The organism is Alteromonas sp. ABV4_150, assembly GCF_056311745.1.
The window spans coordinates 3,863,472-4,324,844 of the sequence record NZ_CM149971.1 but is presented as its reverse complement, the minus strand read 5'-3'; the positions used below and the strand labels follow the sequence as shown (position 1 = coordinate 4,324,844).

The 461,373-nt window shown below is 43.8% G+C and carries 387 protein-coding genes, 7 tRNA genes and 12 pseudogenes (2 of these 406 running past the window's edge); 191 read left to right on the top strand and 215 right to left on the bottom strand.

Annotation, left to right across the window (positions count from 1 at the left end; translation table 11 throughout):
• A protein-coding gene (locus tag ACYX4M_RS18740; protein ID WP_476081276.1) for a FlgO family outer membrane protein crosses the window boundary here: on the top strand, positions 1 to 113 show its end. It extends 652 nt beyond the left edge of the window; only the last 113 of its 765 coding nucleotides appear in the window; its start codon lies off the left edge, out of view; it ends in the stop codon at positions 111 to 113.
• Between the two features lie 10 nt (positions 114 to 123).
• Entirely contained in the window at positions 124 to 849 is a 726-nt protein-coding gene (locus tag ACYX4M_RS18735) for a FlgO family outer membrane protein (RefSeq protein ID WP_476081275.1), read from the top strand.
• A 138-nt stretch (positions 850 to 987) separates the two neighbouring features.
• On the opposite strand, the gene mnmC is transcribed toward ACYX4M_RS18735, so the two are convergent.
• Together mnmC and ACYX4M_RS18725 are read right to left on the bottom strand one after the other, a co-directional pair.
• Positions 988 to 3,048 (bottom strand): bifunctional tRNA (5-methylaminomethyl-2-thiouridine)(34)-methyltransferase MnmC2/FAD-dependent 5-carboxymethylaminomethyl-2-thiouridine(34) oxidoreductase MnmC1, encoded by a 2,061-nt coding sequence (gene mnmC, locus ACYX4M_RS18730; protein ID WP_476081274.1) that lies wholly within the window; start codon positions 3,046 to 3,048, stop codon positions 988 to 990.
• A gap of 3 nt (positions 3,049 to 3,051) precedes the next feature.
• On the bottom strand, positions 3,052 to 4,326 hold the full coding sequence (locus ACYX4M_RS18725) for a Kelch repeat-containing protein (protein ID WP_476081273.1): 1,275 nt from the start codon (positions 4,324 to 4,326) through the stop codon (positions 3,052 to 3,054).
• Between the two features lie 223 nt (positions 4,327 to 4,549).
• Here ACYX4M_RS18725 and ACYX4M_RS18720 point away from each other — a divergent pair, with 223 nt between their 5' ends.
• From ACYX4M_RS18720 to ACYX4M_RS18705, 4 genes are all read left to right on the top strand, one after another.
• Positions 4,550 to 6,115: an AMP-binding protein gene (locus tag ACYX4M_RS18720; protein ID WP_476081272.1), complete on the top strand. Its 1,566-nt coding sequence runs from the start codon at positions 4,550 to 4,552 to the stop codon at positions 6,113 to 6,115.
• A gap of 295 nt (positions 6,116 to 6,410) precedes the next feature.
• Positions 6,411 to 7,625, top strand: coding sequence for a beta-ketoacyl-ACP synthase I (fabB, locus tag ACYX4M_RS18715; RefSeq protein WP_476081271.1), 1,215 nt, complete (start codon positions 6,411 to 6,413; stop codon positions 7,623 to 7,625).
• A 258-nt stretch (positions 7,626 to 7,883) separates the two neighbouring features.
• Positions 7,884 to 8,138 (top strand): type II toxin-antitoxin system Phd/YefM family antitoxin, encoded by a 255-nt coding sequence (locus tag ACYX4M_RS18710; protein WP_474873468.1) that lies wholly within the window; start codon positions 7,884 to 7,886, stop codon positions 8,136 to 8,138.
• Positions 8,131 to 8,394, top strand: a complete 264-nt coding sequence (locus tag ACYX4M_RS18705) for a Txe/YoeB family addiction module toxin (protein WP_474873467.1) — start codon at positions 8,131 to 8,133, stop codon at positions 8,392 to 8,394. Before ACYX4M_RS18710 ends, ACYX4M_RS18705 begins: the two co-directional genes overlap by 8 nt.
• A gap of 147 nt (positions 8,395 to 8,541) precedes the next feature.
• On the opposite strand, the gene ACYX4M_RS18700 is transcribed toward ACYX4M_RS18705, so the two are convergent.
• Positions 8,542 to 10,263, bottom strand: a complete 1,722-nt coding sequence (locus ACYX4M_RS18700; protein WP_476081270.1) for a serine hydrolase domain-containing protein — start codon at positions 10,261 to 10,263, stop codon at positions 8,542 to 8,544.
• A gap of 357 nt (positions 10,264 to 10,620) precedes the next feature.
• On the opposite strand from ACYX4M_RS18700, the gene ACYX4M_RS18695 reads away from it, so the two are divergent.
• The gene (locus ACYX4M_RS18695) at positions 10,621 to 11,223 is read left to right on the top strand and encodes a Pr6Pr family membrane protein (protein WP_476081269.1); all 603 of its coding nucleotides are present in this window, start codon (positions 10,621 to 10,623) and stop codon (positions 11,221 to 11,223) included.
• 314 nt (positions 11,224 to 11,537) lie between these two features.
• On the opposite strand, the gene ACYX4M_RS18690 is transcribed toward ACYX4M_RS18695, so the two are convergent.
• A complete protein-coding gene (locus ACYX4M_RS18690; RefSeq protein WP_476081268.1) occupies positions 11,538 to 12,011 on the bottom strand; it encodes a (2Fe-2S)-binding protein in 474 nt (157 codons plus the stop codon).
• Between the two features lie 3 nt (positions 12,012 to 12,014).
• On the bottom strand, positions 12,015 to 14,336 hold the full coding sequence (locus ACYX4M_RS18685) for a molybdopterin cofactor-binding domain-containing protein (protein ID WP_476081267.1): 2,322 nt from the start codon (positions 14,334 to 14,336) through the stop codon (positions 12,015 to 12,017).
• Between the two features lie 963 nt (positions 14,337 to 15,299).
• Between ACYX4M_RS18685 and ACYX4M_RS18680 the strand changes: the two genes are divergently transcribed.
• Positions 15,300 to 16,061 carry a hypothetical protein gene (locus ACYX4M_RS18680; protein ID WP_474873461.1) on the top strand — a complete coding sequence of 254 codons (762 nt, stop codon included), beginning with the start codon at positions 15,300 to 15,302 and terminating at the stop codon, positions 16,059 to 16,061.
• Between the two features lie 213 nt (positions 16,062 to 16,274).
• Entirely contained in the window at positions 16,275 to 17,564 is a 1,290-nt protein-coding gene (locus ACYX4M_RS18675) for a hypothetical protein (protein WP_476081266.1), read from the top strand.
• A gap of 302 nt (positions 17,565 to 17,866) precedes the next feature.
• Here ACYX4M_RS18675 and ACYX4M_RS18670 read toward each other — a convergent pair whose 3' ends face one another.
• Positions 17,867 to 18,556, bottom strand: coding sequence for a Crp/Fnr family transcriptional regulator (locus ACYX4M_RS18670; RefSeq protein WP_476081265.1), 690 nt, complete (start codon positions 18,554 to 18,556; stop codon positions 17,867 to 17,869).
• A 174-nt stretch (positions 18,557 to 18,730) separates the two neighbouring features.
• Between ACYX4M_RS18670 and ACYX4M_RS18665 the strand changes: the two genes are divergently transcribed.
• From ACYX4M_RS18665 to purF, 11 genes are all read left to right on the top strand, one after another.
• On the top strand, positions 18,731 to 19,486 hold the full coding sequence (locus ACYX4M_RS18665) for a class II aldolase/adducin family protein (RefSeq protein ID WP_476081264.1): 756 nt from the start codon (positions 18,731 to 18,733) through the stop codon (positions 19,484 to 19,486).
• Between the two features lie 236 nt (positions 19,487 to 19,722).
• The gene (locus ACYX4M_RS18660) at positions 19,723 to 20,931 is read left to right on the top strand and encodes a 4-phosphoerythronate dehydrogenase (protein ID WP_476081263.1); all 1,209 of its coding nucleotides are present in this window, start codon (positions 19,723 to 19,725) and stop codon (positions 20,929 to 20,931) included.
• A gap of 29 nt (positions 20,932 to 20,960) precedes the next feature.
• Positions 20,961 to 21,977: an aspartate-semialdehyde dehydrogenase gene (locus ACYX4M_RS18655; RefSeq protein WP_476081262.1), complete on the top strand. Its 1,017-nt coding sequence runs from the start codon at positions 20,961 to 20,963 to the stop codon at positions 21,975 to 21,977.
• Positions 21,978 to 22,474: 497 nt separating this feature from the next.
• Positions 22,475 to 27,244, top strand: coding sequence for a FimV/HubP family polar landmark protein (locus tag ACYX4M_RS18650; protein ID WP_476081261.1), 4,770 nt, complete (start codon positions 22,475 to 22,477; stop codon positions 27,242 to 27,244).
• Between the two features lie 200 nt (positions 27,245 to 27,444).
• Positions 27,445 to 28,239 (top strand): tRNA pseudouridine(38-40) synthase TruA, encoded by a 795-nt coding sequence (gene truA, locus ACYX4M_RS18645; protein WP_476081260.1) that lies wholly within the window; start codon positions 27,445 to 27,447, stop codon positions 28,237 to 28,239.
• Positions 28,240 to 28,266: 27 nt separating this feature from the next.
• Positions 28,267 to 29,079: a substrate-binding periplasmic protein gene (locus ACYX4M_RS18640; protein WP_476081259.1), complete on the top strand. Its 813-nt coding sequence runs from the start codon at positions 28,267 to 28,269 to the stop codon at positions 29,077 to 29,079.
• Positions 29,080 to 29,359: 280 nt separating this feature from the next.
• A complete protein-coding gene (gene accD, locus ACYX4M_RS18635; protein WP_476081258.1) occupies positions 29,360 to 30,205 on the top strand; it encodes an acetyl-CoA carboxylase, carboxyltransferase subunit beta in 846 nt (281 codons plus the stop codon).
• On the top strand, positions 30,205 to 31,536 hold the full coding sequence (gene folC / locus ACYX4M_RS18630) for a bifunctional tetrahydrofolate synthase/dihydrofolate synthase (protein ID WP_476081257.1): 1,332 nt from the start codon (positions 30,205 to 30,207) through the stop codon (positions 31,534 to 31,536). The genes accD and folC overlap by 1 nt, the downstream gene beginning before the upstream one ends.
• Positions 31,537 to 31,581: 45 nt before the next feature.
• Positions 31,582 to 32,205, top strand: a complete 624-nt coding sequence (locus ACYX4M_RS18625; RefSeq protein WP_476081256.1) for an SPOR domain-containing protein — start codon at positions 31,582 to 31,584, stop codon at positions 32,203 to 32,205.
• 159 nt (positions 32,206 to 32,364) lie between these two features.
• Positions 32,365 to 32,853, top strand: coding sequence for a CvpA family protein (locus tag ACYX4M_RS18620; RefSeq protein ID WP_334059451.1), 489 nt, complete (start codon positions 32,365 to 32,367; stop codon positions 32,851 to 32,853).
• Between the two features lie 14 nt (positions 32,854 to 32,867).
• Positions 32,868 to 34,391, top strand: coding sequence for an amidophosphoribosyltransferase (purF, locus tag ACYX4M_RS18615; RefSeq protein ID WP_476081255.1), 1,524 nt, complete (start codon positions 32,868 to 32,870; stop codon positions 34,389 to 34,391).
• Between the two features lie 84 nt (positions 34,392 to 34,475).
• Here the strand turns inward: purF and ACYX4M_RS18610 are convergent, their stop codons facing one another.
• Together ACYX4M_RS18610 and miaE are read right to left on the bottom strand one after the other, a co-directional pair.
• Complete coding sequence (locus tag ACYX4M_RS18610; RefSeq protein ID WP_105929391.1) at positions 34,476 to 35,075, bottom strand: Yip1 family protein; 600 nt, start codon at positions 35,073 to 35,075, stop codon at positions 34,476 to 34,478.
• A gap of 220 nt (positions 35,076 to 35,295) precedes the next feature.
• Positions 35,296 to 36,078, bottom strand: a complete 783-nt coding sequence (gene miaE / locus ACYX4M_RS18605) for a tRNA isopentenyl-2-thiomethyl-A-37 hydroxylase MiaE (RefSeq protein ID WP_476081254.1) — start codon at positions 36,076 to 36,078, stop codon at positions 35,296 to 35,298.
• 196 nt (positions 36,079 to 36,274) lie between these two features.
• Here miaE and ACYX4M_RS18600 point away from each other — a divergent pair, with 196 nt between their 5' ends.
• Positions 36,275 to 36,871 carry an acyl carrier protein phosphodiesterase gene (locus tag ACYX4M_RS18600; RefSeq protein WP_476081253.1) on the top strand — a complete coding sequence of 199 codons (597 nt, stop codon included), beginning with the start codon at positions 36,275 to 36,277 and terminating at the stop codon, positions 36,869 to 36,871.
• A gap of 309 nt (positions 36,872 to 37,180) precedes the next feature.
• Positions 37,181 to 38,698, top strand: coding sequence for a S10 family peptidase (locus ACYX4M_RS18595; protein WP_476082908.1), 1,518 nt, complete (start codon positions 37,181 to 37,183; stop codon positions 38,696 to 38,698).
• Here the strand turns inward: ACYX4M_RS18595 and ACYX4M_RS18590 are convergent, their stop codons facing one another.
• Positions 38,699 to 39,619 carry a LysR family transcriptional regulator gene (locus tag ACYX4M_RS18590; protein ID WP_476081252.1) on the bottom strand — a complete coding sequence of 307 codons (921 nt, stop codon included), beginning with the start codon at positions 39,617 to 39,619 and terminating at the stop codon, positions 38,699 to 38,701.
• A gap of 99 nt (positions 39,620 to 39,718) precedes the next feature.
• Here ACYX4M_RS18590 and ACYX4M_RS18585 point away from each other — a divergent pair, with 99 nt between their 5' ends.
• Complete coding sequence (locus tag ACYX4M_RS18585; protein ID WP_476082907.1) at positions 39,719 to 40,732, top strand: zinc-binding alcohol dehydrogenase family protein; 1,014 nt, start codon at positions 39,719 to 39,721, stop codon at positions 40,730 to 40,732.
• A 120-nt stretch (positions 40,733 to 40,852) separates the two neighbouring features.
• Here the strand turns inward: ACYX4M_RS18585 and ACYX4M_RS18580 are convergent, their stop codons facing one another.
• On the bottom strand, positions 40,853 to 41,842 hold the full coding sequence (locus ACYX4M_RS18580; protein ID WP_476081251.1) for a YhdH/YhfP family quinone oxidoreductase: 990 nt from the start codon (positions 41,840 to 41,842) through the stop codon (positions 40,853 to 40,855).
• A 198-nt stretch (positions 41,843 to 42,040) separates the two neighbouring features.
• Between ACYX4M_RS18580 and ACYX4M_RS18575 the strand changes: the two genes are divergently transcribed.
• Positions 42,041 to 42,463: a winged helix-turn-helix transcriptional regulator gene (locus tag ACYX4M_RS18575; RefSeq protein WP_334059456.1), complete on the top strand. Its 423-nt coding sequence runs from the start codon at positions 42,041 to 42,043 to the stop codon at positions 42,461 to 42,463.
• 133 nt (positions 42,464 to 42,596) lie between these two features.
• Here the strand turns inward: ACYX4M_RS18575 and gtfA are convergent, their stop codons facing one another.
• The 6 genes from gtfA to ACYX4M_RS18545 form a co-directional block, all read right to left on the bottom strand.
• The gene (gtfA, locus tag ACYX4M_RS18570; protein WP_476081250.1) at positions 42,597 to 44,093 is read right to left on the bottom strand and encodes a sucrose phosphorylase; all 1,497 of its coding nucleotides are present in this window, start codon (positions 44,091 to 44,093) and stop codon (positions 42,597 to 42,599) included.
• A 385-nt stretch (positions 44,094 to 44,478) separates the two neighbouring features.
• Entirely contained in the window at positions 44,479 to 44,658 is a 180-nt protein-coding gene (locus ACYX4M_RS18565) for an oxidoreductase-like domain-containing protein (RefSeq protein WP_476081249.1), read from the bottom strand.
• Positions 44,659 to 44,861: 203 nt separating this feature from the next.
• On the bottom strand, positions 44,862 to 46,631 hold the full coding sequence (locus ACYX4M_RS18560; RefSeq protein WP_476081248.1) for a flotillin family protein: 1,770 nt from the start codon (positions 46,629 to 46,631) through the stop codon (positions 44,862 to 44,864).
• Positions 46,632 to 46,649: 18 nt separating this feature from the next.
• Positions 46,650 to 47,264, bottom strand: coding sequence for an OB-fold-containig protein (locus tag ACYX4M_RS18555; RefSeq protein ID WP_476081247.1), 615 nt, complete (start codon positions 47,262 to 47,264; stop codon positions 46,650 to 46,652).
• A 175-nt stretch (positions 47,265 to 47,439) separates the two neighbouring features.
• Positions 47,440 to 48,168 carry a UDP-2,3-diacylglucosamine diphosphatase gene (gene lpxH / locus ACYX4M_RS18550; RefSeq protein ID WP_476081246.1) on the bottom strand — a complete coding sequence of 243 codons (729 nt, stop codon included), beginning with the start codon at positions 48,166 to 48,168 and terminating at the stop codon, positions 47,440 to 47,442.
• 151 nt (positions 48,169 to 48,319) lie between these two features.
• On the bottom strand, positions 48,320 to 48,811 hold the full coding sequence (locus ACYX4M_RS18545; protein WP_476081245.1) for a peptidylprolyl isomerase: 492 nt from the start codon (positions 48,809 to 48,811) through the stop codon (positions 48,320 to 48,322).
• Between the two features lie 185 nt (positions 48,812 to 48,996).
• Between ACYX4M_RS18545 and cysS the strand changes: the two genes are divergently transcribed.
• The gene (cysS, locus tag ACYX4M_RS18540; RefSeq protein ID WP_476081244.1) at positions 48,997 to 50,379 is read left to right on the top strand and encodes a cysteine--tRNA ligase; all 1,383 of its coding nucleotides are present in this window, start codon (positions 48,997 to 48,999) and stop codon (positions 50,377 to 50,379) included.
• A gap of 73 nt (positions 50,380 to 50,452) precedes the next feature.
• Here cysS and ACYX4M_RS18535 read toward each other — a convergent pair whose 3' ends face one another.
• The 3 genes and pseudogenes from ACYX4M_RS18535 to gloB form a co-directional block, all read right to left on the bottom strand.
• Positions 50,453 to 51,484: an ion transporter gene (locus ACYX4M_RS18535; RefSeq protein ID WP_476081243.1), complete on the bottom strand. Its 1,032-nt coding sequence runs from the start codon at positions 51,482 to 51,484 to the stop codon at positions 50,453 to 50,455.
• A gap of 78 nt (positions 51,485 to 51,562) precedes the next feature.
• Positions 51,563 to 53,228: pseudogene (locus ACYX4M_RS18530) on the bottom strand (lytic transglycosylase).
• A 64-nt stretch (positions 53,229 to 53,292) separates the two neighbouring features.
• Positions 53,293 to 54,084 carry a hydroxyacylglutathione hydrolase gene (gloB, locus tag ACYX4M_RS18525; protein ID WP_476081242.1) on the bottom strand — a complete coding sequence of 264 codons (792 nt, stop codon included), beginning with the start codon at positions 54,082 to 54,084 and terminating at the stop codon, positions 53,293 to 53,295.
• Positions 54,085 to 54,168: 84 nt separating this feature from the next.
• Between gloB and ACYX4M_RS18520 the strand changes: the two genes are divergently transcribed.
• Positions 54,169 to 55,029, top strand: a complete 861-nt coding sequence (locus ACYX4M_RS18520; RefSeq protein WP_476081241.1) for a class I SAM-dependent methyltransferase — start codon at positions 54,169 to 54,171, stop codon at positions 55,027 to 55,029.
• A 179-nt stretch (positions 55,030 to 55,208) separates the two neighbouring features.
• On the opposite strand, the gene ACYX4M_RS18515 is transcribed toward ACYX4M_RS18520, so the two are convergent.
• Positions 55,209 to 56,048 (bottom strand): mechanosensitive ion channel family protein, encoded by an 840-nt coding sequence (locus ACYX4M_RS18515; protein WP_476081240.1) that lies wholly within the window; start codon positions 56,046 to 56,048, stop codon positions 55,209 to 55,211.
• Between the two features lie 361 nt (positions 56,049 to 56,409).
• On the bottom strand, positions 56,410 to 58,437 hold the full coding sequence (gene metG, locus ACYX4M_RS18510; protein WP_476081239.1) for a methionine--tRNA ligase: 2,028 nt from the start codon (positions 58,435 to 58,437) through the stop codon (positions 56,410 to 56,412).
• Positions 58,438 to 58,545: 108 nt separating this feature from the next.
• Here metG and apbC point away from each other — a divergent pair, with 108 nt between their 5' ends.
• The 4 genes from apbC (at position 58,546) to ACYX4M_RS18490 (ending at position 62,294) form a co-directional block, all read left to right on the top strand.
• The gene (gene apbC, locus ACYX4M_RS18505; protein ID WP_476081238.1) at positions 58,546 to 59,652 is read left to right on the top strand and encodes an iron-sulfur cluster carrier protein ApbC; all 1,107 of its coding nucleotides are present in this window, start codon (positions 58,546 to 58,548) and stop codon (positions 59,650 to 59,652) included.
• A 260-nt stretch (positions 59,653 to 59,912) separates the two neighbouring features.
• Positions 59,913 to 60,506 carry a dCTP deaminase gene (gene dcd / locus ACYX4M_RS18500; RefSeq protein WP_476081237.1) on the top strand — a complete coding sequence of 198 codons (594 nt, stop codon included), beginning with the start codon at positions 59,913 to 59,915 and terminating at the stop codon, positions 60,504 to 60,506.
• A gap of 138 nt (positions 60,507 to 60,644) precedes the next feature.
• The gene (locus ACYX4M_RS18495) at positions 60,645 to 62,081 is read left to right on the top strand and encodes an SLC13 family permease (protein ID WP_476081236.1); all 1,437 of its coding nucleotides are present in this window, start codon (positions 60,645 to 60,647) and stop codon (positions 62,079 to 62,081) included.
• A gap of 136 nt (positions 62,082 to 62,217) precedes the next feature.
• Positions 62,218 to 62,294 (top strand) — tRNA-Pro (locus ACYX4M_RS18490).
• A 132-nt stretch (positions 62,295 to 62,426) separates the two neighbouring features.
• On the opposite strand, the gene ACYX4M_RS18485 is transcribed toward ACYX4M_RS18490, so the two are convergent.
• From ACYX4M_RS18485 to ACYX4M_RS18460, 6 genes are all read right to left on the bottom strand, one after another.
• Positions 62,427 to 62,879 (bottom strand): carboxymuconolactone decarboxylase family protein, encoded by a 453-nt coding sequence (locus tag ACYX4M_RS18485; protein WP_476081235.1) that lies wholly within the window; start codon positions 62,877 to 62,879, stop codon positions 62,427 to 62,429.
• 48 nt (positions 62,880 to 62,927) lie between these two features.
• Positions 62,928 to 63,740, bottom strand: coding sequence for a helix-turn-helix domain-containing protein (locus tag ACYX4M_RS18480; RefSeq protein ID WP_476081234.1), 813 nt, complete (start codon positions 63,738 to 63,740; stop codon positions 62,928 to 62,930).
• Between the two features lie 90 nt (positions 63,741 to 63,830).
• A complete protein-coding gene (locus tag ACYX4M_RS18475) occupies positions 63,831 to 64,685 on the bottom strand; it encodes an alpha/beta fold hydrolase (protein WP_476081233.1) in 855 nt (284 codons plus the stop codon).
• Between the two features lie 140 nt (positions 64,686 to 64,825).
• Positions 64,826 to 66,178 (bottom strand): sensor histidine kinase, encoded by a 1,353-nt coding sequence (locus ACYX4M_RS18470; protein WP_476081232.1) that lies wholly within the window; start codon positions 66,176 to 66,178, stop codon positions 64,826 to 64,828.
• Positions 66,175 to 67,704, bottom strand: coding sequence for a DUF3369 domain-containing protein (locus tag ACYX4M_RS18465; protein ID WP_476081231.1), 1,530 nt, complete (start codon positions 67,702 to 67,704; stop codon positions 66,175 to 66,177). Before ACYX4M_RS18465 ends, ACYX4M_RS18470 begins: the two co-directional genes overlap by 4 nt.
• Positions 67,705 to 67,952: 248 nt before the next feature.
• Positions 67,953 to 69,455, bottom strand: a complete 1,503-nt coding sequence (locus ACYX4M_RS18460) for a catalase (RefSeq protein WP_476081230.1) — start codon at positions 69,453 to 69,455, stop codon at positions 67,953 to 67,955.
• A 228-nt stretch (positions 69,456 to 69,683) separates the two neighbouring features.
• On the opposite strand from ACYX4M_RS18460, the gene ACYX4M_RS18455 reads away from it, so the two are divergent.
• Both ACYX4M_RS18455 and ACYX4M_RS18450 read left to right on the top strand, forming a co-directional pair.
• On the top strand, positions 69,684 to 70,355 hold the full coding sequence (locus ACYX4M_RS18455; RefSeq protein WP_476081229.1) for a nitroreductase: 672 nt from the start codon (positions 69,684 to 69,686) through the stop codon (positions 70,353 to 70,355).
• A gap of 103 nt (positions 70,356 to 70,458) precedes the next feature.
• Entirely contained in the window at positions 70,459 to 71,115 is a 657-nt protein-coding gene (locus ACYX4M_RS18450; protein WP_476081228.1) for an NADPH-dependent FMN reductase, read from the top strand.
• Between the two features lie 180 nt (positions 71,116 to 71,295).
• Here ACYX4M_RS18450 and ACYX4M_RS18445 read toward each other — a convergent pair whose 3' ends face one another.
• The 3 genes from ACYX4M_RS18445 to ACYX4M_RS18435 form a co-directional block, all read right to left on the bottom strand.
• Positions 71,296 to 72,402 (bottom strand): NADH:flavin oxidoreductase/NADH oxidase, encoded by a 1,107-nt coding sequence (locus ACYX4M_RS18445; RefSeq protein ID WP_476081227.1) that lies wholly within the window; start codon positions 72,400 to 72,402, stop codon positions 71,296 to 71,298.
• 98 nt (positions 72,403 to 72,500) lie between these two features.
• Positions 72,501 to 73,655, bottom strand: coding sequence for an iron-containing alcohol dehydrogenase (locus ACYX4M_RS18440; RefSeq protein WP_476081226.1), 1,155 nt, complete (start codon positions 73,653 to 73,655; stop codon positions 72,501 to 72,503).
• A 14-nt stretch (positions 73,656 to 73,669) separates the two neighbouring features.
• Entirely contained in the window at positions 73,670 to 74,536 is an 867-nt protein-coding gene (locus ACYX4M_RS18435; RefSeq protein WP_474873415.1) for a type 1 glutamine amidotransferase domain-containing protein, read from the bottom strand.
• A 109-nt stretch (positions 74,537 to 74,645) separates the two neighbouring features.
• Here ACYX4M_RS18435 and ACYX4M_RS18430 point away from each other — a divergent pair, with 109 nt between their 5' ends.
• Positions 74,646 to 75,554 carry a LysR family transcriptional regulator gene (locus ACYX4M_RS18430; RefSeq protein ID WP_476081225.1) on the top strand — a complete coding sequence of 303 codons (909 nt, stop codon included), beginning with the start codon at positions 74,646 to 74,648 and terminating at the stop codon, positions 75,552 to 75,554.
• Between the two features lie 74 nt (positions 75,555 to 75,628).
• Here ACYX4M_RS18430 and ACYX4M_RS18425 read toward each other — a convergent pair whose 3' ends face one another.
• A complete protein-coding gene (locus ACYX4M_RS18425) occupies positions 75,629 to 76,033 on the bottom strand; it encodes a type 2 periplasmic-binding domain-containing protein (protein WP_476081224.1) in 405 nt (134 codons plus the stop codon).
• 172 nt (positions 76,034 to 76,205) lie between these two features.
• Here ACYX4M_RS18425 and ACYX4M_RS18420 point away from each other — a divergent pair, with 172 nt between their 5' ends.
• The 5 genes from ACYX4M_RS18420 to ACYX4M_RS18400 all read left to right on the top strand — a co-directional run bounded on the left by ACYX4M_RS18420 (position 76,206) and on the right by ACYX4M_RS18400 (position 84,739).
• Positions 76,206 to 76,457 carry a hypothetical protein gene (locus ACYX4M_RS18420; protein WP_334060598.1) on the top strand — a complete coding sequence of 84 codons (252 nt, stop codon included), beginning with the start codon at positions 76,206 to 76,208 and terminating at the stop codon, positions 76,455 to 76,457.
• 239 nt (positions 76,458 to 76,696) lie between these two features.
• Positions 76,697 to 78,616, top strand: coding sequence for a methyl-accepting chemotaxis protein (locus tag ACYX4M_RS18415; protein ID WP_476081223.1), 1,920 nt, complete (start codon positions 76,697 to 76,699; stop codon positions 78,614 to 78,616).
• A 416-nt stretch (positions 78,617 to 79,032) separates the two neighbouring features.
• Positions 79,033 to 83,088 carry an ExeM/NucH family extracellular endonuclease gene (locus ACYX4M_RS18410; RefSeq protein WP_476081222.1) on the top strand — a complete coding sequence of 1,352 codons (4,056 nt, stop codon included), beginning with the start codon at positions 79,033 to 79,035 and terminating at the stop codon, positions 83,086 to 83,088.
• A gap of 12 nt (positions 83,089 to 83,100) precedes the next feature.
• Positions 83,101 to 83,736 (top strand): PEP-CTERM sorting domain-containing protein, encoded by a 636-nt coding sequence (locus ACYX4M_RS18405; RefSeq protein WP_476081221.1) that lies wholly within the window; start codon positions 83,101 to 83,103, stop codon positions 83,734 to 83,736.
• A 115-nt stretch (positions 83,737 to 83,851) separates the two neighbouring features.
• Positions 83,852 to 84,739 (top strand): WYL domain-containing protein, encoded by an 888-nt coding sequence (locus ACYX4M_RS18400; RefSeq protein WP_476081220.1) that lies wholly within the window; start codon positions 83,852 to 83,854, stop codon positions 84,737 to 84,739.
• Positions 84,740 to 84,805: 66 nt separating this feature from the next.
• On the opposite strand, the gene ACYX4M_RS18395 is transcribed toward ACYX4M_RS18400, so the two are convergent.
• The 4 genes from ACYX4M_RS18395 to ACYX4M_RS18380 form a co-directional block, all read right to left on the bottom strand.
• Positions 84,806 to 86,926 (bottom strand): response regulator, encoded by a 2,121-nt coding sequence (locus tag ACYX4M_RS18395; protein WP_476081219.1) that lies wholly within the window; start codon positions 86,924 to 86,926, stop codon positions 84,806 to 84,808.
• A gap of 91 nt (positions 86,927 to 87,017) precedes the next feature.
• Positions 87,018 to 88,220, bottom strand: a complete 1,203-nt coding sequence (locus ACYX4M_RS18390; protein ID WP_476081218.1) for a pectinesterase family protein — start codon at positions 88,218 to 88,220, stop codon at positions 87,018 to 87,020.
• A 10-nt stretch (positions 88,221 to 88,230) separates the two neighbouring features.
• A complete protein-coding gene (locus tag ACYX4M_RS18385) occupies positions 88,231 to 89,697 on the bottom strand; it encodes a glycoside hydrolase family 28 protein (protein WP_476081217.1) in 1,467 nt (488 codons plus the stop codon).
• A gap of 33 nt (positions 89,698 to 89,730) precedes the next feature.
• The gene (locus ACYX4M_RS18380) at positions 89,731 to 90,936 is read right to left on the bottom strand and encodes a glycoside hydrolase family 88/105 protein (RefSeq protein ID WP_476081216.1); all 1,206 of its coding nucleotides are present in this window, start codon (positions 90,934 to 90,936) and stop codon (positions 89,731 to 89,733) included.
• Positions 90,937 to 91,617: 681 nt separating this feature from the next.
• On the opposite strand from ACYX4M_RS18380, the gene ACYX4M_RS18375 reads away from it, so the two are divergent.
• Positions 91,618 to 94,317, top strand: coding sequence for a TonB-dependent receptor (locus tag ACYX4M_RS18375; RefSeq protein WP_476081215.1), 2,700 nt, complete (start codon positions 91,618 to 91,620; stop codon positions 94,315 to 94,317).
• 202 nt (positions 94,318 to 94,519) lie between these two features.
• Entirely contained in the window at positions 94,520 to 95,455 is a 936-nt protein-coding gene (locus tag ACYX4M_RS18370) for a rhamnogalacturonan acetylesterase (protein ID WP_476081214.1), read from the top strand.
• 144 nt (positions 95,456 to 95,599) lie between these two features.
• Here the strand turns inward: ACYX4M_RS18370 and ACYX4M_RS18365 are convergent, their stop codons facing one another.
• The 11 genes from ACYX4M_RS18365 to ACYX4M_RS18315 all read right to left on the bottom strand — a co-directional run bounded on the left by ACYX4M_RS18365 (position 95,600) and on the right by ACYX4M_RS18315 (position 107,463).
• The gene (locus tag ACYX4M_RS18365) at positions 95,600 to 96,571 is read right to left on the bottom strand and encodes a sugar kinase (protein ID WP_476081213.1); all 972 of its coding nucleotides are present in this window, start codon (positions 96,569 to 96,571) and stop codon (positions 95,600 to 95,602) included.
• Positions 96,568 to 97,206, bottom strand: a complete 639-nt coding sequence (gene eda, locus ACYX4M_RS18360; RefSeq protein ID WP_476081212.1) for a bifunctional 4-hydroxy-2-oxoglutarate aldolase/2-dehydro-3-deoxy-phosphogluconate aldolase — start codon at positions 97,204 to 97,206, stop codon at positions 96,568 to 96,570. The genes ACYX4M_RS18365 and eda overlap by 4 nt, the downstream gene beginning before the upstream one ends.
• A complete protein-coding gene (locus ACYX4M_RS18355) occupies positions 97,206 to 98,747 on the bottom strand; it encodes a mannitol dehydrogenase family protein (RefSeq protein ID WP_476081211.1) in 1,542 nt (513 codons plus the stop codon). The genes eda and ACYX4M_RS18355 overlap by 1 nt, the downstream gene beginning before the upstream one ends.
• A gap of 2 nt (positions 98,748 to 98,749) precedes the next feature.
• Entirely contained in the window at positions 98,750 to 100,165 is a 1,416-nt protein-coding gene (gene uxaC, locus ACYX4M_RS18350; protein WP_476081210.1) for a glucuronate isomerase, read from the bottom strand.
• Positions 100,166 to 100,176: 11 nt separating this feature from the next.
• Positions 100,177 to 101,667 carry a UxaA family hydrolase gene (locus ACYX4M_RS18345; RefSeq protein ID WP_476081209.1) on the bottom strand — a complete coding sequence of 497 codons (1,491 nt, stop codon included), beginning with the start codon at positions 101,665 to 101,667 and terminating at the stop codon, positions 100,177 to 100,179.
• A gap of 209 nt (positions 101,668 to 101,876) precedes the next feature.
• Entirely contained in the window at positions 101,877 to 102,893 is a 1,017-nt protein-coding gene (locus ACYX4M_RS18340; protein ID WP_476081208.1) for a LacI family DNA-binding transcriptional regulator, read from the bottom strand.
• Between the two features lie 146 nt (positions 102,894 to 103,039).
• A complete protein-coding gene (locus tag ACYX4M_RS18335) occupies positions 103,040 to 104,335 on the bottom strand; it encodes a TRAP transporter large permease (RefSeq protein WP_476081207.1) in 1,296 nt (431 codons plus the stop codon).
• Positions 104,335 to 104,820: a TRAP transporter small permease gene (locus ACYX4M_RS18330; protein ID WP_476081206.1), complete on the bottom strand. Its 486-nt coding sequence runs from the start codon at positions 104,818 to 104,820 to the stop codon at positions 104,335 to 104,337. The genes ACYX4M_RS18335 and ACYX4M_RS18330 overlap by 1 nt, the downstream gene beginning before the upstream one ends.
• Positions 104,821 to 104,822: 2 nt before the next feature.
• Complete coding sequence (locus ACYX4M_RS18325) at positions 104,823 to 105,806, bottom strand: TRAP transporter substrate-binding protein (RefSeq protein WP_476081205.1); 984 nt, start codon at positions 105,804 to 105,806, stop codon at positions 104,823 to 104,825.
• 30 nt (positions 105,807 to 105,836) lie between these two features.
• A complete protein-coding gene (gene kduI / locus ACYX4M_RS18320) occupies positions 105,837 to 106,682 on the bottom strand; it encodes a 5-dehydro-4-deoxy-D-glucuronate isomerase (RefSeq protein WP_476081204.1) in 846 nt (281 codons plus the stop codon).
• 22 nt (positions 106,683 to 106,704) lie between these two features.
• Positions 106,705 to 107,463 (bottom strand): SDR family oxidoreductase, encoded by a 759-nt coding sequence (locus tag ACYX4M_RS18315; protein WP_476081203.1) that lies wholly within the window; start codon positions 107,461 to 107,463, stop codon positions 106,705 to 106,707.
• A gap of 175 nt (positions 107,464 to 107,638) precedes the next feature.
• Between ACYX4M_RS18315 and ACYX4M_RS18310 the strand changes: the two genes are divergently transcribed.
• The 3 genes and pseudogenes from ACYX4M_RS18310 (at position 107,639) to ACYX4M_RS18300 (ending at position 113,005) form a co-directional block, all read left to right on the top strand.
• A complete protein-coding gene (locus tag ACYX4M_RS18310; protein ID WP_476081202.1) occupies positions 107,639 to 108,871 on the top strand; it encodes a DUF4861 family protein in 1,233 nt (410 codons plus the stop codon).
• 451 nt (positions 108,872 to 109,322) lie between these two features.
• On the top strand, positions 109,323 to 111,197 hold the full coding sequence (locus tag ACYX4M_RS18305) for an alkaline phosphatase PhoX (protein ID WP_476081201.1): 1,875 nt from the start codon (positions 109,323 to 109,325) through the stop codon (positions 111,195 to 111,197).
• A gap of 64 nt (positions 111,198 to 111,261) precedes the next feature.
• A pseudogene (locus ACYX4M_RS18300) lies at positions 111,262 to 113,005 on the top strand (hypothetical protein).
• A gap of 34 nt (positions 113,006 to 113,039) precedes the next feature.
• Here ACYX4M_RS18300 and ACYX4M_RS18295 read toward each other — a convergent pair.
• The 3 genes and pseudogenes from ACYX4M_RS18295 to ACYX4M_RS18285 form a co-directional block, all read right to left on the bottom strand.
• On the bottom strand, positions 113,040 to 113,633 hold the full coding sequence (locus ACYX4M_RS18295) for a DUF1989 domain-containing protein (protein ID WP_476081200.1): 594 nt from the start codon (positions 113,631 to 113,633) through the stop codon (positions 113,040 to 113,042).
• A 63-nt stretch (positions 113,634 to 113,696) separates the two neighbouring features.
• A pseudogene (gntA, locus tag ACYX4M_RS18290) lies at positions 113,697 to 114,173 on the bottom strand (guanitoxin biosynthesis heme-dependent pre-guanitoxin N-hydroxylase GntA); the annotation flags it as partial.
• Between the two features lie 197 nt (positions 114,174 to 114,370).
• Positions 114,371 to 115,351, bottom strand: coding sequence for a glycosyltransferase family 2 protein (locus tag ACYX4M_RS18285; RefSeq protein ID WP_476081199.1), 981 nt, complete (start codon positions 115,349 to 115,351; stop codon positions 114,371 to 114,373).
• A 567-nt stretch (positions 115,352 to 115,918) separates the two neighbouring features.
• Here ACYX4M_RS18285 and ACYX4M_RS18280 point away from each other — a divergent pair.
• The gene (locus tag ACYX4M_RS18280; protein WP_476081198.1) at positions 115,919 to 116,467 is read left to right on the top strand and encodes a hypothetical protein; all 549 of its coding nucleotides are present in this window, start codon (positions 115,919 to 115,921) and stop codon (positions 116,465 to 116,467) included.
• Between the two features lie 16 nt (positions 116,468 to 116,483).
• On the opposite strand, the gene ACYX4M_RS18275 is transcribed toward ACYX4M_RS18280, so the two are convergent.
• Positions 116,484 to 117,467, bottom strand: coding sequence for an endonuclease/exonuclease/phosphatase family protein (locus ACYX4M_RS18275; protein ID WP_476081197.1), 984 nt, complete (start codon positions 117,465 to 117,467; stop codon positions 116,484 to 116,486).
• A gap of 433 nt (positions 117,468 to 117,900) precedes the next feature.
• Between ACYX4M_RS18275 and ACYX4M_RS18270 the strand changes: the two genes are divergently transcribed.
• The gene (locus ACYX4M_RS18270) at positions 117,901 to 118,500 is read left to right on the top strand and encodes a BON domain-containing protein (protein WP_476081196.1); all 600 of its coding nucleotides are present in this window, start codon (positions 117,901 to 117,903) and stop codon (positions 118,498 to 118,500) included.
• Between the two features lie 620 nt (positions 118,501 to 119,120).
• Here ACYX4M_RS18270 and ACYX4M_RS18265 read toward each other — a convergent pair.
• Positions 119,121 to 120,215: pseudogene (locus ACYX4M_RS18265) on the bottom strand (polysaccharide lyase family 7 protein); the annotation flags it as partial.
• Positions 120,216 to 120,869: 654 nt separating this feature from the next.
• On the opposite strand from ACYX4M_RS18265, the gene ACYX4M_RS18260 reads away from it, so the two are divergent.
• The gene (locus ACYX4M_RS18260) at positions 120,870 to 121,247 is read left to right on the top strand and encodes a hypothetical protein (protein WP_476081195.1); all 378 of its coding nucleotides are present in this window, start codon (positions 120,870 to 120,872) and stop codon (positions 121,245 to 121,247) included.
• A gap of 127 nt (positions 121,248 to 121,374) precedes the next feature.
• Here the strand turns inward: ACYX4M_RS18260 and pyk are convergent.
• Both pyk and ACYX4M_RS18250 read right to left on the bottom strand, forming a co-directional pair.
• Positions 121,375 to 122,812, bottom strand: a pseudogene (pyk, locus tag ACYX4M_RS18255) (pyruvate kinase).
• Positions 122,813 to 123,050: 238 nt separating this feature from the next.
• Entirely contained in the window at positions 123,051 to 123,902 is an 852-nt protein-coding gene (locus tag ACYX4M_RS18250) for a MurR/RpiR family transcriptional regulator (protein WP_015067467.1), read from the bottom strand.
• Positions 123,903 to 124,186: 284 nt separating this feature from the next.
• Between ACYX4M_RS18250 and zwf the strand changes: the two genes are divergently transcribed.
• Genes zwf through ACYX4M_RS18225 form a run of 5 tightly spaced genes read left to right on the top strand, consistent with a single transcriptional unit; the run spans position 124,187 to position 129,812 of the window.
• Positions 124,187 to 125,680: a glucose-6-phosphate dehydrogenase gene (gene zwf / locus ACYX4M_RS18245; RefSeq protein ID WP_118493985.1), complete on the top strand. Its 1,494-nt coding sequence runs from the start codon at positions 124,187 to 124,189 to the stop codon at positions 125,678 to 125,680.
• 1 nt (position 125,681) lies between these two features.
• Entirely contained in the window at positions 125,682 to 126,374 is a 693-nt protein-coding gene (gene pgl, locus ACYX4M_RS18240) for a 6-phosphogluconolactonase (RefSeq protein WP_025255584.1), read from the top strand.
• A 10-nt stretch (positions 126,375 to 126,384) separates the two neighbouring features.
• Positions 126,385 to 128,211, top strand: coding sequence for a phosphogluconate dehydratase (gene edd / locus ACYX4M_RS18235; RefSeq protein WP_476081194.1), 1,827 nt, complete (start codon positions 126,385 to 126,387; stop codon positions 128,209 to 128,211).
• Positions 128,211 to 129,164 (top strand): glucokinase, encoded by a 954-nt coding sequence (locus ACYX4M_RS18230; RefSeq protein ID WP_476081193.1) that lies wholly within the window; start codon positions 128,211 to 128,213, stop codon positions 129,162 to 129,164. The genes edd and ACYX4M_RS18230 overlap by 1 nt, the downstream gene beginning before the upstream one ends.
• Before the next feature lie 3 nt (positions 129,165 to 129,167).
• The gene (locus ACYX4M_RS18225; protein ID WP_476081192.1) at positions 129,168 to 129,812 is read left to right on the top strand and encodes a bifunctional 4-hydroxy-2-oxoglutarate aldolase/2-dehydro-3-deoxy-phosphogluconate aldolase; all 645 of its coding nucleotides are present in this window, start codon (positions 129,168 to 129,170) and stop codon (positions 129,810 to 129,812) included.
• Between the two features lie 124 nt (positions 129,813 to 129,936).
• On the opposite strand, the gene ACYX4M_RS18220 is transcribed toward ACYX4M_RS18225, so the two are convergent.
• Together ACYX4M_RS18220 and gap are read right to left on the bottom strand one after the other, a co-directional pair.
• Positions 129,937 to 130,788, bottom strand: coding sequence for a D-hexose-6-phosphate mutarotase (locus tag ACYX4M_RS18220; RefSeq protein WP_476081191.1), 852 nt, complete (start codon positions 130,786 to 130,788; stop codon positions 129,937 to 129,939).
• A gap of 174 nt (positions 130,789 to 130,962) precedes the next feature.
• Positions 130,963 to 131,958, bottom strand: a complete 996-nt coding sequence (gene gap / locus ACYX4M_RS18215) for a type I glyceraldehyde-3-phosphate dehydrogenase (protein ID WP_474826237.1) — start codon at positions 131,956 to 131,958, stop codon at positions 130,963 to 130,965.
• A gap of 236 nt (positions 131,959 to 132,194) precedes the next feature.
• On the opposite strand from gap, the gene malQ reads away from it, so the two are divergent.
• From malQ to msrB, 5 genes are all read left to right on the top strand, one after another.
• Entirely contained in the window at positions 132,195 to 134,444 is a 2,250-nt protein-coding gene (gene malQ, locus ACYX4M_RS18210) for a 4-alpha-glucanotransferase (RefSeq protein WP_476081190.1), read from the top strand.
• Positions 134,445 to 134,546: 102 nt separating this feature from the next.
• On the top strand, positions 134,547 to 136,730 hold the full coding sequence (glgB, locus tag ACYX4M_RS18205) for a 1,4-alpha-glucan branching protein GlgB (protein ID WP_476081189.1): 2,184 nt from the start codon (positions 134,547 to 134,549) through the stop codon (positions 136,728 to 136,730).
• 47 nt (positions 136,731 to 136,777) lie between these two features.
• Positions 136,778 to 138,865, top strand: coding sequence for a glycogen debranching protein GlgX (gene glgX / locus ACYX4M_RS18200; protein ID WP_476081188.1), 2,088 nt, complete (start codon positions 136,778 to 136,780; stop codon positions 138,863 to 138,865).
• A 328-nt stretch (positions 138,866 to 139,193) separates the two neighbouring features.
• Positions 139,194 to 140,747 (top strand): NADP-dependent phosphogluconate dehydrogenase, encoded by a 1,554-nt coding sequence (gndA, locus tag ACYX4M_RS18195; RefSeq protein ID WP_476081187.1) that lies wholly within the window; start codon positions 139,194 to 139,196, stop codon positions 140,745 to 140,747.
• A gap of 99 nt (positions 140,748 to 140,846) precedes the next feature.
• Entirely contained in the window at positions 140,847 to 141,275 is a 429-nt protein-coding gene (gene msrB / locus ACYX4M_RS18190; protein ID WP_476081186.1) for a peptide-methionine (R)-S-oxide reductase MsrB, read from the top strand.
• A 170-nt stretch (positions 141,276 to 141,445) separates the two neighbouring features.
• Here msrB and ACYX4M_RS18185 read toward each other — a convergent pair whose 3' ends face one another.
• On the bottom strand, positions 141,446 to 142,330 hold the full coding sequence (locus ACYX4M_RS18185; protein WP_476081185.1) for a DUF2989 domain-containing protein: 885 nt from the start codon (positions 142,328 to 142,330) through the stop codon (positions 141,446 to 141,448).
• A 191-nt stretch (positions 142,331 to 142,521) separates the two neighbouring features.
• Between ACYX4M_RS18185 and ACYX4M_RS18180 the strand changes: the two genes are divergently transcribed.
• The 7 genes from ACYX4M_RS18180 (at position 142,522) to ACYX4M_RS18150 (ending at position 151,027) form a co-directional block, all read left to right on the top strand.
• The gene (locus ACYX4M_RS18180; RefSeq protein WP_476081184.1) at positions 142,522 to 143,967 is read left to right on the top strand and encodes a glyceraldehyde-3-phosphate dehydrogenase; all 1,446 of its coding nucleotides are present in this window, start codon (positions 142,522 to 142,524) and stop codon (positions 143,965 to 143,967) included.
• 168 nt (positions 143,968 to 144,135) lie between these two features.
• A complete protein-coding gene (locus ACYX4M_RS18175; RefSeq protein ID WP_476081183.1) occupies positions 144,136 to 145,275 on the top strand; it encodes a M14 family metallopeptidase in 1,140 nt (379 codons plus the stop codon).
• 109 nt (positions 145,276 to 145,384) lie between these two features.
• Positions 145,385 to 147,043, top strand: coding sequence for an alanine/glycine:cation symporter family protein (locus ACYX4M_RS18170; protein WP_334060558.1), 1,659 nt, complete (start codon positions 145,385 to 145,387; stop codon positions 147,041 to 147,043).
• Positions 147,044 to 147,309: 266 nt separating this feature from the next.
• Positions 147,310 to 147,636: a zinc ribbon domain-containing protein gene (locus ACYX4M_RS18165; RefSeq protein ID WP_118494035.1), complete on the top strand. Its 327-nt coding sequence runs from the start codon at positions 147,310 to 147,312 to the stop codon at positions 147,634 to 147,636.
• Positions 147,637 to 147,930, top strand: a complete 294-nt coding sequence (locus ACYX4M_RS18160) for a YeaC family protein (RefSeq protein WP_014949836.1) — start codon at positions 147,637 to 147,639, stop codon at positions 147,928 to 147,930.
• The gene (locus ACYX4M_RS18155; protein ID WP_476081182.1) at positions 147,920 to 150,796 is read left to right on the top strand and encodes a DUF349 domain-containing protein; all 2,877 of its coding nucleotides are present in this window, start codon (positions 147,920 to 147,922) and stop codon (positions 150,794 to 150,796) included. Before ACYX4M_RS18160 ends, ACYX4M_RS18155 begins: the two co-directional genes overlap by 11 nt.
• 12 nt (positions 150,797 to 150,808) lie before the next feature.
• Positions 150,809 to 151,027 carry a hypothetical protein gene (locus ACYX4M_RS18150; RefSeq protein ID WP_334060561.1) on the top strand — a complete coding sequence of 73 codons (219 nt, stop codon included), beginning with the start codon at positions 150,809 to 150,811 and terminating at the stop codon, positions 151,025 to 151,027.
• Positions 151,028 to 151,100: 73 nt separating this feature from the next.
• On the opposite strand, the gene ACYX4M_RS18145 is transcribed toward ACYX4M_RS18150, so the two are convergent.
• The 13 genes and pseudogenes from ACYX4M_RS18145 to ACYX4M_RS18085 form a co-directional block, all read right to left on the bottom strand.
• Positions 151,101 to 151,295, bottom strand: a complete 195-nt coding sequence (locus ACYX4M_RS18145; protein ID WP_012518775.1) for a hypothetical protein — start codon at positions 151,293 to 151,295, stop codon at positions 151,101 to 151,103.
• 29 nt (positions 151,296 to 151,324) lie between these two features.
• Complete coding sequence (locus tag ACYX4M_RS18140; protein ID WP_025255564.1) at positions 151,325 to 151,501, bottom strand: DUF1328 domain-containing protein; 177 nt, start codon at positions 151,499 to 151,501, stop codon at positions 151,325 to 151,327.
• A 330-nt stretch (positions 151,502 to 151,831) separates the two neighbouring features.
• Positions 151,832 to 152,296 (bottom strand): annotated as a pseudogene (locus tag ACYX4M_RS18135) (DUF2490 domain-containing protein); the annotation flags it as partial.
• 266 nt (positions 152,297 to 152,562) lie between these two features.
• Positions 152,563 to 153,207, bottom strand: coding sequence for a phosphoribosyl-AMP cyclohydrolase (locus ACYX4M_RS18130; protein ID WP_476081181.1), 645 nt, complete (start codon positions 153,205 to 153,207; stop codon positions 152,563 to 152,565).
• 566 nt (positions 153,208 to 153,773) lie between these two features.
• Positions 153,774 to 154,349 (bottom strand): CC0125/CC1285 family lipoprotein, encoded by a 576-nt coding sequence (locus tag ACYX4M_RS18125; RefSeq protein WP_476081180.1) that lies wholly within the window; start codon positions 154,347 to 154,349, stop codon positions 153,774 to 153,776.
• Between the two features lie 24 nt (positions 154,350 to 154,373).
• Positions 154,374 to 154,631, bottom strand: a complete 258-nt coding sequence (locus ACYX4M_RS18120; protein WP_476081179.1) for a hypothetical protein — start codon at positions 154,629 to 154,631, stop codon at positions 154,374 to 154,376.
• 67 nt (positions 154,632 to 154,698) lie between these two features.
• Entirely contained in the window at positions 154,699 to 155,223 is a 525-nt protein-coding gene (locus ACYX4M_RS18115; protein ID WP_476081178.1) for a hypothetical protein, read from the bottom strand.
• A 4-nt stretch (positions 155,224 to 155,227) separates the two neighbouring features.
• Complete coding sequence (locus ACYX4M_RS18110) at positions 155,228 to 155,557, bottom strand: DUF883 domain-containing protein (RefSeq protein WP_476081177.1); 330 nt, start codon at positions 155,555 to 155,557, stop codon at positions 155,228 to 155,230.
• 177 nt (positions 155,558 to 155,734) lie between these two features.
• A complete protein-coding gene (locus ACYX4M_RS18105; RefSeq protein WP_476081176.1) occupies positions 155,735 to 157,828 on the bottom strand; it encodes a response regulator in 2,094 nt (697 codons plus the stop codon).
• A gap of 12 nt (positions 157,829 to 157,840) precedes the next feature.
• Positions 157,841 to 158,293, bottom strand: coding sequence for a response regulator (locus ACYX4M_RS18100; protein ID WP_025255558.1), 453 nt, complete (start codon positions 158,291 to 158,293; stop codon positions 157,841 to 157,843).
• Positions 158,283 to 159,800: a sensor histidine kinase gene (locus ACYX4M_RS18095; protein ID WP_476081175.1), complete on the bottom strand. Its 1,518-nt coding sequence runs from the start codon at positions 159,798 to 159,800 to the stop codon at positions 158,283 to 158,285. Before ACYX4M_RS18095 ends, ACYX4M_RS18100 begins: the two co-directional genes overlap by 11 nt.
• Before the next feature lie 4 nt (positions 159,801 to 159,804).
• Positions 159,805 to 160,029, bottom strand: coding sequence for a hypothetical protein (locus tag ACYX4M_RS18090; RefSeq protein WP_476081174.1), 225 nt, complete (start codon positions 160,027 to 160,029; stop codon positions 159,805 to 159,807).
• A 15-nt stretch (positions 160,030 to 160,044) separates the two neighbouring features.
• Entirely contained in the window at positions 160,045 to 161,376 is a 1,332-nt protein-coding gene (locus tag ACYX4M_RS18085) for a sigma-54-dependent transcriptional regulator (RefSeq protein WP_334060571.1), read from the bottom strand.
• A gap of 476 nt (positions 161,377 to 161,852) precedes the next feature.
• On the opposite strand from ACYX4M_RS18085, the gene ACYX4M_RS18080 reads away from it, so the two are divergent.
• Positions 161,853 to 162,458 carry an exopolysaccharide biosynthesis protein gene (locus tag ACYX4M_RS18080; RefSeq protein ID WP_476081173.1) on the top strand — a complete coding sequence of 202 codons (606 nt, stop codon included), beginning with the start codon at positions 161,853 to 161,855 and terminating at the stop codon, positions 162,456 to 162,458.
• Positions 162,459 to 162,464: 6 nt separating this feature from the next.
• Here the strand turns inward: ACYX4M_RS18080 and ACYX4M_RS18075 are convergent, their stop codons facing one another.
• Positions 162,465 to 163,388 (bottom strand): LysR family transcriptional regulator, encoded by a 924-nt coding sequence (locus ACYX4M_RS18075; protein ID WP_476081172.1) that lies wholly within the window; start codon positions 163,386 to 163,388, stop codon positions 162,465 to 162,467.
• Between the two features lie 54 nt (positions 163,389 to 163,442).
• The gene (locus ACYX4M_RS18070) at positions 163,443 to 163,793 is read right to left on the bottom strand and encodes a rhodanese-like domain-containing protein (protein WP_476081171.1); all 351 of its coding nucleotides are present in this window, start codon (positions 163,791 to 163,793) and stop codon (positions 163,443 to 163,445) included.
• 191 nt (positions 163,794 to 163,984) lie between these two features.
• Between ACYX4M_RS18070 and ACYX4M_RS18065 the strand changes: the two genes are divergently transcribed.
• Entirely contained in the window at positions 163,985 to 164,296 is a 312-nt protein-coding gene (locus ACYX4M_RS18065) for an ArsR/SmtB family transcription factor (protein WP_476081170.1), read from the top strand.
• 87 nt (positions 164,297 to 164,383) lie between these two features.
• On the opposite strand, the gene ACYX4M_RS18060 is transcribed toward ACYX4M_RS18065, so the two are convergent.
• Together ACYX4M_RS18060 and ACYX4M_RS18055 are read right to left on the bottom strand one after the other, a co-directional pair.
• The gene (locus ACYX4M_RS18060) at positions 164,384 to 165,124 is read right to left on the bottom strand and encodes a PRC-barrel domain-containing protein (RefSeq protein WP_476081169.1); all 741 of its coding nucleotides are present in this window, start codon (positions 165,122 to 165,124) and stop codon (positions 164,384 to 164,386) included.
• Between the two features lie 191 nt (positions 165,125 to 165,315).
• A complete protein-coding gene (locus tag ACYX4M_RS18055; RefSeq protein WP_476081168.1) occupies positions 165,316 to 165,672 on the bottom strand; it encodes a MaoP family protein in 357 nt (118 codons plus the stop codon).
• A gap of 396 nt (positions 165,673 to 166,068) precedes the next feature.
• On the opposite strand from ACYX4M_RS18055, the gene ACYX4M_RS18050 reads away from it, so the two are divergent.
• From ACYX4M_RS18050 to ACYX4M_RS18020, 7 genes are all read left to right on the top strand, one after another.
• Positions 166,069 to 166,236, top strand: coding sequence for a hypothetical protein (locus ACYX4M_RS18050; RefSeq protein WP_334060578.1), 168 nt, complete (start codon positions 166,069 to 166,071; stop codon positions 166,234 to 166,236).
• 113 nt (positions 166,237 to 166,349) lie between these two features.
• Entirely contained in the window at positions 166,350 to 167,180 is an 831-nt protein-coding gene (locus ACYX4M_RS18045; protein ID WP_476081167.1) for a LysR family transcriptional regulator, read from the top strand.
• A gap of 72 nt (positions 167,181 to 167,252) precedes the next feature.
• Positions 167,253 to 167,603 (top strand): DUF2750 domain-containing protein, encoded by a 351-nt coding sequence (locus tag ACYX4M_RS18040; protein WP_476081166.1) that lies wholly within the window; start codon positions 167,253 to 167,255, stop codon positions 167,601 to 167,603.
• Between the two features lie 165 nt (positions 167,604 to 167,768).
• Positions 167,769 to 168,002 (top strand): DUF2789 domain-containing protein, encoded by a 234-nt coding sequence (locus ACYX4M_RS18035; RefSeq protein ID WP_476081165.1) that lies wholly within the window; start codon positions 167,769 to 167,771, stop codon positions 168,000 to 168,002.
• Positions 168,003 to 168,067: 65 nt separating this feature from the next.
• On the top strand, positions 168,068 to 169,465 hold the full coding sequence (locus ACYX4M_RS18030) for a ribonuclease J (RefSeq protein ID WP_476081164.1): 1,398 nt from the start codon (positions 168,068 to 168,070) through the stop codon (positions 169,463 to 169,465).
• 196 nt (positions 169,466 to 169,661) lie between these two features.
• Positions 169,662 to 173,834 (top strand): EAL domain-containing protein, encoded by a 4,173-nt coding sequence (locus ACYX4M_RS18025; RefSeq protein WP_476081163.1) that lies wholly within the window; start codon positions 169,662 to 169,664, stop codon positions 173,832 to 173,834.
• Positions 173,835 to 174,051: 217 nt separating this feature from the next.
• On the top strand, positions 174,052 to 175,731 hold the full coding sequence (locus tag ACYX4M_RS18020) for an AMP-binding protein (RefSeq protein WP_476081162.1): 1,680 nt from the start codon (positions 174,052 to 174,054) through the stop codon (positions 175,729 to 175,731).
• A gap of 204 nt (positions 175,732 to 175,935) precedes the next feature.
• On the opposite strand, the gene ACYX4M_RS18015 is transcribed toward ACYX4M_RS18020, so the two are convergent.
• A complete protein-coding gene (locus ACYX4M_RS18015) occupies positions 175,936 to 176,589 on the bottom strand; it encodes a dUTP diphosphatase (RefSeq protein ID WP_476081161.1) in 654 nt (217 codons plus the stop codon).
• 637 nt (positions 176,590 to 177,226) lie between these two features.
• Here ACYX4M_RS18015 and recC point away from each other — a divergent pair.
• The 3 genes from recC to recD are packed head-to-tail and all read left to right on the top strand — an operon-like array spanning position 177,227 to position 186,892.
• Positions 177,227 to 180,853 carry an exodeoxyribonuclease V subunit gamma gene (recC, locus tag ACYX4M_RS18010; RefSeq protein WP_476081160.1) on the top strand — a complete coding sequence of 1,209 codons (3,627 nt, stop codon included), beginning with the start codon at positions 177,227 to 177,229 and terminating at the stop codon, positions 180,851 to 180,853.
• Entirely contained in the window at positions 180,850 to 184,707 is a 3,858-nt protein-coding gene (recB, locus tag ACYX4M_RS18005) for an exodeoxyribonuclease V subunit beta (RefSeq protein WP_476081159.1), read from the top strand. The genes recC and recB overlap by 4 nt, the downstream gene beginning before the upstream one ends.
• 31 nt (positions 184,708 to 184,738) lie before the next feature.
• A complete protein-coding gene (gene recD / locus ACYX4M_RS18000; RefSeq protein ID WP_476081158.1) occupies positions 184,739 to 186,892 on the top strand; it encodes an exodeoxyribonuclease V subunit alpha in 2,154 nt (717 codons plus the stop codon).
• Between the two features lie 89 nt (positions 186,893 to 186,981).
• On the opposite strand, the gene ACYX4M_RS17995 is transcribed toward recD, so the two are convergent.
• On the bottom strand, positions 186,982 to 187,377 hold the full coding sequence (locus ACYX4M_RS17995) for a hypothetical protein (RefSeq protein WP_476081157.1): 396 nt from the start codon (positions 187,375 to 187,377) through the stop codon (positions 186,982 to 186,984).
• A gap of 294 nt (positions 187,378 to 187,671) precedes the next feature.
• Between ACYX4M_RS17995 and ACYX4M_RS17990 the strand changes: the two genes are divergently transcribed.
• Both ACYX4M_RS17990 and ACYX4M_RS17985 read left to right on the top strand, forming a co-directional pair.
• Complete coding sequence (locus tag ACYX4M_RS17990) at positions 187,672 to 188,052, top strand: VOC family protein (protein WP_476081156.1); 381 nt, start codon at positions 187,672 to 187,674, stop codon at positions 188,050 to 188,052.
• A 15-nt stretch (positions 188,053 to 188,067) separates the two neighbouring features.
• On the top strand, positions 188,068 to 188,403 hold the full coding sequence (locus ACYX4M_RS17985) for a hypothetical protein (RefSeq protein WP_476081155.1): 336 nt from the start codon (positions 188,068 to 188,070) through the stop codon (positions 188,401 to 188,403).
• Positions 188,404 to 188,452: 49 nt separating this feature from the next.
• On the opposite strand, the gene ACYX4M_RS17980 is transcribed toward ACYX4M_RS17985, so the two are convergent.
• From ACYX4M_RS17980 to ACYX4M_RS17970, 3 genes are all read right to left on the bottom strand, one after another.
• On the bottom strand, positions 188,453 to 189,088 hold the full coding sequence (locus ACYX4M_RS17980; protein ID WP_476081154.1) for a DNA-3-methyladenine glycosylase: 636 nt from the start codon (positions 189,086 to 189,088) through the stop codon (positions 188,453 to 188,455).
• A gap of 27 nt (positions 189,089 to 189,115) precedes the next feature.
• Complete coding sequence (locus tag ACYX4M_RS17975; RefSeq protein ID WP_334059984.1) at positions 189,116 to 189,340, bottom strand: hypervirulence associated TUDOR domain-containing protein; 225 nt, start codon at positions 189,338 to 189,340, stop codon at positions 189,116 to 189,118.
• Between the two features lie 151 nt (positions 189,341 to 189,491).
• Positions 189,492 to 190,376 carry an EamA family transporter gene (locus ACYX4M_RS17970; protein WP_476081153.1) on the bottom strand — a complete coding sequence of 295 codons (885 nt, stop codon included), beginning with the start codon at positions 190,374 to 190,376 and terminating at the stop codon, positions 189,492 to 189,494.
• Between the two features lie 195 nt (positions 190,377 to 190,571).
• On the opposite strand from ACYX4M_RS17970, the gene ACYX4M_RS17965 reads away from it, so the two are divergent.
• Both ACYX4M_RS17965 and ACYX4M_RS17960 read left to right on the top strand, forming a co-directional pair.
• Positions 190,572 to 191,021 carry a GyrI-like domain-containing protein gene (locus ACYX4M_RS17965; protein ID WP_476081152.1) on the top strand — a complete coding sequence of 150 codons (450 nt, stop codon included), beginning with the start codon at positions 190,572 to 190,574 and terminating at the stop codon, positions 191,019 to 191,021.
• 197 nt (positions 191,022 to 191,218) lie between these two features.
• The gene (locus ACYX4M_RS17960; protein ID WP_476081151.1) at positions 191,219 to 192,073 is read left to right on the top strand and encodes a hypothetical protein; all 855 of its coding nucleotides are present in this window, start codon (positions 191,219 to 191,221) and stop codon (positions 192,071 to 192,073) included.
• 36 nt (positions 192,074 to 192,109) lie between these two features.
• Here ACYX4M_RS17960 and ACYX4M_RS17955 read toward each other — a convergent pair whose 3' ends face one another.
• The 4 genes from ACYX4M_RS17955 to ACYX4M_RS17940 all read right to left on the bottom strand — a co-directional run bounded on the left by ACYX4M_RS17955 (position 192,110) and on the right by ACYX4M_RS17940 (position 198,446).
• On the bottom strand, positions 192,110 to 194,950 hold the full coding sequence (locus ACYX4M_RS17955; RefSeq protein ID WP_476081150.1) for a TonB-dependent receptor domain-containing protein: 2,841 nt from the start codon (positions 194,948 to 194,950) through the stop codon (positions 192,110 to 192,112).
• Positions 194,951 to 195,542: 592 nt separating this feature from the next.
• Complete coding sequence (locus ACYX4M_RS17950; protein ID WP_476081149.1) at positions 195,543 to 196,583, bottom strand: methionine synthase; 1,041 nt, start codon at positions 196,581 to 196,583, stop codon at positions 195,543 to 195,545.
• A gap of 144 nt (positions 196,584 to 196,727) precedes the next feature.
• Entirely contained in the window at positions 196,728 to 197,717 is a 990-nt protein-coding gene (locus ACYX4M_RS17945) for a DUF1852 domain-containing protein (RefSeq protein WP_476081148.1), read from the bottom strand.
• A gap of 150 nt (positions 197,718 to 197,867) precedes the next feature.
• Positions 197,868 to 198,446 (bottom strand): GrpB family protein, encoded by a 579-nt coding sequence (locus ACYX4M_RS17940; RefSeq protein WP_476081147.1) that lies wholly within the window; start codon positions 198,444 to 198,446, stop codon positions 197,868 to 197,870.
• A 204-nt stretch (positions 198,447 to 198,650) separates the two neighbouring features.
• Between ACYX4M_RS17940 and ACYX4M_RS17935 the strand changes: the two genes are divergently transcribed.
• Positions 198,651 to 199,520 carry a sterol desaturase family protein gene (locus ACYX4M_RS17935; RefSeq protein ID WP_476081146.1) on the top strand — a complete coding sequence of 290 codons (870 nt, stop codon included), beginning with the start codon at positions 198,651 to 198,653 and terminating at the stop codon, positions 199,518 to 199,520.
• Positions 199,521 to 199,642: 122 nt separating this feature from the next.
• On the opposite strand, the gene ACYX4M_RS17930 is transcribed toward ACYX4M_RS17935, so the two are convergent.
• A complete protein-coding gene (locus ACYX4M_RS17930) occupies positions 199,643 to 199,906 on the bottom strand; it encodes a DUF7218 family protein (RefSeq protein WP_476081145.1) in 264 nt (87 codons plus the stop codon).
• Positions 199,907 to 200,280: 374 nt separating this feature from the next.
• On the opposite strand from ACYX4M_RS17930, the gene ACYX4M_RS17925 reads away from it, so the two are divergent.
• Positions 200,281 to 201,462, top strand: coding sequence for a pyridoxal phosphate-dependent aminotransferase (locus ACYX4M_RS17925; protein ID WP_476081144.1), 1,182 nt, complete (start codon positions 200,281 to 200,283; stop codon positions 201,460 to 201,462).
• Positions 201,463 to 201,537: 75 nt separating this feature from the next.
• On the opposite strand, the gene ACYX4M_RS17920 is transcribed toward ACYX4M_RS17925, so the two are convergent.
• Both ACYX4M_RS17920 and ACYX4M_RS17915 read right to left on the bottom strand, forming a co-directional pair.
• Complete coding sequence (locus ACYX4M_RS17920; protein ID WP_476081143.1) at positions 201,538 to 202,713, bottom strand: saccharopine dehydrogenase family protein; 1,176 nt, start codon at positions 202,711 to 202,713, stop codon at positions 201,538 to 201,540.
• A gap of 138 nt (positions 202,714 to 202,851) precedes the next feature.
• Positions 202,852 to 204,081 (bottom strand): aminotransferase class I/II-fold pyridoxal phosphate-dependent enzyme, encoded by a 1,230-nt coding sequence (locus ACYX4M_RS17915; protein WP_476081142.1) that lies wholly within the window; start codon positions 204,079 to 204,081, stop codon positions 202,852 to 202,854.
• Positions 204,082 to 204,241: 160 nt separating this feature from the next.
• Between ACYX4M_RS17915 and ACYX4M_RS17910 the strand changes: the two genes are divergently transcribed.
• The 3 genes from ACYX4M_RS17910 to ACYX4M_RS17900 all read left to right on the top strand — a co-directional run bounded on the left by ACYX4M_RS17910 (position 204,242) and on the right by ACYX4M_RS17900 (position 206,987).
• Complete coding sequence (locus tag ACYX4M_RS17910; RefSeq protein WP_476081141.1) at positions 204,242 to 204,343, top strand: type II toxin-antitoxin system CcdA family antitoxin; 102 nt, start codon at positions 204,242 to 204,244, stop codon at positions 204,341 to 204,343.
• A 547-nt stretch (positions 204,344 to 204,890) separates the two neighbouring features.
• A complete protein-coding gene (locus tag ACYX4M_RS17905; protein WP_476081140.1) occupies positions 204,891 to 206,324 on the top strand; it encodes a choice-of-anchor L domain-containing protein in 1,434 nt (477 codons plus the stop codon).
• Between the two features lie 60 nt (positions 206,325 to 206,384).
• Complete coding sequence (locus ACYX4M_RS17900) at positions 206,385 to 206,987, top strand: peptidoglycan-binding domain-containing protein (protein WP_476081139.1); 603 nt, start codon at positions 206,385 to 206,387, stop codon at positions 206,985 to 206,987.
• Positions 206,988 to 207,061: 74 nt separating this feature from the next.
• Here ACYX4M_RS17900 and ACYX4M_RS17895 read toward each other — a convergent pair whose 3' ends face one another.
• Complete coding sequence (locus tag ACYX4M_RS17895) at positions 207,062 to 207,304, bottom strand: HP1242/YdcH family protein (RefSeq protein ID WP_476081138.1); 243 nt, start codon at positions 207,302 to 207,304, stop codon at positions 207,062 to 207,064.
• A 222-nt stretch (positions 207,305 to 207,526) separates the two neighbouring features.
• Between ACYX4M_RS17895 and ACYX4M_RS17890 the strand changes: the two genes are divergently transcribed.
• Positions 207,527 to 209,974, top strand: a complete 2,448-nt coding sequence (locus tag ACYX4M_RS17890; protein ID WP_476081137.1) for a zinc-dependent metalloprotease — start codon at positions 207,527 to 207,529, stop codon at positions 209,972 to 209,974.
• A gap of 211 nt (positions 209,975 to 210,185) precedes the next feature.
• Here the strand turns inward: ACYX4M_RS17890 and ACYX4M_RS17885 are convergent, their stop codons facing one another.
• Positions 210,186 to 211,262, bottom strand: coding sequence for a hypothetical protein (locus tag ACYX4M_RS17885; protein ID WP_476081136.1), 1,077 nt, complete (start codon positions 211,260 to 211,262; stop codon positions 210,186 to 210,188).
• Positions 211,263 to 211,414: 152 nt separating this feature from the next.
• Between ACYX4M_RS17885 and ACYX4M_RS17880 the strand changes: the two genes are divergently transcribed.
• From ACYX4M_RS17880 to ACYX4M_RS17870, 3 genes are all read left to right on the top strand, one after another.
• On the top strand, positions 211,415 to 211,612 hold the full coding sequence (locus ACYX4M_RS17880; RefSeq protein ID WP_476081135.1) for a hypothetical protein: 198 nt from the start codon (positions 211,415 to 211,417) through the stop codon (positions 211,610 to 211,612).
• A 111-nt stretch (positions 211,613 to 211,723) separates the two neighbouring features.
• Positions 211,724 to 211,981 carry a type II toxin-antitoxin system Phd/YefM family antitoxin gene (locus ACYX4M_RS17875; protein WP_476081134.1) on the top strand — a complete coding sequence of 86 codons (258 nt, stop codon included), beginning with the start codon at positions 211,724 to 211,726 and terminating at the stop codon, positions 211,979 to 211,981.
• A complete protein-coding gene (locus ACYX4M_RS17870; RefSeq protein ID WP_476081133.1) occupies positions 211,969 to 212,139 on the top strand; it encodes a type II toxin-antitoxin system RelE/ParE family toxin in 171 nt (56 codons plus the stop codon). Before ACYX4M_RS17875 ends, ACYX4M_RS17870 begins: the two co-directional genes overlap by 13 nt.
• An 85-nt stretch (positions 212,140 to 212,224) precedes the next feature.
• Here the strand turns inward: ACYX4M_RS17870 and ACYX4M_RS17865 are convergent, their stop codons facing one another.
• The 4 genes and pseudogenes from ACYX4M_RS17865 to ACYX4M_RS17850 all read right to left on the bottom strand — a co-directional run bounded on the left by ACYX4M_RS17865 (position 212,225) and on the right by ACYX4M_RS17850 (position 215,754).
• Complete coding sequence (locus ACYX4M_RS17865; protein ID WP_476082906.1) at positions 212,225 to 212,617, bottom strand: CZB domain-containing protein; 393 nt, start codon at positions 212,615 to 212,617, stop codon at positions 212,225 to 212,227.
• A 42-nt stretch (positions 212,618 to 212,659) separates the two neighbouring features.
• Positions 212,660 to 212,995 (bottom strand): annotated as a pseudogene (locus ACYX4M_RS17860) (methyl-accepting chemotaxis protein); the annotation flags it as partial.
• 779 nt (positions 212,996 to 213,774) lie between these two features.
• Positions 213,775 to 214,893, bottom strand: coding sequence for a M14 family metallopeptidase (locus ACYX4M_RS17855; protein ID WP_476081132.1), 1,119 nt, complete (start codon positions 214,891 to 214,893; stop codon positions 213,775 to 213,777).
• A gap of 90 nt (positions 214,894 to 214,983) precedes the next feature.
• Positions 214,984 to 215,754 carry a HesA/MoeB/ThiF family protein gene (locus ACYX4M_RS17850; RefSeq protein WP_476081131.1) on the bottom strand — a complete coding sequence of 257 codons (771 nt, stop codon included), beginning with the start codon at positions 215,752 to 215,754 and terminating at the stop codon, positions 214,984 to 214,986.
• A gap of 124 nt (positions 215,755 to 215,878) precedes the next feature.
• Here ACYX4M_RS17850 and moaB point away from each other — a divergent pair, with 124 nt between their 5' ends.
• The 7 genes from moaB (at position 215,879) to ACYX4M_RS17815 (ending at position 220,883) form a co-directional block, all read left to right on the top strand.
• Entirely contained in the window at positions 215,879 to 216,385 is a 507-nt protein-coding gene (moaB, locus tag ACYX4M_RS17845) for a molybdenum cofactor biosynthesis protein B (RefSeq protein WP_476081130.1), read from the top strand.
• A complete protein-coding gene (moaC, locus tag ACYX4M_RS17840) occupies positions 216,382 to 216,861 on the top strand; it encodes a cyclic pyranopterin monophosphate synthase MoaC (RefSeq protein WP_014949774.1) in 480 nt (159 codons plus the stop codon). The genes moaB and moaC overlap by 4 nt, the downstream gene beginning before the upstream one ends.
• A gap of 154 nt (positions 216,862 to 217,015) precedes the next feature.
• Entirely contained in the window at positions 217,016 to 217,264 is a 249-nt protein-coding gene (locus ACYX4M_RS17835; protein WP_014976768.1) for a MoaD/ThiS family protein, read from the top strand.
• 2 nt (positions 217,265 to 217,266) lie between these two features.
• The gene (locus tag ACYX4M_RS17830; RefSeq protein WP_476081129.1) at positions 217,267 to 217,740 is read left to right on the top strand and encodes a molybdenum cofactor biosynthesis protein MoaE; all 474 of its coding nucleotides are present in this window, start codon (positions 217,267 to 217,269) and stop codon (positions 217,738 to 217,740) included.
• Positions 217,722 to 218,942: a molybdate ABC transporter substrate-binding protein gene (gene modA / locus ACYX4M_RS17825; protein WP_476081128.1), complete on the top strand. Its 1,221-nt coding sequence runs from the start codon at positions 217,722 to 217,724 to the stop codon at positions 218,940 to 218,942. The genes ACYX4M_RS17830 and modA overlap by 19 nt, the downstream gene beginning before the upstream one ends.
• 2 nt (positions 218,943 to 218,944) lie before the next feature.
• On the top strand, positions 218,945 to 219,640 hold the full coding sequence (gene modB / locus ACYX4M_RS17820) for a molybdate ABC transporter permease subunit (protein WP_476081127.1): 696 nt from the start codon (positions 218,945 to 218,947) through the stop codon (positions 219,638 to 219,640).
• Between the two features lies 1 nt (position 219,641).
• Positions 219,642 to 220,883 (top strand): ATP-binding cassette domain-containing protein, encoded by a 1,242-nt coding sequence (locus ACYX4M_RS17815; protein ID WP_476081126.1) that lies wholly within the window; start codon positions 219,642 to 219,644, stop codon positions 220,881 to 220,883.
• A gap of 2 nt (positions 220,884 to 220,885) precedes the next feature.
• On the opposite strand, the gene hemN is transcribed toward ACYX4M_RS17815, so the two are convergent.
• Positions 220,886 to 222,259, bottom strand: a complete 1,374-nt coding sequence (gene hemN / locus ACYX4M_RS17810) for an oxygen-independent coproporphyrinogen III oxidase (protein ID WP_476081125.1) — start codon at positions 222,257 to 222,259, stop codon at positions 220,886 to 220,888.
• Positions 222,260 to 222,342: 83 nt separating this feature from the next.
• Here hemN and ACYX4M_RS17805 point away from each other — a divergent pair, with 83 nt between their 5' ends.
• The 3 genes from ACYX4M_RS17805 to ACYX4M_RS17795 all read left to right on the top strand — a co-directional run bounded on the left by ACYX4M_RS17805 (position 222,343) and on the right by ACYX4M_RS17795 (position 224,938).
• Positions 222,343 to 223,158, top strand: a complete 816-nt coding sequence (locus ACYX4M_RS17805) for an SGNH/GDSL hydrolase family protein (RefSeq protein WP_476081124.1) — start codon at positions 222,343 to 222,345, stop codon at positions 223,156 to 223,158.
• An 82-nt stretch (positions 223,159 to 223,240) separates the two neighbouring features.
• Complete coding sequence (locus tag ACYX4M_RS17800) at positions 223,241 to 223,918, top strand: DsbA family oxidoreductase (RefSeq protein WP_476081123.1); 678 nt, start codon at positions 223,241 to 223,243, stop codon at positions 223,916 to 223,918.
• Positions 223,919 to 223,945: 27 nt separating this feature from the next.
• On the top strand, positions 223,946 to 224,938 hold the full coding sequence (locus ACYX4M_RS17795; RefSeq protein ID WP_476081122.1) for an XdhC family protein: 993 nt from the start codon (positions 223,946 to 223,948) through the stop codon (positions 224,936 to 224,938).
• Here the strand turns inward: ACYX4M_RS17795 and ACYX4M_RS17790 are convergent.
• Positions 224,935 to 225,546: a TonB-dependent receptor domain-containing protein gene (locus ACYX4M_RS17790; protein WP_476082905.1), complete on the bottom strand. Its 612-nt coding sequence runs from the start codon at positions 225,544 to 225,546 to the stop codon at positions 224,935 to 224,937. The two genes, ACYX4M_RS17795 and ACYX4M_RS17790, sit on opposite strands and share 4 nt — an antisense overlap.
• Positions 225,542 to 226,420 (bottom strand): TonB-dependent receptor plug domain-containing protein, encoded by an 879-nt coding sequence (locus ACYX4M_RS17785; protein WP_476081121.1) that lies wholly within the window; start codon positions 226,418 to 226,420, stop codon positions 225,542 to 225,544. The genes ACYX4M_RS17790 and ACYX4M_RS17785 overlap by 5 nt, the downstream gene beginning before the upstream one ends.
• Positions 226,421 to 226,757: 337 nt before the next feature.
• On the opposite strand from ACYX4M_RS17785, the gene ACYX4M_RS17780 reads away from it, so the two are divergent.
• The 4 genes from ACYX4M_RS17780 to ACYX4M_RS17765 all read left to right on the top strand — a co-directional run bounded on the left by ACYX4M_RS17780 (position 226,758) and on the right by ACYX4M_RS17765 (position 230,848).
• A complete protein-coding gene (locus tag ACYX4M_RS17780) occupies positions 226,758 to 227,444 on the top strand; it encodes a histidine phosphatase family protein (RefSeq protein ID WP_476081120.1) in 687 nt (228 codons plus the stop codon).
• Between the two features lie 11 nt (positions 227,445 to 227,455).
• On the top strand, positions 227,456 to 228,691 hold the full coding sequence (locus ACYX4M_RS17775) for an acyl-CoA dehydrogenase family protein (protein ID WP_476081119.1): 1,236 nt from the start codon (positions 227,456 to 227,458) through the stop codon (positions 228,689 to 228,691).
• Positions 228,692 to 228,740: 49 nt separating this feature from the next.
• Positions 228,741 to 229,799: a phosphotransferase family protein gene (locus ACYX4M_RS17770; RefSeq protein WP_476081118.1), complete on the top strand. Its 1,059-nt coding sequence runs from the start codon at positions 228,741 to 228,743 to the stop codon at positions 229,797 to 229,799.
• Positions 229,800 to 229,873: 74 nt separating this feature from the next.
• Positions 229,874 to 230,848, top strand: coding sequence for an NADPH:quinone oxidoreductase family protein (locus ACYX4M_RS17765; protein ID WP_476081117.1), 975 nt, complete (start codon positions 229,874 to 229,876; stop codon positions 230,846 to 230,848).
• Between the two features lie 138 nt (positions 230,849 to 230,986).
• On the opposite strand, the gene ACYX4M_RS17760 is transcribed toward ACYX4M_RS17765, so the two are convergent.
• From ACYX4M_RS17760 to ACYX4M_RS17750, 3 genes are all read right to left on the bottom strand, one after another.
• Positions 230,987 to 231,751 carry a DUF6174 domain-containing protein gene (locus ACYX4M_RS17760; protein ID WP_476081116.1) on the bottom strand — a complete coding sequence of 255 codons (765 nt, stop codon included), beginning with the start codon at positions 231,749 to 231,751 and terminating at the stop codon, positions 230,987 to 230,989.
• A gap of 315 nt (positions 231,752 to 232,066) precedes the next feature.
• Positions 232,067 to 232,684: a YchJ family protein gene (locus ACYX4M_RS17755; protein ID WP_476081115.1), complete on the bottom strand. Its 618-nt coding sequence runs from the start codon at positions 232,682 to 232,684 to the stop codon at positions 232,067 to 232,069.
• Positions 232,685 to 232,936: 252 nt separating this feature from the next.
• Complete coding sequence (locus tag ACYX4M_RS17750) at positions 232,937 to 233,347, bottom strand: deoxyguanosinetriphosphate triphosphohydrolase (RefSeq protein WP_476081114.1); 411 nt, start codon at positions 233,345 to 233,347, stop codon at positions 232,937 to 232,939.
• 328 nt (positions 233,348 to 233,675) lie between these two features.
• On the opposite strand from ACYX4M_RS17750, the gene ACYX4M_RS17745 reads away from it, so the two are divergent.
• Positions 233,676 to 234,074, top strand: coding sequence for a YqaA family protein (locus tag ACYX4M_RS17745; RefSeq protein WP_476082904.1), 399 nt, complete (start codon positions 233,676 to 233,678; stop codon positions 234,072 to 234,074).
• A 22-nt stretch (positions 234,075 to 234,096) separates the two neighbouring features.
• Here ACYX4M_RS17745 and ACYX4M_RS17740 read toward each other — a convergent pair whose 3' ends face one another.
• The 5 genes from ACYX4M_RS17740 to ACYX4M_RS17720 form a co-directional block, all read right to left on the bottom strand.
• Entirely contained in the window at positions 234,097 to 234,756 is a 660-nt protein-coding gene (locus ACYX4M_RS17740) for a protein-methionine-sulfoxide reductase heme-binding subunit MsrQ (RefSeq protein ID WP_476081113.1), read from the bottom strand.
• Positions 234,757 to 234,851: 95 nt separating this feature from the next.
• Positions 234,852 to 235,859, bottom strand: a complete 1,008-nt coding sequence (gene msrP, locus ACYX4M_RS17735) for a protein-methionine-sulfoxide reductase catalytic subunit MsrP (RefSeq protein WP_476081112.1) — start codon at positions 235,857 to 235,859, stop codon at positions 234,852 to 234,854.
• A gap of 152 nt (positions 235,860 to 236,011) precedes the next feature.
• Positions 236,012 to 237,355 (bottom strand): anti-phage deoxyguanosine triphosphatase, encoded by a 1,344-nt coding sequence (locus ACYX4M_RS17730; RefSeq protein ID WP_476081111.1) that lies wholly within the window; start codon positions 237,353 to 237,355, stop codon positions 236,012 to 236,014.
• A 76-nt stretch (positions 237,356 to 237,431) separates the two neighbouring features.
• Entirely contained in the window at positions 237,432 to 238,031 is a 600-nt protein-coding gene (gene yfbR, locus ACYX4M_RS17725) for a 5'-deoxynucleotidase (RefSeq protein WP_076011807.1), read from the bottom strand.
• A gap of 1 nt (position 238,032) precedes the next feature.
• A complete protein-coding gene (locus ACYX4M_RS17720) occupies positions 238,033 to 239,253 on the bottom strand; it encodes a pyridoxal phosphate-dependent aminotransferase (RefSeq protein WP_014998627.1) in 1,221 nt (406 codons plus the stop codon).
• A gap of 272 nt (positions 239,254 to 239,525) precedes the next feature.
• On the opposite strand from ACYX4M_RS17720, the gene ACYX4M_RS17715 reads away from it, so the two are divergent.
• On the top strand, positions 239,526 to 240,320 hold the full coding sequence (locus tag ACYX4M_RS17715; RefSeq protein ID WP_014979516.1) for a DUF2189 domain-containing protein: 795 nt from the start codon (positions 239,526 to 239,528) through the stop codon (positions 240,318 to 240,320).
• A 416-nt stretch (positions 240,321 to 240,736) separates the two neighbouring features.
• Entirely contained in the window at positions 240,737 to 241,066 is a 330-nt protein-coding gene (locus ACYX4M_RS17710) for a hypothetical protein (RefSeq protein ID WP_476081110.1), read from the top strand.
• Between the two features lie 124 nt (positions 241,067 to 241,190).
• On the opposite strand, the gene ACYX4M_RS17705 is transcribed toward ACYX4M_RS17710, so the two are convergent.
• The 5 genes from ACYX4M_RS17705 to ACYX4M_RS17685 form a co-directional block, all read right to left on the bottom strand.
• On the bottom strand, positions 241,191 to 244,370 hold the full coding sequence (locus ACYX4M_RS17705) for an efflux RND transporter permease subunit (RefSeq protein ID WP_476081109.1): 3,180 nt from the start codon (positions 244,368 to 244,370) through the stop codon (positions 241,191 to 241,193).
• Positions 244,367 to 247,750: an efflux RND transporter permease subunit gene (locus ACYX4M_RS17700; protein ID WP_476081108.1), complete on the bottom strand. Its 3,384-nt coding sequence runs from the start codon at positions 247,748 to 247,750 to the stop codon at positions 244,367 to 244,369. The genes ACYX4M_RS17705 and ACYX4M_RS17700 overlap by 4 nt, the downstream gene beginning before the upstream one ends.
• Positions 247,751 to 247,775: 25 nt before the next feature.
• On the bottom strand, positions 247,776 to 248,909 hold the full coding sequence (locus ACYX4M_RS17695) for an efflux RND transporter periplasmic adaptor subunit (protein ID WP_476081107.1): 1,134 nt from the start codon (positions 248,907 to 248,909) through the stop codon (positions 247,776 to 247,778).
• A gap of 213 nt (positions 248,910 to 249,122) precedes the next feature.
• A complete protein-coding gene (locus ACYX4M_RS17690) occupies positions 249,123 to 249,515 on the bottom strand; it encodes an OsmC family protein (protein ID WP_334060039.1) in 393 nt (130 codons plus the stop codon).
• A gap of 84 nt (positions 249,516 to 249,599) precedes the next feature.
• The gene (locus ACYX4M_RS17685; RefSeq protein ID WP_476081106.1) at positions 249,600 to 250,484 is read right to left on the bottom strand and encodes a CvfB family protein; all 885 of its coding nucleotides are present in this window, start codon (positions 250,482 to 250,484) and stop codon (positions 249,600 to 249,602) included.
• 65 nt (positions 250,485 to 250,549) lie between these two features.
• Here ACYX4M_RS17685 and ACYX4M_RS17680 point away from each other — a divergent pair, with 65 nt between their 5' ends.
• The 4 genes from ACYX4M_RS17680 (at position 250,550) to ACYX4M_RS17665 (ending at position 253,969) form a co-directional block, all read left to right on the top strand.
• The gene (locus ACYX4M_RS17680) at positions 250,550 to 251,287 is read left to right on the top strand and encodes a 5-oxoprolinase subunit PxpA (protein ID WP_476081105.1); all 738 of its coding nucleotides are present in this window, start codon (positions 250,550 to 250,552) and stop codon (positions 251,285 to 251,287) included.
• A 134-nt stretch (positions 251,288 to 251,421) separates the two neighbouring features.
• Positions 251,422 to 252,162 carry a 5-oxoprolinase subunit B family protein gene (locus ACYX4M_RS17675; RefSeq protein WP_476081104.1) on the top strand — a complete coding sequence of 247 codons (741 nt, stop codon included), beginning with the start codon at positions 251,422 to 251,424 and terminating at the stop codon, positions 252,160 to 252,162.
• Positions 252,159 to 253,106 (top strand): 5-oxoprolinase subunit C family protein, encoded by a 948-nt coding sequence (locus ACYX4M_RS17670; RefSeq protein ID WP_476081103.1) that lies wholly within the window; start codon positions 252,159 to 252,161, stop codon positions 253,104 to 253,106. Before ACYX4M_RS17675 ends, ACYX4M_RS17670 begins: the two co-directional genes overlap by 4 nt.
• On the top strand, positions 253,103 to 253,969 hold the full coding sequence (locus ACYX4M_RS17665; protein ID WP_476081102.1) for a D-amino acid aminotransferase: 867 nt from the start codon (positions 253,103 to 253,105) through the stop codon (positions 253,967 to 253,969). Before ACYX4M_RS17670 ends, ACYX4M_RS17665 begins: the two co-directional genes overlap by 4 nt.
• A 56-nt stretch (positions 253,970 to 254,025) precedes the next feature.
• Here ACYX4M_RS17665 and fur read toward each other — a convergent pair whose 3' ends face one another.
• The gene (gene fur / locus ACYX4M_RS17660; RefSeq protein WP_136782749.1) at positions 254,026 to 254,454 is read right to left on the bottom strand and encodes a ferric iron uptake transcriptional regulator; all 429 of its coding nucleotides are present in this window, start codon (positions 254,452 to 254,454) and stop codon (positions 254,026 to 254,028) included.
• Between the two features lie 312 nt (positions 254,455 to 254,766).
• On the opposite strand from fur, the gene ACYX4M_RS17655 reads away from it, so the two are divergent.
• Complete coding sequence (locus ACYX4M_RS17655) at positions 254,767 to 256,773, top strand: methyl-accepting chemotaxis protein (RefSeq protein ID WP_476081101.1); 2,007 nt, start codon at positions 254,767 to 254,769, stop codon at positions 256,771 to 256,773.
• A 125-nt stretch (positions 256,774 to 256,898) separates the two neighbouring features.
• On the opposite strand, the gene fldA is transcribed toward ACYX4M_RS17655, so the two are convergent.
• The 5 genes from fldA to ACYX4M_RS17630 form a co-directional block, all read right to left on the bottom strand.
• Entirely contained in the window at positions 256,899 to 257,423 is a 525-nt protein-coding gene (fldA, locus tag ACYX4M_RS17650) for a flavodoxin FldA (RefSeq protein WP_476081100.1), read from the bottom strand.
• A gap of 26 nt (positions 257,424 to 257,449) precedes the next feature.
• Entirely contained in the window at positions 257,450 to 257,668 is a 219-nt protein-coding gene (locus ACYX4M_RS17645; RefSeq protein WP_012519093.1) for a DUF2788 domain-containing protein, read from the bottom strand.
• Positions 257,669 to 257,792: 124 nt separating this feature from the next.
• Positions 257,793 to 258,572, bottom strand: a complete 780-nt coding sequence (locus ACYX4M_RS17640; RefSeq protein ID WP_476081099.1) for an alpha/beta fold hydrolase — start codon at positions 258,570 to 258,572, stop codon at positions 257,793 to 257,795.
• 103 nt (positions 258,573 to 258,675) lie between these two features.
• Positions 258,676 to 259,074, bottom strand: a complete 399-nt coding sequence (locus ACYX4M_RS17635) for an H-NS histone family protein (protein ID WP_476081098.1) — start codon at positions 259,072 to 259,074, stop codon at positions 258,676 to 258,678.
• A gap of 122 nt (positions 259,075 to 259,196) precedes the next feature.
• On the bottom strand, positions 259,197 to 260,846 hold the full coding sequence (locus tag ACYX4M_RS17630) for an electron transfer flavoprotein-ubiquinone oxidoreductase (RefSeq protein WP_476081097.1): 1,650 nt from the start codon (positions 260,844 to 260,846) through the stop codon (positions 259,197 to 259,199).
• Between the two features lie 370 nt (positions 260,847 to 261,216).
• Here ACYX4M_RS17630 and ACYX4M_RS17625 point away from each other — a divergent pair, with 370 nt between their 5' ends.
• Together ACYX4M_RS17625 and ACYX4M_RS17620 are read left to right on the top strand one after the other, a co-directional pair.
• A complete protein-coding gene (locus ACYX4M_RS17625) occupies positions 261,217 to 261,969 on the top strand; it encodes an electron transfer flavoprotein subunit beta/FixA family protein (RefSeq protein WP_039216447.1) in 753 nt (250 codons plus the stop codon).
• Entirely contained in the window at positions 261,966 to 262,892 is a 927-nt protein-coding gene (locus ACYX4M_RS17620; RefSeq protein WP_476081096.1) for an electron transfer flavoprotein subunit alpha/FixB family protein, read from the top strand. The genes ACYX4M_RS17625 and ACYX4M_RS17620 overlap by 4 nt, the downstream gene beginning before the upstream one ends.
• A gap of 114 nt (positions 262,893 to 263,006) precedes the next feature.
• Here the strand turns inward: ACYX4M_RS17620 and ACYX4M_RS17615 are convergent, their stop codons facing one another.
• Entirely contained in the window at positions 263,007 to 263,315 is a 309-nt protein-coding gene (locus ACYX4M_RS17615; protein ID WP_334060050.1) for an isoamylase early set domain-containing protein, read from the bottom strand.
• Between the two features lie 380 nt (positions 263,316 to 263,695).
• Here ACYX4M_RS17615 and ACYX4M_RS17610 point away from each other — a divergent pair, with 380 nt between their 5' ends.
• The 4 genes from ACYX4M_RS17610 to ACYX4M_RS17595 all read left to right on the top strand — a co-directional run bounded on the left by ACYX4M_RS17610 (position 263,696) and on the right by ACYX4M_RS17595 (position 270,783).
• The gene (locus tag ACYX4M_RS17610; RefSeq protein WP_476081095.1) at positions 263,696 to 264,928 is read left to right on the top strand and encodes an efflux RND transporter periplasmic adaptor subunit; all 1,233 of its coding nucleotides are present in this window, start codon (positions 263,696 to 263,698) and stop codon (positions 264,926 to 264,928) included.
• Positions 264,928 to 268,062, top strand: coding sequence for an efflux RND transporter permease subunit (locus ACYX4M_RS17605; RefSeq protein ID WP_476081094.1), 3,135 nt, complete (start codon positions 264,928 to 264,930; stop codon positions 268,060 to 268,062). The genes ACYX4M_RS17610 and ACYX4M_RS17605 overlap by 1 nt, the downstream gene beginning before the upstream one ends.
• Positions 268,063 to 268,110: 48 nt before the next feature.
• The gene (locus ACYX4M_RS17600) at positions 268,111 to 270,273 is read left to right on the top strand and encodes a prolyl oligopeptidase family serine peptidase (RefSeq protein WP_476081093.1); all 2,163 of its coding nucleotides are present in this window, start codon (positions 268,111 to 268,113) and stop codon (positions 270,271 to 270,273) included.
• Positions 270,274 to 270,426: 153 nt separating this feature from the next.
• Positions 270,427 to 270,783 carry a hypothetical protein gene (locus ACYX4M_RS17595; RefSeq protein WP_476081092.1) on the top strand — a complete coding sequence of 119 codons (357 nt, stop codon included), beginning with the start codon at positions 270,427 to 270,429 and terminating at the stop codon, positions 270,781 to 270,783.
• An 89-nt stretch (positions 270,784 to 270,872) separates the two neighbouring features.
• Here ACYX4M_RS17595 and ACYX4M_RS17590 read toward each other — a convergent pair whose 3' ends face one another.
• Positions 270,873 to 273,149, bottom strand: a complete 2,277-nt coding sequence (locus ACYX4M_RS17590) for a TonB-dependent receptor (protein ID WP_476081091.1) — start codon at positions 273,147 to 273,149, stop codon at positions 270,873 to 270,875.
• Between the two features lie 264 nt (positions 273,150 to 273,413).
• A complete protein-coding gene (locus tag ACYX4M_RS17585; RefSeq protein WP_476081090.1) occupies positions 273,414 to 274,403 on the bottom strand; it encodes a GlxA family transcriptional regulator in 990 nt (329 codons plus the stop codon).
• Between the two features lie 142 nt (positions 274,404 to 274,545).
• Between ACYX4M_RS17585 and ACYX4M_RS17580 the strand changes: the two genes are divergently transcribed.
• From ACYX4M_RS17580 to ACYX4M_RS17565, 4 genes are all read left to right on the top strand, one after another.
• Positions 274,546 to 276,348, top strand: a complete 1,803-nt coding sequence (locus tag ACYX4M_RS17580; protein WP_476081089.1) for an acyl-CoA dehydrogenase — start codon at positions 274,546 to 274,548, stop codon at positions 276,346 to 276,348.
• 78 nt (positions 276,349 to 276,426) lie between these two features.
• Complete coding sequence (locus ACYX4M_RS17575) at positions 276,427 to 277,194, top strand: SDR family NAD(P)-dependent oxidoreductase (RefSeq protein ID WP_476081088.1); 768 nt, start codon at positions 276,427 to 276,429, stop codon at positions 277,192 to 277,194.
• Positions 277,195 to 277,345: 151 nt separating this feature from the next.
• Positions 277,346 to 278,107, top strand: coding sequence for an SDR family oxidoreductase (locus ACYX4M_RS17570; protein WP_476081087.1), 762 nt, complete (start codon positions 277,346 to 277,348; stop codon positions 278,105 to 278,107).
• A 25-nt stretch (positions 278,108 to 278,132) separates the two neighbouring features.
• Positions 278,133 to 278,591, top strand: coding sequence for a YaiI/YqxD family protein (locus ACYX4M_RS17565; protein ID WP_476081086.1), 459 nt, complete (start codon positions 278,133 to 278,135; stop codon positions 278,589 to 278,591).
• A 99-nt stretch (positions 278,592 to 278,690) separates the two neighbouring features.
• Here the strand turns inward: ACYX4M_RS17565 and ACYX4M_RS17560 are convergent, their stop codons facing one another.
• The 4 genes from ACYX4M_RS17560 to ACYX4M_RS17545 form a co-directional block, all read right to left on the bottom strand.
• Positions 278,691 to 278,942, bottom strand: coding sequence for a hypothetical protein (locus tag ACYX4M_RS17560; protein ID WP_476081085.1), 252 nt, complete (start codon positions 278,940 to 278,942; stop codon positions 278,691 to 278,693).
• 108 nt (positions 278,943 to 279,050) lie between these two features.
• Complete coding sequence (locus tag ACYX4M_RS17555) at positions 279,051 to 281,216, bottom strand: S46 family peptidase (protein WP_476081084.1); 2,166 nt, start codon at positions 281,214 to 281,216, stop codon at positions 279,051 to 279,053.
• A gap of 289 nt (positions 281,217 to 281,505) precedes the next feature.
• Positions 281,506 to 282,696, bottom strand: coding sequence for an amino acid aminotransferase (locus ACYX4M_RS17550; protein ID WP_476081083.1), 1,191 nt, complete (start codon positions 282,694 to 282,696; stop codon positions 281,506 to 281,508).
• A 147-nt stretch (positions 282,697 to 282,843) separates the two neighbouring features.
• Positions 282,844 to 283,626, bottom strand: coding sequence for an NRDE family protein (locus ACYX4M_RS17545; protein WP_476081082.1), 783 nt, complete (start codon positions 283,624 to 283,626; stop codon positions 282,844 to 282,846).
• Between the two features lie 295 nt (positions 283,627 to 283,921).
• Between ACYX4M_RS17545 and ACYX4M_RS17540 the strand changes: the two genes are divergently transcribed.
• Positions 283,922 to 284,557, top strand: coding sequence for a 1-acyl-sn-glycerol-3-phosphate acyltransferase (locus ACYX4M_RS17540; protein ID WP_476081081.1), 636 nt, complete (start codon positions 283,922 to 283,924; stop codon positions 284,555 to 284,557).
• Positions 284,558 to 284,698: 141 nt separating this feature from the next.
• Positions 284,699 to 285,894, top strand: a pseudogene (locus tag ACYX4M_RS17535) (cystathionine gamma-synthase family protein).
• 97 nt (positions 285,895 to 285,991) lie between these two features.
• Here the strand turns inward: ACYX4M_RS17535 and ACYX4M_RS17530 are convergent.
• On the bottom strand, positions 285,992 to 288,460 hold the full coding sequence (locus ACYX4M_RS17530) for a CHRD domain-containing protein (protein WP_476081080.1): 2,469 nt from the start codon (positions 288,458 to 288,460) through the stop codon (positions 285,992 to 285,994).
• Positions 288,461 to 288,701: 241 nt separating this feature from the next.
• Here ACYX4M_RS17530 and ACYX4M_RS17525 point away from each other — a divergent pair, with 241 nt between their 5' ends.
• The gene (locus ACYX4M_RS17525) at positions 288,702 to 289,304 is read left to right on the top strand and encodes an FMN-dependent NADH-azoreductase (RefSeq protein ID WP_474873270.1); all 603 of its coding nucleotides are present in this window, start codon (positions 288,702 to 288,704) and stop codon (positions 289,302 to 289,304) included.
• A 170-nt stretch (positions 289,305 to 289,474) separates the two neighbouring features.
• Here ACYX4M_RS17525 and ACYX4M_RS17520 read toward each other — a convergent pair whose 3' ends face one another.
• Entirely contained in the window at positions 289,475 to 290,029 is a 555-nt protein-coding gene (locus tag ACYX4M_RS17520; protein ID WP_014949715.1) for a glutathione peroxidase, read from the bottom strand.
• Between the two features lie 177 nt (positions 290,030 to 290,206).
• On the opposite strand from ACYX4M_RS17520, the gene ACYX4M_RS17515 reads away from it, so the two are divergent.
• Positions 290,207 to 292,702: a S9 family peptidase gene (locus ACYX4M_RS17515; protein WP_476081079.1), complete on the top strand. Its 2,496-nt coding sequence runs from the start codon at positions 290,207 to 290,209 to the stop codon at positions 292,700 to 292,702.
• Positions 292,703 to 292,894: 192 nt separating this feature from the next.
• Here the strand turns inward: ACYX4M_RS17515 and rrtA are convergent, their stop codons facing one another.
• Positions 292,895 to 293,479 (bottom strand): rhombosortase, encoded by a 585-nt coding sequence (rrtA, locus tag ACYX4M_RS17510; RefSeq protein ID WP_014949713.1) that lies wholly within the window; start codon positions 293,477 to 293,479, stop codon positions 292,895 to 292,897.
• A 111-nt stretch (positions 293,480 to 293,590) separates the two neighbouring features.
• On the opposite strand from rrtA, the gene ACYX4M_RS17505 reads away from it, so the two are divergent.
• Both ACYX4M_RS17505 and ggt read left to right on the top strand, forming a co-directional pair.
• Positions 293,591 to 294,355 carry an enoyl-CoA hydratase gene (locus ACYX4M_RS17505; protein ID WP_476081078.1) on the top strand — a complete coding sequence of 255 codons (765 nt, stop codon included), beginning with the start codon at positions 293,591 to 293,593 and terminating at the stop codon, positions 294,353 to 294,355.
• A gap of 14 nt (positions 294,356 to 294,369) precedes the next feature.
• Positions 294,370 to 296,127, top strand: coding sequence for a gamma-glutamyltransferase (gene ggt / locus ACYX4M_RS17500; protein WP_476081077.1), 1,758 nt, complete (start codon positions 294,370 to 294,372; stop codon positions 296,125 to 296,127).
• Between the two features lie 157 nt (positions 296,128 to 296,284).
• On the opposite strand, the gene ACYX4M_RS17495 is transcribed toward ggt, so the two are convergent.
• The 6 genes from ACYX4M_RS17495 to ACYX4M_RS17470 all read right to left on the bottom strand — a co-directional run bounded on the left by ACYX4M_RS17495 (position 296,285) and on the right by ACYX4M_RS17470 (position 301,537).
• Positions 296,285 to 297,076, bottom strand: a complete 792-nt coding sequence (locus ACYX4M_RS17495; RefSeq protein WP_476081076.1) for a PhzF family phenazine biosynthesis protein — start codon at positions 297,074 to 297,076, stop codon at positions 296,285 to 296,287.
• The gene (locus tag ACYX4M_RS17490) at positions 297,066 to 297,443 is read right to left on the bottom strand and encodes a DUF3703 domain-containing protein (RefSeq protein WP_474807821.1); all 378 of its coding nucleotides are present in this window, start codon (positions 297,441 to 297,443) and stop codon (positions 297,066 to 297,068) included. Before ACYX4M_RS17490 ends, ACYX4M_RS17495 begins: the two co-directional genes overlap by 11 nt.
• 13 nt (positions 297,444 to 297,456) lie before the next feature.
• Entirely contained in the window at positions 297,457 to 297,825 is a 369-nt protein-coding gene (locus ACYX4M_RS17485; RefSeq protein ID WP_476081075.1) for an MmcQ/YjbR family DNA-binding protein, read from the bottom strand.
• Positions 297,826 to 299,274: 1,449 nt separating this feature from the next.
• Positions 299,275 to 299,562 (bottom strand): hypothetical protein, encoded by a 288-nt coding sequence (locus ACYX4M_RS17480; RefSeq protein ID WP_476081074.1) that lies wholly within the window; start codon positions 299,560 to 299,562, stop codon positions 299,275 to 299,277.
• A gap of 144 nt (positions 299,563 to 299,706) precedes the next feature.
• Positions 299,707 to 300,165, bottom strand: coding sequence for a nuclear transport factor 2 family protein (locus tag ACYX4M_RS17475; RefSeq protein ID WP_476081073.1), 459 nt, complete (start codon positions 300,163 to 300,165; stop codon positions 299,707 to 299,709).
• A 1,012-nt stretch (positions 300,166 to 301,177) separates the two neighbouring features.
• On the bottom strand, positions 301,178 to 301,537 hold the full coding sequence (locus tag ACYX4M_RS17470) for a hypothetical protein (protein WP_476081072.1): 360 nt from the start codon (positions 301,535 to 301,537) through the stop codon (positions 301,178 to 301,180).
• A gap of 195 nt (positions 301,538 to 301,732) precedes the next feature.
• On the opposite strand from ACYX4M_RS17470, the gene ACYX4M_RS17465 reads away from it, so the two are divergent.
• From ACYX4M_RS17465 to ACYX4M_RS17450, 4 genes are read left to right on the top strand one after another with little or no spacing between them, the layout of a single operon-like run.
• The gene (locus tag ACYX4M_RS17465) at positions 301,733 to 301,954 is read left to right on the top strand and encodes a TA system antitoxin ParD family protein (protein ID WP_476081071.1); all 222 of its coding nucleotides are present in this window, start codon (positions 301,733 to 301,735) and stop codon (positions 301,952 to 301,954) included.
• Positions 301,941 to 302,237 carry a type II toxin-antitoxin system RelE/ParE family toxin gene (locus ACYX4M_RS17460; protein ID WP_476081070.1) on the top strand — a complete coding sequence of 99 codons (297 nt, stop codon included), beginning with the start codon at positions 301,941 to 301,943 and terminating at the stop codon, positions 302,235 to 302,237. Before ACYX4M_RS17465 ends, ACYX4M_RS17460 begins: the two co-directional genes overlap by 14 nt.
• 36 nt (positions 302,238 to 302,273) lie before the next feature.
• Positions 302,274 to 302,552 (top strand): PIN domain-containing protein, encoded by a 279-nt coding sequence (locus ACYX4M_RS17455; RefSeq protein WP_476081069.1) that lies wholly within the window; start codon positions 302,274 to 302,276, stop codon positions 302,550 to 302,552.
• Position 302,553: 1 nt separating this feature from the next.
• Entirely contained in the window at positions 302,554 to 302,775 is a 222-nt protein-coding gene (locus tag ACYX4M_RS17450) for a toxin-antitoxin system HicB family antitoxin (RefSeq protein ID WP_476081068.1), read from the top strand.
• A gap of 96 nt (positions 302,776 to 302,871) precedes the next feature.
• On the opposite strand, the gene ACYX4M_RS17445 is transcribed toward ACYX4M_RS17450, so the two are convergent.
• The 7 genes from ACYX4M_RS17445 to cysK form a co-directional block, all read right to left on the bottom strand.
• Complete coding sequence (locus ACYX4M_RS17445) at positions 302,872 to 303,468, bottom strand: helix-turn-helix domain-containing protein (protein ID WP_476081067.1); 597 nt, start codon at positions 303,466 to 303,468, stop codon at positions 302,872 to 302,874.
• Between the two features lie 421 nt (positions 303,469 to 303,889).
• Complete coding sequence (locus ACYX4M_RS17440; RefSeq protein ID WP_476081066.1) at positions 303,890 to 304,117, bottom strand: hypothetical protein; 228 nt, start codon at positions 304,115 to 304,117, stop codon at positions 303,890 to 303,892.
• A 213-nt stretch (positions 304,118 to 304,330) separates the two neighbouring features.
• Positions 304,331 to 304,753, bottom strand: a complete 423-nt coding sequence (locus ACYX4M_RS17435; protein ID WP_476081065.1) for a GNAT family N-acetyltransferase — start codon at positions 304,751 to 304,753, stop codon at positions 304,331 to 304,333.
• 134 nt (positions 304,754 to 304,887) lie between these two features.
• The gene (locus ACYX4M_RS17430; RefSeq protein WP_476081064.1) at positions 304,888 to 305,247 is read right to left on the bottom strand and encodes a DUF2147 domain-containing protein; all 360 of its coding nucleotides are present in this window, start codon (positions 305,245 to 305,247) and stop codon (positions 304,888 to 304,890) included.
• 143 nt (positions 305,248 to 305,390) lie between these two features.
• A complete protein-coding gene (locus ACYX4M_RS17425) occupies positions 305,391 to 305,738 on the bottom strand; it encodes a hypothetical protein (RefSeq protein WP_476081063.1) in 348 nt (115 codons plus the stop codon).
• A 223-nt stretch (positions 305,739 to 305,961) separates the two neighbouring features.
• A complete protein-coding gene (locus ACYX4M_RS17420; RefSeq protein ID WP_476081062.1) occupies positions 305,962 to 306,420 on the bottom strand; it encodes a nuclear transport factor 2 family protein in 459 nt (152 codons plus the stop codon).
• 230 nt (positions 306,421 to 306,650) lie between these two features.
• Positions 306,651 to 307,616, bottom strand: a complete 966-nt coding sequence (gene cysK, locus ACYX4M_RS17415; RefSeq protein WP_014949690.1) for a cysteine synthase A — start codon at positions 307,614 to 307,616, stop codon at positions 306,651 to 306,653.
• Between the two features lie 271 nt (positions 307,617 to 307,887).
• Here cysK and ACYX4M_RS17410 point away from each other — a divergent pair, with 271 nt between their 5' ends.
• The 3 genes from ACYX4M_RS17410 to ACYX4M_RS17400 all read left to right on the top strand — a co-directional run bounded on the left by ACYX4M_RS17410 (position 307,888) and on the right by ACYX4M_RS17400 (position 310,830).
• Positions 307,888 to 308,724 (top strand): AAA family ATPase, encoded by an 837-nt coding sequence (locus tag ACYX4M_RS17410; RefSeq protein WP_012518654.1) that lies wholly within the window; start codon positions 307,888 to 307,890, stop codon positions 308,722 to 308,724.
• Positions 308,724 to 309,905 (top strand): vWA domain-containing protein, encoded by a 1,182-nt coding sequence (locus ACYX4M_RS17405; RefSeq protein ID WP_476081061.1) that lies wholly within the window; start codon positions 308,724 to 308,726, stop codon positions 309,903 to 309,905. The genes ACYX4M_RS17410 and ACYX4M_RS17405 overlap by 1 nt, the downstream gene beginning before the upstream one ends.
• 139 nt (positions 309,906 to 310,044) lie before the next feature.
• Positions 310,045 to 310,830, top strand: a complete 786-nt coding sequence (locus ACYX4M_RS17400; RefSeq protein WP_476081060.1) for a nucleotidyltransferase family protein — start codon at positions 310,045 to 310,047, stop codon at positions 310,828 to 310,830.
• 45 nt (positions 310,831 to 310,875) lie between these two features.
• On the opposite strand, the gene ACYX4M_RS17395 is transcribed toward ACYX4M_RS17400, so the two are convergent.
• From ACYX4M_RS17395 to cmoA, 10 genes are all read right to left on the bottom strand, one after another.
• The gene (locus ACYX4M_RS17395) at positions 310,876 to 312,249 is read right to left on the bottom strand and encodes an MATE family efflux transporter (protein WP_476081059.1); all 1,374 of its coding nucleotides are present in this window, start codon (positions 312,247 to 312,249) and stop codon (positions 310,876 to 310,878) included.
• Between the two features lie 150 nt (positions 312,250 to 312,399).
• Positions 312,400 to 313,614 carry a molybdopterin molybdotransferase MoeA gene (moeA, locus tag ACYX4M_RS17390; protein WP_476081058.1) on the bottom strand — a complete coding sequence of 405 codons (1,215 nt, stop codon included), beginning with the start codon at positions 313,612 to 313,614 and terminating at the stop codon, positions 312,400 to 312,402.
• 197 nt (positions 313,615 to 313,811) lie between these two features.
• Positions 313,812 to 314,318: an outer membrane beta-barrel protein gene (locus tag ACYX4M_RS17385; protein WP_476081057.1), complete on the bottom strand. Its 507-nt coding sequence runs from the start codon at positions 314,316 to 314,318 to the stop codon at positions 313,812 to 313,814.
• A 225-nt stretch (positions 314,319 to 314,543) separates the two neighbouring features.
• Positions 314,544 to 315,215: a phosphoglycolate phosphatase gene (locus tag ACYX4M_RS17380; RefSeq protein ID WP_476081056.1), complete on the bottom strand. Its 672-nt coding sequence runs from the start codon at positions 315,213 to 315,215 to the stop codon at positions 314,544 to 314,546.
• Between the two features lie 76 nt (positions 315,216 to 315,291).
• The gene (locus ACYX4M_RS17375) at positions 315,292 to 317,046 is read right to left on the bottom strand and encodes a sugar phosphorylase (RefSeq protein WP_476081055.1); all 1,755 of its coding nucleotides are present in this window, start codon (positions 317,044 to 317,046) and stop codon (positions 315,292 to 315,294) included.
• 5 nt (positions 317,047 to 317,051) lie between these two features.
• Entirely contained in the window at positions 317,052 to 318,275 is a 1,224-nt protein-coding gene (locus ACYX4M_RS17370; protein WP_476081054.1) for a glycosyltransferase family protein, read from the bottom strand.
• A gap of 12 nt (positions 318,276 to 318,287) precedes the next feature.
• Positions 318,288 to 319,097 (bottom strand): HAD-IIB family hydrolase, encoded by an 810-nt coding sequence (locus ACYX4M_RS17365; protein ID WP_476081053.1) that lies wholly within the window; start codon positions 319,095 to 319,097, stop codon positions 318,288 to 318,290.
• Positions 319,094 to 319,966: a kinase gene (locus ACYX4M_RS17360; protein ID WP_476081052.1), complete on the bottom strand. Its 873-nt coding sequence runs from the start codon at positions 319,964 to 319,966 to the stop codon at positions 319,094 to 319,096. The genes ACYX4M_RS17365 and ACYX4M_RS17360 overlap by 4 nt, the downstream gene beginning before the upstream one ends.
• Before the next feature lie 94 nt (positions 319,967 to 320,060).
• The gene (gene cmoB, locus ACYX4M_RS17355) at positions 320,061 to 321,059 is read right to left on the bottom strand and encodes a tRNA 5-methoxyuridine(34)/uridine 5-oxyacetic acid(34) synthase CmoB (RefSeq protein WP_476081051.1); all 999 of its coding nucleotides are present in this window, start codon (positions 321,057 to 321,059) and stop codon (positions 320,061 to 320,063) included.
• A gap of 56 nt (positions 321,060 to 321,115) precedes the next feature.
• Positions 321,116 to 321,847, bottom strand: a complete 732-nt coding sequence (gene cmoA / locus ACYX4M_RS17350; protein WP_476081050.1) for a carboxy-S-adenosyl-L-methionine synthase CmoA — start codon at positions 321,845 to 321,847, stop codon at positions 321,116 to 321,118.
• A gap of 174 nt (positions 321,848 to 322,021) precedes the next feature.
• Between cmoA and ACYX4M_RS17345 the strand changes: the two genes are divergently transcribed.
• A complete protein-coding gene (locus ACYX4M_RS17345) occupies positions 322,022 to 322,657 on the top strand; it encodes a response regulator transcription factor (protein ID WP_334060370.1) in 636 nt (211 codons plus the stop codon).
• Between the two features lie 269 nt (positions 322,658 to 322,926).
• On the opposite strand, the gene fadE is transcribed toward ACYX4M_RS17345, so the two are convergent.
• From fadE to purM, 4 genes are all read right to left on the bottom strand, one after another.
• A complete protein-coding gene (fadE, locus tag ACYX4M_RS17340) occupies positions 322,927 to 325,389 on the bottom strand; it encodes an acyl-CoA dehydrogenase FadE (RefSeq protein ID WP_476081049.1) in 2,463 nt (820 codons plus the stop codon).
• Between the two features lie 383 nt (positions 325,390 to 325,772).
• Positions 325,773 to 326,528: a DUF3108 domain-containing protein gene (locus ACYX4M_RS17335; RefSeq protein ID WP_476081048.1), complete on the bottom strand. Its 756-nt coding sequence runs from the start codon at positions 326,526 to 326,528 to the stop codon at positions 325,773 to 325,775.
• Positions 326,488 to 327,138: a phosphoribosylglycinamide formyltransferase gene (gene purN / locus ACYX4M_RS17330; RefSeq protein ID WP_476081047.1), complete on the bottom strand. Its 651-nt coding sequence runs from the start codon at positions 327,136 to 327,138 to the stop codon at positions 326,488 to 326,490. The genes ACYX4M_RS17335 and purN overlap by 41 nt, the downstream gene beginning before the upstream one ends.
• Positions 327,135 to 328,175 (bottom strand): phosphoribosylformylglycinamidine cyclo-ligase, encoded by a 1,041-nt coding sequence (gene purM, locus ACYX4M_RS17325; protein WP_476081046.1) that lies wholly within the window; start codon positions 328,173 to 328,175, stop codon positions 327,135 to 327,137. Before purM ends, purN begins: the two co-directional genes overlap by 4 nt.
• 314 nt (positions 328,176 to 328,489) lie before the next feature.
• Between purM and ACYX4M_RS17320 the strand changes: the two genes are divergently transcribed.
• Together ACYX4M_RS17320 and hda are read left to right on the top strand one after the other, a co-directional pair.
• Complete coding sequence (locus ACYX4M_RS17320) at positions 328,490 to 329,926, top strand: DUF2066 domain-containing protein (protein WP_476081045.1); 1,437 nt, start codon at positions 328,490 to 328,492, stop codon at positions 329,924 to 329,926.
• A 6-nt stretch (positions 329,927 to 329,932) separates the two neighbouring features.
• Positions 329,933 to 330,670, top strand: coding sequence for a DnaA regulatory inactivator Hda (hda, locus tag ACYX4M_RS17315; RefSeq protein ID WP_476081044.1), 738 nt, complete (start codon positions 329,933 to 329,935; stop codon positions 330,668 to 330,670).
• 166 nt (positions 330,671 to 330,836) lie between these two features.
• On the opposite strand, the gene ACYX4M_RS17310 is transcribed toward hda, so the two are convergent.
• The 4 genes from ACYX4M_RS17310 to arsC form a co-directional block, all read right to left on the bottom strand.
• Entirely contained in the window at positions 330,837 to 332,801 is a 1,965-nt protein-coding gene (locus tag ACYX4M_RS17310) for a hypothetical protein (protein WP_476081043.1), read from the bottom strand.
• Positions 332,802 to 332,905: 104 nt separating this feature from the next.
• Entirely contained in the window at positions 332,906 to 333,328 is a 423-nt protein-coding gene (locus ACYX4M_RS17305) for a DUF2069 domain-containing protein (RefSeq protein WP_476081042.1), read from the bottom strand.
• 74 nt (positions 333,329 to 333,402) lie between these two features.
• Positions 333,403 to 334,011 (bottom strand): NAD(P)H:quinone oxidoreductase, encoded by a 609-nt coding sequence (wrbA, locus tag ACYX4M_RS17300; RefSeq protein ID WP_476081041.1) that lies wholly within the window; start codon positions 334,009 to 334,011, stop codon positions 333,403 to 333,405.
• A complete protein-coding gene (gene arsC, locus ACYX4M_RS17295; RefSeq protein WP_476081040.1) occupies positions 334,011 to 334,364 on the bottom strand; it encodes an arsenate reductase (glutaredoxin) in 354 nt (117 codons plus the stop codon). The genes wrbA and arsC overlap by 1 nt, the downstream gene beginning before the upstream one ends.
• 214 nt (positions 334,365 to 334,578) lie before the next feature.
• Here arsC and ACYX4M_RS17290 point away from each other — a divergent pair, with 214 nt between their 5' ends.
• The gene (locus ACYX4M_RS17290) at positions 334,579 to 335,097 is read left to right on the top strand and encodes a TlpA family protein disulfide reductase (protein ID WP_476081039.1); all 519 of its coding nucleotides are present in this window, start codon (positions 334,579 to 334,581) and stop codon (positions 335,095 to 335,097) included.
• 46 nt (positions 335,098 to 335,143) lie between these two features.
• Here the strand turns inward: ACYX4M_RS17290 and bepA are convergent, their stop codons facing one another.
• Positions 335,144 to 336,607 carry a beta-barrel assembly-enhancing protease gene (gene bepA, locus ACYX4M_RS17285; protein ID WP_476081038.1) on the bottom strand — a complete coding sequence of 488 codons (1,464 nt, stop codon included), beginning with the start codon at positions 336,605 to 336,607 and terminating at the stop codon, positions 335,144 to 335,146.
• Between the two features lie 383 nt (positions 336,608 to 336,990).
• On the opposite strand from bepA, the gene ACYX4M_RS17280 reads away from it, so the two are divergent.
• The gene (locus tag ACYX4M_RS17280) at positions 336,991 to 338,064 is read left to right on the top strand and encodes an AI-2E family transporter (protein WP_476081037.1); all 1,074 of its coding nucleotides are present in this window, start codon (positions 336,991 to 336,993) and stop codon (positions 338,062 to 338,064) included.
• Positions 338,065 to 338,131: 67 nt separating this feature from the next.
• Here the strand turns inward: ACYX4M_RS17280 and bcp are convergent, their stop codons facing one another.
• Both bcp and ACYX4M_RS17270 read right to left on the bottom strand, forming a co-directional pair.
• Positions 338,132 to 338,596, bottom strand: coding sequence for a thioredoxin-dependent thiol peroxidase (gene bcp / locus ACYX4M_RS17275; RefSeq protein WP_476081036.1), 465 nt, complete (start codon positions 338,594 to 338,596; stop codon positions 338,132 to 338,134).
• Complete coding sequence (locus ACYX4M_RS17270; protein WP_476081035.1) at positions 338,574 to 339,137, bottom strand: glycine cleavage system transcriptional repressor; 564 nt, start codon at positions 339,135 to 339,137, stop codon at positions 338,574 to 338,576. Before ACYX4M_RS17270 ends, bcp begins: the two co-directional genes overlap by 23 nt.
• Before the next feature lie 178 nt (positions 339,138 to 339,315).
• Between ACYX4M_RS17270 and dapA the strand changes: the two genes are divergently transcribed.
• From dapA to ACYX4M_RS17245, 5 genes are all read left to right on the top strand, one after another.
• On the top strand, positions 339,316 to 340,200 hold the full coding sequence (gene dapA / locus ACYX4M_RS17265; protein ID WP_476081034.1) for a 4-hydroxy-tetrahydrodipicolinate synthase: 885 nt from the start codon (positions 339,316 to 339,318) through the stop codon (positions 340,198 to 340,200).
• A 12-nt stretch (positions 340,201 to 340,212) separates the two neighbouring features.
• Entirely contained in the window at positions 340,213 to 341,316 is a 1,104-nt protein-coding gene (bamC, locus tag ACYX4M_RS17260) for an outer membrane protein assembly factor BamC (RefSeq protein ID WP_476081033.1), read from the top strand.
• 12 nt (positions 341,317 to 341,328) lie between these two features.
• Positions 341,329 to 342,042 (top strand): phosphoribosylaminoimidazolesuccinocarboxamide synthase, encoded by a 714-nt coding sequence (gene purC, locus ACYX4M_RS17255; protein WP_476081032.1) that lies wholly within the window; start codon positions 341,329 to 341,331, stop codon positions 342,040 to 342,042.
• Between the two features lie 183 nt (positions 342,043 to 342,225).
• A complete protein-coding gene (locus ACYX4M_RS17250; RefSeq protein ID WP_476082903.1) occupies positions 342,226 to 343,098 on the top strand; it encodes a DMT family transporter in 873 nt (290 codons plus the stop codon).
• A 228-nt stretch (positions 343,099 to 343,326) separates the two neighbouring features.
• A complete protein-coding gene (locus tag ACYX4M_RS17245) occupies positions 343,327 to 345,681 on the top strand; it encodes a sensor domain-containing phosphodiesterase (RefSeq protein WP_476081031.1) in 2,355 nt (784 codons plus the stop codon).
• 34 nt (positions 345,682 to 345,715) lie between these two features.
• On the opposite strand, the gene ACYX4M_RS17240 is transcribed toward ACYX4M_RS17245, so the two are convergent.
• The gene (locus ACYX4M_RS17240; RefSeq protein WP_476081030.1) at positions 345,716 to 346,813 is read right to left on the bottom strand and encodes an NADH:flavin oxidoreductase; all 1,098 of its coding nucleotides are present in this window, start codon (positions 346,811 to 346,813) and stop codon (positions 345,716 to 345,718) included.
• 979 nt (positions 346,814 to 347,792) lie between these two features.
• Between ACYX4M_RS17240 and ACYX4M_RS17235 the strand changes: the two genes are divergently transcribed.
• The gene (locus tag ACYX4M_RS17235; protein WP_476081029.1) at positions 347,793 to 348,035 is read left to right on the top strand and encodes a DUF2164 domain-containing protein; all 243 of its coding nucleotides are present in this window, start codon (positions 347,793 to 347,795) and stop codon (positions 348,033 to 348,035) included.
• Between the two features lie 86 nt (positions 348,036 to 348,121).
• Here ACYX4M_RS17235 and ACYX4M_RS17230 read toward each other — a convergent pair whose 3' ends face one another.
• From ACYX4M_RS17230 to ubiG, 5 genes and pseudogenes are all read right to left on the bottom strand, one after another.
• Entirely contained in the window at positions 348,122 to 348,859 is a 738-nt protein-coding gene (locus tag ACYX4M_RS17230; RefSeq protein WP_476081028.1) for an SDR family oxidoreductase, read from the bottom strand.
• Between the two features lie 114 nt (positions 348,860 to 348,973).
• Positions 348,974 to 349,246, bottom strand: coding sequence for a class I ribonucleotide reductase maintenance protein YfaE (gene yfaE / locus ACYX4M_RS17225; RefSeq protein WP_476081027.1), 273 nt, complete (start codon positions 349,244 to 349,246; stop codon positions 348,974 to 348,976).
• A 12-nt stretch (positions 349,247 to 349,258) separates the two neighbouring features.
• Complete coding sequence (gene nrdB / locus ACYX4M_RS17220) at positions 349,259 to 350,389, bottom strand: class Ia ribonucleoside-diphosphate reductase subunit beta (RefSeq protein ID WP_476081026.1); 1,131 nt, start codon at positions 350,387 to 350,389, stop codon at positions 349,259 to 349,261.
• Between the two features lie 126 nt (positions 350,390 to 350,515).
• Positions 350,516 to 352,838: pseudogene (nrdA, locus tag ACYX4M_RS17215) on the bottom strand (class 1a ribonucleoside-diphosphate reductase subunit alpha).
• Between the two features lie 546 nt (positions 352,839 to 353,384).
• On the bottom strand, positions 353,385 to 354,089 hold the full coding sequence (gene ubiG / locus ACYX4M_RS17210) for a bifunctional 2-polyprenyl-6-hydroxyphenol methylase/3-demethylubiquinol 3-O-methyltransferase UbiG (protein WP_334060397.1): 705 nt from the start codon (positions 354,087 to 354,089) through the stop codon (positions 353,385 to 353,387).
• Positions 354,090 to 354,391: 302 nt separating this feature from the next.
• Between ubiG and gyrA the strand changes: the two genes are divergently transcribed.
• The 10 genes and pseudogenes from gyrA to pyrF all read left to right on the top strand — a co-directional run bounded on the left by gyrA (position 354,392) and on the right by pyrF (position 367,381).
• Entirely contained in the window at positions 354,392 to 357,106 is a 2,715-nt protein-coding gene (gyrA, locus tag ACYX4M_RS17205; RefSeq protein WP_476081025.1) for a DNA topoisomerase (ATP-hydrolyzing) subunit A, read from the top strand.
• A 144-nt stretch (positions 357,107 to 357,250) separates the two neighbouring features.
• Entirely contained in the window at positions 357,251 to 358,336 is a 1,086-nt protein-coding gene (gene serC, locus ACYX4M_RS17200; RefSeq protein WP_474856809.1) for a 3-phosphoserine/phosphohydroxythreonine transaminase, read from the top strand.
• A 1-nt stretch (position 358,337) separates the two neighbouring features.
• Positions 358,338 to 359,621 (top strand): 3-phosphoshikimate 1-carboxyvinyltransferase, encoded by a 1,284-nt coding sequence (aroA, locus tag ACYX4M_RS17195; protein WP_476081024.1) that lies wholly within the window; start codon positions 358,338 to 358,340, stop codon positions 359,619 to 359,621.
• A gap of 180 nt (positions 359,622 to 359,801) precedes the next feature.
• Positions 359,802 to 360,473, top strand: a complete 672-nt coding sequence (gene cmk / locus ACYX4M_RS17190) for a (d)CMP kinase (protein WP_014976668.1) — start codon at positions 359,802 to 359,804, stop codon at positions 360,471 to 360,473.
• A 118-nt stretch (positions 360,474 to 360,591) separates the two neighbouring features.
• Positions 360,592 to 362,263 (top strand): annotated as a pseudogene (gene rpsA, locus ACYX4M_RS17185) (30S ribosomal protein S1).
• A gap of 76 nt (positions 362,264 to 362,339) precedes the next feature.
• Entirely contained in the window at positions 362,340 to 362,627 is a 288-nt protein-coding gene (gene ihfB, locus ACYX4M_RS17180; RefSeq protein WP_014949641.1) for an integration host factor subunit beta, read from the top strand.
• A 201-nt stretch (positions 362,628 to 362,828) separates the two neighbouring features.
• Entirely contained in the window at positions 362,829 to 365,171 is a 2,343-nt protein-coding gene (locus ACYX4M_RS17175) for a PilZ domain-containing protein (protein ID WP_476081023.1), read from the top strand.
• A 75-nt stretch (positions 365,172 to 365,246) separates the two neighbouring features.
• Positions 365,247 to 365,507, top strand: coding sequence for a LapA family protein (locus ACYX4M_RS17170; protein WP_438823603.1), 261 nt, complete (start codon positions 365,247 to 365,249; stop codon positions 365,505 to 365,507).
• Positions 365,507 to 366,676, top strand: a complete 1,170-nt coding sequence (gene lapB, locus ACYX4M_RS17165; protein ID WP_476081022.1) for a lipopolysaccharide assembly protein LapB — start codon at positions 365,507 to 365,509, stop codon at positions 366,674 to 366,676. The genes ACYX4M_RS17170 and lapB overlap by 1 nt, the downstream gene beginning before the upstream one ends.
• A gap of 6 nt (positions 366,677 to 366,682) precedes the next feature.
• Complete coding sequence (pyrF, locus tag ACYX4M_RS17160) at positions 366,683 to 367,381, top strand: orotidine-5'-phosphate decarboxylase (RefSeq protein ID WP_476081021.1); 699 nt, start codon at positions 366,683 to 366,685, stop codon at positions 367,379 to 367,381.
• 244 nt (positions 367,382 to 367,625) lie between these two features.
• On the opposite strand, the gene ald is transcribed toward pyrF, so the two are convergent.
• The gene (gene ald, locus ACYX4M_RS17155; protein WP_334060406.1) at positions 367,626 to 368,759 is read right to left on the bottom strand and encodes an alanine dehydrogenase; all 1,134 of its coding nucleotides are present in this window, start codon (positions 368,757 to 368,759) and stop codon (positions 367,626 to 367,628) included.
• Between the two features lie 185 nt (positions 368,760 to 368,944).
• On the opposite strand from ald, the gene lrp reads away from it, so the two are divergent.
• The 7 genes from lrp (at position 368,945) to ACYX4M_RS17120 (ending at position 377,213) form a co-directional block, all read left to right on the top strand.
• Positions 368,945 to 369,430, top strand: coding sequence for a leucine-responsive transcriptional regulator Lrp (lrp, locus tag ACYX4M_RS17150; RefSeq protein WP_474806603.1), 486 nt, complete (start codon positions 368,945 to 368,947; stop codon positions 369,428 to 369,430).
• A 290-nt stretch (positions 369,431 to 369,720) separates the two neighbouring features.
• On the top strand, positions 369,721 to 372,501 hold the full coding sequence (locus tag ACYX4M_RS17145; protein ID WP_476081020.1) for a DNA translocase FtsK: 2,781 nt from the start codon (positions 369,721 to 369,723) through the stop codon (positions 372,499 to 372,501).
• A gap of 16 nt (positions 372,502 to 372,517) precedes the next feature.
• Positions 372,518 to 373,342, top strand: coding sequence for an outer membrane lipoprotein periplasmic chaperone LolA (lolA, locus tag ACYX4M_RS17140; protein WP_476081019.1), 825 nt, complete (start codon positions 372,518 to 372,520; stop codon positions 373,340 to 373,342).
• Positions 373,329 to 374,636: a replication-associated recombination protein A gene (locus ACYX4M_RS17135; protein WP_476081018.1), complete on the top strand. Its 1,308-nt coding sequence runs from the start codon at positions 373,329 to 373,331 to the stop codon at positions 374,634 to 374,636. The genes lolA and ACYX4M_RS17135 overlap by 14 nt, the downstream gene beginning before the upstream one ends.
• A 72-nt stretch (positions 374,637 to 374,708) precedes the next feature.
• Positions 374,709 to 375,092 carry a fluoride efflux transporter CrcB gene (crcB, locus tag ACYX4M_RS17130; RefSeq protein ID WP_014949631.1) on the top strand — a complete coding sequence of 128 codons (384 nt, stop codon included), beginning with the start codon at positions 374,709 to 374,711 and terminating at the stop codon, positions 375,090 to 375,092.
• A gap of 10 nt (positions 375,093 to 375,102) precedes the next feature.
• On the top strand, positions 375,103 to 376,401 hold the full coding sequence (serS, locus tag ACYX4M_RS17125) for a serine--tRNA ligase (protein ID WP_476081017.1): 1,299 nt from the start codon (positions 375,103 to 375,105) through the stop codon (positions 376,399 to 376,401).
• A gap of 98 nt (positions 376,402 to 376,499) precedes the next feature.
• Complete coding sequence (locus ACYX4M_RS17120) at positions 376,500 to 377,213, top strand: SOS response-associated peptidase family protein (RefSeq protein ID WP_476081016.1); 714 nt, start codon at positions 376,500 to 376,502, stop codon at positions 377,211 to 377,213.
• Positions 377,214 to 377,290: 77 nt separating this feature from the next.
• On the opposite strand, the gene ACYX4M_RS17115 is transcribed toward ACYX4M_RS17120, so the two are convergent.
• From ACYX4M_RS17115 to ACYX4M_RS17090, 6 genes are all read right to left on the bottom strand, one after another.
• On the bottom strand, positions 377,291 to 377,728 hold the full coding sequence (locus tag ACYX4M_RS17115) for a host attachment protein (protein ID WP_476081015.1): 438 nt from the start codon (positions 377,726 to 377,728) through the stop codon (positions 377,291 to 377,293).
• A 365-nt stretch (positions 377,729 to 378,093) separates the two neighbouring features.
• Positions 378,094 to 378,441, bottom strand: coding sequence for a TusE/DsrC/DsvC family sulfur relay protein (locus ACYX4M_RS17110; protein WP_476081014.1), 348 nt, complete (start codon positions 378,439 to 378,441; stop codon positions 378,094 to 378,096).
• Positions 378,438 to 378,758 carry a hypothetical protein gene (locus ACYX4M_RS17105; RefSeq protein WP_476081013.1) on the bottom strand — a complete coding sequence of 107 codons (321 nt, stop codon included), beginning with the start codon at positions 378,756 to 378,758 and terminating at the stop codon, positions 378,438 to 378,440. The genes ACYX4M_RS17110 and ACYX4M_RS17105 overlap by 4 nt, the downstream gene beginning before the upstream one ends.
• Entirely contained in the window at positions 378,758 to 379,126 is a 369-nt protein-coding gene (locus ACYX4M_RS17100; RefSeq protein ID WP_061485928.1) for a DsrE family protein, read from the bottom strand. The genes ACYX4M_RS17105 and ACYX4M_RS17100 overlap by 1 nt, the downstream gene beginning before the upstream one ends.
• The gene (gene tusD, locus ACYX4M_RS17095) at positions 379,126 to 379,515 is read right to left on the bottom strand and encodes a sulfurtransferase complex subunit TusD (RefSeq protein ID WP_476081012.1); all 390 of its coding nucleotides are present in this window, start codon (positions 379,513 to 379,515) and stop codon (positions 379,126 to 379,128) included. Before tusD ends, ACYX4M_RS17100 begins: the two co-directional genes overlap by 1 nt.
• A gap of 55 nt (positions 379,516 to 379,570) precedes the next feature.
• Positions 379,571 to 380,236, bottom strand: coding sequence for a Bax inhibitor-1/YccA family protein (locus ACYX4M_RS17090; protein ID WP_014949619.1), 666 nt, complete (start codon positions 380,234 to 380,236; stop codon positions 379,571 to 379,573).
• Between the two features lie 239 nt (positions 380,237 to 380,475).
• Between ACYX4M_RS17090 and ACYX4M_RS17085 the strand changes: the two genes are divergently transcribed.
• Both ACYX4M_RS17085 and ACYX4M_RS17080 read left to right on the top strand, forming a co-directional pair.
• Positions 380,476 to 380,567, top strand: a tRNA-Ser gene (locus ACYX4M_RS17085).
• A gap of 143 nt (positions 380,568 to 380,710) precedes the next feature.
• Complete coding sequence (locus ACYX4M_RS17080; RefSeq protein WP_476081011.1) at positions 380,711 to 382,177, top strand: DUF3360 family protein; 1,467 nt, start codon at positions 380,711 to 380,713, stop codon at positions 382,175 to 382,177.
• Between the two features lie 180 nt (positions 382,178 to 382,357).
• Here ACYX4M_RS17080 and ACYX4M_RS17075 read toward each other — a convergent pair whose 3' ends face one another.
• Positions 382,358 to 383,263 carry a LysR family transcriptional regulator gene (locus ACYX4M_RS17075; RefSeq protein WP_476081010.1) on the bottom strand — a complete coding sequence of 302 codons (906 nt, stop codon included), beginning with the start codon at positions 383,261 to 383,263 and terminating at the stop codon, positions 382,358 to 382,360.
• 190 nt (positions 383,264 to 383,453) lie between these two features.
• Between ACYX4M_RS17075 and ACYX4M_RS17070 the strand changes: the two genes are divergently transcribed.
• The 21 genes from ACYX4M_RS17070 to ACYX4M_RS16970 all read left to right on the top strand — a co-directional run bounded on the left by ACYX4M_RS17070 (position 383,454) and on the right by ACYX4M_RS16970 (position 400,310).
• Positions 383,454 to 383,903 carry a DoxX family protein gene (locus tag ACYX4M_RS17070; RefSeq protein ID WP_334060420.1) on the top strand — a complete coding sequence of 150 codons (450 nt, stop codon included), beginning with the start codon at positions 383,454 to 383,456 and terminating at the stop codon, positions 383,901 to 383,903.
• A 90-nt stretch (positions 383,904 to 383,993) separates the two neighbouring features.
• Complete coding sequence (locus ACYX4M_RS17065) at positions 383,994 to 384,878, top strand: DODA-type extradiol aromatic ring-opening family dioxygenase (protein WP_476081009.1); 885 nt, start codon at positions 383,994 to 383,996, stop codon at positions 384,876 to 384,878.
• A 182-nt stretch (positions 384,879 to 385,060) separates the two neighbouring features.
• Positions 385,061 to 385,152 (top strand) — tRNA-Ser (locus ACYX4M_RS17060).
• Positions 385,153 to 385,470: 318 nt separating this feature from the next.
• Positions 385,471 to 385,562: transfer RNA gene (locus ACYX4M_RS17055), tRNA-Ser, on the top strand.
• Positions 385,563 to 385,811: 249 nt separating this feature from the next.
• Positions 385,812 to 387,926, top strand: coding sequence for a 5-histidylcysteine sulfoxide synthase (ovoA, locus tag ACYX4M_RS17050; RefSeq protein ID WP_476081008.1), 2,115 nt, complete (start codon positions 385,812 to 385,814; stop codon positions 387,924 to 387,926).
• 37 nt (positions 387,927 to 387,963) lie between these two features.
• Positions 387,964 to 389,427 carry an aminotransferase class I/II-fold pyridoxal phosphate-dependent enzyme gene (locus ACYX4M_RS17045; protein WP_476081007.1) on the top strand — a complete coding sequence of 488 codons (1,464 nt, stop codon included), beginning with the start codon at positions 387,964 to 387,966 and terminating at the stop codon, positions 389,425 to 389,427.
• Between the two features lie 227 nt (positions 389,428 to 389,654).
• Positions 389,655 to 390,380 (top strand): pirin family protein, encoded by a 726-nt coding sequence (locus ACYX4M_RS17040; RefSeq protein WP_476081006.1) that lies wholly within the window; start codon positions 389,655 to 389,657, stop codon positions 390,378 to 390,380.
• Positions 390,381 to 390,560: 180 nt separating this feature from the next.
• On the top strand, positions 390,561 to 391,205 hold the full coding sequence (gene uvrY, locus ACYX4M_RS17035; protein WP_334060425.1) for a UvrY/SirA/GacA family response regulator transcription factor: 645 nt from the start codon (positions 390,561 to 390,563) through the stop codon (positions 391,203 to 391,205).
• A gap of 31 nt (positions 391,206 to 391,236) precedes the next feature.
• The gene (uvrC, locus tag ACYX4M_RS17030; RefSeq protein WP_476081005.1) at positions 391,237 to 393,054 is read left to right on the top strand and encodes an excinuclease ABC subunit UvrC; all 1,818 of its coding nucleotides are present in this window, start codon (positions 391,237 to 391,239) and stop codon (positions 393,052 to 393,054) included.
• Between the two features lie 122 nt (positions 393,055 to 393,176).
• Positions 393,177 to 393,749 carry a CDP-diacylglycerol--glycerol-3-phosphate 3-phosphatidyltransferase gene (gene pgsA, locus ACYX4M_RS17025; protein WP_014979382.1) on the top strand — a complete coding sequence of 191 codons (573 nt, stop codon included), beginning with the start codon at positions 393,177 to 393,179 and terminating at the stop codon, positions 393,747 to 393,749.
• Positions 393,750 to 393,918: 169 nt separating this feature from the next.
• Positions 393,919 to 393,994: transfer RNA gene (locus tag ACYX4M_RS17020), tRNA-Gly, on the top strand.
• 41 nt (positions 393,995 to 394,035) lie between these two features.
• Positions 394,036 to 394,109, top strand: a tRNA-Cys gene (locus ACYX4M_RS17015).
• A 59-nt stretch (positions 394,110 to 394,168) separates the two neighbouring features.
• Positions 394,169 to 394,255, top strand: a tRNA-Leu gene (locus ACYX4M_RS17010).
• Positions 394,256 to 394,372: 117 nt separating this feature from the next.
• Entirely contained in the window at positions 394,373 to 395,065 is a 693-nt protein-coding gene (locus ACYX4M_RS17005) for a tRNA-uridine aminocarboxypropyltransferase (protein ID WP_476081004.1), read from the top strand.
• Positions 395,066 to 395,139: 74 nt separating this feature from the next.
• Entirely contained in the window at positions 395,140 to 395,637 is a 498-nt protein-coding gene (gene tpx, locus ACYX4M_RS17000; protein ID WP_476081003.1) for a thiol peroxidase, read from the top strand.
• A gap of 119 nt (positions 395,638 to 395,756) precedes the next feature.
• Positions 395,757 to 396,587, top strand: coding sequence for a sulfurtransferase (locus ACYX4M_RS16995; RefSeq protein WP_476081002.1), 831 nt, complete (start codon positions 395,757 to 395,759; stop codon positions 396,585 to 396,587).
• 115 nt (positions 396,588 to 396,702) lie between these two features.
• Positions 396,703 to 397,428 (top strand): Sir2 family NAD+-dependent deacetylase, encoded by a 726-nt coding sequence (gene cobB, locus ACYX4M_RS16990; RefSeq protein WP_476081001.1) that lies wholly within the window; start codon positions 396,703 to 396,705, stop codon positions 397,426 to 397,428.
• A 12-nt stretch (positions 397,429 to 397,440) separates the two neighbouring features.
• Positions 397,441 to 398,067 carry a LysE family translocator gene (locus tag ACYX4M_RS16985; RefSeq protein ID WP_334060431.1) on the top strand — a complete coding sequence of 209 codons (627 nt, stop codon included), beginning with the start codon at positions 397,441 to 397,443 and terminating at the stop codon, positions 398,065 to 398,067.
• 83 nt (positions 398,068 to 398,150) lie between these two features.
• Positions 398,151 to 398,882 (top strand): YciC family protein, encoded by a 732-nt coding sequence (locus ACYX4M_RS16980; RefSeq protein ID WP_334060432.1) that lies wholly within the window; start codon positions 398,151 to 398,153, stop codon positions 398,880 to 398,882.
• Positions 398,875 to 399,666, top strand: coding sequence for a glucosaminidase domain-containing protein (locus ACYX4M_RS16975; protein WP_476081000.1), 792 nt, complete (start codon positions 398,875 to 398,877; stop codon positions 399,664 to 399,666). Before ACYX4M_RS16980 ends, ACYX4M_RS16975 begins: the two co-directional genes overlap by 8 nt.
• Positions 399,663 to 400,310, top strand: coding sequence for a DUF2987 domain-containing protein (locus tag ACYX4M_RS16970; protein WP_474835586.1), 648 nt, complete (start codon positions 399,663 to 399,665; stop codon positions 400,308 to 400,310). The genes ACYX4M_RS16975 and ACYX4M_RS16970 overlap by 4 nt, the downstream gene beginning before the upstream one ends.
• 23 nt (positions 400,311 to 400,333) lie before the next feature.
• Here the strand turns inward: ACYX4M_RS16970 and ACYX4M_RS16965 are convergent, their stop codons facing one another.
• From ACYX4M_RS16965 to ccoN, 12 genes and pseudogenes are all read right to left on the bottom strand, one after another.
• Positions 400,334 to 401,359, bottom strand: a complete 1,026-nt coding sequence (locus tag ACYX4M_RS16965) for a patatin-like phospholipase family protein (protein WP_476080999.1) — start codon at positions 401,357 to 401,359, stop codon at positions 400,334 to 400,336.
• Positions 401,360 to 402,313: a tRNA 2-thiocytidine(32) synthetase TtcA gene (gene ttcA, locus ACYX4M_RS16960; RefSeq protein WP_476080998.1), complete on the bottom strand. Its 954-nt coding sequence runs from the start codon at positions 402,311 to 402,313 to the stop codon at positions 401,360 to 401,362. It abuts the gene before it with no gap.
• 231 nt (positions 402,314 to 402,544) lie between these two features.
• Complete coding sequence (gene uspE, locus ACYX4M_RS16955; protein WP_476080997.1) at positions 402,545 to 403,468, bottom strand: universal stress protein UspE; 924 nt, start codon at positions 403,466 to 403,468, stop codon at positions 402,545 to 402,547.
• Positions 403,469 to 403,759: 291 nt separating this feature from the next.
• A pseudogene (gene fnr, locus ACYX4M_RS16950) lies at positions 403,760 to 404,501 on the bottom strand (fumarate/nitrate reduction transcriptional regulator Fnr).
• Positions 404,502 to 404,546: 45 nt separating this feature from the next.
• Positions 404,547 to 405,206, bottom strand: coding sequence for a sulfite exporter TauE/SafE family protein (locus ACYX4M_RS16945; protein ID WP_476080996.1), 660 nt, complete (start codon positions 405,204 to 405,206; stop codon positions 404,547 to 404,549).
• Positions 405,193 to 405,423 carry a cbb3-type cytochrome oxidase assembly protein CcoS gene (ccoS, locus tag ACYX4M_RS16940; protein ID WP_476080995.1) on the bottom strand — a complete coding sequence of 77 codons (231 nt, stop codon included), beginning with the start codon at positions 405,421 to 405,423 and terminating at the stop codon, positions 405,193 to 405,195. The genes ACYX4M_RS16945 and ccoS overlap by 14 nt, the downstream gene beginning before the upstream one ends.
• Position 405,424: 1 nt before the next feature.
• A complete protein-coding gene (locus ACYX4M_RS16935; RefSeq protein WP_476080994.1) occupies positions 405,425 to 407,875 on the bottom strand; it encodes a heavy metal translocating P-type ATPase in 2,451 nt (816 codons plus the stop codon).
• Positions 407,875 to 408,354: a FixH family protein gene (locus tag ACYX4M_RS16930; protein ID WP_476080993.1), complete on the bottom strand. Its 480-nt coding sequence runs from the start codon at positions 408,352 to 408,354 to the stop codon at positions 407,875 to 407,877. The genes ACYX4M_RS16935 and ACYX4M_RS16930 overlap by 1 nt, the downstream gene beginning before the upstream one ends.
• 216 nt (positions 408,355 to 408,570) lie before the next feature.
• Entirely contained in the window at positions 408,571 to 409,524 is a 954-nt protein-coding gene (ccoP, locus tag ACYX4M_RS16925; protein ID WP_014949592.1) for a cytochrome-c oxidase, cbb3-type subunit III, read from the bottom strand.
• Between the two features lie 16 nt (positions 409,525 to 409,540).
• Positions 409,541 to 409,702, bottom strand: coding sequence for a cbb3-type cytochrome oxidase subunit 3 (locus ACYX4M_RS16920; protein WP_014949591.1), 162 nt, complete (start codon positions 409,700 to 409,702; stop codon positions 409,541 to 409,543).
• A 1-nt stretch (position 409,703) separates the two neighbouring features.
• Positions 409,704 to 410,309, bottom strand: coding sequence for a cytochrome-c oxidase, cbb3-type subunit II (gene ccoO, locus ACYX4M_RS16915; protein ID WP_014949590.1), 606 nt, complete (start codon positions 410,307 to 410,309; stop codon positions 409,704 to 409,706).
• Positions 410,310 to 410,324: 15 nt separating this feature from the next.
• The gene (gene ccoN / locus ACYX4M_RS16910) at positions 410,325 to 411,758 is read right to left on the bottom strand and encodes a cytochrome-c oxidase, cbb3-type subunit I (RefSeq protein ID WP_014949589.1); all 1,434 of its coding nucleotides are present in this window, start codon (positions 411,756 to 411,758) and stop codon (positions 410,325 to 410,327) included.
• Positions 411,759 to 411,987: 229 nt separating this feature from the next.
• Between ccoN and ACYX4M_RS16905 the strand changes: the two genes are divergently transcribed.
• Positions 411,988 to 412,467 carry a hypothetical protein gene (locus tag ACYX4M_RS16905; RefSeq protein WP_476080992.1) on the top strand — a complete coding sequence of 160 codons (480 nt, stop codon included), beginning with the start codon at positions 411,988 to 411,990 and terminating at the stop codon, positions 412,465 to 412,467.
• A 116-nt stretch (positions 412,468 to 412,583) separates the two neighbouring features.
• On the opposite strand, the gene bfr (ACYX4M_RS16900) is transcribed toward ACYX4M_RS16905, so the two are convergent.
• From bfr (ACYX4M_RS16900) to ACYX4M_RS16890, 3 genes are all read right to left on the bottom strand, one after another.
• The gene (gene bfr / locus ACYX4M_RS16900; RefSeq protein WP_014949587.1) at positions 412,584 to 413,051 is read right to left on the bottom strand and encodes a bacterioferritin; all 468 of its coding nucleotides are present in this window, start codon (positions 413,049 to 413,051) and stop codon (positions 412,584 to 412,586) included.
• Positions 413,051 to 413,527: a bacterioferritin gene (bfr, locus tag ACYX4M_RS16895; protein ID WP_014949586.1), complete on the bottom strand. Its 477-nt coding sequence runs from the start codon at positions 413,525 to 413,527 to the stop codon at positions 413,051 to 413,053. The genes bfr (ACYX4M_RS16900) and bfr (ACYX4M_RS16895) overlap by 1 nt, the downstream gene beginning before the upstream one ends.
• A 135-nt stretch (positions 413,528 to 413,662) precedes the next feature.
• Positions 413,663 to 415,234 carry a cation:proton antiporter domain-containing protein gene (locus ACYX4M_RS16890; protein WP_476080991.1) on the bottom strand — a complete coding sequence of 524 codons (1,572 nt, stop codon included), beginning with the start codon at positions 415,232 to 415,234 and terminating at the stop codon, positions 413,663 to 413,665.
• Positions 415,235 to 415,565: 331 nt separating this feature from the next.
• Between ACYX4M_RS16890 and ACYX4M_RS16885 the strand changes: the two genes are divergently transcribed.
• A complete protein-coding gene (locus tag ACYX4M_RS16885; protein ID WP_476080990.1) occupies positions 415,566 to 417,197 on the top strand; it encodes an FMN-binding glutamate synthase family protein in 1,632 nt (543 codons plus the stop codon).
• A 108-nt stretch (positions 417,198 to 417,305) separates the two neighbouring features.
• On the opposite strand, the gene ACYX4M_RS16880 is transcribed toward ACYX4M_RS16885, so the two are convergent.
• Positions 417,306 to 417,779, bottom strand: a complete 474-nt coding sequence (locus ACYX4M_RS16880) for a c-type cytochrome (RefSeq protein WP_476080989.1) — start codon at positions 417,777 to 417,779, stop codon at positions 417,306 to 417,308.
• Positions 417,780 to 417,955: 176 nt separating this feature from the next.
• Here ACYX4M_RS16880 and ACYX4M_RS16875 point away from each other — a divergent pair, with 176 nt between their 5' ends.
• Together ACYX4M_RS16875 and ACYX4M_RS16870 are read left to right on the top strand one after the other, a co-directional pair.
• Entirely contained in the window at positions 417,956 to 418,378 is a 423-nt protein-coding gene (locus ACYX4M_RS16875; RefSeq protein ID WP_476080988.1) for a universal stress protein, read from the top strand.
• A gap of 122 nt (positions 418,379 to 418,500) precedes the next feature.
• Positions 418,501 to 418,857, top strand: a complete 357-nt coding sequence (locus tag ACYX4M_RS16870) for a diacylglycerol kinase (RefSeq protein ID WP_474856374.1) — start codon at positions 418,501 to 418,503, stop codon at positions 418,855 to 418,857.
• Between the two features lie 37 nt (positions 418,858 to 418,894).
• Here ACYX4M_RS16870 and ACYX4M_RS16865 read toward each other — a convergent pair whose 3' ends face one another.
• From ACYX4M_RS16865 to ACYX4M_RS16835, 7 genes are all read right to left on the bottom strand, one after another.
• Complete coding sequence (locus tag ACYX4M_RS16865) at positions 418,895 to 419,245, bottom strand: hypothetical protein (protein WP_476080987.1); 351 nt, start codon at positions 419,243 to 419,245, stop codon at positions 418,895 to 418,897.
• Positions 419,246 to 419,465: 220 nt separating this feature from the next.
• On the bottom strand, positions 419,466 to 420,671 hold the full coding sequence (locus ACYX4M_RS16860; RefSeq protein ID WP_476080986.1) for a tyrosine-type recombinase/integrase: 1,206 nt from the start codon (positions 420,669 to 420,671) through the stop codon (positions 419,466 to 419,468).
• 1,891 nt (positions 420,672 to 422,562) lie between these two features.
• A complete protein-coding gene (locus ACYX4M_RS16855; protein ID WP_476080985.1) occupies positions 422,563 to 423,315 on the bottom strand; it encodes a sporulation protein in 753 nt (250 codons plus the stop codon).
• An 80-nt stretch (positions 423,316 to 423,395) separates the two neighbouring features.
• Positions 423,396 to 424,694, bottom strand: a complete 1,299-nt coding sequence (locus ACYX4M_RS16850; RefSeq protein WP_476080984.1) for a DUF2254 domain-containing protein — start codon at positions 424,692 to 424,694, stop codon at positions 423,396 to 423,398.
• Positions 424,695 to 424,721: 27 nt separating this feature from the next.
• Positions 424,722 to 424,868: a DUF2256 domain-containing protein gene (locus tag ACYX4M_RS16845; protein WP_476080983.1), complete on the bottom strand. Its 147-nt coding sequence runs from the start codon at positions 424,866 to 424,868 to the stop codon at positions 424,722 to 424,724.
• Positions 424,855 to 426,393 (bottom strand): cryptochrome/photolyase family protein, encoded by a 1,539-nt coding sequence (locus ACYX4M_RS16840; RefSeq protein ID WP_476080982.1) that lies wholly within the window; start codon positions 426,391 to 426,393, stop codon positions 424,855 to 424,857. Before ACYX4M_RS16840 ends, ACYX4M_RS16845 begins: the two co-directional genes overlap by 14 nt.
• A 3-nt stretch (positions 426,394 to 426,396) precedes the next feature.
• Positions 426,397 to 427,821: a cryptochrome/photolyase family protein gene (locus tag ACYX4M_RS16835; protein ID WP_476080981.1), complete on the bottom strand. Its 1,425-nt coding sequence runs from the start codon at positions 427,819 to 427,821 to the stop codon at positions 426,397 to 426,399.
• Between the two features lie 111 nt (positions 427,822 to 427,932).
• Here ACYX4M_RS16835 and ACYX4M_RS16830 point away from each other — a divergent pair, with 111 nt between their 5' ends.
• Together ACYX4M_RS16830 and ACYX4M_RS16825 are read left to right on the top strand one after the other, a co-directional pair.
• A complete protein-coding gene (locus tag ACYX4M_RS16830; RefSeq protein ID WP_476080980.1) occupies positions 427,933 to 429,240 on the top strand; it encodes a DASH family cryptochrome in 1,308 nt (435 codons plus the stop codon).
• A gap of 12 nt (positions 429,241 to 429,252) precedes the next feature.
• Positions 429,253 to 430,830 carry a cryptochrome/deoxyribodipyrimidine photo-lyase family protein gene (locus ACYX4M_RS16825; RefSeq protein WP_476080979.1) on the top strand — a complete coding sequence of 526 codons (1,578 nt, stop codon included), beginning with the start codon at positions 429,253 to 429,255 and terminating at the stop codon, positions 430,828 to 430,830.
• Here ACYX4M_RS16825 and ACYX4M_RS16820 read toward each other — a convergent pair.
• Positions 430,827 to 431,114, bottom strand: coding sequence for a hypothetical protein (locus tag ACYX4M_RS16820; RefSeq protein ID WP_476080978.1), 288 nt, complete (start codon positions 431,112 to 431,114; stop codon positions 430,827 to 430,829). The two genes, ACYX4M_RS16825 and ACYX4M_RS16820, sit on opposite strands and share 4 nt — an antisense overlap.
• A gap of 207 nt (positions 431,115 to 431,321) precedes the next feature.
• On the opposite strand from ACYX4M_RS16820, the gene fabA reads away from it, so the two are divergent.
• Positions 431,322 to 431,840, top strand: coding sequence for a bifunctional 3-hydroxydecanoyl-ACP dehydratase/trans-2-decenoyl-ACP isomerase (gene fabA, locus ACYX4M_RS16815; RefSeq protein ID WP_476080977.1), 519 nt, complete (start codon positions 431,322 to 431,324; stop codon positions 431,838 to 431,840).
• Positions 431,841 to 431,940: 100 nt separating this feature from the next.
• Here fabA and rmf read toward each other — a convergent pair whose 3' ends face one another.
• The 20 genes and pseudogenes from rmf to ACYX4M_RS16715 form a co-directional block, all read right to left on the bottom strand.
• A complete protein-coding gene (gene rmf, locus ACYX4M_RS16810) occupies positions 431,941 to 432,117 on the bottom strand; it encodes a ribosome modulation factor (RefSeq protein WP_039220169.1) in 177 nt (58 codons plus the stop codon).
• 302 nt (positions 432,118 to 432,419) lie between these two features.
• Positions 432,420 to 434,177, bottom strand: coding sequence for a DUF3466 family protein (locus ACYX4M_RS16805; RefSeq protein ID WP_476080976.1), 1,758 nt, complete (start codon positions 434,175 to 434,177; stop codon positions 432,420 to 432,422).
• Positions 434,178 to 434,189: 12 nt separating this feature from the next.
• The gene (gene uup / locus ACYX4M_RS16800; RefSeq protein ID WP_476080975.1) at positions 434,190 to 436,130 is read right to left on the bottom strand and encodes an ATP-binding cassette ATPase Uup; all 1,941 of its coding nucleotides are present in this window, start codon (positions 436,128 to 436,130) and stop codon (positions 434,190 to 434,192) included.
• On the bottom strand, positions 436,127 to 436,360 hold the full coding sequence (locus tag ACYX4M_RS16795; RefSeq protein ID WP_476080974.1) for a glutaredoxin family protein: 234 nt from the start codon (positions 436,358 to 436,360) through the stop codon (positions 436,127 to 436,129). The genes uup and ACYX4M_RS16795 overlap by 4 nt, the downstream gene beginning before the upstream one ends.
• Entirely contained in the window at positions 436,357 to 438,453 is a 2,097-nt protein-coding gene (rlmKL, locus tag ACYX4M_RS16790; RefSeq protein ID WP_476080973.1) for a bifunctional 23S rRNA (guanine(2069)-N(7))-methyltransferase RlmK/23S rRNA (guanine(2445)-N(2))-methyltransferase RlmL, read from the bottom strand. Before rlmKL ends, ACYX4M_RS16795 begins: the two co-directional genes overlap by 4 nt.
• 84 nt (positions 438,454 to 438,537) lie before the next feature.
• Positions 438,538 to 439,545, bottom strand: coding sequence for a quinone-dependent dihydroorotate dehydrogenase (gene pyrD, locus ACYX4M_RS16785; protein WP_476082902.1), 1,008 nt, complete (start codon positions 439,543 to 439,545; stop codon positions 438,538 to 438,540).
• Positions 439,546 to 439,709: 164 nt separating this feature from the next.
• The gene (locus ACYX4M_RS16780; RefSeq protein ID WP_476080972.1) at positions 439,710 to 444,548 is read right to left on the bottom strand and encodes an NAD-glutamate dehydrogenase; all 4,839 of its coding nucleotides are present in this window, start codon (positions 444,546 to 444,548) and stop codon (positions 439,710 to 439,712) included.
• Positions 444,549 to 444,744: 196 nt separating this feature from the next.
• A pseudogene (locus ACYX4M_RS16775) lies at positions 444,745 to 447,064 on the bottom strand (efflux RND transporter permease subunit).
• 15 nt (positions 447,065 to 447,079) lie between these two features.
• On the bottom strand, positions 447,080 to 448,126 hold the full coding sequence (locus tag ACYX4M_RS16770) for a WD40/YVTN/BNR-like repeat-containing protein (protein WP_476080971.1): 1,047 nt from the start codon (positions 448,124 to 448,126) through the stop codon (positions 447,080 to 447,082).
• Between the two features lie 79 nt (positions 448,127 to 448,205).
• Positions 448,206 to 449,573, bottom strand: coding sequence for a DUF1329 domain-containing protein (locus ACYX4M_RS16765; protein WP_476080970.1), 1,368 nt, complete (start codon positions 449,571 to 449,573; stop codon positions 448,206 to 448,208).
• 11 nt (positions 449,574 to 449,584) lie between these two features.
• A complete protein-coding gene (locus ACYX4M_RS16760; RefSeq protein ID WP_476080969.1) occupies positions 449,585 to 451,645 on the bottom strand; it encodes a DUF1302 domain-containing protein in 2,061 nt (686 codons plus the stop codon).
• A gap of 352 nt (positions 451,646 to 451,997) precedes the next feature.
• Positions 451,998 to 452,240: a DUF2835 family protein gene (locus tag ACYX4M_RS16755; RefSeq protein WP_476080968.1), complete on the bottom strand. Its 243-nt coding sequence runs from the start codon at positions 452,238 to 452,240 to the stop codon at positions 451,998 to 452,000.
• Positions 452,227 to 454,836: an aminopeptidase N gene (gene pepN / locus ACYX4M_RS16750; RefSeq protein WP_476080967.1), complete on the bottom strand. Its 2,610-nt coding sequence runs from the start codon at positions 454,834 to 454,836 to the stop codon at positions 452,227 to 452,229. Before pepN ends, ACYX4M_RS16755 begins: the two co-directional genes overlap by 14 nt.
• 47 nt (positions 454,837 to 454,883) lie before the next feature.
• On the bottom strand, positions 454,884 to 456,359 hold the full coding sequence (gene nhaC, locus ACYX4M_RS16745; protein ID WP_476080966.1) for a Na+/H+ antiporter NhaC: 1,476 nt from the start codon (positions 456,357 to 456,359) through the stop codon (positions 454,884 to 454,886).
• A gap of 73 nt (positions 456,360 to 456,432) precedes the next feature.
• Positions 456,433 to 457,767: a sodium-dependent transporter gene (locus ACYX4M_RS16740; protein ID WP_476080965.1), complete on the bottom strand. Its 1,335-nt coding sequence runs from the start codon at positions 457,765 to 457,767 to the stop codon at positions 456,433 to 456,435.
• Between the two features lie 86 nt (positions 457,768 to 457,853).
• Positions 457,854 to 459,896 carry a carboxy terminal-processing peptidase gene (gene prc, locus ACYX4M_RS16735; RefSeq protein ID WP_476080964.1) on the bottom strand — a complete coding sequence of 681 codons (2,043 nt, stop codon included), beginning with the start codon at positions 459,894 to 459,896 and terminating at the stop codon, positions 457,854 to 457,856.
• A gap of 2 nt (positions 459,897 to 459,898) precedes the next feature.
• Entirely contained in the window at positions 459,899 to 460,567 is a 669-nt protein-coding gene (gene proQ, locus ACYX4M_RS16730; RefSeq protein ID WP_476080963.1) for an RNA chaperone ProQ, read from the bottom strand.
• 16 nt (positions 460,568 to 460,583) lie between these two features.
• On the bottom strand, positions 460,584 to 460,874 hold the full coding sequence (locus ACYX4M_RS16725) for a hypothetical protein (protein ID WP_118494789.1): 291 nt from the start codon (positions 460,872 to 460,874) through the stop codon (positions 460,584 to 460,586).
• 2 nt (positions 460,875 to 460,876) lie between these two features.
• Positions 460,877 to 461,332 (bottom strand): GAF domain-containing protein, encoded by a 456-nt coding sequence (locus ACYX4M_RS16720; RefSeq protein ID WP_476080962.1) that lies wholly within the window; start codon positions 461,330 to 461,332, stop codon positions 460,877 to 460,879.
• A 12-nt stretch (positions 461,333 to 461,344) separates the two neighbouring features.
• Positions 461,345 to 461,373 carry the 3' end of an SIMPL domain-containing protein gene (locus ACYX4M_RS16715; protein ID WP_476080961.1) on the bottom strand. It continues 688 nt past the right edge of the window, so the window shows 29 of its 717 coding nt (coding positions 689-717); its start codon lies off the right edge, out of view; the stop codon is at positions 461,345 to 461,347.

Sequence of the window (461,373 nt, the reverse complement as noted above, 5' to 3'; positions counted from 1 at the left end):
TGGTGGCAACTGCGCAAATGTTAGTGCCGTTCTACGTGGTAGATGCACTTATTCCAAGTGACGGTAGCCAGCAAAACGGTATGCGCGATGGCGTTAAGCTAAGTCGCGGCTAGGAGTTTCAGCATGGTGTTTACAAAGAAGCTTTTGCCTAGCAGTTGGGTAGTCGTTGGCGTAATGCTAAGTGGTTGTATGACAGGGTGCACTAGCACAGAGTCTATTGGCTCATTTTGGTTAGGTGAAGACGGTGAAATTACGCATCACGCCGAGCCAGTTCCTGTGCCAAGCCGTTCAGGGTTAGAGTACACACCAGATTCTCGCGATAGGCAATATCAACAGCACGTGGAAGTAGAGCCCGGCTACAAAGACCCGCTACACCATGGCTATTCACCTTCACAAACGCACAAACGTTTAAACGATTACGCTTCGCAGCTTGCGATGGAGTTAATGGACAATGCAACCCGTCTTACGCAGCAAGATATGGTGGGTGTGGCGAGTTTTGTGAGGCTTAATCAGTCGTTGAGCGACAGCACCGTGTTAGGCAATCAGCTTTCAGAGTATCTAATAGCTGAGCTGCAAGACTTTGGGTTAGCGGTTGTCGACTTTAAGCTTGCAGGTGGCATTACCGTAACGCCAGTGGGCGATTTCGTACTTACTCGAGATGGTACTGCACTCGCTAAGCAGGTTGAAATGGACCATGTTGTAACCGGCACCATCATTGAAGATGACAGAGGCGTGCGCGTAAACGCACGTATTGTGTCGCTGGAAAATAAGCAAGTGGTGGCAAGCGCTAACGTATACATTCCCGCTTTTATCGTGATGGATTTAAATAAAATGGCTAGCGTAAACTAGCCATTTACTTCCATTGCGCTCTGCCTTCGAAAGCGAACTCATTTCATATTCGCTTTAAAACTTCTAAACATCCGAACTTACGTGTTTAGCTAACAAGAGCTAGCTAATAAGAGAATGTTGGCGAGGCTGATGCGCATTTTAACCCTGACTTCTAATCGCGTCGCGAGTCATAAAGCGGCTTGTGTTTACAGCATTAAGCAAATCATTGCTTAAAGGTAGCGGCTCCTTACATAGACTGCTCACCAAGACCTCTGCCATTAAAGGCGCTGTGGTTAACCCTCGTGACCCTAAGCAAGTAAGCGTGGAAACTACACTTTCAGGCAACACTGGCGCGCTGGTTAACGGCTTGCCCACGCCTAGCATAGTGTAGAGTTCTTTTAATGAATCAAAGTTATGTAGTGCACCGACAACAGGCTGGTGGTCGGGTGAACCTAAACGGGTAGCGGCTCTGGCTTTACCGTCATGTTGTAATGCTTGCACGATGTCGGTGTTTGCCAGCGCCTGTTCGTGTGTGGCGAGGTTCGTTTCGGTTTCATCGCTTCTCACATCGGTACTTAAGTCGTTTTTAACGTAGGTTGAACCTAACGCATGCCGTCCTTCGAATACAGGTGTCATATAGCCTTTGTGACACAATACCGTTTTGAGCTGTTCAATTGGCATTTGGGTGGGGATGGCTTCAACCTGACCACGAACAGGGCGAAGGGACAGGCTGTTAAAATCGCTAGCGTTTACTGCACCTGCGCCAAGGGCAAGAATAAGGTGATCGGCAGTAATAACTTCTTCACTCTCAGCGCTATCTAAGTTAAAACGAATCTGCACCCGCTGCTTTGTTGTCTGAATTGCCTCATGAGTTATATAGGTATGATTGGGTTTCAGCTCGAGTTTGCCACTTTGAAGTGCTTGTTCAATCATGGCAGTAACTAGCTGTGGAGGAGAAAGCCATCCGCCCAAGCCAATGTATAAGCCTGAGTAGGGAAGAGCTAGGTTAGCGATATCGCTCACTTCTTTGCTGTCCACGGGTTTAATTAAAGCTTCAGGCCATACGTCGGCTGCTGCCAGTTTATTTTGGCGTTCTGCTACCTTGTCGTTAAAGCTCAGTTGAATAACGCCACAGAAATCATGGGCAACGTCGGCTAGGCCACAGGCTTTTGCATGTTCAATAGTGTGGTCGTAGGCTTGTCTAGCATACAAAAAACTATGCGCCTGAATGCGGCTGGCAATACTTGCTTCGCTATGAAGCTGCGGGTAAAAACCGCCTTGCGGGTTGCCAGACGCGCCGCTCGCAAGTGTTTCACCATCAAAATACAAAGTAGTGCTAATGCCGCGTTTTACTAAAGCCAGGCATGCCGAAGCTGCGGCAAGGCCGGAGCCTACTACTGCGACTTTGCTTGTTTTATCTAAACTGTCGTCAGCGTACCTGTAATAGGGGCCAGCAGGCAGGCGAAGTCTATACTGCACATTCTCATTGTCTTGGCTAAAAACGCCGGTCAGCATGTCGCGCTTACGGCCAAAACCATCGCGTTTTTTTATGGTAAAACCTACACCAGCAAGCCCACGTTTTACGATGCCTGCGGCGGTAAAGGTTCCAAAGGTTGTACCTGTTTTTGACAAGCGAGCCATTTGGCTAAACAGTGCATCGGTCCACATATCAGGGTTTTTGCTTGGTGCAAAACCATCTAAAAACCAGGCATCGATGAGGCCATTTACAGGAGAATGCCATTGAGGTAGAAGTTCGTGAACATCACCAATCCACAAGTCGAGTGTGGTTGAATGGTTGTCAAAATGAAGGCGATGACAACCTTCAAGGCCCATGGGGTAAAGTGAAGCGAGTGCTTCCGCTTCGTCTTTAAGAGCAGGAAAAGCTTCTAGTGCGCGCTTCATATCCTGTTGAGGCAGTGGAAACTTTTCCGTGGTAATAAAATACAGGCGCTTTAACGGATGATCAGGGTTCGCTGCTTTAAATTCGTTAAAAGCACGCATAGCAACTAAGAAATTAAGCCCAGTCCCGAAACCTGTTTCGGCAATGACAAAAGTTGGGTTGCGCCACTGTTGCCAGCGTTCAGCAAGGTCGTTGCCTGCAACAAAAACGTGTTGGGTTTCATCAATTCCGCTGTCGTTAGAAAAATAAACGTCGTCAAAATGGTCGGCGACAGGTGTACCGCTCTCATTAAAATGAACCTGTGCATGCTTAGATTTCACTGTTTATTTTTCTCCGTTGATGTTGTTTTTTTGTTGGCACTTTGAATTGGAAGCAGTTTTCACTACTTCAACAGCTTGCCCATCCGATGCTTGTTTTGAAACGCCAGAGCTAGCGAGCCTTGTAGATAGACAGGACACTTTTGCACGTGTTGAAAAATGCGTAATGACTTTACTAGTAACGCGTTGTGCACCAATCATACCGCCAATGGTGACCCAAGAACCATTAACGTTAATTAACCCGCGGTGATCCATTGTAGGCACTTCAGCATCTGTTTTTAATATAACCCAGGTTTCTTGTGCAATATCAAAGATCCAGATGGCGTCATCTGCAGTTGAAGGCTCGCCGTTATAGCCAATGCCATTATAGTTGTACGGATTAGTCGAGCCGCCAACAAAATAGATTTTACTGGTGTCCTTATCGCCCGCTGCGGCCATGCGATAGCGCGCAGTACCCGTTGGATGGTCAAGTGTACGCCAATCAATCTTAAAAGGGTTTTGCTTATCAATTACGCCTTTAAAGCAGGCAGTTTCTGGCGCGAAGCTGCGGCGTTCATCACTGTGAGGTGTTACAGAAACGCCGTCACAAATTACCATGGTGTTATTAACGATGCCGCCAGCTTGCCCGAATACCGGACTGCCAAGAAAAGGGCTCGCCTGATGCCATTGGCCGGTTTGCGTATCATAAACCTGCACAAGATTTATGTTGCCATCGTTGTGCCAGCCAGAAATTAAGTACACGTAACGGTCTTGGTAAACTAAAGCAGTTGCATCATCAACAGGGACGGGCATAGGCGCCAACAGCGTATATTCCTCAGTTACAGACGAGAATTTATAAACATCTGGGGTGCTAATTTCATTATGGTCTTTATCAACCGTGTAACCGCCAAAAATGTAAACGCTGTCTTTTACGCCCACTGCTACTGATGCCAAGCGGCCTTTTAGCGCAAGACTTGATGGAACTGGTTGAAGGGCTTGCCATTGCGAAGGTTTATAGTTGTTGTTAATCACAAGCTGCCAAGCACGGTTGTGCACATCGTTATGAGTTTTATCTTTGCCCAGTCCCATAAAACTAAATACATATTGTGTGTCGTCTATGGTTATAGAAGTTACGGCATTGTTTGAAACTGGCTCTGGTAGCGCGGGGAGGGCGATAGGCGCTGCTGCTGTTGAGACAGTCGCTGCAGAAGTAATGATAAAGGCAGCCACTACGAAAGAAAGTCGGGGTACCGCACTTTGGAAAATGCGTAGAGCAATGGTTCTTGGCTTTTTTAATAACACAGCAATCTTCAGTTTTATCTAAATTTAGAACGTTTGGCCGCGTATTCTACCTGTCACCTTTTTGTTTTTCCGCAAAAGTTTGTACCTGCTTAAAACTCTTTTTTTCTTATTGCTTCTGCAAATAAGAATCTATCAGTAAAAACAATACGCTTATTTAATTGTTGTTGTAAATAATTTGTTAAGTTTGGCTATGAATCGTTTGAAGATAGTTCAGGGAGAAGATATGGCAGGCGTTTTTCACCAATGTGGTCAAAGCATTAGCAAACGCACAAGAAACGTAATGGATGAACGTGCACGTATCATCGCACATGCACTTGCTGAACATGGTGTGTGCGATAACGATGTGGTCGCTATTTTTATGCGAAACCACGTCGATATATTTGAAATAGTAGAGGCATGCCGATATGTGGGTTCGCGCTATGTTCTGCTTAATTGGCACAGCCCCATTGCCGAACTTTTGCCCATTCTGGACGACTGCAGCGCTAAAGTGCTTTTCGCTCATCGTGATTTATTAAAGGGGGAGAGTGACCTCCAACCGTTGTCACGCGTTCCCACCTTGTCAATGATATACACAATTAAAACACCAAAAAGTATTTTAGATCGCTATCATCTTACAGATGATTCTGAGTTGGCTACAGAAACGAAAGCTGGGGCACAGTACCAGTGCCTTGATACACGATTAGCTGCCCCAAACCCAACGCGCCACAATGAACCGCCAAAGCGCTTTAAGGGCATGTTTCCCTACACATCTGGCAGTACCGGAAAACCCAAAGGTATCAAGCGAGATGAAGACCTAACGCGGCCAGACCCTTATTTAATATTTAAGGGGCTGTCTGAAGCGTTAATGCAGTTATCAGAAGGTGATCGCTTTTTCGTCTCGGCACCGCTTTATCACAGTGCACCACATGCGCTTACGCTCTGCTGTTTAGCAGCGGGTAATATTGATGTATTTATTGAGCCTCAATTCGATCCCGAACGCTTTTTACAAGACATAGAGCGGTTTAAACTGACCCACGCCTATATTGTTCCCACCATGATGGTGAGGCTACTTAAATTGCCCGAGTCGATAAGAAGCAAATACGACACTTCAAGTTTGCGTTTTGCCTTATCTACCGGGTCGGCATTGCCGAGCGATGTGAAAGAAGCCATGATTAACTGGTTTGGTCCAATTTTCTATGAGTCTTATGGCGCTAGCGAATTAGGCTTTATGACCTTAATTTCATCTCAAGAGGCATTGGCCAAACCTAATTCTGTGGGTAAGCCCATTCCCGGTGCCGCGATTAAAATACTGAGCGACGATAAAGAGGAGTGCGAAGTAGGTGATGTTGGCGTTATATATGCGCACCTTTCCATGTTCGCGCCATTCAAATATACCAATACTACGGGAACGCAAAGAGACTTGCATGTTGGTGAATTCACGACATTAGGCGATATGGGTTATGTGGACGTAGAGGGTTACTTATATATTTGCGATAGAAAAAAAGACATGATTATCTCTGGTGGTGCCAATATATTTCCTGCCGAAATAGAAAGCGTCATCATAGAAATGCCAGAGGTCGCAGACTGTGCAGTGTTCGGCGTGCCTGATGCTGAGTATGGTGAAAAAGTTGTGGTGGCTGTTCAATGCTCACCCGGCAGTGCGCTTTCGATTGATGAACTACACAGGTATTTAGACGGGAAACTAGCGCGATTCAAGTGGCCTAAAATGTTGCAAATACACGAAGCCCTACCTAGAGAAGATACGGGTAAAATATTTAAGCACAAACTTAGAGCCCAATTTAGTCAATGAAAGAAACCGCTAAAGCTATTTTGAAGGTTTTGTGAAGGTATAAATTAGCGCTGGTCATGACCCTGTGCATTCGTGCTACATTGGACTTATTAAAATAAAAAACAACGTAGCCGCAGACGGTAATAATGAAAGAGAAGGGAAGTGGTCAAGTAACCTGTTTGTACCAATATGCACAGCATTGAAACAGGTACTGTAACGCTTAAGTATAGCTAGTTCGAGTTGGACAATTGGCAGAGCAGACCACTTTACCGTTCAAAATCGTTACCATAAGCCGCAACAACGCAAAGGGTAAACTATGAGAAGAGCAGTTATCACCGGTCTTGGTATCGTATCAAGCATCGGCGTAAATAAAGATGACGTACTTGCTTCACTAAAAGCGGGTAAGTCTGGAATTACATTTTCAGAACAGTTCGCCGAAATGGGCCTTCGCAGCCAAGTTTGGGGCGACATCGATATCGATTTAAAAGATCACATCGACCGCAAAGCAATGCGTTTTATGGGCGATGCAGCCGGCTACGCATACGTGGCAATGCAACAGGCCATTGCAGACTCTGGTTTAGAAGAAAGCGACATTTCAAACGAGCGCACAGGTATTATCGCAGGCTCAGGTGGCGCGTCTTCTGAAAACCAAGTGCTTTCTGCAGATATTCTTCGCGAAAAGGGCGTTAAACGTGTAGGCCCATATATGGTTCCTCGCTGTATGGCATCTACGGTATCAGCTTGTTTAGCCACACCGTTTAAAATTCGCGGCGTAAACTATTCAATTGCCTCGGCCTGTGCAACCAGTGCTCACTGCATTGGTAATGCGCTAGAGCTTATTCAACTTGGTAAGCAAGACGTAGTATTCGCCGGTGGTGGTGAAGAGCTACATTGGTCACTATCAAGCCAGTTTGACGCTATGGGCGCACTAAGCTCTAAATATAACGACAATCCAGCTGTGGCATCACGTACTTATGACGCAGCACGCGACGGCTTTGTAAGTTCTGGCGGCGGCGGTATGGTTGTTGTTGAAGAACTTGAGCACGCACTAGCGCGCGGCGCAAAAATCTACGGCGAAGTTGTAGGTTACGGCGCTACATCAGACGGTTTCGACATGGTTGCACCGTCGGGTGAAGGCGCAATTCGCTGTATGAAGATGGCAATGCAAAATATCGATGCGCCAATCGATTACTTAAATACTCACGGTACGTCTACGCCTGTAGGTGATGTTAAAGAACTTGCGGCGATTCAAGAAGTGTTCGGCCAAGCGGGCGTACCTATTAGTGCAACAAAGTCACTGACAGGTCACGCATTGGGTGCAGCGGGTGTAAACGAAGCTATCTATAGCTTGTTGATGATGGAAAATAACTTTATCGCGCCATCAATTAACATCGACACGCTGGACGATGCAGCACAAGGCTTAGATATTGTTACCCAAGCACGTGAAGCAACACTAAACACAGTGATGTCTAACAGCTTTGGCTTTGGCGGCACTAACGCAACGCTTGTTATGCAGCGCTATAATGGTTAATTAAAACCGCTTGAATCAGTAAGCGTTTTTAGCTTCTGTTAGAAGCTTCAAAACAAAAAGGGCGTAAACCTGAGTACCATGAGTGCTTGTGTTTACGCCCTTTTTTGTTGCTGTTTCTTTGATTAAACCTGCGTTTCGATACTATGAAGTATCAGCAATAAGCTGTTAGCTTTCACGCCTCCGTTATGCGCAATATCCTGTACATGTGCTCATTTCTGGTCTAAACTTGTCCCATATAATGTACAAGTGGGGTGGTAAATGCGAATTGTCTCTTTTACAGAAGCAAGAAATGGACTAAAAGCTGTTTTGGACAATGTAGTCAACGATGCAGATACAACGGTAATCACCCGTCGTGACTCAGAAGATGCTGTTGTAATGTCATTAGATTACTACAACAGCCTTATGGAAACCGTTCATCTACTTCGTTCTCCAGCGAACGCTGAACACTTAAATCGTTCAATAACTCAGTTCAAAGCGTCAAAAACGGTTCAGCGAGAACTTATCGATGAGTAACAGGTTGTTGTCATGGACTGATGAAGCTTGGAATAGTTACGTTTATTGGCAATCTCAAGACAAGAAAACCTTAAAACGTATCAATAAATTAATAACCGATGTCAAGCGCTCTCCGTTTGATGGGATTGGAAAGCCAGAACCTCTAAAAGAAAACCTTGCTGGTTTCTGGTCACGCAGAATAGATGACACCAACCGTTTGGTATATGCCGTAGACGATACTGCAATTACGGTTATCTCGTGTCGTTACCATTACTAGCTGGTGTCTGCTAACAATCTAATAAAGTCGCTCGCGGGCTCACTGGGCCGCAAACGTGGCGGTTACTTCACCTCGCTTTTATTATAGCCGCCATGTTTATGGGCCAAATTGATAAGTTTAAAAATAAATTGTTTTTATTTTTCTTGTCTATAGCTTTCTAAAGTAAAGGTTCCGAACACGACCGTTAGATATTCTGAAGCCATTCACTTCACCGTGAACATCGCGCTCAAATAGGATATCGCCAACTTGTGAGCTAAAAAAGTCACCTTTGATTGGCGCAATATAATGGTCGCTTAGACGGTGATGAGAAATTTTCAGCTGTTTATTTTCTGGTGAAAAGTGATAAGTGGAAGAAAGTTCAGGGCTAAAGTAACTGCCGGCGAATTGTGATAACCAGGTTCTGGTTATTTTGACTGGTGTATAGCCAACCGACACATACGTATCGACGTTGTCTACTTGCACTGTCATTAATTGTTTCTCATCACTTTCAGTAAACTTAACATAAATCTCTCCCTCTACATTCAGCATTTTGAAGGTATTTTCGCTGATAGGAGCGAGTACACTTACGTTGTCTTCCCCTCTTGAATACATTAGTTTCCCATTTTCTAAATATATTTCTCTTGAGTACGTTTCTGGTTCATACCAATAGTGACCCACATAAGCTTTGAGTGTGCCTTCATCTAACTCAAGAAAATTAGATTTTTCTTTAGGTGAAATTGACTCTAAAAATGCGTCAGCAATCGCGTTCTGAGGGGGAGGGGGGGCTTTCTCCAAAAAACTGTCAGCCATTTGCAGAGCCAATTCCCATGGCCTTGCATCTGCGCCATTATTCAATATTGCAATTGCTAAATTTTGGTTAGGGAATCGAGCTAAATACGAACGAAATCCTGCGTCTCCGCCGCTATGCTGAAAATATTTGATACCTTTGTAATGACTAATAAATTGCCCATATGCGCCACCAAATGTTTCTCCATTGTTTAAGGACGCAAGAGTATTCATTTGCTTAATTATAGCAGGGCTACCTACAGTCGGTTCGGTGAAATTAGCTGACCATTTCAGCAGATCTTCTGCGGTCGTAAATAAACTGGTTGCACCTACATTTGAAAAGTTCAACACGCTTTTTTTGTAACCATTGCCGTTACGCTCGTATGAGTAGGCCCTATTGCTAACGATCTTTTGATGGTCGTCGTAAAACAAGCTGTTACTCATATTCAATGGCGTGAACAGCCTTTCTTGCGTGAATTGCGCAAAAGATTTACCGCTAACACGTGCAACAACCTCTGCTAATAGTGTGAACCCGGTATTTGAGTAAAGAAACTCTTCTCCCGGTTTGAAGTTTAGCTCTTTTTGTCGCGCTACTATTTTTAATACGTGTTCGGTAGTGATTACGTCATCTAATCGCCAACCAGCCATACGCAACAAATTCCATTGATCTCGCATGCCGCTTGTATGTGATGCTAAGTGTCGTAAGGTTATGGTGTGACCAAAATCCGGCACTTCTGGAATGTATTGTCGTATGTCATCATCGAAATTTAACTTACCTTCTTCAGCCAGTAGAAGAATGGCGAATACGGTAAATTGCTTAGATACAGATGCAACGTGAAACATAGTTTCTGGCGTAACAGGTATATCGTATTCAAGGTTTGCACTGCCATAACCTTTTGAAAATATAATCTCTCCATCCTGCAGAACTGCAACTGAGGCTCCTGGTTTATTAATATCATCGAATTGGGCAAATAGTCGGTCGAATTCTAGGGTTTGTTTTGAGGGGCTATTAAGAGACTTTTCAGGTTTTAACGATGGTTGGCAGGCGCATAAACCAATTGATAGCAGTACACTAATGACTAGACGGGCTGCAAATTTAGACATTTTAACGATTCCTTGTTATCACTTATTTTCAATTTTTTCCGACGAAGAGCAAACGTCAATACACTGCACAAAAAAGCAAAAGCTAGTCACAGGAAAAGGTTAGAGTAAAGTTGTTTTAATTAGTAGGCAAACAGATTTTCTATTAGCTACCTACTGACGAAAATGCTTTTGCACTTGTTCTTTTCACTTTGACTGGGTTGCTATTTCCTATCATTTGCAAACTATACTAAATTTATAACGGATTAATTTAGTATCAGTTGGTCTAAAAAAGCAGTTTTCCTTTTTTTAGAGGTCGATTAGTTTAATACTTGAGCCCTATTTATTTGGTAGAGCCTTCATTCTTCGAAAGGACTTTAAATGGATTTTGTTCTTTTTTTAATTACAGCATTGGCACTAATAATTAGCCTTATAAGAGAAATTAGGAAACGAGGCAGCGACAGCATAGGCGTTGTAGTCTGGAAATATTTTAGTTATTACACAACGCTATCGAACCTTCTTGTCCTAATTTGGTTCGCAGTTTTGACTTTTTGGCCTGAGCATTCAGTTACTCAGTTTGCTAAAAATCCTAATGTAGCTACTGCAATTACTTTTTATATAGTTACAGTTGGTATTGCTAACTACCTTATCTATGGATGGCTCAAACTTTCATTGTTTGAACGTATTTCAGATTTATTAGTCCATGCCGTTACACCCGTAATCACACTTTCCTACTGGATTTTCTTTGTAGAAAAAACGCAGCTTCAATACGCTGACTTAGGCTATTGGCTCATTTTTCCACTGACTTATGCCGCGTACACAATGTCTCATGGGAAATGGACAGAATTTTACCCTTACGAATTTACAAATGTTCAAGCGCTAGGCCTTAATAGAGTTTTATTAAATGGATTAGTATTATCTATTAGCCTCCTTGTTGGCGGCGCTTTATTTATATTTATAGGGAAAACTCTTGGCGGATTTTAATAGTGCGTTTTAGGCGCTTGCTATGAATGCTGGAATCTTATACATGAGCTATGTCACATCGTCTCTAATTTTAGCTCTCGCGTTATCGACCATTTGTTTGGAGTGCGAAGGTCTGCTGTTTGTCTCAAAGGGCCTGTGAGGCCGATGTCTACGTGAAGCAGCCCTCCAATTAAAAGCAGGTGGAATTCCTGCAATTCGCTTTAAGCAGTCTACAAGACGACCAACCCTGTAGGCGAAATACTCAGATTAGATCTGAGCTTATACATGTTAAGGTGTTCTTCTCAGCCTAACCCGTTTTCCCAAAAATTAGCCTCTTATGTCGTCTGCTGAATCAAAGCTGCAGCATGTTTAATGGCTTTTCGTATTCTATGATAGGTACCACAGCGGCAGATATTGTCGCTCATAGCTTTATCAATGTCACGATCGTTGGGATTGGGATTAGACTCCAATAGTTTGACGGCGGTTAAAATTTGTCCCGCCTGACAAAACCCACACTGAGCGACATCTTCGTTTACCCATGCTTCTTGCACCGGATGCAGAATATCATCGACCGCAAGTCCTTCAATAGTGGTTAGCGATGCACCCTCCACTTCTTCCATCGGAACAATGCATGGGCGAACTAGCTCACCGTCTTTAAAGATAGTGCAAGCGCCACACACGCCAACACCGCAACCATATTTTGGGCCAGTAATACCAAGTCGATCACGCAAGAGATACAGAAGCTCGTCATCGTTTTCAGCGTCGATAGAAACCGGGTTATTGTTAACATTAAATGTAATTTGTGGCATGAATTAACCCTCTGGATAGAAGTCACGAAGTGGAAAACGACGTGGTGCAATACCCGTCGCCCTGGCAAATGCGTTGGCTATCGCCGCTGCCGCCGCAGGAACTACTAACTCGCCTGCACCTCCCGGTGTTTCTCCGTTAGGCGGCATAAAATGCACTTCAATATCTGGTGGCGTGTTGCGCATTCGAGCAATTTCAAAATCGCCGTAACTGCTCTCGCGTATTGCGCCATTGTCGAGGTGTAAACTGGTGCGAATCATGTAGGTAATGGCGTCGGTTGCCGCACCGATAACTTGCGCCTCAAGGCCGGTTGGATTCAATACTCGGTTCACATCCAGCGCAACAACAATCTTAGTGACTTTGCTTTCTTTCTTCGGATTTTTGAACGTTTTTAATTCAACAAGCACTGCGGCTCGAGACTTATACTCTTTATGTAACCCGAGGCCCTGGGCACGTCCTTTTTTCATTCTCCTTCCCCACTTGCCCTCTCGAGAAACTTTCCGCAGAACAGCTTTGGAGCGCTCATCATCAAGCATTTGTAATCTGAACTGGCATTCGTCCATGTTCATTGCGCGTGCCAATTCGTCAACAACTATCTCGTTTGCGACGGCAGCTGTGCCGGAGTAGATGCCGCGCCAAGAGGAGGTTGGCACAACGAATTTTTTTTCGTTTAGCAGCAAGGAAGTTACACCAAACTTATATTGCACTAGTTGCGTTGAGTGCCAGACTGTCTGGCTGAAAGCAGCGGGAGCTAATTCTCCTCCCAATGCAGTAATACCTTCGCCAAAGCCATGTTCGAGATCCAATTCAGCGGTCGCAGCTCGATGGTCAAACGACAACACTTTTTTGCCAAATAAAAAACCTCTAGTGTAAGTCGCTTTTACGTTATGCAAGCTGAGCGGTCGTGCGCGGCCAAACTTTGTGTCGTCCTGTCGAGTAAACATAAGTTTGATGGGGCGGCTTACAATTTGTGAAATACGCGCGCCTTCAACTGCTGCATCAAAAAATAAGCGACGGCCAAATGAGCCGCCGCTCTGAATTACATTCACCTCGACGTCAGTGGGTAAGACTCCAAGGTCACGCGCAATTTTGGCTTGTGCTGCAAGTGGCGTCTTGGCGCCAGTCCATACCCTGATCTTTGAGCCGGTTGCATCGGCAACTGCTGTCATGGTTTCCATAGGGGCATGCGCCAAATAAGGAAAGATGAACTCGCCGCCAACCGAATCGGTAGCCAGAGGGATTTTAGGTAAGGTCGGCAGGTTTATCGCACGTAACTGCTCAATGACCTCGGCGTCAGATAGATGTTCGGCAGCACCCACACTCCATGTAATATTAAGTGCATCACGCGCTCGAAAAGCTTCGCCAAAGGAACGCGCAACAACGGCCACGCCAGAGGAGTTTGCATCAACATCCAACGGAACTTCTTTGATGGCGAGGACGCCGGGCAGGCCTATTGCCTCAGAATCGTCAAACGTGATCACGCAACCACCTAAGCTGGGTGGCCTAGCGACCACGGTGGGCATCGCGTCTGGTATGTCGAGATCCATCGCGAAATTTAGTTTGCCGGTAACAATATCGCGCGCGTCAGCCCGCTTTTGCGGCGTACCGATAATTTTGTATTGAGACGGGTCTTTAGGCTTTGCCAGTCGAGCTGCATCGTTGCGTCCCTCAACACCTGCGGTGAGCTCAGAGTAAGCAATGCGGCTGCCATCGTTATCAATTGCAAAGCCATTTTCTGTACTAATTTCGTTCACAGAAATCCCGAAATGCACTGCGGCTGACAATTTTATCTTATATAACAGCGCTGCCGCGACCTTACGCAACGGATCCCAAAGAGACGTTACGGCGTGAGAGCCCCCTGTAATTTGACCAGTCGCTCGTCTGATTTCAGCCGGAGATAAAGTCGCATCAATTGAGGACAGTTCAACGTCCAGCTCTTCGGCAAGAATCATCATTGCAGCGGTTAATATACCTTGCCCAACTTCCATTCGTGGAAGCTCAAAACGGACGCGGTTATCACTCGTTATCTTAATTAAATAATCGTAGTAGAAAGGGTCACCGGAGATCAGCAGCAGGTCTGTTAAATCCAGTTCATCTGCAAGCTCCGGTATTCCTAACAACTGGGCGTTGGCATCCTGAGGACGAAAAGCACCACCGGTTATATGTAACGCAACAGCAAAACTCGACCCCTTAAGCATGTAACCGATAAACTTTCTTCGTCCGGTGTTTTCTAACTCGACAATGTGTTCGTCATCACTACCGGATTGATCATGTTTCTGAGAGGAGGTAATCGTCTCTATTTGTTCCGCATGGTTGCTTTTTGTCATAGATTCTCCGTTTCAGGTCAAGACCTTGAATGGTTAACTTAAGTTTAAGAAAAGTCGTTTATTTAACGTAGGTAATTGCAGCTTGCCAAATATATGTTAACGAGATGTTATCATTAAGTATGATTTATTGAACATTAATAATAATTAATACTAAGTGGGGGATTTCCTTATTTAAGAAGTATATTTTCTGTGAGTTGGATAGTTGAAGAGAATTCGTTTGAGGCATCTCATCTATCTGATCTTCATGGGCAGAGTCTAACAACACCAAAGCGGCTATATATTCGAGATAGGTGAGGGCCTAGCGCTGCATGTTTACCCCGCCAAATGAATGGCCTACAAGGATAATTGGTCCAGTAATGTCTTTCTTTTCTAGAACCGAGTGAAGTTCAGCAACAATAGTTTTACTGTCTCATTCATACGGCCTTTCTTCACTCCACCCAAGGCCAGCTCTATCATAGGTAATGACCCGAGAAAACTGTGAGACTTACTCTGCTACTTTATTCCAGACCGATGAGTCATCACCCATACCTGCATCAAAAATAACGGTAACTTTTCCTTGTTCCAGAATCCTCGACATAAAGACTGTAGTCACCTACGTTTATCATTTCTCCACGCTTGTCAAAAGAGGTGGAGTCGACGTAGCTTGAATATGACTGATATACAAAGCCAACTATGGAAAGCAAAACTATGCTGGCAGATAAAATTTTCAATGCGAACTTTTCTTTTCGTTTGCACGCCTTTAATAATTTTCCATAAACTCTTGAGCGATTCAGCTAATTATTTCGGTCAAAAAAAATTGAACGCCTTTCTGACTTTGCGGTGCACCGTTTAATTGAAGATGCACATGAAAACTGGGGCAAACTCTCAAAACACATAGTTTTCGCGAAACTTACAAAACATAGATTTGTGATTAAAATGAGTGTTACGCTAAATAGAAATTTAGTGCACCCACACGGAAGTGATATGAACAATAAGTATTTATTAATAAGTCTGCTGCTTTCTACATCAACGTTTGCAAACACTTTCAAAGCTGATGACTTTATCATCGAATATGATGCCGACGTCCCTATTACAGTAGTTGAGCAACTCGCATCGAGAGTGAGCGAAAACAAAAAAGTTGTAAAAGCTTATTTAAGCCAATCTGAAGAATATAATGGAACTCCAATTCAAGAAGACTTGGTAGTATTTATTTCCAAAAAGCGTCGTACTCCTTACCAAGATTGGAATACGATTCACATTCCAGAGAAAAGAGTTCTTTCGGCCTTCTCGTCAGCAAAGTCAGAAAACAGCGGTATGGCTGTCATCCACGAATTAACGCACGTGTATGCTGTCAGTGACTTTCGTAAAAAGAAGAAAAACGGCTATGAAGATCGTTTCTTTGATGATGGTCTTGCCGTGTTCTTACAACACAGATTTGGTGAATCTGCTGAATACCCTGATTTTGGTCAAGATTTGTATAGAGCAGTAGCAGAAACGTCGGTTAGCTACGGCGGATTAATACCTTTGACTGAATCAGAAAATGTAAGACACTCAGCAAAAACGGGAACAGGTAGGCGTTTGGCGTATTTACAAGAAGGTGCCTTTACGCAGTTCCTGATCGAAAATTTTGGTTTAGACCAATATTTGAAAATTTATGCTGGGGAAAATATCCAAGCAGTTACTGGTAAGTCTTTTAGTGAGCTCGAAAACGATTGGGCTGCATTGATTAGTAGTTTTGCACCGTGACAAACGTAATCAGTCTTTAGCTATCGCTTATGCGAGACCGTCCGGTGTTTGTATCTAGATGCCTCTGGCGCTGTTAGGCAGCTGTGTACGTAAAGCGGACACCTTTTTCTCTTTCCTCTGAAAATACAGAATCTGTATTTTCAGAGGAAACGGGTGTTATTATGAAGCCTCAGGAATAAGCTGTTAGTTTCTCACCGTGCCATTGGAGATAAAATGGATTTAGATATTAATATAAATGACTTTGCTCTATGGATTGCAGAGATACTTAGATTTGACTTGGAAGAAACCGAAGACTCTTTTTTATATACGCCCAGATTCAGCTCATTTGAAGATATCACCCTCACGTTAACCAAAGAAAAATTGGAGAGCGAAGTCGATAGTTTGAAAGCCTACGACGCCACCTCAGAGACGGTGTTATCTGATGATAAATCTTATGAAATACTAGTTAGGGAGGAAGGTCACTTCCATAGGTTTTTACCTAGAACTAGAGGAGAAGATGTTGTTTTAGATATTGGAGACCCAGATAATAAGATTTCTTATACTTTAGGTCGACCTTCAAACCAGTTCTCTCTCTACTTGATAAAAAATGCTGCGCAGTATGGCGAGCCTAGAGCTTTATCACGCCCCGGAATGTCCATTTCAGGTATGAGAAGGGTTTTAGAGGAACAGCCTTGTGTACTAGAATTGATTAAAAAATTTATAGCTGGTCGCTTGACCTTAAAACTAAGCTCCGAAACGAAAAGGACTTTATCTGAATTCGATAAGTTTTCATCAGCATTCCTTTTTAATATTACTTACAACACAGACACCTCACTCGTACAACAGCGAGATTTTGATGAGCTACTAAGAACAGGCAGAATCACTCGCTCTCGAAGGTCAAGCCTTGACGAAATCGATCCACCAAGAAGAACTTATATTCCAGATTTGATACATCATTATCAGCTTGCGGTCGGAACTGAAAATCCTATGCTGGAATATATTTCCTATTACCACATTGTTGAACACTTTTTTGAGTCTATTTTCAATGAGGCTTTAGTGGAGAGGGTTAAGAATAAGCTTACGCATCCAGACTTTTCGTATAAACGAAAAAAAGATATATCGTCCCTAATTAAAGATATTGGAAAGTCCATAAAGATGCGGGACGACAGTATGACTTTTAGTGAGCAAGAAGGTCTCAGATTAACGTTAGTAAAACATGTGGATTTGGCTGATTTAAACCAAAAGTTAAATGACTATGATGATTCTCTAATTGCGTATTACAAAACATCACCAGTTATTTTTTCTTCAGCGCCAGTTGTTGATTTAGAAGGAAATGACGAGGATCTGATATTCAAAAATCTTGCTGGCAGAATATACAAAAATAGGAATTCTATAGTTCATAGTAAAGAGTCAGAAAAATCCAAATACACGCCATTTCGTGACGATAAAACGTTAGTAAAAGATGTTCCTTTAATTAGGTTTATTTCTGAACAAATTATTTTTGCGACGTCGAGTGTCGCATGAAACTAACAAGCGCATGTTGCCGGACTGGTTTTCCCCTGCGCTCCAAACCAGCCGCAAATACGGGAGTTGAACGTCTGCTGTTTGTTTCGAGCAGACCTTAAAGATGGAGACAGATGTGCGCCGCGCAATACTGCGGGGATGGTGCAAATCCATATTTGATTAAGTAAAACCGTAAGCTCACACTAAAATTAGTAAAGGGCTACTGTGTTATTACTAAGTTTTTGTATTATCGATTTTCAGAAGACGCTTTATTTCGCGCAACAACTACCAAAGAAAATGAGCGATTCAGCTAATTATTTCGGTCAAAAAAACTGATAACGACTAAACAAGGTATCTGGCTCGGGAATGGTGATTTTACCGTAATGCCGTTTTACCAAACCTTCACTTTCAAGCTCACCTAAAAGCTGATTAACCGTTTGCCTACTGCTATTTATCATTTGCGCCAAAGACTCTTGCGAGAGGGTGAGTGTAATTGCGTTGTTCTTAGGTAAATGTTGACCATAGCTGGTGGTAAGCATCAATAGCCGTTTTACAAGCTGGTGTTTAAGGCTAAGCCCCGCGCTTGAGTCAATAAACTGAAAAGCGCTGCGCACTCGCGTGCATAAAAGGCGGGTGAAGTGCGGGTAAAGTTCAGGATATTGCTCAAGCAGTGCTTTAAACGCATTTTTTTGAATAATAGCAACCGTGGAGTTTGTCTCACAGAAGTTGTCGTGAGTTCGAGGGAGATCATCAAACATGGATATTTCACCAAACCAAGTGCCGGGCCCAAGTAACGCGAATAGCATTTCGCGACCATCCACGCCCACAGTAACCACTCTTAAACGGCCCTCGCATACGCCATAAAAACCTACACCTTCTTCACCTTTGGCGTGCAGTTGCTGCCCTGCTTTTAAGTGTTTTAGGCGCATCTTGTCGAACATGGCTTCCTGTAAATAGGGCGGGAGCGCACTGAACCACGTCGAGCTAGCCAGAACCGGCTTAAATTTTTCCATTTAACAAATTTCTTACAATGTCGTATATCCGACAGTGTATAGCAATTACTGCGCGTAATGTAGGCGTTAGGAGAAAGTAAATAGAAGTTTCATTGGAGTGTTTATGTTTTAGAGCCTCAAAAGACGGCTGACATACTTCAATGAAATGATTTTAGACATAAAAAGAGTAAAGCTATGACAGATTCAGTAAAGTCGAAAGTAAGCAGTGAAGAATGGCAAACCCGTGTTGACCTTGCCGCATGCTACCGCGCAGTTGCTATGTATGGTTGGGACGACCTTATTTTTACTCACATTTCAGCTCGTGTACCAGGGCCTGACCATAACTTTTTAATTAACCCTTACGGTTTAATGTTTGATGAAGTTACTGCATCCAGCCTGGTAAAAGTTGACCTTAACGGCAATAAGGTGATGGAAAGCGAGTACGACATTAACCCTGCGGGTTTTACTATTCACAGCGCTGTTCATGAAGCACGTGACGATGCAAAGTGCGTGTTGCATTTGCATACAGCAGAAGGCGTGGCGGTATCCATTTTAGAAGAAGGGTTGCAGCCTTACTCGCAGCAGTCCCTTTTTCCACTAGCGTCGCTTTCCTATCACGCCTACGAAGGCGTGGCGCTAAACCCAGACGAAAAAGCACGGCTGGTTCGCGACCTGGGCGATACCCAATTTATGATTTTGCGCAATCACGGGCTTTTAACCTGTGCAGACAATATTCCTGATGCATTTTTGTTTATGTTTATCATGCAGCGCGCCTGTGAAATTCAGCTAAAAGCCCAGGCCACAGGAAAGCCGTTAATTCCAATTCACTCGGCAATTCTAGATGGCATTCGTGCTCAAGCCGAACAAGTTACCAAACAAGCGGGTGGTTCACTGGCATGGCCGGGCATTAAACGTCGCGTAGAGCGTCGCTTCCCTGGATACGATAAGTAACTATTTAAAGTTAACGTTATCCAGTTCCACGATCGTAAAGGATGAGGTAGACAAAAATCGCGAGCTAAAGCGCTTTGCTTAAAGCGTTCCCGGTTCAAAAGATTGTATAAACTTCGGCCGTCTCATTGATATGGCGGCCAAACGTGCATCAAAATGACTTAGATTAAGCCAATCACCGACAAGATAAATAAGGGCGCTAGGTTACTAAAAGCCTAACTTAAGGTACACTTAGCGCCATGAAAATACTTCTTGAAGATACCATTCCGTTTGGCACCGATTACCTTAACGGCGTAGGTGAAGTTGAAACCTATGCTTGGCAATCTCTTATGCCTGAAATGCTGCGCGATGTAGATATTCTTGCGTTGCGTTCTACCACTAAGGTTACCCCTGCACTGCTTACCAGCGCTAACAAGCTTAAGTTTGTTACTACGGCAACGGCGGGTACTAATCATCTAGATAAAACGCATTTAAATAGCGTCGGTATTATGTATAGCAGCGCAGCAGGCTGTAATGCCGTTGCGGTTGCCGAGTACGTATTGAGTGTTTTGTTGCATGCACAAAAAGTCCAAAAGCTCGACTTTTACAATGCGAAAGTAGGCATAGTAGGGGCCGGAAACGTGGGAAGCGCGCTATCACGTATTTTAACGGCAATTGGTGTTGAACACTGCTTGTACGACCCTCCGCTACAGCAAGCGTTAGCAAAGACTGGCAAAACCCAGCATAACGGGCAGTCGTTTGTAGATTTAGCACAAATTGCAAAGTGCGACGTTATCTCGCTTCATGTGCCTTTCACAAAAGACGGCGATTACCCCACCTACCAGATGATTGATGTAACTTTTCTGGAAGCATTAACACCTGACCAGCTGCTTATCAATGCATGCCGTGGCGAGGTTATAGATGAAGAAGTGTTACTTAACCTGCTTCAACAAGAACAAGCGCCAACAGTAGTGCTCGATGTGTTCGATAATGAGCCTGCCATAAACACAGCATTATTTGACCACGTTTGGTTCGTTACGCCACATATTGCGGGTCATTCCGTCGAAGGCAAAGTGCGTGGTACGCAAATGATTTACGAGCAAATTTGTGAGGTAGTGGGTACAGCACCAGATAAAGAACTCAGCGATTTTCTAGATAAGACCAACCCAATAAACGCTGAGTTAGCATCGCCAGAAGCATCTCGGTTATCGGTTGAAGATCTTACTGCAGTATTTCACAAGGTGTACGATGTCGCTATTGATGACGAAATAACGCGAAACGCTTTTTCATCAACATCAAAAAATAACGAAAAGGCGAAATCTGACTTAGCAAATACGTTTTCTGCACTGCGCAAGCAATACAGAGTACGTCGCGAGTGCTGCGCCTATACGTTACAATTGCCAAAGAACACCAGTAAACAAATTCAAAACACTTTCACCAAGCTAGGCTTTTTCGTTAGTCTGGTTTAGTTATTTTCTTATTAGGAGCATAAAGCATTATGTCGCAAGCGTTTGACGTAGCGGTACTTGGCGCAACTGGTTTAGTGGGCCAAACCATGATTGAACTATTAGAAGAGCGAGACTTTCCGGTAAACCGTTTGTATCCGCTTGCCAGTAAACGTTCAGCTGGTAGTACTGTATCGTTTAAAGGCGAAGACATTGAAGTATTAGATGCTGATGACTTCGACTGGTCATTAGTGCAATTAGGTTTTTTCTCAGCCGGTGGAAGTATCTCAGCAAAATTTGCTCCGCTAGCGGCAGAAGAAGGCTGTATTGTTATCGACAATACTTCAGAGTTTCGTTACGAGCCAGATATACCACTTGTGGTGCCAGAAGTTAACGCCCATGCTCTGGCAGAGTTTCGCAATAGAAACATTATTGCGAACCCAAATTGCTCAACCATTCAAATGTTGGTCGCACTTAAACCTATTCAAGACGCGGTTGGTATTGACCGTATTAACGTATGCACATACCAGTCAGTTTCTGGTGCAGGTAAAGAAGCCATGGAAGAACTGGCTAAACAAACCGCAGGTTTGCTAAACGCACGTGAAGTAAAGCCAAAATCGTTTAGTCGCCAAATTGCCTTTAATGTCATACCTCAAATCGACGTATTCCAAGACAACGACTACACCAAAGAAGAAATGAAAATGCTGTGGGAAACCCAAAAAATCATGGGCGATCAAAGTATTTTGGTAAACGCGACGGCTGTGCGCGTGCCGGTTTTCTACGGACATGCTGAGGCCATTCACCTTGAAACGCGTACGCCAATAGATGCGCAGCATGTTAAAGAGCTTTTAGCCGATGCGCCAGGCGTAACAGTTTACGACGGCAATGAGCAATTCCCAACGCAAGTAAGCAGTGCTAGCGGCAACGACATTGTGCATGTAGGGCGTATCAGGAATGATATTACTCACCCTTGTGGCTTAAATTTGTGGGTGGTCTCTGACAACATCCGCAAAGGTGCAGCGACAAACAGCATTCAAATTGCTGAGACACTCATTCGCGATTACCTGTAAAGGTTTTAGCAGAGGTTCTGCTTTTGTTTAATCGGATAAGCACAGGAAAAGGTAAACATTTTTCTGTGCTTGCCGATACGCAATGAAAGGGCGGTTTTTGTTGCAATGAGGCAGCACTATTCAACGGGATAGAAACACAGCACTCGAAGCTACTGAATGACGCTTTTAGTGAAAATTTGAACATTAGAGTGCTCCAATACTACTGTCTAACTAGATCACCCTTAATAACTGGTTTATAGTTTGTAAAGTTAGGAATAGAACAACGTTAAAAACAATACTCAGTCAGACACTTAGGCGAAGGGTAAGAACTCTAAAAAGCGCAAATAAATCTTACTGCTAAGTTCAAAAAGACTGTAAAACGCTGGCTTGATTATTAATGGTTTCAAGGTGGCTTAAGAATAAAAATAAAAGCCAATATTTTCTTCCGTATTGATTGGCTACAAAATCCGCCCATACGTCTCGGGTGGTAAAGACGCTTGAGGGCATATAGGACTGCTATGAAATTGCATTTGACGGGCTTACTTTTACTAACACTTTGTTTGTCTGGCCCTATTATCACTGTTGATGCACAAGAACGCGCTACCTTCTTAAAAGGTCCCAAAGACGCAACTGATCAGTATTCCGGCCTGGAATATGGGCCCATCGACGCCAACGATACCCTATGGCGCATTGCTGAGCGCTATCGCCAAAACAATAACCTGAGCGTATATCAGGTTATGACTGCTATCTACGAACTCAATCCCAACGCGTTTGAAAATGGCAACTTAAACTTGTTAGTAGATGGCGCGGTTTTGAAGCTGCCGTCTGAGCGTTATATTGCCAGAATCGACAAACAAAAAGCACAAATGCGAGCTGAGCAAGACGATAGGGCATTCGCTGAAGCACTTAACAAGCCCGGCAGCAGCATAAAGAATATTAAGCCCGCTTCGCCTTTAGTTAATCAACAAGACCTCACTCAAACTCAAACTGACATTGAGCAAAAGATCACTCGTTTAGATCAGGAACAAACCCGTCAGTTTGATGAATTACGTATGCAATTTGCTGCCTCGCTAGAAAACGTTGAGGCAATCTTAAACGAAAATAGACGCTTGTATGAGCGTGTTGAAGCCGTCAATGGTGAGCTTGAAACCTTGCGAGGCCAAGTCGAAGGCGATGTTAAAAGCCAGCTTGATATGCAAGTAGCGCTTCAACAAGAACTGCTCGATATGATTAAAGCCGAGCAGGCTCAGCGCGAAGCCGAAAAACAGTCTTCATTTTTGAGCGCACTTACCAGCCCATTGAGCTTGATCATCGGTTCTGCAATTCTGTCGCTAATGTTGGTAGGTGGCCTAATCATGTGGCTACTTAAACGCAATAGTAAGCCCGAGGAAGCGCCAGCAGCTGGACCCACTATCACAGCTGATAATGATGAAGTTCCGGTGCCAGATGCTGATATTGACGACCTTTCAAGTGCATTAGCACCCGATTTAGATGATAAAGCGGAGTTATCAGATGACGATTTGTTCAACGATGACGACCTGCTTGATGACGTTTTGACCTCTGATTTAGAAGAAAGCTTAGACGATGAATTAGAAACATTTGCCGATCTTGAAGACGACATGTTGGTGCCAGGCGATGACAGCGATGATTTGTTTGAAGCGGGCGCCGATGAGCTCGATCAGAGTGAATTAGATAGCTTGTTTGACGATGATGATCTGTCGGACAAAGTATTAAATGAAAAAGACGAAGATGATCTTGAAGGGTTTGATCTCTCAGGTGATGACGACATCTTTGATGAAGATGCCGAAGAGGATAGCGAGCAAGAGGCAGCGGCTACAGAGGAAATTGCAACAGAAGATGACGATGATTTTGATATTGATGACTTGCTTGACGATGTGCAAAGCCAAGATGTCGAAAAGTCGGAAAGTGTTGAGTCGGATGAATCCGATGACGTAGACCCTGATGATATATTAGCTGAGGTTAACGGGGCAGCCGATTCTGAAAACGTTGATGAAGATGATATTGACGCGCTGCTTGCAAGCTCAGCTGATTCGGTGCCTGACACGGAAGAAGAGGAAGAAAGTTCTGCATCTCTGCCGAATATAGAAGATGAAGACGACAAGCCAGAAATAAGCATTGACGATTTGCTTGAAGAGCATGGTGTTGATGCTGGTCTTACCGACGAGCTCGACAGCAACGACGACCTTATCAATGAAGACATGCTGAGTAAGCTTGATGACGAGATAAATCAGCAAAACAAAGAAATAGATAAAATCACCGACGACTTGCTTAACGAAATAGAGCAAATTGAAATGATGGGTGGTTTAGGCGAAGAGGATGATGAAGACGAAGATGATTTCGAAGATGAGATAACTACATCGTCACCTTCACCTTCACCTCAGTCAATCCAAAGCCTTGACGCCATTACTGATGATTTAGATGAAATTGTCACAGACGAGATAGAAACTGACGCTGATTTCAGTGACCCGCTATCCGACGACCTTATTGCTGAGCTTCAAGCGGAGGATGATTATTCGGAAGAGACTTCAGCTGATGAAGAGCCTTCAGCTGATCAAGAATCGCAAGAGGTAAGTGATTCGGTATTAGATGAGTTTGAAGAACGAGGTGAAGGCACTTCAAATGAACCACCTTCTCAAACAGAAGACGAAGGCGACTTTGATGACCCATTTACCGACGAGTTGCTCGCGGAGCTTGAAGCTGAGCTGGAGGGCGAACCAGAAGTTAGTCCAAACGCTGAGCCTGAAGCTTACGATGAAGATTCAGACCTTACGGTTTCTGACAACGAAGAAAGTGAAGATGATTTAAGCGATCCGCTTACTGATGAGCTTCTTGCTGAATTGGAAGCTGAGGAGTCAAAAAGTAGTGCTGATGTAGATCAGCTTACAGACGAACTGCTTTCTGAACTTGAATCTGAAGGTGATACAGACGCGGAACTTGATGCTGATGGTGAAACCTCTGCGCAACCTGAAGAAGCAGAGCCAGAGCTGGAAGAGCAGCCAGAATTGGGCACTGAGGTAGAGGCTGAGCAAGATAACGATATAGATTCAGAACAAGATCCTATGTTAGAAGCAGAGCTTGAATCTCAGCCTGAGCTTGAAGCAGAACTAGAGTTTGATACTGAATCAGAAGAACCAGTTTTAGCACAAGAAGAAGTGGGCGAGACAGAGGCCGACGCTGATACCAAGCTTGATGATGCTGAGCTAGAGCTAGAAGAGCAGCCAGAATTGGGCACTGAGGTAGAGGCTGAGCAAGATGACGATATAGATTCAGAACTAGATCCTATATTAAAAGCAGAGCTTGAATCTCAGCCTGCGCCTGAAGCAGAACTAGAGTTTGATACTGAATCAGAAGAACCAGTTTTAGCACAAGAAGAAGTTGGCGAGACAGAGGCCGACGCTGATACCAAGCTTGATGATGCTGAGCTAGAGCTAGAAGAGCAGCCAGAATTGGGCACTGAGGTAGAGGCTGAGCAAGATAACGATATAGATTCAGAACAAGATCCTATATTAGAAGCAGAGCTTGAATCTCAGCCTGCGCCTGAAGCAGAACTAGAGTTTGATACTGAATCAGAAGAGCCAGTTTTAGCACAAGAAGAAGTGGGCGAGACAGAGGCCGACGCTGATACCAAGCTTGATGATGCTGAGCTAGAGCTAGAAGAGCAGCCAGAATTGGGCACTGAGGTAGAGGCTGAGCAAGATAACGATATAGATTCAGAACAAGATCCTATATTAGAAGCAGAGCTTGAATCTCAGCCTGCGCCTGAAGCAGAACTAGAGTTCGAAACTGAATCGGGAGAACCGGATTTAGCACAAGAAGAAAAGGTCGAGGCAGAGGCCGACGCTGATACCAAGCTTGATGATAATGCAGAGCCAGAGCCAGAGCCAGAGTTAGAACCAGAGTTAGAACCAGAGCAGATCGCTGAAGAAGAGCCGGAATTTGAACTCGAAAGTGCCGAAGATGAGCCTGAAGGCGATTCCGACAACCCATTAGACGACGCTATTGAAGCGTTCGAAAAACAAATGATGGACGATATTCCTTCTTTCGGTGAGATGGAGCCTTCGGCGGACGAAAAGCTCTCTGCTGACGAAGAGCTATCAACAGACGATGTCTATATAGACGAACCAGAACCATCAGCAGAAAAAGACAGTGACGAGTATGACGATAGTCTTTTGGATGCAGCATTCGATGAGATAGACAGTTTTGAACTTGAGCAAGAAGTCGACGGCGTTGAGCAAAATAACCAGCAACCCGAAGACTCAGGCGCTGCTGAAAACTTTAGTTCAGCCGAAGAACCAGGCTCAAACGAAAGTGACTCAGACAATAGCAAAGAACAAGAATTCAACGAACTTGATGACGTGCCCGGCCTTGACGATTGGTTGTCTGGCTCCGATGAAAATGATGCCGTCGACGACAATGAGATACTCGATGACTTAGACAGCGCAGAGTTTGATGAGCTTCTTCAGAGCCTTGAGTCAGACGATGCCGTGGATGCGAGCGTCATTGAAAATGAAGGAATACATGAGTCAGCAGAGTCTTCGGCCGACAGTAATGAAGACACCTTCGAACTCGAGCAGGAAGAAGATGGCGAGGCTACGTTTGGGTTGGAAGAAAGTGTCGATGACAGTCTTGAACCAACGGAAAGTCTTGAACCAGCGGAAAGTGACGATACCTTCGAGCTGGAAGAAGACAATGAAACTTTTTCATTAGACGATGGCGATGAGCTAGAGTCTGAGCAGATTGATAACGAAGAAGATACTTTTGAGCTTGAAGAAGACGACCTCGATATTCCAGATGATGTGGACTTAGATATCGCCACGCCTACGGAAATTGAAGAGGACCAGCAGGATGTAGAAAAAGCAGAGCCTGAAAAGGAACAAGAGGAAGAGCTGAAGCTTGATAATCCTGACTTAGATTTGGCTGCTTTACTTAGCGACGTCGATGCTGATGGTGAGTCTCCAACATCTTCCGAAGACTTCCTTGACGTAGAAGCGCTGATGGACGATGGCGACGATTCAGATGCCACTGATCCAGATAGTCAAGCGCTAGATCTTGACGTGAGTTTATCTGACTTTACTGGTGTATCTGACGATGACACGGTAATTGATATTGATAAAGATGCAGGGCAAAACGCCAATTTAGACTTGGCTCGTGCGTACATCGAAATGGAAGACGTAGATGCTGCAAAAGAATTACTTGAAGAAGTAATGAAAGAAGGCAGTGAAGAGCAAAAGCAGGAAGCAGCGTCGATTTTTGAGAAAATTGTTTAACGAGATTTTAAATGCGAGCTTAAACTTGCGTTGATATTCGTATTGAGCGGTCTGTATGTTAAAGATATACAGGCCGCTTTTGTTTTCATTGGCATGCGTTTATTTGTCGAGCTGCGATAGGTTTTGCCTATAAGCGGCATTGCATGTTGCAAGTGACATGACTACACTTAGCGGCTTTTCAGAAACAGGGTAATATAGATATGGGGCGAATTGCCTTAGGGATTGAATACGACGGTGCCGCTGTTTACGGTTGGCAACGCCAACGGGAGGTACCAAGTGTTCAAGAGCATCTTGAAAAGGCACTTTCGACAGTAGCCAACCAACCTATTGAAGTGCAATGCGCAGGACGCACCGACGCTGGTGTGCACGCGACTGGACAAGTGGTTCACTTCAGTTGTGACGCTCCACGGTCAGAACGCGCATGGACGCTTGGGGTTAACGCTAATCTTCCAAATTCTGTTGCTGTTACTTGGGCGAAGAACGTAAGTGATGATTTTCATGCGCGTTTTTCAGCTACCCACCGCCGCTATCGCTACGTTATCCATAATGCAAAAATGCGCCCAGCAATTTTGAACTCGGGCGTTACCCACATTCATCGTGAATTAGACGAGAAGAAAATGCACCTTGCCGCCCAAGCGCTATTGGGTGAACAGGACTTTACTTCGTTTCGCGCAGCGTTGTGCCAAAGTAAAACCCCGTTTCGAAACGTGACCGATGTAAGTGTGTATCGCCAAGGCCGCTATGTGATTATTGATATTCGTGCCAATGCGTTCTTGCATCACATGGTTCGCAATATCACTGGCGCGCTTGTTGAAATTGGGGCAGGAGAGCAAGATGTAAATTGGATTGCTCACCTGTTAAGCTTAAAAGACAGGAGCAAATCGGCAGCCACAGCGAAGCCAAATGGTCTGTACTTGGTAGACGTAACTTACCCTGAAGAACATAACCTGCCTAAAGGGCCTATGGGGCCACTGTTTTTGCCAGATTGCACATAGCATTGTCGATATATACAAGGAAGCAGTGTGACCAGGTTTCAATTTTTACCACAAATTTTGGGTTTGTTACTGTGTTTAACGGCATTAGAGTGCGGTGCCGATATAAAAGCTAAAACTCCCAGTGTACGTTTCGCGGTTAACACACCAGGCTCTGCCCCTTATTTATATTATGATGAGAACTCAAAACGCTATGAAGGCATAGTTGTAGACTTTTTTAACTCGGATGAACTATCAAGACACTTTCGTATCGTTTATTTAGACTCGAATCGTGCTAGAAGCGAAGATTTATTAAAGTCGTCATCAATAGATTTGTTTTTATCTTCTGAAAGTTGGATAAGTAAACCGAACGACTTTTTGTTTAGTGAAGAGCTGATAAAGCACGACAGCTATATCTATTCAGCTTCAAGTTTCGAAGGGCCGTTTGTACCCGAGGCAAACTTATCCTCTAGTATTTGTACTAGGTACGGCTTTACTTACCCCATTTTACAGCAGTTTTTTGAGAGAAAAGAAAACAATATTCAGAGGGTTGACTCAAGCAGTCAATTTACAATGACTATGATGATGTCGAAAGGGCGTTGTGACTTTGCGATAATGAATGAACACAACGCGCGTGCTGTTATGTTTAATAAGGTGTTTTGTTCTTCAGAATTTTATCAATCACCTAACATCGTTAGTCGGGCTCGTTTAGTGTTTGTTATTCGTTCTGATTTAAACTCCCTTAAAAATAAAATAGATACTGCACTGACGCATTTTGTCGAAAGCGGACAAAGGCAAAAATCGCTAGAACGTCACTCAGGTGTTAACCATTTCCCAAAAGTTAAATGTCACGGTGCTCGGTGAAACCAGCATGCTATAAATCTCGCCAGTGATAATTTAGCAAAAGCTAACAGCGGTAAGCACTACTTGTGTCGATTGCCAACTTCTAAGACCAGTTTTGTTTTTTCCATTTCGTTGTATTGTGGTCTAATAGCGCGCTATATTAGGTAGCTGTTCTGTTGTGTTACGCATTTTTTCTTTGTAATACAGTATGAAACTTAAAAATTTAATGTGTTGTTGACCTCAAGTATGAACAAACATTAATCGTCATGGTCGGCAAACAAAAACAAAGGATTCAATTTCCATGAGCTGGATTCAAAAAATTCTTCCTCGCACGCAAACATCAACCAAAGGTAATGTGCCAGAAGGTATCTGGACAAAGTGTGGTTCTTGCCAAGCTGTTCTGTATAAGAGCGAGCTGGAAAAACTTCAGGAAGTTTGCCCTAAGTGCGACCATCATATGCGTATTACTGCACGCCGTCGCATTGATGCGTTCTTAGACGATGGCGATCGCGTTGAGTTAGGTGCAGAACACGAACCGCAAGACGTACTTAAGTTTAAAGATTCTAAACGCTACAAAGACCGTATTGTTGCTGCACAAAAGTCGACTAACGAAAAAGATGCGCTAGTGGTAATGCAGGGCAAGCTAAAAGGTATGCCTGTAGTCGTTGCATGTTTTGAATTTGCGTTTATGGGCGGCTCAATGGCGTCAGTCGTAGGTGCACGTTTTGTTGCCGCCGTTAATGCATGTTTAGAACATGATATGCCGCTTATTTGCTTCAGTGCAAGTGGTGGTGCGCGTATGCAAGAAGCGCTTATGTCACTAATGCAAATGGCTAAGACGTCGGCTGCGCTTGCTAAGATGAGCAAAAAAGGTTTGCCTTATATTAGTGTGCTTACCGACCCTACAATGGGTGGTGTATCTGCGAGTTTGGCAATGCTTGGCGATGTTAACGTGGCCGAGCCAAAGGCGCTTATCGGCTTCGCGGGCCCTCGCGTAATAGAGCAGACAGTAAGAGAAAAACTGCCGGAAGGTTTCCAGCGCAGTGAATTCCTTGTTGAGAAAGGCGCAATTGACATGATCATTGACCGCAGAGATATGCGTGATAGATTACACAGCCTGTTGGTTAAGTTGCATTATAAGAATTAGTGAATAACGAAAACAATTTAAAACCTGGCTCAGTGCCAAATACAGGAGGCGCCCCCGTGCCTTCTGCTTCGCAAAAAAGCCTGAGTCAGTGGTTATCCTACCTAGAATCTATTCATCCTAGCGCCATCGATATGGGGCTAGACAGAGTGAAAGAAGTGGCTAACGCCATGGCATTATCGCTCAGTCAGTCGCTGGTTATTACCGTCGCAGGGACAAATGGGAAAGGCACAACTTGCCGCTTGCTTGAACAAGCCATGTTATCGCAAGGCAAAAGTGTTGCGGTATACAGCTCGCCTCATTTGACTGATTACCGTGAACGAGTGCGTTATAACGGCGAATTACCGCCTGCCAGTGAATTCGTCGATGCTTTTGAGTTTGTTGAAAGCGCGCGAAAGAGCACGGGTGGCGAACCCATTACCCTGACTTACTTTGAGTTCGGTACACTGGCTGCAATGAAAATGATGCAGTCATGGGCGGTCGATGTAGTTATTCTTGAAGTTGGCTTAGGCGGTCGTCTAGATGCCACCAATATTATTGACCCGAACCTTGCTGTTATTACAACTATCGATCTTGACCATCAAGATTGGCTTGGTAATACCCGCGAAAAAATTGCTCGGGAAAAAGCGGGCATTATGCGCAAAAACGGCAATGCAGTGGTTGGTGAGCTGTTTCCTCCATCATCGCTTTACGATGTGGCAAACGAACTACAAGCTAATGTACGTTGGGCTACACAGGACTTCGTCACAGTCGTAGCAGGTGATTACAGCGAGTGGAGCTGGAAAGGAAAGAGTAACAGCTACGCGTCGCTACCTTACCCTAAAATTCCACTTCAAAATGCGAGTACAGCGTTGGCCGCGCTGGAGCTACTAGATTTGCTGCCCGAAGAAAGTGTGGTTAGGGACATTATCGAAAATACCACTATGCCGGGTCGCCAACAAACTATTAGTGAATCGCCTCTTGTTGTCGTAGATGTTGCTCACAATCCACAAGCTACTTCTGCCATGCAAGAATGGCTAAACCGTTACGATGTTAGCCAAATGCGCGTTGTTGTGGGTATGCTTAAAGATAAGTCTATTGCTGAAACCTTGGCACCACTTTCCGGTCTTAACGCCAAGTGGTACTTAGCTTCAACAAGTGGACCGCGGGGTTGCAATGCAGAAGTACTTGAAAATGCACTTGTTAATGCCGGCACAACCATAGAGAATATAGATACGTTTCAAGACGTGACTTCAGCATATCAACGTGCGCTTGCAGATTATCAAACTGGTGAACTTATTCTCGTTTTTGGTTCTTTTGTTACCGTTGCAGACGTGCTTGCTGAGCAAAACTAACGCGCGCATTGTAGGTAAAACCGTGTATTCAAGCAGGAGAGCACAGTGACATCGGCATTAAAGAATAGACTGGTGGGGACAATTATTGTTGTCGCCCTAGCGGTTATCTTTTTACCAGACTTTCTTGATGGCAAAAAGCAAACGAACAGAGAGCCTTTTGTCTCTGTTCCTGCAAACCCGCCTAAAAAGCCCATCGTAGAGCCTGAATCTTTTCCATCAGAGCGGGTAGCGAAAGCTGCGGTTCCTGCTGTCGAAATTGAGGATGAAACAGCGTTAGATGAAGAGCTGGTTGCTTCAAGTACAGGTAACAGCGAGAATACTGACGAAGCTACAGCCGCTAAAGCGCCAGTGCCAAAAGCCTTTGAAGAAGAGGACAAGTTAGCGAGCCAAACGGTTGTTGAAACGAAAAGTGCCTCTGCAGATGACGATTCAGGCTGGGTTATTCAGCTTGGCAGCTTTCGTCATGAAAAAAACGTAAAGGCATTGCTGGCAAAGCTTGAAAAGGCAGGATATCGCGCGTTTAGTCGCAAAATTCAAACTAGCTCCGGCCCGCTCAACAAAGTCTTTGTTGGCCCTGATTTAGATAAGAAAAAACTGGAATCGGCGCTACCACATTTAAAAGAGCTAACGAAACTTAAAGGTAAAGTCACCACGTTCAAAGTTGAGTAAAGTGTATTCATTGCATTTTGAACAACGTTTACTGACAGGGGAGTGATAGGGATTGCATTACAGACTAGTAATATTTCTATCTTCTGTTAGAATGCGCGCCATCTCGCCAAAGGCTCGTTGCTTCACCATAAAAAGCAACATCAACGCAATAAAGAGACGATGAACTGGGTAGACTTTTCCATACTGGGTATCATTGCGGTATCTACCTTAATAAGCCTTATTAGAGGGTTTGTTAAAGAAGCCATCTCGTTAGTGGTTTGGTTTGCTGCACTCTTTATTTCAAGTAATTTCTATGCTGACCTCGCCATTTACTTCACAGCCATTGATGATCCTTATTTGAAAAATGGCGCTGCAATTGCTGCGCTGTTTGTGACAACGCTCATTCTGGGCGGCATGATCAATTATGTTATTAGTCAGCTGGTACAGGCAACGGGGTTGTCTGGTACCGATAGAGTCCTAGGTATAGTTTTCGGTGCACTGCGTGGCGTGCTTATTGTTAGCGCATTGCTCTTTTTTATGGACACCTTTACTGGTGCAGCCTCCTCTAATTGGTGGCAAGCATCGGTACTCATACCAGAGTTTGGTGTCATCATTGAGTGGTTTTTCAGTTATGTGAAAGACTCCTCCAGTTTCTTAAATCCCGCTTGAAATAGGTAACGCACATGTGTGGTATAGTCGGAATAGTTGGTAAAACACCCGTAGCTCAGTCACTGTACGACGGTCTAACGGTTATTCAGCACCGTGGGCAGGATGCTGCAGGAATTATGACTATCGACCAAAATATGTTTAATTTGCGCAAAGCGAATGGCTTGGTTCGAGATGTTTTCCATACGCGTCATATGAAGAGGCTGTCCGGCAACATGGGTATTGGCCATGTTCGCTATCCTACCGCGGGTACATCAAGCTCTGCAGAGGCGCAACCGTTTTATGTGAACTCGCCGTTTGGTATTGCCTTTGCTCATAACGGCAACCTTACCAACGCCCATGAGCTACAGGAAGAAGTGTTCCGCATTGCACGCCGCCACATCAACACCACCTCAGATTCAGAATTATTACTTAATATTCTTGCTCACGAACTGCAGCAGGTAGCGGGTTTAAGCGTAAGCGCCGAACACATTTTTGAAGTGGTAACGAAAGTTCATAAGAAAATTCGTGGTGCCTACGCAGTCGTTGCGGCCATCATCGGCCAAGGTATTGTAGCGTTTCGAGATCCCCACGGCATTCGACCGCTTGCACTGGGTAAGCGCATGAGCGAGCTGGGTGAAGAGTGGATGGTAGCGTCTGAAAGCGTTGCACTTGATGCTGTTGGCTTCCAGTTTGTTCGCGATGTTATGCCTGGTGAAGCGGTATTTATTACCGAAGAAGGCCAGCTGCATACAAGACAGTGTGCAGAGAACCCTGTCACATCACCCTGTATTTTCGAGTTCGTTTATTTTGCTCGCCCAGATAGCTTTATCGACGGTATCTCTGTTTATGCGTCTCGCGTAAACATGGGCCGTAAGCTAGGTGAAAAAATTAAGCGCGAATGGGCAGACCTTGATATCGACGTGGTGATCCCTATCCCTGAAACGTCGATGGATGTAGCGCTGCAAATCGCTAATACACTTGAACTACCTTATCGTCAGGGATTTGTTAAAAATCGCTATATTGGCAGAACCTTTATCATGCCTGGCCAAACCATGCGTAAAAAGTCAGTGCGTCGTAAACTAAACGCCATCTCTTCTGAATTTAGAGGCAAGAGTGTATTACTTGTTGACGATTCTATTGTGCGCGGTACAACGTCGGGTCAGATCATTGAAATGGCCCGAGAGTCTGGCGCTAAAAAAGTGTACTTTGCGTCGGCGGCACCGGAAATTCGCTTCCCCAATGTATATGGTATTGATATGCCATCAGCTAATGAGTTGATTGCATACGGGCGTGAAATTGACCAAATTGCAGAGCTTATTCAAGCTGATGGCCTTATCTTCCAGGACATTTCAGACTTGGTTGAAGCCGTGCGCGAAGAGAATGATACGATTCAGCGTTTTGAAACATCAGTATTCGACGGTAATTATATCACTGCCGATATTAATCAAGAGTATCTTGAGCGCATTGATATGTCACGGGGTGAGGCAGCAAGAAAAGCACCTGTGGTGCAAGCTGAACTGAGTAATCTTGATGTACATAACATTGATGCCGCTGATTAGCACTTTTGAAATAAGTTGATAGTGAACGAAAAAGCCGCTTTTAAAGCGGCTTTTCATTATCCTATTTTGTGTTGAGCTAGGGCGTTAGTGCACGAACACTGGCCCGCCAGTTAACCCCCACACTAATACCGAACCTGTCATTAGAATAACCAGTAAAACCAGCCCGCACGTTACTACCGAACTTGAGTAAATGAAGCCTTTGTCTTCTGGCATATGCATCAAAATAGGTACGCCGGAATAAAGTAGATAAACCGAGTAGCTAATACCCACTAGCAGCGCCGTCATCACTACCCATAGTTCAGGGTAAAGACCGGCAAAGCCGACCATGAACAGCGGTGTTGCAGTGTAAGCCGCAAGTTCTAGTGACTGTGTATACGTTGGCGTTGCATCGAACGCTTTTGCCAACTCATGAATTAACACTGCCAGCGCTACAACACCGGCAATTAAGCCAAAGTACATGCCGATACCCATCATAATGGCGGTATTCTCGCTTAGTCGTATTATGTCTCCAGCACCAATACTCCACCCTGTATGCGCACTAGAATAATAGGCTACAAGGGAGGGGATAAGTGCAATAAAAGCAATGTGTGTAAGCGCGTAAAAATAGGTTTCGTGCTTGGTATCAATGGTTTGCCATTCTTCTCTTGGGTGGGTGTAAATTCCAATTAGATGATTCAAAATCATAAAGTCCTGCCTTATTCACCAACGTTATTATTTTAAAGAATATTGTTGTGAGGCAGGGTAAACACACGGACAAACCGTAAAATCAGATAACACGAACACGAACACGAACACGACGCAAAGCGTCAAACACTGCCATTAACAATATGTTTACAAGCTGAGTGTGCAGCAGAAAGGCAAAGCCGTCAATATAAATTGCTTAATTTATAGGCGGCTCTAAGTATCAGTTAAATTGAGGGGCGCCAGAATGAAAACGCAGTTCCTCGTCGTCACTTTCAATAAGTGATTTTTCGACGCTTCCGAAGTGGGCGATGCGCTCTGATATATCGGATTTAGCGATTTGCTCGGCAAGAGTAAGGTAATCTTCAAAATGTCTGGCTTCTGAACGTAGCAAAGATACATAAAATTTGCCAAGATTTTCGGAAACATAAGGGGCGAGTTTAGCAAAACGCTCGCATGAGCGGGCTTCAATATAAGCGCCACAAATAAGCTTATCAACCAGCTTTTCAGGCTCGTAAGTGCGAACGTGACGTAGCAGTCCATTCGCATAGCGGCTTGATGTCACCGATTTATATTCAAAGCCTAACTCGTGCATAATTTCTAGCACTTGGTAAAAATGATGAAGCTCTTCTTTAATCAGCATCACCATCTTATCTAGCATGTCTTTTTTAAAGGGGTCTAGCCCTTTAGTGTTAAATACATTCTTGGACAGATGCTTAGTATTGAGCGATTGCCAATCGCCTTCATGGCGATAAGTAAAGTTTTCGTAAGGCTTCAACCAGCCTAGCAAAACTTTGCTGGTTTCCTCATTAGCCACATAGCGACGAAGTAGGTACATGGCCGACTGGGCTGCTTTAAGCTCACAAATTAAGTGATCGGTGAGAATAATGCGGAGATTTTCTTCTTTCTGCGCTTCATCTATCCACGACTGTGGCGTCTCGCAATGTAAAAAATCATTGACGGGTAAAAGCAAAGACGTGACTTCAGAAGAAGATATTACAGACATGTTGAAACTCGGTTTTAAGTGCTACGATTTTTCAGTTACATTTGAATTTGTCATACGTTTAACTTCAATGTCGACAAGGCAGTTGTGCGCGTCTTAGACTGATGCTATCCAAATTCGATGCTTCTGAACTGAGCGCTGATTTTACTTGATACCCATAAGTCGTTACAACTTAAAATCGAGGACTCTAAATTACAAAATGAACTACCTTGCTCACCTTTTTCTGGCACGCCCCACTGCCGATTCTCATTTTGGCAACTTACTTGGCGATTTTAGGCGTGGCGTTGATATAAACACATATGGAAAAGCTGTGCAGCTGGGTCTTAAAAATCATTACGAAGTGGACAAGTTCACAGATAGCCATAAGAACGTCGTGGCTGCAAAATCGCTGTTCGATAAAAGTCGAAGGCGATTTGCGCCCGTGGCTCTGGATATCTACTTCGACCACTTGCTGATAAAACATTGGTCGACGTTCACGTCGCATAGCTTTGACGAATTTCGAGAACAAAGCTTTTCCTTGTTAGAACAGAGGTTGCCCATTATGCCAAGAGCAATGCAGCATAGCGTAGGGCACATGATTACCCACGACTGGTTTGAAGACTATGCCAAAGAAGAAGGCATTGCTAGGGCCATTTCGGTCGTTGCTAAACGAATTCGGTTTGCGAACACTTTTCATAATGCAGTAGACGATATAAGTGCCAATCAAAAGGAAATAGAGGAAGGGTTTTTAGCGTTTTTCCCAGACCTAATTGCTTATATAAAAGATAAAAGTCCAGAAAATAGCAATAATACATAGCCACGTTAAAAGACGCGTATCGAAGAAATTGGTAGTTCTATCGTTGATTACTAAGCTCGCTTATTAACAGCGTTATAGTCTTAGATTAAGGTGCATTAATGGCCTGTATGAAAAACAGGTTAGCTTGCGCTTAACAAATACAAAACGAAAAACTAACGACACACAAAAGATGAACAAATGAAAAATACTTACCCTCCATCTAGAAACACAAGAGCCCGGTTATTTAGCCAGGTTTACTCCAAATACAAATCACATGTTCACCATTTACTAGCAAGTTCTGAGGCAAACCACCGCCCGTTAGCGTGGCTAATGGCAGTCATGATTGCTTTTGTCAGTTTAACAGCTAGTGCTTTAGCCCAAGATGAAAGCTCGGCCTCGCACGCTCGTGCGGTGAAAATTGATAGTAGTGTAGTAACAGAGCATGAAACCAAAATCTTGGGAAAACGCGTAAAATACAGCGCAACGACAGGTACTCAGCCGGTTTGGAACAGTAAAGACGAAGCGGTTGCCACTTTGTTTTATACGTATTACCAGCGAACCGATGTGAAAGAAAATACCAAGCGCCCGCTTATCATTTCTTTCAACGGTGGTCCGGGCTCAGCGTCGGTATGGATGCATGTGGCATACACAGGTCCACGTATTCTTAATATTGATGACGAAGGTTACCCTGTTCAGCCCTATGGCGTTCAAACCAACCCTTACTCTATTTTAGACGTTGCTGATATTGTATTTGTTAACCCAGTAAATACCGGCTACAGCCGTGTGCTGCCAAAAGCTGATGGCAGCATGCCGTCGCAAGATGAACAAAAGAAAATGTTCTTTGGCGTAAACGCTGATATTAGCTACTTGGCCGAATGGGTGAATACCTTTGTAACACGCAATAATCGCTGGCGTTCGCCTAAGTATCTTATTGGCGAAAGTTACGGTACTACGCGTGTTTCGGGCTTAGCACTAGAGCTTCAAAATCGCCAATGGATGTATTTAAATGGCGTAGTATTAGTATCACCAACTGACATTGGCATTGAGCGCAATGGGCCAGTAAAGGCCGCCAATCGCCTGCCTTATTTTGCCGCTGCCGCCTGGTATCACAATAAACTTGAGCCAGAACTACAAAATAAAGACCTAACTGAATTGTTGCCCGAAGTAGAAGATTTCACCATCAACAAGCTTATTCCGGCACTTGCTAAAGGTGGCTTTATTAGTGATACAGAAAAGCGTGATGTACTAAAGCAAATGGCGCGCTACTCTGGGTTAAGTGAAGTGTCTATCGCGCAAAACAACCTAGATGTAAGCACCGCATTCTTTTGGAAAGACTTATTGCGAGAAGAAGGGAAAACCCTTGGCCGTTTAGATAGTCGCTATTTGGGTATAGACGCTAAGCAAAGTGGCGATCGCCCTGATTATTGGGCAGAACTCACCTCATGGCTGCATTCCTTCACACCTGCTATTAATTACTATTTGCGTGAAGAGTTAAATTACAAAACCGATATCAAATACAACATGTTCGGAAACGTGCATCCGTGGGATAGAAGTAATAATCAAACGGGGCAGAATTTGCGATTGGCGATGGCGCAAAATCCCTATTTAAATGTAATGATTCAAGCAGGTTATTACGATGGTGCAACGAACTACTTCGATGCCAAATATACCATGTGGCAGCTAGATCAAAGTGGCACTCTAAAAGACCGTTTAAGCTTCAAAGGCTATCGCAGCGGACACATGATGTACCTGCGTCGCGATGACTTAAAACAGTCTAACCAAGACTTACGTGAATTCATTAACGCAAGCACACCGAGCAAAGGTGCGTCTGCGATGTATAAGAGATAGTCAGAGGTGAACACCTGCTTTTTTGAGCTGCGCTAAACATTCGGCGCAGCGCACTTTTAACATATCTCTTAATAGCCTAACCGCTGGCGTAATAGACTGGCGGCTTGGGCAAATTAGCCAAAGCTGTGTGGGTTTTGCCTTGTAGTCTGGCAACATCGTCACAAGCCGACCATTTATAATGTCGTCGCACGTATCTAAACTTGATTTAACGGCGACGCCTTTCCCTGCTACAGCCCATCTTCTAACCATCTCCCCGTCATTGGCTGTCCTGTTTCCCTGCATTTTTACTTTTATTGGTTTATTGTCGTGTACGAATTCCCATTCGTTATACACCTTATCGTGTAGTTGATAAAAAAGGCCGTTGTGAGCTTGCAGGTCGTCGAAGTTTTTAGGCGTACCATAAGTGCTGATGTAAGACGGAGAGGCAACAAGTAAGCGTGGTACATCACATATTTTAAACCCGTAAACGCTCGCATCGTCAGGTGAGCCATAGCGCAAAGCTAAATCGATGGGGTCGCGATAGAAGTCGATATTACTGTCGTTTAAATTTAGCTTAACGCTTATCTTCTCATGCTCTTCCATAAAATCATCAAGCCAAGGAGCGATAACATTGCGCCCAAGGTCTGAAGATAGCCCCAACCTTAATTCACCTTCAATAACGCCGCTATCACCCTTTAAGTTCTGTTTGGCGGTAGTCAGCATCGACATGGCTTGTTCGCACGTTGGAAGAAAACGTTCACCTGCAGAAGAAAGCCTAAGCGAACGAGTTGTGCGAACGAACAATTCAGCGCCAAGCGCTTGCTCAACGCGTTTAACTGCCGCACTTGCCGTTGCGGTTCGCATATTTAAGTGGGTTGCAGCAGCGGTAATGTTCCTAAATTCGGCAACTTTTATTACAACATTTAAGTCATCAAGTAACATGATTTTCAAAAGCCATTTGATAATGTTTCTAATATTGTGCTGTTTATACAAATTTAATCAAGGGTATGATGGAAACATTACTCAAAGGAGAAACGAATGATGAAAGCTATTGGTTATACCCATTCACTTGATATAGATGAGCCAGATGTACTAATGGATTTAGACCTTGATAAACCGAGTGTTTCAGGTAAAGACTTGCTTGTAAAAATTAATGCGATAGCGGTTAATCCTGTTGATTACAAAATTCGGCAGCGCGTAAACCCAGAGGGTGGCGAACCTAAAATACTTGGTTGGGATGCAGTAGGTGAGGTCGTTGATATTGGCGCTGATGTTACCGAATTTACGGTAGGCGATAGGGTTTACTACGCCGGCGATCTAACCCGAGGCGGTTCGAACGCAGAATTTCAACTTGTTGACGAACGTATTGCCGGCAAAGCGCCTAAGTCTTTATCTGACAGTGACGCAGCAGCGCTTCCGCTTACAACAATTACTGCTTACGAATTACTGTTTGACCATCTCGCCCTTAAGCAGCAGGACGAAAAAAGCGATGAAGTAGTACTTGTTGTAGGCGCAGCAGGTGGTGTGGGTTCTATCATGCTTCAGCTTCTCAAAACGCTAACGGGGGCAACGGTTATTGCTACTGCATCGCGAGAAAGCTCTAAACAATGGGTAAAGGATTTAGGGGCTGATTATGTGGTTGATCACAGTAAACCTATGGCTGAGCAAATTAAAACGTTGAACATTGGTGAAGTGACGCATGTGGCAAGTTTGAACAACACACACCAATATATTGATACCTATGTAGAAGTAATGAAACCAAAGGGTAAGCTTGCATTAATTGATGATCCCGAAAGTTTGGATGTAGCAAAGCTAAAACAAAAGAGTTTGTCGCTGCATTGGGAGTTCATGTTCACCCGTTCTATGTTTAAAACTGATGATATGGCAGAGCAAAGCCGTCTTCTAAATCATGTTGCTGCGCTCATCGATGAAGGTAAAGTTAAGACTACGGTAGGCAAGCATTTAGGTAAAATTAATGCTGCCAACCTAATAGAAGCGCATAGAACTCTGGAAGAAGGGCGCGCAATTGGTAAGTTAGTATTAGAAGGATTTTAAGATAATGTCAGCAACATGGCTCTTATCAAGAGCCATGAGTGTTTGTATCGAGAAAGGGGTAAGGTATTGGATCCAGCCCTTTTTCGGTGTTACTTTCAAATGTTCTTACGCGCTAAAAGATTAAAGCTTTACTAATGTTCTTCCCGACAGTTCACCTTTTAAAATGGCATCTATTTTTGGGCTAATGTCATTTAGCGAAACTTCTTCAGTTAGATCGTCAAGACATTCTAGTTTCCATTCACTGGCTAATTTATCCCAAAGTCTCAATCTAGGCGGCATAGGGCATTGCACTGAGTCGATACCTAACAGAGACACGCCGCGTAAGATAAAGGGAAATACACTTACGTTAAGACTGGCAGAAGCAGTCAACCCACAACAAGTTACCGAACCACCATATTGGGTGGCCTTAATAGCCTGCGCTAAGTATTCGCCGCCTACAGTATCAACCACGCCCGCGTATTGTTCTTTTAGCATTGGACGTTCTTTATTTTCTAACAGTTCATCGCGAGTTATCACCTTGCTTGCGCCGAGCTTTTTTAAGAATGACTCATGCTCTTTTTTGCCGGTACATGCCACTACACAAAAGCCAGCCTTGGCAAGTAGTGCAACTGCCACAGAGCCCACGCCACCTGTAGCCCCCGTTACCAAAATATCGCCTTTATCGGGCGTTAGGCCATGTTCAACTAACCCTTGTACCGATAGCCCAGCTGTGAAGCCAGCAGTGCCAATAACCATAGACTCTCTCAATGTAAGGCCATCTGGCTTAGCTACTGCCCATTCACTGGGTATGCGGATGTACTCACCAAATCCGCCGGGAGTATTCATGCCTAGGTCATAACCCGTGATGATAACCTCATCACCCTCTTTGAAACGGCCGTCATCGCATGAGACTACCGTGCCTGCTGCATCAATGCCTGGGGTATGGGGAAAGTTTCTGCTAACGCCAGGATTACCTGTCGCAGATAAGGCGTCTTTATAGTTGAGTGATGAATATTCTACCTTGATGAGCAGCGTGCCGTCAGGCAAATCATCGAGTGAGCGCTCTGTGATGACACGATTGAATGATTTGTCTTCCTGTTTTTCTACAAGCAAAGCCTTAAACGATGTCATACCTGTCTCCGTTGGTCGAAAAATTAACGCTACCTATTGTGACAATATATAAACTTTGCGCAAGTATGCACTTTTTAGTAGGGTAGTACCCAAAATGATACTATTGAGAGTGGTGGTGAGCTTTTAGTTGCGTGTTTTCACAAAAAGCGAGCTGATAATGAAATAGTGTTAATCGCTTGGTTGAGCAAAGAGGGCTATATGGAAACGAAGTTGAAAAGTGTAGAAGTAGAACCATGCGATACGGTTACTGAGAGCAAAAGCAACGCCGCAAATGCAAAAAAATGCTCAATTGAAAGCTCGAACGACCCTAAGCAATATATCTGTGGCGTTGCGGTATCGCTTGAGATTATCGGTGGTAAATGGAAGGGGGTAATTTTGTGGCATCTCTGCCATAAAACACTACGATTTAGTCAGTTACGCCGGCGTTTGCAAGGCGTTACTCAAAAAATGCTTACTCAGCAGTTAAGAGAGTTAGAGCGTGATGGGCTAGTTAATAGAAAAGTGTATGCCGAAGTACCTCCTCGCGTAGAGTACTCACTTACTGAGTTAGGCCGTACGTTGGAACCAACGCTGCAACAACTATGTGATTGGGGCAGGGCTTATAACGATGACTACAGGTAATGCCACTCAGGCTGCCATATAAACTCGTTTAATCTTTAAATAGTGGTAACGCTAAGCAACGACTTGATTAGAAATAGCGAGTACTGAGCGAAGTAGCAGCAGTACTCGACATAAGATTGGCGCTTAGTATGATTTAAGCGAGCAATGAACCAATAGATAATACGCTTTCTTCTTCATCAGAAACTGTCTTAATAGTCGCGTCCATTACGTTGAAATCTACGCTCAGTGACGCTGCATTTTTGCCGTTTTTCCAAGACAGTACTAGAACATTCTCGCTGTAATTTACGTCAAACGTACCATTGAATGCATCGCTTTCGTTTCTAAGCCTTATTAGCTGCATTAAGCCTTTAACTACCGGCTTTTTAACTGCCTCTTCGACCATCGCGGTAGACAAATAAGGGCGGTTAATGTCACGACCTACGTTGGTGTTGGCAAGTAACTCCATATCATTATGGGCCGCAAGTAATCCACCGTAATAAACCTGAGGGATACCCGGGCTAAAGAATTGAATGGCGCGGGCAACTAAGTAGGCAAAGTCATCCTTACCCAATGCGTCGTAATAGGTGCAGTTTACCTGATAAAGATCAACGTTATTCGCTGCGGCGCCTGTGGCTTTCTTAGATTCACCGTTAGAGTTCACGTGTATCTGTTCAACAAGCGCGTTGATCGAGTCTGCATTAAGTAAGCCTGGCTTGTCACCACTTGCGCCCACATCAACAATTCCAATACCATCGTGGGTATCAAGCACTGTAAAGCAGTTTCGTGGTGAAATAGATAACCAGTATGCCAGTGCATCTGCATTTTTAGTGAATAAGGTATGCAGTACGAGCGGAGGCAAAGCGAAGTCGTAGACACTGTCGCAACGTGCGGCAATATCAATCTGCGTTTGGTAATGGCTGTGTATTTCTACTAAACACTGCATGCCCATGTTACGTGCTCTATTTGAAAGCGCTTCAATAAATTCAAAGGTCTCTTCAAGCATAAAGCAGTTCGAGCCCGCTCGTTTAATGGCGTAGCCTGCTGCGTCTAGGCGTATAAGGTCAACATTACTTTCAGTAAACGACTGAAGAATAGACGATAGATAGTCTTTGCCGAGCTGTGACTCTACATCAATGTCAATTTGGTTAGAGGTGAAGGTGGTCCAGAATGGTACCGTTTCTGGGTTTCCTGTCTCTGTGCCTACTTCATAATCACTGAAAAATGGCGTCGGGCGAGGGCGGAACACTTGCGCAATTTGTTCATCGGTCTGCGCTGGGTCATTACCCTTAAAAATATCTTCTTTGGTTAAAAATAGTGGCCAATAGGTAGACTCGCGTCCGTTTTTCAGTACGTCTTTGAATGCCTCGCTTTGTCCAGACATATGGTTAACGATAAGATCGGCCATGATATCTACAGACTCACCAAGCTTTTTAACGCTATTCCAATCGCCTAAACGCTCATCAACTGATGTGTGATCAATAGGGTCGAAGCCCGCGTCTTCACCATCATAAGGATAGTAGAAAGGAAGAATATGAACACCGGTAAACAGGTCATTCAATGGACCTTCAAGTATGCTTGTCAGGCTCTTGATGTTGCCATCGCCCAATCGGTCTGCATAGGTAATTAGTTGAACGCCATTGCGTATAGACATGATAATTCTCCAAAATTCAGCATGCGCTGGCTCGTACTGCTGTTCGTTTCGCGAGCACACATTACTACAAATTAAGCACTACCAGTCTAAGAGGTCCACAGTTGACCATATAACAGGTTTAGCTTAATTCTTAATCTTTTACCGTGGTCTTACTCGATTTATTTGAGAACGCAATAAAAGATGGGCTTAATCGATTAAGATAAAATAGCAATACCTGAGCGGTTTGTAAATGAGAAGTTTCAAAAATGAGACCTGGTAAGAGCCTTTCCTGTTGCTTTGTTAACGCGCTTTTTGCGAAAATTCAACATACTGATGGAAGATTCGAAATGAAATGATTCAGCTTGTGTTGCTTAGGTATACAGCAGTTTAGATCTTTTATCGAAAGTTAGTCTTCCGTCTTAACGCTCACTTTTTCTTTGTTGTTTAGCTGTTCAAACTCTCGCTTTGCTTCTTTCCACTTAGCAAGCTTTTCATAGTAGACGTCCCAAATACATGGGCAGCAGGAGCCGCCGCCACAACAGTCGTCTCTCAATGGTTTTTCCGGCTCTTCTGGTAACGACTTCATAAAAACTACGCTTGCCCTTTTTCGTCAAAAATATCTTGTGTGCTATGAGTATTCATTATTTCTAACGTCACATGCAAGTGCTGTACGTTGCAACACTAAAGCATGATGGTACTCGCAAAAACGCCTGAAAACAAAAAGCCCTGTTAAATAACAGGGCTTAGTGCATTATAGTGCGCTATTTTACAGATTTTTTCTGGTAAGCGTTATTCAATAGGTTGGCCGTCCTGAGCTGCATGGCCATTTAGGTTTTCTGATGCAGCCATAACAGGCTTAGGCTTAACTGCGCCTGCTTTAGCCAGTATATCGCTGTTGCCGGTAACCAAGTCTGCTAACGAGCCTTTGTCGGCATCGACTAAACCTACCTCACGCAGCATAGAATCTACCAGTGGGGCGTTAGCTCGATAATTTAGTGCTGCCTGCGTAACTTGTTCTGCAAGACCATTACCTGAGGTTGCGACGGTATGCTCACCTTTTGCACCGCTACCTTGACCGTACCCCTGAAGAATTTTAATACCTTCAATATTTTCAAGAGGCTTAACTGCTTGCTCAACAAGTTCGGGTAATATCTTCAGCATCGCAAGGGCTTTTTGTAGCTCAATTTGTTCGGTCTTGAGTGTATTCTCTGCCTCGTAAAGGGCTTGTTTACCTTGCGCTTCAACGGCAAGCACTTTCTCGTCTGCGTCGGCTTGCAGCATTTTAGCGTCGGCTGCAGCTTTGGCTTCCGTAAGAATTGCGGCAGCAGAGTTTTCAGCCGCTTCTTTCTTAGCCTGTGCCTCAACGGTTATACCTACAGCTTCACGCTCCGCCTCTTTGCGAGCATCGATAACTTCAATTTGCTTCTTACGCTCAGCTTCTGCTACTGATTTAGCGGTAAGTACTGCTTCTTCTTTTTCTACTTTTTGCTTTTCAGCTTCCGCAGCTTTAGCACGTGCAGCAGACTCTTCTTCCGACTTGGTAGCAACAGCAATTTGTTTCACTTGCTCTGAAACCTCAACTTCTTGCTGCTGGCGAATGCGCGCTTGTTCTAGCGCTTGGCGCTTAGCAATTTCCTGGGTCTCTATCTCACGAGATTTCTCGATTTCTGCCGCTTCGATAGCGCGGTTTTTAGCAATTTCTGCCTCGCGCTCTTCACGTTCTTTCATTTCTCGTTGCTTAGCAATTTCAGCTTTTTGCTCTTGGCGTTTAAAAGCAAGCACCTGCTCTTGCGCTAAGCGAGCTTCTTCTTCATCGCGTTTTACGTCCAACGATTGTTTCTCGGCAGCTAGGTTGCGCTGCTCAATGAAAATACGGTTTTCCTGCTGAATGTCGTTCGTTTCTTTGCGCTTTTCTTCAATGATTTTAGTCAATCGAGCGCGACCTTCAGCATCAAATGCATTGTTTTCATTGAAGAACTGCAGGTCTGTTTGGTCGAACCCAGTTAAGCTTACCGATTCAAGTTCTAAACCGTTCTTCTCAAGGTCGTTAGCTACACTTTGCTGAACTTTTTGTACAAAATCAGCGCGCTGTTCGTGCATTTCCGTCATGCTCATTTCAGCAGCTACGGCACGTAGTACGTCAACAAACTTCGACTCCATTAATTTTTTGACTTCTTCAGCGCGGGTGGTGCGAGTACCTAGCGTTTGCGCGGCCATTGAAATGCCGTTGGCATTCGGTGCTACGCGCAAATAAAAGTCGGCTTTTACGTCCACACGCATACGATCTTTGGTAATAAGCGCGTCTTTTTGAATCTTCTCTACTTCAATGCGGAGGGTGTTCATGTTCACCGGAATAATTTCGTGAACAACTGGCAGAACCAAAGCGCCACCGTCCTTAATGACTTTCTCGCCGCCTAAACCGGTTCTTACGAACGCAGTTTCTTTCGTTGCACGGGTGTAGAGTTTGGCAAAAATAAGACCGATAACGATAAGCCCTACAACAATAGCACCGGCAATGAAGAGTATTGACGGCAAGCTAGATGGTTGAATTGTATCCATACTTTTATCTCTTTTAGGTTATAGGTAGCGGGTTGCTAACCAGCTGTGTTGATTTTTCTGAACTAAAATGACGCGCTCTCCCTGTGCGAACAATTCTTCATCTTCGAATGGTTCAACTAACACAAAATGAGGCTGAGAATAATGGTCGGTAAATTTAGCTTCTGCCGGATTACCACGGCTTGCTTTACCAATCGTGATTTCCGCCACGGACCCGATAAAATCTTCGCTATTGACTGCACTGGACTCAACGCTTGGTAATACACTGGCGATAATTTTTACGGTTTTGGCTGTAACAAACAGCCCAACACCGAAGGCGAGAGGAACAGAGATAGCCGCAGGCAAAGTAATATTAAATATGCTGGCTGTTAAGCCGTTTAGCAATAGGCCTGCAAGCCCAAACAAAGTAAGCATTACAACTAGGTATATGAGGAAAGGGACTTTATTTATATTTAACCAGTTGGCCAACGATGTACTTAAAAAGCCTTCGCCATCTACTTCAGCAAAGTCGTCGCCAAGCCCCAAAAAGCTCGCACCGAAAATAGTACTTATAAGTTCTAATATGAAAACAAAGAATACGGCTATGAGCGCAATGCTAAACCAGAAATTTGCAGGGGAAAGAAGAACATCTGTCATTTACACCGTCCATGATGACTAACTTGCTTTTATTCTTTATACCACAGAACAAAAATTAAGCCAGCGTGTAACGCATGTACTTTAGACTAGTTTGTAAGGAATGATGATCGGCAAAGCGCCAGTATTATCTAGATGGCTTAAAAAAAGAGGAAGTGTTGATTCGTTCGAAAGACTGCTATTTACTAAAGTTATGTTGCTGCAATATCACGTCGTTTTCTGAAACCTTTAAAACGCTACCTTGATCGTACCAATCACCCAGTACAATCCGTGTGGCAGGTTTACCATTAGCTTCAAGGCTGTGGATGTTTGGTCTGTGAGTATGACCATGGATCATGCGCTGCACGCCCCATTTTTCCATCACTTTTACCACTTCTTCGGGGGTAACATCCATGATGTCTGGTTTAAGGTTTTGTTGTTTGGCCTTACTTTCCGCGCGGCCGTTGTCGGCAACACGTTGGCGATACCATAAAGGCAGGGCAAGCATTAAACGAGGCCACCACCAACCACGAGATTTCTTGCGAAACTTCTGATAGGCAACATCGCGAGTACATAATTCGTCACCATGGGTCAGCAGGGTGGGTGTACCGTATAGATCTATGACCTCTTGTTCGTTTAACAGTGTCATGCCTGCTTTTGAAAGCCACTTTTCTCGTATAGCGAAATCGCGATTACCGTGAATAAAGTAAATAGGGCAGTGCTGACTTACCTCTTTAAAGGCTGTCGCTATAGCAGTATTAAACGGGGTGACGTTATCATCGCCAATCCACACTTCAAATAAATCACCAAGAACATAAAGTGCGTCAGCGTTGATCGCGTCTTCTTTTAAAAAGCGTATCAAACACTCTGTGATATCTGGACGGTCTGCACTTAGATGTAAATCAGCAATGAAGTAGGTGAACGACATAAATCTTCTTAAGTGTGGTCTAAAAAGCCGCGTTAACGACCACGCGGCTTTCATTTTAACTAAAGGCTTGTTTTGACTGGCATGGCTTTGAACAGCATGCCAGTCAAACTAACACTTAGTCAGGTGGTTTAATAGTTGTCTAAGCAGTGACTTAGGCTACAACTGCTTTTTCGATGATAACGGGCTCAACAGGTACATCTTGGTGATAGCCGTTGTTACCTGTTTTAACCGCTTTGATCTTCTCTACCACGTCCATACCTTCAACAACTTTACCGAAAGCACAGTAGCCCCAGCCGTTTACAGACTTGCTAGAGTGGTTAAGGAAGTCGTTGTTGTTCACGTTAATGAAAAACTGCGCTGTAGCTGAGTGTGGGTCTTGAGTACGCGCCATAGCGATGGTACCTACTTCATTTGCAACACCGTTGTCGGCTTCGTTTTCAATAGGCGCTTTAGTATCTTTCTGTTCCATATCAGGTGTAAAACCGCCACCTTGAACCATAAAGTTGTTAATTACACGGTGAAAGATAGTGTTGTCGAAAAAGCCGTCTTCTACGTAAGAAAGAAAGTTAGCTACTGTTTTAGGTGCTTTGTCTTCAAAAAGCTCTAGGGTGATGTCACCAAAATTTGTTTTTAACGTAACCATTGTGGTTTGTCCTGTGTGTTAGCGTAAATATAAAGTGTGGGCATTTTAGCGCAAAACCAATCGATAGCGCAAAGCAATGACTATTGCAGATTAAAGCAATGTCGCTGCAAAAAGGCTTGTACCATTTAAATCGTGACAGTGATAAACTTTGCGCCCCCAAATTATGATAAACAGGAAATATAGACATGCTACATCTTTACAATACCCGAACCCGTGAAAAAGCGAAGTTTGTGCCGCTTGAAGAAGGGAAAGTGGGTTTGTATGTGTGTGGTATTACTGTTTATGACCTAAGTCATATGGGGCACGCCCGCACTTACCTGAGTTTCGATGTTTTAGTACGTTACTTGCGTCACCTTGGCTTTGATGTGAAATACGTGCGTAACATCACAGATATCGACGATAAGATAATCGCTCGCGCCACTGAAAATGGCGAAAGCTTTGAAGCACTAACTGCGCGTACTATCGCTATGATGCACGAAGATTTTGCGGCGATTAACTTACTAGAGCCAGACGTAGAGCCAACAGTAAGTGGGCATATGGACGAGATCATTGAAATTATCCAACGTCTTATGGACAAAGGCTACGCCTATCAAGCTAAAAGCGGCGATGTGCTATTTGATGTAAGCAAGTATGAAGACTACGGCAAGCTAAGCAAGCAAGACCTAGAGCAGCTTAAAGCCGGTGCCCGGGTTGAAGTGGCTGCAGGTAAAGACGACCCGCTAGATTTTGTATTGTGGAAGACCACCAAGCCTGGTGAGCCAGCTTGGCAGTCACCATGGGGCGAAGGCCGTCCGGGCTGGCACATTGAGTGTTCTGCTATGAACCACAAGCACCTTGGTGCGCACTTTGATATTCATGGCGGTGGTTCAGACTTAACCTTCCCGCACCATGAAAATGAAGTAGCCCAGTCGTGCTGCGCATACGATACGCCTTACGTAAATGTGTGGATGCACGCGGGTATGGTTCAAGTTAATGATGAAAAGATGTCTAAGTCGTTAGGCAACTTCTTTACGTTGCGCGATGTACTTAAAGAACACGACTCGGAAACTTTGCGTTTCTTCTTGATGTCGGCACACTATCGTAGCCAGTTAAGCTACTCTCAAGACAACATTACCCAAGCAAAAGCGGCCCTGGAGCGTTTGTATACTGCGCTTCGTGGTGTTGAAGTAGATGCAAGTACTGATATTAGCTACGGTGGTTATTTAGCGCGTTTCGAAGCAGCAATGAATGACGACTTAAACGTACCTGAAGCCTTCTCGGTGTTGTTCGACGTGGCGCGTGAGCTTAACCGTCAGAAAGACAATGCTGAAGAAGCAGGTAAACTGGCAGCGGTTCTAAAAGGAATGGGCGCAATTTTGGGTATGCTTCAAAGTGACCCAGACACCTTCTTAAAAGGCGGTGAAGGCAATGACGACGAAGCGGCTGAAATTGAAGCCTTGATTAAACAACGTAACGATGCCCGTGCTTCGAAAGACTGGGCGGCAGCAGACGCTGCACGTGATGCACTAAATGCAAAAGGCGTAGTGCTGGAAGATGGCCCAAGCGGTACGACTTGGCGAAAAGCCTAATTAGCTGCCTGTACTATTTGACAGAATGAAAGCCCGCAATTTTGCGGGCTTTCTTATTTGGCACAGCCATCTCTTAAATTTCGGGCTTGCCAGTGGGAATGGCCGACTCTTTTTCAGTCAGATGTGACTTCCAACGCTGCTGTGCAACGTGAGCTTTTACAAGTTCTAAGCATTCATTTACAACGTTAAGTACTTCTTTATCAAGTGCATCGGCGGTAGGGGTATAGTCGTGCATGCCGACTGAAATGAAATGGTCGATGCGCTCTGCGTCTAAGTCGCTTAACAGATTAACTAACGATGTGGTCACGATATCGGTGACTGACTCTTCTAATGTATTTTCAATGGTTTTGCCGATAACAGGCAGGTAATGCAGGGAAGAAACTTGTGCATTACTTCTCACCGCTTTGCCTACGCTTTTGCGCACGTGCTCTCGTATCACCTCGCCGTGTTCTTCGCTTTGAATTGACTGGCCTAAATGGTTGATAACGCCAGCCATCCACTGCGTTATCACTGGTCGGCGGGGGGCGAGTACTTGTGCGTTAATGTCGTCTAACAAAGGCGAGCCTGCTGAAATGTCTTTTTGCGCATCGCTTAGCACCTTAACAACAATCCGGTCGCTGAGTTCTTCAACAAACACGTCGTAATAAAAGGCAAAAAAGCGGAAGACGGCGGTTTGGTTTAAATCAATAATTTCGAATTTGTGCAAACGATGCAATATGGAGAATATTCGCAAGAAGCGAAATAGACGGGTAGGGCCCGTAGGAATTAAACCAATAATGTCGTACCAATGCAAAAACGGGAAGAAGTACCAGCGTAAGTGCTCTTTGCGAGCAATAGCAACAGCCCAGCGAAAGCAGAACTCGGTAAAAAATATGGCAATGAAGACTAAATCGACCAACAAAAAGTTGGCATGAATAGGATCGTAAGCGTTAAGAAAGGCGGGAAAATAAGTGCCTAATAGGCCGTATACAACGTCTGTAGCATAAAGAGCATCGAATATAAGCCATACTAGATTTACGAACAGTATACCTAGCATGGCTAAATCTAAAATTAACCAAGGCGTTTCGTGACTATTTCGCAAATTTTCTCGGTTAATTCTGAGCATTTCCATATCCTTTTCGTGATTTAACCCATCATATGACCGCTTAAAGGAAACGCGCTAATGATATATTACATTGAGTCACTAGCTGGATGCGTTCAACCTTGTTACGTCCACATACAGTGTCAGCCTTTGCCCGGGTTGCAGATAGCGTTTGGTGTTTAAGGAATTCCACTTGCCAATGTCGCTTACCTTTACATTGAACTTGCTTGCAATACGAGACAACGAATCGCCGTTTCTTACCGTATAGGTTAATTTTTTGGTAACCCCGGCTTGCGCTTTGCCTTTCAGCCATATCACCAGAGTTTTTCCTGGGCGAAGCGTGTCACCAGGTGCCATACCGTTCCATTTAGCTAACTGCTTGGTGCTTATTTTGTACTTACGTGCAATATCCCATAGCGTATCACCGGGTTTAACGGTGTGACGCATTTTTTGCTGAGACGAGCTGCCATTTTGCAAGCTGGCCAAACGTTGCTCTTGCGATAAGGTATAGCTGTCTAATTCTTGAAGTGCAACAGGTACCATTATCGCTTGACCTATTCGGATCATTGTCGAGTCCAGTTCATTCACACTCTTAAGCACTTTAACCGTAGTGTGGTACTGGTTTGCTATTTTACCTAAGCTATCGCCGGATTTAACTGTGTGGCGTACCCAGTTAAGACGCTCTTTCTGGTCAATTTTCGCAAGAGCTTGCGAAAATGCCGCAGCTTTATCAAGGGGAAGTACTAAACGGTGTGGACCATCTGGCGATGTGGCCCAGCGGTTGAACCCAGGGTTTAAACCATGAAGCTCTTTTAAAGACATGCCGGCAAGCTCGGCCGCAAACGCTAAATCGACCTGAGAGCCGATATCGACTACTTCGATAACGGCAACGTTTTCTACTTCTGGCCAAGAGTACGCATATTCATCTTTGTTTTTAAGAATATCAGCAAGTGCCAGTAGCTTAGGCACATAAGCACGCGTTTCCTTGGGTAAATTCAAGTTCCAGAAATCGGTAGGCTTTCCAGCACGTTTGTTTGCTTTAATCGCTCGTTGCACACGACCTTCGCCACTATTATAGGCGGCAAGTGCGTGTAGCCAATTACCATCGAACATCTCATTTAAATAGGTAAGGTAATCCAGAGCGCCTTGCGTTGACGCGACAACGTCGCGACGTCCGTCGTACCACCAGTTTTGATCCATACCAAACCGCTTACCGGTGCCAGGAATAAATTGCCACATACCCGCCGCCCTGCCATGAGAATATGCGAACGGGTCGAATGCGCTCTCTACGATGGGCAAAAGTATTAACTCCATCGGCATGTCACGCTTTTCAATTTCCTCAGCGATGTAATAGAGAAATGGCTTAGCTCGTTTAACTACGCGAGCCATATATTCTGGGTGCTTTAAGTACCACTTTCGTTGGGCACTTAGACGCTTATTGTCGGGTATGGGTAAAGCGAAGCTTAGCGCTGGCCCGCCGCCATACATCAGTTACTACAGCCTGCGTGTGCAGGTCAGGCGTACTGGTGAGCTCAGCAGTTTCTTCTAGCGCGTCGTCATTGGGGTGCACGACCTCTACAACACCATCTTTTGCTAGTTCACAATCGGAAATGGCCTCTTCGCTGCTATGTAATTCACTGCATGAGCCCAGTGAAGCAATTTCATGATTTTCTAATTGTGCATTATCACTGTTATTATCGGTTAACTGACAACCCGTTAAACCTATCGCCAACAATAACGGCGATAGAGGAAAAAACTTCAACTGCATATATGAAGAAACCTCTTGGAGCACTGCAAACCGGCGATAATACGATAATCGGCTTACTTTTGCATCAAAACTCATCTTTCCAGCCGCGAACTGCAGCAAACACTGCAACATCGTCAGCCAGGTTATTTTCGCAATAGGCTTCGGCAGCAGTTTTCACAGAAAGTTCATGGGCGCGTAAAAATGGGTTAATGTTTTTTTGTTCTTTGAGGTTACTGGGTAACGTAGGCAAATTTTGGGCGCGTTTTTCATCTACCCACTGCGCGTAGTCGCGTAACGCTTTATTGTTTGGCTCTACTGCCAAAGCAAATTGAACGTTGGCTTTGGTGTATTCGTGGGTACAGTACACCTTAGTGGTGTCTGGAAGTCGCTTTAACTTATTTAATGAATGGTGCATTTGCTCTGGAGAACCTTCGAACAATCTTCCGCACCCTGCTGAAAACAGCGTATCACCGCAAAATAGTACGCCATGCCCAAAAAAAGCAATATGGTCAAGAGTATGGCCTGGCACCTCCATAACTTGGAGCGCCATTTTGAATACGGGAAGAGAAACGGTGTCGCCCTGCGCCACTGATTTAGTGATGCCTCTTATATGGTTGCCTCTTGGCCCTATTACCGGTAAATCCGGTACGGTAGATACTAACTTCGCAATGCCGCCGGTGTGATCTCTATGATGATGAGTGATAAGCACAGCACTAAGCATTAAATTCTTGGCTTTAAGGAAGGCCAACACAGGTTCTGCATCGCCCGGGTCGACGACTATGGCGCTTTTACCATTGTGAATGCACCAAATGTAGTTGTCGGTAAAAGCGGGAATAGGATGAATTGTTACATCTGAAGGAAGCGTTTCTGCCGTCATTTGAGTACCTGCTTGTGTAGGTAGAATTATGCGTTACTATAGGGACTTGTGAACAGCAGAGCAACCTAAGAGCGCGCAGTGTTAATGAGAACGGCGTTTAAAACCAAACCGCCTCGCTACCCTACAAACTGGGAAGATTTCCCCGCCGGCGAGCATATTAGACATGCTGTGAATGTTGTGTGTAATGATTATTCTGAGCGCATATTCGGGTATCACTTTGCCAAGTTAGGTTCGCTGAGTGCCGAGATCAATCTGGATGGCAGCCCAATTCGACACCATATCAACCATGTTCCTTTTAATGACTTATTTAGCGACAAGCTGCGTGAAAACGGCGGAGAAGATGGCTACCTCAGCCGTGATAGCGCATCGGTTAAGTCAATAGAAAATGAAACACGCGAAACAAAAACAAGTAGAGAAAATACGGTAGTCGGGCAGTCGCACTGCTTACCCTTTGCCGAAAACAGTATTGATGGGTTTCTATTAGCGAATGAATTAGATTTCGCGCAAGACCCTCACGAGATCTTACGCGAAGTCGACCGCGTTATTACACAAAACGGTTACGTCATCATCAGTGGTTTTAACCCGTTAAGCCTAGCTGGAATTGCCAAATTTCTGCCGGTTAAACGCGGAAATATCTTACACGATGCTCGCTTTTTTACGTCATATCGCATTAAAGATTGGCTTCAGTTGCTGGGATTTGAAATTGTTGAACAACGCCAAGTAATGTTTTCAACGCTCTTTTTTCAACAAAAGTGGAAAGGGGCGGTTAAGCTTCAGGATTATTTATCTTCTTATTTGCCCTGGTGCAGCGCTGTATATGTAATACTCGCGAAAAAGCGGGTAATCCCTATGACGGCCATAAAACCTAAACGTAACTTAAAACCGCGCTTTTCAGCGGTTGGGGCAAGTGTAAGGACTTCTACGGTGAATCGTACGCTGCGTTAGTGGTGTTAATGTTCATATCATTCGCACTTAAATCGGGCCAGGCTTTTAGTAAAAAGGCTGTAACAAGCGTTAACCCTCTTAGATATTTGCTTGATTGCTATAATAGAACCCCAAGCTTTAGCGTTTATAAGCTAATCTGAAACGGAGATAGCTTAGCAAGCTACCTCCATATTGATGGTTTAATCGTTACTTGCGTTATACAAATGCACATCTCGCTGTGGATAAGGGATGCTAATACCTTCTTCATCAAAGGCTTTTTTAACTTTTTCCTGCATATCCCAGTAGTAAGGCCACAAGTCATCTGTACCGACCCAAGGTCTAAACATCAGGTCGACTGAGTTATCACCTAGTCCACCTACACAAATCCTAGGTGCAGGGTCGGTCAATGAGCGTTCGTCCTCTTCAAACAAACGCTGCAAAATATTCTTTGCTTTGTCGATATCGTCATCGTAGCCAATGCCAAATGTCATGTCGCAGCGGCGTTTATCGTATACGCTAACGTTAGTTAATGTGGCATTAGACAGATTCCCGTTGGGAATAACAACACGCCTATTGTCAAAGGTGTTAATAACAGTATACAGAATTTGAATTTCTGCTACAGACCCTAAATGACCTTCCGCTTCAATGGTATCACCCACTTTAAAGGGTTTGAAAATAAGGATAAGTACACCGCCAGCAAAATTAGCCAGGCTGCCTTGTAATGCTAGACCTATAGCCAAGCCTGCCGCCCCAACTACGGCAATAAATGAGGTGGTTTCAATACCTATCATAGAGGCAACAGAAATCAACAACATGACTTTTAAAACGGCACTTATAAGTCCGCATAAGAATTTATTGAGAGTGGGGTCCTTTTTACCTATTCGGTGATCCAACAGGGTTACAAAACGATTCACTAACCAAAGACCTACCACCAAAGTAAGAATAGCCAATAGCAATTTGGGGGTGTAAGTCATCACCAGTGATATGGCTTTTTCGGTTAATTCCGATAAATCGATATTAGTCCCGAACAAATCTTCCATAAATACCTCTTTCAATGATTAAACACCGTGACTACGTTATAGAAAGAATGATAGATCGCCTTAAATTGACGCGAGTTGAAATAGTTTTTTTGTTGATTTGAAGTGGGTAGCCTCTTGAGCTAGAGGACAAGAGAGCAAGAGAGCAATAGCGGATTAGGGGGCAGAGCATGTGAGTAATGGTGGAGCTAGATGATGGGAGAGATTACTGAGCTTATACGGTTGTGTGCTTGTACCTGGCGTATCCAGATAACTTTGGGTATTAAAAATAAAAGAGTTTCAATAACCGCTCAATAAAAAAGGTGACATCCCATCGCTTTATAGCGCTGAATGTCACCTTAATTTAATATGTGCGCTTTAAAGCTTACTTAACACGCATACCCGGTTTTGCACCTTCGTGCGGCTCAAGAATATATAGCTCGTCGCCACCAGGGCCCGCGGCTAATACCATGCCTTCACTCATGCCAAAACGCATTTTACGCGGGGCTAGGTTCGCCACCATTACCGTGTGCTTACCGATTAGGGCTTCAGGCGAGTAGGCCGACTTAATACCGGCAAAAACTTGTTTAGTTTCGCCGCCTAAATCTAGCTCTAAGCGTAGAAGCTTGTCAGCTTTTTCTACGTGCTCGGCGTTAGCGATACGTGCAATACGTAAATCAACCTTTGCGAAATCATCAAACGAAATAGTGTCGCTGATAGGGTCTTTAGCTAGCGGGCTGTCTGGGTCGATAGCCGGTGCAGCTGGCGCTAGGCTTTCTTTTGAATCATCAACCATGGCGTCGATTTTCTCCATTTCTACACGCTGCATCATCGGCTTAAATTTGTTGATGGCGTGGCCTTTTAATAAGGTTTGCAGTGAATTCCAGTCAAACGAGTCGTTTAGGAAAGCTTCTGCTTTTTCTGCAAGTACTGGCAGTACAGGCTTTAAGTAAATAACCAACAGACGGAACATGTTGATACCCAGCGAGCACACATCGTGTGTGAACTGCTGTTTAGTTTCGTCTTTAATGGTTACCCAAGGTGCGTTGTTGTCGATGAACTGGTTTGCCTTATCAGCAAGGGCCATAATTTCACGCACTGCTTGGTGGTACTTACGTTTCTCGAAAAGTGCTGCAATGCTCTCTGATGCGTTTTGGAACTCGGCAATTAGCTCTGGCTCAATCACGTTGTCAGACAATTTGCTGTCGAAACGCTTGGTGATAAAGCTTGCACAGCGGCTTGCAATGTTAACCACTTTACCTACCAGGTCTGAATTCACTTTTTGTGCAAAGTCAGTAAAGTTAAGGTCGATGTCGGTAACACCGTCGCCCAACTTAGACGCAAAGTAGTAACGCAGATATTCTGGGTTCAGGTGGTCAAGGTAAGTACGGCCTTTAATAAAGGTACCGCGCGACTTTGACATTTTCGCACCGTTCACCGTTACAAAACCATGAATGTTTACGCCAGTAGGCTTACGGTATCCCGCGCCCTCTAGCATGGCAGGCCAGAATAGGCAGTGGAAATAAGTAATGTCTTTACCAATAAAGTGATACAGCTCAGCGTCAGAATCGGCTTTCCAGAAGTCGTCAAACTCTAGGTTATTCTGGTCGCAGAAGTTTTTGAAACTAGCCATGTAGCCAACAGGCGCATCTACCCACACGTAGAAGAACTTGTTCGGCGCACCTGGAATTTCAAAGCCGAAGTAAGGCGCATCACGGCTGATGTCCCACTGTTGAAGACCTTCAGTAAACCATTCTTGCAGCTTGTTAGCCATTTCTTCTTGAAGGGCACCCGAGCGGATCCACTCTTTTAACATGCCTTCAAATTTTGGCAGATCAAAGAAAAAGTGCTCAGACTCACGTAGTACTGGTGTAGCACCCGATACCACGCTACGCGGGTTTTTAACTTCAGTTGGGCTGTAAGTTGCGCCACATACGTCGCAGCTATCGCCGTTTTGGTCTTCTGCACCACAGCTTGGGCACGTACCCTTAACGAAACGATCTGGAAGGAACATTTCTTTTTCAGGGTCGAACAGTTGGTTAATAGTGCGCTTGCTAATGTAACCCGCGTTATCTAGACGAGTGTAAATCTCTTCACACAATGCCTTGTTTTCTGGCGAATGGGTTACATAGTAGTTGTCGTAATCAACGTGAAAATCAACAAGGTCTTGGTGATGTTCAGCACGCGTTCTTGCCACCATTTCTTCTGGTGTAATGCCAAGCTCTTGGGCTTTAAGCATAACCGGCGTACCGTGTGCATCGTCGGCGCAAACACTGTAACATTCGTTTCCGCGAAGGCGCTGAAAACGAGTCCAGATGTCGGTTTGAATGTGTTCTAGCAAATGACCTAAGTGAATAGAGCCATTTGCGTATGGCAACGCACTGGTTACCAGAATTCGGCGTTTTTCTGACATAATGACGTTATTGATTCTTTGCGTTTCAAAATGGCTGCAAATACTAGCGGAAAACCGCGTTTTTTGCATTACGTAATTCACACAATTCTACTACTAGTAAGGCATTTTATGTTCTTTTCTCGCAAAGCAGAGCCGCTAAAGCAAAAGGTTGCTGCTATTTTAGCCAAGTATTTCTCGCTAGATGTTGAAGATACCTTGCCATGGTGTGCTTTTAGTCAGCCAGAAAATGTAGATGCAGGCGTTACGGTCACACTGCCATTTTGTATTGCCACACAGTTAGATACGCTTAAACAAGAAGTGCTTAACCAGCTTAAAGGTAAGCTAGATGCCGATAAGCTTACTTTCAAGCAAAACGTTGCCAGTGGCGAAACTGAAGTTGCCCCTGTTACTAATATCAAAAATATTATTGCGGTAGCCTCGGGCAAAGGTGGGGTGGGTAAGTCTACAACCAGTATCAACCTTGCGTTTGCGCTTATGCAAGAAGGCGCGAAAGTAGGTATTTTAGATGCCGACATTTACGGGCCGTCTATCCCCATAATGTTGGGCAACCCTGATGCACACCCTGAAAGTCAAGACAACAAGCACATGCAGCCGCTTGTTGCACATGGGCTGGTAGCAAACTCAATTGGTTATTTAGTGCCTCAGGAAGACGCGGCTGTATGGCGAGGGCCAATGGCAAGCAGGGCGTTAAAGCAGTTGCTAGATGAAACCCTATGGCCCGTGCTGGACTATTTAATTGTAGATATGCCGCCCGGTACTGGTGATATCCAGCTGACGATGGCACAGCAAGTACCGCTGACTGCTTCAGTAGTCGTTACAACGCCGCAGGACTTAGCGCTAGCCGACGCCCAAAAAGGCATAAGCATGTTTGAAAAAGTCAATGTGCCAGTTCTTGGGCTTATCGAGAACATGAGCTATTACCAATGCAGAGCCTGTGGCACTAAAGATTATGTATTTGCAAAAGACGGTGGAGAGGCACTGGCCGAACGTCACGGACTGCCGCTTTTAGGTCAGCTACCTCTTGATATTCATATTCGCGAACATGGCGATGCAGGTACTCCGTTGTTACTGGCCTCGCCTGACAGTGCTTTAAGCGAAAGCTACCGCGAGGCAGCTAGGGCATTGTCTATGCAATTAGCCCTTACCGTTGAGCCACGCAAAGGGGCGGTTAAACACATTAAAGGCGACCCAATTGGCATTATTGGGAAAGATTGAGAATGGGGAAAGATAGGCAACAATGTAAGAGAAGGTAGGGTTAAGTGATACAGGTGACGCACAGTAAAGGTGTTCGTTCAGTTCAAAGCCTAGCTAGATGCTGAACCAAAGAAAAATAGAGGCATGTTTTGGCACTTAAATTTAAAATTGACTAAAACTTTATAAAAATTGCTCAAAAGCAGATAAAACAAGCCTTTGAGCAGTTGAATGAATGCGGTGACATACGCATAATAGCGGCCTAACGAAATGAGGAATACACCATGCGCTTGTGCGACCGCGATATCTATCAACATCTTCAAGATGGGAAAATAAAAATTGAACCTACACCTAATTACGATCAGATTAGCGGTGTAACGGTAGATATCCGCCTTGGTAACAAATTTCGTGTGTTTGAAGATCATCAAGCGCCGTTTATCGATTTAAGTGGTCCAAAAGCGCAGGTACAAGAAGCGCTGGACCACGTGATGAGCGACGAAATTGAACTAGAAGAGGGTAAAGCCTTCTTTCTACACCCTGGTGAACTAGCGCTTGCTATTACCCACGAGTCGGTAACGCTGCCGGACAATATCGTTGGTTGGCTAGATGGGCGTTCTTCACTCGCGCGCTTGGGCTTAATGGTTCATGTGACGGCGCATCGAATAGACCCAGGCTGGTCGGGCAACATCGTTCTTGAGTTTTACAACAGTGGTAAGTTGCCGCTAGCGCTTCGCCCTAAGATGAAAATAGGCGCACTAAGCTTTGAAGTGTTATCAGCACCAGCTGAAAAACCATACAACGCAAGAGTTGATGCGAAATACAAAGGCCAAGCAGGCGCAGTTGCAAGCCGTATTTCGTCTGACGATGAAAATAAGTAAAACAACCTAAAATCAACTTTTTTGGAAAAGCCTCGTGCGTTTCCCGTTAATTACTGATAGAAAATATAAGAGCAATAATTAGGGCCTAAAGCTAAGGCCCTAGCACTTATAATAAAGCGATTAGTAACGGGAAGCGCAATGCACACAAACCCTGAACCTTCTTCAGATACCCTACAACGACAGCCAACACGTAAGAACAGCATTATTCTTTTCGCGTTTATCGCCTCTGTTCTTAGCGGTATGGGCTTGTGGGCTGTAAATCAGCCCAGCGAAATTATATTTACCGCCTCGATTACACTTTTCGTAGCAATACTTTGGGTAACCGAAGCGCTCCCCATTCCCGCTACCTCGCTTTTACCCTTCGCGCTATTCCCGCTATTTGGTGTGTTGTCTCACAGCGAAGCCGCCTCTGCTCTCGGAAGCCACGTTATTATTCTATTAATGGCTGCTTTTATGCTTTCAAAGGGGTTGGAACGCGCCAATTTACACAAACGGTTTGCTATTTATATGCTGCGTGTAACGGGCAGCGGCAGCCCGCTTAAACTGATACTGGGCTTTATGCTCACCACCGCCGTCCTCAGTATGTGGATTAGTAACACCGCCACGGTGTTAATGATGTTGCCAATGGCCATTGCCATTATCAACGCGGTTGATCACCCCCGATTTGGCGTAGCCCTCATTTTGGGTATCGCTTATTCAGCAAGTTTGGGTGGGGTGGGTACGCCAATTGGCACACCGCCTAATATTATTTTCATGAGCGTGTATGAAGAAACTCAAGGTATGGAATACAGTTTTATCGACTGGATGAAAACTGGCGTACCGATTGTTGTTTTAGGTGTACCTATCATGGCCTTGTGGTTAGCGCGCGGAATTAAAGAAGTGGGCAACATCGATTTGCCGGTACCTAGTGCATGGACAAAAGCCGAAAAGCGTGTACTTGCCATTTTTGGTACGGTTGCAATGGCATGGATATTTAGACCTTTTTGGACTGCATGGATAGGCGTAACTACTATTAGTGATAGCACTATAGCTGTTGCGGGTGTTGTTGCCATGTTTTTCACCAATAGCGGCAATGATAACGGTGAAGTAGACGCAAAAGGCAACCGCGACAAGCTACTAGATTGGAAAACCGCGAATGATATTCCGTGGGGGATGCTGCTTTTGTTCGCGGGTGGAATTTGTATCGCGAAAGCGTTTATGTCTTCAGGCTTAAGCGTATTAATGGGCTCATGGTTAACAGGGCTTGCAACCTTACCAGTGTTACTACTTGTACTGGGCATTTGCTTGTTTGTAACTTTTCTAACGGAAATTACCTCAAATACTGCAACGTCTACTTTGCTTATGCCAATATTGGCAGCAGCAGGTTTAGCGGTAGGCGTTGACCCTAAATTACTTATGATACCGGCGGCCATAAGCGCAAGTTGCGCCTTTATGTTGCCAGTAGCGACAGCACCGAACGCCATTGCGTACTCAACTGAAAAGTTCGATATTAAAACCATGGCAAGAGAAGGAATAGTGCTGAACGTACTAGTGGCGTTAGTGGTAACTGCGGTATGCTACGTTACGTTAGCCTGATATCGAAAAACCGGCAACTAGGTGTTTTAATGCAGAAATTTGCAAAGATGGTTAGCAATTGAGCGCTTAAACAGGCTTATTGCTAATTCTCGTTGCATTGTGAACAAATATGAGTAGTATTACTCGCTCTTTCGGTCGGTGTGTAGCGCAGCCTGGTAGCGCACTGTCATGGGGTGTCAGGGGTCGGAGGTTCAAATCCTCTCACACCGACCAACTTATTCCACCCCATTCAATAACTTACATTACTTTCTAAAACCTTTCTATTTTCAAGCGTATCCTTTTCATACCCTTATTAAATGCAACGTTGCTCAAGCCTTTTCCCAAACGATATTGGTGTATAAACCATTAACTGATATTTGGTTGAAATTGAAGGCTTACTGAAACGCGATTCCAGCTGTTGATTTGAAGTATAACTGACGTCAATTCTATCAATCCTTGTTTTCCAAACACATTTTCTACAGTGCTATAAAGTTCCTCAGTGATGGTTGATGAGTGAACAAGCGTTAATGCTTCGGTCCATTCTAATGCGACGCGTTCCTTGTTATCAAAGCAATCCAGTTCTTTCCACGCCGACAGCACATCCAGCCTTGCCTGGTTTTCATTAGATTTCCTTGCTTCATCGGCATGCATATGTTGGCAGAACCCGCATTGATTAATTTGTGACGCTCGCAGCCTAACTAAATGCAGAAGTTTATGGCTTAGAGCACTTTCTGCGGCGGGGTTAACTAAACCTTGTAGATGTTCAAGAATGTGAGGGTATTCAGAGTAGAATTCAGATTGTTTTATGCGATTGTTCATAATGTTCTCCTTTCATTTAGGGAGTACTATAAACATTTGGTGATTGGCCTAATTGTAAATTTGCGACAACTTTCGCGCTCTATATTGATGAGGGGTTTCCAATGCGAAGGTGCTAAAGGCATGTGTAAAGTGTGCTTGATCGAAATAACCACATGCTAAAGCAACTTCGCTTAGTTGATGGGAAGTACTCCCTAGTAGCGAGCGTGCTAGACGTATTTGAGCGAATTGGTGAAGTTTGTTTGGCGAGAAGCCAAAATTAGCTCTGAATTGGCGCTCAAGTGTTCTTCTGCTTACGCCAAATTGGTCAGCAAGGCTTTGCGGGGGGACCAGTAAATTTACTGACTGATAAAGCATGTGCTCCCATTTCTGTGAGCGAGTATCACTGTTTTCAATGATATGTGCTAGCCAGTTTTGTATGGCTGAACACTGGTTATCTATAGATTCTCCTACAAGACTTTCTTGTAATCTTAAATAACACTCAAGCTCTTTTGCTAAAACTTCAACGAATTCGATTTGCTGGTTTTTACTATCGTCGAGCGTAATTCCGAAAAGGTGTTTTAATGCACCGGGCTTAAACCTTATGCTGATCTGCCTACCGGACAGTTTCCAAGGCATGGCACAAACTTTTGTGTGATAGAACAGTTTCGCTTTGCATGCTGAGTGGTCGATGTAGAAAGTTAAACTCGCCCCGGCGTCGGGATAAAATTTTTCCGTTGGTGTAGTGGAAGACCCTCTTGGACGGTCAATGATCCAGATACATTGCACAAATCTACTGATAGCGTTTATTGGCGTTACGAACGCAATATCAATTCGCTTAAAGCTTGCGGCGGGGATGATATTGTTTATGCTCAAAGTGTACATAATCGTCTTAAATAAGCGTCTAACAGTTCAGAGAGTCATCATCTTACCGTTGTCGCTTTTCGCATCAAGCCTAAAATTGTAAGTATAAAATTACTTTTTTAAAAATTCCCGAACAGACGCTAAAACCAATTCAGCACTTTCAATCTGCGGATAATGCCCGATATCAGCAAGTTCTACTGTGTCAGGCTTGGGTATGAGTTCTTTATATCTAGTCACCATATGTGCGCCAGAAATGGGGTCAGCCATGCCAGCAGTTAGTCGAACCGGAACGTCAGCATTTTGAAGTGCACTTACCCAACGCTTTCTGTATTGCTTGCGCTGTTTCATGTAGTCCAAAAGCAAATGCATGTATTTGTGGCCATTGTTCTCACTAATAAGCGCCCAAAAATCATTAATGTCTTGCTCCGAAGGAGGCGTGTTCGGTCCAAAAATGTTATGCATGCTTTTTCGAATCGCTTTTTTGCTTAAAAAAGGAATAAGCAGCCCGCCAATAGAGGAAAGTAATAGCTTTTGAATAAGCAATGCTTGATGGGTTTCAGGAAAAAGGCCGCCATTTAGCAAATGCAGCGACTCCATACGAAACACGAGGTTACCATCTAACTGACGGGCCATTAACTCCTGCGCAACGGTATCACCGTAATCGTGAGATAGAACGTGAGCATGCGTAATTTGAAGATGTTTCATTACTGCTTCTATCACCGCTGCTTGTTCTTTTATTTTGTATTTTATGGGGGCTTTGGTGCTAAAACCAAACCCCAACATATCGAGTGTTACGCAGTGAAATTTCTGAGCAAGTGCAGGCCATAATTTAACCCAGTCAAAGCTCGCAGTAGGGTACCCATGAATTAACAACAGCATAGGCCCTTTGCCTTGGGTAGTGTAGAAAATTTGCTGATTGTTAACGCTTAGGAATTGGCCTGAACTACGCCATTGTGAAAGTTGCATTACGACATGCCCTTATTATGGTTTTATCCTTAGCTTGCCTTGTGTGAGGTTTTTGAACTGTCGTAAGCGCGACATTTAAGCCATGGCGCGCTTTTAAATTTATCTTGGGAAGATAAATGGTTTATACAGGAACAACTGTACTAGCTTTCAACGGGTATACAAACTGTAATTGTGGTTCCTTCACCAGGCGACGATACCAAATCAATCTCACCGTTAAATTTCTGTCGAACAAGATTGTATAAAATATTTAGGCCTAAACCCGTGCCACCTTTATCGCGGGCCGTTGTATAAAAAGGCTCAAATACTTTTTTATGAAGTTCTTCCGGAATACCTTTCCCGTTGTCTTGAACGCTTATTACAATACCTTTTTCATTTTTGCCGCAGGTTACGGCAACTTTATTCACTTTATTATTTACTGATGGGCCAAAGGCGTGACGCTGAGCGTTCGATATTAAATTCGTTAATAGTTGAGCAATAATGCCCGGACATGTCGTGATAACTAAATCAGAGGGCACATCAATGCTAAGCTCGATTTGCTCTTTGCGAAGCATAGGCTTCAATGGATTACAAACCCTAGGGATATATTCATCTAGCGTGATTTCTTCAATTTCTAGTGAGGTTTGGTCCGCAGAGGTTCGCTTAAAATCTTGTACTAAGTTTGCGGCCCGCATTAAGCTGGCTTCCGCTAGTGATAAACCTTCAGAACATACCTCTTCAAAGTCTTTAAAACCCTCTTCTGTTAACTCGCCATTCTCGAAATCTTGATAAATACTTTTGAGCTCTTCCTTGCAATTACTTACCGAGGTCAGTGCAATGCCCAATGGCGTATTAACTTCGTGAGCAATACCTGCTACCAAGTTGCCTAAGGCTGCCATTTTCTCTGATTCAACAAGCTTTTCTTGGGCAGCCTCAAGTTCGGCAGTGCGATCTATGACTTTTTGTTCAAGATTCTGGTTTGCTTCTATAAGCTGTTGCTCATAGTCAGCACGCTCGTTAGCACTTACCGCACGCCCGTAAAGATCGGCAAGCGATGCAGCAAAAACCATTTCATCGTCAAGCCATTGTCGAGCCTTGCCCTGGTGCTCACAACATATTATCCCAATCATCTTTCCGCGGTGGCGAATAGGCACATCCAGCATAGAGCTTATACCCAAAGGCGTTAAATACACTTCAGCAAACTCAAAAGTTGCAACATCGGTTATCGCATCGTGGGCAGCAATTGTTCTACCTGAGTCGAGCGCTTCAAAATAGTGGGGAAAATCCTTTCGGGTTAGCACTAAGCTCTCGTTATCGAGATCGTTTCCTTTGTCTATAAGTAGTGTGCATTGCACTAGCGTTTGGTTTTCGTCATATAACCAAATGCCTGCCCGAGTAATTTCCAAGCCTTCGCACATAGAGTTGATAATAAGTCTTGAAGCAACATCCAGTTCGCCTTTATCAATGTCAGGGCTTTGGCTAACGCGCAGTAAAATTAACTCTAACTTCTCTTTCATTCATCTTCGTCCGGTTCTGTTGCACGGATTTCTAATATTCTGTCGAAGTGCTCTAGCATTACATGGGTAATTAACGGGTCGAATTGTTTACCTGCATTCTCTTGAAGATAAGCTTTAACCTCATCAACGCTCCATGCAGGTTTGTAGCACCGTTTGGATAGAAGGGCGTCGACAACGTCAACAATCGCCATAATACGGCCTTCCACTGGTATATTGTCGCCAGCCAAGCCGTCAGGGTAGCCTTTACCGTCCCAGCGTTCGTGGTGCGTTTTGGCAATAATTGCGCCCATTTTGGCGACAATCCGGTCAGAATCTGCAAGTAGTTCGTAACCTTTTTGAGCGTGGGTTTTCATAATTTCCCACTCATCGGGGTCGAGTTTCCCGGGTTTATGCAATATGGTTTCGGGTATGCTAATTTTACCTACATCATGAAGGGCCGCAGAGTAGCGGATGGTTTCAATAAACTCTTTGCTCATATGCAGCTTTTCAGCAAGAAACTCTGTCATTAGGATAACGCGTCTTACGTGCCCCCCGGTTTCTTTACTGCGCATTTCAATGGCATCGCTAAGCACCATAATCAGTTCTTTCTGCGTTTTTTGTATATCTTCTTTTTGTGTAAGGTTTTGGAAAATTACCGCCACGTTAGATGCAAACATTTCCAACGTTTTTCTCTGCATTTCATCTAGAGGCTGGTCGAGTTTAACGTATAAAATATTATGGCTGTCTTCACCAGTGGGGTAATAACCAATAAATACGTTATCGCTTTGGAAGTGCGCTTTTTTGGCCAGAACGCTTTTAACTTGTTCTTCAATCGATTCGGGAATACGGGTCGAAATACCGGGTTCACAAAGTCCAACAAGGTCTCCGCTTGCACCCAAAACTGTCATGCTGGTGTCGCCATACAAATCGGTGTGCTGTGTTGAAAGGTAAAGCACTGAGTTGTTTAAATTAAGAAGGGTGAGCGTTTGTTTCAGAACAGCGGTACCAAATTGCGCTAGTGACTGACTTGCTAAAACAGAGGATGATGATTTAAGTACATCTTCCATACCCCGTTTGCCTTTTTCGATAGTTTGTATATCGCGATAAGAGCGAATCGCCGTATAAACGCATGATTTTAACTTTAGCGAGGAAAGTTCTGTCTTGGCTTTATAGTCATTAATGTCATAACGTCTGATAACATCCTCTTCAGGGGCTTGCCCTGGCTGGCCTGTTCGCAATATTAATCGAGTGACGTGATTTTTGAGATCGTTGCGAATAGCATCTACTAGCTTTAAACCAGCATCGTCGGTTTCCATTACAACGTCGACAAACGCTAGCGCAATATCAGGATTAGCTTTGAACAGCGCTAACCCTTCTTCGCCACTGTGAGCTGATAAAAACTCTACCCCACGCTTTTCAAAACTAAATTTGCGTAGAGTTAATTTGGTAACCTCGTGGACGCCTTCTTCATCATCGATAATGGCTATTTTCCATGGGGCTAAACGAGGGGTGTTTTGTTCAATTTTTGACTTTTTGAATAACGACATACAGAGTGCAGTGAACGATTACGTAACTTAAACGTAAGCCAGAATTTCCGTTCTCGCAAACCTTTCAAGAAAGTTTTGTTCTAAAGTTGAATGCCGATGATTTGTTTATGAAAGTGCGTTTTGGACGGGAAAAGTCGAACAAGCAGAATTGAAGTTTTATCTATTCTATTAATAATCAAAATTAATACCAAGTTGGTATCTATGCTAGATACCAACTTGCTAGAGGTTCTATACCATTACGGACGCTATTAACTGTCCTCAATAGGCGTGTTTTCAGTGATAGGTACAGTGTTAACGTCAGTATCTAGACTTTTCACGGCATTACGCACACCTGCTGCGTAGTCTGGATGTACTTTTTCTAACACAGCGTACCAGCGCTCTTTTACGCTGTCAGAGCAAGGACCCATGGCAGCAGCGTAGTTTTTGTATAAACGATCTTTTTGATCATCAGAGAACATTTCATACAGCTTTCGCGGTTGAACGTAATCTACGTCAACATCATCTTGATGATACCTGTCGGCATCTCCTTCAATGCGAAGCGGTGGTTCTTTTACTGAAAAGTCAGCAACGGGACCCTCGTATTGATTAGGCTCATAATAGGCGTCAGAGTTACCAAAGTCGTTGGTAAAGAAGCGCATAGCGCCGTCTTTATGATAGTGGTTTACTTTGCTATTTTTGGGCGCATTAGCAGGTAGTGCTTCATAGTGCGTGCCCAAGCGGTAGCGGTGTGCATCGGCATACGAAAAAATACGTGCTTGAAGCATTTTGTCGGGACTAAAGCCAATGCCCGGCACAACATTCGACGGGCTGAATGCCGCGTTCTCAATCATCTGGAAATAGTTTTCTGGATTTTTGTTCATTTCTAACTCGCCGACTTCTATCAGCGGGTAATCGTCGTGCGGCCAAACCTTGGTTAGGTCAAAAGGGTTATAGCTTTGCTGTCCAGCTTCCTCTTCTGGCATAGCCTGAATGTACATCTTCCATTTAGGAAAGTTACCTTCTTCTATGGCGTTATACAGCTCTTCCTGATATTTCTCACGGGTACTACCAATGATCTTTTCAGAGGTCTCATTGGTGTAATTTTTAATGCCTTGTTGAGTTTTAAAATGAAATTTCACCCAGTGACGTTTGCCTTCTTTATTCCACATGCTAAAGGTGTGGCTGCCATAGCCATTCATGTGCATTGGCGACACGGGAATACCACGGTCTGACATTAAAATGGTCACTTGGTGAACACTTTCTGGCTGTGCGGCCCAAAAGTCGAACATAGCTTCCGGCGAGCGTAGATTGGTTTTCGGGTGACGTTTTTGCGTGCGGATAAAGTCAGGGAATTTGTATCCATCGCGAATGAAGAAGATAGGGGTGTTGTTACCTACCATGTCCCAGTTGCCTTGCTCAGTGTAAAACTTCAGGCTAAAGCCGCGTACATCCCGCTCGGTATCAGCTGCACCAGACTCGCCCGCTACTGTTGACCAGCGGCTAAGTACTTCAGTTTGCTTACCAACTTCTGAAAATAAATCGGCGCAAGTGTAATCGGTAATGTCGTGAGTGACCGTAAATGTGCCTTGTGCTCCCCAGCCTTTGGCGTGTACCACGCGCTCTGGAATGCGTTCACGGTTCTGGTGGGCTAACTTTTCAATGAGCTGATAATCTTGTAAAAGGGCGGGGCCACGCTCTCCGGCCGTTTTAGTGGTTTCGTTACTTACTACAGGGGCGCCTGCCGACGTAGTTAATTGCGGTTTCTTAGCCATTATAAAACTCCTTTCATATGCTTTTTTTAAAGCCAAACGTCCATAAACATCATGTGCGCTTGACTCATGATATGCTTTTGCTACGGGTTGCTTTATGAAAGGGTTTACAACTTTCTATATATATCTATAAAAACAATCAATCTTAATAAGCATGCCTGCCTATTGATGACATATCTTCTCGTGTTTACTCTAAATGAACAGTTCTAATAACCGCGTTTAAGGAAGTGTATGAATTTTGCGGAGTTTGCAGCATCAAGAAAAAGTGTTCGAGGGTTTACTAAGCAGCCGGTAACTAAGGAAACAGTAGACGCCATTATTAACGCGGCGAAGTGGGCGCCGTCGTCATACAATACGCAAACGTGGAAAATCCATGCGGTGACTGGTGATGTGTTAGATAAAATTCGCGAGGGTAATACCAAAAACACATTGGAAGGTAAGCCTCACGTTCGAGACTTTCCTTATAAAGAGGACTACGAGGGTATTCATCGTCAGCGTCAAATTGATGTAGCTATACAGTTATTCGATGTAATGGGCATAGCCCGTGAAGACAAAGAAAAGCGTATGGATTGGATGATGCGCGGTTTCCGTCAGTTTGATGCACCGGTTTCTTTGGTGCTGACCTACGATAAGTCATTAGAGCCTGCTGGCATAACGCAATTTGGCTTGGGCTCTTTGGCCTACGGTATTGTTCTTGCTGCTTGGGATCTAGGGCTTGGCTGCGTAATAAATGGGCAGGGAATAATGCAGTCAGAAGTGGTACATAAGTACGCTAACATCCCTGATGATGAAGCCATTATGATTTGTATTGCGCTTGGTTACCCAGACCCAGACTTCCCAGCAAACGATGTTCGCTCGACTCGCGCCGATAACGAAGAATTTGTCATTTATCACGGCTTTTAGTGTATTGACCTTATGCTGCATGCTCGCAATAGCGCAACGGTTGTACTTTTTTACGAGAATTACTAGCCTGTTACGCAAACAGCCCTAATAAGGAGCATGCGAAATGAAATTCTTAGTTTTTCTAGGTACCGTACGAGACAGTACGCCACCTAGGCCAGCAAGGTTAGGCCTTCGAGTCGCCAAAGCCATATTGAATTGGGGCAAAGACAATATGGCTGAACACGAATTTGAACTGATAGATCCTTTAGATTATTCAACCGGTGAAGTGTTCAAGCCTCATTTTGCTTATGTCCAAGGGAAAGCGCCCGAAGCGTTATCAACGCTGGCTGAAAAAATAGAATCTGCTGACGGGTATGTAATGGTAAGCCCCGAATATAACCACTCAATGAGTCCCGCGTTAGCGCATTTACTTAATCATTTTGGTAGTTCTTTATATTCATTCAAACCCAGCGTAATTGCCACTTATTCAGCAGGACAGTGGGGCGGTATGCGCGCGGCCGTTGGGATGCGAACCTTTCTGTCGGAGCTTGGTTGCCTGCCTGTTTCTGCAATGATCCATGTGCCCCATGCACAAGATGCATTTGATGAGGAAGGTTGTGCAAGCAGTGAAAAAGAAGAAAGCTGGAAAGCTTATTTTGGAAGGGCGCTAAGTCAGATGCAGTGGTGGTCTGAAGCGGCATTAAATCACCGTCAAAATAAAGACCCTTTCGAATTGTCAAAAGTGTTTAAATCATCGCCTACGCAAAGAAATATATCGTGATGAGGCGGTGGAAATCGTTTGTTGCTTCTCTTATTGACAACACTTAGATGGCAGCATACCCAGTGTGATTTTATCGCTTCAGTGCCTACAAAAGCGAGCAAGAAAACCGTGTTAAATTAAGCGAAGCGCTTATAAAAAAACAGCATAACTCAGTGGGTATGCTGTTTTTAAAATTAATAATTATCTTTCATCTGATGGCGCGTAACGCTCCAACCAGTGTGCGTAAGGCGCAGGCATTACCCACGACGGTTTCTCAACGCCAAGCTGTTTTGCAGCAAAGTAAGTCCAATGTGGGTTGGTAAGGTGCATTCTGCCTACCATTACTACATCGAGCTGTTCATTTTTAACGGTGTCGTTTGCAAGTTTCGGTGTATCTACACCCCAAGCGGTAGCTACGGGAATACCTGCTTCATCACGAACGCGCTTAGCAATAGGTGCTAGGAAAGCGGGCCCCCATGGGATGTTCGCATCGGGCGTATTGAAACCTACGCTAACACTTACAAAATCAGCGCCAATTTCTTTGAACTGCTTTATAAGCTCAATAGACTCGCTAAGTGTTTGCTCGTCTTCACCATCGTATTCAATAACGCCAAAGCGCACAGTCAACGGCAGGTTCTCTGGCCATACTTTACGCACAGCGCCGAGTGTCTCAAGCAAGAAGCGTCCGCGACCTTGTGCATCACCGCCGTATTCGTCGGTGCGTTTATTAGCGTGTTTCGAGAAAAAGCTTTGAGCTAGATAACCGTGAGCAAAGTGAAGTTCAAGCCATTCATAGCCAGCTTCAAGGGCTCGCTCTGCGCCTTTTACAAAATCATTCTTTACACGTTCGATATCGGCTTTAGACATTTCCGTTGGGGTAACAGGTAAATGTGCGCCAAAGGCTTCTGCCGACGGACCAATTGGCTGCCAACCTTTTTCTTCGGTAGGCTGGATATGATCATCGCCTTCCCACGGGCGGTTAGCACTGGCTTTGCGACCGGCATGAGCTATTTGAATACCTGCTACAGCGCCTTGGCTTTTTATGCGATCAGCGATGTTTTTCAAGCCGTCTATGTGTTCGTCTTTCCAAATGCCTAAACAATTTGGCGTTATGCGACCTTCCGGAGAGACCGCTGTTGCTTCAACAATGACAAGTCCTGCACCGCCTCGTGCAAATGATTGGTAGTTAGCTTCATGCCACTGATTAATGAAGCCGTCTTCGGCTGAGTACTGACACATAGGGGGCACGGCAATACGATTGCGAAGGGTCACGTCTTTCAAAGAAAATTGTTCAAATAGTGCAGTCATATTTCTCTCTAATAAATTAAGAATAACAAGTACCCAGCCAATGCTAGGTACTTAATTGTTCAACATGCATATGTATTTAGTACCATATGCAACTTGGTTTATGCCGCTAAGGTTAAAATTTCGCGAGCTTTTGCCAGGTCGATATCGCCATGCTCACCAAGGGCCGTTAACCCGTTGCGTTCAAGGTTCGAAATTAGACCGTCAATTGCCGACTTCTCAATGTTGTAGTCTGACAAACGGGTTTTCACCTGCATGGTTTCGAAAAAGTCTTGTACGGCTTTAATGGTCAAGTCGATAGCCTTTTCTTTGTCATCTTCTTGAATACCAAATACGCGCTCGCCTAGCTGCAGAATTTTTTCCTGTTTCTTGTCGCGCTGCACAAACATTAGTGATGGCAATACGATTGCTAGGGTTACAGCGTGATCTAAACCGTGTAATGCAGTGAGTTCATGGCCAATCATGTGGGTGCCCCAGTCTTGTGGTACACCTTTGCCGATTAGCCCATTTAGCGCCATGGTTGCTGACCACATAACGTTCGCGCGCACATCATAATCTTCAGGTGTCGCTAGCGCTTTAGGGCCTTCTTGAACTAAGGTTTGTAAAATACCTTCTGCAAAGCGGTCTTGAAGCGGTGCATTTACTGGGTAAGTCAAGTACTGCTCAATTACGTGAACAAACGCATCGACCACACCATTAGAAACCTGACGAGGCGGAAGTGAATACGTGAACTCAGGGTCAAGCACAGCAAATACAGGCTGTACTGTTTCCGATGAAAACGCGCGTTTTTGTGACGTTTCTTTTCTGTTTACTACCGAGTTGCCGTTACTCTCAGAGCCTGTTGCTGGCAATGTAAGCACTGCGCCAATAGGTAACGGGTTTTCAAACGCGGCGCCTTTAACAAGTATGTCCCACGGATCGCCTTCAAAGTTAGCGGCTGCTGCAACAAACTTAGCGCCGTCAATAACACTTCCGCCGCCTACAGCAAGAATGAAGTTCACGTCATTTTCACGGGCCACATCTACCGCTTTCATCAAAGTTGCGAACTCTGGATTTGGTTCAACGCCCTGAAATTCAATGATGTCGGCGCCTTCGAGTGCGGTATTTACTTTATCGTAAATACCATTCTTCTTAATTGAGCCGCCGCCGTATAGAAATAGGACTTTTGCTTGTTCCGGCAAACGTGAAGACACTTCACTTAGTTGTCCTTTGCCGAACAAAATTTCGGTTTGATTTTTAAATGTAAAATTAAGCATCGTGTTGCCTGTCCTTAATTAGTTTGTGAATTTAGCTGTTGTAAAAGCTTCTCAGCTAACAGCTCGTCAGAAAATGGGTTTTGGCCAGTAATAAGTTCACGGTCTACTACTACATTCGGTGCCCACATTTCTTTGTATTCCATGTTTCCACCCGCTTGCGCCATTGCGTCTGCTGGGTAATATAATAAAGTTGCATCGTCTAAGGTGCTTTCAAAATATTCTTCTTCCGGCGTCGAGAAGATTGTCATTTTGTAGCCTTCATAAATCCAACTGTCAGATGTGGCTTGCTCACCTGATTTCAATGCTAGTTCGAATGCCTTTGGGTTAGATTGCCCAGAAAGTAGGGCGATTGGACCATGGCAGATCGCAGCAGTGGGTTTTCCTTCACTATGAAAGTGAGACAAAATCTCGCCTACCTGAGGGTTGTTTGCTAAGTCGATAAGTGGCGCGTGCCCACCTGGAATAAATACACCCTCAAACTCATCAAGGCCATCTGCAATAACTTCGCTTAGTGACAATGTGTCATTAATACCATCTATCGACGCAACAAACGTTTGAATATCTCTCATTTGTGATTCGCCGCCATCAAAGTATTGTGGAATAACAGACTTTTTATCTACTGCAGGCGCATTACCTTTTGGTGTTGCCAATACTAGCTTGTAGCCGGCATCTACCAATGCCTTTGCTGGCACGCCAAACTCGTTAAGGTAGTAACCTGTAGGCTCTGTTTTGCCCTTTGCCAGCTGCATTACATTTTCGCTTGAAAGTAGAACAAGCACTTCGCCTTTACTGGCTTTTGATGACTGAGCGTCGGCTGCATACGCCGACTGTGATAAGCCAGCAATGATCGCTAGTGATAGAATTGATGATGATTTCGTCATTTGCTTTTCCTGTCGCATTAGAAAGTGAGTGCATCTTAGAGTTGTTGGTTTAAAAGCAGAAGTCAGATAAATTATGATGAGTCATCAAAAATCTGATGGGTGGAGAATTATGTCTTACCTAACACAGCTAAAAACCTTTGTAGAAGTTTATCGAAGCGGCAACATCACACGTGCAGCAGCGCGGCTTCATATGTCTCAGCCAGCAGTAACCTCACATATTCAGGCAATGGAACATATTGTCGGTAAAGAATTGTTTGTGCGAAAAGCGAGAGGAGTAGAGCCAACGGCGATTGCTGATGATTTAGCGCTACAGGTAGCTAGCCACATAGATACATTGGAACAAAAAGTAGCGTCTATCCGAAGCCGAGCATCAACGGATCACGGCACCTTACACTTAGCGGGGCCTGCGGAATATTTGAGTTTTGTTGCGGGTCCAGCGCTGGCCAACTTGCTTCAAGCCGATAAAGTAAACTTGGTTATCCATACGGGTAATAAAAGTAACACTTATCAATTATTAGAAGATGACGTTGCTGAGCTTGCCATTACCGCTTCTGAGCCAACAGACGCTATGTATGAATATCAGATGTTAGATAAAGAGCGGTTGATATTGGTGATGAACCGGGTTCAAGGTAAATTACTTGCTGATAAAGAGATAACGGCGTCGTTATTGAACCAGCACAAAGTGGTTAGCTATGACGAGCAACTACCGCTTATTCGCCGGTATTTTTCAGAAGTGTTCAATGCACCATGCGAATCACCTGTAGCCGCAATATGTCCAGATATTCGTGCGATTAGCAGTATCATCAAAGCAGGGATTGGCTATTCGGTATTACCTGATTACCTTTGCAAAGAAGCGATTGTTAAAGGTGAGCTCGTCTCACTTGGAAAGAGTGGGCCTGAAAACGAAATATACTTAGTATGGAAGAAAGGTTCGCTGCGACACCCTAGGGTCGACTTTGCAAAAGACGTAATAATGGCATTCGCCAATATTAATCATTTAGCCAGTTACCCAGATTAATCTAGGGATGCAGCGCGACTCGCATAGTAGTGCGTCGCGCTGTGCCTAAAATAAGCTTTTTAGAGGTGAGTAATTTAAAACGTGCCAACAACCTTTACTTGGCTGTCAACTTTGCTCTCATCGATAAATCCAATAGTATTTGGATTCGTCGCAACTAATTTCAACATTTCGTCTTCAGACGCAATCATTTCAGGTGGCGTACCGCGACCAGTGAAAACAAGCTTTGACCAAAATGCAGAATATTGTGACTCCGATTTCCCTAAGATATTGTTGTTAAACGCATCTCTTGCGGCATTACCTTGCTCGAAAGTCAGAGGAATTGCGCGGTTGCCGTCTGGAAAGGCTTTTACTTTGCCCAAGTAAATTTTCTTTACCGTGTCGATATCGATGCCTGAACTGTTGTTAGCATTAACAATTACGGCTGTACCCGCGTAAAGTGGCGCCGATAAAATTAGAAACAGGGCTGCAATTATCTTCATTGATATTACCTTAAATCGTCTCTCTGCACGCTTTGTCGCTAACTTGATAAACAATGGTACAGAGTTATTAATATGAAAGGGCAAATCACCCTTGGTAAAGTATAACTGAGATTTGTGATTTGTCGCACTTCAACAAAAGGTGAAATTTACAAAGAGGAGAACAAACAACGTTATGGCAAAACCCAATGCAAAAGGGCCGGTTAGAACCGTGCAAATATTTTGCGCTAAATGTAGGTTCCAGCTTTTCAAGTATCGAAAAGGTGGAAAGGGGGCGTTAGTAAAATGTTTTAAAGAGCGAATTGTCGAGGACTACACTGTTGAAGAGGGCATTTGTCCGGCCTGTAACACTCAGTTTGCTAGGAATGCGATTATTCGCGGAACTCCCGCATTCAAGATGGTGGGTGGTAAAGTGCACATGAAGTGACGTTTTAAAAGGGTCTGGCGCATCATACAGATGTTGTAAAGAGTAGATAGGGTTTCTTATTTTTGTAATTGCTGACATTTTTGAAAAGTTAATCTTTTTACCAATTTGCTCTTACACAGAATTTGCCTAAATTTATATAGTAGCCGGTTAGCCTTCTATTACGAGAAGGCCAGTGACCAATTCATGGAATAAAAGTCAAAGGAGTGAGTTCTTACCTAACTGTTAACTTGAGAAGTTGCATGTCTATTCAAAGAAAATTTCTGTTCTCAATTTCTGCAGTCATTGCATTATTCGCTCTGATTGTAGCAATCATCACTGTTGTGACGACATCTTCGTCTATTTCTGAGTTGGTTAAAGACCAGAAGAGAAGCACAGCTGACCGATTAGTAAATATTCTAACTGTGACAGACGCCATTATGCTTGAGCGAGTAAAAAGCAGTATGTTGTTACTTAAGCAGCGAGGAGAGGCGTTAGGAGTGCCTAGTCAAGCTGAGTATGTCACTGTTAAATCCACACGGGCGCGAGAGTTGATGTTAGGAAGTTCGGCGCAGGCAAATAATTTTGAATTGGTTGACGGACTTACTAGCGTAATGGGAGGTACAGCCACGCTGTTTAGCAGAACCGGTGAAGATTATATTCGTGTGAGCACAAACGTTATTAAAAACGGTGAACGAGCGATTGGTACTAAACTTGCGCCGTCGGGAAAAGCTATTAAAGAAATAAACCAGCGGCAAGCCTACTACGGTGCTGTCGACATCTTGGGTAGCCCTTATTTGACCGGCTACGAACCCATGTTCGACGGTAACGGGCAAGTTGTGGGCATTTGGTATGTTGGATACTCAGCAGACTTAAATGTGCTAGAGCAAGCTATTAAACAAAGTCATGTGTTAGAGGATGGGTTTGTAGCGCTTCGAGACGGTAAGGGTAACATACGAATGCATTCGTCTCATGTAGACGAAAAGCAAGTTGCAGAAGCGTTAAAGCAGAATGAAGAATGGATTGTAGATATAGTACCTTTTTCAAAGTGGGGGTACGACATCATTCTGGCTGCGTCGGCTTCCGAGAAAGCCACAATGGTGAGTCGTTCTGTTATTTCGGTAGTACTTAAAATTATTTTGGCCAGTGTCGGCATCTTGCTGACTATTTGGTTACTGGTGAAGTATATCGTTGGAAATCCACTCGAAGAATTCATAGGTGTGGTTAATAGCCTCTCGTCTGGAGAGGGTGACCTTACCTTTCGCTTTGAGGCGACGCGCAGTGATGAGTTTGGCACCATGGCTCGAGCGTTCAATGGGTTACTCATCCAACTTCAGCAAACGCTGCAAAGTGTGGATGAAGCAACGGATCATATGCTGGCGAAATCTGAAGCGCTAAACACTACCGCCATGAGCTCTAAAGAAACGGTATCGAAGCTTAGCCAAGAAACTGAGTCGATCGACAACGCGATCACCTTGATGCAGCAAAACGCCCAAAGCGTTTCTTCTACTATTAGAAGTTCAAGCGACGCTGCTAGCGCTGCTGATACAGATACAAGAAACAGCGCGAGCGTTTTGTCTGAAACAATTAAAGATATTCAGTCTCAAGCAAATGATGTAGACGCGTCAGTTCAAGTAATAACCGAATTGGCGCAGGCCAGTGAGGAAATTAGTGGCGTTATGGAGGTGATTAGAAACATTGCTGAGCAAACCAATTTACTTGCACTTAATGCGGCAATTGAAGCGGCTAGAGCAGGCGAGCAAGGGCGAGGCTTCGCAGTGGTTGCAGACGAAGTACGTTCACTAGCAAGCCGAACTCAGGCGTCCACTGAAGAGATCCGCATTATGATAGAAAGATTGCAGCAAGGAAGCCGTATTGCCTCGGAAAAAATGCAACTTAACAAAGAAACGGCATTTAAGACTGTTGAAACTACTAAACATGCAGGTGAGTCTTTAAACCAAGCACTAGAAGCTGTTGCAAGAATTACCGCACTGAACGAGGACGCCGCCAATCTGGCTGAAGGACAGACTACAGTTGCCGCCGATGTAAATAGAGGAGTGAACAGTATTCAACAGGTAGGGCAAGCCAATACAAATTATGCTAGTGAGGTTGTTGATAATTGTGAAGCGTTAGTGCAGCAAATAAAGACCATGCAAATGCAGTTGCGCCGCTATCGGTTCTAAATTTCTTTTCGAAGAAAAAGCCATTTCTTATAGAAACTCTATAAAAATTGTTCTCTGTTAAAACGGAAGATGGCAAAGAGGCATTATTAAACAAACTAAAATCATTGTGTCTAATATCTAAAATAGAACTAAAGAGTGCTCAACAGGCGCTCTTTTTTTGTGCATCTAAAATTTAACATGCATTGGATATCAGCATGGAAATGTTTCAAAACTGAAACAATTTGGTAATGTTACAAATCAGCTTACCCTATACCGAAGCTCAGTAGAGTTAATCAATAAATAAACTTATTTTAACGCCCTAAGTTATTGATGTACCGACTGTGTTACGATTTTATTATTATTTTTGTTAAGTGCTTGCTGTAAATACCTATGTATAAGAATTTATACCTTCCTTGTACAAAAAAGCGGAAAGCAAAATGGTTAATGAGGGTAACACACAAAAGTATAAGCTGAAGCATTCAGCTAAGGTAGTCAACGCGTTGTTGGCTGGGGCATTGTCACTGGGCGCGGTATCAGTTAACGCTTCGGCCGAAACGCTTTGGCTAGAAGACTTTGAAGCGGCCGAGCTACAAAACAAAGGCGCAACTGGCTCTAATTCTGGCGGAGCAGTAATAAGTCTTGAAGGCGTTGAACGTTGGTCAATTGATGTTTCCGCAGGCGAATTAACAGCAACTGATGATTGGTTTCGCGTTGAAAACGGCGCAATGCAAGCGCGCGATGTCGATGGTGAAGTGGTTTGGTTGAGTGAATCGATTGATATCACTGATGCGGGTGATGTCACCATCAATGCAGTACTTTCTCAAAGTGGAACATTTGAAACTGCAGACTATATCGACGTATTTTACTCACTAGATGGCGGCGCTTTTGAACTTATAACAATTACCGAAGGCTCATCAAATACTGTACAAGACGACTTCGGTAGTGCCACGGTAAATGAAACAATTGGTAGCGGAAGCACGTTAGTATTGAAAGTCGCCATGGCCAATAATGCAGGCACAGAATACTTAAATTTAGATAGTATTTCGGTGACTGGTAGCGGTGCTACTGATGGCACAGACAATGGCAGTGATAACCCTGATAACGGGGGCGAGCCTTCAAACGAACTTCTTTTCTTAAGCGGTAGTTGCTCTAACTGTCCAGATTTAGAAGCAATTAATTTAGCGAGTGATTTTGTAGCATCGGACTACTATGCCGCTTTAGATGCAGCGATTGCTAGCGGTGATAGTGCACAATCACTGAAAGAAACAACACATAACATCATTGAAAATGGTCATCGCACGCTATCATATTCTGAGGTGTGGACTGCGCTTACCTATACCGATGAAGACCCTTCAAATACTGACAATATCATCCTGTTTTACAAAGGGATATCACAAGGTAAGTTTACCAACGGAAGCGGTAGCCAAAGTACTAACTCAGATAATTGGAACCGTGAACATGTGTGGGCAAAAAGTCATGGTTTTTCAAGCAGAAGTTTTACGGCATACACAGATATTCTTCACCTGCGCCCTACAGACATCTCTGTTAACAGCTCGCGCGGTAATTTTGATTTTGACTTTAGCGATAGCGCACTTGCCGAAGCGCCTGAAAACCGAGTTGATAACGACTCTTTCGAGCCACGCGATGCAGTGAAAGGCGACGTAGCTCGCTCCATGCTTTATATGGATGTGCGTTACGACGGTAACACCGCAGGTGATACCGAAGAAGATCTAGTATTGTTAAACCGCTTAACGTCTACTGATGAAGCGGCATTTGGTAAGCTATGTGTGCTGCTTCAATGGCATGAAAGTGATCCAGTCGATGAATTTGAGCGTCGCCGTAACGAGCGTGTGTTTGAAATTCAAGGGAACCGTAACCCGTTTATTGATAAGCCTGAACTTGCTTCACTTATCTTTAATGAAAGCTGTGGTGGCACAGGCGTTGATACTGGCGGCGATACCGGTGGTGACACGGGCGGCGATACTGGTGGTGACACAGGTGGTGATACAGGCGGTGATACTGGTGGTGACGCAGGTGGTGATACTGGGCCGTCAACCAATAGCGTTTACATCTCAGAGTATATTGAAGGTGGTAGCTATAACAAAGCGATAGAGCTTTTCAATAGCTCGACTCAACCTGTGGATTTGTCTGGTTACGAATTAGTTTTACTTTCAAACGGTGATACTGCCGATGCTGATCGAAAAGTACTAGCGCTAGAAGGCGAAATTCCTGCAGGTGGCGTGGCAACATTTGCTCACGCCGACGCTGATGCCTTACTCACAACTGGCTCTACAATTAACAGTTTCGTAATGAACTTCAATGGTGACGATTACGTTGAGTTGGTATACAACGGTCAGGTTGTTGATGCATTGGGTACTTATGGGGTTGATACTGACTGGGGTAAAGATGTTACGCTAGTGCGTAAGAGTTCAGTGACAAACGGAAATCCTAACCGAAACCCTGCTTTTACCACTGATGAATGGGATAGCTTTTCAAAAGATACGCTAAGTAATTTTGGCGCGCACAACGGTTCAGTAAGTGAGCCAACAGAGCCAACAGACCCAACAGACCCAACAGATCCTACTGACCCAACGGACCCTATCGCTGAAGTAGTGCTTATTAGCGCGATTCAAGGCGACGGCGATGAGTCCGCAATGGTCGGTGCCGAGGTGATTGTTGAGGCGGTAGTAACAAAAATTGTGCCTGCTATGAGTGGTTTCTTCGTTCAGGAAGAAGCAAGTGATTCAGACGGTAATACGGCAACATCTGAAGGTGTGTTTGTTTACGCAGGCTCATTTAGCTTACCGGAAGCAGGTGATGCAGTGCGTTTACAAGGTACAGTGGGCGAGCGCTTCGGTGTAACGCAATTAGCCTTGTCTGCAGATGTAGAAGTTACTGGTGCTGGTAGCAGTGTGCTTTACACTTCAGTTGCTATGCCATTTAGCCTTGATACTGACTTAGAAGCACTAGAGGGCATGCATATTAGTTTTGAGCAAACCCTTAAAGTTTCTGATATCTACAATCTTGGACGTTATGGTCAGTTTAACGTGTCGTCAGAACGCTTATTTATTCCTACTAATCAGTTTGTAGCGGGTTCAGAAGAGGCGTTGGCGCTAGCTGAAATCAATGCACTAAACACCTTATTGGTTGAGGACGGAGCTACATCACAGAATTTGGATGGCATTCCTTTCCCAGCAGGTGGTTTATCGCACAACAATCCACTGCGTTTGGGAGACAGTGTAGAGGCCCTAGAAGGTGTATTACATTACGCTTTTGGTGCTTATAACCTTATCCCTGTTGGTGATATTCAAACCGTACGCACTAACCCACGAATTGCGGAGCCGCAGCTAAATGCTATCGGTGATGTAAAAGTGGCTAGCTTTAACGTACTCAATTACTTCAATGGTCCCGATTTTCCAACCTCTCGCGGTGCTGATTCAGAAGTTGAATTTGCTCGTCAACAAGCGAAAATTGTATCTGCCATTGTGGCAATGAATGCAGACGTACTTGGTCTTGTTGAAATTGAAAATGACGGTTATGGCAGCGATTCTGCAATTGCGACATTGGTTGATAGCGTTAACGCCGAACTTGGCAGCGACGAGTACAGCTATGTGGCATTAGAGTCTCAATTAGGCGGTGACGAAATTGCTGTTGGTATTATTTATAAGCCTGCCGTAGTCACGCTACAGGGTAACCCTGTGACTTCATCTGACGCACCATTTGACTATGGTAACCGTCAACCTTTACTACAAAGCTTTAGCGTGAACAGTAATGGCGAAGGCTTTACCTTAGCGATAAACCACTTTAAGTCAAAAAGTTGTGGTGGTGCGACAGGCAACGACGCAGACTCAGGTGACGGCCAAGGTTGTTGGAATGAACTGCGTACCCAAGCAGCACAAGGTCTGATTTCCCTTGTTGAGCAAAACAGTGACGTCTTGTCTGACCGCGTTATCGTAATGGGTGATTTGAATGCCTATGCGAAAGAAGACCCTATCCTTGCGCTTGAAGAGGCTGGCTACAGTAACTTGGTTAACTTATTTGATGGAGACGTCGCTTATTCCTATAGCTTCGGCGGAGAAGTAGGTTACTTAGATCACGCTTTATCTAGCCCTTCGTTAACGGAATATGTGGTAGACGCAACGGTATGGCACATTAACGCCGATGAACCCCGCGTATTCGATTATAACGTAAATTATAAGACTGAAACTCAGCTTTCTAGTTACTACGGCGCTGATGCGTATCGCTCATCAGATCACGACCCAGTAGTTGTGGTATTGGATTTCCCTGACACGAGTGAGCCGGAGCCTGTAGTAGGCGACATGGATGGTGATGCAGATGTAGATTACAACGACATCACTGCTTTATATGGTCTTTTACTAACCAGGCAGGCATCGCTACAGGCTCACGATTTCAACAATGACGGCGTGTTAAATATCTTCGATCTCTATGCACTAATGTCATTATGTACACGCAACGCTTGTGCAGTTGGTTAATAGGATAAAAAGATGAAAAAGTTATTTTTAATGCTTATAGCAGCGGTAACGCTAAATGCCAATGCTGCAATAATTGAAATATCAACAGACAAAGGCAGCTACGATATTGGTGAAACCATTACGGCCACTATAAGTTTGTCTAGTTTGTCTAATGTTGGGTCATTGCCTACGTTGTTTGATGTATACGATACTGTATTTAGTTTTGATACATCATTACTGAGTTATGTTGCGGGTAGTGCAGCGTCTCAAGGCCCATTTGGTGTACTTGGGCAAATCGAAGGGCCGTTTGGGTTACCTATGCCATCGCCAGTGATAGAGTTATTTCTTCCACTGATTGAGGGTAACTTAGCGACAGTAGGCTCTTCTGCTTTCCAAGGACCTGGCATCGATATCGGGCACCAGTTTCAAAACGTGATAAACGACCTATACACAGTGCAGTTTATCGCAAATGCAGTAGGGAGAGCATCATTTAGTCCGCTTTCAGCCTCGGTTGGCTTTGGCGGAACGCTAGGTGGGGGCATTCCTCAAGATATCGAATTTAAAGGGGCGAGCTTTGATATTACCCAAGTACCTGCACCAGGTACCTTTGTGCTATCGCTACTGGCGTTAAGTGGTATCTTTTTCGCTCGTAAGCGTGCGAAATCATAAACCTTAAATGCTAAAAGTTTAAGCCCAGCCAAGTGCTGGGCTTTTTTATTTCTATTGCTATTTACATACGGCTTTAAATAAACCACACTGAATAAAAATACAATAAGTGCGCACCATGTTAGAGACTATTTCTTTTTCTCAACGCCAACGATTGGCGTATATCGATTTCTGCCTTTTGTTTAAAGGGGCCATTCATCGCCAAGATTTAATCAATCGTTTTGAAGTGGGGTTATCGGCTGGCTCTCGTGACTTTACGCTATATAAAGAGTTAGCGCCGAATAACTTAGTCTACGATCCAAGGGAAAAACGTTATTTTCAAACAGAAAGCTTCGTTCCGGTTTTCGAACACGATGCAAAACGTACCTTGGTAAAGCTTGCTAACGATATATCGGACGGCTTCGACGCTATTGGCGATGTACACTTTCCGGTAGAAAGTGCATCTTCGCTGAACGTACCTGATATTTTTGTGGTAGCGAAAGTTGTACAAGCCATAGTAAATAAAAAGGCGATGAGCGTTATTTACACATCTCTGTCTAGTGGCAGTGGCGCACGTGAGCTCGTGCCACACAGCATTGTTGACAACGGTCAGCGCTGGCATGTGCGAGCGTTCGACAGAAAATCTCAAAGCTTTCGAGATTTTGTGCTAACAAGAATTAGTAAAGTTACAGTTAAAACTGAGCCTGAAACTCACGAATGCATTGAGCACGATGAAGAGTGGGGAAGGCTTATTTCTCTTGAAATTGTGCCTCACCCGAAAAATATTAAATATTCTACGGCTATAGAGCTGGACTACGCTATGGAAGAAGGCGTGTTGACTTTAGAAGTGCGCGCAGCCATGGCAGGGTATTTGTTAAGGCGTTGGAACGTTGACTGTACCAAGCATGCCAGTTTACGCACCGGTGAATACCAGCTTTGGCTTAGAAATCAGCAGAGCCTAGCAGACACTGACAACCTTGCTATTGCGCCAGGTTATATAGGCGAACAAGAAGCTTACACCGCCTAGCAAACGGTTGATTGGACTGTAACGAACGGTCTAGTGCAGCTTCGTTGAAGTGTTTCAAACGCGCTATTAAATATGCTTTTTAATTGTAGTTAACAGGGTGTCTTTATCCAATGGCTTTGCTAGGAAGTCGTTCATGCCTGCGGCCAAACATTCTTCTTTGTCCTCGGCAAACGCATTAGCGGTTAACGCTATGATAGGGGTGTTTGCTTCCATTGTTTTTCTCAAAATAGTGGAAGCTTCAATACCATCCATAATTGGCATATTACAATCCATAAGAATGAGGTCGAAATTATGACGCTTGCCTACCTCTACGGCATCATGACCATTTTTAACATGCAGATATTTGTAACCTTCTGTTTGCAGTATAGCTTTGACAATCTCGGCGTTAATTTCGTTATCTTCTGCCAGTAATATACGCTTTTTCTTATTGAGTTCTTGCATCTCTTGGCGACTAACAGGCTTAGTTTCAATCAACTTACTTAAATCATTTTCGAGTTCACGTCTGTTAATTGGTTTGGCATGAGTTTTCCAAATACTGTCAAGTATTTCGTGCTCGTCTTCCAATCTTTCTAGCTCAGCTGAAATTAATATTACTTTGGGAAACTTTGGTGGTTTGAGACGCTTAAGCTGTTGAAGTAAATCTACGCCGCTCATTCCTGGCATAGAGAGGTCAAGAATAATAACGTCAAAGCTAAACGGTTTGTCATCTAAAAATATTTTTGCGCTACTATAGCTACATGGTTCAACCGACATAGATGCAACTATGTGTTCAAAGTATTCGCGACTGGTTTGAAGGTCGTCGATGATCGCACAGCGTAGGTTAGTGTGTGGCACAATATTAATATCTGGTAAGTGTGCTTCTTTAGCCGCCATTGTGAAGGTAAAAGTACTGCCGCGACCTACCGTAGAAACAACATTTATATCGCCCTCCATTAAGTTGGCTAACTGCTTTGCGATGCTTAACCCTAGTCCTGTACCACCAAACTCTCGCGTAGTTGAATGGTCGGCTTGTTCGAATTTATAAAAAATGTTTTTTAGTTTCGATGAGGGGATGCCAATACCAGTGTCGATAACATCAAAAACAAGGCGATTGCCATTTTCATGTTTAGTGTGTGTAACTTTTAATGTCACTGAACCTTCGCTAGTAAACTTAATCGCGTTACTTAATAGATTGTGCAGTATTTGTGTGATTCGCGTAATATCTCCCTCTATCACATGGGGAAGATCTACGTCTTTCAAGTAGTTGAACTCTAGACCTTTACGCTGGCAATAAACCCGTTGCAAAGACACAACATCGTCTAGCACTTGTAGCAAGTCGACAGGCGCTTGTTCTATTTTTATCTTGCCCGCTTCGATTTTCGAAATGTCTAAAATGTCGTTGATTAAAACGAGCAGTTGGCGGCCTGCAGTTTTAGCCTTCTTTAGATACAAGTTACTTTTCTCTGAATTATCAATGGCTAGCTCTATCATGCCGAATAAACCATTCATCGGTGTGCGTAGCTCATGACTCATACTAGAAAGAAACTCTGATTTTGCTTTATTCGCTTTTTCTGCTCTCTCTGCTGCTTGTTGCGCTATCTCTTTTGACTGCTTTAATGAACTCATAGAACGTCTAACCTGACGCTCCATAGGGGCGAAGATAAACACGGCCTCAAAACTTAAAAGAGCCAGTACTGCAAGCCAAAGGTACATTTCAATAGTTAGAACAGTATCTACACGTTCGGTTGCATCCTTTTCAAATTGGTCCACAACATTGTCTAGCTGCATGAGAAGGGAAGTAAGCTCCTCTACAGGCATAAGTAAAGAAGTTTCGCAACGTGCGTTTTGCACTAAGGCCTCAGTTTTATTGACTAAGTTTTTGACTTTTGAGTCTAGCTGTCCCTCATTATAGTAAGTGTTAAAGATTTGAGTCGGCAGATGTTCCAACGAGACAAGATACTTATGATTTTGTTCGAATTTAGCAAGGTCTTGTATTAAATAGCGCAATTCCTGGCTGTCTTGGCATAATGTGGGTGAAGCCGCGAGCATTGCTATGCGTTGCGATAGCATACGTTGTTGGCCTGCAATATTGATTATCTCTCCATCTTGCTTTTGGCCCTTTATTAACTCAGAAAGTATTAAAAAAGACAGAGTAATCAGCGATGCTGTTAGCGCTAAAGCAGCGATATATCGAAAGCGTATGGACATAAGGTAATGAGATGCACAGTGATAACTAAAAGATAATAGATGCCAGATAGTTACGCAATGTGCCGAGCAAATTACTTACGCTAATGTTGCACTATTTAATATCGTTCGGGGTGCTATAAGGCACCCAGCCTCGCAATACCGCCTCTTTAGTGTAAAAAGCTGCGTTTTTATCATTCAGAAAATGAGAGTTTACTGCTGGTGAGGAGGCTGCTTTAGGTGCACCTTCGCCATGAGATTGGTACTCGGAAAATCTTGCTTCTGTGTGGGGATCAAATGGTCTCTTTATACCTGACGGCGTAGTTCCACCCATAGTAGTCCAGCGCTTTTGGATGATATGACCTGCCATATAGGTGTTGATAAACGTGGATTTACCTACAGCGTAAGGGTTTGCATATCGGCCATCTGAAAAGGTGGTTGTTGGATGCCAAGGCCTTCCCAGTGCCACGCTTTGATCTGGAACGCCGTGTTCTCTTTCAAGCCTACAGTTATTGAATGTTAACCCATAAGGGCGCTGTAAATGAGTGCTTGGGGCGGTAATGTAGCCTGTTAGTCCTTCGCTATCACCGCCAGAATAACGTGTACGGGAAACAATAGAAACGCTTTCAAAAAACGCGGTGCCCTCACCAAAAATGAAGTCAATGTGTCCTGCTATTGTTCCGCCTTCAATCAGAGCACGGTCACCTTTTAAATAGAGGGTATCTTGGTAACCCCAGAGTGCGACATTTTTAAGGTAAGTGCGATCTGAGTTCACATCGGTTTTAAGCGCTACTGCCTGCGTACCTGATAATCGAGTAGGATCGTCCTTTGCTTTGACCTCGTTACCGGGATAATCAAAATCATTGGTGATAGTGATATTTTCCAGAGTGATATTATCCCCTAAAATCTCCACAGTGGCAGTGCGACGAGTTCCCCATTTTTCTTGAGAATTCTCTGCGACTTTTTGACCTGCATATCGATTAAAAACGATAGTCGTTGATTCTTGCGACTGGCCCATCAAGTGAACATTATCAACCTTTATGACGACACGCTCTCGATAAATGCCTTCGTTAATAAAGATGGTCCATACTTTATCTTTTTGTGGCTTGTGAGACTCGATATAAGCAACAGCTTGGGACACAGAGTTAAAATGAGGTAAAGCGTCCTTAGTTACGTCACTGTCATCGTCACTTTCATGTGATTTAGCTACCACTACATCCGTAGTTGCTGGCATTGCCGCGCTTAATCCACTGAAAAATATACCCGCCAGCAACACAAAGACTAAACTAAGACTGACACGTGCTTTATTCAAATCCATAGTCTTTATTCTACAGCGCGTGCTTGTTAAATGGTTGGCTATTGATAAACACATTGTTTATTGAAAGGTGCGCTACGTTTTCGATAACGGCATCTTTAAGCGCACGGTTTATCGTTATGTTATTCAACGTCAACCCAGAAATAGGCGTATGGTCATACCCTCGAAGCACAAAGGCCCGGCTAGCTGACGCAACGTTTAAGTTCTCTATCGTGATATCTTCAAGTAGAGGAGGGAAGTTACCGGCATCACCTTCTTCGTAGAAGAAATTCACGACAACAGCGTCTTTCACCGTCCCAATATCGATATTGCGATAGTTTAGATTTTTTAGGTGACCACCCCGTATACTGTTGGTTTTAATTCTAATCCCGCGGTCTAAGTCAGGGCTACTCATGGTGCAATACTGAGCATAGAGATTCTCTACACCACCGGATATTTCACTGCCGATTACAACACCGCCATGGCCAGCCTTCATCTCGCAATGTTCTATGACGATATTACTGCAGGGAACATTGACCCTTCTGCCGTCTGCATTGCGTCCAGATTTAATGGCGATGCAATCGTCTCCTGTATCAAACGTGCAATTAGAGATAAGCACGTTCGTGCAGCTTTCAGGGTCGCACCCGTCCGAATTTGGGCCGAAACTTTTACAGTACACATCGTTAACGGTGACGTTCTTGCAAAGCACAGGGTTAACTAACCAAAATGGAGAGCGCAGGATGGTTACACCCTCAATAAGTACATTTTCACAGCGGTAAGGTTGTATAAACGGAGGGCGCAGGTAATTATTTTCAAAAACGCGGTCACTAACGGGTGTCCCGTTTTCTACCATTTCTTGCAGTGTGTCTCTGGTATATTTTTGGTTCTCAACCGGATCGTCACCCCATGTTGAAGCCTTCCACTTACCTTTCCATGGCCACCAGTTGTCTTTTGCCGCGCTACCGTCAAGCGTACCTTTGCCGGTAATCGCGATATTAGTTTGCTCAAACGCATAAATAAGAGGGGAGTAACCCATTAACTCCATACCTTCCCAGCGCGTAAAAACGTAGGGTTTGTAATCATCAGGATGGGTAGAAAATCGAATGGTTGCGCCTGCCTCAATATGCAAGTTTATATTCGACTGTAAGTGAATTGGTCCACTGCATAGCCAGTCGCCTTTTGGCACAACCACTTTGCCACCACCTTGGCGTGCGACTTGGTCGATAGCTGCATGTAACGCTTGCTTAAAGTCACTGCCATTTTCTTTTAGATAGTCGGTAACATTAGCTTCGCGCTTTGCAAAGGTGGGGCGCTTTATCATCCCTTTAATAAGGTTTGCTTCGGCGTCCCACTGGCGTTGAGTCCTTCCCATTTCGGTCACATTTGCACATCCAGGTAGGAATGTAGGAACACCTACAGCCATCCCAGAAGCTGCAACAGTGGTGGCGAGACCAGACTTTAAGAAGTGACGTCTGGCATTCGGTGAGTTAGGTCGGACCATCATATACCCCTTTTATTAACGATTTAGCGCTTTTCACTTATTCAAAAAATGTGCAGCTAGAATGAATGGACCTACACCTTTCGCGTCGTTTGCTCTGATTGGCTCACTCATGTAGTAGTCGAATGAACCATCTCTATATGGATTTCCACCAAGACCAGCAACAGCGCAAACTTGTTCAAGGCTGATAACGTTAGTTTCTTGATCAACCGAAATCATTTGATCAAGAAGTCCTGCAAAGCCTTTTTCTGCATGAGCCTTGTATTCCTCAGGAAGAAACTTAAGGCTTGCACCTTTAGCCATAGCGTAGGTCAACATAGCTGTACCTGATGCTTCAAGGTAGTTTCCTTCACGGCTTCCCAAGTCAGTAACCTGATACCAGGTGCCTGAATTATGTTGATAGGTAAGCGTAGCGTCGATAAACGCTTTAAAGCGCGCTTGTAGCCACGGTGTTTTTGGGTGTTCGGCAGGGACAACTTCTAGCACATCCACCATTGCCATAGCATACCAACCTAGCGAACGAGACCAGTGATGTTGAGAAAGACCTGTTTCTTTATCAGCCCACTTTTGCTTTTTAGATGCGTCCCAGCCATGTAAGGGGAGGCCTGTTTTTTCGTCGTAAAGGTACTCTTCAATGAGTTCAAATTGTAAAAATACGTCGTCTAGCTCTTTCATATCGCCGTACTTAACAATGTATTCAGCGTAGAAGGGAGCACCCATGTAAAGGCCATCAAGCCACATTTGGTTTGGATAGCGTTTCTTATGCCAAAAGCCACCTTGCTCGGTACGTGGGTGAGTAGTAAGCTGCGTTCTAAGGAGGTCAGCGGCTTTTTTGTACTTAGGGTTGCCGGTTTCTTCATAAAGGAAAAACAGCACTTTGCCAGGGTTAACCATATCAATATTAAACTTATTGATATCATAAGTTTTGATACTTCCGTCTTCCTGAACCAACATGTCATAGTAACCTTTTACATAAGACAAAAACCGGGGATCTTTAGTATCTTGATAGACCTCTGTTATGGCGAGGAGGTTGAGGCCATGAACGTAATCCCACTGTGGGTTCTCATCCCAATCGATTTGCCAAGCTTCTGGGAAACGCACCATTTCAGACTCTATCATTCTGATAGACCAAGATTGCGTGTTGTCGAGAGGCATTTGTACCCAATCATTTGCATTAGCAGTGAAAGAAAAAAACGCCGTGCAAGCTACAATGGAAGCTGCGCGTAGAATACCTTTTAGCATAACAAACCCTTATTTTTATAACATTGTAAATACACCATGTGCTACCGGTAGCATAATGATTTTTATTTGCTCATATGTCAACGGAATTATCTACATTTATTAACTTTTATTTTACGAGTCAATAATGCGGCTTAAATTTAATAAGTGGCTGTATTTATTGGTCTCGCGCCTCTTTTCCCCCTTTATTACGTCAACTCAAGAAGTATCTTTTTCTCTAATTATTGTCTACCAAATTCCTACTTATTGTAAATTTTTTCTACAAACATGTTGCCACCGGTAGCATAACTAGTTAGGATGTAAATCAAATGTAAAGCTTGAGTGTTGTTTTCGAGGTTTGCATTATTGCCGAAGAGAAGTTTTGCGTTAATTAGAAAACATAGCTGTACCCTGCAATTCTTCTCATTCAAGGTTTTGGTGGTTTACGAGACCACTATAGAGAATGAATTAGAATTGACGCGTTTTCGCTTCCTTAACAGCCAAGACGTGCTATCGGATAAATGTAAAGCATTGACGGTATGAATCACCAAAATGTTATCCGGTGGCATAAAGGGGAGTGAAATGGTTAAATACGATAAATGTTGAATTTGTGTAAATTTGAATAGTTCACACACGTTTCAAAAGCATCTTCACCTTTTGTCAGTATGCGCGTCTCTTATAAATATAAAAACCGGAGAAACAACAATGTTACCAAAGAAAAAGCAACTCGCTGTTCTTGTTACGCTAGCGTTGTCAGGCGCACATATTCATGCGCAAGAAGCCAAAGACGAACAAACTAGTGAAACCGAAGCACAAAATATGGAAGTCATCGAGGTATCTGGCTTTCGTGGGTCTCTCAATAAATCACTGATGGAAAAGCGAACATCAGTTAACAGCAAAGAATCTATAGTTGCGCAAGATATTGGTAAATTCCCGGACTTAAATATTGCTGAGTCAATTCAACGTGTACCCGGCGTAGCTATTTCTCGTGAAGGTGGGGAAGGTCGCCAAATTACCTTACGTGGTTTGAGCCCTTCTTTTACCCGCACAACACTAAATGGCATGGAAGTACCAGCAAGCACAGATGGTACAGACTCAGGTGGCGGTGTTAACGGCGGACGGGGCTTCGACTTTAACATTTTCGCATCTGAGTTGTTTAACCGTGTAGATATTCAAAAATCTCCTACAGCTTCAATGGAAGAAGGTGGTATTGCAGGTACCGTTGATCTTTATTCAGCAAAACCGTTCGATTATGACGGTTTTAAATTCGTATCATCCCTTCAGGGCGGGTATAACAGCATTACTGAAGAGACAGATCCACGTGCAGCCTTTATGATCAGCAACCGTTTTGCTGATGACAAAGTGGGCGTATTGTTTTCTGCCGCGTTTTCTGAGCGCACAGTAAGGCAGGAAGGATTCGGAACTGTTCGTTGGACAACACCGGTTCGCGACGGGGGCGGCATCTTTGCCGACACATCTGAGACTGTCGTGAACGGTACACCAGATGTCGGTAATTGCGAGTATCAAGGCGAATCTGTCGATCCCGTTAACTGTTTGTGGACACCGCGTTTACCGAGACCTGATTACTTCGGTAATGACCAAGAGCGTACTGGTTTTACGGGGTCTATTCAGTGGGCTGCAACAGACAATTTCACATTAACGTTAGACGGTTTAGTGTCTAAGCTTGATAACACCCGTACCATGTATAACTTCTTCCATATGTTTAGAAGTACATTCGATGAAATTACGCCTACCTCTATTACGGTACATCCAAACGGCAAACAGGTGCTGGCTGGCACTTACGAAGGTATCAAATCGCGTATAGAAAGCCGCTTACAAGAATCAACCACTGACTTTAGCCAATTCGTGATTTCTGGCGAGTGGTTTATTGGTGAAAACCTTAAACTTGATATGATGGCAGGTACTGCAGAATCTGACGCTCGTTCAGAGCAATATCGTTACAACATGACGCTACTTGAAGAAACGAGCTATGGCTTTGATTTCAGCAATAATATCAATGCTCCGCAACTTACTTACGGCTATGATGTAAACGATGCAAGTAACTATAATTTAAGCGACGGTCGCTTACGCGCCACCGATGTCTTGCGCGAAAATGATACGGTTAAGTTTGATGCCACTTACCTTGGCGACGAAGTCACTATTAAGGCCGGCTTTGCTTATAACGATCGCGTTGTAACTTACAGCGAAGAGCAAATCAATGGCTTCCCAGACCAAGATTCGGCGGTGGGATTTGCAGAAATGATGCCTGTAGATGACTTCGGTAGCGGTTTTGATGGACCACTTGACCCCTTCCTTGTGGCTGACTTTGACGCTATAAACAGCCAATTGCTAGACGTTGTTTGGACACCACGCTCTGCACAAAGCTGGCAAGTAGGTGAGGAAACCTCTGCTGCGTACATCGAGATGGATACAAGCTATGAGATTGGCGACATGTTGCTTCGGGCCAACTACGGTGTGCGTTACGTGAAAACAACCACAACCTCCGAGGGCTTTATTCAAGGTGAAACCGTACAAATTGAAAATGACTACAACAACTTTCTACCAGCGGTTAATTTAGCACTAGAAGCAACCGATGACGTAGTTGTTCGCCTTGGCTTAACACAGTCTATGACTCGTCCAAGCCTGAACTCATTAAACCCTGGTAACCCAAGCTTTGATTATATTAACGGCTCGGTGAGCGTGGGGAACCCATTCCTTGATCCGTTTACGTCGAACAACGTTGACTTTGGTGTTGAATGGTACTTCGATGACGAAGCGCTACTAGCAGCAACAGTGTTCTACAAAGACATTGATAACTGGATTGTTCGCGCATCAGAAGAGCGTTTAGTCGACAGTGCTTACTACGACTTTATCGACAACGATGCACAGTTTGACCCTGTAATTGCGCTAGACCCACGCACTATTCCATACGAGCATAGCAGTCCAATTAACGCTGAAGACAGAAGTGTAAGCGGTTATGAGCTAATTTATCAGCAGCCGCTAAGCTTTCTACCAGGACTGTTCGAAAACATGGGTATCGTGTCGAACTACACTCACGTTAACGCTGACGACATCGAAGGTATGAGTGAAACATCGTACAACTTTACGGTGTATTACGAAACAGACCAATACGGTGCGCGTGTGTCAGTTAACAAACGCGACGATTACCTGACAGACTTTACTGGCAGCAATGGTAACGTTGCGCACGGTACGACAGGACCTACGCAGGTAGATTTCTCGTCATTTTATAACGTAAACGACGAGCTAACGTTGACCTTTGAAGTCATTAATCTTACCGATGAGTACGAGCGCTTGTTTACCACGGGTGATGGCTCTTTGAACTTGGTACGTGAGTACAACCACACGGGCCGTCAGTTCTTCTTGGGCGCTCGTTATACTATGTAAAAAACAGGCCGGCCAATTATGTTGGCCGGCCTGAGATAATAATTAAATGTTGTGTTCCGTGAAGACGGGTGTGTTTGGCCATCGTAATGATGGCCTTTTTTATGTGCAAAAAGTGTAGGCCGGGAGGAGTTCAGCACGCCTCTACCTCACTTTTTGAACAATTTGCATCGCAACAATAGAAATATTGAGAAGGAGAAAAGGTGTGAGATATTTAAGTAAACCCACCACAGGCAAAATATTCAACGCGCTGCGCTACAGTCTTGCAAGCGTTTTTGCTGTATCGAGTACTATTGCAGTGGCAGACCAGCAAGGCACGAGTACACTTCACATTAGTTACGCGGCGCAATCTAGCGCTTATGCACCTACCAGTTCGGGTTCCCAAAGTGCTTCAATCCAAAGCGCTACTAATAAAGGCAGTGAAGAGGCTGCAAAAGCTCCACCCTACAAAAAGCCAGTTACCCTACATTTGGTCGGCGACTCAACCATGTCAGACAAGCCTATGTTGTCATATCCAGAACGTGGGTGGGGGCAATTGCTTCCTGAATTCATGCTACCCAATCTTAATATTAAAAACCACGCGGCTAACGGCAGAAGCACAAAGCGATTTGTAGATGAGGGACGCTGGCAGCTTCTGTTATCCGATCTGTCTGAAGGTGATTATGTGGCTATTCAGTTTGGTCATAACGATCAAAAACAGTCGGATCCTGCTCGCTATGCCGACCCGGAAAATGCTTATCCAGCTTACTTGAATCAGTTTGTTCAGGATGTTGAAGCAAAAGGGGCATCAGTGATTATCACAAGTAGTATTTGCAGGCGTCATTTCACTGAGGAAGGTGTATTAAAACGGACGTTGCTGGCGTATGCCGATGCAGCGAAGAAAGTGGCAGCACAAAATAACGTGCCATTTATCCCTATGAACGCTTTAACTTGCGATTTTCTTGCTCAGGTAGGCGAGCCTAACAGCAACCATTACTTCATTAAGGTGCCCGCCGACCTTTATGCGCGCTACCCTGAAGGCAAAACGGACGACACTCACTTGAATGTTGTGGGCGCGGCGAAAATGGCGCAAATATTCGTGCGAGAGCTAAAAGCGACAGCGCACCCACTGGCAAAATACGTATATCGAGACACATTGTAAGCTCACATAAAAATGAAGTGGCGCGTTATTGCGGGCGTGCCGCGTTTTTTAGTGGGGGATCGCCTTTATCTTAATTAGCGTGCTTGCTTATGGTTACAATGGCAGGAAATAGAAGAGAAAAGAAAGAGGAATGTCACATACCGACTATAGCGACGGTATGTGATTAGTGAAGGCATCGCCTGATATAATGGCACCGGGGTAGGTAATCACAGTCGCAGCCACTTTTGCCCCATAGCTCGCGCTCTCAACAGGCTTTCTACCTGCAAGTCGAGCGGCCATATAACCGCCATTAAATGCATCGCCAGCAGCCGTTGTATCAACCACCTGTTCAACACGCTCAACAGGCACAATACATTGTTCTTGTTGACGGAGTATATGAACGCCAACCGCCCCGTTTTTCATAACAATTTCTTCAATCTGTTTGTCGGCTAAATAGCTAAATATTTCATCAGCATTAGTGTGGCCAAACAGCATTAAATGGTCGTCTGCACCTGGGAACGCCAAGTCTGCTTCAGCATATGCCTTACCCGTCCAGTACTTGGCATCTTCTTGAGATGACCAAAGGCGAGCTCGATAATTAGGATCAAAGGCAATCTTACTGCCTTTGGCCTTGAGGGACGAAATCAGTTCGAAAAGTGTAGCGCGCTGTTCGTCATCTAAAATGGCAATAGAGATACCGCTCAAATAAAACCAATCACAAGCAAATTCAGCGCCCTTCATAATGTTGAGCGTCTGTGTTGCTGCAGATTGGTTACGCCAATATGCAAAGGTTCTTTCACCTTCGTTGTCGTTACGGATCATATACAGGCCAAGGTTACGCGATGACGAGCGAAACACTAAATCAGTGTTAATTTCGTGCTCACCCATTTTAAACAGCAGCTCATCGCTTAAAAAGTCTGCGCCGATCGCCGTTAAGTAACTAATGGAAGATGAAGGCAAGCAGCGTTTTAAATAAACTGCAGTGTTGTACGTGTCGCCAGCAAAGCTTTTCGCCATCAGATTATTATCTGTGTTTTCATCGCGCGTACTAACTGATGACTCACGCTGAGTGCTTCGAAGCTCTACCATGCACTCGCCAAAAATAACTATTCTTTGGTTGGTATCAACTATGCTCATGCCGCAGCCTCATCAAACAATGTTAGGCTTTGTTGACATGCCAAAGTTATAGCTTGCCAATTTTTTGCTTCAATGGCTGCCTTCGGCATCATCCATGTACCGCCTACTGCTCTTACATTGCCAAGCGAGAGATACTCATTCGCGTTGTCGCCATTAATGCCGCCGGTAGGGCAGAAGGAAACATCGCTAAATACGCTTGAAATAGCTTTAAGAAAAGGTGTTCCGCCGCTAAGACTCGCAGGAAAGAACTTCATTTCGCGAATGCCTTTTTGGTGCGCCAAAAGAATATCGGCAGGCGTAGCGACACCTGGCAAAAAGGGTGCATTAGACGCAATCAGTGTATCGAGCAATGTCTCTGAGCTTGTAGGCGTTATCAAAAATTGCGCGCCTGCATCCAACGCTTCAAATACGTGGTTGCGATTTAACAATGTGCCCATACCCACAACGAGTTCAGGAAACTGTTTTCTAATCGCTGACAGGGCTTCAAATGCTGCGTCGCTGCGTTTCACTACTTCTATGTTGCACAGGCCGCTATTTGCAATTGCTTCTGCTAGGTGAAGCCCCTCGTCAACAGATTTAGGCTGAATAATAGGCAGTAATGGGACGCCTTTAAGCATGGAAAAGGTACTTTTCATCACGCGGTTCCTTTTAGTGAATCTAGCGAACTTTCTGGTAACGTAGTGGGAGCAGAACTTTGCTGATCTTCGTTGCTGTTGTCGTGCGATAAAATATCAAGCAGTTGATTAACTTTTTCGAGCACTTTTTCTTTGAACGTAGTGTTTACCGACAGTTCGGCGAACATGGTTTCAAGAGATAGCAATTTTTTTGCAAGTTCTATTGCCTGAAAGTCTACCGATTTTGCTGTAGCCCTTAACATACTATCTAGCGGGTCGGTGATAGTTTCGTTTAAACGTGCCTTGTTGTTTACAAATAGGCACCAGGCCGCAACGGCACTGCAGAGCAAATCAATATTTCGTTTTGCTTTTAGGTTATCGCGTACTGTGTCGAGAATTCGAAATGGGATTTTCTGTGACCCATCCCAAGCAATTTGCGACAACATGTGGCGAATATGCTTATTCTCATAGCGCTTAACAATGTCTTGTGCGTAAGCGTTCAGGTCGAAGTCTTGTGTTCCGCTATCGGCATTCTCGTTATCACTGGATAGAGACGGAACAATTTCTTCTTTCAACATGGTTTGAATCAGTTGCTTTATGGCTGGGGTACGCATTGCGTCGAATACGGTTTCCTTGCCAAGCAATAACCCTATGTAGGCCAGTGTTGAATGTGTGCCGTTTAGAATGCGAAGCTTAGCTTTTTCAAAGAAGCTCACATCATGAGTGAAAGTAACGCCAACTTTGTCCCAAGCGGGTCGTGGGCCAGAAAAATTATCTTCAACCACCCATTGAGTAAATGCCTCTCGCTGAATAGGCCAGTTATCAGTTAAACCCAGCTCAGCGGCAACGTTGGCTTTAAAGCTGTCTTCAGTTGCTGGCGTAATACTGTCAACCATAGTGCAGGGGAAGGCGATGTTCTCGCTGATCCATTGGCCGAGTGATTCATCCGTTTTATTGGCGAACTCGGTCACCGCTTTTTGCAGCTTTTTACCGTTGTCTGACACGTTGTCACAGCTGATAATGGTAATATCTGCATAGCCTGCCTGCTTACGTTGTGCCAGCGCTTGCACAATTAGGCCAACTGCACTTACCGGTGTTTCTGGCGTGACTAAATCAGCTTTAATATCCGGATGCTCAGTATCTAGATGACCTTGTGCATTAAGGCAATAGCCCTTTTCTGTCACGGTAAGCGTCACAATTTTAGTTTGCTTGTTTACCAGCGCAGCAACAATGTCTTCACGATCATGTGCTAATGTAGAAAGGGTTTTAATTGCGCCGATAATGTGGGTTTCAGGATCGTTATCAACAATACACAACGCGTAGAGATTGTCTTGTGTACTCAACGCTTCTTTAAGTGATGCGCTGCGCATTGACACACCGTGAATGCGCCAGTCACCGCCATAAGCCAGCGCCTTTTCGGTATAATACGCTTGGTGCGCACGGTGAAAGGCGCCTGGACCAATATGCACAATGCCACAACCGGTTGCTTCCAGGTCGTAATTTGGTTTACTTACGCTGTCACTTAAAAGAGGTAGCGTTGAAATTGATAACGGCTTTGTCATGATTACCCCAGTTTGTACGCTTGTTTAGCAAAATCATATGTGAGTTTTCTTGCAATGCTGGTCGCTTCTGTTTCACTAATGCGATGCTCCACAACTAGCTGTGCAAGGAAGCGACAATCAATGCGTCTGGCAACATCATGACGTGCAGGAATAGACAAGAACGCGCGCGTATCGTCATTAAAACCAACAGTATTGAAGAAACCTGCGGTTTCTGTCACTTGATGTCTAAAGCGCAACATGCCTTCAGGGCTATCGTGGAACCACCAAGGAGGACCAAGTTTCAGGCAAGGGTAGTGGCCTGCAAGTGGTGCTAATTCACGGCTGTACGTGGTTTCATCTAATGTAAATAGAATTATGTCCAGGTTAGGCTCGTTACCGTATTTACCGAGTAACGGGCGAAGCGCTTTAACAAAATCTGTTTGCATTGGAATGTCGTGGCCTTTATCGCGACCAAACTGTGTAAAGAGCTGACTGTTGTGGTTTCTAAACGAACCAGGGTGAATTTGCATCACCATGCCGTCTTCTACACTCATTCCCGCTAATTCGGTAAGCATTTGCGCTCTAAATAGCTCTTGGTCTTCAGCGTTACTGTTTCCACTTCTTACTTTATCGAATAAAGCAATACACTCAGCTTCACTTAAATCAGCTGTGTTCGCCGTTGGGTGACCGTGATCTGTTGCTGTTGCACCGTGCTCTCTAAAGACGGCACGTCGTGCACGAATTGCGTTCAGGTAGCCCTGCCAGGTTGCAGTGTCTTCACCGGTGAGTTCACCAAGTTTCTCAATGTTTGAAGTAATATCTTCGCGTGAAGCATCGACTACATCATCAGGTCTAAAGGTGGTAATAACTCGCTTTGCCCAAGGTGTATCTTTAATCGCTGCGTGATGGGGAAGGGCATCAAGCGCACCTTCGGTGGTAGCAATCACTTCAATATTGAAGCGGTCCATCAGTGCACGAGGCTTAAAGTCATCCCCTTGAAGCTGCGCAGTGATGTGGTCGTAATAATGCGTTGCGTTGTCGCTACACAACATCTCTCGCAAACCAAATACATCGTGAAATACAGTGTCTAACCACAAACGAGACGGTGTGGCAGCAAATAGATGATAGTTATCTGCCAGAAGTTTCCAGATTTTACGTGGATCCTGTTCCGTTTCGCCGCCGTCCCAACGTGGCACACCAATATCGGTTAATTTAATACCTTGGCTATACAGCATTCTGAACACATAGTGATCAGGGGTGATAAACAACTCGGTTGCATTAGTGAAATTATTGTTTTGTGCAAACCAACGTGGGTCAGTATGGCCATGTGGACTTATGATAGGGAGATCTCGAATTTCCTTATACAGCGCCTTTGCAACACTTCGGGTTGCTTCATCGGCAGGAAAAAGTCTATCTTCATGTAATAATATCGATTCCATAACGCTCTCTTTTAGAGGGTGACGCCACGTTTCCAAATAGCAATCTCATGGCTGCCATTCTTCTCGTTGCAGGTTTGTTGACCAGATGCCACTGCCAAGCAATGTTGGAGTAGCGCTTCGGCACACTTATCGATAGAGACGCCTTCTAGAACTTGTCCAGCGTTAAAATCTATCCAATGTGGCTTCTTATTAGCGATATCTGAATTTGACGATATCTTGACTGTGGGTACAGGAAAACCAAGGGGCGTGCCTCGGCCTGTGGTGAATAAAACGATATGTGCCCCCGATGCTGCCAACGCCGTTGAACTAACGGCATCGTTACCAGGTGCTTGTAATAAACTTAAGCCTTTATCTTGCTTGGGCTCGCCATACTGCAAGATGGACTGAATAGTAGACGTTCCACCTTTTTGAACCGCGCCGAGAGACTTTTCCTCTAGCGTGGTTAAACCGCCTGCCTTATTGCCTGGAGACGGGTTTTCGTAAATAGGTTGATTGTGGGCGATAAAGTAGTTCTTAAACTCATCAATCAGCGAGTTAAACGCCTCGAATACGTCTTTGTTTTTTGCGCGATTCATTAAGAGCTGTTCGGCGCCAAACATCTCTGGCGTTTCGGTTAAAATGACCGAGCCACCTAGATTACACATTAAATCAGTAACACGCCCTACTGTTGGGTTGGCAGTAATACCGCTAAAAGCGTCGCTACCACCGCACTTCATGCCTAAGGTTAATTCGCTAGCGTCGATAGGCTCACGTTTGTCATTAGCCATTACTTTTAACAAGTCATAAACCGCATTGACGCCTTCTTCTAACTCATCTACCACTTCTTGTGCGTTGTAGAAGCGAACCCGATTTGCCGGTTTATCAACGTGAGGCAGCAAACTCTTAAGCTGATTGTTTTCGCAACCCAAGCCTACAATTAACACCGCACCAGCGTTCGGGTGAGATGCGAGAGAGGCTAAGATAGTGCGCGTGTCATCTAAATCATCGCCCAGCTGAGAACAGCCAAAAGGGTGGGTAAATGCGCGGAACCCGTCGCACTCGCTAGCGAAACGACGATTACATTCGTTGGCAATACGGTCTGCTGTTCGATTTACGCAGCCTACGGTATTGATGATCCATACTTCATTGCGAATACCCACTTTTCCATTTTCTCTTCTGTAGCCCATGAACTGTAATCCAGAAGCAAGATGGTTTTGTTTTGAAGCGGTATTTGACGGCGCGTAAACGTATTGTTCAGTGCCTTTTAACTTAGTCTTTGCGTTATGGCTGTGAACATGTTCACCAGCATTAATTCGGCTTGTTGCAGCACCAATGCTGAAACCATATTTTACGATGTCGCCACCGTCTGACAGGGTAACTAAGGCAACTTTATGGCCAGCAGGAATGTCTTGGCTAACTGTAATGTCAAATTCAGCGATGTAAGTGCCAGCCACGATAGGGCAGGTTGCAACCGCAACGTTATCGTTATTATGCACTTTAACTAGTTGTGTTTTAACGTCCATTACAAGTCCTGCTTTATCTTTACGGCTTATTTAACCGCTAAGCGTTGTTAAATAAGCACTGTGTATTTAAAAAGAGCGATAGATTAGAAAACGTTGCTTTTTACGCCCTGTTTACAAATTGTTTATTTTTAACATTCTTTTTTATTGTAGTGCCACCGGTGGCATAATAGGTCGAAAAAGGAGTGTTAGCAACACTTCATTGTAAAAAATCACACTTTTTTGATTGAATCGCGAATAATTAAGTGAGGTTTGACCAGATACGTTTCGGTTTCACTAACTTCACTGCCTTCGATGTGCGCGATGATTTTACGCGCTGCGATAGCTGCCATATCGCCAACGGGACGTTGAACAGTGGTAAGGGCAGGAATTACACGGGCAGCAAGTAGGTTGTCATCGAACCCCGCGACGGATAGTTCGTCAGGTACGGTTATTCCCATTTCATGAGCCACTTTCAATACGCCTGCTGCCATTTCATCGTTGTTTGCAAAAATAGCTTTAACTCGTGGTGACTGAATAAGCAATTGACGCGCGCATTCTATACCACTTTCGAAGCTGTTTTTACCTTCAATTACTCTGTTTTTAGGAACATCGACACCTAAACCGTTAAGCGTCTCAACAAAGCCTTCCAAACGTTCTTTAGATGAATAGTACTGTTGAGGACCGCTGATAATACCAATATCTTTATGGCCCAGCGACACCATATAGCGCGCTAAATCACTTAGCGCCGCTCTGTCGTCACTAACGACTATATTTTTATGGTCATCCAAATCTACTGACGCCATCCGGACATAGTTAATGCTCTTTTGCTGCAGCGCGTCTGCTAAAAGCTTCGATTCTGATACCGGTGGTAGTATGATGACGCCATCTATGTTCGAACGACGTACAAAATTGACGCAGTCTTCTACGAAACCTTCTGCATTATAGCGGCAAGGGTGGACGACTAATTCGTAGCCCTTTTGAGAACATATGCTTAACACGCCTCTTTGCACTTGGTCGATATACAAGGCATCGGGGTTGTCATAAATCAAGCCTATCAAGTAAGAGCGGCTAGTACTTAACCCACGCGCTTGCTTGTCAGGGGCAAACCCCGTTTCTTTAATGACAGCTTCAATGCGCTCACGTGTTGCTTTTCCCACATTGGTCGCACCGTTAATGACGCGTGACACGGTACGCTTTGATACACCTGCTAGGGCTGCAACATCATTGATAGTCGGGCGCTTGTTCATAATTCTCTGTTTTTCCGCGCTATTATGTCGTTACTTCCGATATTACCACACAAATACGGGCAATATGTTTTTGTTACTCAAAAGTGAAAGTTCATGTGATCAAGCACCGCTTGACCACACCTTTTAGTCTTGATGATTCTACCTTACTAAAATCCTAGTGCACGCGGTAGCGCTTCGCTGAACCATGCGACATACGTAACCAGCATAAGAACGACAAACATAGCCACATATAAGGGTATTAGCGGTCGAATGATGTTCTCAAGTTTGGTCTTGGCAATGGCACAGGTAATGAAAAGTACGGCGCCGACGGGTGGTGAGCATAATCCAATTGATAGGTTGAGCACGAGCATGATGCCGAATTGCAGTTCGCTCATTCCAAGTTCTAAGGCCACCGGCAAAAATATGGGCGTAAAAATAAGTACGGCAGGTGTCATATCCAAGAATGCACCAACTACGATAAGCAATAGGTTGATTAAGAGAAGAATAAGTAATGGGTTATCGCTTATCGACAACAGTGCGTTACTTAAGGTTTGCGGAATGTTCTCAAACGACAATAGCCAAGACATCGCCGTTGAGGCCGCGATAAGCAGCATTACAATTGCTGTTGTTTCCGCTGCTTTTAAGAATATATCGGGTAAGGCTTTCGCTTCTACTTCTTTATAAAACACCACAGCTAACAGCAATGAGTAAACCACCGCAATGGCACCAGCTTCAGTAGCGGTAAAAACGCCGCCTACAATGCCGCCAATCACTAAGAATATGAGGAACAGGGAAGGGAGTGCGGCAACAGTTTTTTCGACAACTAATTTAAAAGGAAGTCGTGGCGACAGCGGGTATCCCTTCATTTTTGCATAGACAAAGCACACTAGCATTAGCGCTAAACCCACCATAATGCCTGGTATATAGCCAGCCATAAAAAGGGCGGCGATGGATACGCCACCACTGGCAATAGCGTATACAATTAAGATATTACTAGGCGGAATTAACATGCCTGTGGTTGATGCAGCAGCAGTGACTGCGGCACTAAAATTCGGCTCGTAGCCCGCTTTTTTCATTTCGGGCAACATAAAGCTGCCAATCGCTGATGTGGTCGCTACCGCAGACCCTGAGATTGCACCAAACAGCATGCAGGAAACAACGTTCACCAAGGCTAAACCACCGGGAAGCGCACCAATAAGCGCCATTGCACATTCAATTAATCGCTTAGCTATCCCGCCGCGTCCCATGATAAGGCCAGATAAAACAAAAAATGGGATTGCCAAGAGCGCAAAGCTATTAAGACCACCTGCCATACGCTGGGCAATCGTAATGGTAGCCGGAGCAATGTCCATGCTCATTACCATAGCAAGCAGCGTGGCTACACCAATGCTGATTGAAATGGGAACATTTAAAAGAAGGAGTACAAAAAAGGCGACGACTAAGATAATACCGGTCAGTTCCATTACGCTGACTCCTTATTGTTGTTTCGCCAAAGTGCAGTAATGTTAACCAGTGCATAGGCAATGATAAGGCCTCCAGATAAGGGAAGCACGCTATAGATAAAGCCCATTTTCACACCTAGCGCTGCTGAGATTTGCTCTAGCTCTAATGTAAGAGACACTAGTTCAGCGCCGCCGTAAACCATCACCAAAACACAGAAGATAATGACAATGACTTCAACGCAGGTAAGTAGAAGGCGTTTCACTTTACGAGACTGACGCTCAACAATTAAGTTGAACCCCAAATGCGCGTTTTGACGATACGCATAAGCCGCACCTAAAATACCAATCCAAATAAGTATGAACCTAGATAATTCTTCGGTGATTGAAGCGGGGTCTTTAAGTACGTAACGTGAGACCACTTGCCAAATCACGGTAAGTAAAATACTTACCATGGCAACTATAAGTGTGCCGGCTAAGGCTTTATCGATAAGGCGTATTATTGTCATTGTTACATCGCTTTTATTTGCGTAATTAAGTCGCCAATAGGCGTGCCTTCAAAGCTTTTGTGAAAAGGCTTAACCGCTTCAACGAAAGGTGCTTTATCAGGCGTAATAACTGTGACGCCTTCGGCTTTTACCTTTTCTAAAGAGGCTTGTGTAGATGTTTTCCAAAGTTCGCGTTGGTATTCAACAGAGTCTTCCATTGCTTTGGTTAGCCACGTTTGCTGCTGTTCATTCAAACTTTCCCATACCGGCAGCGATGCCAACATGACGTCTGGGACACTGGTATGCTCGTCAAGGCTGTAGTAACGGGCAATTTCATAATGACGTGAAAGGTAGTAGCTGGGCGGGTTATTCTCAGCACCGTCTACAACGCCTTGCTGAAGCGCAGTGTACAGTTCTCCCCAAGAGACGGGCGTTGCTGCTCCACCAAGTGCGCGAACTGTTGCTACTGCAGTAGGGCTGTTCAATACGCGAATTTTTAGCCCGTTCAGATCGCTTGGTGTTTCTATTGGTTTGTCGTTGGTGTAAAAACTGCGGCTTCCCGCATCGTAATAGCCGAGACCTTTAAGTCGGAAGTCTTCAACACCAGATAGCAACTCATCGCCTAAATCGCTGTTTAATACACGCCAGAAGTGTTCGTTATCGCGGAAGATGTAGGGAATGCTAAAAATTTTCATTTCAGGCGCAAACCCTTCCAGAGGACTTGCCGACACCTTTGTCATGGCGAGTGAGCCAATCTGCAGCAGTTCTACCATCTCCCTCTCGGTTCCCAGCTGGCTGCTCGGGTAAATAACCACACTCATTGTACCGTCAGAATAGTAATCTAGGCGCTCTCCAAGATATTCCATTGCTTTATGTACTGAGTGTTGAGTGTCCAACGTATGCCCCAAGCGCAATACGGTGACTTCGCCTTGCAGTTCATTTTGCGAACACGCCGATGTTAGCAACAGGGCCGTGGCAGTCAGTGTGAGTTTTATATACCGCAACATAATCGTTACACCTATTTAGAACAGAGCTGCTTAGCGCAACTCTGACGGCGGAAACTTATCCATATCATCGTAATCTAAATTCTCACCCGCCATGCCCCAGATAAATGCATAGCTTCCTGTACCCACACCACAGTGAATTGACCAAGGTGGTGAAACCACAGCTTCTTCATTTGCTACAAAAATATGGCGAGTTTCGTGAGGTTCGCCCATGAAGTGACAGACTCTGCTTTCGCTGTCCATATCAAAATAAAAGTACACTTCATTGCGTCGGTCATGCTGATGAGCAGGCATAGTGTTCCAAACAGAGCCTGTGTGAAGGCGGGTTAACCCCATCTGTAATTGACAAGTATCGACAACAGAATTGATAAGTAACTGTTTGATATCTCGCTTGTTAGAGGTTTCTTGACTACCTAGATGAAGAACATTTGCATCCATACTACCTATTTTTTTACAGGGATAGGCGTGATGAGCCGGCGCTGAGTTTAAGTAATATTTGGCAGGATTGGACGCATTGTCTGACTCAAATATTACTTCTTCATTGCCTTGGCCGATGTATAGGGCTTCCTCGTTATCTAAATGGTAAGTCGTGCCTGAAACGGTAATGGTGCCTGGACCGCCGATGTTTATCACACCTACTTCGCGACGGGCGGTAAAGAAGGGCATTTTTAACTGATCTTCAATGGTTTCTAGCGTTAGCGCTGACGTTGTCGGTACGGCACTTCCAAGCATAAAGCGTTCGTAATGGGTGTATATCCATACGACTTTGCCCTCTGTCATCAGGGTTTCGACCAAAAACGCATCGCGCAATTCTTGAGTGTTATATGCGTTTGCTTCTTTGCGCCCAATCGCATATCGAGTATCTATTTTTTCGTTCATAGCTGTTTTCCTTGTTCGTGAATTAACGTGCTAGAAAGCCGCCGTCGACTGCTAGAATATGGCCGTTTACATAACTACTCGCTGCGCTCGCAAGAAATACTGCTGCACCTGCTAAATCTTCGCTTTCCCCCCAGCGATTAGCAGGAATGCGGGCACATATCTCAGCACTGCGCGTTTCATCATCTTGCAGTGCTCGGGTGTTATCGGTTTTGATGTAACCGGGCGCAATTGCGTTCACCTGTACATTGTACTGGCCCCATTCGTTTGCCAGCGCTTTCGTAAGACCCGCAATGGCGTGTTTACTCGCTGTGTAGGCCGGAACAGTAATACCACCTGTATAACTCAACATTGATGCAATATTGATGATTTTGCCTTGCCCACGTTCTACCATCGATTTCCCAATAATTTGGCTAAGTAGGAAAGCTGAATCGATGTTGACAGCAAGCACATTTCTCCACTCGTTAAAAGGGAAGTCGGTAGCCGGGGCTCTGAAAATAGTGCCCCCGCTATTAAGCAGGATGTCGATGTGTCCTTTAAAGCTTAACGCATCTTCAGCGAGTTTAACTACCGCGTCAGCATCAGCTAAATCGGCGTCTAGTGCCACTGCTTGACCGCCTTCACGTTGAATCTTACGTAGTGTCTCGTCACAGCCACCAGCTCGAGAGCTAGCGCAGATGACGAATGCGCCAGAAGTGGAGAGCGCCAGAGCAAGTGCTTGGCCTATACCTCGACTTGCTCCGGTCACTAATGCGGTTTTACCCTCTAGGCTAAAATTGACCATGTAATTTACCTTTTACTAAATGGTTCATTGGCATGCCAAATTTTATCGGCATACTAAATTGAAAAATCTCGTTAACAAAATATAAAATAATTGCCACCGGTGGCAATTGTCAATATATTGTTTCAAAATATCGTAAATAAGTTAAACGTGTTAACAACCGGTGGAGAGCATAAAAGTGAAGAAATTTAGTAAGATAGGTTTAATTCTGATGCCATTGTTGGCAAGCTGCTCACAAGGAGATATTAAGTCGGCTTTGTCGGTAAAGGTAAAAAATTCGGCAGACGGTGGTAGCGGCGAGCAAACTTTCGAAGTTTCTCTGCCCCCGCAATATTCGGGGTGGAAGTTAAAGCAATACCCGTCAGAATGGATAAAGAATAGCGAAGGTCAAGCAGTGTTATTAGGTGCTGCATCTATTGCGCCGGGAAGTAGTGCGTCATTGGAGCTTACACCTCCTGAGCGAGCAACCAATGTTAACCATAAAGACCGGGCGCACGCTGAACTTTCCGTAAGAACAGGTGGAGAGTGGCAAGACGCAGTATATAGCGCTGAGGGTTTTTCTTTTGAAGAGGTTACTTCATTCACATCGCCTCCACAATTGACCGATCATTCTTACTTTTTGCGTTACGAAGGACCAGGCTGGGAGTCTGATCAAATGGGCTATCGCCTTTATCTTGATTGGCGTAACGCTATTGATGTCTTTGTTAAAGCGAACGACAGTGTAGTATTACCTGAGGTGGGGCAAGACGGCTACGATAGCTATCACAATTTATCTTCGTGGGGCGGAGACGCGCTTAAAGTTGGTAAATCGTTGGGCGTGGGTGCGCTAGGTCGATTAACAGAACAAGAAACCCAAGACTCCTCGACGCAGACAGTCATGCATTTTCAGCATGTAGAGAATACGCAATACCAACTAGTATCGAATTTTCAGTTGCGTGCTGAGTTCGAGGTTGGCTACCAAGGGTGGTCATCGTCTGATGCGAAAGCGGACAGCATCGACGTTACCACGCACTATCGAATTGATGCGTTTGACCCCACAACCCACATCAGCGTTTCTGTATCAGAGCCTTCGGATAATATTGTCGCGGGTCTAGTGGCGCATGATGGAATGCAGGTGATTAAAGCCGAGCGCGGTGAATGGGGCGTTTTAGCGACTTGGGGAACGCAAAGTATTTTGGCAGATAATGACAACTTAGGCTTGGCCGTTGTTTATCGGTTAGATCAGGTCGAAAAGGTATTCGAGGGTGAACATGACCACCTTGTATTATTCAAACCTTTGACTGCTTTAGACTATAAAATTCTCGCAGTTTGGCCTAAGCGCAGCAGCGATATACAAACTGCAAAGCAGTTCGAAGATTATCTGGTTAATAAATTAAAGGCGTATAATAACCCTCTCACCGTCTTAAACTAAGTATTACTTATTTACCAAGCTATTGGGCTGTTGCTAAGTGCGTAGCCCACTTGCTTAGTCAATGCTTTTATCTAATTGCCTTTTTCAACTGCCTTCTTTTAACACGTTACCTCATCGAACTTTCAAGTAGTTATGCCCTGTGGTGTTCACGAGCGCAAAGCTCGGACCAGTTTTGTGAAACAAATAATTCATAAACTGACTGAGTGGTTCAGGTTTTCTTGATTGAACATTCAATTATCCCAATGATTACGGCACTTTCGTAAATCTTCGCATTTGTTTTATTCATTTTTTCAGACCCTTGTGTCAATAAAGCTTCATTTTGGTGTCAATTCACTGTCACTGAAATGTCACAAATGTCCTACAGACTTTTTCCTGCTAGGACCGTTTACAGAGGTAAGCCTTCTGCTTGCCTCCACTCAACATCGAAAACAAGTATAAGCAAGGAACCATAATGAAAAGCGAAACTCTTCGTGGAATAAAGTATTCAGCGATAGCATTGGCTGTAACACTAGGAATGACTGCCTGTTCACTGGAAGGTGATGACGGCGAAGATGGTGTTCAAGGCCCTGTAGGAGAGCAAGGACCAGCCGGTGAACAAGGCCCCGCAGGTGACCAAGGCCCAGTAGGTGAACAAGGTCCGCAAGGTGATACAGCGGGCACACTAACACGTATTGCAACGGTTCCTCTTGGTGCAGAAGTGACCGGTATATTCTTAACGGACGAAGGCGATTTATTTTTTAACGTTCAACATCCGTCTGGCACTAATGCGGCGACAACCAGTGTAAATGCAATGCCTATAAACACAGGAACTGTTGGTGTACTTGCAGGCGCTAATTTCAACAATCTTCCGGTTACGCTACCAAACTCTCCAGTACCTAGCTCTGACGAAGAAAAAGAGCTAGTGGTGTCTGCTATCGGTCAATATCAAGTACTAGGTCAAACCGGTGATACTTTCGGTACTGATCTTCCTGAAGGTTTGGGCCACATCTACACACTCGATGGCGAAGAGCTTGTTCTTGAAAACGATATGCCTGATTTTAACGGCTTCATCTCAACCGCCGAAGGCGAAGGGTATCTTTTCTCAAACTGGGAAGAGCTTCCTGGCGGTATGAGCCGCATGAAAGTAGAAAAAGACGAGTTTGGTATGTGGGAAGTCACAGAAGCAATGATGCTTGATTTCTCGCCAGTATGGGGTACAGCAGCGAACTGCTTTGGTTCAATGTCACCTTGGGGTACGCCTCTTACGTCGGAAGAGTGGGTGGTTAACTCTGCGGTAGACACAACAACGTCTCCTAGCTGGAATAACCCAGAAGCCGTATCAACCGATGCACGCTTAGGTCGCATGTGGCAGATGACAGCACCAGATGCGCCAAATCCTTACAACTATGGCTACATAGCAGAAGTTACAGAGCCATTGGCTGATGAGCCAGTGATTGTTAAGCACTTCACGATGGGCCGTTATGAGCACGAAAACTCAACGGTAATGCCTGATGGAAAAACCGTTTATCTTTCTCAAGATGACACCGGCGGCGTGCTGTTTAAATTTGTCGCTGATACTGCAGAAGACTTATCTGCAGGTACGCTTTACGGCGCTAAACTAACTCAAGATGCAGGGCAAAATGACCCAGCTACCACGGGGTTTGCTGTTGAGTGGGTTGAGCTAGCCAGTGGCGACAATATGACTATTCGCGCATGGATTGACGAGTACAACGGTATTGGTACTGACGATTACGTAGATGGTCAAAGCTCTTATATCACAATGGCCGACGTTCAGGCATGGGTTGATGGCGATGCAACGTATCCAACAGTGGAAGAGGGTGGTTCTAGCGTAACCGCTGGTCAACCTATGGACGACCGCGTGGCGTTCCTAGAGAGCCGCGCAGCAGCCCGCCTTAAGGGTGCTACCGCAGAATGGAGAAAGCTAGAAGGTATCTCTATTAACCAAAAACGCGCGCAAGAAGCAGTAGAAGGTGTTGATACCATTGAAGGTGAAGTCGTAGACAATGCATACCTTTACATCGGCATTGCTGATATCGATAACACTATGGTTGACGGTGAAGGCGACATGCAGCTTTCTGCCCGCGTTAAAGATTGTGGTGGTGTTTATCGCGCCAAGCTGGAAGAAGGCTACAACATTTCTCGTATCGAACCTGTAGTGATGGGTGGTACGTACCGTTCGAGCCTGACAGGCGCAGAGCGTTGTGACGTTGAGCAGCTTTCTCAACCAGATAACGTTGTTGTTATGAACGACGGCCGTATTCTTATCGGTGAAGACGGTTTCCAAGAAAACAACACGCTGTGGATGTATGAACCAGCAGATAAGTAAGTTTTCTTTTTAATTTAAAATACGCCGGGTGTTTACGCGCCCGGCTTTTTCCGTTGTGACGATTATGAAAATATTAAAAATAATTCCAAGTGCAGGTATTCTACTTTCACTACTTATCAGTGCAGGGTGCACTGAAAGCACAAGTGCTAATTTAAGCAATCAATCAAAGACCGGTGTAAGCGCAAGTACTTATCCTGCTGATCAAAAAGGGCTTTCACCGGCTCAAACAAACGCCGATAGCGCACACTCCTACCCATACCGAGAAGGGGACGATATTCCCGCTCTTGCGTATATTGAGCATAATGAAGTGTATAACCCTGAATCGGTGATCCCTCCCCAGTGCTACACCAAAACCGAAGGCGTAAATAATCCTTGCTATGCATGTCACCAAAGTTACGATTCCACAGAAAAGCGCCCTAACCAAATGGGGGATGGTACATTGCAGGGTAACTATGAATTTTCCGATGTGGGGCTAACAAATAGCTGGAAGAACCTGTTTATTGATCGCACGTCGCTTATAGCGGGTATTGATGATGCCACCATTAAAAAATATGTAGAACAAGACAATTACACCGCATCGCTTAACAATGATGCAATGCCTGATTACATGCGTATAGAAAATTTGAGCGCCGCTAAAAAGGCGTTTGATAGCGACGGTTTTGCCAAAGATGGCAGCGGGTGGGTATCTTACAATTACAAACCATTTCCAAGCACCTTCTGGCCGACCAACGGGTCAACCGGCGATGCTATGATCAGGCTTCCTGATAGCTTTCAAACGCTTAATGGTAAGTACAATAAAAAGGTTTATACCCTGAACCTTAGCTTGGTTGAAATGGCGCTCAAAGAACTCAATAAATTAAACGTAGCGCCAGTAGATGAGACTGCCATTAATGTAGACGTTAACCAAGACGGTGAATTGTCGCCATCTGTAACTGAACTTGTTCGCACCTCACATTATCTGGGCGATGCGAGTGCTGTTCCTCTGGCTCATATGCTTTACCCTGAAGGTACCGAGTTTTTGCATACTGTACGCTACATTGGTGTGGACGATAACGGGAATATTTACAATGCGCCGCGGATGAAAGAAGTGCGCTACATGAAAAAGCATATGTTTAGAAGCCGAGAAAGCCTAAGCTTCTGCCTATTATGCGGAAGCAAAAGATAAGCATTTCGAAAAGCTGCCTCAAACTCGCTACCTGGGTGAAAAAGGGATAGACAACGGCTTTGGGTGGACAATTAACGGCTTCATCGAAGATGAGCAGGGCGAACTGCGCGCGCAACACGACCAAGAGCTAGCGTTTTGTAACGGTTGTCACAAAACAGTAGGGTCAACCTTTGACCAGACATTTTCATTTGCCCGAAAAGTACCTGGTGAAGCAGGGTGGGGCTATATTGATTTGCATGCCATTGAAGATGTGCCAAACATCAACGAAGAAAAAGGTGAATACCTTACCTATATGGAGCGTGTGGGAGGCGGTGATGAATTCCGTCAAAACGGTGAAATGTTGGCAAAGTGGTTCGATGATAAAGGGATGGTTAATACAGAAAAAGTACAGCGTGCTAAGTCGGTATACGACATCATTACGCCATCATCAGAGCGCGCTTATGCTCTAAACAAAGCGTACTTAACCATAGTCAAAGAGCAAAGCTATTTGTTTGGTCGTGATGCTACGCTTACCGAGGCAACCAATGTCTTAAGTAATATCGATGCAGCGCAACCGCCGTTAAAACCTGAACACCGGTTTAAGTGGGATATGAGGCTTAACTGGCAGCAAGACAAGTCGAGCGCTATCGCAGAAGCACAATAACGCTCGCTCCATTTGCTAAAATAATGCTCGCGAATTACAACGGGTTCGCGGGCATTATTTCAAATTGTATTGGTTTATATCGAAAGTTGTTAGATTCACCAGCAGAGCAAGCCGTTAATCCTACAATCATATCCATTTTAGCTTCAAATATCGTGTAATCGCCGGCTTTTGACTTCGGCGGCAAAACAGCGATTTTACCCGTACTGTCTACCTCAACATTCATAAATGTATTGAAGGTCGTGCATACATGATGCTCTGGAATATCAAATTCAGCAAAAGCGGCAACTAAGTTACCGTGACAACCAGGAACCGGATCTTCATTGGGGTAGAAGTGTTTGAAGGTGTCTACGCTACAAGGCGTTAGTAAAAAATCATGGTCTTCTACTTTATCTTCGATAATTTCAAACATGATGTTGCTTTGATTTGAGTAAAGCAAACTGCCTTTTTTAAATTTAAGGCTTTCGTTGTAATCCAAACTTCTACCCGAGGAAATAAACTCGTCCTTATTATGCTCGTTAAAGGCATAAAGGTCGGCCACTTGTTCCCCTTCAGGGTCAATGACTTTAAGGCGTTCACCTTTCTTGATAGTAAATGCAGTACCGCTTCTTGGTTGTATAGTTTGTCTCATACTGTGCCTTTTATATTTTAAGAGTTAATCTTTTACTTGTTTAAAGGGGCATTCCCAGCTTTCTTAATGCTTTTTACCGCTGTATTGATAAACTTCAGAACTTTCACCATGGTTAGCTAGCAATGGGTTTTTACTGCCGCAGTAGGCGGCATCACGCTTCCTGATATGATCTCTAAATGCTTCAAACTTCCGCTGTTTACGAAGCAATTCAAACTGTTCATGTAAATTAAACACAATTGCGGGATGAGAAAAACGTCGGCTCTTTCTAGAGGCATTTGGGTGCAATCCAATCACGAAAAAGCCTTTACCGCCAAGGCTTAAACTGAATTGTGCACTGTGCGGATCGCTTGATACTTTGCTGTCCCAATTTTTTAAGCATGCGTCTACTTCATGAAGGCGTTGAAGCTTTGCCCAAAGTACTTTATCAAATTCTGTTTCGGTAATGGTATCGGGCTGTTCGAAGGTAGCCACAAGTGAGGAGTACATGTCACGCTTGAGCGTAAATGCCTCAACGAATTTGTGAATTGTAGCCAGAATATCAGGTTCATTACTTTCACATTAGATATCGTCAAATTGCAGAACGTGTATTTGCTTTTTGGTTAGTGCGGATTTAGCGCCTACACAGGGGAAGTCACCTTCCCCTACAAATGATCAAAAACGGTGTTTTAGATCGGGTTTTAGTAAAGGCACTCCATATCTCCCTACTTCAACATTAGCGCCTATTTCTTTGACAGCAATTAAGCCGTACTACTTAAACGCTCTTGGTTTTTAGCTGGCGAATGAAAAGAAGTAAACTCAAATCCCGCAGAAGTCGGGGCTATGGTTGAAGCGCTTGTATCCGCATTACTTTGTTCATCTTCATGCTCGGGCAACTGAATGATCTTCAATCCGTTTTCTTCATAGTTCGAATCGATGAAACCCTTTTCTGCATAAGCGGTGAGTACTTCAGTGCAAGGGTAGAAGCCCCATTTATCGTGAAAGCGCTGTGCATTATGCACAAAGTCTAATAGGTGATTAACTGGGCACTGATAATTCGGACGCTGTGGCGCGAAGGTACGGGTAGGCAACTGCTCTAATGAATAACCCAGTGCTCTGCAGTTGGTGAAAAAGTCTTCGTCGTTTAGTCCGAAACCCGCGTAGCCTTCATCGAAGCCGCCGGTTTTATGAAAGTCTGTCTTACGAACAAAAAACACTGTAGAACAAATACTATCGTCACTAAACTTTCCATGATTATTTCCCTGATCTCTTGAAGGTATTTCGTTGTTATCTTCTTTTGGTAACGTTTCGTCATTACTTGCTAGATAACCAATTTGCTGTTCATTTTTTGAAATGTTTGAATACGGCATGTTGCAGCGTTCATTGGGTAAAAAGACGACGGAAGTGAACACCACTGTATTGTCTTTTAATGCCAAAAGACCATCTTTGCAGAGCGTAGGTGAAATCACCGCATCAACATTTAAATAAACAAGGTTTTCATGTTTAGCCGCCAGCATTCCCTTGTTTCGCGCTTTCGCAATTGGCAGTTCTTCTTGGGTAGTGAACTTGTGCACAATATCGAATTTTTCGCTTTGAATGAGGGACAAATCAGAAGGAGGCGCCATCCATACAATAACAAGTTCATCTGGCGTTGGTGAGCACTGCTCTAACTGCGAAATCAAATTGCAAAGCTTTTCAGTTCTACTTTTAACAATAGTTACTGCACTTAATGGTGAACGCATACTCAACCTCCTTTGCTAATGCTAACTCTTCTAAAGCCTTTGGCTTAAACGGTGCACCTTGCACGTTATACAGTTGTAGAAAGCAAAGAGCATTCCTAAATTGTAAGTTGCTGAAATATATTGTTTTTGTTTTTTTAAGCTTTTGATTTACTGTTGTTCTAACCAAGAGAAGCGCAAGAGGTGCACTGTGGGCAGAAAAATTTACAAATAAGGGCCCTGAGTAGCAAACTAGAGTGCGAGCATCTTTTGAGATAAATAAATACCGATGCTTCTCAATGACAACTTTCAATTCTTTTACAAGTTAAGTAAAGCTGAGAGGTGTAAACGCGTATTAAATACGTAATAGCTTTGCCCCAGATATAAATTTTGATATGCTTACATAGTAGGTTAAACATTACATTTCAATAGTTTGCATATTCCTACAATTATTACTTAACACGTTTCCTTTCGAGTAAATTTTGACTTTTAAAAATGACGTTTACTCATTCAGAGTGTAGGTAAATCTTCAGCCTTACTTGTGACGTATTAATTTCTATTTTTCGTATTTTTCTTTGGTGGACAAAGGCTGTGGAATCACAATCTTCTGTAATTATTCGAACTTATGACAAGCAATCGCTAAAGTTGGTTGATGTTATATCAGGCATCTCTCCAAACGCTATGCGTAGGGTATTTGGTGGCTGGATATTTTTCGCGGCTGTGGTTGGAGTAATCGTAAGTGTCGCACCAGATTTAAGCACACAGTTCATCGGTTTAACGCTTTTCGTACTTGTTGCTTTTACACTTATCATGTTCGGGCAGAGCAGGATTACTGAAGGCTGGCCTGCTATTATTTGCGACGATAACTATATCGGCGTGGTACGCGACCCTGTAAAGCGAGAGTATATTTGTGTACGCTCTAATTTGGTCAAAGGCGCTACGCCGACGCTGATAAAACCCAATAAAAAAGCTATTGAGATCATGCTAGATAGCGCGCAACTTCTCGAACAAGATCAAGAAGTACTGAATCAAGCTGTTTGGCCGAGAGAGCACAGCTTAATTGGCTTGGCACACTTCAAAAAGCGTGAAGAGGCTTGTGACAGCCTCATGTGGTGTGTAAAGCATCGTGGGATTCGTTGAATATCATTGAATTGTATCAATCTTTGTCGGTAATTAGTGCGAGCTCGGTATAAAGAGGATAGTGATCAGATCCCACACTTTCCAACTTCTCAATGTTTACTAATCCAAAGTGTTTGGAGTGGAAAACGTGATCTAGCGGCCACTTCACTAACGGGTACTTGGCGTGGAATGTATTGAAAAAGCCTCGGCCTTCTCTAGGGTCCAACAGGCCACTTATTTTCTTAAATTTCCTGGTAGTAGGTGACCACGCGACGTCATTTAGATCGCCAGCGACTATGATTGGACCTTTTGTTTTAGCAATTTCCTCTCCGACTACGGTAAGTTCGATATCCCTAGGTTTAGCATAGGTATTTTCCGTAGGGCTTGGCGGTTTTGGATGAAGAAAATACAGCAGCACATCTTGACCATGATGATTAATTTTTACCCTCATAGATGGCACATCGTCTTCTATCATAAAACGCAATGTAGCTTCTTCAAATGGGATCTTGCTGTATAGATGCATGCCGTAAAGGTTTTCTAGAGGGCAGAATTTGCGGTAAGGATATTCTGACTCTAATTCGCTTATGCCCTTCTGCCACTTTTCATTAGATTCAAGAGTAACCAGAAAGTCGGGGTGTTTATTGCGCACATGCTCGATGAGTTTGCGAAAATCGTTGTTTGGCATATATACGTTACTGGAAAGCACGCTTAGTTTACGGCTTGTGTCCTCATTACCTACGCGTCGCACTTCGCGCTTGTATAGGGGAGTGTAGGGGATTATCCAGACAACCTGGTAAATCAAGCTAACGATTAAGCCTCCTACCAAAATTAGCGTAAGGCTATTTATTGGTGCGTAATACGTTACTTTAAAAGCGTACCCAATAAGTAATAGAGAAATAATTGCTGCTATTTGAAGTCGTGGAAACTCCCACACTCTTACTAACCAATGTGATGAAGGGAGAAGCGGAGCCCAGCTTACAATGATAAAAAAAACTGAAGCAGCAGTGAGTGCAGTATCCATGTCTAGATGGTCCTTGATAAAACTGACAAAACACACCTTACCTGAGCCAAAAAAATTAGTTGGCTTGGAAACGGCTAAGTAAACGGTGTGAAAACGATAGTTCTAATTACGGCGGTTTTCTAAAATAAGTTTAACCTTACCTTTCCATTGAGCGTCAGTATCTGTGCAAGGGCTTATGGTTTTCTTCAATGTTAATTCCGCAATGTTATTTCCACAGCGTTGTTGTGTGGCAGATTATAAAAAGCGCATTTTTCGCGGGATATACTCTATTTGCCTATGTTAAGTAAAAAATTCTCGAAATAAGGCAAAGTTTGCAAATCTCGCGATATTGTTATGGTCGTAGAAAGATTATTAATGCATATAAAACAATAAGATAACGTGTTGGCAAGGTTTTAGCATCTCTAGTTGTGAGTTTCGACAAAGGAGAAATGTTATGAAACGTTCAATTATTTCTATGATTGTTGCTACAACACTAACCACAGCTGCGTATGCAGGTGATATGGATTCAGACAATAAGTGGGAAAAAGGTGCAAAAGACGCATGGATAGACGGTAAAGCTGAAGCTACGCTGTTGTTCAATGGCAATCTAGATTCATTTGATATCAATACTGATGTGAAAGATGGCAATGTCGTTCTTACAGGCAAGGTTGAAAACTCTGTCGATAAAAAATTAGCTGAAGAGTTGGTAGCTAACATCGACGGCGTATCCTCTGTGGATAACAAGCTCAGCGTTGTTAATGACAACGATATGCACAAAGATATGTCTGACGATATGGAAGACACTATAGATGAGGGCACAAGTGAATTGACTGACGCAAAAATTGCAACGGTAATTAAAACTCGTCTTTTAATGGATACCGATATTTCAGGATTTGACATTGACGTTGACGTAGAAAACGGTGTAGTAACACTGACTGGCGAAGTTGATTCTGACGCTGAGCGTGACCTAGCAGTAGAAATTGCTAAAAATGCTTCTGATGTCAAAGACGTAGAGAGTGACCTACGTGTTGTTACTGAAACTGCAATGAACTAAAGTTTCTGTATCCGACATTACGAAAAAGGGGCATGCGCCCCTTTTTTCTTGCCTAACGTAAATTAGGTATATCGGTCAGCACATCGACATAACTAATGTTTCCACTCTTCATCCAATAGGATAACTTCACCGTTTTCAGATTTAATTTCTTTTCGGGATTCAGTGCCATTTTCTTCCACAAGATAAAATTCATAAATCGTAATATCAGTTCCGTATTGTTTACTTTCAATGATACGCCTAACTTGGTCAGAGTTTTCCTGCTTCTTAATAAGTGTTGTTACAGCGGAAGGTAAATCTTCCATAGTTAAATCCCGCTGTACTTCAACAATTTTCCACTGCTCTCCATCTTGCAGCATATCGAATTCTATTTCATTTCCGTTAGCGTCTTCACCTTCAACATCAAGATATACATGATCGTGTTTGTATTCTTTCTCAACTTCTTGTATCGCAAAATTAGGCGCAACGCTTTTTATTGCAGCTAACGCGGAAGTAGGAATAGCATCTATGGATATCGCTTCTTTTTTGTTTAGCGTAGCGCCAATCTTAACATTGTCGCTTTTCGCAGTCGGTCTTTGCGCCCCAGGTTTTTGGGTAATTAGGTTCGCTTTGAAGGTTTCAGTCGGTTCGCTACTTTTACCTACCGTTAAGTTGGAAAACGCTACCTGTACATAGTCGCCATTTTTTTTATCTTCTTCCCAGTTTCCTGTACCCATACATGCGGCGTACCAAAAGCCGTCATCATCTTTAGTACTGCATTGGTTGTAGGCACCTGCTTTAAAATAATTCCAATCAAGCGTATAGCCGTAAGGATGATCGTGCTGGTCCAACTCACCATAGGCATTTAGTCCGTTGGCAAGATTGATTGCATAATTCACGGTTTTATGTCCGTCTGATTTGAAGCTTAGGTACATCACATCACCGTTAACGTTCACTTCATAACTAAAGCTCTCGTTTAGTTTAATACCTTCGCTACCCGGGTTTTCTGGGTCGGTCCATAAATTTCCCCAAACTGGATAAGCAATATCAGTACGGTTTTTATCATTCTTGGGCAAGTTGCGTTCGTAAGTCCAGAATACAGACCCTGTTTCATGCTGTGGCCACTTTTTATAATAAATCTTGAGTGGTTCATTCCCCCAACCAAACCCTTTGACCTTTTTCTTCCATTTACTGGCGTGTATTTGACCGACTACCACTGAAAAAGCCGGCGCTTTGTCGGGATATTTTGCTCTGGTAGCAACGTGCTGCACTTTAAGCGTGGCGTTTAATTTTCCGCCTACTTGCGCAAAGCGATCTGAAATAGGGTTGCTCGCGACAGTAAAGTTATTCTTGGGAGAGTGAGTTTTTATACGAGTGTTAGAACCGCGAAGCATGTGTCGAAGTTCGCTACGAGTATTAGATGAATTTTGAGTGGTTAGCGCTTTATTGGGCGCAGCAAATACCATATCGCCTTCATCGTCAACATAGAAAAAGTCTTGGTGCTCAAAGCTCTGAATATCCTTTACAGATATTTCGTCAACTTTCCCATTATTGTTTTTATCTGTAGGGATTGTAATTTTCCATTCGCTTAAATCAAACTTTTCTGCTGGAAGTGTCTCAGCATTTGCAAGACCACAAGCGAAAATAAATGGCAGAGTCGCGAAGGTGGGCTTGGCCCAATCGATTATTGAAACGTTAAACGTGGAAAAGGTGGTAGGCCTCGTTTTTGTTTTAGACATTTAAACCTCTTGGTAGACAATCGCTTACCAATATAAGTAATGCCTAGGCCAATACTATTGGTAAGTCCAGTTTTGAGTTGTTCCTTTTATTTGTAATGCCAATTTAGCATTCTTGTAAACCAATTGCAAAATGTTATCAAGTTGTTAATTTGCATAGTTGTAGCGGCTTCAATGATTATGTGAACCTTCTTTTTTATAAAATATGATTGTTTTTTATACTAATGTCAGCGTTGTCACTAGCTTGCTGTGCAAGAAATGACCTTTTTGGTAATACCAAATATTCGAAGGGAAATATATTCTCAAACCTTAAACTCATCGAGTCACGCTAAACTGAGTAGTGCAGCAGGTTTCAATTCTTGGGTGACAATAAAGACAGTGAAAATTTTCTTTTATAGTGTGTAGAAACTTCCAACCATGCGCTCTGATGTAGTGCTTTTTATTCATATCCTTATGATTTCAAAGATAAAAAGTTGTTGGTATAGAAACTGCTTTTATTAACAGTAAATACAGGTTTTTTCAGCGAGATTTTTGTTGTTAGGTCAACGCTGGGTGCGTCAATGTGGCCCAAATATCCAACAGCCGATGAAATCTTTTTTCAAGATTTATTTCGTTATCAGAATTATGAGCAGTTCTACAATGCTCAAGGAGTGGGACATGAACGTTTTAAAGTGGGTTTTTTCAGGAATTGTTGTATCAGTAATAATTGTTTTAGTGGGTATGTTCGGACAGGGCAAGTTTTCAGTCGGCCAAGCTTCTGCCGATGACACTGAACGTGCTGTTCACGCTGACATTGTTAAAGTTGAACAGACCTTATCATTGGTAGAGTTTGACCTATCTAAAAAGACTCATTTGCTTAGAAAAACACGCTTAGATTTTTATGTTAAGCAGGCAAAACAAGCTGATTTGAGAGGCTGGAAGTTTAAGCGTGACGAATTTGTTGAACGCGCGGAAAACATCCTAAGCCACCATCTTACACAATATGCGAACAATATAGCTCAAGAGGCAGAGACCCACACTGCACAAACAATTTAACCCAAACAGTATCAACGAAAACGCCCCTTACGTTTGAAAACACAAGAGGCGTTTATTATTTTTTAGTCTTTTTAAATTTCAGGCAAAAAAAGCGAAGCTAAGCTTCGCTTCCAATATTCTTTCAAGTTTATTCAACTTCTACAATTTTCAAAGTGTTAGTTGCGCCTACCTTTTCCATTTCATCGCCATAGGTGAGGATGATGCTGTCACCGCTTTTCACTAAGCCTTTGTCTTTTAGCGAAGCAATAACATCGTACTTTAATTTGCCCGGTTCGCTGTCAGACGAGTCAAAGTAAACTGGCTTCACACCACGACACAATGCCATTGTATTAAGCGTAGACTCGTGACGAGACATAGCAATTATTGGAAGTGAAGTAGTAATACGAGACATCAAGGTTGGCGTAGTTCCACTCTCTGTTAAGCCGACAATCGCTTTAACGCTTGGCAGGTGGTTCGCTGCATACACAGCAGAAAGTGCAATTGACTCGCTCGTTGATGAAAACTTCTGATCCATGCGGTGCTTAGAAATTTTAACGCTTGGATGGGTTTCTGCACCTTCACAAACACGAGCCATTGCTGCAACTGTCTCGATAGGGAAGTTACCCGCAGCGGTTTCAGCTGAAAGCATAACTGCATCGGTGCCATCTAGCACAGCGTTCGCCACGTCCATAACTTCAGCACGTGTCGGCATAGGGCTATCAATCATCGACTCCATCATTTGAGTCGCGGTAATAACAACCTTGTTTAATTGACGAGAACGGGCGATAAGCTTTTTCTGAACGCCAACAAGTTCGGCGTCTCCAATTTCTACACCCAAATCACCGCGAGCTACCATTACAGCATCAGAGGCTACGATAATATCGTCCATGGCTTCGTCAGAAGCTTACGGTTTCAGCACGTTCAACCTTTGCACAAATTTTTGCGTAGCAGCCAGCTGCTTCGGCAAGTTCTCGTGCATAGTTTAGATCTGCACCGCTTCGTGGAAATGACACAGCAAGGTAATCAACGCCGATTTTTGCCGCAGTTTTAATGTCTTCTTTATCTTTCTCGGTAAGCGCATCTGCCGAAAGACCACCGCCTTGACGGTTTATGCCCTTATTGTTTGAAAGTTTACCACCTACAGTGACCTCAGTAAGCACCTTGCGACCTTCAACACCGGTTACGCGAAGCTGAATACGGCCGTCATCAAGAAGAAGAATATCGCCTGCAGACACATCATCAGGAAGCGCTTTGTAATCAATGCCTACTTGGTTGATATCGCCTTCGTCGCGGCCAAGCTCTGCGTCTAGGATAAACTTAGCGCCTACGTCTAAGTGAACAGCACCTTCTGAAAAACGAGCGACACGAATTTTAGGACCTTGAAGATCGCCTAAGATAGCTACGTATTTACCTAAGTTCTTTGCAGCCTGACGCACGCGTTTGGCACGCTCGATATGATCTTCAGCCTGCCCGTGAGAAAAGTTCATACGCACTGTATTCGCGCCTGCCGCTATTAGCGCCTGGATTTTTTCGAGTGAGTCTGTTGCAGGTCCTAGGGTGGCAAGAATTTTCGTTCTTCTGGTCATGTGATTCCGTCGCTGTTTCTAAGTTAGAAAAGACAAAGAGTGATAGGTATTCCACAATGGGATAATACCTGTAATCGCTTTACGTAATTTTATTACAGAATAATAGTTGAATTTGACAATAATGTGAATGAAATAAACAAAAACGCCTAACTGGCTCGACCAGTTAGGCGTTCTGCTCGGTACATTAGCCGCTGATTGCTACGATAATAAATGCGACTATGATCAAAGTAATGACGATTTAATCGCCGCGTTTTTCATATCGTGAACCCCGAAGTGTGTCTTTAACACGCTTAAGGTTTTCTCTGAACTTATTACCACGGCGCAACGTAAATCCAGTAGCAAGCACGTCAATGAGGGTGAGCTGCGCTATTCGAGAGGCCATAGGCATATACATATCGGTATCTTCTGGTACTTCCAACGACAACACGTAGCTGCACTCTTGAGCCAATGGGCTGTCCGCTGACGTAATACCAACAACTGTGGCATCGTTCATTCGGGCGATCTGCGCTATCTCAACCAAACTTTTGGTACGACCAGTGTGGCTTATCAAAACCACTACATCACCGGCTGAACAATTCATACAGCTCATACGCTGCATCAGGATATCTTCAAAATACACAACGGGAACGTTGAATCGAAAGAACTTATTCAGCGCATCGTGAGCGACGGATGCTGAAGCGCCTAGGCCGAAAAACGAAATTTTCTGAGCCTGAGTCAGCAGGTCGACGACACGATTAACAACATTGACGTTGACCGACTGACGGGCAACTTCAAGCGATGCCATAGTAGATTCAAAAATCTTGTTCGTATATTCGTCAGGGCTGTCATTTTCATCTACGTGACGATTAACATATGGCGTGCCGTTAGCTAAACTTTGCGCTAAATGGAGTTTAAAGTCTGGAAAGCCTTTTGTATCAAGCCTACGACAGAATCGATTAACAGTGGGCTCACTAACATCCGACATTTTAGCGAGGGTTGCTATACTCGAATGAATGGCTGTTTGTGGATTAGCTAAAATTACTTCAGCTACCTTTTTTTCAGATTTACTGAACGCCGCTTGGTTTTGTGTGATTTTTTCTAAAATGTTCATACAGATATAGCAATTACTTAGCATAAATTATTGTAAGGTACATCTGTAATAGTACCCAATGTGACGTCTGTGACAAGAAAAATGTAATTTTTTGACAAAATTTGTTGTCTCCAACAGGTGAAGTCAGGGTAAACTGAGGGAAATAGTAAAGATTTAGATCCTATAGTTGGTTCAAGTTGTAATTTTACTACATTTGGTGTTAACTATACGGTAAAAATAGTCGTTAGTGTTGTAAACAACTGTACAATACGCTGCGCACACATACATTTAAAAGGTCGACGAATATGGTATTGGATAATTCCTACGAGCCCTGTGATTTTGTACTTTTTGGTACGCTGGGAGATCTTTCACGACGCAAGTTATTGCCTTCTTTATATCAGTTAGAAAAAGCTAACTTGATGCACCCTGAAACTACTATTGTTGGTGTGGCGCGTCAGGAAATGGAACTAGACGCTTACATAGAAGAAGTTCACGCTAACCTTATTAAGTTTGGTGAAAAGGACTTATGTGAAGCTACATGGGAAAAAATGAAAGCGCGTTTGCATTACGCGTGCGTAGACATGAAAGATGTCGAAAGCTATTGCGTATTAGACGACCACGTTGACCCAACTCGCACTATGGTGTGTTACTTAGCTACACCACCTGCTATCTATGGCGACATTTGTCGTGGCTTACATAGCTGCAAAATTATCGATTCAAGCGTTCGCGTAGTGCTTGAAAAGCCAATCGGTCATGATTTGGAATCGTCAAAAGTTATCAACGAACAAGTTGCTGAATACTTCGACGAAAAACAAATATATCGTATTGACCATTACCTAGGTAAAGAGACCGTTCTTAACTTAGTGTCGCTTCGTTTTGCCAACTCTATTTTTGCTACAAACTGGGATCACAACTGTATTGACCACGTTCAAATTTCAGTTGCTGAGTCAGTAGGTATTGAAGGGCGTTGGGGTTATTTTGACGACGCGGGACAAATGCGTGACATGGTGCAAAACCACCTGCTACAAATTCTAAGCTTGGTCGCGATGGAACCGCCAACAACCCTAGATGCCGATAGTATTCGTGATGAAAAGCTTAAAGTGCTAAAAGCGCTTCGCCCTATCAACTCGTTTAATATTAACGAAAGCACGGTACGCGGTCAGTACACGTCTGGTTTTGTTAAAGGTGAAGAAGTGCCTGGGTACCTTGAAGAAGAAGGTGCGAATACGCAGAGTAAAACTGAAACTTTTATTGCAATAAAAGCTGAAATTGACAACTGGCGTTGGGCCGGCGTGCCATTTTACCTGCGCACAGGTAAGCGTATGCCAACCAAAGTGAGTGAAGTTGTTATTTACTTCAAGCGTCAGCCGCACAACCTATTTGGTGATAGCTTTAAAAATCTTCCACCTAACAAGTTGGTTATTCGTCTACAGCCTGATGAAGGTGTAGAAATCACCGTAATGAATAAAGTTCCAGGCCTGACCAGCTCAGGTTCGATGGATCTCCAAAAATCTAAGCTTAACCTTAGTTTCTCCGAAGCCTTTGCTGACGAGCGTATCCCTGACGCTTACGAAAAACTGCTTCTTGAGGTAATGCTGGGTAATCAGGCGCTATTTGTTCGTCGCGATGAAATTGAACAGGCGTGGACGTGGGTAGACTCAATTCTTGAAGCGTGGAAACAATCAAGCGAGCCACCTGAGCCGTATCAGGCAGGTACATGGGGTCCGGTAGACTCTATTGGTCTTCTGGCCCGCGAGAATCGCAGCTGGTACGAAAGCAAAACAGGGAAGAAAAAGTAATATGGCGTTAACAACTCTATCATTTGAAACACCTGAGGCGCTTACCGATGCATTTGCACAAGATTTGGTAAGCATTCTCAAAACAGGTATTAAAACTCGTGGCCGCGCATCTCTTGTAGTTAGTGGTGGACGTACACCTCTAGCGCTTTTTAAGCAGTTAAGCGAGACCGACCTTGAGTGGGATAAGGTTGATATTACCCTTGCTGACGAACGCTGGGTTGAAGAGGGCCATGAAGCCAGCAACACTAGCCTAGTTAAAAGTAATCTAATTCAAAATAAAGCCGCAGCAGCTCGTTTTATTGAACTGAAAAGCGATGTTGACGATGCGAACGAAGGGGTAAATGCAGCCGAGTCAAATCTGGCGAGCATGTCACAGCCTTTTGACGCATTAATTCTTGGTATGGGGGAAGACGGGCATACTGCATCGCTTTTCCCTTGTTCTGAGCAAGTACTTGACGGCTTAGATATGAGCAGCGGCAGAACCTGCATTGCTGTTCAACCTACAACAGCACCTCATCAACGTATTTCATTAACGCTACCTGCGTTACTCAATAGTCGAAATATCTTTTTACACCTAACGGGTGAAAAGAAAAAGCAAGTACTGCTAGATGCTATTGAAAATGCTACCGAAGCGCAAAAGCCCATCACCGCGGTTGTAAATAGAGCACCGGTCACTCTGATGTGGGCGCCATAGGAGACAAAAAATGAATCCAAAAATTGCTGAAGTTACGCAACGTATTATCGAGCGTAGCAAAGAAACGCGTAAAGCGTATTTAGAAAAGATTGAGGAAGCACGCCGTCAAGGTCCACACCGCGGTGTACTATCGTGCGGAAACTTGGCCCATGGCTTTGCTGCATGCGGTACAAGTGAAAAGGCTGACCTCCGTTCCATGACCAAAGCCAACGTGGCTATTGTGTCTGCGTACAATGACATGCTTTCTGCTCACCAGCCATATGAAACTTACCCTGCGCTTATTCGCGAAGCGGTAAAAGAAGTGGGTAGTGTAGCGCAGTTTGCGGGTGGTGTACCTGCAATGTGCGATGGTGTTACTCAAGGCCAGTCTGGCATGGACTTAAGCCTTATGAGCCGTGATAATATCGCTCAGGGCGCAGCTATCGCGCTATCACACAATATGTTTGATAGCACCCTGATGCTGGGTATTTGCGATAAAATCGTACCTGGACTTCTGATGGGGGCACTTACGTTTGGACACCTGCCAACGGTATTCGTTCCAGCTGGTCCTATGCCATCAGGCTTGCCAAATAAAGAAAAAGCACGCGTTCGCCAAGAATTTGCTGAAGGCAAGGTTGGTCGCGACGCACTTCTTGAAGCTGAGTCTCAGTCTTATCATTCTGCTGGTACTTGTACTTTCTACGGTACAGCAAACTCAAACCAGCTTGTGGTTGAGATGATGGGTTTACACTTACCGGGCTCTTCGTTTGTAAACCCAGGTACGCCACTGCGTGATGCCCTAACAAAAGCTGCTGCGGTTCAAGCGACTCGTCTAACTGACCTTGGCGACAACTACACGCCAATTGGCCACATTGTAGATGCTAAAGCCATTGTAAATGGTCTTGTAGGTCTACTTGCAACGGGTGGTTCGACTAACCACACCATGCACCTTATCGCCGTTGCGCGCGCTGCTGGCTACATTGTTAACTGGGACGATTTCTCAGATATTTCAAATGCGGTTCCACTTCTTACCCGTATTTACCCTAACGGTTCAGCAGACATTAACCACTTTGTTGCCGCTGGCGGTATGTCATTGCTTATTAAGCAACTGCTTGACGCAGGATTACTGCACAACGATGTGAAAACTATCGTTGGCGATGGCTTGGAGCTATACACCAAAGAGCCTGTGCTAAAAGACGGCGAGCTAGAGTGGCGCGACGGCCCAACAGAATCTCTGGATAAAGAGGTATTAGCAACGGTTGATGCACCATTTAAACCTGATGGTGGTTTGAGCGTGCTTGACGGTAACTTAGGCCGCGGCGTAATCAAAACATCTGCGCTTCGTACTCCGCATTGCACTATTAAAGCGCCAGCGGTTGTGTTTGAAGATCAGTTTGAACTGGATGACGCGTTTAAATCTGGCAAGCTAGATAAAGACTGTATCGTGGTTGTTCGCTTCCAAGGGCCATCGGCCATTGGTATGCCAGAGCTTCACCGCCTAACGCCGCCGCTTGGTGTAATTCAAGACCGTGGCTTTAAAGTAGCCCTTGTTACTGACGGTCGTATGTCGGGTGCATCAGGTAAAGTACCTGCTGCTATCCACGTGACTCCTGAAGCGTATAAGGGTGGACTACTTGCTAAAGTGCAAGAAGGCGACATCATCGAGCTTAATACCGAAACAGGTGCATTAACATTACACGTTGATGATGAAACATTAGCTGCACGTGAAGCTGCGCCAGCGAGCTTGGCGAAGCATCATGTTGGTATGGGACGCGAAATGTTTGCGGGTATGCGTGCCATCCTTACTGGTGCAGAAGAAGGAGCGTGTTCACTGTTTTACACGCAGGAGCAAGCATAATGAGCCAAAAGTTTGTGGCTGATGTTGGCGGTACCAATATTCGTGTTGCAAGAGTAACCGAGTCTGGCGTCACTGATATCAAAAAATACATGTGTAATGACTTTGCTAGCATTGATCTAGCGATTATCCAGTATTTTACTGACATGCCAGAGCACAACTTTTCCCAAGGTTGTATTGCAATTGCCTGCCCAGTGCTTGGCGACCAGGTCGTAATGACCAATCACAGCTGGGCGTTTTCGCAAAACGCTTTGCGTTCTCAGCTTAAGCTAGATGCATTGTTCGTAATTAACGACTTCACAGCAGTTGCCCATTCATTGCCTGTGCTAAGTGAAGACCAAGTTGTTCAAATTGGTGAAGGTACGGCAAAAGAAAACGGCAATATTGCGGTGTTTGGCCCAGGCACTGGCCTTGGCGTTGAGCACATCACGATGACCTCAACTGGTTGGCAAACATTAGACGGTGAGGGTGGTCATGTAGACTTCGCTCCCGTTGACGAAACAGATGTTGTGGTTTGGCGTCATTTGCAAACGACATTAGGTCGTGCTTCTGCTGAAGAAGTGATGTCTGGTCGTGGTCTGCACAACATCTACACCGCGCTAGCTAATCACGCTTCTTCACCAGTTGTATTTACCGAGCCTGCACAAATTACAGAAGCAGCGCTAAACGGAACCTGTGAATTAGCCGAAGCAACACTGACTCAGTTCTGTCGAATTATGGGTAGTTTTGCGGGTAATCTTGCGCTGAACATGGCGACTACTGGCGGCATCTTTATTGGTGGAGGTATTGCAAATCGTTTCCCTGAGTTTATTCAAAACAGCGATTTCAGAGCGCGTTTTGAAGCGAAGGGGCAAATGAAGCATTACGTTAAAGACATTCCCACCTATCTTATTGCAGAACCTGATCACGGTTTATTGGGTGCGGCTGCATATCTGAATCAAAATACAGCGAGCTAAATTATGACATCGAAATGGAAAACCTCTCCAGAGGAAATTTTTGCGGCCGGTCCAGTTGTACCTGTGTTGGTTATCAATGATGTAGAAAAAGCCGTTCCTCTGGCAAAAGCGCTAATGGAAGGTGGAATTAAAGTTTTAGAAGTAACTTTACGTACACCTGCAGCAATTGACGTAATTAAGCGAATTGCTGACGAAGTACCAGACTCGTTAATTGGTGCGGGAACGGTAACCAACGCACAACAACTAAAAGCAGTTGTAGAAGCGGGCGCTAAGTTTGCTATCAGCCCAGGCATGACGGCTGACTTGCTTAAAGCGGGTATGGATGCTGATATTCCACTTATCCCAGGTATTTCTTCAACGTCAGATCTTATGAAGGGTAAAGATGCTGGTTACACCCACATGAAATTCTTCCCAGCAGAAGCGTCAGGTGGCGTTAAAGCTATCAAGTCTATCAGCGGTCCTTTCCCTGATGTAACCTTCTGCCCAACAGGCGGTATTGGTCCAAATAATTACAACGACTACTTATCGCTTAAGAACGTTAAGTGCGTAGGCGGTTCGTGGTTAGCGCCAGATGATGCGATTGAGTCAGGTGATTGGGCGCGTATTACCCAACTGGCTAAAGAAGCCGTTGCAGGCGCTAAGCAGTAAAAGTCGCTAAACTCTACGTTTAAAAAACCTGCCGATTGGCAGGTTTTTTTATAAGGCACTTTCGCAATTTGATATTGCTAGCAAGCACGACTCTTAGCGAAAGACCATCGATATAGCCACACGTTTACTTGGGAGCAATAGTCTGTCTAAGAGTGTGACTTTCACCAGGTGCTAATGTTCTGCCTTGTGTTAACGACGTCTCCACGCATAGCATATGCTTATAGCCAAATGGGTCCATATCTGAAATGGACGCAGCACCTTGCCACGGGTTCCACACAACAAGTGAATCATTGCCCTGTGAGACAACTTCGGTAAATGAATTGCCGCCTACTTCAATATCAACGTTTTTAATGGGCGCAAGATGGATTCGGTCGGTTTCTCCGGTAATGGTGTAAGGCGTTGGCGTAGGCTTTATCGCCCAATCGTCAAGCTTGTCTTTATATTCGCCCTTAATTCCTTTTATAACTGCTTGCTGAATATCATCAACATGAAAATAAGTGTGCAAAGCACAGTTAAAGTCGAATGCTACCACCCCTGTGTTTTCAGTGACCAAAGATACGTCCATAGTTTCACCAATAGCGATAACCATGGCGACAGTGCAGTCATTTTCAAACCCCTCAGCCCGAGTAAAGCTTGGTGAAAGGGTTATAGTGGTGCAGTTTGCTGTTTCTTCTGAGTTAACCAGCTTCCACACCTGGGTTCTTAAAAAGCCGTGAGAGGGAAGGGCACCTTTTTCGCGACCATGGTCATCACTAAACCATGGCCAACAAACAGGTATTCCACCGCGAATTGGACGCTCTCCATTTAGATAAGCATGTGGGCTTACCCATAGCCGCTCTTTGTTATCGCTTTTAGGAACAAAAGACAAAATATGGCCGCCAAATAAACTTATACGCGCTTTGGCGAAAGCGTTATCCACATCTAAAAAGGTGAGGCCATTAGTCTCGCTAACGGTAACTGAATTCACAGGTGACATAAGTCCTCCTTGGACTGAATACTAAACTTACTAATAGATGACGGGAAAATAAGTATCGCTGGAAACCGTCTTTATATATGAGACAACAAAAAAGGTGCAAACATAATGTTTGCACCTTTAGATTAACTCAACTTTGAAACAAATAGTTTAACTATTTGTTCTATATTTTGTTTATTACTTAGAAATGTGAGCCACAAGGTCTAGAACTTTGTTTGAGTAGCCCCATTCGTTGTCGTACCAAGATACTAGCTTAACGAATGTGTCTGTAAGCGCGATACCTGCAGTCGCGTCGAATACAGAAGTGCGAGCGTCGCCTAAGAAATCATTTGATACAACCGCATCTTCAGTGTAACCCATGATACCTTTAAGCTCGCCTTCTGAGGCTTCTTTCATTGCTGCGCAAATTTCATCGTAGCTAGCAGCCTTTGCTAGGTTTACCGTAAGATCAACAACTGAAACGTTAGGTGTAGGTACACGGAAAGCCATACCAGTCAACTTGCCGTTAAGCTCAGGGATTACTTTACCTACTGCTTTTGCGGCACCTGTTGACGATGGGATGATGTTTTGACCCGCGCCGCGGCCGCCACGCCAATCTTTCATTGAAGGACCATCTACCGTTTTTTGTGTCGCAGTAGTTGCGTGAACGGTCGTCATTAGGCCGTCAACGATACCAAATTTATCGTTAAGCACTTTGGCAAGTGGAGCAAGACAGTTAGTAGTACAAGACGCGTTTGAAACGATAGTTTCCCCAGCGTAGCTTTCTTGGTTAACACCCATTACGAACATTGGCGTGTCGTCTTTAGACGGTGCAGACATGACAACTTTCTTCGCACCTGCTTCAATGTGCTTCGCCGCAGTTTCTTTAGTTAGGAATAGACCTGTCGATTCAACAACAACGTCAACATCTACTTCATCCCACTTAAGCGCTGCTGGATCTCTTTCAGAAGTAATGCGGATAGTTTTGCCATTTACAACTAGACTATTGTTATCTACTGTAACTTCACCGTCGAATAGACCGTGTGTAGAGTCGTATTTCAAAAGATAAGCAATGTAATCTGTGTCTAGCAAGTCGTTAATAGCCACAACTTCAATGTCGTTGCGTTCTGCAGCTGCACGCATTACTAGGCGACCAATACGGCCAAAACCATTGATACCGATGCGAATTGTCATAACGTACCCCGATTGTTCAAATAAAATGAAAATAAATTACGTAAAGTATGGATCAAAATGCCATAATTAGCAAAATAAAAAGCTAAAGTGTTGCAAAATTACGAATAAGTACTATTGCAATCGTATTCACATATCGCGAAGCCCTTGTTTCTAGAATAATGTTAAAAATTTGTTTGCAGACGCACTTTGCACCTTTGGCCTATGCGTCTTTTACCGAATAACAGGAATGACACACCATGACACAACAACTTCTGCAACAACTGGTTGAAATGCGGGGAATTGAAACCCAATACGTCGACGCATGGGGAAAACCAGCAACCATCGCAGAATCAAGCAAAGCGAAACTGCTAAACACGCTTGGCTATGACACCAGCAGTGATGAAAAAATTCAGTCACAAATAACGCAAGACATTAAATCGGTATGGTTGTCGCCTTTAAATCCTGTTCAGGTTGTACGAAACACCCAAGAAATTAATCTAGCTGTTCGTTTACCTATCGAGTTGGTTAATGATGACAACACGCTTACCGTAACATGTGAAAATGGTGACGTACTCACCCATCTATTTACGCCAGTCGACCAAGAAATGACAACGATGGCGCATATCGATGATGTCGAGTTTCATGAATACGTTGTGACGCTGCCTTTGGATTTGCCCCTTGGGTACCACGATGTAGCCTTGAGTGCTGATGGCGATGAGTTTGCACATTCACGTTTAATTGTGGCACCAGAAGCGTGTTACACGCCAAACGAAATTAAAGAAGGCAAAAAAATATGGGGCTTAAGCGTTCAGCTTTACTGTGTTCGCAGTGAAAAGAACTGGGGTATTGGTGATTTTTCTGATTTAGCACTGCTTATTGAGAAAGCCGCGGGCGTTGGTGCAGACTTTATCGGACTTAATCCTATTCATGCGCTTTACCCTGCAAATCCTAACGCGTGCTCGCCTTACGGGCCAAGCTCTCGTCGCTGGTTAAACTATTTATATATCGATGTAACTGCTATTGACGGCTACGACGATGCATCAGTGCAAGCGGTAGTCAGCAGTGATGAGTTTAAAGCTACGCTTGAACATGCTCGTAACGTTGAGCATGTAGACTACGAAGCTGTAGCCCATGTGAAATTGGCCGCGCTTAAAGCGGTATTTGATGTTTATGATGCTCAATATCTTCGTAAAAACACCAAGCAAAACAAAGCGTTTAAAGCTTTTATAGAAGCGGGCGGTGAAAGCTTAGATATGCTAGCGGTGTACGACGCCTTGCAATCGCACCTAAAAGTTGAAGGCAAAGAGAGCTGGGGATGGCCGGTATTCCCACAAGAATACAAAGACTATCATAACCCAGCCGTTGCCAAGTTTAAGAGTGCAAACGAACAAGATGTTAAATTTTACTTGTTTTTACAGTGGATTGCCGCCCAACAGCTTGAGCTTGCAAGCACCAAAGCTACTGATGCAGGCATGACCATTGGTCTTTATCGCGACTTGGCGGTAGGCGTGAGCGAAGGCAGTGCGGAAATTTGGGGTAACAAAGATCTATACTGCACAGGCGCAAGTGTAGGTGCTCCACCAGATATTTTGGGCCCACTTGGCCAAAATTGGGGCCTACCACCTATGGACCCACGCAAGCTTTACGAACAGGCCTATCAGCCAATTATTGATTTGTTTGCTTCGAACATGGCCTCTTCTGGTTCTCTGCGTATCGACCACGTCATGGCGTTGCTGCGTTTATGGTGGGTTGTGAAAGGCGACCACGCAAAAGAAGGTGGTTATGTTTACTATCCAGTCGATGATTTGCTTGGTATCTTAGCGCTGGAAAGCCACCGTAACCAAAGCCTTGTTATTGGTGAAGACTTAGGAACCGTGCCAGAAGAAATCCGCAGTAAGCTTGCTGACAACGGCGTGTACTCATACCGCGTATTTTTCTTCGAACAAGCCGAAGACGGCGGTTTCTTCTCACCTAGCCATTACCCTGTTCAATCGATGTCGACCTTGACTACTCACGATATGCCAACGCTGATTGGTTACTGGCACTGTTTAGATTTAGAGCTAGGCAAAGAAATAGGGTTATATCCAACAGAAGAAATTCTTCAAACGCTTTATGCGGATCGTCATGAAAATAAACAAGCGATTCTTGATACTTTGCACGGACACGGTTCAATTGGCGACAATGTAGGTCGCGATGTGAATCACACGGGAATGAATCGCGATTTAAATAATGGTATGCAGGTGCATATGGCAGGTGGTTCGAGTGCTCTGTTAAGCCTGCAATTGGAAGATTGGCTAGAAATGGATAAGCCGGTCAATATTCCGGGCACATTTGACGAATACCCGAACTGGCGAAGAAAGCTAACCGAGAATATCGAGTCGATGTTCGATAGACATGATATAAATGAGTTAGCGTCTAAACTTACTCACGCCAGAAAGCAAGCCAAGGTGAATAGCGTTATCAAGAAATTGATACCAGACAGTTGCCTAGGCAACTTAAACGAGTAAGATAAAGTACCACGACGGTACTTGATGGAGCTTAAATGTGAACAACGCATTTAAGCTCACAATTCAACCCGCTGCTATGCGGGTTTTTACTAGGAGTAGCGAATGCAATTAGCGCAGCAGTTTGAACAGGTATTATGTTCTCAGCCGTTTTCCCATTTAGGTGTAGTTAAAAACCAGCAGAAGTCGGTACTTCGCGTTTGGCGTCCTAATGTCAGCGAGATAACGATTAAATGGGAGAATGCAGCGCTAAAAAATTTAACCGTTACTTCCAAAAATGGTCTTTTTGAAATGCCACTGCCTAACGAATATCAGGGTGAGGTTTACCGCGTTATCGCCGGAGACTTGAATGACGATGAGGGCTATATCGATCCTTATCAATTCTCCGAGCAGGCGTATCATGCGGTGCACTACATTGATAGCAAACCTTCAAACTTGTACGAACAAGCGGGCGCGCAACTTTTAACACTCACTTCGTCACAAGGCGATGCGATAAAAGGTGTTAGGTTCTGCGTTTTCGCGCCGAATGCAAGTACGGTATCGCTCATTGGCGATTTCAATCAGTGGGATGGGCGTACGCATCCTATGGAGAAGACCTCTATGGGATACTGGGTACTGTTTGTGCCAGAACTCTCAGAGGGAGAGCGCTACAAGTTTCACATTAAAGATGCACACGGCCACGACCTACCGCATAAGGCTGACCCACTTGGCTTCAGTGCTGAGCAGTATCCTTCTCATGCTTCGAAAATCTACAACCACAACACCTACGAGTGGAATGATAGTGCATGGATGGAAAAGCGAAAGGGGAACAAATACAACAGCCCAATGAGCATTTATGAAGTGCACCTTGGTTCTTGGAAGCGCCCGGGTATTGAAACTGATGCGCGCTATCTTACTTATAAAGCGCTGGCCGATGACTTAATAAGCTACGTGAGCGATATGGGTTACACTCACGTTGAATTGTTGCCTATTTCCGAGTTCCCCTTCGACGGTTCGTGGGGCTATCAGCCCGTGGGAATGTTCGCACCAACCAGCAGATTCGGAAACCCAGATGAATTTAAATACTTTGTTGATAAGGCTCACCAAGCAGGTATTGGCGTAATTATCGACTGGGTACCAGCGCACTTTCCTGAAGACGGCCACGGTTTAGCTAGATTTGATGGTTCTTGTGTTTATGAATATGAAGATCCGAGAAAAGGTTGGCATCCGGATTGGAATTCTTGCATTTACGATTTCGGCAAAGACACAGTTCGTCAATTTTTAGTTGCAAACGCACTGTTTTGGCTAGACAAATTTCACGTTGATGGACTCAGGGTTGATGCAGTGGCATCCATGCTTTATCTCGACTATTCACGCAATGACGGAGAGTGGATCCCGAATGTGGATGGTGGCAACGAAAACTACGAAGCCATCAGCTTACTGAAATGGATGAATGAAGAAGTGTACAAGCACTTCCCTGACGCCATGACCATTGCCGAAGAATCAACGTCGTTTCCCAAGGTTTCTCGTCCAGTATTTGATGGTGGTTTGGGCTTTGGCTTTAAGTGGAACATGGGGTGGATGCACGACTCATTGCATTACATCGCTAAAGACCCCGCCTATCGCAACTATCATCATGGTGATATTACCTTTAGCATGGTTTACGCGTTTGACGAAAACTTTGTGCTGCCTATCTCGCACGATGAAGTGGTACACGGCAAAGGCAGTATGCTGCACAAAATGCCTGGCGATGAATGGCAGCAAGCCGCTAATCTGCGTTGTTACGCGGGCTTTATGTACGGTCACCCCGGCAAGAAGCTTAACTTTATGGGGAACGAGCTTGCGCAGGCACGAGAATGGAACCATGACAGTAGTTTAGACTGGCACTTGCTCGATTACGAAAAACACAAAGGCATTCAAGCGCTTTATAAGGCGCTCAACCACCTCTATACGTCTACGCCAGCGCTTTACGAGCAAGACCACGAACCAGGGGGCTTTGCTTGGCTCGACCACAATAATGCAGACCAAAGCGTGGTTTCATTTGTTCGTATGTCAAAAGATGCGAAGCAAAAAGTATATGTGGTATCTAATTTTACGCCTGTGCCACGTCAGAACTTTAGAATAGGCGTAGATGATGCATGCACGCTAACGCTGGCACTAAACACTGATGATGGTGCATATTGGGGTAGTGACTACGACGTTGCTTCTACTGTAAATACGCAAACCATACCTTGGAACGAGCGTAGTCACTCTGCAGAAATCACGTTACCGCCGCTAGCCACGGTATTTTATGTTACCAATGTGGATTAATCCGACTAGGGCGGCACGCCCTAGTGAAGAGATAAATTGAGAACGAAGTGAACGAAATTCGAGACACCGCACTAATTGTAGAAAGTGGGATGGGGAAGGCATATCCACTTGGCGCAACAGTTACACAAGATGGTTGTAATTTTGCCGTATACGCGCCCGATGCGAAGGCGGTCGTGTTGTGTTTTTTCAATAGTGACACAGAAGAGGCGGTGAGTGAGCATCCTTTGCCCGAGAAAACTGGCGATGTTTGGCACGGTCGTTACAGCGGCGTTAGCGCAGGACAATACTATGGTTATCGCGTAGAACGCGGTGAGGGAGGGTTACATGCAGTACCCACCGACAAACTGCTAATCGACCCTTATGCCAAGAAAATTAGTCGCGCAATAAAATGGGACGCTAGGCAATACAAACACGACTCTCAGTTTATGATCCCCAAGTGCATAGTAATTGATCAAAATGACTATGCGCCCAGTCATGTTAGCGCGCCTGTTATACCGAAACACAAGCGAGTAGTTTACGAAGCACATATTAAAGGGCTCACAAAACTCCATCCCGATGTACCTAAAGAACACCGTGGCAAATTTATCGGTGCTGCCCATCCGAGTGTCATCAAGCATCTCAAAGCATTAGGCATAACCACGGTGCAGTTTATGCCGTTGTGCTCATTCATGCCTGAACCATTTATTACAGAGAAAGGCTTAACCAATTATTGGGGATATAACCCGGTTAATTTCTTTGCACCTGAACCACGCTACGGTGTGTCAGACGCGCTTGCTGAATTGAAGTCTATGGTCGATGCTTATCATACTGCCGGACTTGAGGTTATTGTTGATGTGGTTTTTAACCATACAGCAGAGGCAGGCAATGGCGGCCCTATTCTTTCTTATAAGGGGTTTTGCCCTTACCAAGCTTATTTGTTAGAACAAGCTAAAAACGGAGAGTTAGTTTATTCCAACCACTCTGGCTGTGGTAATACGGTAAATACCGCGCAGCCATTTATGATGGGGCTTATTTTAGATGCTATGCGTCATTGGGTATCTGTAATTGGCGTTGACGGCTTTCGTTTTGATTTAGCAGTATGCTTGGGAAGAGAGCCACAAGAATATAGTAAAAAATCTGGGCTATTGAGAGCCATCAGTAGCGATCCTGTTTTAAAAGATAAGGTGCTTCTCGCTGAACCTTGGGATATTGGTCCAAACGGTTATCAAGTCGGCAACTTTCCGTCTCCGTGGTTGGAAGTGAATGATAAATACCGCGACACGGTGCGTGCCTTCTGGCGTGGAGACGATGGCGTTACTGCGGACTTCGCTACCCGCTTAATGGGCTCACGAGATATTTTCCACAAAGGTCGGCGACATATTAGCACGTCAGTTAATAATGTGACTTATCACGATGGTTTCACGCTGCATGATATGGTCACCTACGCAGAGCGCCACAATCTTGATAATTTAGAAGAAAACCGAGATGGCCATGGACACAACCTGTCTGCCAATTATGGTGTTGAGGGGGAAACGAATGACGAGCAAATTCTCGCTATGCGTGAGCGTCAAAAACGCAATCTCTTCGCAACCCTTATTTTTTCGCAAGGGACACCCCATATTCTCGGAGGTGATGAATTAAGTCGTACTCAAAACGGCAATAATAATGCCTACTGCCAAGACAATCCCATTAGCTGGATGAACTGGGAACTTAACAAACGTAAACAAGACTTTTTAAGCTTTTGCCAGTACGTATTGCGCTTGCGTCAATCATCATCGCTGTTAAGTGAATTAAAGCTTCATGACGACACTTTTACGCTATCGAGAAACGTTAAAGAAATAAATTGGTATAAGCCCGATGGTTCTGACAAAGCGTCTGAAGATTGGAATGCGCATCATAACAAAGCGTTTGGTGTAGAAATAAAAGGTTGCGTAACGGGCGACCAGAAGCCAGAGCATTGGTTCTTGTGTGTTAATGCAAGTGAAAGCGACGTGCGTTTCCACCTACCTTCTGTCATACCCAGGGGAGGGTGGACCATGCACCTGGATACGCGCTACAGCTCTCTTGAAGAACAGCCTTCAATTTGTATTCAGAAGGTGTTTTTACAGGCCAGCAAATCACTAACGTTGTTCAGTTTTTCTCAGTTCTCTGGATAGAAGAATGGCTTACAATACGACCTTATACTTGGTTTAGAGTGCCTTTATAGAATTTAAGAGTACCGCTAAACGGCGCTAAACCCAGTGCACGTTAGCCGAATAAGAAACAGAGTCTTTACCTTTGTGTGAATTTCATACAGCATGGGTGAAAGCGCGTAACGCAGGTGCTGAATGCGTGCCAAAATCTCGGCTAAACTAGCTTACAAAACCCGTTAATGTTTACCGCTGGTGACAATTACACCACTGCGCACTAAATTGTTAGCTTAGACTGTTCTTTATTCTTTCAGGTGGTATCATGCGCAGCCATCTGAAATGTGAGGGTGTTCCTATGCAAAAGAAAGGTGGTAATTCGCACGAAGACAAGTCGTGTGATATTGGTTTTATCGGTTTAGGGGTGATGGGTAGTAACCTAACCATGAACCTAGTGGACCATGGCTATCGTGTAGCGTGTTTCGATTTAGACCAAAACAAAGTTGAGTCTATTCTTGCCAAAGACGCAAGCGAAAGAGCTGAAAATACTGAGCCTCGTGTTGAAGGCTGCAGTTCTTACACCGAGCTTTTAAGCAAGTTAAAAGCCCCGCATCTTATTATTATCTCTGTGCCTGCTGGCGATCCTGTTGACCACGTTTGCAATCATCTTATTGACGCCGGAATTCACGCTGACGATATCGTGGTTGATACTGGCAACAGTTTGTGGACAGACTCTGTAGCACGTGAAGAGCAGTACAAAGGTAAATTTATCTTCTTCTCTACCGCAGTATCAGGTGGTGAAGTTGGGGCTCGTTTCGGACCATCTTTGATGCCATCCGGTAACCCTTATGCATGGACACGCATTGAGCCTGTTCTTAAAGCTATTGCTGCAAAGGTTGACCCAGAAACAGGTAAACCATTAGAAAGCCATACGCCAGGTCAACCAGTGTTAGAAGGCGAACCATGTGCGACCTACATCGGTCCCGTTGGGGCAGGACACTACGTGAAAATGGTGCACAATGGTATCGAATACGCCGACATGCAGCTTATCTGCGAAACTTACCATGTTATGCGCGAAGCGCTACACATGGCGCCTGCTGAAATAGCAGAAGTGTTTCGTCGCTGGAACGAAGGCAAGCTGAATAGCTACCTAATGGAAATCAGTGCTGAAGTCCTTGAGCAAATGGATCCAGAAACCCAGCAGCCTTTGGTTGATGTCATCTTAGACAGAGCAGGTCAAAAAGGTACTGGCCTTTGGACTGCAGTAAGCGCATTACAAGTAGGTAGTCCTGCACAGACTATTACTTCAGCAGTATTCGCTCGCAGTATCTCTAGTTTGAAAGACGAGCGTGTAGCTGCGAGCAAGGTCCTTGCAGGTCCTGATGCGCCATCATTCAGCGATGATGAGAAAATGTCTATCATTAATAAACTAGAGCAAGCGCTTTACTGCTCGAAAATCTGTGCGTACGCACAGGGCTTCCAGTTAATGGCAATGGCAGGCAAAGAACACGGCTGGACACTGGAATTTGGTGAAATCGCAAAGATTTGGCGTGCAGGCTGTATTATTCGCGCGGTATTCTTACAGTCGATTTCTAAGGCTTACGAGAACAACGAAGACTTAGCAAACTTGCTTATGGACCCGTTCTTTGCTGAACAAATTACTCAGTATCAATCTGATTGGCGGGAGTCTATAGCTCAGGCAACCCTTGCTGGGGTTCCGTGCCCAGCAATGATGTCTGCGCTTAGCTACTACGACTCATATCGCACTGCAGTGCTGCCAGCTAACTTGTTACAAGGCCAGCGCGATTACTTTGGCGCGCATACCTACCAGCGTGTAGATAAGCCAGCGGGCAAGAAGTATCACATTGAGTGGAGTGATCCGGCGCGTCCACAAACTGCTATCAAGAGATAGTGGTTAAATAAATAGTGGTACAAACGTTCATATTTGAGCGTAAACTATGAAAAGGTGTATTTGTTCTCAAATACACCTTTTTTGTTTAAGAGGTAATTTATGTCGACAGGTAAGAACCCAAACGCATCACTGACTGAAAAAGACTGGAAAACTGAGCTTAGCGACGAGGAATATTACGTTTGTCGTGAAGCCGGCACTGAACGGCCTTTTACCGGTGTGTTGCTAGACGAACAGCGGGATGGTTTGTACGTCTGCAAGTGCTGCGAAGCGCCACTTTTCCCTTCAGATACTAAATTTGATGCGGGTTGTGGATGGCCTTCATTCTACAAGCAGCTTGATGACGGGAATGTAGATTATAGAGAAGACTTGAGTCACGGTATGCGTAGAGTTGAGATTTTTTGTAAGCAGTGTGGCTCGCACTTGGGCCACGTATTTCCAGATGGTCCTGCGCCAACCGGTCAGCGTTATTGCGTAAACTCACTATCAATGACATTTAAGGGTGAAGACGATACAAAAGTTAAAGGCTAAATAGCCAAGCTGGATGGCGCACCAATCCTATGCGACTGGTATAAGGTAAACATCTGGTTAAATTTTAACCTAGCGTTGAGCGCCTTAAAATCAACATCAAAAAAACCGCCCATAAACGGCGGTTTTTTTAATTATTTACTAATGAAATTGTGTAATTGAATTTCAAAAAATCAAAGATTATCGAGTTTTAACGAACCTGCATCGAAGGTGGCACCATCCAGATTACTGACGATTTCATCGACAATATTGTCCAATATCTCTACAGGCAGAGCGTACTTCTGACCGAGCTGTATACGTTGAGTTTCGTTTAGTCGTTCGTCATAGTTTTCAGCGACTCCATACCACACATAAGCAAAGCGATAATTCTCTCTGTCCATTCCCATCGACGCGAGAGAGTAGAAGATACTGACATCAATATCACTGCTATCCGTATACAAACTTAGCGCGCGGTAGAGAGTCTTGATGGTTCGCTCTTGGTCTGTTTTTATTTGCACAGAAGCGAGTTCAACTAATAATTTTGGATCGGTCACCTGATTGCTGGCTGCGTAGCGCTCGAAGCGATGATATGCATCTTTGTTGTTATATCGTGTCCAATGATAATAAGAGAGATAAGGGTCGAACGAGTTCTTTGTTTCTCGGCTAAGGCGTTTAATTTCACGCTGAGCAGTGATAACGCCCTTGAGTCTCGTTGCCTCTTTGCCTTTTCGTTTCACGTGTTCGATATGTTGTGCTTCTTCGACGCACTCTAGGTATTCCTCGAAGTTTAAAAGAAGTGGGTATTTATAAGCCTCGTCTTTCGAATCTTGGTTGTAGTAACGAAGCCGAATAATCTCAGCACGCTCTGCGCGACAGCGCGCATCTAAACTCAAATCAAGGCAAATCTCGCTATGAGATTCGCATATTTCGCTGATAGTAGGTTCAAAAAGATCGCCACAGCCCGCAACGCTAAACGCTGCTGCTAACCAAAGTGTAGCTGCACGGCCTTTTGTTGGAAACTTACTAAATAAATTCGTTGTTGTACGAGTTTTCATAGAGGTTTTGAAACTTATCAACAATTTGGTCTTCCTTGCTTGTTTATTTAAGATACTGCTCGTCACCGTCAGGCGAAAACTCACCTAGTGTACCCTAAAAATAATAAAAAGCTGACGCGTAATTAGGAATAGTTGAGAGCGTTTGTGCCAACTAAAAAAAGCCGCGCATTCAACAATGACAACACCGTTAAATTAATATCGATGAAGGCAGAAGCATGAATCAACAGTTTGAGCAGGAATTACAAAGTAGCTGGCAAGAGCGTCAGGAATACGCAGAAATGATGTTGCCCCTTATTGGTAAACTGTACCGCAATAAGGCAGTTGAAATTTCAGTTTATGGACGCTCGCTACTGAACGCCAGTGCTATTGATGTTATTAAAGCGCACCGCAAAGTGCGTCTGCACGAAGGTATCAAGCTACGCCTACGCGAAAGCTACCCTATTTTAGAAGCTTTGAGCTCCATGAAGCTTGCTCCTGCACAAATTGATATTGGTAAATTGGCTTTTGATTTTCACTACGGTTCTGCGGTCGACAACAACGACCTTACGGCCTACCTTAACGAAAAACTAAACGACGTTGCCGATAAAGAGGACGATCAGAAACCTCAGGACGTTGTACTATATGGTTTTGGCCGTATAGGTCGTTTACTTGCTCGCTTGCTTATTGAACGCCAAGGTAAAAACAATAAGCTTCGCTTACGTGCCATTGTGGTTCGTGGCGGGCGCGATGGCGACCTAGAAAAACGCGCAAGCTTACTGCGCCGCGATTCAGTGCATGGGCCGTTCAACGGCAGCATCACAGTTGACCACGAACGTAACGCACTAAAAGCGAACGGTTCATACATTCAAGTCATTTATGCCAACAGCCCAGATGAAGTGGATTATACTCAATATGGTATCGATAACGCTATTATCGTAGACAATACGGGTATTTGGCGTGACCGCGATGGCCTTGGCTTACACCTTAAAGCTAAGGGGGCAGCGAAAGCTATCCTTACTGCCCCGGGTAAAGGCGATATTAAGAACATCGTACACGGCGTAAATGACGAAGAAGTCACACCAGAAGATACAATTGTATCTGCTGCAAGCTGCACGACTAACGCGATAACGCCGGTACTTAAAGCACTAGACGAAGAATATGGCATTGAAAACGGTCACGTTGAAACCGTTCACTCTTACACCAACGATCAAAACCTTATCGATAACTACCACAAAGGTGATCGTCGAGGACGTAGTGCGCCACTTAATATGGTTATTACTGAAACGGGCGCTGCGAAAGCAGTTTCCAAAGCGTACCCGAAACTGGCAGGTAAACTTACCGGTAATGCTATCCGCGTACCTACCCCTAATGTGTCGCTAGCGATTTTAAATCTAAACCTTAAAACGTCGGTGGATCGCATTGCAGTTAATGAGTTCTTGCGCGACACCGCGTTATTCTCAAAGCTTCAACATCAAATTGATTACACAGCTAGTAAAGAGATTGTATCTACAGATTTAGTCGGCTCTCGCGCTGCGTCTGTGGTTGACTCTCAGGCAACTATCGCCGCAGACAACCGCCTGACGCTATATGTGTGGTACGACAACGAGTTTGGTTATAGCTGTCAGGTATTGCGCGTAGTGCGTGATATGGCAGGGCTAAGTTTCCCTACGTTGCCGCTGTAAGCAACACGCGTTACAAGAAACTGTATAAAAAACCGACCTAAGTGGTCGGTTTTTTGATGGTGTAAACATTTTGTATACTTTCGATAGAACAAAACCCGCTGTGTGCGTGGAATTTGTGTTTACGTCTATGCTAAATTAGCGCTCAAATAATGAGGAAAACGACAGTCTATGCATATTTCCAGTCAATTCGACAGCGGTAACATTGAAGTTGTTAGCGCACAATCACCAGACGATATCCGTCTAACCATTCCCAACGACAACCAATCTGAATTTGCACAGTGGTTCCATTTTCGTTTAGTCGGCGAAACCTTTGTTACTCACACTATGACCATAGGTAACTTGGCAAAATCAGCGTATCCAGAAGGTTGGAAGGGTTATAACGTTCTTGCATCTTATGACCGTCAAACTTGGTTTAGAATTCCTAGCGAATTTGACGGGGATAACCTTACGTTCTCACTAACGCTAGAACAGCCCAGCGTTTACTTTGCGTATTTCATTCCGTATAGCTACGAACGCCACCTTGATCTTGTGCACGACGCGCAAATGTCATTATTGTGCGAGCATAAATTTTTAGGCCTTACCCTAGATGGCCGCGATATGTCTATGCTGGTTATCGGTGAAGAAACGCCAGAAAAGAAAAAAGTCTGGATCACTGCACGTCAGCACCCTGGTGAAACTATGGCCGAGTGGTGTGCTGAAGGTATTATCTATCGTTTGTTAGACGAGCAAGATGGCTTGGCTCGACAGTTGCTTGATAACGCTGTGTTCTACATAGTGCCAAATATGAACCCAGACGGAAGCGCGCGCGGTCACCTGCGTACCAACGCTGTAGGAACCAATCTTAATCGCGAGTGGGCGACACCTACGCAGGAAAAAAGCCCAGAAGTGCTTTACGTAATCAACGCAATGAGTGACAGTGGTGTAGATATGTATCTTGATTTGCACGGTGATGAAGCATTGCCGTACAACTTTGTAGCAGGAAGCGAAGGTAACCCTAGCTACAATGACACTATAAAGATGCTAGAAAACACCTTTAAAGATGCGCTTTTGAATGCGACACCAGAGTTTCAAGACGAGTTTGGCTACGATAAAGATGAGCCTGGTAAAGCTAATTTAACCGTGGCTTCAAATGCGGTGGGCGAGAAATTCAAATGCATGGCATATACGGTAGAGATGCCATTCAAAGACAACGCAGATGTGCCAGATGACATCTACGGTTGGTCGGTACAGCGCAGCCGTCAATTAGGCGAAGATTTGCTAATTGGTGTAAACGCAGTTGTTAAAAAGCTAAAAGCATCAGAGCAATAAAATAAAAATAAGGAAGCAAAAGCTTCCGCAAAAAAGGCCTCGACAAAAAGAGGCCTTTTAATTATCAAAATAAAACAACAATTAAACATAATAAAAAAGGGGAATAACGTTGGAAGGGTTATATGGTTTTCTAACTATGCTCGATGGATTCTTAGGGGGCGCGTTCTGGTTTCCCTATGTTCTATTAGGCGTAGGTCTTTTCTTTACGGTTTATCTTAAGTTTCCGCAAATTCGTTTCTTTAAACACGCTTGGCAGGTTGTGACTGGTAAGTTTGATAAAGAGAGCGATCCAGGTGACACAACGCACTTTCGTGCACTAACTACTGCATTGTCTGGTACCGTAGGTACAGGTAACATATCAGGTGTTGCTTTCGCTATTTTCCTTGGTGGCCCCGCAGCACTATTTTGGATGTGGGTAACCGCTTTTTTGGGTATGACAACCAAATTTGTAGAAGTTACTTTGTCACATAAATACCGCGTTAAGACAGAAGACGGCACCATGGCCGGTGGCCCCATGTACTATATGGACCGTCGCCTTAACATGAAGTGGTTGGCAGTAGCCTTTGCCATTGCCACAGTGGTGAGTTCATTTGGTACGGGTAACCTTCCACAAAGTAATGGTATAGCACAAAGTATTGAAGCTACCTTTGGCTTCGAGCCCTGGGTGGTAGGAAGCGTATTAGGTATTCTTCTGGCCCTTGTAATTCTTGGCGGTATTCAACGTATTGCTGCGTTTACAGCGCGGGTTGTTCCAGTTATGGCCGTGATCTACCTTATTGGTGCACTTGCCGTGATTTTTGCAAACCTAGAGAACATTGGGCCTTCCTTCGCCGCCGTTATTGGTGATGCATTCACTGGTTCAGCTGCCGCAGGTGGCTTTTTAGGGGCTTCGCTAGCTTACGCCTTCAACCGTGGTGTTAACCGTGGCCTGTTTTCAAACGAAGCGGGTCAAGGCTCTGCACCTATCGCTCACGCAGCTGCAAAAACAAAAGAGCCTGCGTCAGAAGGTATGGTTTCACTGCTTGAACCTTTCATCGACACTATTCTAATTTGTACCGTTACTGGTTTAGTTATTCTGTCGTCAGGGGTTTGGAAAGAAAAACACGAAAACGTATTCGACCGTTCAGACATGTACTTCGTAGCAGGCCAATACGACGATACAAATCAAGCAGACGTAAACAAGCTTTATGGCTATTTGAACGAAATTGAAGGAAACAGTGTTGAACCTTACACCGGTTCAATTACCGTTGTTAACGGCACTGCCGTAAGCGACGGGTTTACCCTACTTAATGCACGTTCTATAGCGGAAGATGTAAAGTACGCCGTAGGTAGTGAAGATTTATTTACCGGAACATTAAAGATTGTCGACGGAAAACCGGTCAAAGATAATCTTGAAGTAAGCGGCAAGTCGCTAGTTCACTCAGCAGCGCTAACCACTATTGCTTTTACTCGCGGTTTCTTTGGAGACGCAGGGCAGTACATTGTATCCATCGGCCTTATGTTATTCGCTTTCTCGACCGCTATCGCATGGTCTTATTATGGCGATCGCGCTATGACCTACTTGCTTGGTCCACGCTCGGTGATGCCGTATCGCGTTATCTACGTGGCAGGCTTTGTTTGGGCAGCATTCTCTGATACCACACTTGTTTGGGCGCTTTCTGCCGTGGCAATTGTTGTAATGACGCTTCCCAACTTGTTTGGCATCATGCTGCTGTGTAAGGAAATGAAAGAAACAGTTAACGACTACTGGTCTCGACACAAAAAATAGCATTAAAACTATCTTTGGTACTGCCTCTGCTTAAGTCTTTAGGCGAATAAGCGAAGCGAAAAGGTAGCAGGTAAAAATGCGCAGTGGTGAACTTTGTACAAAAGTTAACACCCTGCGCATTTTTGTTTTGTAACGAGGAAGCTAATCCACAGAATCGACTTCATTGTTGTGATGAACTTCAGTATGATACCCGTCCGCGTAAAATGCTGGCGCACTTAAGTACGCTCAAGCATTTCTAATTCGCACTAAGTAAACAGGAGCAACATATGGCATTAGTTGACTGTCCTTCATGTAATAAGAAAACGTCTGATAAAGCGAAGACGTGCCCTCACTGCGATTTTAAAATCGGGGACGCGACCTCAGAAGATATAGAGCGTAAACAAAGCTTACAAAGATTTAAAAAATTAGCGAGTATCCAGAACCAGTCGCTTATTGCTATGCTCATATTTGTTGCGAGTTTTGGCTTCATGTATTGGGGCGGAACACGCCCAGGTGATTTGCAACATAATTTAGCTATTTTGGGCGCAGTGGTTGGCTTTGTTTGGTACTTAGTAAACCGCGCGCGTATTGTTTACATAAAGCGTTTTTCCTAAATGAATATAGAAGCACTTTTAGCCAGCATGACGCCGGAGATTTACGAGCGTCTGCGTCAGGCTGTTGAAACCGGTAAGTGGCCAGATGGCACGCCTTTAAACGAAGAGCAAAAAGCAAGCAGCATGCAGGCTGTTATGCTGTATCAAGCAAAAATAGAAAAGTCCTCTGAGCATATGACAGTAGGTGAAAGCGGCGAGATTGTACATAAGAGTAAAGCCGACTTTAAACGCTCGTTACGCGATGAGCAGGATGATAATAATACAATAGCGCGGTTTAAACAGGATGATATTTAGTCGTATATTTGCGCCTTCACACCAAAGCCCAAAGCCTGAAAAACGGATGCAGGCAATCGAGAGTCTCTCTCCCGAAAAGGCACAGGAAAAAACAATTCTTCACGAACTGGCATTTAATGACGAAGATGCCAATGTCAGTCTTGCAGCACTTGAAAAGCTCAATAGCTTTGTGCTGTGGCTTAAAATGTCACAAATTGCCAAGCAGTCTCGCGTTAAAAAAGCGGCGGAGAAAAAGGTAAACGCCGCTTTGATGGGCGAGGGTGATGTCACACTTTCCCGCCAAGAGATATTCTCTTTTTTAACTGAAACAGCCAACGCCGATTTAGTCGTGCAGTTAGTACCGCAAATGTTGAAGAAAGAGCCTATGCTCTTACAAGATGATGCGCTAGCTAACGCGCTAATCGAAAAAGTAGCGAAGCCATCTTTCACCCAGTTTGTTTTTTTAGAAGGCGCAAGTCCCCAACTACAGACTCAACTAATCAACGCACACTCCGACGTATCAGATTTGCAAAAGCTTGCTAAGAAAGTGTCAGATGATGCGCTTTTTACGCAAATTAATGCGCGGATCGATGCTATCAAAGAGGCTGCAAAGCGCCCAGTGGAGCTTAAAAAGCAGCTCACTCTGGGACTTTCAAAATATCAGGCTTTACTCGACAAATCAGATGTAGAAACCATTGATGAAAAGCGCAACGAACTTGGGAGCGAATTGACAGGGCTGTTTGATCAAATTGACTTACTCACTTCAGATGAACGCGCTGATTATGAAGAAAAGCGTGCGCGTATTGGTGAGCAGCTCGATCGATATTTAAGCCGTATCCGCCCAGCATGGGAAGAGAAGCAACAAGCGTCGCAACGTGCCAATACAAAAGCATTATGCGAACAGCAATTAACTCATGCAAAAGAGCAAGTTTCCTGGTTATACAAAAATCGCTTATGTGAAGCGACGCTTGCAGACGTGGCTACCGTTAATGAAAGTGTGCGTGGTGTAGAAGCAACTTTGGAACAGCTTACTCGTTTAGGTAGTGAACTTACCGCTGAAAAGCGTATCGCAGAAATTAAGCGTGAGGTTGATGCGTTAAATGAACAGCTTGATCGCTTCTCTATGCAGCAGCAATACGGTCAAAAGTTGTTAATTAAGCTTCAGTTTCTTGAGGATATCGCCGGCAAAATTGCTTCTGCGCCTAGTGATGAAAGCGTAGCAAACGACTCAATGGCCGCAGAGCGGAGTTTGCAGAGCCTTAAAGCTCAATTTGACGAAGCAAAGCAAGCGTATAACGCACTTAGCAGTGAAATCGACGCCGTACCTAAAGATTTGTCTAAGCGCTTCAACACGGCCAAAAACAGTGTTAATGCCAAAGAGCGAGCGCTAAGAAACAAAGAGAACGAGCAAGTAAAACATGTACGTAAACACATAAGCGTTATTGATAACTTAATTTCTCAAGGTAAGTTTCGCGTTGCAATTTCAAGGTTTGCTAAGCTTCAGGAAATTTACTCTGCATTGACAAGTTCTGCAAAAAAGAGCGTGGAAAAGCGCTTTGTGAAGACTGCGGATGATGTGTCACGATTAGAAGGCTGGCAGGATTACCTTGCAGCACCGCGTAAGCCAGCTCTGGTGGCGGAGGCCAAAGCGTTGGCAGATGCGACTCCTGAAAACATTAAGCAAAGAAGTGACGCCATCAAATATCTGCGCAAGCAATGGTTATCGCTAACACCGTCATCGTCAAATAACGACGAAAGTAGTGAGGACCAATTGCAGCTCCAATTCGATGCTGCCCTTGAGAAGGCGTTCGAGCCTTGTAGAGTGCATTACGCTAAGCTAGATGAGCAACGTGCTGCCGCGCATGAACAGCGTGAATCAATCATCAATACCGTTAAGGCAATGGATATTAATATGCCCGAAGCTGAGTTGGTGAAGGTGTTTGATAGAGCATCTAAAAAGTGGCACGGCGCAGGTCAGGTTGAGCGCGATGTATACGAGCAGTTAAAGCAAGAATGGAAGGCAGTTTCTTCGCCTATACAAGCTAAAGTGAGTCAATGGCAAAGTGAGAATCAAGCACAAAAGCGTGCTCTGGTTACTGAGGCTCAGCAGCTTTCGACTAACGAGGATATAACAGACGCTGCCGACAAGGCTCAGCAATTGCAAAAGCAATGGAAACAAGTTGGTCACGCTGGTAAACGCGAAGAGAGCAAGTTGTGGGCAGAGTTTAAAGCTGCAAACGATACAGTTTTTGAGCGTTTAAAAGCGCAGCGTAAGCTGCAGACCAATGCATCGAACGCGTTAGTAGATTCCTTGTTAAACCAAATTGAGGCTATCGACATTAACAGTGATGACGCTGATTTTGCATTAGCTGTTAATGCTGTTCAAGCTCAACTAAGCGAACTGTCTAAAGGGCAGCGCAGCAAAGTTGAACGAAAATTAGACACGATTGAAAACAAGCGAGAGACACTAGCGAATAATGCGCAGTTGCAAGCTCGCCTAGCGCGAGCTCAAGCGCTTGTTCAATTACTTCAACTGAGCGTTGGCGAGAGCAGTGGCGATGAACAATCGTTAGCAGAAACGTTAGGTAAGCGTTGGTCAAGTTTACTTGGTCAGTCTACTGTCAGTGCAGCGGGTCACCACGATAGACAGTGGTTGACGGTTGCATTAGAGGTAGCAACGGGTATGCCTAGCCCAGACGCTGATGCCTCAATACGCTCTAGCGTACAGCTACAAATGATGACATCTAAGTTGGAACAAGGGGAGGCGGCGACTGCTTCTGACATTCTTGCTGACTGGTTATCTTACGATTCTATAAATAAAGCGGACAATGATCTGCTTCAACGTGTCGTGGCAGTAATCAGTGCTCACCCTGAAATAGTGGCGTAACCGGAAAAATGAATGGAAAACAGTGTTGAGTTTCAATTTGAAACCGAAATGTCTGCGTATCGGTTTTTGAATACCGTTAAGCATATTGATGCTGAAGGGTTAAGAGTGAAGTTTGGGCGTACCGATCATCATGTGAGCGTGCAATATCGTTATGGGGTAGGTGAATTTGATTCTACGCTATCTACACTGGATGATCTTGCTCGAGAGCTAGGTGGTGAAGAAGTCTCTTAAAAAGAATAAGTTAAAAATATTTATACAAAAAAGGGCCAGACTATAGTCTGGCCATTCTGTCATAAAGACGTGATTAACAATCTTTATCTTCGGCTTCTACACCTTCTTTCACATCTTCGCAAGCGTCTTCGACGGCGTTACCAGCATCGGTAACCATCTCGTCTAGCTCTTCGCCTGCGTCCTCTGCTTCACCGTCACCGCATGCTGCTAGTGATAGCGCAAATGCTGATGCTACTAGTACTTTTGATAAATTTTTAAATGAAAACATATCCTTACTCCTTTTCCTATTAAATATTCTTAGGCCCTTGGTGCTTTTCCACGTAACGCATTAGCGATAAGTGAAATTACCAACAACGCGATAAACACAAAGAAAAGAAACTGTGCGATACCTGTTGCTGCACCTGCGATGCCTCCAAAACCAAAAACTGCTGCAATAATGGCGATGATAAAAAATGTGATTGCCCAACCTAACATAACTTAATCCTCGTATTGCTTCCGTTACTTTCACAATAACTAATGCTAACTTCATGCCTGATTTATAAGTAACTGAAAAATAGAGGTTTAAATGTAATTTAGGTTGGATTTTCAAAGAAAAGTTGTTAAGGATTAAGGTCACGATTACACAAATAAATGCATTTTTTACATGATTAAGAAAAGTTTTTGTCTCACTATTGTTAACAACAATGAGTAAAGGCTCATGGTACGAGCTCCTTTTTGCTCATTACCAACTTCCGAAAAAGGTTAGAGATAGGTTGTGGTTTGTAATAGCATTGGTATTGCTGCCAGGCAAATTTATATAATTGTTTAAGTACACGAGCTCAACGCGTCACTTTCATTTATTTGATAAGCAGGCCCTACGCATAATCGATTTTGGTCCAACCCGTTATCTTGACCCCAATCAGTGTTATTCAAGCCAAAAAATAACTCGTCCCAAACGACTATTGACCAATTTTCATTTAACGCTTTTGACCACCTAACATATTGTCTGAACCTATGGCCAACATCATCACTCTCATCGCTTCTATAACGCTGCTCCAGGCGGCTTCGAGCAGACATAGTACCGCCCATAAATCTTCCTATTGAATATGTGGCTTGTTGCCACAACCTATCTTCATCGATTGAGCGGTTGTCGGTTTCGATAGTAACTCTTGCTGCGCCCAGCCACAGCGTTGTGTCATTTGATAGGTTGTAGCCAATACCAGGCCGAACAATAGAGACTCCAAGGCGGGATGCGTCTTCTTTGAAGCGTAGATGGCCGTCAACCCAGAATAGCCATTGCCCTTTATCGTCAGCATCTCCTGTAAGAGCAAGTGCATTCCAAGATTGAAAATTTGGTTAGGCATACGATTTAACGTTTATACCAATCGAGAGCAGAAATATTAGTATGAAGCGACTCGCGATTTTTTTTAGCGCTCATAGTTTTTCTCAATAAAACTAATAAAAGAGGCAAAGCGAAAGGGAACAAAACCGCTTTGCCTATAAAAGGGAGAGTGTTTTGCCCCTCATAATCCCAGAGTTGAGGGGCGGAGCGTTATCTAGTTAGCATTCGGGTTGTAAGGTAACGACGACTGGTGAGCGACGATACGCAGATCTCCGTCACTGTCTTTTACATAGGCAAAGGTATACTCTACTTTCGTTTCTCCACCTTTAGTGTCGGTAAAGAAGTAGTTACCCATGGCCACGGCCATTCGACAACTGTTGTTAATAATTCCCACATTGTCGAACTTCACGTTTGTATAAGGCTTAATCGCAAAGCCCTTATCTTCCTTGTAAGCGTCATTACCACCTACGAAGTAAGAAAGTGCCGCATCAAAGCTTGAGCGGAATTGATCATTCGCTGCAAGCGTGGGTTTAAACAGTACACTACTTAAATCATATCCGTACATGTCTTGGATGAAATCAGCAGCTTCGCCAGAGTAATCTCCGTCGTTACTAAACACCGCACCAATTCTTACAATACCTTTGCCCCACATCTTTTGCGCTGCTACGACTTCACGTTCTGTAATGCACTCATCTGAGTACAGCAATGCTTTGTCTAACGCTTGCGCTTTTAAAACAGGTGTATTTTGGCTGTATGACTCACCCATCTGAGTTTTTGCCACTGCGCTACAGCCTGTTACTAACATAACAGTAGTTGCTACAAGGGTAGTTTTTGTCATTAATGTGCTTAGCTTTTTCATGCCTGACTCCTTAGTCATTTGCAAAATAAATACATGTTACTGCTTGGCTCGCTTATGTTGATCAATGGCCTACATCTGATAAATAATTCGGGCCTCTAAATCTGCTTTGCAGTTCATGGTTTTAATGATAGCTAGCTATAATGACGGAGACTTTTGTACAACATTAATAGAAGATTAACTGGCCATTAAAATTGTCGATGTTTAATGAAAATTGGCGATTGGAGTGTGAAAAAGCCCAAATTTGTTTTTGACGGCATTGCCTCTTCAGCATCACGTAGTCATTTTATAAATCTAGCGAAGGATTAGAACAAAGTGATCAGAAGGCAGTGACTTAAGGTGAATTGCATCACCGCAATGCGGCTTCGTAATAAAAGTAGCTAATTAAATTGTTGCGAAAAATAAGTGTATATTGATAAAAATGAGGGGAAGCTTTTCAGTAACCATCGTTCAAATTCTGAAAAGCATTTCACTAGTAAAGCAGCCTATTATGGTTCACCCGCAACTTGAACCTATGGGCATTACATGCTGAGCGGCTTGCTTAGTCGAAAGTGGGAAAGGCATTTGGCTTATCCCTTATTGGGTTTTAAAGGCTCTGCAAGCACCTCTTGTACTGAAAACGCGCTTTTACCCAAGCTTGCTTTATCTTTTGAGACTCTTACATTGATAGTGAAGTAAATGTCATTAATTCGCGTCTTTACGACGTCACTAGAGTTAGGCGTTGCCATTGGCTGAGCTACTTCATTACAGCCGGACATAGTGCATTGTCTGTCAGTTTGAAATACAGCCGGCTTTTCTTTTCCAGCCATTACTTCCCTAGCTATGACAGGCTTTTTATCAACGTTTGTTTTTAATACCGTTAAATAACTATACCCCTGTTCTTGCGCAATCTCTGCAGCGCGGTACAAAGCGTATTGCTGAACCTTGTCAGCCGGCGTCTTATCAGTCGCCTTAAAAAGAATTTTGTACTCGTTTTCAGATACTTTTTCGCTTGAATAACCATAAGCAGTTTTGGAATTAGCTGACTTATAGGGGGTAGGGGCTGCGACTGGTGTCGACGAACAACCAACTATCGCAAGGCTTAGTGTTGTGCTGATAGCGGCAACAAGTATACGGCTATTTCTTATTTTTCTTATCGTGTTCATCTCACAAACTCCTTAGTACTGTGATCACTGAAACAATGAAAATAACGCAGTTCTGCCTATCGCTGTTAACGCTTGATTGCGTTTTGCTTTAGGTTTAGCGTCTACTGCTCCTTTGTATGCTCCGACAGAGCTGATAGCAATTAAAGTCTCAGGCTTCCCCATCATTAATCTACATTGCCTTTTTGCTTGTGTAAGTGCAATATCTGCATGATGTTTCTGGGCAAAATAAGCATGCTCTTTTTGCGCAATATCTCGCATATTCGCTTTTAAAAAGATGTTCATAATAATTACCTCACTTGCTTAACAGTGGATTAAATCGCCAAGGCTCGGTGTATACATTTGCCGTATATTATCCGAAAACTCTACGCCATGTCTGAATCAGTCTGCTTAAACTCAGATAGCCAAATGCGTTCTGAGCAAGCTTGAAGAAACCAAATGCCACAAGGCTATTTAGTATCAATAATACAAGTGGTACTACAACGTAATGCACGCCAGCATTGTGAAGTATAGCGCCTACAGCGATATTTAAGATAAGCCAACAAACCGTACCAACGGCAAATGCTGCAAGACACGCAAAGACAGTGACGAAAAAACTCTTTTTGACGAGCATGAGTTCACTATTGGTGAGTTCAAGAAATGCAAAACCTTGCTCTTTTCTCTGAGAAAATGCTTCCTTGAATGCGTTGAATACGTCAGAGAATGACGGGTCGGGATACTGTTGTTGCGTTGATTGTTCGCCATTTTGTGACGAAGCTTGTTTACCTTCTTTTCCATTTTTTACATGAAATATCGCCTGCGCCGAAGGCGGCGTCAGGCGAAATGGATTTTCATGGCACGTTTTATAACGTGCTTTGTGAAAATCTGGTACTTTCATAATTTTACTTCTTACGTAGAAGTGATGTTACTAGCATACCTGCTGCAAAAGCGATACCTGCAGTTTGGATAGGATTCTCAATTGCGAATTGACGTACTTTTGATGCCTGCCATTTCTGCTCTGCCAAACGCTTTCTTTCTGACATGTTTTCTGCAGACGACGAAGCTGTGCGACGAATGTTTTCTTCCGCCACGCCAGCACTATCCGCTAACTTGTCTACTGATGCATGAAGGGTGTCTTTTAGTTGATCCGTTACTGGGTGACTTGGTTCAGCCACACCGTTAGTGCTTGTTGTCTTAGCGGTTTGTGGTTTTGCTGAAGTTTGTGTAGCCATAATACTCTCCTTAATATTTTGGGTTCACAATAACTGTTGCAACGGGTGTACCAAATAAAAAGTCCTTTATTTACAGTTGGATAGATTTTTTTTCGTTTGGGAGGGGGAAAGGTTTGCAATAGAAACGCGTTATCCTTGCAAACCCCTGTAATATTTTCCTACTTAGGAAGTGAAAAACTAACCTCCATCCACAACGGATGCGAGGTCATCTTTTGAAACGGGTTTGAGTAGAGCGCTATCTATACCTATTGACCCCATCATGTCTTGATCCGCTTCATGCCCGCTAACAATGGTAAGCGTCGCATTTGGCAACTTATCTTTAAGTTCACCAGCTAAATCGTAACCACTGTAATCGGGTAGCGTTAAATCCATTAGTACATGATCAAAGTTGCCGCCTTGTGCCGCACTAAGTGCATCTGCACCGCAATTCTCGGTGGTAACTTCATGACCCAAGTGCACTAAAAATAGCTGCAATAGCTCTGCAGCATCTTCATCATCTTCAACCACTAAAATACGCTTGTTAGCAGGGGTACTGTCATCGTTACTCTCAGAAGTATGTTCCGCTGTTAAATCTTTAGTCGTATAGAGTTCGAATCCGTCACTCGAAGGCATGTTTTCTTCTGGCGCATAAGGTTTGTCTAGGGGCATATCAGCAACTTGTGCTTCTACATTAGTAAAAGTGATGTGATCGCCAGGAGGAAGATATTGTGACAGAAGGTGAGCTAATGCAAAGCGGTCTATTGGTTTGCCTATGATATCGTTAAAACCTTCACGTATTAGAGATTCTCTGAGACCTTTGCGACTGGCCGCGGTAACTGCAATGACGGGAATATCTTTGCCATGACGACGTATAGCATGTAGCGCTTCAATGCCGTTCATCACTGGCATGTGGATATCCATAAGAACTAAATCAAAAGGTTGATTGTGCTCATCAGCCTGTAACACTGCTTCGAGTGCTTTAACGCCATTTTCAGCATAACTAATGTCTGCCTGAGACTGGCTTACAAGGTGGCCGGTAAGTCGTCGAATTTCTCTTAAGTCATCAACAATCAGTACTCTACCTGTAACATTCAGATCGATACTGCTAGATTCAACGTTTTGTATCTGACCGAGCTCCATGTCAATGAGGGGCTGTGTAGATACGTCACCTGGATCAATATCAAATGTGAATGTACTGCCTTGCCCTAGTCGAGATGACACATCTATATCGCCACCAAGCTTAGTGACAAGTTCTTTACAAATGGCCAGTCCTAGACCTGCACCACCGTGATTGGCGCGCATCACATCTTCAATTTGTTCGAAAGGTTGGAAGATATTAATTAGTTTGTCTGGAGGTATTCCAATGCCACTATCGTCTACGGAAAATTTAAGTCGCTGAGGTTTTTCGGAATCTGTTGAGTTTCCCTCAAGAGTAATAGTGAGCGTGATGCTGCCCTTGTCAGTGAACTTAACCGCATTAGAAATTAGGTTAAGCAGGACCTGACGAAGTCGAGTGGGATCTGTCTGAACAAATTCAGGGATTTTGGTATTAGAAACCACATTTAAACTCAGCCCCTTATCCTTGGCGTTCAAGCGCATTAATGAGTGAATATCAGTAAGAAAAGCAGATAGGTTCACATCTTTAATGTTTAGTTCTAATTTCTCTGCCATTATCCGAGACATGTCGAGTAAATCGTTGAGCAAGCTCAATAAATGTTTGCCGTTTGAATGAATTATCGATAGCTCTTGTTGGAACGGGCTGTTTCTCGCGTCATCTATGAGAAGTTCTGTGTAGCCTAGAATAGAGGTGAGAGGGGTTCGCAGTTCATGACCAAGATGAGCAAGGAACTTGTCTTTAGCTTTGTTCTTTTGCTCAACCTTGTTGCGTTCAATCCGTTCGTTCTCTATGTCCCGACGAACCATGGCGTAGCGTATGGTGCGCATAAAGCGTGGTGTTTCTATTTCAGACTTCTGTAGATAGTCAGCGGCGCCTGCGCGCATTACCATTTCATCTACTGTAACGTCTGACTGACCCGTTAAAATAACGACTGGAAGACTAAATTGATTCGATTTCAAAACGCCCAAAACATCTATGGCATTCTCAGCGCCTAATAAGTAGTCGAGCAAGCACAAATCAAAATCTTGGGTCTTTAGTGCTTCAACGGCATCAAGACTGTTTGTCACCCAAGTCAGCTCGAACTTAGGTGACTCACATTGTTCTAGATAGTCAGAAGTTAAGAAGTAATCATCTTCGTCATCTTCTACCAATAGAATTTTAATAACCTCTGACATCTAGTACCTCTTTTACTCGTGTGGTAACTCTACAAACTCGATCCAATAGCGTCCTAGCGCACGCATTAGTTCAACCAAGCCCTCAAAATTAACTGGTTTAGTAATATAAGAGGCGCAACCAAGGTCGTAACCACGAAGCATGTCCTCCTCTTCTTTCGATGTTGTTAAAATAACAACGGGAATACTGCGTAGTTTAGGGTCGTTTTTAAGTTCCTGGAGTGCTTCGCGACCATCTTTTCTCGGCATATTTAAATCAAGCAAGATGAGGCTAGGGCGAGGCGCTGACGCAGGATCCGTGTATTTCCCCTCATGACGGAGAAACTCCAATAATTCCACACCGTCTTCAACACAAAATAAATTGTTTAGTACGCGACTCTCTTGCAGCGCGTCAACGGTCAGTAAGCGATCATCCTCATCATCGTCGGCCATCAATATATTTATTGGTTGGGTTTGTTTACGCGTCATTGTGTGTCTCTCCATTATTATTGTTAGAACCAAACGGCTCGCTATCCACTGGGACAATTATAGTGAATGTGGCCCCGTGACCTTGCGCGCTCGTTGCAGTGATCTGACCATTATGTCTTTCTACTATTCTTCGACATACGGCAAGCCCTATGCCCGTGCCCTTATACTCACTCCTACCGTGAAGGCGCTGGAAAGGCGCAAATATTTTCTCTGCGAATGACTGGTCAAAACCAATACCGTTGTCGGTAACCGTAATTTTTATCCAATCGTATTCCTCAGACATTATGATATCTCGAGTATCTTCTTCGCTTGCTTCTTGTAAATTGATTTTAACAACGGGCGTAACGCCTTCACTTTGAAATTTAAGCGCATTAGAGACTAAGTTTAAAAACAGTTGCTCGAGCTGTGTCTTGTCACCACGAACGGTAGGCATATTCTCGCTAACGTCTACCCGCGCTGATTTTTCATCAATGGCGATTTCTAAATCGCTCAATACGCTTTGTACAACCTTGTTTAAATCTACTTCATTAAAATCTTTGCCACGGGTTGATACACGAGAAAACGCAAGGAGGTCAGATATAAGCATCGACATGCGCTCAGCTGCATTTAGCATTCGCGCTAGATAATCTTTACCTCTTTCATCAATGACCTCGTTGTATCCAGACTCTAGCCGGTTGCCGAACGCCCTAATTTTGCGAAGTGGTTCCTGCAAATCATGCGAAGCAACGAATGCAAAATCTTCCAACTCTCGATTGCTGCGGGCCAGCTCGTCAGAGTAAAGGCTCAACTCTTGTGTCCTTTCTTCAATACGAGACTCTAAGTCTTCATTTATAGACTCAAGATCCGCTTGATATTTCTCGTGTTCACGCGAATTTATTTTTAGTAGTAGAAAAACAGCGATAACTAACAAAAGGGTAGTTGCTGAAGAAATAATTAAGGTGTTTACCGAGTCTCTTCGCAAGCTCATCAAATTTGCTAAATGCGTACCTTGCATACCACGCTCAGATGCATCAATTTCACGAAATAGCTCTTCGAAACGTCTGTAAAGGTCAATACCTTTATCACTTTCAACTAGGTTAACGGCCTCTTTCTGCTTCCCTTCCTTTATGAGTTCAACGACTTTAATAACTTCGTTGATCTTTGCCTTGGTTAGGTAAAGCAATTCCTCAATTCTTACAGATTGTTCGTCTATATCTGAGGAAAAAGAGCTCACTTCTACCTCGTCCATTAACTCACCGATAACGCCAAGTGTTTCAGTATAGTCAGTGAGATATTCTTCATCGTCTGTAAGCATGTAGCCGCGTTGACCAGACTCCACTCGCAGCACCGCTACATGGAGTCTATTCACTGCATTAATTACACGATTAGTTGTAAATAGTCGCGCTTCAAGTGCTGAGAGGTCGTTAAGAGTACTTACTACATAAAAAGAGTTTGCAGTCATAACGACAATGATGATTACAACCAAAATTATCCAGCTGTAAATTGAAGACAGAACTTTAGAGATCATTTAATTATTCCGCATCGTTCTTACCCAGTTCTGACGTCATTTCAGAAAGGGTCTCGCTGCAGTCTTTTGCACTGCTTATTATTTTATCCAACGCTGCCAGTGCTTTCTCAGGAGCAACGTCTCCGTTCAATGCCATTTTTACTAGCTCTGCCTGCATAGATATTCTATTTAACGGCTTCCGAGCATCATGTACAAAAACACCCAGTCGTGAAAACTCTTCGCTAGTCATATTAAATACCTCTTATTATTCATCTTTGCTTAGGTCGCCGTAAGCATGAAGACGGTTGTATAAGGTTTTAGTACTTATTCCTAACATTTCTGCTGCAGTAGTCTTATTGCCACTTACTTTCTCTAAGGTGGCGTAGATGAGCTCTTTTTCTACATCTTCAATGGTTCTTCCCGCTTGAAGGGCAGGTGTCGTACTTTGCTTTTGTGCAAAAGGAGATTCAATAGTTTTAGGTAATTCAATCTCACTCTTTTCTGGGTCGCTCATGATAGCTGCACGGTGAACAAAGTGTCTTAACTCACGAACGTTACCTGGCCAATCGTAGGCTTGAAGCGTCTCTAGCTGATTATCTTCCCACTTAAAATTAGAACCATTGTCTTTGTTAAACTCTGCAATAAAAGTTTTTGCCAAAAGAGGAATGTCTTCTTTTCTTTCACGCAAGGGAGGAATGGTAATTGGGAAAACAGCCAGTCTGAAATAAATGTCTTCACGCAACACTTTGCTCTGTGCAATTTCTTCCATTGTTCTATTTGTTGCAGAAACCACACGGCAATTTACCGGAATTGACTTTGTGCCACCTACGCGAAGCACTACTTTGTTTTCGAGTACGCGCAAAAGGTTAGGCTGCATATCGATAGGCATTTCTGTGATTTCATCCAAGAAAAGGGTACCACCCTCTGCCTGTTCAAAAACGCCTTCTTTACGACCTACCGCACCTGTGAAAGCGCCTTTTTCATGACCGAACAGTTCACTACCAATCAATTCTTTAGAAAATGCACCACAGTTTGTGGCAATGTAAGGGCCCTCACTTTCTGAGGCCCGGTGAATTGCAGCAGCAACAACTTCCTTACCCACACCACTTTCGCCTAACAACATGACGTTAGCGCTGGTTTTGCTGACTCTTGAAATGAGTTTGTATAACTCTTTCATCACGGGTGACTCGCCAATAAGCAAGTCGAAGTGTTTCTCGATTTTTTCTTCTGCTGGCGCTTTTGCTTTTGGTTTCTTACTTAGTACCGCTTCAATTTCTTCACGTTGAATTGGTTTTACAAGATAGTCTACGGTGGGTCCACACAACCCTTTTATTACGCTCTTTACTGAAGGGTGGCCTGTAATGAGAGTTACACGGGGTCGCTTAGGCAGCGCATCAAGTTCGTTGAATAGGTGAGCACCGCTTCCATCGGGCAGCATAAAATCTAACAGCACATGATCGAATGTTTCTTTCTCAAGCCAGTCACGGGCTTCTGCTAACGTAGCAGCGGTCAATACGTCATGACCTAAAAATTCAATGATAGTACAAGCTACTTCTGTAAACTCGGCGTCGTCATCAACTAAAAGTACGGTTAGCACACGGATGTCCTTCTCTATTACTTTCCATCAAAAATATGGAATAAAATCAATGTTATATTTTTACCACAATGAGAGAGAAAAGGTAACTGGATAGCTCTTTATAGTCACACATTTCTATGCTTTGTGTTTTCGTTTAACGGTAATACCACATTCAATTTAAGCGCGTTGCTCATAGAAACACTTTCCGTTGAATTCATTGTTACGATTTCATTATCGCAATACGCACTAAAAATTTGATTTGTTAATTTAACAATGAGTGTTACCAATTTACACACTGCTGCAAAAAGTATTCCCAATAATTTGCAAATTCTACTGTGGAGAGGCGCTGGCACATTTTTCGCACAAATCTGAATACGATCTACTTTTCTGAAAATAAGGGTGTGGATGTCATTTGGCGAGTATTTGCGCTCTTTTCGTCCGTATCTCGCCCCTAAAATTAGTGGAATACAATATAAATTGTATCAAAGGAACTGAATATGTGGGCAAAAACAGCTGAAAGATCAATGACTTTGACTGAGCTGCTGACGAAAATGCAACCGCGGTCAAAGCAAAACATATTTTATTTCGGAGATTTTTGGGAAGTCATGGAGAAGCGCGGCTTTGGTCCCATGTTAGCGCTCCCTTCTTTTATTGCTTGCACCCCTGTCGGCGCCATTCCTGGAATTCCATCTTTGACAGGTGTAACGATTTTACTTATTGCATTGCAAATTTTACTCGGTAGCAGGCACCCGTGGTTGCCTCGAAAAGTAATGGATATACAATGTGAGGCTCATCGACTACGCGATATGGTTAAAAAAGTAAAGCCCTATGCAGCACGGGTTGATCGCTTTCTCGTTCCACGTTGTTTCTTTATGAGGCAGCCTGTGTTTCGCTCACTGATTGCATTAAATTGTGTAGGGTGTGGCTTAGTGATGATACCCCTCGAGCTAATTCCATTTATGGGGTTAATTCCAGCATTAGCAGTATTCATCATGTCCGTAGGAATGGCAACAGACGACGGCGCAGTGGCTTTGGTAGGTGTGTCGATCTCACTATTTGGCTTTGTACTAGGTTTTCAACATTTACCGGCGGCGGTTAGCTAACACAAGTTATTCAGTGCAAGAGTCCAACATGAATTCCGAATTGGGCAAGTTCATTGTTTGGTACCTCAGTTCGCCCATAAATGCTCGAGCTGCTGGACCTAATGTGTCTCCATCCTCAAAAGAAAGATAAAGAAGTGCTTTTCTTACCGCTGCATTGTTATCTATGGGAAGTGGAACCAAAGTTCCATCTTTTAATTCGTCTTTTATGATTGCAATGGGTAGCCAAGCAAAACCCAAGCCCTGAGCAATGATATCTAAGGATGTTCTTACGTGACTTACCGTCCAGCGTTGCTCTGCTCCTAGCCATCCAACATCTGCTTTTCGCTCTGCGGAAGAGTCGCGCACGACAATCTGGCGATGACTCTTTAGGTCTTCTAAAGTAAGGGTTCTATTCAATTGATGTAAGGGGTGCTCGGAATGAGCAACAGCGGCGAACTCAATTTCACACAAATCTTCACTAAACCCATTTGGGAAGACAAAGGGAGAGATGCCCAAATCTACTTTTCCGCTGCTTAACAATGCATTTGCACCGCTAAGTACGGTCTCTTCTATTTCTATACGCAGTAGGGGAAACTCAGCAGAGACTTTAGCAAGCACGTTATAGAGCAATTCAGAAGGAAAAATAATATCCACAGCTATGCGCAGCGTTGTTTCGGTCCCCACTTTTAAACTACTAGCTACTGCTTCAAGCTTGTGAGCTTCGTTAAGCAAAAACGAGGCGCGACGATACATAAGCTCGCCTTGTGGAGAAAGCTTAACTTTACGGCCAATATTTTCAAACAGTGTTACACCGATAGCACTCTCTAGTTTTTGAACCGCGTGATGCACACTAGATTGACTTTTATGTACTTCTGCAGCTGCTTGATTGAAGCCACCTGCATCAACCACGGCTTTAAACATTCGCCATTGTTCTAATGTGGATTTAAGCATACACGCCCTCTACCTATGTGTTGGGAGAGTTATAGCATAGTCCTATAGTACAAGTCATTTTTCGAGTGCTTGGTTGATGGTAGGTACAGAACAGGTTACAACTGATACATCGTCATACCCCATACGCATTAGTTGCTCAGCTGCTAATTTCGCACGAACACCAGATGCACAATGTATGTAAAGTGGTACCGATGCCTCTTTGAATTGCTCTAGCGCTTTCATTTCTAACACGCCCCTAGGAATATTGAGAGCAGAAGGTACCGGTTGGCTTTCTGCTTCTTTGATCTCCCTTACATCAATGAGGGCTCCATTGTTGTTAGATAACTCTTCAAAGGCTTGTTCAGCAGTAATGCAACGAATGTCGAAGTCAATATTTTTAATTCGAGTTTGGATATCTATTAGCATGGCGCTTCCATTATTTAACTGCGTCTTGCGACTAAAAATAAGATTAATCTAATGTATTGATTGAAAAAAGATAAAACAATATATATTGCCGAATTTCATCGCATATAATGGCAAGTCGGCAGAATAGTTTATACTTTAGTATAATAAAAAGCTAAATTGTTGTCAGAATACTTTATAGATACGGAGCGCTTATGTCTGAAGATATGGTAATAGGTTCAGATGTTATTATGGAACACGCAGCGGAAGCTGAGATTTTTCTAAAGCAATTTGCGAATAAAACACGTCTTTTGGTGCTTTGTTCGTTACTGAAAGAGGAAAAGTCGGTTACCGAACTACTAGAAATAATCGATGTTTCTCAGCCTGTGATTTCTCAGCATCTTGCATTGCTGCGAGAATCAAAAATGGTAGCGACTAGAAGAGAAGGCCAAACAATTTACTATCGCATTGTTGATGAACGCGTAAAACGCCTTATAGCGCTGATGTACGAATTTTTCTGCGAATAGCCTATTCGTGTTGGCAGTTTAAACTACAATGTCCGCGGAATGACGGACATTGTATGATTTAGCACATCTTTAGCGTTTCATCTAAGCTTATATATGAAGCTGTTTGCACAACATATCAATGTAATCGTCTTCTGAAATTCTATCGCTATCAACCTCTGGTCTATTAACTAACTCGTCATGACTGAGTTTCACTTCAACACTGTGCGCAGCCCAATCGATATTTTTAATATCATTCGGCAATAACGCTAGATGTTTGCCACCAGGAAGCCAGTTATTGGTATCGACAACCAGCATTACAATTTTCCAATTTTGGGTGTCTATTATAAAGTTACTAATGTGCCCAACGTTATCGGTGGTAGTAGCAACTTCATAGCCTCCCACTTCTCCAACAGCCCTTAAATGATTACTGGTTTTTTGGGGGGGAAGTGTTCCAGACTCTTCCGCTTGTTGTAATTCAACAAGCTCATTGGGGTGTGCAAACTCACCCCACGCTCCTGGACCAATCCAGTAGTAGCCGTAGCCAAAATATTTAAAGAGGTTTTCCTCGTACTCACGAGAGACGGGCTTATGCTCGTCGATTGATGGGCTCTTCTTTAGCTTTTCAACAGTCATATTTACATGGACAGTGTCATCATCGTACACAAGTTCTGTCACGGCGATGGGAGATATAACCACTTTTCTGCTAAGCGGAAGCCACGTATTTGTATCCGCGACCAGATAACGTACGGTAAACGTCTCATCGTCAAAAAGAATATCGCGTACGCCTCCTACTTTGTCATCAACGGCATGGATGGAAAAGTGGGTAAGCTGTTTTGAACTAATGATCATCGCGCGTCTCCTTTGCTAGGGCTCTTTGTATAGAGCAACAGTTTTCATTGGTTAACGTCACTCTTTATAACTCTAAGTGTAGACAGTCCTTAACCTTTCTTCATTTTCTTCTTGCTTAGAGTTGATTGAGATCATTTATCTGTAAAAACAAAAAAGCTCGCCAGAGCGAGCTTTTAACGTGCATGTCAAAATTAGGCTACATCGAACTCTTCTTCAGAGTAATTGTCGTCGTAATCTGATTGATTGCTAGCACTGCTGTGCAGGGTATAGAAATGCTTTTTACCTCGTGCCAACTTGACGTATTTTGCCCACGCTTTTTCGAGGTTATTTGCTGCTTCAACTTCGCCACTAATGAACTTCACGAAGTGTTGCTCGTCTTCGCTTTCTGGTGATAGAACACCACTTTCAAGATCTAATAAGGTCTTGCCGTAGTTGGTTAAAATATCAGCTTCAGTAATACTAAAATCCCCAGATTTACGAAATCCATAGGGAAACTTTTGACGGTCAATAAACGGTTTTGCAGATAGTCGAATAGCTAAACTTTTCATGTTGTACCCAACGTAATGTTTTGTTCAGCGCACTTTTAAGTTAAATAAAAGCAAAGATAAAACAAAAGATTTTTTTCTTATCAATAAAAAATTTTCAACAGAGTTAAAAAATGGAACTTGAGGAAATTTTCATTTAATCTGCGCTTAGTTGAACAAGGTGGAACACATCTTTGGTAATTCATAATTTCCTGAAATATATGGCATTTTTAAAATCCTCATCTGCTTTCCTCTGTAGGCGCATTGTCACAAAAATGACACACATACTTGCCAAATACGTCTGTGAAACTACAGTAAAAATGCCATCAAAAATTCTTGTCGCTACGATGATTAAAATTCGTTTTCTATTTCGCCGCTTGGGATAATAATTGAGGGGATGTTAATAACCCTGAGAAGTCGATGAGTAAAGACTATCGTTACCAGCGTGATGAATGGGACTCGGTAGAAGAGGAAGATCTTCACGCTAAAAAACCAAACTCTAAACGTCAAAGTGCCGTGAAGGTAAAACAGAAGCGAGACTTGCAACGACGCGAAAAGCAGCGACGTTTGCATCAAGAAGAGTATTAATTGGATTTTTAGTTAAGCGCACCGTTTTAAACGGTGTGCTCTGTGCATTTGTATTTACTTGCCGTATCATCTGTGTCAGTTTAGACCCACATTAATTCGGTTATACATCTAGCATGGATATACGCTTTCTTACCACCTTTATAGAGGTGGCGAAAACCCGCCATTTCGGCAAAGCCGCTGAAAATCTCTACCTTACTCAATCTGCCGTTAGCGCGAGGATAAAACTTCTAGAGGAATATTTCCATACTACGCTATTCATAAGGCAGCGAAACAGTATCCAACTCACCCAGTCGGGAGAGAAGCTGCTTCCCTATGCCAAGCAATTATGTGTTACGCTTAACGAAGCAAAACAAGAACTGCAAATTCAATCGTCTGAGTACGTGGTTTGTGGAGCAACACAGCTTGCCAGCGAATTACTGCTGCCCACAATGCTAAGTCACCTTCATAACTCATTTCCAGATTGGTCTGTAAAGGCTGAAGTTTTAACGCTCGACTCGCTTTCACGTCAACTACACGAGAGAGTAACAGACCTTGCTTTTTCTACTGAGCCGCTAAAGTCTGAAGAGGTGAATAGCGAGGTAGTAATGGAGCATGAATTAGCACTATATCGTGTAGGTGAGATTTCCAATGTTGTTGATGCAGCTGATTTCGTAGCAATTGACTGGGGTGCTAAGGCGAGAGACTGGCTTCTCACCGATTATCCTCAACTGCGAGATGCAAAGTTAAGGACTAATTCGCTAAGCCTTGCATTGAATAACTTACTCAGCGAAGGTGGAGTAGCCGTGCTGCCCACTAATATCGAAAGGCAGATACCAGCCAATGTCAATGTAACTAAAATAAGAACCCTTGAAAACGTACCATTAAAATTATACATACACAGTATGAAGCAAATACGACGCGTCGGTCTTTCACAGATAATAGACAGTGTGTCTACAATAAGTTGAATGCGACTAATAGCTTTTGCGTGAGTGCCGTCATGTACGGCGCAAAATTGACAGAATTTAAAAGAGAGTCCTATGTCTCAAATACATCCTTTATTAGAAAAAAACGCTTTTCAACGCTTAGAAGCTAGCTTGGCGACCATTAAAGCCGAGCAAAAACTGTTTATCCTCAAAGACGAGCATGGATGCGTAATGCTAACCACCGATGAAGAAGACGGAGTACCGGTTTGGCCTGACGCTGAGCTCGCGCTCTTGTGGGCTACAGAAGATTGGGCGCACTGTGAAGCAATGGAACTTACAACTGAGGAGTTTTTAGCTAAGTGGGTTCCCGGTATGACGCAAGACGAACTTATGGTTATCGTTTGTCCTGTCCCAGCTGAAGAAGGTGAGGTAATTTCACCACAAGACTTTGCTGAGTATCTTTAATCAGCTATCAGGCGGACTTTTGTTTTGAGGGTGCTGGGTGATCTTAAGCATATATAGGAGGGTAACTATTCAGTAAGTAGATATAGTAAGTTCAAGTACTTATCTACTAGATACGTAGCAGGTTATATGTATCCCTCTCATTACCCTAAAACTCAAGGAGGCGTTATGTTTACTGAACAGCCAACAATGAACAGCTTATTTAGTCAACTCGGCCTAGGAAGTTCTGACGAAGAAATCGCTGAATTTTTTGAAACACATCGAGGGCTGAATAAAAGCCAGCATTTACATGAAGCCCCTTATTGGAATGAAAGTCAGTCCGCATTTTTAAAAGATGCTATTGTTGAAGATGCTACGTGGGCTGAAGTTATCGACCAGCTTAACGCAGAATTGCACGAATAACTTTTCAGCGTTTATCTTCAGTTTTCGTTGGTTGAATATAACTTTTTAAGAAGGCAGTAATCACCTTGTTGTACCCAAACATTGATGACTTGTGGTTTGTCCCCTTAGGCGGGACCGGCGAAATTGGTATGAATTTGAATTTATACGGACACAATGGTCAATGGTTGATGGTGGATTGTGGAGTGTCTTTCGATGAGCCCCTCGTTCCGAGGTACAAGAGTGGTGGTGATGGCGAAGAAGAAGAAGGAAGTGCTTCAAAAAAGGTCACCACGCACCGGGTAGTGGCGCCTGATCCGTCTTTTATCGCTAAGCAAAAAGATGCGTTAGCGGGAATTGTGATCACTCACGCTCATGAGGATCATGTTGGGGCTATTCCTTACCTTTGGGAGCGATTTCAATCGCCCATTTATACTACATCATTTACTGCCGAAGTCTTACGACGCAAGCTAGCTCGGAGCAAGCTTGCGAATCGTATCCCCATTGTTGAAGTCGATGCTGGCGACACTCGGCACATTGGCTCTTTCAGCGTGAGCTGGTTGGCCATTACACACTCCTTGCCTGAGCCCTTTGCCCTTAAAATTGAAACTCTCGCAGGTACTGTTTTACACACTGCTGACTGGAAAATTGACGCCAATCCCATTACGGGTTCGCCTTTTGATGTAAACCTCTACAAGCAGCTGGGTAATGAAAACATTCTTGCGTTAGTCGGTGATTCTACTAATGCTCCTAAGCCTGGATTTTCGATTTCGGAAAGAAACTGTTATGACGGTTTACTCAGTACTATTTCCCCGCTTAAAGGTAGGGTGATTGTAGGGTGCTTCGGCAGCAACATTGCAAGGCTTGTTTCATTGGCTAGAGTTGCTAAAAAAACGAAGCGATACATGGCGCTATACGGACGTTCCTTGTTAAACATGTACGGCATTGCAAAGCAACAAGGAATTTGGCCCGATGATTTACCCATAACCGATCCTCAGCACCTGGGTTATTTACCCCCACACGAAGTTTTAGCGGTGGCTACCGGAAGTCAAGGCGAGAAAAATACAGCGTTAGCCCGGCTGGCTCGGGACAATCATCCACACTTAAGTTTGGACAAAGGTGATACTGTCATATTTTCATCCATCGTCATTCCAGGCAACGAAGAGAGTGTAGGGCGTCTAAGTAAAGCGTTATCGGCGAAAGGCGTAGCGGTGATTCATAGTGAGGACAGTGCCTTACCTATACATGCCAGTGGTCATCCTTGCGCAGAAGAGTTAAAACTCATGTATAACTGGGTAAAACCTAAAATTGCTATTCCGGTTCACGGTGAGCACCTGCATTTACAAGCACACGCCGATATAGCGAAAGCCTGCGGTGTAACTAAGCACTATGTGGGTCAAAATGGCGATCTGTATCGGTTATCTCCGCAACCCAGCATTCGCCGTCAAGTTGTACCAGTAGGGCGAGTCCCTGTTAAACAAGATTAACAATAGTTCACTCTTTCGGTAGTGTGCTTGGGGCGCTATTTATTTCGCAAAATTAGGAAGAATTAGTTTACTAATATCAATGTGATAGCCTTATCGCTAAGGTTTGTAAAAACCTTGTATCGAAACTGCCCATGTTTCGAACATTCTGGTACACTAAATTACATAATAAAAATTTAAATTATGCGAACAACTTTCGATGAAGTTTTTATCCTACCTGATGCTTTTGGCTTTTACTGTTTGTAATTATGCAGAGGCTTCTCCACGACTTACCAACCCAGTTTTCCAATCGCTTTCGACAAAAAATGGTCTTCCTCAGGATGTCGTAAACGACATTGTGATAAGTGACGATGGGTTCGTCTGGATTGCCACCGACGGTGGTTTAGTTCGCTGGGACGGCGTAAGAACTAAACGGATAACAGATTCGACTAATACGCTGCTCGATTCGTCAGTATACAGATTAGCGCTGCAAGGTTCTAAGGCGCTTTGGTTTAGCATTTATGGACAAGGCAATTATTACCTTGATTTTTCTACGCAAAAAGTCATTCAAATAGAGCCAGCGAGTTATCACGAATTTGAAGAGCATGTTCAACATGCAGAGACATTTCACTGGTACACCCCAAATGAATTGGTCCTTGCGCTCAACGAAGAAGTGCAGCTGTTTGATACTGAAAAAAACAAACTAACTAGCATCGCTAAGCTACCTTCAGAGCTTTTAGAGAATAATCATATTATTCGTGCTGCTATTACTATTGACGATACCTTGCTGGTAGCGACATCCAAAGGCGTTTATGTAAAAAATATACAGGACACAGAGCAGCCGCTTGTTAGCTTGGATTACTTAGGCGAGACACCACAAAATATTGACAATATTAATGCAAAATTTCTGCTGTTGGATGAGCAGAACAGAGTATGGATTTCAACGGTACTTGGTGTATTCGTCGCACAAAAAAAAGATTTTTTAGAGCAAGTAAACGGGGTTAAAGAAGGTGTGTTTGAGCAAGTTGTCACTGACAGAAATGTGTGGACTATGGTTCAGCACAAAGACAATTCGTTCTGGATGGGCACTAATAAAGGCCTGTATCAACTGGTTGAAACATCGAGCGGCTGGAAGAATGAACATATTTTAGAGCCCAATAACGGCTTTACAGAAATCTCTAATAAAAAAATTACAGCAATAGCGAAAGACGAGGCTGATAATTTGTGGATGAGCTCGGTCTATGCAGGCGCGCTATACTTTGGAGTCAAAAGTGCTGACATTTTTGCTATTCAGAACGAACGAGCGGCAGTAAAGAGCGCACTCACCAGTCATGTGGTGTGGACTTTCGCGGAAACAGAACCCAATAAAATTTGGATAGGTACTGAAAATGGACTCAACCACTACAACTTCACAACAAACACATCTGAAAAGTTTCTTTATTTCGACGACAAAGTATATGGTAAGGGGACGGTAGATAAAATAATTCCGTTGCAGGACGGAAAGTTGTTAGTCAGTACTTACGAAGGAATACGACTATTCGATCCGAAAACAGAAGAAATATCTCGTCCTGAAGTAACAAATAGGGGAGATAACACTGTCTTCGACACCTATATCCCCGGCATGATCTTATCTAATGAAGGCATTTTATACTTTATTGGATATGAGGGCTTTTTTAAGTATGACGTTGATAAAAAAACCGTTACTTCACTAGAGTTAGACCCACGAGTCTTCGACATCAATTTCTCTTACGGCTTTATCGGCCAGTCTACATATCACAATAATAGGTTGTTCTTGGCTACCAAGGGGGGATTGTGGTTAGTCGATCCCGCAACGTCGCAACATGAACTGGTTTATCGTTTTCCAGAGGCACAGCGAGGAAACGAAAGCTCAATATCATCATGGGTCATTGACGACATGGGCGTACTTTGGCTTGCCTATAGTGGAGTCGGTCTAATTGGCGTCGATGTCGACACGTTCGAACCGCTATACAATTTAAACGACACCAATATTTTGTTATCAAACATAGTGTATGGGCTTCAAAAAGATGAGTTTGGGAACATTTGGTTTAGCTCCCATAAAGGTCTTCACAGATACGATCCCTCCACGGCACAAATTAAAAATTTCATATACGGTCGAGAGTTAAGTGTTTCTGAATTTAATCAGGGTGCTTCACTGAAGCTTAATGATGGACGGCTAGCTTATGGTTCAACAAGCGGTGCCGTTGTATTTTCGGCCTCACAGATTGAAAGCTTGGATACAGACAGAAGTTTGCTTAGTAAAAAGACGGCGATCACAGAAGTGGCGGTAGACAATCGTGTGCTGAGCCAACCCCTCAAAAACTTAAGCGGCCATCACTTTAATTTAAACTATGAAGACTATGGATTAACGATCCACTTTTCTTCGCTCACTATGTCTGGAACAGGCAAAGTAAAATATTACTATAAGCTTCTTAATGGTGATCGCGTGGTTACTGAAGGCGTTACCGACGATGCGAAGATAACCTTTACCAATATTGAGCCAGGCGATTATGTTTTCACCGTGGCACCTACGCCAGGTAGCTTCGACTTTAGTGTGCTGCCAGCGGAAATCACGCTATCTATGCCTCATGCTCCGCTTCGTTCACCTCTCGCGTATTCTATATATGCCACTCTTGTTGCCGGTCTTTTAGTGGCTTATTTACTGTCTAGACAGCGTCAGCTATTTAGGCTTCAGAAGGCACAGCAACAGGTTACTTTATTTAGCGATGCGTTTAGACAAACCCGAGACTGGGTATTAATTTTTGATAAAGATAAGCGGTTGGTTGCCGCTAATCCTGCCTTTGAGCAAGTATTTGGATTTAACAACAGAGAGCCACTGCCTAAACAGTTGGCTCGCCTTTACCTGCGTTATCCCAACCTCAACCGGCATCTTTCAGGCAAGTTGCCTGAAATGCAAGGCGGTGACTTTTGGAAAGACGAGACTGCTATTGATGGTGCTGACGGTAAGCGTTACGACGTTTTGATAGATATCACAGCGGTAAGTGGTGAAACCAATGAACCTGAACACTACCTGATTGTAATATCCGACATTACCGAGCAAAAAAATGCAGAGCGTAAGCTGCTTAAAATCGCCACATACGATAGTTTGACTGGCTTAGTAAACAGAACACTACTGCTAGATCGACTCGAGCACGCCATAGGGCTCGCTCGTCATCACTATCATCGCGTGGCAGTGATGTTTCTAGATTTAGATAGATTCAAAGGCATCAATGATTCTTTAGGACACGATTATGGTGACAAACTTCTGCGTATTGTCGCTAACAGAATGCGAAACCTAGTGGCAGAGTCGGGAACGGTTGCGCGTCTTGGTGGCGATGAGTTTGTTATTGTTATTGAAGAGGTGGGCGCCGACGATGATTTAAGCTCATTTGTAGCGCAAATTATCGAATCGGTAGAAACACCAATTTCATTGGCTGATGAGGTGCTTCGTGTTTCTTGCAGTATAGGCATTGCTTTTTACCCTGAAGATGCGTCAGAACCCGCAGAGCTCATTAAGCAAGCTGACGTTGCTATGTATAGCGCTAAAAAAGATGCGTTGAGCGGATTTACTTACTTTACAAGTGATATGAATGAGCGCGCAAAAACGCGGCTGCAGATAGAAAACAAGGTAAAGCGCGCATATTCAGATGACTGCTTCTTTAATCATTACCAGCCAATAGTAGATGCAAGAACTAATAAAACGGTTGGAGTAGAATTGCTACTTAGGGGGAGGTTAGACGACGAACCGCTATTCCCCGATCAGTTTATTCCTGTTTTGGAAGAGCTTAAATACATCATTGAAGTAACCCGTCAAGCCATGCGCCGGGCGGCTGAAGATTTGTCATCGTGGTACGAACAAGGTTTCAATGGGTATGTGTCAATTAACTTATCAGCCCTTCACTTTAAGACTGAGTTTGATTTGAGTGGAGTATTGGGCCTTCTCAATGAGTTTGGTTTACCTAAGGAGGCCTTTAGGTTTGAGATAACTGAAGGCGTATTGATGGATGATAGCGATAATGCGCTAAGACAAATTGAGCGGTTTGTGAAAGAAGGCTTTGTTTTAGCACTGGATGACTTTGGAACTGGCTATTCTTCACTCAGCTATTTGAAACGTTATCCATTATCGGTTTTAAAAATCGATAAAAGCTTTGTTAATGAGATGGCACCGGGTAATGCCAACGAAGCCCTAGTAACAACGACCATAGCGCTCGCTACCAATTTAAAAATGAGTTGTGTTGCTGAAGGCGTTGAAACACAAGCACAGGTTGACGAACTTATCGGAAAGGCTTGCTATTTCCATCAAGGGTATTTTTACGCAAAGCCATGCACGGCAGATGAAATAGCACCTATTTTGTTTGAAAATTGGTCTAAGTGAACGTATTTAGTAGCGGTTTCTAACGTTAAACAATCATAAAGAGTGAAAAGCCGCATATATAAAAAAACTAAATCTAGCGCTCAAAGTGTTGTTATTCATCGCAAATAATGTAAACGCTTGTTTAAAAAGCTTGTTTTTCAATAAAAAATAAGGCTTATTAGAAGTCTGTGAAATCATTGTAAAAATGAGCTACATTATAACAACATATGAGTGACTTATGCCGCTAGACATGACAGCAAACGCAAATACCACGGAAGTAATAACATCGCCATTAAGTATGTTGTACCACTGGGAACAAAGCCGTGGGAACGATGTATTTCTTACGCAGCCTATTAAAGGTGAATATCACGATTACACTTGGAAACAAGTTGCGGAGCAAGCCCGAAAGGTGGCGGCACGATTACGTGAGCTAGATTTTCCACCAGGCAGCCGTATTGGTATCTTTTCTAAAAACTGTGCAGAGTGGTTTATTGTCGACCTGGGCATAATGATGGCAGGTCACGTGTCGGTGCCTATTTTCTCTACAGCCGGCCCTGATACGGTTCAGTATGTGTTGAAACACGCTGATGTACAGCTGCTGTTTGTAGGAAAGCTTGATAATACTGCCGAACAGGTAGCTTCAATTCCTTCTGAATATCTAACTGTTGCCTTCCCTTATCCAAACATTGCGACTAAACAGCAGTGGAAGGAGTTTATGGATATAGCGCCGATAGCAGGTTCACCTGTACCTGATATGGACGACATAATGACAATTATCTACACGTCGGGGAGTACGGGGCAGCCTAAAGGAGTCGTGCACAGTTACAATACTGCTTGTTGGGCAGCGCGCCGCTCACTCGACCAGCTAGGTATCAATGAAAACGACCGCACTATGAGCTACTTGCCACTTGCGCACATCACAGAGCGCGTGCTTGTGGAGCTTTCAAGCTACTATAGCGGTGGAAAAATTCATTTTGTGGAGGACTTAGCTACCTTTCAACGGGACGTAGGTCACTGCCAGCCAACGCTGTTTATTTCTGTGCCTCGCCTATGGACGAAGTTCCAAATGGGCGTATTAGCGAAAATGCCGCAGAAAAAGCTAGATACCTTACTTAAAATACCTATTTTAAACAAAATCGTTGCCAAGAAGATTCGAAATGGATTGGGCATCAATAATGCGCGCCTATGGGCGAGCGGTTCTGCACCATTAGCGCCAGCTGTTATTGAGTGGTTTGCGAAAATCGGTATCTATATTTCTGAAGGGTGGGGGATGACTGAAAACAGTGCCTACGGTACTGGTAGTGTACCTTTCAGGCACGACAAAATTGGTTGTATCGGTAAGCCTTATGACGGTGTTGATATTCGCACATCAGAGGAGGGCGAAATTCAGGTCAAGTCACCGTGCAACATGCTGGAATATTATCTAGAGCCTGATAAAACCGCTGAAGTTTTCACCGAAGACGGTTACTTGCGCACTGGCGACAAGGGTGTCATAGATAACGATGGCTACGTCAAAATTACCGGACGTTTGAAGGACATCTTTAAAACGGCGAAGGGTAAATACGTAACGCCAGCACCTATTGAAGCTAAATTTATGGAAAACCCTGTTGTTGAGCAGGTGTGTGTAACGGGGACTAACTTACCTCAACCGGTTGCGCTTTTGGTATTAAGCGAAGAAGCGCAGAAGAAAGATAAAGCAAGCATTGAAGCGAGCCTTAAGAAAACCTTTGAAGCTATTAACGCTAAATTAGAGAGCCATCAGGTAATGGATCGCGTTGTAGTAATGAAAAACGAATGGAGTATTGAGAACGATTTACTTACCCCAACGCTAAAGGTTAAGCGCCACGTGCTAGAAGAGCGATTTGTTGACATTATACAAGGTAACTACAGCGATAAATTGGTATGGGTTGACGCGTAAGTTGCCTGTTTAGCTATATTTTTCTGACTAGATTAAAAAAGCTCTGTCCTTAGACAGAGCTTTTTTGTAGTAGCCTTATAAAAACAGTCAGGCGTTAAACAGGCTATTCCTTTCGCCCCTCAAGTCTTCACACAGGCGCACCCAATTCCAAAATCTAAGCCCAATACGCTATTAGAATGAAGCTTTATCGGACCTAAGGGAAGTTTAAGAAGGGTAGCGTGCGCGTAAACCTTCGTACACCAAATCGCTAAACTCAGGCTTAGTTAAATCAAGCGCGTCCATCACTTCCACCAAGTGCTCATTGTCTTCACGACCTTCCCATACTTTTACATATGTTCCTTCTTTATAACCGTTGTCTTGGCGGAAGAAGTTAAGAACATTTTTGCCTACATACTGACGATACAATTCGTCGGCGGTCATTTCGCATTGGCTTACGATAAACATAAATAGTGGAACGCTGAATCGTTTAGCAGCGCACAGACCTGTCATTAATTCTAAATTATCAAGAAGGGACTGATTAGATGCGTCGTAGTCTTTACCATCGAAGGTCACTTGAGTGTTGCCACTTGCCAGCTCAGCCGCAATACTTTTGGCAGACTCACTGATATCACCTTTATATTCAATAATGCAGGCGCTCAGCGCAAAATGCCAAATGTCCACGAGCTCCATTTGAAGCTGAGGCAAGTCTTTTTTCTGTGCTTTCCACCATTTCCAGCCGTGATGTTCAATGGCTTCAACAGACTCAACCATAGCCGCACGCAAGTATCCATATCCTGCATTTAGCCAGTCTAGGTTTACTTTGGCGTTCATTTTATCTTGAAGAGAAAGCATGGTGGCGAGTTGTTGGGCGGTTAACATTGTTGCTCCTGACCGTAAATGTGTAATGCATCTTTTAAAGGCGAAATTGTACTTGAATGACGATGAAGGAGAAACTGCTAAATTTTAACCAATAATAGTGAAGCGTCTTCTTTACTAAGTGCTTGCTTGTGGTGCACTTGCACCAGAGTAAAACCATGACTGATTATTCATATTTTTGAAATAACTCTAACTTATTGAATTGTATGCATTATAAAGTTGGCATTCTACCTGCAGAACCTAAAGCGTTAACAGTGCTGCCCAGTAGCGCTAACGTGAATGAGTGCCAGGCAACGCTTATTCACGTTGTTACTGAGTAGACCGTAAACCTTACCCATACAGATTTTTCGTGTCCTGAGGTCTGTATGGGTTTTTTTTGTCTAAAAACGATACCTTTACTTTTCTCGAACGTCCGATACCTAGCTTTTTCCTATTACTTGTCACTGAGTTGATTGGATACGGTTGTTTATATCAATGTCTTAGTCTTTGTTTTTATCTTCATAAGGCATTTTCCTATCTATTTTAATGAGAAATAACTTAACTACTTGGCCTAATGCGATACACTTAATTCATAAGTTCGACGATGCGTGCATAGTCTTTGTTCAGAACCTAATGGCACGTTTTACAAAGGATTTTTCGATTGCTTGCGTTATATCCCTCTAATAAATTAGAACACTTGAGTTTTCTTCTTACCACGCTTTTACGTCAGCAACCCTTAGGGGTATTTACGCCGGAAACCATTCTGGTTGAAAGCCCAGGTATGCAGCATTGGGTTAGTATGCAATTAGCCACTGAACATGGCGTGGCGATGAATATTGACTACCCGCTGCCTGTACGCTTTATGTGGAATACGGCACGCGCTGTATTAGGCCAGGATAAAGTACCCAAGCAATCCCCTTATCGTCGTGAAGTACTAACTTGGCGCATTGACAATATCCTTCAAGATGACTCACTGATGAACGGTGAAGCTTTTGAGCAAGTAAATAGATATTGGAAAAATGCCGGTAGTGAGCAAGAGCAGGACCTGCAGCGTCTTCAGCTTGCTACTGCGTTAGCTGACGTGTACGAACAGTACCTCTTATATCGCCCCGACTGGTTGTTTAAGTGGGAAGCTAATGAACGGGCTGTATTCGATGATATGGAATTATGGCAAAGCGAAATTTGGCGTATTCTTGCCAAAGAGGAGCCGTTGCATCCTGCCCGTTTGCATCAAATGACTATAGAAGCGTTAGACGGGTTAGAGGCAGATGACATACCAAATGATCCCGTTAGTCATTTACCCAAGCGTGTTATTGTTTTTGCCATTAATACCATGGCACCGCAGCTAATAGCGTTTTTTGACGCCCTCGCACAGCATATTGATATTCATATATTCCACCTAAACCCCAGCATAAATTATTGGGGGGAAGCGAAAAGTAGTAGCGAACAAGCCAAGCTATTACGCTTGGAAGGACTCAAAAAATGGATGGAAGAAGACCAGTCCAACCCATTACTTGGCAACTTAGGTAAGCAGGGCAGAGAGCTATTTAATCTTCTTACCGAATTGGACACGTTTGAAATAAGCGCTTTTGATTCGCCAGAATTTGACGAAGTAGTCGAAAACGGTGATACAGAGCCTACCCGCGGTCTGCTGGATTATATCCACAACGATATTTTACAAGCCGCTCAACCTGCGCCATTCACTAGCGAACTAAAACAAAATGATGATAGCGTTACCATCATGTGCACCCATTCCGCGCTTCGCGAGGTGCAAGTGTTGCACGACCACCTGCTCCATTGGTTATCCCAAGATAAAACGCGTACCCCGTCAGGTATTCTTGTGATGTGCCCGGCGATTGAAAACTATGCGCCATTTGTGGATGCCGTATTTCACAGGGTTGGTACTAAAACCTTAGCAGGCACCGGGCAAGTTAGACTTCCCTGTACCATTGCCGATAGAAGCCCTATGGACGCAGAGCCTCTTATCGCGGCGTTTATGGCGCTTTTGCAGCTACCTGATAGCCGCTTTGGCGTATCGGATATTATGGATTACCTGCAGCTGGATTCTGTACAAAAACGATTTTCAGTGTCCCAAGACGACATAGAACAAATGGTGGTGTGGCTAAAACAAGCCCATATCCATTGGGGACTTAATAGCGCACACAAAACCGCCGTATCAGAGGGAGTAAAACTAGATGAAACATACAGCTGGTGGTGGGGCATTCGTAGGCTGCTAATGGGCATGTTGGCGCAAGACGCCGAAGTGGTTGTGAGTGACCTACTTACTATTCCGGATGTTGAAGGGCAAAGTGCGCTAACCCTGGGTAAGCTTATTGATATTGTGGCAATGCTTGGAGAATTCGCACAAGAGTTAACCGCTCCAAGAACACCAGAGCAGTGGTCTAAAGCGTTAATCGACCTTCGCGATGCGTGCTTTATGCCTATAAAAGAGCAGCAGCAAAGCTGGGATCTTATTGCTAACGTTGCAGCCGATCTAGCAGCACGATGCGAAGAAGCAGATTACCAGCATGAATTATCCTTGCGCCAAGTCCGCGACCTTTTACTGAATCGATTCTCATCACCAGACGCAGGTAACCACTTCATGACCGGTCAGGTCACTGTATGTTCAATGTTGCCAATGCGAAGTATACCGTTTAAAAAAGTGTGTATTCTTGGCCTAAACGACAGTGAGTTCCCAAGAAAATCAAGCCCGTTAGGCCTAGACTTAATGGCAGGTGCGAACCGTAGGGTTGGTGATCGTTCAAGGCGTTTAGAAGACAGATATTTATTCCTTGAAGCCATTATTTCGACGCGGGAGAGTCTGTACTTAAGCTACCAAGGCAACGATGTTACCAATAACAGTGAGCGCCAGCCTAGTCTGGTACTGGCTGAGTTTATGGACATGCTGGAAAATAGCTATGCACTGGCCTTGTCTAGATACCGAGTACATGCGCCGCTTCACCCCTTTAGTGAAGAGGGTTTTACTGGACAACTGCCAAGCTACGAAACCGGTTGGCTTAGACTGGCCGATGCGCTACAGCATACAAAGTCACAGTCTGATAAGACAAGTGTTGATAGCAAAGACTCTAATCATTTAGCGATGCCTGAAGAGTCATTCAATACGCTTTCAACACAGGTACTTCGACTATCAAATAGCCAAATTGCAAGGGCCTTTAAAGATCCTCTTGAGCACTTTTCTATACAAAGGCTAGGTGTAAATTTATCACAGTCATTTACGCTGCTGGAAAACAGCGAACCATTTGAAACCAATGCATTACTGCGCTATCAGGTGCTTGATGCCATCTTCTCATCACCTGAACGCAAAATGTCACAAGAACACGACTCAATGTCATACGGTGAACAGGTGATCACTTTTGCGTCACTTAGGGGCGATATTCCCAATAACCCCGTTGCCAGAGATGAAGTTGAAATGTGGAAAGAGGGGGCGTTAGCATTAAGTCAGGCTATGGGGCCTCACGATGCCGAACCTTTAAAGGCGCAGTTCCAGGGTAAATACATCACCTTTACCACATCTGCCCTCGTTGGTAGTGACGCGTTAGTTGAGCTTTGTGCTGGTAAAATAGATTCCCACCGCGCGCTGAGCTTTTTCATCTCACAATTGATATTTTCATGCAGTGATGAAGCAACAAGATACAGCAATTATCCATTGGATATTTATTCGTGTTCATGGGAAAAGGGCGAAACGGTATTGAAAAAGCAGCGTTTCCCTTCTTATGGCCGAGAAACTGCGGTGCGGTTACTCTTGTTTATAGAACAGCTTTACATGGCTGTTTATACGGCGCCAACGCCAGTGCATTTAAGCTTGTTTGGCACCTTTATGCCCGGCACAAGAAACTCAGAGACTAAGCCCGTAGTTGAAAGCATAAAACCGGATATGTTTAACGATATCCTGCATGCACTGCTGCGTAGTACCGATATTACAAGTGAAACTGATAAAGCCATTCTTGAACAAATTCAACAGGTAATTGACGAAGTCTGCCCGTTTGTTGAGAAAGATAGCGACACTACTAGCGAAATAGTAAATGACAGAAACGAAAAAGCGAAACAGATCCTTGGTCAATCTGCCGCACTTTTTGACACAATTGAACTACAGCGTGCGCTAACCGATTGGCAACAAAGTAACGGGCAGTACAGTGCGGATATGGCAAGCAATCCTTACCTCAACTGGCTATTCCCGCAAGGTGTAAGCTGGAACGATGTCCCGCACTTGTGTGCCTTTGTACTTTTTTCCATGATTAATAATGCGTCTCAGGAAGAGAAGTTATGAGTCAGAATTCTGTATCCTCTGAAAATTACAAAAACGAGCGACCCCATATCGAAGCACAATTGCTTGACGTGGTGGCTATGCCGCTAAAGGGGCGACACCTCATTGAAGCGAGCGCAGGGACAGGTAAAACCTTTAACATTACGCGTTTGTACCTACGCTTGCTGTTAGAAAAAAAGCTTAGCGTTAAAGAAATATTGGTGATGACCTTCACCAAAGCCGCTACCGAAGAGATTAAGGGGCGGATTGCAGCCACGCTTAGAGAGGCATTGCTTATTTGGCAGCAAGCCAAAGATAACGGTAACGAAATAGACGCTAGCTGCGACCCGGTTTATCAGAGCTTGTTTAATAGCTGCGATCCTGATGAGAGTTTAGCCCTGTTAAAAGCAGCGCAGCTGGAACTTGATGAGGCGTCGGTGTTCACTATCCACGGTTTTTGTCAGCACGTTATTACTCAGCTAGCGTTCAACAGTGGCTTTGCTATGTCGCTCAATTTAGGTAACGATACTAGCGATTTATACCTTCAAGCTGCCGAAGATTTCATCCGAAAAATAAGTAAAAGCGAGGACGATTTCAGGCTGTTGGCAGAGTCTGGCTGGCACACACCTGAAAGCCTGCTGCGTGAATTTAACGTGAGCATAAAAAGTACTCTGACCCCATTGATGCTTACTGAGGACGACATTGACGCGGCTTTTAACAAGCAGCTGAATGACGCGCCAAACACTTCTTTGACCTATGCGAAATCTTTACTGCAAAGTGTGGAAGAAAACGAAGGCCTAATCGTAGAGCAGCTTATTAAAACACCGGCCCATAAAAAAGAAAGACCCCAAGAATTGGCTGCGCTTAAAGCATGGTTAGGCTCTTGCATAAGTGAGCAGCAGTATTATCTCGCACCGCCAGAAGCAGAGGCTTTTGTTAAGGGAAATCGATATGCTCGGAATTCTTCAGGCGTAAAAGAGATTTTAACGCCAATTAAGGAATTTGCTGGCGCGCTTAAAAAAGCATTTGCCGAGAAAGATAAAGCACTCGGCAAAGTACCTGTTTTCGAGCTGGTTATCGAAGCTATTGCCTTTATTAAAGAGCGAGTAGAAAAGCAGAAAAAGCAGCTGGGTGTTATCGACTTCGACGACCTTATTCGCATGTTAGCTGATGAGGTTATAAAACCAAACAATACCCTTGTGCCAGAACTTCGCAAGAAGTTTCCAGTCGCGCTCATCGATGAGTTTCAGGACACTGATGCTAAGCAATACGCTATTCTAGACTCGGTATATCCTAATTTAGCTGAAGCTGATGAAAGTGCGCTGCTAATGATAGGCGACCCGAAACAGGCTATATATCGCTTTCGAGGCGGCGACATTTTTACCTATTTAAAAGCCGGTAGGCAGGCGGATTACCGCTGGGTGATGAACACCAACTGGCGTTCAGTGGAAGGTATGGTGAGGGCCTACAATCGACTATTCTACGGTGCGCCGGTGGCATCAGGAGCGCCCACTGATGTATTTGGCTTTGGCATTAACTACAACCCTGTTGAATTTACCCCTAAAGCAGCTGCGGCTAAGACCCCCTTGGTAGACCCTGCTGAAGAGCATAGTGTACCGAAACGCAGTGCAATGAATTACGTGAGCATGTGTTTAGAGGAGAAAGAAAACACTAACATTATGCGGCGTAAAATGGCGCAGTGGATTGCGCAAGAAATTTATCGCTTGTTGAATGAAGCGCATTTTAAAGCGGCGGACGGTCAAACTACGCCAGTAAAACCTCAAGATATCGCCATTCTGGTCAAAGACAGAACCGAAGCAGGCGCTATCAAAAATGTATTACAGCAAAAAGGGCTAGCCTGTGTTTATTTAAGCGATCGCAGTAATCTATTTGCCAGTGCTGAGGCGAAAGACGTGCTTAGGCTGCTTAATGGCATTTGGCATGCAAATGACACCAGTAAAGTAGCGTCTAGTTTAGCATCTCCGCTTTGGGGCTATAGCGCTAATACCCTTATCGAACTGCTTTATCACGAAGATGATGCTCAGTGGGATGCTGCTATTGATAAAGTACTGTCCCTGCGCGAAATGTGGCTTCAAAAAGGCTGTATGAGCGTACTGCTGCACTTAATGCAAGACAGCTATCAGCCCCATGCCGACAGTGTGGAGCGGGCGTTAACTAACTATCAGCATTTAGCGGAAGTACTGGAAAAAGCCAGCACTACACATCAGCGCCCTGAGCAACTACTGGATTGGTTGAATAAGCAAATCCACAAGCCAGAAAGTGACGAAGAGCTAACGCTTCGCCTTGAGAGTGATAGTCAGCTTATCCGTCTTATTACTCAGCATGGCTCAAAAGGCCTTGAATATCCTATCGTTTTTGTACCCTATGCCACGGGCTATAAAGACGCGTCAAAAAATGGAAAGGCGACATCGCAAATCTTTACCTATTACGACGAAGAGAAGCAGGACTTGCAGATGCAGCTGGGGCAGACGCCACAAGCTATAGCTAGGGTTCAACGTGAAAGCGAAGCGGAAGATATGCGCTTAGCCTATGTGGCGGTAACCCGTGCAGCGCACCGCTGCTACATGGGAGTTGTGCCTCTTGCCAACAATGACAAAAGCGCACTGGCACGAGCCTTAGGCGTAAATGGGGACAGCGGCAACAACGATTGGCCAAGTGTGTTAAGCAGGGTCGCCGCAGAAAATGCGTCACATGCAAGCCACATTGATGGTGATGAGTTCGAAGAAGTGTATTCAGGCTTTGAGCAAGAAGACGAGCTGCCACAACTTAGCGCGTTGCAATTTACCGGCACGGCGAGTGAAGAATGGCGGCTGTATTCATTTTCAGCGATGAGCCGTTTAACCACGGTGAGTACGAGCGTAAACACAACACCAGTAGAAGCTTTAGGTCAAGTACTTCCAAGTGTGCCCGTACTTCAAACCATTCGTGACGAAGAGGTGTACGCGACGGATTCACTTGTGGGGGGAGAAGAGCTGTTAGGCTCAAGTAATGCAGATCCTTCTTTAAGCGCTATAACTACAATCAGTAAAGGTGACTTGCGTTTTACGTTGGAAAAAGGTGCAAGCGCAGGTAACTTGCTTCACGATATTCTTGAAAACAGTGATTTTAGTGCGCCCGAATGGGAAGAAACTGGCAAAGAGCTTGTTAAGCGTTTTGGCCTAGATGAAAAGCGTACGCCGCTACTTTACGAGTGGCTGGAAGAAACGTTACAGACGCCTTTGTATCCTAATATGCAGTTAAGCATGAGTGACTTACCGTTAGCGCAAACCCTGCGCGAAGCAGAGTTCTACTTTCCCATGAACGATACGCAATGGGCTCAGCTTCGTGATGTTCTTGCTCGCCACCGCCAAGTGGTAGCTGACGCCATTGGCGGTAAGGCTGAAGCCGCGCCTCAGCTAATTACAACGAAATTGCAGGGAATGATGCACGGTTTCATCGACTTGATTTTTGAACATGATGGTCAGTTTTTTGTGGCGGATTACAAATCAACCTGGCTGGGAGATACCTTAGATAGCTACTTACCCGTTGCGCTGTTTCACAATAATCAGCACCACCTTTACGATCTTCAATACTTAATTTACTGCTTGGCGTTACATCGCTATCTAAAAAATACCCTGACTGATTACGACCCTGATGTTCATTTCGGCGGTGTGTATTACCTTTACTTACGCGGTATGCACCCAGAGAACGAACGGGGTGAAGGGGTGTTTTATACCGATATTCCTTCGTCTTTGCTCATGCAAATAGATTCAATATTTGAAAGTGGTGCCAATAGTCAGCAAAGCGACAATTTGAAAAGTGCTGGCACTACTCAACAGCCTTCAGAACAGCAGCAGTTTAGTTTCGATGACAAGTAGTGGCATCAAGGACAATATAGTCAGGAAAATAATGAACAACAATCAACATTCTGTATCGTCGTTTTTCGATAACTTGTTTGGCATCGAAGCTATCGACAAATTTGTCGCAAAAGAATTTGGCTTTATTGATGAACTCGCACAAGAAGAGAGGTTTATCTGGGCTGGAGTACTGGCGTATTTGTCATATATGCAGCGTAATGGGCATAGCTGTATCTATCTTAAAGAAGTAGCTGGAACAACCCTGTTTAAGGAAGACGACACCGGGCAAACCGTTGGTTCGATGACCGAAGCGCAAGAACGCGAAAGTGCATCATCTATTCACAATCCCCAAGCGGTCATATATCAACAAGAGCCAGAAAAACAAGAGCCAGAACAAGCCCTTAAGACAGGTTTAGTACTACCTCATCTTACGCCTTTACTAAAAATTGTAAAAAGCGCTTTGGAGAACGAACAAGTTGCTCAGCTATTTGTTTATGAAAACGGCAGGCTGTATAGCCGTCGCTATTATGAGTTTGAACAAGAGGTAGCGCGAGACATAGTGAAGCGAGCGGCGCTTACGCCGTTAACAGAAGACGCAAATGATAAAGTAAAGCAGCTGTGGCCCGCTATATTCCCTACCGAAACTACAGATCAACAAGATTGGCAGCAAATTGCTGTTGCTAAAAGCTTGATGCAGGGATTTTGTGTCATAAACGGTGGGCCTGGAACGGGTAAAACCTATACCGTGTTACGTCTATTACTGGCGCTACAGGCGTGTGACAAAGACCTAAATATTGTATTGGCTGCCCCAACCGGTAAAGCGCAGCAACGTATGACCGAGTCTATCGTTAACAGCATTGAAGGGCTTCGCGGCAAGGTGGAAGATGCTGCGCTTGATAACGTGCCTACTGATGCTGTAACGCTGCATAGATTGTTAGGTTTGCGGGAATACGGTGTATCGACCAAGTACAACCAGCACAACCAATTAGCCGCCGATGTGCTCATCGTCGATGAGGCAAGTATGGTCGACCTAGCGTTAATGACGCGCATTGTTCGCGCATTGCCAGGCCATGCACGACTGTATTTTATCGGTGATGCAGATCAGCTTCCAGCCGTTGAACTTGGTAATGTGTTAGAGCAGCTAGTTAGTAACACAACACGCTTTGACGTAGAAGAGAATGCATCGCCGAGTGACGAAAGTAGCTTACACATTGATAGCGACCCACTTTCATTGGGGGGCGTACCCTCGTTAATGCGCCAGAATATCGCTACGCTGTGCCCTCATCTTCCTATGTTACCTGTTAATGAGCAAGCCAAAAGCTACGTGGCAACACTGCAGGCACCGCAGCGTTTCAAAGGCCAAGTTGCAAAAGTAGCAACGGCAATCCAGAAAGGGGATGCTGGTGGAGCGATCGCTGCCATCGCCGAAGAAAGCGATGAAAGTAGTAAAACCGCAAACCTAGCGGCTTATACAAAAACACGTTTAAAAGAAGGCGTGCATTTATGGTCAGAAGATAAAGTTGGCAGTCGTGATTTACATGAGTTGGCTAAAGAAAGTTTCTTTCCCATATTTGATGCCGATAGTGCTGAAGAAGCGCTTAACCGCCTAAACTATGTTAGGTGGCTCACACCGGTTCGCAAGGGCGCAATGGGAGTAGAGGGCCTAAATAGCTTAGTGTTCGATGCCATCAAGCACAAAATTAAAAAGCGAGAAGGGCACTTCTATCAAGGTCAGCCCATTATGATTGTAAAGAATCATCATCCACAGCGGCTATCTAACGGTGAAGTAGGCGTAATCTGGCCTGATAGCACGGGTAAGCTGTATGCATGGTTTTACCAAGATGCCAAAAGTGCAGACCAACACGCCTCGTCAGGTACGGGCGAGAATGCTACCGGCGTACAAAACCAAATGCAAAAACAAGTGTTACGCAGCATATCGTTATCTAGAGTGCCGAAGTTTGAAACCGTATATGCCATGACCATTCACAAGTCTCAGGGCTCTGAATTTAACCACGTTGTACTTATACTGCCCAGGCCCGATAGCGAAAAGGCCGCCAACCTATTTCATCGAGGGCTGGTGTATACCGGCTTAACCCGAGCCAAAGGTGGTTGTTTGATCATTTCAGACAACACGACGTTTAATCATATGGTTCAGCGAGTAGATAAGCGCTATTCAGGACTGTCAGAGCAATCAGCCTGCACTTAGAGAGCACATCACACGTCACCCCAGAATTCGAGTAGAAGAAAATGTACTCTGACCCCAAAATTTTGGGGTCAGAGTACATTTCTGCATTGTTATTTCACAGGCGTAAAAAGACACAGGCCGTGTTTGTTGATTTCAATAGGGGTTTTGCTGATTAGATAAATACGGGTGGGGACAGTAACACGCAAAATACCGCCTTCAGCGTTTAAAAACTGTGAAGGAAAAAGCACAGAAATGTCGTCATTCTCTAGGCGATTAGTTTCGGCTTTTATGGAGAAGTGCGACAAGCCGAAGTGATCTAGCCAACCCAATATATTATTGGGTGTCGCAACAAAATGATCGTGCTTTAATAAGCTGCTGTGTAACGTAATGTTCGCACCGAAAACAGGTTTGTTTTCTATAGCCATCTGTCTATTCGGCTTTATATGCAGCCGATATAGCCCATGTGACTCCGGCACAATTTTATCATTTGCATCTGTATCATTCACTAGCGTTAACATACAAAGTATCACGAGGTAATTCTGATGACTTTATTGTGGTGGAGTTACGTTTGTCCTGCGTTGATGTGGATCAAGCAGAAGCAAAGCTAGTCTAAAGCGTTCAAATCTATGCCCGCATAAAAGTGTGAATAAGTCATTATTCAAATAGATAGCAGACTCAATGAGGCTTACTGAGGTATTATTGGTTTTATTGGCTTTAGTTTGTAAAGACTAAGGTTAGCCTTCGGGTAATAACGAGCAAGCTAGCGCGGTTTAGATATCTTATATAAGGAGCAAGTGATCATGGAATTGAATCAAGTTACACTACCTGTTACCAATATGGTTGAAGCGGTTGAGTTTTATCTTACCCTTGGGTTTACACAAATAGTAGATACACCGCATTATGCAAGATTTACTTGCCCAGAAGGCACCTCTACGTTTTCACTCTCTTTAGAAAGCGAAAGTGTACAAAATCACAGCGTGATTTACTTTGAGCATGAAGCGTTAGACGAGCTATATACATCGCTTTTAGAAAAGGGTATTCATTTTGAGCAACCGCCTACTGAGCAACGCTATCTTTGGAAAGAAGCTATTTTAAAAGACCCATCCGGCAATAAAATAAAGCTTTATTGGGCGGGAGAAAATAGAGTAAACCCGCCTTGGAAAGTAGACATTAAGCGGTAAACATTGAGAGAAGCAGTGACAGAACCTCAGATAAGCGTGCACTTTCGCTTAATAAAGTTAGATGCCATGCAGGCCTATACGCTAAAAAGAGAAATTGAAGGCGCTTATTTTATTAAGCGTGAAGGAAATGTTGATGACCAAAAAGCTGACGTTTTTGTCGGCATGGTGCCTTTAAAAGAAACGCTGTTCGACGAACTCAACGACTATGTTATACGCCAGCAAATTCAGTACGATGATTGTGATATTTTTGTAGAAGCCAAAGAAGCTACCGGGGATATCGCCGTACCAAGAGTAGTAAACAAACTGTTGAAGTATATAGACTGTAAGCTTACATATGCCCTAACTAACTAGGCTTGAGTAAAGATAGTGCGAAGTAAGGCATTACGCCTGGTCATACACTCTATTTCAATGTGAAGCGCCAAGGTAGGCTTGTGTCGTCCCGTGTGGCATGCGCTTCGCTTTTATCGTACTTTCTCTCTTCTTTTCTATCTTCGTTTTTATCTTCTCTGGCGTAATCTATGCCTATGCGGGGTGCGCTGGTAATACTTTTGGCGGCGTTAAATTCGGCGTTGCGCTCAATCCAGATAGTATTGTTGTTTACCACGGGTTCCCCATTTAGCGCTGGTGTTAAGGCTAAAGCCTGCGAAAGCTTCGCCGGGCCGTCACATAAGTTACGCACCGCAATGTTTGACCCACGCCGTTCCTGCATTATATCTAAGCCCACGGTAGGCTTGATTGCTCGAATAAGCACAGAATCAGCATAGCCCTCCTTGTTAGTAACAATATTAAACATGTTGTGGTAACCGTAAACCGTGTATATGTAGGCTATGCCGCCCCTTTTCTTTAGCGTTGTTACAGATGAAGGCCGGCGCAATAAATGTTTTTCCATGGCGAGATCACGTTGACCGCAATAGGCCTCAGTTTCCGTGATCATTCCTCCGGTAAATGCACCACCGACATTGCTAAAGAGAAAATTGCCAACAAGTGACTTCGCTACGTTGACCACGTCACTGTCAGTGAAAAAAGAAAGCTGCATTTCATTCAAAGTAGATTAAAAGCTAAGTTACGACGATTTTTTAATTTCGCTGTGAGATTTTAAAACCTTACTGCCATCGTCTTGTTCAATAAGGTAGGCGGGGTCACTGTCGCTGGCTTCACGCTTGACAGATGAGCCTTTAATAGTACGTTCAACATCGCTAGTAAATTTCTCTCTTATGTTGCCTGTGGCACTGCCGTTGCCCCATTCCCATTCAACTTCTGTATTTACCGCGTAGTGTTTCATCATCATTCCCTGTAGCGTTAGTTTAACTATTTACACAGAGTTAAACGGGAAAAATAGCCGCTTAGTTCACAAAGCAATACAGTGGAAAGAAGAAGGCAAAGGCAACTCAGGTAATAAGAGCTAAAGCAAAAAGAGCTAAGCAACTGAGCTTGAAACCTCAAGAAAGCGTTTCAAGCTGCTTTTGTTTTGGCACTTGTTTTTGAGTAGCAGAACTTCCAGCGGTAGCTATGACCACTAAAGCTACTGCAAGCCATTGAGACAGAGTGAGGGTTTCATCAATAATTATAAAGGCCGCTACAGCTGCTACGGCAGGCTCTACGCTCATCATTATGCTGAAAGTCTGCTTGGGCATATTACGCATGGCGGTCATTTCTAAAGTGTAGGGAATAGCGGATGAGAAAATACCAACTGCGCAGCCAATGAGCATCGCTTCTGAAGATAGCAACGCACTACCTTGACTTACTATACCAATGGGGACCACACAGATGGCGGCTACTAGCATTCCTAAGGTAACCGTAACACCGCCCGAACCTTCATTGCCTGTTTTGTTACCAAATACAATGTAGCCGGCCCAAAAAGCGCCCGCGGTTAGTGCTAGCATTACGCCGATAGGATCTAGCCCTTTTGTTGATGCACCAAAAATGTCCGGAAGCAGTAAACAAACGCCAGCAACGGCTAAAATGGCCCACGCAAAATCACGTTTTTTTCTTGCGCTAAAAAAGGCCACCGCTAATGGACCTGTAAATTCAAGAGCAACGCCTATACCTAATGGAATACGCGCAATGGCAAGGTAGAAGATGATATTCATTGCCCCTAAGCAGGTGCCATAAATAATGACGTTTCGCCATCCTTTCGCACTTAAGCTTGCTTTCCAAGGTTTGAAGATTATTGTCAACACCAAGGCCGCGAAGAATGCACGCAGAGCGCTTGTACCTTCAGGCCCCACGATAGGAAAGAGTTGTTTGGCAAATGATGCACCCGATTGGATCGTTATCATGGCCAAAAGCACTGCGAGTATGGCAAGTAAAAAACGTTGATTCACAATGTATTTCAGCTTCAAAGAGAAAAAACAGGATTATATTTGTTCTGAAGGCGAATTGCTTGTTGATAATCGGGAAGTACTGAAATATTAAGTTTGATAACAGTTTTGCCTTACCTTTAGGGTGGTGTTAGCTTCACTTTCAGCAACCAATATTTACAATCAATACGCCACCCTATTTGAGAGAGGCATATAAAAATGAAAATTAGACATATATCTGAACCTTTACACATAAAAGGCTTTTCGGTGAAAACGAACAACGAAGCCGAGTTTTCTCAAAACGGAAAAATCCCGGGGCTATGGCGGCGCTTTGACAACACGATTTCCGTAGATTATGTGAGCGGTGAACGTGTATATGGTGTGTATTTTAACTATGAAAGTGATCATGCTGGAAACTTTTCCGTGCTAGCAGGCTATGATGGTAGGAAAGTGCCAGAAAATGTAATAGTCGAAAACATCACTATTCCACCGGGGAAGTATCTCGTTTTTACGAAGCAAGGAGAAATGCCGCAAATCGCTATTGATGCATGGACCGATATTTGGAAATACTTTACCCAAGAAAACGCGAAGTATGAAAGGAGGTTCACGGTAGATTTCGAGCACTATGTAAACGGCAATCACATTGATGTATACATAGCGATAAAGTAATGCTTTTTAGCGAACTTGTAATAATAGGCATAGAGTTAGAATTCGAAAACTAGTTGCTATCGCTAGTGTATTCTATACTGAAATGTAGATTGTGGCTTGATGTCATCGACAAACCTAATTTTAATAATTACGAATACACGAGGTTTGTGTCTAAGAATTAGAAAATCAGTCGATGTTTCCTCTTTTAAGGAAAGCATTTGCATACACTTACCCAATTACATATCGATATCGCTCGAAATGCCACGGACGATTTCAATTTATTTCACGACCCTATGCGTTGGCAACGTATATCAGAAAACCCGTTTCAAGGCACCATAGCGCTGGGGTTTCAACTTGGTCTTTATGTAGAAACCCAGATAAATCAGAGTGCATCTGCCATTGAATGGAGACAATATTCAGTTTACGAGTTTACTTTTGTTAATCCGGCAAAAGTGGGTGACGAACTTAATCTAGTATTAAAACGTGCCCGTGTTACTGAAACAGACAAGGGTGAGCAAGAATCGCAACGATTAATTTTAAAAGCGTCTGGAAAACCCAGTTTAATGGGCTCCTACCGTCAGTCTGATTTCATGTCTGTCGACTCGCAGTTACTAAAATACAGCAAAGAAAAGCTTTCAAGAATGACAGATCGAACCTTGTTTGATAACAGCGTTTTTCTAAAACGAAAGTGGATGATCGTCGGTAACGTTAAAAATTATCTACTAAGCGCCTTCGCCGATCAAACCCAGTATATTGATGAGTTCGTGGATAAAGTCCGTTTCCCACATTTCTATCCACTTTCTTTAATGTCATCAGCGATGTTAGAAAGGGCGCAGGCCTTAGATTACGACTTAATCCAAAACCCCATGATCTATGTTTCTCAAAACATGTGCATTGATAACCAGCAGTTAGCACAACTTAAAAGTAATGATTGTTTAAATATACTGGTTGCGCCTGTTGACACAGATCCCAACCATCTTACCTGCGTGGGGTGGGTGGATAATGAATCTCCGCTTTTTTGTGCAGAAGTAAAGCTTATGCCATTGTCAGATATGCTTAAAAAACCGGCGTAAAAACGCCGGCTTTTGAGTGACGAACTAAATCGCAAATTACATTTTGTACGCTACGGTTACATAGCCAAAGCGACCGATGTTGTCATAGGCAGCATCGGTTGAGCCAGTACCGGTTGTACCCGTAGGTAGTGCACGGTTAAACAGGTTATCAATACCTACGGTTAGGCTTACACCATTTTTAAAGTTGTAACCCGCAGTTACATCAGTTACTGCGTATGAAGGTAGTTCCATACGATTACTTGGGTTAGGATTTAGCGCTAGGTCTTGATTGTCGTAAATGCTTGCGCGCTCGATATAGCGCGTTTTCCAGCTTGCTTCCCAATCGCCACGGCTGTAGTTCACCGTGAATACGCCTTGCCAGTCAGACTCACCAGCAGTGCCAGCGTTTTGATAGAATAGCTCTGGGTTGTCTTGGAATGGAAACTCTTTACGATCTTTAAGGTAAGTCGCAATTAGGCTTGTACGGAACGCACCTTCAAGTGCATCAAAGTCATAGCCTAATTCGAAATCTACACCTTTTGCTTCTTGACCCGCAATGTTTAGCGCGTAGCTGCGAATTTCGGTAATTTCGCCTGTTTCCGAATCACGGTCGATAAGACCACAGTACGGATTATCAATGCCCGTTTCAGAGTCTACGCAACGGTCTAGAATCGTTTGACCGTCTATGTTTGTAATTGCGTCAGTAAGCTCAATTTCCCAGTAATCGACTGTCGCTGTAAAGCCTTCAAACCAAGCAGGCGTGTAAACCAAACCTAGGGTTTTTGAAATAGACTGTTCTGCTTGAAGGTCGATGTTCCCACCGTTTACGCCTTCCAAAGTAGCCGAGTCGTAGTCAGAGTTAAAATCTGCTGGAACACCTAATGCTGCGCAGTTTGCAATGCGTTGGTCAGCATTCGCTAGGTCTTCTAGCTCGTCTGTACGGCACGGGTCGTCTACGTTGAAGAATGTTTGACTGGCTTCACCGTACAGTTCGCTAATGTTTGGTGCACGAAGCGCAGATGACTTAGTTGCTCTGACACGTAAGTCTTCGAAAACCTGCCAATCCAGACCGAGCTTCCAGCTTTTCGCGTTGCCAATAGATGAATAGTTAGCAATACGCGCTGCTGTGTCGAATGTTAGCAAATCTACGCCTGGTAGACCTTCAAGAAGCGGAATAGTTACTTCTGTAAATACTTCAGAGACATCGTACTCACCTTTATCTTCACCAAGGGCATTGAAGAATGTGCCTGCTGCGTTGTCTGGCTCTTCGATTTCACTTTTTTCTTTGCGATATTCAACACCCGCCGCAAAGCCTAGGTAGCCTGCTGGCAACTCGTAGATGCCCGAGTTGGCGATTGTCGCTCCCGCATTATACTGTTCAATTTTGCTTGTACCTACAGAGGTGGTATTCACATATTCGATAGCTTCTTGTGACGGCTGACCATAACCCATAATGTTAAGCGGCACACAGCCGTCGTCACTTCCTGATGCACATACAATGTTGCCATTGTCGTCTTCAACAGCGTCTAATGCGTTATAGAAATTTTGCAAAATCAGATTGTTGCGGTTTTCACGCTCTAACTCTGTTTTACCGTAATTTACGAATGCCTCGTAGCTCCATTCATCATTGATGTAGCCCTCGATACCCAATACATAGCGATAAGTTTCGCGCTCGTCCGCTTCAGTACGGCGACCTAGGTCAGTCATCATACGGTTTAGCTGAATTGTATCTAAGCCATTCGTTTGCATGTAGTCACGAACGCTATCGTCTAGAAAGGCATTATCGATGCTGATGTTAGTTTCGTCGCTGTAAAAGAAAAACGCTGGCTGTGCCATAGAAACAGCTCGTGTACGCGCGTATTTAGCTTGTGCGTATACAGTCGTGTCGTCATTTAGCTCGTAATTACCTTTGACGTTTAGGTTAGTGCGATCAAACTCAGGCTGTAGCTGTGTAAATTGACGAAGGTTGAAAAAGTCGCAATTTGCGCAGAAAACGCCATCTACTTGGTCACCAATATAGATGTCTTTGATTGAACCGTTTGCATTAAAGGTTTTTGTACCATCGCCAAACACACCAGCGTTATTTAGTACGTAGTATCCCGCATTTGGCGTGTAAAAGTTATCGGGGAACGCTTTTGAATCAAGCTGATCTTCACTGCGCTCGTAGCCCATGATGCTTTCAAAGCTCATGTTTCGGTATGCTGTTGCTGTCCATGGGTTGTCTAGTGCATCAAGCGGTTCTTGTGAACTATATTCAGCTGCAAAAGCGATGTTGCCGCGGTCATCGTCGAAGTTAAAACCGTACGACGCTTGGTACTTATCGTTTTTATAACCATTTTCTTGCGCAAAACCTTGCGTTGCGCTGATATCGAACCCTTCTATATTCTTTTTAAGAATGAAGTTAACCACACCAGTTACGGCGTCAGCACCGTATACGGCAGATGCACCGCCCGTTACGATTTCTACGCGCTCAATCCATGAAGTTGGAATGGTATTAGTATCGACAGCAGCTGTGCCCGCTGATGAAGACACGTGCCTTTTACCGTCAACCAAAACAAGTGTACGGTCTGTCCCCATACCGCGAAGGTCTAGAATGTTTAAACCCGCAGTACCAATGAATTGCCCTGAATTTCCTAGTGAGAACGTGTTGGCTAATGAAGGCAGTTCGTTAAGCACTTCACCAATGTTCATCGCGCCAGAGTTAAGTAGTGACTCGCCAGAAATGGCGGTAACTGGAGATGGTGCGATCGCGCCCTGACGTGAAATACGAGAACCTGTAACTTGAATTTTTTCAACATCAGCGGTTTCGGTAGCTGAGTCTTGCGCTAATACGTTGCCAGATGTCAGAGCGACACTTCCAGCCAATGCTAACCGAACAGCAGTTGCAATGTTTTTCATGGATTGTTCCTAATGAATTAGAATTTATGTGCTTGTTGTTAAATAAGGCCCAAAATTGTAGGCAAGCCTTACAAGGTTAATTTATGTACGAATTTATACTTATGTCTAAGAGGGCGCGCATTCTAATGAGCAGGAACAAGCGAAATCAATATTTTACGATGAATAAAAGAAGGGGGTAGTGATTTGTAACATCTTGTTAAAAAATGATTAAATAGTAGGTTTTCATTATGTGTTGTGGTGTTGTTTTGATATTAAACAAGTTTAGAGCGTTATTTCATCGGTAATTTTAATTTCGAGATTTTAGCCTTTTATTTGTGCGGTGTGCGTAATGTATTTTGAACGTCAGTCAAGATATAACAGCAAATTAATTTAGGTTTATTTCTATCTCTGATTCATATTTCAACAGTGCTTAATTTATTTTGCTACTTAACTTAATAAATTGATATTTTGTCGCTGGATTTGAAAATGTTAATAACATTGTTAATAAATAATTGCATTTATTTGCGCCGTGGGGAAAAAATGAAAATTTAACCGAATAAACCAGCCCCGAGAAAAGCGTTTATCTAACGCTTTTGACGGGGAAAGAGACAGGTTATGTACTTAGCTTTTGTGCTAGTTCTTGCCTTACTATGTCAGCACCAGCGCTAAGTGCTTCAAGTTTTCCTCTTGCAATATCTCGTGAAAGGGGAGCCATACCGCAATTGGTACAAGGGTAGAGCTTATCTGCGTCTACGTACTTCAAAGCTTCCCGCAAAGTAGCGGCCACTTCTTCTGGGCGTTCTATAGTGTCGGTGGCAACATCAATGGCACCTACCAAAACTTTCTTTCCTCTTAGCAAGGAAATGAGTTCGATAGGTACATGAGAATTGTGGCACTCCAACGACACCATATCTATGTTTGACTTCGCTAGTTTAGGAAAGCTTTCTTCATACTGACGCCATTCTGAGCCTAGCGTTTTTTTCCAATCGGTATTGGCTTTAATGCCGTAGCCGTAGCAAATGTGTACCGCAGTTTCACATTTTAACCCTTCAATAGCGCGCTCTAATGCAGCAATTCCCCATTCGTTTACTTCATCAAAGAATACGTTAAATGAGGGTTCGTCAAACTGAATAATGTCAATGCCAGCAGCCTCTAACTCTTTCGCCTCTTGGTTTAGAATTTTTGCAAATTCCCACGCGAGCTTTTCGCGGCTTTTATAGTGGTCGTCGTATAAGGTGTCGACCATAGTCATTGGGCCAGGTAACGCCCACTTAATAGTCTTGTCAGTTTGGCTTCGTAAGAACTTAGCATCTTCAACGAACACTGGTTTGGGTCGAGTAACTGCTTGCGTTACAACAGGCACGCTCGCGTCGTATCGATTGCGAATACGTACCGTTTTACGTTTTTCAAAATCGACACCGTCGAGGTGTTCAATAAATGTGGTTACAAAGTGCTGACGTGTTTGCTCACCGTCGCACACGATATCAATGCCCGATACCGTTTGTTCCTGAAGCGTAACGCGAAGGGCGTCTTTTTTACCTTCTTCCAAGGCATTATCTTCTAGTTTCCATGGCGACCATAACGTTTCAGGCTCGGCAAGCCATGAGGGCTTTGGAAGACTGCCAGCGATAGAAGTGGGGAGTAGTTTTTTCATATAATTCGTAATCTTTAAGTCAGTAATTTTTATGAATGTCTTCGGGGCAAGCCGTGCCGCCCCATTAAGTTTGGAGACTCACCCTAGCGAGCTGTAGATTGCAATTTGCAACGAACAAGTTTCTAACAACCAGTTTCAGAGAGTTTATCTGGCGTAACTTGCTGTAAATTGCTCCAGCTTATGCTGATAAGGCTTGATAAAGTTCTCTTCCACAAATTTGCCTTGCTCAACGGCAAGGTGACTGCGCTCGTCGCGGTCGTAAATAATGCGCGTTATTGAGTGATCGCTATTTTTCAAATTCGGCTTATAACTTAAGCCCGCTTGTGCGTTAGCGTTATAGATTTCAGGGCGATAGATTTTCTGAAACGTTTCCATCGTAGCGATAGTGCTTATAAGCTCTAAGTTTGTATAGTCGTTCAGCAAATCGCCAAAGAAGTAAAACGCGAAAGGCGCGGCGCTATTTGGCGGCATAAAATAACGAACGTTTAAGCCCATCTTTTTGAAATACTGCTCGGTCAACGAGGACTCGTTAGGTTGATATTCAATGCCTAAAACAGGGTGCTGGTTTTCTGTTCTGCGATAGGTTTTATTATCGGAAACGCTTAAGCATATTACCGGGAGTTTCGAAAAATGCGCTTTGTAGGCTTCTGAGTTAACGAAATACTGGAACAGTTTACCGTGTAGATCGCCAAAATCGTTGGGCACGCTGAACGATGATTGGCCTCGATTATGATTAGAAAGACGAACGCTAAAATCATAATCTCGAACATAAGACGAGAAGTTGTTGCCCACTATACCTTGGGTACGTTTCCCCGTTTTTTTATCGATAATGTTGGTTTGTAAAATCTCGATAGTAGGGAAGGTGTTGCCGTTGCCCTCTATATCAATATCTACTGATATTATTTCTAGTTTTACAGTATAGCGATCTCCACACTCATTGTCCCAGCTAGCTAACGCGTTGAAGCGATTGTTAATCATGCTTAATGCATCACGTAAGTTCTCTTTTCGGCGCTCGCCTCGCGCTAAATTAGCAAAGTTAGTGGTAATGCGCGTGTTGTCTGAAGGGCGATAATCTTCATTAAACGGAACGCTGTTAATGGTAAAAGAGAAATTTGTATCCACGTTATTGTTCATGAGAATGCGCTTCTATTCCTAAGATTAAACTGAGTAATGTGAATGCTGTAAAAGCCATGAGTACGTTATACCTAGGTTTAACTATGAATAAAAATGACTTAATTTCATTTTTATATGAAATTATCTCATGCTATGTTCGGAAGAGAGGAGTTACGTGGTTTTATCCTCCCAACGCCTAGCACTAATCATAATTAGGTCACAGACCGGATCTTTCAGTTGTGAATATAAGTCTCTATCGTTAGGAATTCGAGAGGCGAGGGTTTGCTTGAAGAACGCGTAAGACTTTGCGGTATCGTCATCAATTCTAAGATAATCTCTGAATAGAAGAGCATACTTAAAGTTTTTTGCGCCTACTTTTCGTATATGAATATTCGCTTTAAACGACCATTGGTCTGTGACCCCTTGCAGGTAAATTTTACGCCAGTCCGCAAGGCATGATTCGTCAGGCGGTAAATGATCTTGACTCATGTGAGCGTTAGGCAAGTTTAATTGACTTATTCGCTGGTTTATCGTGTCGCAAATAGCAGGAGATATTTCACTACCCCCAATTTGAATATCGATACGATCTTTCGCTGGCATGTTATGAATAGAAGTAGAGCCAATATGGTCAATACAAACGCAAATATCGCCTAGCGCAGTTAATAAACAGCGCTTAGCAATTTGAAACTGCTCACGCCACGCTTTTCTATAGGGGACAATTTCGACTTTATCTCGCTCTTGGTGTTTCACAGTACAACCTTTATGCGTTAATTGACAAACGCGGCTCGTTTTTCATTTAGAAACAAGAAGGTAGCAAATTGTAACAACTTAAACCATATCGCTCGTTTATTAATCAAATTTATTCTAGTAAGCTGCGAAAACTTAGAGCGGTGTGTGACGCAATTGCACACAACAAATTTTACAGATGGAAGTGAATGATAAAAAGGAGTTGATATGAGTGTTGAAACTAGGTTTAGTAAATTTTTAACGCACGGAATGCGTCAAATAGTTTATTGGTCGTTACAGCCTATTTTAATAGCCGCTTCTCTTTACTTGGTACATACTAACGCCTCTCTTGATGAGCATATTTTATTTATCACAGCAGCGTTTTGTATAATTACGCTCTTCGAAATTACTATACCAGCGCGCCCAGAATGGCAAAAAAGCGCGGGTGAAACTGTCGCACTTTTGGTATTTGTGATTCTTGCCGGGGCAGCGTATGCGTTGATAGAAACACTGTATGAAGTTTCACTTTTTAAGTGGATGGCGAGTTTAAGCGAAGCATGGCAATTAGATATTTGGCCTTCACAATGGCCAATTGTAGCGCAAGTACTGCTTATTTTTACCGCATTTGAATTTGTTAACTACTGGTATCATAGGGCGTCTCACCGGTGGGGACTCTTGTGGCACTTATCTGGTCATAGCGCACACCATGCATTTAAAAAACTAAGCAGTTTAAATGCAGTCGCAAACCATCCTCTAGAGGGGTTTTTCCTTATCTTTCCAAGGGCTATTGTGGGCTTTCTTTTAGGTGGAGAAGTAGTTGGTGCCGCAGTTGTTTCATTAACAGCAGTTACAGCCATACTTGCACACAGCAACTTGAATCTTAACTCAGCAGTGGTTGGCTGGTTCTTCACAACTAATCGTTACCATATTCATCATCACTCTCAAGTTATCAGTGAAAGCAACACTAACTATGGCTGTGTATGTATTGTATGGGATCGTTTATTTGGCACGTTTAAAGACGCAGATACGAAAGATACTGGTATTGATGATGTTCAGCCAGGCTATAGAGCAATGCTGTTGATGCCGTTTAAAAGGTAACCTTCATTTTCTAGACACCGTAAAACAACGGAATGCGGTGGGGCTTTAATACAGCAGCATGCTGCCGGCACGCCGCTAAATGTCAAGCTACAAGATGAATAGCTAAGCATGCGCCTCCCCAATCAATGATTACGTAGAGCATCAATTAACTCGTCTTTAGTCATATTGGAACGCCCGTCAATGCCGACTTCTTTGGCTTTTTGATAGAGTTCATCTTTAGCGCGATCTTCGTATTTATTTGCTTTGCCGCCGTCTTTTGACGGAGTTTGTTTACTATTGGCTTGTGCATTGGCAATGCGCGCTGACTTCTCTTTGCTATAGCCTTCGTCGCGAAGGGCTTCATAAGTATCATCGTTTTTTATTTGGTTACCGTGGTCCTTAGCCATTTTAAAACTCCTGTTGCGAATGGTGAACGAAGCTGAGATGTTTATAGTATTTCATACTTGGTATTCGCCTAGATGGTTTAGGTTAGGTGAGCGACTTGGTGATTCAATCCAAAGAACAATGGGTTTAGTCAGTAATAGTTTTGCTGCTAATACGAGAAAAAATGTCATTCATCGCAAACGCCTAAATGGGTATAAAGGCGCTGCACCGCAATGTAACCCCTTAACACATTAAAACTACTTGTGTTGTCTATTTTAGTGCGTTATGTGCACGGGAAAAGTGCAATTGCGTCAATGGTTTAGCGCTTTTAGGCTATTGCGCGTTTAAAACCGAGCCTTTAGTCTAAAGACATTGTAGATGGAAGGCTGAGCGAAATATGAATAAAAACGTACAACAAACCACGATAAATTCTTCACGTCGTAATTGGTTAAAATCGGTAGGTTTAGGGGCTGGTGCGGTGGCACTAACCACGAGTGTCGACAGTATAATGGGCGACCTGCATGCGGCGGGAATGCCCACTGAACATTTTCCGTCGGCTACACCTAACGTGAACGATGGTCTTATTCGCTTATCGTCAAATGAGAACGCCTTTGGACCTTCGAAAAAGGCCGCTAAGGCAATGCAAAGCGAGCTTTTAAACCTTGCACGCTATACCGATGCTACGGTTGAAGTTTTAGCGCAAAAAATTGCTAAGCAAGAGGGCGTTTCTGCCGATCAAATCGTTATCACAAACGGCTCTTCACCTATTCTTTTCGGCTATGCCGACTGGATCACGAAAAATGGTAATAAGCTAGTTACCTCTATGGCAACCTACGAAGGTGTGCCGAGAGGCGCTGAGTTTATGGGGGCAGATGTAACTTACGTACCGCTCGCTGATGATATGACATTCGACCTAGATGCCATTGAAGCAGCAGTGACTGAAGACACTACTGCCGTTTATGTGTGTAACCCAAATAACCCAACGGGTAGCATGGTAGATGCCGCCAAACTGACCGCTTTTGCGAAACGTGTGTCGAAAAAAGCACAGGTATTTATTGATGAAGCTTACATTGAAATGTCTGACGCTTACCCGGCCAACGTTCAGTCGAAGCTTATTTCAGAAGGGCACAATGTAGTAATTTGCCGTACATTCTCTAAAATTCACGCCATGGCAGGCCAGCGTTTAGGTTACGCCATTATGCCAGCTGAGCAAGCTAAAACCCTGGGCGGAATGTTGCGCATGGGTGGCGTAAACTACTTGGCACTTGTTGCGGGTATGGCTAGCATGGATGACCACGCGAACCTAAACACCATGCGCTCACGGATTAAAACTGAACGTGATAAGTTAATAAAAGTTGCTAAAGAATTAAAACAGCCATATGCGTCGAATCCACAAGGGAATTTCATTTACATGGATACGGGTATGCCGCACGACATGTTTGCGCAGAAGATGAGAGCTCAGGGTATAAAGGTAGTAGGGCGTACCTGGCCCGGTTACGATTCATGGTCACGTATTAGTGTTGGTACGCCAGCAGAAACCGATGCCTGCGTTAAAGCATTAAAAGCAGTACTTGCTTAGAAAAACAATAATAACACCTAGCGAAGAAAGAAAAGGCTGAACGCAAGTTGTGTTCAGCCTTCATTTTTTGAATCGCTATTTCTCGATAGCAAACGTTAAGCCTGCTTTTTCTTCTAAACGGCTGATAAGCTTGTTACCAAGTGCTGCCGCAGGTGTGAAGAAACCACCGGATAAACTAACGTCTTTGCACAAGCAAAGAGCAGATTCTGAAATCATTTTACTGGTAGAGCCGTAGCCTGGATCCTTGTCGCCTTTTACCGATACGGCTAGCATATCCCCGTTGGTAGCGGTACCCACAAACATGACATCGTAAAAGCCATTTTCGCGCTCTTCTTTGCTCGGGCCTTCACCTGGTTTAGGGCCATCATCACTAGCAAGCGACTTATCTTTGGCAACGTGATTCGCCATGGCTTCACCTTTTTCTCCTGGGCCGGTCATCATCATTTCATCATACTGAAAGTTCTTGCCGTAGCTATATCCGCCTAGGTAGTTTGTGCGATGAACGTTTTTAGTATTGATGGCCGCCATAATAAATGGTGCAACCCATGTGCCTAACTGCTCATCGAAGTAAGGTTTGTTGCCATCGGGCTGTCGCTGATTTGACGCGCCATCGGTTAATGAGTGCGGATTAATAAGCGCAGCCATGACAGACTTATCTTTGTGCGCAGCCGCCATGGTCGCTTTTAAACTGGCAGCCGTACCGCCAGAGAACGTGCCCTGCATTTTGCGTACACGACTTTTTACATATTCAATGACATCGCCAGTTTGCTTTTTGGCATGTTCTTGAAGGTAGTGCACACCAAGGTCAAAAGGTACAGAATCAAAGCCACACGAGAACACAATGTTTGCGCCGGTTTCTTTAGCTTTCGCTTCGTATTTATTGATCATTTGGTGCATCCAGGCTGGCTCACCGCAAAGATCTGTATAGCCGGTGCCGTTATCGACACATGCAGAAAGTAACTTTTCACCGTAAATTTGATATGGACCAACAGTGGTAAGTACAACGGCTGTGCGCTTCGTCAACGCATCTAGCGCGTCGTCATCATCACCATCGGCTACAATGCTAGCAACGCTATCGCTAATGCCTAGCTCTTGTTTAACATCATTAAGTTTAGCCTCGTTACGACCTGCCACTGCCCATTTAACATTGCTGTCACTGCCATACTGCGCTTGAAAATACTCAGCCACTAGTTTGCCCGTAAAACCTGTAGCACCGAAAATAACTACATCAAATTCCCGTTCGTTACTCATTGTTTTGTCCTGTTTTATTTCGTTTCGACACGTGTCATCAATATGCGTTACTCAATATACGCACAAGCTTCCATATCTATCATTTTTTTCGGTAATATTTGTCTATTCACGAAATTAAATGGTGAGCATAAAAAAGCGTTAGCTTAATGATTCTACAAACTCAGCTAGCCGTGAAAGCCCTTCCTCCAAGCGTTCAATGCTTGTGGCGAAAGACAGTCTTACGTAATGGTTGGCATTGTGCTCACCAAAATCATTACCCGGCGTAAGCGCTACATGATGTTGTGAAAGTAGGGCATCACAAAATTCAATTGCACTTAGCCCTGTGTGCTTAATATTGATGTAGGCGTAAAACGCACCGTCAGGCTTTGCATCTAAACCAAGCCCCATGTTTTCAAGTGCACTAAAAACAAGGGAAGCACGCTTTTCCAGCGTATGGCGGTTTTGCTCGCATTGCGTCAATGCTTCTGGGGTAAAGCACGCAAGAGCGGCCTTTTGCGAAAGGGTAGAAGGGCAAATAAACAAATTCTGCGCGAGTTTTTCAAGGATGGGCGTCATCGCTTCAGGTACCACACACCAGCCAAGACGCCAGCCGGTCATGCCAAAATATTTGGAAAAACTGTTTATTACGACCACTGTTTCTTCAAGCTTTGCATTGGCAAGTACGGTTTGAAGTTTGGTATCAGTGCCCAAGGTCGATTGGGAAGCGAATGTATCGTTGCGTACATCAAGATCAGCCGAAAGCGAAAGATCTAAGTAAATTTCGTCAACAATTAAAAAGCCACCTTTGGATTTGCAGTACTCGCCAATTTTAGTCAACTCTTCTGCATCTATAACCGTACCAGTAGGATTGGCAGGTGTGGCAATAAGTACACCTTTCGTGTTGTGCTTCCAATTATCGGCAACACTTGCAGCGGTTAGCTGAAAGTTATCCTCGCTGCGTGTTGGCACCAGCGTTACCTCTGCGCCAAATGCGTTTAAAAAACGTCGGTTACAGGGGTAAGACGGGTCACCCAATATCACGTTGTCGCCTGGTTCAACTAAGGCAGCACTTGCCAAAAGTAAAGCACCAGAAGCCCCAGCGGTAATTACCACTCTAGAAGGGCTTACCGCTACGCCATGTTTACCTTCATAAAAGCGTGCAATGGCTTCACGTAGTTCAGGCATGCCCAGCGCCGAGGTATAGGGAAAATCTGGGGCACTTAAGCTTTCTTTCATTGCGGCGAGTACTGCCGCGGGTGCGCCGAAATCAGGCTCGCCTAAATTAAGTCTTATAACATCTTTACCTTGCTGTTCTAGTGTCGTGGCTTTTTCGCCATAGGCCATAGCAAGAAACGGAGGAATCGCCGTAGCGCGAGAGGCAAACTTCAAAATAAACCCCTTCATAGTTTGAGCTGGTTAAATCGATAACGCAATTAGGGCTTATTCTTGGCTGTGATTCAAGTAAATATTTGAAGAAGGAAAGGGGCTGCATTTGCTATGCGCACAACTTTTGCGCATAGTGTTTTTAGTAGATTAGTTTGAGGTAGTTATGCTTCAAAAAATGTCTTGTAATACGTCGGTCAATAGTGACCTTCTCAATGTGGCAAAGTCTCTCGGTATAAAGCTTTCTGAGGTTTTGAAGTTACTTTGATAAAAGCACTAAACGAAAAAAGAGAAGAATGGTTCAAACTTAATGATGGCGCTCTTAAAGCTCATAATGGCAAAGTAATCAAGAATGGAACGTTTTCGGTGTCAATCGGCCAGCTATCGAGATAAGCCAGCTTTCAGTATGTAAATTTTCATCATCTAAACTGTAATAGCGATTTACTTTTTCTGCATAGTCAGTGCTAATTGCATTTAAACGGTTAATCGTATTTTTGTGTTCCGGAAAGTCGCATGGTAATGAGTGGTTTTCGCTTAATACGTCGGGTTAGGTGTACTTGCACCTTCACCTTGGTTGATAACAGTAACTGCCGTAAATCAATTACCATGAATTGTATTTATTAATTGGAGGTGCGCAGTGAAATTAGTTTATAGTTTTTAGCGTCAGTATTTTTTACATTGCTTTAATACTATGTCAGTTAATTTTCATTATATAAATATAAGTGTATGTAATTTTTTGTTTATTTTTGTTTGGCGTGCAAATTGCTGTGACGGATTAAGCATAATGAAAAGCTCATTTATAAGGGAATTTAAAAGTGATAAAAGTACTATCAAAAGCGTCCGCGTGTGCAGTTGCTATCGCGCTAGGTGCGTCACCAGCCTCTGCGATTGTTATTACAGAAACTCAAGATGCTCTCAGTTTAGCTAACGCCTTATTGGTTCCAGATTCAACCATTACCATTAACTCAGCGTCTTTAATTGGAGGTTCATTTGGTAATGAATTTGAAGAACCTGGGAATGGGTTTTGCGACGGCAACGATTGCGAAGTTTTTATCCCTTCCTCCATTGACGTTATAGATGCAGCTTTTACTATTCCATCACAACCAGCACTTGGTCAGGCTGGTATTTTTTCCAATGCCTCTGGGACTTACAATTTACCTGCCGCAGGCGGTATAGTATTGAGCACAGGAAATGTCACTGACGCGCAAGATTCTGAAAGTACTCAGGTGTTCATAAGCGGGGGTACTGGCAACTCTGCATCAAGTGTTCAAAATGAATTGTTAGAGCCTTTAACTGGTATTTCTGAACATTTTGATCCTGTTCAATTGGATATCAGCTTTACTGTCGATGGTGACCAAGCTTCAACAATAACGTTTTTTGGTGCTTTCGGCTCAGAAGAATTTCCAGACTTTGTTGGCGACACTTTTATAGACGGTTTCGGTTTGTATGTAAACGGTGAAAATATTGCAGGTGCTCTTACAAGTGATGCTGAGATTGGTGATTCTCTTGCTCCAATCAATATTAATCATCCAGATTTTGTTGAAATGCCAGGTACGGCACTCAACGGCGTGTTAGCACCGAATGGCAACCCACTTCTTCGATTTGATGTGCCGGTATTACCGGGCGACAATACCTTTACTTTACTTTTAGCTGATGCTGGTGATAGCAGCCATGATTCTGTAATGTATTTAGCAAGTTTTGGAGAATTAGGCGAATCAGAATTTACTCCAATCCTTCCTGACTTGAGCAATCCAACTAATGATGATGGTGAATTTGTATTCGAACTGCCTGAAGTTGAAGCGGAAGAGACTATATGGTTCGACCCAGATGTCGCATCAGGTTATGTTTATACATCAAATCTAGCGATTGCTTCTGTTACTGCGCCATCTCTAGCGACCGTGCCAGACCCAGACGGTTATATACTTGAGTTTACTTTTGGTAACACCCTGCAACAGTTTACTCTAAATGCAGGCGAAACGTTTGATTTTGGGTTAAACGGCTTTGACGATGTTTTCGATTTCTCAATATTAGGTATCAATTTAGATTTGGCGCTAGATCCAACTAACCCGCAAGCATTTGTAACGGGCGTGTCTTTCGCCGAGTCAGGTGATCTTTCATTTACGCAAGCACCGATAATCACATTTGTTCCCGATGATCCTGTAAATAGTGTTCCGGCACCCAGTTCAGTGTTCATGTTGGGCATTAGCCTTTTCGGTCTTTTTGTTACGAGAAGAAAACTGAAAAAGTAACATAAGTAGATTTTATAAGCCTAAGTGGAAACGCTTGGGCTTTTTTAGTTTTGAGGTTTTATGAAGGTTTTTATTCAGTTTGCATGCATTTGTTTTATCTACGTGAGCTCGAACGTTTTTGCTGCAGACAGCGAAGGCAGGTTCGCTGCTAAAGGAGCGGGCCGGAAGGCGTGTGAAGATTTCGTAGTCAGTTTTCAACAAAAAGATTCTGAATTTTTACTCTATGCTGGATGGCTAGAAGGATACTTATCTGCTTATAATCAGTTCCAAAAGAACAATTACGATATTGCTCCTTGGCAGACAACTGAGTTATTTTTGATTTTGTTACAAAGACATTGTAATGAAAATAGCAATGTTAAATTCTTGGATGCTACCAATACGATGATAAGAGCTTTTTATCCTATTCGGTTGGATTCTGAAGGGACGATCGTGAAAGTTCAAGTGGGCGATGCTACTGCCTACTATTACAAAGAGATTTTGTTGAGAGCAAAGACACGGTTAAAAAAAATGGGGTTTTATCCAAAAGAAATTTCTGGCGATAATTTTACAGACGAAGATATAAAAGCGTTTTCTGACTACCAGCAGAAATTTAATCTAAAGGTTACCGGTTTACCAGACCAAAACACGTTAACTACACTCTTTTTAAAAGCTAATCCCAACTAATTATTCACTTATTAATTTGCTGGCGAAAAATTACGTACGATAAGCCCCAACATTAGAGGCTTATCGTATTCGCTTTACTTAGCATGTTTCAAAGCCTGATAAAGCTCATCTTTCAACTCGGCACGGTCGTGTTTCAACTGATGCAGTGTTGCATCGCTTGCGGGTGAGCCAAGCTCTTCAAGGTTTCTAATTTCTTCATCTAAACTGTGATAGCGTTTTGCTTTTTCGGCAAAGTCATGGCTATTTGTATTTAAACGGTTAATCGTATCTTTGTGTTCTGGGAAGTCGCATAGTAGTGAGTGGTTTTCGCCTAACATAATTGTTCTCCTGATTGTCTTGTTTCATAACAGCAAAGCTAGATTATCAGTACTTTTATCAAGATATAATGCACTGAATACCGCAATTAGTTTCAACAAATTATTGATAATGGCAGTCAATGTTAGAGTCGAGCAAGTAGTAGCGTTAAAAAGACGAATTACCATGGGCAAAATCTCTTACATAGGGTAGGCTAGAAATTCACAATAATAAGGACTAACTGCATGCTGCAATTGAACATTTTTCACAAAGCCGCGCGACAGGTGAGGGCATCGGGTAAATCAGCCATTGCATTTACGGTATTGTTTGTCGTGTCTGCATCTTCAGCTTGGGCAGCGTTACCAAGCATTGGTGAATTCACCAGCGATATGACTAAAAAGGACGGGTTGCTCCCCGTTTACTATGACGATGAAAGCGACAAAGTTTACCTGGCGGTGCCTACAATCGATGCCGAATATTTGTTCCAAAGCAGCTTGCCGTATGGTGTAGGTTCAAACGATATTGGCCTTGATCGCGGACAACTTGGCGACACGCGTTTAGTCAGCTTTGAAAAATTTGGTAACAAGGTTTTATTGAAGCAGCATAATACCAAATACCGCGCAACCCACGGCAGCGACGCCGAAAAGCAGAGTATTGATGAAGCTTTCGCAGATTCGGTCATTGCAGGTTTTATGCTGGTAGCGAAAAGCGATAACGCCAGCCTAATCGATTACACGCCTTTTTTATTAAGTGATATTCACGGTATCGGTAACCGCATGGCGCGCACCAATCAAGGTAGCTTTAGCGTAGATAAAATGCGAAGCGGGGTGTACTTACCTAAAACCAAAGCCTTTGAAAAAAATACCGAGTTAGAAGCATTAGTCACTTTTGCTGGTAAAAAGCCGGGTGAATACGTGCAGCAAGTTACCCCCGATCCAGAAAGCGTGTCGGTGCACTTACATCATTCCTTTGTGGCACTGCCTGACGATAACTATACGCCTAGGGAGTACCACCCATATTCAGGCTATTGGAAATTTAGCTATTTCGATTACTCAACACCTATTAGTGAACCTACTGAGCAGCGTTTTATTACCCGCCATCGCTTAAACAAGAAAACGCCCCATGCAGCAATGAGCGAAGCAGTGGAGCCAATTGTGTATTATCTAGACCCAGGTATCCCAGAGCCGGTGATGACCGCGCTTAAAGAGGGGGCAAGCTGGTGGAACCAAGCCTATGAAGCTGCAGGCTACAAAGACGCGTTCCAGGTAAAAGTATTGCCTGAAGGTGCCGACCCTATGGACGTGCGCTACAACGTTATTAACTGGGTACATCGCGCAACGCGGGGCTGGTCGTACGGTTCGTCGGTTGTCGACCCACGTACGGGCGAAATTATCAAAGGTCACGTTACTTTAGGTTCGCTGCGTGTAAGACAAGATTATTTAATTGCCCTTGGCCTAACTAGCCCTTTTAAAGACGGCAACACCGACACCACTTTGCAGCAAGAAATGGCGCTGGATCGCATTAGGCAGCTGTCGGCCCACGAAGTAGGGCACACACTAGGCATAGCGCACAACTTTGCGGCAAGTGAAAATAACCGTGCGTCGGTAATGGATTATCCTCACCCCAAAATTAGTATTAAAAACGGCAAAATTAGCTTGGAAGGCGCGTATGATAAAGGCATAGGCGCATGGGATATTCACGCCGTAGCATATGGCTATCAAGATTTTGCCAGCGACGTAGAGGCAACCGAAGCCTTGGCAAAAATTATCGTAAAAGGTCGCAACGAGGGCTTAAGCTTTAAATCAGACCCAGATACCCGCAGCAGCCGTCATGCGTCAGCAAATGGTCATATGTGGGAAAATGGTAGTAACCCGCTAGATGCCTTCGATGAAATTTCACAAGTGCGCGAACTGGCGTTAGCCAATTTGGGTTTAGATACGTTAAGCCCAAACAGCAGCTTGTCGTCACTCGAAAATGCTTTAGTGCCCATTTATTTGTTACATCGCTATCAGCTAGAAGCCGTGGCAAAGCAAGTAGGCGGCTTAGTTTACGAATATGAACGCAAAGGTGATTACACCCAAGCGCAGGGCCAACAGTTTGTAGCGCCCGCAGTGCAGCAGCGCGCAATGCAGCAGTTGATTACTGCGACTACCGCCGATTACCTGACTATTCCTGAGTCGGTACTCGCCCTTATTCCACCTACAGTCTACGGTGACGACATAACCCGCGAGCACTTTAAGGGCAAAATGGGGCTAATGTTAGACCCCGTTTCTGCCGCTGCTTCGGCATCCAACTTTGCGTTTGAGTTGCTATTACACCCAGAACGCTTGAACCGCTTAGAGTGGCAAACAAAAAGCACTAACGATAGACGCAAAAAAGTAGGCGTTTCTATGCTGGTGAAGCAAATACTTAACGTTCACTGGTATAAAAATAAGTCACAAAGCCCACTAGCAAAACGCTTACAGTTAGTTGCATTAAATGCCGTGATGAAAGCGGTCATTAACGACAAGCTGGCGCCAGAAGTAAGAATGGAAGCGGAACTTGCTTTACTTGAATTTAGCGAGTGGCTAGATGATGAAGCTGACGACAACCAGTATGAGATACTAAAAGAGCAGTTCGATACTTACTGGTCCAGTAAAACGTGGCCAAGTAGCTTCGAAGTAGAACCACTACCGCCAGGTTCGCCTATTTAAGAGTAAGTAAAGGGGCAGCGTAGTGCAATCTTGATGAGTAGCTAGTGCCGCAGAGTAATACTGCGGCACGGCGTATTGTTATATCTATTGGGCTAGCTTTGCTACTGGCCCCTATGCCAACACGCAAATAATGGCGGACAAAATTGACCAAGACATTAATCTTTCAAAAGTGATACTCATATTACGTCTATTTAGACCAAGTAATGAATTGTTACATACTCGTACCAAAGAGCAGATAATCTGACACTACTTCATCATGTACATACCCTGTGTGAGCTTGAAAATAATTAACCACACCATATTTATATACGCCAGGGAGTGGAACCTTGTAGGTTTTTCTCGCAACTGATATCGCAACATTGGCATATTGGCCTTTTAATTCGCCAACACTGCTCTCATCTATTGGATAAGACAGAAGATCGTTAGGATCGCTAAACGCAATTACTCTCTTTTTTTGGTTAGCGTTTCTAGCATCAATAGTACCGTCATCTAAGATTGAATGAAGTGTGTCATAATCGCTAGCCATTTTCTCAGACAACGTTTTCGGACCTTTGTTTACCGAATCTCCGGTATTTAATAGAGCGATTTGGTTTGCCATCATATAAATCATATCGACACGATTATCAAGAACATGATCTCCATCCGCCTTCAGTTCATTGAGAACATCAATAAGAATCTTAGAGCCTAGACTAAAGGTGACAACAATGAGCTTTTCATTTTCATCAATCTGCTCTTTCAAATCTAAAACTTGGTTTCTAACTCTTTGTATTATCTGCTTTTTGGAACTACCCGTATACATGACCACGTCAACAATTCCATCATTAAGCAGCCTATCTTTCGCGAGTTTCGTCGTTGCGGTTCTATTTGGATTTAATACAGGATCGTCATCAATATTCCTTAGTTTGATTTTGGCTTGAGACGTGATGTCCAACCACCACAATACATTGAATCTTAGAGTTTGACCCTTGTAGCTAAAGCTATCGAGAGAGTCATCAATGTAGGGACTTTTTATTTTAAGTGCTGAACGTAAATCGTTGATAACGCGCGAGTAGTCATTGATACCTCCGGTGGAAGAATATCCCCCCATTCCATGTATAAAAACTATTCTGACATCTTTGTTCGTTCCTTTAATTACGTCAACAATTCCATCGAATTCAATGTTTGCGGTGCTGCCAGCGTAAACTTCATTTACTTTATTCGTTTTAATGATACAGCCCGAGAGAATGCAAGTTGTGACCAGTAAAATGATAGCGTTTTTCATATTAGAGTCCTTTTGATCTGTAATCACAAAGAACTCCATATTCAGTGGCACTGAAAAGCGGCAAAAAGACGTCATCCTTGTATGATTTAAAATAGAACAGAAAATGTTCAATTACAACACTAGTAGCTAACCAAGACTACTTTCACAAAAAATTCGATTTAGAAAATAACGCCATTTACGTGTTTACCGCAGACCCAGGTGCCATGGGGACGGCCTACCAATATTTTTATTTAAAATGCCCACTTCCTTTAAACCGCTATGGGATAGAGCTTATCGATAAAGCAAACTGGGTATGGAAACTAGAGCTTAAAACTTCTGATAATGGTTTTGATGTATTCAATCAGCGTGATGAGTTTGGGGGATTGGGTAAATTTTAGTGGCGTAGATGGTGGTTAGTTCTTTTCAAATCTGCATTCAGCAAATGAAATCTTGTGTGGTAATTATGAGGTGATACTACAGTGATACATTTGAAAGCTGGAACCTGTATCGTGAAAGTAGAACTAGTTACTACATTGAAGAGACAAGCCACAAAAATTTTGCAAGACCTGCACACTTCAAAAGAGCCTGTTTTGATTACTGAACATGGTCAGCCATCGGCTTACTTAGTTGATGTTGATGACTATGAGATGATGCAAAAACGCATGTCGATTCTGGAAGGTATTACAAAAGGTGAGCAGGCAATAAGAAATGATGACGTTTTAACTAACCTGCAGGCCAAAGAGAAAATGGATAAATGGCTGAAATAGTATGGACAGAACCTGCTCTAAATGACTTGGACAATATTGCTGGATACATAGCGGTATCTAGTTTAGTTGCGGCAACGCAACTAGTTAAAGAAATCTTCGCCAAAGTATATATGCTTGAGGAATATCCTAAATCAGGAAAGTCAGTTACACAAAATTAGTTATAGTCTCATCAGTTACAGAGCCAAGAGTTGCGCTTGCAGCTCTGTTTTTGTTCATTGGTTTACAAGCTTTGCGAAAGTATTTTTAATGCCCCATCTCGCTTTTCACTTTGTTTTCTAATTTATTTAAGAAGTCAAAAACTCGAGCGCTGGCTTCTTCCATTTTGTTTAGGTGCGTGATTAACGTTGTTCCATCCCCGTTTTCGAGTGCATTTAAAGCCGCAATACCTGACTGGTGGACTAATGCATGGGGCCCCTCTAAATGTGAAAACTCCGCGTAATGACTGTAATGTTTTTTACCATCTCCTTCATAATACCACTTACCCAATCGACACTGGTGATGGTCTGCAAAATCATCTTTTGTCTTTTCACTTTCTCCCCGGATAGTTCGATACACTTCAACCTTCCAAACCAGATGATCTAATTTAACGGTCTGGATAAAAGTACTGACGCTAGAAAGAGAAATAACATTAGCCATGTCTTCAGCAATATGGGCAACGTTATCAAGAGATGCGCTTATTTGCGATGCAGAACTGGCTACTTGCAAGGTTTGTTGTGTACTTTCCTTGATTTGATGATAAGTACTGTCTGTTCTTTCAGAAGCTTTTACCGTCAAATCTGAAATTTTAGACGATGCTTCAGACGAACGACTAGCAAGTGTTCTAACTTCATCCGCGACTACAGCAAAACCTCGCCCTTGCTCCCCAGCTCTAGCTGCCTCAATCGCTGCGTTTAACGCTAGAAGGTTTGTTTGTTCTGAGATACTTTGTATTTGCCCAATAAATGACTCAATATCTTTACTGGATTGTGCAAGCGACTCAATTGAACTATTGATAGCGTCTGAATTTCCCGTCATTGCATTTAGCACTTCAACACAGTTCGAAAGGGCTGTACTAGTGCCACTAATATCTTCTAGCACATTGTCTAAACGAATTTTTTCTGCGTGCAGTTGAGTCGCAGAATGAGCCACGTCATGCCTCACCAAATCTAATGAATCAAGCGAGTGAAAAAAGTTTTTTACAATGGTTCGTTCGACATTAACTTTTCTGGCGAGTTCTTCAGCTTCTTCATAAGACTGGTGTAAACGAGACTCCATTTGCAAGAGCTGCCCTTGCAGCCTTTCGTTTTCCTTTTTGAGATTCTCCATCTCAATGTTTGAATTCGTCGCTACAGGCTTTTTATTAAACCACATTAGTTTGCGTCCTTGGCTTCTTTTAGGATTCTGTGCATTGTTAATTAGCTTAGACTAACTAATTTAAAACAGTCAAAAATGAATAAAGTGTTAGTCGCTAATTAGAAATATCCTTTGTTGGATGAAAGTATTCAACGCGAGCTAAATATCGCTTCGCCTACCGCGCCTGCAAATATGTTTGCAAATAATTCATTTTGGAATGCTTTCAACAGTTCGGCGCTGTTTTTTACTTACTAACACCACCAACTAAGATGATCAGTTTTGTTCTGATGCGACAGTCTGTCAGGTTTATAATCGAAGGCTGGTGTTTTTGTATTTTGGCGTTCGTCGCCTCTAAAATTGTTTCTTCGAAACGCGTGTGTAATCTCAACGCGTACTATCAGGTTTTTGTTACCTTTTTAGTTATACGCGTTGAGTAAACGTTTTTACTGGCACATAAAAACCTACAACTCCCTATAGTTAGTAAACACTTTATATAACTGTGTTCCGCTTAATACCGAAGCAGAAGGGAAGTGCAGGATGGGAATTAAATCGCAAGGCGCTTCCAAGGTTCTGCTGCCGTTGTCGGTATCCAGATCGTCAATGTTTAGAATTTGTGCCAGTGGTTCGCCTTTTTTAATCGTTTGGCCTGGTTTTGCCATGTACTCCACCATGCCGCCCCAGTTGGTGAATAGGGTTTTATAGTCTTTTAAATAAACGCCTAAACGCTGCATTTCTGTCGGTTTAATATCACATTCGTGCAATACGCCTTTGGCGTTTAAGTAGCTAAGAATACTGGTCGCGTCTATATTACCTTCGTTAAAGTCGATAACTTCTTGGCTACCCATTTCAAGCGTGAAAGCCTCAACATTAAAGCTAATCTCACGCGCTAAATTGCTTTTTATACTTTCTTGCAGTGTCCACCACGGGCAGAAGGTCGCTTCGTCTAATGCACCTGCAAATACGTTAGGTATAAAAATACAGTGGGGAATGTTAAACAGCTTGGCGCTGTCTTTGGCGTATTCGGGAATATAAACGTGACGGGTAGACACCGGGCCGTTATGGAGATCTAACACGAAATCGGCGTTGACCGCCATTTGCTGTAGCTTTAGGTTTAACTGCTGTGCCAAGCCTAAACCCCATGGTTCAGCCAGTTTGTTGTCGATAGCGTTAGACAAGTGAGCACGAAAACGTTGTTTTATGCCTTCAATAGACTCTTCGCGGGTGACTGTTTTGGCGAAATGTTCAACTGCATCTTTATCGAAGAAGTAGCCGCGGTTCCAGTTTGTGCCGTTCACAGGATCGAACCGGCCTAATGTGTACTCACCGGCTTTAATGTTAGTACCAATGGGATTACAGTTGGGCACTAGGATAATTTCGCCGCAAATATCCATGTCTTTTAAGCGCTGAATAAGATGGTAAATAACCACGTTACCTTGTACTTCTGCGCCGTGAATAGAACTTTGAATATACACAGTAGGGCCAGGCCGCGCGCCCTTCATACGATAAATTGGCACGTTCATGTTACGTCCAGACGCGTTTTGCGCCACTACCATGTGTTTTTTCACTACTTGGGTTGTCATTTAAATCAACCTATTTTCTGTCTTGTTCTTTGTTTTAGTCTGTTGTTTTTAATCACGTTTTTAGAATTCATGCCGCAAATGCACATAAACTTAACAAGCACATAGCTCGCAATCTACGCCTTTAGGTAGCTTCCAGTTTCTCCACTCGTGCGACAGAGCATCAAACGTCATTAACGTGTTTTTTGGAATATTATCGAAATCCATCAATACTTGCATGGCTAGCATGGCTTGGTAAGTACCAATAATATTTACTACAGGCGAGAATATACCTGCCTCAACACAGCTTAAATCGGGTGATTCAAATAGCGTTCGTAAGCATGCATAGCAGCGGCTCTCACCGGGTATAGCTACGAAAAGCTGGCCTTCAAAGCGAATGGCTGCACCCGATACTAGCGGAGTATTTAGTTTAAAACACAATACGTTTATTAAATCTCGCGAGTTTGTATTGTCGGTGCAATCAAGCACAACGTCAGCACGCTCTATGGCCTGTTTTAACGCCGGTGACAGCTGGCTAATGCCGGGCGCCGAAAACGGTTCTGCCATTACGGTAATGTCGCAGTCGCTGTTTATTGCACTAAGCCGCGCTTTAGCCGCCTCTACTTTACTTGTGCCAACATCTTGTTCGCTAAACAAGGTTTGCCTTGGCAGGTTAGTCGCCTCGACTGTGTCGTGGTCGATAAGTGTAAGAGAGCCCACGCCACTGGCGCAAAGGTTAGTGGCGGCCGCGGTGCCAAGCCCACCAATACCAATGATACAAATATTGGCGTTTAGCAGCGCTTCTTGACCTTCTAGGTCCACTTTGGGAAGCACAATGTGGCGGTTATAACGCATAGCCTGCTGATGAGTTAGGCTTTTAGACATAGTTTATGCCAACTTAGTTGTTGAATTCATGGCATGCACCCTTATAAAGTGATTACCAAATAGTATTTTGGCTGGTACTTTATCAAAAACCGCCAAAATGTCGCATATCAAATTAGGATTTCATATGTCAGTTGTCAGCCAACCCCTTAATATTGCCGTACTCACTATTTCAGATACGCGCACCCTCGAAAACGACAAGTCGGGAGACTACTTGAAAGAGGCGCTTACCTCGGTTGGCCATAACCTTTACGATCGCGATTTGGTGAAAGACGATATTTATCAGCAGCGCGCCGTGGTGTCGAAGTGGATTGCCGACAAGAACATTCACGCAGTATTAATTACCGGTGGTACAGGCTTTACGCATCGCGATTCAACACCAGAGGCCATCAGTGTATTGTTCGACAAAGAAGTCGACGGCTTTGGCGAGCTATTCCGTCAAATAAGCTATGAAGAGATTGGTACATCAACTATTCAGTCTCGCGCGGTTGCGGGCTTTGCTAATAATACGGTTATTTTCTGCTTACCAGGCTCAACAGGCGCGTGTCGTACTGCGTGGGAAAAGATTATTGCTAGCCAACTTGATGCCGATTTCAGACCGTGTAACTTTGTGAAACACTTGGTGCAAGCATGAGCACCTTTAGCCATTTAAACGCTGGCGGTGAAGCCAATATGGTCGACGTTAGCGACAAAGACGTTACCAAGCGAGAAGCCACAGCAGAAGGTTTTTTATACGTAAGCGAAGACGTTATTCGCCAAATCTCTGAATCAAAAATTGCAAAAGGTGATGTATTTGCAGTTGCCCGTGTAGCGGGTATCCAAGGGGCGAAACGCTGCGCCGATCTTATTCCTCTTTGTCACCCGTTGGCACTGTCAAAGGTGGATATAAACTTCGACATTCAGGCCGACCAAAACCGAATCCAAGCCACCTGCTATTGCAAGCTAAGCGGTAAAACCGGCGTTGAAATGGAAGCGCTCACGGGTGTAAATGTGGCGCTGTTAACCTTGTTTGATATGTGCAAAGCCATCGACCCTGGCATGCATATGGAAGGGGTGCGGGTACTGGAGAAAAAAGGCGGTAAGACAGGCCACTGGCAGTCCGACACCTAGTTTTCACAAAGGCCAGTGAGCTAAAAAAGTAACGTGTATAAAGCGTACAAGCATTCAAGACGCAACGCACTTTAGGCTCAACGTATTTCCGAGGCTTGGAAAGATTAATTAGCGCGCACAAAGCAACCTTAACAAAGTAGATAGCAGGCAAAGCATGCAGGTAACGGTAAAAACATTCGCACAAACCCGAGAGATTACGGGAGAGGACAATATTGCGCTTAATCTAAGCGAGAACAGCACCATAGAGACCGTGATATCGCAGCTTAAAACGCGTAGTGACAAGTGGGCATTAGCCCTAGAAGGCAGTGTGCTTACTGCCTGTAATCAAGAGCTTTGCGACCTGCAAACAGTACTTAGCGACGGTGATGAGCTGGCGCTATTTCCACCTGTGACAGGGGGCTAGCTATGTTCGCGCTAGTTCAAGTTGAAGATTTCGACCAAGGCGAGCTGTACGGTAGGCTAAAACAGTCGGCAGATGAGAAGGCCTGCGGCAACACCGGCGCGATTGTTACTTTTACTGGGCTAGTGCGAGACTTTAATAACGCTGGCGACATAGACGGCATCGAATTAGAGCATTACCCGGGTATGACTGAAAAAGCGTTAATGCTTCTTGTTGAACAAGCGAGCGAACGCTTTTCACTTAACAGTGCTGGCGCACTGCACAGAGTAGGGCGCATACACAACAACGAACAAATTGTATGGGTAGGTGCCGCCGCTCCCCACCGCCAGGCGGCGTTTGACGCTGCCTGCTACTTAATGGACATGCTTAAACAGTCGGTACCGCTTTGGAAAAAAGAATTTAAGGGCGATATATCTGAATGGGTTGAGGCGAAAGCATCTGACGATAAAGCGGCACTTAAGTGGATGCGCAAAAAGTAATGGTTTTTTCTTTGGCAATACGACTTTCAAGCTTTGTTAACCTGGCCATGCTTATTTTGGTAAGTGCAAGTGTAGCCCTAGGCGTTACGGCTTTTTCAAGTTCTGTTGCACAGGCGAGCAGTTTTGAAGCGGCGAATAATACTGTAAATGAAGGGAGCGTTATTAGTGCCGATAAACAAAACCAGTCAGTAAATTTCAAGCGCGACGAAAAAATTAACGTAGCCGTTGCGGCAAACTTTGCAAAACCGCTAAAGAGTATTGCCGAGCAGTTTACTGAGCTAACCGGCATAGAAGTCGCGGTAACGGTATCTTCTAGCGGTACTTTGTATGCGCAAATTCAACATGGTGCTAGCTTCGACGTTTTTCTATCTGCTGATCGCGCTCGGCCGCAAGCGTTGGTGGATAACAACGTAGTTCACCACGGCAATCTGGTGGATTACGCTAAAGGCAAGCTGGCGTTTGTCTATGCTGGCGACTTATCAAGTGAGGCATCACATGAAACATCCGGTGAAAGGAATTGCGAGCAAATCGCGCGTTCATCTACGAAAGACACAACTGCACAAATAAACGTTCAGCTTACCGATTGCTTGTCGAAGCAGCTTGTTCAATTAATGGAAAATCCACAAAACAAGGTAGCTATCGCAAATCTTAAACTGGCCCCCTATGGTGATGCTGCGCAACAGACGTTGCAAAACTTATCCTTATGGCAACAGTTTTTACCTCACAGAGTGATGGGTAAGAACGTGCTGCAAACCTTGCAGTTTTATACCACCGGCAGCGTGAAAGGGGCGTTCGTTGCGTACTCATCGGCGTTAGATTTGCCTGCAAACTTATCTTCTAACTTGCCTTCTAATTTCAACAGTGTTGTGAATACCGAAAGCGCTGAGGCTATTACGGTTATCGTCCCAGTACCTGAAACCTTGTATCAACCCATCATTCAGTCGTTGGTGGTTAACAGTAAAAAGGTAGCTACACTATCACCGAATCTGTTCGAACCACTTCCAATTAAAAATGCGACAGCGCCAGTTGATGAGCCTGTTCACAAAGGCGACAATGAGCCAACCAGAGCGTTTCGTTTAAGTGACGCTAATGGAGTGTCATCACCCAGCCTGTTCGTACAGTATTTAATGTCGCAAGGGGTGCAGCACAGCTTAATTGAATGGGGCTATGAACCTACCATTGCATCGGGCGTCGGTAACTAAGTATGCTCAGAGAATTCTTCGGGGCATCGACACTTGAAGCCATATTACTCACCTTAAAACTGGCCTTTATAACCAGTGGTTTACTATTGTTAATTGCATTGCCGCTAGCGTGGTTTTTAGCGAACTGGCAGAGCAGAGCTAAGCCTTTGGTGATGTCGATACTCGCGTTGCCTTTGGTGTTACCGCCAACTGTGCTGGGGTTTTATCTGCTTATTGCTTTTTCACCGCAAAGTGCGTTGGGGCAGGGATGGCAAAGCCTCACCGGGAGCAATTTAGCATTTAGTTTTGAAGGTTTGGTATTAGGCTCTGTCATCTACTCCCTTCCATTTGCTTTACAGCCTTTATATAGCGGCTTTTCGCAATTAGATAACCGTTATTTAGATGTGGCAAAAACGCTAGGTTTTTCGGCCACCGAAGCTTTTTTGAAAATTGTGCTGCCCTTAAGCAAAGCGCCCATCGTGGTGGCATTAGGCTTAAGCTTTGCCCATACCATAGGCGAGTTTGGCGTAGTGCTAATGATAGGCGGTAATATTCCTGGAGAAACTCAGGTGCTGTCTATCGCGCTATATGAACAGGTAGAAGCGTTGGAATATAAAAGTGCACACAACCTTGCGTTGGCCCTTCTGATTTTTTCATTCGTGATGCTCGCGGCGCTCTATCGTTTTAACGGTGTCACCCGTAGTGATGAGGCGCGTTAACATGCAAATATCTGCGCGACTTTCTAATCGCATTAACGCACAAATCTCATTGCAGCCGCAAAGCCGATTCATTGGGGTTACCGGTCCATCAGGTGCGGGAAAAAGCAGCCTGTTTCGCGCCCTAGCTGGCGTAGAAAAAAGCGCAAGTGTGCAAACGCCGTGGACCTCTCAAAAGGTCGGTATCGTTTTTCAGCAACCTATGTTATTTCCCCATACCGATGTGCGCGGTAATTTAGCCCTTGCGCAGCGTCACGCAAGCCCTAATGCAATGTCTATCGACGCCTGCTTGCGCGGCTGTTATTGCGAACATTTAATCGATAAGCCTGTTCAGGCGCTTTCTGGTGGAGAAGCGCAGCGGGTCGCGATTGCGCGGGCCTTGGTCAACGGGCCAGATGTGCTATTGCTAGATGAATCGCTAAGCGCAATCGACATTTTTACCCGCCGTAAAATTTATCAATTTTTGAATAATTTGTGTGTGTCGGGGAAGCTCACCTGCCTTGTGATCTCTCACGATTTAGATGATCTTGCCTTGTTCAGCGATGAGTTGGTTTTTATTGACCAAGGCCGCACCGAGCTTTGTGGAAAAACGCGCGATGTATTGACTCAAGTATTCGAAAAAGAAGGGTTTGCGACACCGTCTAGCGTACTTGAGGGATTTAAAGTTATTGCGCAAAGCGAAACACACGACAGCAACCAGTCACAAAACGCCGTTGTCAGCTACAAACACGGTAGCCAAACGCAACAAGATCAAAATGTTCTAACCTTACAAGGCAATGAGCAGTGCCAGTCGGAAAAAGGAATTGAGCGCGTTGAGGTCGCGGGACAAGAGATATTCGTCACTGCAGAATCAGTGTCCTATTTGCCTCAGCAAAGCGGTGAGCAAGTTTCTGTTCGTTTTGCAGTTAAAGCTTGTGATGTAAGTATCGACACCAATACTGCTGACTTTGGCAATGCCAGCACAATCAGTATTTTAAATGCGCTGCCATGTGTTATATCTAGCATCGAACCCGTGGCGAATTCACTCAGTCCCTTGAACGAGCCAGAAAATAACGCCGATACAAAACTCACAGATACAAAGCTAACCCCTAAAAAGCTAGCGACCGTAAACAGCGCGAAAGTGTTGTTAAAACTTGATGTACTAAACAGTAACCAAACCCTTTATGCCAGCATTAGCTGTATCTCTCTATCGCGTCTTAAGCTTGATGTAGGGCTGCAAGTGATTGCGCGGTTTAAACTGCCCTAGGTTTAAATGGCTTTGGAGTAGCTATTGAGTATTTCACTTGCGTTCAAATAAGCGTCGAAACGCGCACAAATAGCCCGAATGTAAATACGAGCAGGCTCTGGCACTCGAATATACCGAGATGTCATTTCGATAAGCCCGTCTTCTTTAAGTTCTTCAAGGTTGTTTAAATCTGAAGCAAAGTATTCATCAAAAATGATGTGGTGCTTGTCGGCAATTGCTTGCTTGTCTACCGCTAAATTGCACATTAAGCTAGAAATCACGTCTCTGCGAATAAGGTCGTCGACACTTAATGACAGTCCAACTTTCGCATTGGGCAGGTGGTTGTCTAAGCGATGGTAATATTCTTTTAGCTCCTTAGCATTTTGCGCAAAGGCATTACCTACGGTGCTAATGGCTGATACGCCGAACCCTATAAGGTCGGTGTCGCCACGTAAGGTATACCCCTGAAAGTTACGGTGAAGCTCGCCTTTATTTTTCGCAATAGCCAGTGAGTCTTTGCTCAAGGCAAAATGATCAAGACCAATCATTTCATAACCTATGTTTGTAAAGCTGTTAACGGCAAGCTTGTAAAGCGCCGCTTTTTCTTCACTACTTGGCAGTGTTTCTTCAGCAAATTTACGCTGCGCTGCAAACCTCTCGGGAAGATGTGCATAGCTAAAAAGCGAAATACGATCTGGCATCATGGCTTTTGTTGCGGCGATGGTTGATGAGAACGTTTCAATTGACTGATTCGGTAAACCATAAATTAGATCTAAGTTGACTGAGTCGAAACCTAGCGACCGAGCCTCGAATACTAAATCGGCAATGTGAGACGTGCTTTGTACGCGATTTATGGTTTTCTGAACATTGTAATCAGTATCTTGTAAACCAAAGCTAATGCGTGTGTAGCCGAGACGTTTTAAGTTTTGAAGATAGCGTTTATCGATATTTCTGGGATCTAACTCAATTGACAGTTCAGCACCTGCTTCAAAGGTAAAGTGTTTCCTAAGCAGGTACATTAAATAAGTATGCTGAGTCTCGCTCAAAAAACTGGGTGAACCGCCACCTAAGTGCAGAGAAACTGCACGCCTGCCGTCAGTTAAATAACGCTTAGACAGGATTTCTTTTTCTATGTAATCTAAATATTCGTCCGCTTTTTCATTGTGACGTGTCACCATTTTATTGCAGCCACAGTAGTAGCACAGCGTTTTGCAAAATGGAATGTGCACGTAGAGACTTACTGCCGGCGCTTTTGACACTGCAAGTGCTTGTGGAAGTATGTCATCTTGTAGCGGTTTAAATTTAAGTGCAGTAGGGTAAGAGGTATAGCGAGGAGCATTCAACGCATACTTGGTAATGGTTGATACGGGGCGTTGTTGTACGGCAATTATAGTCATATTGGCTCTGTACTTATATGTAGATATCTAGGCGCGAATTCAATTCGATGGTTAAAGCTTAATGGATTGCTTAGGAGACTGATTTGATCTACTTCAAGGTTTTGGTATTAAACCTGATAATTGTTTTATTTCTTCCAGTCATTTTGCTTCAAGCATTGTGGGTGAGGAAGAAGACCGCTGTACTGCCAGAGCCCGACGGCGAGCGGGTATTAACCTCTGCCGATAGTAAATTGCTGCTAACTAATAACGTTTTGGTTATAGGCGATTCTGCCGCCGCTGGTGTTGGTGCAACGACGCAAATGGGGGCACTTACAGGTCTGCTGTACTTAAACCTTGTTAAGCATGGGCCAACGCGAGTGACGTTGAATGCTAAAACAGGTTTTAAAAGTGAAGATGTGCTAAATCTTCTCCATGAAATGCCTGCCGAGCACTTTTCGTCGGTGCTCGTCTCTATTGGTGTTAACGACGTGACCAAATTTGTACCGTTGAAACGGTGGCGACAAAACGTCGATGCCATTAGTACGCTACTGTCAGATAAGTTTGGGTGCGAAACAATATTATTTACTGCATTACCGCCAATTCATTGCTTTCCAGCGCTTCCGCAACCTTTGCGAGCACTATTAGGTTACCGCGCGAGGCTACTAAACCAAGCTTTGGCTGATAGCGTAGCAGCCCGGGCTAACGCAGACATATTATATGTTAGTGCACTTAATGTGAGCGGAACTATGAAGGATATTCAGCAAAGTGGTTTGATGGCAGAAGATGGTTTTCATCCCTCCACGAAAGGCTATGAAATATGGGCACACTCAGCCCTTGAAAAACTTTCCACGCTTTACAGCACGACAATGGGCACGACAAAAAAAGTCACAGCAGAAACTGATGTAACTGCGACGAAATAATCGCAGTTTGGGGTTGAAGTTTCTTTTTGTAACCTTATCTAAACCCTTATATCTTCATGAATTCAATAAAGCGAGGCCTATCATGGCTGCAAATGAGCAAGGTGTACAGAGTGCGAGCGGTATGCAGAGAGTAACGGTTAATATGGTATCTGACGTAGTATGTCCATGGTGTATTGTTGGGTACCAGCGTTTGCAAGAAGCCATTAAAACCCTTGATAACATTGAAGTAGATATTAAGTTTCACCCGTTCGAGCTAAACCCCAATATGCCAGAAGAAGGGCAAAACCTTCGCGAGCACATAATGGAAAAGTACGGCATTAGTGAACAGCAAAGCGCGCAGAACAGAGCGCGGTTAGTAGAAGCGGGCGAGCAATTGGGCTTTTCGTTTAACTTTACTGACGACTCTCGCATGCAGAACACGTTTAAAGCTCACCAACTTATTCACTTTGCTGCAGAAAACGGCCTTGAAGAAGAAATGAAGCTTAGCTTGTTTAACGCTTACTTCACTGATGGTAAAGACGTGAACGATCTTGGTGTGCTAGTAGAATTGGCCGAGTTTGTGGGTCTCGACAAAACCGAAGCTGAAGCAGTAATTAAAACTGAAAAATACGCGCAAATAGTTCGCGAGGAAGAAACCCTTTGGATGCAGCGCGGTATCCAAAGTGTACCTACTTTTGTGATTGGCAATCAGGGCGTAGCCGGGGCACAAGAGCCAGCTACATTGGCAGCATTTATTGCCCAAGCGGCATCACAGCAATAAGCAGGTTAAAAGGGTTTAGAGGTAGTTATGAGTAATCACGTTAACCATTTGTTGGCCCAGTGGCTTCCACTTAAAAACAAGCACAAATGGGTGCTAGGTTTCATTTTTAAAACAGAAGGCTCATGCTATCGAAAAGCCGGCGCTATGATGTTGTTTAGTGATGCAGGGCATCAGCTAGGTATATTAAGCGGCGGCTGCTTAGAAAGTGACATCGTTAAAAAAGCCCAGCGAGTAATGACAGACGGGGTAAGTCGTACCGCGGTTTACGATGACGAAGATGAAGAAGACATTGCGTTTAAGCTAGGTGTTGGATGCGGCGGTGTTGTGCATTTAGCACTTGTACCAGTTAACGAGAGTAACCAGTATTTATCGTTGGATGTGGTTAGCAAAAGCTTATCAAACGGAAAAGCCTGTGAGTGGCGCTGCGCTATAGACGGCACGTTAGGTGATTGCACGGAATTTGAAGACCATTCTGCTAAACCTAGAAAAGCTGTGCTAGACACCGTTGATGGCAAGCGCATGTTGTCGGTTTTGATGCTGCCGCCTATCCACCTACTTGTTGTTGGAGGTGGGTATGACGCTACCTTTATGACTAAGCTTGCTAGTTTGCAGGGCTATTTAGTAAGTCTTTGGGATCCAAGGCCTGCACAAGCAAGACTTGAACACTTTCCCGAAGTAAATTACTTAATTGAAGATCCGTCTACTGAAGGCTTACGTCTTCACATGGGCGAACACGATATTCAAGCTGCGGTGCTTATGTCTCATCACCGTGAAATTGATGCAAAAGCGCTGCAGGTGCTAAGTAAGCAGTCTTTAACCTACACGGCAATGCTAGGTCCACTGCACCGCAAGCAAGAAATTATGGATTTAGCGGGACTTAGCAATATCGACTTTACGCAGTATTTCGCAAGCCCAGCTGGCTTTGATATTGGTGGTGAACTACCAGAGCACATAGCGCTGTCTGTAATAGCCCAATGCCATGCGGTGTTTCATACAAAACCTACACATTTAAAGCGTTAGAAAGACTTTCTGAAGGTAACGCCAAAGCTTCTAGGCGCGCCTGGGTAGGCCATGATCTTTCCGGTTTGTACGGGTACATCAAAGCCACTTCGCGCAACGTACTCTTCGCCGAAAACGTTACGCGACCACGCAATAATTTCGCTATCCCATTGTGGGATAGTGAAACTTACGCGAACGTTAAATAATGAAAAGTCGTCAGCGTATTTGTACGGGTCGTTCGCATCATCAAGAAATACGTCGCCCGTGTATTGGTAGTCAATACTGGCGGAGGCAGGATAATTCCCAACTTCGAAATAGTGATTCAGCATAAGAGATAGTGAGTTCTGAGGCTCGAAGCCTACGCGGTCTCCGTCTCTTGAACAGAACGGGTCGTTAGGCTCCACACGGCCCGGATCGTCAATGCCCGTGTGCCACGTGTACGCAACCCAACAGGTACCGCGCTTAAACTCATCAAAGTTCGCCAATGTGCGCGACGCAACTGCATGTAATTCGGTGCTTTCTGTCATTAGCCATGTGGCTTCAAGCTCTATGCCTTTTACTATGATATCGCCCGCATTTTGCAGGTTGAACCCCGTTCCGGTAAAAGTCGTCGCCTGAAAGTCGCTAATTTGTGTATAGTGCGCCGCAGCATCGTTCGTCTAGCTCGCCGTAATCAGCGATAAGCCGTACGCTAATGTCAGCTGTTGGAGTGTAAAGCAGCTGTGCTTTTATCGCAGAACGGTTACGGTTATTTAAGGTTTGTCCGCTGCGCTCGTCGGTAATGAAACCGTCACTGTGAGAACTAAAGCCAGATACTCGCATGGCGAGTACATCGTCGATAAGCGAAAACGACGAGCCAGCGCTTAAACGAACCAAGTTATCATTGCCGATGATGGCTTCGGCAAAGCCGTCGCGCTCGTCGTGTGAAGGTGCGACCGTAGTTAACGTCATTGCGCCAGCGGCGGTATTCTTTCCGAATAGTGTGCCCTGTGGCCCACGCAACACTTCAATAGATTCAATATCGACTAAGTCGTTAATTAACGCGTTTTGTCGTGCACGGTACACACCATCTACGTATAAACCCACCGAAGACTCGAAGCCGAAGTTTTGTGAAGACGTGCCAATGCCGCGTATTGAAAAACCTGAATTTGTTACGCTTTGATTTTGAAATGCGCCAAAAGCAGGTACGTAGTTTTGCAGGTCAAACACATCTCGGCTAACTGTTTCAACTAGGTCTTGACCTGAAAGCGCAGTGACCGCAACGGGCACATCTTGCAAGTTTTGTCTGGTCTTTTGCGCCTGTACAACAAAGTGTTCCAGCGCCTTTTTGTTATGCGGAGGAGATAGAGCATTCTCATCGGCGTGAGCGTGGGGAGCCAAAGCAAGTGTCGACGAGATTATAAAGACAATAAACGGCGAACTACATAGGCGATGCGTAATGGCGTTTTGTGGTGTAGATATGCTTAAGCTATTACAAGACAAAGCGTGTGTAAGTGACTTCATTTTGGTTCTTTTTATTTTTCAAAAGCGGGGGGCTTTAAACAAAATTAATCACGACAAGGTCGTGTCCAAATGCGTTCAGTCCTTTACATTTTAAAACGCCAACTTCCCTATGACGTCGTGTCGTGCTTTTTCACTATACAATCTAATGAACATATATTGCACGCATTTGAAGCTATTATGTCAAATTTTGTTCACAACGTGCAAAAAGCGAACAGATGTTTGGCAGTGAATAGTTTCACATGATGCATACTCATTCAAAATATCAATTAAACTTATATCGCTGTTTTCCTTAGTATGCTGGTTGAAAGTTAACATATTAATAACATCAGGCAGCGGTATGACAGACATCTATTTAGTGCGACATGGTCAAGCGTCTTTTGGCAAAGCGAACTATGACAAGCTTAGTGAACTGGGTGGGCAACAGGCCATTTGGCTTGGTGACTATTTCAAGCATCGCAATGTTGAGTTTGATGCAGTTTTCTCTGGCGACATGGTAAGGCATCACGAAACCAAAGAGGGTATTGCCTCGGGTATTGCTACTGAAGACTATACGCTACCTGAAGTTACGGTGAATAGCGCACTGAATGAATTCAATTTTCAGGCAGTGGCTACCGCCTATTTAACACGCTACCCAGAAGCAAAAGTACCTGAAGGTGCATCGCCTTCTGAATATTACCGATTGCTAAAAAAAGCAATGCTTGCCTGGTCGCAAGATGAATTGGCGCATGAACTCCTTGATGAAACATGGGGTCAGTTCGAAGACAGAGTTCACAGTATGCTCACGCATCTTCAAAGTATAGATGCGAAGCGCGTACTTGTTGTGAGCTCGGGCGGCGCAATTGCCATGATGCTTAAACATATTCTTGGCTACGATGCGACCACCGTTGTAAATATGAATTTGCAGATCCGAAATGCCAGTTTTTCTCAATGCTTTGCCAATGCGCGAGGCGTTCACCTTAATAACTTCAACAGCGTACCTCACCTGGATGTGATTGACAGGTTACACGCCATTACCTACAGCTAAATGGGGCAGTTATGAACTTTGAATATAATGAAAAGACCCAAGCACTTTTAGAAAAACTAAAAGCGTTTATGAACGAAGAAGTGTATCCAATTGAAAAGGAATACATTCACGCCGTAGAAAATGGCTCTGCCAACAATGGCGAAGGTCGTTGGAAAACGCCTGAAATGATGCATACATTGAAAAAGCGTGCAAAAGAAGCGGGTCTTTGGAATTTGTTTTTACCTGAAGAATATAAGCCATATGGCGCGGGCTTGACTAACGCAGAGTATGCACCACTTTGTGAAGAAATGGGCAGAGTTTTGTTTAGCTCTGAAATCTTTAACTGTAGTGCGCCAGATACTGGCAATATGGAAGTGCTGGCGAAATACGGTAACGAAAGTCAGAAAAAACAGTGGTTGGAGCCGCTTCTAAATGGAGAGATACGCTCAGCCTTTGCTATGACAGAGCCTGCAGTGGCATCGAGTGATGCGACAAATATCGAAACTTCCATTAAGCGCGATGGCGATGAATACGTTATCAACGGCCGTAAGTGGTACACCAGCGGTGCTATGAATGAGAACTGTAAAATTATGGTGGTAATGGGCAAAACTGATTTCGATGCGCCTCGTCACCAGCAGCAGTCTCAAATCTTAGTTCCTATGGACACCAAGGGTGTAACTATTGTTCGGCCAATGGCTGCAATGGGCTATTACGACGAGCCTATTGGTCATGCTGAAGTCTTGTTTGAAGATGTACGTGTACCGGCAGAAAACTTACTGCTTGGTGAAGGGCGAGGTTTTGAAATTGCACAAGGGCGCTTAGGCCCGGGCCGTATTCACCATTGTATGCGCCTTATTGGCTGTGCACAGCGCGCGCTCGATATGGCGTGTGAACGAGTTGAAAGCCGAGTGGCGTTTGGCAAACCGTTGTCAAAACAGCAATCGGTTAGAGAAAGTATTGCGCAGATGCACTGTGATATTGAACAGGCGCGCCTGCTTACTTTAAAAGCGGCAGATAAGATGGATCGCTATGGCAACAAAGTATCGCGCGACCTTATCGCTGCTATCAAGATAGTTGCACCTACTATGGCCTGTAACGTTATCGACCAAGCCATTCAGATGCACGGCGCTGCAGGTACAAGCCAAGATTTCGTATTGTCTGCCATGTACGCTTATGCGCGGACTATCAAGCTGGCAGATGGCCCTGATCAGGTTCACATGATGCAGTTAGGTCGTAATCTTATTGCAGAAAAAGCAGTCGCTGAATAGCTCATTGTTGTAAATAAACAATACAAAAAATTACGGGTAAGGAGTGAACGTGTCTAAAGACAATGCGAAAGCCCCACATGTCATAGATTTAGCAGTGCTGAATTCGTATTTATCTTCTGCGTGCCCGAGTATTGGGCACGTCAAAAGCGCTGAGAAATTTGCAGGTGGGCAATCGAACCCGACGTTTAAGCTTACTACGGATAACGGCGTCTACGTGTTACGCCGTCAACCTCCGGGTAAGTTACTGAAATCGGCCCATGCGGTTGACCGAGAATTTCGCGTTATCAACGCGTTGCAGGGCTCAGAAGTGCCTGTGCCCAAAGCGTACCATTTATGTGAAGATGTCAGCATAATCGGTAGCATGTTTTACATAATGGCCTATGTTGAAGGTGACATTTTCTGGAATAGCGCACTGCCTGAAATAGCATCTACTGCTACTCGTGGTGCCATGTATGATGAAATGAACCGAGTGCTTGCAGCGCTTCACAGTGTAGATATTGAAAGCGCAGGCTTACGCGATTATGGAAAGCCCGGCAGCTACTTTGAACGTCAGCTAAGCAGGTGGACAAAACAGTATCGTGCATCTGAACTTGAGCATGTTGAAGAAATTGAAAGTCTTATTCAGTATCTTGAGGCCAACCTGCCAAAAGATGATGGTCAAGTCTCGTTGGTTCATGGCGATTTTCGTTTAGACAATATGATGTTTGATATGTCTGACCCTAAAAACCCACGAGTAGTCGCGGTGCTTGATTGGGAATTATCAACGTTGGGGCATCCGTATGCCGATTTGGCTTACCAATGTATGCAGTTGCGCCTTCCCTCTGACATTGCGCACGCAGCTGGGTTAGGTGGTTTAGACAGAGAGCAGTTAGGCATTCCAAGCGAACAAGAATATATCGATGCGTATTGCGAGCGAAGAGGTATTGATGCCATTAGCAATTGGACGTTTTACCTCGCATTTAGTTTTTTCCGTTTAGCCGCTATTTTACAAGGCGTGGTAAAACGCGCACACGATGGCAATGCGTCAAGCGAGAAGGCTATGCAATTAGGCGCAATGGTGCGCCCATTGGCGCAAATTGCCAATCAAACCATTCACCAAAGCGAATAAACGCCATATAACGTATTTAATGACATGTCATGCTATCAATAGCGTGAACGTCGAACAAAGCAACTGGAGACAGTATGAAAGCAATTGTATGCGAATCTTTTGGACCACTTGAAGAACTTCAATTTAAAGACGTTGCAGACCCGCAAGTAAAAAAAGGGCATGTAGTCGTAAATGTTGAAGCCGCAGGGGTGAACTTTCCAGACGGACTATTGGTGCAAGGTCTGTATCAAATGCAGCCAGACTTCCCGTTTATTCCTGGCAACGAAGTGGCAGGCACCATATCTGAAGTAGGTGAGGGCGTAAGCCATTTAAAAGAAGGGCAACGAGTTATTGCGTTGTCTAACTTAGGTGGTTACGCAGAAAAGGCGCTGATCCCTGCCACTCATGTTATGCCATTACCTGATCCCATCCATGTTAATGAAGGGGCTGCTCTTGTAACTGCGCATGCGACAGCACATCACGCTTTAAAGCAGCGCGCAAAACTGCAGCCAGGCGAAACACTGGTTGTAACCGGCGCAGCGGGTGGTACTGGCTTAGCAGCAGTGCAAATAGGCAAGATTATGGGCGCTAAAGTGATTGCAGTTTGCTCAACAGAAGAAAAGCTGGCGCTTGCTAAAGAGTATGGCGCAGACATTTTAATTAACTACAAAGAAAAAGATCTCAAAGAAACGCTGAAAGAAGTCACAGGCGGCAAAGGTGTCGATGTAGTTTATGAATGCGTTGGCGGTGACACATTCCACGCTTGCAGTCGCAGTATGGCATGGGAAGGGCGTTTACTTGTGGTTGGCTTTGCTGGCGGTGAGATCCCGAAATTTCCGGTTAATTTAGCGCTGGTAAAAGGCTATTCAGTCATGGGGGTATTTTGGGGCTCGTTTACTCAGCACGATCCAAAAGGCTTTGCTGAAAACATGCAAGAGCTCTTAACTTGGTATGTGCAAGGTAAGGTTAAAGTGGTCGTAGATGAAGCGTTACCCTTAGAACAAGCAACGAAAGCCATGGCCAAGGTCATGAACCGGGAAGTGAAAGGAAAGATGGTGCTTGTGCCCTGATCCTACAGGCCTGGCAAGAAAGTAAGTTAACGAAAAAGCCTGAGCCTTCTGAAGTGACTCCAGTAATGGAATAGTCCAACTGCTGGGTGTCACGTCATTCTATGGTTCAGGCTTCTTTTGTGGGTCATTGAATAATGGTTATTCTGGTACTAATTCTACGTTGAATTCTCTGGTCAACACATGACATAAATCTTTACCAATGCCTATGTTATCTACCTGATAGTCTTGATAACCCTGTTTTTGTACTGTGAGGGTGTAAAAGCCAGGACGTTCTTCCAGCATTGCAATCAAATGGTCTTCTGCACAATCCGTTTCATCAACTATAACAGTTTCAGAATACGCTTCTTCTATTGCAGTAGCAGTAACTCCACATGCGCTTGGCATTTGCGTTGTTTGATCGGTTACTGAAAGCAAGAGGCCATCTTCTACCGTTGCTGTACAGGCCACATCATCTGCGGTAATAAGGTTGCTAATTGTTAGGGTATATTCGTCGTCGGCCGTCTGCTCGTTGATATCGACCTTAATTTCGGTTGGGTAGCCGCGTTCCGGGTCATATTTGACCGATAGCGATTCGGCACGACTTTCTTCTAATGAAATAAGTTGATACAAGCTATCAATGCTTTCTGTATATGCATCATCTAGCGGTAGGGCAATATTGCCTTCAATAATAGTTTGAGAGGTGACCTGACTACCTTCTACCAGTACTAAGCGAGGAAGTATGGTTTCTTCGGTGCAAAAACATGAAATTTGATATTCAAACTGATAATTGTCGATATTCGCGCTTTCCCACTTTGCGCGGTTGGCGTTAAGGTCGTCGAGTACATCGTTTGAATCGCTACCACCGCAGCCTAGCAATAGCGTAGTAGCAGAAATCGTCGCAGCGATACGTAAAATAGTAGTCATAACATTCCTTGTTTTTTATTTTTCATGATTAGCCACGATAATAGAGCTCGCAGCAATTTTGTGACAATTAGAAATAAAAAGCGGCTTTGCACTTTACGTAATACAAAACCACTCTGCAGTTTATACTAATACAATTGTTGTTAAAGTAAACAGTGTTACTTGGGAACATTTTGGCGCTGAGTTACTCCATAAGCCACATTCGGGCGCTTCTTCCTGGTACATAGAACTTGTGCCACTTAGTTGTAATATATTGCACATCGTTACTTAATGTATCGCGGTACTCCATTTCCATTATAACTTTACAGGCTCATTGGCTTAGCGGCTCTTAGTTGCGCAGCACTGTTTGAATTTTTTGTTGCTACCGCAAACACAAGGTAGGTTTCTCCCGTATTTAATTTTGCCGCAGTCGTCGTGTAATACGCCGTCGTGATAACGCCACTTACCGTCTTCAATACTAAAATTCGACGTTTCGTGAAGCTGATACATACTTTTATTTTCAAAATAGTAAGCAGTGAATTCAACAGTGGCAGTATAGGGCTTGGAGATGGGCTTTAAATTAGGCTTAGAGATTGCCTCGGCGTTGGTTTGCGCCTCGACTTTAGCGTCAGCATGTACAGAACTGTCTATCGAACTCTCTTCAGTACTACTGACCGAGTTACCTACCAAGCTATCTACGGAGCTAGCCGCTAGAGTGGGGTGTACTTTAAGTGCGAACCATGTCGCACCTTGTGCGCTTTGCGCCAAATCCTCTACAGAAAGACCCTGCTGCTTTTCTTTGGTATAGGTTTCAAGAATATATTGATAATGCGCTGTAGCGTAGGCTGAAAACCGAGAGCGCATAAGTTGCTCGGCAGAACTAGGGTGTCTATCACCCTTAATAAAAGGCTCGCAGCATTCGTCAAAGGATTTTGATGAGCAACAGTAACAGCGCATAAGACAACTCGCAGTTTAAGAGTAAAACAAAGCGCTACAGTATAAGTATAAGTTGCGTGAGCCCCAACTTTTTTAAACGTAAATGTTGCCGATATTCAATGAGTCCTTGGCGGTCCATGCCAAAGGGTACATGCCAGAGATTCCACGGTAAAGAGCTCTGTGAAAATATATGTTAGGCTTTGATTACGCATCGCTATTCAGGCAAACGTAAGATGGGGCAAACGCAAGATGTAAGCATAAACAGGCTTTGTATTACCAAGGGCCTAATGCTACGTTTTGTTCGTCATTAATGCTGTTAACACGTACATTCACCAAGCTGACAGAGTAAAGCTCACACAGCTTTCTGATCATTTCACTGTCGGTTGGTTGAAGGTCTAAATCAATGTTTTCCACATACAGTGTTTTACACTGGCCACCTGTAATCAGCTTACTGATCCATTCAGGCATTTTTTCTTTTTCAGGTTTTTGAATACGGATAGCGTGATCTACAGTTTTCGAAAACGACACTGTATTTGAAAGCAGATAATTCCAACCTTTGTCATTACTTTCTTTTCCATTACCTTGTTTTTCGCGAGGAAACCCTTCTATCGGCAAAGGTAGTTGAACAACATTTGAAACCGAAGCGCGCAAAGCATTAAATCGTGAAACTGAAGATGTGTTCATAGTAAAACCCTTTATGCATTTGCCCTGAAGTTCATAATTCGAACTTCGGGAATATTGTTATTAATTGATACTGGTTGCTTATACAGTGTGTATGTGTATACAGTATTCATAAAAGAGGGCTTTGGCAAGTATTTAGTTGTACTTTTTTCACACAAATTGGTGCTTTGTCAGTAACTATATAAAAGATAATGGTTTTTTTGTGCTATCGAATTCTCAAGGAAGTATTCATACTCCGATTAAGGTAAGATGCGCGCGAATTTTACATAGAAAACTACTGTATAAAGCTGGAGGGGCGTTGAGCGCATTAATACATTTAGGCTACTTGGGGATGTTCTTGTCGGCATTTTTGGCTGCCACTATATTGCCTTTTAGTTCTGAAATTGTGCTTAGTGCTTTATACGGTAGTGGGTTGAACTGGGTGTTGTTGCTTGTTGTTGCTTCGTTAGGAAATGTACTTGGCTCGGTGGTTAATTATGCATTGGGCTTCAAGTTCGGAAAAGAAATTGCGACCGATAAGTTAAAAGTGAGCGAAGCGGCGTTTAACCGTGCAAGCTACACCTTTACAAAGTGGGGGAAGTGGAGCTTGTTTTTATGCTGGGTACCTATTATTGGCGACCCTATTACTTTAGTAGCAGGTGTACTTAGAAGCCCGTTTTGGTTTTTTATTCTCGCTGTAACGCTTAGCAAAACAGCGCGTTATGCTGCGCTGCTTTACGTACTTGTTTAAAAGGTTTTCGACTTTAGTTTTCTCACGCCACTGCGTTTTTGCCTCTCGACTTCTTTTGGCTTTTCTTCTGATACGTCACATACCACTGCTTCATTCTTGGGCTCATTAATATCAGTCCAATCATCCAATACCAAACGGGCTCTTGCCAAAACGTCTTCTGCGACCAGCTGAAATGAAGTAGTGCAAGGGGCAGTATCAAATAAATACTGTTATGAAGCTTTTGCCACTTTTTTCCCATGTTGCGCTGGATGCGCTTAAACGACGTAGCCGTAAGTGCAAAAAGAAGAAGTAGTGCTGCCATGCCAACAATTATGTAAGGCCTGCTTACTATCTCGCTAGCCACTAGTGCCATATCAAGCTGGAGTTCAAACACAATGTAAGTGAGCAGGTGTGCAAAGGCGTACACAAAGGTGTATACGCCAATCATACGTCTGAATTGCATCGGTTCTGGGCTTGGTAGCCATTTAGCAAGTGGGCTAAGAGTAAGCGTTAGTAAAAGAAAGTGAATTGCCCAGGTTCCAGTCTCGTTGATGAGCGTGTTTACAGGGTCTGGACCAAGCTGATCGGTTACCCCTGCAAAAAACAACCACGCGATATAGCCCAATGCGAAAAGGTGAATAAGGCCTTTTAGGCTGCGGCGCTGCCATACAGAGAGTCGAAATGGTTTTTTTCTTAACGGCATTAAATGAACAACTTAATAGTAATGTTTAGAAACTCTAGTTAAGTGATATTGATATGAATAACTAGCTATTTGGTTGTGGCCCCATAAAGTTACAACTAGTAATAACGAGATAAGTCCATATCTTTGTATAGCGGCGCGACTTCGCTGTAACCGTTAAACATTTGGGTGTCGATGCGATTTCTGGCGAGTAGCCCACCTGTGGTTATTCTACGCTCGCTGGATTGGCTCCACCTTGGATGCGACACGTTTGGATTCACATTGGCGTAAAAGCCATACTCGTTGGCGGCCAGTCGATTCCATGTGGTAGGCGGCTTCTTGTCGGTAAGGCGAATTCTCACAATAGACTTAATGCTCTTGAAACCATACTTCCACGGAACAACAAGCCTGATAGGCGCGCCGTTTTGAGGGGGCAAGGTCTTCCCGTAAAGACCAACCGACATGAGCGTTAACGGGTGCATGGCTTCGTCAAGACGCAAACCCTCTACGTAAGGATAATCAATACCACCACCGGTAAAGCGGCTTCGTTGACCGGGCATTTGCTCAGGGGCGTATAGGGTTTCAAACGCCACATACTTGGCTGACATTAATGGCTCGGCTTGTTTTAACAACGCCCCCAACTCAAACCCAATCCAAGGCACCACCATCGACCATGCTTCCACACAGCGCAAGCGGTAAATGCGCTCTTCAAGGGGAAAACGCTTTGTTAGGGCATCGTGATCAAGCTCAATAGGGTTTTTAACCATCCCGTCAACTTTTAACGTCCATGGATTAGTTTGAAATTCAGTCGCATTTTTGGCTGGTGCATCTTTAGATGTGCCAAACTCATAAAAGTTGTTGTAGCTGGTCACCTTATCTTCAGGTGTTCGGGTTTCCGTTATTTGGAACTTGGGAGGTTGGCTAAACTCTAGCGCCTTTCCCTTAAACGCTGTCTTTTCTTCCTCATCTTCCCAAAACCAACCGGCAGCGACTGCCGACTTCGCCAACAGCGTAGACGCTCCCACGAAGCCCATAGATTTGAGCAATGAACGGCGACTTCTGTAAACGCCTTCATTGGTTACGTCGTTATCAGTTAGTTTTACTGAGGGTTTAAATGGTTTTGGCATTACGTCACCTAAGTTATGATAAGACTATGAGAAATGGTCGTCACTTCAACCGTTACATTTAGCTACGTTGATGTAACGAGTAAGTTCACCATAATAAAAAAGACCGAGAGTACGGTCTTTTCATTTCAATTAATTTGGAAAAACAAAATAATCTACATATGCAGACTATCTTGAATACCGCCTTGTTTAGGTGAAAAGATATTACTGTATAGGCGAGATGCGAATTCATCCGTCATACCCGATATATAGTCGGCGAGAACGCGCATACCATTGCCGCTCTCACAGGCCTTACGCCAGCGAACTTGAGTGTTTTCGGGAAGTAAGCGGTCGGGATCTGATGCAAAGGCTTCAAAAAGCTCCATCACCACCAGCTGTCCTTTGTATTCAAGAAGCTGCACATCGGGGCGGCGTATTACTTTGTTAAACACAAAGCGTTTGAAAAGCTCCAAGGCTTGTGCAAAATGTTCAGGCATTACGGCGTTGAATGCCAGTAACGGGTGAGCGAAACCCTCAACGCCTTTTATTTCAATGGCTGTGATAAAGCTATTTACCAGCGCACCTATAGCATTTTTCCTTTCGTGATGTGCAGCGCTAAATAGCTTATTGGTAAGCACTTCTATATTGTCTGACAGCCAGGGTACATCTAGTGCTTTTAGCGGGGTGGTTACATCCTCGACAAAATGATGCTTGTCTACCATATCCATTACAATGGCATCTTCTAAGTCGTGAATGCCATAGGCGATATCGTCAGACAGCTCCATAATTGAGCAGTCGAACGATTTAAATTGCGTTTTACTGTGGGTATTCGGTTTTGCAGTAAACTGCATAAACGCATCTTTATCTTCATTGCTAAATGGCGCAAGTAGCCAGTCGAATAGGGGCTCGTCGCAGCGAAATAACCCCTTCGGAGGGTGCCAGTCATGGGCCTTAACCTGACGAAGTGAAACAGGGCGTTCGGGCGTAGGTCCTTTACTATGAAGGGCATCGATAAAATTCGGATATTTAACCAAGCCTAACACGCTTCTTCTGCATAAATTCATGCCGTGTTCGGCGGTATAAGGCTCTAGCTGAGTGATGATCCTAAAGGTTTGTCCGTTTCCTTCAAACCCGCCGTATTGGTGCATCATGTAATTAAGGGCAATTTCACCACCATGGCCGAAAGGTGGGTGACCGATATCGTGAGCCAAGCAGAGGGTTTCGATTAACGTAGGATCAAGCGCCAACGTATTGGCAATATCTGGAAACTTCACCCAAAGCTGCGCCGTTATTCCCGTACCAATTTGGGCGGCTTCTAAAGAGTGTGTAAGTCGCGTGCGATAGAAATCGCTTAGCCCCACACCGAGTACTTGGGTCTTTGCCTGCAACCTGCGAAAGGCAGCGCTGTGAAGCACGCGCGCTTTATCTCGCTGATACGGATTACGATGATCGCCGTCTCTTGTTTCACTACGGGGTAAACGACGCTCGTGTAATGCTAATTCCCAATCGCTTGTTGCCAAAAAAACCTCGCTGCCATGCTGTGTATGCTACTTCTATTCGTCAGTATAGTAATTTATGGGCTGTTAGCCGCCTTGCTTACATATCGTCTTGCGTAATTTCATCAAGGCTTAAAGAAAAGCTTGGTACGTAGCGTGTTAAGAAGTAGTCCACCTCATCAGAATGATATTCTTTAAGGGTTTTATCTAATCTTTTCTTAGCCAGCTTAAACTCTTGGTTGCCAGCAGCCAATTCTTCAAGCGTTTTTAGGTAAGCGCAAAGTACGTCTGCTGCTTTCACAATAAAAGCTTCCTCTTCACTATGGTAGTGATGATCAATAAGCGCCGCATAGTCTTCTCGAAATGCCTCTGGTGCCATTTCAATGAGCTTGTTCTCTGCTATTTTTTCGATCTTTTTATATTCTTCTTTAATCGCAGGGTTAAAGTATTTCACTGGGGTAGGGAGGTCTCCGGTGAGTACCTCCGACACGTCGTGAAATATTGCCATGGTAGCAATACGATCAGGATTTAGTGTGCCGCCAAAAAACTTATTTTTTATTAAAGCAAGTGCGTGGGCAACCATGGCCACCTGCAAACTGTGCTCCTGCACATTTTCTGTGCGCACGTTATGCATAAGCGGCCAGCGATTGATAAGCTTTAAGCGCGCCAGATGCGCGAAAAAGTGACTTTTATCACTCACGTTACGCCCCTTGCTTATACGTTCTAAAGAAGTTGCCAATACGATGCAGTGCAGGCACTAATACATCGCTGTGCGGTAAAAATACTAATCGAAAGTACGTACCTTCCGTCAGGTTAAACGCGCGACCGTGTACCAGCAGAATTTTTTCAGAGCTTAATAAATCCAGCACCATTTGTTCGTCGTTTTGAATGTTAAATTTTTTCTCATCTACTTTGGCGAAACAATACATGGCACCTTTAGGTTTAACGCACGAAATACCGTCAATGCCGTTTAGCATATCTGTGGTTACGTCGCGCTGAATGCGAAGGCGCCCGTTTTCTTTCACCAAGTCGTCAATACTTTGATAGCCGCCTAACGCTGTTTGAATGGCACTTTGACAAGGTACATTCGCGCACATTCGCATAGAAGATAGGATATTAAGCCCTTCAATATAGTCAGACGCTAATCGCTTGTTGCCGCTTACCACAAGCCAGCCAGAGCGAAAGCCCGCCACACGGTAGTTTTTGCTCAAGCCGCCAAAGGTAACAAAAAACACATCGTCAGCCAGTGAAGCAATACTGGTGTGCTTTGCTTCATCGTAAAGAATTTTGTCGTAAATCTCGTCGCTAAACACTACTAAGCCGTGTTCGCGGGCAACTTCAACTACTTCTTGTAACAGGGCTTTGTCGTATACTGCACCGGTTGGGTTGTTAGGGTTGATAAGTACAATTGCGCGAGTTTTACTGGTGATTTTACTTTTTATGTCGTCAATGTCAGGGAACCAGCCTGCTTGCTCGTCGCAACGATAATGAACGGGTGAACCTGACGAAAGGCTAACTGCTGCCGTCCAAAGTGGGTAGTCAGGGCTTGGAATAAGCACTTCATCACCATGATTAAGCAACGCTTGCATCGCCATCATGATTAACTCAGATACGCCGTTGCCAATATAAACATCGTCTACGCGGATGTCTTTAATGTTGCGCTGCTGGTAGTACTGCATCACGGCCACGCGGGCAGCATAAATTCCTGTCGAGTCTGAATATCCTTGAGACGTGGGCAGGTTATGGATTACGTCTTTTACGATGTCATCAGGGGCTTCGAACCCAAACGGGGCAGGGTTACCGATATTTAATTTTAATATGCGGTGTCCTTCGTCTTCCATTTTACGTGCTTGCGCAGCAATTGGGCCTCTAATGTCGTAACAAACGTTATCTAATTTATGTGAGCGAGATACAGTTTTCATGGTCTATCTGGTTGATTTACATACCTTGAGATTATCGCAATACACAGCCTTATGCGATGGCATTTTTGCAGTATTTCTGCTTTAAGCACTACTTTTTTCACCAAGTGGCTATTTATTAACCATATAACGAGATGAATGATCCGCTTGTCACTTAAGTATAAAATTTATGTTAATAGCTTGTGAACTTTTCATTCAGCGCCTATCGTAGTAGTAAGGCGTGTATAAAAAACGCGTTAGTAACAAACAGGCTAACAAGCAGAGGTGATAAGAATATGTCGCACCATTTCAAAGAAACACCAGAGAATGCAATCACGCAAAGTGGTATAGCACGCGTTATTCCCTGTAAAGAATTAGACGTTGGCGACCCTATAAAATGGTTGTCATTGGCATTACGAGACGCTATGCGCGCACCAGGTCTCACATTGTTTTATGGCGTTCTTTTCGCGGTTATTCCGTGGTTCATTATGTACTTGGTTGAAATGACAGGTTGGCACTTAGTCATTCTACCGGCCATTGTGTGTTTCATGTTGGTAGGGCCTTTTCTGGCTGCTGGCCTTTATGATGTAAGCTGGGAAATGGAGAAAGGCCATAAGCCCACGTTACGCCATTCTTTGCGTGCAATGCGCAGGAATGCGTTTAACGAGTGGGGCTTTGCCATTTTGCTTATGGTGATGATGATATTTTGGCTGCGTGTTGCATCGCTAATCCATGCACTTTATCCGCCTTATATCGAAAACGATTTAGAAAGCTTATTACCATTTTTAGCGCTAGGCACAATTGTTGGTGCGGGTTTTACATTGGCTATGCTTTTCGTTACGGCGTTTACCCAACCAATTTTGATGGAACGCAAAGTAGACCTTGCCACCGCTGTATTAACCAGTGTTAACGCAGTGTGGCTTAATAAGGTCCCCATGCTTATTTGGGGGGCGATCATCTTTACCACCGTTGCGATTGGTTATGTAACCGGGTTTATTGGTTTTATCGTGTTAATGCCTATTATCGGCTACGCGTCATGGCATGCTTATATTGATGCCATTGAAACTAAGCGCGAGCGTAAATATGAGTAATTTACTTCGTTTTATGTAATTAAATTACGAAAAAATGTATTTTTCAGCGCATTAAATACGCTCATTTATCATTTATTTTGTTAAAATTACAGTTTTGAGGCCCCAAAAGGGGCCTTTTTATACTTAAGTCTTATACTTCTTTCTTCCTATAAATGTAGTGGCTAGATATATTAGTAATATGGAATTTATGTTATACCAAGTAATTCAATGAGTTAGCATGGTAACAACCATGTAACAACTTGATTTACCAGGCATTTACCCAAGTTACACAATCATTCAACAGAAAAATTTTTATTCTTGATGCATAAATAAAGGGCGTTGAGCGAATTGTTGCTTCATTCAATTTTGTTCAACTTAAATTGAGAGTTTGCCACAAGCTTGCATAGCACCTTTAACCACACATTGAGGACTTTAAAATGAAATTTTCTAATTTAATTAAAGCTATTGCCGTCACCGCGACTGTTGCTTTTAGCATCAACGCAAATGCAGCCGCAGAGTCAAAAGACATTCGCTTCGTAGGCGAAACCCAGTTTGCAGGGTTTTGTAAAGCGATTATCAACGATGACGTAAGAGTACTTCGCTCAAGCCTTTCACGTAACGTAGGTCGTATTGGCGCTAGCCAACGTGAAGTATTGCGCACGGTAACGTCTGAGGAAGGCCTAACATGTAATGGAAGTAGCCTAATTAAGTTTTCTGAAGAGCGTCACGCTGATGCGGTACATGAATATCTAACATCGCGAAGCTAAGGCGTGGTAGCGGTTACGATTGATCCAGAAAAAGCGGGCTAGCTTACACTCATCGTCAATCCCGTTGACGTAAATGGTGAAAACTAGACCCGCTTTTTGTCTTATTTTTGCTTTAACATGCGCCTCAATTGGCGATTTTAATATACGTGGCTACACGCGCTTTACTGGTTTTAAACAATCGCTGCGTTTTAAACCTAAGTTTTAGTAGCAACACGTAAGCAAGTGGTACCAAGAACAAGCTGGTTAGTGTTGAGAACACCAGCCCACCAATGATTGCAATGGCCATAGGTGAGTAGGGAGGACCGTCGCCGCCAATTCGAGTACTCCCCATCGCAAGTGGAATAAGCCCTAAAACCGTTGTGGCTACTGTCATAAGAATAGGCCTGATACGTGTTATACATCCCTCAATCACTGCCTCATACAGCGATAAACCTTCGTTGATTAGCTGATTGATTCTGTCTACCAATACAATGCCATTGTTAACCACAATGCCCATCAATATCAGCATGCCAATCATCCCCATGATAGACATTGAAGTGCCTGTCACCATAAATGCCCAAAACACACCGGTGAACGAAAATAACAGCGAAGTGATCACAGACGTTGGAAGTATCAGCGATTCAAACAATGCAGCCATTACAACGTATATCATGCAAAGTGCCAGCAGCATGTTCATTTGCATTACAGCATTGGCTTCATCCTGACGGGAAAAGCTGCCATCTAGTGTCCACTTATAACCTGTAGGCAGCTCGATATTGACCAATGCTTTCTCTATGCGTTCACGAGCTTGCTCTGTAGTGGTTTCACCCACTAGGTTTGCGCCAATAGCTAGCGCGGTTTGACGGTAATTGCGATTAATTTGCGATAGCTGCGGTACCACAGAGAAGTCTGCAATCATGCTCAGTGTTACCGATTGACCCTGAGTAAAACCAATATTGATGTTCTTAAGTTCACTTAGCGCGGATTGAATATCGCTGCCAAACTTAAGCTGCACTGCTACTTCTCCAGCGTCTCCATAACGGAATGTACGTAAATTACTGCCTCGTAGTGCTGTAGAGACAAGTTTAGCCACATCGTTCACCTGAATGCCAAAACGGTTTGCTTTCTCTCTGTCTATGCGTATCTGAACTTCATCGCGGGTAGACCCCGTGTCGGCTTTTACATCCTCCAGCCCTTCAATAGTTGAAAGAATAGGAACTATTTGCTCTGAAATGTTTAGCAAGGTTTCTGAAGATTCCCCCAACAGCGTAACTCTTACGCCACCACCGTTGCCGCTATCCCACTGGAAAGAGGGGCGAGCACGCACAAAGGAGGGCATGTTTTCACGTATATCCTCTTTAATTCTGCCCACACTAACGGGTAGTTCGTCATTAAGCGTAATACCGCTTACTGCATGGCCGGCAGTAAAATAAGTATAAACCTGTTTAATATGAAAACGTTCTTGGTTTTCATAAAGGTAAGCTTCCATTCTATCTACGGTTTTTTCCACTTCTTCAAGCGTAAAATTCTGCGTTACGTGATAGTTAAGCCAAATACGTTCCTGGTTGTTATTACCCTCATCGTCAGATGTAACTACCTGCATAGGTACGATTGTCGATGCAAGTAGCAATAGAGCAATTACACAGGTTACGCCCTGGTGTTTCAACATCCAGTTAAGTGCGCGGCCATAGCCTTTTATGTAGGACGGTGTTTTAGGCGTTTTTACAACAGGGATCTTTACCTTAGTTGTCAGCAAGGGAATAAGTGTTTTAGCAATGAAAAGCGACGCGAACAGGGATATACAGATAGCCACAGCAACGTGCTCTAAGAAAATAGTCACGTCTATTTTTACCCCAATAATATTAGGTAAAAACACTATTGCCGTGGTTGCAGTTCCGGCAATGACCGCAAGGCTGACTTTGTTTACACCAATCTGAGTGGCTCGCTTAATGTCTCCTTCTTGTTGGCGTTCTTGAAACACGCTTTCAGTGATCACCACGGCGTTGTCTACCAGCATACCTACCGCTAGCATGAGGCCCATTAACGATAAGATGTTGAGTGTATAACCTAATAGATACATCACACCTAAGGTAATACAAATTGAGAATGGCACTGAAAGCACCACGATTAAGGTGGTGGAAAGCTGGCGCAAAAATAAGTACAGCACAATAACTGAAAGCAGCGCACCTAAAAGGCCAGCATTTAGCAAATCACTCAACGATGATGTTACGCTTTTAGCGGTGTCGTCCATTACAAATAAACTAATGCCTGTAAACTCAGGGTCTTCCTTGGCTTTTTCGATAACCTTCATTACCGCGTCGGAAACTTCTACAAGATTGCTGCCCGATTCGCGAAATACGTTAAAGCCTACCGCAAAGGTGCGATCTAAATGACGTCCTTCATTGCGTTGAGGAAGCTCGTAAGTCACGCTGGCAATATCAGACAAGCGAACGCTGCGGGTAACCCACATATTTTTAAAGTCGTTTACATCGGTAAATTCGCCAGTTGGGTTAACCAGAATTTTTTCACCGTTATTGTACATATAGCCCGCGGTTAGCGAGAAGTTGGCGTTTTGAAGCTGCTGCTCTAAGCGTGTACCGTCTATTTGGTAGGCCGCCATTTTCTTAGGATCTAAGCGAATAGTAATTTGACGCTTCATGGTGCCGTATAGCTCAACTTTCGATACACCCGGAACACGCTCCAGCGGACGCTTAAGGTTACGCTCAAGCAAATCGTAAGCATTCGATAAGTCGCGGTCGCTCGATACGCGCAGCTGGAATATAGGCATATCGTTTGTGTTGAATTTATACACCATGATCCGCTCTACATCGTCAGGAAGTTCATGGCGAATAGCATCAATCTTTTCCCGTGCCTCAATGCTTTTAGCTTTAAGGTTTTCATCCCAATCGAACTCCACAATGACCTCAGCCATATTGTCGTACGAGCGGGCCCTTAAGCGCTTTATCCCCGACATGGTAGCAACGGCCTCTTCAACCGGACGGGTTATCATCGTTTCAATTTCAACTGGCGTTGCATCAGGGTAGGGGATCTGCACTACCATTTCTGGAATATCAATCCCGGGGAACTTTTCAAGGGGTAACAAGCGTCCAGATACAATGCCGAAAAGCAACATAGACAAAAACAGCATTCCAATGGTAACGGGCTTGTTTAGTGCAAAGCGTGCAAGCCCAGCGCCTATACCTGCAATTTTTGAAAGGTGTGGCTGTGAAGCTATATCTGTCTCGCGTTTACTCGGTTCACCTATTTGGCGCTTTTCAGTATGGGTTTCAGAACTGTTATTAGCGTTGTTAAAAGGTGTACTCATAGTACACCTCCTTTTGGCATTGCTTCCTTGTCACCAAAGCCTACGTTTTCACGAGAATTATCTTTCACAGGCGCTTTCTTCTTCACGTCGAACAGGCTGTAAAGCACTGGCAGTAAAATGAGGGTGAGCAAGCTTGCAAACAGAAGGCCGTAAATAACGGTGATGGCCATTGGCGTGCGAATTTCAGCACCTTCACCAAAACCAAACGCCATAGGCAATAGACCCAACACCGTAGTAAGTGTAGTCATCACAATAGGGCGCAGGCGGGTCTTTGCAGCATCTAATATAGCGGTGTCTTTATCTACTCCTTGACGGCGTAACTGATTTATACGGTCAACTAATACAATAGCGTTGTTCACTACAATACCGCACAGCATAATCAAACCGATAAATACCACCACGTTTAACGGCGTATTGGTAAGCCACAACCCGTACACAGAACCTGCACCGGCTAGCGGCACTGCGAACAAAATAAGCAGTGGGTGCAGCAGCGACTCAAACTGAGACGCCATAACCAAATACACCATAAACACGGCAAGTGCGAGGGCAAACTGTAGCGAACGGAAGCTGCTTTGCATGTCTTCACTTTGTCCAGTTACTGTTGCACTTAAAGATAGAGGAAGTTGGGTTTCATCAATGACTTTATTAGCAACGGCAACCGCTTCATCAAGCTTACCTTTGGCTAAATTCGCAGATACCAGCGCTACACGCTGCTGTCCAACGCGGGTGATCTCGCTAGGACCTACACTCATGTATACGTCTGCAACGGCACTTAAAGGAATAGGTTGCGCCGAGCCTGGATTAACAACAATGGCGCGCACGCTGGCGATGTCATCTCGCTGGTTTTCTTGCGTTCTTACTAGCACATCTACCTTTCTGTCTTCAACACTATACTGTGTAGCCACACGGCCACCTACTTTGGCCGCAATAAGCTGAGAAACGGTTGATGCTTCAAGCTCAAGGCGAGCAAGTTTCGCGTGATGGAAGGCTATTTTAAGCTCTGGGTTTCCGTCACGAATGCTGGTTGTTACGTCTGCAAAATTATTAAAACTGGCTAGCTTGGTCGCAATGGCATCGCCATACTGCTGTAATTGATTGAGGTCGTAACCCGCAATTTCAATTTGAATAGGCGATGCAAAGCTAAATAGCTCAGGCTCTGAAAACGTTGCCTGAACCTGAGGTTTAAAGGCTAGGTAATCACGAAGCGCACGCTTCACATCGTCCATATCGCCAGCTGTCGCCGTAGGCTGCATGACAATGTTTAAACGACCCCAATGATCACCACCTTGATTTGGCGCTGCGCTGATAAGGCTTCCTGTACCAGACATGGCATACGTGCGAAGCACTTTGGTTTCGCCGCCATCATTGTTATTTACTGCAACCGCTGCAAGCTCGCTGATAATAGCGTCAGTACGCGCTAGTGGCGATCCCGCTGAAAGGGTCACTTCTACCGAGAATTCACCTTGGGATAGGGTTGGGATAAGTTCCATGCCCAATCTCGGTATCAGCAACACCGCGCCCGCCGCAAGTACAAAGGCAATGGCAAGTACCAGCGCTTTGGCTTTAAGGCTTATGCGCAGCAGTTTTTCATAAGCAGAAGCGAGAAGTTCAAACCCTTTGTTAAATACCCAAATAAGTGGTTTAAACGCAACGCTTAATAACTTGCTGATGATATGCCATGCACCTATCACCAAGGTGACCAAGGCTGCAGGTAAAAATACAAAGATAAGTCTGAATACCCAACGAATTGGCAGGGTAACGTAATACATAACTTTGCCAAACGTTGACGTAGGAGGGGTAGGCGCTGGTGTAGTGAACACATCTTCGTGGTCTAGCTGTTGCTTTTTCTTCTTATGTGCCATCGCAGGGATAAGTGTGAGCGCAACAACAAGCGATGCAGCTAAAGCGAACGACACGGTTAATGCTTGGTCTTTAAACAGCTGACCTGCAATACCTTCTACAAATATCAGTGGCACAAACACGGCCATAGTGGTCAGTGTCGAAGCCACAATTGCGCCAGAGACTTCTTTTGTTCCTTCGCTAGCGGCAGATGCCTCAGTGTCTGTGGCTTCTGCCGTCGTTTTTTCATTAGCTGCAGCGTTATCACTCCCAGCCACTTTTAATTTTTTATGACGATCGATATTTTCAAGCACGACAATGCTGTTATCTACTAATAATCCAACAGCAAGCGCGATACCACCTAAGCTCATCATGTTTAAGCTTACATCGTTGGCATACATAAGATTAAAGGTAGCAATTACTGATACCGGAATAGAAACCGAGATAATAACGGTAGCCCAGAAGTCTTTAAGAAAAAGATACAGCACTAACATGGCTAAAATACCGCCCATCACTGCCGCTGATTTTACGTTATCTATAGCTTGCTTAATGAACACGCTTTGGTCATAAATTTCGCCAAGCGTGTAGTTAGAAGGCAGGTTGTTGTTGACCTCATTTAACCTGCTAGCCACTTTTTGCGCTACGTTAACCGCATTAGCATCGCCTTCTTTATAAATGGCAATTTCAATGCCTTCATTGCCGTTAAAGCGCGTTACCACATCACGATCTTTATAAGCACTCTCAACCGTTGCCACGTCTTTAAGTTGAATGTTTCTGCCTTCAAAACGCCCAATGAAAAGGTTTTCGATATCGCTCAGTGTTTCAAACTGATTCAGGGTTCTGACCAAAAACGCCTGGGCTGCGTTATCAATTCGACCGCCGGCAGCGTTAATGTTTTCGGCACTGACCCGGTCAATAATTCGGGTAATGGGAATAGACAGCTGACTGGCTTTCTGCTGGTCGATAAGAATGTGTATTTCGTTTTCTAAACCACCGCCAACGCGCACGGCTGCCACACCTCCTACCGACTCTAAAGCTCGTTTTACCTGCTGTTCGGCATATAAACGTAATCGCTTCATTTGCGCTACGCTTAAACTTGACGTATCACTTTGTGCCGTCAGCCCCAGTTTAATTACTGGATCTAAACTTGGGTTAAAACGAAGGAGCCTTGGCTTTTCTATATCAAGGGGAAGCTGCAATACATCAAGTTTCTCGCGCACTTCTAAGCTCGCGAAATCCATGTCAGTACCCCATGCAAATGAAAGCACAACGTCAGACTGGCCTGCACGCGATGTGGACGTGACTTTACGTACGCCTTTTACTACGCCGATGGCTTCTTCAATGGGCTTTGAAACCAGTTGTTCGACTTCGCCTGGCGCTGCACCGTCGTAGTCGGTGCGAATGGTGAGAGTAGGGTACGATAAGTCAGGCAGTAGGTTAACCGACAGTCTGCCTAACGACACCATACCAAATAGCAATACCGCAAAAGTGAACATACTAACGGCAACAGGGCGCTTTACAGCAATATCTACAATACGCATTGTGTGAGTTCCTTGTTAGGCCTAATTAGCTGTTAACTACTTCAACAGGGGCGCTGTCTTTCAAGTTTTGGTGGCCTGCAGTAACCACTTCTTCATTACCGTTTAAACCATTAATAACTTCAACGACTTCGTTATTTTCAAAGCCTGTAGAAATGTTCACTTTTTTAACTTTGCCGTTATCAACAACGAATACGCTATGGCTATTGTCAATAGTAACTAAGGCTCTGCGGGGTAAAAGGGTGGCGTTGGCGTGGGTGGCATATTCAAGAGATACATCGGTAAACATGCCGGCTTTGAGCTGGTTGCCTTCGTTTGGTACTTTTAAGGTTACTTTGAACGTGCCGGTGGTTGCATCAATGACCGGGCTTATACGTTCAACACTCGCGGTGATACTTCTGTCGCCTAAAGCTGCCACGGTAAGCATTGCACCTTGTCCAATCACTACGTTAGGTAGCTCATTTTCAGGCAGATACACAATGCCTTGAAGATTACGTTGCTGAACGATATGGAACATTCTCTCCCGTTGGAACGATTCAGTCAGGTTGCCTACTTTGGCATTCCTTTCTGCAATGTATCCATCAATCGGTGCCGTGATCGTTGCTTCTTTCAAATCAAGTTCAGCTAAGCGTACAGATGCTTTTGCTGATTCAAATTGCGAAGTGAGCTTGTCGTAAGTGTCATCGCTGATAAGCTTTTTAGAATAGACTTTGTTGACCTTTTCTAGTTCGCTTTCAATACCAGCTAAATCAGCCAAAGCTTTTGATAAGTTCAGCTCGTAGCGGCGTTTATCAAGCTGCGCCAGTACTTGGCCTTTTTCAACATAATCACCTTCTTCTACGAAGATTTCTTCGATAATTCCAGACGCTCGCGCAACCACAAATGCTTCTTCACGGGCTTCTAAAATAGCGGTTGTATCGTAAGTGGACGTAATGTCGCCGGTAACAATGGTTTGAGTTTCAACAGGAATAGCAAAAACGGACTCTTCGACTTCGGTGGTGTTGGCTTGGTCGTTAACAGCATCGGCATCGGAACATGCTGTTATCGAGAGCGTGAGGGCGACAATACTGCTTCCAACAAGTAGTTTAAGCGCGTTTGGCGAAAACGGTGATAAAAGATGAGCTGGTGAAAAAGAGGAGTTGCTGTGTGTTGTAGATTCCATGGTCAATAACCCTAACGTAATTGTCGTTATATAATAATGACCATATACAGCAGCTAATATGCCAAAGATGTTAACTAATGTTAATTGTTAATTATTTCAATGATTTACGAGTGTGGGAAGCAGTTTTAACGAAAAAGCCAACCCAAGTGGTTGGCCTTTTCTACTAATGCTTAGCGAGAATTGCTAATAAGCGGTGAGTTCTACAATAGTCTATTAAACCAAAGTATAGCTTGTGGTGATCTCAACATTACCCGTTAGCATTAGCATGACGGAACAGTATTTTTCTGCAGAAAGCTGCACCGCACGTGCAAGAGCTTTTTCGCTAATCCCGTCACCTGACACCGTGTAATGGGCGTGAATTTTAGTAAATACACGAGGCGGCTCTTCAGCGCGCTCAGCTTCTAATTCACAATTGCAAGCTTCAATGTTAAAGCGACCTTTTTTAAGAATGTCTACCACGTCAACGCTTGAACACGCACCCACCGCTAGCAACACTGATTCCATTGGAGATACAGCTTTACCGCTGCCGTCCATCACTGTTTTATAGCCGCTGTCTGTTGTACCTGTAAAAGTTAAATCTTGATCCCAAGAAACACGTGCTTTCATTGTTTGTCCTAATGTCGTAAGAATAAAAAAGGAAGCTGCAAGGCAGGCTAATTTAGCGCTTCAATGCAGCTGTGACATGTGCGTTTATTTGTTAAGACGAATTGCATCAGGGCTAAGCGTGATTTTCTTCTGCTTATATAACGCCCCTAACGCTTTTTTATACGCCGCTTTACTTACGTTAAAATGAGAGTAAATGGCTTCTGGCGCACTCTTATCTGTCAGCGTTGAAATCCCACCATGAGCTTCTAAGTCATCCAAAATGGCTTGTTGAAGTGCATCACGGCCACCTTTGTCTACGCGCTGAAGGGCTACGTCAACTTTGCCGTCGTCACGAATTGTTTTAATTACACCCTCAGTTGCCTGCCCGACTTTAAGCGGCTTAAAGGCATCGCTATGGAAAATAAGACCTAAGCTTTTTTCATTGATAACTACCTTAAAACCTAAGTCAGTTTTGGCATAAACCAAGCATTGCACTGTGTCGCCCTCGTTGAGATAGGCACTAGTTTCTTTTAAAAAATAGTGAAGCTTAGTGGCCCCTAAAATACGCTGGGTTTTATCATCAAAAAAGGTGTGAACCACATAATACATACCTGGATTAACAGGTTGAGCTTGATAATCGTTGGGCATTAACAGATCGTTGTCTAGGCCCCAGTCGAAGAATGCACCAAAATTTGTAGCAGAAACTGCTTTAAGTACCTTAGTTTCACCAACTTGAATCAAAGGTTTCTTGATAGTGGCATAGAGATCGCCGCGCTGATCTGTGGCTACAAATACGTCTACCTGTTGGCCTTCGGTAAGCGAAGTCTCTACTTCGTCAATCGCGAGGGTAACAGTTTGCAGCTCTTCAGCATCATCTATTTCTATTACGCTGTCGTTTTCGTCGTTGTTTTCGACAAGTGGCGCTAAAGCGTAGCCAAAAGGGTATTGGGCTACCACGCGTAATGTATTAATTTTTCCAATATTTATCATCAGCACTGACTTTTTAAAAAGAACAGGTAACATGATACTGGAATGAGGGTAAGAGCTAAACCATTATGAAGTTAAATTGCGATTTAGGTGAAAGTTTCGGCGCGTGGGCAATGCCGGTGGAATCGGCCATCATGGCAGAAATTGATCAGGCCAACATTGCGTGTGGTTTTCATGCGGGTGACCCGTTAGTGATGAAGCAGGCTATTTTGTTGGCCAAACAACATGATGTGGCCATAGGTGCCCATCCCGCCTATCCAGACTTACAGGGATTTGGCCGCAGAAGTATGGCGATTGCCGCTGACGAACTTAAGGCTATGATTCAATATCAGGTCAGTGCCTTAAGCGGTATGGCGAAGATTTGTGGTGCTAAAGTCAGCTATGTGAAGCCCCATGGTGCGCTTTACAATGACATGATGAAAGATACAGCTGTCATGGGCACAGTCATGCAAAGCATAGCGGAAATAAATATGCAGTCTTCAGATTCGCCCCTTGCGTTAATGGTTCAGGCTACTTCGCACAATGCAGCGCTTAAAGACGCTGCGAAAGAGTGGGGGCTGCCGTTGTATTTTGAAGCGTTTTCAGACAGGCGTTATACCGATGAAGGTTTGCTACAATCTCGCTTGATCGAAGGTGCCGTGTTAAGCGAAAGTGACGCACTACTTCAAGCTAAACAACTTATATCGTCGGGTACGGTAACCACAGCCTCGGGAGCAATATTTGCAATAGAAGCGGATTCTCTGTGTGTGCATGGCGATACTAAAGGGGCGGTGAGTATTGCAAAAAAAATCAGAACATTTCTATAAACCCGCCTCATTAAAAACACAATTTAAAAGAACAATATAAAAGGCTGTTAACCTTTTTTGTACCAAGTGTTAGATACCTATTATCTAGCGCTTATTAGCATTAGTTAAAGCCGTTAAGACAACAAGGACAGTAGATGCAAACTTTTGGTCGCATCAAGCGAATAGTTACAGCAAGTGCAGACGCCATTATTTTGTATTTTGATGGCACAAACTTGGACGACGCGAATAATGCCTGTCATTGTATGCTGGCAGCGATAGATAGCAAAAAGAAAAGCAATTCATGGCGTTGGCTGCGCGAGTGCGTGCCTTCCTATGACAGCCTATTGATTATTTTTGATATGGCATTAATTGATAGCCACGGTGTATACCGTGCCTTAAGTAATCTAAGCGCTGAAGAGATGAGCCGGCATTCATTCTCTTTGCAAGCAAAAGAGAATGAAAGTAGTGCCGTGATTGAAATTCCTGTTTGGTACGGCGCGCCTAATGCCAGTGATTTAAGTGTAGTGAGTAAGAAAACCTCATTGTCTATTGAAGAAGTTATCGAATTACACACCAGTACAACGTATAAAGTTTTCGCAGTAGGGTTTTCTCCGGGTTTCGCCTATATGGGCGATATTCCAGAAGCGCTCAGCTGTGCGCGACTAGGTACACCGCGTAAACGGGTACCAAAAGGTGCGGTCGCAATTGCTGATAGGCAAACCGCTGTTTACCCCAGTGAATCACCCGGAGGCTGGAACCTATTGGGGCTCACGGCATTTGACATGCTCATTCACAGCGACGAACAAAGTGAATCGCGATTAAAAGCAGGGGATGTGGTTAAGTTTGTTTCGGTTACTGAACGAGAATACAAAGCAGGATTGCAGGTTGAACGATGAGAATTGAAGTACTCAACAAAGGACTGTTTAGCCTTATCATTGATAGCGGACGGGTAGGGCGACAACGGGATGGTTTTTGTGAATCTGGCCCCATGGATAGTAACGCCTATGAATGGGCCAATTTTCTTGCCTTCAATTTAGATGGCACGCCTTGCATTGAAGCCATTGGCGAAATGCAATTACAGGTAAATGAAGATTGTATAATTGCTGTGACTGGCAGGGAGACCACACTCGATATAGATGGAACACAGAGCGCGCCTTATCAAAGCCAACAGGTATCGGCAGGCGCCGTTATCACATTTGGTAGCACACTACTTGGTAGTAAAGCTTACTTAGCAATAGGTGGAAATTGGCTAGTGCCCAAAGCAGTGGGCAGTGCTTGTACCGTTGTTCGTGAACAGTTAGGCGGGTTAGACGGAATGGGAAGCGTGTTAAGAGAAGGCGACACTATTGAGGTTTTAGCTAACACAAGAAACCAAGGCAGCGCTAAAATGCGCACGCTTGCGCAGCAACATATCGATGACTATGGATTTTTAGAGTCTATTCGTGTGATCCCTGGTTATCAGTTTTCTAGCTTTAGCAAAGTTGCGTTGCGTACGTTTGAAACCAGTAGCTATACGGTTTCATCGTCTATAGACCGAATGGGGTTTAGGCTTACCGGCGAATCAGTTTCCGCCGAAATAGAAAACATGCGTTCTGAGGCAATACATTTAGGTGCAATTCAGGTGCCTGGTGACGGGCAGCCAATTGTGATGATGCGTGACAGGCAAACATTGGGGGGCTACCCTAAACTTGGCTGTGTAAGCCCCTGTGATATAAGTCGCTTGGCCCAAGCCGTGCCAGGTGAAAAAGTGAACTTCGTATTTCAAAACGAAGAAGAAGCAAGGGCAGACTGGCTATTAATGACAAGTAGACGTCGCCGATTACAAGGAGAAATATTTTGACGATTGCGTTTTTAAACGGTGAGTATATGCCTCTTTCCGAGGCTAAGATTTCTCCAATGGATAGAGGTTTTCTTTTTGGTGACGGTATTTATGAAGTTATCCCTACCTATTCTGGTAACGCAGTAGGGTTTAAAGGCCACACCTCACGGATGTCGCAAGGCCTTGATGCTATAGAAATCACCAACCCGTATACGGCAGAAGAGTGGCAAACCATTTTGTCCAGCTTAATTGAGAAAAACAAGGTGTTTATTGAAAGTGGAAATATAGGCGTTTATTTCCATGTGAGTCGAGGCACCGATACAAAACGTTTTCATGCATACCCCAAGAATATTGCGCCTACAGTATTTGGCTTCGCTTTTGAAATAGCGCCACCTCAGCCTACTGCTAAAACTGATGCTAAGCCTTTCAAAGTTGCGCTTCAACAGGATAAAAGATGGCAGCGCTGCCATATTAAATCTACTTCCTTGTTAGGCAACGTTATGCACTATCAAGCAGGTGTCGATGCTGGTGTTAACGAAACTATTTTGTACAACAGTGAAGGCATGATAACTGAGGCAAGTTCGTGCAACGTATTTATGGTGAAAGACGGGTGTATATCTACGCCGCCCTTGAACCATGAATTGCTCCCCGGTATTACTCGCGCCATTGCTATAGAGGCATTCAAACAAGCTGGGTTGGTGGTGACAGAAACCTGGTTCAGTAAAGATGATTTGCTAGCTGCCGATGAGGTTTGGTTAACGTCGTCAAGCAAAGAAGTAGCCCCAGTAGTTGAAGTAGAGGGCAAGAAGATAGGCTCTGGAGAAGTAGGTGATATATGGGAAAAGGCCATCAATGCCTACCATGCCTATAAGTTTCAAGCGTAATAAATTGAAAAGGCCCGCTTAACGAAGCGGGCCTTTTGCTAAACAAAAATTGCTTTTTAATCAGGAGCGTTGTCGCAGTTACCGTCAGTACATTCGCCATACAGGTAAAGGCTGTGATGAGTAAGCTTCATTTTATGCTGCTTAGCAATCATCTCTTGACGTTCTTCGATAATCTCATCTTCAAACTCGATCACTTTGCCACACTTCAGACACACAAGGTGGTCGTGGTGATCTTTATGGCTAATTTCAAATACCGACTTCCCACCTTCAAAGTGGTGGCGGTTCAAAATACCTGCATCATCGAATTGGTTTAACACTCGGTAAACTGTAGCAAGGCCAATTTCTTCACCTTGTTCAATTAGGATCTTATATACGTCTTCAGCGCTGATATGTTGGTTTTCTGGCTCTTGCAGAATTTGTAAAATTTTAAGGCGAGGCAGAGTGACTTTAAGCCCTGCTTTTTTCAATTCTTTATTTTGATCCATTACAGCCTACTAAGAACGAGTGAATAAGTGTTTGGTGGTTATTATAGGTAAGTTGAAACAATTTAAAAGCAAAACCGTGGAATCTTTGTCTTCTCGTTGAAAATTTGCCCAAGACGCTAATTGCAAAAAATATTGTACTTAAGTGGGGGCCTTGCAGCATGTGGCCTGACCAGAATGTAAGTACTCGATTTATCGAACAAATAAGTAAAATAAATAAAACTTTTGATGTATTGAATTAACATCCTGTTAAACTAAACTTAAAGAGTTTAATTCTTTTCGTAGTTTTTAGCATGTATTTAAGTGGAAGTACCCATGCGGTTGACAATAATAAATAAAATCACTTTAGGCTTCGGCTTATTTGGCTGCTTACTATTACTCACAAGTATCCTTTCTTATTTTGGTTTAAGCGGTATTAAGGACTCTGCACAAGATGTTGTAGAGCAAAAAATGCCAGTACAGACCAGTATGGTAAAAGTTAAAACCGAAATACTGTCTTTATCGGTAATTACGGCCAATGGTTACCACGTAGGAAGTCGAGACGAACTAGAAAGCAACAAGCAAACATTCGATACATTGTCATCGACCTTTTCTAACGATTTGTCGCGATTAAAGTCTCTTATGCCGAAAAACGCAATAGCTAAGAATGCTGTTGAAGTAAGTTCTAGCTACGTGAGTGAAAGCAATGAAATGTACATTGCAATTAACAAGAGAATGAATATAGAGAGCGCGCTTGCCACGCAACTTGAAAAAGTACTTATGACAGCAGACGAAGCTAGTGCATTGATGCTAGACCTTTCTTATCTCGATAGCAGTGATCCGAGTCTTGATACACTAATTGGCGCAGGTACAGCCATTGATAATAAGCTACTGACAATGAACGACTCATTTATCGAGTTGGCCGAATCTAGCGACGCCACGCAAAGCGCCAGTATTATCGAAGATCTCGAATATCAGTTAAGTAATCTGCAGGTAGATAAGGATTATGTGAACCGTTTGGCTACAGGTGTGGATGATGGCGGTACTATCGAGGCGTTTAACGAGCAATACGACTTATTGCTGGAAGCGGTAAATGGTTCAAATGGTCTGATAGCGTTACAGCGACAGAAACTCGCTGAAGTCGAAAATGCGGCGCAAGCACAAAAACGGGCAAATCAGGCATTAGACACCGCCATTGCCGATATAAATAAGTTGTTTGATACCGTTCAAAATCAGTCCCTTGAAGGCCAGAATGCGATACTTGAGTCGGTGCAAGAAAACTTGGTTCGCAATATTATAGTTGCTGCGATAGGGCTTACCGCTGCTATCTTTCTAGCGGTGATTGTAACGCGCAGTATTTCAAAGCCGCTTGCGCATATAAACAAAGGGTTAAGCCAGTTAAGCCAAGGGGATTTGAGTACTAAATTACCCGAAGAGGGCAACGATGAGTTTTCTGCTCTTTCAGCAAAAGTTAACAGCTTAACGTACAGCCTTAGAGAACTGGTGGGTAATATCCTAGCGCAGGAAAAACGGCTAATTGAAATCACTAAAGAAAGTGTTGAGCTTGGTAACAAAAGTTTGTCTGAAGTGGATAAACAGCGAGAGCAAGTTACGGTTACCTCCACTAATACTAAGAATGTTCAAGACAAAAGCCGTAGTAACCTTGAGCAAATTAATGAAGCGATGGATGCATTACGTACTATTACCAGACAAAGTACTGACATTGGGCAACTGGTTCAAAAAAGTAGCGAGCAAGTTAGCAACCAAGCAAGGCAGGCAGAGTCTTCAGCTCAGGTTATTGGACGTTTAGATGATAACTCTAGAAACATCGGCAGTATTTTGGACGTCATCAAAACCATAGCAGAGCAAACTAATTTGTTGGCGCTAAACGCCGCTATTGAGGCTGCGAGAGCTGGTGAACAGGGCAGGGGCTTTGCAGTTGTTGCAGATGAAGTGCGAACACTAGCAAATCGAACGCACGATTCTACAGAAGAAATCGAGCAAATGATTGGTAACTTGCAAAAAGATGCAGCGCAAGCTGTGAAAGCTATTAATGCAGGTCGTGAGCAAGCGCAAGAAGGTGTAGATATAACCCAGCAGGTTTCTCAGCAAGTTGAAAGCATCAGAGAAATCATTGAACGGTTGAGTGACATTAACGAACATATTGTTGAAGATACAGAGCAACAAGATGTGTTACTTGGTGACGTAGCAACAAGCTTAAATCGCATTGTAGCCCTTGCTGATTCAAGTGCACAGAGCACTAGACAGTCTAACGAATCAACCATGATGCTGGATGCGCAGACAGAAAGCTTAAGGAAGGCGGTAGAGCGATTTCGGCTTTAGCTCATCTAATGGCGCTTAAGAATTAAACGAAAATTGAAAGGGTGCTTTTGTACAGCAAAAAACCGCTCCATTGGAGCGGTTTTCTTCATTTGATAGCTACTCGTTGATAGCGACCTAGGCAGTGTCTAGGCGAGCTCCGCCAAGCAAAGCTCGTCATGAATCTGCTTGCACCATGCTTTAACACGAGAGTCTGTTAATTCTGGCTGACGGTCTTCATCGATACCAAGACCTACAAAGTGATTATCGTCTGCCATGCCTTTAGATGCTTCAAAGTCGTAGCCTTCAGTAGACCATTGACCTACCATAATAGCGCCCTTGGCTTCTACAATGTCGCGTACCATGCCCATCGCGTCTAGGAAGTATTCTGCATAGTCTTCCTGGTCGCCACAACCAAAAATTGCAACCAGCTTATCATTGAAGTCGATTTGCTCTAATTCAGGGAAAAAATCATCCCAGTCGCATTGTGCTTCGCCGTAGTACCATGTAGGGATACCGAAGATAAGCAAATCAAACTCAGCGATGTCTTCTTTACTGCTCTTGGCAATATCTTTTACATCAATTAGCTGTTTACCCAATTCCTTCTGGATCATTTTCGCAACATGTTCGGTGTTACCCGTGTCACTTCCGAAAAATAGGCCAACGCTTGCCATATCTAACCTCTATTAATCGTTACTAATTAAACGCCTGTGCTTAGCCAAAACCATTCAATAATGCCTTTCGCAAGAAACCCTAACGCGCCTAAACCCAGCACACCATAGGTAACCACTCGTCCAATAAGTGGAACATCGTTCTTACGTAATACATCGTGTACAGCAAAACCCATCAATCCAAAAAGAATAGACAAGCCGCCATACAGCATAATGGACTCAATGAGTTCGTAATTTTCTGCAAGCATAGTGTTGTTACTTAAAAATTTCTGGCGCAACTATACCACAGTATATACGCCTGTAAGAGCCTAAAACGTTCAAAAATATGTAATAATAGTCATTCTCATCCTGTTGAATGAGAAATATTCCACTTTATGACGATTTGTTGAGCGTTCTCTCTACAATTCCGTTAAATGCAGCTGGCTTTTCCGCGTGTAGCCAGTGTCCCGTACCTTCAATAACATGCGCCATAGCATTCGGAAAGTAGCGAGCTATCGCATCTCGATAGGCCGATGTAATGTAGTCGGACTCGCTGCCCTTAATAAATAAGGTTACGCCATCGAACGTTTGATTTGTTTGTTCCCAATCAATAATGTGCGAGTAACTTCTCATTAGCCCGCTCACGTTGAAGCGCCACTTCCATGCTCCGTTTTCGTCTTGATACAGGCTTTTTAAAAGAAACTGCCTAACGCCCATTTCTTTAACGTGAGCAGCCATTTGCTTCTCGGCGTCCTTTCTACTCTCAATGGTATCCAAAGAAACAGAATTCAACCCATCAAATACCGTTTGGTGGCTGTGTTCATAACTCACAGGGGCAATATCAGCTACGATTAAATGTGTAATATTTTCGTTGTGATTTAGGGCGAGTTTCATTGCAACCTTTCCGCCAAGGGAATGACCCAATACCGCACTTTTTTCAATATTTAAAGATAGCATAATGTCGTAAATTGCATCCGCGGCATCTGACATAGAAAAACGATCAGTCCACGGAGACTCACCGTGATCCGGAAGGTCAACACTTATAATATTAAAAGCTGATTCAAAGTGCCGTTTAACAACGGCTAAATTATCCGCATTGCCAAAAAGGCCATGGATTAAGATTAACCATGGTGATGATGAATCTCGTTTTGAAAGTTTATAATTTAACTTCACGATTTATTTACCCATGAATAATTGTCTGATAGACATAGCTTGAGTCTTATAAACAAAATAAGGCCTGTAAAAACAGACCTTATTGGCAGGTTAAATAGTAATATTAATTAATAGCGTAATCGTTGAGAGATTTGCCGCTATCTAGTGCATCTTTATAAACGCGAGGCATACGACCAATGCCCGTCCACAAATGCTCTTCGCCATCGTCATCGACAAGTTTGTATTTAACGGGGCGCTTCTTACCTACGTTCTTGTTTGTGCCGGTATCTAGAGCTTGTAAATCTTCTACGTTTAGACCTGCTTCTTCCATTTGCTGTTTAATAGCAGCAAGTTTTTCTAACTTTTCTTTTTCTAGTTTTTCTTGTTCTAGTAATTTTTCTTTTCTTTTTTCTATAATACCGCTAAGTTTTTCCTGAACTTGTTCAAGTTCTTCTATGCTTAATTCCTTAACAGCACCTTGTAAACGTCTTCCATGGGTTAAAATATCTAAAAAGTCGCTCATTAATTAACCTTAATACGTTGTACTAAATTCCTATAAGATAATAATTAAAAGTAGCACAAAAAAAAAGCGAGCTAAGCTCGCTTTTAAAAAATATCAGTTAAATAACCAAATATTGCATTTAATTACATATTTGGATAATTCGGGCCTCCAGCACCTTCAGGTACAACCCACTTAATATTCTGGCTAGGATCTTTAATATCGCATGTTTTACAATGAACACAGTTTTGCGCATTAATTTGAAAGCGTTTTTCACCTTCTTCTTCAATAACCTCATAAACGCCAGCAGGGCAATAGCGCTGTGCGGGTTCTGCGAATTTTGGTAGGTTAATCTGTAAAGGAATAGACGGGTCTTTTAATTTTAAATGACACGGCTGGTCTTCTTCATGGTTTGTATTAGATAAAAACACGGAAGACAACTTATCAAAACTAAGCACACCGTCCGGCTTTGGATAAGAAATTTCTTTCGCGTCTTTCGCTTCCTTAAGCTGTGCGTAATCTTTGTGTTCGTCTTTCATGGTAAAGAATAAATTACCGTTAAAGAAATTTTGTTCTACCGTATTAAACGCACCGCCCCAGAAATTACCTAGTTTATGAATTGCAGGGCCGAAGTTACGAGAGCGGAACAACTCGTCATATAACCATGAAGACTTAAATTTCTCAGTAAAACTCGTTAGCTCTTTTACTGGCGTTTCTGCATTTTCTGAAATCGCTTCAAAAATACTTTCAGCTGCTAACATACCTGACTTCATTGCTGTGTGGTTGCCTTTGATTTTGGCGAAATTAAGCGTGCCTGCTTCGCAGCCAACTAATAATCCACCAGGGAAAGTCATCTTAGGTAAAGAGTTAAACCCACCTTTGGCAATTGCACGTGCGCCATAAGATACACGTTTACCGCCTTCAAGGTATTGTTTAAAGACAGGGTGGTGTTTTAAGCGTTGAAATTCGTCAAACGGACTCAAATAAGGGTTGTCATAGTTAAGGTCAACAATTAAGCCCACAAACACCTGATTATCTTCGGCGTGATATAAATAGCTACCGCCTGTGGCGTCATCAAGTGGCCAGCCTGCACTGTGGACTACTAGACCCGGCTGGTGCTTCGCTGGGTCTATATCCCAAATCTCTTTAAAGCCAATAGCGTAATGTTGCGGTGAGCTGTCTTCATCTAAATTGAAGTGAGAAATAAGTTCTTTACCTAAGTGACCACGACAGCCTTCTGCAAACACAGTGTATTTAGCACGTAGTTCCATGCCCGGCATGTAACCATCTTTTGGTTCACCGTCTTCACCCACGCCCATGTCGCCGGTAAGCACGCCGCCAACACTGCCGTCTTCGTTGTAAATAACTTCAGAAGCTGCAAAGCCGGGGAATACTTCAACGCCTAGTTGTTCGGCCTGTTCTGCTAGCCAACGACTAACATTACCCATAGATACGATATAGTTACCGTCATTGTGCATGGTTTTGGGCGTAATGCCGTTTGGTAACTTCTTCGCTGACGTTTCGTCATTAAGTAAATAAATGTGGTCTTCGGTTACTGGGGTGTTAAGTGGCGCACCTTTTTCTTTCCAATCGGGAAATAGTTCGTTGAGAGAACGAGGCTCAAATACCGCGCCTGAGAGAATATGTGCACCTACCTCGGAGCCCTTTTCGACCACACAAACCATAAGTTCTTGGTCTTTTTCATTCGCAAGCTGCATAAGCTTGCAAGCAGTTGATAATCCAGCTGGGCCGGCACCGACGATGACTACGTCAAACTCCATCGATTCTCGTTCCACGGGAGGCTCCTTATGTTTGTATTTTTATAGTGCACTATTGATGAAACAAATAATGCTTTGTGTCAAAAACATGTAAATTAATTGTCGTTTTGCAAGGTAAAGCAGGTTGACGTTTACGTCAACAGTAAGTACATTGCAAAGCAGTTTACGTTAACGTTAACTGGCAGCGCATTATACCTGCTCGTAAACGTGGTGTTAACGTCGTTTTAAGGCTAGCCTTTAAAAAACGTACGTTCCACAGTTTCTTTTTTAACGTATAAGCATTGTTAAAGTTTCAAAAAGCGTGGTGAAGTAATACGTTTTTAATTATTAATAGTTAATTATTAATGAAACGTAATTAGCACTGACGAACTCAACAATTGAGGTAAATATGAAAATACTCGTACCGGTCAAACGCGCGATCGACTACAACGTTAAGGTAAGAGTGAAGGCTGATGAATCAGGTGTAGATCTTACAAACGCGAAAATGGCCATTAACCCTTTTTGTGAAATTGCTGTTGAAGAAGCCGTTCGATTAAAAGAAAAAGGCGTGGCAACGGAAATCGTTGTTGTTTCAATAGGTGATAAAAGCTGCCAAGAACAAATACGCACAGCACTTGCCCTAGGTGCTGATCGTGGTATCCAAATTGATACCGACCAAAATCTTGATTCACTTCAAGTGGCAAAACTTTTAGCGAAAGTGGTTGAAGAAGAACAGCCTCAACTAGTTATTCTTGGAAAGCAGAGCATTGACTCTGACAACAACCAAACAGGCCAAATGCTGGCAGCGCTAACGGGTATGCCTCAAGGTACCTTCGCTTCAGAAGTGGTTGTAGATGGTGAAAAAGTAAACGTGACACGTGAAATCGACGGTGGTCTTCAAACCGTAGCGCTGTCGCTTCCTGCTGTTGTAACGACAGATCTACGTTTGAACGAACCGCGTTATGCATCGCTTCCAAACATTATGAAAGCAAAGCGTAAGCCTCTTGACGTTAAAGCTGCGGCAGATTTCGGTGTTGCGCTTGAATCTAACGTTAAGGTATTGAAAGTTACGCCTCCGCCTCAGCGTGAGGGCGGCATTAAAGTGGCAGACGTTGCTGAGTTGGTAGACAAGTTAAAAAATGAAGCAAAGGTGATCTCATGAGCGTACTTGTATATGCAGAACACGACAACGCAAGCTTAAAAACAGAAACGCATAAGCTTGTTAATGCCGCACAAAAAATGGGTGGCGATATCCATGTTTTAGTGGCAGGTGAAGGTTGTCAAGCGGTTGCTGAAGCTGCGGCGCAAATTGACGGCGTTGCAAAAGTACTTGTTGCTGATAATGCTGCTTATAAAAACCAGCTTGCAGAAAATACGGCTGACCTAGTCATAGAGCTTGCAGGCGACTACAGCCACGTTGTTGCTGCCGCAACTACAACAGGCAAAAACTTTATGCCTCGCGTAGCTGCACTGCTAGACGTAGCGCAAATTTCAGACATTATTGGTGTAGAAAGCGAAGATACCTTTGTTCGTCCAATTTATGCAGGCAACGCAATTGCTACTGTTCAATCATCTGATGCGAAGAAGGTGATCACAGTTCGTGCCGCATCGTTCGATGCAGCGACAACAGGTGGTAGCGCAGAAGTGACAGCACTTGATGTTGTAAAAAGTAGTGATAAGTCTGATTTCGTTTCGGCAGAGCTTACCGAGTCTGAGCGCCCTGAACTAACGGCAGCGGAAGTGGTTATTTCTGGTGGTCGCGGTATGCAGAACGGTGACAACTTCAAGCTCCTTGAAGGTATTGCAGACAAGCTTGGTGCAGCCATCGGTGCATCGCGCGCTGCGGTAGATGCAGGCTTTGTTCCAAACGATATGCAGGTGGGTCAAACAGGTAAGATTGTTGCACCTCAACTTTACATTGCAGTAGGTATCTCGGGCGCTATTCAGCACCTTGCAGGTATGAAAGATTCTAAAGTCATTGTTGCTATCAACAAAGACGAAGAAGCGCCAATCTTCCAGGTTGCTGACTACGGCTTGGTAGGCGACTTGTTTGAGGTACTTCCAGAGTTGGAAGGAACGCTTTAATTCGAGCTCTTAGGCGAAATAAGACAAAGGCTGCATTTGTGCAGCCTTTTTTGTAGGGGTATTGTTATATGTACCTATGGCGAATCAAGATTTGTTTTGAAGCTGATTTACCACTCAAACACGCACAACTGAATTATCTTCTAGGCTAACAGGAGAGGGGGTATAAGCGTCGGCTGCCCAGTCGTTTTCCCATTTTTCACCATCGATAAGATAGCGAAACTGATATTCGTGATCTTTTTCCAAATCCACTGTTAATGTGAAATCGCCACTTTTAAGCTTTTTCATCGTCAGTGGCTGCGTTTTCCAATCAGTGAAATCTCCACATAGTGCAGCTTCTTTCGCATCTTTTGCTGCTTCCGCATTCAGTCGAAATGTCACTTTGCACAAAGGTTTTGATTTAAGGTATTGTTTCTTAAGACTCATAATGTGTTTTCCCTTCAACGTAGCGAAATCATTCCCGAGGCTATTTCTCATTAGAAAGTTAGCTTGAACAACAGCCGTCGGTTAACTCATAACCAATGAGTGCTCAAATAATCAACGAAAACCTGATAATTATCAATCTTACTTTGTATTCTTTTGATAATTTTTTATATTAGGTGTGCTGATTTTTGAATGTGTATAAAAACAACAATTAGAAACAAAATTTAACAATCTTAATTGAGCATGCAGAACATAAAATCAGTACACTAGTGTTGAAACAATAATAATAGAATTTAGCGGGTTATCAGGTGATAAGTGAATAGGGTGGTAGTCTATAGCCTAAATGTCACTAGCACAGGTGCCTTCTTTCTCAGGGATAGTAAATGAAAAACTCCATGTTAATGAAAAGTGGTATTCCATTATTCATAGTGCTGATCGCGTTTATCGCCGCGACGGTTATGATCAAATCACGTAAGCCTCCAGAGCAAGTGCCCGTAGAAATTCCCGCTTTTCTCGTTGACGCAAAAGAAGTTTACTCAGAAGCAGTAAACTTTGTTGTCAAATCCCAGGGTAACGTAGTTCCGCAGAATAAAACGTCATTGAGTGCACAGGTCAGTGGTCAAGTTATAAGCTTGTCGAAAGTTTTTGTTGCTGGTGGAACTTTTAAAAAAGGCGATGTACTTGCCACGTTAGAACAAGATGATTATCGTACTGATCTTAAGTTAGCCGAAGCTGAATTGGCCCAAGCTAAAGCAGCCCTTCAAGAAGAAATAGCTCGCGGAAAAGTAGCCGAACAAGAATGGCGTTCAGTCAGAAACGTAGCGCCGCCTGAGTTAGGCTTAAGAAAGCCTCAATTGGCAAAAGAACAGGCAAACGTGAAAGCGGCAGAAGCTAAGTTGGAGCGCGCTAAGCGTAACTTGGCTAGAACCCAAATTACCGCTCCTTACAACGGTATTGTGGTGGAGCGTAATATAGATCTCGGACAGTTTGTCGCCATGGGCTCTGTACTTGGCACTATTTACTCTACTGATACCGCGGAAGTTAGGTTACCTATTACCGACAGCGACTTAATGTTTATTAATATTGCTGGGCAGTCTAGCGAAGGGGCCCCTGTTTCATTAACTGCGACTGTTGGTGGTGTTAAACGCGTTTGGGAAGGTCAACTGGTTCGTTCAGAAGGTATTTTGGATACAGGAAGCAGAGTGGTGTATGCCATTGTTGAGGTGCAAGACCCTTACAATTTGCAGACTTCACACCAGTCACCTTTGCGTTTTGGACAGTTCGTTGAAGCAGAAATTACCTCACGTCAAAACGAAGAGCTTGTCGTGTTACCTCGCAGCATTTTGCGTTTAGACAATACCGTGCTTACTGTGAACGATAATCGCGAAATTGAAATTAAGCCTGTCGAAGTAGCCCGCACCACAGCGAAAGATGTCTTTATTCGCTCAGGTATTGCGGAAGGAAGTTTGGTGGTAACCAGTGCGGTTCCAAACCCATACGACGGCATGAAAGTGCGCCTGCCGGGTGACGAGCCCGTACTTGCTGATACTGCAGAAGCGGACTCTTCTGATAGTACTGATAGTGTGGAAAGCGAATCGTCGGAAGGTGACAACTAATGAGTCGCATCGATACCAACAAAGGTTTAATTGCTTGGTTTGCGCGTAACAATGTGGCGGCCAACCTGCTGATGATTTTGCTTATTGTGGGCGGCTTGTTCAGTGCTTTCAGTATTCAAAAACAAGTGTTTCCGAGCTTTGAAATTGACGTCATTAGTGTTCGTGTACCTTACTTGGGAGCAGCCCCTCAGGAAGTTGAAGAGGGGGCGCTGCTTAAAATTGAAGAGTCTATAAAGGACTTGGAAGGAATAAAGCAGCTGAACTCTACCGCCGTAGAAGGCATGGGGACGGTAAGTATACAGGTAGAAGAAGACTATGATGTTCAGTCTCTACTTGATGAAGTAAAGGTTCAAGTTGATGCCATTCCAAGTTTTCCCGCAGATACTGAAAAGCCCGTTATCTATCGCCAAAAAATCCAACAGGACGTGATATGGCTATCAGTTTATGGGGATGCTTCTGAAAGAGAGTTGAAAGAGTTTGCTAAAGACTTAAGGGATGACATTGCTAACCTGCCAGGTATATCAAGTGTTCAGGTTGTAGGCTCAAGAGATTATGAAATTTCTGTAGAACTATCTGAAGTCGATTTACAAAAGTATAACCTTACGTTTGCTGATGTGGTCGCTCGTTTGAGTCAAACCAGTGTCGACTTACCCGGTGGTTCAATTCGCACGGAAAACGGCGACATACTGCTAAGAACAAAAGGGCAGGCCTATACCGGTTGGGACTTCTCTCAAATCGTACTCGTCACAAACGCTAACGGTACTCGCGTTACTTTGGGTGATGTTGCCTATATCAACGATGGCTTTATTGAAAACAATCAATATGCATTGTTTGATGATAAACCCGCGGTTAGCTTGCGTGTGCAGGCTGTGGGAGACCAAAACGCGTTAGAAATTTCAGAGCAAGTTAACGCTTACATTGACAGTCAAAAATCGGAATTTCCCGCGCATATCACTGCCGATACGTGGGGTGATAGCTCATTCTATCTGGCTGACCGACTTAATATGATGCTTGAGAACATGTTCTTCGGTGCATTGCTTGTATTCTTAGTACTTTCACTGTTTTTGAAAATTAAGCTCGCGTTTTGGGTTATCGTTGGCTTGCCAGTCTGCTTTCTTGGCACCCTGCTTGTGATGCCGTTAGATATGGTTGGCGTGTCGATTAACATGCTTAGTCTTTTTGCATTTATTCTTGTATTGGGGATTGTGGTAGATGACGCAATTATCATGGGTGAATCGGCTTACTCTGAAATAGATAAAAAAGGGCACAGTGCTGATAACGTTATTGCGGGCGTTAAAAAAGTTGCTATGCCTGCAACTTTTGGTGTTTTAACCACTATTGCTGCGTTTTCACCCATGCTTATGGTATCCGGTCCATTCGGCATTATTTGGAAAACCATCGGCATGGTGGTGATTGTTTGTCTTATCTTCTCGCTTATTGAATCGAAGTTAATCCTGCCGGCGCACTTAGTGCACATGAAGCTCAAGCCTTATGATCCGGAAAAAGCTAACGCGTTCCAAAAGTTCCGCGACTTCTTCAGTGAAGGCATAAAGACATTTATTAATAATAAGTACGCGCCGTTTCTGGCAAAAGCAATACGCAATCGCTATACAACAGTGGCAGTCTTTTTGGCGATGCTTATTCTTACAGTGGGGCTGTTTGGTGGCGGCATCGTGCGTTTTGTATTCTTCCCGAATATTCCTAGTGACTTTATGATGGCCAGCTTTGAGTTAGAGCCCGGCTCGTCACTAGAACAGCGAGATAAGGTACTAACTACACTTCGCGAAGCTATGCATCGTATGGATGACAAAGTTGCAGAAGAGACGGGCGAAAACGTCATTAAGCACGCGATAGCCTTTGACAATGGTAACTTAGGTGGTGAAATTTTTGCTGAGCTTACAAAAGGTGAAACCCGCACGCTTACTGACTTTGAAATTCAGGATATGTGGCGTCAAGAGGTCCCTGAAATTCCGGGAGTGAAGTCATTTAATATTAGCTCACCGGGTGGTCCTGGCGGCGGTGCTGACTTAAGCTTTGAATTCAGCTCTAGCGATATTAAGGCATTGCGAGCTATAAGTGACGATATAAAAGAGGCCTTAGATAAATACGAAGGCGTTACCGATATCAACGATACCTTCTCAGGCGGTAGCGAAGAAATTCAGTTAGCGCTGAAACCTCAGGCCGATGCGTTGGGCATTTCACTGCGCGATTTAGGTCAGCAAGTTCGCTTTGGTTTTTACGGTGCAGAAGTGCAGCGTATTCAGCGTGATGATGAAGAAATAAAAGTTATGGTGCGCTACCCGAAAGCGGAACGCAGTTCCATAGAGCATCTTGAAAATATGCGTATTCGTGCGCCAAACGGTCAAGAGATCCCGTTTGAGCAGGTGGCCACATTCACCGTGGGGCAAGGGTTCGATTCAATCATTCGTGTAGATGGTAAACGTTCAGTCACCGTAACGGGTGTAGTTGATAAAGCGTTACTTGACCCTTCAGAAGTGACTAACGATGTCATTGATAACTTAATGCCAGACCTACTAGCCCGCTATCCGAGTGTTGAATTTCAGCTACAAGGAAATTCAAAGGAGCAGGCTGATGCTATGGTAAGTCTGATGCAGGGGCTCTTGTTTGCGTTATTTGCTATTTATGCCTTACTTGCGATACCGCTTAAATCATACAGCCAACCCTTCATTATCATGTCAGTAATTCCTTTTGGTATTGTGGGCGCAATAGTTGGTCATTTGGTATTGGGAATGGCAGTGAGCGTACTATCGGTGTGCGGCATTATCGCATTGTCAGGTGTTGTGGTGAACGACAGCTTGATTATGGTGGACTTTGTGAATCGTGCTCGTAAAGAAGGCATGTCACTTATGGATGCGGCTATTAGCGCTGGAACACAGCGTTTTAGAGCTATTATCCTGACTTCATTAACAACTTTCATGGGGCTTATGCCAATAGTGTTTGAGCGCAGCTTGCAGGCTCAAGTTGTTATACCAATGGCGGTTTCCTTGGCCTTCGGTATTTTGTTTGCCACGGTAATCACCTTGCTGCTTGTTCCTGCACTGTACTTAATTCTCAACGACCTTAAAAATGTGTTTAGAGGAAGAAGACACCAACAAGTTACGACAGAAAGCTAAATAGACAATGCCGGGTAAAACCGGCATTTTCTTTTAAGGAATGAAAAAATGATAAAAAATCTGATTTATGCAGCTGTAGTAGCAGCGTCAGCATGCTTAACTTTTGCATGCACAACTTCACATACCGCTGATACTAATTTGGTTGGAAGTGAAACCCAAAGCGCTACTATGCCTAAGGTATCTAGCTATCCAGCAACCAAAACCGTTGCGCAGCAAGATAACTATCACGGTACTATGGTAAGCGATCCATATCGTTGGTTAGAAGACGAAAAGAGCGAAGAAGTTAAAGCTTGGGTCGATTCGCAAAATACGTTGGCTCGTCCTTATCTGGCTGAACTACCTTCTAGAGAGCTTTACAAAGAACGCTTAACCGCGCTATGGGATTACGAGAAGTATTCAACGCCCTACATGGTGAACGGCAAGTTGTTTTATTCTTATAACGACGGCTTGCAAAATCAGTACGTACTTTATATGGCCGATGGCGTAAACGGTGAACCTGAAGTACTCATCGATCCGAATACCTTGAGTGATGACGGTACCGTGTCAATGGCGTCGACTGAGCTCAGCCCTAAAGCGTCTTATCTTGCCTACATGCTGTCAGACGGCGGCACCGACTGGAAGACCATCCACGTTCGTAACACCAGCAGTAAAGAAGACTTAACCGATACCATTGAAGGCATTAAGTTCTCAAATATTGCTTGGCTTCCGGATGAAAGTGGTTTTTTCTATTCTCGTTACCCAAAAGATGAGGCGGATAAATATGATGATAGCCAAACCGTATCTATCTATTTTCACGCTATAGGTACAGAGCAAAGTGCAGATAAAAAGGTCTTTGCATTTGATAATAAACCCACTTGGAACCCATATCCATCAGTAGTGCAAGATGGAAATACGTTGCTTATATCCGTATTTGAGGGGTATCAGGCTAATGGGGTTTATGCTAAATCTCTTACAAAAGAAAACAGTCATCTTGTTCCCGTTTTCGATAAATGGGATGGGCGTTACGATTTAATTGGCGAACAGAAAGATGCGTTATTTTTTAAATCTACTGCAGGCGCGCCAACTGGTAAGGTCGTTAAAGTCAATTTGGATGGTGGTGTTAAAGCAACGGAAACCGTAATTGAAAGTACTGCTGCTACCTTGTCTAGCGTTTCACTTTTAGGTGAAAAGCTTTTTGCTCAGTATCTCAAAGACGTAAAAGGGCAAGTAAGTGTCTTTGATTTAAGCGGCAAAAAAATCGATGAAATAGCGTTTTCTGATATCGGTAGCGTGAGCGGCTTCTACGGCGGTAAAAATGCAGATACGACCTTTTACAAGCTTACTGGGTTTACTAACCCGGGTCAGGTGTATGCCTACAATGTTGAAAGTGGTGAGTCATCACTATTTAAAACTATCGATACGGGAATTAACTACGATAACTATGAAACCAAACAGGTGTTTTACACCAGTAAAGATGGCACCAAAGTTCCCATGTTTATTGTGCACAAGAAAGGCTTAAAGTTAGACGGAAACAATAAAACCCTATTGTACGGTTATGGTGGCTTTAATATCTCATTACTACCACGATATTCAGTGTCGCGCATGGTATGGGTAGAGCAGGGAAACGTTCTGGCTATCGCAAACTTACGAGGTGGTGGCGAATATGGGCAGCAGTGGCATAAGGCTGGCACTAAGCTTAACAAGCAAAACGTTTTTGATGACTTTATTGCGGCCGGCGAGTACTTAGTGGAAAGTGGGTATACCAATCCAAACAAAATGGGTATACAAGGTGGCTCAAATGGCGGCTTACTTGTGGGCGCAACACTTACCCAGCGACCTGATCTCTTCTCGGCAGCACTACCCGCAGTGGGTGTATTAGATATGCTTCGCTATCACACACCTAGTGCAAATGCGCGAGCATGGTCTTCTGATTACGGCTTAAGTGAAAACAAAGACGAATTTGAAGCGCTTTATGCTTATTCGCCACTTCACAACACTAAGCCCGGCACTTGTTATCCGGCTACATTAGTAACAACAGGCGATCACGATGACCGCGTTGTACCGTGGCATAGCTATAAGTTCGCTGCGCAACTACAGGCAGATCAAGGGTGTGATAATCCAGTACTGCTTCGTGTAGAAACCCGCGCGGGTCACGGCGCGGGCACGCCTACTTGGATGCGAATTGAGGGGTATGCCGACCAGTGGGCGTTTTTAGAATCGGCGCTTAATTAACTTCTCATTATTTCGAAAGAAAACAAGCCGCTTTTTAAAGCGGCTTTTTTGTTTGCATTTTAAACAAATAACCATATACTGTATAAATATCAGTATGGTTTATTTTGAGTCTTATATGGTTGGGCTACTTCGCACAACCTTTAGGAGAAAATTATGCAAACAGGCATCAAAGCGGTTGATCAACTTATTTCAAAACACGGCATTTTGGCTGAATTCGGTTCAGACACGTTTCAACGCCGTACTCGCCTCACCGGTGGCGATGAGCGCGCAAACGCGCTGCCTTTTTGTATGTATCAAAAAGTGGCGCACGCCCCATTATCAAAGCAATTTACCGTGCACCATTTTTATATGCCGGGTAATAAAGGAAAGTTAGCGAGCTTTCTGTTTGATGAAAAAGGGCAGCTAATAGAACAGGTCTACTATCAAAAAGTCGCGCGCTGGGTGCAGGTGTGCAGAAAGTTACAGCAGCTGGTGCAAGTGCCAACCTCAGACGTTCACATGGCGGCCTAAAAGAAATAAAAAAGCGGTAACGTTTTTCAACGTCACCGCTTTGATAATCTAAATAGCTATAATAAATGAAAGTAGCTACTTATCTTTGATTAATAGTAAGTGTATTTGAACTCAACACCCCAAACGCGCGGCTCATTCACGATACCTGTAAGGTTGTTGAAGTCGATGGCACCTTTAACGTTGTCTTCGTCAGTAATGTTACGACCAAATAACGCTACAGTGTAGTTGTGCGCGAAGTTTTCGTAACCAATGCGTAGACCGCCTTCAAAGTTGTCGTCAGTAGTGAACTCAACTGCTTCGTAAAGGAAGATGTTGGTTTCACCCTGGAACGCCCAATCAGTAAATACGAAGAATTCACCGTCATCACCCATAGGGATGGTGTAGCGTGCTGTGAAGTTGAAGATAGACTCTGGCGCCTGTGGGAATGGGTTGCCGTCGATAGAGGCTACAAAACCGTCTGGACGAGGGTCTGTTACTGTACAGTTACCGGTAAATCCATCAGCAGCACTTGTTCCACACGGTGAAACAGTCAGTGAGTCATCTTTAATTTCAGTGTGGTTATAGCTGTAACCCGCTGTAAACGTAAGCTCATCAGTCGCTAGCCACTGTGCGTCTACTTCAAAACCGTACGCTTCGCCTTTGTCAGCATTTACAAGGGCAGTAAAGTTGTTGCCACCACCGATTGCTGAGAACTGCATGTCATCTACTGTGTAGTAGAATGCTGCAGCGTTTAGACGTAGTGAGTCATCGAGCAAGTCCGACTTAATACCAAGTTCAAATGAGTTGATCGTTTCTGCATCTGCAACTGAAGGCGAGCCTTCGAATGCAACGTCGCGGCCTTGAATTGTTTGAGCACGGAAGCCATTAGCGTAGCGAGCAAAAACAGACATATCATCAGTAACGCGATAGTTTGCGCTAAGTTCAAAGCTAGTTTGACCGTCGTCCACATCGATGTCTTCGTAGTCTTGTACTTCCGCAGCGCCAATTACTAGAGCAAAACCGTCAACGTTTTGGTCGCCGACTACTAAACTTTTAGAGTCGTGGGTGTAACGAATACCGCCCGTAACGTTTAGTTTTTCGTTAACTTGATAAGACGTCTGACCGAATACTGCCCACGTTTGGTTTTCGTGGAATACGGTTGTTGCACCAAAGAATCCGTCGATGCTGGTAACGTTAAACGATGCGTCATAGTAGAACGCACCTAGCTGCCAGTTCAAAGCATCGCGAGTGTTGCTAGAGAATCTAAACTCTTGGGTATATTGCTCTAAGTCGTCTAGGTTATCTTGCGTAACCGCTGAAAAAGGAATGAATCCAGGGCCTGATGTGCCGTCGGCTCGATTAAAGCCACCATCAACATCACCTAGGCTCGAACCTTCAGCAGTCTCAATAGCAGAGATTGAGGTGAAAGTAACTTCATCCATGTCGTACTCTAGTTTCAGTGAAGCACCAAAACCGTCGTACTCTTGTGGGTTGTTATCAATGCCGTCGCCTTGAAGATCTCCGTCGTAGAATACAGTTTCGCGATCGTAGTTTTCGTTAAGTTCGTTGCTGCCTTTAGTAAACACGTTAGCGCGGAAAATAGACGCTGTGCCTTCAAGCTCACGGCCGTGTACGTTTAACAAAGCAGAAAAGTCGGCAGACGGCTCCCAAAGAAGCTGTAGACGATAGGCTTTTTCGTCATAGCCACCGATCGCGTCGTTTTCGCCCGTGAAAGCATTATCGATGTAATCATCACGTTCTTGTGATAGCAATGATAAACGCGCGGAAAGCTCGTCAGTTAGGCCGCCGCTAATGGCGCCTTCAAAATTCATAGTACCGTATGAACCGAAACCAGCTTTCGCGTAACCTTCTACATCTTGTGTAGGCTTGACGGTGTCAAATTTAATAATACCGGCTGTGGTGTTACGACCAAATAGTGTGCCTTGTGGGCCGCGAAGTACTTCAACTTGCTGTACGTCGAAAAGCGGGAAGCTTTTAAGTACTACGTTTTCCATTACCACTTCGTCCATGATAATAGAAACAGGTTGTGATGCAGCGAGGTCGAAGTCGGTGTTACCTAGACCACGAATATAAAAACGTGGTGCAACACGACCGTTTGAAGATTCTGCATAAAGACCCGGTACGCGAACAGCTAGAGCAAGGATATCTTCACCGCCTGAAAATAGGCTTTCGAATTTTTCACCGCTTAGAGTCGCTACAGAAATAGGGACTTCCTGAATAGACTGGGTACGCTTTTGCGCAGTTACGGTAATTTGTTCAAGTGAGGCTTCTTTTTTTTCTGTCGTTGCGGCCTCTTGTGCAAGAACTGAAGAGCTGAACGCTGCACTAACAGCTAACGCTAGAGTGGCGATTTTGTGTGTTCTCATGTTTCCACCAAGATGATTTTAAATTTATACTTTTGTAGTGTTTTTAGCACAAAAATTAACAATCTATGCTTGGCGTTGCATTTTACACAAACTTTTAAATAAAAACTTCATATTTGTGCAAAAGAACGCATTTCTCCCCTAAAAGTGCACCATATAAGTTCGAGTGCATGTGTTGAAAGTGCACCTGTGCTCAGGTATGGAGCATGCCAATGCTGTTGAAGATAACTTTATGGTGCAAGTCGTATATAAGCGTATAAAATTTTGCTAACTTCGTTTGAACTTTGCGCGATACTGAGAAGGTGATAATCCTGTCGTTTTTTTAAAAAGGCGAGTGAAAGAACTCAGATCTTCATAGCCTACCGAATTGATCAATTGCTCTAGCGGCATGCTGGATGTCTCGAGTAGTTTCCTTGCGTGTTCAATTCGCAGTGACTGTAAGTATTGGCCGGGCGTGGTGTCGCACGCGTTCTTAAAGCGGCGAATAAGCGTGCGTTCAGTCATATTGTGGTGATGTGCTAATTCACTTAGCTTGCATTTGCGCTGTAAATTCTTTTCCAAAAACGACTGGACCGCTTTGATATCTTTGTCGGTGTGAAAGCGCCGTTGACGACTGCTTGCATACACTGTCTGGCTCGTTCTCGACACATCTAACACATGAGACTTTGCAGTATCGCTGGCAATTTGGTGACCACAGTAGCGCTCTATCAAAAGTATCGACAGGTCAATCCATGCCATACCGCCGCCCGCGCAATAAACAGTGTCGTCCTCTGTCACCATTTTCTCTGGCTGCAGATTTACATTTGGAAACATGGTCTCGAATTTTTCAGCATAACCCCAGTGAGTCGTTGCGATTTTATTATTGAGTAAACCTGTCTGCGCTAATAAAAAATTACCCGTGCAGTTAGCTGCTATATCCGCTCCCATTTTTTGAAGGCGCTTGATATGAACCAGTAGCGGCTGTGTGTCATTCAGTACTTCATCAATATCGCCACCGATAGTTGGAATAAGCAAAACATCGGTGTGAGATACATCTTCAATAGCAATATTCGGCTGCAGCAAAACTTGATTAGAGCAGAGAATAGATTGCCCATGATGACTAGCCAGTTGAACTTTAAATTGGGGTGTGGTGGGCAGATTATGAATTCGCTGCCAACTAATACCGGCAAAAGCGAACACATCAAGTGCACCTGTAATAGCAGATGCCAGGGCTTGATCGAAACCAAGAACAGTAACAGTCAATTTCGCGCTATTCATAAAAATAATTAAATTTATAAGGAGACATAAAAGATAATGATTATTGGCGGTATTAGCCATTATTGTGTCATAAATGACAATAATGGCATAGTAACGAATATGACACAATGTATTAACAAATATTCGTAGAGGACAGGACACTATGGCCGACCAACTCATTCCACGTCGCGAAATGCAGTTTCAGCTGTACGAGGTATTGAATACAGAAGCACTGTGCGAAAAGACACGCTTTGAAGAACACAATGTCGAAACTTTTAACGCCGTCATAGATATGGCAGAAAAAATGGCGGAAGAGTTGTTTCTTCCTCACAACGATGTGGCCGATAAAAATGAGCCTACCTTTGATGGTACAAAAGTCTCAATGATTGACGATGTTAAAGTCGCCTTTGATACTTACAGAGAATCAGGATTTATTGCGGGTCACTTCGATTTTGAAGATGGCGGTATGCAGCTTCCAGTAACCGTGATGAATGCCTGTGCTGGGTATTTTTTAGCTGCAAACCCGTCGTCTACTGCTTATCCATTTTTAACAGCGGCTGCCGCCAACGTAATTAAACACTTTGCCTCAGACGATATCAAAAGCGCATTCCTTCCAAAAATGCTGGCGGGTGATTTTACCGGAACGATGGCGCTTACTGAGCCTCATGCGGGTTCGTCCCTTGCCGATATCCGCACCTCTGCGAAGCCACAGGATGATGGCACATATCGCATTAAAGGTAGCAAAATTTATATCTCAGGCGGTGAACATGAGCTTTCCGATAACATTGTTCATTTGGTATTAGCAAAAATTCCTGGCGGTCCTGCAGGTGTTAAAGGCATTTCACTATTTGCCGTACCTAAATATCGCCTGGACGCAGACGGCAACCCAGATGTACGTAATGATGTCACTCTTGCAGGCCTTATTCATAAAATGGGTTATCGAGGCACCACTTCAACGGCGCTAACGTTTGGTGAGAATGGCGATTGTCATGGCTACCTTATTGGTGAACCCCATCAAGGTTTGCGCTATATGTTCATGATGATGAACGAAGCACGTATTGGTGTGGGCTACGGTGCGGCAATGATAGGGTATCGCGGCTATCGATATTCATTGGAGTACGCAAAAGACCGTACACAAGGGCGCGCCGCACCGAATTTAGCACCCGAAGACAACCCAACGCCTATTATTAATCACGGTGATGTTCGCCGGATGCTGCTAGCGCAGAAAGCGTATTGTGAAGGCGGTATGTCGCTTTGCTTATACGGCAGCATGCTTATCGATGAGGTGGAAACCGAGGCAGACAGTGAAAAGCGTACCGAGCTTTCCCAACTTCTAGACTTATTAACGCCTGTATTCAAAGCGTGGCCGTCAGAGTTCGGCCCTAAAGCTAACGACTTAGCTATTCAAATTTTAGGCGGCGCGGGTTACACCCGAGAATACCCGGTTGAGCAGTGCTGGCGCGATAATCGCCTAAACCCAATTCACGAGGGTACTAACGGCATTCAGGCGTTAGACCTATTAGGAAGAAAGTTGTGGCAGCACGACGGTAAAGGTTTGCAAGTGCTACTTTCTCGTGTCACGCGAGATATGAAGCGCGCAGAAACGCCGAGAGCACAGGCGCTGGCAGCAAAATTAAAACCTTATTTGGACCAGCTTGGCGCACTTATACAACAAGCTGCAGCAGACCTGCGCTCTGATAAGCAGTCTGTGTTGCTAACCAATGCAAGTTGTTTCTTAAACATATTTTCAAGCTGTGTAGTGAGCTGGATTTGGCTGCGCCAAGCTAACGTTGCCGAACAAGCATTAAGTAATGGTGCTGGCGAACAGGATATTGACTTCTACGAAGGAAAACTTGCCGCAGCAGAGTATTTCTTAAATTGGGAATTACCGCTAGTAAGCCGCGATATAGAAGTACTGACGTCACGAGAAGCATCTTGCAACAACGTTAAGGCAAGCTATTTCTAAATTTATATCATTACTATGTGCGCTTAAGACATTGCAGAAGAAGATGCAGCGCACGTAAATTAAACTGGAGTACAGCTAATGAATGTAGCTGCAAATGTTGAAGGTAAACATATTCTTATTACTGGTGGTGGCTCGGGGATCGGTGCCGCGTCAGCTCGCGTTTTAAGTGCACGTGGTGCAATAGTAGGTATTGCCGATCTCAATGAAGAGAACGCCAAAACACTGGCTGAAGAAATTATTGCATCAGGTGGTAAAGCGTATGCAGTGACGGTTGATGTTACCGAACCTGCTCAGGTTAAGGCGATGTTCGAAACGGCCCTTTCTCATCTTGAAAAGATAGATGTGATCATAAACAACGCGGGCATCGATCATTTTCCTGCGCCACTTACCGAAGTCGACGACGCGATGTTTATGAAAAACATTCAGGTCAACTTAGCAGGCGTGTGGTACTGCATGAAAAACGCACTGAAGCACATGACAGCAACAGGTGGCGGTCACATTATTAATATCGCCTCCGTAGCGGGTTTACGTTCAGCGCCCATGATAAGTGCTTATAGTGCGTCAAAACACGGGGTAGTAGGGCTGACTAAATCGGCGGCGGTGGAATACGCGCGAGCGAACATTCGTATCAATGCCGTATGTCCGAGTTTTGTCGATACGCCTATGGTTCAAGGCGTCTTATCTAAACTTGATGAACGCGGTCAGAAAGGATTAATTGCAGCCAACCCAATGAAACGCTTGGGTAAGCCTGAAGAAATTGCAAATGCTATTGCATGGCTTTGTAGTGATGAATCGTCATTTATGACGGGGCAGTCTGTAGTGCTAGACGGAGGCATGTTGGCATAAACAACAAGAGTGTTGATGTTAAAACGATGAGCTTTTAAGGGATCGCATTTTTATACCCTTGAAAAGACGTAGTATAAGACAAATGCAGCTATCGTAGATAGGACACTGAGATACGTAGCTTGCGTATAAACAGCAAGAGAAGGAATGTTTAATGAACAACCTATTTGATTTAACAGGAAAAGTAGCATTGGTTACAGGTGCTAGCCGCGGTATCGGCGAATCTATTGCCCGTCTGCTTGCCCAGTACGGCGCCCACGTTATTGTATCGAGCCGCAAAATTGACGGCTGTGAAGCGGTTGCCTCTTCAATTCGCGACGCGGGCGGTAAAGCAACGGCGTTGGCCTGTCACGTAGGCGAAATGGAGCAAATTACAGAAGCCTTCAATGTCATCAAACGTGATTTCGGTAAGCTGGATATTCTTGTAAACAACGCGGCAGCGAACCCTTATTTTGGTCATGTTTTGGATACTGACTTAGGCGCTTATAACAAAACTGTAGACGTGAACATTCGTGGTTACTTCTTCATGTCAATCGAAGCAGGCAAAATGATGAAAGAGCAGGGCGGTGGTGTCATACTCAACACCGCTTCCGTTAACGGGGTAACACCGGGCGACATGCAGGGTATCTACTCTATTACTAAAGCGGCAGTTATTAGCATGACTAAGTCGTTCGCAAAAGAGTGCGGTAGCTTGAACATTCGCGTAAACGCATTGTTGCCAGGTTTGACTGACACTAAATTTGCCTCTGCGTTAACGACTAACGAGCAAATTTTGAAACACGCACTGAAAGTGATTCCGCTGGGCCGCGTAGCAGATCCAGATGAAATGGCAGGGACAGTATTGTATTTAGTGTCAGATGCCTCAAGCTACACCACAGGCACGACAGTAGTGGTAGATGGTGGTATGCTAGCGTAATTAGTTTCAATTACGAGATACGACCATGCATATATGGGTTGACGCCGATGCGTGCCCTGCAGTGATCAAAGACATTCTTTTTAAGGCAGCCAGACGTACTAAGCTGCCTTTGTCTTTGGTGGCTAACCATTTTATGTCTGTTCCACCAGACAAACACATCACCTTAACGCAAGTGCCCTCAGGCTTTGATGCTGCTGACGACTATATAGTAGAGAAGTGTGAAGCTGGTGACTTGGTGATTACCAATGACATTCCATTGGCCGCTGATATATTGGCAAAAAATGCACTAGCATTAAATAACCGTGGTGAAGAATACGATAAGTCGTCTATCAAGCAGATTTTAGGCATGCGGGACTTCATGGACACCATGCGCTCAAGCGGTGAACACACTGGCGGTCCAAAGGCGTTCTCCCAGCGTGACAAACAAAACTTTGCCAACGCACTAGACCGCCTATTGACCCAAGGCCTCCGCGCCCTCAAATAAAATAGAGGGGGTCAGAGTACTTTTCTACGGCGTTTAGCACCCAAAGTATGAGGTCAGAGTAATTTATATACTGAAAAAAGTACTCTGACCCCATTAGCTTTAGCAGTCGCCGCCGCCGGCATCACTGCCACAAGACGAGCTTGAGCTGCTGGTTGGCGTGTAAATGGCTGCGCTACTGTCTCCGTGGGAACCAGACTTACTGCTGCCAGTCTTTGTGGCAAACGATACTAAAAATACCAATGTACACAGAGCAATAATAGCGATAGATGCTTTCCAGTCACCTGTTGTAGTGCCCGCGTAGCATGCGTACGCAGCCACGGCTAAACTCACAAGCCTTACTAGTAACCTCATAACGTCCTCCTTGTCACTGAAACGTATCAGGGTCAAAGTAAAGACTTTGACCCCATTTTGCCACTTTAAGATGGGGGCAGAAATGTACTCTGACCCCATTATTTGGGACTATTTAACGATGGTCATCTCTTCGATAAGGTTTGTTGCACCGTCAACGTATTGCATTACCCATAGCATGTAGCGCGTGTCTACGTGTATAGTGCGGGTTGTTTTCGGATCAAAGTCCCAATCTGAATTAACACTTTCAAATGTACCGTCAAATAACAAACCGATTAGTTCTGCTTTTGCGTTAAGTGTTGCTGAGCCTGAGTTACCACCTGTTGAGTCTAAGTCCGTAAGGAAGTTAACCGGTACGCTATTGATGTCTTCAAGCTTGTACGGACCGTACTGTTTGTCTTCAATAAGCTCAAGCTGCTTTTTCGGTGAATCGAATGGTGTTTCGCCGGTATCCTTTTCAGTAATGCCTTCAAGACGGGTAAAGGGTTCGTAGATAAGGCCGTCTTTTGGAGAGCCACCCATCACGTTTCCGTAAGTCACGCGAAGCGTGCTGTTCGCATCTGGGTAAGCAAGGCTACCCAAAGACTTCTGCCAATCGATTATCGCACTCATATATTTAGGGCGAAGCGCAGCAGCTTTACCGCTAAGTGTTTTGCTCTTATCTTCAATGGCCATTTCAGTATCAAAAAGCGCAACGGCGAGTTTGATGAACGGGTCGTTACTGCTTTCAAAGTCAGCGCGGCTTGCGGTTAACCATTTCAAACGCTCTTCAGTGTTGTTCAGTGACGTGTTGTCATAAAACGCTTTTAACTTTTTATGAAGTGTTTCGCTGTCTGTACTACCATCAATGCCTACTGCTTTATCGAAAGCAGCAACGCGGTTTTCTTCAGGCTGCTCTAGGTACATGCTGATCATTTTTTGCCACACAGCTTGATCAACAACCGCATCAAAACGGCGTTCTATACGCTCTGCGTTTTCTTTAAGGCGAATTTGGTCGCGCTCTTGATACCCACGTTCGCGCTCTGTATCTGGCTTCTCTCTTTCAATTGCATTGCGATAAAGGGTCTGAGCAGAAGATAAAAGCTGTGCGCGACTTAGGTTGTTATACCAGAAGTTTTGCTTGTTCATCTGCATTTGTTCAGCGCTAACCGCATCAAGTTCGGCCAATGCTTGCTTCATTTCACCCTTACCGTTTTCATCGAGCCATGCTGCCAGCTGCTCTTCACGCTCGGCGCGGCGAGGAACAAGCCCAACACGCTTAGCACCAGAAAGCTGTCCTAAGGTATTTTTGTGAAAGTTATTCAGGCCAGCAAGTGTTGCTTCATATTTAATGCGCGCATCGCTACCTTCTTCAGACGAGCTTTCAATGGTTTTAATCCATTCGTCTACCAGTTCAAGGTAAGTAGGGTATAGCCAGTCAAACATGTACGAAACTTGCGACAAACGGGCATAGCGATTGGTAGAACCAGGGTAACCCGCCGCCATTACAAAGTCGCCGTCTTCAAGGCCAGCAGCTGAAACTTTCAAGAAGTGGTCAGGTTTAAACGGTACGTTGTCTTCACTGAAATCAGCTGGTTTCCCATCTTTACCAACGTAAGCGCGATAGAAAGAGAAGTCACCGGTGTGACGAGGCCACATCCAGTTATCTACGTCGCCGCCGTATTTCCCGATAGAGTCAGCAGGGGCATAGGCTATGCGCACGTCACGGATTTCCATTTGCTTTATCAGTTTGTATTCAAGACCTTGGAAAAATGAAGGTACAGAGCAGCGGAAGCCTGCTTCAGATTCACATTCTGCAATGAGTGCTTTGCGATTGGCCTCGATAAGGTCATAGCGCTCACGCCCTTGAACATCGTCACCTATACCGCCAATAACTTTATCGGTTACGTCAGAAAAATCTACGGTAACAAACATGCGAGTACCCGGTGCCGCGGGTAGTTCATCACCAATTTCTTTTGCAAGAAAACCGTCTTTTAAGTAGTTGTTTTCTGGTGTGCTGTTATATTGTACTGAACCGCGTGCGCAGTGGTGATTGGTTACCGCTAAGCCTTTGTCAGATACAAAAGATGCTGAACACCCACCAAGAGAAACAATAGCGCCCATAGGGAACGCGGTTAAATCATTAATGCTACTTGCAGGAATTGCCAAACCGGTTTCTTTTAAATCGCCAGCAATTGAAGGGAGCTGTTCAGGCGTGAACATGCCTTCCTTAGCATCTACCTGCATAGCACTGCCAAGCAACGCAGCAGAAATACAAAATACACTTACTTTAGACATTGGTGATCCTTGTTCTTGTCGTTAATCTAATTGTTATACGTCAGTACTAATAAATACGAAGTTAACGTCTACGTCAACATTGTTACAGTGTAACGACAATATGCCGTGTGCCCTACGAGAAAACACATAAAGCGCGGCGTAAATTTGTTAAGAAGTGTGACAAACTGCCACTGACAGCAGAGAAGGGCGCATTTATCGCACAAATAGAGAAGGCAAATAATTCGAACGAAAACAAAAAAGGCAGAGTATCAAACTCTGCCTTTAGAATTAGAAGATCGGTAGTTAGCGATTAAAGCACTGATACCAATGCTTTCGCTAGTGTTTCAACGTTTTCTTGGTTGATGCCTGCAATGTTTACACGGCTAGAATCTACAAAGTAAACGCTATGCTTTTCACGTACTTCGCGCACTTGCTCTGGAGTGATACACAAGAATGAGAACATACCTTTCTGGTCGTTCACGAAGCTAAAGTCTTTTGGTGAACCATTATCGTGCAGGTTTTGTACAAGCATTGAGCGTAGTGATTTCATGCGATCGCGCATCTCGTTCACTTCAGATACCCATTCGTTGTTCAGTGCTTCGTCAGCAAGAATAATGTCTACCAATGCCCCACCGTAGCTTGGCGGCATTGAATAGATGCCACGAGCAATAGACTGAATTTGACCCTGCGCAATTTTACGCGTTGCTGAATCTTCAGTGATAATAGCTGCTAAACCAACACGTTCGCGGTAAAGACCGAAGTTTTTAGAGCAAGAAGCCGCAACAATTACCTCTGGAAGATTTTCAACCAACAAACGCATGCCGTACGCGTCTTCATCTAAACCTTCGCCGAAGCCAAGGTAAGCTACGTCGATGAAAGGCAAGAATTCACGCTCTTTAGCTACTTCTAGTACTTCATCCCATTGTGTATTAGTAAGGTCTGCACCTGTAGGGTTATGACAGCACCCGTGAAGAAGAACGATATCGCCTTTTTCAGTTTTGCGAAGGGTTTCCATCATAGCGTCGAAACGAATGCTCGCTGACGCTTTATCGAAATACGGGTAGGTTTCAATTTTAAGGCCCGCAGAGCCGATAAGTGGAATGTGGTTAGCCCAAGTTGGGTCGCTTACCCATACTTTCGCGTTGTCGTTACAACGGGCAAGTAGTTCTGATAAAATACGCAGCGCGCCACAACCACCTGGTGCTTGAACAGCAGCAACACGGTCAGCAAGAAGAACAGGGCTATTCTTACCTAGAAGCAAAGACAACATACCATCGATAAAACCTTGGTTACCCTGAGGCGTAATGTAGGTTTTGCTGGTTTCTTTGTCTAAAAGCACTTTTTGCGCTTTTGCGACACTTGAAAGAATAGGGGTATTACCTTGCTCATCTTTATATACGCCAACACCTAAATCGATTTTATTGGGGTTGGTGTCTTCACGAAAAGCAGCTGACAGACCAAGAATTGGATCAGGGGCGAGATGGGGTAATACTTCAAACACGATATGTCCTCACGTTACGTTGGTGTGCAATAATTAGCAGGCAGGCATTATGCCATCGATGGTAGAAAAAACGACCCCTAAAGGTTGAAAATATTTCAATTAATCTGCTTTATAGAGCGTAAATGAAAGTTTCATTTCAAAAATACACTAAATGGAAAAAGAAAAAGCACGGGTTTCAATTGCTTTTCCTTTGTCCGAAAAGCAGCGTTCTTTCCAAGTGAGCGTATTGTTTTTATCAACCAATAGCAAAGTAGACGTACGCGTTCCGTATTTATCAGTTTGAATGAAAATAGAAGATAATGCCTTTTCCCACTCATAACCAATGCCCGTGTCGGGTAGCAGGGCGTCATCTGCTTTATTTTCATGGCGCAAAATATCAAATAAATCGTCATCATTGATTGTACTTCGTTGCTGCACATAATCATTGAGCGCGGTAACCCCTTGGGTGACTTTTGGCCACGGAGAAATGATGTCAGCGTTAGACAACCCATACACACCTGTATCAATTGAGTGGGTCGAATTGTTTACGTTGTTGTAAACGTGAAGCGCATTCACATCGCCAAATAGTAAGTTATACCCGTTATACTGGTGTCGCGTTTTTTCAAGCGTAGCTAAATATGCTGACTGCTCGGCATAATCTTTTTGGGCCGGGTCTTGTTTAAGCCAATTAGCAACTAATTCCCCGCGGGATACCGCATTGTTACTGATGCTGTGTGGGTCTCTCACATTGGTAAGCGCTGCAATTGTTCCGTTACGCGTAACACCCATCCAGGTTCCATTAGCTTCTAAATCCTGCCCAGCAAGCAAGTGCGGGTGGCTTTCCCAAAATTTTGAGGGTGCGGTTGGTCTTGCGTAGAACTCGTCTCGATTCGCTGCAATTATTAGGGGGTAGTCATCTCGCATCTTGTTTGCGATAAATAAAATACACATAGCTTACCTAGTGTCCTTGTCTTAACTTGTTCACCACACATCGTTTAATTGCTGAAGTTAACAATTGTGTTACATTTTTATTTTGATTACTCTTAGTCAATGTAAACGTAGTCTAATGTTTTACTTCATAAGACAATATTGGGGGAGAAAACAGAAAAAGAAAGTATGAAGGTCGATGAAGTATTGAAAGCAACCTATTGATAAATTCCTGCCGATGCAGCTAACCAGTATATAAAGTCCTAAATCAAACCATAAATAAAACCCAATATAGAACAAAAAGCAGAGCATAATAATAATGACAAAACCCTCGCGCCCGCATAACCATTCTATACTAGCCAATAAAGTCATTGTAGGGAGCAGTATCCCTCGAAAATGGCCAAATTGGCTGTCGTCGTTTGCCGCATGGCTGCTTACAAAAAGAGGCTGGCAAGTAGAAGGCGAACTCATCAATCAGAAAAAAGCCATATTAGCGGTAGCACCGCATACATCAAACTGGGACTTTTTCATTGGCTTATTCGTGGTTTTTTCATTCAAGCTAAACATTAATTTTTTTGGCAAGCACACCATCTTTAAGCCACCACTAGGTGCCATTGTAAGGAGGCTGGGAGGCATTCCCATTGAAAGAAGTAAAGCCCACGGCGTGGTCACCTCTATTGCAAATAAAATTCAAGAGGCTGATCAGCTTATTCTTGCTTTAGCGCCAGAAGGTACTCGTAGCCCCATTTACCCATGGAAAATGGGGTTTATGCATATTGCAAAACAAGCTGAAATTCCTATCCAAGTCATAGGATTGGACTACGCTAGAAAAAGAATTGTATTGGGGCCAATTATTCATAAAGTGACTAATATAGATGAACAAATGCAAACTATTTATACGTTTTATGATAATGTTTGCGCAAAATATCCTAAAAACTGCATTATAAAGCCATAACCATTTGTTTAAGTGGTATGTACGCATCGGTCTTAAATAGACTAATACAGTGCGTATTTGGTTAGGTCGCAAACATCTATTTTCGGAGCTTCACCCGTGACAAAATTGGGATTCACAACCCGTCAGGTACATTCTGATCGCATGCTAAACACCCCGGAACATGGTGGTGTACACAGCAGCACATCTAATTCGGTTCTTTTTGAGTTTAAAGATGCGCAAGGCATTATAGATGCGTTTCAAGGCAAGCGCGCAGCTCACGTCTATTCTCGTTCATCGTCACCTTCTGTGGCTGCATTGCAAAATATGCTCAACGAATTAGAAGGCGGAGTAGGTACGCTGTGCTACTCAACGGGTATGGCGGCCATAAGCAGTTCTTTATTTTCTTTGTTAAAGTCGGGCGATCATTTAATCGTAAGCCAATACCTTTTCGGCAACACAAGAAGCTTTTCGAAACGATAAAAGATTTCGGTGTGCAGGTTACGTACACTGATGTGACCGACATTCAGCAAGTTCAAGAAGCGTATCAGCCGAACACAAAAGGTGTTTACACGGAAACCGTGGCAAACCCTGTAACACAGGTTGCTGATCTTCACGCCATTGGTCAATTCTGTGAAGAAAAGAACATGCTGTTTATGGTTGACAACACCATGACACCGCCGCCAGTTTTCTATGCAAAAGACGTTAAGGCATCACTGGTGTTTTGCTCATTAACCAAATACATCGCAGGTCACGGCAATGTATTAGGCGGCGCAGTAGTCGACACTGGCAACTTTGACTGGACAAAGTTTGACAACCTCAAGCCTGCCTATCAGGTTACAGATACAGCACAATGGGGCATTACTCAAATCAAAAAGAAAGGCCTTCGTGATTTAGGTGCTACATTGGCACCTCAATCAGCCACGGCTATTGCATTGGGCATGGAAACCCTTGATTTGCGTTTAACACGAAGCCAGCACAACGCGATGCAGCTAGCAACCTTTCTAGATAATCACCCTAAAGTCTCCAAAGTGTTTTATCCAGGTCTTGCTGACCATCCACAGCATTTTATGGCACGGGAATACCTAAACGGCGGATATGGTGCAATTTTGAGTTTTGACCTTATTGATGGTGCTGATCCGGTTGCGTTTTTAAACGAGATGGAGCTGGTAATCTGTGCCACACACTTAGGCGATAATCGCACTCTTGCGCTTCCTGTTGCCCCTACTATTTATTTCGAGAACACGGCAGAAGAACGTGAACTTATGGGGATTTCCGAAACCATGCTACGTATTTCGGTAGGTATTGAAGACACTCAGGATTTGATTGCAGATTTCGAAGCAGCGCTAAACACGATTTAGACAATGTTTTGCTACGTTAAACTACAGAAAAAGGGGCTTTCGCCCCTTTTTTATATGGTATTAATTGCCTTCAATATATATGTTTGACTAGCACCTGTTAGTCAAAACCTAGCGTGATTTGACCGCGAATTTCACCACTTGGAAATGCGTCTGAGTGGAAGTTTGTGTAAAGACCTCCGTCAGCCATCACACCCATTTGCTCAGCGGTTAACGTAGTATTAGCTGGTACAGACCACATTCCATCGGTACCATCAGTGAGCCCAAGTAATACACTACCATTTACACCCGCTTCACCTTCGTGAATGTGCGCCATGTTGGCAGTCATACCAGTTATAGTTACGCTACCAGATAATGCGCCTGTGGATGTGTTAAGCGTAAATGCTCCCGCACCGCTTGCCGTTGTTGTTACTGCAGGCACTTCCTGTAAACCATCAGCAACAATGCCGTACACTTCAATGTTATCAGGCGTGATTTGGCCGCGAATTTCACCGCCAGTGAATGCCGCTGTATGCACATTCACATAGTGACCACCTGAAAGTAATTGCGTAGCAGTGGCTTCATCTAGCATTACGCTACCGTCTGTCATCCACACACCCGCCGTTTCTTCGCTCTCGACCAACGCTTCTAGCACAGGCCCATTTACACCAGCAAATCCAGTGTGAATGTGCGCCATAGTCGCGTTATCGATTGTGGTTACCGCCACAAGAGAAACATTGTTGTTTGTGGTATCGAAAAGAGCATAGCCAGAGCCCATTGCCATAGTATCTACTGCTGGTACTTCTTGACTGCCACTTAGCGAGAATGTCACTACCGCTGTTGTATCAGGAACAATTTGACCACGCACTTCGCCACTTGGGTTGGCGGTAGTGTGCACGTTCAGATACCATTCACCACTAGTAAGCGCACCTAAGTTACTCGGCGAAATGCTAGTCTCAGCTAAAACATACGTGCCATTACCTGCATCAGTGAGTGGGAAAGCAACCGGGCCGTTCATACCGATTCCGCCATCGTGCACATGCACACCAGTTACGTCGGTTAGGCCTGAAACATCAACGCTTACACTAAATGCAGGTAAGTCTTCGTCAATTTCAACCACTGCTGTTGCAGTAGACATAGTATCAACAGCGGGTACCTCTTGTGAGCCACTTAAACTTACGTTGTAAGTCATATCAGCATTAAAAGCAGGTGGTGGTGGCGCAAGCCCATCAAGCAATGCTAATTGAGGTAAATCACCTTCCATGGCGCCATCGAGGGCAATTGCTGTGTATATCTCACCGTTTTCTAGTGAAAGTACGCCCGTTTCAATTGCCGCTGTTTTGGTGCCTGTTGGTGTAACCGTTACCACATAGTCACCTCCCGCTAAACTGACATAACCTGTTTCAACAAGCTCACCGGTCTCATAGGCAATATCAGCAAATGCCGGGTCAACCGCATCAATTTCGCCGTCTCCGGTAACGTAAATGTCTACATTACCTGCTGACGGTGAAGCATGTACAATACGTACTTTTGCTTCTGTCGCAATTGAGCGAGGCATATCAACTAATACGTCTAACTCGGGTGCAGAAAGTACGTTATTCGCTATGGCGGTATAAGACATGCCTACCTCTAGCGTCAACTCTGCATCGTCAATTGCCACAACACTGTTGTCGCTATCGGCTACAACATCAATTAAGTAATCACCTGCAGCAACAGGCAAATAGTCCGTGGTGCGAGGGAACTGTATTCCGTCTACAAGGACAATGTCATTATTTGCTATAACATCTACTGCTGGTGCATCGCTGATGCCATGTACTACGCGAATTTCGGCACCTGCTTCTGTATCCCATATCTTGAAACTGCCGTCACCGTCTGCAGCTAGTAGTGTTACAGGCGAATCACCCGTACCCACATTATTAGTGGCAGCAATGAGTAAATCCGCGCCGTCAGCCAAGTTAACCGTGCCTGAGTCGTACACTACAGTGGTTTCGCCCGCTGGCGTGATTCGAATTTGATAGTCGCCTGCCGGCACTTGAATTAAATCGGTAAAATCTGTGAATTCAGCGGTAACGAGCGGTTGTTCTGCGCTAATATCCGCTTCTGGGGCGGTAACGTAGATGTCAACCGTTGGGGCCATAGACGCTGCATGTACAATCTGTACTTGCGCGTTACCCGCATCGACAGCGGTTTCCGTGCTGGTTACCGTTAAAAGCGCAAGCGTTTCATCGCTTACATTCCCTACGGCAAAAACGTCATAGTTCATGTCAGCTTCTAGCGTAACATCTGCTTGGAGTACTTCAGCATTTTCACCAGGCAGAATGCCGGTAACGCCAATGTCGTAGGTACCTGTTTCTACTTCGAAGCGAGATGAAGCGACTTGGTAATCAACATTCTCTAGTCCGTTAAGGATAGCATCGTTGGCGGTAACATTTACCATAGGAGCATCTGATGCTGCGTGAACAACGCGAACGTTAGAATACTCAATAACGGGGGCGGGGACTTCAACGACTTCATCATCGTCATCATCAGAGCAGCCGATTAAAAATAGTGGTAAGATTGAACATGCAAGGAGCGCTTTGGTCCTTCTCATTTTTTGTATCCTCTTAATTGTGTTGTGGCAAACCCGATTACGTGAAGCGGATAAGAGAAGATCAACCTCCTTGCAACATTAATTCAATGTAATGTTTTCAATTAATTTACAAGGTTGTCTAATTTTTCAGATTATCGTTCGATAAACTAGAACAGTTACCTCATTTTTTTGAGATTTTCATCCAAACTTATTCCGCTAATATCATTGTGTATTAACGAAACAACGAACATTGGAGTGCAGCATGAAAACAGTTTTAGCTATATTTTCCAGCCTTAGTGGCGAACAAGGTAATTCTTCAAAAATTGCAAACGAATACCTTTCAAAAATTGAAAGTGATGACTCAGTAAGTATTAATCGTGTGGATGTAGCCTCGCTGGCCCTTCCTCACCTAACAGGTGAAGAGATGCAGGCGTGGATGACTGAGGCGTCTGAGCGAAATGAATCACAACAGGCATTGGCAAAAATCTCTGATGACATTGTTGAAGCAGTAAAAGAGGCAGATGAAATTGTACTGGCAGTGCCAATGTACAATTTTGGTATTCCATCGAGCTTGAAAGCTTATTTCGATCGTATTGCAAGAGCAGGTGTCACGTTCAAGTACACCGAGACAGGCCCTGTTGGTTTATTAGAAAATAAATCAGCTACTGTTTTTGCCGCGCGTGGTGGTGTATATGCAGGTTCAGACTTTGATACGCAAACACCATATTTAAAACACTTTTTAAATTTTATTGGTATTAGCGATGTAAAATTCGTTTATGCTGAAGGACTTAACATGGGTGAAGAGCAGGCAAATAAGGCTTTTGCTGAAGCAAGCGAAAAAATTATTGAACTAACCAACAACTAAACACACTAAATTAATGCAGTTAGCTAAAACGTAGGAAGTATGTTTTCAGCTAAAAGTGTGTTCCAAGTTGAGTGTGCTTGATTGCCCCGCGTCTTACGCGGGGCTTTTTTATGCGCGGCTTTTAGATTCTCGTTTGGTGTGACCTGTAGGCAGCGTTGATATTCACGGTTTTATTCGCTTTTGAGGAGTGCCTCTATGTCAGCGATAAAAGCCGGATCAGTGGGCTTTGTTGAACTAGGGTAGTGGGTTATTTGCTTACCGGAACTGTCAATAAGGTACTTATTAAAGTTCCATGATGGCGCTTTGCCGGTGGCGGTTTTTAGCATTCTATACATAGGATCGGCGTCTTCACCTTTTACCGATATTGGTTCAAACATCGGGAACTTTACGCCATAAGTCAATTCACACAGTTCTGCCGTTTTGCCTTCATCATTATCTTCTTGGTTAAAATCGTGCGACGGGAAGCCAAGTACTACAAAATCTTTGTCTTTATAATCACTATAAAGGGCTTCTAAACCTTCAAATTGTGGCGTGTAGCCGCAATAGCTGGCTGTGTTAACCACTAAAAGGGTCTTTCCGGCATATTCGTTACACAAATTCACCGTTTCTTGTGAGTTGAGCTTACGTTTCATGAACTTTAGTACGCTGGGGCACTCGCTCGCAAAGCTAGGAGTCGTGAAAAAGCTGAGCGCAAGCAACGCGGGTACAAAACCTTTCGCTTTCATAGTGTTTTACCTCATCAGTGAATTTTTGTTATTTTGTTCAGGCCGACAGACCAGTTTCACAACCATAAACGCAGATGGTTTACGTTTGGTTCACTATCTCAATCGATGAACGTTAGCGCATTAGTAACTGCTCTGCGTATAATGTTAACGTTTTTTACATAACAACGACTTAAAATAATGAAAAAATACTCTTCTTTACTCATCGCGGCTAGCGTTACTTTTGCGTTGGGCGGATGTGCAAGCACTACTAACGAACCATCTAACCAAGCAGCGTCTACATCGCTTCCTGCTGCCACTGTCCAGCAAACCGTTACACCAGATGTCGCGCCTCAGAACAGCGCGAAAAATGGTGAAATTACTTTGAAGCAAATAATGTCAGACCCTCAATGGATGGGCGCGCTACCCGAAGGTATGGGGTGGTCGGTCAATGGCGATAAAATTGTTTTTGAAAAAGAAAGACAGAATAGCGCGTTAACAGATGTTTATGTTGCTGAACTCTCAAACCCTGCAAATGCCGTAAAAGCGCCATTATCAGATTTGCACAAGTATCGTTTTGACGAACGTGTAGTAAGAAATGATGGTGTAATTGCTTATTCATTTGAGGACAGTGTTTATGTGCAATTTACCAAAGGTGAAACCGTGCGTATCGCGCGTGGCGGGAATGCGCTGTCAACGCTTTCATTTATGACTGATGGCCGCTTAATGGCGTTAAGCGGTAACAAATTTATTGCTATAGACCTATCTAACGGCAACCGCGAAGAATTATTGAGCTGGGAGTTTAGCAACGAACCCAAAGCGGTTGAGCCGCCTAAAGATTATATTGCCGAGCAGCAACAGTCGCTGGTGGAATACATCAAACTACAGCGCAAAAACAGACAAGAAAAAGACGACGCTCAAAAAGCGTTGGCCAAAGAAAACAGCAGTGTAGCACCTACGCCGTTTTACTTTGATAAGTCGCATCGACTAGCGGGTATTAGCGTTTCACCTGCGGGTAACTTCGCGGTAGTAGCAACCACGGAAAATAAGCCGACTCGTGATGACAGCGACATCATGCCGCATTATATCCAAGAAGACAGCCGTATTGCCGCGAAACCCGTGCGCCAACGTGTTGCAGATGCGGAATCGGTAAATCATGAACTGTGGCTGCTTAATTTGAAAACAGGCGAGAAGAGTGAACTTAAATACTTTAATTTGCCTGGGTACAATGACGACGTACTTGCAGATGTAAAAGAAGAAAACGCGAAAGCAAAAGGCGAGACCTATGAAGTTAATCGTTTGCCGCGCGACATTACCTTACTGCAAAGCTGGTATTGGACTAAGCCTTCGATTCGCTGGCACAAAAACGGTAACGCTGTTGCCGTAATGCTAGAAGCGTGGGACAACAAAGACCGCTGGATTGCAACAGTCGACTTAGCGAATAAAACGCTAGAAAACCAACATAGGCTTCATGACGATGCGTGGGTAAACTACCGTTTCAACGCATTTGATTGGCTAAATGACAGCGAAACACTTTACTATCAGTCTGAGCATACTGGTTACTCTCATTTGTACATTCAAAAGCCAGGCGAGAAGCCTGTCGCGCTAACCAGCGGCCGTTTTATTGTTGACGATTTAACGCTTTCTAGCGATGACAATTATATCTACTTTAAAGCTAATATGGAGCACCCGGGGCTTTACGAAGTTTATCGTGCAGATTTAAGTGACAATACCATCGATACCATGACTGATTTGAATGGTATGACAGACTATTCACTTAGCCCTGATGGTGAACATTTGCTGCTAAGCCATAGCAAGGTGAATCAACCACAAGAGCTTTATATTAAGCCAGCAAACGAAACAACAGCGGCAAAGCAAATCACGCAAAGCACCAGTGCAGATTTTAATGCACTCCCATGGGCAGTGCCTAACATCGTTGCTATTGAATCGTCGCATACCGATGCACCTATTTACGCACGAGTATATTTACCGGAAAATTACGACAAGACGGCACCAAATAAAGCGGTAGTGTTTAATCACGGTGCAGGCTACTTGCAAAACGCCCACATGGGGTGGTCTGGTTACTTCCGAGAATACATGTTCCATAGCATGCTCGTGCAGCAAGGCTATGTCGTACTAGATATGGACTATCGCGCTAGTGCTGGCTACGGACGTGATTGGCGAACCGCTATTTATCGTCAAATGGGTACGCCTGAAGTGCAAGATTTGCGTGATGGTGTTAACTGGCTCGTTGAGAATGCAAATGTAGATCGTGAGCGTATTGGCACATACGGCGGTTCATACGGCGGCTTCTTAACCTTTATGTCTATGTTTACCGCGCCAGATCTGTTTGCGGCAGGTGCAGCACTTCGTCCGGTAACCGATTGGGCCCATTACAACACGCCATATACGGCTAATATTCTGAATACGCCTGATATCGACCCCATCGCGTTTGAGCGTAGCTCGCCGATTTATTTTGCCGATGGACTAGAAAAGCCTTTGCTTATCAATGCGCCAATGGTTGATGACAACGTGTTTTTCCACGACACCGTGCGATTGGTACAGCGTCTTATCGAGCTTGAGAAAGAAGATTTTGAAACGGCCATTTATCCGGTAGAGCCACATGGCTTTGTGCAGCCAAGCTCTTGGCTTGACGAATACCGCCGTATCTATAAGTTATTTGAAGAAAACTTATAAGCAAAGCCTTTACTTGAATCGCCTAACGTCTAAGAAGCGCGGGGTTGTTCACAAAGTAATAGGCTTACAGCAAAAGGCCCAAATTCAATGAATTCGGGCCTTTTTTTAATCTTCATTTTTTGCTTCAGCACATTTTATCTGTTTAAACGAATTAAAATGCGCAAAAAGAGTGACGCTATATCGCTCGAGTTTCTATTTTCTTTTCGCCGTAATAAACATAAGTAAAAAGATTGCGATACCCGTAAGCGCCCCGAATAAATGCGCGTCTACGGCAACTTTTGCGTCAATCAGGTTTGCAACTTGTTCACTACTACCGTCTATTTGCTCGTATCCCACTTTAATCGCTAACCCAATAAGTAGTAACCAACCCGACTTCATCTTCTCTTTTATATCAACACAGGCGCCCCATGCGAAAATACCGTGTAATGCGCCAGACAAACCCGCGTACCATATTAGATCTGGAGAGAAGAAATAAAGCCCGACACTGGTTCCTAAGCAGCACCATACAAAAACTTTTAAGTACAAACCAATGCGATAATGTTCACCGTGTAGCGCCCACAACAGCGCTAGACCTGCTAAATTTAAAAGTAGGTGGTAGCCATTGGTGTGCACGATATTGCCGCTGACTATACGCCAAGTTTCTAGACCTTGAATGGCGTACCTATCGTAAGCCAAATAATTGCCAGACATAGGCTCAAAGAAAAACGCGACTACGGAGCATAGCGCTATAAATAAAGGACCAGCGCTATACTTAAGCGAAAACGGCAGTGACATCATCAGTGTTAGTTATTTTTGAAATTAGAATTTGCTGGCTATGATACAGAAATTGCCTATAGGGTGAAAACTGAAGTACGCCCAAAACAAAAAGACGACAGTAAAGGAGTAATTATGTCTTACATCATTACCGAAAATAATCAGCAGTGCTTAACCATTACACTTAACCGAACCGATAAGAAAAATGCGTTAACACGCGATATGTACCAAGAAATGGCGAATGCCATATTAGGTGTTAAGAACGATGGCTCAACGAAAGTGGTGGTGATAAAAGGTGCCGGTGATTGTTTTACCGCAGGAAATGACATTGGAGACTTCGCACAGCAGCAAGATCACGCTCAGGTGCCAGAAACAGCTGCCTTTATGCGAGCTTTGGCTGCATGTAATTTACCGGTTATTGCACAAGTTCACGGATTAGCAGTGGGCATAGGCACAACGCTTTTACTTCATTGCGATTTTGTTTACGCCACTCCAGATACCCGATTTGTTCTACCATTCATCAACTTAGGGCTTGTTCCTGAATATGCATCAAGTTATCTTTTGCCTAAGGTTGCGGGTCATATAAAGGCTGCAGAGTGGCTAATGCTGGGCGAACCCTTTACCTCTGCTGATGCTTATCAATTTGGTATTCTGACAAAAATTGTCGACGCTCACGAAATAGATCAAACGGTTCAAACTACGGTAGAGAAACTCGTCGCCAAGCCTTCATTTTCGCTTAAACAAACAAAAGCGCTATTAAAAGGTGACGGAGAGCGAACAAACCAACAAATGAACGAAGAGTTTGATATATTTTTAGAAGCATTGGGCACAACCGCAGCTCAAGAAGCGTTTGATGCGTTTCTTAAAAAACGCCCAATAAACCCCGAAAAATTTAAATAAGAGGAAGTATTATTTTGAGACGCAGTGCTTTTTTCAGAGCTTCAGTGGTAACTCTTGCATTATCTAGCTGTTTTATTTTTGGTGCGAACGCGAAGCAAACACGTGAAGTCGGAGAACCAGAAGCGGCAACAGGCTACATAGAGAAAAAGGCATTTGAAGCCGAAGATTATATGGTTGTAGCGGCCAATCCCTATGCGTCTTGGGCGGGAAAGAATATTTTAGAAAAGGGCGGAAGTGCGATCGATGCAGCGGTAGCTGTGCAATCGATGCTTTCGCTGGTTGAACCACAATCGTCAGGTATTGGTGGTGGTGCATTTATCCTTTATTGGGATAATAAGAATAAAGTACTTCACACCTTTGACGGCCGTGAAACAGCGCCAAAAGCTGTCAATTCTCATTGGTTTATTGAAGGTAATAAGCCAATGCGCTGGTTAGATGCCGTAGTAGGCGGTAAGTCAGTTGGCGTGCCTGGAGCAGTAAAAGCGCTAGAAATGGCTCAGGGCGAGTTCGGCAAGCTGCCTTGGAATACGCTGTTCGACGATACAATCAAAACAGCAGAAGACGGCTTTAAAGTATCGCCGCGTTTAGCCAAACTTGTTGCATTAGATTATCACCCTGGCCTGAAAAATTTTCCTGCAAGCTCTACTTACTTCTTCCCGGCAGGCTTCCCTTTAAAAGAAGGCACGGTTAAGAAAAACAAAAAGCTCGCCAAGACGTTGAGAGGTATTGCGGAAAAGGGCAGCGACTATTTATTAAAGGGTGTTGTCGCTGAAAAAATAGTAAAAGCGGTAAATAGCGCTGAAATCAACCCAGGCCAGATGACGTTAGAAGATTTAGCAAGCTACGAGCCTATAAAACGCGAACCTGTTTGTGGGCTATATCACGAAAAGCGTATCTGCGGTATGGCACCGCCTAGTTCAGGTGGCGTGAACGTCTATCAAATTCTTAAAATGTTAGAAGGTTTTAACCTTAGTCAATACGCACCGGATTCAGTAGAGTTTGCCAACCTGTATACGCAAGCAAGTGCGCTTTCGTATGCGGATCGCGAGAAGTTTATAGCAGATAGCGATTTTACTAACCTGCCGTTTGCGGCCATGATTAATACCGCTTATCTTCAGCGCCGTGCCGAGAGTATTGCTGTTGATAAAGAGTGGCGCCGCAAACGCGCGGGCAATCCTTACGCCGATGCGAATGTAGCGCTTGGTACATCAATGGAACTGCCTAACACCTCACACGTCTCTATCGTGGACAAAGAGGGTAATGCAGTATCAATGACCACTAGCATAGAGTTTATGTTTGGTTCTGGGATTATGGTAGAAGGCTTCCTGCTTAACAATCAGCTTACCGACTTTTCATTTTCACCAACCAAAAACCGTTTTCCAGTACCAAATCGAGTAGAGCCTGGTAAACGCCCTAGAAGTGCTATGAGCCCTACAATGGTGTTCGACAAAGAGGGGAACTTAGAGGTGGTTGTAGGTTCGCCGGGCGGCTCTAGAATTGTAAGCTACGTAGCTCAGACCCTGATTGGTGTTTTAGACTTTGGTTTGGATATTCAACAGGCCATCAACTTACCTAAAATAACTAATAGAAACGACTATACGGCGTTAGAGAAGGGCACACCAATAGCTGAGCTTGAAGAGCCGTTAAAGGCACTCGGCCATAACGTCAAAGTAGTGGATCTAAACAGCGGTCTTCATGGCATTCAGTTTAAATCAGGTAAATTAATTGGCGGCGCAGATCCTCGCAGAGAAGGCATTGCAGTAGGGCGCTAATTTGGCGTTTGCCTAGTTAAAACTAGATGCAGCAATGCGCTGTTGAGTGAGTGAAAGCGGAAGGTGAGATATCTTCCGCTTTTTTGTTTGAGGCGGGCAGTAGCACTCGAGAGAAGAGTTCTCTTTTATCGATTAGTTCGTGTAAGGCAATCAACCATCAAATATTAATATAACCTTCAAGGTAAGACACCGCTTGGCCAGAAATAAGCACGCGGTCGCCTGCCACCTCACATTTTAATGTGCCGCCTCGTTTAGATGCTTGATAAGCCATAAGCTTTGACCGTCCAAACACTTTTGCCCAATACGGCGCCAACCCCGTGTGGATTGAACCGGTAACCGGGTCTTCATCACCGCCGTTCGCAGGCCAGAAATAACGGGATACGAAGTCAAATTGCGTACCCGGTGCTGTCACTACCACATCATAAGGCGCGAGTGATTTAAGTTGCTCGCTGTCTTGAATTACGCTTAAAACATCATCTTCATTTGAATAAACAGCAAAATAAGCTTGGTTATTCTTTAGAATGCTTTGGGGCTTGATAGAAAGCCCTTTTAGTAACGCTTCAGGCACTTCACCTACAGGGCTGGGTATTCTATTAGGGAAATCCATTTGAATGAATCCGTCGCCTTTCTTAACGACTTTCATCATGCCAACCGACTTGGCGAATAAAGAAATGTGCGGTAATTGGTAATTTTCGCTAAAGATTACGAACGCAGATGCCAGCGTTGCGTGGCCACAGAAGTCGATTTCCGTCATGGGGGAAAACCAACGGATAGCGAATACGCCACAATCATCTTCAACTAAAAAGGCGGTTTCTGAAAGGTTATTTTCAGCAGCGATTTCTTGCATTTTTTCATCGCTAAGCCATTTACCCGTTATCACTACTGCAGCAGGATTGCCCTTAAACCTTACATTAGTAAATGCATCGACAACGTTAATTTTAATTTTCATTAGAACGCGCTTTTTTTATGATCGTATTTAAGTTTGGTTCAATTGGCATTGCCTTAAATGGGCTAACGTTAGCGCCACCTGTATTTCCATGAGGTACTAGCCCAAAAACAGTTTTTGTGGCAGCGCCCGCAATTCTGAAAAGTTGACCAAAAAACTCACCAATATTGCCTTGTTTCACTGCCCATAAAAGCATTTGAACGTGTACTTTAACGTGTAGCCTTGTAGAGGCTTGACCAAGAACATGTGCATTTTCTAAGTGTGAAAAAGCACACTGTTGGCTGTTTTGGTTTTGCTTTCTATGAGCTAGCGCTAGTTCAGCTTCTACATAAGGGCGAATATTGCGCGTAAAGCCTTTTGCTTTGAACATGGTGTAAGCACCTTTATTGAGGTTGATTTAAACCAAGCTCTTTTTGCATTTTCTTGGTTAACCCTAACGATACTAGTTTATAAGAAGCGCTTAAATAGTATTCTAACGCTTCATCTTCATCGTTATCGCAATTGTACTGTTGTATCCACTTCATTCCACGACTAGCAAGATAGGGCGCAGGCCTATAGCCGGGCTTTTCTTCCAGAAAATAATAGTTTTGCTCAGATGTTTTAAAGGTAAAAGCAGGGTGTCCGTCCTTGCCAATGCTGCCTATAGCAAAAACTTTACCACCTACTTTCCATACTTCTGAATTTCCCCACTGAACGACATGAGTAGTGTGGGGCAGTGATTTGCAAAAATGATTGAATTCGTCGAGGGTCATAGTTACTCACTTAACTAACTGTCAGAGCATGAGTCATAGATCTTTATCATAATCTTATGTTTCGCTGTCACTACGATGCTTGCTGATTAACTCTGAAATAGCATTTGTTATTCTTCGCGTTGTTATTTCGCTCATTAAACCTCCGTGCTCGTTTTTATATCCTTCTTTGAAACCAAGACAATTAAAAATACTAATGCTAAGGGCGGGAGAAAAGCTGTTAAAAAAGCAATCACAGAGGTAGCTATAGGCGATGTAGTCTTGCGCTTTCCAAAGTAAAAGCCAGCAATAGCCATAAATAGAGCGAAAACGAGTATGATTTGCCCAAGAAACGTAGCATTTATATTCATTAATACTTCCTATTATTTATGATTACTTATTACGTTTAAATAAGGTGCCATTAGCATAGCACAATCACGAAACCGCACCGCGTGCTTGTGTCCCAGCGAGCCAAGTAACTGAGTTCATTGGATTTGTTATTCACGTTTATAAACAACCTCTGAAAGCCAGATTAAAAAGTACGTGATAGAGCAAGCTACTGCTGAATAGAAAGTCGCAGCAATGGGTGCCGACATGTAAATTATTGCGGATGTTGATGGCGTATGGGCATCTATATACAAAGATTCTGTAACGCTCCAGTTTCCAAGAAAGATGACTACATTAATTATAATAAGCCTACTATTAATGTGGCTCTACCCTTAATGTGCGTCGTTAGATCGGTACGCATCGTGACAAGCGCAAACAAAACGAAAGGTATTAGCCGAAAACAACCGACGAAAAATGCAGATTTAATGTCAAAGTATCTAAACGCATTGGACCACGCTTGCCTTACATCGAAGTCTCCGACAACTAGCATCACAACGAAGTGATTAAAGTTTTCATAATATCCCTTTAAATTACATAAGTGTCCCATAACGGCCTCAGTCACATGGGCATAATGGCGAAGCCGCCCTGCGTGTATGCGTTCCAGCGAACGAAGTGAGCAAATTAATTGCGTTGTAATGTGCGTGTATTTTCAGACCCACAGACAAGTGTTTCCTCCCCAAGATGGTAGACATTATTGATGGCTACGTATGTGCCGGAAACAACACCTGATATTGGTATTAATAGAAGCCCACTGATTGAATAGAAGGTATTTGTATCCTCAAAACCATTGACAACTTTGAGTGTTTTGCGGTCCGAGGATATCTCACACTTGTTCACTTTGGCCGTATCGGTTTCTGGAACTACTATACAGGCGCTTAGCAGAGGTATACTTAGAATTAAGAACACTAGTGATTTCACTTAATAGGTCCTTTTATTTTTCATTACACAGGTTAGCACATAACATTGAGCTAAGCGGCGCAGTTGCGTGGGGCATAATGGCGAAGCCGGCCCGCGTGTATGCGTCCCAGCGACCGAAGGGAGTGTGTCGATTGGCTTGTTATGTTCCACTATATGACACTGAAACATTTAGTTAGCCTTTCTGGTTTTGATGGTTGATGCGAGCAGAGAGACTGATGCCGCATAGGTAAAAAAGAAAACACAAAATCCAACAAACAAACCAATCATTCCAAAGATGTTACTTTCCATGGAAATGTCGTAAACCAAATAAACCGCTATGGGTAATGGCATAACCGAAATAGGTTTATTCCTTACGTAATCGTTTAACTTTTTTTGCACATAAGGTACGCCTAAAATTACAACAGGAATCAGTAACAACCCCGCAAATAATATATCGACTTTAATATCTGAACTCATATAAACATCCATATAAAAACAAGAACTTAACACCCCGCTTAGGGTAAATGATACGTGGGCTAAAATCCGAGCGAAGCGAGCTAGCCCACGTGTTAGCGTCCCAGCGACCGAAGGGAGTGCCAACAGCGTTTTTTTTTACACACATTAACCGTGATGCCTGCGAATATGCGTAATCAACTTATCATTATTGAATTCTAAGGTTACTATATTTACTGAGCTGTAGGTTATATCTTTGTCTAAATGATTTGGCCTGACTTTTCCTGACTCAGTCATTTTGATAATGGCAACATTTCCCCCAGTCATTATTTGATTTATTACTATTGAACTGTAGTAAATCTTGTCACTCATTTTGGCAATCAGACCTTCACGTAAAGCGGATTTTTCCGTAATCGTTACTTTAAACTTCACATGTTCATCGACGAATTCATCTGCAATTAAATTAATAAAGGCATCAATATCCTGAATTGTAGTATTAGGTTGCTGGCGAGCATTTTTGGCTTCCACAAATTTTGTCGCTAGTTGCTCCAGTTCTCGCTCCGAGAGAGCAGCATTGGCGGTAAACGAAAGAGGTAAAAAGACAAATAAAAGTAAGAGCTTATACATAATGTTCCTTGTGTGTATAACTTTCCAATAACTAGCGCAGACATGCGGGGCGTAATGGCGAAGCCGCCCTGCGTTTGTGTCCCAGTGACCGCAGCGAACAAGTTAAGCGCCTTGTTAGATGCGCGCATCCACAACCCATTGACTGCAAAATTATCAGAGCCTTTAACCCTAAATAACTACCTGTATAAGTTTCTTACGGGCTTCCCATTCTTGTCTTTAAGAACTCTGTTGCGATAATTCACAGGTGTTGATCCAGGCTCGATAATCAAGTAGTAATACACGAAATAGCCGATCCAAGAAAATAAAAAAGACATCAAAAACCAAATTAACTTTTGATAGCGCTCAGCTTTGTCGGATGTAAGGGCTAGCATCCATGGCAACACATTGAAGAAAAAGCCAAGTATTAAGAACATTAAAAAGAAGTTAATTGAACCCATAAAAATCCCTTAAATTTGTCTTCCTAGTAACCATCTAACATTAAGTGAAGCGGCGCAGTTACGTGGGAGCCGCTCTGCTTTTATGCGTCCCAACGAGCGCCAACGAGTGACTTTATTTTTTTGTTATGTGACTTACCCGCGATTTGCACTATTAATCTTGAGATGTTTTACAAATAAACCACAAAGTAGCATAACCGCAAGAACTAACGTGCTGAAAATTAGGTAGATAATAGCCGTAAAAATCCCCGCTTTGAACTCGATGCTAAAAATGAAAGCCAGTGTGGTTGAAACTATTAAGCACAATACTGAAAGGCGTTTTGCTGGTACTTGAAAAGACCAATTTAACCAGTAATTTGGCAGTGAAAGAATTGACCAGCTAGGAAGCACACCTAGCAATAATAAAATTGCGGGAATCAAAAATGTGCTGAAATTAATACTTTCCATGAAACCTTCGAGTCAAATAACGCTAAGCTGACGCGCAATTATGTAATGCGATAATGCCAAAAGCGAATTGCATAATTGTCCCAGTAACCGCAGGGAACGAGTTTAGCGCTTTGTTATGTAACCTGCTGATACTACAAGTAATCCGCTTGTTCATATTTTCCATAACCTGCGAGAGTTAATTCCTTTAGTTCTTGAAATAGTTTGGCATCAGTTACTTTAAAGTTGAAGCATGATTTGCCTTGCATGCGTTTTTTGAGCTCTGGTGATATGCCTTCCAATAACTCTGGAAATACATAGACAGGCATGATGTGAAAACTTACGTAATTTTTATTGATTTTTACTGAGCCAAAGTACATTTGCTTTTTGTTCTTCATGACATGCTTTGTGTCTAAGTAAAAGTTGTCTGACTTATCTATTGCAACAACCATATCAGTTGAATACGGAACCAATATTTCTTTGAGATGGTGGAATATTTCTTCTGGATTCTGCATTCATTAATACCATATAGATATAAACACGAAAAAAGTCACATATTACCCGCGTAAAGGACGATAACACATGGGCTAAAATTAGGTACGAAGTGACGCAGCCCGTGAGTTAGCGATTTAAAAGCGTTTGTTATGCGCAATTTGATACACCTGTAGCGCATTGCTACAATATAATGACGAACCATTAGGAGACATATTATGGCAACCTCGAGCGTAAGACTAGACCAAGATTTAGTTGAGAAAGCTACCATTATGGGCAAAGCACTAAACCGAACTATGCCAAAACAGATAGAGCACTGGGCTAAGATAGGTGAAATGATGGAAGATAACCCTGATTTGCCTTACGAATTCGTAAAACAGGCAATTATCTCCAAAGCTGAAAAAGAGGCTGGAAAATTGGAGCCTTATGATTTTGGCTAAGATTACCAGTGTTTTACAGACAACTAATTTTAAGAGAGCAGTAAAGAAGTTACATCAGAATCAGAAAAAAGACTTGGATAAAGCTGTTAAGGAACTAATGGCCGAACCTCTTCAAGGTGATCAGAAAAAAGGCGACCTGGCCTTTCTTCGTGTGTATAAATTTAAGATGGTAAAGCAGTTAACTTTACTTGGTTACAGCTACGAGGATGGCACTTTGATACTTGAATTGGTAGCACTTGGATCTCATGAAAACTTTTATCGCAATGTTAAAAAGTTATTCTGACCAATTGCGTATAACTTTTAAATAAGGGGCGCAGGCATGTCGGCTATAGTGCGAAGCAACCCACGTGTATGCGTTTCAGCGAACGAAGTGAGCGAGTTGCTAGCAGCATTTTTTAGTGTTTGCGAATGGGTACAGATACATTATTTGTGGCGGCCAAATTTAAAAGATGAAGGCGATAATTTTCTTATAGAGCTTGCAGTGGCAGGAAATGCCGAGAGCATTATTACGAATAACCTAAAAGACCTGAGAAATGCGGAATTACAATTTGATGGTTTGAAAGTGTTAGCGCCTGAAGATTATTTGAGAGGAGTTTAATATGTCCACTTTAACGGTACATTTACCAGACGATAAGCATAATCGATTGAAGGCTTTGGCGGCGCATAAAAAGTTGAGCTTAAACAAATTGATAGAAGAATTGTCTACGCAAGCGATAGCTGAATTTGATACTGAGGTAAGATTTAAGGTGATTGCTGCTACTGGAGACAAAAACAAAGGTTTGGAACTTCTAGATAAGCTTGATTCACATTTTGGAAGCTAACTTTTAAATAAGGGGCGCATACAAGTGGGGCATAATGGCGAAGCCGCCCCGCGTATAGGCGTCCCAGCGAACGAAGTGAGTGTGTTGATTGGGTTGTTAGCTGCCAATTTCATTTTGACTATGTTTGATATTTTTCTGTGTAATTTTGCTAGCTAAGTAAAATATAAGGCTAAACATAACCAAAGCAAGAAACATTGAACCAACGATTGACGGTCCAATGTTTCCTAAGACACCAAAAATCGAAAAAATGGCAAGGAAGATAAACCCTGTGCGGACATGAGACTTTAGTGAATATTTAGAGGTTGAACTGGCAGAGAAATACCATTTAAAACCGCAATAAATAATACTAAAGACTGCGACTAAGTTAGCGATGAAAGAAATAGGTTTGGATATATTTATGAGTAAACTAATAGCCGAAATAACCACCGAACAAGCTAATAAAACTAAAATAGCTCTGTTGGGTTTAATGTCTGCCACTTGCGTAGCCGTGTTAACGTTTAAACTCTCTAGCGAGATTTGGAAAGTCGCTGCTAAGCATACTTTTGTTTCCATTGATGCTTTGCTTTCAGATTCTACACGTTGAATTGTGCGCAAACTTAAGCCGGACGCGTTGGCTAGTTGTTCTTGGGACCAGCCAGACTTTTTTCTTAGTTCTTTTACAACAGTTGAATTAATCATTAATTCTTTTTCCATTTTTTGTTTCCTCTCGATCAATGTAGAGGAATTAAATATCCAATATTTGTTGTATTAATCTACGACAGTTACCCGCCATGGTATGCCAGATAGCCGCCAGATGCTGTGGCAGCTAGACACAATGACTACCTGTGAAATGCTAGCCTCCGCATCTTCGTGGGTTAGCTGAAAGCCAGTGCCATAATTAGTTTGGTTAAGACTAAATCATTTGGAAGCTAGCATGAACAAACATAGCATGATTTTTATCGGGTTGGATACACACAATAAATTCCATGAAGTAGCATATTGTGAGGAACATCGCGGGGCGAGTCCGGTTCATTATGGCCGTATCCCTTCTTCCAAAGTCACTGTCAAAAAGCTGCTCCGCCAGTTTGAATCTAAATATCCTGGCGCGACACTGCAGTTAGGCCGTACTGACAAGTTAGTCATGGCGATTAATAAAACGTTGCAACTCCTCTGAGAAGCCATTGATTTGCTTAGCTTCAAGAAGGCCATCTGAGTTCATTAATGCAAGTTGCAGCATAGCTTTGGATCTTGCATTGTAATCGAATATGCTGGCGATACGTTTGTTGCTATTTTCCATCAATTTAAACGAATAAAGATATTTTGCATGATTAGAAAGTTCGGGATTATCGATACCTTCACGCACTTTGTCCAAAACTTGCTGGCAGCATTTATCTAATGCATCTTCCTTAACTTGTTTGAAGTGTGTCCAATCTGACTCTCAAATCATGTTTTACCTCTATAGGCCTAACATAAAGCTAAGCGGCGCAGTTGCGTAGGGCATAATGGCGAAGCCGCCCCGCGTGTATGCGTCCCAGCGAACGTAGTGAGTGTGTTGATTGGGTTGTTATACCCGTGCCTAATCATATATGCCAGGCGTTAAAATTTGCATCAACTTCTCAGGGTTTTCAACAGATGTAAAACCAAACTGCGAATACAATCCGTGTGCGTCACTAGTTGCTAGCATAAACCTACGGAGACCTTGCAGGTCTGGATGGGATGATATGTTTTCCATAAGTTGCTTGCTTATCCCTTGACCACGATACTTCTCTATTACAAAAACGTCGCTTAGATATGCAAATGTGGCTCTGTCTGTAATAACTCTAGCGAAACCGACTTGGTCTCCTCCGATTGCATAGGCTCCAAATACAAGAGAATTGTCTATAGATTTTTGTAATGTTGAAAGCGGGATGTTTTTTGCCCAATAGGAGTTCGCCACAAAGGAGTGGATTAATTCGATGTCTAAGTCATCGTGGTTTGTACTTATATTAATCCCTTTCATTCTATCGATCCTTCAGAGGGTATAACTTTTAAATAAGGGGCGCAGGCACGTGGGGCATAATGGCGAAGCCGCCCCGCGTGTTTGCGTCCCAGCCAGCGCAGCGGGCGAGCTTGATTTTTTTGTTATACACAAGGCTACTCCTTAATAAGTTTAAGCACTTCACTGTTTTCGGAGTCGAAGACAGATAGCGATGTGCCATTTAACTTGATTGTAACGAATACATATTTCTCTTTGTAGCCATTGTACATTTCCCCAACCCACTCAGTTTCTGTTGATTGAACAATATTTTTGATGATTGTGAGGCCAGAGTTTTGTTTATGAATTTGGTGTTCTTTGACACTTGCTACACCAGTTTTTAAATTGAATTCGATTAGAGCTGGTTTTGTTGCATGTTTCCAAACGCCTTCTATTGTTGATGAAGCAAATGCACTTATCGTTACTAAACAAGTGCCTATGAAAGCAGAAAATAGAAGAGACGTTTTGGTTTTATTCACTTTAATCTTCCTGATTTTGCGCATTGTGTATAACTTTTAAATAAGGGGCACAGACATGTGGGCTAAAATCCGAACGAAGTGAGCAGCCCACATGTTTGCGTCCCAGCCCGCGGAGCGGGCGTACTTAATTTTTTTGTTAGGTGCTATGGCGCAAAAACAACAAACGCAGCCCTAACAAAAACAATGAAAACACCATAGCCGAGAATTGAAATAGAGCGTCTACGGCGTTTAGGTAAGAGTTCTTTTACAACAACTGAATCATCTTTTTTTAAAGACGCTCCCCATATAAGAAACCAGTATACATTGAGCGCATAAGAGCTATCACCGATTTGAACGGTGGCATCATGTCTAGGCCAGAACCAAAAGTACTTAGAGTAAGCAACAGTATCGCCTATCTTAACTTCAAACTTTGTAGTGAAGCGGTCGTACGATACGCCAACCTTATTATCAGCTACGATGTGGCGATGTTTATGAAATCTTTCGAAGCTCATATCCCTTTAGCACCTAACAATTTAGTGTACGGAAAAAAACCTTTATGCAGGGTGGAATAAATCCGTATATCAGTTTTGTGTCGTTTTAAGTTATCACCTTAAAACAGCGCATTAAACAAAAAATAAATGTACCCGAGCTCAAAAGCCGGAAAACATCCTTTTTATTTTTACTTATCGTTAAATTGGTGAGTGCTGTATGTAAAAACAGTGCTTGCTTTACTTGTTATAAATAAGCGTCTGGGTGAATTTTGTTTACCTTCCATTCGCCATCTTCTTTTATCAAATCTAAGCTTCGAAGGTCTTCTACTTTGTTGCCATTATAGTTTCCGCTCAAAAATACGGTAATAGTGGATTTCTCAGAAAATTCGTTTCTGCCTATTTTACCTGCACTTTGCGGAGTTACTGTTACGGTGTCGTACTTTAAGTTAAGCAGATGTCTTTGAACGTTACTATTGGTGTGGTATCGCGTCAGTATGCGCGACATTTTTTCACTGGATAGGCGTATTGCTGTGTCAAGATTGTCGTCTTCGTAAACACTTTTTAGGAACATAACTGTGGTGTATTCAGGTGTGCTTTCATCAAGCATGCCATAACGCCCAATTCCTTCTTTTTTCTCACCACAAGCCGATAAAATCAAAACTGTAAAAAGCCCTAATAGGGCGTACCACATACGCGTTTTCATTTGGGTTACCTTAATATAAAGAGGTCCGTTTCTTATTGATAGTTTTATATCTTAACTAAGTCAATGTAACAACTGCCAAGAAGTTTGCTAGGCGGATTATTCACAAAAACCTGTATAAAAGCAAAGCGACGATAGGATTTTACAAATTGTTGTAATAGACGGGTTTTATTAGAAGCATTAAAAAACGAGGCACTAGGCCTCGTTTCTAAATAATTGAAACATTTTGGTGGTTATTGAACTTCTTCTTGTTCGTCGAACGCACCAGCAAACAGAGGGCTACTTAGGTAACGTTCTGTGCCGCTTGCTAGAAGTACTACAACCACTTTGTCTTTGTTTTCTGGGCGTTCAGCAAAACGCTTAGCAGCAACAACGGCTGCACCAGAAGAAATACCTGCAAGAATACCCTCGTCGGTCATTAGCTTGCGCGCCATGTCCATACATTCTTCGTTGGTAACTTGCTCAACTTCGTCAATTAGGTCTAGGTCTAGGTTACCTGGAATGAAACCTGCGCCAATACCTTGAATTTTGTGTGGGCCAGGGGTTAATTCTTCGCCCGCAAGCGCTTGGGTAATTACTGGAGAGTCTGTTGGCTCAACGGCGATAGAAGTAATTGCTTTACCTTTCGTATTTTTAAGGTAGCGACTTACACCCGTGATTGTACCGCCCGTACCTACACCAGCTACGAATGCATCTACTTTACCGTCGGTATCTTCCCAAATTTCAGGGCCGGTGGTTTTTTCGTGAATAGCTGGATTAGCCGGGTTGTCGAATTGTTGAAGCAGTACGTACTTGTCTGGGTCTGACGCTACAATTTCTTGTGCAGCTGCAACAGCACCTTTCATACCTTTTGGTGCTTCAGTAAGAACAAGGTTTGCGCCCAATGCTTTTAGAAGTTTGCGACGCTCAAGGCTCATGCTGCTAGGCATAGTTAGCGTTAGCTTGTAACCGCGAGAAGCAGCAACAAACGCTAAAGCGATACCTGTGTTACCACTGGTCGGCTCTACAATTTCTTTACCTTCGGTAAGGACGCCGCGCTTTTCAGCATCCCAAATCATGTTAGCGCCAATACGGCACTTAACGCTGAAACTTGGGTTACGCGATTCAATTTTTGCGTATACATTACCTGATGTTACGCGATTTAGCTTAACTAGTGGCGTGCGGCCAATAGATAGGGAATTGTCGTCAAATACGTTCATTATAAATCCTTACCTCGTTCCTTATTTTATAGGAAACCCCGTCTGTCGTGATCTGTACGACCTTTTTAGTAGTTAATAATTCAGCACGTGTGATAGTTAATAATTCACAGCCTGAATTAGGGGATTTCGTCATACCCCTATATCATTGGTCCCAATCAGTAAAATGCAAAGTGCTTTTTAGCTATATGTTATATCTATGGGCAATTGTGAAAAGGCCTTGATATTATAGTTAAAATTGCAAAGACGAAAAATTATACGGAGTACAACAATAATGGCTTTTAGTGGCACGTCTAATTATATCGCAACCAAAGACTTACAGCTGGCGGTTAACGCAGCTATTACGCTAGAGCGTCCGCTTTTAATTAAAGGCGAGCCGGGCACAGGTAAAACCATGCTTGCTGAAGAATTGGCCGAGAGTTTAGGGACCGAACTAATTCAGTGGCACATTAAATCAACCACTAAAGCACAGCAAGGTTTGTACGAATACGACGCAGTGTCACGCCTTCGCGACTCTCAACTTGGTGATGATCGCGTTCACGATATCAGCAACTACATCGTAAAAGGTAAATTATGGGAAGCCTTTAGCGCAGAAAAGCGCCCGGTACTATTAATTGATGAAATTGATAAAGCTGACATTGAGTTTCCCAACGACTTGCTGTTAGAGCTCGATAAGATGGAATTCTTCGTATACGAAACACAAGAACGCGTAGTCGCGAAGCAGCGTCCGATTGTCATTATTACCTCGAACAATGAAAAAGAACTACCTGATGCTTTCTTGCGCCGCTGCTTCTTCCACTACATTCAGTTTCCGAACCCAGATGAGATGCAAGAAATCGTCAATGTGCATTTCCCAGATTTAAAGAAAAAGCTGCTTGATGAAGCGTTAAAAGCTTTCTTTGAAATTCGCGATGTTCCAGGGCTTAAGAAAAAACCTTCTACCTCTGAACTTATCGACTGGCTTAAGCTTTTAGTTGCTGAAGATATTCCACCTGAAGCGCTGCATTCAAAAGACGGTAAAGCAGCAATACCGCCGTTATACGGCGCATTGCTTAAAAATGAGCAAGACATCCATTTGTTTGAAAAATTGGTCTTTATGGCGCGTCGCTAATGCTTATTCAGTTTTTTTATACGCTGCGAAAATATCAGGTCAAAACTACGCTACGCGAGTTACTGGATTTACTTAAAGCGTTAGAGCATCACGTGGTATATGCCGACATCGAAGCTTTCTACAGCTTGTCTCGTACCATAATGGTGAAAGACGAAACCCAGTACGATAAGTTCGATAGGGCGTTTGCTGAGTATTTCGAAGGCGTAGAGTCTATCGACTTATTCGGTAAAGACATTCCTGAAGAATGGCTTCGTAAGGAAATTGAGAAAAACTTAAGCCCTGAAGAGCGCGAGGCACTGCGTAAAGCGGGCGGCCTCGACGAACTGATGGAAACCTTGAAGAAGCGCTTAGAAGAACAAGAAAAGCGCCACCAGGGTGGAAATAAATGGGTTGGCACGGGCGGCACCTCGCCCTTTGGCGCTTATGGCGACAATCCAGAAGGCGTGCGAATAGGGCAAAAAGGAAATAGAAAGTTCTCAGCGGCTAAAGTGTGGGATAAGCGCGAGTTCAAAAACTTAAGTTCAGATGTTGAGCTGGGTACGCGTAACATTAAAGTGGCGCTAAGAAAGCTGCGCAAATTTGCTCGCACGGGGGCCAGCGAGCAGCTTGATGTGCCTACGACGATAGGCGAAACCGCAAAGAAAGGTGGCTTGCTTGATATTCATATGGCGCCAGAACGTCATAACGCGGTAAAAGTGTTGATGTTTTTTGATGTGGGGGGCTCTATGGACCCTCACGTTAAGAGCACCCAAGAGCTTTTTTCAGCAGTGCAGACCGAGTTTAAGTACCTTGAGTACTTTTACTTTCATAATTGCGTGTATGAAGAAGTGTGGAAAGATAACCTCCGTCGCAATAAAGAGCGCATTCCTATTTGGGATATCATTCACCGCTACGGGAAAGACTATAAAGTTATTTTTGTAGGTGATGCAACCATGGGGCCGTATGAAATTACCTACCCAGGGGGCAGTGTAGAGCATTGGAATGAAGAGCCAGGTAGTGTATGGATGCAGCGTTTGTTAAACCATTTTAATAACGCGGTGTGGCTTAACCCACAGCCTGAAAATTATTGGCCGTATTATTCGTCTATTAAAATTATTCGCGAAATAATGGAAGACAGAATGTATGGGCTGACCCTTGAAGGGTTAACGGAAGCGATTAAAGGGCTTAGCAGAAGCCGTTGAGTCATTTAAGGGGAAAAGGCTTTTATGCTCACGCGATTACTGCGCTGGCTCTTGCTTTGCTAACTACAAACGGGTCAGATTGCGACGTTAATGATTTTGCGTTTGTCTTGATAAAGCGCGTTGACTAAAAGGTGTTACATTGAGTTCGGATGTTTATCGCTTAGCTTTTGTTTTACTTGCAGGCGGGAAGAGTTCCCGCTATAACGGCAACAAACTTTTATCAGAGCATCCGATTACAAAATTGCCGCTTGTTCAGCACAGTGCTAACGAAGTTATTCACGCTCGCGATAAAATAGTGTCAATTAGCAAACATCCAGTTACGGTTGTGACGGGCAAATGGCACGACAGTGTAAGTTCGCAGTTAGCAGAGGCTTTTTGTGGTCTAACTGAGACTCCTTTTGAGGTGATACATAATAAGCAGTGGGAAGAGGGAATAGCATCAAGTATACGCAGTGGCCTTTCGCATTTGTTGGGCCTAGCATTGCGTCCAGAAACGTCGCTTTCACCATCTTCGCTTCCAAAATCGTCTCTACCAGAAGCAGAGTCTTGGGATACCAATCCTTCACATGTGCTTGTTACCCTTGCTGACTTACCAAGCCTTAACACACAGGATCTTATTCGCCTTATTGATGCTTCTAAAGCTTATCCAAACCATATAGTGTGTAGCGAGTGGCAGAAGCATCGGGAGAAGGACGGGCAGAGGGATGGGCAGAAATACGGGGAGCCTAGTAGTCGGTTAACAGTGCCTGCCATTTTCCCAGAGGCAATGTTTAGCGAATTATTAGCGCTACAGGGCGATACTGGCGCTAAGCCATTTATTAAAAAGTATGCGAAGTTAGGGAAAGTAACGGCTGTGTCTATACCCAATGCACAATTTGATATAGACACCCCGCAAGATTGGGAAAAACTTAAACAGCGAGATTAGCCCTTTTTCTATCGCGTTTTAGGCAGCTTTCGCTAACAATTCTGTTTAAGCACTCGCTAAGCGATGAGCTGCACTTGGTCGTTGAATATAAAGAAGGCGCGCCCCAAGCATTACGGCTGCCGCACTTAATCCTACGATGAAACCAATCCAGAAGCCCGCAGCGGCCATCGGCTCAGCCGTTATCCAGTCTGTTCTTCCCAACACTACTCCCGTAGGAAGACCTATTAACCAGTACGACACAAAGGTAATGATAAACATCGCCGTAGTGTCTTTGTATCCGCGTAATGCATTGGCAGAGATAACCTGAACGGCGTCTGACAGCTGAAACAGTGCAGCGTATATAAGTAGCGCGTTAGCTAACGTGTAAACAGCATGGTCGCTGGTATATAGCCCAATAATGAAACCTTTAGCCAACAGAGTGAAGCTCGCTGTACACGCAGAGGTGAAAAAGCCGATAAGAATAGCGGTACGGGCTGCTATTTTAGCCTGACGCTGATTTCTTTGCCCAATGCGATACCCAATACGGATCGCGGCAGCCATCCCAATACTCATGGGAAACATAAACATAAGCGCCGAGAAATTCAGGGCAACTTGATGGGCCGCTACCGTGGTAGCGCCAAATGGTGCTAATAACAATGCAACGAGTGAAAACAGCGTTACTTCGAACAAAATCGTCATGGCGATGGGTAAACCCATCTTAAAGGTTCGGCTAATGGTTACCATGTTTGGCTTGTACAGCTGGCTGAACAAATTGTATTTTTGCAGGGCAGGGGCAAAGCGCACATAAACAAAGGTTGCAATCAGCATAGTGTAAATAACGATGCCGGTAGCAATACCACAACCTGCGCCGCCCATAGTAGGCAGCGGGCCAACACCATAAATAAATAGGTAGTTTCCAACAATGTTTGCCATTAAGCCAATTACGGTAATGATCATAGTTGGCTTGGTTTTACCTAAGCCTTCACAATAGTTTCTGAGCCATTGGTACAGAGCAAAACCCGGCATGGCAAATAGCACGTAAAGCACATAGTCTACCGTTATGCTGTGCAGTTCAGGCGCCATAGGAAAAAGCGCTACTATATTTTCAGTAAAAGGAATTAACCCTGCAATTACTAGTCCTACAAAGAAAATCAGGTAACCTGCTTGCTGACTGGCATCAGCAATGCTGCTAATACTTTTGTTGCCTTGTAACCGCGAAATAATAGGGGGAAGCGCAAGGGCTATACCTTGTATAAAGCACAGAAGTGGTACGGTTATGCTAAACCCTAGGGCCACCGCTGCCATGTCGGTAGCACTGTAACGTCCTGCCATAATGGTATCGCTTACGCCCATTAGCATCTGTGTAATTTGCGCAACTAGCAATGGCCAGGCTAGTTTTAAAATATCTCTTCCTTCTACAAGAAAGCGTTTCTTATTCACGGTAATGTGTCTCTATATAAGTCGCCAAAGGCAACGAGAAAAATGACTAATTGTCTCGCGTAATGCTGCGTTCATACCCTTAATTAGGTGAAGCAGCAAAAACTACATTGAAAAAAATGTTGTAGTGCAAAGCGCTTAAAAACAGTAGTTCTAAAAATGCAGCGGCATAACAGGAACCGTGTCGCCAATGTTTAACTCACTAATATCTTCATGAACAACCATAAGGCAGTTGGCAGAGGTGATTGACGTCATCACACCAGAACTTTGTGATTTAAACGGCGTGACTTCCCATTCTCCTTGGTTGTTTCTCACCATAGTTGCACGCTGGAAATCTCGTCGACCCGCACGGCGCTTAAGCGATGTGGTGATGGTCGCGTTCACAAAAAACGGCTCGTGGCTTTGTGCTTGGCCTTGCATTTTCTTGATAACGGGTACGACCAGTAGCTTAGCAGTGACAAATGAAGATACAGGGTTGCCTGGTAAACCACAAAACAAGGTATTATTAATTTTGCCTAAAGCGAAAGGCTTACCTGGCTTAACGGCGACTTTCCAAAAATCGATAGTGCCTAATTCAGCGATGATATCTTTTACATAGTCCGCGTCACCAACTGAAACACCACCGCTACTTACCATCACGTCAACACGCTCGCTTGCTTCGGTAAATAGCGTACGCAAGGAAGCTTCATCATCTTCCACAATACCGAAATCGACAAGTTCTACATTTTCATTGCGTAATATACTGCTCACACCCACACGGTTCGACTCGAAAATTTGTGTTGATTTAAGGGCGTCACCAGGGGCAGCTAGTTCAGAACCCGTTGCTACCACTCCAACGCGGAGTTTTCGGTAAACCGCTACGGTGCTATTTCCCTGAGAGGAAAGCAACATAAGATGCTCAGCGTGAAGGCGGGTGCCTTTACTAATTAGTGTATCACCACAAGCAATATCATTGGCTTTTTTGCGAATATTCTCTTTCGCAGAGGGAAGTTTGTTTATGAGTACAGCTTTATCACGGCTTTCAGTATTTTCTACCATCACGACGGCATTGGCATTATCTGGAATTGGCGCGCCAGTCATTATTTTAAACGCTTTGCCATTTTCAAGCGGCTCGTCAGCGCTCATGCCTGCGGTAATAACACCTTGCACTTCAAGCTCAGCGCTATCAGAAAGGCCTTCAACGTTAACGGCGTAGCCGTCCATCGCCGAGTTGTCCCAAGGAGGAACATCAATATGAGCAATAGCATCTTCGGCTAAGATGCGGTTGTTGGCGTCAAAAATACTCACATGTTCAACGTCGCTTATCGTTTCTGCAGCGTTAAGCGCTTTAGTAAGGGCTTCTTCAAGTGAAAGCCATTTAGATGACATACCAACAACTCCAATTAATTATTTAACAGGCGGATATTACAGAAAAAAACACCTTATACCAAAGGTTAAAGCGTGAAATAAGAGAATGTTGGCAAAAATGAAATGAAGGGTGCGAAGAAGGGGGGCGAAAGCTAATTTTTGTCGTTATCGGTGAGTGACGAAGAATCTATCTACTCCACCACCCACCGTTTACAGAATTAGAATGCGAATTTGGCGCCAATGCTAAGTACATCTGTACCATCAAACGACTCGTAAGAAACCTCAGCTGATGTGGTTGGATTAAATTTATAGCCTAAGCCGCCACCAATCCCAAATTCCCAATCTGATGTGTCAGATTCAGAAAATCCACCCGCGCTGGCTGTTACTTCAAGTTTACCGTACGAGGGAGCGATATATGCGTAAAAATTTTCAGTTACGTCAAACTCACCTCTAAGTGAAAGTGCGTAAAACGAATCTAATTCCAGATCTACACCAAATACCTCGTCGTCGCTAACGCCAATACCGTATCTTAGCTCAGGAACAAGTGAAAACGTTTGATTAACCGCGTATTTGTAACCTGCTGAAGCTACTACGCCACCAAGGCTAATATCAATGTCACCCTCGCTGTCTGATAAATTGCTATAACTCACTCCTAAAACCCAGTTCGCTGATGCAGACATAGAAACAGAAACTAATGCTGCAGCTAAAAGTGCTTTTTTAAACATAATTCTTCCTTTACGACTAACTTTTTTGTCCTGATGATTTTCAAAATACTCAAGAATTGAGGCTGCAAGAAAGGGAAGTTATGCATTGATAACTAGAACGCAATGGAGTTTCGATGAAACAGTGCTGATTTCAACCTAACTGTCTACGGAAGTCCCTTTCTCGGTAGCTCGGAGAGTATCACCAGTCTTTTATTAAAAATCAATTAGTTTATTCAAATAAACAAGTTAGCTAAGCGTCGTAAGTATGTCATTAAAATTGTCGAGCACCCAGTCAGGTTGATAGGTCGCAATACTTTCGCCGTAATTGTAGCCATAGGTAAGGCCAATACTTTTTATATTGGCGGCTTTTGCAGCAAGAATATCGTTCTTGGAGTCGCCTACCATTACACACTGTGAAGGCGAGATGTTAAGTTGTTCACAGGCATACAAAAGGGGCAGGGCAGACGGCTTTTTCTCCGATAAACTGTCACCGCCGATAGTAAGTGAAAACAGAGACGACAACGAGAATGAAGACAAAATAGGCTCAATAAACTCTGAAGGCTTGTTAGTTATTAATGCTAGCGTACAACCACGCTGTTTTAACGCATGAAGCGTGTCGAATACACCCTCGTAAAGCGCAGTGCTTTTAGTTTCTAACGTTCGGTAATAGAACAGGAACTTTTCTAATAAAGCGTCGACATCAGATTGCATGTGGTGGTGATTAATCTCCGCCCCACCACTCAACCCACGTTCCACAAGAACCCGAGCACCATTCCCTACCCAGTGTCGTATGACGTGCTCGTCATAAGTCGGTAGTTGATGATCACTTAGCATTTTATTAAGAGCGGTAGCTAAATCTGGCACTGAATCGACAAGGGTTCCGTCTAAGTCGAAAAGAAAGGTATTAATCTCTTGCATTACAAACTTGATTAACTAATTAGTGAAGGAAGCATAACACCGCAGTATCCATACCGCGGTAGACTTTTTTAGCTATTTACTCAAAATCTTGGTTGCTTATCCAAAGTACTTGATAAGGTTTCATTTGCAAGAAACCACTTGATAGTTGTATCTCATCGCGAGTAACGAGATCGATCCAATTATCGGTACCAATAAGGTTGATGTCAGACAATAGAATAGTTTGTTCTTCGTCCGAAATATTGCTAACACAGAAAATACTTTGCTTTCTATCTAAGCTTTGACGCCAGTAACCGAATAATTGGTTACCGAGCTGTAAAGTAAATTGTGTAGCGTTGGGGTGGAAAGCAGGCTGTGCTTTACGTATGCGTATCAGCTGCGAAATTCGCGTGAGTACTTTATGATGTTGAGAGAAAGGTGAGTCCAACAGGGCCTCTAACTCACTAAAGTCCCACCTTTTCCTATTTATAGAGCGATTTTGGCCGGTATTAGCAACTTTCTCATAATCGTTAGATGTGCCAAGTAAACTGTGAATGTAAATACCTGGAATACCTTCCATACCCAACATAATGGCGTGGGCGCAGATAAAGCGGTCAACCTGATATTTGTCGGGACCTTTAATAGTACCTTGCAGGGCGTCAAATAGCGTAATATTGATCTCGTAAGGTTTTTGCTGTCCGTGCTCAGATGCACGCCATGACACTTTTCCTCCAAAGTGCTGCATAGCATGAACTAAATCAGATATTTCTTCTTCAGAAAGCAAACCTTCGGCTGGGCGAAGCCCAATACCGTCATGGGAAGCAATAAAGTTGAAATAAGCCGTGCCGTTTTGCGCCGGCGGCATGCTCATCATCCAACTTTTCAAGTACGAGCAGTCACCAGTAACTAGAGTATTTACAAGCAAAGGCGGTAGTGAAAAGTTATAGATTGCGTGAGCCTCGTTTGCATTACCAAAATATGTAAGGTTTTCCCTGTTGGGAATATTGGTCTCGGTAATAATGATAATGGATGGGTCAACATGCTCGATAAGAGTTCTTATTAAGCGAATAACCTCGTGGGTTTGAAATAGGTTTATACAGTTTGTGCCTACAATTTTCCAAAGAAATGCAACGGCATCCAAACGGAAAATTTTAGCGCCTTTATCGATGTAAAGCTTGATAATATCAATAAAGGCCAGCAGCACTTTGGGGTTTCTAAAGTCAAAGTCGACTTGGTCGTGACTAAAGGTACACCAAACGTGTTTTGTACCGTCTGCGGTTTCTGTTTCACGAAGTAATGGCGACACGCGCGGGCGCGTTACCATTGATAAGTCATCGGTTGGCTCGGCTGTGAAGAAAAAGTCAGATCCCGGCCCTTCGCCTTTGATAAAGTTATCGAACCACGCGCTTCTTGCAGAGCAATGATTGATCACTAAATCCGTCATCAATCCGTAATCAGCGGCTATGGCTTCAACATCCTCCCAAGAGCCTAAAGATTCGTTCACGGTAGAATAATCAATAACCGAAAATCCATCGTCTGAACTGTACGGGAAAAAGGGCAAAATATGCACATTGTTTACTGTGTTCTTACAATAACGATGCAAAAACTTGTTTAAAGTAACCAACGGGCGCTCACCTTCGTCGATAACGCTATCACCGTAGGTAATCATGATGATGTCGTCTTCATCCCAGTAATTGTGATGTGACTTGGGTGAAGCAATGTCCGTTTGCTGCTGAAGGCCTATTGTATTCATCAAAGCAGTTGCTAGCGTCTCGTACGAGACGTCTAGCGTGACTTCAGTATAAATACTTTCTAAATGGTGTTTTACTTTGTCATGGAGTTGATCCCATGCCATATTACTTACTCCATATATTCTGCAGTATCGGCTTCGACCGCTTCTAGTAATCTTTCTAAAATATCAGGTACCGCACTAGTTACGCGGTTCCAGCTAGGTATAAACGGCGTTTCCATCGGATTTTCTAAGAAGTTTTGCCCCGCCTTCATAATATTGCTGGCGAACATTTCTACCGCTTTTTCTTCACTGTGAATGTCTAAGCTCAGTCCATTCATTACCGCGTCATTGTGATAAGTTTCTATAAAGTCTAGCGCAATTCTAAAATAGGTGGCTTTAATCGACCGGAACATTTCATTGCTAAATGTGTAGCCTTGCGTTGCCAGCTTTCTGAAAATAGCCTTAGTAATGTCGATAGACATCTTAGACAAGCCACCTTGATCGTTATTAAGCGAAAGGTCTTGATGTTTATGGTCGTAAATATCACATATATCCGCTTGGCACAGACGGTTGTGGGAATAGTTGCGGTGCATTTCAGACAACACGCCAATCTCTAAGCCCCAGTCACTCGGTATACGAATATCGTTTAAAACATCTCTTCTAAATGAAAATTCACCTGCAAGCGGGTAGCGGAAGCTATCCATAAACTCCAAGTACTCGTTATCACCCATAATGCGTTTTAGTGCGCGAAGTAGGGGAGTGACAAGAAGGCGTGAAACACGACCATTAATTTTGCCGTTTGCTACACGTGCGTAGTATCCCTTACAAAATTCATAGTTGAACATGGGGTTGGCAACAGGGTAAATGAGCTTAGCGAGTAAATCTTTGTTGTAGGTAACAATGTCGCAATCGTGCAATGCCACAGATTCTGCGCGATTAGACGCTAACACGTAGCCCATGCAGTACCAAACGTTTCGGCCTTTTCCTAACTCTTTAGGCGCTAAACCTTGAGCCTGAAGTTCTTCGTCAAGGGCCTTAAGACGTGGGCCGTCGTTCCAGAGGACTCTGTGATGCTGAGGAAGTTTTCCAAAGAATTTTAGCGCGTGTTTGTACTGTTCTTCATTGGCTCGGTCTAAGCCAATAACAATTTCTGATAAATAGGGAACGCCAGTGAGTTCGTTAACAATATGCGGAAGTGCATCGCCTTCTAGTTCAGAAAAAAGCGACGGAAGAATAAGAGCCATAGGGCGCTTTTGCGAAAACTGTAAAAGTTCTTTTTCTAGCTCCTCGGTAGGACGACGAGCCAAGTTATGTAACGTAGTAACCACACCATTTTGATAAAAATCAGCCATGTGTCCTCCTGATCATAGGGATAGCAATTGAGTAAGCATTTCGTTCCAGCCTTCAGGGCCGGTTAGGGTGCTGGTATAGACCTCTTCTTTTTTTACAGCAGGTGGAGGATTTACCGGTGATAAAATGCGAATTGGGACGTGCGCCGCTTCAAGCATTGCCACGTCATTCTTACCATCGCCAAGTGCGATGGTGTTAACTTTGGTGGTAAGTTGCTTTTGATATTCACTAGCCAGCCATTTTAGCGCTTGGCCTTTATCGCAATTACCTGAAATATGAATAAAACGGCCACCCTCTAATGGAAAGGCGCCGCGACCTTTTACAACCTTTAAAAATCGATGCTTTTCTTCGTCGCTGCCTAACCATAATACAGGTTCGCCAAACTGACGCTTTGCCGCCAGAGACGCTGAACGTTCATCAAGACCTGTACATTCCTGAATTTCTGGTACCGACATTTTTGAGAATTGCTTATATTTACCCGCAAATTCGCCGCCAATTTTTTCTAATAATTTGATCCAGTAATTTTTATTAGATATGAATGCTTTACACCAATAGCCGTCTATCCAGACCGTGCCACTGGGCTTTTGTTTGAAAAAGCCGTGAGGGATGAAGATAGCGGCACCGTTTTCGATAATAAACGGCCCGTCTAAGCCAATTCGTTCACGTAATGGCTGTAATTCAGCAAAGGTTTTACTAGTAGTGGGAATAACGGGAATGTCTTGTGCTTCTAATGCCGTTAAAGCCGGTTTCGCCGCCTCGAAAGAGTAGGTATGGTGGTCTAACAGCGTGCCGTCCATATCGGTGAAAACAAGCGTTTTCGTCATCGTTCTACGTCCTGTTTAGTTATTGTTCTTGTTTCATCAAGATAGAATACGGTATCGCACATTTCAGGCAAATGTGCTAATGCGTGTTCAGTAATACGCTGGTAGTGTTGCACAAAGTTTGCCACTTCTTCATCAGACATGATTCCGTCACTATCTTTCAAAACTTTTTTGGCGAGTTTATGTTCTTGTTCCAAACGCCATTGGTAAACACAATCGAAGCTGGGTGCTTTAAGCATAATGCGATAGTCAATTTTTTCGAAGAGTGTTTGATAATCACCCGCTAATTCAGTATTTACGAATGAACGCCAAATGCTTAGTGGATCTTCAACTTCTTCAAGGTGATTGACGGGGCGTTTTAAGTCGCCTGAAGCCTGAGGAGGCGCACCTACGCACCATCCCTCTAGTATGATGAAATCAGGTGAAGATTCTATGACAGGCCACTGCTCTTGCGGGAATGGGTTGTCCGTTGCTTTGTTAAAACGAGGTAGGGAGGTCCGTGTGCCTTTGGCTAAACTACGAAGCGTATTTAAAGCTAAAGTTATGTCGTGAGTGCCCGGCACACCGCGTGTTGCTAAAAGCGGGTGCACTTTGATAGCAAGCGCATTGCGCTGAGATTGGTCGTAGTAAAAGTCATCAATGGACAATGAAACAACTTGTTTATTGTGGACCGATGAAAGGAAAGATTCAATAAAACTGGTCAGAGTAGATTTTCCCGAACCCTGACTACCGTTTATACCAACGATAAAAGGTTTTTTTGCACCATCTTGGTGCTTTAGCAGCTGCTCACATAATGGGGTGAACCATTTTTGTGCAGTTTCTGCATAGCTACTTGGCAATTGGTGCGTCGTTAAAAAGCTATGTATATCCATGTTGTCACCTTAATCAATGCAGAATTCGCACGTTCTTCTTGATTAAGATAACAACATTTGTGCCAATCAGGTAACTTGAAAGGTATCCTAGGAATTACTTCTTATTTGCTACGATAACGGCCCGTTGTGGTGCAGGATAACCTTCAATGGTGCGAGTAATATCTTCTGGATCGAGAAAATCTTTCAAAGATTGCGATTCCATCCAAGACGTTGCACGTTGTTCGTCTAGGGTCGTGTGGTTAACATCCACAACGCGGATATTTTCAAACCCAAGGCGACCCAGCCATACAGAAAGAGCGGCGGTACTCGGTAAAAACCAAACGTTTCGCATTTGAGCATAGCGCTCACCGGCCATTAGCACGGTGTTTTCGTCACCATCAACAACAAGGGTCTCAAGTACTAGCTCTCCACCTTTTCTTAGCTGATCTTTCAGCTGCTGTAAAAAAGCCATAGGATCTTTACGGTGATACAGCACGCCCATAGAAAATACAGTGTCAAAGGCTTTTAGTGGCTGCATATCTTCAATGCCCAATGGCAGAAAGTGAATGTTGTCACAGGGCGTTGAGGAATTACTGATAAATTGTTTAATGGCGTGAAATTGAATGAGAAACAGTTGAGTCGGATCTATACCCACCACTTTATCGGCACCTTCACCTAGCATACGCCACATGTGATAGCCACTACCACAACCTACATCTAAAACGTTTCGGCCTTTTAATGAGGAAATGTGAGGTGCAACACGGTCCCATTTCCAGTCTGAACGCCACTCTGTGTCTACGTGAATTCCGTGCAGATGGAACGGCCCTTTACGCCAAGGCATAAACTGTTTCAGCAAACCTTCTATTTGCTTTTGAGAGTATTCATTGATGTCTTCATTTGTACCTATCGAAACGCTAGATGACAGGTCAACACGGCTTGGTGAGGTCGAAGGAAGTTTTCCAAGTAGACGGCACCACTTATCAAATTCGCCATGCTTAGCGCTTCGCTGCCAGTCGTCCATTTGGGCTGGTAGGGTTTGCAACCAGTGCGAAAGAGGGCTGTCTATCAACGATTTAAAGCAGTCGTTAAACCAAGTCTGTTCTAGTTTACTCATAGTCTTCTTTATATATATTGAAATCTAAATAACGCGACGCTGACATGCACTTGTATCTAACTCTTAATAGCGACCATCGACGTAAAGTTGTAGCACTTGTACCACATTACAACGTCTGCAAAACCTGCTTTTTTCAGGCGAGTTTCATGTTCATTGAAGGTATCGGTTAACATGACTTTCTCTAGCGCAGCACGCTTTTGGCTTACTTCTAGCTCGCTGTATCCGTTGTCACGTTTAAATTGATGGTGTAAGTCTACAAGCAACTCGTTTCCCTTTAGGGTAGGGTGACGAATTTTCTCTGACAATACTAGGATACCGCCGGGGTTTAACCCGTCATGAATGCGCTTTAATAGTGCTTCTCTCTCTGCAGGAGGGATAAATTGCAGGGTAAAGTTCATCACAACCATGGACGCATTTCTTATCTCAATGTCTTGTGCGAAGCCGTGCTGGATAGAAATAGGGTTTGGAAGTGAAAATGTTTGAATAACGCGTTTGCAGCGTTCGACCATTGCCTCAGATGCATCTACACCAATGATTTTACATGTTTCTTTTGGCAATGCCCTAGCAACAGATAAACTCGCAGCACCTAAACTACAGCCAAGATCATAAACCACCGAATTTGAAGTAACGGCATTTTTAGCCAATTCACCTATGGTGTGAACAATAGTTTCGTACCCAGGTACTGAACGCTGAATCATGTCAGGAAAAACATCAACGACTGACTCATCAAATTTAAAGTCATCTACTTTATTTAGTGCCTTTGCGTAAATATTGTCGTGCTTCTTCACTGTGAATCTTCTATTAGCTAATTTGGTGCGCAATTTTACCGCCTGATACGTAAATGCCAATGGAAAACACTAAATTTGTTAGTTTTTTACATGATATTTCGGTATTAGGTCTTTTAGTTACTATTCTAAAGTATTAATCTATACAAATAATACAAAAAGGAAGCAGTAACGCTAATGACGAGAATTCTAGTAGCAGACGATCACCCATTGTTCCGCGAAGCATTGAGCGGCGCATTGGAACCTTACTTTGAGAATGCACAGATTATTCAAGCTGGAAGTTTGGACGATGCATTGGCTAAGCTTAATGAATATGACGGCGTGGAGCTTGTGCTTCTTGATCTAAACATGCCTGGTGGTGAATACTTTAACGGACTTATTACACTGCGTGAGCAATATCCTAATATTCCGGTTGGCGTCATTTCTGGCAGCGATACTGTAGAAGTGGTAGCGCAAGTAATGAGCTTGGGCGCACAGGGCTTCATTCCTAAAGTATCCGAAACACGAGAAATCGCTCAAGCTATCGTAGACATCATCGCTGGTAAAAAATGGCTTCCAGAGGGCATGGAAGAAGAGCTAGAGAAAGTTGATGATGAATTGAAAGTACTGCTTCAGCGCTTCCGTGAGCTAACGCCAAAACAAATTCAGGTGCTTTCTTACCTAAGAGCCGGCTTGATGAATAAGCAAATCGCTCATGAAATGAACGTTACCGAAGCAACAATCAAAGCGCACATCAGTGCTATATTACGTAAGCTAGAAATCAATACGCGTACACAGGCCGTGTTGTTGATGGATAAGCTTCAGCTTAGCTAAGCGCACTTCACTTAAAAAAAACCGGATGATTCATCCGGTTTTTTTGTTTTTAAAATAATCTCGACGCCCTCGATTACGTTGCACAAGCCACGCCTTAACTTGGTTACTCACAGCATCGCCATATTATTCAGGTGGGAGCCCCGCATTTCTAGTGCAAGTATTTGGGTTTGCAAAGCTAATATTATGTGCAATCAGAAAAGCGAGCGTGGATATATTGAATTTTAAACAAAAAAGGCCGCATTTGCGGCCTATTATTCTGGACTTATTAACTAAGCAGCTTTGCCACCTCGTTTTTTAGCAGCAGTCGTAGAATTAACTTTCGCTACTAACTCTTCGTGATCGAAATCATCAACGTTGATGGTGCGAAGTCTTCCTGCTTCTGTCTTGCGTAGCAAGTTCGCTTCTTCTTCATTAATAACATCTTCAGCAAGTGCTTCGTCAGCTAATACGTCCAATCGCGTGAACGGTAGCTTGGCTTTCTTGTGCTTACAAATGCGCTCGAAGATAGGCTCGCTTGCTAATACATCATCAAGAGTTTGCTCAAGGTCACCAAATAAGCTCCCTTCCTCACGGGTGAGATACTGGCCATAGCCTAAACGGCTACGTGCAGTTGAAGGTGTTTGAAGCATTTGCGCAATAGCATGCTCTGTTTTATCAGACGGCTTACCGATACGACGACCAAATGGGATAACCATAACGCGAAGTGCTGCGGCAATTGCGCGGTTAGGGAAGTTCGCTAAGAAGTCATCTATTGCAGTTTCAATATCGTGCAACGTGGTTTGCATTGCCCAATGAAGAAGCGGAAGATCTTCTTTCAAACGACCTTCTTCGTCAAAGCGTTTCAAAGTAGTGCTACCCATGTAAAGGCCACTTAAAATGTCACCTAAACGCGCAGACAAGCGCTCGCGACGCTTAAGGTCACCGCCAAGTACGCCCATAGAAACATCAGTAAGAAGTGCTAGGTTAGCGCTATAGCCTTGAAGCAATTTATAGTAACGCGCTGTTTCATCAGTAAATGGCGCACTGCTAAACGCACCATTGGTTAATGAGAACCAAATACTGCGAACCGTGTTAGCTACCGCAAAGCCGATATGACCGAATACGGCTTTATCAAATGCTTGAAGGGCCTCTTTCTTGTCTTCAATAGATGCAGCTTCAATTTCTTTAAGCACGTATGGGTGACAACGCATTGCGCCTTGACCAAATATCATCATGTTACGAGTAAGGATGTTTGCACCTTCAACCGTAATTGATACAGGTACGCCTTGATAGCCGCGGCCCAAGTAGTTGTTTGGCCCAAGCATTACGCCTTTACCGCCGTGAACATCCATCGAGTCATTAATGACTTGACGCATTTTCTCAGTTAAGTGGTACTTACAGATTGCCGAGATAACAGAAGGTTTCTCGCCTAGGTCAACACCCACTGTTGAAAAGCGCGTTACGCCGTCCATCAAGTACGCATTACCACCAATACGTGCAAGCATTTCTTCAACGCCTTCCATATGGCCGACAGGCATGCGGAATTGACGACGAATACGTGCATACGCACCTGTTGCAAGTGAAACAGATTTTGCGCCACCAGCAGCAGAAGAAGGCAGGGTAATACAACGACCTACTGATAAACACTCTACAAGCATACGCCAGCCGCGACCTGCCATTGCCGGACCACCAATGATGTAATCGATAGGCACAAAGATTTCTTCGCCCTTGATAGGACCATTCTGGAATGGAGTATTAAGAGGGAAGTGGCGACGGCCAATTTCTAGACCTTTGGTGTCACGAGGGATAAGTGCACAGGTAATGCCAGGCTCTTTGTTATCCCCAAGAAGACCCTCAGGGTCTTGCAATTTGAACGCTAGCCCGATGACGGTAGCCACAGGAGCAAGAGTAATGTAGCGCTTGTTAAAAGTAAGGCGCATACCCAGCACTTCTTCACCGTTCCATTCGCCCTTACAAACAACACCAACATCAGGGATTGCGCCAGCGTCAGAACCCGCTTCGGGACCTGTTAATGCGAAACACGGAATTTCTTCACCCGCTGCAAGGCGAGGTAGATAGTGGTCCTGCTGTTCTTTAGTACCATAGTGTTGCAGAAGTTCGCCTGGGCCTAGTGAGTTTGGTACACCAACCGTGCTTGATAGCACTGCGCTTACGCCTGCAAGTTTTTGCAGAACGCGCGATTGTGCGTAAGCCGAGAACTCAAGACCGCCATATTCTTTCTTGATGATCATGGCGAAGAATTTGTGTTCTTTTAAGAACTGCCAGATTTCAGGAGGTAGGTCTGCATCTTTGTGGTTTATTTGCCATTCATCGACCATAGAGCAAACTTTATCACAAGGGCCATCTAGGAACGCTTGCTCTTCTGCGGTTAAGCGGCCTTTAGGTATGCGATGAAGCTTGTCCCAGTCTGGCTTACCGCTAAAGATATCGCCGTCCCACCATACTGTACCCGCATCAATAGCTTCTTGTTCTGTGCTCGACATTTCCGGCATAACCTTGCGATAGAAGGCTAGCAACTTTTTAGAAATGTGCTGTTGTCTGATATTCGCAAGTGTGAACGGCAGCGTTAAAGCAAGGAACACTACCCAACCTAGCAGGCCGATATCACCGAAAAGGGTGCCTAAAATCATAACACCTGCGCCCATGGCAACAGCCGTTACCAAGCTGGTACGCTGATAGCTAGCAATCGCTAGCGTCAGAACGACCAGTAAAAACCATATAAAATCTGCCATACTTCACTCCTGAAAGGCGTTAAACGTTACGCTTGTCATATTCTCGATGCTGTAAAAACGCTTCAAAAAAGTCGTTAGCGATCGAGGTCTGACCAGCATGCTGTAAACCTATTATTTAATAGGGCAAAGATCAAGATTTTTACATGAATATTCTATTAACAACGACATAAATAATAGGGTAGTGGACTTCACTACTTATAAGTATAGACGTTACTTATATAACGTGATTGGAAACGTGAATTACGTTATCTATATGGTGCTTACCGCAGTTAGGTTACGTCGCAATTTGTTAATAAAAAAAGCACGCCTAAATCTAATTTAAAGCGTGCTTTTTTAATATTTAAATAAGTTGTTACAAAGAGAGCTGTAGCGCTTTAGCTCACTTACAGTGTTTCAAATGACTTAAGCTTGATATCTCCTTGCTCATCGCCTTCTTTAAACTGCTGAAGTCTGACTAGCGTATAGTTAAGTGAAGGTGCGAACCATGCAAAGGTTTCACGTTTCTTAGAGTCACGAATAAGCTTCACTTTTACCGTTTCTATTTTTCCGAAAGGTAACGATAACACTTCTTCATCTACAACTTGAACGCCATAGTGGCGTAGCTCGCCGCGGTAGTTAACAAAGTTATAGTCTAGGGACGTTTTACCTTCGGCTAGCTGCTTGGCCAAATCTATTCGATAAATTTGATTGTCAAACTCACCGTTCCATTCAAAGGTTTCGCCATTTTCGACTTCAATTTTACCTTGACCTTGCTGGCTAAACGTTACTTTGAGCTCTTTATCCGGCCCAGTTCCCGAGCGGTTATAGTAATACTCCGAAGGTACAACCGTATCTTCGCTTACCGTGAAGATCGAGTGTTCGCTGCGCTTATCTGATAAGAAAAACTTCGAGACCTTGGAGGTATAAATTAATGAATATTGTTGGTTTCCTAACTTCGAAAGCTCAATATTCGCTTCGCCTACGTCGTCACCCCATTTGTAAGCGGTATACGTAGCCTTGTAAGGTTGAAGCGGTAGCTCAGCTTTCTCTGCGCTGGACGTTGTTTGCGCGTTCCCTGAAAGGGATACCACCGCTAACAGTGCACCAACAGCAAAAGGCTTAATCGCTTGCATAACCAGATTCTGGTAGTTCTTGCTCATCTAAAACTGCCTTATTGTTTCGCATCGTTAATCGACCAGCACTAAACCATGATAGTACTAGCGGATAGATGCGGCGTTCTTGTTCTTGAACACGCTCAGCCAAGTCGCTAGCTGTATCTTCATCAAATACAGGCACACGACTTTGAATGATAACCGGACCACCATCAAGCTCCGGTGTAACAAAGTGCACACTTACCCCGTGCTCTTTATCTCCATTGTCGATGGCTCGCTGATGCGTATTCAAACCTTTGTACTTTGGCAACAAAGATGGATGAATGTTCACTAATTTTCCAGCAAAGCTATCGACGAACTCTGGCGTTAAGATGCGCATAAAGCCAGCAAGCACGACACAGTCTGCGCCAAAAGCATCAATTTGTGCTTTAAGTGCTTCGTCATAAGACTCACGAGTATCAAAATCAGTGTGATCGAGACACACGGCTTCAATCCCCGCTTCTTTTGCCCGCTCAAGGCCATAAGCGTTAGGGCGATTGCTAATTACGCCGCTGATTTTAGCGTTAAGACGGCCTCCCTTAATCTCATCAATAATGGCCTGTAAGTTACTGCCATTACCAGAAATAAGGACACATATTTTGGTTACATTACTACTCACGCGTTGATCTCTACTTGCTCTTCGCCGTCTTTTGCAGCGATGTCACCAATAACCCACGCCTTTTCACCATGTTGCTTAAGAATGTTTAGGGCCGCATCGGTATCGCTTTCATCAACAACGATAACTAAGCCAACACCACAGTTAAACGTGCGGTACATTTCATGGCGCGTTACGTTACCGTTTTCTTGAAGCCAAGAGAAAATAGCAGGCCATTCCCACGAGCTTTCATCAATGACCACTTTTGCATCTTCAGGAAGTACGCGAGGGATGTTTTCCCAGAAGCCACCACCTGTTATGTGTGAAATTGCGCTTACTTGAACCTCTTCAAGCAAGGCCAATACCGACTTAACGTAAATGCGAGTAGGCTCAAGCAGCTGGTCAATGATTGGCTTTCCGTTTAGGTCAGCATTTACATCAGCGCCGCTTACTTCGATAATTTTTCTTACTAACGAATAGCCGTTTGAGTGGGGACCCGACGAACCTAAAGCAATAAGTTTTTGGCCTGGTTTAACCTTCGTGCCGTCAATAACGTTATCAGCCTCAACTACACCAACGCAGAAGCCCGCAATGTCGTAATCGCCATCGTGATACATACCAGGCATTTCAGCGGTTTCACCGCCAATAAGTGCACACCCAGCCTGTTCACACCCAGCACCAATACCAGTAACCACGGAAGCTGCAACGTCAACATCAAGTTTACCGGTTGCGTAATAGTCTAAGAAAAATAGCGGCTCAGCACCTTGTACTATCAGGTCGTTAACACACATTGCGACAAGGTCAATGCCTACACCGTCATGGCGATTAGCATCCATAGCCACTCTAAGTTTTGTACCCACGCCGTCAGTACCTGAAACAAGTAGCGGTTTTTTGTATTTTGTAGGTAATTCGCAAAGAGCACCAAAACCACCCAAATTACCCTTTACTTCTGGTCTGTGGGTTTTCTTGGTAACTGATTTGATGCGTTCAACAAGTTGGTTGCCTGCATCGATATCTACGCCTGCATCTTTGTAACTTAAAGAGGTTTTATTTTCGCTCACGGTTGGGCCCTGAAACTAAGAGGTAGAAAACCGCGGATTCTACCAGCAAGTCGGCACAAGTCCAATTTGTGACGGCTATTTTATGCGCTTTTTGATCTTTTTTATTTTAAGGGTGAAATTAAACTGAATATAAAAGACAATAGAGCGCTATCTTTTGGTGAACATCTTGCTAAATCTTGGCAAATAAAATGTCTTGCTCGGATATTAAGCGTAAACAACGTGAATGTCGGGGCTGCTTTCAAGCTTTATATGAAAAGTGTTTTGCTCATGAAAGGGTAGGCAAGGAATTGATTTTTAGAGTGTATGGAGTGTCAATGTTGACGGCAGTAATGCGTAACACCAATAGGGTAAACAAGCAGAGAACAGGTTTGAAACGAATATTGAGTATTTTCCTCGTTGCAATACTTAACTACAGTGCGATCACGCACGCCGCTCAGCGCGTTGTTGTTAATGAAGCACAAATTCAAGTTGAAGATCAAACACAGCGCACTCAGCAAACAGCACTCAAAAAAGCGCTCAAGCAAGTATTCATTAAAATGTCTGGCAGCACGAGCGTACTCGACAATGGGGGTGTTAGAGCGGCATTATCGTCGCCACAGTCGTTACTTCGTTCATATCGCTTTGCGTTTGAAAACAATAAGACCTACTACATTGCTGAATTCGACCAAGCGAAGGTCAAAGAAATTATGCAGCGAGAGCTGCTGCCGCTGTGGGGTGACAGACGTCCTGAGACCATAGTGTGGCTGGCTCTTGAAGATGAAAGCGAAACTCGTACTATCCTTGATGAATCACTCGATACTGAGCTACAGAATGCCTTGAAAAAAACAGCCAAAGAGCGTGGCTTACCTCTCAGCTTGCCGTTAATGGATTTAACCGATAGCGTGAATATTTCTACTTATGACGTGTGGGGACGATTTGTAGATCCGCTAAGAAAAGCTTCTATGCGTTATAGCGTCGACAACATTATTGGTGCCAGAGTTTATCGCAATGACCCGAGTGCCATTCCTGAGTTGCCTGAACACGAGATACCGTCTGGTACCGTAGAGTCATTAGTTGATGTGCTTAATGGTGAGGCGCAAATTAGCCGGCAAAATGATCAACAGGACAATTATGAACAGCCCACTGCAGACTCGTTGAACGGCGTAAATCTCAACGATTCAGCGAACGCAGAACGCCTATCTATAACTGGTAACGATGAAAATGATGATGGAGTCTCAGCGAGCCAGCTTGAAGGAAACACTGGCGAGACTCAGCCTGCGGATCAATTAGAAACTACGATAATGCCATTTACTATGGACGAATTTACCAATTACGCAAAACGCGCAGATGAAGGTGACTTCGCGCTGGATTGGGTATTCATCGGCGGTGGTAAAGTAAGTTACGGCAGCATTTATGGTGATTCACCGGAAGCCTTAGGTATTCAACTTGTTGACGCGTATTCAAATTACTTGTCATCGCTCTATGCGGTTGTAGGTATTGAGAAGTCTGAGCGTGAGGTAATCGAGGTCTCAATCGCTAACATTGGTTCCATCTCAAGCTATGCTAGCGCCACTGACTACTTAAACAGTTTGAGCGTTATTGAAAGCGCGACGCTTATTGAACAATCGGGTACAGTGGCAACCTACTCGTTAACTTTAGTGGGTACGGTTGATGATTTACTTAACAGCGTTAAGTTAGAAAACAAGTTACGCCCTGTAACTGACGCCTACGGACAAACCGTTAACGGAAACAGCTTTTACTGGAGCAATTAAATTAGCATGCAGCTGCCTTTGCCTGTTACGTTACCTGTTGATGAAAACTTTGATAGTTTCGTTTCCACAGGTAATGAAGAAGTGGTTTCAGTGCTTGAGCAGATCGCACAAGCGCTGCCATTCTGGCAAGACGCCTCGAAGTTGAGCGCGTTAGCGTCACTGCAACTTCCTTTGCTCACCTTATTAGGGAGCAGTGCAGTTGGTAAAAGTCATTTACTATTTGCTACATGTCACCAGTTGGCCGGTAGGTCAGTCAATCACCTGTATTTAAATCTTAATGACTTTAAAGCGTGGTCTTTAGATATCTTCGAGGGACTAGAAAATCTATCGCTCATCGCATTAGATAATATACACGCCATAGCAGGTGATAAGCGCTGGGAAGAAGCGCTTTTTGATTTATTAAATCGCGTTATGGAAGCTAAACAGGCCATGGTGATTTGCACCAGCCACTTAGGGCCGTCAAACCCAGCATTCGTGCTACCCGACTTGCGCTCCCGTTTGGCATGGGGCGTTATTTATCACGTGAATCAGCTTGATGATAGCGGACGTGAAGAGGCGGTACGGCTACGCGCTGAAGAACGGGGTCTAAAACTTTCAAATCAAGCATTACAGTTTCTTTTACATCATAGTGAACGCGACTTAAAAAGTCTCATGTCTTTATTAGCCCGTTTAGACACACGCTCACTCCAAGAACAAAAACGCCTGTCGGTGGGCATGGTTAAGCGTGAGCTTAATCTAAATTAGCTAAAGCGTGAGCTTAACCTAAATTAGCTAAAGCGTGAGCTTAACCTAAATTAGCTAAAGCGTGAGCTTAACCTAAGTTAGCTAAAGCGTGAGCTTAACCTAAATTAGCCGAAGCGTGAGCTTGACATGAATTATCAAATGCGCACATTAACAAGCTACACATCATCTAATGCTTTGCTTTCTTACTGCGATGCCTAGAAGTAGCAGCAAACTCTTCAGCCAATGTGATCGAATTGAGACTGGAAGTTATTGTTTGCTCCTTATTGCTTTGTATGAGTACATCATTGACACCCGGTTGCTCATTTGGATTGCTGCTAGATGCAGACTCTCGCCATGTCACATCGTTAGGAAGAAGGTAGGGAACAGGTAAAGTAGTTTGTATAGCAGTTACATTTAGTGCGGGTAAAATCCTACTCACTACATAGTCCACGCGCTGCGTAACGTTATCATCACTCACGCGATTTCGCTGCGCCCAAGTAGGAGTGAAGCTGCTGTCTTCAATTGTGTCTCGCGTGAAAACCCCAACATCGGCTTCTGCATTAAGCCGATAAAGCATCATAAACCGTTCAAATAGCATGGCGAGATCTTCGCGTTCTGTAAAATAGGAATAAAAAGCCACGGCGCCGTCCTCTTCGAACCAATTTGCAACCTGTAGTGCAGTATAATCGCGCTGTCTATTTGACGCAGTTGCACCGCCGTATCTCACATCAGCAAGTGCGTGTAGCTGAGAAGATGTCAATGGCAGAGATGATGTCAGCCCTGTTGAAATAGGAGAGGTATCGTCATAAGCGGAAAGGGGGCTCGCATTGCTGCTTAGTTGCTGCCATTGTGTGTAATCAAAAAAATCATTGGCGTGAGCCAGTTCATGATAAAGCAAATAACTCAGTGCAGCCTCCACATCTTTTGCGTCACGGGTTTGTCTGTCAACAACATCCGATGCACTGATAATTGGGAAATAGTAAGCCCCGTCTTTTATGTAACGCCAAGACGTTATGAAATCCAAATCCCCACCAAAGCCACTTCTATAATCAGGACGTGTATTCAAGGTGTCGCGTTCTTGCGGTGTGCGCCAAAAATTGTTGGCGTCTAAATATATTGCGCCCGTGGCAACCCAATAAAATGAAGGGCGGATATCGTATGAAATGACTACGGCATTAGTTGCACGAAGAAGTTGTAGCATGTCATCTCGGGTTGCTGATGTTTCTAGAAATGACTTAAACGCATCACCCATCCAAGGGTGCGAAACATATGTCCTATCTAAAATGTCATCAATAGTCGGGTTTTCAGCTAATTGGCCAATCAACGGAAGCCGAGAAAAGGTGCAGCTACTTGATACTTCGTTATTATAAACACAGTCAGCTAGTGCTTCAGCGAAGGGGCTATTGGGGCGGTAAGGCTGCATATGAGCGCTTACAGTTTCAGGTACACTTGTTTCATCATCAACAAAATAGCCGCTGCGGTCAATCTCGATGTCTTTCACTAAAACTTGCGCAGTGTCGGTGAGTACTTCACCATTTGAAAGCGTAACCACGCTTTCGATTTCTACAACGGAATCGCTGTTAACGCTAGGAGCCTGAAAATAGATGGAATGAGAGTAGTCTCCATCATCATAATCGAAACTATCGACCGTGACCCCTGAACTCTGACGCCAAGCAATGTCAGTAACGGTCAAGTTTTGTGTATTTACAGTATCGACCCGCAAAGAAACTCTGCCGCCTTCTGATGCCTCGTGTCCTAACCGCAACGCAGCCAGAGCCGCTAAGTTTTCGCTCACTTCTAAGGTCAATGTGTCGGAAAGTGTCGAGCCGTCTTCCAGGCTTACATTAACCGAAATATCGAAGTTGCCAGCGGAAGTTACGTCAAATCCAATCGCTTGGGTGTGGGCATTGAGGGGCTGCTGTGACATCCCCGAAACTTGCCAGTTTATGTCGGTTATTGCAGTACCGTTAGGGGCAGCTACAGCGAAGTCAACAGCGTCCCCGACGAGCGCGAAAGGCGAACCTGAAATGCTTATTGTTGGGGGCGAAGATGGCGCACTTGGAACTGAATTATCGCTAGAACCTCCACCGCAAGAGGTCAGTGATATACTACCAATTAGTATCAGTGAGATTTCAGATAAACGCTGCGTCATTTCAACCTCCTCAATGCGCACATTGCCTTCGCATATACTCGATAGATACCGCACACGTGCGTTTTTGTTACGGGCCGCAGTGTCTCATTGAAACCATAAGATGTTTACTGCTGGCCTTGTTCAAAACGCGCTTTTTCTTCCTTCATTTCTTCTTTAAGCTTTTTGAGACCCAGGCCCAATTCACGACCACGTTTTCTCGCAAACGCGCTACACCCAACGAACATGCCGGTACACAACACAATCTCTACTATCGCGTACCAGCGTTCAGCAGGTACTGCGTAGGCAACGGTACACCCGTGAATAAGGTAAAATAAGACAACAAAATTCGCCCACGCATGGGTATATGGCTTACCTTTTAATACGCCCCAGTAGGGTAACAGTAAAGGTAAAATATAAAACAAAGCAATGAATACTGGAGAGTAAGTATGTTCTTTAGTAAATGTAAATTGCCAAAGCGTTATCCATATGATTAACCCAGTGTGACTAATAAGTGCTAGATAGCGAAAGAAACGCGTATCTGGTGCCATGTTTATTCTCCGAAGAAATCAGGTTGTAGTATTTATCTTGAATTTATTTCAGTACGCGTTTGATGTGACGCGTTTTAATTGCCGTCGGCCAGCTTTTTCGCAAACGTAGCTAAGCGCTTGCCTTGAGCAATGCACAGTGCTTTTTCTTCCTCGCTTAGCTGTTCAGGTGCACTCAAACTGTGGTGTGCTACGTGGGTAACACCGTACGGACTACCACCCATGGTTGTATCGTGCAATTCTGGCTCACTGTATGGAAGACCGCAAATTACCATGCCGTGATGAATAAGTGGAATCATCATTGACAGTAATGTGGACTCTTGACCGCCATGCATCGACGATGACGAAGTGAACACGCAGGCAGGCTTATCAATCAATGTACCTTTTAACCATTGACTGCTTGTTGAGTCTAAAAAGTGTTTAACAGGCGCGGCCATGTTGCCAAAGCGAGTAGGGCTGCCAAGGGCCAATGCGCTACATTGCTCAAGTTCCTGAAGTGTAACTACAGGGACGGTACCAGAAGCAGCATTCGACGCGTCGCCAGCAGCATTGCCAGAATTATCAATGCTTTTAACCGTACGCACTATCACAGGCACATTTTGTGACGATATACCCTGCGCGATAGCGTCGGCTAGACGCTTCGTACTACCATGTCGACTGTAATAAAGTACAAGAACGGGTTGCACTACAAAATGTCCAATACCGATTCAGGCGGTCGACCGATACGTGCTTTCTCGCCTTTAATAACAATCGGGCGTTCGATTAGCTTAGGCGTCTGAGCCATGGCATCAAAAAGTGCATCATCGGACAATGCATCATCCCCTAAATTAGCGTCTTTATACTCGGTCTCTTTTGTACGCATCATGCTTCTAACCGATTCAATGTTAAGTTTTTTAAATATAGCTTTAAGCGCTTGTGCATCGAGGGGGTGTTTTAAGTATTCAACAACAACCGGCACTTCGCCTTTTTCTTCAAGTAATGCAAGCGTTTGTCTGCTCTTGGAGCAGCGGGGATTGTGAATAATTGTTATGTCTGACATACGAGCCCTTCTTAAGGTTATTACTTTTCGCGCGAACTATTGCGTTTTTGCTCCCTAATATCAAGCAGTTTACACTTAGTTGTTACTAAAGTGAGCAATATATTCTACGTCGTACCAATCAGCGAAGTGCGTAACAGAGACGATTTAAATACTATTAGAGAAGGGGAATAGAATCTGGCACTATAATCGAAACAAAAAGTAATTAGAGGGTTGCATGTCGTTCTCACCATTAAATCGCAATGTGGGTAAAGCTAAAGCGCTTCTTCTTATCGTTCTTTTAACTACCGCTGCCCTAGCAGGGCTCTTTACCTTTAAGAGTCTTCAGAGTGATTTTGAAACCTTGGAAGGAAAAACATATAGTTGGAATGACCTTCAGGGGCAATGGGTTGTCGTGAACTATTTCGCGCCCTGGTGCGCGCCATGCCTTCGAGAGATGCCTGAGTTAGCGTCATTTAACCAATCCTTGCCTGATGATATTCTACTATTTGCAGTTAACTACGACCCCAAAACAAAGACTGAACTGATAGAGATGACAAAAAAGTACGGTATCACGCTGCCAGTAATTGTTAGCACTTCTGATACTAAACTTCCCATGGTCAAGCCTCCTTATTTACCCGCTACTTTTATCATAGGCCCAGATGGCAACATAAAAGACACGATAATGGGTGAAGTGACAGCATCAAGCTTACATCAACGCCTAAATGAACTAAAAGGCGCAGGCAAGACTGACTAATGCGATCCTAAATTTGTGGCATTAGTCAGTGCTCCACGCTTGCGTATTACAGTCTTTCTAAGCGTTCTTCCTGATCGCGAAACTGCTTGATGCGTGCCCTGATCCGCTGTTTCGCAAGGTGGTTCTCACCAGCAAAATTGTATGCGTATTGAAGCTCATCCACCGCGCGATTGTAAGCACCATAAAGGGCATAGACTTCAGCTTTGCTTTGGTGCATTTGCGAAAACTGGTTAGATTTTTGATAAGCTTCACTCATCAATTGGTGGGCGATTTGATAGTCTTTTCTTACCAATAAAAAGTCTTTGAGCAGCGAAATAGCATTGTCATATTTCTGTGCGCTGATGTAGGCGTTCGCCTGATTAAGCGCCAAAACCTGGTTTCTCGGGTTATGTTTTACGTGAGGCTCAAGCATTTCTACGGCTTTTAAAGGCTGTCCCATAGAGATATAGATATCGGTCATAGCATCGAGATAGAAAAGATTATCACTGTCGCCCGCGACAAGCTTTTCCATAACCTTTTTTGCTTTGTCAATTTTTTCCTTACGCATGTAGGCCAGTGCTAAACCGTAAAGCGATGCTTCTTCACTGCGCTGAACATCTTGATCTACCGCGGCTTCAAAATACTCCATAGCGTAATCAGCTTTAAACGAATAGCGCGCTTTTATTCGTGCTTTCGCTAATTCAAATTGTTTATTTACCGGAAGGTACCGTCTGGGGTAATCACGAGCGCGACTTCTTGCGTCTGCTATACGGGTTTCGGTTAAGGGGTGAGTAAGAAGACGCGCAGGCGGTTTGGAAACCATACGATATTCTTCTGCCATAGTGGAGAAGAAGGAGGCTGCAGCAGTTGGGTCATAACCGGCTCTTGCTAGCATAGCAATACCAATTCGGTCTGCCTCTTGTTCGTTTGTCCGTGTGTAGTCAATTTGCAGCTGGGCCGACGCCGCTGAACCCGCTTGCATTGCAGCGATCCCTGCCTCTGGGTTAGCCATGGCAATGAGAACGCCACCAATAAGTGAAGCTAATGCCAAAGGCGACGAGCGCTTCTGTGCCTGCATACGTCGCGCAATGTGTCGCTGGGTAACGTGAGATATTTCGTGCGCAAGCACCGAAGCTAGTTCGCTTTCACTCTTAGCCCTGCGCATCAACCCGGTGTGAACACCAATATGACCGCCGAAAAACGCGAATGCATTTATAGCATCGTTGTTAACCCAGAAAAACTCGAAGGGGAATTTTGCGTTGTCGGCATGCACCACTAAACGATTGCCAATATCTTGCAAATACTCATCCAATACTGGGTCTGAGATAATGGGACTTTGCCCGCGCATTTGGCGCATTACGGCATCGCCTACGATCATCTCTTTATCAAGTGATATGGCATCTGAGGCAACCACACCTATTTCGGGCAGCGTATTTTTATTGTTGTAATTGGCATCTTGTGCAACAGCCGTTAGGCTCAATGTGAGCACGAAAGAAAGGGCGACTAAAGACGCTGAAAATTGTTTTCTCATGAACCTACAATAATTGTATATGGTTAATACTGCATAACGCTTAGAGCACTAAGTTGCTAAACAGTTTCAAATTTTATTTTTCTTATAACCACTTTTGAGTGGATAAGACATTTCACACTGGTTTTAAATAGTTCGTGTTTTATAACTGCTGGGCAGAATTTACAACGTATGAGTATTCTAGCCATACGCCTTCCTTATATTACGGCAAGCTAGCGCAGTTTATTTAACATTTGTCGAAACTATTACTCTACACAGTAATAGTAATACTGTAAAAACATCATACCAGTTTGATTTTGAAAGATTCTTAACTACTAAATATTGCTAATTGCTAGTGCTATAAACTATGATGCGTTTCCTATTCTTGGTAATTTTCAGGCGTTTCTATGATTAGCGTTTTTGGTCGATGGTACCGACGCAAATTTTCCGATCCCGATGCAGCAATGCTGCTTATTCTTATCCTTTTATCTACGGCTGTATTGCTGTTGTGGGGCGGGCTAATCATGCCTGTGCTAGTAGCCGCGGTTATAGCCTACCTTCTTGACTGGCCGGTAAGTCGACTGGTGAATGTGGGTGTAAGTCGAACCCTAGCATGCGGTGTCGTCATGCTTGGATTTATCACTATCACTATTTTAACCCTGATTGGATTGGTTCCGATTGTCTCTAAACAAAGCGTGAACCTCATCCAAGAAACCCCCTTAATTTGGCAAAAAGCCCAAGAATGGATTTTAACGCTACCTGATAAATACCCAGATTATGTACAAGTTTACCAAATCCATCAGATGATGGAGGGCTTAAACGACAAGCTTGTAGAAGTAGGCGAAACACTTATTTCTGCTTCGTTTAGTAATATTGCCAATTTAGCAGCATTACTCGTTTACGTCATATTGGTACCCTTGATGGTATTTTTCATGCTGAAAGACAAGCTGTTCTTTTTAGACAGTATTTCTCGGTTATTACCAAAAGAACGTCGCTTAATTACCCAAGTGGGCCACGAAATGAACTCTCAGATTGCTAATTATATTCGTGGAAAAGTCATTGAGATTATTATTGTTGGCGTAGTGAGCTGTGTAACCTTCGTTCTTATGGACTTGCGCTACGCTATTTTACTTGGGGTCTTAGTCGGTTTTTCTGTACTTATCCCGTATATAGGGGCTGCGGTGGTTACTATCCCGGTAGCGGTCGTTGCGATGTTCCAGTGGGGAATATCACCTGAGTTTTGGTATCTAATGATTGCCTACGGCATAATTCAGGCTCTGGATGGTAATTTACTGGTTCCTTTGTTGTTTTCTGAAGCGGTAAGCCTTCATCCACTCTATATCATCGTTGCTGTTTTGGTATTCGGTGGTCTTTGGGGTTTCTGGGGCGTATTTTTCGCCATACCATTGGCGACCCTTGTTAAAGCCGTAGTTACAGCATGGTCGAGCAATCCAGTTGCTATCCCTGAAGAAGCAAGGTAGTCATTGCTGCATATAGAAAAAGCCCCGATAACGCAACGCTCCGGGGCTTCTTTGTGAGTAGCTTAAATCAGCTGTTCAAGTAATCAAGCACAACTGTGTGGTGTTCTTTTGTCTTGAACTTATTGAACACGTGCTCAATGATTCCGTTTTCGTCTATTAAGAAAGTTTGACGATGAATGCCATCATATTCTTTACCCATAAATTTCTTCGGGCCCCACACACCGAACGCATCTGCAACGGCATGGTCTTCATCAGAAAGCAGAGTAAAATTAAGGTTTTCTTTCTCAACAAACTTCGGCAGGCGCTTAACTGCATCTGGGCTTATGCCCATTACAACCACGTTCTTTGCAGTCAGTTCATCATTAACATCACGTAAACCCTGTGCCTGCACCGTGCAGCCTGGCGTCATGGCCTTAGGGTAAAAATATACAAGCACCTTTTTACCAACGTAGTCAGCTAAAGATACGGTTTCGTCATTTTGGTTCTGCAATGAGAATTGTGGAGCTTTATCACCAGCTTGTAACGTTTTCATTGGGATCCTTTTTGTGTTTGTCTACTACTTTGCCTGTCACATTTAACGATTTGAACAGGGACATTAGATCAGATTCTAAAACATCAATATTTTCATCTGAGGGAAGCGAAACAACAAATTTGCATCGCATGTTATCTTTTTCAGTGACTTTGTCTTTGTAGGTACGCTGCCTAAACGCACTGATCATGGCATTTCGCTGTGCGAAAAAGCCGGTAACTGCCTTGATAAGGCCCGCCGCATCTTCACCACTAAATTCAACATTAAAGAGATGCGCGAGATTCTGCTTCTCATGATGGCTTGTTCGCTTCATCATAGATAGTAAATCAAGGCGCTGAAACAATGCAGGGAGTATGCACTCTGCCTTTGTAATGGCAGTCTGTGTTCCCTCAATTATCATAGTCAACGAGAACTCTTTGCCATAAATAGCTTGCCTACTATCTAAGATATTGCACTGAGCTTCTGATACCGTTGTTGCAATTTCGCTGAGGATGCCAGTGTTGTCTGTACCTAGAATGGTAACGATAAGTTGGTGTTTCGACATCTACTTCACTTCAATGTTAATAATGTCGAGATGTTAGCACAGAGTTTTTTTGTAAGTCAGGGCCTTTTTCTTGCGTTTGAATAAGATATTGTCAAATTCTCGTCATTTTACATGCGCTATTACTTGTGTTTAAGCACCGAGATAATTACCATGTGCGCTCACATTTTGCGGAGAGATTATGTTTACTGGTAGTTACGTAGCACTCGTCACGCCGATGCTAGAAAACGGCGACATTGATTACAAGTCTTTAGAGAAACTTGTGAAGTTTCATGTAGAGCAGGGCACTCATGGTATTGTGTCCGTTGGAACTACGGGTGAGTCAGCAACGCTACCGTTCGATGAACATATCAACGTGGTCAAAGAAACAGTAGCAATGGCATCGGGTGCTATCCCAGTTATTGCGGGTAGTGGTGCAAACTCAACTGCCGAAGCAATTTTTCTTACCGAGCAGTTAGGTGCTACAGGTATCGATGGTTTCCTAAGCGTAGTCCCTTATTATAACAAGCCGCAGCAGGCCGGTATGATAGCCCATTTTAACGCTATTGCCGATGCGAGCGACTTGCCTGTAATTCTTTATAATGTACCTGGCCGCACCGTCGCTGATATGCTTCCTGAGACTGTTGCAGAGTTATCTGCTCACAAAAATATTGTCGGCTTGAAAGACGCGACCGGTGATATCGCTCGATTAAAAGAAACCCAGCCACTTGTGCCTGAAGATTTTGTTATTCTTAGTGGCGATGACGGTACAAGTGCGGAATTCATGTGCGAGGGCGGGCATGGTGTTATTTCTGTAACCGCTAATATCGTACCTAGAGCCATTGCACAGATGTGCGAAGCGGCCCTCAATAAAGATTTCGATAATTGTCGAGCGATCGATGAAACAATCAAGCTATTGCATAACGACCTTTTCATAGAGCCAAACCCTGTAATGCCGAAGTGGGCGTTATATAAAATGGGCATGATGGAAAGCGCTGTTATGCGATTACCTATGGTTCTACCGGAACTATCAAGCCAAAAACGTATCGAAGAACTACTAAAAAAATACGCATTGATTTCTGGTTAATAAGGAACACAGATGAAAAGAACGCTGGCTATAGCAAGTTCAGTAGCGATGGTTGCACTTGCAGGTTGTTCAAGCCAAATTGATAGAAAGACCGCGTCAGGTAGCTACGAGTACTTAAAAACTAAGGAACAAAAAACGTTAGACGTACCTCCTGGTTTAGATGCGCCCACCTTCTCAAGAGATTTTGCTATCCCTGAGGTTGGTAAAGAAGCAGACCCTTCCTTGGTGGGTAAAGGTTTAATGGTTCGTTCTCCAGCACTAGTACTTCCTTTAGTTACTGGTTCTCATGTAGAGGAAGGTAAGAGTTCAGCAACCATTTGGTTCGACCAAGTTGACGATAGCCAGCCGTTGAGCCAAGCAATCTGGAACTCACTATTGAGCTTCTTAGACGAGCAGGGAATCGGTGTTGATAGCTTCAGCCCCGAAGACAAAGTTTTGATCACAGATTGGATGGTCATGACTAAAGAAATTGACGGTCCTTGGTATAGCTTTGTCGATGAAGAAAGTGAAATAGGTCGTCGCTTTGAATTTAGCCTTGATGTAAAACCTCACGGCCGCAGCGCTGCATTGACGGTTGATTTAAAAGATTACATGCAAACTACTGGTAACGATGTCGTTGCAGAAGTATCTTCGATGGAAGAACGTCGCGAAGAGGTCGAAGTATTGAACCAGGTTGTTGGTCATTACGAATATCAAATTCAGCTTGCTGAAACGCGAAGAATAGCGAAGATTCGTCAAGGCATTAATACGGAAATGGGTTTCAACAAAGACGGTGAAGCAGCATACATCGTCGAAGCGCAATACGATGTTGCATGGCCAAGAATGCTTCTCGTTCTACGCAAACTTGGCTTTGACGTAAAAGATTTAGATAAATCAAATGGCCTACTATTTGTCACTTACAATGGCGATCAAGGTAGTTGGTGGGATGGTTTATTTTCAAGCGATGCCGAATTACTCGAAAAGGGTGATTATCGCTTGAAAGTTGCAAAAGCGGGTGCAAATCGCACATCAGTTACTTTTATGAACAATGAAAGTGTACCGTTTGAAGCAAATCAGGTTTCCGACCTTTACAGTGCATTCGCTGAGGTCATGTCAGAAGATAACCTTGATATATAACTGAGACTGAGAATGGAAAAACGCGACGAGCTTTACCGCGGTAAAGCAAAAACTGTTTATTACACTGATGATAGCGATAAGCTTATTCTTCATTTTCGAAACGACACTTCAGCGTTCGACGGTGAGAAAATAGAGCAGCTTGACCGCAAGGGTGAAGTAAACAACAAGTTTAACCACTTTATAATGACAAAGCTTGAAGAAGCGGGCATTGCAACACAAGTTGAAGCTTTGGTTTCTGATACTGAGTCTTTGGTTAAAAAGCTCGACATGATCCCTGTTGAGTGTGTGGTGAGAAACTTGTCTGCTGGCTCTTTGGTCCGCAGATTAGGTGTGGAAGAAGGTAAAGAGCTTAATCCACCTATTTTCGAGTTTTTCCTTAAAAACGATGCGCTTCACGACCCAATGGTGAATGACTATCACATTCTATCGTTTGGCTGGGCTACAGAAGCACAAATTGCTGAAATGAAGACACTAACCTTCAAAGTGAACAATGTACTTAAAGCATTGTTTGACGAAGCAGGTATGTTGCTCGTTGACTACAAACTGGAGTTTGGTATCGATAAAAACGGCAACATTGTGTTAGGTGATGAGTTTACTCCTGATGGTTGCCGCTTGTGGGATAAAGAAACCCGTAAGAAAATGGACAAGGACCGCTTCAGACAGGGCCTTGGCTCAGTTGTAGAAACGTACATAGAAGTTGCCGAGCGCTTAGGTCTGTCTTTATAGTCATTGACCTGCTTACAGTTCGAATAAAAGAGGACCAGAGGGTCCTCTTTTTCGTTGAGGGCTCTAATAATAGCTTTCTTGTAGTAAGTTATTTAAATGAAATACTTTTCAGTCGCTATTTTAAATCTAGATTCTTTAAAAGAATGATTGTTATGAATAGAAAACAGCGCAAAGGAGCAGATGTTGTTAAAAACACTTTCTTTAGTCACGATTGCAATGGTTGCGTTTGCCGCAAATTCGCTATTGTGCAGAATGGCGCTAGTAAATACGGACATTGATCCTGCCAGTTTCACTGCGTTGCGCTTAATAAGTGGTGCATTAGCACTTTCGTTACTATCGCTCTTGTCTTTGCGCAAATCATCGTGGGCAGGGGAGTTAAGCCTATGGGTGAATCTTAAAAGTAATGCAACCTTAATAGGTGGTGCGTCATTGTTTTTATACGCACTGTTCTTTTCATACGCCTATATTTCTATGTCTACCGGCACAGGAGCATTGTTACTATTCGGCGCAGTTCAGCTAACTATGATCACCTTTGGCTTGGCAAAAGGAGAGCGGTTTCAGCTTTGTCAGTGGGTAGGCTTTCTTTTAGCATTCGCCGGTCTAATAATTTTATTGTTGCCTAGTGCATCAGCGCCACCACTCTTAGCTGGCATAATCATGGTCACCGCAGGTATCGCGTGGGGAGTATATTCTCTATTAGGTAAAAAAAGCAAGTCTGCGCTATTTGCTACATCGGGCAACTTCATTTACGCGTCTATTTTATGTGTTCCGTTAGTTGGCATTCTATTATCGCTAAATAGTAATGAATTAGTGTACGACAATATTGGCGCGTTATTAGCATTTATGTCCGGTATAATTGCATCAGGATGTGGTTATGCAATCTGGTATAGAGTATTGCCAGTCATTAAATCCACTACCGCTGCCACTGTTCAACTAAGTGTCCCAGTAATCGCAACTTTGATGGGATGGGGCTTACTGGGTGAGCAACTTAACGTTCAGGTTGTCATCGCTTCTATCATGACGCTGGGTGGCATCTATTTGGTGATAGAAAAGTAATCAGCTTCGAGCTACATTTGCGGCTTTCATACTGACGGACACTATTGAAGTAATCTAATGAGCTTGCTCGTGTCGAATTGACTACGAATAGTGCAACAGATTACTGTTTCTCCATAGACTAAAGAGAAATTTTTTATACCCTTAACTAGTGCTAAAGTATAAAACTTATTAAGTAATTTGTGTTAAAACAAAAAACAGTGAGTCGTGGAAAGTTTATTGGAGCGTAACGTGTCAATTTCTGGAGCATTAGGTAACGAACGCAAGAGAATATCCGTCCTTCAGAGATTATCGCTACTAGATACGCCTAGCGAAGAGCGATTTGATCGGATTACGCGCCTAGCAAGTAGCGTACTTAGTTGTCAGTACGCAACGATTACGCTAATCGATGCCAATAGGCAATGGTTTAAGTCCTCAGTCAATCTTGAAATAAAAGAATCAGAACGAGACATTTCATTTTGTAGTCACACCATCCGAGAAATAAGCCCATTAGTAATTCCTGACGCCACTCAAGATCCGCGATTTAAATACAATCCGTTTGTTTTAGGGGAACCCCATATCCGCGCTTATGCGGGCGTTACACTTTTTGTTGATGGGTACGCGGTAGGGACTTTGTGTGTGCTTGACTCCAAACCACGTTACTTCGGTAAAAACGAACTTTTTCAGCTAGAAAAGCTAGCTGAGCTTGCAAACGCAGAGATTTTTAGGAAGGAAGATGACGAATTATCAAAGCAAATTACTGAGTACCAGGACCGTCTAGCGCAAACACAAAAAATTACACGAGTTAGAAGTGCAATTCTGGAGAAAGTAGTAAATGCAGAATCTCTCCACAGTGTACTTTTTGATATAGTTGAGGCTATCGAAGGAGAGTATCCGAATAAGCTCTGTAGTATTTTACTCTTGCAAGAGGGCAAACTTAGAAAAGGTGCTGCACCTTCCTTACCCGATTTTTATAACGAAGCCATAGACGGGCTTCAAATTGGGCATGGCGTAGGCTCTTGTGGCAACGCAGCGACTACCAACAGCCCCACAGTTGTGGAAGACATAAGTACACACCCCTATTGGGATGGCTTTCGCGAATTAGCTGCGAGGGCGGGGTTAGCGTCTTGTTGGTCTCAACCCATTAGAGGTGCGAATGGAAATGTAATCGGCACCTTTGCAATCTACCATAGTTATACAGCAATACCGACCTCTGAAGAAGTTATTCTAATAGAGCAGTTTGCCCATATTGCAAGTATTGCAATAGAAAGAGAAATAGCTAACGACCTAATCTGGAAGCAAGCCAACTTCGATATTCTAACTGGGCTACCCAACAGAAACCTTATGCTTGATCATCTTGACTTAGCGATTAAGGCGGCTGAAAGAGGAAATGACAAGGTTGCGGTTCTTTTTCTTGATCTTGATAACTTTAAAGATATAAATGATACCCTCGGTCATGATGTAGGCGATGAACTACTGAAAGAGTGTGCTAAGCGTTTGACGCAAAATGTACGCGCTAGCGATACTGTTGCTAGGCTGGGTGGTGATGAGTTTGTTATCATTTTTAATGGCATCACTAATCTAAGTTCTGTAGACGATGTAATAAGTAAGCTTCTCGAAGTGATAGCTGTGCCATTTCTTATTGATGCCGAACAGGTGCATACAAGCGGTAGTTTAGGGGTGACTTTATATCCAAATGATGCTGATAACACTAAAGACTTGTTGAAGTACGCTGATCAAGCGATGTACAAAGCAAAAGCGTCGGGTAAAAATAGCTACAAATACTACACCTTGGATATGCATGAAGCAGCAGTAAAAAGGCTGTCTCTTTTAAATGACCTCCGCTATGCAGTTAAAAACAAAGAACTTTTCATTGAATACCAGCCTATTACGACTTTTAGTAGTGGTGAGGTTCTAAAAGCGGAAGCTTTACTTCGATGGCAGCACCCTCATAGAGGGCGAATTCCACCCGATGAATTTATTCCGCTGGCAGAAGAGTCGGGTTTAATTATTGAAATAAGCGACTGGGTTTTTGATGAAGTATGCAGGAATGTAAAGTATTGGAAGGCGCTTTATCGCCATGATCTTCAAATCAGTATAAATACATCACCGTCTCATTATTTTCATCAAGAGTCGAATATTACTGATTGGCTGAACAAATTACTTGAAAAGAAAGTCTCAGCAAGCTCAATTTTACTTGAGGTGACGGAAAACCTATTGATGAAAGCTGATGCAGATGTCTCCAAAAAGTTGTTTCAGTTTAGGCAAGCTGGTGTTGATATCGCCCTTGATGATTTTGGTACGGGATATTCTTCTATTTCTTACCTGAAAAAATTTCCTACCGATTTTATTAAAATCGATAAAAGCTTTGTTAAATCGATGACAGACGTCAGTAACGATAAAGTGTTGTGTGAAGCTATTATTATTATGGCTAAAAAGCTTGGGATTAAAGTGGTCGCAGAGGGCATTGAGACTCAAGAGCAATTTGAAATTCTCAAAGGAATGGGGTGTGACTATGGTCAAGGCTATTACATAGCAAGACCCTTGAGTAAATTTAACTTTGAATCTCTTCTAAAAGCAACTAGCACACAGAGCAGTGCTAGTTGATAATGCCGTACACATACTGGTGTGATTAATAAGACTAAGCTAGCGTAGCTAGGGCTTTTCCGGAATATTTTTCCAGCTCCTCTGTTCGGTTTTCTTTAATCTTATTAGCCCAGTTGGGGTCCTGTAATAAGGCTCTCCCAACCGCGACTAAATCAAATTCACCGGCATCAAGTCGCTCGAGTAAGTCGTCAACAGCGCGCGTACTTGAATCTTGGCCTTGGAATGCGCCAAAGAAGTCATCATTAAGCCCCACCGAGCCAACGGTGATTGTTGGCTTTCCTGTAATCTTCTTAGTCCAGCCTGCAAGGTTTAGTTCACTAGACTCAAACTCACTTTCCCAATAGCGGCGTTGAGAACAGTGAAAAATATCTACGCCCGCTTCACTAAGGGGCAAAAGAAATTGCTCTAGCTCTTGAGGAGACTGTGCTAAACGAGCTGTATAGTCTTGCTGCTTCCACTGTGAATAGCGAAGAACAATGGGAAAATCAGGGCCAGTAGCGGCACGTATGGCTTTAATAATTTCAACGGCGAAACGGCTGCGGTTTTCCATATTGCCGCCCCAGCTATCGGTTCGCTGGTTAGTGCCTTCCCAGAAAAATTGATCGATTAGGTAACCATGTGCTCCGTGAATTTCAACACCATCCATACCGATTGCTTTGGCGTCTGCTGCTGCTTGAGCAAATGCAGCAATCACCGATTCAATATGTTCACCTGTCATTGGTTCAGCACCCTGCTTTCCGGGTTTGAATAAACCCGATGGGCCCGCACTTGGAAGCTCAGGGTAGGGCGCTTTGTCTGCAACACGTGCCATACCTACGTGCCAAAGCTGAGGCATTATTTTCCCGCCTGCACTGTGAACTTCATCTACCACGTCTTTCCAACCAGCTAAAGCTTCGTCACCGTGAAATTGAGGTATATTGGCGTCCATTGTTGCAACTTTGTCGTCGACTGTGGTGCCCTCAGTAATGATAAGCCCAGTTCCACCTTGCGCACGTCGTTTGTAGTAAGCCGCTACATCAGACGTTGGAATCCCGTTTGGGGAAAACTGGCGAGTCATGGGCGCCATAACAATGCGGTTGGCTAGTGAGAGATTACCTTGTGAATAAGGCTTAAATAGTGCGTTAGCTGCCATGTTTTATTCCTGATCTTTTATTGCAATTAAGGCTGTGTGCATTTCACCCAGAAAATGAAACGTTATTATTCTTTAAAGAGCCTTAAGTAATTAATTGGATAAGTGATTTTACTTTGTAAAGCCTTGCAGGATTCACATAATCACTAATGGGCTAAAAAGGCTGTAGTCGATACCAGATACTACTGGTGAGTAGGGGTAAGTCAATTTTCAAATGTTGATAGTAAGCCATAAGTAAAAGTGAGCTAAGAACTCTATAATGAGAGACCTTATTCAGATATCCGTAGAGTTAATCTAAAATCTTAACGATTTCTCTTGTAGCTTGAATAAGGCGTACAACTTTATTCTCTATACGAACAGTGATCATTCCGTCATCTCCCAATGGCACAACGACGCGAGCGTGATTATAAATATCATGGTCAAGGCGCTTTCCAACGGTTAGCTTTTTTTCCCAACCTGGCGGTAATTCTCCCGTCCGTTCGTATTTTTTCTCTATACCTGGTGGAAGTGATTTATCTTTATGTGGGTTGTTAGGGCTAGCATAAGCCGTTGAACTAGCGAGTATAACTGCGGCTGAGAGACCTATAATGGGTAAAATTTTTATTTTTAACCTCTCAAATCACTAAAAAGCGCTACATAATCTTGAGAAAATTATTCAAGTAATCAACGCAAACTTTGGGGTTAGCGCTTGTACCGCAAGAGCAATTACGCTCTGCATTTAAAGCAATTCTCTTTAGCAAAATGGAAACTAATAATAGCGTCTTGTCGTTTCTTCGCAAAAAATTAGCTCTTCGTTAGAAGTATACGTATTGCGATTTGCGAAAACCATACCAAGCTGAAATCTAGCTCTACGAAATTATCTGAAAAATAAGGGTATAGATATGTTAGCGTTTACGTGTCTACCAAAGGCAAAAGGTATAAAGTCTATCGCTTAACATAAGATAAAAGCGTGACACTTTAAACGTTCAAAGGAAGAATAAAAATGAGTGAGATTGCATTTACGCGTGAAGAAAAAGACGCGTTAGTCGCTAAACTGCAGCAATATTTTGATGATGAGCTAAGCGTGGAACTTGGCCAATTTGACGGAGAGTTTCTACTTGATTTTATTAGCAAGGAAATGGGGGCATCGTTTTATAATAAGGGCGTAAGCGACGCACGAGCCGTTGTTGAATCGCGATTACAAGTTATAGATGAAGAACTATATGCCATCGAAAAAGTACTTTAATCTTAGAAATAAATAAAGCCTGCGTTTTACAGGCTTTAGTTTTAAATGGCGGATCAATGACAGTACTTTAACAGTACTTAGTTATACTAGAGTTCCTGACTAGTGGGCCTTATGATCATTTCGTTGATGTCTACCTCGCCAGGCTGCTCAATGGCAAAAGTTACAGCACGGGCAATTGCATCTGCGTCGATAGCATCGTCGTACATATCTTCTGCCATTTGCTTCGAGTCTTTGTGAGATATGTGGTCAGTAAGCTCTGTCGCCACTGCACCTGGTGATATATTGGTTGAGCGAATTTGACCGTTTGACTCTTTGCGAATACCTTCGCTTATTGCCTTAACTGCAAATTTAGTGGCGCAATAAACCGTAGCTCCTGGGAAAACCACATGACCCGCCACAGAGGATAGATTGATAATATGTCCGCTTTGTTGTTCGCGCATGCGCCCTAAAACCGCTGCTACACCATACATAACGCCTTTAATGTTTACATCTATCATCTGGTCCCACTCGTCAACCTTCATCTCGTCAAGCGGGGCAAGTGGCATAAGGCCTGCATTGTTGACGAGCACGTCAATACGGCCGTAGGCATCTATAGCTGCTTTCGCAAGCGCCTTGACTTCATCTTTTTTCGTGACATCTACCGTTTTATAAGTAGCGTGGCCACCTGAAGATTCAATTTCATCTACAAGTTTTTTAAGGCGATCTTCGCGGCGAGCGCCTAACACTAATTTAGCACCCTTTTCCGCAAGCATTTTCGCGGTTGCCTCTCCAAGCCCGCTACTTGCACCTGTGATGATGACTACTTTTCCAGAAACTTCGCTCATAACATTATCCTTACGTTTGATTAGTTGTAAGTTGCTACGTCTAAGTATCGAAGTGGATTACTTCAATTCGCATAAATGCTGTGAGAATGCTGATGAGAGCGGTGAATGAAGAGGCTACAGTGGGACTTTTATTTTTAGCGGACATTTAGCCACACAACAGCAAGGAAGAATTTCATCATCGTCTATAAAGGCAAGGGGGTCTGTAGTGTATTCAACCTCACCTTCGATAAGCTTAGTACGGCACGCTCCGCAAAAGCCTTCACGGCAATGGTAGTGAATATTAACGCCCGCTGATTCAAGGGCGTTTAAGATAGTGGAATCAGAGGGGGCAATAACCGACCCCACATCGACAACGTCGATGCGGAGTGATTTATAATTACTGCTCATTAAGCTGGAATTTTACAGCTCAAAATCAGCAAAGTCGTCTTCGCTTACTGCAGAGTCGATTTGACCAACAAGATAAGAGCTTATTTCAGACTCCTGAGGTGCAACTTGTACATTGTCTGAATTTAGATAGTTATTCATCCATGGAAGTGGGTTACTACTAACGTCAAACGGTGTGTCTAAGCCAATTGCCGACATACGTTGATTGGCAATGTACTCAACGTATTGGCAAAGAATTTCTTTGTTCAGACCAATCATTGAACCGTTTTGGAATAGATAGTCAGCCCATTGCTTTTCTTGCTCCACAGCGTTCATAAAGATAGCGCGGGCTTCTTCTTTACACTCTTCTGCTATTTGTGCCATTTCAGGGTCGTCTTTGCCCTTAGCCCATAAGTTAAGAATGTGCTGGGTTGAAGATAAGTGAAGGTTTTCATCACGAGCAATTAGTCGAATGATTTTAGAGTTACCTTCCATCAACTTGCGCTCAGCGAATGCAAACGTACAGGCGAAAGAAACGTAAAAACGGATTGCTTCCAGCGCGTTTACTGAATTCATGCAAAGGTAAAGCTTCTTCTTGAGCTCATACATATTGATTGTATGTGCGACACCATTCACGGTATGAACGCCTTCGCCCTGTGTTTGCCAAAGCTGAGTTGCAAAGATGAGGTCGTCATAATACTTAGAGATATCTGCGGCACGGCGCTTAATCTCGTCGTTTACTACGATATCTTCAAATATTTCACTCGGATCTGAGAACAAGTTACGCAAGATATGGGTATATGAGCGCGAGTGAATAGTCTCAAAGAAAGACCATGTCTCAACCCATGTTTCTAACTCGGGTAGCGAGATGATAGGCAAGAACGCAATATTTGGGCTACGACCTTGTACCGAATCTAAAAGAGTTTGGTACTTAAGGTTTGATATGAAGATATGCTTTTCTGGGTCGGTCAATTTTTGAAAATCGACACGATCGCGAGAAACGTCAACTTCTTCAGGGCGCCAAAAAAAGCTAATTTGTTTCTCAATAAGCTTTTCGAAAATGGCATGCTTTTGCTGATCATAGCGTGCAACGTTTACGGGATTACCGAAAAACATCGGCTCGATCAATGGATTAGTACTTTGCTGATTAAACGTAGTGTATTTCATGATGGCCTAACTAAAAACTTAATGATTAACGCGTATTATTGTTTGTGTTCTTGCTGCGAAACGTTAATGGCAGGCGTTACCGTAAAATCCTTTTACGAACCTGCCATTTTTGCAAAAGGGCGTGTTTTAGATTTTACACGCACCGCCTGCACAATCATCATCTTCCTCTACCACTACTTCTTCTTGACGTGGCATAGGCTCGTTTGCTTTAGCGTCTAACGCCGAGGTGTCTGAAGCACCGTCACGAGTGTTATGATAATAAAGTGTCTTAACACCAAGCTTGTAAGTAGTAAGAAGGTCTTTAAGCAGAAGCTTTCATTGGGACCTTGTTACCTTCATAACGACTTGGGTCATAGTTTGTGTTTGCTGAGATAGTTTGATCGATAAACTTCTGCATGATTCCAACAAGTTGTAGGTAACCATCGTTAGAAGGGATATCCCAAAGTAGCTCATATTTGTCTCTTAGGGTTTCGTATTCAGGTACAACTTGCTTAAGTACGCCATCTTTACTCGACTTAATGCTGATAAAACCACGTGGCGGTTCAATACCGTTGGTCGCGTTAGAGATCTGTGAAGATGTCTCTGAAGGCATTAATGCAGACAGCGTAGAGTTGCGTAGTCCGTGTGTTTTTACTTCTTCACGAAGGGCATCCCAGTCGTAGTGAAGCGGTTCATTGCAAACGCTATCAAGGTCTTTCTTGTAGCTGTCAATTGGCATGATGCCTTGCGAGTAAGTCGTTTCGTTAAACTTAGGACACGCACCTTTCTCTTTAGCCAGGTTGTTCGACGCTTTCAGTAGGTAGTACTGCATTGCTTCAAACGTGCGGTGGACTAAACCGTTCGCGCTATGATCTGAATATTTAACGCCGTTCTTAGCAAGGTAGTAAGCAAAGTTGATAACACCAACACCCAATGTGCGGCGGCCCATAGTTGCGTTGTACGCAGCAGGAACAGGGTAGTCTTGGTAATCAAGTAGATTATCAAGAGCGCGTACTGCAAGGTCGGCTAGTTCTTCAAACTCATCAACTGACTCAATTGCACCTAAGTTAAATGCTGACAACGTACAAAGTGCGATCTCACCATTTTCGTCGTTAACGTGTTGCAGTGGTTTAGTTGGTAACGCAATTTCAAGACACAAGTTGCTTTGACGAACTGGCGCAACTTCTGGGTTAAACGGGCTGTGCGTATTACAATGGTCAACGTTTTGTAGGTATATACGACCTGTGCTTGCGCGTTCTTGCATGAACAAGCTAAACAGCTCCATCGCTTTAATTTGCTTCTTACGGATGCTGTCGTCGTTCTCGTATTTAACGTATAGCTCTTCGAATTTCTCTTGATCGGCGAAGAACGCATCGTAAAGACCAGGTACATCAGATGGGCTAAATAATGAAATGTAGCCATCTTTCATCATGCGCTGGTACATCAGTTTGTTGAACTGAACACCGTAGTCTAAGTGACGTACACGGTTTTCTTCTACACCACGATTATTCTTAAGCACTAGTAGAGATTCTACTTCCATATGCCAGATAGGGTAGAACAACGTAGCCGCACCACCACGAACGCCACCTTGTGAACAGCTTTTCACTGCAGTCTGGAAGTATTTGTAGAACGGAATACAGCCAGTGTGGAATGCTTCACCACCGCGAATAGGGCTGCCCAGTGCACGAATGCGCCCTGCATTTACACCGATGCCCGCGCGTTGGCTTACGTATTTAACTATCGCACTTGCCGTTGCGTTAATAGAGTCTAGGCTGTCGCCTGTTTCAATTAGTACGCATGAGCTAAATTGACGAGTTGGCGTTCTTACGCCGGCCATAATTGGCGTAGGTAGCGAAAGCTTGAATGTTGATGCAGCATCGTAGAAACGACGAATGTAGTCCATACGCGTCGCTTTGTCGTAGTTTGCGAAAAGGCATGCTGCTACAAGGATATAAAGGAACTGTGCACTTTCATAAATTTCACCAGTAACACGGTTTTGAACCAAGTACTTGCCTTCAAGTTGTTTAACCGCAGCATAGCTGAAATTCATATCGCGCCAGTGGTCGATGTAGGTTTCCATCTCTGCGAATTCTTCAGGCGTGTAGTCTTCAAGTAAATGCTTGTCGTACTTTCCTAAATCTACCATTTTACCAACGTGTTCAAGTAACGCTGGCGGCTCAAATTGCCCGTACGCTTTCTTACGAAGATGGAAGATAGCCAAGCGCGCGGCCAAGTACTGATAATCTGGTGCATCAGTAGAGATCAAGTCAGCCGCCGATTTAATCAGTGTTTCGTGGATCTCGCTGGTATTAATGCCGTCATAGAACTGAATTTGCGCTTTTATTTCAACTTGTGAAACAGAAACGTTGTTTAGTCCTTTGGCTGCCCATGTAACGACTTTGTGGATTTTTTCTAAGTCGATGGACTCTTTTTCACCGTTTCGTTTGGTGACGAATAAGTTGTTGTTCATGTTACTGGCCGTTTGTATGTTAGCGCTTGATGCGTGGGCTATCTATTGCCCATTTTCGTTTTAATTCTAAATGCGTGTGTCGCTATTACAGTTGGCTCACGCCAGATAAAAACACACACAAAAGCGGTCTAGACCAACACTGAAAGTATTAAAGTAGAGACTGCTTGTTAAATTCTTTACTGCTTTTATTTCTTCAGCGAGATTGTTCTATGTAACTGAATTTGACATTCCCAAAGACAGTTATTCGTTAGTTTGCGATCCCGAATATTACATATGGGATCCCGTGCTGAATTAAACACAAGATAGTGAGGTTTCGCTTTGATTGCAACCCAATATCTGGTGGTATTTCAAGCACTCAATCTGGCATGAAATTTATGTTAGTAACAACTAACTTTTTAGCGTTCTACAAGCGTAAAATATCTGGATTGCAAGCGTTTTAATTAAAATCTTAACTGCAAAAATTAATTTATTCTTAGAATTCAATTTTTATACAGACACGATATATGGTGTTTAAAATATCGCCGCAGCCCTATATATAGTGTTAAATTAACTTTGCGCTACTGTATATAGTAAGTAGTTTACGTCTACATTGTTAGATGAAAGATAAAAACCTTGGGAAATTGGGTCCATGTGCAAGCCAGTCATGTCGCGCGGAAGTAAACCAGCTTGATCCGTCATCGCCATAAGTTCAGAAGGCTTTATAAATTTACCGTGATCGTGAGTGCCCTTAGGAACCAATCTAAGGATGTATTCTGCGCCAAGGATCCCCATTAAATATGACTTGAGGTTTCTGTTCAGTGTAGAGAAAAAGACATGGCCACCAGGCTTGACTAATTTAGCGCACGCCATAACAACAGATGCAGGGTCGGGCACATGCTCAAGCATTTCCATACATGTCACTACATCAAATTGACCTGCGTTTGCCTCGGCGAATGCTTCTGCCGTTGAACAAACGTAATCAACTTTCACTCCAGACTCTAGGCCGTGAAGCTTGGCCACTTCTAATGAAGCTTCTGCCATATCTAAACCCGTTACCACAGCTCCAGCACGGGCCATAGATTCTGCGAGAATGCCGCCGCCACAGCCAATATCGACTACCTTTTTGTCAAACAGCCCTTCGCTGTGCTGATTAATGAAGTCTAAACGAAGTGGGTTGATAAGATGCAGTGGCTTAAATTCTCCCTCTGGATCCCACCAGCGAGATGCAAGTTCAGAGAATTTATTGATTTCTTGTTGATCGACATTCGTCATGAGTAAAACAGTCCTTAACCTATCTCTTTTTAAGATATCGTAAATTCTGGTTGTGTTTTACTGTTTTTACACAGAATTAGACAAATTTTATGAAGGGGTGAGTGAAAAGTAATCGCTTGCCTTTTAGTTGATTAATAAGCGTAATTAAGCGCTACATAAATCTGTCATCAAGTGGTACACTCGAAGCACGATTATGACCCACATAATAACAACAGTGCGCTCCCACGCCTTGCTTTCACAATGATGTGAAGTAAAGTGCTGGATAACGCAGAACAAACCAAAATAAAGGGATTAAGCAGTTTATGTCTGATAACGCTAAAGAAATCCTCCCCGTTAATATTGAGGAAGAGTTAAAGAACTCCTACCTTGATTACGCGATGAGCGTTATTGTCGGGCGAGCCTTGCCTGACGTAAGAGATGGCTTGAAGCCAGTGCACCGTCGTGTGCTGTTCGCAATGAACGAACTGAAAAACGACTTTAACAAGCCATACAAAAAATCTGCCCGTGTGGTAGGTGACGTAATTGGTAAATATCACCCTCACGGTGACTCTGCGGTTTACGACACTATCGTTCGTATGGCCCAACCGTTTTCACTGCGCTACATGCTGGTTGACGGTCAAGGTAACTTTGGTTCTGTAGACGGTGACTCTGCCGCTGCGATGCGTTATACCGAAGTTCGCATGGCAAAAATTGCGCACGAATTACTTGCCGATTTAGATAAAGAAACCGTTGATTTTGTACCTAACTACGACGGTACTGAATTTATCCCTGAAGTATTGCCAACTAAGGTGCCTAACCTTCTAGTTAACGGTTCGTCAGGTATTGCAGTTGGTATGGCGACAAACATACCGCCGCATAACCTTACCGAAGTCATCAACGGCTGTGTTGCTTTAATTCAAGACCCATCGATCACCATTGATGATCTGATGACCCATATTCCTGGTCCTGACTTCCCAACGGCGGCGATGATCAGCGGTCGTAAAGGTATTGAAGATGCGTACCGCACTGGTCGCGGTAAAATTTATCTTCGTGCTAAAGCCGAAATCGAGACAGATAACAATGGTAAAGAAACTATTGTTGTTAATGAAATCCCTTACCAAGTTAATAAAGCACGTCTTATTGAAAAGATCGCTGAACTGGTAAAAGAGAAGCGTATTGAAGGCGTTTCGGCACTGCGTGATGAGTCTGATAAAGACGGCATGCGCATTGTTATTGAAGTTAAACGTAACGAATCTGCCGAAGTTCTGCTTAACCATTTATATGCCAATACCCAACTTCAAACGGTATTCGGTATTAATATGGTTGCGCTAGACAATGGTCAGCCTAAGGTATTTAACCTCAAAGAGACGCTTGAAGCCTTTATTCTTCACCGCCGTGAAGTGGTAACACGTCGTACAGTATTTGAATTACGTAAAGCTCGTGACCGTGCCCATATCCTTGAAGGTTTGGCAATTGCACTTGCTAATATCGACCCGATTATCGAGTTGATTAAAGCGTCGCAAAGCCCAGCAGATGCGAAAAAATCGCTTGTTGCACAGGGTTGGGACTTAGGCGACGTTTCTCAAATGCTTGAGCGCGCAGGCGATGACGCAGCGCGTCCAGACTGGTTAATGCCTGAATTTGGTATTCGCGACGGCAAGTACTACCTAACAGAACAGCAGGCGCAAGCGATTCTTGACCTACGCTTACACAAGCTAACGGGTCTTGAGCACGAGAAGATCCTTGAAGAATACAAGCAACTTCTAGAGCTAATCGCAGAACTTCTTCACATCCTTAATAGCCCAGAGCGCTTGATGGAAGTGATTCAAGAAGAACTTGAAAAAGTCCGCGATGAATTTGGTGATGAGCGTCGTACTGAAATTACCGCTGCAAGTCACGATATTGATATTGAAGATCTAATCGAGCAAGAAGACGTTGTTGTAACGCTTTCTCGCGAAGGTTATGTGAAGTACCAGAAGCTTACAGATTACGAAGCACAACGACGTGGCGGTCGTGGTAAGTCAGCAACTAAGATGAAAGATGAAGACTTCATTGAAAAGCTTCTTGTTGCGAATACCCACGATCACATTCTGTGTTTTTCTACCCGTGGTCGCTTGTATTGGTTGAAAGTGTATCAATTGCCGTTCGCTAGCCGAAATGCGCGCGGGCGCCCGATTGTGAACATACTGCCGCTAGAAGATAACGAACGTATTACTGCTATTCTTCCTATTAAAGAATTCGAAGAAGGCAAGTTTGTACTGATGGCAACGGCAAACGGTACAGTGAAAAAGACTGACCTGAGCCTATATTCTCGCCCTCGTTCAAGCGGTATTATCGCTGTTAACCTGAACGAAGGTGATGAGCTAATTGGTGTTGATATTACCCATGGTGATGACGACATCATGTTGTTCTCTGATGCCGGTAAAGTAGTTCGCTTTAACGAGAAGCTTCGCGACAGCGAAACGGGTGAAGTTAAGCGTGACCCAGAGACTGGGGAAGAGTTACTAGCTCTTCGTCCTATGGGAAGAACGGCAACAGGGGTTCGCGGTATTCGTCTTCAAGATGGGCAAAAAGTGGTGTCACTTATTGTTCCTAAAGGAGACGGCCCAATCCTAACAGCGACAGAGAATGGTTTCGGTAAGCGTACACCGCTAGAAGATTACCCGGCGAAGAGCCGTGCGACACAAGGTGTTGTATCAATTAAGGTGTCTGAGCGTAACGGTAAAGTAGTTGGCGCTGTACAGGTAGACGAAACCAATGAAATTATGCTTATTAGTGACCAAGGCACACTGGTTCGTACCCGTGTAGGCGAGGTGTCAGTAGTAGGCCGTAACACGCAGGGCGTTCGCTTAATACGTACAGTAGAAGGCGAGCACGTTGTAGGGTTACAACGTATTGAAGAAGTGGCAGAGTTGCAGGAACTCGATGAGGACGGTAACCCAATCATTTCGGACGATGCGCCAGAACAAGCAGAAACTGCTGTTCAAGAGCAAGAAAACACCGCAGAAGACGGTGATAGCTCAACGACAGAAGAGTAGGGATAGCGCGCAAGCTTAAGCCATGCGCATTATCAGTGTTCTTTCAAACAAGCGGCTTTTGCCGCTTGTTTACCTAATAAGCTCGCAAAATGTCTATGATAAAGCGGGTTGAACGGTACTTATCTACAGGTGTTGAAAAACGCAATGAAAGAGGTTTTTAACTTTAGTGCTGGGCCGGCCATGCTTCCCAAAGAAGTGATGGAAAAGGCACAATCAGAATTTACAAATTGGCGCGATTTAGGCTGTTCTGTTATGGAAGTCAGTCATCGTGGTAAAGACTTCATTGAGATAGCCGCAAAAGCAGAGCAGGATTTGCGTGACTTGCTATCTGTGCCATCTAACTACCATGTGCTTTTCACGCACGGTGGTGGACGCGGTCAATTTGCCGCTGTTCCCCTCAATTTGTCATCCGCCGGTGATACCAGCCTTCATTTAGTGAGCGGCTCTTGGTCAAAAGGCGCGGTGAGTGAAGCGAATAAATACAATAATGCGGTAGTTGTGGGCGACGTTACAGAAAAGGACGGGCTTCACTATATCGCTAAGCCTGCTCTGAGTGATATCGATCAGTCTGCGGCCTATTACCATTTTTGCCCGAACGAAACGGTAGACGGTATTGCTTACGATTGGTTACCGGAGTCAGGAAAGGTTCCGCTGGTTTCTGATATGTCCTCGACTATATTGTCACAACCGCTAGACGTTGCAAAGCACGGTGTCATTTACGCCGGCGCACAAAAGAATATCGGGCCAAGCGGTTTGTCTGTGGTTATCGTTCGCGAAGACCTAGTTGGCAAAGCACGTAAAGAAACGCCGTCAATTTTTGATTATGCCTTAGCGGCAAAGTCTGACTCTATGTACAACACGCCGCCAACGTTCTCATGGTACTTAGCGGGGCTTGTATTTGAGTGGCTTAAAGACATGGGCGGTGTAGACGCTATGGCTAAACGCAATGCTGAAAAGGCGGCGTTATTGTATTCAGCTATCGACAGTTCTGACTTCTATTCGAGTAAAGTTCACCCTGACAACCGTTCAAAAATGAACGTGCCGTTTCATTTAGCCAATGCTGAACTTGACGGATTGTTCCTGAAGCAGTCACAAGAAGCAGGGTTACTTGCTCTTAAAGGGCATCGTTCAGTAGGGGGCATGCGTGCCAGTATTTATAATGCAATGCCAGTAGAAGGTATTGTTGCGCTAGTTGAATTTATGCGCGAATTTGAAAGAGTGAATGGATAAAATGGAGCAGTTAACATTAGACCCGATTGCAAAAGTATCGGGAGAGGTCAATGTACCTGGCTCAAAAAGTCTGTCTAACCGCGCACTGCTGCTTGCTGCGCTTGCAGAAGGTGAGACTGAATTAACTAACTTGTTAGATAGCGAAGATATTGAGCATATGCTCAATGCTCTCACAAAGTTAGGTATTAGCTATCGCTTAAGCGAAGATAAAACGCAATGTGTTGTACAAGGTAACGGTGGCGCATTTAACGTAGCAGAGCCACTGGAGCTTTTCCTAGGTAATGCTGGTACAGCTATGCGTCCTTTGTGCGCAGCACTTGCCGCAAGTAACGTGGATACCGTGTTAACGGGCGAGCCGCGAATGGAAGAGCGTCCAATAGGCGATTTAGTTGACGCGCTACGCGAAGCAGATGCTGACGTGTCTTACCTTAAAAATGAAGGCTACCCTCCGCTTCAAATTAAAGGCAAGACGTTAAACGGCGGTGAAATGTCGGTTGATGGCAGTGTGTCTAGCCAATTTCTAACGGCGCTTTTAATGGCAGCACCCCTGTTTTCAGGAGATGTGACTATTCGTATCAAAGGCGAATTAGTGTCTAAGCCTTATATCGACATCACGTTAGATACCATGGCTAAATTTGGCGTTACTGTTGAAAATGATAACTACCAGACGTTTACGGTTTCTGCTGACGCTAAGTACGTTGCGCCAGGTAAATTTATGGTAGAAGGCGATGCTTCTTCTGCATCTTACTTCCTTGCAGCCGGCGCCATTAAAGGCGGAACGGTACGCGTAACCGGAATTGGGCAGAAAAGCATTCAAGGTGATATCCGCTTTGCTGACGTGCTCGAAGCCATGGGTGCAAAAGTTGTGTGGAACGATGAATATGTTGAAATAACCGGTGCGCCACTTAAAGGTGTGAACATGGATATGAACCATATTCCGGATGCCGCCATGACCATTGCCACTACAGCGCTGTTTGCTGAGGGTCCTACGACCATGACTAACATCTATAACTGGCGTGTTAAAGAAACAGACCGTCTAGCGGCTATGGCAGCCGAGCTTCAAAAGCTAGGTGCGAAAGTAGAAGAAGGTCACGACTATATAAAAGTATGGCCAACTGATTCGCTAAAACACGCTGAAATAGATACGTATAATGACCACCGTATTGCAATGTGCTTTTCTCTAGTTGCATTAAGTGATACCCCGGTCACAATTAACGATCCGGGTTGTACACGTAAAACCTTCCCAGACTATTTTACTCGCTTTAAAACTTTGTATAGCGCGTAAAAGCCTTATAAAAAGAATCACAGGTTAACGAAGCGCTGTACGGGTTACCCCTCTAGCTTCGTTGATCTGAATCAGATTTATTCTAATGTACAATGCCGTCACTAAGAGGCGGCATTGCTTATCTCTCACTAAAGCGTATAATTGCGCGCGATTTTTAGTAATTTAAACGATGGAGCAGGTATGCATTCCACACCCGTAGTCACGGTTGACGGTCCTAGTGGTGCAGGCAAAGGTACGTTAAGTAGCTTGCTAGCAAAAAAATTAGGGTGGCACTTTCTAGATAGCGGTGCAATTTACCGCGTATTAGCAGTGGCTGCACTTCACCACGACCTTCCGTGTGATGATGAAGAATGTGTTGTTCCTCTAGCAACCGGTCTTGATGTTAGTTTCGAGACGAATGGCGACACCACTCGCATTATCTTAGAAGGCGAAGACGTTACTGACGATATTCGCACTGAGGAAGTTGGCGCTGTGGCATCAAAAGTTGCAGCATTACCTCGTGTTCGCGAAGCACTACTTCGCAGACAGCGCGCTTTCCAACAAGATCCAGGTCTTGTTGCCGATGGTCGCGACATGGGGACCGTGGTATTTCCTGATGCGCCTGTAAAGATTTTTCTTACGGCAAGCGCAGAGGCCCGCGCTGAACGCCGCTATAGCCAGTTGAAAGCAAAGGGCATGGATGTTAATATTGCGCGCCTTTTAACCGATATCAAGGCAAGAGACGAGCGCGATACACAGCGTGCGGTGGCTCCTTTGGTACCGGCACAAGATGCAGTAATTATAGATTCAACGGACTTGGATATTGACCAAGTCTTTGAAAAAGCGATGGATATTATTTCCTCACGCCTTTAATGACGGGAGCTGATCGCATCCAAAGCAGTGTTGCTACAGGAAGTGGCGACTAATTTTAATAACCCCGCGTTATCCGGATAAGAAGCGTGGATATCAACTTAAAAGTTATTTGAGACTTATGACTGAAAATTTTGCACAACTTTTTGAAGAAAGCTTACAAGAACTAGAAACACGTCCTGGTTCAATTGTAAAAGGTACTGTTGTTTCTATCGACAAAGACATCGTTCTTGTTGACGCAGGCTTGAAATCAGAAAGTGCTATCCCAGCTGACCAATTTAAAAATGCTGAAGGCGAACTAGAAATCGCTATCGGTGACCAAGTAGACGTTGCACTAGATGCAGTTGAAGATGGTTTCGGTGAAACTATTCTTTCTCGTGAAAAAGCGAAGCGTCACGAAGCTTGGGTTGAGCTGGAAAAAGCTTACGAAGATAAAGCTACAATTAAAGGCGTTATCAACGGTAAAGTTAAAGGCGGTTTCACTGTTGAAGTTAACAGTGTACGCGCGTTCCTTCCTGGTTCTCTTGTTGACGTACGTCCAGTACGTGACACTACGCACCTTGAAGGCAAAGAGCTTGAGTTTAAAGTTATCAAGCTAGACGCTAAGCGTAACAACGTTGTTGTTTCTCGTCGTGCAGTTATCGAAGCAGAAAGCAGCGCAGAGCGCGAAACGCTTCTTGCTAACCTTGAAGAAGGTCACGAAATCAAGGGTATCGTTAAGAACCTTACCGATTACGGTGCGTTCGTTGACCTTGGTGGCGTAGACGGTCTTCTACACATCACTGATATGGCTTGGAAGCGCGTTAAGCACCCAAGTGAAATCGTGAATGTTGGTGACGAAATCAACGTTAAAGTACTTAAGTTCGACAAAGAGAAGCAGCGTGTTTCTCTTGGTATGAAGCAAATGGGCAACGATCCATGGCAAGAAATTGCTTCTCGTTACCCAGAGGGTACTAAGATCAACGGTCAGGTTACTAACCTTACTGACTACGGCTGCCTTCGTTGAAATTGAAGACGGCGTTGAAGGTCTTGTACACGTTTCTGAAATGGATTGGACTAACAAGAACATCCACCCATCTAAAGTTGTTAACCTAGGTGACACTGTAGATGTGATGGTTCTTGAAATTGACGAAGAGCGTCGTCGTATCTCTCTAGGTCTTAAGCAGTGCATTGCTAACCCTTGGGAAACATTTGCTGAGTCACACGAAAAAGGTGACAAAGTGTCTGGTAAGATCAAGTCAATCACTGACTTCGGTATCTTCATCGGTCTTGACGGCGGCATCGACGGTCTAGTTCACCTTTCTGACATCAGCTGGAACAAGTCTGGTGAAGACGCGGTTCGCGACTATAAGAAAGGCGACGAAATCTCTGCAGTTGTACTACAGGTCGACCCAGAGCGTGAGCGTATCTCTCTTGGCGTTAAGCAAATCGAAGAAGATCCTTTCAACAAGTATCTGACAGATAACAAGAAAGGTGCTATCGTTACTGGTACAGTAACAGCAGTAGATGCGAAAGGCGTTACTGTTAACCTAGCTGAAGAAGTTGACGGCTACATCCGCGTTGCAGACCTTGCTGTAGAGCGTGTTGAAGACGCAACAGAAGCGGCAAGCGTTGGTGATAGCATCGAAGCGAAGTTCATGGGCGTTGACCGTAAGAACCGCACTGTTAACCTATCTGTTAAAGCGAAAGATCAGGCTGACGAAAAAGAAGCTATCGATAAAGTTAACCAACAAGAAGATGTTGGTTTCGCTAACGCGATGGCAGAAGCATTTAAAGCTGCTAAAGGCGAATAATGCTTTTGTGGGTGTGCACCTGTACACCCAATTCGCGATAGCTGTTTAAACAATAATATTGACAATGAGGTTAAACATGACCAAGTCTGAATTAATTGAACGGCTCGCGGATCAAGCGCGTCATATTCCGGCGAAAGAACTCGAACTGGCTATTAAAGAACTTCTAGAACAAATGGCGCAAACTCTTCAAAAGGGCGAGCGTATAGAAATTAGAGGGTTCGGAAGTTTCTCGCTTCACTATCGCGCACCACGCGTAGGTAGAAACCCTAAAACGGGTGAAACAGTGAAACTTGACGGTAAATATGTACCGCACTTTAAGCCTGGTAAAGAACTTCGCGAAAGGGTAGACGCCTCAATCGCATAATGCATTTAAAAGCCGCTGAAAAGCGGCTTTTTTGTACCTGTCGATTATTTTCGTGTCGGCTTCTCATATTTCCATTCTATTTTCTGTCTTAAATACACGGATACTCCGATATACTTTTGTTTAATTTTTAATACCTATTGACCCCGACTCAAATAGGGTTATATATTATTCAAATAATAATAAACGGTATACATAGAAGTAATGTCAGCCGGCGATGAACAAGCAATAATAAAACAGTACCAGCCGCTCATTCGCGCGTTAATCCCGTACGAACAACAGAATAGGTTGTTGGAAGGGGTTAATAAGTTTTCGAAGCGTTTGCCTAGTAGTGTTCGCAAGGTCGTGAAAGAAGAGGTTGTTCGGTTAACGTCGTTGACTGATGCACCTGCCGACAATTCTGCTTTTGCCCAGTTCCCAGTCATGAAATTTAAGCACTTCGGTGTGCAAATGCGCCTTGATAAGGTGGGGGCGCAAATTCTCAAAAACGAAACGTCACTCTATCAAGATAGATATACCGTTGGTGTGTTTGAGTCGGTAATGAACTCAGACTTCTACCAAAACCAGATAAAAAAAGAGCAGTTTAAAAAGATCGTTGATGCGTTCAACGTTGAGAGCCAGTCGTTCACCGATATCGACTTTGGCGATGACATTGCCATTCGCCCAAACTTTACTTTATCTTCCCCGGAGTTTGAAAAAGGTCGGCATTGCTCTATAAGTTCTATGTCGCATAGAGGTATTGCACTAGAGACCAAAAGACCCCCCAATGCTTCTACTGGCGATATTGTTACTTTCACTATCCCAGAAGTTAAAGGCCTGACCAAAGAGCCCACTGAAATTACACTCGAATTAGAGTCTGTGAAATACAATAAGCATTTGGGAAAGTACGAAACGACCTTTAATTTTCAAAGCAACGTGGATAAGAGCTTTCTTGCAACACTAAAACGCTATGTAGCAGTAACTTCATATAAGCAACCACTGCAACGGGATTTAGAGATAGAGCGCGCCATGCAAGAACTTGAGCGCGACCGCATTTTAGAAAATAGCCCATGGCTTCCTGTTTATCTGGCACCTGACAAGCAATCACTCAAACCGATTATTGCACTTTTTACTAAGGCGAATGTTGAGCATAATAATGCAGAAAAACTTCTAGCTAGCTTACAAGACAAGCCTATATTCGCCGCGTTAGTTGATGAATTGCGAAAGTATAACGAAGCCTATGTTTTCCACGGCAACATTAAAACTAAAAATGGTAACGTACAGATAACCGCTACGCATAGGCAGCTTCTCGGGCTCAAGCAACTAAATGCGCTAGTATATTTGCTCGCTAAAAGTGGCGATTTTATATGTACACACTGTCGCCTTGATAGTGTGACTCGTGAAGATAAGCAAAAGGCATTCGCTATTCATGATATTTCGAGTAAGGAGTTCGAGCAGCTTGGCCAGATATCCCACGTTTTATACTGCAAAGATGTTTCTTCCTACCTTACGAACTTAACGCTTTCTGCAAAATGTGACTTCAAGCCATTGTCGAAAACGTTGAAAGCCAGCGGTAATAATTGGCGCATAGATTATGTCATGGAAGAAGACTTAGATAGGCGGAGTGAAACTCGCTATGTTATCGATAAACCTGCTTCCATTAAAGTCGGCTTACTCACCTCCCTCAATGCTCGAGTCGCTGATTTAAGTTGTAGTGGTATGAAGTTAAGGGTTGCGCCGCACAGCGATCTGCAAAAAGAAATACGTGTTTCCGTGCCGGAACTGAAAATTAAGGGCGAAAAATATAAGGTTGTACATTACCAGGTCGAAACTGGTGTGGTTAGGCTGTGCCTTGTGGAAGATACACGCAAAGCTAAAGTGAGCTCTAATGTTGATCATATGGTTGAAGAAAATACGGCTTATTTTAAAGTGAGAGATATTGCTCGTATTCAGCGTTCCACACACCGTTATATTTGGGAACTCGCCGTAAGGCACATGCCGTCCTTATCGGTGCTTTGCGTAATGAATCGCTTTACCCTCGACCGGTTAAAAACCGTTTATCAAAGCGATGCATCTGACGACCTTTACCCGTTCTCACGCACACAAAATATCATTCCGCTTCATGGCTTCTTCGCGGATAAGGGGCAGGCTAAACCCAAATCCAAAATACTAGAAGCTATGTTCAAAGAAACCTCTGAGCAAGCTTTAGTGGTTCATTGCGTGAGAAAAAGCGATAACCGTTTAGTATACATTAAAGAACGTGACTTCTTGTTCTCTAAACTTCGTACGCAAATTAAAACTCAGTTAGATGAAGAAAAAATTCAGCTCAGCGCAACAGACGTGACAGCCGTACGCTGCTATGGCGCGATTACGCCGTTGACCAAAAAGCGTCTGGCACAGCTTTCAAAACTCGATAAAGCCATGTATGACAAGCTCGAAACCATGCAGGCCGGTTACACACACTGCATTTTTATAACGAATATGTCGGCATTGCATCATGACTTAGTGGTGGAAAACCTCATAGCTAAACCTCAGCGTCATGAGCTTGAAAGTGAGGGTGCTGCCTAAAATCCAACATTCTTTTAGTGTTATCTCTTTTAGCATTTTGCTATTCTTGCAAATAAATCAATAAAAAAGGGTTGAGTGTTGAAAGGGATCCTAGCGTTTCTCATTATTTTGGTGCTTCTTGCCATTGCGTTTGTTATTGGCTCTCAAAATGAATCGCAAGTTACAGTTAATTATTTAATTGCTCAGGCGAATCTGCGCTTATCAACATTAATAGCGATAACGCTCTCCATAGGCGTGGGTATCGGTATTCTAGTAATGCTTATGAGCTGGTTAAAATTACGCGTTCAGTTAATGTCTGCTAAATCTAAAATACAGAGTTTGGAACAAGACCACTAATGCTCGAACTGCTGTTTCTCCTTTTACCTGTTGCGGCAGGGTATGGTTGGATAATGGGGCGCAATAGTGTCCGGCAAGCGCAGCGAAAACAATCAAGTATCCTATCTAAGCATTATTATAAAGGCCTTAACTTTCTTCTATCAGACCAGCCTGATAAGGCCGTTGATACGTTAATCAAAATGATCAACGTGAATAGCGACACGGTTGAAACCCATATTGCAATGGGTAGCTTTTTCCGCCATCGCGGCGAAATAGATCGCGCTATTAAAGTACATCAAAATTTAGTGAGTCGCGATGAACTGCAACCAGCACAACGAGAAAACGCGCTGAGGGAGCTTGGTCACGACTATACGCAAGCCGGTTTTCTAGAGCGCGCGGAAAATGCGTTTCTTCAGCTTTTAAACAGTGAAAAACACTACCTAATTGCTCAGCAGCAGCTATTTAGTATCTATCAAACCACAAAAGAATGGGAGAGAGCGATAGAGTTAGCGGAGCGCATGGTGCAATGTCATGGTGATAATGACGACCTGTGCGAACGTCTTGCTCACTTTTATTGTGAACAAGCCTCTGTTGAATTAAAGAATGAAAGTCAGGGCGCCGCGCTAACGCTGTTACAGAAAGCGGTTAACGCAGATGAACATGCCGTAAGACCCTGGCTAATGTTGGGGGATATTGCGCTTAATCAAAAACGATTCACTGACGCGAATGCCTATTTTACTCAAGTTGCAGAGCGCGATATTAATTGGTTCAGCGAAGCGGTGCCGAGCCTTGAAAAAATCGCAGAAGAAACCGATGACTGGGACAGCTTCCAGAAAAATTTAGAAGCACATTGGCAAGAGTGCGCAACGTCTTATTTAGCCATGGTTGATGTGCTGATGAAGCGCGGTGAAACAGCGCAAGCCGCAGAATATCTATTAGAACAGCTTCGAAAACGTCCAACCATGCGCGGCTTTAAAACCCTTATGGGGCTTTATATAGATCAGCTTTCAGATAAAACTACGGCTGATAGCTTACGTTTACTTAAAGAATTAGTGGAAAAGCAAATGTTGCAGCGCCCGAAATATCGTTGTGGTAGCTGCGGCTTTTCTGGTCGAAAATTATATTGGCTGTGCCCGAGCTGTAAAAAGTGGGGCGTAGTAAAACCTATCAAAGGGCTAGACGGAGAATAAAAGAACATGCATGACCCACGCGTTATTGTTGCATTAGACTATGACAATAAAGACACTGCATTGGCGTTTGTTGATAAACTAGATTCAAGCTTATGCAAGCTAAAAGTGGGCAAGGAGATGTTCACCTTATTTGGACCGGAATTCGTAAAGGCGCTGATCGCTAAAGGCTTTGACGTTTTCTTGGATCTAAAATTCCACGACATTCCAAATACGGTTGCAAAAGCGTGCAAAGCAGCGGCGGAGCTGGGTGTATGGATGGTAAACGTACATGCTTCGGGCGGCCTACCTATGATGCAAGCGGCTAAAGATGCGATTGCTTCAAGTACAAACCCTCAAACTAAGCTGATTGCGGTTACCGTACTTACCAGTATGGACGAAGCGCAGCTTGCTGATGTGGTAAGCGGTGTAACGCCTGAACAACAAGTATTGCGTTTAGCCGCGTTAGCGGAAAAAGCAGGGCTAGACGGCATAGTTTGTTCAGCGCGGGAAGCCAGCGCGTTACGCGAAAAACATAGCGATGATTTTTTATTAGTTACGCCAGGTATTCGCCCTGTAGGTGCAGACGCCGGTGATCAAAAACGTGTTATGACTCCCCCTGATGCTATAAAAGCGGGAGTGAGCTATTTAGTGATGGGGCGACCTATCACAAAAGCAGAGGACCCAATTGCGGTGCTAAAAGCCGTAAACTCTTCTATAAACGGATAGCGCTACTCAAGAAACATTTTGTGTATTAGGCTGTATGGCTAGCCACTGGATGCGTTAGGCATATAAAGTGCTTGGAGATTTTTTAATTAAAGTATTGGAGCAATTAGCTTAACTTTAAGTCGTTATTAAACGTACTAATAAAAAAGCTCGGATGTGGTGTTCACATACCGAGCTTTTTAATAAGCCCACTTTTTAAGGGCTCGTAATATACAAGAGCAACTGACAGCTCTGTGAATAATATGTCTTACTCGCCTTTAAGCGCTACTTCAGCTGGCGTATAAGTTAAGCCAAGTTCTTCACCTAGTGCATCAACTACCGCTTTATAGGTTACTTTACCTTCGTGAACGTTTAAGCCGTTTAGCAAGTGCTTGTCTTCTAACATTGCTTTGGCTGGGCCTTTGTTTGCCAGAGCCAAACCGAATGGCAAGGTCGCATTGTTAAGCGCCATAGTAGAAGTACGCGCAACACCTCCTGGCATGTTTGCCACACAGTAGTGAACCACGTCATCAACAACGTAAACTGGGTCTTGGTGCGTAGTGGCTTTAGATGTTTCAAAACAGCCACCTTGGTCAATAGCAACATCTACAAGTACAGAGCCAGGCTTCATCGCCTTAATTTGTTCACGAGTAAGTAGCTTAGGCGCTGCTGCACCAGGAATAAGTACTGCGCCAACAACAAGGTCCGCTTTAGAAGAGTAATGCTCGATAGCATCGACTGTAGAGTAAACCGTTTTAACTTGACCGTTAAAGATATCATCTAGCTGGCGAAGGCGTGGAAGCGAACGGTCTAGAATGGTGACATCAGCGCCAAGACCTAGTGCCATTTTCGCAGCGTTAGTGCCTACAACACCACCTCCAATAACTAATACTTTGCCTGGCGCTACGCCCGGTACGCCACCAAGAAGTGTTCCGCTGCCGCCGTGTGCTTTTTCCAAATAATGCGCGCCAGCTTGAACCGACATACGGCCTGCTACTTCACTCATTGGTGCAAGTAATGGAAGGCCACCACGGTCGTCGGTTACTGTTTCATAAGCAATACACGTAGCGCCTGACTCCACAAGTAGCTTAGTTTGTGTAGGATCAGGGGCCAAGTGCAGGTAAGTGTAAAGTGTTTGCCCTTTACGAAGCATTTTACATTCGTTTGGTTGGGGCTCTTTTACTTTTACAATCATTTCTGCTTCAGCAAACACTTGCTCAGCAGTTGAAGCGATAGCAGCACCGGCATCTACATACATTTCGTCAGTGAAACCTATGGCATCACCGGCATTAGTTTCAACAAGAACACTGTGACCGTGAGTAACAAATTCTTTTACTGCTGCTGGCGTCAAGCCAACACGATATTCGTGGTTTTTAATTTCTTTTGGTACACCAACTAACATGTATCGTCCTCAATTTTACAATGAGCTTCTATGTGGCTCTGGTTGAACTTCGTTTGGCAGCTATCGGTATCGAAAGCCTGTAATAATATTTTGCGAGTATACGTCATAAAAAAACGAACTATCTGCTGAATAATGAAGTTATGTAGCATATAATCCTTTAAAAGATAGCTTGTGAGGTATTTTATATGTTGGTAAAGACGCCTAAACACCTTGACCGGATAGACAGGAATATACTGGTACAACTGCAGAAAAACGGGCGTATATCTAATGTCGAACTAGCTAAAGAGGTGGGCTTAAGTCCAAGCCCTTGCTTAGAGAGAGTCAAGAGATTAGAGACTCAGGGCTATATAAAGGGCTACCACGCGTTAGTTGACCCAGAAAAGCTTGGCGCTGCTATGCTCGTGTTTGTTGAGATTACATTAACCAAAACATCGGTAGATATCTTTGCAGAATTTTCTGCTGCGGTAAAACTGCATGACGATATTCAAGAGTGTCACTTGGTATCTGGTGATTTCGACTTCTTATTAAAAGCCCGCGTTGCGGATATGGGCAGTTATAGAAAACTGTTGGGTGATACCTTATTGCGTTTACCGGGTGTAAGTGAGTCTCGGACATATGTTGTGATGGAAGAAGTAAAAAGCACATCATCACTGCGCATTAATTTGAAGTAATGAAAGCATGGCTCAATAGCGTGTTTTTATGGTAGGCTGTGCAAAAATACAGTGTTTGTGTGCAACGAAAGGATTGTTGCGGTTCACATACAATAGGGTAGGGGAGCATCCCAATAGCTTTCTTAATAGGCTCAGCTACTTACCAACATTACTCAAATAATAATTATTTAGGGATTGCAAAGAGTTCGCTAAGCTCTTTGTAGCGTTTAACGCAAAGATAGTACGTATAGGCTAAGACCATTAGTCGATATAAAACTACATGCGATAGAAATTGAAGGTTCTTTAGGGTTATGGCGCGATTAACAGGGGTTCAGCGAGTGTGGGAAGCAGGCATGATTATCGCCTGTGTTTTCGCCTTCTTCTTATTGCTGGCACTAGTATCTTTTCATCCAGGTGATCCAGGTTGGAGTCAGGCTGGATTACAATTAGACATTCACAATTGGGTTGGCGCCACTGGAGCATGGGTTGCTGACTTATTGCTATTTTCGTTTGGTTTTCTTGCTTATTTGCTCCCATTTGGCTCTGCATTTTTAGGATGGTTCCTTTTCCAGCACATCAAAGAGCTGGACGAATTCGACTATCTCACCATTGGGTTGCGAATTATCGGTGGGTTATTAATGGCCCTTGGCGCAACTGGCATCGCCAGTATCAATTTTGATGATATCTATAACTTTTCAGCCGGCGGCTTTGTAGGTGATGTGATTAGTTCAGCGCTTATACCGTACTTTAATACCGCTGGTACTATCCTACTGTTACTTTGCTTTTTCTGTACTGGCTTTACGCTTTTAACAGGTATAAGTTGGCTTACTATTATCGATAGGCTAGGGGAAGGAACGCTGTGGTTGGGGCGTAAAACCCTGTCTGCACCACAGAGTTTATTGGCACTTGAAATGCCACGCCTGGCGCTGGCCAATAAATCATCAAATCAAGAGAACACCGACACTGCCGAGCTGGATATTACCAGTATGCGAGCAGAACCCTTAGCTTCTTCCGCAAAAGCCCAGGAACAGCCACAGCAACCGCAAACGCCTACGCAGAGAGCTACTCCGACTCGCAATGAACCCTCTTTCGGTATTGATGAGCTTGATGATGAGCCACCGTTTTATACTTATGATGGCAGCGATAAGGCGCAAGCTGAAGGTAAGTCGACGCAAGATAGTGAAAACTTACGAAGCGATGAAGCGCTTTCAAATGCGGGCGAAAGTGAACCTGAGACGAAGAAGTCAGCATTTTCATTATCAAGTATGCGCAATGCGGTAACGGGTAGCTTTAAAGATAAATCAGGCTTGGGTAAATCTAACCAAGATGAGCCAGTGTCGCCGGAAAGTGAAAGTATTCAAAGTGAGCCTCAGGTTCAGCAAAGCCCGCATATTAATTTTGATGAGCTAGAAGAGTTTGACGAAGACTTACCCTATGAAACAGGAAGTAAGCCCGCGCCTTCGGTAAGTGTTAGCGAAACACCTGCGCCAGCAGCACAGGCACAAACAGCGAGCCAAGAAAGCAATCAAGCATTCACGCCTGCAGCACTTGGTGCTAAGCCGGTTAAAGCGAAATCGGGTGAGGTTGACCCTGATTTACCACCTATGCCGTCGTTCGATTTGCTTGAACGTGCTGACAAACACGAAAATCCGCTGACGCCGGAAGAGATTGAAGGTATTTCTCGCCTTGTTGAAGAAAAGCTGGCTGATTTCAATATTGAAGCCACTGTAGTGGGTGTGTACCCAGGGCCAGTAATTACGCGTTTTGAGCTTGATTTAGCGCCTGGCGTTAAAGTGAGCAAAATTACAGGGTTATCAAAAGACTTAGCCCGTGCAATGTCAGCTATTTCGGTTCGTGTAGTAGAGGTTATTCCAGGTAAGTCGGTTATTGGGTTAGAACTTCCCAACAAAAAACGTGAGATGGTGCGTTTGAGTGAAGTAATTAGCTGCGATACCTTCCAGTCTAACAAATCGCCTTTAACCATGGTGCTGGGTGCAGATATCTCTGGTCAGCCAGTAGTGGTTGATTTAGCCAAAATGCCTCACCTTTTGGTTGCGGGTACTACAGGTTCAGGTAAATCTGTAGGTGTGAACGTTATGATTCTTAGTTTGCTTTATAAGAGCACGCCAGAAGATGTTCGCATGATCATGATTGACCCGAAAATGCTTGAGCTTTCAGTATATGAAGGCATACCTCACTTGCTTTCTGAGGTCGTGACCGATATGAAAGAGGCCGCCAATGCACTTCGCTGGTGTGTAGGTGAAATGGAACGTCGCTACCGCCTAATGAGCGCCCTTGGCGTACGTAACTTAAAAGGTTATAACGCGAAAGTTGAAGAAGCTATTGCTAACGGCACGCCAATTAAAGATCCGCTTTGGAAGAATGAAGAAAGTATGGATGCTGAAGCGCCTGACTTAGCCAAACTTCCTGCTATCGTGGTAGTGGTCGATGAATTTGCCGACATGATGATGATAGTGGGCAAAAAAGTAGAAGAGCTTATTGCGCGTATTGCTCAAAAAGCGCGTGCGGCAGGTATTCACCTTATTCTTGCTACACAGCGTCCATCGGTAGATGTTATCACCGGTTTGATTAAAGCGAACATTCCAACCCGCTGTGCATTCCAAGTTTCTAGTAAAATAGACTCAAGAACAATCCTAGACCAACAAGGCGCAGAAACCCTGCTAGGTATGGGTGATATGCTTTATCTTCCACCTGGAAGCCCAGTACCTACTCGTGTTCACGGCGCGTTTGTAGACGACCACGAAGTACATGCGGTAGTGGCCGACTGGCAGAAGCGCGGTGAGCCAGAGTACATTGATGAGATCCTTAATGGCGAAGCAACGGCGGAAGTCTTATTGCCAGGCGAGCAGCCAGAGGGCGAAGACCAAGAATTCGATGCCTTCTACGATGAGGCCGTTGCATTTGTTACCGAAACCCGTCGAGCCAGTGTCTCAAGTGTGCAGCGTAAATTCAGAATTGGTTACAACCGCGCAGCGCGCTTAGTTGAACAAATGGAAATGAGTGGTGTCGTAAGTGCACAGGGGCATAACGGAAACCGTGAGGTGCTTGCACCGCCGCCCCACAAAGAATAACGAATGGATTGAATAAATGAATAAAGCAGTTTCGGTTTATTTTGTGAGTGCATTAGTAACGGCAGGTACAGCAATGACTGCTGCTAACGCTGCGGTAGAATTAGATACTACAGGTTCAACTATTGGCAACAACAATGCTCACGAGGTTGTCAGTGCTCATGACGCTATTCAGGCTAATGCCACAGTAAACACCAGTCAGCCTAAAGCTTCATCGCTTATCAATGATTCTGCGAGTACGTCGCTGCAGGCGTTGTTAAGCGATATGAAACAGTTTCGTGCAAGCTTTGCGCAAACAGTAGTCGATGCGCAGCAAAATGTGGTGCACGAGGCTCAGGGGACGTTAACCATGACCCGCCCCAATAAGCTTCGCTGGGAAACCACGTTTCCGGATGAAACCCTATTGGTTGCCGATGGCGAAGCGGTTTGGAATGTGGATACCTTCGTAGAGCAGGTGACAGTCCTATCTCAAGACAATGCGATTAAAGATAACCCTATTGTTTTGCTTACATCGACAGATGAAGCAACGTGGTCAAAGTTCTCTATCAGTCAATTAAATAGCGGTTCATCGGCTGTAACGCCTGAAAACGGCGCGGCAGGCAGCATCAATGGTGTTAGCGCAACAAAAAGCTACCAAATCACGCCTAAAGAACAGGGGGGCCAAATCGCAACGCTTACACTAAGCTTTAATCAAGATAATGAGCTCGCTTCGCTTAATATGCTCGATGCGCAACAGCAAATCAGCACCTTAGTGTTCAATAATATTGAAACTCGCTTTCCAGTGCCAGCCGACACCTTCTCAGTTGATATTCCAGATAGCTTCATAGTTGATGACCAGCGTTAATCAAGAATTTGCGCCGCTCGCGGCGCGCATGCGCCCAGTTACCATTGAACAGTATAGCGGTCAGGAACATTTACTAGGCGAAGGTAAGCCGCTTCGTAAAATGCTAGAGGCGGGCCACTGCCATTCTATGATCTTGTGGGGGCCGCCCGGCACAGGCAAAACTACCCTTGCTGAACTCATTGCTCAATACACGAACGCGTCTGTATTGCGTATTTCTGCGGTTACCTCTGGGGTTAAAGACATCAGAGCCGCTATGGACACGGCTGAAGAAAACGCCTGTTATAACCAGCGAACCTTGTTATTTGTTGACGAAGTACACCGATTCAACAAAAGCCAGCAGGACGCGTTTCTTCCATTTGTTGAATCGGGTGTAGTTACCTTTATAGGCGCAACAACAGAGAACCCGTCGTTTGAATTAAACAAAGCGCTTTTATCGCGTGTACGTGTTTATGTGCTAAAGACACTCGAACACGAAGCACTGTCTGAATTGATTGATAGAGCGCTAAGCGATACTGAAAAAGGTCTGGGGGACAAAGCCCTTGGTATTGAAGAAACTGCCAGAAACGCGCTCATAGATTTAAGTGGCGGCGACGCACGCCGTCTTCTCACGTATTTGGAACTAGCTGCAGACTTCACCGGAGAAAACGAGATAACCGTTAGCGATGTTGAGCATGCCGTAGGTGAGAAGGTCGCAAGCTACGACAATAAAGGCGATACCTTCTACGACCTGATTTCAGCTTTTCATAAATCTGTAAGGGGTTCAGATCCCGACGCTGCACTTTACTGGTATGCAAGAATTTTGGATGGCGGCGGTGATGCACTTTACGTAGGAAGGCGATTACTGGCTATCGCGTCTGAAGATATTGGTAACGCCGACCCCAGGGCTATGCAGCTATGTATAAACGCATGGGATACATTCCATCGCGTAGGGCCTGCAGAGGGCGAGCGTGCCATCGCACAAGCCGCTGTTTACTGTGCCTTAGCTGCAAAAAGTAATGCGGTTTACATGGCGTTTAATGAAGCAAAAGCGTTAGCGCGAAAGACCTCGGATGCACCGGTTCCTATGCATTTGCGCAATGCACCTACATCGCTAATGAAAGAGCTCGGTCATGGAGACGGTTATCGCTATGCACACAACGAGCCGAATGCCTTCGCAGCTGGCGAAACATACTTACCAGATAGCCTTGCCGGTACTCGCTTGTATAATCCTAACGAACGCGGTTTAGAGAAAGCTTTGAAAGCCAAGCGTGAATTTCTCGATTCACTTAATGCGAGAAGTAACAATAAAAGGTAAAGTTGCAGACAAGTAACTCAACTAGTTCAGATTATATGAATTAGTTAATAAAAAATGCGCTAGGGAGTTTTCGTGCCTCAAGGGTTAGCTTTGTATTGTTTTATTGCCGCTGGCGGTGCGACCGGCGCCTGTTTACGCTATTTTGTTACCACAAGTGTTGATTCCTTATTTGGAAAACACATGCCGTTTGGTACACTAACGGTGAATGTGGTCGGGTCGTTTGCACTCGCATTACTGTACGGTTTTATCGAACGTCATGATTTAAGCGACTCTCCTTACCGAGCGCTTATCGGTGTAGGGCTATTAGGTGCCTTTACTACATTCTCAACATTTTCCGTTGAAACCTTAACTTTATTAGAAAACGGGTTGTGGCTAAAAGCCGCAGCAAATGTATTTCTTAACGTTGGCGCTTGCCTAATAGCAGGTTGGCTAGCCATTCAATTGATGAAAGGATAATTAGAAACACATGTTAGATCCAAAGTGTTTGCGAAGCGATATAGAACAAACAGCTAAGCGATTAGCTGCCCGTGGTTTTAACCTCGATGTAGCAGCTTTCAGTTCGCTTGAAGAAAAAAGAAAAACACTTCAGTCCAGAACACAGGATCTGCAAAACGAGCGCAACGTACGAAGTAAATCCATTGGTAAAGCTAAGGCGCAGGGCGAAGATATTGCACCGCTATTGGCTGAAGTGGGTAAGCTTGGTGACGAGCTTGACGCCGCTAAAGCGGAACTTAGCGAACTGTTGGAAGAAATTAACTCCCTTACGCAAGGCATTCCTAATTTGCCACACGAGTCTGTACCAGCGGGTAAAGACGAAGATGACAATGTTGAGATTTCTCGATGGGGCGAACCACGCACGTTTGATTTTGAAGTTAAAGATCATGTTGATGTGGCTGAAGGCTTAAACAACGGCTTAGATTTCGCCACCGCAAGTAAGCTTACGGGAAGCCGCTTTGTAGTGATGCGCGGCGATATTGCTCGCCTAAATCGTGCAATTGCTCAGTTCATGCTAGATACCCATACACAAGAGCATGGCTACCAAGAGATGTATGTGCCTTACTTGGTTAATGCTGACAGCCTTTATGGCACAGGTCAGCTGCCTAAATTTGGTGAGGATCTATTTCACACCAAGCCAGCCACCGAAGAAGGACAGGGGCTTAGCCTAATTCCAACGGCGGAAGTTCCGCTAACTAATATTGCACGCGATGAAATATTAGATGCGAAATCACTGCCCGTGAAAATGACAGCACATACGCCTTGCTTCCGCTCAGAAGCTGGTTCTTACGGTCGTGATACTCGCGGCCTTATTCGTCAGCATCAGTTCGACAAGGTAGAACTTGTACAGTTAGTTAAGCCGGAAGAGAGCTTTGACGCGCTAGAAGCACTTACAGGCCATGCTGAAGTTATTCTTCAAAAGCTAGAATTGCCGTATCGTAAAGTGCTGCTATGTACCGGTGACATGGGCTTTGGTGCATGTAAAACCTATGACTTAGAAGTTTGGCTACCTGCACAAAATACTTATCGTGAAATTTCTTCATGTTCAAACATGTTGGACTTCCAAGCACGACGCATGCAGGCTAGATTCCGTAACCCAGAAACGAATAAAACTGAACTTCTTCACACATTGAATGGTTCTGGTTTAGCGGTAGGGCGTACGCTTGTTGCTATTTTAGAGAACAATCAACAAGCAGACGGTAGCGTTTCCATTCCTGAGGCGCTTGTGCCTTATATGGCTGGCCAGGAAGTTATTAAAGCAAGCAATTAACCCACTTTGAAGTGGCGAATCATTTCCGCCAGTAATAATATGAAATCCGATATGAGTATTCGTATCGGATTTTTTTATATTATTGATGGATATTCTTTATGTGCGGATTTATACAGCGTATTACTGACTCACCTGACGTTATTGCGCTACTTGAAGAAGTCGGGCTTACACAAACCATTCCGCTTTTTGTCAACGAATCTTCCACAAGCAATGTCATTAACTTTTATCCCGCATTTGGAAAAGCAGCTGAACGGCAAATAACCAATATAATCGTATCTAGTGATAGCACAATAGATGCGACATGGTGGTTTGATGCTAAGCCCGTTGGCAACACGCTAGAGGTTGGGAACAGAACAACATTTAACGCACGAAACTTAGATAGCCCTTATTGGGGAAAGTTTATTCGTGAACGGCGGGCTATAGTTGTAGCAACGGCAGTAGGTGAGTCTAACCCGGTTGGAAAAGCAAAATCACATTATTTAATGAAGCCCACAAGCGGCGCCTTACTTATTGGCGCGGTATACCGGCGGTTTAGTAATGGGTTGTTTTCCTGTGCGGTGGTGACACGTCCGCCCATAGATGGCTTTAGTCAGTATCATGAAAAATCTATTCCATGCTTTCTTCCTCACGATAGTCACGCTATTAATGCATGGCTAACCGCTGACAAACATGGCTCGTTAAATGATGATGTAGTGTATATTTTGAATAACCCTCGCATTTATACCGACCTTGAAGTTACGCGAGTAAAAACGTTTAAAAGCGCTCAGGCAATGGGGGAAATTAATATATTAAAGGCTGACGAAAACTATTGATTTAAACTAGCAAGAGAACAAAATAAAGGCGGCAATAACAACAGCCGCCTGTGATAACCTCTGTGCTAAATAACGCTTTATTTAAGGTAAGAAAGCAAGGTTTCCTCGTCCGCACCTAAAACATTCTTTTTCACTTCTTTATCGACCGCATCTGAACATTGAGATGACATTCCGTTTCTCAATTTACCAAGAAACCCTGGCCCGCTAATAATATCTATTGAGCCTATCGCACCTCGTTTACGCTCGCCATCCAGCCAGTCAGCAATGTCACTGGCAAATCGTTCATCTTCGAGTTCAGCGGCATCTTTTCGGTTCATGCTATCAACGCCCGGTACCTGCGAAGCGGGAGCCGATTGCCTGCCGGGTTTATCTGTATAAATGTCTTGGTCACTCGCGCCACTAAACTCATTGTGCCATTTCTTTACTTCAACAAGCGCACTTCCGTGGTTGGTATAGGTGTAAGCTGTGGCGTTGTCGTGGTTGGCCACAATTACGTAGTGTTTCTGAACTGTCATACAGCCTCCTATGTCCATTTATGTAAAACATTCACGTTTATGGTGTTCGGTGAAAGACAAGTATGAAAAATGTGCCTAAAACCTCAGTTAAAACGCTAATGTAAAAGAGGTGTTGCAATATCAACACCAAAGCCAAGAAAGATAACAATAGGGTGGCGCTTCTTAGAGCTACCTCGAATTAAGCTTCAACCCGAGCAGCAACTTAACGAGTGCTTTTAGTAGAAGGCTAGTAGGTGGGGTTAAGCCTTGTCGATACACACCAATCGATACTGCGATATGACGAGCAAGTAATCTCAAGGAATGTGCGAAAGGGAAAAAGGCTAGCAGAGGGGCGCTAGCGCTTTAAATACAATGCGTAATCGCTTTTACAAGCACTTTGCAGGTTTAGGTAATCCAGCTAGTTTGGTGGCTTGCTTAGCTGGGCCTTTTTTAAAGAGTCGCTGCAGGTATCGGCTACTACCTTTTTCTGGCCCAAACTTATTGGCCATAGCTTTAACCAAAGCACGAATTGCTGGGCTGGTTTCGTACTCTTCATAGAACGCGCGTACGAAACGCACTACTTCCCAGTGGGCCTCGGTTAGCTCAATGTTCTCTTCTTGCGCCAGCAACTCAACCATACCTTCTTCCCAAAGGGTATAGTCGAGTAAATACCCGGCTTTGTCTGTAGGGATCGCTTGCCCTTTATAATTGAAGCTATAGGTTTCTTGTGTCATGAAAGAGGTATCCAGTGCTGATTTTTTGCTGATATTGCAGCAAGTTCTTTGTGGGAAATTGGAGTAACATGTTCGGGAAGATTTACGCCCCTAGTCGCCGCATCTATACTCAAGAACGACAGGTTAAGCGTTGATTTGTCTTTCGCCGTGCTTTTTACCGTATTGGCCAGCTGCTCAAAAAACGCTGCACTCAATGCAGGGGCATAAACGCCGTCACCAACAAATACAACATAAGTGGAAGTCGATTGCTCATAAGTGGCTTCAATAAGCTGTTTGTATTCAGTGCTCAAGTTTGGCGTTGAAATAGTAATAAGCATTAGAATGTCACCACATGATCTACGCTTTGGATAAGCGTGACCTTTTCTTTTGGGGTTACCCATTCACAGTCTAACTCATCAACTAAATTGTTATTGGAAAGAACCTGCTCAATGTCGTAGGTATCTGCACTTGCTTTACACACAAAGCATTCTTCGATATCGAAAAACGGCATGCTAGCTAAACGTTTGGTGTGATTTTTTAGTCCTTTGGTAGACGCTGCCTTAACAAGCTGCAGTACACCTTGGCTTTCAAAAAGCACCTTAACATCGTGCCCATAGTTTGTTGCAGCAAGCGCAAAATCTAAACCGTCTTGGCTTTTAGCATTGGAAAAAGGGCTTTGCGTAAACCTAATAAGTAGTTGCGCCATTAGAATTGTACCAACCTGTTGCAATCATGGAGCGCAGTGAAGAATTCGCCCAAGCCAGCTTGCTCGAAAGGCGCGGTTAAGTTGGCCTGAGACAACCCATTTTCTTTCGCCTCTAACTCACTAACAATACCTCGCTTAACGGCGGCGGTAATGCATACAAGTAACTTTACTTTGTGTTCAGTTGCCAGAGCCTTCCAGCTATCTAGTGCGTAGAGTTCGTCGCCCGTCTTTAGCATTAAGTTGTTAGTGTGGTGTACACCTTCGCTATAAAAGAAAACGTTGTTTATTACATCACCGTTATCGATTACACCTTGTGCAAAGGAGAGGGCACGTAACGCTGTATCTCCATGAAACGGTGATGATGTGATAAGTACTGAATATTCTGCCATACAAATAAAAACACCCCGGTTAAGGGGTGTTTATCTTAAAACCTTTAACGCTGTATTAATCGTCGCCGCCAAATGCACCTAGAAGGTGAAGGATAGACGTGAACAAGTTGTATATGTTCAAGTATAGCGAAACTGTTGCACGAATGTAGTTTGTTTCACCACCGTGGATGATACGACTTGTATCAAACAAAATGAAACCTGACATAATAAACACAATCGCTGCACTGATTGCTAAACTAACCGCTGGAACTGCGAAAAAGATATTCGCAATTGCCGCAACAAGCACTACAACTAGACCTACAACTAAAAAGCCGCCCATAAACGAGAAGTCTTTCTTAGTAGTAAGCGCGTAACCAGATAGCGCGAAGAACACAAGAGCTGTTGCACCTAGCGCTTCCATGATTAAGCCTGGACCTGCTACGCCTAAATAGAAGTTAAGCGTGTAACCTAGTGATGCACCCATTAAACCTGTGAATGCAAACACCCAGTAGATACCAGATGCTGAATCAGCTTTTTTCTGAACTACAAATAACGTAATAAAAGCGCCGATAGTCATAACAAGAGACATCATAGGAGAAATGCCTACTGCCATTGCTATACCAGCACAAACCGCACTAAACGCCAGTGTCATCGCAAGCAGCATATAGGTGTTGCGTAGAACCTTGTTCGTCTGCAATACCGATGGTTGAGATGCACTTGAATACATCGAACGTTGATCCATTGTTTCCTCCAACAGGACTTATGATATGACCAAAATGGTACACAATTAGTTAGTGTATGTTGTATGGGTTTTAGTTCCCATTTTCAAGTAGTTTCAGATGAAAATGGTGTCAGGTGAATATAAAAACATCTCTTATACGTGCTAAACAGTCTATTTGATTGAAATCTCGGCACTTAGACAACTTTTTTAATTTTTCGCTTTACAGTCATAAAAATATCATTAAGATACGCAGCACTTCAGGAGAGTTGGCAGAGCCCGGTTTAATGCACCTGACTTGAAATCAGACGTGGGGTCAAACCCACCGGGGGTTCGAATCCCTCACTCTCCGCCATATCATGAAAACCCGCACATTGTTGCGGGTTTTTTTATGCCCGTCTACCACGTTAGACTTTCGTATAAGACCACAGTCGCATTGTTACATTCCGTTCACATGTTTAGGCTTGCGCTTTTCTTCGCGCAATCTAAAGGTGTTATGTGTCACAAGAAAGTTCTTCTTATCAAAATCTTCACAAATCAAGTAGTAGCTTTGAATCACGAGACGACTATTTAAATCACGAATTACAAATACTTTCTCCTAAACGCTGGCGGTTAAACCTGCCCGGTAAAGACTACCGCGTTGAGTGGGAAGACTTTGTGCCAGGCATGGCGGCGACCATAGGAAAAATCGTTATGGTTGCCGCCGTAGTAGGTGCATTCGCAGCACCGCTAGGGCTATCTCCTGAGTTCGTTATTGAAAACGTGCGCTTTGAATTACTCATTGCAGCAGTCTTGTTCGTTGTTCTGATTTCCGGTTTTCTGAACCCGTCGGCTAATTTAGCAGGTACACACGGCCCGTTACTGCCTTTGGTACCCCTTATTGTTGCATCTGGCGGTCATCCCATGGCGCTTGGCCTGCTCATCGGTTTGTTTGGTTTCATATTAGGCATCACAAAGGGCGGTAGCATACTGGCAAAACTCACCAGTAACGGTGTGTGCGGCGGGCTATTATTATATTTGGGCTTTATAGGCATTACAGGTCAGGTGAAGAAACTCTTTGCGTGGGCAGAGAGTTTTGATATGGCCTATTTAGCATTTGTAGTGCTGATTGCCACTATTCTTATGTACGCATGGCTAGAGCATATTAAAAAACGCTGGTTAGCCATTCCGCTCGGTGCGGTGATGGCAGCAGTAATAGCTTTTGCTTTCGGCGCGCCGTTCGAGTTCACTACCTCGCCGGGTGTGCCTAATTTAAACCCCGCGTACTGGTGGGGAGAAGACACAGGCTGGAAGCTAGGGTTACCAGACTGGTCGCATTTCATTGCTGTGTTGCCTTTTGCTGTGCTTGCGGTATCTATGTGGTCGCCAGACTTTTTAGGGCACCAGGTCTTCCAAAAGCTTAGCTACCCGAAGAAGAGTGCAAGAGCACACATGAACATCGATGATACTATGATCGCTGCTTCTAGCCGTCAGGCGGTAGGAAGCTTATTAGGCGGGGGCAATATCTCGTCATCGTGGGGAACCTATATTATCCCTGCGTCTATTGCGCGTAGACCTATTCCCGGAGGAGCATTAGTTACAGGCCTATTGTGCATTGTCGCTGCGCTATGGGGATATCCTATGGACTTAGCCATTTGGCCACCGGTGCTATGTGTGGCTCTGATAGTTGGCGTGTTTCTTCCGTTAATGGAAGCGGGTATGCAAATGACACGAGAAGGTAAGACAACTCAATCTGCGGCATTGGTCGTTATTTCATCTGTACTGGTTAATCCTGTATTTGGATGGTCTTTTACCATGCTGTTAGATAATTTGGGTGTAGTTGGATGCAAAGACAGGGCAGGTGACTTAGGCAAAGCAGGGCGCTGGGTTATTCCTGGCATCACTTTCTTAATATTGTGCACGGTTATGGCGTTAATCGGTATGTTTCCCGGTGTGCCGGCAATTATGGGTAGCTTCAGAATGTAGTGTTGTAAATATACGGCGTGGTTTTTTACACGCCGTTGTAGCCCCTTGAATTTGTGGCTTGGCTTATTTGCTTGGTGTATCTCTTATCTCTTCTTTTGTTTTGATCCCTCGCGCGGGCTAGATAACTTAACCTTACGGGGGGTTGTAAGGTTACGCGTACCGGTTTTTTCGCTTGCTGCCTTACTCGTCCCAATGTGGGGTATCGCCAAAGTAGTCTGACAGGAAGTCTATGAAAACCCGTAGCTTATTGGATATAAGCTTTCTGTGTGGGTAAACGGCGTACAACGAAATTGCTTGCGGTATGAATTCATTAAGTATGGCTACCAATTCACCGTTTTTAAGCGCTTCACCAACGATAAAAGTAGGCTGAAGTACGTATCCTTCCCCCTGTTTCGCAACATTGGTAAGAACCTCGCCGTTGTTCGCTGTTAGTTTAGGCGTTACCTTCTGAGTATTCGATTTTAACGCTGAAAAAAGTGCCGACTCATCGTTATCGTAGTTCACGTAAGAATATTCAAGATAGTGCTCAGGCCTTAAATCTTTGGGGTGTAATGGGGTACCGTATTTTTTCAGATATACAGGAGAAGCGCACAAAGCAAGCTTAATAGTTGTAATCTTTTTAGCCACCAGCGTTGAGTTGGCAAGGTGACCTGCACGTATTGCGACATCAAACCCTTCGTCTATAACATCGATTTTTCGATCATTAAGCTGCAAGTTTATCAATACGTTTGGGTGTGCTTGTTGAAAGACGCTGAGAGCGTCGGCTAAGTGAAGTGTCGAAAACGTGACAGGAGCACTTACGTATAAAACTCCCTTTGCTTGTGTACTTAGCAATCCTAGCTGACTTTCCATGTCGCTTACACTTTCAAGAATATGATTTGCATGTTGTAAACACTGTTGACCCGCTTCGGTTAAATGGATCTTTCTTGTAGTGCGGTTAAACAAGCGTGTATCAAGTTGTTTTTCTAGCTCTGCAATGTATTTACTCACCAGTTGGTTTGACGTGTCGAGCCTTTCGGCAGCTTTGGTGAAACTGCCCTCGTTTGCAACAACGCTGAATGTTTTCAACAGCGATAATTTATCCATTCTTAATCCGAGTTTATTGACAATGTCATGTTGGTAATCATTCAATATTTTGCGTCTTTATTCAATGGCTGTTGATAACTATTCTATGTATATACGGTTAACGCAGTCGCTACTCAGAAAATGTAAGCAGCGCGCTTTAATGTTTTAAGTTACGACACTTTCTAGAACAAAATATTTTGAGGATAAGGCAATGAATAAACAATTTTTGAAAAGCATTTTTACATCTAACAACAGTTTCTCTGGCTTGGTTTTGCGCGTTCCGGTTGGCATCATCTTGAGTGCCCACGGTGCCCAGAAACTTTTTGCGTGGTTTGGCGGTTATGGTTTAGAAGGTACGGGGCAATGGATGGAGAGCATAGGCTTAGCTCCCGGTTTCTTAATGGCACTGCTAGCTGGAAGCGCTGAATTTTTCGGTGGTCTAGCACTTATCTTGGGTTTACTTACACGTCCAGCTGCTTTGGTAAGCGCCTTCACTATGGTCATTGCTATTTTTAGCGTTCATGCTGCGAACGGGTTATTTATGAGCAACAACGGCTATGAATTTGCGCTCGCGCTCCTAGCTGCGACAAGTGCACTGACAATTCAAGGTGGTGGAAAACTTTCTATCGACGCTCTTATTAGCAATAAGCTGAATAAGTAGAGTAGCGGGAGTAGGTTATCGGAGCCAGCTAGGGTTAGCTGGCTTTCCTTAAAACCAATCCCTAAATTGCGGCTAATAATGAGTGATGCTATGCAACAGCGAATCCAGTCGAATATTTACCAACTAGCTCGGATCACGACAGCCTATATTTCCCATGGCGGAGGCCCGCTTCCACTTCTTGAAATGCGAGCGAAAGATGATGTTCCGTCTAAAGCTTATCACACGGAAATGATTAGTGTGCTGAAAGACTTATCACTAGATCTTCCAAAGCCAGATTTAATCATTGTAATAAGTGCGCACTGGGAAGAAGTAGAAGTGTGTGTGACCACACACCCGCGCCCTACATTGATTTACGATTATTACGGCTTCCCACAACCGGCCTACTCAATAAAATATCCTGCAGAAGGGAACAAAGCGTTCGCGACTTCATTAGTTAAAGGTTTGAAAGAGCGGGGCGTAACGGCGCACGAAGACAGTGAACGCGGTTTTGATCACGGTATGTTTATCCCGTTAAGTATAATGTATCCCAAGGCTGATGTGCCTTGTATTCAAATGTCGATAACGTCTGATTTAAGTGCAGATAAGCATATTAAATTGGGAAAAGCGTTAAGAAAAGCGGTTGAAACTGCTACCAAGGCTAATTCACCGCAAAAACAAATACTAATTTTAGGTTCGGGGTCTTCTTTTCATAACATGCAGGGCTTTTTCGATGACACCAGCGATACAATGCGAAAAGCCACCCGATTTAATAATTGGCTACAAACGACGATGCAAAGCAAGGCATACGGCGAAAATGAGCGCAGCGCTAGATTAGTCGATTGGTCCGAAGCCCCGGACGCACGATATGCCCATCCCAGAGAAGAACATCTTTTACCACTGCAGGTGTGTTACGGCGCAAATGGTAAAGCAGCTGACAAAGCCATTTCGTTAACACTGCTCAATAAACCCGCAAGTATGTTTGTGTGGCACGATTAATTTTATATCTGCATTTATTTTGGCTGGGGCTTGCATTACCAAATGCCGCATAAAAAGAGGATATAGTGTGTGTGCTGTTGCCAATTATTGAGCACTTTGTTTATCAATTGTTCGCTTAGGCTCAAATGTTACAATTAGTACTTTACAGGCTCACAGAAATCATTAAGATACGCAGCACTTCAGGAGAGTTGGCAGAGCCCGGTTTAATGCACCTGACTTGAAATCAGACGTGGGGTCAAACCCACCGGGGGTTCGAATCCCTCACTCTCCGCCAAATTTGAGAAACCCGCACACAGTGCGGGTTTTTTTATGGCTATAATAAATGTTCTGTTGAGTGAGAGGCGACGCAGAGCAGTTCGAGCAGTGTTCGGGAAGTATTAGTGCCTTTAAAAGGGCTTTTATATCACTACCGTTGTTAATTACGGAATTATTAGCCAGTAAAAATCAGCGCATTAGCAATGAAAATTGATTGTGTTTTAATCTAAGTTGATTAAGCTTCTTGCAAAAAGATGAATATTTCACCAGTCGATTGATTTAATTGAAATTAGTGCTTTACAGCGTCATGTAAATCATTAAGATAAGCGTCACTTCAGGAGAGTTGGCAGAGCCCGGTTTAATGCACCTGACTTGAAATCAGACGTGGGGTCAAACCCACCGGGGGTTCGAATCCCTCACTCTCCGCCATATTATGAAAACCCGCACATTGTTGCGGGTTTTTTTATGGGTGAAATATTTTCTGATCTCATCCTGTCTGTATCTTGTAACTACAAAACACTTCATAAAAACCAAGTTATGTCGCGCTTTATTCACAAAAGCTTGATATATATAAAAAGGTTTACAATCAACTGAAATCATTACGGCATACAAAAGCGGTGCACGTGTATCGCTGGTCCTACGCAGTTGGTAGTAATAACAAGAATTCAAGAGGACATTATGCAGGCAATGCCCACACTTAATCTTCGGGAAGGCACGGTTGAACAAAAAAGACGGGAAATAAAGGCGTATTTCCTCGACTCATTCAACACATATGAATCACTTTTCTCTTGCCTAGCGAATGACGAGGTCTTCTACGAGCGACCTGAAAAGCTGCGTCATCCGTTAATTTTTTATTTCGGGCACACCGCTACGTTTTTTATTAACAAATTAGTTCTTTCAAAGGCTATCAACGAGCGTATTAACCCAAAATTTGAATCGCTCTTTGCTATCGGCGTCGATGAAATGAGTTGGGATGATCTCAACGATGAAAACTACGATTGGCCGCAGGTTGAAGAGGTGCGTCAATATCGTAATCAAGTTCGCACCTTAGTATGTGACCTTATAGATACCATGTCTTTTAGTATGCCTATCGATTGGAACAGCCCAATGTGGCCTGTAGTAATGGGAATAGAGCATGAACGCATTCATTTAGAAACGTCTTCTGTCCTTATTAGGCAATTGCCCATTTCGTCTGTACGAACCAGCACAGAATGGCCTGTTTGCCCTACGATGCTTACACAGTCCGAAAAACTTGATGCCAACGCTTTAATTAAGGTTCCAGCGCAAACGGTAATAAACAATAAAACTTGGGATAGTGCTTATTACGGCTGGGACAACGAATATGGAACTCAACAAGAATCTGTAAGCGAGTTTAGTGCTTCTAAGTTTATTGTTAGTAATGGCGAGTATTTAGCCTTCGTTAAAGAAGGCGGCTATCACAATGCAAAGTACTGGGAAGCTGAAGGTAATAAGTGGCGAGAATATACCCAGGCCCAGCACCCTGTGTTTTGGGTAAAAAAGGGCGAAGACTATGCCTATCGTAGCATGCTTGAAGAACATCCACTTCCTTTAGATTGGCCAGTAGACGTGAATTATCACGAAGCAAAAGCCTTTTGTAATTACCTAAGTGAGAAGATGGATTCGCTTATTCGCCTGCCCACTGAAAATGAATGGCAAGCGCTACGTAAGCATAGCGGTGTAACGCAACCCGTTTATGCCAATGGTTTCAATATTGCTCTGCAAAAATATGCATCGAGTGAACCTGTTAATGTAAATCAGTCAGGCGAGTTTTTTGATGTAGTAGGTAATGTGTGGCAGTGGACTGAAACACCAATTTATCCATTTGAAGGTTTTAAAGTTCATCCTCTGTACGACGACTTTACTACGCCGACGTATGATAATAAGCATAACCTCATTAAAGGTGGTAGCTGGGTATCTACTGGCAACGAGGCAATGAAAGACAGCCGTTACGCATTTAGGCGTCATTTCTTTCAGCATGCCGGGTTCAGATATGTTCAAGGAAAGCGAGTTATAGCAGTGAATGATTTTGATTATGAGAGCGATACGCAAGTGTCACAATATAGCGAGTTTCACTATGGTGACGAATATTATGGTGTGCCCAATTTCGCCAAAGCCAGTGCTCAGTTTTGTATTGACTATATGCAGGGGCGTCAACATAGCAAAGCATTAGACTTAGGCTGTGCCGTGGGCCGTTCAACCTTCGAACTTGCTAAGCACTTCGACCATGTTGATGGCATTGATTTTTCTGCTCGCTTCATAAAAACCGCATTTGATATGCAAGAGCGTGGAGAGATCCGCTATAACCTGGTAGAAGAGGGCGAACTAACGTCATTTAAGGCAAGAAAACTATCTGCTTTAGGTTTAGAAGAAAGTGCAGAAAAGGTCGCTTTTGCTCAGGGCGATGCGTGTAACTTAAAGCCTCAGTATACGGGCTACGACCTTATTTTTATGGGGAATTTAATTGATAGGGTCTACAGCCCTAGAAAAGTACTGGCTGATATGGCAAAGCGTTTAAATAAAGGCGGTTTGCTGGTTGTAGCCAGCCCATTTACATGGCTGGAAGAATACACAGAGAGAAGCGAGTGGCTAGGTGGCTATAAAGATGAAAACGGTGAAACACTAAGCTCTACGCAAGCACTAGAAGATGCGTTAGGTAGCGGCTTTAAGCGCGTTAGCGAGCCCACAGAGCTGCCGTTTGTCATTCGAGAAACTAAACGCAAATATCAGCACACGCTTTCCGAATTCAACGTGTTTGAAAAGGTAAGCGAGTAAAAGGTAAAAAAACATTGTTTGAAAGGGTATGTCGAGGGTGAGCGAAGCGCAAAGTTCACTTGCAGTGCTAAATGCATTTCAACACGAGTTTATGCCTCACAAAGATGTGTGGCAGACGCCTGCTCATCTTAAACTTGACCAAACTCGGCTTAAGTATTCAGCAATGTTTAGCCGCTTCGATGGCGCAGGAACTTACCAAAGATCGGCCATAGCCTCACAACAAGAGCCTATCGCTATGTGGATAGCCGACATGGATGTACCCCCTTGCGATGAGATAATTAGTGCAGTTACAAAAAATCTTCGTTCAACATACGGTTATCAGTCGCTTGATATTGGTGAAGCAGTGGCTAAACGTTTTGAACGCAATGCACCGAAATACAGCTGGTTCGAGGTTAACAGCAGTGATGTGGTTGATGTAGCCAGTGTAATTGGCGCAATTGATGTTGCGCTACGTACATTCTGTAAATCTGGACAGAAGGTGATGGTTTTAACACCTACCTATTCGCCCATAACCGAAACAGTGAAAAACAACGATTTAGAACCTGTATATATACCGATAGGGCAGCCACATTGCACGGATGAAGAAAAATATAGTGAAGTAGCGTCGTTACACACCGGTAAATATAACGGTATTAACGATTCGTCTATCGACATAGACCTCAACGCATTAGACAAATCAGCAGCGGCATTTGTTATCTGTCACCCAAATAATCCTACTGGCACCGTATTATGCGCAAAAGCACAGCGCGAGATTGTGGATTTTTGTACTTATCACAATATTTTATTGATTACTGATGAAGTACACAGTGAATTTGCCTTTAACTTACATAACGAGCCGACTCTTATTCCTATTTTTGGCTCTGAAATTGACAACGATGGTCTAAATAAAGCTGAGATAAAACAGCAAGAAAAACCAGAGGGTAAGAGCAATGAGATTACGCCACAGATAATACACGTCAACAGTGCTTCCAAAGCGTTTAACCTAGCCAGTATCCCTGGTGCGTCGTATGCAATCATAAAAGACAAAAAGACGAGAGAAAGGTTTGCCCAAGCCATTAACGAGCGGCACCTTAATGCAAGCAACTTAGGAAAAGTTGCCCTTATTGCTGCCTACGAGTATGGCAGCAGCTGGCTTGACACGGTAAAAAGTGCGTTATCTTTTAATAGAAAGCTTGTTGTGCGCTTTTTTAAGCACTACGGCATTAATGCAAGGTACACAATGGGAAGCGCTGGCTACTTCCTCTGGCTAGATCTCGCCTCATTTCCCTTAAGTATATCTCAACCGATTGTTTCGGATGTTGCCGAAAAAAAGTCGTTAGGCAATGAACCTGATCAAGTACTCCGTTATACACCTGTTACGAGTGTAGAGCAGTGTTTAGAGCGGGGAGTAGTTGGTAACGACGGTGCATCGTTTGGCTCGCCGAACTATATCAGACTTAATTTGGCCTGCCATCCTGCTGTTATAGAGGCTGCACTGCTACGCTTGTGCTTTATATCTTAGCTGGTCGCATACGCCTAATATGACTCACACGCCCATTGGTTTCTTATCGAACTCTCATTGTATTCTAAATAATAGAATGAATGGCTCGATAATCCCGCATTTTATTTCTATAAAAAAGAATTAAACTAGCCTTATTACGTGTTGGGTCAAACAACATCACGGTGCCAGTATTCGCTGCGCGGCCTATTAAGGGGTGTAGTATGAGATTGAAGTTTTGAGGATTTAGAATGATGTATTTAAGAAAATCAAACGAAAGAGGAAAAGTTAATTTTGGCTGGCTAGAAAGCCGACACAGTTTTTCATTTGGGCACTACTATGATGCGAAGCACATGGGCTTTTCAGCGTTAAGGGTAATCAATGATGATATTGTACAAGCAGGTAGAGGCTTTGAGACACACGGCCATAGAGATATGGAAATCATTTCATATGTAGTAAGCGGTGCTTTGAAACACAAAGACAACACGGGTAATGAATACGTGGTACCTGCGGGTGATATACAAGTGATGAGTGCGGGGCGCGGTATTATGCACTCAGAGTTTAATCCGTCTAGTGAAGAACCTGTGAACTTTCTTCAAATTTGGATTGTGCCAAATGAAAAAGGTGGCACACCTGGTTACATGCAAAAAGCTTTTGGCAAAGTCACGGGTGGGGATGAGAACGCTAAGCTTGAATTACTTGTCAGTGAAGATGGTAGAGATGAGTCGTTAAAAATTAAGCAGAATGCATCAATTAGTCGTTTGACCTTAAAGTCTGGAGAAGCTTGGAAGCGAAGTGTTAAAAGGCACAAAGGTTATCTTCATATTGTTTCTGGTAAGGCTAACGCTTTGGTACACAGTGAACGTGAAGGCGTTGAAATAGAGTCTGGAGATGCTATTGGAATTTACGAAGACGATAGTATTTCGCTTAACGCATCAGAAGATTTGGTTGCTCTTTGGTTTGATTTACCCTCTTAATTGACTAAAAGTAATTTAGATCAATAATTTAGTTCCAAATTGTGTATCTCTACTTCACGAATCTATATCTCATGGTATGATGGCTATGATAAGGTTTTAGGCTGTTAATAGTTATCATTAATGAAACTTAACGGCCTTTAACCTAGTGGTTAATAAAACTGAAGTCAGTGAGATACTAGAGTGATAAAAATAATCCTAGCAGATGACCACGATTTGGTCAGAAGAGGGATACGCCGAATTCTGGAAGACGTAGACGAATTCAAAGTTCTCGGTGAAGCGAGTAACGGCGAAGAGGCGGTACAGATGTGCCGAAAAAACGCGCCAGATGTGGTACTCATGGACGTTAACATGCCCGGTATTGGTGGGCTAGAAGCGACAAAGCGAATTGCCCGCATGTCTGAAAATACGCGGGTAATATGCGTTTCAATGCATAAAGAAAGTCCAATACCTATGCAGGTTATGGAAGCCGGCGCCTTTGGCTTTCTTACCAAGGACGCAGAGCCTGACGAAGTCATTCTTGCTATTCACAAAGTGTCAGCAGGACAAAAATATCTTAATCATGAAATGGCCAACAGCATCGCTATAAGCAAGTTACTGCCAAGTTCGGATAATCCGTTTGATGAGCTATCGAGTAGAGAACTTACAATAGCCATGAGATTAACTGAAGGTCATAAAGTGCCAGATATCGCTCGAGAACTTAGCATCAATTCAAAAACGGTTAATACCTACCGTTATCGTATGTTCCAAAAGTTAGGCGTGACGTCTGACGTAGAGTTAACACATTTAGCCTACCGTCATAAGCTAATCAGTCCTAATACCTTTTAAGCGTCACTAGACGCATAACGTCAAAGTGATTATGCCTGCATTTGATTCAGCAGCATTTCTTAAGAATTTAACCTCTCAACCTGGCGTGTACCGTATGTACAACACCCAGGAAGAGGTTATTTACGTAGGAAAAGCCAAAAACCTTAAAAAGCGAGTATCAAGTTATTTCCGTACTAACCTTGATAACGCTAAAACCCGTTCGCTAGTCAGTCAGATTGCGAATATGGACGTCACCGTTGTAAATAGTGAAACCGAAGCGTTTCTGCTAGAGAACAACTTCATCAAGAAATACAAACCGCGTTACAACGTGGTAATGCGTGACGACAAATCTTACCCTTTCATCTTTTTATCAGACCACGAACATCCGCGGCTTTCTTTCCATCGCGGCCCTCAAAAGAAAAAGGGCGAATATTTCGGGCCTTATCCTAGTGCGTGGTCGGTTCGCGAAAGCTTGCGTTCTATGCAGCGTATTTTCCCCGTACGTCAGTGCGAAGACAGTTACTACCGTGCGCGAAGCAGACCTTGCCTTCAGTATCAGATGCAGCGGTGCAGCGCGCCTTGTGTTGAAGGCTATGTGAGCGACGAGGAATATAAAGAGCAGGTTAATTTTGCTCGCTTATTCTTGAAAGGTAAAAATCAGCAAGTCATTGGCGGGCTGGTGGAAAAAATGGAAAAAGCCAGCGAAGCATTAAACTTCGAGGCTGCCGCGCGCTATCGCGACCAGATAAACGCATTAAGGAAAGTACAAGAACAACAATGGGTTGCCGGTACCCAAGACGAAATGGATGTGTTTGGGTTTGCGTTTAAAGGGAACATGGCCTGTATCCAAGTTATGTTTATTCGCGAAGGGCAACTGCTAGGCAGTAAAGCGTATTTCCCTAAAGTACCCAATACGGCAGACGAGCAAGAAGTTTTCGAATCTTTCTTCCTACAATTTTATTTAGCTGGCAACAAAGTCATTCCTAAACAAATTGTGTTAAGCAACACGCTTAGTGACGAAGATGCTATTGCAGATGTACTCGCCAGTGAAGCTGGGCATAAGGTGCATTTCTTTAAAGGGGCGAGGGAAGAGAAGCGTAAGTACCTGCAGCTTGCCCAATCAAATGCACAAACCGCGCTAGATGCCCAATATAGCCAGCAAAAGTCTGTATTTGCTCGTTATCTTGACTTAGAAGCTGCCCTTGAAGTAGACACTCCCATTCAGCGCATGGAATGTTTTGATATTTCTCATACCTCTGGTCAACAAACCGTGGCGTCTTGCGTAGTGTTTAATCGCGAAGGGCCACATAAAAGTGATTACCGTCGCTACAACATTGAAGGTATTACGCCTGGAGATGACTATGCGGCTATGGCGCAAGCATTAAAGCGTCGCTATAAATCCGTCAAAGAAGTACAAAAAATTCCGGATCTTCTATTAATTGATGGTGGTAAAGGTCAACTTGCTCAGGCTGAAGCTTTTTTTGAAGACTGGCCGCATGACAAAAAGCCCATGCTTTTAGGTGTAGCAAAGGGCACTACCCGCAAGCCGGGTTTAGAAACTTTGATTCTGGCGGGTAGTCATCAAGTGCTTCCCATGGATAGCCATTCTCCTGGGCTTCACCTTATTCAGCATATTCGCGATGAGTCCCACCGATTTGCTATCACTGGGCACCGCAACCGCCGTCAGAAAGTAAAAACGACCTCGAGCCTTGAAAGTATTCCTGGTATTGGCGCTAAGCGTAGACAAACGTTGTTAAAGTTTATGGGCGGCTTACAAGGTCTTAAAAAGGCCAGTAAAGATGAAATAGCAAGTGTTCCAGGCATTAGCCCAGAACTGGCGGATACTATTTACGACCACCTTCATCAATAAATGATTGAGTAACAAGCAATGCATTGCAAATTAAGGTAATGTGTTGTGAAAATGAAAGAAGCTTAGCTAAAAGCTACTGCGCTAAAACGCCCATAGAGGCATAACACCGAGACGTACTTTTTATGTGGACTGTTCCAAACTGTATTACTTTATTTAGAGTAATCCTTATACCTGTTTTTGTGGTTGTTTATTTTCTTGATTGGCGCTGGGCGCACGAAGCAGGGGCCTTTATCTTTTGGCTGGCGGCCATCACAGACTGGTTTGACGGGTATTTAGCAAGAAAACTTCAGCAATCTACGCCCTTTGGTGCCTTCTTAGACCCGGTGGCAGATAAACTCATCGTAGGTGCCGCGCTTCTTATGATCACACATAGTTATGCAAACCTTTGGATTACTTTGCCATCCATTGCGCTTTTAGTGCGTGAAATTTATGTGTCGGCGCTTCGCGAATGGATGGGTTCGAATGGCGTAAGAGACGCTGTTAAAGTGTCTTTTATAGGGAAAGCCAAAACAACTGCACAAATGTTAGCCTTAATTGGGTTACTTTCAGGGTTAGAAACTTTTATGGGCGTAACAATTTATTGGGTTTCTTTAGGTTATATCCTTTTATATTTCTCTGCCGTGCTGTCAATTTGGTCAATGTTTGTTTATACAAAAGCGGCGTGGCCACACCTTAGAAGTGGCGCAGTAAAGTAGAATTGATCGCGGTTTAATCAAAGTGAATAAAAAAATAGCAAACGATCATAAAAAACCGCATTTATCTCAATTTAAACGCTTTTTTGTGTTGACAGTTTTAAATGGGTAGGTAGAATGCACCCCACATTTCGAGAGGACATCAACCAAACGAAATGGTCGATTAAGACATGCGGGAATAGCTCAGTTGGTAGAGCACGACCTTGCCAAGGTCGGGGTCGCGAGTTCGAATCTCGTTTCCCGCTCCAATATCTTAGAGATAAGTTTTAATCACGCGCCAGACGCATCTGGCGGAATGGCAGAATGGCTATGCAGCGGATTGCAAATCCGTCTATCTCGGTTCGACTCCGGGTTCCGCCTCCAAATGCTGCAACGCAGCATCAGGTTCTACGCCTGACACCTTTGCTGAAAAGCAACCCGATGCCCGGGTGGTGAAATTGGTAGACACAAGGGATTTAAAATCCCTCGCTGGTAACAGCGTGCCGGTTCAAGTCCGGCCCCGGGCACCATTTACTTCCACATTTTTATTCAATACAAAACTTTGTCAATCTCGCTCTTTTACTGCGTTTTACTATGGTAAAATCCGTAAAAATCTTTGGCAAAGACGTACTATCTTGAATTCTGTTATGTCACTTCGTTTAGACGAGCTATCTCGTGCTGAGCGTCCATTTCACGCGCGTGGTAGCAAGGTGATTCGCTGTGATGCGTGTTTGCTTCCAACGCAAAACTGTATTTGTGAATTTAAGCCTGAAGCTGGCACAGACGTGGCGGTTTTGTTCTTAATGTACAAAGGCGAATACTATAAACCAACCAATACAGGTCGTTTGATTGCAGATGTAGTTAAAGACAACCACGCGTTTTTGTGGAAACGAACCGAACCTGATGAAGCGTTACTGAAACTGCTGAGCGACGACAAATACTTTCCTATTGTGGTATTTCCACACGAATATGCTGCAGCTGAACGCTGTATCGACGCGCCACCATTGAATACTGGCAAAACGTTACTATTTATTTTCTTGGATGGAACTTGGCGTGAAGCGAAGAAGATGTTTGTAAAAAGCCCTTACTTACATAGTTTTCCTGTGTTGGGCGTTAGCATGGAAGTGGCTTCAGACTATTTACTCAGAGAGTCTACCCATGATTTCCAACATTGCACCGCAGAGGTAGGTATTAGTGTTTTGGCACTTGCTGATCAAAAGCAAGGGGCACAAACGTTAGCGCATTATTTTAGCGTGTTCAGGCGCGAATACTTGAAAGGTAAGCCCCATTTACAACACAAGCTTGCGTTTGCAGAGTCGCAGGTTAAAGATAACACCTAAAAAGTGTCACTTTTATTTGCGAAAGTATTGTTTTACATCCACTATTTTATATTAATGAAAAACGGAGAAAGCGAATGGCATCAGTTACTTTTCAAGGCAACACAGTAACAACCAAGGGGCAACTACCTGAAGTAGGTACAGCTGCACCAGACTTTACCTTAGTAAAGGCAGATTTGGGCGAAGTAACGCTGTCTGAGTTAGCTGGGAAAAACGTTGTATTAAATATTTTCCCCTCAATTGACACAGGCACTTGCGCAATGTCAGTGCGTAAATTTAACGAAGAAGCTGCAAAATTAGATAATACAACTGTTATCTGTGTGTCTGCAGACTTACCGTTTGCAGCGGGCCGTTTCTGTGGCGCAGAAGGTATCGAAAATGTTCTTACAGGCTCTACTTTCCGCTCAAGTTTTGGCGATGATTACGGTGTGACTTTTGAATCAGCACCGCTAACAGGTTTACTGTCGCGTTCGGTTGTCGTTATCGATACTGAAGGTAAAGTGGTTTACACAGAGCAGGTAGCAGAAACCACTGAAGAACCAAATTACGACGCTGCTATTTCTGCATTAAGCTAAGAAGACCACTTAAGTTATAAGTTAAGTAGTACATAGTTAATGTGAATCAATATCAACCAATTCGATTTTTCGCGGTATTCAAGGCGCTCGCTCATGTGGGCGCTTTCTAGGAGGATGTAATGGCATCAGTATTGTTGTCAGTCGGCGAATTAGCCAATGCAATGCAACAAAAACCAGTCACGCTTGTAAGAGCGTTAATGGATGATCCCGTTTCAAAAACGCCGGACACACGAACGGCAATGGTTTTGCCTGCATCAGTGGATTTTGATCTAGACAGCGAAGGTAGCGATCACACTACAGGTTTACCGCACAGTATGCCCTCAGCTGATGACCTTGCTATTTATCTTGGCAATCAGGGGATTACAGCAAATACACCCATAGCGGTTTACGACACTCGAGGTATGTATTCTGCGCCTAGGGTATGGTGGATGCTAAAGGCACTGGGGCATAAAGATGTATATATATTAAATGGTGGCCAACCCGCGTGGGGGGGAGCTGGGCTTCCCGTTTCAGAACAACAGCAGTATGGGAAATTAACCTACCAAGCAACACCTCGACCTGGGTGGTTTGCAAACTCTAGCGCAGTGCTTCAAGCTATAAATACCGAAGCGCAATTGCTTGATGCGCGAAGTAGTCCGAGATTTAACGGCGAAGTCTCAGAGCCCCGCGAGGGTGTGCGCTCAGGACATATGCCTGGTGCATTCAATATTCCTTTCGATACACTAGTAAAAGACGGCCATTTCTTACCTGTAGATGAACTAAATGCTGTTTTTGCACAAGCAAAAGTCGATTTGCGTAAACCTATTATCTGCACCTGCGGTTCAGGCGTTACCGCTTGTATTATTGGTGTTGCAGCTCTTATGTGTGGTGCTACGCAAGTTTCGGTATATGATGGTTCTTGGTCTGAGTGGGGCGCAAATACTCAGTATCCAGTAGTCAAAGACGTGTAAAAGAATAGAAATGTTCAACGCTGAAATCACTGATGTTCGCTTTAGCTCCGCGTCATCATCATCTGCAAAATAAACTAAATAACTCGCCTTACAGCAAAAGAGTAAAAATAATCCGATGTCAGCTAATCAATCATTACCCAATATTGCTATTCTCACCGGTGCGGGCATCTCCGCTGAATCTGGGTTAAAAACGTTTCGAGATAATGACGGCCTTTGGGAAAATCACAGCGTTGAAGAAGTCGCTACGCCCGAAGCTTTTGAGCAAAACCCAAGCTTGGTTTACCGCTTCTACAATGCGCGACGAGCGCAGCTTCAAGAAGATGATGTCGTGCCAAACGCAGCGCATTTGGCGCTGGCTAAACTCGAGAAAGCTTTCGGTCACAAGATGATGCTAGTGACGCAAAATGTTGATGACTTACATGAACGTGGTGGCAGTGAATCGGTTTATCATATGCATGGCAAGCTACTGTCGGCGCGCTGTGCTATTAGCCAGCAAACTTCTGATTGGCGTGAAAGTTTTGATCACACGACAAAATGCCCATGCTGCAACAGAGTAACTCTTCGACCTGACATTGTGTGGTTCGGTGAAATGCCAATGTACATGGAAGAAATTTACGAAGCGCTTTCACAAGCCGATGTATTTATAGCGATTGGTACATCTGGCAATGTGTATCCCGCTGCTGGCTTTGTTCAGATTGCTAAAGAAAATGGGGCACATACAATAGAAGCGAATTTAGAGCCAGGCGTATCTAATGCCTTGTTCGACGAATCACTTACAGGACTAGCCTCGCACATAGTTCCGCAATGGGTTGATGAATTAATTACAAAATATGCGCTGTAGGAGGCGCAAAGCATGCAGTATATGAATGAATTTCTTACCATTGCATTGGTACATCTTGTAGCTGTCGCCAGCCCTGGGCCTGACTTTGCGGTGGTGGTTCGAAACAGCGTGGCTTATGGCAGACGTATAGCCATGTACACTAGCGTTGGTATTGGGCTAGCAATCTTATTGCATGTTGCTTATTCGCTAGTAGGGCTAAGTGTGGTAATTGCTACTACGCCGTGGCTATTCACCACTTTTAGCTACGCTGCCGCTGCCTATTTACTTTATCTTGCTTTCGGAGCGCTTAGAAGCGGCCCTGTTAAGCAGGAGCAACACGTAAATGCGGAAAAAAAGATGTCACAAATCTCGGCAAAACGTGCCGTTTGGATGGGTTTTCTGACAAACGGACTTAATCCTAAAGCGACGCTGTTTTTCCTTTCACTTTTTACCGCTATCATCAGCATTGATACGCCATTTAGCGTAAAGCTTGGTTACGGTATCTACTTAGCTTTTGCGACGGGGTTATGGTTTTGTTTCCTTTCTTACCTTTTAAGTACAAGTAAAGTCGCTGAGCTTATTGGTAAAAAGGGCTATTGGTTGGATAGGGCTATGGGCGTGCTTTTAGTTGGGTTAGCAGCTAAGTTGGTCCTGGGGTAATTTTTGTTTAATACACAAACAGGCAATTATTTTCGTGAATTGATATAATCGCGCCGATTTTTCTAAAAATATAAGAGAGTTGTGTGAAAGACGTAAACCCAGACCGCCTCAACAGTACGTTGTCCAAACAGTATCAATTCGATACTAAGGGTCTCTTGCGCCGTGCTGCCGGTTTAACCAAAGCTAATTTTTCATCATTACTGCAAGCTAGTCTGGTTCTATTTTTGACCTTTGTGGTGTTAGGGGTATTCGCGCAACAGTATATAACTATTAATGAAGACGGTAGCTATGTTTTCGAGCACCAGTCTATTATCGAGATTGTGGCAATCTGTATCGTTGCTCCGTTACTGACTGGTTTATATATGATGGGGGTTTTTGTAGCACGTGGTGTAAAAACATCGGTATTTACAGTATTTCAGTTTTTCCCCTTAATATTTTTGGTAGCGTTAACCCAGCTAGTCAACAGTATCCTTGTGCAGTTAGGAATGATGCTGCTCATCATTCCAGGTGTGTACTTCTATTTAGCGTCTTCTTTTTCTCTAATGTTAGTGGCCGACAGAAAGTTAACGCCAATAAGCGCAATTATTCTTTCCTGCCGAGTATTTAATGCGTACTGGGCTCAAATAGCTAGTATTTTCGGCGTTCTCTTCTTATTGTTCGTGTCGGTACCGCTGACGTTCGGGGTTTCCCTAATTTGGGTGTTACCCTTTTATTTTAGTATGATGGGGTTGCTCTATCAGGAATTAATTGGCGAGCAAGGAGTAAGCACGGAAGCATCTGAAAACGATGTGAATGAGTCGAGCTTCGATGCATAAACGAGAAACCTTTAAAATTGTCCTTATAACGTTGGGTGTTCTGGCGGTTATCGTCATTAACGCCATTATTTTTACCGAGGACGAGCCTGATATTCTAGATATACCTCAAACGGTAAAGGCGAAAAAGCCGGTGCCTGATTTCTCTGATTATAGTGACGTAAAAGAGAAAAAAGAGGCGTTTTTTAATTATCTACGCCCCGAGGTAGAGAAACAAAACGCTTACCTGCTTACTCTAAGGCACTATATACAAACTCTTTACAGAAAGGCGTTAGCTAATGAGTCACTGTCTGAAGACGACATGACTAGGCTTGAGTGGCTTGAAGAGGAATATCGGGTAAAACCCACACAGCCTTTAAAGACTAAATTATTGGCCTTACTGCAGAAAATTGATGTTTTACCTGAAGAGCTGGTACTTGTTCAGGCTGCGAATGAATCTGCATGGGGAACAAGCCGATTTGCAAGAAAGGGCTACAACTTCTTCGGCTTGTGGTGTTTTTCAAAAGGGTGCGGTTTCGTCCCAAGCCGTCGAAACGATGGTGCATCCCACGAAGTGGCTAAGTTTGATAGTCTTTCGCGAGCTACGTACACCTATATGCGTAACCTCAACAGACACGATGCCTATGCTGACTTAAGAGAGATCCGCAGCCGACTGAGAGCTAACCAATTACCCATTACTGGTGTTGCATTGGCAGAAGGGCTAATGAATTATTCCGAGCGAGGAGCCGCTTATGTAGAAGAGCTTCAAACAATGATCCTATTTAACGAGGAGTTTTTATCCGAATGATACGCGCTGCATTATTTCTTGCTTCATCTCTGTTTGTCGGTTTTGCTAGTACATCCGTATCTGCTGAAACGATAGATGTAGAGTACAGCCGTTTCTACAGCCATGTTAAAAAGCTAGATAACGAAGATACCCAAGCGCTTCAGTTTGCCTTTGGTTTTGTCCGGGTAGGTGAAGGGCGTTTATGCGAGGTTAACGGTGCATCTATCGTTACCGATAAAAAAACAATGCCACTAGACGTTACTGATGAAGGACGTTTTACCGTACCCACTGAAAAAGCACTAAAACTGGCTAATGCACTGGTACGTATCGACTTAAACGAACGTGCGAACGTTTGTGATATGTCGGTGCAGCTTGAAACCAAGCCCGAGTATCTAAAACAGTATTACAAAAAAGAAGAACTCACTTTCTTATACGAACAGTATGAAGCCTTTTTCAATGAAATGGGGAGCTTTTTGTCTTTTATGATGCCATCGGTGAAGGGCTTGATGATTCAGTTCGAAGACAAAAATTTAGATTTCGTTACGCCGCAGGGCGTACAAATTAACAATGGCGTTCTGCATTTAGAACAAGAGTGGATCAACGAAGCGAAAGGTTTAACCCTGCCACACGCGCCGCTGCGTGTTACAGCTATGGCCTCAAGTTAATCTATCTTTTGAACAATTTTGTATCAGGTTAGTAACTGATACCTAATTTGCTCTGCAATACGGGCGATGGTTTCTTCGCCCTTCGCGCATAACTCTTCCGCTCTATGAAACTCCATAATACCTACATCAGTCAGCTGAGGTTCTATTAGTATATCTGGCGGGTCGCCGGCTAAACGTGAGCGAGTAACACGAGCCTGCAGTATTTCAAGTGAACTGCTCATAACGCTCATAATTCCCGGTGGGTTTCGCTTATTCACTTTAGCCGGTACTTCGGTAAATTCTTCTTCTACTTTTTCAATAACATCAGAGGCTATGCTTTCTTCGGTATTCACATCTTCAGAAGCATTGACTTGAAGCTGCTCTTCATTTTCATCTGACGCCTTGTCATCTTTACTGTCTGGCGAAAACCATTGGCGCAATACGTTTTGGCTCTTAGTAAAAAAGTCTTCGGTTTTACGTTGGTTTTCTTCGTGGTCTTGCCTTAACTTTTCCAACCTAAGCGGGCGAAAATCGGCGTTAAGATTAACCGCAATTACAAAGTCGGCGCCTAACTGGCGGCATAAGTTAACCGGTACAGGGTTGACCACTGCGCCATCTACCAGCCAGCGATCACCATGCGCGACGGGTGCAAAAAGTGCGGGAATAGCGCAGGATGCCTGAATGGTATCGCCAATTGGGCCTGAATTGAACACTACTTCTCGACCTGTATATAGGTCAGTAGCAACGGTTGCAAAAGGTTTAAGCATGTCTTCATAGGAGGAGACACAAAACTCGCTAGCAAGCTTGTCGAAAACTTTTTGGCCGCTAGCGATGCCACCGCGCCTAAGCCCAACTCCCATAAGCGCAAGTACCTGCCAGTCGCTAAGAGAGCAGGCCCATTCTTTTAAACCTTCCAGCTTGCCACTTGCGTAGGCAGCACCAACATAAGCGCCAATAGAGCAACCAGCGACAACGTCAATTTTAACGCCAAGTTTTTCCAATGCTTCAATTATGCCAATGTGAGTCCAGCCCCTTGCGGCACCGGCACCTAACGCAAGTCCAATTTTCATTTACTTTGGTTCCATAATGTTTATTACTTCAATAGCGTTATCTTCATCATTGAGATCTACACTACTCTCAGCAGTAAAAGAAGGCTCATCAAATCCTATATCACCATCTTCAACGGGACCGTCTTGAGTGGCAATCGATTTAAAGTCAAAAAGGTTACTGTCTACAAGGTGTGAAGGGGCCACGTTTTGAAGCGCTCTAAACATGGATTCAATGCGGCCTGGGAAACGACGATTCCAATCTTGTAGCATCGCTTTTATGTTCTGGCGCTGTAGGTTTTCTTGTGAGCCACAAAGGTTGCAAGGAATAATCGGGAACTCAGCAGCTTGAGAGTATTTTTCAATATCTTTCTCTGTGCAGTAAGCCAAAGGACGAATTACAATATGTTCGCCGTTATCGCTAACCAGTTTTGGCGGCATAGATTTAAGCTTGCCCCCGTGAAACATATTAAGGAAAAACGTTTCAAGCATATCGTCGCGGTGGTGACCTAATGCAATTTTAGTGGCGCCTAATTCTTTCGCCGTGCGGTATAAAATACCACGGCGCAAACGAGAGCAAAGCGAACAAGTCGTTTTTCCTTCAGGAATTTTGTCTTTAACAATAGAGTAGGTGTCTTCTTCTACAATCTTGTAGTCAACGCCAATGCTGTCTAAGTACTCGGGCAAAATATGTTCAGGAAAACCAGGCTGCTTCTGGTCAAGATTTACCGCAATAATATCAAAATGAATAGGCGCAATCTTCTTTAAAAACAATAAAATATCTAGCATGGTATAGCTGTCTTTACCGCCAGATAAACACACCATGACCTTGTCGTTGTTTTCAATCATACCGAAATCGCCAATGGCTTTACCCACATTGCGACGAAGTCGTTTCTGAAGTTTGTTGAAGTTGTACTTTTGCTTACTTTTCGCGGCGTTTAACGTCGGCGCGTCAGCACTGCTTGTGCCTAAACTCATAATTAACTAGCTTGGTTTGTGATAAAGACGTCATTATACATTAAAGCGCCTTTTCGCGACTACGGCTGTGAGCTTAAATTTATCGAGCGAGATTAAAAATTGGTTTGAGCTTAAATCATCGTCCCCCGCGATTATGTATTGAAAAAATCGCTTTAGTGAAGACAACCACGTATCAACCCGTTAGCGATTGATACGTTGTATCGCTAAGTTTTAGCAAAGCTTGCGGGTGTTCTACACGGTTAACGGTGATTCAAACCCATCCGGCTTGATGGCAAGCACGTCACAATTTAGTTCGTCGATAACGTGTTCTGCTGTATTGCCAATAAGCGCTGCCGAAATACCCACACGGCCAACGGTGCCAATAACTACAAGCTCTGCATCTAACGTTTCTGCGACCTGCGGAATGACTTTTTCAGGTAAGCCTTCCTTCACCACACACTTATCTTCGGGAATACCGTACTTCAGTGCGTGACTGCGCATTTCTTTAGCATGATGGTTTTTTACCGCATCGTGATACGTGTCAGGGTCAAACTCTGGGACTTCAATGGCGATGTTCAGGGGAGTTGAAGGGTAGCTGTTTACTAAATTAACCTTACCTTTAAGTAAAGAAGCGTAGTCGTTAGCGATTATCGTAAGCTTGTCGTTCAGTGCAGCGTGTTCATCATCTTCAGTCCCTACGTTCACCGCGGCAATGATTTCACCGCCTTCTGGCCAATCATGTTCTTTTACGAGTAGAACGGGGCGGGGGCATTTTCGCATTAAATGCCAGTCTGTAGGGGTAAAGATCACAGAGGCGAGATCGTCATGGTTTTTAGTGGCTTTTACCACTAAGTCGATTTGGTTGTTAAGGGCGAAATAGATAATGGACTCATAAGCACGGTTGTTCCATTCAACCACAATATCGGTCTCTGAGAAGCCTTGCTCTTTTAGCTGAGCAGATAGCCATTTGGCGTGCTCTTTTGTAACGGCATCGCGCATTGATTCACGTTCGTCGGGGCTAAGCATGGTTGTCATATCGTAAGACAAATCATATACCACCATCATAGCGGTAACCGTTGCGCCGGTTTTTGAAGCAAGTTCATAGGCACGGCTTAGGGCAGGCTGGTTGTCGCGTTCCGCATCTACCACGGCAAGAATTCGTTTACACTCAATCATAACGTCTCCTCAACTACAAAGCTTTGTATGGCTGTCGACATCGAAGTTGTTTTAAAACAGTTCATATAAACTATTTACATTAACTATAAACGACATTTGGAAAAAAGTGAGTTGTTTTGGATCAAGGCGTAAACTATTCGTTGATAAACAAAAAGGCTACATTGAATACTACTGGGGCTTTTACGCACAACGAATTGATATCGTGTAACTCAATGAGGGAATACAGTGAAATTTTAAAGATTAAAACTAAAAAGCGCGCATGTAGCGCGTTTAAGGTAAAAAAAGAATAAATTAACTGTTACAGACTATGCTAGGACCATTTAACGCTTCTAGTTTGGTGTTCAACTGATCAAAATCCAAAATAGAGATCAATTTACCGTCAACCTTGATAATGTTTTCCTTCTGAAAACGGCTCAGTAAACGGCTAATGGTTTCTATCGTTAAGCCTAAGTAGTTGCCGATTTCGTTACGAGTCATTGTAAGGTGAAACTCTCTGTGTGAGAAGCCGACGCTCTTCGAAGCGCTGTGAAAGATGCGATATAAAATATAGCAAACGCTCTTCGGCAGTGCGCTTATTTAATAGCATGATCATGTCGTGATCTTGTTTTATCTCCGCGCTCATAAAGCTCATGATTTGATGGCGTAGCTTAGGAAATTGAACCGACATTTCATCAAGGGTTTCATATGGCAGTTCACATACCATGGCGGTTTCTAGCGCTGAGGTGTAGCTTTGATGCTTACTTTCACGCAGGGCATCGAAACCAATAATATCTCCAGGGAAGTGGAAGCCGGTGATTTGCTCTTCACCTTCTTGATTAGTTACAAACGACTTAAAAGACCCCGTTCTTACTGCAAAAAGAGAACGAAATTTATCGCCGGTTTGAATGAGCGTATCACCTTTATGAAGCGGTTTCTTGCGCTCTATGATATCGTCAAGAGACTCGATTTCTGTTTTGTTCAGCGCCACGGGTAAACACAAGTGACTGAAGCTACAGTTTTGACAGTGTATAGAAAATTGGCTTCCTTTGCTCATAATGCATGCTCTCTTAAAGAATACTCGCTCATAATACACCTATTTTTAAACGATTGCGCCATGAATAAGATAAGCCGCATATACGGCCATTATTATTGCAATGACTTGTCTCACGTTACTGTTTTGAAAGCTGCTAACAATATACTGACTACCTGCACTTGCTGCGAGTAGCGTTGGCAAAGTACCTAAACCGAAGAAAAACATTACGGCAGCGCCCTGTAATGCATTTCCCGCAGCCAAAGACCAAGTAAGTGTTGAGTACACTAATCCACAAGGCAACCAGCCCCAGATAAACCCATAAGGAATAGCGCTAAAAGGGGTTTTGAACGGTAAAAAACGCTTAGATAATGGCTGCAGTTTGGAAAATAAACCTTTTCCTGCGTTTTCCAACACCGTTAAACCCGTCCACCATTTGCCTAAATAACAGGCCAGCAACAACAGCATAAGGCCGCTTAGCAAGGATAGGGCATAGTTGGCAAGGGGCACGTAGTCGGCGGCTATTTTGCCAAGCGCGCCAGTTAGCGCACCAGCAATGGTGTAGCTTGCTATACGTCCTATATTGTAGGTTAGGGTATAGGGTAATGCAGAAGCACCTTTGGGTGAAACCATTCTAAGCGCTGCCACTATACCGCCGCACATGCCTACGCAGTGAACACCGCCAGCTAAGCCGATAAGAAAGGCTGAGAAGTAATTAATCCCCTCCATGCTGCCCTTGGTTTCTATCTACTTTACTATCCTGAAGTTGCTTGCGTTGCTCAGCGAGCTTTTTTTCCTCAGGCGGAAGGTCATCGTCAAACAAAATACTGTAACCCTGCCGGTCTAGATCTTCAAACTGATTAGTTTTAACTGCCCAGAAGAATATCACAATTGCCACAGCTACTATTATGATCGCGATTGGAATTAAAACGTAAATTATGCTCATACTATTTGCCCAAAAGTCGCGTAGAGTTTGTCACTACAATGATACTGCTTAATGACATTCCAACAACCGCCATCCACGGTGAAAGTAGGCCTGATACAGCGAAGGGTAAGATCAACACATTGTAACCTAACGACCAACCAATATTTTGTCTTATTTTTTGTTTCACTTGGTGCGAGGTTTTTATTAACTCCGGCACAGAAAGTAGCTGGTCGCCTAGCAAAATCACGTCGGCAGCAGTCTTCGCAACATCTGTGGCATTACCTACTGCTATCGCTACATCGGCACTGGCAAGCACTGGCGCATCATTAATGCCATCACCCATCATCATTACCTTGGAGCCTGTTTGCTGCATAGCTTGAACCGCTTCGTATTTCTGCTCTGGTGTAAGTCCACCTTTAGCGGTTGAAATTGGTAAAGGCTCGGTAAGGGAATCAACGTTTTGCTGTGTATCGCCGCTTAATACAGCGAGGGTATGACTTTTTGCCAATATATCGAGGGTTTCTTGGGTATCGTCACGCAGAGAGTCACGAACTTCAAACGCTGCCATGATACGCCCTTTTACAGTAAGAAACACATTGGCCGTGGGACAACCCTCAATAAATGATTGCTGTGACTCATGAACACTGAATGCTGCAGAGCCCATGGAAAATAGCGTATCGTTAATTTCACCGCTAATTCCGCCGCCTGGTGTGACTGTAAAATTAGACACTTTGTGTAGGGTGTTGCCGCTAGACGTTTTACCACCGTTAAAGGCCTTGATATCGCTAAAGGCTTTCTCGTCGCTAAAGGCTTTAGCAATAGGGTGCTCAGAGCGAGATTCAAGTGCGCGGGCGATTGATAGCGCGCTTTGGCTGTCTACGCCGTCAGCATACCAGGCGTTTGATATAGTGAACTTTCCTTGTGTCAGCGTACCGGTTTTGTCGAGTGCGATAGTGTCAATGCCAGAGATTTGCTCAAGAGCATCGGCACGCTTTAGCAAAATACCCTGTTTGTTTAATTTCGCCATAGCGCAGGTTAACGCTGATGGTGTAGCCAAACCTAATGCACAAGGACAGGTTGCAACCAGTACCGAAATGGTTATCCAAAATGCATTATCACTACCGTTATAGGCCCAGAAGGTGTAGGTTAACGCTGAAATCAGCAGTACCGCAGTTACAAAATATCTAGAGAAATTATCGGCTATCTGTGCGGCCTTGGGCTTGCTCGCCATCGCACTTGCTTGAAGCCTTACAATTTGATTTACCAGTGCATTTTTGAGAGTTTGCGTAACCGTAATGGTCAAGCTACCATCTTGGCAGACTGTACCACCGTAAACAGGGCTTTTACTTGTTTTGCGTACAGGATTAAATTCACCGGTAAGCATAGACTCATCAACCGCCGCGTTTCCTTCTGTAACCAAGCCGTCAATGGGAATAGTTTCACCAGGCTTAACCAATACTACATCGTCTACTTTTAGCTGTTTTGCTAAGCATTCAGCAATATTTCCATCTGGCATCAATTTAGTCGCTGAAACAGGAACGTACTGCATCATATTGGCAGAAATCTGAGCGGCGCGATGACGACTGCGATGTTCTAAGAATCGGCTAAGTAATAGCAGGAAAATGAACATACAAATGGATTCGAAATACACTTCGCCTTGCTCCAACATGGTAGAGCGAATACCGGCGATATAGGTGCCAAAGATAGCCAGTGTAACGGGGACATCCATATTAACTGTTCGTGCGCTCAGCGCTTTAGCTGCACCAACGTAGAATGTGCTACCAGAATACAGCACAACCGGGGTGGTTAGTGTAAGGGCAACCCAGTAAAAGTACTGTCGAGTTTCTAATTCGATAGCGCCAAACCAGTCAAAGTAAAGCCCTGTCATCAGCATCATAACCTGCATAGTCATAATACCTGCTAGGCCAAGCTTTTTTAGAAAGGTCTTTTGTTCGCGTTTATAACTGGCTTCGTGTGCGTCGGGGTGAAATGGTGACCCAACATAACCAATGCGTTTTAGCGTAGATAGAATTTGGCTAAGCTTAATTTGAAACGGTGACCAAGTGACTAAAGCACGGCGCTCTTGTACATTCACCGCGACTTGCTTTATTCCTTCTACTTTCGACAACTGCTTTTCGATAAGCCAGCCACAGGCAGCGCATGTAATTCCTTCAAGGGTCAGCTGAATTTGCTTATCTTGGCCTTCTTCAAAAACGAACTCTTCTTGAAGGGAAGGGTCGTCATAGACTTTTAGCTTATCTAACGTTTCTAAAATACCGTCGTCAGATTTTTGCGCCGGTTCGGTTCTAAACTGGTAATAGTCTTCAAGGCCGTTGTTAACGATCGCTTCAGCTACCGCTAAGCAGCCAGGGCAACACATGTCTCGTTGTTGCCCTAAAATGACAGTAGTAAATTTCCCATTGTCTGGACTCGCTATAGGCAAGCCGCAATGGTAACAGTCGTGCTTTGTCATTATGGATTGAATTTCATTTTGCCAGTGTGGGGCAGATAGACCGTGTTTTGAATTTTCCAGCTATCATCAATCGGCGTCAGCGATATGCGCCATTTTCCGTCAAGGTTTTCTTCAATAAAGCCGCGATAAATACCGTTAGCGTCGCGACTCAATAAAACGCTAACATCGCGCTCTTCTAGCGTTACGTGATAGAAACTTAATTTAACCGCGTTACCTTCTTGAGGAATCCCCGAATGAAACTGCAGCGCTATGCTTCCATCTTCAATGGTTAAATCAGTGGTGATATTCATGCGGCGGGCTATGGCTTCTTTGTCTAAACGCGCATTAATTGCTTTCCCTTCTTTGTAGTAGTCGTCTACTACAAGGCTATCTTCGGTAGAGATAGCAAGGTTTAGCAATATCCCACCCATAATCAGGGTAATGATGGGAACGGCGATTAAAAACCAGGGCCAGAATTCTTTATACCAGGGTCTATTCATCAAAATCTTTTCTCGTATTTACTTCACTAACAACATATTTATTTTTACTGTCCCAACTACACGTTAAGCCGGGAAATAATGATAAATATAGTGTTTGCGAGACATACTAAATGTATACAAAGGTTGTTCATACAGCACTCTCTATATGGCTGTATTTTCTCATAAAAAAAGCCCCGTAGTAACGAGGCTTTTTAAGATATTTAATGATTTAAATCATTAATCATTTGAAAGGCTGTATACATACGCTGCAACAACGTGAATTTTGTCATCACCCAAGGTTTTCTTGAATGAAGGCATGACACCGTTACGACCGTAAGTAAGCGTTTCTGTTACCGCTCTGTGGCTGCCGCCGTATAGCCAGATATTGTCAGTAAGGTTTGGTGCACCAAGTGCTTGGTTACCTTTACCGTCCATGCCGTGACACGCAGCACACGCTGCGAAACGTGCTTTACCTGCTTCAGCAAGCTGAGGGTCCACATCGCGACCGCTTAAACTAAGTACGTAGTTAACCACTTCTTCGATACCGTCTTCACCCATAGCATCTAGCCATGCTGGCATAGCGGCTTTACGACCAAGCGTAAGAGTTTCAACGATTTTCGCACCTGAACCACCGTACAACCAGTCGTTGTCCGTTAGGTTAGGGAAGCCGCCATTTTGACCACGTGCATCAGAACCGTGACACTGAGAGCAATTTTGTAGGAACAAACGCTGACCTACTTTATTTGCTTCTGGGTCTTTAGCCAGTTCTTCAACAGGAACTTGTGCATACGCTTCGAAGATCGGATCGAACTTCTCGGCAGCAAAATCTAGTTCACGATCATATTCTACTAGGTAGCCTTGCTCTTTAGCGTCAATACGCGCCTGAGCTGACTCTTCTAGCGATTGAATATTTTGGTTAGAGCTCTTCCAACCCAAAATACCTTCATACGCACCTAGGCCAGGATAAAGCGCTAGGTATAAAAAGCCCCAAACGATGGTCATGTAGAACATAATTGTCCACCAACGAGGAAGTTGGTTGTTCAACTCCTCAATACCATCAAATTCGTGGCCCATTGACTCACCTTCAGCGACGCCAGTCTTGTTAGAAAGGCACCAGCGAAGAAGGAAGTAGCAACCAATGATTAACCCTAGGGTTATCACTGAAATCCAAATTGTCCAAAACATACTCATGAGTTCGAGACTCCTGCTAATCTTCTTTTGATTTTTCTTTTTCTTCGTCTGCAAACACTAGGTTTGCAGCTTCATCGAATTTTTTCTTGTTGCGGCTGCTAAACGCCCACCACACAACACCGATGAAGCTTACAAAGACGATGACAGTAAAAATGCTGCCTACAATTCCCTGGTCCATATTATTTCAAATGTGTGCCAAGAGATTGTAGATAAGCAATAAGGGCTTGCATTTCCGTTTTACCCTGTACTGCCGCTTTCGCACCCGCAATATCTTCGTCGGTATACGGAACGCCAAATCCACGGAACACTTCCATTTTTTCAGCTGTTAATTCGCCATTAAGCGTGTTTTCCGCAAGCCAAGGGAAACCTGGCATGTTCGACTCTGGTACCACGTTACGAGGATTAAGCAGGTGAACTCGGTGCCATTCGTCGCTGTAACGACCACCAACACGTGCTAGGTCAGGACCAGTACGCTTAGAACCCCAAAGGAAAGGGTGTTCCCATACTGATTCGCCAGCAACGCTGTAGTGACCATAACGCTCTGTTTCAGCGCGGAATGGACGGATCATCTGGCTGTGACAACCTACACAACCTTCACGGATGTAGATATCACGGCCTTCAAGCTCAAGCGCGGTATATGGACGTAAGCCTGTTACCGGTTCCATGGTTTGCTGTTGAAACATCAACGGCGTAATTTGAACCATGGCACCGAAGCTGATAGCGATAAGGATTAATACCGTTAACAGACCGACGTTCTTTTCAATTAACTCATGTGCGTTTTTCATTATTCGTCTCCTTTACTACGCCGGCTGAGTCGCTGGGTCTGCAGCGATACTGCCTTTAGGTGCACGAACGGTTTTCCATGTGTTGTATGCCATAACAAGCATACCCGCTACCACGAAACAACCACCAATGAAACGAACCACATAGAAAGGCTTAGACGCTTCTAATGACTCAACAAAGCTATAGGTTAACGTACCGTCAGCATTTACCGCACGCCACATTAGACCTTGTAGTACACCAGACATCCACATTGCTACGATGTATAGAACAACACCGATAGTTGCGAACCAGAAGTGTACGTTAACTAGCTTGGTGCTATACATAGCGCGCTGACCGAATAGCACTGGAATTAAGTGGTAAATTGAACCAATTGAAACCATTGCAACCCAACCTAGAGCTCCAGAGTGTACGTGACCAATTGTCCAGTCAGTGTAGTGAGACAGTGCATTAACGGTCTTGATTGCCATCATTGGGCCTTCGAAGGTAGACATACCGTAGAAAGACAATGAAACAATAAGGAAACGCAATACTGGGTCGGTGCGAAGTTTATGCCACGCGCCAGATAGCGTCATAATACCGTTAATCATACCACCCCAAGATGGAACGAATAGGATAATAGACATCACCATACCTAGTGACTGAGTCCAGTCTGGTAGGGCAGTGTAGTGAAGGTGGTGAGGACCAGCCCAGATATACAGAGAGATAAGTGCCCAGAAGTGAACAATTGAAAGTCTGTATGAATAAACCGGGCGACCAGCTTGCTTAGGTACGAAGTAGTACATCATACCAAGGAAGCCCGCAGTTAGGAAAAAGCCTACCGCGTTATGGCCGTACCACCACTGCATCATAGCGTCTACCGCGCCTGCATACAGTGAATACGATTTAGTGAAAGATACCGGAATAGCCATGCTGTTACCAATATGAAGAATTGCAACAGTTAACATGAACGCGCCTAAGAACCAGTTTGCAACGTAAATGTGCGAAACTTTACGGATTACTAGGGTTCCGAAGAAGTTAATGATATAAGCGACCCAAACCAGTGCCAAAAGGATATCAATTGGCCATTCTAGTTCAGCGTATTCTTTTGAGCTGGTTAAACCCATAGGCAGGGTGATAACAGCTAAAACGATAACGGCTTGCCAACCCCAAAAGGTAAATGCGGCAAGTTTGTCACTGAACAGTCTTACCTGGCAGGTACGCTGAACGATGTAGTACGACGTTGCAAATAGCGCACAGCCGCCGAAGGCAAAAATAACGGCGTTAGTGTGCAACGGACGCAAACGTGAGAATGTTAGCCATGGTGTGTCAAAGTTAAGCATAGGTGCAAATAACTGCGCGGCAATAAATACCCCTAGGCCCATACCAATGATACCCCAGACTATGGTCATGATGGTAAATTGCCTAACTACTTTATAATTGTAGTCAGGTTGTGCTTGGCTTATTTCACTCATTTTAATGAATCTTCCACTTCAAATGAACTATGGTCTCCAACTGCCGGAATAGTACGGTCGAGACGTGTATCAGCTAAGGAATAACGCTTCACACCGAGCTCGGAAAGAGTAATAATTATTGTCTCCAAGCCAGTTGGTACGCGGATGATAAGGTTTTTAATTACAAAAAGATACCATAAACTACCTAAGCTTGATCTCCGTCAATGAAGAAATACACAAAATTTAAGAAATGCTAAATAACGATAACAATAAACGATCAAAAATTTTACATTCTCAGCTTCCGCTAGTGGCCATTATCGTCGTAGCCGTATGCGTGTACCTTGCTCATAAATTCCAATCATCGACATTAAAAGATACAAATGTAGTTAATGGAATAGGAAATAGCTGCAACTTTGTCAATGAAACTTGCGAATTCTTAATTGATGACAGATTAGCAATTGCCACTTTTTCAGCCATGCCTGAAGCCGAAGAGTCAGTAACGGTTAAGCTCTTAGTTCCTGAGGGAGAGGAAATAGAAAGTGCATGGATTGAAGGGGTAAACATGTATATGGGCAAAATTCCCGTGCTGTTAGATAACGACGGGGAAGGAAAATGGTCAGGTTGGTTTATGTTAGGAAGCTGTAGTGAGCCGGTTATGAAATGGCAGCTACGTCTAAATATTAAAGATAAAGAAAGTCCCAGTTATTTGTATTTTATTACGCAGCAGTAACTGTTTAAAATGTAATAAGACTCTCTTTAATGAAGGGAGAGTAAACAAAAAAGGCCGCTCTTTTAAAGTGCGGCCTTTTAATCATAAGCTGTAAACTGTAGCGTAAACGCTTTTTCTTACATTTGAGATTGAAGGTAGTTTTGAATACCAAGTCGCTTGATAAGACCTAGCTGCTGCTCTAGCCAGTGTGCGTGATCCATCTCTGTATCGTCTAGTAGTACAATTAGCATGTCACGAGTAACATAGTCTTTCTCGGTTTCACAAAGCGCAATAACTTCACGTAACTTTGCATCAACTTCATATTCAACACGCAAATCGCTTTCTAGCATCTCAGGTACATCTTTACCCACTTTGAAGCCTGTACGCTTCGTCATGTCAGGCGTACCTTCTAAAAACAGCATGCGTTCAATAAGCTTAGTTGCATGTCCACGCTCATCATCAAATTCGTGGTCGATACGTTCGTATAGCTTGTTCAACCCCCAATCTAGATACATTTGAGAGTGAATGAAATACTGATCCATGGCAGCTAACTCATAAGAGAGTAGTTCGTTTAAGCCATTAATGATTGCTTGGTTACCTTTCATTAGTCATCTCCCATTACTTGCGCTTGTAGGTAGTTTTCTATACCCATCGCATCAATTTGGTATTCTTGCGTTTCAATCCAGTCTAGGTGCTCTTCTTCGTATTCAAGGAGATCTTCTAGCAAATCACGAGACACATAATCCTGTTTCTCTTCACACAGCGCGATTGCTTCACGAAGTAGTGGAAGCTGTTCCTTTTGAAAACGCGCATCACACGACAGCATTTCAACGGTATCCTCGCCGATGTAAAGCTTACCTAGTGCTTGAAGATTAGGAAGGCCCTCAAGGAATAATATGCGCTCGATAAGATCGTCCGCTTGCTTCATGTCCTTGATAGACTTTTTATAATTCTTTTCGTTAAGTTCAGAAAAACCCCAGTTTTTGAACATACGAGCGTGCAGAAAGTATTGATTTATCGAAGTAAGTTCACTTGTCAGTACTTCGTTCAATTTTGCAACAACTTGTTTATCACCTTGCATTGTGTAAACCCTATTAACGTATTTGCGTGAAGTTTAGTCTAAATTTGACAGCATGTCAAAAAAAGTCTTTGTAAAACAGTTGTTTACAAACGATAACGTTTCTCAATTCATCCATTGTTCGCATTTAGAACAGCATTACTGTTGTGCATGCGCATAAGCAAGACTTTCTTCAGCAAAACCAAGCCCTGCTTCGGTAAAGAAGTTGAAGACTTTATCTACACCATTTTCTAATAAATGTGACACTTCATCCTCATAGCGTGCAATGGCTGCGACTTTTCCAACATAGCCCGCGTTTTTAAGCTGACGTGTGATGTTTATTGAGTCCTGGATAGAAGGCAGAGCAAGCAAAACAAGCTGAATCTGTTTGATATCTAAATTATCCCACAAATCGACGTCTTCACCGTCGCCGCATATTACATTTAAGCCTTCGTCTGATAACTCTTTTACTTTTACTCGGTCGGCGTCCATTCCCCATACGCTCACATCACTTAATTTAGATAGCGCATTGAAGGCCCCCCGACCAACACGTCCCATCCCTAACACTAAAAATTCCGCGTTGTGTAGAGTGGGATAGATGTCTTCTTTCAAGCGTTCGTTTTTCTCAAAACGTTTAATGGTGTGTTTATGATTGTGATATTGAGAATGAGAATTGCGATAGAGCACGCTGGTAATAACGAATGAAATAGAGACGGCTAACGCAATGACCACTAACCAAGAGTTTGCCAATAAACCTAATGAAACGGCTAGCGCGCCAACAATAAGCCCAAATTCACTGTAATTTGAAAGCACCAAGCTGCTCAAGTAAGCCGTGCGACCGCGAAGGCGAAGTGACGTAAATAAGCAGAAAAAGAGTGCTGCTTTTAACGGTATAAATAAGCAGAACACGATAGCTAGGACAATCATACTGAGATCGGGAAGGGCGGTAAGACCGATGGTAAGGAAGAAACCAATGAGGAAAAGATCTTTAAAGCTAAGTAGTGACTTAGCAAGTTCAGACGCTTTCTCGTGTTGCGCTAGCATAATACCAAAGATGAGTGCACCTAAATCGCCTTTAATATTAACCAGCTCAAACAAATGATAACCACCGAGCGCGAGAATAAAACCGGTAAGCGGAAGCAATTCACCGTGGCCTGATTTATTAATCATTTTGTTGATAATAGGCATTGCAGGGAACAACGCAAGTAGCGCCAGTGCCCAAACCGAAGGAAGCTTTCCTGTAGCTGCTACAAGAAAGATGACAGCAAAAACGTCCTGCATGACTAAAATGCCAATAGCTAGGCGGCCGTGGCGCGTTTTACTTTCGCCACTTTCTTCTAATACTTTAACTACACACACTGTGCTACTGAAGCTAAGCGCAAAAGCGATAAGCGCAGCGCTTTTCCAAGTAAGTCCGTTAACGGAATTGGCGGCAACCGCACCTATTGCATAAACACAACAGGTAATAACGCCCACCCATATCAAGGTATGTGAAACACTTCCCGCCCAAACTTCCCGACGACTTAGATCACGGATGTTGAGTTTTAAACCAATGGTGAAGAGCATAATGGTAATGCCTAAGTTGGCTATTTGGGTTAAATCATCAGTGAGTGTGTAACCTGCAAAGTTTAATAAAAAACCTGCTACCAAATAGCCAACAAGAGGAGGAATGCCAATAAGTTTTACCGATAAGCCACATATAAATGCGAAAAGAAGAAATGCATACTCCATGAATTACCTTTCAAAATGTTGAACGTAAAATCCGTTACCCTTAACAGGTCACATTATCTATAACCCACTATTTACAAATAGTAGATAAACTCACTAATTTAATGCATGTAGACTAGCATGTAATGACTTGTTTTCGCAGCTAAAAAAGTATCGTATAGCATAGGTATCGTTACGCATAACCTATAACATCGGAGAACTGGCTGTAAAAATTTAAAAGTTAAAACAGTTGCTTACCTTTAAAGTGAATCTAGTTTTTGGTTTGCAGTGTATTGAACAGGGTTATAGGCATATTATCTAGCTTAAATATGGCCGAATTAAAGAAGGACTCTTAATGCGTTTAACTATTTTAACCATACTCACCTTACTGGTCGCTTTTAATGTGGTAATTGGCTTGCTATGGGCACCGGTGTGGTGGTTTTTACTTTTATCAGTTACGCTACTCATTTTTGGTCTATACGATGCCTTCCAAACCAAGCATGCTATTTTACGGAACTTTCCATTAATTGGCAGAGTGAGGTGGACCGTCGAGGGACTAAGACCCTACATCCAGCAATACATCATAGAAACCGATACTGGCGGAGCACCTATTTCCCGCATGTTTCGTTCGATTGTTTATCAACGTGCGAAAAACAGTAGAGAAACAGTCCCTTTCGGTACACAACTTGATACTTATAAAGATGGCTATGAGTGGATTGGCCATTCTTTATCTGCTCGCGAAGTGGAAGACATGGATGAAGATCCCCGAGTGACGGTAGGTGGTCCTCACTGCAAAAAGCCGTATCGTGCAAGCATACTTAACATAAGCGCAATGAGCTTTGGAAGCTTGTCAAAAAATGCCATTTTGGCGCTAAATAAAGGTGCCGCAAAAGGCGGGTTTTACCATAACACAGGTGAGGGGGGGTTAACCCCATATCACCTCGAAAACGGTGGCGATATCGTTTGGCAAATTGGTACGGGATACTTTGGTTGTAGAAGCAAAGATGGCGGTTTCGATCCTGTTCTTTTTGAAGAAAAAGCTAAACTCGACAACGTGAAAATGATAGAGATAAAGCTAAGCCAAGGAGCTAAGCCCGGGCACGGCGGTATTCTTCCAGCGTATAAAAACACGCCCGAAATAGCGGAAATTCGTGGCGTTGAGCCTGGCACTCAAGTTGATTCTCCACCTAGACACAAAGCTTTTTCAACGCCGTTAGAAATGATTGATTTTATAAGCCAGTTACGAGAATTAAGTGGGTCTAAACCGGTTGGAATTAAACTTGCTCTTGGCCGAAAAAGTGAGTTTATTGCTATGTGTAAGGCCATGGTTGAAAAGGAGATTACGCCAGACTTTATAACGGTTGATGGCGGCGAAGGCGGCACAGGAGCGGCACCACTCGAATACACCAATTCTATTGGATTTCCACTTCGTGAAGCACTAGCTTTTGTGGACGATTGCCTGACGGGTTTTGGCCTGCGCGACAAAATCAAAATAATTGCATCGGGTAAAATCATTACCGCTTTTCAGTTGGCTAAAAACCTGAGCTTGGGAGCAGATCTGTGCAACAGCGCTAGGGGAATGATGTTGGCACTTGGTTGTGTGCAATCGTTATCTTGTAATACAAATAAATGCCCCACCGGTGTGGCGACCCAAGACCCTAAGTTAGCAAAAGGTTTAAACGTAGAAGATAAGTATGAGCGAGTCTACCGTTTTCATAAAAAGACAATTCATGCGCTGATGGATATCCTCTCGTCAACGGGCCATATTAAAACGAGTGAATTAAATCGTACTCACATATTTAGACGGGTTGATCAATGTAACGTCGCCCGTTATGACGAAATATTCCCGCTGGTTAAAACGGGCAGCTTTCTCAATGATGAGGTGCCGGATAGATTTAAACTACATTTTAAAGAAGCGAACGCGCAGAGCTTCATGCCGTGTAGCTTGTTAGCTGAAATAGAAAAAGAAACAAAGGACGTATCTTAATGCACAACTAAGATTAAGCTAGAGGGAGTACGCCACTAAGCCATTCTACGGATAGTTAGCATATCGTAGGTAAGGCTTAGTGGCCAAGTTTAACTAGAAATTGCGATGCTACTCGTTAGACCTTTCTGGGATACGTAATTGATACAAGCGGTAGTCACTTGTTCTATAGGGTGTAACTTTATACTTGGGCTGTAGATATGCAACTAAATCGATAAGTTCAGATACCGTCAACTCGTCATTTACAACCCGCATTAATGAAACTCCATCTTCACTCGTAAAGCTTGCAGGCTGACGAGGCGTGAGCTTGTGTGAAGGGTTGATGATGCTAGTAACTAATTCCGCATATGTTTTGATTCGGCCGCTACTTCCACCAAGTGCAATTGGTTTTGCTACCAAATATTGAGCGTCTTCTGGCGCTTTTTCCCCGGCTATTCTATGACAGTCTTGGCACTGATACTTTTTAAATACCTGATAACCTTGCTCCATGTCACCCTCGGGTAGGCTAAAGCCGCGTGGCGACTTTGGCCCTTGTTCACAGGAAAAAAGTAAAAGCGTTGCTAAGAATATTATCGTTTTTTTCATATCATTTCCCCCACACGTTTAACGTTTGTAAAAAGCGATAAGCATGGGATTAAGTATGAACGAGTTTGAAGACTAAACATTGATTTGGCGCAAAGAACATATAGTTGTATGGTTCTACTATATTGGTGTATTGAATTCTGTAATGATCTTCATAAATAATGCTGAGGAGAGCGAAAGTGCAGAGCTATGAAACTGTCCTAGTACCCATCGACGTATATTCTGATCACGAACTTGTGGTAGAAAAAGCAATTACTATTGCAGGTAACAGCCATAAAATTCATTTATTATATGTTGCTTATCCACAAACTAACGTAGAGCCTTATGGGCTGTTTTTAGAAAGAGACTTTACCGAAGAGGTGAGAGAGCAAGCAGAGAGACAGTTAAAGGATGTTGCCGCGAAACACGATATACCTTACAGCCATATAAACGTAGAAATAGGCTCGCCAGCGGATGAAATTCATCACATGGCCGAAAAGATTAATGCGGACCTGATTGTGGTGGGTACCCATGGTCAAAGTGGGCTTCGTTTACTGCTAGGCTCAACAGCAAATGCGGTTTTGCATGGTGTGAAAACTGACGTACTAGCCGTAAAAGTGTAAATTAATGATAAGGTTGGTTACCTTTGAAACCCTTTAATAATCAAAATACATGGCGTCATTTAAATGTAATGAAATTCGTTTAGCGTTCTAGCATGCAGTAAGTCATTTTGTAATTAATTTATATGATAACAAAGCGTACTGGAATCTTACGTGTAGTTTATGCCACTTATTTTTCTATGAAAGGGCTTCGCGCAGCTTTTTTGAGTGAAGCTGCCTTTAGGCAAGAGGTTTTAGTACTTGTAATCCTTATCCCCATAGCATTTTGTGTAGATGTAACCAGTATTGAGAGGATCTTGCTGGTCATGTCTTTACTCATTGTTTTGATCACAGAGCTACTCAACACGGCTATTGAAAAACTATGTGATCATGTGAGCACTGACATTCATTTATTAATAGGACGTGCCAAAGATATTGGCTCGGCAGCCGTATTCATCAGTCTCATATTGGCAGTGTTCACTTGGCTTAGTATTCTTTTCTAGCGCGTATTCTTGTCGATTGGCAAAGAAAAAAGCCCTTCTAAAGGGCTTTAATTTTTTGTTCACAACACTCCAAAACTAAGGTGCGAATGGTGCTATCTAAATTCTTAATATGGGAATAGTGCAGTGAAGTTTCGCCGCCTTTGTTGATATCTTTGATAGTGAATACCACATCGTCGTCACGGGAAGTAACACAAATACGTACATAATCCCCTGACTGTGCCAGAGGAACATGAAGATATAAAGGCTCGTTGTTAGATTTTAAATAATCAATCGCAGCTTCTTGTGACTTAAAAGGGTCTTGCTTCTCTGGTTGAACTTTCCATGAAGAGGAAGGAACGACCAATTCTGCGAGTAATTTTCCATGCTTAGTATCAATACCGCTACTCATATATAACTCCTTTACTTTGGTGTTCTACCTATTTTTGTTAAACGCAATGTAGGCAAACTGCACTACAAACAAGCGTTAACAAATTAACTGTGTAATATAAATACGCTCGTTTTACGAATTCAGATTGGTAGGGTAGGGAAGAGATTATCTGACAAAAAAATTATTGATGAAGATGGTTATGCGTAACCAATTGTATTGTATTTCTATGTTTAATAGCACTTTATCTTTTTCTCTTCGCCGACAACTTAGCCATGCCACCACGCTTAACGTTTGCTTGTTTTGTATAATGGCCAGGCATTTCCGGTGATTGCCAACCTCCAGCTAGCTGAAGTTCAGGCAAGGACGCTCCATCTTCTGCAAGAGAAACAGCACCGCCGACACGACCGCTATGTGGCGTAATGTTTTCACTTATACCTGCGCGATAAGCAATGCGTTGCCAAATTCTATAAACGCTTGAGTAGTTAAGTACATTTGCTTTATGGCTTGGTATGTTTTCGTCAAAAGGCAAAAGAGCCGTTTTATGGTTAGTGAGCCGCCTAAACAAAATCCCTTTGTGTAGACCGCGTAAATCTGAGGTAAGGCGCTGTTGTTTAGATTTTGGGTCGATATTAGCTTCACTGATATATTCTTGAACCATAGAAATGGTACTAGAGGATACATAACGATATTGACCCTGGCCGGATTGATCACTTTTTGAAGAGACAACAAGTAAAGTGTTATTACGAGCTGATATATCTTCAATGCAAACTCGCACTAACTCATCGGCACGTAGTAGAGCATCAAACATTAAATTGATAATAGCCAGATCGCGAAGCTCGAGTAATGAATCTGGAATTATTGCGTTGTTAATCTGTTCGACCATATCTATGGTGAGAGGAACAGCTTGCTTATGTGACAGACGATACTTTCTATTTTCAATTAACGACAGTCGAATAAAGTCTCTTAAGTACGCCGACCGAATAATGGGGTTAGGCAAATTTGCGACACCGAGAAATTTACTAAGTGCCGATAGTCTACGCTTAATAGTTCTGTAGGCTAGGGGAGAGCGACACAGTTCTTCCACGTAATGCTTTATACAGGTCTCATTATGCTGAAAGTTGTTTTTGAAACCATCAAAACCGTGCTGCCTACAAAAAAGTGCAAACTCATTATAGTCGCTAATATATGCACGCTGAGTGTTGTAAGGAAGTTTGGTGAAAATATCCTGATAGTATTGCTGGTAGTTACCCCTATAACTTTGTTCATTAGACGTCAAAGAAAGCGTCGTCGATTCTTGGGTCTTCAGTGTCTTTGCTGAAAGCTTAGTAGAGGATTCATTCGAGCAGTAACCTGAATTACCAACTGCAGTCGAATCAACGGCATTAGTTTGTGTATCAGTGTCTTCTGTAACAACTTTTGAAATGTTATTAGCACTTCTTGCAGACATTCTTCGCCCAGATGAGTGCAAGTTGTTTTTTTTAAACGACATTAAATAACCCGATAGTTACAGTATGTGAGTATTATGCTAAATTTTTAGAGATACTGTATCGTATTGATATATATTGATATTCACGCATGATAACTGTAATTATCATGCGTGAACTAAAGTGACTAACCCGTGAGACGGATTAATTTAATTAGTCTCTTTATTACAGCTTAATGTTTGACACTTTACCACACCACTGTATAAACAAACAGTTTTAAACGCAGTGTTTACCAGGAAACACTATAAAAAACCAAGCTTCTCTTATTGTAGTAACGTAAACGCGGTTTAAATGACAATATTGTTCAATTTGCGTCCACTTTTTAATCGTGCGCTACGTGAAATCTGCAAGGCAACACCCCTAATTCTGTATCAGATTTCACGTAGGAGCGCCTGAAAAATAAGCATAAAAATACCTCAATTACTGATAAGGCTATGGTCTTTGCCGTTAGGAAAAATATGCTTAATGTCATCTTGCCACTTTTTGGTGATGATTGTATTAGCGATTGTTTTGTTCTTCGGAAACCGAATTAAAACGAAGAAGAGGCGATAAGGTTTTGTGACCAAATTTTCTTAGACTGTGCTCATCATAACCTAACAGTTACTTTTAACGCGGCATTTATTATGTGCTAAATAGAATGAATCTCTACGAAAACCTGCCATCAATACTAAAAACACAATGACTAGATTGCGCACCTATATTTTGCGAATTACTAAATCATTATTGAACTCAAAATAATTGTATTCATAAATTTAACTCAAACACTAAATCCAGCTATTTAATATTACACTTGCAATGCTCTTATTAACGCTTAAAGTCGCTTCATTGTCTCAAATGCAGATTCTCGCTTTAAGTCACAACGGCCTAGAACGAATTATAGAAATTTTCTAAAAGCACTAAATATGAGCCAAGTGTCTTTAATGAATTTTAAAATATCGGGTAAACGTCAAAGACATATTTAGCGCTAAATCATATTAATGATGTTTTTATAAAAACGATAAATATCGAACAAGATTCTGCAAAGGTTCTTTTTTTAATCCAAGTTAAAGAAAGATCCTTTTATTTAATTGCTTACCTATAGAGTATTAAAATCTTTTTCATAATATCAATGAAACCGTTAAAAAATTAAATAACGAACAGTAGGTAAATTCTCAACAATATAAGGAAGCTCTACGTATCCTCTTTATATCTAGTTTCATATTCTATTTAACATAATATACATTATGCGTAATTAAGTATATGGACGATTAGGGCGATGATGTCTCACTATTTGGTTGGTTTGTTGGCTGTGATTACTTACAGACTTTTATGCGTGGCTGCTGCGTTGGCTCTGTGTTTTGTTTTGGGCTTGTGCGTGAACATCTCACTTACACCAGTACTTTTAATTTAAAGCCGCTCAGATGATTTGATTTGGACTTAATAAAATGCATCGTGCGCTACGTAAAATGTGCAGCAGGATTACCCTGATTATTTTATTTCGTTCACGTAGAACGCGATTTTCTATTCGCGGTATTTAGAAGAGTCTTAGCCTTCTCACGGTACTTGCTTCATTGATATTATGCTCGCAGAATACAAATTCACACCTTGTTTTAATTAAGTATGAATTAAACGAACTGCATGAAGCTTTTTGATAAAAGTATCAATTGTTAGAAATGAGTATTGTTAATAAAGCCAGATAGCGTTCAACGTAAGATGGAAACAATATCCCTGTCGATACTTTTAAAATGTATACTTGTGAGTTTATTAAGTGTTTTTTGGGTAATAAAAGATGAAATTTTAAATGGTTATATTGAGATACTTAATGCATAAGAGCCGAATAACGGCGTAGCGTTATTCGACACGTTACGGGCAATTTTATCCAAGAAGCGGTTCGATGTAGGAACGAACTGATTCTGTCGTTGTGCAGCTGTTTGGTATAGAGGTGCTTCTGTAGCCATCGCCTAAAAATGCGCGATCGACTTCAATTAGTACACCAGTTTCAGTGCCATTATCTACAAAAGTGACTTCTAACTCTCGGGCACCAAATAAGCTTCGGGATTCTGGCTTGAATTCGTACTCTTGGTAACAAGGTAAATGTGACATGAATTCACGTGCGTGAACCCCACCATATTCTATATCGGACTTGAATAATCGGTATCCGCTATCAGAAATGAATTTCAATACCGCTAATTGCGTTTTAGACGGCTGTATAGTCAGGCCATCCTTATCACTGGCATCTAATCCTGATTTGATATCCAGCCCTGTCTGTAACCATACCTTGCTAATTTGATGACCAAATAGATAGGTTGCCGGTACTTCTGGATGCAGGTCCAATGTGAACTGTTTAGTGACGGTTTCACCTGGTTGTATCAATAAACTGAAGGATTGTTGCCAGCTTTGCAGAACGACACTCTTATTGTATTCGACTTCACTTTCGCCTAAATCAGCCTCAGTCTTTGCGCTTGCCATAACAGCAAATTCTAACCCTTGAAGCTGCTGTTCGACATCGCCGCCTTGAATAACAACTTCGATATCGAATGTTTGTCCTGCTTGTAACTTGTCCGAAAGTAACAGAGTGTCGACCTTAGCCTTACCAATACCCACACTTGCTAAAAGTTGCTTAAGCATATGAATCTCCATGCGTTTCACTAATAATTAAACATATTAGTTCGGCACATAAAACACAACTATCACTTTGTAAAAATTCATTATTCTGAGCTTCGATTAAAACATTTTTTAAGTCTCTCAATATCGTCAGAAAATGCCAAAGTCTGCTCACTTCTATGAAAGCTTTGCTTTGCAAAATTTGTTGCTGAAGCTTTGAACTCACTGTCTTTGTCAAAACAATTGATGATAGCACCAAGTGATTTTTGAATGTGAATAGCAACTTCTATATTTGCCGCACCGTCACGGCTGATACTGGTATAGGCGTCATCAAACAAGTCGTGAATGGACAATTCTGGCACCGAAACACGGTCGTATTGATATTCCTCACTCTTTTGAACATTTTCTTCCATTGGTGCAGATGGTGATGTCTTCCATAACAGTAGTAGTCTAGTTACACTGCCAATAATGCTAATGGCTGTACCATGGTCATTAACTGCTGGTGAAAGTGCTCGCGACCCTATTTCTCCTAATACTACAAAGCCAAAGCGTGGGTCAGCTTCAAAAGAGCGCTCTTCAGATATTGTATATGCCTGCTCGATGTTATCGAGGTCATCTTTTTTATTAACGTAGGCAAGTACCTTATCGGGAGTAACGAATTCCCCCGGTAACATATTCACATTAACATAAGCATCGTTTTCACAGGCCCACCGCTGTATTCGCGCGATATCAATCAGTTGGATATACCCTACTCTCTGACTAAAAACAGGGTAACTCCCCTGCTCTTTGATTTTAGTGTCTGATATTGCACCTAACGGTACAGCGCCTAAGCATGGCGTTTTTATTCTTTTTTCGATTGCTCGTTGCGTGGCTTTTTCCACTTTTAATATAGTAGAGCCTACGCGGCCTAAGCGTGCAACGCTGTCTACCCATCGAATAAACGTTAAAATCACAATCGCAAACACCAAACTCGTCAAGCAAAACAGAATGAATAGTCCGGCTTCATTAAAAAAAGCCTGGGTCATTGCAGTAAGTGCTACGGCGCTGTAGATGAAGGCACCGATAAAAACCGATAACGCATTTTGTGATACATCGTCAGAGATGATAAGACTTAAAGAACGTGGCGTTGACGTTTGGCTAGCCGATGCATAGGCGTTGACCATAGTCCCTGCTGAAAATGTGGCAATAACCATCATGCTTGACGCCATTATAGAAAGCAGTGTTTCAACAGAGTCAGGTTTAATTTCAGGAATATGTTCGGCAAGCGAAGTGCCATCGGCGACTTTGGCCAGAAATACAACTAAAATAGAAAGCAGGCAAAAACATAGCGGCTTCACCCACAGCTTCTCTTTTACGTTGAAGATAAGAAAACGCAGTCTATCTACGGTTATTGGTGCTTCCATCACACACTCCTTGTATGGATCCTTTAATTAGCAGGTCGCGCTCTTTTTTCTGTTCCCAGCACACCGTTTAGAGCAATAGCGTACATTTTCCCAATTTTTTTCCCATTTCTTGCGCCATGTAAATGGTCTATCACAGACTGGGCAGACTTTGGTGGGCAAATCAGACTTCTTCATTTTTAGTCAGCTTTGTTAGAAATATTGTAGCGTCCTGTTTCATGGTTTCTATATTTTCTTCTTTCATCCGCCCATAAGTCTTATAAATCATCGCCATACGGTGATTGTTACTTAACTTCTCTTTGTGCTTATCAATGAAATGCCAGTATAAGTAGTTGAAGGGGCAAGCTTTTGGTCCCGTTTTCTTTGAAACCAGATAACCACAGTTTTTGCAGTAGTTACTCATTTTGTTGATATAGCTTCCGCTAGCCACGTAGGGTTTGCTTGCTAAGTTTCCACCGTCGCTATACAAAATCATGCCAGCAACGTTGGGTAGTTCAACCCATTCATAAGCATCAGCGTAAACAAGTAAATACCACGCTTGTACTTCTTCGGGACTCAGTTCGGTTAACAGGCTGAAGTTGCCAATCACCATCAGCCGCTGTATGTGATGCGCATACGCGTTTTGTTGGGTCTCTTTTATACATTGGCGCATACAGTTCATATTAGTTTGCGCATCCCAAAAGAACGAAGGCAACGAGCGAGCGTTATTGAAATAATTGTCAGTTTTCAAATTCGGCATAAAGTGCCAGTAAAAACCTCTCACATATTCACGCCAGCCCAGTATCTGTCTAATGAACCCTTCGGCAGAATTAAGAGGTACTTGGCCAGCATGGTACGCTTGTTCGGCTGCTTGAATGGCTTCTTGGGGGGTCAATAACCCGCAGTTTAGGTAGAACGCGATGTGAGAATGATAGAGCCAAGGCTTCCCCTCGACCATAGCGTCTTGATACTGACCGAAGTTTGGTAACCTTTCTTCTATGAAGGTGTTTAAAACGCTGAGCGCATCTTCTCGTGTTACCGCGAAGTGAAAACTATCAATATCGCCAAAATGGTCGCTGAATTCGCTTTTAACTAAGTCAATAACATCTGAAGTAATATCGTCAATATCGAATGTGGTGTGCTTTGGCACTTTGTGAGTTTCTGGCATAGATTCACGATTTTGGGCATCGTAATTCCATTTGCCACCTATAGGATTTTTCCCATCCATAAGTACGTTGTGCTTGCGTCGCATCTCACGATAGAAAAACTCCATCCGAAGCTGCTTTTTACCTTCCGCCCAGTCGGTAAACTCTTGGGGGGTGGATAAGAAACGATTGTCTTCGCAAATGGTAACAGGTGTGCCAATCACATTTTCCCACTGCTCTATACTTTTAAGCAAGCGGTACTCACCAGGCATGGTCACTTTTACTTCATCAAAATCCTTTTCGCTTAATGCGTGCTTCACTTGGGCAAGTAAGTCGCCTTTGTTAGTGCTATCAGTATAGTGAACATAGTTAACATTAAAATTTTCATCACGTAAACGTTTAGCAAAATGGCGCATTGCGCTAAACAAGAACGCTATTTTCTTTTTGTGGTGCTTTACATAGGTCGCTTCTTCACGCACTTCCGCCATTAGAATGGTATCTTTACTTTTCACAGCATCGCTAATTGCCGGTAAGGTCTCGGTGAGCTGATCGCCTAGAACTAAAATAAGTGCCGCCATACCCTACTCTTTTATCTGCTGGAATGCGTCTAGCGCGCGTTGACGCGATGCTTTTAAATCAACAATTGGCTTTGGGTATTCCTTCCCAAGTTCAATCCCTGCATCTTTTAATATTGCACTTGGTGCCTCCCAAGGCTTATGTATGTATTTATCCGATAGCTTATTCAATTCTGGACAATACTTACGTACATAGTTGCCCTTTTTATCAAACTTTTCGCCTTGTAGTATTGGATTAAATATCCTGAAGTAAGGCGCAGCATCGGCGCCAGAACCCGCTACCCATTGCCAACTGGCACTGTTACTTGCAAGATCAGCATCCAACAATGTATCCCAAAACCATCGCTCGCCTTCATGCCAACTAAGTAATAGATTTTTCACTAAAAATGAGCCCACAATCATGCGAACTCGATTGTGCATGTAGCCCGTTTGCCACAGTTCGCGCATGCCAGCGTCTACGATAGGAATGCCTGTATTTCCCTTTTGCCACGCTTTAAGCGCTTTCGCATCTGTGTGCCAAGGAAACTTATCGAACTTTTCGTTGAAGTTCTTATTAGGCAAAGTAGGAAAATGGAACAGCAAATAATAGCTGAACTCGCGCCAACCTAACTCACTCAAGTAGGTTTCAATGCTTTTGTCTTCACTATTTCCAAACTTGTCTTTAATTGCATACCACACTTGATTTGGCGAAACCTCTCCAAAGTGTAAATGCGGCGACAAACGCGATGTACCTTTAGCCGAAGGGATATCTCGTCCATCTTTATATTTGCGGGCAGAGTTTTCGATAAAGTCAGCGAGGTTATCCGCAGCACCGTCTTCACCTGGCGACCATTCTTTTGAAATGGTCTCGTCCCAGTTGATGGTAGGCAGTAAGTCTAGCGATGCTAAATCAACACCTTCACTTTCTACATCTGCATAGGTTATGCGTGCTGGCGGGGCTTTAGGGTATCGCGGCTCTTCTGCTTGTAAACAGCCGTTCTTGTAGTAAGGAGTAAATACGCGATACGGTGTACCGTCTTTTTTCAATACTTTCATTGGCTCCCATAGTAAGCTGCCGTTACAGCTATGGGCTTCATAATCGTTGTCAATTAAAGATTGCTTAATCGCTTTGTCACGATTAATTTGCCAAGGCTCGTAGCATCGGTTCCAAAAAATTGCTTTTGCACCAAAGGAATCCATTAACGTTGGAATGATATTCTTTGGATCGCCTTTAAAAATTTGTAAGTGGCCATTGAGGCGTTGATTAAGAGACACTAGAGAATGGTGAAGCCACCACTTGCTGGCTCCTCCAGGTACTCTTCCGTCAGGGGCTGTATCATCATAAATATAAATGGGTACTATTTTTCCCATATCACAAGCTGCATTTAATGCTGGATTGTCTTTTACGCGTAGGTCTTGTCTGAACCACATGATACTAACAGGAACGGTCACTTTTTTTCCTCAGGCGTTGCGCCAAATTTAAATATTATTCGTATCTTTTATGTTACGAAGTTAAGCAGCTTCAGGATCCGTGTAATCATCAAAAAAAGCACTTAAATTAGCATGATAAATCAGCATTCTAACGATCAATTTGAAAATAGTTGTCAACGAGGCCTATTCTGGTTCAGGTACGACCTAAGACTTCACGATAATGCCGCTATTGCTGCATTATGCAAAGAGGTCAGCCAAGTCACATTCGTTTACATTTTGGATGATAAAAACTTTACCCCTAACGCTTTTGGTCTCTCTCCAATGGGCAAGCACAGGCACATCTTTTTGCTACAAACATTGGTTGATTTAAAACAACAATTAGCAAAATTTGGACATGAGTTGCTTGTCGTAAAAGGTAGTGCCGCTGAATGTTTGGTTGAGCTTTTAAGGTCCGGGCAATATACCCATCTTGGTGTGAGTCAATGTTGTGGATATGATGAGACTGCAGAGTTAAACACCGTCAAACGCTTCTTCGATTCACTAACTGTTATCGAAACCTCCACATTTGGTTTATTTGATGCACAAACATTTCCATTTAGCATTGAAGAAATGCCCGACGTTTTTAGCCCGTTTAGAAGAAAAGTAGAGAAACACTGCAAACCACTCGCGGTTAACCCCACTATAGAGCGCTTACCTTCTCCTTTTGTACCGACGATAGACAAATCTTTTTTACTAACGCTGGATCTCGATTTACCTGAACCATCAGAAGCATCGTTTATTGGTGGTGAAACCGCAGCGCTTTCACACCTACACACATATTTATTCAACTGGCATGCTGCGTCATCCTACAAAGAAACCCGTAATGCACTAGATACATGGAAAGATAGTACGAAGTTATCAGCTTGGTTAGCTAATGGTTCACTTTCTGCGCGAGAAGTAATGAGACAAGTTCATCACTTTGAAGAGACCGTTGAAAAAAATGACTCCACCTATTGGATTTATTTCGAACTACTGTGGCGTGAGTTTTTCCACTGGCTACAGTGTAAATATGGTGCTAGGTGGTTTCGCTTTAGCGGTATTCAGGGCAAAACACCTTCCACTACACATTGCACTGAGACGTTTACGCAATGGTGCGAAGGCAAAACCGGGTACCCTATTGTGGATGCGTGTATGCGACAACTTGCTGAAACGGGATATATGTCGAATCGCGGCAGACAACTCGTTGCCAGCTGCTTTGTGCACGAACTTCGACAAGACTGGCGCTACGGTGCAGCATGGTTTGAACACCAATTAGTTGATTACGATGTAGGTAGCAACTGGGGAAATTGGCTTTATCTTGCTGGCGTGGGAAGCGACCCTCGCGGACATAGACAATTTAACCTACAAAAGCAGACTGAAATTTACGACCCTACAGGCCAATTCCGTAATAAATGGCTGTAGTTCTTTAGCTGTATGACGTCAGACAAATTTAAAGAGACAGTCACAGTTATCTGGTTAAAACGAGATCTTCGTTTACGTGACCACGAACCTTTTTATCGTGCCGTAGAGGCCGGTGAAAAATTGCTCCCACTATTTTGTTGGGAGCCCTCGCTCATAGCCGACCCGCATATGGATGTCCGTCATTGGCGCTTCATGCAGCAAAGTATTGATGACATCAACAGTCAATTACCCGCCCACACTGGTGTTTTGTCGCTACATTGTGAAGTGGCAGAAGCACTTGAACTTATTGCTCAAAATTACAACATTGCAGCGGTTAGGAGTTACCAGGAAATAGGCCTTTTGGTTACGCATAACCGCGATAAGCGTATTTCTAGATACTTGAAAAACAAAGCTATTTCATTTTCTGAATATCAGTATGGTGCAGTGTTACGTGGTTTGCCAAATAGAACCCATTGGCAGCAAAACTGGGAACGTCATTTTGTAGCTGCTACTTATGATTTCGATATAAAAGGTGCACAATGGGTCAACTGGCGTGAGCATTCAGATATTTCAAAAGCATTGAAGTCCATTGCGGAAATAGCTGAACTAACCGGAATAGAAGCAACATCGGCTAGTGCTTCAATGCAACCTGGCGGTGAAAAACGCGCTTGGCAGGTTTTAAAAGATTTTTTCAGTGCTCGAGGTCAGTATTATCACCAGTATATTTCAAAGCCTGAATATGCACGCCGAGCATGTTCGCGGTTAAGCCCTTACCTCGCTTGGGGCAATATCTCTATAAAGCAGGTCTATCAGAGCGTTCAGTTAGAAAAACAAGCAAAGAAAGCGTTACCAACAGCAGAGCGCAAACAGTGGAGTCGTGCCCTATCCGCTTTAACATCCAGACTACACTGGCATTGTCACTTTATTCAGAAATTTGAAAGCGAGGCCAGTATCGAGTGGCGACCTATGAATAGCGCATACGAAAAATTTCCTTTCATAGATGGACCTGAAGCTGAACGACGCTTTTATCGCTGGTCGACTGGCCGCACTGGATACCCATTGGTAGACGCATGCATGCGAGCACTAAAACATACTGGTTATATTAATTTTCGGATGCGAGCAATGGTAACGAGTTTTTTATGCCACCATTTAAACGTGCACTGGCTGAAAGCCGCACATTACCTTGCAACACAGTTTTTAGACTTTGAGCCGGGGATCCACTATCCACAAATACAAATGCAGGCGAGTGTTACAGGTATTCATACTGTAAGACTTTATAACCCTGCAACACAGTCACAAAAATTAGACCCTGATGGCGTATTTATTAAAAAGTGGGTGCCAGAACTGGCGAAATTACCTAATGAAGCCGTTCATGCGCCCTACGACCTACCGCCATTGGAAGCGCAAATGCTAGGCTTTGACCTTCAGCAAGATTACGTGACGCCCATTATCAATATCGCAGAGAATAACCGTATAACAGCGAAACGTTTATGGGAGTATCGTGAACGAGATGACGTAATCAAAGAAGCGCGTCGTATTGTCAGGCGTCATACTATGCAAAATAGCCCAAGCCGTGCGTGGTTAAAAGCAAAGACTAAAAAGACAGTTTAACGGTTGTTCTTCCTTAGCCACTCATTTAACAGTTTAATTTGACCGCATTTGTACGCCGCATACATTAAACGCATAGCGTTAGACATGGCTTCACTATCGGTCCAGCCGGTTTTATCTCGAATTTCGTCGTAGCATGCTTTTGCTTCTGGGCTAACATAACCTCTCACTAGCTTTTTTCCTGCGTCTTTTTGTCTCTCTCTAAAGCGTTTTTGTTTATCAGCATTTGCTTTTGCTCTATCCGCAGGGCTCTTTTTACTGATTTTTTTTGTTGTTTGTTCTGTCATAGTTTTCACACAAAGATACGATATTGTGAAGCGTAGTTTAATCGCTGTTTATAAATTGCACTTTTAGGGCGATATATGTACGGGTTAATTTAACTTTAAGTATCTTAGCATGCGTTTTTCTTCAGAAAAATGACTGTTCAGAGTTGTTTGGCGTACAAGTGTTCGCTAAATTAACCCCGTCACTTTAATAACAACAATGAGTTGGGAATGTCAGAGAAGAAAAGTAGTTTTAGCAGAGAAGATTTATTAGCGTGCAGCCGCGGTGAAATGTTTGGACCAGGTAACAGTCAGCTACCAGCACCAAATATGCTTATGATGGACCGCGTAGTTTCAATTACTGAAGATGGCGGTGAGTATGGTAAAGGCGAAATAATCGCTGAGTTAGATATTACCCCTGATTTGTGGTTTTTTGACTGCCATTTTCCTGGCGACCCAGTTATGCCTGGATGCCTGGGTCTCGACGCAATGTGGCAGCTTGTGGGGTTCTTCCTTGGCTGGAGCGGTGGCCCGGGTAAGGGGCGTGCCCTTGGTGTTGGTGAAGTTAAGTTTACTGGCCAAATACTTCCTACAGCGAAAAAAGTAACCTATAAAATCACAATGAAGCGCGTTATCAAACGCAAACTCTTCATGGGTATGGCGGATGGCTCGGTTGAAGTCGACGGTAGAGAAATCTATGTCGCGAAAGATTTGAAAGTGGGCTTGTTCCAAGATACATCGAATTTTTAATCGCTGTTTAATCGACATTAAATACTAAAGCGATAAAACACAAAAAAGCCCCTTTTCAGGGGCTTTCCTTTTTGCATAATCAGTTCATAAAAGAGAAGTGTTATTTGACACTTAAACCCAAGTGTCTGTCTTCTACTGCCTCACGCCATCCACCTAACCACTGTGAACGTGCATCGTTTTGCTGAAATGGACAATTTTCCTTCGAACGACCGCTAATACCAGCTTGATAGCCTTTAGAATGGGCGCGAGTCATTTTATCTCTTTTTTGTCTTTTCATTGATTAGCCTCTTTTGTTTGTTGGACGTACAACAAATCATTTTCTCGAGCGCTCTACATCATATCGGTTGATAGTGCCGGAAAAGTGATTGCGTACATTACTTTGATAGTGCAATTAACGAAATGGTTCAAGAAAAATATAAAATTAAAACCCTTGACAAACTTTAAATAAATGAAGTTTCGATGAAATTTATGTTACATTTTTTATGCATAAATATGTCTATTTTTACGCTTTTTAGGCATAAAAAAAGCCACAGCAATGTGGCTTCTTCAGCGTATTGTAAATATGCTCTATAAATTCAATTATTTTTTAAAGCGTCTGCGCACGAAAGCTGCGGCAAATAACCCAAAGAACGCCAGCCAACCTGTGGAAGCACCGCTGCGCTCAAAAGGTTGTTCGTCTTCAGGCACTTCACATTCGTCGATGGAGCCGTTAGCTATTGGAGATAGTTTAACTGCTACTATAGAATCCACCAAATCTGTTTCACCACTTGAGTTTATGACGTCAACGCCAGTTACGTACTTATTAGTTGTTTTGATACGTGCATTCGCGATAATTTCGTTGTCATCATTAATGTCAACGGCTTCTATAAGCTCATAGGTATTGTCACAAGATACTAAATCGTTGAGATCCAGAAACTCCTCTGTGTCAATATTATACATAAATGCGGCGGTTTCACGCAGCGTATCGCTCGTGGCTTCAACATCAGCTTTACCCACCACAATATTGTTATTGTTAATTGCATTCGCAGTAACCCCCGCGCTTACGAAGAAGCCATCAGGATATTTTTGCTCTTGTGTATCTAGGTTATATACGAAAAGGCGTGAACGAGCGATATCGCTTTGTGAGCGAAGTACGGCGCCTGTTACCCAGTTTTCATCGTTAATAGCGATTGCTTGGCTATTAATGTTTTCTTCGCGAGGAAGAAGTTCAATAGTCTCGCCATCTCTGAACACAGTTGCTACGCGCTCACTTTCAGTCAAGCCAGATTGGTTAGGACGCGTGATCGTAACACGATCTCCTGTTAGCCCTTCACCCACAGCAATACCTTGATCATTGATATCATAAGCATAGGTAAAGTAGTGTGCTGTATCGTCCTCATCTGGTTCGAACAGTAATGGATATGTATCGGTGCTAATCACATCTCCGTTAACGTCAACTTGCCAGATAGTAGCGTTAACTTCTGATAATAAAACGAAGCCGGGAAGAAAGTTGGTTGATGTGTTTAGGTAATAGCTAGAAATGCGCGGTACCTCAAAATCACCATTATAAACAGTAAACAAACAACGCCCTTCAGACTGATCACCGCGCAACTCATCATCAGCACATGTTTCGATAGCTTCATCTACGTCGTCTTGAAAACTAACCGTACTAAAACCGGCCACTTGTAGATTTGCATTAATAGCACGAGCCGATGAAAAACCGCCCGCAGTGGTATCTAAAGCGGGTAATGCTTTGGTGACATCAGATGCTTGAATAAAACCTTGTTGAGCTGACTCAGGATAAGTGTAGTTAACTGTGTCGCCGTCTTCATTTTCGTACGGGTCTAAAACAACTAAACCAGACGAGTCACCTACAACAAAGTTACCGTTTAAACTGTCTCTGCCTAATGCCTCTACCGAGTGTGTATAGTCATTGAATTTCTCAGTAACTTCGTCTAAACCAGGCACCAAAGAAATATCCTGGGTGTCAGTTAAGAAGGTTCTAAAAGATGCAAGTTTTTGACCCGTTGTACCAGTGAAGTTCGAAAGCAAGTAATTAACGATAATCGTGTAATCTGCGTCAGTAAACACACCTTGGCGCGCGTCGTCTTCATTTTCTAAAGCAGAGCCGTTTACATCAAAGAAGTTGGTGTCATTTTCAAGCTGATCTACATCTATTGGGGGATTGTATTCAAGCTGGGCAACAGAAAGCATTTTGCCTGAGTTGTCGATTGAACGAGCAAAATTATTTCTAGCGGTATCCTGTAAAGGAAGAGGCGTCACTGAATAGGTCGCGGCAAATGCCGAAACACTTCCTGTTGCCAACAGAACGGCGGCGGCAAGCTGAGTTCGTTTCATTTAAAATCCTATTTACTGCTGATTATCTTCCAGCATACTTTCTAATTCATCCCAGCGCGCATATTTCTGGGAAAGTAATTCTTCTTTATCTGCCAATTCGGCTAACGCCTTGGCAGTAACATCACTGTCTTGTTTGAAAAAGTCTGGGTTGTTGACTTTTTCTTGCATAGCTTCAAGTTCTTCCTCAAGTGTTTCTAGCTCTTTAGGCAAGGACTCAAGTTCACGCTGATCTTTGTATGATAGCTTTTTCGTCTTACGGGGAGAAGACTTAGCACTAGGACTGTCTGAAGCTGAATTAGTTTCATTCTTTACCTTGGCTTTCTCTTCCTTTTCGATTTGCTGACGTTTTTCCTGTTGCTCTTTATACCAGTTTTCTACGTCAGTGAAACCCCCTATAAATTCGCGAAGCAGGCCATTACCTTCAAAAACTACGCTGCTGTTGGCAACGTTATCAACGAATTCCCTATCGTGGCTTACTAAAAGCACGGTGCCGGTATACTCGTTAAGTAAGGTTTCAAGCATTTCTAAGGTTTCAACGTCTAAGTCGTTGGTTGGCTCATCGAGAACCAAAACGTTGCTTGGCTTCAGCATGAGCTTGGCTAACATTAGGCGGTTTTTTTCGCCACCTGATAATGACTTCACGGGGGCATTTACGCGTTCTGGCGTAAACAAGTAATCTTGCAAATAGCTTATCACGTGGCGCGGGTGGCCATTAACCATAAGGTCGCGTTTTCCATCACCAACCGCATCAATGACTGATTTTTCTAAATCTAGACCATGACGATGCTGGTCGAAATACGCGACTTCTAAATTCGTGCCTTGTTTGCAATTCCCGCTGTCCGGCTGCAGCTCTCCTAAAAGAAGCTTGATAAGCGTACTTTTACCACTACCGTTAGGGCCAATAAGTGCAAGCTTGTCGCCTCGCAATACATTTAGGTTTAAGCCTTTAACGATTGGCTTATCTTCAATGCTATAGCTTAAATCTTTTACCTCAAACACCATTTTCCCAGAGCGAGCGCCCTGATGTTGGTTAACCACAGCATTGCCCTGCACAGCGCGGCGTGCTTTGCGCTCTTCCCGTAGTTTTTTCAGCGCTCTTACTCGTCCCTCGTTACGGGTGCGACGAGCTTTGATACCTTGTCGAATCCATACCTCTTCTTGTGCTAGCTTTTTATCGAATTCAGCATTTTGCGACGCTTCAACTTCTAAATCGTGCTGTTTTTTCTCTAGGTAGGTTTCGTAATTACCTGGATAGCTGGTAACAGAACCGCGGTCTAGATCAATAATACGTGTTGCCATGGCGCGAATGAAAGCACGGTCGTGGCTTACAAATACAATTGCGCCTTGATAGTTGCTCAAACTCGACTCAAGCCAACGGATCATCTCAATATCGAGGTGGTTAGTAGGTTCATCTAACAGCAATAAATCTGGTTGACGTACTAACGCACGCGCAAGAGCGGCTTTTCTTCGCCAGCCTCCGGATAATGTTGATAACGATATCTCAGGGTCAAGTTTAAGCATGGTAAGCGTTTGCTCAATCTGCTGCTCGAACTGCCAAGCGTCTCTAGCTTCTAGCTGCTCTTGTAACCGCTGAAGTTTATTTAAATTAGCTTCACTAGGATCTTCACCCACAGTGCGGGTTTGATGAAAATAAGCTTTTAGCGTTTCACCTACGTCCGATAGGCCTTCGGCAACGTAATCAAACAGTGTTACGTCTGTCGTTTGTGGCGGATCCTGCTCTAAACGTGCTATTACGGTGTTATTCTCAATAATGCGCTGGCCATCGTCGGCAATAACATCGCCTGCGATAACTTTCATAAGGGTTGATTTACCGCTTCCGTTACGCCCCACTAAACATACGCGCTCTTTAGGCTGAACAACCAGTTCAACGCCGTCTAGAAGCGGCGGATTTCCATAAATAACAGTGATGTTTTTTAACTGCAAAATGCTCACTGAAGAAACTCCTCTAAATCGGCAGCATTAAAGGGCCATCCAATTTCTTTTTCATTATCGGACCGCTTCAAAACTGGAATACGCGCTCCGTACAAGTGGTACAACTCGGTGCTAGTTCGAATGTTCACTTTCTCTATATCAAGTGACGAAAACATAGACGTTTGCTGAAGTTCTACATCCGCTAAATCACAAAGACTACACTGAGGGCCCGTATAAAAGATTATTTTCATGAACGTAGAATCCAGCACTGGTGTATTTTACCCTTACGAGCAAAATCTTCGGGTATGGTTTGGTGGGTGATATTTTCAATGTTTAAGCCAAGGGCACTGATGGCTGACTCGTCTAATTTAAAACCACGCTTATTGTTGGAGAATATGATTGTCCCCTGCTCTTTTAAACACGCTTTGGCGTCGGTAAGCATTTTTACATGGTCGCGCTGTACGTCCCACGTATTCTGCATACGTTTCGAATTTGAAAACGACGGTGGGTCGATGAAAATTAGGTCATATTTACCTTTGTGCGTACCTAGCCATGTGGTGCAGTCGGCTTGAATAAAGGCGTGAGGGCCTGTTAGTTTATTCAGTGCTACGTTTTTCTTTGCCCATTCTAAATAGGTATTAGACATATCCACGGTGGTAACAGATTTCGCACCGCCCATAGCAGCGAAGACAGACACACTTCCTGTATATGAAAATAAATTCAACACGTCTTTGTCTTTTGACAAGGATTTTACTTTTTGACGGGTATTACGGTGGTCTAGGAAAAGCCCGGTATCTAAGTAATCAGTTAGATTAACCAAAAACCGAGCGTCGTTTTCGAACACTTCCATCATATCGCCAGACTGGTTGATTTTTTCGTATTGCTTAGTCCCTTTTTGCTGGCTACGCACCTTAAGGGCAATGTGCTTAGGTGAGACTCCGGTAACTGCTGGTAAGTGTAGTAACACCTCTTGCAGACGCTTACGGGCTTTATCTTCTGATACGGTTTTTGGTGGCGCGTATTCCTGCACAACTAACCAGTCGCCATACCTATCTACTGCCACGTTGTAATCAGGTAAATCAGCGTCGTAGATTCGGTAGCAGTTTGTGTTTGCGCTTTTTATCCAGCCTTTCATACGTTTAAGGTTTTTCTTTAAACGATTAGCAAACTCATGATTGCCTGCGTCTTCACTAAACTGCACTGTGTTTTGTTCATCAAGCACATAGTTAGCTAAACGGCACTCTAACTTACCATTATTCATGGCGTAGTCTTTGGTAGCGCGAAGCTTTAGTACACGTAGTAAATCGCGGTTACTGCTTAGTAGCGACACGTGCCAGCCTTTCCATGCTTCTTTAAAGCGCTTACCCCAATCACTAAATAGTGGGATTAACGAAGTCAGTTCACCTAAACGCTCTCCGTATGGCGGGTTAGACACGACATAGCCTGGCGTGCCGACTGGCGGCGATGACTTGGTAGCATCTTGCTGAGAAAACGAAATATCGTTAAATACACCAGCAAAATCAGCGTTGGCTTTGGCAATGGCTACCATTTTACGGCTGAAGTCACCTGCGTAAATACCGCCGCAACTTGGCTTTTGAACGGAAATGGCATGCTCTACCAAATCTTCCCAAACCTTAGCTTCGTGGCCAAGCCATTTAGTAAAGCCCCAGTATGAACGCTTAATACCCGGTGCAATATTACGGGCAATATAGGCCGCTTCTATTGCAATAGTGCCCGAGCCACACATTAAATCTACCAAAGGCGCCTCGGTATTCTCTGCCCAACCACTGCGCATAAGCATTGCGCTGGCAATGTGCTCTTTAAGCGGGGCGTCACCGGTTTCCTGTCGGTATGCGCGTTGGTGTAAACTTGCTCCAGCTAGGTCTATACCCAAGATCACATTGTCGCGGTGCAGTCTGGCATATACTGATACATCAGGGCTTTTGCGCTCAACTGACGGGCGAGGTAGACCTTGCTCAACGAATGAATCCACAATGGCGTCTTTAACACGAACAGCACCAAACTGGGTGTTTTTGATAGCAAAGTTGGTGCCGATAAACTGCACAGATAACGTATGACGAGAATCCATCTGCATTTGCCAGTCAACGCCCATAGCCGTGTTATAAAGTGCTTCTGCATCGCCTGCTTTACCGGATGCTAACACCCAAATTACGCGGTTAGCTAAGCGTGACCATAAGCAAAGTTTATAAGCATCTTCTTTTGAGCCTTCAAACTGAATAGTGCCAGGACCCTGTTTAATTTGTGCATCAGGGCAAAGGCTTAGCACTTCTTGTTTCAATAGTTCGTCAAGACCGCGACTGGTCGTAACCAGAATAGTATTCATTCATATACCTGTTTTTGATGCACGAGCTTCACTAGAAGCACGTGCACGAGAGATTGGTTTCGGGTGTACCCTATTTCGAGTGTATTATAACGCGTTTACGATGCGTTTAACGAGAGATGGGCCTTGATAAATAAAAGCTGAGTAGACCTGTACTAGCGATGCGCCAGCATCTAAGCGCGCTTGTGCTGTCTCAGGAGAGTCAATGCCCCCTACGCCGATAATCGGTATAGCGCGGTCAAGTGCCCTATTTAATTTACGGGTTACTTCTAGGCTCATATCTGTCATCACAGAACCGCTCAAGCCGCCCATTTCATCTGCGTGTTGCAGTCCAGCAACCGAATCACGAGAAAGCGTCGTGTTCGTTGCTATGACACCATCCATCTTGCTATTAATTAGCGATGCAGCGATACTTTCAATTTCAATATCACTTAAATCTGGCGCTATCTTAATAAAAAGCGGTACGTATTTTCCGTGAGTTTGCGTGAGTGTTTCTTGGGCGGCCTTTAGGCCTGCTAATAATCTATCAAGTGCTTCACCGTACTGCAGGTTTCTAAGCCCTGGCGTGTTAGGCGATGAAATATTGATAGTGACATAGCTAGCGTAAGGGTAAACCTTATTTAAGCAAATCAGATAATCGTCGAGTGCATTTGCTTCTTCGGTGTCTTTGTTTTTGCCAATGTTAATGCCTATCGGCCCTTTAAATTGGGCTTTTTTTACTTGCTCGACAAGATGATCAACACCTTTGTTATTGAACCCCATGCGATTAATAATGGCGTGCTTTTCAGGAATTCTGAATAAGCGAGGCTTAGGGTTGCCTGGCTGTGGGCGTGGCGTTACCGTACCAATTTCTACAAAGCCAAAGCCCATGCTTGAAAACGCATCGATACAATCCCCATTTTTATCCAGCCCTGCGGCCAACCCCACAGCATTGTCAAAGGTCATGCCGGCGACGGTGATGGGCTTTTTAATCGTTGGTGTGCTGTACATCCATTTCAGCGGTGTATGTTGTGTCTTGTTTAACCAGTTAATGGTGAAATCGTGACTTTTTTCAGGCTCACACTGAAGTAAGAATTTTTGCACTAAAGATTGCATGGTTGTGTTTAACGCTCGCTTATTAAGGGTCTTTTGGTCGTTACTACGCCTTACGTTTACAGATAATCTGTTTACAAAAAACGATGTAGAGCTAGCTAATAATAACCAATCGGCCAATAAAAAGCCCTGATAAACAGGGCTTAAATTATTAAGGTGCGTGTATTCTAATGGTTAGACTTCACGCTTAAAAGCATCAATTCACGTAAAGCGACAGAAAATTTCGCAAATTCGTGAGTTGTACTGGTCTTAAATTCAGACATCATATGGTACCAGCGTTTTAGCAGCACCTGATTGCTTTCAATCCACTCATCCAGAATTTGGTCAGCGTTGCTCACGTCTTCACGAGAAGCTAGCAGATTTGCTGCGATTGAGCGCTGCTGCCAGTCAAGTTCTTCACGATAAGAAGCACGGGCCAATGCCTGCCAGTGGTTGCTTACCGCTTGATTGTTGATTTGATCTAAGAACCAGTGAAGCTCTAGACGCGAACCCAATTGGTAGTAAAGCTTGGCAACAACATCAGTATCGTGCTTATCGGCTTCTACAATTTGTGCCAAATCAAAGCTTGAGAACATATTTGAGAAACTCGCTACTTGATAAGCAATATCCTGAGGCACGCCCTCAGCAATATATTTCTGCGTTGCTGCTTCTAATTGTGCATATTCACTTTCTACCAAGTAATGCTGTAAGTTTTTCGACAGTATATCGAATGTGCCGCGATAGCTTGCGATGGCTTCTTCAATCGACTGCGCTTTGTTGCCATGACGAATATACCAGCGAGAAGCTCGACGCATAATTCTGCGCGCTTCATCAAGCATTTTTAACTGGAGTTTGGCAGGAATAACGTTGTCTAATTTTTCAATGCGCTCCCACAGTGTATCCATGTTGAAGATACCGTGCACAATCGCGTAGGCATCTGCAATTTCGTTAACGCTTGCACCGGTTTCTTCCTGCATTCTGAACACGAAGTTAAGGCCCATGTCGTTAACCATATTATTGGTTAGTTTAGTGGCGATAATTTCGCTTCTAAGCGGGTGCTGCTGCATGTGTGCTGCAAACTTCTCGCGAAGCACTTTTGGGAAGGCTTCAACTAACAGTTTACCATGGTAAGGGTTGTCAGTAATTTCCGGAATGTTAAGCGCGTCTTTAAGCACCATTTTTCCATAGGCAATCAGCACGCTAAGTTCAGGGCGTGTTAGGCCTTGGTCAGTTGCAACGCGATCAGAAATTTCATCATCGCTCGGAATAAACTCAAGTTCACGGTTTAGCTGCCCTTCACGTTCTAGACCGTGAATAAAGCGAAGCTGCTCTTTAAGTTGCTTCACGCCAGCTAATTCCGTAATAGAGATAGACTGAGTTTGGCGATAACAGTCTTTCAATACAATTGTACTAACATCGTCAGTCATATCGTACAGCAGCTTATTACGCTGCTTAAGCGTTAGTTCGCCATCGTTAACCAAGCTGTTAAGCAAAATCTTAATGTTAACTTCGTTATCAGAACAATCTACACCACCGACGTTATCGATAAAGTCAGTGTTAACCCGGCCTCCGTTTGAAGCATATTCAATACGACCGAGCTGCGTTAAGCCTAAGTTGCCACCCTCGCCCACAATTTTTGCTTGAACGTCACGGCCATTAACACGTAAATCATCATTGGCACGATCGCCCACTTCCGAGTGAGATTCTTTCTTACTCTTGATGTAAGTACCGATGCCACCGTTCCAAAGAAGGTCAACAGGCATTTTTAGTATATTATGAATAAGCTCGTTGGGCGTCATAGTGAGTTGACGTGTGCCTAACCACTTCTTCATTTCAGGTGTCAGCTTGATTGACTTAGACGCACGGCTAAATACACCACCGCCTTTAGAAATTAACTTACTGTCATAGTCTTCCCAGCTAAGGCTTGGATTCTCAAATAAACGCAGGCGCTCTTTGTAGCTTTCAGCCGCATCAGGGCTTGGGTCAAAGAAAATGTGTAAGTGGTTAAATGCCGCAATTAATCGCGTATGCTTTGACAGCAGCATACCGTTACCAAATACGTCGCCTGCCATATCGCCAACGCCCACAGCGGTAAAGTCTGTTGTTTGGCAGTCAATGCCAATTTCTCTAAAGTGGCGTTTAACCGATTCCCAACCGCCGCGCGCAGTGATACCCATCTTCTTATGGTCGTAACCAATACTACCGCCAGATGCAAACGCATCGCCTAGCCAGAAGCCAAATTCCTCTGCAATACCGTTGGCAATGTCAGAGAAGGTCGCAGTACCTTTGTCTGCAGCTACAACCAAATATGGGTCGTCATCATCAAGGCGTACCACGTCTTTCGGCGGTACTATTTCGCCATTAACGATGTTATCGGTAATATCCAATAAGCTTGTTATGAAAGTTCGGTAACAGGCTTGCCCTTCTGCTTGAATAGCCGCGCGGCCTTCACCAACCGGCAAGTTTTTACAAACAAACCCGCCTTTCGCACCAACAGGAACAATAACTGTATTTTTAACCTGCTGCGCTTTTACCAAGCCCAGTACTTCGGTTCTAAAATCTTCTTGACGGTCAGACCATCGCAGACCACCACGGGCCACTTTACCGCCGCGAAGATGCACACCTTCAACGCGTGGGCTGTATACAAAGATTTCAAACTTAGGTAACGGCAGCGGCATTTCTGGAATAAGCTCTGGCATCATCTTAAATGATACGTAAGACTTTTCGTTACCTGCATCGTCTGGTTGATAGAAGTTGGTTCGTAGGGTTGCCGACATCATATCTAGATAACGACGAATTATGCGGTCGTCATCAAGGTTACTTACATTATCTAGCTGTGTCTTGATCGTCTCTAGTATTGCGTCTTCTTTTTTCTGGTTACGCTTTTTCTTGGGGTCAAAACGTTGGTCAAAGAAATCTACCAATAAACGGGCAATGTCTGGATAGTTAGACAGCGTATTTGCAATATAGTCTCGGCTAAAAGAACTGCCAGTTTGGCGCATGTATTTGGCGTAGGCGCGCAGCACAGTGACCTTTCGGCCTGTCATGTTCGCGCCTAGTATGAGGCGGTTAAACGCATCATCTTCAAGTGTTTTGTACCACACCTTCGCGAAGGCTTCTTGGAATAGGGTTTGCGCCGCTTCCATATCGAAATGTTGGCCGCTTTTGTGCAACATGGTGAAGTCCATCACCCAGTTACGCTCACCTTCTGAACAGGTGATTTTATAAGGGCTTTCGTCGATTACGCGTAACCCAAAGTTCTCCAGCATGGGCAACACGTCAGACAAGTGAATGGGTTCAGCACGATGGAAAAGCTTAAGCTTAACAACTTGACTATCTGCATCCTCTTCTTGCGGACGATAGAACAACATGTCTAAGGTGTGATTGTCGTCCAGCATCTCTAGCTTGCCGATATCTACCAGCGCTGCCGATGGCAGGTTGTGCTCCATGTAACTACGAGAAAAAGCGTTGTTGTATTTGCGCTCAAGGGCCTTACCTGACGCTTCGCCATGAGCAGCTGAAATCGCTGAAGCTAGTCGGTCGTTCCAGGTTTTGGTCAACTCAATAATGTTTTGCTCTATTTCCTTCACATCGAATTCCGCGTTGTTATCGTTGACTCTAGCAATGTAATGCGTACGGGCATATACAGATTCTGAGAAAAAGGTGGTAAATTCGACTTCCTCTGTGGCGCCTAATGAAGCTTTGAGTAACGCTTGAGTCTCTTTACGCAACTGAGTGTTATAGCGCTCTCTTGGCACAAATACCATGCAAGAGAAGAAGCGGCCAAATGTGTCCTTACGGATAAACAGGCGAGATATACCACGCTCTTGCATTTGGAATATGCCCATCACGATTTGTGCGAGTTCTTCTGCTGGAGTTTGCAGTAATTCATCACGGGGGTAGGTTTCTATAATGTTCGCGAAAGCTTTGTATGCGTGTGTGCCTGGCTCGAAACCAGATAATTCACAAATACGCTTAATCTTTTCACGCAAAATGGGTAGTTGGGTTACACTATTGTTATAGAAGGATGCTGAATAAAGTCCTAGAAAGCGATGTTCACCTACAACCTGCCCGTCTTTGTTGAATACCTTAACGCCTACATAGTCCATATAGGCTGGTCGATGCACGCGAGCACGGGAATTTGTTTTTGTTAATATCAACGGACTTTTGCTTAAGGCTTCAGCTCTAGCTGAAGCAGGCAGTCTTGATAACAGACGTTCGCGGTCATTTATTGAGTTTTTAAGAAGGCCTAAGCTAGTTTCGTTTTTCGGTATCCACCTATGGTCGCCTTCAATTGCTTTAACCTCATAATAGCGATATCCCATCATGGTGAAGTTATGGTCACCTAACCACTCAAGGTACGCCTTGGTTTGTTTTTTCGCATCTGCAGACACAGGCCAATTGTATTTCGCGTTATTTTTTATGACGTCTTGCAAAGTACTGGTCATGCCCTGCCAGTCTTCAACTGCTAAAGAGACTTCATCAACCACTGAATAAAGTTCTTTAGTTAATGCATCGATATCTTTTTTTGAAGTTTGTCTATCGATTTCGATGAAAATGACAGTCTCTTTTTTAGCACCATCTAGGGGTTTTCCTGGCTCTGCAAAGGCTTCTAATTTGTTCCCTTTATCCCGCTTAACGCCGATGGGGCTATGAAGAAATAAATGTGCGGTAATGTTCAACCGATTAAGCAACATACGTACAGAGTCAACCAAGAAAGGCATGTCCGATACAATAATTTCCACTATTGTGTGGCTTGAGTGCCAGCCATGTTTCGCTATTTCAGGGTTGAAAACACGAATGTAAGGCGAAGCATATTCAAACTTTGCCAAACCATTCCATAAACTGAGTGTTGCACCATAAAGGTCGCTGTCGTTGCGATTTTCTAAGTCATCGCTTGATATGTTTTTATACAACAGACGTCCGAATTGCTGCACAAGAGACTTCTGCTTGGTATCTACTTTTTTGTCAATAAGTGCAAATACATTGTCTAGCAGTACTGAGTGTCGCTGTGAGGTGACTGTCATTTGTTAACCTTTTTTGAATGTCGTAATACCAATTAAACTTGGTATAAGTGTCGAGTACCTAACTATTTTCTCTAATAAATGACGCTAATGAAAGCCCATTTTTAACCTTATATTAACAGCATAGATAACTATGCAGAAAACACATAAAAAAAAGGGCCTAAAGGCCCTTTTTTATGCGTAGCTATGCAAAAATAATTTACGCACCAGGGTCATTCTTATTCCACCATAGGAACCTAGCTAAGGCGGGTAGTACAATTATTGCTCCAAGCATGTTCACAACGAACATGAATGTTAGCAATATACCCATATCCATTTGGAACTTAAGTGAAGAGAACACCCAGGTACTAACGCCTATTGCTAATGTGATACCGGTAAACAATACGGCACTGCCACGCTCTTTCAGGGCTGCAAAATATGCCTCTTGAACGGTTGCACCCTTCTTCAGCATTAAGCTCTTAGTAGAGAGGATATAAATACCATAGTCCACGCCAATACCCACGCCAAGTGCGATAACTGGCAATGTAGAAACGGTGAGGCCAATTTGCAGGTATGTCATTAGTGCTTGAGCCAGCACAGAAACAACATATAGCGGTATAACAACAACTAGGGTGGCACGAATAGACCTGAAGCTTATTAGGCATAGCGCAATAACAGCACCAAATACATAAAGCATCATTGGGTCTTGTGCTGCGCTAACTGCTTCGTTGGTAGCAGCCATTACGCCAACAGGACCAGAAGCAAGGCTAAACTTCATATCGTCAGTTTGGTATTCATCGCGGTACGCTTTAACTGCATCAACAACGCGAGAAATAGTTTCTGCCTTGTGATCTTCCATAAACAGAATTATCGGCATAACTGAACAATCGCCATTAAGGAGTCCTGACGAAGTAGGTACACGAGAAATAGCTTGAACTAACGTCTGTTGATTACGCGGTAGAACTTGCCATTTAACGTTACCTTCGTTGTAACCCGCATTAACAATTTTGGCTACTGACGCAAGGGACACTGCAGACTGTACGCCTTGTACGTTTTCCATCTTCCACTGGAAGTCATCCATGGCTTTCATCACGCTGTGCGATGTACAGGCTTCTGGCGTGGTTTCTACAAGAATAGAAATGTAGTCTACCGTAACCTCATATTTATCGGTAATTAAGAAGGTATCCTGGTTATAGCGTGATGTCTCATGCAAGGCCGGAGCCCCTGCGTGCAAGTCCCCTATTTTCATGTTCTGAGCCTGGAAATGCCCAAGTACAAACAAAATAGCGGTAACGGTTAAGATTAATGCTGCTGGCTTTTTACGCGAACATGCAGCAATAACTTCCCAGAACCGAGAGTTAGTATTTTCCTTACCCGCAAATTTTTCAACATATTTCTGGTCAAGCTTTAAGAAGCTCATAAGGACAGGAAGGCAGCAATAGGTTGGTAAGAATAATTACTGCAACACCCATACTTGCTGTAATGGCCAACTCGCGAATAATGCCGATATCGATAACCAGCAACGTCATGAAACCTACAGTATCTGATAACAAGGCAATACCGCCTGGTACCAATAGGTTTCTAAATGCTGCCATGGAAGCCCGTTTTGCGCCAATACCCGTTACCGCCTGTTTTTCTACAGCGTTAATCATTTGCACACCGTGACTAACACCAATCGCGAACACCAAAAATGGTACTAGAATTGACATAGGGTCCATGCCAAAGCCGATTGAGGTCAAAAGTCCAAGCTGCCAGATAACAGCAATAATTGAGCAAACCAATGGCAATACAGTAAGCATGATGCTACGTGAGAAGAAGTACACCATTACCGCAGTGATCGCGATGGCAATGGCGAAAAATAACAGTACGTCCTTAGCACCATCAGCCACATCACCAATCATTTTTGCAAAACCGATAATATGAATAGAGGTATTTTCGTTTTCATACTGACCACGAAGCTGATCTTCTAGTTCTGCTGCCAGAGCGAGTGTGTTAAGCGGCTCACCAGTTTGTGGGTCAATATCTAGCAACTGTGCGGTTACCATAGCACAGCTGTAGTCACTTGAAACTTGTCGACCTACAATGTTTGCCTTTTCTACATTTGCAGCAACTAATTCCAGTGCTTCAGGGCTAGACGAATTAAAGTCTGCTGGGATGACTGGGCCGCCAGCAAAGCCGCCTTCAACAATTTCTGTAAAGCGCGTTGATGGGGAGAAAAGTGAGATAACTAATGAACGGTTCACCCCATTAATAAAGAAAAGCTGGTCGTGAACATTTTTCAACGTATCGAAGAAGTTCTGATTGTAAATATTGTCGTTCTTATCACAGACAGAAACTAATATGTTGTTGGCCCCACCAAAATCTTGGCGGTGCTCAATATAGGTTTTCATGTATTCGTGATTAAGCGGAATATTTTTTTCAAAACCTGCGTCCAAGCGCATCTGTGAGGCTTGATAACCTAGAAATACCGTTGCCATAGCGAAAAGCGCTACCACAATTTTACGGTTTCCAAACACTAATTTTTCTAGAAAATGGGTCATTGTTTTTATACTGCCCTATTTTAAACTCAACGTTTTAATGCCATTCGCGGAAACAGCAATGCTTGTACCATTGAACTGTGTAGCATTTAAAAGCGCTGCTTTATCTTTTATCTGTGATACCTTGATGCCTTCATCAGCTTCGCAGTCTGATGGATTGGCATAAGGGTCCCGCATACTGGTAGGTAGTGGACGCTGTGCGCTTACCATCATACCGTTGTTGCCTAACGCATAGACCTTTGACTCTGAGCCAACGAGAATTGAGTTAAGGGTGCTGGTTGAGCAGGTTTGAACGTATTCCCATTCCGCTTGGTTTCTATTCACGAAAATGTTACCGCGAAGTCCTACCGCTAACACCGTATTTTCATCTAACGGTTTGATATCAAAAAATGACCCAGTATAGTCGACGTAATAACGCTCCCAAGACTCGCCCATGTCGGTACTTTTTGCTAACAAACCCGCTTCACCAGCCATGTAAAGCGTATCTCCGTCAAGGGTCACGCGATTTAAGTGCGGTAAAATAGACTCTAACTCTTGTTGATAAAATTCTTCGTCTTCCTTGCGAATTTCTTCAAGGTATTCTTGGTCCATTGGATCAAGAAGACTGGCGTGGCGTTCTGCTGTCCACGTTTTTCCACCGTCAAGCGTTCGATAAAACAGGCCATAAGCACCAGTGGCTATGCCTTGCTTCTCGTCAAAAAATAATACATCTAAAAACGGGCGTTGAAGGTCGGGTTGATAATTTTGAATTTCCCAAGTTTCGCCCTTGTCTGAAGAATGAAGAATGACAGCGTCGTGACCTACTGCCCAAATGTTCTCACCTACAACAGTCGTTGCAGTAAGCGTTGATTGAGTAGGCACGAGTTTCTGATGAAAACTCTTGCCATCTTCCGATAATAAAACGTGACCGCGTTCACCGACAATAACGACAAATGAATCAGCGTCTATGTCCAAAAGAACCGATTGCTCAACCAATGGTGCCATGAATGCTTCTTCGGCGAGTGCAGTTGAAGAGTAATTAACTGCGAAAGTGGCGGCAATGCACGCTGCAATGGTTTTTTTCATAATTAACCATTCCCCCTATTTATAATTGTCTGTATACAAAAACGGTTGGCATTTGCCAACCGTTTGTTGTGTAAGGCGATTAGCGCATACCTTCTCGTCGTAACGCTTGAGGCGTGAATTCCACATCTCGAGGGCGTACGGTGAAGTCATACATCTCTTCTTCGTTGTCTAAACCAATAGCTAGATAACGTCGAGAGTTTAAGTCGTAATACGCGTCAAGCGTCGACCATTGTGTTGGTACTTCGTAATAGTTCACACCATAAGCTACACCAACGCGATACAGTTCGCCACGATTATCATACATATCAGCAACTTGAATTTGCCAGCTATCTTCATCGATGAAGAATACGCGTTTTTGATAAATATGACGGAACCCTTCTTTTAGCGTCGCTTCAACTACCCAAACACGGTGCTTTTCCCAGCGTGTTAATTCTGGATTAACGTGATTTGGCTTCAAAATATCCTCATATGAGGCATTGTCTGAATGAAGTGCATAGTTGTTGTAGGCAACAAACATTTCCTGCTTGCCAACAAGTTTCCAGTCGTAACGGTTTGGAGAACCGTTAAACATATCGAAGTCATCGGTAGTACGAAGACCGTCTGCTGCTGTTCCTGGTGTGTCATACGCGATATTTGGCGCAAGACGCACACGACGCTGACCGGTGTTATAAGTCCATGCTTTACGCGGCTCTTTTACCTGATCTACTGTTTCATGAACAAGTAGCGCAGTCCCCGCTAAGCGAGCTGGCTTAGTCACCTTTTGCTTAAACATAAACAAAATATTGTCTTCTGTTAGCTTCTCTGGCGTAGCATCTTCTTCTGCGTACTTAATTAATAACTGCTCGTCAAAACCAATAACATTGTAGTCACCGCCGGTAGTTACAGCCGCTTGCCCACCGTTGCGCTGAACCGCTTCGCCACGATAGCGAAGAATGTGGTTCCAAATTGCCTCAAGACCGTTTTGAGGAATTGGGAAAGGAATACCCAAAACTGCGCCTTTAATACCATTACCGTCATCAAGCAATTCGGCGCGTGTCGCGTTTACCTTAGTAGCATCATAAATCGCTTGTGGATTTGACGCAGAACGACGGGTTGGATAAACCGGCATGCGGAATGTTTCTGGGTACGCTTCAAATAACTTCTTCTGACCTTCTGATAAAAACTCTGCGTACTCTTTGTAGTTTTGAGCCGTAATTTCAAATAGCACTTTATCATCTGGATATGGATCAGGATGATGGTCACCCACGGTATAACCAGAAGGAGCAGCAGTAATACCGCCAGTCCACGCTGGAATACTGCCGTCTGCATTTCCCGCTTTAACCGCGCCTAATGGTGTTAAATCATTACCCAATTTGTTTGCGTCTGCTTCAGACACTTTAGCCATTGCGCTTGCACCAGACAAGGCTAGTGACAAGGCTGCAGCGATAATTCCTACTTTTCTAATCATAAAAACCACTCTTAGATTGCGTATTTGATGTTAAATGAAATGAAGTCTCTGTCAGATAGCGCATTAGTTGTACCAATGCCGCCCCAGAATGCACTGTAAGACGCCGTTGCAGACCATTTGCTTAAATAGTCGAACGTGAAAGAAAGTGCAGCAGACTTAACATCTTCTGTGAAAAGAAATAATGGATCCGGCGTTGTACCTTCAACATCATGGGAGAAGGTACCGCGAACCCGAAGGTTCATACCCGCGAAAATTGAATTGTAATCAGCAACAGCTAACAAACGGTAACCCCATGCGTCGTCTGTTGCAAACGGGTTAGTTTCAGGACCATCTGAAAGGCCAACATGTAATCCCTCTCGGGCATTGCCGTTGATCGGTTCTAGAGACGGTGTTCGTGCTGTGCCAGGAGCATTTAAACGAATTACGTCTGGATCTGGCATATCAACAACGTTCACATAACCTACTTCACCTAGAAGCACAAAGTTATCAGAGCCGAACTTAGGACCGAATACGTGTGATGCAGTAAACTGCATCTGCCATGTATCAGAGAATAGGAAACCTTCTGCGGTTTCGCCAGGGCCTACAGCGCGACCAATGTTGTTTAGCTGTGATATACCCGCTAAATCAGGGCGTAGGCCGGCATTAGCCAACTGCTCTGGCATACCCATGTATAGCAGTTCAACATCGTCGATTTGTAATGGCTCATCTACACGGTACGCAAACTCACCAGCAAGGGCTGTAGTGCCTATGTTGGTGTTGAAGCTCATACCATAAAGTTTGATGTCTTCTGGGAAGAAGAACTCAGACTTCGTGAACGCGCCTAGCTCAGTGATGTTGTCACGAGTAACTTCATTAGCTGCAATAAACGCGAGGTCAGCACCAATTCCTTCTTGAGTGAAATCAGAGGTAACACCTGAAATCAATGGGCGCTGGCTGTGGTAGTTTATATGATAAAAGCTAAACTCGGTTTCGTTTAGGTTTTCTGCAAACCAGGTTAAGCGAAGGCCATATTGACCTTGGTCATCTGCATCATTACGCACTTCATCGCTAAAGCCTCGTACAGCGACCTTTGTTGGGTAAGCGAGATAAGCCTGAGATATATCGGCAGCATCAGCACCTGAACGCAACAAGTCACCGTACCCGTTTAGCGCTGTCAATAAATGATCAAGATCGATGTCAGGGTTGCCACTGAAACCTAACTGAATGTTGTTGCGCTGACCGCCCTCACCTGCGAAGTCATTACCAGCGAAGTAGCTTCCCGATACCGGTAACCAGCTCTCCTGCCATTCATATTGATAATAACCAGAGATACTGACTGTATCGGTCAAGCCCAAGGAAGCGTAGACCATACCTACCGGTAGGAACACCTCTTTAAGTTCGGCACCTGGTGCACGTGCACGAGTAACGTCAACAGGGTTGGTTGTGTTAATACCGTGTTGGATGAACGTACTTTCCCCCCAGCTGATAACCTGGCGGCCTACGCGAAGCGTAAGCGGCTTGTCGCCAATCCACCAGTCGCCGTAGAAAAACGCATCGTACAGACGTACGTCTGTACAAAGTAAGTCCTCAGCTTCAGGGTCTTGACACAAGTCGTATTGGTTACCCGTTATCGGGTTAGAGTATGGGCGGTCGCCATCCATCTGCTCGAAATCATAGAACCAGAATCCACGAGCAAAGAAGCCGTAGTCACCAAAGTTAATATCTAGTTCGTGTGTTCCTGACACTTGCGTAGCGAAAGCATCGCCTGGATCGTGAGCAAGGTTACCTAAGTCACCATTGGTTGAATATGCACCGTCTGCTAACGCCCACACATCGCTGCTTGGGTATAAAGGATTGAAAGCTGCGTGATAACCACTCCAATCGAATTGAGGGTGGTTACTGTTACCAATAAGGTCGTAATCTCGTGCCTCTGTTCGAATACTTGTAGCCAATGTAAATGTTGAATCTAAAGAAATACTTACATCACCTACTTGCCAATTTGCAGCATGCACTGGTACTGAAGCAGCACCTAGCAGTGAGAGAACTCCCGCTGCTACCGGTGATATTTTAAAAGCGCTAGGCCCGTTTTTCATATTTTTATACTCCCAAGTCGATGTGACTTAATACGTGACATCATGACCAACCATAACGATTAACAAAATCATTACATCATTTTGCCATAACCGCAAGAACTAATCCTACCAGTTAACAAAATTTACAACATTAGTCGTATCAAATAGTTATTGCTTTATTGTGAGTATAAAAGGCATTTATAAAGTTGCAGGAAAATTGTATAAGTTTTGCGCGGAATTATTTGATTTACTGCTTTGCGGTTTTTAACTGGGATAAAGCGTGCTCTACATCCCCTATTTACGATAGAAAGGATTAAGCGTAGACAACGTGCGTTTTGAGAAGAAATTGACTTGGGGAAAAATTGGAAAGGCCCTACCTGAGCCTTTCAAAGGATTTGATTTTTTTATTAGCGTCTATGATCATTCTGAAACGACCTTTAATACCGTCCGATGTTACGAATTGGCGCAGCCGATTAGTCGGTACCTGAACACTAAGACCTGATTCACTCACCATGACCACATCTAGCATAGACGGTACATAAAGCACCTCACATTGTTGGTAAGGTGCGTTTATTGAAAAGTAAAAAACAGAGTCTGTTCCATTAATGCTTTTCATAAGCAAGACTTTTACTTACTTTTTCAAACAAATCTTTGCTCAAACCCTTGTGGTTAAGCAAGCGGCCAAGCTGCTGCTTCATATGAACTTGGTGTTCACTAGCAAAACCCTGCCACTGAGTTAACGGTGTTACTATACGAGCGGCAACTTGCGGGTTGACTGCATCCAGCTCAAGCAAATAGTCAGTTACAAACTTATAACCGCTGCCATCTGCAGCATGGAACCTTTCGCTATTATAAAACGCAAAACTACCAATTACAGAGCGAACGCGATTTGGATTGCTCATTGCAAACTGCGGGTGCTCACATAACATCGTGATGGTAGCAAATATATCTTCGCGATTTTGCGTTGCATGAAGCGCAAACCATTTGTCTAGCACAAGGGGGTCGTGATTCCACGTTTGTTCAAATCGAGCCATTAAGCTATCAAAAGTGGCTGAACTGCAGTGCTGCGCGCTTCTAAGTGCCCCGAGTGTATCGGTCATGTTATCTGCATTATCAAATTGCGACACGACAAGTTTTTCGTACTGAGGTAATCGTGCTAAGTGTGCAAGTACGACATTTTTACAGCGACGTTTGTTTATCGCATCCTGCGTGTAACTGTAAGCGCCTTGTTCAATGTTATTAAACACAGCTAAAAGCTCTTGCTCTAGTGCGCGCGAAAACTGGTCAGAAAATGCTTTCCGAGCGCTCGATAGCGCGGAAACAGTGATATTGCTACGGCCTTGACACAAGGTCTCAAAAGAAGGAATAACCAAACACTCCCCAAGCAATTCAAGGTTATTCTGCTCCTGAGCTATAGCCTGCTTAATACCATTCCAAATATCGTTGCTAATGGCAGACCCCGGTGATTCTTCCAATTGCTTGATACAGCGGTCATACAAGGCTTGCATAGCATCCCAGCGATTGAACGGATCTTTCGCATGTTTAAAAATGGTAAGCAATGATTCTGTATCTAGGGGGTTCTCTACTTTTGCTGGCGCTGAGAAGTTACCTAACACAACAGGTGTCAATTCATTATCTTTAGCATCTACGGTTAAACGCAAAGAGGTATCTTTCAAGATAACCATACCGTCATCAATGAGCGAGTCATTGTCAGTATAGGTATTGCCCTCTTTATCAATTATCTCAATATTCACTGGAATATAAAGCGGCAGCTTTTCACTTTGATCTGACGTTGCGGGTGTATGTTGCGTCAGTGTAAAGGTTTGCTTCACGGTGTCGTTGTCGCCAGCTTCCGTGCTGTGCTGAACAGAAATCACTGGTGTACCAGATTGGCTGTACCAACGGGTAAACTGAGTCAAATCTAAATCAGTTGCCGACTGCATGGCTGAAATAAAATCGTCACACGTGACCGCTTGACCATCGTGCCTTTTGAAGTACTCATCCATGCCCCGTCTGAACCCATCAGGACCAAGCAAGGTGTGGAACATTCGAATGACTTCTGCGCCCTTATCATAAACTGTTACCGTGTAGAAGTTATTCATTTCAATCACTTCTTCAGGGCGAATTGGGTGACTCATCGCGCTGGCATCTTCAGCAAACTGATGCTCTCGCATTACGCGAACATGCTTTATACGGTTACTTAACGCCGAGGTCATATCAGCACTAAACTGTTGGTCTCTGAAAACTGTAAGCCCTTCTTTTAAGCTTAGCTGAAACCAATCGCGACACGTGACTCGGTTACCCGTCCAGTTGTGAAAATACTCGTGCGCGATGACCGATTCCACATTAAAAAAGTCATCGTCAGTTGCGCTTTTTTGGTCGGCTAGGACAAACTTACTGTTAAAAACATTCAAGCCTTTGTTTTCCATCGCTCCCATATTGAAGAAGTCGACGGCAACAATCATGTAAATATCTAAATCGTACTCAAGCCCGAAGACATCTTCGTCCCATTTCATAGCCCGTTTTAGCGACTCTAATGCAAAAACGCCCTGGGACTTTTTGCCTTTATCGACATACAATTCTAACGCAACGTCTTTACCGCTTGTCGTTGTGTAGCTATCGGTTAGTAAATCAAAATCACCGGCAACCAACGCAAAAAGGTAACAAGGTTTAGGATGCGGGTCATGCCATTTCACGAAATGGGTATTTTCGTCTACTTCGCCCCTGTCCACTGGGTTGCCATTGGCCAAAAGCATCGGCACTGATTTATCTGCAACTACTGTAACCGTATAAACAGATAAGACATCTGGGCGGTCCATAAAGTAGGTAATTCGACGGAAGCCTTCAGCTTCACACTGTGTACAATACGCACCGCCTGATAAATACAAGCCTTCAAGGGCTTTGTTTTGTTCGGGCGCGATGGTGTTTGTAATCTCTAGGACAAAATCATCGAGAGTTGTCGCTATACTTAAAGATGAGTCCGACACAGAATATTCGTCATCAGATAAAGCATTACCGTTAATAGCAATAGCGTCAAGTGATAAGTTATCGCCATCAAGGGTTAAAGGGCTATCGTGATTGCCATTACGTGTGACGGATAATGTACTGATAACCTGAGTTTGCGTTGGATGCAGCGTAATATGTAGGTCAACTGTCGCTATTGAAAAAGCGGGCGGTTGATAATCCGCCCGGCGTTTAGCTTGAACTGACATAGATCCTCCTAAAAGAAAGCCTACGTGGGTTTATTTGGAACGTTTGGTTAAACCGACTCTTTGCTGTTAACTTCAACGTGCGGTGGTGTAATACGTAAAATCTTAATACCTAAGTACGCATACACGACAGCAAGGATCGGGTTGATTACGTTAAAGAATGCATAGAATACATAATCAAATGGGTTCACCAATAAAACACTGTGCATGTAGGCACCACAGGTGTTCCAAGGAATGAGTGGTGATGTAAGTGTGCCGCCGTCTTCAAGACTGCGAGAAAGGTTAAGTTGGTCTAAACCTCGCTTTTTAAATTCTTCTTTGTACATACGACCTGGCATGACAATAGATATATACTGATCAGCCGTTACAAGGTTAGTTCCAAAGCACGTAAGAATGGTACGACTTACCATATCACCCGCTGACTTAGCGCCAATCAATATGGCAGATACGGCGCGCTTCAGTAGCCCAACACGCTCAAGTACCGCACCGAAAGACATCGCACAGATGATAAGCCAAATGGTATTAAGCATAGATGACATGCCGCCGCGAGACAGCAAGCTATTTAGATTTTCGTCTGGCGTAGAAAAGCTTACCCCATCAAATAGCGCCGTCCACACAACTTTTAGCGCCCCAACATTTGCAGAGTCTTCGCTACTCGCCATTGAAGTAACCACGTCCCACTGAAACACGACAGCCCAAATGCCGCCTAGTAAGGCGCCAATAAAAACCGCTGGGAAAGCTGGCATTTTCTTTACTGCTAAAGTAAGCAGAACAACAAGAGGAATAAGTAAATGCCAGCCCAAATCAAAAGAGTTATTTAGCAATAGCTGCATTTGCTCAATACGCTCTGCTTTAGCTTCACCCACTTCACTAAATCCTAGAACGGTGAATAAGATAAGAGCTATGACAAAGCTTGGAATAGTGGTCCACAACATGTAGCGTATGTGATCAAATAAATCGGTCCCCGCGACTGCTGGCGCCAGGTTCGTGGTCTCAGATAGAGGGGAGATTTTATCACCAAAGTACGCACCAGACACCACAGCGCCAGCCGTAATAGCTGCTGACATTTCCATACCCGCTGATACACCCATTAATGCCACACCTACCGTTGCCGCAGTAGTCCAAGAACTACCAATACTCATAGCAACCACGGCACAAATAAGACATGCGGCAGCATAGAAAAACGAAGGGTTGAGTAGCTCTAAACCAAAATAAATGAGTGTAGGAACAGTGCCGGCGAGCATCCATGTACCTATCAGTGAGCCTACAGCTAACAAAATTAGGCAGGCACCCAGAGACATAGAAATACCGTCAACGATCCCCTTCTCTATCGTTTTCCAGCTATACCCATTTTTCATGCCGATAATAGCAGCTAAGCCCATTGCCAAAAGTAGCGCAATTTGGTTGGGCCCATATGATGAATTATCCTTAAACAGGTAAACTGCACTTCCCATCATGACCACTAGCGCAACAATAGGAAGCATTGCATCGGGTAGTGACGGCGTCTTTATCTCTTTATTCGTCATTGTCGTTTTTAAAAACCTTTTTTATTGTATTTATAACGCGTTAAACGTGCTGCTTGCTGCAACTAATGGTGCTTTAGAACACTGAACGATAGAACATTAGCGCTATGATAACTGGGCAAACAAAGCGCACATACCAAGGCCAGATTTTCCAGAAAATACTTTGCTCGGCATACTGATCACCTTGCTTGAGTTCATCCAGGATTGCGTCTCTACGCCATACCCAACCAGCAAAAATACATAACGCTAGCCCAAGGAGTGGCTGGCTGTACTCTGTGGTTAGAGCAATTACAAGGCCAAACAAAGTTTCGAAATTCAAAATAATAATGCAGCTTAATAAAAAGATAATCGAAGCCATTAGCACCACTGCTTTTTTACGCTGTAGTCCTTTGCTTTCCACCATAAAGGCAACCGGCACTTCCAACATTGAAATTGAAGACGTGACGGCAGCTATAGCCATTAATGCGAAGAAGGTAAAGGCAACGAAAAGACCGACGGTACCTATGGTGTCAAAAAGAGCAGGCAGAACTTTAAATATTAGCGTGTCACCTTGAATTAACGCGCCTTCTGGCGTAAAGATTTCAACGCCATTGTTTAAAGCAACGTACATAGCAGGAATAATTAGCATCCCTGCAATCACAGCTACACCAATATCGACTAACGCAACAGACGCGCCTATGCTTGGTAAATTCTCATTTTTACTAAGGTAAGAACCATAAACTAGCATAGTGCCCACACCTAACGACATCGAGAAAAACGCCTGTCCCATTGCATTGATTAAGAGCTCTGGGTCTAACACACGGGTAAAGTCAGGTACCAAATATGCTGACCATCCCTCTATTGCTCCAGGTTGAAGGCTTACATAAACAATGAGCGCAAGGATAAGGATTACCAAAGTAGGCATGAGTCGAACTGACCATTTCTCAATACCCGACTTAACACCGCCAACAACTATAAACGCGGTTAACCCCATGAATAAAAAGCAGAATATAACGTTACGCGTAACTGAAGATGTGAGCAACCATTCGCTTGCACTGTCTAAACCTACCAGACTAACTGCAGACTCGGCGAAATAAACTAACATCCATCCACCCACGATAGCGTAGAAAGCGAGGATGAGAGAAACGGTAATACAGCCCCAAATACCAGTTAACCGGCCTGCAAAGTTCCCTGATATTTTACCTAAAGCATCAACCATATTTGAACGAGAGCTACGTCCAATTATAAGTTCAGCCATAAGAACCGGATAGGCGAGTACAAACGCTAGGAGCAAATAAACGAGTACAAACGCTGCGCCACCATTACTCGCTACTTTTGTGGGAAATCCCCAAATATTACCGAGTCCAACTGCTGAGCCTGCCGCTGCTAGCACGAACCCTATTCGAGAGGAAAATTCGCCTCTGATAGCCATGTTATTTCCCTTTATTATTGTTTTATTTAATTATTTATAGACACAAAAAAAGGGCTGGCCCTAGACCAGCCCTTTATTTTAATCGCTTAATTTCTTGTGATTGCGTAACGGCCTGTTTCAATCATATCGAAAGTGATATTGGCTGCTTCATCCAAGAATGGATCTAATTCTTCCATATCTTCGGGTAGGTCGTCCAATGATGTGACGGTTTCCATCCCCATTCTCTGTAAACGTTCGTTAGCACGAGTAAGTGACTTTTCTTCTGCCTCTTTTTTCTCGGCTTCGCGTTCAGACTTCACTAAAGAGATGTAATCCTTGTCTTTGTTCTCTTTATACTCTTCAATATCATCGTAAATATAAGAAAACTCGGGGTTTTGAAGAATACGTTTATTGTGTTTGGCAGTTAACACGTCCAAAGCAGCGGTACCATCGGCAAACGTTGTGTAATTTGCTCGATTAATGCTGTCCCACGGTAACGCATTTTCTGCTTGGGCTTCGCCCCATTCTGACGGCTCTACAGCAGACGGGTATAGAATGTCAGGAATGACGCCTTTATGCTGGGTACTCCCGCCATCAATACGATAGAACTTCGCGATAGTAAACTGAACACTACCTAATGGGTTGTCATAAAGGTCATAAATTTTACCTAATCCGCGGTGCTGCTGCACTGTACCTTTACCAAAGGTTTGTTCACCAACAATGAGTGCGCGATTATAGTCCTGCATGGCTGCTGCGAAAATTTCTGACGCAGATGCACTATAGCGGTCCACTAATACCGTCAGCGGACCATCGTAGGCTACTTCACCGTCCGTATCACGGTTTACGCTTACTTTACTTTGACCATATCGAATTTGAACAACCGGGCCTTTTTCTATAAACAAACCGGTTAATAATGTGGCTTCAGTAAGCGAACCACCGCCGTTACCACGTAAATCAACGATTACGCCTTTTACGTTTTGTGCTTTCAAGCTCTCGATTTCTTTTGCAACATCCATACTAAGGTTGTTGTAAAAGCTTGGAATCGTGATAACACCTAACGGCTCACCAGCGTGTGGGCCGGTTTGAGGAACATATACTTCAGATTTTGCTGCGCGGTCTTCAAGCTTTATTTTATCGCGAGTTAAACTAACCACGGAAGTTGTCTTTGAATCACTCGCGCCTTTCTCAACCTGAAGGCGAACAGTACTTCCTTTTGGGCCTTTAATTAACTCAACCACTTCGTCTAATCGCCAGCCAATGACATCCACAAATTCTTCATCGTCTTGCGCTACGCCGACAATTTTATCTTCAGGCTTAATTGCGCCTGACTCATCGGCTGGACCACCTGGCACAACGCTTTTGATAACCGTGTAGTCATCTTCGCTTTGTAGCACCGCGCCTATACCTTCAAATGACAAGTTCATGTCCATTTGGAAACGTTCTGCATTTCGCGGTGATAAATAACTGGTGTGCGCCTCAATGGTGCGAGCAAATGCATTCATTGCCGTTTGAAAAACGTCTTCGCTCTTTGCCTGCTTGGTACGTTTAATTGCTCGTGTATATCGTTTGGTAAGAAGCTCTTTCGCCTCTTCCCAAGTTTTATCCGCAAGCATAAGATTCAACGCATCGTATTTTACGCGTTGACGCCAAACTTCATCAAGCTCTGCTTTGCTAGCAGGCCAATCAGCGTCCTCTCTATCGTAATAGAACTTATCGCCTTCCTTTTCGAAGTCGAACGGGCCCTTTTCCAACAGTGATAACGCAAACTCATAACGTTCAATTCGTCGTTTTGCGCTCACATTGTACATATCGTAGGCAACAGAAAGATTGCCTTTACTCAGCGCATCGTCGAACAGGGTACGGTATTTTTCGAAACCTACCACGTCAGATAACAACAATACTTGTTTATTGTGATCGAGTGAGTCGATAAAGCGCTGATAAACTCTGGCTGAGAGTACGTCATCCAACGAAATTTCCTTGTAGTGCGCCCTAGTAAAAAGTGCGCTTACTCGCTTTGCGGCAACACTGTGTTGAGATTCCTGTTGTAAAATTGGAAGCTCGTCTACATCGGGTGTTGACGTAACAGCGCCTGCTCCTACCCCTACGGTAAGAAAAGCACTAGCAATGGAAATTCGAAGGATGTCTCTCATATTTACGACCTCTTGGAGCGTGCCAAACGTAAAGCGTCAGCGTTTACTTTAACTACCATGCCTGAGTCTAATTGAACGTGAATGCCATCTTTAGCAACTTCGGTAATTACCGCAGGCATAGGTGCTTTACCTAACTTAACGGTAACTTTCGTGCCTTGCTGTAAATCGCTGTCGGTCAATTTAGCAGGTGGTGTATTGTTTGGTCTGTTATTTTTCGGTTTAGTTCCGCGCTTAGCATCAGCATGGTCCGAATTTGCAGATTTTTCACCTTTTGGACGATTAAATTGACGTTTGTCTTTGCGCTTGGGCTGCTGTGAAAGCTTGGCTTTGCGCTTTTCAGCGGCTTTCGCTTTGCTCTCTTCTAACTGCTGTTGCGCATGTTCAGCGTGTTCTTTTTCAATTGCATCGCCTTCAACGCCGTCTAAATCCACACGATTTGCACCCTCTTTGATGCTATAAAGATAGCGCCAGCTGTTGGTGTAATGACGTAGTGTAGAGCGAAGCAGCGTTTTACTTACGCGTTCGTCTTCTTCTAAACGGGTGGCAAGATCTTGAAAAATACCGATCTTAAGTGGGCGGGCCTCGCCTTCAATGCTAAAACATTTCGGAAAGGTCTCTGCAAGGAAAGCTATCACTTCCTTACTGTTAGTAAACTTCTCTGGTGATTCCATTAACTTTCTAAATTATTCAAGAGATTTCATCGTTGCTTGCATCATCCCAAGTTGCCAGCGTGTGGTCAACCCAATCAAGCAATTCGTCGTCATCTATTTCTAATAAATGCTTATCTTGTTGCCAAGATTCCCATGCATAGTGCAAAATTTGCTCTAAACGCTGTGTTTCAATATCTTCTTCCGCATTGTCATAAACCGCATGAAGGATAAAGTTTAAACGCTCAGATGCCTCATCTGGGTCATCGTGAAAGTCTTCCATATCCTCAAATGTGGATAAAACAACATGTATATCGACACTGGATTTCATAATTATTTCTGCGAATCCATGAGAATTTGAGCAATTTCGACGAGCCCTTTTTCGTCTTCTTCGCTAAAACGTTCAAACACAGGGCTATCGATATCAAGCACACCTACAAGCTCATCATTGATTACAAGTGGAACAACAACCTCAGAGTTAGACGCGGCATCACAAGCAATGTGCCCTTCAAATTGATGAACATCTGCGATGCGCTGGACCGTTCTTGTACTGGCACTTGTACCGCAAACGCCTTTTCCTAACGGTATGCGAATACAAGCAGGCTGACCTTGGAATGGCCCAAGTACCAATTGTTCTTCTTTGAAAAGATAAAAGCCCGCCCAATTTACCTCTTCGAGGTTATTAAAAAGCAGCGCACTGATGTTGGCCATATTGGCAATGAGATCATGCTCACCAGAAACCAAGCTTTTCGCTTGGGCAATTAACTGGCTGTACTGTTGTTCTTTCAAACGATTTTCCTGCTATTGAACAATATTAAAAGACACATTAA

What these genes read in the sequence shown, in the direction of transcription:
- ACYX4M_RS18735 (WP_476081275.1), top strand. Translation starts at nt 124, where the DNA reads ATGGTGTTTACAAAGAAGCTTTTGCCTAGCAGTTGGGTAGTCGTTGGC.
- ACYX4M_RS18720 (WP_476081272.1), top strand. Translation starts at nt 4,550, where the DNA reads ATGGCAGGCGTTTTTCACCAATGTGGTCAAAGCATTAGCAAACGCACA.
- fabB (WP_476081271.1), top strand. Translation starts at nt 6,411, where the DNA reads ATGAGAAGAGCAGTTATCACCGGTCTTGGTATCGTATCAAGCATCGGC.
- ACYX4M_RS18710 (WP_474873468.1), top strand. Translation starts at nt 7,884, where the DNA reads ATGCGAATTGTCTCTTTTACAGAAGCAAGAAATGGACTAAAAGCTGTT.
- ACYX4M_RS18705 (WP_474873467.1), top strand. Translation starts at nt 8,131, where the DNA reads ATGAGTAACAGGTTGTTGTCATGGACTGATGAAGCTTGGAATAGTTAC.
- ACYX4M_RS18700 (WP_476081270.1), bottom strand. Translation starts at nt 10,263, where the DNA reads ATGTCTAAATTTGCAGCCCGTCTAGTCATTAGTGTACTGCTATCAATT.
- ACYX4M_RS18695 (WP_476081269.1), top strand. Translation starts at nt 10,621, where the DNA reads ATGGATTTTGTTCTTTTTTTAATTACAGCATTGGCACTAATAATTAGC.
- ACYX4M_RS18690 (WP_476081268.1), bottom strand. Translation starts at nt 12,011, where the DNA reads ATGCCACAAATTACATTTAATGTTAACAATAACCCGGTTTCTATCGAC.
- ACYX4M_RS18685 (WP_476081267.1), bottom strand. Translation starts at nt 14,336, where the DNA reads ATGACAAAAAGCAACCATGCGGAACAAATAGAGACGATTACCTCCTCT.
- ACYX4M_RS18680 (WP_474873461.1), top strand. Translation starts at nt 15,300, where the DNA reads ATGAACAATAAGTATTTATTAATAAGTCTGCTGCTTTCTACATCAACG.
- ACYX4M_RS18675 (WP_476081266.1), top strand. Translation starts at nt 16,275, where the DNA reads ATGGATTTAGATATTAATATAAATGACTTTGCTCTATGGATTGCAGAG.
- ACYX4M_RS18670 (WP_476081265.1), bottom strand. Translation starts at nt 18,556, where the DNA reads ATGGAAAAATTTAAGCCGGTTCTGGCTAGCTCGACGTGGTTCAGTGCG.
- ACYX4M_RS18665 (WP_476081264.1), top strand. Translation starts at nt 18,731, where the DNA reads ATGACAGATTCAGTAAAGTCGAAAGTAAGCAGTGAAGAATGGCAAACC.
- ACYX4M_RS18660 (WP_476081263.1), top strand. Translation starts at nt 19,723, where the DNA reads ATGAAAATACTTCTTGAAGATACCATTCCGTTTGGCACCGATTACCTT.
- ACYX4M_RS18655 (WP_476081262.1), top strand. Translation starts at nt 20,961, where the DNA reads ATGTCGCAAGCGTTTGACGTAGCGGTACTTGGCGCAACTGGTTTAGTG.
- ACYX4M_RS18650 (WP_476081261.1), top strand. Translation starts at nt 22,475, where the DNA reads ATGAAATTGCATTTGACGGGCTTACTTTTACTAACACTTTGTTTGTCT.
- truA (WP_476081260.1), top strand. Translation starts at nt 27,445, where the DNA reads ATGGGGCGAATTGCCTTAGGGATTGAATACGACGGTGCCGCTGTTTAC.
- accD (WP_476081258.1), top strand. Translation starts at nt 29,360, where the DNA reads ATGAGCTGGATTCAAAAAATTCTTCCTCGCACGCAAACATCAACCAAA.
- ACYX4M_RS18620 (WP_334059451.1), top strand. Translation starts at nt 32,365, where the DNA reads ATGAACTGGGTAGACTTTTCCATACTGGGTATCATTGCGGTATCTACC.
- purF (WP_476081255.1), top strand. Translation starts at nt 32,868, where the DNA reads ATGTGTGGTATAGTCGGAATAGTTGGTAAAACACCCGTAGCTCAGTCA.
- ACYX4M_RS18610 (WP_105929391.1), bottom strand. Translation starts at nt 35,075, where the DNA reads ATGATTTTGAATCATCTAATTGGAATTTACACCCACCCAAGAGAAGAA.
- miaE (WP_476081254.1), bottom strand. Translation starts at nt 36,078, where the DNA reads ATGTCTGTAATATCTTCTTCTGAAGTCACGTCTTTGCTTTTACCCGTC.
- ACYX4M_RS18600 (WP_476081253.1), top strand. Translation starts at nt 36,275, where the DNA reads ATGAACTACCTTGCTCACCTTTTTCTGGCACGCCCCACTGCCGATTCT.
- ACYX4M_RS18595 (WP_476082908.1), top strand. Translation starts at nt 37,181, where the DNA reads ATGGCAGTCATGATTGCTTTTGTCAGTTTAACAGCTAGTGCTTTAGCC.
- ACYX4M_RS18590 (WP_476081252.1), bottom strand. Translation starts at nt 39,619, where the DNA reads ATGTTACTTGATGACTTAAATGTTGTAATAAAAGTTGCCGAATTTAGG.
- ACYX4M_RS18585 (WP_476082907.1), top strand. Translation starts at nt 39,719, where the DNA reads ATGAAAGCTATTGGTTATACCCATTCACTTGATATAGATGAGCCAGAT.
- ACYX4M_RS18580 (WP_476081251.1), bottom strand. Translation starts at nt 41,842, where the DNA reads ATGACATCGTTTAAGGCTTTGCTTGTAGAAAAACAGGAAGACAAATCA.
- ACYX4M_RS18575 (WP_334059456.1), top strand. Translation starts at nt 42,041, where the DNA reads ATGGAAACGAAGTTGAAAAGTGTAGAAGTAGAACCATGCGATACGGTT.
- gtfA (WP_476081250.1), bottom strand. Translation starts at nt 44,093, where the DNA reads ATGTCTATACGCAATGGCGTTCAACTAATTACCTATGCAGACCGATTG.
- ACYX4M_RS18565 (WP_476081249.1), bottom strand. Translation starts at nt 44,658, where the DNA reads ATGAAGTCGTTACCAGAAGAGCCGGAAAAACCATTGAGAGACGACTGT.
- ACYX4M_RS18560 (WP_476081248.1), bottom strand. Translation starts at nt 46,631, where the DNA reads ATGGATACAATTCAACCATCTAGCTTGCCGTCAATACTCTTCATTGCC.
- ACYX4M_RS18555 (WP_476081247.1), bottom strand. Translation starts at nt 47,264, where the DNA reads ATGACAGATGTTCTTCTTTCCCCTGCAAATTTCTGGTTTAGCATTGCG.
- lpxH (WP_476081246.1), bottom strand. Translation starts at nt 48,168, where the DNA reads ATGTCGTTCACCTACTTCATTGCTGATTTACATCTAAGTGCAGACCGT.
- ACYX4M_RS18545 (WP_476081245.1), bottom strand. Translation starts at nt 48,811, where the DNA reads ATGGTTACGTTAAAAACAAATTTTGGTGACATCACCCTAGAGCTTTTT.
- cysS (WP_476081244.1), top strand. Translation starts at nt 48,997, where the DNA reads ATGCTACATCTTTACAATACCCGAACCCGTGAAAAAGCGAAGTTTGTG.
- ACYX4M_RS18535 (WP_476081243.1), bottom strand. Translation starts at nt 51,484, where the DNA reads ATGCTCAGAATTAACCGAGAAAATTTGCGAAATAGTCACGAAACGCCT.
- gloB (WP_476081242.1), bottom strand. Translation starts at nt 54,084, where the DNA reads ATGACGGCAGAAACGCTTCCTTCAGATGTAACAATTCATCCTATTCCC.
- ACYX4M_RS18520 (WP_476081241.1), top strand. Translation starts at nt 54,169, where the DNA reads ATGAGAACGGCGTTTAAAACCAAACCGCCTCGCTACCCTACAAACTGG.
- ACYX4M_RS18515 (WP_476081240.1), bottom strand. Translation starts at nt 56,048, where the DNA reads ATGGAAGATTTGTTCGGGACTAATATCGATTTATCGGAATTAACCGAA.
- metG (WP_476081239.1), bottom strand. Translation starts at nt 58,437, where the DNA reads ATGTCAGAAAAACGCCGAATTCTGGTAACCAGTGCGTTGCCATACGCA.
- apbC (WP_476081238.1), top strand. Translation starts at nt 58,546, where the DNA reads ATGTTCTTTTCTCGCAAAGCAGAGCCGCTAAAGCAAAAGGTTGCTGCT.
- dcd (WP_476081237.1), top strand. Translation starts at nt 59,913, where the DNA reads ATGCGCTTGTGCGACCGCGATATCTATCAACATCTTCAAGATGGGAAA.
- ACYX4M_RS18495 (WP_476081236.1), top strand. Translation starts at nt 60,645, where the DNA reads ATGCACACAAACCCTGAACCTTCTTCAGATACCCTACAACGACAGCCA.
- ACYX4M_RS18485 (WP_476081235.1), bottom strand. Translation starts at nt 62,879, where the DNA reads ATGAACAATCGCATAAAACAATCTGAATTCTACTCTGAATACCCTCAC.
- ACYX4M_RS18480 (WP_476081234.1), bottom strand. Translation starts at nt 63,740, where the DNA reads ATGTACACTTTGAGCATAAACAATATCATCCCCGCCGCAAGCTTTAAG.
- ACYX4M_RS18475 (WP_476081233.1), bottom strand. Translation starts at nt 64,685, where the DNA reads ATGCAACTTTCACAATGGCGTAGTTCAGGCCAATTCCTAAGCGTTAAC.
- ACYX4M_RS18470 (WP_476081232.1), bottom strand. Translation starts at nt 66,178, where the DNA reads ATGAAAGAGAAGTTAGAGTTAATTTTACTGCGCGTTAGCCAAAGCCCT.
- ACYX4M_RS18465 (WP_476081231.1), bottom strand. Translation starts at nt 67,704, where the DNA reads ATGTCGTTATTCAAAAAGTCAAAAATTGAACAAAACACCCCTCGTTTA.
- ACYX4M_RS18460 (WP_476081230.1), bottom strand. Translation starts at nt 69,455, where the DNA reads ATGGCTAAGAAACCGCAATTAACTACGTCGGCAGGCGCCCCTGTAGTA.
- ACYX4M_RS18455 (WP_476081229.1), top strand. Translation starts at nt 69,684, where the DNA reads ATGAATTTTGCGGAGTTTGCAGCATCAAGAAAAAGTGTTCGAGGGTTT.
- ACYX4M_RS18450 (WP_476081228.1), top strand. Translation starts at nt 70,459, where the DNA reads ATGAAATTCTTAGTTTTTCTAGGTACCGTACGAGACAGTACGCCACCT.
- ACYX4M_RS18445 (WP_476081227.1), bottom strand. Translation starts at nt 72,402, where the DNA reads ATGACTGCACTATTTGAACAATTTTCTTTGAAAGACGTGACCCTTCGC.
- ACYX4M_RS18440 (WP_476081226.1), bottom strand. Translation starts at nt 73,655, where the DNA reads ATGCTTAATTTTACATTTAAAAATCAAACCGAAATTTTGTTCGGCAAA.
- ACYX4M_RS18435 (WP_474873415.1), bottom strand. Translation starts at nt 74,536, where the DNA reads ATGACGAAATCATCATCAATTCTATCACTAGCGATCATTGCTGGCTTA.
- ACYX4M_RS18430 (WP_476081225.1), top strand. Translation starts at nt 74,646, where the DNA reads ATGTCTTACCTAACACAGCTAAAAACCTTTGTAGAAGTTTATCGAAGC.
- ACYX4M_RS18425 (WP_476081224.1), bottom strand. Translation starts at nt 76,033, where the DNA reads ATGAAGATAATTGCAGCCCTGTTTCTAATTTTATCGGCGCCACTTTAC.
- ACYX4M_RS18420 (WP_334060598.1), top strand. Translation starts at nt 76,206, where the DNA reads ATGGCAAAACCCAATGCAAAAGGGCCGGTTAGAACCGTGCAAATATTT.
- ACYX4M_RS18415 (WP_476081223.1), top strand. Translation starts at nt 76,697, where the DNA reads ATGTCTATTCAAAGAAAATTTCTGTTCTCAATTTCTGCAGTCATTGCA.
- ACYX4M_RS18410 (WP_476081222.1), top strand. Translation starts at nt 79,033, where the DNA reads ATGGTTAATGAGGGTAACACACAAAAGTATAAGCTGAAGCATTCAGCT.
- ACYX4M_RS18405 (WP_476081221.1), top strand. Translation starts at nt 83,101, where the DNA reads ATGAAAAAGTTATTTTTAATGCTTATAGCAGCGGTAACGCTAAATGCC.
- ACYX4M_RS18400 (WP_476081220.1), top strand. Translation starts at nt 83,852, where the DNA reads ATGTTAGAGACTATTTCTTTTTCTCAACGCCAACGATTGGCGTATATC.
- ACYX4M_RS18395 (WP_476081219.1), bottom strand. Translation starts at nt 86,926, where the DNA reads ATGTCCATACGCTTTCGATATATCGCTGCTTTAGCGCTAACAGCATCG.
- ACYX4M_RS18390 (WP_476081218.1), bottom strand. Translation starts at nt 88,220, where the DNA reads ATGGATTTGAATAAAGCACGTGTCAGTCTTAGTTTAGTCTTTGTGTTG.
- ACYX4M_RS18385 (WP_476081217.1), bottom strand. Translation starts at nt 89,697, where the DNA reads ATGGTCCGACCTAACTCACCGAATGCCAGACGTCACTTCTTAAAGTCT.
- ACYX4M_RS18380 (WP_476081216.1), bottom strand. Translation starts at nt 90,936, where the DNA reads ATGCTAAAAGGTATTCTACGCGCAGCTTCCATTGTAGCTTGCACGGCG.
- ACYX4M_RS18375 (WP_476081215.1), top strand. Translation starts at nt 91,618, where the DNA reads ATGTTACCAAAGAAAAAGCAACTCGCTGTTCTTGTTACGCTAGCGTTG.
- ACYX4M_RS18365 (WP_476081213.1), bottom strand. Translation starts at nt 96,571, where the DNA reads ATGAGCATAGTTGATACCAACCAAAGAATAGTTATTTTTGGCGAGTGC.
- eda (WP_476081212.1), bottom strand. Translation starts at nt 97,206, where the DNA reads ATGAAAAGTACCTTTTCCATGCTTAAAGGCGTCCCATTACTGCCTATT.
- ACYX4M_RS18355 (WP_476081211.1), bottom strand. Translation starts at nt 98,747, where the DNA reads ATGACAAAGCCGTTATCAATTTCAACGCTACCTCTTTTAAGTGACAGC.
- uxaC (WP_476081210.1), bottom strand. Translation starts at nt 100,165, where the DNA reads ATGGAATCGATATTATTACATGAAGATAGACTTTTTCCTGCCGATGAA.
- ACYX4M_RS18345 (WP_476081209.1), bottom strand. Translation starts at nt 101,667, where the DNA reads ATGGACGTTAAAACACAACTAGTTAAAGTGCATAATAACGATAACGTT.
- ACYX4M_RS18340 (WP_476081208.1), bottom strand. Translation starts at nt 102,893, where the DNA reads ATGAACAAGCGCCCGACTATCAATGATGTTGCAGCCCTAGCAGGTGTA.
- ACYX4M_RS18335 (WP_476081207.1), bottom strand. Translation starts at nt 104,335, where the DNA reads ATGGAACTGACCGGTATTATCTTAGTCGTCGCCTTTTTTGTACTCCTT.
- ACYX4M_RS18330 (WP_476081206.1), bottom strand. Translation starts at nt 104,820, where the DNA reads ATGACAATAATACGCCTTATCGATAAAGCCTTAGCCGGCACACTTATA.
- ACYX4M_RS18325 (WP_476081205.1), bottom strand. Translation starts at nt 105,806, where the DNA reads ATGTTGCGGTATATAAAACTCACACTGACTGCCACGGCCCTGTTGCTA.
- kduI (WP_476081204.1), bottom strand. Translation starts at nt 106,682, where the DNA reads ATGAACGAAAAAATAGATACTCGATATGCGATTGGGCGCAAAGAAGCA.
- ACYX4M_RS18315 (WP_476081203.1), bottom strand. Translation starts at nt 107,463, where the DNA reads ATGGTCAATTTTAGCCTAGAGGGTAAAACCGCATTAGTGACCGGAGCA.
- ACYX4M_RS18305 (WP_476081201.1), top strand. Translation starts at nt 109,323, where the DNA reads ATGAAAAGCGAAACTCTTCGTGGAATAAAGTATTCAGCGATAGCATTG.
- ACYX4M_RS18295 (WP_476081200.1), bottom strand. Translation starts at nt 113,633, where the DNA reads ATGAGACAAACTATACAACCAAGAAGCGGTACTGCATTTACTATCAAG.
- ACYX4M_RS18285 (WP_476081199.1), bottom strand. Translation starts at nt 115,351, where the DNA reads ATGCGTTCACCATTAAGTGCAGTAACTATTGTTAAAAGTAGAACTGAA.
- ACYX4M_RS18275 (WP_476081197.1), bottom strand. Translation starts at nt 117,467, where the DNA reads ATGGATACTGCACTCACTGCTGCTTCAGTTTTTTTTATCATTGTAAGC.
- ACYX4M_RS18270 (WP_476081196.1), top strand. Translation starts at nt 117,901, where the DNA reads ATGAAACGTTCAATTATTTCTATGATTGTTGCTACAACACTAACCACA.
- ACYX4M_RS18260 (WP_476081195.1), top strand. Translation starts at nt 120,870, where the DNA reads ATGAACGTTTTAAAGTGGGTTTTTTCAGGAATTGTTGTATCAGTAATA.
- ACYX4M_RS18250 (WP_015067467.1), bottom strand. Translation starts at nt 123,902, where the DNA reads ATGAACATTTTAGAAAAAATCACACAAAACCAAGCGGCGTTCAGTAAA.
- zwf (WP_118493985.1), top strand. Translation starts at nt 124,187, where the DNA reads ATGGTATTGGATAATTCCTACGAGCCCTGTGATTTTGTACTTTTTGGT.
- pgl (WP_025255584.1), top strand. Translation starts at nt 125,682, where the DNA reads ATGGCGTTAACAACTCTATCATTTGAAACACCTGAGGCGCTTACCGAT.
- edd (WP_476081194.1), top strand. Translation starts at nt 126,385, where the DNA reads ATGAATCCAAAAATTGCTGAAGTTACGCAACGTATTATCGAGCGTAGC.
- ACYX4M_RS18230 (WP_476081193.1), top strand. Translation starts at nt 128,211, where the DNA reads ATGAGCCAAAAGTTTGTGGCTGATGTTGGCGGTACCAATATTCGTGTT.
- ACYX4M_RS18225 (WP_476081192.1), top strand. Translation starts at nt 129,168, where the DNA reads ATGACATCGAAATGGAAAACCTCTCCAGAGGAAATTTTTGCGGCCGGT.
- ACYX4M_RS18220 (WP_476081191.1), bottom strand. Translation starts at nt 130,788, where the DNA reads ATGTCACCTGTGAATTCAGTTACCGTTAGCGAGACTAATGGCCTCACC.
- gap (WP_474826237.1), bottom strand. Translation starts at nt 131,958, where the DNA reads ATGACAATTCGCATCGGTATCAATGGTTTTGGCCGTATTGGTCGCCTA.
- malQ (WP_476081190.1), top strand. Translation starts at nt 132,195, where the DNA reads ATGACACAACAACTTCTGCAACAACTGGTTGAAATGCGGGGAATTGAA.
- glgB (WP_476081189.1), top strand. Translation starts at nt 134,547, where the DNA reads ATGCAATTAGCGCAGCAGTTTGAACAGGTATTATGTTCTCAGCCGTTT.
- gndA (WP_476081187.1), top strand. Translation starts at nt 139,194, where the DNA reads ATGCAAAAGAAAGGTGGTAATTCGCACGAAGACAAGTCGTGTGATATT.
- msrB (WP_476081186.1), top strand. Translation starts at nt 140,847, where the DNA reads ATGTCGACAGGTAAGAACCCAAACGCATCACTGACTGAAAAAGACTGG.
- ACYX4M_RS18180 (WP_476081184.1), top strand. Translation starts at nt 142,522, where the DNA reads ATGAATCAACAGTTTGAGCAGGAATTACAAAGTAGCTGGCAAGAGCGT.
- ACYX4M_RS18175 (WP_476081183.1), top strand. Translation starts at nt 144,136, where the DNA reads ATGCATATTTCCAGTCAATTCGACAGCGGTAACATTGAAGTTGTTAGC.
- ACYX4M_RS18165 (WP_118494035.1), top strand. Translation starts at nt 147,310, where the DNA reads ATGGCATTAGTTGACTGTCCTTCATGTAATAAGAAAACGTCTGATAAA.
- ACYX4M_RS18160 (WP_014949836.1), top strand. Translation starts at nt 147,637, where the DNA reads ATGAATATAGAAGCACTTTTAGCCAGCATGACGCCGGAGATTTACGAG.
- ACYX4M_RS18155 (WP_476081182.1), top strand. Translation starts at nt 147,920, where the DNA reads ATGATATTTAGTCGTATATTTGCGCCTTCACACCAAAGCCCAAAGCCT.
- ACYX4M_RS18150 (WP_334060561.1), top strand. Translation starts at nt 150,809, where the DNA reads ATGGAAAACAGTGTTGAGTTTCAATTTGAAACCGAAATGTCTGCGTAT.
- ACYX4M_RS18145 (WP_012518775.1), bottom strand. Translation starts at nt 151,295, where the DNA reads ATGTTTTCATTTAAAAATTTATCAAAAGTACTAGTAGCATCAGCATTT.
- ACYX4M_RS18140 (WP_025255564.1), bottom strand. Translation starts at nt 151,501, where the DNA reads ATGTTAGGTTGGGCAATCACATTTTTTATCATCGCCATTATTGCAGCA.
- ACYX4M_RS18130 (WP_476081181.1), bottom strand. Translation starts at nt 153,207, where the DNA reads ATGAAAAAGCTAAGCACATTAATGACAAAAACTACCCTTGTAGCAACT.
- ACYX4M_RS18125 (WP_476081180.1), bottom strand. Translation starts at nt 154,349, where the DNA reads ATGAACACGATAAGAAAAATAAGAAATAGCCGTATACTTGTTGCCGCT.
- ACYX4M_RS18120 (WP_476081179.1), bottom strand. Translation starts at nt 154,631, where the DNA reads ATGAACATCTTTTTAAAAGCGAATATGCGAGATATTGCGCAAAAAGAG.
- ACYX4M_RS18115 (WP_476081178.1), bottom strand. Translation starts at nt 155,223, where the DNA reads ATGAAAGTACCAGATTTTCACAAAGCACGTTATAAAACGTGCCATGAA.
- ACYX4M_RS18110 (WP_476081177.1), bottom strand. Translation starts at nt 155,557, where the DNA reads ATGGCTACACAAACTTCAGCAAAACCACAAACCGCTAAGACAACAAGC.
- ACYX4M_RS18105 (WP_476081176.1), bottom strand. Translation starts at nt 157,828, where the DNA reads ATGTCAGAGGTTATTAAAATTCTATTGGTAGAAGATGACGAAGATGAT.
- ACYX4M_RS18100 (WP_025255558.1), bottom strand. Translation starts at nt 158,293, where the DNA reads ATGACGCGTAAACAAACCCAACCAATAAATATATTGATGGCCGACGAT.
- ACYX4M_RS18095 (WP_476081175.1), bottom strand. Translation starts at nt 159,800, where the DNA reads ATGATCTCTAAAGTTCTGTCTTCAATTTACAGCTGGATAATTTTGGTT.
- ACYX4M_RS18090 (WP_476081174.1), bottom strand. Translation starts at nt 160,029, where the DNA reads ATGACTAGCGAAGAGTTTTCACGACTGGGTGTTTTTGTACATGATGCT.
- ACYX4M_RS18080 (WP_476081173.1), top strand. Translation starts at nt 161,853, where the DNA reads ATGTGGGCAAAAACAGCTGAAAGATCAATGACTTTGACTGAGCTGCTG.
- ACYX4M_RS18075 (WP_476081172.1), bottom strand. Translation starts at nt 163,388, where the DNA reads ATGCTTAAATCCACATTAGAACAATGGCGAATGTTTAAAGCCGTGGTT.
- ACYX4M_RS18070 (WP_476081171.1), bottom strand. Translation starts at nt 163,793, where the DNA reads ATGCTAATAGATATCCAAACTCGAATTAAAAATATTGACTTCGACATT.
- ACYX4M_RS18065 (WP_476081170.1), top strand. Translation starts at nt 163,985, where the DNA reads ATGTCTGAAGATATGGTAATAGGTTCAGATGTTATTATGGAACACGCA.
- ACYX4M_RS18060 (WP_476081169.1), bottom strand. Translation starts at nt 165,124, where the DNA reads ATGATCATTAGTTCAAAACAGCTTACCCACTTTTCCATCCATGCCGTT.
- ACYX4M_RS18055 (WP_476081168.1), bottom strand. Translation starts at nt 165,672, where the DNA reads ATGAAAAGTTTAGCTATTCGACTATCTGCAAAACCGTTTATTGACCGT.
- ACYX4M_RS18050 (WP_334060578.1), top strand. Translation starts at nt 166,069, where the DNA reads ATGAGTAAAGACTATCGTTACCAGCGTGATGAATGGGACTCGGTAGAA.
- ACYX4M_RS18045 (WP_476081167.1), top strand. Translation starts at nt 166,350, where the DNA reads ATGGATATACGCTTTCTTACCACCTTTATAGAGGTGGCGAAAACCCGC.
- ACYX4M_RS18040 (WP_476081166.1), top strand. Translation starts at nt 167,253, where the DNA reads ATGTCTCAAATACATCCTTTATTAGAAAAAAACGCTTTTCAACGCTTA.
- ACYX4M_RS18035 (WP_476081165.1), top strand. Translation starts at nt 167,769, where the DNA reads ATGTTTACTGAACAGCCAACAATGAACAGCTTATTTAGTCAACTCGGC.
- ACYX4M_RS18025 (WP_476081163.1), top strand. Translation starts at nt 169,662, where the DNA reads ATGAAGTTTTTATCCTACCTGATGCTTTTGGCTTTTACTGTTTGTAAT.
- ACYX4M_RS18020 (WP_476081162.1), top strand. Translation starts at nt 174,052, where the DNA reads ATGCCGCTAGACATGACAGCAAACGCAAATACCACGGAAGTAATAACA.
- ACYX4M_RS18015 (WP_476081161.1), bottom strand. Translation starts at nt 176,589, where the DNA reads ATGTTAACCGCCCAACAACTCGCCACCATGCTTTCTCTTCAAGATAAA.
- recB (WP_476081159.1), top strand. Translation starts at nt 180,850, where the DNA reads ATGAGTCAGAATTCTGTATCCTCTGAAAATTACAAAAACGAGCGACCC.
- recD (WP_476081158.1), top strand. Translation starts at nt 184,739, where the DNA reads ATGAACAACAATCAACATTCTGTATCGTCGTTTTTCGATAACTTGTTT.
- ACYX4M_RS17990 (WP_476081156.1), top strand. Translation starts at nt 187,672, where the DNA reads ATGGAATTGAATCAAGTTACACTACCTGTTACCAATATGGTTGAAGCG.
- ACYX4M_RS17980 (WP_476081154.1), bottom strand. Translation starts at nt 189,088, where the DNA reads ATGCAGCTTTCTTTTTTCACTGACAGTGACGTGGTCAACGTAGCGAAG.
- ACYX4M_RS17975 (WP_334059984.1), bottom strand. Translation starts at nt 189,340, where the DNA reads ATGATGATGAAACACTACGCGGTAAATACAGAAGTTGAATGGGAATGG.
- ACYX4M_RS17965 (WP_476081152.1), top strand. Translation starts at nt 190,572, where the DNA reads ATGAAAATTAGACATATATCTGAACCTTTACACATAAAAGGCTTTTCG.
- ACYX4M_RS17955 (WP_476081150.1), bottom strand. Translation starts at nt 194,950, where the DNA reads ATGAAAAACATTGCAACTGCTGTTCGGTTAGCATTGGCTGGAAGTGTC.
- ACYX4M_RS17950 (WP_476081149.1), bottom strand. Translation starts at nt 196,583, where the DNA reads ATGAAAAAACTACTCCCCACTTCTATCGCTGGCAGTCTTCCAAAGCCC.
- ACYX4M_RS17945 (WP_476081148.1), bottom strand. Translation starts at nt 197,717, where the DNA reads ATGAACAATAACGTGGATACAAATTTCTCTTTTACCATTAACAGCGTT.
- ACYX4M_RS17935 (WP_476081146.1), top strand. Translation starts at nt 198,651, where the DNA reads ATGAGTGTTGAAACTAGGTTTAGTAAATTTTTAACGCACGGAATGCGT.
- ACYX4M_RS17930 (WP_476081145.1), bottom strand. Translation starts at nt 199,906, where the DNA reads ATGGCTAAGGACCACGGTAACCAAATAAAAAACGATGATACTTATGAA.
- ACYX4M_RS17925 (WP_476081144.1), top strand. Translation starts at nt 200,281, where the DNA reads ATGAATAAAAACGTACAACAAACCACGATAAATTCTTCACGTCGTAAT.
- ACYX4M_RS17920 (WP_476081143.1), bottom strand. Translation starts at nt 202,713, where the DNA reads ATGAGTAACGAACGGGAATTTGATGTAGTTATTTTCGGTGCTACAGGT.
- ACYX4M_RS17910 (WP_476081141.1), top strand. Translation starts at nt 204,242, where the DNA reads ATGCTTCAAAAAATGTCTTGTAATACGTCGGTCAATAGTGACCTTCTC.
- ACYX4M_RS17900 (WP_476081139.1), top strand. Translation starts at nt 206,385, where the DNA reads ATGAAGGTTTTTATTCAGTTTGCATGCATTTGTTTTATCTACGTGAGC.
- ACYX4M_RS17895 (WP_476081138.1), bottom strand. Translation starts at nt 207,304, where the DNA reads ATGTTAGGCGAAAACCACTCACTACTATGCGACTTCCCAGAACACAAA.
- ACYX4M_RS17890 (WP_476081137.1), top strand. Translation starts at nt 207,527, where the DNA reads ATGCTGCAATTGAACATTTTTCACAAAGCCGCGCGACAGGTGAGGGCA.
- ACYX4M_RS17870 (WP_476081133.1), top strand. Translation starts at nt 211,969, where the DNA reads ATGGCTGAAATAGTATGGACAGAACCTGCTCTAAATGACTTGGACAAT.
- ACYX4M_RS17865 (WP_476082906.1), bottom strand. Translation starts at nt 212,617, where the DNA reads ATGGCTAATGTTATTTCTCTTTCTAGCGTCAGTACTTTTATCCAGACC.
- ACYX4M_RS17855 (WP_476081132.1), bottom strand. Translation starts at nt 214,893, where the DNA reads ATGACAACCCAAGTAGTGAAAAAACACATGGTAGTGGCGCAAAACGCG.
- ACYX4M_RS17850 (WP_476081131.1), bottom strand. Translation starts at nt 215,754, where the DNA reads ATGTCTAAAAGCCTAACTCATCAGCAGGCTATGCGTTATAACCGCCAC.
- moaB (WP_476081130.1), top strand. Translation starts at nt 215,879, where the DNA reads ATGTCAGTTGTCAGCCAACCCCTTAATATTGCCGTACTCACTATTTCA.
- moaC (WP_014949774.1), top strand. Translation starts at nt 216,382, where the DNA reads ATGAGCACCTTTAGCCATTTAAACGCTGGCGGTGAAGCCAATATGGTC.
- ACYX4M_RS17835 (WP_014976768.1), top strand. Translation starts at nt 217,016, where the DNA reads ATGCAGGTAACGGTAAAAACATTCGCACAAACCCGAGAGATTACGGGA.
- ACYX4M_RS17830 (WP_476081129.1), top strand. Translation starts at nt 217,267, where the DNA reads ATGTTCGCGCTAGTTCAAGTTGAAGATTTCGACCAAGGCGAGCTGTAC.
- modB (WP_476081127.1), top strand. Translation starts at nt 218,945, where the DNA reads ATGCTCAGAGAATTCTTCGGGGCATCGACACTTGAAGCCATATTACTC.
- ACYX4M_RS17815 (WP_476081126.1), top strand. Translation starts at nt 219,642, where the DNA reads ATGCAAATATCTGCGCGACTTTCTAATCGCATTAACGCACAAATCTCA.
- hemN (WP_476081125.1), bottom strand. Translation starts at nt 222,259, where the DNA reads ATGACTATAATTGCCGTACAACAACGCCCCGTATCAACCATTACCAAG.
- ACYX4M_RS17800 (WP_476081123.1), top strand. Translation starts at nt 223,241, where the DNA reads ATGGCTGCAAATGAGCAAGGTGTACAGAGTGCGAGCGGTATGCAGAGA.
- ACYX4M_RS17795 (WP_476081122.1), top strand. Translation starts at nt 223,946, where the DNA reads ATGAGTAATCACGTTAACCATTTGTTGGCCCAGTGGCTTCCACTTAAA.
- ACYX4M_RS17785 (WP_476081121.1), bottom strand. Translation starts at nt 226,420, where the DNA reads ATGAAGTCACTTACACACGCTTTGTCTTGTAATAGCTTAAGCATATCT.
- ACYX4M_RS17780 (WP_476081120.1), top strand. Translation starts at nt 226,758, where the DNA reads ATGACAGACATCTATTTAGTGCGACATGGTCAAGCGTCTTTTGGCAAA.
- ACYX4M_RS17775 (WP_476081119.1), top strand. Translation starts at nt 227,456, where the DNA reads ATGAACTTTGAATATAATGAAAAGACCCAAGCACTTTTAGAAAAACTA.
- ACYX4M_RS17765 (WP_476081117.1), top strand. Translation starts at nt 229,874, where the DNA reads ATGAAAGCAATTGTATGCGAATCTTTTGGACCACTTGAAGAACTTCAA.
- ACYX4M_RS17760 (WP_476081116.1), bottom strand. Translation starts at nt 231,751, where the DNA reads ATGACTACTATTTTACGTATCGCTGCGACGATTTCTGCTACTACGCTA.
- ACYX4M_RS17755 (WP_476081115.1), bottom strand. Translation starts at nt 232,684, where the DNA reads ATGCGCTGTTACTGTTGCTCATCAAAATCCTTTGACGAATGCTGCGAG.
- ACYX4M_RS17750 (WP_476081114.1), bottom strand. Translation starts at nt 233,347, where the DNA reads ATGAACACATCTTCAGTTTCACGATTTAATGCTTTGCGCGCTTCGGTT.
- ACYX4M_RS17745 (WP_476082904.1), top strand. Translation starts at nt 233,676, where the DNA reads ATGTTCTTGTCGGCATTTTTGGCTGCCACTATATTGCCTTTTAGTTCT.
- ACYX4M_RS17740 (WP_476081113.1), bottom strand. Translation starts at nt 234,756, where the DNA reads ATGCCGTTAAGAAAAAAACCATTTCGACTCTCTGTATGGCAGCGCCGC.
- msrP (WP_476081112.1), bottom strand. Translation starts at nt 235,859, where the DNA reads ATGCCAAAACCATTTAAACCCTCAGTAAAACTAACTGATAACGACGTA.
- ACYX4M_RS17720 (WP_014998627.1), bottom strand. Translation starts at nt 239,253, where the DNA reads ATGAAAACTGTATCTCGCTCACATAAATTAGATAACGTTTGTTACGAC.
- ACYX4M_RS17715 (WP_014979516.1), top strand. Translation starts at nt 239,526, where the DNA reads ATGTCGCACCATTTCAAAGAAACACCAGAGAATGCAATCACGCAAAGT.
- ACYX4M_RS17710 (WP_476081110.1), top strand. Translation starts at nt 240,737, where the DNA reads ATGAAATTTTCTAATTTAATTAAAGCTATTGCCGTCACCGCGACTGTT.
- ACYX4M_RS17705 (WP_476081109.1), bottom strand. Translation starts at nt 244,370, where the DNA reads ATGAGTACACCTTTTAACAACGCTAATAACAGTTCTGAAACCCATACT.
- ACYX4M_RS17700 (WP_476081108.1), bottom strand. Translation starts at nt 247,750, where the DNA reads ATGCGTATTGTAGATATTGCTGTAAAGCGCCCTGTTGCCGTTAGTATG.
- ACYX4M_RS17695 (WP_476081107.1), bottom strand. Translation starts at nt 248,909, where the DNA reads ATGGAATCTACAACACACAGCAACTCCTCTTTTTCACCAGCTCATCTT.
- ACYX4M_RS17690 (WP_334060039.1), bottom strand. Translation starts at nt 249,515, where the DNA reads ATGAAAGCACGTGTTTCTTGGGATCAAGATTTAACTTTTACAGGTACA.
- ACYX4M_RS17685 (WP_476081106.1), bottom strand. Translation starts at nt 250,484, where the DNA reads ATGATAAATATTGGAAAAATTAATACATTACGCGTGGTAGCCCAATAC.
- ACYX4M_RS17680 (WP_476081105.1), top strand. Translation starts at nt 250,550, where the DNA reads ATGAAGTTAAATTGCGATTTAGGTGAAAGTTTCGGCGCGTGGGCAATG.
- ACYX4M_RS17675 (WP_476081104.1), top strand. Translation starts at nt 251,422, where the DNA reads ATGCAAACTTTTGGTCGCATCAAGCGAATAGTTACAGCAAGTGCAGAC.
- ACYX4M_RS17670 (WP_476081103.1), top strand. Translation starts at nt 252,159, where the DNA reads ATGAGAATTGAAGTACTCAACAAAGGACTGTTTAGCCTTATCATTGAT.
- fur (WP_136782749.1), bottom strand. Translation starts at nt 254,454, where the DNA reads ATGGATCAAAATAAAGAATTGAAAAAAGCAGGGCTTAAAGTCACTCTG.
- ACYX4M_RS17655 (WP_476081101.1), top strand. Translation starts at nt 254,767, where the DNA reads ATGCGGTTGACAATAATAAATAAAATCACTTTAGGCTTCGGCTTATTT.
- fldA (WP_476081100.1), bottom strand. Translation starts at nt 257,423, where the DNA reads ATGGCAAGCGTTGGCCTATTTTTCGGAAGTGACACGGGTAACACCGAA.
- ACYX4M_RS17645 (WP_012519093.1), bottom strand. Translation starts at nt 257,668, where the DNA reads ATGCTTGCAGAAAATTACGAACTCATTGAGTCCATTATGCTGTATGGC.
- ACYX4M_RS17635 (WP_476081098.1), bottom strand. Translation starts at nt 259,074, where the DNA reads ATGAGCGACTTTTTAGATATTTTAACCCATGGAAGACGTTTACAAGGT.
- ACYX4M_RS17625 (WP_039216447.1), top strand. Translation starts at nt 261,217, where the DNA reads ATGAAAATACTCGTACCGGTCAAACGCGCGATCGACTACAACGTTAAG.
- ACYX4M_RS17620 (WP_476081096.1), top strand. Translation starts at nt 261,966, where the DNA reads ATGAGCGTACTTGTATATGCAGAACACGACAACGCAAGCTTAAAAACA.
- ACYX4M_RS17615 (WP_334060050.1), bottom strand. Translation starts at nt 263,315, where the DNA reads ATGAGTCTTAAGAAACAATACCTTAAATCAAAACCTTTGTGCAAAGTG.
- ACYX4M_RS17610 (WP_476081095.1), top strand. Translation starts at nt 263,696, where the DNA reads ATGAAAAACTCCATGTTAATGAAAAGTGGTATTCCATTATTCATAGTG.
- ACYX4M_RS17605 (WP_476081094.1), top strand. Translation starts at nt 264,928, where the DNA reads ATGAGTCGCATCGATACCAACAAAGGTTTAATTGCTTGGTTTGCGCGT.
- ACYX4M_RS17600 (WP_476081093.1), top strand. Translation starts at nt 268,111, where the DNA reads ATGATAAAAAATCTGATTTATGCAGCTGTAGTAGCAGCGTCAGCATGC.
- ACYX4M_RS17595 (WP_476081092.1), top strand. Translation starts at nt 270,427, where the DNA reads ATGCAAACAGGCATCAAAGCGGTTGATCAACTTATTTCAAAACACGGC.
- ACYX4M_RS17590 (WP_476081091.1), bottom strand. Translation starts at nt 273,149, where the DNA reads ATGAGAACACACAAAATCGCCACTCTAGCGTTAGCTGTTAGTGCAGCG.
- ACYX4M_RS17585 (WP_476081090.1), bottom strand. Translation starts at nt 274,403, where the DNA reads ATGAATAGCGCGAAATTGACTGTTACTGTTCTTGGTTTCGATCAAGCC.
- ACYX4M_RS17580 (WP_476081089.1), top strand. Translation starts at nt 274,546, where the DNA reads ATGGCCGACCAACTCATTCCACGTCGCGAAATGCAGTTTCAGCTGTAC.
- ACYX4M_RS17575 (WP_476081088.1), top strand. Translation starts at nt 276,427, where the DNA reads ATGAATGTAGCTGCAAATGTTGAAGGTAAACATATTCTTATTACTGGT.
- ACYX4M_RS17570 (WP_476081087.1), top strand. Translation starts at nt 277,346, where the DNA reads ATGAACAACCTATTTGATTTAACAGGAAAAGTAGCATTGGTTACAGGT.
- ACYX4M_RS17565 (WP_476081086.1), top strand. Translation starts at nt 278,133, where the DNA reads ATGCATATATGGGTTGACGCCGATGCGTGCCCTGCAGTGATCAAAGAC.
- ACYX4M_RS17560 (WP_476081085.1), bottom strand. Translation starts at nt 278,942, where the DNA reads ATGAGGTTACTAGTAAGGCTTGTGAGTTTAGCCGTGGCTGCGTACGCA.
- ACYX4M_RS17555 (WP_476081084.1), bottom strand. Translation starts at nt 281,216, where the DNA reads ATGTCTAAAGTAAGTGTATTTTGTATTTCTGCTGCGTTGCTTGGCAGT.
- ACYX4M_RS17545 (WP_476081082.1), bottom strand. Translation starts at nt 283,626, where the DNA reads ATGTGTATTTTATTTATCGCAAACAAGATGCGAGATGACTACCCCCTA.
- ACYX4M_RS17540 (WP_476081081.1), top strand. Translation starts at nt 283,922, where the DNA reads ATGACAAAACCCTCGCGCCCGCATAACCATTCTATACTAGCCAATAAA.
- ACYX4M_RS17530 (WP_476081080.1), bottom strand. Translation starts at nt 288,460, where the DNA reads ATGAGAAGGACCAAAGCGCTCCTTGCATGTTCAATCTTACCACTATTT.
- ACYX4M_RS17525 (WP_474873270.1), top strand. Translation starts at nt 288,702, where the DNA reads ATGAAAACAGTTTTAGCTATATTTTCCAGCCTTAGTGGCGAACAAGGT.
- ACYX4M_RS17520 (WP_014949715.1), bottom strand. Translation starts at nt 290,029, where the DNA reads ATGAAAGCGAAAGGTTTTGTACCCGCGTTGCTTGCGCTCAGCTTTTTC.
- ACYX4M_RS17515 (WP_476081079.1), top strand. Translation starts at nt 290,207, where the DNA reads ATGAAAAAATACTCTTCTTTACTCATCGCGGCTAGCGTTACTTTTGCG.
- rrtA (WP_014949713.1), bottom strand. Translation starts at nt 293,479, where the DNA reads ATGATGTCACTGCCGTTTTCGCTTAAGTATAGCGCTGGTCCTTTATTT.
- ACYX4M_RS17505 (WP_476081078.1), top strand. Translation starts at nt 293,591, where the DNA reads ATGTCTTACATCATTACCGAAAATAATCAGCAGTGCTTAACCATTACA.
- ACYX4M_RS17495 (WP_476081076.1), bottom strand. Translation starts at nt 297,076, where the DNA reads ATGAAAATTAAAATTAACGTTGTCGATGCATTTACTAATGTAAGGTTT.
- ACYX4M_RS17490 (WP_474807821.1), bottom strand. Translation starts at nt 297,443, where the DNA reads ATGTTCAAAGCAAAAGGCTTTACGCGCAATATTCGCCCTTATGTAGAA.
- ACYX4M_RS17485 (WP_476081075.1), bottom strand. Translation starts at nt 297,825, where the DNA reads ATGACCCTCGACGAATTCAATCATTTTTGCAAATCACTGCCCCACACT.
- ACYX4M_RS17480 (WP_476081074.1), bottom strand. Translation starts at nt 299,562, where the DNA reads ATGAGTTCAGATATTAAAGTCGATATATTATTTGCGGGGTTGTTACTG.
- ACYX4M_RS17475 (WP_476081073.1), bottom strand. Translation starts at nt 300,165, where the DNA reads ATGTATAAGCTCTTACTTTTATTTGTCTTTTTACCTCTTTCGTTTACC.
- ACYX4M_RS17470 (WP_476081072.1), bottom strand. Translation starts at nt 301,537, where the DNA reads ATGCAGAATCCAGAAGAAATATTCCACCATCTCAAAGAAATATTGGTT.
- ACYX4M_RS17465 (WP_476081071.1), top strand. Translation starts at nt 301,733, where the DNA reads ATGGCAACCTCGAGCGTAAGACTAGACCAAGATTTAGTTGAGAAAGCT.
- ACYX4M_RS17460 (WP_476081070.1), top strand. Translation starts at nt 301,941, where the DNA reads ATGATTTTGGCTAAGATTACCAGTGTTTTACAGACAACTAATTTTAAG.
- ACYX4M_RS17455 (WP_476081069.1), top strand. Translation starts at nt 302,274, where the DNA reads ATGTCGGCTATAGTGCGAAGCAACCCACGTGTATGCGTTTCAGCGAAC.
- ACYX4M_RS17450 (WP_476081068.1), top strand. Translation starts at nt 302,554, where the DNA reads ATGTCCACTTTAACGGTACATTTACCAGACGATAAGCATAATCGATTG.
- ACYX4M_RS17445 (WP_476081067.1), bottom strand. Translation starts at nt 303,468, where the DNA reads ATGGAAAAAGAATTAATGATTAATTCAACTGTTGTAAAAGAACTAAGA.
- ACYX4M_RS17435 (WP_476081065.1), bottom strand. Translation starts at nt 304,753, where the DNA reads ATGAAAGGGATTAATATAAGTACAAACCACGATGACTTAGACATCGAA.
- ACYX4M_RS17425 (WP_476081063.1), bottom strand. Translation starts at nt 305,738, where the DNA reads ATGAGCTTCGAAAGATTTCATAAACATCGCCACATCGTAGCTGATAAT.
- ACYX4M_RS17420 (WP_476081062.1), bottom strand. Translation starts at nt 306,420, where the DNA reads ATGAAAACGCGTATGTGGTACGCCCTATTAGGGCTTTTTACAGTTTTG.
- cysK (WP_014949690.1), bottom strand. Translation starts at nt 307,616, where the DNA reads ATGAACGTATTTGACGACAATTCCCTATCTATTGGCCGCACGCCACTA.
- ACYX4M_RS17410 (WP_012518654.1), top strand. Translation starts at nt 307,888, where the DNA reads ATGGCTTTTAGTGGCACGTCTAATTATATCGCAACCAAAGACTTACAG.
- ACYX4M_RS17405 (WP_476081061.1), top strand. Translation starts at nt 308,724, where the DNA reads ATGCTTATTCAGTTTTTTTATACGCTGCGAAAATATCAGGTCAAAACT.
- moeA (WP_476081058.1), bottom strand. Translation starts at nt 313,614, where the DNA reads ATGTCATCTAAATGGCTTTCACTTGAAGAAGCCCTTACTAAAGCGCTT.
- ACYX4M_RS17385 (WP_476081057.1), bottom strand. Translation starts at nt 314,318, where the DNA reads ATGTTTAAAAAAGCACTTTTAGCTGCAGCATTAGTTTCTGTTTCTATG.
- ACYX4M_RS17380 (WP_476081056.1), bottom strand. Translation starts at nt 315,215, where the DNA reads ATGCAAGAGATTAATACCTTTCTTTTCGACTTAGACGGAACCCTTGTC.
- ACYX4M_RS17375 (WP_476081055.1), bottom strand. Translation starts at nt 317,046, where the DNA reads ATGGCATGGGATCAACTCCATGACAAAGTAAAACACCATTTAGAAAGT.
- ACYX4M_RS17370 (WP_476081054.1), bottom strand. Translation starts at nt 318,275, where the DNA reads ATGGCTGATTTTTATCAAAATGGTGTGGTTACTACGTTACATAACTTG.
- ACYX4M_RS17365 (WP_476081053.1), bottom strand. Translation starts at nt 319,097, where the DNA reads ATGACGAAAACGCTTGTTTTCACCGATATGGACGGCACGCTGTTAGAC.
- ACYX4M_RS17360 (WP_476081052.1), bottom strand. Translation starts at nt 319,966, where the DNA reads ATGGATATACATAGCTTTTTAACGACGCACCAATTGCCAAGTAGCTAT.
- cmoB (WP_476081051.1), bottom strand. Translation starts at nt 321,059, where the DNA reads ATGAGTAAACTAGAACAGACTTGGTTTAACGACTGCTTTAAATCGTTG.
- ACYX4M_RS17345 (WP_334060370.1), top strand. Translation starts at nt 322,022, where the DNA reads ATGACGAGAATTCTAGTAGCAGACGATCACCCATTGTTCCGCGAAGCA.
- fadE (WP_476081049.1), bottom strand. Translation starts at nt 325,389, where the DNA reads ATGGCAGATTTTATATGGTTTTTACTGGTCGTTCTGACGCTAGCGATT.
- ACYX4M_RS17335 (WP_476081048.1), bottom strand. Translation starts at nt 326,528, where the DNA reads ATGAGCAAGAACTACCAGAATCTGGTTATGCAAGCGATTAAGCCTTTT.
- ACYX4M_RS17320 (WP_476081045.1), top strand. Translation starts at nt 328,490, where the DNA reads ATGTTGACGGCAGTAATGCGTAACACCAATAGGGTAAACAAGCAGAGA.
- hda (WP_476081044.1), top strand. Translation starts at nt 329,933, where the DNA reads ATGCAGCTGCCTTTGCCTGTTACGTTACCTGTTGATGAAAACTTTGAT.
- ACYX4M_RS17310 (WP_476081043.1), bottom strand. Translation starts at nt 332,801, where the DNA reads ATGACGCAGCGTTTATCTGAAATCTCACTGATACTAATTGGTAGTATA.
- ACYX4M_RS17305 (WP_476081042.1), bottom strand. Translation starts at nt 333,328, where the DNA reads ATGGCACCAGATACGCGTTTCTTTCGCTATCTAGCACTTATTAGTCAC.
- arsC (WP_476081040.1), bottom strand. Translation starts at nt 334,364, where the DNA reads ATGTCAGACATAACAATTATTCACAATCCCCGCTGCTCCAAGAGCAGA.
- ACYX4M_RS17290 (WP_476081039.1), top strand. Translation starts at nt 334,579, where the DNA reads ATGTCGTTCTCACCATTAAATCGCAATGTGGGTAAAGCTAAAGCGCTT.
- bepA (WP_476081038.1), bottom strand. Translation starts at nt 336,607, where the DNA reads ATGAGAAAACAATTTTCAGCGTCTTTAGTCGCCCTTTCTTTCGTGCTC.
- ACYX4M_RS17280 (WP_476081037.1), top strand. Translation starts at nt 336,991, where the DNA reads ATGATTAGCGTTTTTGGTCGATGGTACCGACGCAAATTTTCCGATCCC.
- bcp (WP_476081036.1), bottom strand. Translation starts at nt 338,596, where the DNA reads ATGAAAACGTTACAAGCTGGTGATAAAGCTCCACAATTCTCATTGCAG.
- ACYX4M_RS17270 (WP_476081035.1), bottom strand. Translation starts at nt 339,137, where the DNA reads ATGTCGAAACACCAACTTATCGTTACCATTCTAGGTACAGACAACACT.
- dapA (WP_476081034.1), top strand. Translation starts at nt 339,316, where the DNA reads ATGTTTACTGGTAGTTACGTAGCACTCGTCACGCCGATGCTAGAAAAC.
- bamC (WP_476081033.1), top strand. Translation starts at nt 340,213, where the DNA reads ATGAAAAGAACGCTGGCTATAGCAAGTTCAGTAGCGATGGTTGCACTT.
- purC (WP_476081032.1), top strand. Translation starts at nt 341,329, where the DNA reads ATGGAAAAACGCGACGAGCTTTACCGCGGTAAAGCAAAAACTGTTTAT.
- ACYX4M_RS17240 (WP_476081030.1), bottom strand. Translation starts at nt 346,813, where the DNA reads ATGGCAGCTAACGCACTATTTAAGCCTTATTCACAAGGTAATCTCTCA.
- ACYX4M_RS17235 (WP_476081029.1), top strand. Translation starts at nt 347,793, where the DNA reads ATGAGTGAGATTGCATTTACGCGTGAAGAAAAAGACGCGTTAGTCGCT.
- ACYX4M_RS17230 (WP_476081028.1), bottom strand. Translation starts at nt 348,859, where the DNA reads ATGAGCGAAGTTTCTGGAAAAGTAGTCATCATCACAGGTGCAAGTAGC.
- yfaE (WP_476081027.1), bottom strand. Translation starts at nt 349,246, where the DNA reads ATGAGCAGTAATTATAAATCACTCCGCATCGACGTTGTCGATGTGGGG.
- nrdB (WP_476081026.1), bottom strand. Translation starts at nt 350,389, where the DNA reads ATGAAATACACTACGTTTAATCAGCAAAGTACTAATCCATTGATCGAG.
- ubiG (WP_334060397.1), bottom strand. Translation starts at nt 354,089, where the DNA reads ATGACGAATGTCGATCAACAAGAAATCAATAAATTCTCTGAACTTGCA.
- gyrA (WP_476081025.1), top strand. Translation starts at nt 354,392, where the DNA reads ATGTCTGATAACGCTAAAGAAATCCTCCCCGTTAATATTGAGGAAGAG.
- serC (WP_474856809.1), top strand. Translation starts at nt 357,251, where the DNA reads ATGAAAGAGGTTTTTAACTTTAGTGCTGGGCCGGCCATGCTTCCCAAA.
- aroA (WP_476081024.1), top strand. Translation starts at nt 358,338, where the DNA reads ATGGAGCAGTTAACATTAGACCCGATTGCAAAAGTATCGGGAGAGGTC.
- cmk (WP_014976668.1), top strand. Translation starts at nt 359,802, where the DNA reads ATGCATTCCACACCCGTAGTCACGGTTGACGGTCCTAGTGGTGCAGGC.
- ihfB (WP_014949641.1), top strand. Translation starts at nt 362,340, where the DNA reads ATGACCAAGTCTGAATTAATTGAACGGCTCGCGGATCAAGCGCGTCAT.
- ACYX4M_RS17175 (WP_476081023.1), top strand. Translation starts at nt 362,829, where the DNA reads ATGTCAGCCGGCGATGAACAAGCAATAATAAAACAGTACCAGCCGCTC.
- lapB (WP_476081022.1), top strand. Translation starts at nt 365,507, where the DNA reads ATGCTCGAACTGCTGTTTCTCCTTTTACCTGTTGCGGCAGGGTATGGT.
- pyrF (WP_476081021.1), top strand. Translation starts at nt 366,683, where the DNA reads ATGCATGACCCACGCGTTATTGTTGCATTAGACTATGACAATAAAGAC.
- ald (WP_334060406.1), bottom strand. Translation starts at nt 368,759, where the DNA reads ATGTTAGTTGGTGTACCAAAAGAAATTAAAAACCACGAATATCGTGTT.
- lrp (WP_474806603.1), top strand. Translation starts at nt 368,945, where the DNA reads ATGTTGGTAAAGACGCCTAAACACCTTGACCGGATAGACAGGAATATA.
- ACYX4M_RS17145 (WP_476081020.1), top strand. Translation starts at nt 369,721, where the DNA reads ATGGCGCGATTAACAGGGGTTCAGCGAGTGTGGGAAGCAGGCATGATT.
- lolA (WP_476081019.1), top strand. Translation starts at nt 372,518, where the DNA reads ATGAATAAAGCAGTTTCGGTTTATTTTGTGAGTGCATTAGTAACGGCA.
- ACYX4M_RS17135 (WP_476081018.1), top strand. Translation starts at nt 373,329, where the DNA reads ATGACCAGCGTTAATCAAGAATTTGCGCCGCTCGCGGCGCGCATGCGC.
- serS (WP_476081017.1), top strand. Translation starts at nt 375,103, where the DNA reads ATGTTAGATCCAAAGTGTTTGCGAAGCGATATAGAACAAACAGCTAAG.
- ACYX4M_RS17120 (WP_476081016.1), top strand. Translation starts at nt 376,500, where the DNA reads ATGTGCGGATTTATACAGCGTATTACTGACTCACCTGACGTTATTGCG.
- ACYX4M_RS17115 (WP_476081015.1), bottom strand. Translation starts at nt 377,728, where the DNA reads ATGACAGTTCAGAAACACTACGTAATTGTGGCCAACCACGACAACGCC.
- ACYX4M_RS17110 (WP_476081014.1), bottom strand. Translation starts at nt 378,441, where the DNA reads ATGACACAAGAAACCTATAGCTTCAATTATAAAGGGCAAGCGATCCCT.
- ACYX4M_RS17105 (WP_476081013.1), bottom strand. Translation starts at nt 378,758, where the DNA reads ATGCTTATTACTATTTCAACGCCAAACTTGAGCACTGAATACAAACAG.
- ACYX4M_RS17100 (WP_061485928.1), bottom strand. Translation starts at nt 379,126, where the DNA reads ATGGCGCAACTACTTATTAGGTTTACGCAAAGCCCTTTTTCCAATGCT.
- tusD (WP_476081012.1), bottom strand. Translation starts at nt 379,515, where the DNA reads ATGGCAGAATATTCAGTACTTATCACATCATCACCGTTTCATGGAGAT.
- ACYX4M_RS17090 (WP_014949619.1), bottom strand. Translation starts at nt 380,236, where the DNA reads ATGGATCAACGTTCGATGTATTCAAGTGCATCTCAACCATCGGTATTG.
- ACYX4M_RS17075 (WP_476081010.1), bottom strand. Translation starts at nt 383,263, where the DNA reads ATGGATAAATTATCGCTGTTGAAAACATTCAGCGTTGTTGCAAACGAG.
- ACYX4M_RS17070 (WP_334060420.1), top strand. Translation starts at nt 383,454, where the DNA reads ATGAATAAACAATTTTTGAAAAGCATTTTTACATCTAACAACAGTTTC.
- ACYX4M_RS17065 (WP_476081009.1), top strand. Translation starts at nt 383,994, where the DNA reads ATGCAACAGCGAATCCAGTCGAATATTTACCAACTAGCTCGGATCACG.
- ovoA (WP_476081008.1), top strand. Translation starts at nt 385,812, where the DNA reads ATGCAGGCAATGCCCACACTTAATCTTCGGGAAGGCACGGTTGAACAA.
- ACYX4M_RS17040 (WP_476081006.1), top strand. Translation starts at nt 389,655, where the DNA reads ATGATGTATTTAAGAAAATCAAACGAAAGAGGAAAAGTTAATTTTGGC.
- uvrC (WP_476081005.1), top strand. Translation starts at nt 391,237, where the DNA reads ATGCCTGCATTTGATTCAGCAGCATTTCTTAAGAATTTAACCTCTCAA.
- pgsA (WP_014979382.1), top strand. Translation starts at nt 393,177, where the DNA reads ATGTGGACTGTTCCAAACTGTATTACTTTATTTAGAGTAATCCTTATA.
- ACYX4M_RS17005 (WP_476081004.1), top strand. Translation starts at nt 394,373, where the DNA reads ATGTCACTTCGTTTAGACGAGCTATCTCGTGCTGAGCGTCCATTTCAC.
- tpx (WP_476081003.1), top strand. Translation starts at nt 395,140, where the DNA reads ATGGCATCAGTTACTTTTCAAGGCAACACAGTAACAACCAAGGGGCAA.
- ACYX4M_RS16995 (WP_476081002.1), top strand. Translation starts at nt 395,757, where the DNA reads ATGGCATCAGTATTGTTGTCAGTCGGCGAATTAGCCAATGCAATGCAA.
- cobB (WP_476081001.1), top strand. Translation starts at nt 396,703, where the DNA reads ATGTCAGCTAATCAATCATTACCCAATATTGCTATTCTCACCGGTGCG.
- ACYX4M_RS16985 (WP_334060431.1), top strand. Translation starts at nt 397,441, where the DNA reads ATGCAGTATATGAATGAATTTCTTACCATTGCATTGGTACATCTTGTA.
- ACYX4M_RS16975 (WP_476081000.1), top strand. Translation starts at nt 398,875, where the DNA reads ATGCATAAACGAGAAACCTTTAAAATTGTCCTTATAACGTTGGGTGTT.
- ACYX4M_RS16970 (WP_474835586.1), top strand. Translation starts at nt 399,663, where the DNA reads ATGATACGCGCTGCATTATTTCTTGCTTCATCTCTGTTTGTCGGTTTT.
- ACYX4M_RS16965 (WP_476080999.1), bottom strand. Translation starts at nt 401,359, where the DNA reads ATGAAAATTGGACTTGCGTTAGGTGCCGGTGCCGCAAGGGGCTGGACT.
- ttcA (WP_476080998.1), bottom strand. Translation starts at nt 402,313, where the DNA reads ATGAGTTTAGGCACAAGCAGTGCTGACGCGCCGACGTTAAACGCCGCG.
- uspE (WP_476080997.1), bottom strand. Translation starts at nt 403,468, where the DNA reads ATGATTGAGTGTAAACGAATTCTTGCCGTGGTAGATGCGGAACGCGAC.
- ACYX4M_RS16945 (WP_476080996.1), bottom strand. Translation starts at nt 405,206, where the DNA reads ATGGAGGGGATTAATTACTTCTCAGCCTTTCTTATCGGCTTAGCTGGC.
- ccoS (WP_476080995.1), bottom strand. Translation starts at nt 405,423, where the DNA reads ATGAGCATAATTTACGTTTTAATTCCAATCGCGATCATAATAGTAGCT.
- ACYX4M_RS16935 (WP_476080994.1), bottom strand. Translation starts at nt 407,875, where the DNA reads ATGACAAAGCACGACTGTTACCATTGCGGCTTGCCTATAGCGAGTCCA.
- ACYX4M_RS16930 (WP_476080993.1), bottom strand. Translation starts at nt 408,354, where the DNA reads ATGAATAGACCCTGGTATAAAGAATTCTGGCCCTGGTTTTTAATCGCC.
- ccoP (WP_014949592.1), bottom strand. Translation starts at nt 409,524, where the DNA reads ATGAGTATGTTTTGGACAATTTGGATTTCAGTGATAACCCTAGGGTTA.
- ACYX4M_RS16920 (WP_014949591.1), bottom strand. Translation starts at nt 409,702, where the DNA reads ATGGACCAGGGAATTGTAGGCAGCATTTTTACTGTCATCGTCTTTGTA.
- ccoO (WP_014949590.1), bottom strand. Translation starts at nt 410,309, where the DNA reads ATGAAAAACGCACATGAGTTAATTGAAAAGAACGTCGGTCTGTTAACG.
- ccoN (WP_014949589.1), bottom strand. Translation starts at nt 411,758, where the DNA reads ATGAGTGAAATAAGCCAAGCACAACCTGACTACAATTATAAAGTAGTT.
- ACYX4M_RS16905 (WP_476080992.1), top strand. Translation starts at nt 411,988, where the DNA reads ATGCTAAATAACGATAACAATAAACGATCAAAAATTTTACATTCTCAG.
- bfr (WP_014949587.1), bottom strand. Translation starts at nt 413,051, where the DNA reads ATGAAAGGTAACCAAGCAATCATTAATGGCTTAAACGAACTACTCTCT.
- bfr (WP_014949586.1), bottom strand. Translation starts at nt 413,527, where the DNA reads ATGCAAGGTGATAAACAAGTTGTTGCAAAATTGAACGAAGTACTGACA.
- ACYX4M_RS16890 (WP_476080991.1), bottom strand. Translation starts at nt 415,234, where the DNA reads ATGGAGTATGCATTTCTTCTTTTCGCATTTATATGTGGCTTATCGGTA.
- ACYX4M_RS16885 (WP_476080990.1), top strand. Translation starts at nt 415,566, where the DNA reads ATGCGTTTAACTATTTTAACCATACTCACCTTACTGGTCGCTTTTAAT.
- ACYX4M_RS16880 (WP_476080989.1), bottom strand. Translation starts at nt 417,779, where the DNA reads ATGAAAAAAACGATAATATTCTTAGCAACGCTTTTACTTTTTTCCTGT.
- ACYX4M_RS16870 (WP_474856374.1), top strand. Translation starts at nt 418,501, where the DNA reads ATGATAACAAAGCGTACTGGAATCTTACGTGTAGTTTATGCCACTTAT.
- ACYX4M_RS16865 (WP_476080987.1), bottom strand. Translation starts at nt 419,245, where the DNA reads ATGAGTAGCGGTATTGATACTAAGCATGGAAAATTACTCGCAGAATTG.
- ACYX4M_RS16860 (WP_476080986.1), bottom strand. Translation starts at nt 420,671, where the DNA reads ATGTCTGCAAGAAGTGCTAATAACATTTCAAAAGTTGTTACAGAAGAC.
- ACYX4M_RS16855 (WP_476080985.1), bottom strand. Translation starts at nt 423,315, where the DNA reads ATGCTTAAGCAACTTTTAGCAAGTGTGGGTATTGGTAAGGCTAAGGTC.
- ACYX4M_RS16850 (WP_476080984.1), bottom strand. Translation starts at nt 424,694, where the DNA reads ATGGAAGCACCAATAACCGTAGATAGACTGCGTTTTCTTATCTTCAAC.
- ACYX4M_RS16845 (WP_476080983.1), bottom strand. Translation starts at nt 424,868, where the DNA reads ATGAAGAAGTCTGATTTGCCCACCAAAGTCTGCCCAGTCTGTGATAGA.
- ACYX4M_RS16840 (WP_476080982.1), bottom strand. Translation starts at nt 426,393, where the DNA reads ATGGCGGCACTTATTTTAGTTCTAGGCGATCAGCTCACCGAGACCTTA.
- ACYX4M_RS16830 (WP_476080980.1), top strand. Translation starts at nt 427,933, where the DNA reads ATGATAAATCAGCATTCTAACGATCAATTTGAAAATAGTTGTCAACGA.
- ACYX4M_RS16825 (WP_476080979.1), top strand. Translation starts at nt 429,253, where the DNA reads ATGACGTCAGACAAATTTAAAGAGACAGTCACAGTTATCTGGTTAAAA.
- ACYX4M_RS16820 (WP_476080978.1), bottom strand. Translation starts at nt 431,114, where the DNA reads ATGACAGAACAAACAACAAAAAAAATCAGTAAAAAGAGCCCTGCGGAT.
- fabA (WP_476080977.1), top strand. Translation starts at nt 431,322, where the DNA reads ATGTCAGAGAAGAAAAGTAGTTTTAGCAGAGAAGATTTATTAGCGTGC.
- rmf (WP_039220169.1), bottom strand. Translation starts at nt 432,117, where the DNA reads ATGAAAAGACAAAAAAGAGATAAAATGACTCGCGCCCATTCTAAAGGC.
- ACYX4M_RS16805 (WP_476080976.1), bottom strand. Translation starts at nt 434,177, where the DNA reads ATGAAACGAACTCAGCTTGCCGCCGCCGTTCTGTTGGCAACAGGAAGT.
- ACYX4M_RS16795 (WP_476080974.1), bottom strand. Translation starts at nt 436,360, where the DNA reads ATGAAAATAATCTTTTATACGGGCCCTCAGTGTAGTCTTTGTGATTTA.
- rlmKL (WP_476080973.1), bottom strand. Translation starts at nt 438,453, where the DNA reads ATGAATACTATTCTGGTTACGACCAGTCGCGGTCTTGACGAACTATTG.
- pyrD (WP_476082902.1), bottom strand. Translation starts at nt 439,545, where the DNA reads ATGCAATCTTTAGTGCAAAAATTCTTACTTCAGTGTGAGCCTGAAAAA.
- ACYX4M_RS16780 (WP_476080972.1), bottom strand. Translation starts at nt 444,548, where the DNA reads ATGACAGTCACCTCACAGCGACACTCAGTACTGCTAGACAATGTATTT.
- ACYX4M_RS16770 (WP_476080971.1), bottom strand. Translation starts at nt 448,126, where the DNA reads ATGAAAAAAACCATTGCAGCGTGCATTGCCGCCACTTTCGCAGTTAAT.
- ACYX4M_RS16765 (WP_476080970.1), bottom strand. Translation starts at nt 449,573, where the DNA reads ATGATTAGAAAAGTAGGAATTATCGCTGCAGCCTTGTCACTAGCCTTG.
- ACYX4M_RS16760 (WP_476080969.1), bottom strand. Translation starts at nt 451,645, where the DNA reads ATGAAAAACGGGCCTAGCGCTTTTAAAATATCACCGGTAGCAGCGGGA.
- ACYX4M_RS16755 (WP_476080968.1), bottom strand. Translation starts at nt 452,240, where the DNA reads ATGAAAAGCATTAATGGAACAGACTCTGTTTTTTACTTTTCAATAAAC.
- pepN (WP_476080967.1), bottom strand. Translation starts at nt 454,836, where the DNA reads ATGTCAGTTCAAGCTAAACGCCGGGCGGATTATCAACCGCCCGCTTTT.
- nhaC (WP_476080966.1), bottom strand. Translation starts at nt 456,359, where the DNA reads ATGACGAATAAAGAGATAAAGACGCCGTCACTACCCGATGCAATGCTT.
- ACYX4M_RS16740 (WP_476080965.1), bottom strand. Translation starts at nt 457,767, where the DNA reads ATGGCTATCAGAGGCGAATTTTCCTCTCGAATAGGGTTCGTGCTAGCA.
- prc (WP_476080964.1), bottom strand. Translation starts at nt 459,896, where the DNA reads ATGAGAGACATCCTTCGAATTTCCATTGCTAGTGCTTTTCTTACCGTA.
- proQ (WP_476080963.1), bottom strand. Translation starts at nt 460,567, where the DNA reads ATGGAATCACCAGAGAAGTTTACTAACAGTAAGGAAGTGATAGCTTTC.
- ACYX4M_RS16725 (WP_118494789.1), bottom strand. Translation starts at nt 460,874, where the DNA reads ATGAAATCCAGTGTCGATATACATGTTGTTTTATCCACATTTGAGGAT.